The organism is Sorangium sp. So ce145, assembly GCF_051525985.1.
Lineage (GTDB): Bacteria > Myxococcota_A > Polyangia > Polyangiales > Polyangiaceae > Sorangium > Sorangium cellulosum_B.
In genome coordinates, this window is sequence record NZ_CP150315.1 from 6,803,294 (window position 1) to 7,264,666 (window position 461,373).

The 461,373-nt window shown below is 71.7% G+C and carries 334 protein-coding genes, 1 tRNA gene and 2 pseudogenes (2 of these 337 only partly in view); 136 read left to right on the forward strand and 201 right to left on the reverse strand.

The features are described from left to right. The 6 genes from WMF34_RS25025 to WMF34_RS25050 form a co-directional block, all read left to right on the forward strand. Positions 1 to 654 carry the 3' portion of a glycosyltransferase family 2 protein gene (locus tag WMF34_RS25025; protein ID WP_437989345.1) on the forward strand. The gene continues 990 nt to the left of window position 1, outside the view, so only the last 654 of its 1,644 coding nucleotides appear in the window; its start codon lies beyond the left edge, outside the window; its stop codon occupies positions 652 to 654. Between the two features lie 2 nt (positions 655 to 656). Next, positions 657 to 1,823 (forward strand): glycoside hydrolase family 26 protein, encoded by a 1,167-nt coding sequence (locus WMF34_RS25030; protein WP_157906892.1) that lies wholly within the window; start codon positions 657 to 659, stop codon positions 1,821 to 1,823. Next, positions 1,820 to 2,587, forward strand: coding sequence for a glucose-1-phosphate cytidylyltransferase (rfbF, locus tag WMF34_RS25035; protein WP_437989346.1), 768 nt, complete (start codon positions 1,820 to 1,822; stop codon positions 2,585 to 2,587). The genes WMF34_RS25030 and rfbF overlap by 4 nt, the downstream gene beginning before the upstream one ends. A gap of 2 nt (positions 2,588 to 2,589) precedes the next feature. After that, positions 2,590 to 3,657: a CDP-glucose 4,6-dehydratase gene (rfbG, locus tag WMF34_RS25040; protein WP_437989347.1), complete on the forward strand. Its 1,068-nt coding sequence runs from the start codon at positions 2,590 to 2,592 to the stop codon at positions 3,655 to 3,657. Beyond that, a complete protein-coding gene (locus WMF34_RS25045; RefSeq protein WP_437989348.1) occupies positions 3,654 to 4,592 on the forward strand; it encodes an NAD-dependent epimerase/dehydratase family protein in 939 nt (312 codons plus the stop codon). The genes rfbG and WMF34_RS25045 overlap by 4 nt, the downstream gene beginning before the upstream one ends. A gap of 820 nt (positions 4,593 to 5,412) precedes the next feature. Further along, positions 5,413 to 7,989: a galactose oxidase-like domain-containing protein gene (locus WMF34_RS25050; RefSeq protein WP_437989349.1), complete on the forward strand. Its 2,577-nt coding sequence runs from the start codon at positions 5,413 to 5,415 to the stop codon at positions 7,987 to 7,989. Between the two features lie 129 nt (positions 7,990 to 8,118). Here WMF34_RS25050 and WMF34_RS25055 read toward each other — a convergent pair whose 3' ends face one another. From WMF34_RS25055 to WMF34_RS25075, 5 genes and pseudogenes are all read right to left on the reverse strand, one after another. Continuing rightward, positions 8,119 to 8,505, reverse strand: a complete 387-nt coding sequence (locus tag WMF34_RS25055; RefSeq protein WP_437989350.1) for a VOC family protein — start codon at positions 8,503 to 8,505, stop codon at positions 8,119 to 8,121. Positions 8,506 to 9,811: 1,306 nt separating this feature from the next. After that, positions 9,812 to 10,648 carry a hypothetical protein gene (locus WMF34_RS25060; protein WP_012237505.1) on the reverse strand — a complete coding sequence of 279 codons (837 nt, stop codon included), beginning with the start codon at positions 10,646 to 10,648 and terminating at the stop codon, positions 9,812 to 9,814. Between the two features lie 269 nt (positions 10,649 to 10,917). Beyond that, on the reverse strand, positions 10,918 to 11,688 hold the full coding sequence (locus WMF34_RS25065) for a JAB domain-containing protein (RefSeq protein ID WP_437989351.1): 771 nt from the start codon (positions 11,686 to 11,688) through the stop codon (positions 10,918 to 10,920). Positions 11,689 to 11,769: 81 nt separating this feature from the next. After that, positions 11,770 to 13,044, reverse strand: coding sequence for a hypothetical protein (locus tag WMF34_RS25070; RefSeq protein ID WP_437989352.1), 1,275 nt, complete (start codon positions 13,042 to 13,044; stop codon positions 11,770 to 11,772). Positions 13,045 to 13,078: 34 nt separating this feature from the next. Next, a pseudogene (locus WMF34_RS25075) lies at positions 13,079 to 13,881 on the reverse strand (IS5 family transposase). Positions 13,882 to 14,645: 764 nt separating this feature from the next. On the opposite strand from WMF34_RS25075, the gene WMF34_RS25080 reads away from it, so the two are divergent. Next, on the forward strand, positions 14,646 to 15,542 hold the full coding sequence (locus WMF34_RS25080; protein ID WP_437989353.1) for a GIY-YIG nuclease family protein: 897 nt from the start codon (positions 14,646 to 14,648) through the stop codon (positions 15,540 to 15,542). 400 nt (positions 15,543 to 15,942) lie between these two features. Here the strand turns inward: WMF34_RS25080 and WMF34_RS25085 are convergent, their stop codons facing one another. After that, positions 15,943 to 18,447, reverse strand: coding sequence for a hypothetical protein (locus WMF34_RS25085; RefSeq protein WP_437989354.1), 2,505 nt, complete (start codon positions 18,445 to 18,447; stop codon positions 15,943 to 15,945). Positions 18,448 to 18,569: 122 nt separating this feature from the next. Between WMF34_RS25085 and WMF34_RS25090 the strand changes: the two genes are divergently transcribed. Further along, entirely contained in the window at positions 18,570 to 18,752 is a 183-nt protein-coding gene (locus WMF34_RS25090) for a hypothetical protein (RefSeq protein WP_437989355.1), read from the forward strand. Next, a complete protein-coding gene (locus WMF34_RS25095; protein ID WP_437989356.1) occupies positions 18,727 to 19,215 on the forward strand; it encodes a nucleotidyltransferase domain-containing protein in 489 nt (162 codons plus the stop codon). Before WMF34_RS25090 ends, WMF34_RS25095 begins: the two co-directional genes overlap by 26 nt. A gap of 38 nt (positions 19,216 to 19,253) precedes the next feature. On the opposite strand, the gene WMF34_RS25100 is transcribed toward WMF34_RS25095, so the two are convergent. Genes WMF34_RS25100 through WMF34_RS25120 form a run of 5 tightly spaced genes read right to left on the reverse strand, consistent with a single transcriptional unit; the run spans position 19,254 to position 23,697 of the window. Then, entirely contained in the window at positions 19,254 to 20,804 is a 1,551-nt protein-coding gene (locus WMF34_RS25100) for an ATP-binding protein (RefSeq protein ID WP_437989357.1), read from the reverse strand. Positions 20,805 to 20,814: 10 nt separating this feature from the next. Continuing rightward, positions 20,815 to 21,519 (reverse strand): response regulator transcription factor, encoded by a 705-nt coding sequence (locus WMF34_RS25105; RefSeq protein WP_012237510.1) that lies wholly within the window; start codon positions 21,517 to 21,519, stop codon positions 20,815 to 20,817. Beyond that, on the reverse strand, positions 21,516 to 22,220 hold the full coding sequence (locus WMF34_RS25110) for a hypothetical protein (protein WP_437989358.1): 705 nt from the start codon (positions 22,218 to 22,220) through the stop codon (positions 21,516 to 21,518). Before WMF34_RS25110 ends, WMF34_RS25105 begins: the two co-directional genes overlap by 4 nt. Continuing rightward, the gene (locus WMF34_RS25115) at positions 22,217 to 22,981 is read right to left on the reverse strand and encodes a hypothetical protein (protein WP_437989359.1); all 765 of its coding nucleotides are present in this window, start codon (positions 22,979 to 22,981) and stop codon (positions 22,217 to 22,219) included. The genes WMF34_RS25110 and WMF34_RS25115 overlap by 4 nt, the downstream gene beginning before the upstream one ends. Beyond that, on the reverse strand, positions 22,978 to 23,697 hold the full coding sequence (locus tag WMF34_RS25120; RefSeq protein ID WP_437989360.1) for a hypothetical protein: 720 nt from the start codon (positions 23,695 to 23,697) through the stop codon (positions 22,978 to 22,980). Before WMF34_RS25120 ends, WMF34_RS25115 begins: the two co-directional genes overlap by 4 nt. A gap of 358 nt (positions 23,698 to 24,055) precedes the next feature. Between WMF34_RS25120 and WMF34_RS25125 the strand changes: the two genes are divergently transcribed. The 4 genes from WMF34_RS25125 to WMF34_RS25140 all read left to right on the forward strand — a co-directional run bounded on the left by WMF34_RS25125 (position 24,056) and on the right by WMF34_RS25140 (position 29,280). Continuing rightward, the gene (locus WMF34_RS25125) at positions 24,056 to 25,237 is read left to right on the forward strand and encodes an LLM class flavin-dependent oxidoreductase (RefSeq protein ID WP_012237514.1); all 1,182 of its coding nucleotides are present in this window, start codon (positions 24,056 to 24,058) and stop codon (positions 25,235 to 25,237) included. 263 nt (positions 25,238 to 25,500) lie between these two features. After that, complete coding sequence (gene leuA / locus WMF34_RS25130; RefSeq protein ID WP_437989361.1) at positions 25,501 to 27,192, forward strand: 2-isopropylmalate synthase; 1,692 nt, start codon at positions 25,501 to 25,503, stop codon at positions 27,190 to 27,192. Between the two features lie 349 nt (positions 27,193 to 27,541). Next, positions 27,542 to 27,712: a hypothetical protein gene (locus WMF34_RS25135; protein WP_162144010.1), complete on the forward strand. Its 171-nt coding sequence runs from the start codon at positions 27,542 to 27,544 to the stop codon at positions 27,710 to 27,712. Next, positions 27,709 to 29,280 (forward strand): glycoside hydrolase family 43 protein, encoded by a 1,572-nt coding sequence (locus tag WMF34_RS25140; RefSeq protein WP_012237516.1) that lies wholly within the window; start codon positions 27,709 to 27,711, stop codon positions 29,278 to 29,280. The genes WMF34_RS25135 and WMF34_RS25140 overlap by 4 nt, the downstream gene beginning before the upstream one ends. A 114-nt stretch (positions 29,281 to 29,394) precedes the next feature. On the opposite strand, the gene WMF34_RS25145 is transcribed toward WMF34_RS25140, so the two are convergent. The 5 genes from WMF34_RS25145 to WMF34_RS25165 form a co-directional block, all read right to left on the reverse strand. Further along, positions 29,395 to 29,625, reverse strand: coding sequence for a hypothetical protein (locus WMF34_RS25145; protein WP_157906896.1), 231 nt, complete (start codon positions 29,623 to 29,625; stop codon positions 29,395 to 29,397). A 130-nt stretch (positions 29,626 to 29,755) separates the two neighbouring features. After that, a complete protein-coding gene (locus WMF34_RS25150) occupies positions 29,756 to 31,237 on the reverse strand; it encodes a cytochrome P450 (RefSeq protein ID WP_437989362.1) in 1,482 nt (493 codons plus the stop codon). A gap of 100 nt (positions 31,238 to 31,337) precedes the next feature. Continuing rightward, positions 31,338 to 32,864: an SDR family oxidoreductase gene (locus WMF34_RS25155; protein ID WP_437989363.1), complete on the reverse strand. Its 1,527-nt coding sequence runs from the start codon at positions 32,862 to 32,864 to the stop codon at positions 31,338 to 31,340. Between the two features lie 30 nt (positions 32,865 to 32,894). After that, positions 32,895 to 33,629, reverse strand: coding sequence for a 4'-phosphopantetheinyl transferase superfamily protein (locus tag WMF34_RS25160; RefSeq protein WP_437989364.1), 735 nt, complete (start codon positions 33,627 to 33,629; stop codon positions 32,895 to 32,897). Then, complete coding sequence (locus tag WMF34_RS25165) at positions 33,626 to 40,342, reverse strand: SDR family NAD(P)-dependent oxidoreductase (RefSeq protein ID WP_437989365.1); 6,717 nt, start codon at positions 40,340 to 40,342, stop codon at positions 33,626 to 33,628. The genes WMF34_RS25160 and WMF34_RS25165 overlap by 4 nt, the downstream gene beginning before the upstream one ends. 414 nt (positions 40,343 to 40,756) lie before the next feature. Between WMF34_RS25165 and WMF34_RS25170 the strand changes: the two genes are divergently transcribed. Next, positions 40,757 to 41,278 (forward strand): MarR family winged helix-turn-helix transcriptional regulator, encoded by a 522-nt coding sequence (locus WMF34_RS25170; RefSeq protein WP_437989366.1) that lies wholly within the window; start codon positions 40,757 to 40,759, stop codon positions 41,276 to 41,278. Positions 41,279 to 41,338: 60 nt separating this feature from the next. Here WMF34_RS25170 and WMF34_RS25175 read toward each other — a convergent pair whose 3' ends face one another. Further along, positions 41,339 to 43,171: a sialidase family protein gene (locus WMF34_RS25175; protein WP_437989367.1), complete on the reverse strand. Its 1,833-nt coding sequence runs from the start codon at positions 43,169 to 43,171 to the stop codon at positions 41,339 to 41,341. 573 nt (positions 43,172 to 43,744) lie between these two features. Here WMF34_RS25175 and WMF34_RS25180 point away from each other — a divergent pair. Next, positions 43,745 to 44,362: an ECF-type sigma factor gene (locus WMF34_RS25180; protein WP_437989368.1), complete on the forward strand. Its 618-nt coding sequence runs from the start codon at positions 43,745 to 43,747 to the stop codon at positions 44,360 to 44,362. Continuing rightward, entirely contained in the window at positions 44,346 to 45,938 is a 1,593-nt protein-coding gene (locus tag WMF34_RS25185; protein WP_437989369.1) for a serine/threonine-protein kinase, read from the forward strand. Before WMF34_RS25180 ends, WMF34_RS25185 begins: the two co-directional genes overlap by 17 nt. Before the next feature lie 89 nt (positions 45,939 to 46,027). Here the strand turns inward: WMF34_RS25185 and WMF34_RS25190 are convergent, their stop codons facing one another. The 7 genes from WMF34_RS25190 to WMF34_RS25220 form a co-directional block, all read right to left on the reverse strand. Continuing rightward, positions 46,028 to 47,188 carry a homogentisate 1,2-dioxygenase gene (locus WMF34_RS25190; protein WP_437989370.1) on the reverse strand — a complete coding sequence of 387 codons (1,161 nt, stop codon included), beginning with the start codon at positions 47,186 to 47,188 and terminating at the stop codon, positions 46,028 to 46,030. Beyond that, positions 47,188 to 48,339: a 4-hydroxyphenylpyruvate dioxygenase family protein gene (locus tag WMF34_RS25195; RefSeq protein WP_437989371.1), complete on the reverse strand. Its 1,152-nt coding sequence runs from the start codon at positions 48,337 to 48,339 to the stop codon at positions 47,188 to 47,190. Before WMF34_RS25195 ends, WMF34_RS25190 begins: the two co-directional genes overlap by 1 nt. Next, positions 48,336 to 49,313: a fumarylacetoacetate hydrolase family protein gene (locus WMF34_RS25200; protein ID WP_437989372.1), complete on the reverse strand. Its 978-nt coding sequence runs from the start codon at positions 49,311 to 49,313 to the stop codon at positions 48,336 to 48,338. Before WMF34_RS25200 ends, WMF34_RS25195 begins: the two co-directional genes overlap by 4 nt. Positions 49,314 to 49,608: 295 nt before the next feature. After that, the gene (locus WMF34_RS25205) at positions 49,609 to 50,922 is read right to left on the reverse strand and encodes a hypothetical protein (RefSeq protein WP_437989373.1); all 1,314 of its coding nucleotides are present in this window, start codon (positions 50,920 to 50,922) and stop codon (positions 49,609 to 49,611) included. Between the two features lie 55 nt (positions 50,923 to 50,977). Beyond that, positions 50,978 to 51,424, reverse strand: a complete 447-nt coding sequence (locus tag WMF34_RS25210) for a DUF3237 family protein (protein ID WP_437989374.1) — start codon at positions 51,422 to 51,424, stop codon at positions 50,978 to 50,980. Then, positions 51,421 to 52,647 (reverse strand): flavin-dependent oxidoreductase, encoded by a 1,227-nt coding sequence (locus WMF34_RS25215; RefSeq protein ID WP_437989375.1) that lies wholly within the window; start codon positions 52,645 to 52,647, stop codon positions 51,421 to 51,423. Before WMF34_RS25215 ends, WMF34_RS25210 begins: the two co-directional genes overlap by 4 nt. 216 nt (positions 52,648 to 52,863) lie before the next feature. Continuing rightward, positions 52,864 to 54,063: an MFS transporter gene (locus WMF34_RS25220; protein ID WP_012237530.1), complete on the reverse strand. Its 1,200-nt coding sequence runs from the start codon at positions 54,061 to 54,063 to the stop codon at positions 52,864 to 52,866. A gap of 652 nt (positions 54,064 to 54,715) precedes the next feature. On the opposite strand from WMF34_RS25220, the gene WMF34_RS25225 reads away from it, so the two are divergent. Next, entirely contained in the window at positions 54,716 to 56,317 is a 1,602-nt protein-coding gene (locus tag WMF34_RS25225) for a PAS domain-containing protein (RefSeq protein ID WP_437989376.1), read from the forward strand. A gap of 60 nt (positions 56,318 to 56,377) precedes the next feature. Here the strand turns inward: WMF34_RS25225 and WMF34_RS25230 are convergent, their stop codons facing one another. Next, the gene (locus WMF34_RS25230; RefSeq protein ID WP_012237532.1) at positions 56,378 to 57,373 is read right to left on the reverse strand and encodes a zinc-dependent alcohol dehydrogenase family protein; all 996 of its coding nucleotides are present in this window, start codon (positions 57,371 to 57,373) and stop codon (positions 56,378 to 56,380) included. A 664-nt stretch (positions 57,374 to 58,037) separates the two neighbouring features. Here WMF34_RS25230 and WMF34_RS25235 point away from each other — a divergent pair. From WMF34_RS25235 to WMF34_RS25250, 4 genes are all read left to right on the forward strand, one after another. After that, entirely contained in the window at positions 58,038 to 58,697 is a 660-nt protein-coding gene (locus WMF34_RS25235; protein ID WP_012237533.1) for an RNA polymerase sigma factor, read from the forward strand. 450 nt (positions 58,698 to 59,147) lie between these two features. Beyond that, entirely contained in the window at positions 59,148 to 60,599 is a 1,452-nt protein-coding gene (locus tag WMF34_RS25240) for a DUF1592 domain-containing protein (protein ID WP_231864238.1), read from the forward strand. Positions 60,600 to 60,663: 64 nt separating this feature from the next. After that, positions 60,664 to 62,226 carry a DUF1552 domain-containing protein gene (locus WMF34_RS25245; protein ID WP_437989377.1) on the forward strand — a complete coding sequence of 521 codons (1,563 nt, stop codon included), beginning with the start codon at positions 60,664 to 60,666 and terminating at the stop codon, positions 62,224 to 62,226. Positions 62,227 to 62,534: 308 nt separating this feature from the next. Then, positions 62,535 to 63,881, forward strand: a complete 1,347-nt coding sequence (locus WMF34_RS25250) for a pectate lyase (protein WP_437989378.1) — start codon at positions 62,535 to 62,537, stop codon at positions 63,879 to 63,881. A 34-nt stretch (positions 63,882 to 63,915) separates the two neighbouring features. On the opposite strand, the gene WMF34_RS25255 is transcribed toward WMF34_RS25250, so the two are convergent. Genes WMF34_RS25255 through WMF34_RS25265 form a run of 3 tightly spaced genes read right to left on the reverse strand, consistent with a single transcriptional unit; the run spans position 63,916 to position 66,848 of the window. Continuing rightward, the gene (locus tag WMF34_RS25255; RefSeq protein WP_437989379.1) at positions 63,916 to 64,935 is read right to left on the reverse strand and encodes a hypothetical protein; all 1,020 of its coding nucleotides are present in this window, start codon (positions 64,933 to 64,935) and stop codon (positions 63,916 to 63,918) included. Between the two features lie 3 nt (positions 64,936 to 64,938). Next, on the reverse strand, positions 64,939 to 66,216 hold the full coding sequence (locus WMF34_RS25260; RefSeq protein WP_437989380.1) for a FecR domain-containing protein: 1,278 nt from the start codon (positions 66,214 to 66,216) through the stop codon (positions 64,939 to 64,941). Then, a complete protein-coding gene (locus WMF34_RS25265) occupies positions 66,213 to 66,848 on the reverse strand; it encodes an RNA polymerase sigma factor (protein WP_437989381.1) in 636 nt (211 codons plus the stop codon). The genes WMF34_RS25260 and WMF34_RS25265 overlap by 4 nt, the downstream gene beginning before the upstream one ends. Before the next feature lie 136 nt (positions 66,849 to 66,984). Between WMF34_RS25265 and WMF34_RS25270 the strand changes: the two genes are divergently transcribed. The 5 genes from WMF34_RS25270 (at position 66,985) to WMF34_RS25290 (ending at position 75,214) form a co-directional block, all read left to right on the forward strand. Next, positions 66,985 to 68,718 (forward strand): hypothetical protein, encoded by a 1,734-nt coding sequence (locus tag WMF34_RS25270; protein WP_157906898.1) that lies wholly within the window; start codon positions 66,985 to 66,987, stop codon positions 68,716 to 68,718. Positions 68,719 to 69,172: 454 nt separating this feature from the next. After that, positions 69,173 to 70,147 (forward strand): GAF domain-containing protein, encoded by a 975-nt coding sequence (locus tag WMF34_RS25275; RefSeq protein WP_437989382.1) that lies wholly within the window; start codon positions 69,173 to 69,175, stop codon positions 70,145 to 70,147. Continuing rightward, a complete protein-coding gene (locus WMF34_RS25280) occupies positions 70,144 to 70,341 on the forward strand; it encodes a hypothetical protein (protein WP_157906899.1) in 198 nt (65 codons plus the stop codon). Before WMF34_RS25275 ends, WMF34_RS25280 begins: the two co-directional genes overlap by 4 nt. A 287-nt stretch (positions 70,342 to 70,628) precedes the next feature. Next, positions 70,629 to 72,392, forward strand: coding sequence for a glycoside hydrolase family 5 protein (locus WMF34_RS25285; protein WP_437989383.1), 1,764 nt, complete (start codon positions 70,629 to 70,631; stop codon positions 72,390 to 72,392). Positions 72,393 to 73,456: 1,064 nt separating this feature from the next. After that, complete coding sequence (locus tag WMF34_RS25290) at positions 73,457 to 75,214, forward strand: cytochrome-c peroxidase (protein WP_157906900.1); 1,758 nt, start codon at positions 73,457 to 73,459, stop codon at positions 75,212 to 75,214. A 363-nt stretch (positions 75,215 to 75,577) separates the two neighbouring features. Here WMF34_RS25290 and WMF34_RS25295 read toward each other — a convergent pair whose 3' ends face one another. Further along, positions 75,578 to 76,396 carry a TetR/AcrR family transcriptional regulator gene (locus WMF34_RS25295; RefSeq protein ID WP_269454196.1) on the reverse strand — a complete coding sequence of 273 codons (819 nt, stop codon included), beginning with the start codon at positions 76,394 to 76,396 and terminating at the stop codon, positions 75,578 to 75,580. Positions 76,397 to 76,671: 275 nt separating this feature from the next. Here WMF34_RS25295 and WMF34_RS25300 point away from each other — a divergent pair, with 275 nt between their 5' ends. Genes WMF34_RS25300 through WMF34_RS25315 form a run of 4 tightly spaced genes read left to right on the forward strand, consistent with a single transcriptional unit; the run spans position 76,672 to position 83,402 of the window. Beyond that, a complete protein-coding gene (locus WMF34_RS25300) occupies positions 76,672 to 77,520 on the forward strand; it encodes an urea amidolyase associated protein UAAP1 (protein WP_012237545.1) in 849 nt (282 codons plus the stop codon). Next, complete coding sequence (locus WMF34_RS25305; protein WP_437989384.1) at positions 77,517 to 78,191, forward strand: urea amidolyase associated protein UAAP2; 675 nt, start codon at positions 77,517 to 77,519, stop codon at positions 78,189 to 78,191. Before WMF34_RS25300 ends, WMF34_RS25305 begins: the two co-directional genes overlap by 4 nt. Continuing rightward, a complete protein-coding gene (gene uca / locus WMF34_RS25310; protein WP_437989385.1) occupies positions 78,188 to 81,844 on the forward strand; it encodes an urea carboxylase in 3,657 nt (1,218 codons plus the stop codon). The genes WMF34_RS25305 and uca overlap by 4 nt, the downstream gene beginning before the upstream one ends. Further along, complete coding sequence (locus tag WMF34_RS25315) at positions 81,837 to 83,402, forward strand: APC family permease (RefSeq protein WP_437989386.1); 1,566 nt, start codon at positions 81,837 to 81,839, stop codon at positions 83,400 to 83,402. Before uca ends, WMF34_RS25315 begins: the two co-directional genes overlap by 8 nt. Before the next feature lie 107 nt (positions 83,403 to 83,509). On the opposite strand, the gene WMF34_RS25320 is transcribed toward WMF34_RS25315, so the two are convergent. Together WMF34_RS25320 and ssuD are read right to left on the reverse strand one after the other, a co-directional pair. Further along, positions 83,510 to 85,204, reverse strand: a complete 1,695-nt coding sequence (locus WMF34_RS25320) for a hypothetical protein (RefSeq protein ID WP_437989387.1) — start codon at positions 85,202 to 85,204, stop codon at positions 83,510 to 83,512. A 198-nt stretch (positions 85,205 to 85,402) separates the two neighbouring features. Then, positions 85,403 to 86,542: an FMNH2-dependent alkanesulfonate monooxygenase gene (ssuD, locus tag WMF34_RS25325; protein WP_437989388.1), complete on the reverse strand. Its 1,140-nt coding sequence runs from the start codon at positions 86,540 to 86,542 to the stop codon at positions 85,403 to 85,405. Between the two features lie 2 nt (positions 86,543 to 86,544). On the opposite strand from ssuD, the gene WMF34_RS25330 reads away from it, so the two are divergent. The 4 genes from WMF34_RS25330 to WMF34_RS25345 all read left to right on the forward strand — a co-directional run bounded on the left by WMF34_RS25330 (position 86,545) and on the right by WMF34_RS25345 (position 89,584). After that, a complete protein-coding gene (locus tag WMF34_RS25330) occupies positions 86,545 to 86,712 on the forward strand; it encodes a hypothetical protein (protein WP_437989389.1) in 168 nt (55 codons plus the stop codon). A gap of 175 nt (positions 86,713 to 86,887) precedes the next feature. Continuing rightward, positions 86,888 to 87,931: a sulfonate ABC transporter substrate-binding protein gene (locus WMF34_RS25335; protein ID WP_437989390.1), complete on the forward strand. Its 1,044-nt coding sequence runs from the start codon at positions 86,888 to 86,890 to the stop codon at positions 87,929 to 87,931. Beyond that, positions 87,928 to 88,740, forward strand: a complete 813-nt coding sequence (locus WMF34_RS25340; protein WP_012237552.1) for an ABC transporter permease subunit — start codon at positions 87,928 to 87,930, stop codon at positions 88,738 to 88,740. The genes WMF34_RS25335 and WMF34_RS25340 overlap by 4 nt, the downstream gene beginning before the upstream one ends. Before the next feature lie 4 nt (positions 88,741 to 88,744). Beyond that, entirely contained in the window at positions 88,745 to 89,584 is an 840-nt protein-coding gene (locus WMF34_RS25345) for an ABC transporter ATP-binding protein (RefSeq protein ID WP_437989391.1), read from the forward strand. 99 nt (positions 89,585 to 89,683) lie between these two features. Here the strand turns inward: WMF34_RS25345 and WMF34_RS25350 are convergent, their stop codons facing one another. After that, positions 89,684 to 90,406, reverse strand: a complete 723-nt coding sequence (locus tag WMF34_RS25350; RefSeq protein WP_437989392.1) for a hypothetical protein — start codon at positions 90,404 to 90,406, stop codon at positions 89,684 to 89,686. A 218-nt stretch (positions 90,407 to 90,624) separates the two neighbouring features. Between WMF34_RS25350 and WMF34_RS25355 the strand changes: the two genes are divergently transcribed. Then, a complete protein-coding gene (locus tag WMF34_RS25355) occupies positions 90,625 to 92,628 on the forward strand; it encodes a hypothetical protein (RefSeq protein ID WP_437989393.1) in 2,004 nt (667 codons plus the stop codon). 105 nt (positions 92,629 to 92,733) lie between these two features. Here the strand turns inward: WMF34_RS25355 and WMF34_RS25360 are convergent, their stop codons facing one another. Then, positions 92,734 to 94,116 carry a hypothetical protein gene (locus WMF34_RS25360; protein ID WP_437989394.1) on the reverse strand — a complete coding sequence of 461 codons (1,383 nt, stop codon included), beginning with the start codon at positions 94,114 to 94,116 and terminating at the stop codon, positions 92,734 to 92,736. Between the two features lie 164 nt (positions 94,117 to 94,280). Between WMF34_RS25360 and WMF34_RS25365 the strand changes: the two genes are divergently transcribed. Beyond that, positions 94,281 to 95,648, forward strand: a complete 1,368-nt coding sequence (locus WMF34_RS25365) for a DUF6688 family protein (RefSeq protein ID WP_012237557.1) — start codon at positions 94,281 to 94,283, stop codon at positions 95,646 to 95,648. Between the two features lie 431 nt (positions 95,649 to 96,079). Here the strand turns inward: WMF34_RS25365 and WMF34_RS25370 are convergent, their stop codons facing one another. Further along, positions 96,080 to 97,000 carry a hypothetical protein gene (locus WMF34_RS25370; RefSeq protein WP_012237558.1) on the reverse strand — a complete coding sequence of 307 codons (921 nt, stop codon included), beginning with the start codon at positions 96,998 to 97,000 and terminating at the stop codon, positions 96,080 to 96,082. Positions 97,001 to 97,541: 541 nt separating this feature from the next. Here WMF34_RS25370 and WMF34_RS25375 point away from each other — a divergent pair. Further along, complete coding sequence (locus WMF34_RS25375; RefSeq protein WP_437989395.1) at positions 97,542 to 99,728, forward strand: DUF6055 domain-containing protein; 2,187 nt, start codon at positions 97,542 to 97,544, stop codon at positions 99,726 to 99,728. Positions 99,729 to 99,735: 7 nt separating this feature from the next. Beyond that, positions 99,736 to 100,440, forward strand: a complete 705-nt coding sequence (locus WMF34_RS25380; RefSeq protein WP_012237560.1) for a CTP synthase C-terminal region-related (seleno)protein — start codon at positions 99,736 to 99,738, stop codon at positions 100,438 to 100,440. 185 nt (positions 100,441 to 100,625) lie between these two features. Here the strand turns inward: WMF34_RS25380 and WMF34_RS25385 are convergent, their stop codons facing one another. The 7 genes from WMF34_RS25385 to WMF34_RS25415 form a co-directional block, all read right to left on the reverse strand. Continuing rightward, positions 100,626 to 102,425: a hypothetical protein gene (locus WMF34_RS25385; protein ID WP_437989396.1), complete on the reverse strand. Its 1,800-nt coding sequence runs from the start codon at positions 102,423 to 102,425 to the stop codon at positions 100,626 to 100,628. Further along, entirely contained in the window at positions 102,422 to 102,814 is a 393-nt protein-coding gene (locus tag WMF34_RS25390) for a DUF4150 domain-containing protein (RefSeq protein ID WP_012237562.1), read from the reverse strand. Before WMF34_RS25390 ends, WMF34_RS25385 begins: the two co-directional genes overlap by 4 nt. 52 nt (positions 102,815 to 102,866) lie before the next feature. Next, complete coding sequence (locus WMF34_RS25395) at positions 102,867 to 103,592, reverse strand: DUF3540 domain-containing protein (RefSeq protein ID WP_012237563.1); 726 nt, start codon at positions 103,590 to 103,592, stop codon at positions 102,867 to 102,869. Positions 103,593 to 103,803: 211 nt separating this feature from the next. Beyond that, complete coding sequence (locus tag WMF34_RS25400; RefSeq protein ID WP_437989397.1) at positions 103,804 to 104,877, reverse strand: pentapeptide repeat-containing protein; 1,074 nt, start codon at positions 104,875 to 104,877, stop codon at positions 103,804 to 103,806. Continuing rightward, on the reverse strand, positions 104,874 to 107,546 hold the full coding sequence (locus WMF34_RS25405; RefSeq protein WP_437989398.1) for a DUF2169 domain-containing protein: 2,673 nt from the start codon (positions 107,544 to 107,546) through the stop codon (positions 104,874 to 104,876). Before WMF34_RS25405 ends, WMF34_RS25400 begins: the two co-directional genes overlap by 4 nt. A gap of 6 nt (positions 107,547 to 107,552) precedes the next feature. After that, positions 107,553 to 109,988, reverse strand: coding sequence for a type VI secretion system Vgr family protein (locus WMF34_RS25410; protein WP_437989399.1), 2,436 nt, complete (start codon positions 109,986 to 109,988; stop codon positions 107,553 to 107,555). Between the two features lie 341 nt (positions 109,989 to 110,329). Then, positions 110,330 to 111,124, reverse strand: a complete 795-nt coding sequence (locus tag WMF34_RS25415; protein ID WP_437989400.1) for an N-formylglutamate amidohydrolase — start codon at positions 111,122 to 111,124, stop codon at positions 110,330 to 110,332. A gap of 72 nt (positions 111,125 to 111,196) precedes the next feature. Here WMF34_RS25415 and WMF34_RS25420 point away from each other — a divergent pair, with 72 nt between their 5' ends. Beyond that, entirely contained in the window at positions 111,197 to 112,342 is a 1,146-nt protein-coding gene (locus tag WMF34_RS25420; RefSeq protein ID WP_437989401.1) for a hypothetical protein, read from the forward strand. 252 nt (positions 112,343 to 112,594) lie between these two features. On the opposite strand, the gene WMF34_RS25425 is transcribed toward WMF34_RS25420, so the two are convergent. The 5 genes and pseudogenes from WMF34_RS25425 to WMF34_RS25445 all read right to left on the reverse strand — a co-directional run bounded on the left by WMF34_RS25425 (position 112,595) and on the right by WMF34_RS25445 (position 120,164). Beyond that, positions 112,595 to 113,359, reverse strand: coding sequence for a YbhB/YbcL family Raf kinase inhibitor-like protein (locus tag WMF34_RS25425; protein WP_437989402.1), 765 nt, complete (start codon positions 113,357 to 113,359; stop codon positions 112,595 to 112,597). 336 nt (positions 113,360 to 113,695) lie between these two features. Further along, positions 113,696 to 114,346 carry a pectate lyase gene (locus tag WMF34_RS25430; RefSeq protein WP_420877280.1) on the reverse strand — a complete coding sequence of 217 codons (651 nt, stop codon included), beginning with the start codon at positions 114,344 to 114,346 and terminating at the stop codon, positions 113,696 to 113,698. A 9-nt stretch (positions 114,347 to 114,355) separates the two neighbouring features. Then, positions 114,356 to 114,847: pseudogene (locus tag WMF34_RS25435) on the reverse strand (pectate lyase); the annotation flags it as partial. Between the two features lie 381 nt (positions 114,848 to 115,228). Then, the gene (gene asnB / locus WMF34_RS25440; RefSeq protein WP_437989403.1) at positions 115,229 to 117,079 is read right to left on the reverse strand and encodes an asparagine synthase (glutamine-hydrolyzing); all 1,851 of its coding nucleotides are present in this window, start codon (positions 117,077 to 117,079) and stop codon (positions 115,229 to 115,231) included. Positions 117,080 to 117,314: 235 nt separating this feature from the next. Then, on the reverse strand, positions 117,315 to 120,164 hold the full coding sequence (locus tag WMF34_RS25445) for a DNRLRE domain-containing protein (protein ID WP_437989404.1): 2,850 nt from the start codon (positions 120,162 to 120,164) through the stop codon (positions 117,315 to 117,317). An 849-nt stretch (positions 120,165 to 121,013) separates the two neighbouring features. Here WMF34_RS25445 and WMF34_RS25450 point away from each other — a divergent pair. Both WMF34_RS25450 and WMF34_RS25455 read left to right on the forward strand, forming a co-directional pair. Next, the gene (locus WMF34_RS25450; RefSeq protein WP_437989405.1) at positions 121,014 to 122,903 is read left to right on the forward strand and encodes a c-type cytochrome; all 1,890 of its coding nucleotides are present in this window, start codon (positions 121,014 to 121,016) and stop codon (positions 122,901 to 122,903) included. A 452-nt stretch (positions 122,904 to 123,355) separates the two neighbouring features. Beyond that, the gene (locus tag WMF34_RS25455; protein WP_437989406.1) at positions 123,356 to 124,333 is read left to right on the forward strand and encodes a hypothetical protein; all 978 of its coding nucleotides are present in this window, start codon (positions 123,356 to 123,358) and stop codon (positions 124,331 to 124,333) included. Here the strand turns inward: WMF34_RS25455 and cobT are convergent. The 6 genes from cobT to WMF34_RS25485 all read right to left on the reverse strand — a co-directional run bounded on the left by cobT (position 124,285) and on the right by WMF34_RS25485 (position 131,396). Next, entirely contained in the window at positions 124,285 to 126,132 is a 1,848-nt protein-coding gene (cobT, locus tag WMF34_RS25460; protein WP_437989407.1) for a nicotinate-nucleotide--dimethylbenzimidazole phosphoribosyltransferase, read from the reverse strand. The genes WMF34_RS25455 and cobT overlap by 49 nt on opposite strands. 187 nt (positions 126,133 to 126,319) lie before the next feature. Further along, complete coding sequence (locus tag WMF34_RS25465; protein ID WP_437989408.1) at positions 126,320 to 127,963, reverse strand: flavin-containing monooxygenase; 1,644 nt, start codon at positions 127,961 to 127,963, stop codon at positions 126,320 to 126,322. A 64-nt stretch (positions 127,964 to 128,027) separates the two neighbouring features. Then, the gene (locus tag WMF34_RS25470; RefSeq protein ID WP_437989409.1) at positions 128,028 to 129,239 is read right to left on the reverse strand and encodes an MFS transporter; all 1,212 of its coding nucleotides are present in this window, start codon (positions 129,237 to 129,239) and stop codon (positions 128,028 to 128,030) included. Next, complete coding sequence (locus WMF34_RS25475; protein WP_437989410.1) at positions 129,236 to 129,775, reverse strand: glycine-rich domain-containing protein; 540 nt, start codon at positions 129,773 to 129,775, stop codon at positions 129,236 to 129,238. The genes WMF34_RS25470 and WMF34_RS25475 overlap by 4 nt, the downstream gene beginning before the upstream one ends. A gap of 2 nt (positions 129,776 to 129,777) precedes the next feature. Next, positions 129,778 to 131,049, reverse strand: coding sequence for a hypothetical protein (locus WMF34_RS25480; RefSeq protein ID WP_044965745.1), 1,272 nt, complete (start codon positions 131,047 to 131,049; stop codon positions 129,778 to 129,780). Positions 131,050 to 131,186: 137 nt separating this feature from the next. Beyond that, on the reverse strand, positions 131,187 to 131,396 hold the full coding sequence (locus WMF34_RS25485; protein WP_437989411.1) for a hypothetical protein: 210 nt from the start codon (positions 131,394 to 131,396) through the stop codon (positions 131,187 to 131,189). A 310-nt stretch (positions 131,397 to 131,706) separates the two neighbouring features. Here WMF34_RS25485 and WMF34_RS25490 point away from each other — a divergent pair, with 310 nt between their 5' ends. After that, positions 131,707 to 132,390 (forward strand): SDR family NAD(P)-dependent oxidoreductase, encoded by a 684-nt coding sequence (locus WMF34_RS25490; RefSeq protein ID WP_437989412.1) that lies wholly within the window; start codon positions 131,707 to 131,709, stop codon positions 132,388 to 132,390. A 292-nt stretch (positions 132,391 to 132,682) separates the two neighbouring features. Then, entirely contained in the window at positions 132,683 to 139,018 is a 6,336-nt protein-coding gene (locus WMF34_RS25495; RefSeq protein ID WP_437994664.1) for a DUF4215 domain-containing protein, read from the forward strand. A 162-nt stretch (positions 139,019 to 139,180) separates the two neighbouring features. On the opposite strand, the gene WMF34_RS25500 is transcribed toward WMF34_RS25495, so the two are convergent. The 3 genes from WMF34_RS25500 to WMF34_RS25510 are packed head-to-tail and all read right to left on the reverse strand — an operon-like array spanning position 139,181 to position 144,941. Further along, the gene (locus WMF34_RS25500; protein ID WP_012237582.1) at positions 139,181 to 140,431 is read right to left on the reverse strand and encodes a PEGA domain-containing protein; all 1,251 of its coding nucleotides are present in this window, start codon (positions 140,429 to 140,431) and stop codon (positions 139,181 to 139,183) included. After that, positions 140,428 to 143,211, reverse strand: a complete 2,784-nt coding sequence (locus WMF34_RS25505) for an FG-GAP repeat domain-containing protein (RefSeq protein WP_044965749.1) — start codon at positions 143,209 to 143,211, stop codon at positions 140,428 to 140,430. The genes WMF34_RS25500 and WMF34_RS25505 overlap by 4 nt, the downstream gene beginning before the upstream one ends. 2 nt (positions 143,212 to 143,213) lie before the next feature. Continuing rightward, positions 143,214 to 144,941 (reverse strand): serine/threonine-protein kinase, encoded by a 1,728-nt coding sequence (locus WMF34_RS25510; protein WP_437989413.1) that lies wholly within the window; start codon positions 144,939 to 144,941, stop codon positions 143,214 to 143,216. Positions 144,942 to 145,255: 314 nt separating this feature from the next. Here WMF34_RS25510 and WMF34_RS25515 point away from each other — a divergent pair, with 314 nt between their 5' ends. Further along, positions 145,256 to 146,020, forward strand: a complete 765-nt coding sequence (locus WMF34_RS25515; protein WP_437989414.1) for a hypothetical protein — start codon at positions 145,256 to 145,258, stop codon at positions 146,018 to 146,020. 56 nt (positions 146,021 to 146,076) lie between these two features. Here WMF34_RS25515 and WMF34_RS25520 read toward each other — a convergent pair whose 3' ends face one another. Next, positions 146,077 to 146,592 carry an Hsp20/alpha crystallin family protein gene (locus WMF34_RS25520; protein WP_437989415.1) on the reverse strand — a complete coding sequence of 172 codons (516 nt, stop codon included), beginning with the start codon at positions 146,590 to 146,592 and terminating at the stop codon, positions 146,077 to 146,079. A gap of 206 nt (positions 146,593 to 146,798) precedes the next feature. On the opposite strand from WMF34_RS25520, the gene WMF34_RS25525 reads away from it, so the two are divergent. From WMF34_RS25525 to WMF34_RS25550, 6 genes are all read left to right on the forward strand, one after another. Then, positions 146,799 to 147,929, forward strand: coding sequence for a hybrid sensor histidine kinase/response regulator (locus tag WMF34_RS25525; RefSeq protein WP_437989416.1), 1,131 nt, complete (start codon positions 146,799 to 146,801; stop codon positions 147,927 to 147,929). Beyond that, positions 147,919 to 149,928, forward strand: coding sequence for a PAS domain-containing hybrid sensor histidine kinase/response regulator (locus tag WMF34_RS25530; RefSeq protein WP_437989417.1), 2,010 nt, complete (start codon positions 147,919 to 147,921; stop codon positions 149,926 to 149,928). The genes WMF34_RS25525 and WMF34_RS25530 overlap by 11 nt, the downstream gene beginning before the upstream one ends. Positions 149,929 to 150,021: 93 nt before the next feature. Further along, the gene (locus tag WMF34_RS25535; protein WP_437989418.1) at positions 150,022 to 150,783 is read left to right on the forward strand and encodes an ABC transporter ATP-binding protein; all 762 of its coding nucleotides are present in this window, start codon (positions 150,022 to 150,024) and stop codon (positions 150,781 to 150,783) included. Continuing rightward, positions 150,783 to 153,179, forward strand: a complete 2,397-nt coding sequence (locus tag WMF34_RS25540; RefSeq protein ID WP_437989419.1) for an ABC transporter permease — start codon at positions 150,783 to 150,785, stop codon at positions 153,177 to 153,179. Before WMF34_RS25535 ends, WMF34_RS25540 begins: the two co-directional genes overlap by 1 nt. 3 nt (positions 153,180 to 153,182) lie before the next feature. Beyond that, positions 153,183 to 154,397 carry an efflux RND transporter periplasmic adaptor subunit gene (locus WMF34_RS25545; protein ID WP_437989420.1) on the forward strand — a complete coding sequence of 405 codons (1,215 nt, stop codon included), beginning with the start codon at positions 153,183 to 153,185 and terminating at the stop codon, positions 154,395 to 154,397. A gap of 86 nt (positions 154,398 to 154,483) precedes the next feature. Next, positions 154,484 to 155,251, forward strand: a complete 768-nt coding sequence (locus WMF34_RS25550; RefSeq protein ID WP_437989421.1) for a phosphotransferase enzyme family protein — start codon at positions 154,484 to 154,486, stop codon at positions 155,249 to 155,251. Positions 155,252 to 155,275: 24 nt separating this feature from the next. On the opposite strand, the gene WMF34_RS25555 is transcribed toward WMF34_RS25550, so the two are convergent. Then, positions 155,276 to 156,142, reverse strand: coding sequence for a HEAT repeat domain-containing protein (locus WMF34_RS25555; RefSeq protein WP_437989422.1), 867 nt, complete (start codon positions 156,140 to 156,142; stop codon positions 155,276 to 155,278). Between the two features lie 295 nt (positions 156,143 to 156,437). Here WMF34_RS25555 and WMF34_RS25560 point away from each other — a divergent pair, with 295 nt between their 5' ends. Beyond that, the gene (locus WMF34_RS25560) at positions 156,438 to 157,136 is read left to right on the forward strand and encodes a transcriptional regulator (RefSeq protein WP_437989423.1); all 699 of its coding nucleotides are present in this window, start codon (positions 156,438 to 156,440) and stop codon (positions 157,134 to 157,136) included. 19 nt (positions 157,137 to 157,155) lie between these two features. On the opposite strand, the gene WMF34_RS25565 is transcribed toward WMF34_RS25560, so the two are convergent. Beyond that, positions 157,156 to 158,058 (reverse strand): nucleoside hydrolase, encoded by a 903-nt coding sequence (locus WMF34_RS25565; RefSeq protein WP_437989424.1) that lies wholly within the window; start codon positions 158,056 to 158,058, stop codon positions 157,156 to 157,158. 147 nt (positions 158,059 to 158,205) lie between these two features. Here WMF34_RS25565 and WMF34_RS25570 point away from each other — a divergent pair, with 147 nt between their 5' ends. Then, complete coding sequence (locus WMF34_RS25570) at positions 158,206 to 159,042, forward strand: hypothetical protein (RefSeq protein WP_437989425.1); 837 nt, start codon at positions 158,206 to 158,208, stop codon at positions 159,040 to 159,042. 227 nt (positions 159,043 to 159,269) lie between these two features. Next, positions 159,270 to 159,827, forward strand: coding sequence for a PAS domain-containing protein (locus tag WMF34_RS25575; RefSeq protein ID WP_437989426.1), 558 nt, complete (start codon positions 159,270 to 159,272; stop codon positions 159,825 to 159,827). Here WMF34_RS25575 and WMF34_RS25580 read toward each other — a convergent pair. Beyond that, entirely contained in the window at positions 159,754 to 161,424 is a 1,671-nt protein-coding gene (locus tag WMF34_RS25580; protein WP_012237596.1) for a hypothetical protein, read from the reverse strand. The genes WMF34_RS25575 and WMF34_RS25580 overlap by 74 nt on opposite strands. Before the next feature lie 134 nt (positions 161,425 to 161,558). Then, a complete protein-coding gene (locus WMF34_RS25585; protein ID WP_012237597.1) occupies positions 161,559 to 162,227 on the reverse strand; it encodes a glutathione binding-like protein in 669 nt (222 codons plus the stop codon). A 76-nt stretch (positions 162,228 to 162,303) separates the two neighbouring features. On the opposite strand from WMF34_RS25585, the gene WMF34_RS25590 reads away from it, so the two are divergent. After that, on the forward strand, positions 162,304 to 163,272 hold the full coding sequence (locus WMF34_RS25590; protein ID WP_437989427.1) for a LysR family transcriptional regulator: 969 nt from the start codon (positions 162,304 to 162,306) through the stop codon (positions 163,270 to 163,272). A gap of 30 nt (positions 163,273 to 163,302) precedes the next feature. On the opposite strand, the gene argC is transcribed toward WMF34_RS25590, so the two are convergent. The 4 genes from argC to WMF34_RS25610 are packed head-to-tail and all read right to left on the reverse strand — an operon-like array spanning position 163,303 to position 165,397. Further along, on the reverse strand, positions 163,303 to 164,253 hold the full coding sequence (gene argC, locus WMF34_RS25595; protein WP_157906905.1) for an N-acetyl-gamma-glutamyl-phosphate reductase: 951 nt from the start codon (positions 164,251 to 164,253) through the stop codon (positions 163,303 to 163,305). A 54-nt stretch (positions 164,254 to 164,307) separates the two neighbouring features. After that, entirely contained in the window at positions 164,308 to 164,571 is a 264-nt protein-coding gene (locus tag WMF34_RS25600; protein WP_012237600.1) for a hypothetical protein, read from the reverse strand. After that, on the reverse strand, positions 164,562 to 165,176 hold the full coding sequence (locus tag WMF34_RS25605) for an RNA polymerase sigma factor (RefSeq protein ID WP_437989428.1): 615 nt from the start codon (positions 165,174 to 165,176) through the stop codon (positions 164,562 to 164,564). The genes WMF34_RS25600 and WMF34_RS25605 overlap by 10 nt, the downstream gene beginning before the upstream one ends. Before the next feature lie 8 nt (positions 165,177 to 165,184). Beyond that, complete coding sequence (locus tag WMF34_RS25610) at positions 165,185 to 165,397, reverse strand: YgaP-like transmembrane domain (RefSeq protein WP_012237602.1); 213 nt, start codon at positions 165,395 to 165,397, stop codon at positions 165,185 to 165,187. Positions 165,398 to 165,585: 188 nt separating this feature from the next. On the opposite strand from WMF34_RS25610, the gene WMF34_RS25615 reads away from it, so the two are divergent. Further along, a complete protein-coding gene (locus tag WMF34_RS25615) occupies positions 165,586 to 166,749 on the forward strand; it encodes a M20 metallopeptidase family protein (protein ID WP_012237603.1) in 1,164 nt (387 codons plus the stop codon). Between the two features lie 71 nt (positions 166,750 to 166,820). On the opposite strand, the gene WMF34_RS25620 is transcribed toward WMF34_RS25615, so the two are convergent. From WMF34_RS25620 to WMF34_RS25630, 3 genes are all read right to left on the reverse strand, one after another. Continuing rightward, positions 166,821 to 167,222 (reverse strand): group II truncated hemoglobin, encoded by a 402-nt coding sequence (locus WMF34_RS25620; protein WP_437989429.1) that lies wholly within the window; start codon positions 167,220 to 167,222, stop codon positions 166,821 to 166,823. A gap of 47 nt (positions 167,223 to 167,269) precedes the next feature. Then, positions 167,270 to 168,808, reverse strand: a complete 1,539-nt coding sequence (locus WMF34_RS25625; protein ID WP_437989430.1) for an FAD-dependent monooxygenase — start codon at positions 168,806 to 168,808, stop codon at positions 167,270 to 167,272. 86 nt (positions 168,809 to 168,894) lie between these two features. Further along, a complete protein-coding gene (locus tag WMF34_RS25630) occupies positions 168,895 to 169,542 on the reverse strand; it encodes a TetR/AcrR family transcriptional regulator (RefSeq protein WP_012237606.1) in 648 nt (215 codons plus the stop codon). Positions 169,543 to 169,912: 370 nt separating this feature from the next. Here WMF34_RS25630 and WMF34_RS25635 point away from each other — a divergent pair, with 370 nt between their 5' ends. Continuing rightward, positions 169,913 to 171,607 (forward strand): hypothetical protein, encoded by a 1,695-nt coding sequence (locus WMF34_RS25635; protein ID WP_437989431.1) that lies wholly within the window; start codon positions 169,913 to 169,915, stop codon positions 171,605 to 171,607. A 136-nt stretch (positions 171,608 to 171,743) separates the two neighbouring features. Here WMF34_RS25635 and WMF34_RS25640 read toward each other — a convergent pair whose 3' ends face one another. The 3 genes from WMF34_RS25640 to WMF34_RS25650 all read right to left on the reverse strand — a co-directional run bounded on the left by WMF34_RS25640 (position 171,744) and on the right by WMF34_RS25650 (position 174,349). Next, a complete protein-coding gene (locus tag WMF34_RS25640; protein WP_437989432.1) occupies positions 171,744 to 172,301 on the reverse strand; it encodes a chlorite dismutase family protein in 558 nt (185 codons plus the stop codon). A gap of 213 nt (positions 172,302 to 172,514) precedes the next feature. Then, a complete protein-coding gene (locus WMF34_RS25645) occupies positions 172,515 to 173,540 on the reverse strand; it encodes an S-adenosylmethionine:tRNA ribosyltransferase-isomerase (RefSeq protein ID WP_012237609.1) in 1,026 nt (341 codons plus the stop codon). Next, positions 173,537 to 174,349: an SDR family NAD(P)-dependent oxidoreductase gene (locus tag WMF34_RS25650; RefSeq protein ID WP_437989433.1), complete on the reverse strand. Its 813-nt coding sequence runs from the start codon at positions 174,347 to 174,349 to the stop codon at positions 173,537 to 173,539. Before WMF34_RS25650 ends, WMF34_RS25645 begins: the two co-directional genes overlap by 4 nt. Positions 174,350 to 174,439: 90 nt before the next feature. Between WMF34_RS25650 and WMF34_RS25655 the strand changes: the two genes are divergently transcribed. After that, positions 174,440 to 175,000: an XRE family transcriptional regulator gene (locus WMF34_RS25655; protein WP_012237611.1), complete on the forward strand. Its 561-nt coding sequence runs from the start codon at positions 174,440 to 174,442 to the stop codon at positions 174,998 to 175,000. A gap of 36 nt (positions 175,001 to 175,036) precedes the next feature. On the opposite strand, the gene WMF34_RS25660 is transcribed toward WMF34_RS25655, so the two are convergent. From WMF34_RS25660 to WMF34_RS25710, 11 genes are all read right to left on the reverse strand, one after another. Then, positions 175,037 to 175,627 carry a TIGR00730 family Rossman fold protein gene (locus WMF34_RS25660; RefSeq protein ID WP_437989434.1) on the reverse strand — a complete coding sequence of 197 codons (591 nt, stop codon included), beginning with the start codon at positions 175,625 to 175,627 and terminating at the stop codon, positions 175,037 to 175,039. A gap of 153 nt (positions 175,628 to 175,780) precedes the next feature. Beyond that, the gene (gene tssC, locus WMF34_RS25665; RefSeq protein ID WP_012237613.1) at positions 175,781 to 177,265 is read right to left on the reverse strand and encodes a type VI secretion system contractile sheath large subunit; all 1,485 of its coding nucleotides are present in this window, start codon (positions 177,263 to 177,265) and stop codon (positions 175,781 to 175,783) included. Positions 177,266 to 177,268: 3 nt separating this feature from the next. After that, the gene (gene tssB, locus WMF34_RS25670; protein WP_012237614.1) at positions 177,269 to 177,760 is read right to left on the reverse strand and encodes a type VI secretion system contractile sheath small subunit; all 492 of its coding nucleotides are present in this window, start codon (positions 177,758 to 177,760) and stop codon (positions 177,269 to 177,271) included. A gap of 170 nt (positions 177,761 to 177,930) precedes the next feature. Then, positions 177,931 to 179,619 carry a type VI secretion system protein TssA gene (tssA, locus tag WMF34_RS25675; RefSeq protein WP_012237615.1) on the reverse strand — a complete coding sequence of 563 codons (1,689 nt, stop codon included), beginning with the start codon at positions 179,617 to 179,619 and terminating at the stop codon, positions 177,931 to 177,933. 186 nt (positions 179,620 to 179,805) lie between these two features. Further along, a complete protein-coding gene (gene tagF, locus WMF34_RS25680) occupies positions 179,806 to 180,780 on the reverse strand; it encodes a type VI secretion system-associated protein TagF (protein ID WP_012237616.1) in 975 nt (324 codons plus the stop codon). A gap of 354 nt (positions 180,781 to 181,134) precedes the next feature. Next, complete coding sequence (gene tssM / locus WMF34_RS25685) at positions 181,135 to 184,851, reverse strand: type VI secretion system membrane subunit TssM (RefSeq protein ID WP_012237617.1); 3,717 nt, start codon at positions 184,849 to 184,851, stop codon at positions 181,135 to 181,137. 41 nt (positions 184,852 to 184,892) lie between these two features. Beyond that, entirely contained in the window at positions 184,893 to 185,570 is a 678-nt protein-coding gene (locus tag WMF34_RS25690; RefSeq protein WP_012237618.1) for a DotU family type IV/VI secretion system protein, read from the reverse strand. Positions 185,571 to 185,604: 34 nt separating this feature from the next. After that, the gene (gene tssK, locus WMF34_RS25695; RefSeq protein WP_012237619.1) at positions 185,605 to 186,966 is read right to left on the reverse strand and encodes a type VI secretion system baseplate subunit TssK; all 1,362 of its coding nucleotides are present in this window, start codon (positions 186,964 to 186,966) and stop codon (positions 185,605 to 185,607) included. A 181-nt stretch (positions 186,967 to 187,147) separates the two neighbouring features. Further along, positions 187,148 to 187,906, reverse strand: coding sequence for a type VI secretion system lipoprotein TssJ (gene tssJ, locus WMF34_RS25700; RefSeq protein ID WP_437707633.1), 759 nt, complete (start codon positions 187,904 to 187,906; stop codon positions 187,148 to 187,150). 136 nt (positions 187,907 to 188,042) lie between these two features. Then, on the reverse strand, positions 188,043 to 190,748 hold the full coding sequence (gene tssH, locus WMF34_RS25705) for a type VI secretion system ATPase TssH (RefSeq protein ID WP_437989435.1): 2,706 nt from the start codon (positions 190,746 to 190,748) through the stop codon (positions 188,043 to 188,045). A 36-nt stretch (positions 190,749 to 190,784) separates the two neighbouring features. Then, positions 190,785 to 192,656: a transglycosylase SLT domain-containing protein gene (locus WMF34_RS25710; RefSeq protein ID WP_437989436.1), complete on the reverse strand. Its 1,872-nt coding sequence runs from the start codon at positions 192,654 to 192,656 to the stop codon at positions 190,785 to 190,787. A 220-nt stretch (positions 192,657 to 192,876) separates the two neighbouring features. Here WMF34_RS25710 and WMF34_RS25715 point away from each other — a divergent pair, with 220 nt between their 5' ends. Together WMF34_RS25715 and WMF34_RS25720 are read left to right on the forward strand one after the other, a co-directional pair. After that, positions 192,877 to 194,169 carry a type VI secretion system-associated FHA domain protein gene (locus tag WMF34_RS25715; protein WP_437989437.1) on the forward strand — a complete coding sequence of 431 codons (1,293 nt, stop codon included), beginning with the start codon at positions 192,877 to 192,879 and terminating at the stop codon, positions 194,167 to 194,169. Between the two features lie 90 nt (positions 194,170 to 194,259). Continuing rightward, the gene (locus tag WMF34_RS25720; RefSeq protein WP_012237624.1) at positions 194,260 to 194,952 is read left to right on the forward strand and encodes a hypothetical protein; all 693 of its coding nucleotides are present in this window, start codon (positions 194,260 to 194,262) and stop codon (positions 194,950 to 194,952) included. A 491-nt stretch (positions 194,953 to 195,443) separates the two neighbouring features. Here WMF34_RS25720 and WMF34_RS25725 read toward each other — a convergent pair whose 3' ends face one another. Continuing rightward, positions 195,444 to 196,361, reverse strand: a complete 918-nt coding sequence (locus WMF34_RS25725; protein WP_012237625.1) for a hypothetical protein — start codon at positions 196,359 to 196,361, stop codon at positions 195,444 to 195,446. 518 nt (positions 196,362 to 196,879) lie between these two features. On the opposite strand from WMF34_RS25725, the gene WMF34_RS25730 reads away from it, so the two are divergent. The 5 genes from WMF34_RS25730 (at position 196,880) to tssG (ending at position 201,422) form a co-directional block, all read left to right on the forward strand. Continuing rightward, on the forward strand, positions 196,880 to 197,392 hold the full coding sequence (locus WMF34_RS25730) for an Hcp family type VI secretion system effector (RefSeq protein WP_012237626.1): 513 nt from the start codon (positions 196,880 to 196,882) through the stop codon (positions 197,390 to 197,392). A gap of 138 nt (positions 197,393 to 197,530) precedes the next feature. After that, complete coding sequence (gene tssD / locus WMF34_RS25735) at positions 197,531 to 198,016, forward strand: type VI secretion system tube protein TssD (RefSeq protein ID WP_012237627.1); 486 nt, start codon at positions 197,531 to 197,533, stop codon at positions 198,014 to 198,016. Positions 198,017 to 198,062: 46 nt separating this feature from the next. Continuing rightward, entirely contained in the window at positions 198,063 to 198,482 is a 420-nt protein-coding gene (gene tssE / locus WMF34_RS25740; RefSeq protein WP_012237628.1) for a type VI secretion system baseplate subunit TssE, read from the forward strand. Positions 198,483 to 198,555: 73 nt separating this feature from the next. Beyond that, on the forward strand, positions 198,556 to 200,325 hold the full coding sequence (gene tssF, locus WMF34_RS25745; protein WP_437989438.1) for a type VI secretion system baseplate subunit TssF: 1,770 nt from the start codon (positions 198,556 to 198,558) through the stop codon (positions 200,323 to 200,325). After that, entirely contained in the window at positions 200,289 to 201,422 is a 1,134-nt protein-coding gene (gene tssG, locus WMF34_RS25750; RefSeq protein ID WP_437707646.1) for a type VI secretion system baseplate subunit TssG, read from the forward strand. The genes tssF and tssG overlap by 37 nt, the downstream gene beginning before the upstream one ends. 72 nt (positions 201,423 to 201,494) lie before the next feature. Here tssG and WMF34_RS25755 read toward each other — a convergent pair whose 3' ends face one another. Further along, the gene (locus WMF34_RS25755; RefSeq protein WP_231864244.1) at positions 201,495 to 202,202 is read right to left on the reverse strand and encodes a hypothetical protein; all 708 of its coding nucleotides are present in this window, start codon (positions 202,200 to 202,202) and stop codon (positions 201,495 to 201,497) included. 145 nt (positions 202,203 to 202,347) lie between these two features. Here WMF34_RS25755 and WMF34_RS25760 point away from each other — a divergent pair, with 145 nt between their 5' ends. Continuing rightward, a complete protein-coding gene (locus WMF34_RS25760; protein ID WP_080598994.1) occupies positions 202,348 to 203,058 on the forward strand; it encodes a hypothetical protein in 711 nt (236 codons plus the stop codon). Positions 203,059 to 203,161: 103 nt separating this feature from the next. Next, a complete protein-coding gene (locus WMF34_RS25765; RefSeq protein ID WP_012237633.1) occupies positions 203,162 to 204,223 on the forward strand; it encodes a hypothetical protein in 1,062 nt (353 codons plus the stop codon). 13 nt (positions 204,224 to 204,236) lie between these two features. Here WMF34_RS25765 and WMF34_RS25770 read toward each other — a convergent pair whose 3' ends face one another. The 3 genes from WMF34_RS25770 to WMF34_RS25780 form a co-directional block, all read right to left on the reverse strand. After that, positions 204,237 to 205,391: an FHA domain-containing protein gene (locus WMF34_RS25770; RefSeq protein ID WP_012237634.1), complete on the reverse strand. Its 1,155-nt coding sequence runs from the start codon at positions 205,389 to 205,391 to the stop codon at positions 204,237 to 204,239. A 282-nt stretch (positions 205,392 to 205,673) separates the two neighbouring features. Next, a complete protein-coding gene (lon, locus tag WMF34_RS25775; RefSeq protein ID WP_012237635.1) occupies positions 205,674 to 208,127 on the reverse strand; it encodes an endopeptidase La in 2,454 nt (817 codons plus the stop codon). Positions 208,128 to 208,296: 169 nt separating this feature from the next. Further along, positions 208,297 to 208,539 carry a hypothetical protein gene (locus tag WMF34_RS25780; RefSeq protein ID WP_044965756.1) on the reverse strand — a complete coding sequence of 81 codons (243 nt, stop codon included), beginning with the start codon at positions 208,537 to 208,539 and terminating at the stop codon, positions 208,297 to 208,299. Between the two features lie 18 nt (positions 208,540 to 208,557). On the opposite strand from WMF34_RS25780, the gene WMF34_RS25785 reads away from it, so the two are divergent. Then, on the forward strand, positions 208,558 to 209,382 hold the full coding sequence (locus tag WMF34_RS25785; RefSeq protein ID WP_012237636.1) for a formylglycine-generating enzyme family protein: 825 nt from the start codon (positions 208,558 to 208,560) through the stop codon (positions 209,380 to 209,382). Positions 209,383 to 209,460: 78 nt separating this feature from the next. Continuing rightward, a complete protein-coding gene (fmt, locus tag WMF34_RS25790) occupies positions 209,461 to 210,396 on the forward strand; it encodes a methionyl-tRNA formyltransferase (protein ID WP_012237637.1) in 936 nt (311 codons plus the stop codon). An 80-nt stretch (positions 210,397 to 210,476) separates the two neighbouring features. On the opposite strand, the gene WMF34_RS25795 is transcribed toward fmt, so the two are convergent. From WMF34_RS25795 to deoC, 3 genes are all read right to left on the reverse strand, one after another. Then, positions 210,477 to 211,316 carry an aldehyde dehydrogenase family protein gene (locus WMF34_RS25795; RefSeq protein ID WP_437994665.1) on the reverse strand — a complete coding sequence of 280 codons (840 nt, stop codon included), beginning with the start codon at positions 211,314 to 211,316 and terminating at the stop codon, positions 210,477 to 210,479. 140 nt (positions 211,317 to 211,456) lie between these two features. Beyond that, positions 211,457 to 212,983, reverse strand: coding sequence for an aldehyde dehydrogenase family protein (locus WMF34_RS25800; protein WP_437989439.1), 1,527 nt, complete (start codon positions 212,981 to 212,983; stop codon positions 211,457 to 211,459). Positions 212,984 to 213,047: 64 nt separating this feature from the next. Next, positions 213,048 to 214,001: a deoxyribose-phosphate aldolase gene (deoC, locus tag WMF34_RS25805; RefSeq protein ID WP_437989440.1), complete on the reverse strand. Its 954-nt coding sequence runs from the start codon at positions 213,999 to 214,001 to the stop codon at positions 213,048 to 213,050. A 78-nt stretch (positions 214,002 to 214,079) separates the two neighbouring features. Here deoC and WMF34_RS25810 point away from each other — a divergent pair, with 78 nt between their 5' ends. The 3 genes from WMF34_RS25810 (at position 214,080) to WMF34_RS25820 (ending at position 216,075) form a co-directional block, all read left to right on the forward strand. Continuing rightward, the gene (locus tag WMF34_RS25810) at positions 214,080 to 214,859 is read left to right on the forward strand and encodes a peroxiredoxin (protein ID WP_012237641.1); all 780 of its coding nucleotides are present in this window, start codon (positions 214,080 to 214,082) and stop codon (positions 214,857 to 214,859) included. 123 nt (positions 214,860 to 214,982) lie between these two features. Continuing rightward, positions 214,983 to 215,930, forward strand: coding sequence for an alpha/beta fold hydrolase (locus tag WMF34_RS25815; protein WP_231864246.1), 948 nt, complete (start codon positions 214,983 to 214,985; stop codon positions 215,928 to 215,930). Positions 215,931 to 216,000: 70 nt separating this feature from the next. Further along, a tRNA-Thr gene (locus tag WMF34_RS25820) sits at positions 216,001 to 216,075 on the forward strand. 486 nt (positions 216,076 to 216,561) lie between these two features. Here the strand turns inward: WMF34_RS25820 and WMF34_RS25825 are convergent. The 3 genes from WMF34_RS25825 to WMF34_RS25835 form a co-directional block, all read right to left on the reverse strand. Then, positions 216,562 to 217,461 carry a hypothetical protein gene (locus tag WMF34_RS25825; protein ID WP_437989441.1) on the reverse strand — a complete coding sequence of 300 codons (900 nt, stop codon included), beginning with the start codon at positions 217,459 to 217,461 and terminating at the stop codon, positions 216,562 to 216,564. Further along, positions 217,461 to 218,522, reverse strand: coding sequence for an AAA family ATPase (locus WMF34_RS25830; RefSeq protein ID WP_437989442.1), 1,062 nt, complete (start codon positions 218,520 to 218,522; stop codon positions 217,461 to 217,463). Before WMF34_RS25830 ends, WMF34_RS25825 begins: the two co-directional genes overlap by 1 nt. Before the next feature lie 542 nt (positions 218,523 to 219,064). Next, a complete protein-coding gene (locus tag WMF34_RS25835; protein WP_437989443.1) occupies positions 219,065 to 220,726 on the reverse strand; it encodes a serine/threonine-protein kinase in 1,662 nt (553 codons plus the stop codon). Positions 220,727 to 220,894: 168 nt separating this feature from the next. Here WMF34_RS25835 and WMF34_RS25840 point away from each other — a divergent pair, with 168 nt between their 5' ends. From WMF34_RS25840 to WMF34_RS25850, 3 genes are all read left to right on the forward strand, one after another. After that, complete coding sequence (locus WMF34_RS25840) at positions 220,895 to 221,203, forward strand: hypothetical protein (RefSeq protein WP_044965759.1); 309 nt, start codon at positions 220,895 to 220,897, stop codon at positions 221,201 to 221,203. Next, entirely contained in the window at positions 221,200 to 221,934 is a 735-nt protein-coding gene (locus WMF34_RS25845; RefSeq protein ID WP_437989444.1) for a sigma-70 family RNA polymerase sigma factor, read from the forward strand. Before WMF34_RS25840 ends, WMF34_RS25845 begins: the two co-directional genes overlap by 4 nt. A gap of 252 nt (positions 221,935 to 222,186) precedes the next feature. Further along, positions 222,187 to 222,681 (forward strand): DUF6036 family nucleotidyltransferase, encoded by a 495-nt coding sequence (locus WMF34_RS25850; protein WP_437989445.1) that lies wholly within the window; start codon positions 222,187 to 222,189, stop codon positions 222,679 to 222,681. Between the two features lie 91 nt (positions 222,682 to 222,772). Here the strand turns inward: WMF34_RS25850 and WMF34_RS25855 are convergent, their stop codons facing one another. The 6 genes from WMF34_RS25855 to WMF34_RS25880 form a co-directional block, all read right to left on the reverse strand. Next, the gene (locus WMF34_RS25855) at positions 222,773 to 223,717 is read right to left on the reverse strand and encodes a hypothetical protein (RefSeq protein ID WP_437989446.1); all 945 of its coding nucleotides are present in this window, start codon (positions 223,715 to 223,717) and stop codon (positions 222,773 to 222,775) included. Between the two features lie 276 nt (positions 223,718 to 223,993). After that, positions 223,994 to 224,173, reverse strand: coding sequence for a hypothetical protein (locus WMF34_RS25860; RefSeq protein WP_044965767.1), 180 nt, complete (start codon positions 224,171 to 224,173; stop codon positions 223,994 to 223,996). Positions 224,174 to 224,210: 37 nt separating this feature from the next. Continuing rightward, positions 224,211 to 224,495: a hypothetical protein gene (locus WMF34_RS25865; protein ID WP_012237652.1), complete on the reverse strand. Its 285-nt coding sequence runs from the start codon at positions 224,493 to 224,495 to the stop codon at positions 224,211 to 224,213. A 164-nt stretch (positions 224,496 to 224,659) separates the two neighbouring features. After that, the gene (locus WMF34_RS25870) at positions 224,660 to 225,640 is read right to left on the reverse strand and encodes an extracellular catalytic domain type 1 short-chain-length polyhydroxyalkanoate depolymerase (RefSeq protein WP_012237653.1); all 981 of its coding nucleotides are present in this window, start codon (positions 225,638 to 225,640) and stop codon (positions 224,660 to 224,662) included. A gap of 491 nt (positions 225,641 to 226,131) precedes the next feature. After that, positions 226,132 to 227,163, reverse strand: a complete 1,032-nt coding sequence (locus tag WMF34_RS25875; RefSeq protein WP_437989447.1) for a synaptic vesicle VAT-1 family membrane protein — start codon at positions 227,161 to 227,163, stop codon at positions 226,132 to 226,134. A gap of 51 nt (positions 227,164 to 227,214) precedes the next feature. Next, a complete protein-coding gene (locus WMF34_RS25880; RefSeq protein WP_044969176.1) occupies positions 227,215 to 227,697 on the reverse strand; it encodes a DUF6484 domain-containing protein in 483 nt (160 codons plus the stop codon). Between the two features lie 407 nt (positions 227,698 to 228,104). On the opposite strand from WMF34_RS25880, the gene WMF34_RS25885 reads away from it, so the two are divergent. Further along, positions 228,105 to 230,156, forward strand: a complete 2,052-nt coding sequence (locus tag WMF34_RS25885) for a B12-binding domain-containing radical SAM protein (RefSeq protein WP_437989448.1) — start codon at positions 228,105 to 228,107, stop codon at positions 230,154 to 230,156. A gap of 382 nt (positions 230,157 to 230,538) precedes the next feature. Further along, positions 230,539 to 230,973, forward strand: coding sequence for a hypothetical protein (locus tag WMF34_RS25890; RefSeq protein ID WP_437989449.1), 435 nt, complete (start codon positions 230,539 to 230,541; stop codon positions 230,971 to 230,973). A gap of 143 nt (positions 230,974 to 231,116) precedes the next feature. On the opposite strand, the gene WMF34_RS25895 is transcribed toward WMF34_RS25890, so the two are convergent. The 3 genes from WMF34_RS25895 to WMF34_RS25905 all read right to left on the reverse strand — a co-directional run bounded on the left by WMF34_RS25895 (position 231,117) and on the right by WMF34_RS25905 (position 233,262). Further along, positions 231,117 to 231,542, reverse strand: a complete 426-nt coding sequence (locus WMF34_RS25895) for a type II toxin-antitoxin system VapC family toxin (RefSeq protein ID WP_437850001.1) — start codon at positions 231,540 to 231,542, stop codon at positions 231,117 to 231,119. Further along, a complete protein-coding gene (locus WMF34_RS25900) occupies positions 231,523 to 231,789 on the reverse strand; it encodes a hypothetical protein (RefSeq protein WP_044965771.1) in 267 nt (88 codons plus the stop codon). The genes WMF34_RS25895 and WMF34_RS25900 overlap by 20 nt, the downstream gene beginning before the upstream one ends. A 165-nt stretch (positions 231,790 to 231,954) precedes the next feature. After that, entirely contained in the window at positions 231,955 to 233,262 is a 1,308-nt protein-coding gene (locus tag WMF34_RS25905; protein WP_437989450.1) for a DUF362 domain-containing protein, read from the reverse strand. A 397-nt stretch (positions 233,263 to 233,659) separates the two neighbouring features. Here WMF34_RS25905 and WMF34_RS25910 point away from each other — a divergent pair, with 397 nt between their 5' ends. The 3 genes from WMF34_RS25910 (at position 233,660) to WMF34_RS25920 (ending at position 239,257) form a co-directional block, all read left to right on the forward strand. Then, positions 233,660 to 233,824 carry a DUF1328 family protein gene (locus WMF34_RS25910; protein WP_012237660.1) on the forward strand — a complete coding sequence of 55 codons (165 nt, stop codon included), beginning with the start codon at positions 233,660 to 233,662 and terminating at the stop codon, positions 233,822 to 233,824. Positions 233,825 to 233,845: 21 nt separating this feature from the next. Then, positions 233,846 to 234,172, forward strand: a complete 327-nt coding sequence (locus WMF34_RS25915; protein ID WP_437989451.1) for a hypothetical protein — start codon at positions 233,846 to 233,848, stop codon at positions 234,170 to 234,172. Between the two features lie 153 nt (positions 234,173 to 234,325). Further along, positions 234,326 to 239,257, forward strand: coding sequence for a translocation/assembly module TamB domain-containing protein (locus WMF34_RS25920; RefSeq protein ID WP_437989452.1), 4,932 nt, complete (start codon positions 234,326 to 234,328; stop codon positions 239,255 to 239,257). A 71-nt stretch (positions 239,258 to 239,328) separates the two neighbouring features. Here WMF34_RS25920 and WMF34_RS25925 read toward each other — a convergent pair whose 3' ends face one another. The 5 genes from WMF34_RS25925 to WMF34_RS25945 all read right to left on the reverse strand — a co-directional run bounded on the left by WMF34_RS25925 (position 239,329) and on the right by WMF34_RS25945 (position 245,638). After that, positions 239,329 to 239,943: a hypothetical protein gene (locus WMF34_RS25925; RefSeq protein ID WP_437989453.1), complete on the reverse strand. Its 615-nt coding sequence runs from the start codon at positions 239,941 to 239,943 to the stop codon at positions 239,329 to 239,331. 278 nt (positions 239,944 to 240,221) lie between these two features. Continuing rightward, positions 240,222 to 242,225, reverse strand: coding sequence for a hypothetical protein (locus WMF34_RS25930; RefSeq protein ID WP_437989454.1), 2,004 nt, complete (start codon positions 242,223 to 242,225; stop codon positions 240,222 to 240,224). Between the two features lie 415 nt (positions 242,226 to 242,640). Beyond that, a complete protein-coding gene (locus WMF34_RS25935) occupies positions 242,641 to 243,747 on the reverse strand; it encodes a hypothetical protein (protein WP_437989455.1) in 1,107 nt (368 codons plus the stop codon). After that, positions 243,744 to 244,403, reverse strand: a complete 660-nt coding sequence (locus WMF34_RS25940; protein WP_437989456.1) for an RNA polymerase sigma factor — start codon at positions 244,401 to 244,403, stop codon at positions 243,744 to 243,746. The genes WMF34_RS25935 and WMF34_RS25940 overlap by 4 nt, the downstream gene beginning before the upstream one ends. Before the next feature lie 59 nt (positions 244,404 to 244,462). Further along, entirely contained in the window at positions 244,463 to 245,638 is a 1,176-nt protein-coding gene (locus WMF34_RS25945; protein ID WP_012237667.1) for a hypothetical protein, read from the reverse strand. Between the two features lie 282 nt (positions 245,639 to 245,920). On the opposite strand from WMF34_RS25945, the gene WMF34_RS25950 reads away from it, so the two are divergent. The 3 genes from WMF34_RS25950 to WMF34_RS25960 are packed head-to-tail and all read left to right on the forward strand — an operon-like array spanning position 245,921 to position 247,553. Beyond that, positions 245,921 to 246,298, forward strand: coding sequence for a hypothetical protein (locus tag WMF34_RS25950; RefSeq protein WP_157906907.1), 378 nt, complete (start codon positions 245,921 to 245,923; stop codon positions 246,296 to 246,298). Beyond that, positions 246,298 to 247,020 carry a DUF4166 domain-containing protein gene (locus tag WMF34_RS25955; protein ID WP_437989457.1) on the forward strand — a complete coding sequence of 241 codons (723 nt, stop codon included), beginning with the start codon at positions 246,298 to 246,300 and terminating at the stop codon, positions 247,018 to 247,020. Before WMF34_RS25950 ends, WMF34_RS25955 begins: the two co-directional genes overlap by 1 nt. Then, on the forward strand, positions 247,017 to 247,553 hold the full coding sequence (locus WMF34_RS25960) for a hypothetical protein (RefSeq protein WP_012237670.1): 537 nt from the start codon (positions 247,017 to 247,019) through the stop codon (positions 247,551 to 247,553). The genes WMF34_RS25955 and WMF34_RS25960 overlap by 4 nt, the downstream gene beginning before the upstream one ends. Before the next feature lie 37 nt (positions 247,554 to 247,590). Here the strand turns inward: WMF34_RS25960 and WMF34_RS25965 are convergent, their stop codons facing one another. The 3 genes from WMF34_RS25965 to WMF34_RS25975 form a co-directional block, all read right to left on the reverse strand. Next, positions 247,591 to 248,469 carry a carbohydrate ABC transporter permease gene (locus WMF34_RS25965; protein ID WP_012237671.1) on the reverse strand — a complete coding sequence of 293 codons (879 nt, stop codon included), beginning with the start codon at positions 248,467 to 248,469 and terminating at the stop codon, positions 247,591 to 247,593. Position 248,470: 1 nt separating this feature from the next. Beyond that, positions 248,471 to 249,403, reverse strand: coding sequence for a carbohydrate ABC transporter permease (locus WMF34_RS25970; protein ID WP_437989458.1), 933 nt, complete (start codon positions 249,401 to 249,403; stop codon positions 248,471 to 248,473). Positions 249,404 to 249,525: 122 nt separating this feature from the next. Beyond that, positions 249,526 to 250,929: an ABC transporter substrate-binding protein gene (locus WMF34_RS25975; protein WP_437989459.1), complete on the reverse strand. Its 1,404-nt coding sequence runs from the start codon at positions 250,927 to 250,929 to the stop codon at positions 249,526 to 249,528. A gap of 718 nt (positions 250,930 to 251,647) precedes the next feature. Between WMF34_RS25975 and WMF34_RS25980 the strand changes: the two genes are divergently transcribed. The 3 genes from WMF34_RS25980 (at position 251,648) to WMF34_RS25990 (ending at position 257,487) form a co-directional block, all read left to right on the forward strand. Beyond that, positions 251,648 to 252,928 (forward strand): isochorismate synthase, encoded by a 1,281-nt coding sequence (locus WMF34_RS25980; protein WP_012237674.1) that lies wholly within the window; start codon positions 251,648 to 251,650, stop codon positions 252,926 to 252,928. A 97-nt stretch (positions 252,929 to 253,025) separates the two neighbouring features. Next, a complete protein-coding gene (locus WMF34_RS25985; protein ID WP_437989460.1) occupies positions 253,026 to 255,242 on the forward strand; it encodes a chorismate-binding protein in 2,217 nt (738 codons plus the stop codon). A 31-nt stretch (positions 255,243 to 255,273) separates the two neighbouring features. After that, positions 255,274 to 257,487, forward strand: a complete 2,214-nt coding sequence (locus WMF34_RS25990; protein WP_437994666.1) for an anthranilate synthase component I — start codon at positions 255,274 to 255,276, stop codon at positions 257,485 to 257,487. Positions 257,488 to 257,734: 247 nt separating this feature from the next. Here WMF34_RS25990 and WMF34_RS25995 read toward each other — a convergent pair whose 3' ends face one another. Continuing rightward, entirely contained in the window at positions 257,735 to 258,562 is an 828-nt protein-coding gene (locus WMF34_RS25995; RefSeq protein WP_012237677.1) for a GNAT family N-acetyltransferase, read from the reverse strand. 230 nt (positions 258,563 to 258,792) lie between these two features. Between WMF34_RS25995 and argG the strand changes: the two genes are divergently transcribed. Further along, positions 258,793 to 260,145: an argininosuccinate synthase gene (argG, locus tag WMF34_RS26000; RefSeq protein ID WP_012237678.1), complete on the forward strand. Its 1,353-nt coding sequence runs from the start codon at positions 258,793 to 258,795 to the stop codon at positions 260,143 to 260,145. A 151-nt stretch (positions 260,146 to 260,296) separates the two neighbouring features. Continuing rightward, the gene (locus WMF34_RS26005; protein ID WP_012237679.1) at positions 260,297 to 260,656 is read left to right on the forward strand and encodes a phage holin family protein; all 360 of its coding nucleotides are present in this window, start codon (positions 260,297 to 260,299) and stop codon (positions 260,654 to 260,656) included. A gap of 37 nt (positions 260,657 to 260,693) precedes the next feature. Here the strand turns inward: WMF34_RS26005 and WMF34_RS26010 are convergent, their stop codons facing one another. Together WMF34_RS26010 and WMF34_RS26015 are read right to left on the reverse strand one after the other, a co-directional pair. Then, the gene (locus WMF34_RS26010; protein WP_437989461.1) at positions 260,694 to 261,677 is read right to left on the reverse strand and encodes an aldo/keto reductase; all 984 of its coding nucleotides are present in this window, start codon (positions 261,675 to 261,677) and stop codon (positions 260,694 to 260,696) included. Positions 261,678 to 261,726: 49 nt separating this feature from the next. After that, a complete protein-coding gene (locus WMF34_RS26015) occupies positions 261,727 to 263,532 on the reverse strand; it encodes a MutS-related protein (RefSeq protein ID WP_437989462.1) in 1,806 nt (601 codons plus the stop codon). 100 nt (positions 263,533 to 263,632) lie between these two features. Here WMF34_RS26015 and WMF34_RS26020 point away from each other — a divergent pair, with 100 nt between their 5' ends. After that, positions 263,633 to 264,520, forward strand: coding sequence for a BON domain-containing protein (locus tag WMF34_RS26020; RefSeq protein WP_044965779.1), 888 nt, complete (start codon positions 263,633 to 263,635; stop codon positions 264,518 to 264,520). Positions 264,521 to 264,753: 233 nt separating this feature from the next. On the opposite strand, the gene WMF34_RS26025 is transcribed toward WMF34_RS26020, so the two are convergent. The 5 genes from WMF34_RS26025 to WMF34_RS26045 form a co-directional block, all read right to left on the reverse strand. After that, the gene (locus tag WMF34_RS26025) at positions 264,754 to 266,394 is read right to left on the reverse strand and encodes a protein kinase domain-containing protein (RefSeq protein ID WP_437989463.1); all 1,641 of its coding nucleotides are present in this window, start codon (positions 266,392 to 266,394) and stop codon (positions 264,754 to 264,756) included. A gap of 637 nt (positions 266,395 to 267,031) precedes the next feature. Further along, positions 267,032 to 268,093, reverse strand: a complete 1,062-nt coding sequence (locus tag WMF34_RS26030; RefSeq protein ID WP_012237684.1) for a 3-oxoacyl-ACP synthase III family protein — start codon at positions 268,091 to 268,093, stop codon at positions 267,032 to 267,034. 226 nt (positions 268,094 to 268,319) lie between these two features. Beyond that, positions 268,320 to 268,946 (reverse strand): endonuclease III domain-containing protein, encoded by a 627-nt coding sequence (locus WMF34_RS26035; protein ID WP_012237685.1) that lies wholly within the window; start codon positions 268,944 to 268,946, stop codon positions 268,320 to 268,322. Continuing rightward, positions 268,943 to 269,698: a c-type cytochrome gene (locus WMF34_RS26040; RefSeq protein WP_012237686.1), complete on the reverse strand. Its 756-nt coding sequence runs from the start codon at positions 269,696 to 269,698 to the stop codon at positions 268,943 to 268,945. The genes WMF34_RS26035 and WMF34_RS26040 overlap by 4 nt, the downstream gene beginning before the upstream one ends. Next, the gene (locus WMF34_RS26045) at positions 269,695 to 270,933 is read right to left on the reverse strand and encodes a YncE family protein (protein WP_437989464.1); all 1,239 of its coding nucleotides are present in this window, start codon (positions 270,931 to 270,933) and stop codon (positions 269,695 to 269,697) included. Before WMF34_RS26045 ends, WMF34_RS26040 begins: the two co-directional genes overlap by 4 nt. Before the next feature lie 267 nt (positions 270,934 to 271,200). Here WMF34_RS26045 and WMF34_RS26050 point away from each other — a divergent pair, with 267 nt between their 5' ends. Continuing rightward, positions 271,201 to 272,820, forward strand: coding sequence for a metallophosphoesterase (locus WMF34_RS26050; protein ID WP_012237688.1), 1,620 nt, complete (start codon positions 271,201 to 271,203; stop codon positions 272,818 to 272,820). A gap of 128 nt (positions 272,821 to 272,948) precedes the next feature. Here WMF34_RS26050 and WMF34_RS26055 read toward each other — a convergent pair whose 3' ends face one another. Both WMF34_RS26055 and WMF34_RS26060 read right to left on the reverse strand, forming a co-directional pair. Continuing rightward, on the reverse strand, positions 272,949 to 273,689 hold the full coding sequence (locus WMF34_RS26055) for a 4'-phosphopantetheinyl transferase family protein (RefSeq protein WP_012237689.1): 741 nt from the start codon (positions 273,687 to 273,689) through the stop codon (positions 272,949 to 272,951). Next, complete coding sequence (locus WMF34_RS26060; RefSeq protein ID WP_044965782.1) at positions 273,690 to 274,529, reverse strand: metallophosphoesterase family protein; 840 nt, start codon at positions 274,527 to 274,529, stop codon at positions 273,690 to 273,692. 229 nt (positions 274,530 to 274,758) lie between these two features. Between WMF34_RS26060 and gltB the strand changes: the two genes are divergently transcribed. The 4 genes from gltB to WMF34_RS26080 all read left to right on the forward strand — a co-directional run bounded on the left by gltB (position 274,759) and on the right by WMF34_RS26080 (position 282,374). Beyond that, positions 274,759 to 279,366, forward strand: coding sequence for a glutamate synthase large subunit (gene gltB / locus WMF34_RS26065; protein WP_012237691.1), 4,608 nt, complete (start codon positions 274,759 to 274,761; stop codon positions 279,364 to 279,366). Continuing rightward, entirely contained in the window at positions 279,359 to 280,798 is a 1,440-nt protein-coding gene (locus WMF34_RS26070; protein ID WP_012237692.1) for a glutamate synthase subunit beta, read from the forward strand. Before gltB ends, WMF34_RS26070 begins: the two co-directional genes overlap by 8 nt. A gap of 9 nt (positions 280,799 to 280,807) precedes the next feature. Further along, entirely contained in the window at positions 280,808 to 281,803 is a 996-nt protein-coding gene (locus WMF34_RS26075) for an MDR/zinc-dependent alcohol dehydrogenase-like family protein (RefSeq protein WP_437989465.1), read from the forward strand. Positions 281,804 to 281,963: 160 nt separating this feature from the next. Then, entirely contained in the window at positions 281,964 to 282,374 is a 411-nt protein-coding gene (locus WMF34_RS26080; RefSeq protein ID WP_012237694.1) for a hypothetical protein, read from the forward strand. Positions 282,375 to 282,480: 106 nt separating this feature from the next. On the opposite strand, the gene WMF34_RS26085 is transcribed toward WMF34_RS26080, so the two are convergent. Further along, positions 282,481 to 283,785: a GRAS family protein gene (locus WMF34_RS26085; protein WP_012237695.1), complete on the reverse strand. Its 1,305-nt coding sequence runs from the start codon at positions 283,783 to 283,785 to the stop codon at positions 282,481 to 282,483. Positions 283,786 to 284,741: 956 nt separating this feature from the next. Then, positions 284,742 to 286,130, reverse strand: a complete 1,389-nt coding sequence (locus WMF34_RS26090) for a sigma 54-interacting transcriptional regulator (protein ID WP_012237696.1) — start codon at positions 286,128 to 286,130, stop codon at positions 284,742 to 284,744. Between the two features lie 206 nt (positions 286,131 to 286,336). Here WMF34_RS26090 and WMF34_RS26095 point away from each other — a divergent pair, with 206 nt between their 5' ends. Then, positions 286,337 to 286,984, forward strand: coding sequence for a hypothetical protein (locus WMF34_RS26095; RefSeq protein ID WP_044965784.1), 648 nt, complete (start codon positions 286,337 to 286,339; stop codon positions 286,982 to 286,984). Between the two features lie 128 nt (positions 286,985 to 287,112). Here WMF34_RS26095 and WMF34_RS26100 read toward each other — a convergent pair whose 3' ends face one another. The 7 genes from WMF34_RS26100 to WMF34_RS26130 form a co-directional block, all read right to left on the reverse strand. Further along, positions 287,113 to 288,519 (reverse strand): hypothetical protein, encoded by a 1,407-nt coding sequence (locus tag WMF34_RS26100; protein ID WP_437989466.1) that lies wholly within the window; start codon positions 288,517 to 288,519, stop codon positions 287,113 to 287,115. A gap of 101 nt (positions 288,520 to 288,620) precedes the next feature. Then, positions 288,621 to 291,557 (reverse strand): TonB-dependent receptor domain-containing protein, encoded by a 2,937-nt coding sequence (locus WMF34_RS26105; protein WP_437989467.1) that lies wholly within the window; start codon positions 291,555 to 291,557, stop codon positions 288,621 to 288,623. Positions 291,558 to 291,747: 190 nt separating this feature from the next. Further along, on the reverse strand, positions 291,748 to 292,179 hold the full coding sequence (locus WMF34_RS26110; protein ID WP_044965786.1) for an ExbD/TolR family protein: 432 nt from the start codon (positions 292,177 to 292,179) through the stop codon (positions 291,748 to 291,750). Between the two features lie 10 nt (positions 292,180 to 292,189). Next, the gene (locus WMF34_RS26115; protein ID WP_012237701.1) at positions 292,190 to 292,651 is read right to left on the reverse strand and encodes an ExbD/TolR family protein; all 462 of its coding nucleotides are present in this window, start codon (positions 292,649 to 292,651) and stop codon (positions 292,190 to 292,192) included. Continuing rightward, complete coding sequence (locus WMF34_RS26120; RefSeq protein ID WP_012237702.1) at positions 292,602 to 293,312, reverse strand: MotA/TolQ/ExbB proton channel family protein; 711 nt, start codon at positions 293,310 to 293,312, stop codon at positions 292,602 to 292,604. The genes WMF34_RS26115 and WMF34_RS26120 overlap by 50 nt, the downstream gene beginning before the upstream one ends. A 57-nt stretch (positions 293,313 to 293,369) precedes the next feature. Then, positions 293,370 to 294,137, reverse strand: a complete 768-nt coding sequence (locus WMF34_RS26125; protein WP_437989468.1) for an energy transducer TonB — start codon at positions 294,135 to 294,137, stop codon at positions 293,370 to 293,372. Positions 294,138 to 294,314: 177 nt separating this feature from the next. Then, complete coding sequence (locus WMF34_RS26130; RefSeq protein ID WP_012237704.1) at positions 294,315 to 295,022, reverse strand: response regulator; 708 nt, start codon at positions 295,020 to 295,022, stop codon at positions 294,315 to 294,317. Positions 295,023 to 295,290: 268 nt separating this feature from the next. On the opposite strand from WMF34_RS26130, the gene WMF34_RS26135 reads away from it, so the two are divergent. Further along, positions 295,291 to 295,860 (forward strand): serine O-acetyltransferase, encoded by a 570-nt coding sequence (locus WMF34_RS26135; protein WP_437989469.1) that lies wholly within the window; start codon positions 295,291 to 295,293, stop codon positions 295,858 to 295,860. Positions 295,861 to 296,011: 151 nt separating this feature from the next. On the opposite strand, the gene WMF34_RS26140 is transcribed toward WMF34_RS26135, so the two are convergent. The 9 genes from WMF34_RS26140 to WMF34_RS26180 all read right to left on the reverse strand — a co-directional run bounded on the left by WMF34_RS26140 (position 296,012) and on the right by WMF34_RS26180 (position 308,997). Further along, entirely contained in the window at positions 296,012 to 297,529 is a 1,518-nt protein-coding gene (locus tag WMF34_RS26140) for a PrsW family glutamic-type intramembrane protease (RefSeq protein WP_437989470.1), read from the reverse strand. Positions 297,530 to 297,998: 469 nt separating this feature from the next. Further along, entirely contained in the window at positions 297,999 to 298,697 is a 699-nt protein-coding gene (locus tag WMF34_RS26145) for a LolA family protein (protein WP_012237707.1), read from the reverse strand. Positions 298,698 to 298,982: 285 nt separating this feature from the next. After that, positions 298,983 to 299,522, reverse strand: a complete 540-nt coding sequence (gene ruvC / locus WMF34_RS26150) for a crossover junction endodeoxyribonuclease RuvC (protein ID WP_012237708.1) — start codon at positions 299,520 to 299,522, stop codon at positions 298,983 to 298,985. A gap of 4 nt (positions 299,523 to 299,526) precedes the next feature. Continuing rightward, the gene (locus WMF34_RS26155) at positions 299,527 to 301,035 is read right to left on the reverse strand and encodes an FAD-binding oxidoreductase (RefSeq protein WP_044969192.1); all 1,509 of its coding nucleotides are present in this window, start codon (positions 301,033 to 301,035) and stop codon (positions 299,527 to 299,529) included. Positions 301,036 to 301,214: 179 nt separating this feature from the next. Continuing rightward, the gene (locus tag WMF34_RS26160) at positions 301,215 to 303,389 is read right to left on the reverse strand and encodes a hypothetical protein (RefSeq protein ID WP_437989471.1); all 2,175 of its coding nucleotides are present in this window, start codon (positions 303,387 to 303,389) and stop codon (positions 301,215 to 301,217) included. A gap of 41 nt (positions 303,390 to 303,430) precedes the next feature. Beyond that, on the reverse strand, positions 303,431 to 303,622 hold the full coding sequence (locus WMF34_RS26165; RefSeq protein ID WP_044965791.1) for a hypothetical protein: 192 nt from the start codon (positions 303,620 to 303,622) through the stop codon (positions 303,431 to 303,433). Positions 303,623 to 303,855: 233 nt separating this feature from the next. Next, positions 303,856 to 305,349, reverse strand: coding sequence for a PQQ-dependent sugar dehydrogenase (locus tag WMF34_RS26170; RefSeq protein ID WP_080598999.1), 1,494 nt, complete (start codon positions 305,347 to 305,349; stop codon positions 303,856 to 303,858). 913 nt (positions 305,350 to 306,262) lie between these two features. Next, positions 306,263 to 307,423 carry a hypothetical protein gene (locus tag WMF34_RS26175; protein WP_012237712.1) on the reverse strand — a complete coding sequence of 387 codons (1,161 nt, stop codon included), beginning with the start codon at positions 307,421 to 307,423 and terminating at the stop codon, positions 306,263 to 306,265. 29 nt (positions 307,424 to 307,452) lie between these two features. Then, the gene (locus WMF34_RS26180) at positions 307,453 to 308,997 is read right to left on the reverse strand and encodes a serine/threonine-protein kinase (RefSeq protein WP_012237713.1); all 1,545 of its coding nucleotides are present in this window, start codon (positions 308,995 to 308,997) and stop codon (positions 307,453 to 307,455) included. A gap of 226 nt (positions 308,998 to 309,223) precedes the next feature. Between WMF34_RS26180 and pdxH the strand changes: the two genes are divergently transcribed. After that, on the forward strand, positions 309,224 to 309,811 hold the full coding sequence (gene pdxH, locus WMF34_RS26185) for a pyridoxamine 5'-phosphate oxidase (RefSeq protein WP_044965793.1): 588 nt from the start codon (positions 309,224 to 309,226) through the stop codon (positions 309,809 to 309,811). Positions 309,812 to 309,875: 64 nt separating this feature from the next. Then, the gene (locus tag WMF34_RS26190; protein ID WP_012237715.1) at positions 309,876 to 310,289 is read left to right on the forward strand and encodes a secondary thiamine-phosphate synthase enzyme YjbQ; all 414 of its coding nucleotides are present in this window, start codon (positions 309,876 to 309,878) and stop codon (positions 310,287 to 310,289) included. Between the two features lie 47 nt (positions 310,290 to 310,336). Here the strand turns inward: WMF34_RS26190 and WMF34_RS26195 are convergent, their stop codons facing one another. Next, on the reverse strand, positions 310,337 to 310,795 hold the full coding sequence (locus WMF34_RS26195; RefSeq protein WP_012237716.1) for a globin domain-containing protein: 459 nt from the start codon (positions 310,793 to 310,795) through the stop codon (positions 310,337 to 310,339). A gap of 321 nt (positions 310,796 to 311,116) precedes the next feature. On the opposite strand from WMF34_RS26195, the gene WMF34_RS26200 reads away from it, so the two are divergent. Then, positions 311,117 to 312,673 carry a sigma 54-interacting transcriptional regulator gene (locus WMF34_RS26200; protein WP_437989472.1) on the forward strand — a complete coding sequence of 519 codons (1,557 nt, stop codon included), beginning with the start codon at positions 311,117 to 311,119 and terminating at the stop codon, positions 312,671 to 312,673. Between the two features lie 67 nt (positions 312,674 to 312,740). Here the strand turns inward: WMF34_RS26200 and thpR are convergent, their stop codons facing one another. Continuing rightward, positions 312,741 to 313,328: an RNA 2',3'-cyclic phosphodiesterase gene (gene thpR, locus WMF34_RS26205; protein ID WP_012237718.1), complete on the reverse strand. Its 588-nt coding sequence runs from the start codon at positions 313,326 to 313,328 to the stop codon at positions 312,741 to 312,743. A 27-nt stretch (positions 313,329 to 313,355) separates the two neighbouring features. Continuing rightward, complete coding sequence (locus WMF34_RS26210; protein WP_437994667.1) at positions 313,356 to 315,302, reverse strand: M2 family metallopeptidase; 1,947 nt, start codon at positions 315,300 to 315,302, stop codon at positions 313,356 to 313,358. Between the two features lie 531 nt (positions 315,303 to 315,833). On the opposite strand from WMF34_RS26210, the gene WMF34_RS26215 reads away from it, so the two are divergent. Continuing rightward, positions 315,834 to 316,874 carry a phosphatase domain-containing protein gene (locus tag WMF34_RS26215; RefSeq protein ID WP_437989473.1) on the forward strand — a complete coding sequence of 347 codons (1,041 nt, stop codon included), beginning with the start codon at positions 315,834 to 315,836 and terminating at the stop codon, positions 316,872 to 316,874. A gap of 54 nt (positions 316,875 to 316,928) precedes the next feature. Here WMF34_RS26215 and WMF34_RS26220 read toward each other — a convergent pair whose 3' ends face one another. The 7 genes from WMF34_RS26220 to WMF34_RS26250 form a co-directional block, all read right to left on the reverse strand. Further along, positions 316,929 to 317,771: a glutathione S-transferase family protein gene (locus WMF34_RS26220; RefSeq protein ID WP_437989474.1), complete on the reverse strand. Its 843-nt coding sequence runs from the start codon at positions 317,769 to 317,771 to the stop codon at positions 316,929 to 316,931. 45 nt (positions 317,772 to 317,816) lie between these two features. Then, positions 317,817 to 319,286 (reverse strand): alpha-amylase family glycosyl hydrolase, encoded by a 1,470-nt coding sequence (locus tag WMF34_RS26225; protein ID WP_437989475.1) that lies wholly within the window; start codon positions 319,284 to 319,286, stop codon positions 317,817 to 317,819. Positions 319,287 to 319,481: 195 nt separating this feature from the next. Then, positions 319,482 to 320,405 (reverse strand): MYXO-CTERM sorting domain-containing protein, encoded by a 924-nt coding sequence (locus WMF34_RS26230; protein ID WP_012237723.1) that lies wholly within the window; start codon positions 320,403 to 320,405, stop codon positions 319,482 to 319,484. A 138-nt stretch (positions 320,406 to 320,543) separates the two neighbouring features. Then, positions 320,544 to 321,146 carry a hypothetical protein gene (locus WMF34_RS26235; RefSeq protein WP_012237724.1) on the reverse strand — a complete coding sequence of 201 codons (603 nt, stop codon included), beginning with the start codon at positions 321,144 to 321,146 and terminating at the stop codon, positions 320,544 to 320,546. Between the two features lie 70 nt (positions 321,147 to 321,216). Further along, entirely contained in the window at positions 321,217 to 324,561 is a 3,345-nt protein-coding gene (locus WMF34_RS26240; RefSeq protein ID WP_437989476.1) for a hypothetical protein, read from the reverse strand. 19 nt (positions 324,562 to 324,580) lie between these two features. Beyond that, complete coding sequence (locus WMF34_RS26245; RefSeq protein ID WP_437989477.1) at positions 324,581 to 325,459, reverse strand: hypothetical protein; 879 nt, start codon at positions 325,457 to 325,459, stop codon at positions 324,581 to 324,583. 650 nt (positions 325,460 to 326,109) lie between these two features. Next, positions 326,110 to 326,301, reverse strand: coding sequence for a hypothetical protein (locus WMF34_RS26250; protein ID WP_437989478.1), 192 nt, complete (start codon positions 326,299 to 326,301; stop codon positions 326,110 to 326,112). 328 nt (positions 326,302 to 326,629) lie between these two features. On the opposite strand from WMF34_RS26250, the gene WMF34_RS26255 reads away from it, so the two are divergent. Next, on the forward strand, positions 326,630 to 327,412 hold the full coding sequence (locus tag WMF34_RS26255) for a PAN domain-containing protein (RefSeq protein ID WP_437989479.1): 783 nt from the start codon (positions 326,630 to 326,632) through the stop codon (positions 327,410 to 327,412). A 526-nt stretch (positions 327,413 to 327,938) separates the two neighbouring features. Here the strand turns inward: WMF34_RS26255 and WMF34_RS26260 are convergent. The 3 genes from WMF34_RS26260 to WMF34_RS26270 all read right to left on the reverse strand — a co-directional run bounded on the left by WMF34_RS26260 (position 327,939) and on the right by WMF34_RS26270 (position 335,979). Then, the gene (locus WMF34_RS26260) at positions 327,939 to 331,130 is read right to left on the reverse strand and encodes a hypothetical protein (protein ID WP_437989480.1); all 3,192 of its coding nucleotides are present in this window, start codon (positions 331,128 to 331,130) and stop codon (positions 327,939 to 327,941) included. Between the two features lie 58 nt (positions 331,131 to 331,188). Next, positions 331,189 to 332,631, reverse strand: coding sequence for a sigma 54-interacting transcriptional regulator (locus WMF34_RS26265; RefSeq protein WP_437989481.1), 1,443 nt, complete (start codon positions 332,629 to 332,631; stop codon positions 331,189 to 331,191). Positions 332,632 to 332,793: 162 nt separating this feature from the next. Continuing rightward, positions 332,794 to 335,979, reverse strand: a complete 3,186-nt coding sequence (locus WMF34_RS26270; RefSeq protein WP_437989482.1) for a hypothetical protein — start codon at positions 335,977 to 335,979, stop codon at positions 332,794 to 332,796. 262 nt (positions 335,980 to 336,241) lie between these two features. On the opposite strand from WMF34_RS26270, the gene mug reads away from it, so the two are divergent. Continuing rightward, on the forward strand, positions 336,242 to 336,754 hold the full coding sequence (gene mug / locus WMF34_RS26275) for a G/U mismatch-specific DNA glycosylase (RefSeq protein ID WP_437994668.1): 513 nt from the start codon (positions 336,242 to 336,244) through the stop codon (positions 336,752 to 336,754). Between the two features lie 8 nt (positions 336,755 to 336,762). Here mug and WMF34_RS26280 read toward each other — a convergent pair whose 3' ends face one another. Further along, positions 336,763 to 337,266 (reverse strand): hypothetical protein, encoded by a 504-nt coding sequence (locus WMF34_RS26280; protein WP_437989483.1) that lies wholly within the window; start codon positions 337,264 to 337,266, stop codon positions 336,763 to 336,765. Positions 337,267 to 337,546: 280 nt separating this feature from the next. Between WMF34_RS26280 and WMF34_RS26285 the strand changes: the two genes are divergently transcribed. The 4 genes from WMF34_RS26285 (at position 337,547) to WMF34_RS26300 (ending at position 342,210) form a co-directional block, all read left to right on the forward strand. Further along, positions 337,547 to 340,090, forward strand: a complete 2,544-nt coding sequence (locus WMF34_RS26285) for a PAS domain S-box protein (RefSeq protein WP_437989484.1) — start codon at positions 337,547 to 337,549, stop codon at positions 340,088 to 340,090. 129 nt (positions 340,091 to 340,219) lie between these two features. Then, positions 340,220 to 340,792, forward strand: a complete 573-nt coding sequence (locus WMF34_RS26290; RefSeq protein ID WP_012237732.1) for an OmpA family protein — start codon at positions 340,220 to 340,222, stop codon at positions 340,790 to 340,792. 352 nt (positions 340,793 to 341,144) lie between these two features. After that, on the forward strand, positions 341,145 to 341,651 hold the full coding sequence (locus WMF34_RS26295; RefSeq protein ID WP_012237733.1) for a YtxH domain-containing protein: 507 nt from the start codon (positions 341,145 to 341,147) through the stop codon (positions 341,649 to 341,651). A gap of 10 nt (positions 341,652 to 341,661) precedes the next feature. Further along, the gene (locus tag WMF34_RS26300) at positions 341,662 to 342,210 is read left to right on the forward strand and encodes a hypothetical protein (RefSeq protein WP_012237734.1); all 549 of its coding nucleotides are present in this window, start codon (positions 341,662 to 341,664) and stop codon (positions 342,208 to 342,210) included. Positions 342,211 to 342,421: 211 nt separating this feature from the next. Here the strand turns inward: WMF34_RS26300 and WMF34_RS26305 are convergent, their stop codons facing one another. Together WMF34_RS26305 and WMF34_RS26310 are read right to left on the reverse strand one after the other, a co-directional pair. Next, positions 342,422 to 343,546: a CBS domain-containing protein gene (locus tag WMF34_RS26305; protein WP_437989485.1), complete on the reverse strand. Its 1,125-nt coding sequence runs from the start codon at positions 343,544 to 343,546 to the stop codon at positions 342,422 to 342,424. 421 nt (positions 343,547 to 343,967) lie between these two features. After that, positions 343,968 to 345,149 carry a mechanosensitive ion channel family protein gene (locus WMF34_RS26310; RefSeq protein ID WP_437989486.1) on the reverse strand — a complete coding sequence of 394 codons (1,182 nt, stop codon included), beginning with the start codon at positions 345,147 to 345,149 and terminating at the stop codon, positions 343,968 to 343,970. A gap of 427 nt (positions 345,150 to 345,576) precedes the next feature. On the opposite strand from WMF34_RS26310, the gene WMF34_RS26315 reads away from it, so the two are divergent. The 4 genes from WMF34_RS26315 to WMF34_RS26330 all read left to right on the forward strand — a co-directional run bounded on the left by WMF34_RS26315 (position 345,577) and on the right by WMF34_RS26330 (position 354,645). After that, positions 345,577 to 346,173, forward strand: coding sequence for a hypothetical protein (locus tag WMF34_RS26315; RefSeq protein WP_437989487.1), 597 nt, complete (start codon positions 345,577 to 345,579; stop codon positions 346,171 to 346,173). A gap of 559 nt (positions 346,174 to 346,732) precedes the next feature. Then, the gene (locus WMF34_RS26320) at positions 346,733 to 351,763 is read left to right on the forward strand and encodes a HAMP domain-containing protein (RefSeq protein WP_437989488.1); all 5,031 of its coding nucleotides are present in this window, start codon (positions 346,733 to 346,735) and stop codon (positions 351,761 to 351,763) included. Between the two features lie 415 nt (positions 351,764 to 352,178). Next, complete coding sequence (locus WMF34_RS26325) at positions 352,179 to 352,556, forward strand: hypothetical protein (protein WP_437989489.1); 378 nt, start codon at positions 352,179 to 352,181, stop codon at positions 352,554 to 352,556. Between the two features lie 184 nt (positions 352,557 to 352,740). Beyond that, on the forward strand, positions 352,741 to 354,645 hold the full coding sequence (locus WMF34_RS26330; protein WP_437989490.1) for a serine/threonine-protein kinase: 1,905 nt from the start codon (positions 352,741 to 352,743) through the stop codon (positions 354,643 to 354,645). 138 nt (positions 354,646 to 354,783) lie between these two features. On the opposite strand, the gene WMF34_RS26335 is transcribed toward WMF34_RS26330, so the two are convergent. Next, a complete protein-coding gene (locus WMF34_RS26335) occupies positions 354,784 to 356,004 on the reverse strand; it encodes a phospholipase D-like domain-containing protein (RefSeq protein ID WP_437989491.1) in 1,221 nt (406 codons plus the stop codon). A gap of 298 nt (positions 356,005 to 356,302) precedes the next feature. Between WMF34_RS26335 and WMF34_RS26340 the strand changes: the two genes are divergently transcribed. Both WMF34_RS26340 and WMF34_RS26345 read left to right on the forward strand, forming a co-directional pair. Then, complete coding sequence (locus WMF34_RS26340) at positions 356,303 to 356,863, forward strand: hypothetical protein (protein WP_437989492.1); 561 nt, start codon at positions 356,303 to 356,305, stop codon at positions 356,861 to 356,863. Positions 356,864 to 356,870: 7 nt separating this feature from the next. Next, a complete protein-coding gene (locus WMF34_RS26345; protein WP_437989493.1) occupies positions 356,871 to 357,356 on the forward strand; it encodes a DUF421 domain-containing protein in 486 nt (161 codons plus the stop codon). Positions 357,357 to 357,583: 227 nt separating this feature from the next. Here WMF34_RS26345 and WMF34_RS26350 read toward each other — a convergent pair whose 3' ends face one another. Genes WMF34_RS26350 through WMF34_RS26365 form a run of 4 tightly spaced genes read right to left on the reverse strand, consistent with a single transcriptional unit; the run spans position 357,584 to position 362,039 of the window. After that, positions 357,584 to 358,732 (reverse strand): hypothetical protein, encoded by a 1,149-nt coding sequence (locus WMF34_RS26350; RefSeq protein WP_437989494.1) that lies wholly within the window; start codon positions 358,730 to 358,732, stop codon positions 357,584 to 357,586. 14 nt (positions 358,733 to 358,746) lie between these two features. Beyond that, on the reverse strand, positions 358,747 to 359,793 hold the full coding sequence (locus WMF34_RS26355; RefSeq protein WP_437989495.1) for an OmpA family protein: 1,047 nt from the start codon (positions 359,791 to 359,793) through the stop codon (positions 358,747 to 358,749). Positions 359,794 to 359,808: 15 nt separating this feature from the next. Next, on the reverse strand, positions 359,809 to 361,539 hold the full coding sequence (locus tag WMF34_RS26360; protein WP_437989496.1) for a serine/threonine-protein kinase: 1,731 nt from the start codon (positions 361,537 to 361,539) through the stop codon (positions 359,809 to 359,811). Beyond that, a complete protein-coding gene (locus tag WMF34_RS26365; RefSeq protein ID WP_437989497.1) occupies positions 361,536 to 362,039 on the reverse strand; it encodes a hypothetical protein in 504 nt (167 codons plus the stop codon). The genes WMF34_RS26360 and WMF34_RS26365 overlap by 4 nt, the downstream gene beginning before the upstream one ends. Positions 362,040 to 362,074: 35 nt before the next feature. On the opposite strand from WMF34_RS26365, the gene WMF34_RS26370 reads away from it, so the two are divergent. Then, on the forward strand, positions 362,075 to 362,323 hold the full coding sequence (locus tag WMF34_RS26370) for a hypothetical protein (protein ID WP_437989498.1): 249 nt from the start codon (positions 362,075 to 362,077) through the stop codon (positions 362,321 to 362,323). A gap of 400 nt (positions 362,324 to 362,723) precedes the next feature. Here WMF34_RS26370 and WMF34_RS26375 read toward each other — a convergent pair whose 3' ends face one another. After that, positions 362,724 to 363,536 carry a hypothetical protein gene (locus tag WMF34_RS26375; protein ID WP_437989499.1) on the reverse strand — a complete coding sequence of 271 codons (813 nt, stop codon included), beginning with the start codon at positions 363,534 to 363,536 and terminating at the stop codon, positions 362,724 to 362,726. Between the two features lie 424 nt (positions 363,537 to 363,960). Between WMF34_RS26375 and WMF34_RS26380 the strand changes: the two genes are divergently transcribed. Further along, complete coding sequence (locus tag WMF34_RS26380) at positions 363,961 to 365,061, forward strand: hypothetical protein (RefSeq protein ID WP_437989500.1); 1,101 nt, start codon at positions 363,961 to 363,963, stop codon at positions 365,059 to 365,061. A 148-nt stretch (positions 365,062 to 365,209) separates the two neighbouring features. On the opposite strand, the gene WMF34_RS26385 is transcribed toward WMF34_RS26380, so the two are convergent. Continuing rightward, entirely contained in the window at positions 365,210 to 366,307 is a 1,098-nt protein-coding gene (locus tag WMF34_RS26385; protein WP_437989501.1) for a hypothetical protein, read from the reverse strand. A gap of 575 nt (positions 366,308 to 366,882) precedes the next feature. Between WMF34_RS26385 and WMF34_RS26390 the strand changes: the two genes are divergently transcribed. Then, positions 366,883 to 367,416 (forward strand): sigma-70 family RNA polymerase sigma factor, encoded by a 534-nt coding sequence (locus WMF34_RS26390; RefSeq protein ID WP_437989502.1) that lies wholly within the window; start codon positions 366,883 to 366,885, stop codon positions 367,414 to 367,416. A 132-nt stretch (positions 367,417 to 367,548) separates the two neighbouring features. Next, complete coding sequence (locus WMF34_RS26395; RefSeq protein ID WP_437989503.1) at positions 367,549 to 369,102, forward strand: RNA polymerase sigma factor; 1,554 nt, start codon at positions 367,549 to 367,551, stop codon at positions 369,100 to 369,102. A 142-nt stretch (positions 369,103 to 369,244) separates the two neighbouring features. Here the strand turns inward: WMF34_RS26395 and WMF34_RS26400 are convergent, their stop codons facing one another. From WMF34_RS26400 to WMF34_RS26420, 5 genes are all read right to left on the reverse strand, one after another. Beyond that, on the reverse strand, positions 369,245 to 370,732 hold the full coding sequence (locus WMF34_RS26400) for a DUF2330 domain-containing protein (protein WP_437989504.1): 1,488 nt from the start codon (positions 370,730 to 370,732) through the stop codon (positions 369,245 to 369,247). A gap of 151 nt (positions 370,733 to 370,883) precedes the next feature. Further along, positions 370,884 to 372,317, reverse strand: a complete 1,434-nt coding sequence (trmFO, locus tag WMF34_RS26405; RefSeq protein WP_437989505.1) for a methylenetetrahydrofolate--tRNA-(uracil(54)-C(5))-methyltransferase (FADH(2)-oxidizing) TrmFO — start codon at positions 372,315 to 372,317, stop codon at positions 370,884 to 370,886. Positions 372,318 to 372,322: 5 nt separating this feature from the next. Further along, positions 372,323 to 374,935, reverse strand: coding sequence for a type I DNA topoisomerase (gene topA / locus WMF34_RS26410; RefSeq protein ID WP_437989506.1), 2,613 nt, complete (start codon positions 374,933 to 374,935; stop codon positions 372,323 to 372,325). A 127-nt stretch (positions 374,936 to 375,062) separates the two neighbouring features. Beyond that, positions 375,063 to 376,034, reverse strand: coding sequence for a DNA-processing protein DprA (locus WMF34_RS26415; protein WP_437989507.1), 972 nt, complete (start codon positions 376,032 to 376,034; stop codon positions 375,063 to 375,065). A gap of 102 nt (positions 376,035 to 376,136) precedes the next feature. After that, on the reverse strand, positions 376,137 to 376,886 hold the full coding sequence (locus WMF34_RS26420; protein WP_437989508.1) for a hypothetical protein: 750 nt from the start codon (positions 376,884 to 376,886) through the stop codon (positions 376,137 to 376,139). A gap of 79 nt (positions 376,887 to 376,965) precedes the next feature. Between WMF34_RS26420 and WMF34_RS26425 the strand changes: the two genes are divergently transcribed. Then, positions 376,966 to 377,970, forward strand: a complete 1,005-nt coding sequence (locus WMF34_RS26425; protein WP_012237749.1) for a hypothetical protein — start codon at positions 376,966 to 376,968, stop codon at positions 377,968 to 377,970. After that, positions 377,967 to 378,761: a glycerophosphodiester phosphodiesterase gene (locus tag WMF34_RS26430; protein ID WP_437989509.1), complete on the forward strand. Its 795-nt coding sequence runs from the start codon at positions 377,967 to 377,969 to the stop codon at positions 378,759 to 378,761. Before WMF34_RS26425 ends, WMF34_RS26430 begins: the two co-directional genes overlap by 4 nt. Before the next feature lie 30 nt (positions 378,762 to 378,791). Here WMF34_RS26430 and WMF34_RS26435 read toward each other — a convergent pair whose 3' ends face one another. From WMF34_RS26435 to WMF34_RS26445, 3 genes are all read right to left on the reverse strand, one after another. After that, positions 378,792 to 380,276, reverse strand: a complete 1,485-nt coding sequence (locus WMF34_RS26435) for a protein kinase domain-containing protein (protein ID WP_437989510.1) — start codon at positions 380,274 to 380,276, stop codon at positions 378,792 to 378,794. 161 nt (positions 380,277 to 380,437) lie between these two features. Further along, positions 380,438 to 381,325: a LolA family protein gene (locus tag WMF34_RS26440; RefSeq protein WP_437989511.1), complete on the reverse strand. Its 888-nt coding sequence runs from the start codon at positions 381,323 to 381,325 to the stop codon at positions 380,438 to 380,440. Between the two features lie 196 nt (positions 381,326 to 381,521). Then, a complete protein-coding gene (locus tag WMF34_RS26445; protein ID WP_012237753.1) occupies positions 381,522 to 383,402 on the reverse strand; it encodes an HTH domain-containing protein in 1,881 nt (626 codons plus the stop codon). Between the two features lie 872 nt (positions 383,403 to 384,274). Here WMF34_RS26445 and WMF34_RS26450 point away from each other — a divergent pair. Continuing rightward, positions 384,275 to 384,667, forward strand: a complete 393-nt coding sequence (locus WMF34_RS26450; protein WP_012237754.1) for a hypothetical protein — start codon at positions 384,275 to 384,277, stop codon at positions 384,665 to 384,667. 33 nt (positions 384,668 to 384,700) lie between these two features. On the opposite strand, the gene alaS is transcribed toward WMF34_RS26450, so the two are convergent. From alaS to WMF34_RS26465, 3 genes are all read right to left on the reverse strand, one after another. Next, positions 384,701 to 387,448 (reverse strand): alanine--tRNA ligase, encoded by a 2,748-nt coding sequence (alaS, locus tag WMF34_RS26455; RefSeq protein ID WP_437994669.1) that lies wholly within the window; start codon positions 387,446 to 387,448, stop codon positions 384,701 to 384,703. Positions 387,449 to 387,623: 175 nt separating this feature from the next. Further along, complete coding sequence (locus tag WMF34_RS26460; RefSeq protein WP_012237756.1) at positions 387,624 to 388,463, reverse strand: HEAT repeat domain-containing protein; 840 nt, start codon at positions 388,461 to 388,463, stop codon at positions 387,624 to 387,626. 273 nt (positions 388,464 to 388,736) lie between these two features. Then, on the reverse strand, positions 388,737 to 390,929 hold the full coding sequence (locus WMF34_RS26465; RefSeq protein WP_437989512.1) for a TIGR04551 family protein: 2,193 nt from the start codon (positions 390,927 to 390,929) through the stop codon (positions 388,737 to 388,739). A gap of 711 nt (positions 390,930 to 391,640) precedes the next feature. On the opposite strand from WMF34_RS26465, the gene WMF34_RS26470 reads away from it, so the two are divergent. Beyond that, positions 391,641 to 392,432: an OmpA family protein gene (locus WMF34_RS26470; protein WP_012237759.1), complete on the forward strand. Its 792-nt coding sequence runs from the start codon at positions 391,641 to 391,643 to the stop codon at positions 392,430 to 392,432. A gap of 61 nt (positions 392,433 to 392,493) precedes the next feature. Here WMF34_RS26470 and WMF34_RS26475 read toward each other — a convergent pair whose 3' ends face one another. After that, positions 392,494 to 396,369: a protein kinase domain-containing protein gene (locus WMF34_RS26475; RefSeq protein ID WP_437989513.1), complete on the reverse strand. Its 3,876-nt coding sequence runs from the start codon at positions 396,367 to 396,369 to the stop codon at positions 392,494 to 392,496. A gap of 252 nt (positions 396,370 to 396,621) precedes the next feature. Beyond that, positions 396,622 to 400,050, reverse strand: a complete 3,429-nt coding sequence (locus tag WMF34_RS26480; RefSeq protein WP_437989514.1) for a caspase family protein — start codon at positions 400,048 to 400,050, stop codon at positions 396,622 to 396,624. Between the two features lie 103 nt (positions 400,051 to 400,153). Between WMF34_RS26480 and WMF34_RS26485 the strand changes: the two genes are divergently transcribed. Further along, complete coding sequence (locus WMF34_RS26485) at positions 400,154 to 401,704, forward strand: ATP-binding protein (protein WP_437989515.1); 1,551 nt, start codon at positions 400,154 to 400,156, stop codon at positions 401,702 to 401,704. A gap of 197 nt (positions 401,705 to 401,901) precedes the next feature. On the opposite strand, the gene WMF34_RS26490 is transcribed toward WMF34_RS26485, so the two are convergent. The 6 genes from WMF34_RS26490 to WMF34_RS26515 form a co-directional block, all read right to left on the reverse strand. Beyond that, on the reverse strand, positions 401,902 to 405,771 hold the full coding sequence (locus WMF34_RS26490; protein WP_437989516.1) for a protein kinase domain-containing protein: 3,870 nt from the start codon (positions 405,769 to 405,771) through the stop codon (positions 401,902 to 401,904). A 359-nt stretch (positions 405,772 to 406,130) separates the two neighbouring features. Continuing rightward, positions 406,131 to 408,836 carry a valine--tRNA ligase gene (gene valS / locus WMF34_RS26495; protein WP_437989517.1) on the reverse strand — a complete coding sequence of 902 codons (2,706 nt, stop codon included), beginning with the start codon at positions 408,834 to 408,836 and terminating at the stop codon, positions 406,131 to 406,133. 202 nt (positions 408,837 to 409,038) lie between these two features. Further along, positions 409,039 to 409,773 (reverse strand): ferredoxin--NADP reductase, encoded by a 735-nt coding sequence (locus WMF34_RS26500; RefSeq protein ID WP_012237766.1) that lies wholly within the window; start codon positions 409,771 to 409,773, stop codon positions 409,039 to 409,041. 213 nt (positions 409,774 to 409,986) lie between these two features. Then, complete coding sequence (locus WMF34_RS26505; protein ID WP_157906915.1) at positions 409,987 to 410,196, reverse strand: hypothetical protein; 210 nt, start codon at positions 410,194 to 410,196, stop codon at positions 409,987 to 409,989. Between the two features lie 895 nt (positions 410,197 to 411,091). Continuing rightward, positions 411,092 to 411,799: a hypothetical protein gene (locus WMF34_RS26510; protein WP_437989518.1), complete on the reverse strand. Its 708-nt coding sequence runs from the start codon at positions 411,797 to 411,799 to the stop codon at positions 411,092 to 411,094. A gap of 135 nt (positions 411,800 to 411,934) precedes the next feature. Beyond that, positions 411,935 to 413,260, reverse strand: a complete 1,326-nt coding sequence (locus WMF34_RS26515) for a flavohemoglobin expression-modulating QEGLA motif protein (protein WP_437989519.1) — start codon at positions 413,258 to 413,260, stop codon at positions 411,935 to 411,937. Positions 413,261 to 413,423: 163 nt separating this feature from the next. On the opposite strand from WMF34_RS26515, the gene WMF34_RS26520 reads away from it, so the two are divergent. Beyond that, on the forward strand, positions 413,424 to 414,893 hold the full coding sequence (locus tag WMF34_RS26520; RefSeq protein WP_437989520.1) for a serine/threonine protein kinase: 1,470 nt from the start codon (positions 413,424 to 413,426) through the stop codon (positions 414,891 to 414,893). Positions 414,894 to 415,179: 286 nt separating this feature from the next. After that, positions 415,180 to 415,401 carry a hypothetical protein gene (locus WMF34_RS26525; protein ID WP_437989521.1) on the forward strand — a complete coding sequence of 74 codons (222 nt, stop codon included), beginning with the start codon at positions 415,180 to 415,182 and terminating at the stop codon, positions 415,399 to 415,401. Positions 415,402 to 415,413: 12 nt separating this feature from the next. Here the strand turns inward: WMF34_RS26525 and WMF34_RS26530 are convergent, their stop codons facing one another. After that, the gene (locus WMF34_RS26530; RefSeq protein ID WP_437989522.1) at positions 415,414 to 417,189 is read right to left on the reverse strand and encodes a serine/threonine protein kinase; all 1,776 of its coding nucleotides are present in this window, start codon (positions 417,187 to 417,189) and stop codon (positions 415,414 to 415,416) included. A 312-nt stretch (positions 417,190 to 417,501) separates the two neighbouring features. Here WMF34_RS26530 and WMF34_RS26535 point away from each other — a divergent pair, with 312 nt between their 5' ends. The 4 genes from WMF34_RS26535 to WMF34_RS26550 all read left to right on the forward strand — a co-directional run bounded on the left by WMF34_RS26535 (position 417,502) and on the right by WMF34_RS26550 (position 420,293). Then, entirely contained in the window at positions 417,502 to 418,452 is a 951-nt protein-coding gene (locus WMF34_RS26535; protein WP_437989523.1) for a sigma-70 family RNA polymerase sigma factor, read from the forward strand. A gap of 165 nt (positions 418,453 to 418,617) precedes the next feature. Then, positions 418,618 to 419,034, forward strand: coding sequence for a VOC family protein (locus WMF34_RS26540; protein ID WP_012237773.1), 417 nt, complete (start codon positions 418,618 to 418,620; stop codon positions 419,032 to 419,034). 33 nt (positions 419,035 to 419,067) lie between these two features. Beyond that, a complete protein-coding gene (locus tag WMF34_RS26545) occupies positions 419,068 to 419,571 on the forward strand; it encodes an SRPBCC family protein (protein ID WP_012237774.1) in 504 nt (167 codons plus the stop codon). Positions 419,572 to 420,092: 521 nt separating this feature from the next. Then, positions 420,093 to 420,293: a DUF6289 family protein gene (locus tag WMF34_RS26550; protein WP_231864254.1), complete on the forward strand. Its 201-nt coding sequence runs from the start codon at positions 420,093 to 420,095 to the stop codon at positions 420,291 to 420,293. Between the two features lie 217 nt (positions 420,294 to 420,510). On the opposite strand, the gene WMF34_RS26555 is transcribed toward WMF34_RS26550, so the two are convergent. Both WMF34_RS26555 and WMF34_RS26560 read right to left on the reverse strand, forming a co-directional pair. Continuing rightward, on the reverse strand, positions 420,511 to 420,876 hold the full coding sequence (locus tag WMF34_RS26555) for a DUF4180 domain-containing protein (RefSeq protein ID WP_437989524.1): 366 nt from the start codon (positions 420,874 to 420,876) through the stop codon (positions 420,511 to 420,513). A 156-nt stretch (positions 420,877 to 421,032) separates the two neighbouring features. Continuing rightward, positions 421,033 to 421,965 carry a DUF2935 domain-containing protein gene (locus WMF34_RS26560; protein ID WP_437989525.1) on the reverse strand — a complete coding sequence of 311 codons (933 nt, stop codon included), beginning with the start codon at positions 421,963 to 421,965 and terminating at the stop codon, positions 421,033 to 421,035. Between the two features lie 510 nt (positions 421,966 to 422,475). Here WMF34_RS26560 and WMF34_RS26565 point away from each other — a divergent pair. Both WMF34_RS26565 and WMF34_RS26570 read left to right on the forward strand, forming a co-directional pair. After that, positions 422,476 to 422,868, forward strand: a complete 393-nt coding sequence (locus tag WMF34_RS26565; RefSeq protein ID WP_012237779.1) for a YciI family protein — start codon at positions 422,476 to 422,478, stop codon at positions 422,866 to 422,868. Next, entirely contained in the window at positions 422,868 to 424,130 is a 1,263-nt protein-coding gene (locus tag WMF34_RS26570; protein WP_437989526.1) for an RNA polymerase sigma factor, read from the forward strand. The genes WMF34_RS26565 and WMF34_RS26570 overlap by 1 nt, the downstream gene beginning before the upstream one ends. Positions 424,131 to 424,213: 83 nt before the next feature. Here WMF34_RS26570 and dauA read toward each other — a convergent pair whose 3' ends face one another. The 11 genes from dauA to WMF34_RS26625 form a co-directional block, all read right to left on the reverse strand. Continuing rightward, positions 424,214 to 426,004: a C4-dicarboxylic acid transporter DauA gene (gene dauA, locus WMF34_RS26575; RefSeq protein ID WP_437989527.1), complete on the reverse strand. Its 1,791-nt coding sequence runs from the start codon at positions 426,002 to 426,004 to the stop codon at positions 424,214 to 424,216. A 2-nt stretch (positions 426,005 to 426,006) separates the two neighbouring features. Next, positions 426,007 to 426,306, reverse strand: a complete 300-nt coding sequence (locus WMF34_RS26580) for a hypothetical protein (RefSeq protein ID WP_437989528.1) — start codon at positions 426,304 to 426,306, stop codon at positions 426,007 to 426,009. Continuing rightward, positions 426,303 to 427,172, reverse strand: a complete 870-nt coding sequence (locus WMF34_RS26585) for a hypothetical protein (protein WP_437989529.1) — start codon at positions 427,170 to 427,172, stop codon at positions 426,303 to 426,305. The genes WMF34_RS26580 and WMF34_RS26585 overlap by 4 nt, the downstream gene beginning before the upstream one ends. Positions 427,173 to 427,193: 21 nt before the next feature. Continuing rightward, positions 427,194 to 428,120 carry a type I pantothenate kinase gene (gene coaA, locus WMF34_RS26590; RefSeq protein WP_012237783.1) on the reverse strand — a complete coding sequence of 309 codons (927 nt, stop codon included), beginning with the start codon at positions 428,118 to 428,120 and terminating at the stop codon, positions 427,194 to 427,196. 119 nt (positions 428,121 to 428,239) lie between these two features. Then, on the reverse strand, positions 428,240 to 429,709 hold the full coding sequence (locus tag WMF34_RS26595) for a hypothetical protein (protein WP_437989530.1): 1,470 nt from the start codon (positions 429,707 to 429,709) through the stop codon (positions 428,240 to 428,242). Positions 429,710 to 429,882: 173 nt separating this feature from the next. Continuing rightward, entirely contained in the window at positions 429,883 to 430,524 is a 642-nt protein-coding gene (locus WMF34_RS26600; RefSeq protein ID WP_437989531.1) for a bifunctional 4-hydroxy-2-oxoglutarate aldolase/2-dehydro-3-deoxy-phosphogluconate aldolase, read from the reverse strand. Continuing rightward, positions 430,521 to 431,618 carry a sugar kinase gene (locus WMF34_RS26605; RefSeq protein WP_012237786.1) on the reverse strand — a complete coding sequence of 366 codons (1,098 nt, stop codon included), beginning with the start codon at positions 431,616 to 431,618 and terminating at the stop codon, positions 430,521 to 430,523. Before WMF34_RS26605 ends, WMF34_RS26600 begins: the two co-directional genes overlap by 4 nt. Before the next feature lie 110 nt (positions 431,619 to 431,728). Continuing rightward, positions 431,729 to 433,393 (reverse strand): MFS transporter, encoded by a 1,665-nt coding sequence (locus tag WMF34_RS26610; RefSeq protein ID WP_437989532.1) that lies wholly within the window; start codon positions 433,391 to 433,393, stop codon positions 431,729 to 431,731. Beyond that, positions 433,390 to 434,163, reverse strand: a complete 774-nt coding sequence (locus WMF34_RS26615) for an SDR family NAD(P)-dependent oxidoreductase (protein WP_012237788.1) — start codon at positions 434,161 to 434,163, stop codon at positions 433,390 to 433,392. The genes WMF34_RS26610 and WMF34_RS26615 overlap by 4 nt, the downstream gene beginning before the upstream one ends. After that, positions 434,160 to 435,278, reverse strand: a complete 1,119-nt coding sequence (locus tag WMF34_RS26620; protein ID WP_437989533.1) for a hypothetical protein — start codon at positions 435,276 to 435,278, stop codon at positions 434,160 to 434,162. The genes WMF34_RS26615 and WMF34_RS26620 overlap by 4 nt, the downstream gene beginning before the upstream one ends. Beyond that, positions 435,275 to 436,516 carry an enolase C-terminal domain-like protein gene (locus WMF34_RS26625; protein ID WP_012237790.1) on the reverse strand — a complete coding sequence of 414 codons (1,242 nt, stop codon included), beginning with the start codon at positions 436,514 to 436,516 and terminating at the stop codon, positions 435,275 to 435,277. Before WMF34_RS26625 ends, WMF34_RS26620 begins: the two co-directional genes overlap by 4 nt. A 663-nt stretch (positions 436,517 to 437,179) precedes the next feature. Between WMF34_RS26625 and WMF34_RS26630 the strand changes: the two genes are divergently transcribed. Beyond that, entirely contained in the window at positions 437,180 to 438,040 is an 861-nt protein-coding gene (locus WMF34_RS26630; protein WP_012237791.1) for a PAS domain-containing protein, read from the forward strand. Between the two features lie 84 nt (positions 438,041 to 438,124). Here WMF34_RS26630 and WMF34_RS26635 read toward each other — a convergent pair whose 3' ends face one another. Further along, on the reverse strand, positions 438,125 to 438,736 hold the full coding sequence (locus WMF34_RS26635; protein ID WP_012237792.1) for an antibiotic biosynthesis monooxygenase family protein: 612 nt from the start codon (positions 438,734 to 438,736) through the stop codon (positions 438,125 to 438,127). A gap of 56 nt (positions 438,737 to 438,792) precedes the next feature. Then, positions 438,793 to 439,233, reverse strand: coding sequence for a hypothetical protein (locus WMF34_RS26640; protein WP_012237793.1), 441 nt, complete (start codon positions 439,231 to 439,233; stop codon positions 438,793 to 438,795). Between the two features lie 239 nt (positions 439,234 to 439,472). Here WMF34_RS26640 and WMF34_RS26645 point away from each other — a divergent pair, with 239 nt between their 5' ends. The 3 genes from WMF34_RS26645 (at position 439,473) to WMF34_RS26655 (ending at position 444,994) form a co-directional block, all read left to right on the forward strand. Then, a complete protein-coding gene (locus tag WMF34_RS26645) occupies positions 439,473 to 440,009 on the forward strand; it encodes a GNAT family N-acetyltransferase (RefSeq protein ID WP_012237794.1) in 537 nt (178 codons plus the stop codon). A gap of 110 nt (positions 440,010 to 440,119) precedes the next feature. After that, positions 440,120 to 440,806 (forward strand): GNAT family N-acetyltransferase, encoded by a 687-nt coding sequence (locus WMF34_RS26650; protein ID WP_437989534.1) that lies wholly within the window; start codon positions 440,120 to 440,122, stop codon positions 440,804 to 440,806. Between the two features lie 243 nt (positions 440,807 to 441,049). Further along, the gene (locus WMF34_RS26655; RefSeq protein WP_437989535.1) at positions 441,050 to 444,994 is read left to right on the forward strand and encodes a protein kinase domain-containing protein; all 3,945 of its coding nucleotides are present in this window, start codon (positions 441,050 to 441,052) and stop codon (positions 444,992 to 444,994) included. A gap of 15 nt (positions 444,995 to 445,009) precedes the next feature. Here WMF34_RS26655 and WMF34_RS26660 read toward each other — a convergent pair whose 3' ends face one another. From WMF34_RS26660 to WMF34_RS26670, 3 genes are all read right to left on the reverse strand, one after another. Further along, positions 445,010 to 445,762 (reverse strand): response regulator, encoded by a 753-nt coding sequence (locus WMF34_RS26660; RefSeq protein ID WP_437989536.1) that lies wholly within the window; start codon positions 445,760 to 445,762, stop codon positions 445,010 to 445,012. A gap of 14 nt (positions 445,763 to 445,776) precedes the next feature. Further along, complete coding sequence (locus WMF34_RS26665; protein ID WP_437989537.1) at positions 445,777 to 447,312, reverse strand: sensor histidine kinase; 1,536 nt, start codon at positions 447,310 to 447,312, stop codon at positions 445,777 to 445,779. Positions 447,313 to 447,402: 90 nt separating this feature from the next. Further along, on the reverse strand, positions 447,403 to 448,134 hold the full coding sequence (locus tag WMF34_RS26670) for a sensor histidine kinase (RefSeq protein ID WP_012237799.1): 732 nt from the start codon (positions 448,132 to 448,134) through the stop codon (positions 447,403 to 447,405). A 721-nt stretch (positions 448,135 to 448,855) separates the two neighbouring features. On the opposite strand from WMF34_RS26670, the gene WMF34_RS26675 reads away from it, so the two are divergent. Beyond that, a complete protein-coding gene (locus WMF34_RS26675; RefSeq protein WP_437989538.1) occupies positions 448,856 to 449,929 on the forward strand; it encodes a GDSL-type esterase/lipase family protein in 1,074 nt (357 codons plus the stop codon). Positions 449,930 to 450,273: 344 nt separating this feature from the next. Here the strand turns inward: WMF34_RS26675 and WMF34_RS26680 are convergent, their stop codons facing one another. Continuing rightward, positions 450,274 to 452,997: a pentapeptide repeat-containing protein gene (locus WMF34_RS26680; protein WP_437989539.1), complete on the reverse strand. Its 2,724-nt coding sequence runs from the start codon at positions 452,995 to 452,997 to the stop codon at positions 450,274 to 450,276. Between the two features lie 164 nt (positions 452,998 to 453,161). Between WMF34_RS26680 and WMF34_RS26685 the strand changes: the two genes are divergently transcribed. Further along, entirely contained in the window at positions 453,162 to 454,031 is an 870-nt protein-coding gene (locus WMF34_RS26685; protein ID WP_437989540.1) for a hypothetical protein, read from the forward strand. A 101-nt stretch (positions 454,032 to 454,132) separates the two neighbouring features. Here WMF34_RS26685 and WMF34_RS26690 read toward each other — a convergent pair whose 3' ends face one another. Further along, the gene (locus WMF34_RS26690) at positions 454,133 to 455,005 is read right to left on the reverse strand and encodes a hypothetical protein (protein WP_012237803.1); all 873 of its coding nucleotides are present in this window, start codon (positions 455,003 to 455,005) and stop codon (positions 454,133 to 454,135) included. A gap of 560 nt (positions 455,006 to 455,565) precedes the next feature. On the opposite strand from WMF34_RS26690, the gene WMF34_RS26695 reads away from it, so the two are divergent. Together WMF34_RS26695 and WMF34_RS26700 are read left to right on the forward strand one after the other, a co-directional pair. Beyond that, on the forward strand, positions 455,566 to 459,795 hold the full coding sequence (locus WMF34_RS26695) for a TOMM system kinase/cyclase fusion protein (protein WP_437989541.1): 4,230 nt from the start codon (positions 455,566 to 455,568) through the stop codon (positions 459,793 to 459,795). Positions 459,796 to 459,946: 151 nt separating this feature from the next. Then, positions 459,947 to 460,396 carry a BMA_0021/BMA_0022 family TOMM bacteriocin gene (locus WMF34_RS26700; protein ID WP_437989542.1) on the forward strand — a complete coding sequence of 150 codons (450 nt, stop codon included), beginning with the start codon at positions 459,947 to 459,949 and terminating at the stop codon, positions 460,394 to 460,396. Position 460,397: 1 nt separating this feature from the next. Here the strand turns inward: WMF34_RS26700 and WMF34_RS26705 are convergent, their stop codons facing one another. Then, on the reverse strand, positions 460,398 to 461,373 hold the 3' portion of the coding sequence (locus WMF34_RS26705; protein WP_437989543.1) for an amidohydrolase family protein. Its footprint extends 197 nt past the window's final position; 976 of the gene's 1,173 nt are visible here — the last part of the coding sequence; its start codon lies off the right edge, out of view; its stop codon occupies positions 460,398 to 460,400.

A 461,373-nucleotide genomic window follows, 5' to 3' on the forward strand; every position in this document is an offset into this window, starting at 1 on the left:
TTCCGTCTGAGCGCGCGCCAGCGGCTCTCGTACGTGGCCATCGGCACGTACTACCTCACCGGCCCCGCCACGCTGACGTACCTCGCGCTGCCGCTCCTCGCGCTCTGGGGCGACCTCTGGCCCATGCGCGTGGATCCGGCGGGGTTCGTCGCCGCGGGCGCCCCCGTCGCCGCGGCGGCGGTCGCGCTCCACGCCTACGGGCAGCGGTGGTTCTGCGACCGCGCCTCGGAGGGCGGCGTCCACTGGCGCGCCCTCCTCCTCAAGCTCGCCGCCTTTCCCATCTACACGCTCGGGGTGGCCCTGGCGATCGCGAAGCGCCTCGTCCGCTACGTGCCCACGCCCAAGCGCGGGCTCGGCGGCCGGCTCCTGCCGCTCGCGTGGCCGCACCTGCTCGTCGTCGTGTCGTTCCTCGCCACGACGGCCGCGAGCCTCTGGCTCCGGGCCTCCGCGCGCGGGCTCGCCGAGCGCTGGAGCGACGCGGAGCCCTACTGGGCGGCGCTCGTCTTCGGCGCGCTCGGGGCCGCCTCGATGAGCGGCGCGATCGCCTGGGCCGCGCGCGCGCCGCGCCGCGCGCCGCGCGCCGACCCCTGGGAGCGGCTCCCCGCGCCCGGAGCCACGACCACGCCGATCACCACGATCACCAAAGGAGGATGACCATGAAGCGCTCCCACCGCGCCGCGCTGGCCGCGGCCGCCACGACCGGCGCCGCCCTCGCGGTGCTCTCCTCGACCTACGGGCGCACGCCCGCCGAGCTCTGGCTCTCGTCGCTCTTCGGCACGGCGAGCGCGGCGGTGGCCTCGGCGGAGCTCTCCTGGATCGCCGATCCCGAGCGCGACGCGCGGCTCGCCCGCGTGTCCGCGGAGCGCGCGCCGCGCGAGCTCTCGGAGCTCCGCGCCCCGGCGCGCCTCCTCTACGGCGCGCACGACGGGGGCCTGCCGGGCGACGTCGGCGGGTACCTCGCCCTCGAGGAGGCGGTGGGCCAGACGCTCCTCCTCACGCAGATCTACGCGGCCTGGGGAGACGGCGCGGAGCAGCGCTTCCCGAGCCGCGCCGCGCGGGCCATCTGGGCCGTGGGCTCGGTGCCGGTCATCACGTGGGAGCCCTGGCTCAGCGCGTTCAAGCGCCCGCGCCTCTCGCTCCGCCCGGCGGCGACGCCGGACCACGGTGGCCTCACCGACATCGCCGGCGGCGCGTACGACGCCTACATCGACGGCTGGGCGAAGGCGGCGGCGGAGCACGGCCACCCGATCCTCCTCCGCTTCGCGCACGAGATGAACGACGGCTACCGCTACCCCTGGGGGCCGGTGAACAACCCGGACCCGCGGGAGTTCATCCGCGCGTGGCGGCACGTCGTCGGGCGCTTCCGCGCCGCCGGGGCGGGGAACGTCCTCTGGGTCTGGGCGCCGAGCGTCTCGTACGAGAACTACTGGGAGTACTACCCGGGAAGCGAGTGGGTCGACTGGGTCGCGACGGGCGTCCTCAACTACGGAACCGCCGTCCGCTGGTCCAGGTGGTATTCGTTCCAGGAGCTCTTCGCGCGGCACTACGAGCGCCTCGCGCCGCTCGGCAAGCCGCTGATGATCGCCGAGCTCGGCACGCTCGCCGCCGGCGGGGACCGCGCGCGCTGGTACGAGGAGGCCCTGACGGGCTTCGCCGAGCGCCACCCCGCGGTGAAGGCGCTCTTGTTCTTCCACGTCGCGAGCGACGCGACCGTGACCCACGAGCCGCTCTCGTGGGCCTTCGCCGACGACCCCGCGGTCGCCGGCGCGGTGCGCCGCGCGCTCGCGGCGCAGGCCAACCACGCACAGGAGGTTCAGCGATGAAGACCGTGTTGCTCGCCGGCGGGCTCGGGACCCGCCTGAGTGAAGAGACCGTCGACCGGCCGAAGCCGATGGTCGAGATCGGCGGCCAGCCCATCCTCTGGCACATCATGCAGCGGTACGCCGCGTACGGCTTCGACGACTTCGTCGTGGCCTGCGGCTACAAGGGCGACGTCATCAAGGACTGGTTCGCCGGGCTCCGGACGCGCCGCGCGGACTTCACCGTGAACCTGCGGAGCGGCGAGATCGACGCGCTCGGCGTCCACTGCCCGAGCTGGCGCGTGACGCTCATCGACACGGGGCTCCACACCCAGACGGGCGGGCGCATCCGCCGGCTGAGCCGCGTGCTCGGGCGGGAGCCGTTCATGGTCACCTACGGCGACGGGGTCGGGGACATCGATCTCGCGAAGCTCGTCGCCTTCCACCGCGCCCACGGCAAGCTCGCCACGATCACCGCGGTCCGCCCGCCGGCCCGGTTCGGCGTCCTCGATCTCCGTGGCAGCGAGGTCGCGGCGTTCACCGAGAAGCCGCAGGCCGAGGCGGGTTGGATCAACGGCGGCTTCTTCGTCTTCGAGCCCGGCGCCCTCGAGTACCTCGACTGCGACGACGCGACGCCGCTCGAGCGCGAGCCGCTCGAGCGGCTCGCCGGCGACGGGCAGCTCATGGCCTACCAGCACGAGGGCTTCTGGCAGCCGATGGATACCCTGCGCGACAAGCGCCTCCTGGAGCGGCTCTGGGACGACGGGCGCGCGCCCTGGAGGGCCTGACGATGAGCGAGCACCTCGACTTCTACGCGGGCCGCCGCGTGTTCGTCACCGGGCACACGGGGTTCAAGGGCTCCTGGCTCACCGCCTGGCTGCGCCTGCTCGGCGCGCAGGTCACCGGGTACTCGCTGCCGCCGGAGGGCGCGCCGAGCCTCTTCGCCGACGCGCGGATCGACGACGGGATCACCTCGCTCCTCGGCGACGTCTGCGACGCGGATCACCTCGCGCGGGCGATGGGCGAGGCCGAGCCCGAGATCGTGCTCCACCTCGCGGCGCAGGCGCTCGTCCGGAGGTCGTACGCGCGGCCGCTGGAGACCTTCTCGACGAACGTCCTCGGGACGGCGCACGTGCTCGAGGCGGCGCGGCGCCTCCCGTCGGTGCGGGTCGTCCTCGTGGTGACGACGGACAAGTGTTACGAGAACCACGAGTGGGTCTGGGGCTATCGCGAGACCGACCCCCTCGGCGGCCACGACACGTACAGCGCGAGCAAGGCCTGCGCCGAGCTCGTCGCGGCGGCGTACCGGCAGTCGTTCTACGGGCGGGAGGTGGCGCTCGCGACCGCCCGCGCCGGCAACGTCATCGGCGGGGGAGACTGGGCCGAGGACCGCATCGTACCGGACATCGTCCGCAGCGTCGCCGCGGGCACGGCCGTGCGCATCCGGCACCCGCGCGCCGTGCGCCCCTGGCAGCACGTCCTCGATCCGCTCTCGGGGTACCTCCTGCTCGCGCGCCGGCTCTGGGACGATCCGCTGCGGTACAGCGGCGCCTGGAACTTCGGGCCGGACGACGCCGAGCCGCGGACGGTGCGCGTCCTCGCGGAGGCGATCGTCCGCGAGCTCGGGCGGGGCTCGCTGGAGCTGGCCGAGCCCTCGGACGGCGAGCGGCTCCACGAGGCCGGCACGCTGCGGCTCGACTGCAGCAAGGCGCGGTCCCGGCTCGGCTGGCGCCCGCTGCTCGACACCGATCGCGCCATCCAGCTCACGAGCGCGTGGTACGCGCGGTACCTCGACGATCGCGGGCGCGCGCGGCCGCTCGTCGAGGAGCAGCTCCGGCTCGCCACGGGGCTCGCGTGAGGCTCGGCAAGGCGCTGGTCACGGGCGCGACCGGGTTCATCGGCGCGGCGCTCGTCCGGCGGCTCCTCGCCGGCGGGAGCGACGTCGTCGCGACCGCGCCGGCGCGATCGGCGGGGTGGGCGCGCCTCTCGCGCCTCTCGCCGCGCCAGCGGCTCCGGCGGCTCCCGCTCGATCGGCTGACGCGGGACGCGCTCCTCGAAGCGGTCGGCGACGAGCCGCCGGGCGCGGTCTTCCACCTGGCGTCGGCCGGGGTGAACCCGGGAGAGCGCGCGCCGGGCGTGCTCCTCGAGGGCAACGTCGCGGCCCTCGTCGCGACGCTGGAGGCCGCCGCCCGCTGGGGCGGGGCGCGGGTCGTCTTCACGGGATCGTGCTCGGAGTACAGCGCGGTCGTCGAGGGGCAGCTCGTCGACGAGGGCGCGCCGCGCGCCCCCTCGGACCTCTACGGCGCCGCCAAGGCAGCCGCCCACGACTACGGGCGCGCCGTGGCACAGGCCCTGTCGGTGCCGCTCGTGACGCTCCGCCTCTTCGGCGTCTACGGCCCTGGCGAGGCGCCCCATCGCCTCATCCCGCACCTCGGGGCGCGGCTCCGCGCGCGGGAGCGCGTCGACCTCACCGCCGGCACGCAGCGCCGCGATCTCACCTTCGTGGAGGACGTCGTGGAGGCGCTGCTGCTCGGCGCGACGACCGCGGGGCTCGATCCCGGCGCGGCCTACAACGTCTGCTCGGGGCGCCCCACGAGCGTGCGCGAGGTCTGCCTCGAGGTCGCGCGGCAGCTCGGCGCGCCGGAGTCGCTCCTCGATTTCGGCGCCCGTCCGCCGCGCGCCGGCGAGCCCCCGTGGCTGGTCGGCGATCCCCGCCGCTTCCAGGCCGCCACGAGCTGGAGCCCCCGCACGCCGCTCTCCCCGGGCGTCGCCGCCTCGCTCGCCCTCGCGTGACCCCCGGCCGCGCGCCGAACCACGGCGCGTCGCCATCGCATCGGACGGGCGAGCCGCCATGACCAGCAAGGCGTCAAGAGACCAGGTGCATGCGACTCGCCGCGGCGGCGGTCGCAGCCGAGGATTCACCTGGACGGCCAGAGCGACGGCATCCCCGCGCACACGCCTGCGCGAGCCCATCGATTCTCCGAGGACAGCGCTTTTGTACGCGCAGACGAGACAAGGCAGATCCCGCGCGGGGAGGGCCTGCCAGAGCGTCGATCCCTCTTTCGTGTCGTCGTAAACCTGGCTCCGCTCGTCGAGCTCGGCCTATCCCCACCGTCCCGCGAACGTTCACTCATCCACTCGGAGAAACCCGCGCTCGGCTGGGCGTGCCTCCTCCGCTGGGAATGCTCGTCGCGGTCCATCACGCGGTGGAGGCCTCAACAGCTCGTCCCAGCAGCGCCAGGGAGCCGCATGCCACCTGACTGCCAACGCCCGTGGCATCGATCCCCAGAGCACGTCATTGAAGGGAATTTCGTGGCCGAAACAAACTTGCGCCAGCACAAAAACACAAAAAAGTTAGTGCCCTGCCGTCCCTGACAATGCATTCTATGTGTGAGCGCTGCCCGACGTAATAGCCCCGGGATGAGGTGAGCTTTCAACCGTCGTCGATGCTCGCGCCAGATGGGGTAGGAAGCGTCGATCAGCGCGCAGGACGTCAAGATGTCGCTCGCTCTGGAGCTTGAGTCCATCCGAGGCGCCGCCCCTCTGAAGCAGTAAGGAGAACATGAACAGCAAGATGATGCGGTTGCTCGGTGGGTGGAGGAGTGCGCCGAGAATGCTGCTGGCGCTCGGCAGCTTGGCGCTGGGTGGTGCGGCGTGCGCCGACTGGACGAACGGGGACGAGCTCAGTCTGGAGACCGAGAGCGATGAGCTCGTGTGCAGCGGAGCCGCGTGCACCTGCAGCCCGACGTTCGGAATCGGGTTCGTGCAGGGCTCGGACGGCACCGGGACGGTCCCCAATTTCGAGCTCGTGGTGCCGCACACGGGCGGCGGGTTCTCGGCTTACTACCGGAACAACGCGACCACCTCGCTCGTGTCGGTCCCGACCTGGTTCGGCCCGAAGAAGGTGGGCTCGGCGGACGTGAACGGGATCAGCATGATCGAGAACTCGAGCGGCGGAAACCTCGAGGTCATCGCCGTGCAGGGCAGCAGCCTCGTGCATTACTACCGCAATCAATCCACGAAGGACTGGTCGAGCGGTACGACGGTCGCGACGGGCGTCACCGGGCAGCCTGGGATCGTGCAGGCCAAGCTATCGCCCGGCAATTTCGAGGTCGTGGTGCCGCTCGCCAGCGGCGGCCTCGCCCATTACTGGCGCGACAACTCGGTCGCGTCCCATCCATGGAGCTCGGGGAGCACGTTCGCGACGGGCCGAACGTACTCCGCGGTGAGCGTGGTCGAGAGCAACTTCGGCACGAACCGCCTGGAGGTGATCGCGCGCTCCGGATCGACGCTCTATTCCATGTATCGCAGGGACGACCGCACCTGGACGACGCCGAACGAGATCCGCGTGGACAACAACCAGGCGATCTCCGCGACCGGGGTGCACCAGTTCGTCCAGGGCAAGGGCGGCACCAAGGGGAACTTCGAGCTCGTCGTGCCCCTCTCGACCGGCGGCTTGCGGCACTACTACCGCGACAACGACGACAGCACGTACCCCTGGAAGACGTCGGCCACGTGGGTCGATCCGGTCAACTCGTACTCGGCCGCGGGCGTGATCTGGAGCGATTACGACAACCTGGAGGTCGTCGGCCGGCGGAGCGCCGATGGGTCGCTGGCGTCCTTCTATTACAACGGCGGCTGGCTGAGGCACGGCAAGGACGCCTCCGGGAACACCGTGTGGGCGGGCTCGGTGTTCGGAGGTGAGCCGTGCTGCGATCCCGCGACGAAAGGGCAGTGGAGCGACCCGCTCAACGCGGGGGCGATCGGCATCCACGCGGCGCTCCTGCGGACGGGCAAGGTGCTGCTCTTCGGGTTCACGGATGACTCGAATCAGGGCTACTCCGAGGTGTTCGATCCGGCGACGGGGCAGGCGTCCGTGCCGAGCGGGACGCAGCCGCACGCGTTCTGCTCTGGCCACGCGTTTCTGAGCGACGGTCGCCTCTGGGTCGCGGGGGGCCACAATGACCCCCACGTCAAGGGCTCGCACCGGTTCGACCCCTCGAACTCGACGTGGGCCTCGCTCACGGACATGACCCTCGGGCGCTGGTACCCCACGCTCACGCGGCTCGACGGCGGCTCGGTGATGGCCATCTCCGGCACGACGAAGACGGGGCGAATCTCGAGCACCAACCCGGTGAACAGCAGCTGGCAGACGATGAACACCGCGGGCACCCTCTCCGCGCGGCTCGATGTGCCGGAGCCGTTCACGAGCGACGGGCGCCCGATACAGCTCTACCCGTTCGTCTACCAGCTGCCGGACGGCAAGGTGTTCGTTCACTCGGGCCGAGGCTCGCGGCTGCTGACGACGAGCAACAACACCTGGAGCGCGACGCAGTACACGACGCAGTACGCCAACTCCCGCACGTACCCCGGTTACGGGAGCTCGGTGCTCTTGCCGCTCTCGCCGACCGACAACTACCGCGCGCGCGTCATGCTCATCGGCGGGGGCGGGGCCGTCTCGAACGCGGCGAAGAGCGACCCGAACGACACCCCTATCCCCGCCACGGCCACCACGGAGCTCCTCGACCTCGGCGCGGCGTCGCCGGCGTGGGCCTACAAGGCGTCGATGAGCTACGCGCGCGTGCTGAACACCGCCGTGCTGCTCCCGGACGGCAAGGTGTTCGTCGTGGGAGGCAGCGCGCGAGGCTCGTCCGACCACGCGACGGTGCCGGTCATGACGCCCGAGATCTACAACCCGAGCAATGACACCTGGACCAAGATGTGTCCGATGCGCGTGGCTCGGCTCTATCACTCGACCGCATTGCTCTTGCCCGACGCGCGCGTGCTCACGGCGGGCCGGGACCACGCCTTCAACGAGCTCCCCTACCAATGGCCCGAGCGGCGCGTCGAGATCTTCACGCCCCCCTATCTCCTGAGCGGCAACCCGCGCCCGGTGATCCAGTCGGTGGCCTCGACCGCTTCATACGGCCAGTCCATCTCGGTGACGTTGTCCTCGGCGGTGGCCGCCACGGGCATCGGCAGCGCAATGCTCATGTCTCCCGGCTCGGTCACGCACGGATTCGACCAGAGCCAGCGCGCCGTCAAGCTCGCGATCACCGGGCAGTCGGGCAGCACCCTGACGCTCACGGCTCCGCCGAACGGCAAGGTCGCGCCGCCTGGCTACTACATGCTCTTCGTCGTCTCGACGCAGGGCGTCCCATCGGTCGCGAAGTTCATCAAGCTGCAGTAGCCGGCCCGGACATGGGGCGGAGCCCCGGAACCTCGACCTCGGCAGGCCGGCAGTGGAAGCGGCGGAATGTCCGCGAGAGCTCGGGCTCTCCCTGCGCCGGTCACCGCGCGTCCCGGCGGCGCGCCGCCGTCAACCGCCGGCGCGCACCGCGGGGAGCGGGCGGCGCCGGCAGCCCACCTCGATGAGGATGTCGCCGGGCGCCTTGAGATAGAACATCACGCCGCGGCCGTTCTCGCTCACGGGGCCGCTGTCGACGCCCGCCGCGACGATCGCCGCGTGTTTGTCGTACACGGTGGCCACGTCGTCGACGAGGAAGCCGATGTGGAAGCCCTCCGGATAAGGGCCGTCCGGCTCGCGCCGGCGCTGGAGGACGAGCGTGAAGTCGCCGGGCCCCGTGAGGATGGCGATCGCCGGCGAGCGCCGGTTGCCGTGGACCTCGAACTGGAAGTGCCGCTCGAAGAACGCGGCCGCTTCGAGGACGTCGGGGACCTGGAGATCGATGTGATTGAGCTGCATGGGAGCCTCCACGGAGGACGCACGTGCGTCCAGGCGCCGTGGGACCTCACTCCGTGGTGGAGGGGACATGGGCTCCCGTCATGGGAGTGGCCGGGGCTCGCCTGAACCGGCCTACCTCTTTCGGCGAGCGAGAAGATAGCGAAGCGATCGCGACCTGGCAACGGCCGGCGAGACGTCGACGCGCGGGCGGGGCGGTCGAGGAGGGCGCCGCGCGGGCTCGGCGAGGGGAACGGGTGGGCGAGCCAGCCCGGCGCGCGCGCGTTGCCGCGCGGGCGGCGCCGAGATCGGGAACCTCAACCCCGGTGAGCGGCAGCGCCCTCGGCATGAAGAGCCGCCGTCGCCGTGGGCGCGAGCTCGTGTGCGACGGACCGTTCTTGCTCGCGCTGCGGCGCGCCGGCGCCGTACTTCGCCGCGTGGCTGCAGTCGGGCGCGGCGTTCGTTCCTGTGGAGCCTGGATGAGCGGGTGAGCGCGGCTCCTAGAAGGGCCGCGGATCCACCGTGGTCCATGAGCCCTTGATCACCTTCTCGTGGACCGGGGGGCCGGGTTTGGTGATCGTCGCGCCATACGAGGGGACGATCTTCCCTATGATCGCGTCGGAGCCGAGGTAGGCGCAGCCGGAACCTCAACCTCGGTGGGCGGCATCGGTGGCGGTGCCTCAACCTGGGTCGGGCCTCAACGCCCGAGGCGATGCGCGGTCGGCCCGGAGCCTCAACCTCGGTGGGCGGCGGCGGCGGTGGCGGTGCCTCAACCTGGGTCGGGCCTTGAGGACGCCCAGGCGCTGGGCGGTCGGCCAGCGGCCGCTCTGCGCTGCGATCCGGAGGGGTCCGGCGCCCCCGCGGGCTCTCTGCGTTGCGGTCCGAAGGGGGTCCGGCACCCCGGCAGGCGCTCTGCATTGCGGTCCGGAGGGTGCCGGACCCCTCGATCTGGCACAATCCGCTGCGGATCCGGGGGTCGATGGCACAGAAGAACGAGATGGACAGCGATTTTTGACACAAATTGACCCCGGTGAGACGCTCCGCGGAGCACCGCGGAGGGGTCCGGACCCCGGTGTGTCGCAATGCATTGCGGTTGAGCCAGTGTCGGACCCCCCGGACTTGGCACAGACCAAGGCCGAGGTGGCACAGGGTGTGGCGCCGGCCGCCCCGGGATGTGCCGGCGGACCCGGATGGCACGGCCGCGGCGACGACGGCCACGCCGGGAGCGTACGGAGGGGTCCGCGAGGGCTTGGCCCCGGGTCGGGGTCACGAGGAGGGGACGAGGCGGGAGGAGATCGCGGCGCCGGCGGTGCACGCCGGGCCACCGGGATCAGCTATCGGCGGGCGCGGGCGCGGCCGTCGGCGCGCCGGGCTGGAGGGGAACGACGGGCGGGGCGGGCGCCGCCGTGTCGCCCTCGGGCTTGTCGTTCTTCCGGGGCGCGCCGCGGCCGCTCGACCCGACGCTCCAGCTCGCGAGCGGCGCGAGCAGCCTGTCGGCGAGTTCCTGCGTCTCCGGCTCGTCCGGCTCGACGGAGCCCATCACCTTGATCACGTAGGCCCGCAGCGCCTCGGTGAACGCGGCGAGCGCGTCGCGCACGCTGGGCGGCGCCGCCGCGGCCGTGGCCGCGGGCGCGGTGACGCCGAGCGCCTTGCCGTACGCGATGTGCGCGGCCTCCAGCACGGAGAGGAAGCGCTTGCCGCCGAGCGCCTCGATGCGCGCGTCGAGGCCGCCCTTGCGGATGCGCTGGATCCGGAGCTCGCTCTCGGACCACTCCAGGACATACGTGAGCTGGAGGAACTTGAGCCCTCCGGTGAAGATGGCCGCCTTCAGCGAGCTCGCCTCGGCGGCCTCGGGCGCGCCGGGCGGCAGCTTGGTGTACGCCGTCAGGAAATCGTGGAGACCGCTCCAGCAATTGTCGAGGACGCGATCGCACTGGACAGCATCCTCGCTCGCCTCCCCTCCCTCCGACAGCGACACCTGATCGCGCAGCGCCGACGCGAGGTCGTCGTGGCGTGACGCCAGCGTGGCGAGCACCCGCGCGACGCCCTTCACGAGCTGCTTCTTCGCCGGCTTCGCCGCCGTGAACAGCTGCTCGCCGAGCGCCATCGCCCCCACGGCCGTGAAGCGGGGGAGCTGGATCACTTCCGATGCTGTGTATTTGCTCATGAGATCACCCTCGTCCGTGGCAGGAGCGCGGGATTGCGCTGGAATGCCGGACGGGCCATCGTGAGCTATCGATGAAATGAAGAGGGTTGTCCAGGGATATTTTGACGGAAGAGAGAGTTACAGAAAAAGGTGCGGTGTCGAATTCCTGCTGTCCGGGGGCGATGGCGGGGGGAGAGAGGGTGAGAAGGTCGAGGGATGTTGAGGGGATAGCGGGGTTGGCACTATTCTGGCAAACGCGGCTGACGCGCCGCTTTGCCAGGAGCGTTGGTTCAGCGGGACGAGCCAGCCCGGAAGACGGACGAGAAGCGCCCGGCAGGCGTCACGATGACGTGGTCGCGAAGGGGTACGTCGATCAGGTGCGCGGCGTGCTCGACCTCCTGGGTGAGCAGCACGTCGTCCGTGGACGGCGCGGGGTCGCCGCCCGGGTGGTTGTGGGCCATCACGAACGTGACGGCGCCGAGCTCGAGGGCCGCGCGGAGGACATCGGCGGGGCGCACGGACGCGGAGAGGAGGCCGCCGCGGCTGATCATGCGGGCGCCGCGGGCGCGGTCGTGCACGTCAAGCGCGATGATCCAGACCTCCTCGTGGACGAGCGGCGCGAGCGTCGCGTGGAAGAAGCGGGCGACGTCGCGCGGGCGTCGCAGGCGCTTCGCGCGGCGCGAGCGCGCGGCGTGAAGGCGCCGCCCGAGCTCGAAGGCGGCCGCGAGGCGGGTCGCCGCCTGGAGGGCGACCTCGGCGCGCTCCGCCAGCGCGACGGGGGAAAGGCGGGCGAGCGCCGGAGGTCCTCGGCCGGGAGCGCGCGGCGGCCCGCGTCGGGCGGGCCGAGCAGGAGATCCAGAAGGGCCGCGTCGGGCATCGCAGCGAGGTCGACGGGAGTGGGCTTCATTTGGCGCCCCCGCGCGAAGGAGAACGGGCAGCTGGCGTGCGCGTGTCGTGGGCGCGGAGGTTGTCGGGGCGCGCTGGACGGAGACTTTGCCCGGAACCGGGGAGTGTGCGGCGCATGCGGACGTCGTACCTTCGGAAGTGCCGCAGGAAAACAATCTATAAGTGGTGTTATGGTATCGACGAGGTGGACCGCGTTCGACGTGCTCGGCCGGGCATCACGCGCACGCCCCCTGCCCTCACGCCTCCAGCTGGGCATCATCCGGTGGCATGTCCTTCTCGCCTCCGGCTGGCTGCTCGACGGACCCCAGCGACCCCAACAAATCGGCAGCCACGATCACCTGGTCGAGGAGGCTCTTCACAACGACATCGCGCTCAGCTCCGACGGGCACGTGCAGCGCAACGGTCGGGAAGTTATCGCCAGCCATGAACATGCGCGGAGGCGTCGCGGATTCGAGCGGAGCCAGCGCCCGTCGAGCCGCCGAGGCGTCGCTCTTTTCCCACCGCACCCCGTAGACAGAAAGCCATAGCGGCGTCGGGGCAAACTTCATCCACTTGCGAATGTCGCAGACCAGGAAGCAGCCTACGCCCCTCAGGCGGAGATAGCGACCGGAGTACCCATTGCCTGCGATGGCGCGCAGTCCCTTCATGTTCGCGATGCCTCGATGCGCGAGCGCCGCGCAGACCTCATCGACGAGGCGTCCGAACTCGATGACGCGCCGGTAGATCTGGATGGTGAGCTCCTCGGACGTTACCGGGAGGAAGGCCTCGGCGTCCATGCGTTCGCAGAGGCCGCGCAGCTGGACCAGGTCCTCGCGCGCCCGTCGGTCGTCGGCTGCCTCCAGCCTGAAACCGATCGGATCGAGGAGCGCGCGCCAGCTCACCAGCACGAGCCTCCTGCCGTCCCCGAGCGCGCCCCCCCGGAGGTCAGGGATGCTCGTCTGCCTCTCCTGCACGCCGAGCTCCGCGTCCGCACACCGCCGCAGAAGCTCGCCCCAGATCAGCGTGACACGCGCGGCAGGAACGACGAAGACGAGGGCGCCTCCCTCGCGCGGGAGGCGATCGAGGTAGGTGACCGGCTGGTGTGATGTCAGCCCCGCCCAGAATTTCGCTTCGATGATGAGGCGCTGGTTTCCCTGGTCATCGAAGCCCACAAGATCCGGCTGCGCCTCGTCACCTCCAGCAACCTGGTTTCGGTAGATGAGCGAGGAGGGGACGGCGACCTCGACCTCGCGCAGCAAGTCCCGCACGGCGTCGCGAGCAGGGAGCGAGCGTCGCAGAATGTAGCCAAGGGCCTCGGTCGCAAGGTTTTCCGGGTGAGGCCCGAACTTGGTGGCAAGATGCGCGAAGAGGGTCTCAGTCATTTTCACGCAGAATACACCCGGTGAGATCGCGCTGATCGTCGAATCGTTAGCGACCGCCGATGTTCTGGCGTAGGTCGCTTCAGCCCGCGCCGTGAACTGTCGCACAACCAGCCACGCGCCTCGGACGAGGTCGATCGGCATGAAATTCATGACGTCGTCGCGGTCCCCTTGGTGCTAAGAGCGCCTAACAAAAGCTAGTCTGGACGTAACTGAGGCAGATCAGGCAGACGGAGAGCTTGAGGAACCCACGGTGAATGTCGGCCCGCCGCTCGTAGCGTACGGTCAGGCGCCGGAAGCGACGCAGCCATGCGATCGTCCGTTCGACGACCCATCGATAACGGCCGAGCTTCTCCGACGACTCGATACCCTTGCGAGCGATGCGGGGTACGATGTGACGCAGATGGCAAGCCAAGCGCAGGGCCGGGTCGTCGTATGCCTTGTCCGCGTGCAGCTTCTTGGGGCGGCGCCGCGGTCGGCCGCAAGGACGCGCGATCGGCGGCACCGCATCCACCATGGGGGTGAACATCTTCGAGTCATGGACGTTGGCCGGCGTCATCTCGACGGCGAGCGGGATGCCACTCTGATCGACCAGGAGGTGATATTTCGAGCCCGCCCGGCCGCGATCCGTGGGGTTCGGGCCGGTCTCTTGGCCCCCCTTTTTGCCGGAACCAGGGAGGCATCCAGCGCAGCACGATTCCAGTTGATTTTATCGGCCCCGCCGAGTTCATCAAGCAATGCCTCGTGAAGCCGATCCCACACGCCAGCCTGCTGCCAATCGCGCAATCTGCGCCAGCACGTCATTCCGCTGCAGCCGAGCTCTTGCGGTAGATATTCCCAAGGGATCCCTGTCCTGAGCACAAACAAGATCCCCGTCAGGGCGGTCCGATCAGGCGTACGCGGCCGGCCGCCCTGCGGCTTCGGCTCCGTTTTCGGCAATAGAGGTTCGATTCGCTCCCAGAGTTCGTCCGGCACCAACAGCTTGCCCACGCTGTATTCTGCCGCACGTTCCGCATCCCTCAAGCGAGCGGGCAAACGAGCGGCGTCAACGGAGTAATGTTAGGTGCTCTAAGTTCGGAGCCGAGATCGATCCGCTGGAGCGTCCCGCCGACGAGCGGGACGACAGTTCCTATGACGAGAACGGGGCGGACCGCTCCATCGTCCGCAGGATGTTCAGCCTGTCTCCCACGAAGCGACTGGCGCAGGTACAGGGTTCGCTCGATCTGATCATGAACGTGCGCGAGCCATCCGATGACGTCCCGTGATAGCCCAGAAGACCGCTCCAGCAACTGCCAGAGGTGTAACCACACAGCATCGCAGCCCTCTCTCTCCTCCGATCTTCCTGACAAGGACACCTGGCCACGCAGTTCCGCAGTGAGGTGGACACGGCGCGTTGGAGCGCGGCGAGCGAGCAAGCGATGCGCTTTTGCGGTTGCCGATGGTTTGCCGAACGGTTACCGGCGCCCTGGAGAACTGCAGTTGTCGGGTCACGCGGAGCGAGTGCTCGGCTCTGCGCCTCGCCGCGACGACCACGCCCACAACCACCTACATCCTGGCATCACCTGTAAAGGCGGCGCTGCGTCGCGGTTCATCTAGGTCGGCTCGTAGCGCCTTCACGTGGCGCACTCATGGACGCACTTATCGACCTCGTTGTCCACCGTCACAAATCCCGACATGGCTACGCAAAGTCGTAAAATTTTGAGCACCAGGACCAACGTCCGCGCTACACTCCCCCACTCTCGGAGGCAGACCGGATGGCGCTGGGTAGGAGCATCAGAATCTATTTGGAAGGCGGCGAAGTGTCTGGGATCCGCCATGCAGAATTGGTAAACTGGACCGGCCAAGCCCTTCTTTGCCCTCGCAACCGCGTTGCCGAACTCGCACAGTGGGAAACAGCCGTCCGGCGTCCAGGTGTCTACTTTTTGATCGGCAGTGAGAACATCGCGCAGAGAGACGCCTACATCGGCGAAGCCGAAGTCGCGGCGGACCGCATCAAGACACACCTATCGGGAAAAGATTTCTGGCAAGAGGTAATCGTATTCACGAGCAAAGACGAAAACCTAACCAAGGCTCACATAAAATACCTTGAGGCGCGCATCATCCAATTGGCAAAATCTGCCGGCCGCTATCGCCTTGCCAACCAGAAGGATGAGACGCCTGTCGTCCTGCCGCGTGCCGACAAGGACGCGATGGAAGAGTACCTCAACAACGCCAGGATTCTGCTGGGTGCCCTCGGCCATAGAATCCTGGACCCCGTCATCGATCAACCGAGCAGTCAAAACTCGCAGCTCGTCCGACTGTTTTACTCCATCAAAGAAGCAAACGCGATCGGTACGGTAACAGACGATGGATTCGTGGTATTCAAAGGCTCGACCGCACTGACACAGGTACACGACAGCATCCGGCCACACGGTTATGCCGCGCTCAAGGAAGGCCTCGTCAAGGCCGGGAAACTCGTCAAGCGCGGCAACTTGCTCCAATTTGCTTCCGACACACTATTTTCAAGCGCCAGCGCCGCAGCCGCAGTTGTGTATGGGAATGCGGCCAACGGACGTGTTTGCTGGAAGACTGCGGAAGGACAGACACTGAAGGAGATTGAGGAGGAGCAGGCGCGCCGCATCCCTTCTAGCTCGATTTCCGAAGCGGATTAGAAGTCTGTTTATCGAGAACGCCGAGGCGCCTAAGCCTGCTCGAAGACACAGGACTCGGCAGCAAGCGAGCACTGGGCTCGTATCCCTGCGAAGGCACCGAATCGACCGGATGAGGACGGCTCGGGGCGCATTTCACCCACTGCCTGACCGGCAGCTCCACCGCGAAGGTCGTCCCGTCCCCCCGACGCGCTCTCCACCGTCACCGCGCCGCCGTGCGCATCGACGACGCACTTCGCGATGGCCAGCCCCAGCCCTGTCCCATCGCGGAGCTCGTCGGCCGTCCTCGCTCGACGCCACGATCCGGCTCAGCTCCAAGAGCCTCGACACGAGCCGGTCGAGCCGCATCACGTAGAGCTCGATGTTCCGCAGAAAGCGCGGCGACAGGTCGGGATCGGGGGAATCAAGCAGCGGACTCGTGTTGAAGGCCGACGAGCATGCGCCCGAAGTCGCAGAGCGCCGAGGCGCCGCCGAGCCGTAATAGGAGCTGGAGGATGGCATCCGCGTGGAGGTAGTGCTCCGACGGCAGATAGGCGAAGAGGGCGGGATCGCTGATGTCGATGGTGCGTCGCCACGCGTCGGCGCGTGCGCGCGCCGACCAGATCGCCCGGAGCGCGGCGTCGGGCAGGCTCGCCATTGTGTCGCAGAGCACGCCGTCCTTCGCGTCCGACTGCGCGAGAACGGCGCGCACGGCGGCGTCGATCTCCGGCGCGAGGGCCGCGCGCTCGGCCTCGGACAGCGACACCGCCTCGCTGGCCCAACGGCGGAGCCGTTGTTCGGGCGACAGCTCTCCTCCCGCGCCCCCGGCATCGGGCTCGGCGGCGCTCGGCGAGGCGTCGTCTCCTCCGCCCTCACACGCGGGCGACGACGCGCTGGCATGCACCTCGAGTAAGGCGCGGAGCTCGCCTGGCAAGGTCTTCCGCCACCAGGATGTCCAATCGAAGAACTCCGCCCCTTCCTCCAGCGCCAAGCGCAGCGCCGGCTCCCACCGGGATGCCGGCAGCGCGGCCCAAACCGGATCCGGAATGGCCATCAGCCGATGGCTTGCCTGCGTCCTGCCGATCTGCCCTTCCGCGACCGCGTGGAGCATCCGCCCGGCGAGTTCCACGGCGCGCGCCGCCGGGACCAGCGGCATCACCGCGGCGATCGCCTCGACGCGCTCCTCCTCGCTGAGGTGGTCGCATGTCTCCACCTCCGCCAGCACCTCGTCCACGAGCGCCGCGCGCTGGTCGCCCTCGGCGAGCGACGCTGCGGTGAAGAGCCCCCTCAACCGCACGCGCCCGCCGCGCTCCCACACCTCGTCGAGGTAGAGCGAGAGGAGGACGCCGCGGGGCGCTCCGGTAGCGAGCTGCGCGGCGCGCCCCAGCGTGTGGAGGATCTCCACGTCGGCCGGCCGCTCCCGGCGCGCGAGCACCGCGCGCAGGTGCTCGCGCTGCTCCTTGGCGGAGAACAGCTCGGCGAATGCGGGGGAGTCGTAGAGCTCCTCGCCGCTCTGGAGCAGCGCCCGAGCGAGCCGGGCGCGCCGCTCGCCCTCGAGCGAGCGCGCGAACTCCATCACGAGCGCCAGGTGGTCGCCGGTGGCGTGGTGGTCGGCGAACTCCAGCACCGATTCGAAGCCTCGATCCGTGCGGATCCTGTCGGCGTGCGTCGGGCCGAACAGCAGCCGTCCGAGCCGCGACTCCGCCGCTTCGACGGGGGGTGTCGCCCGGCGCACCTCGGCCTCCCTCACCGCCTGTGCCACGCGCTCGCCCAGCACCGCGCGCTCGCGCTCGGTGAGCGACGGCCCATGATCCGCGGCCCAGTCCGCGATCCATTCGAGCGCGTCCGAGGCGGCGTCGCCGAGCGGCTCGATCCGGCGAAATGCCTCGTGAAACAGCGCCGGCGCCCGCGGCTCTCCGAGGCGCGCCGCGACGCGCAGGAGGGCGCTTGCCGCCGTGACCGGGTTGGCCTCGCCGCGCGCGCACGCGATCGCCTCGTCCGCGAGCGCCGGGCACACCGCCACCACCTTCCCGCGCGCCGCAGGCACGTGCCGGCTCGTCCGGGCGCGCTCCAGGGCGATCCGCGCGATCCGCGCGCACGACTCGCCCGGATGCTCGCGCGCCACGGACAGCAGATCGTCGACGTTCTCGAGCCCCTGGCACTCGGCCTCCGACGCCTCGAACATCCCCGCGACCGCGAACGCCTCCGCGGCGCGCTTGCGCGCCGAGAACCCCCAACGCGGCCCGTCCTCAGCCTCCCTGGCCTCCAGGGCCGCGCGCAGCCGGACGACCTCGCCGCGCGCCCGCTCGCGGTCTCGGGCCGGCACGAGCGGCAGGAGATCGCACCCCACGAGGAACGCCACGACTGGCTCCGCCCCGAGGAGCCACGCCTCGAGCTCCGAGAAGGCGCGCGCGATCGCCGCCTCGGAGAGATACGGCGCGCACGAGCGCAGCGACTCGCCGCGGCGCGCGCTCAGAGCGCGGATCGCGCCGAGCGCCGCGTCGGGCTGCCCGGCGCGCGCGAGGCGCACCGCGACCGCGGCCAGCGCCGCCTCATCGGCGAACCACTCCGCGCCATCGCCGGGCTGCGGCTGCCCTACGAGCGCGAGCACGGCGCGAAGCGAGGCATCGGGAAACACCCGAAGGTGGTGAAGGACGAACACGTGACGGCCCACGAAGTCGATGCGCCGGAGTCCCTCGATCGCCTCCTCCGCGCTCCACAGCCCGGTCTCCACCGCTTTCACACGCAGGCTGAACGGGACATCGTTTTCGGCCCAGTACGTGCGCTCCACGATCTCCCTCGCCTGGAGCTGCCGCAGCATCGCCCCGGCGCGCGCTCGCTCGGAGTCGGCCTCTTCGAAGGACACATCCGCGAGGCGCCACTCGTCGAGCGAGCGTGCCAGAGCATCTTTCCCGGGCGAGGTGTCCATCAGCGACTCCGTCACGTGCAGCGCGGCACGAGCATCCTTCCCGGCGCTCCTGCTGCCGCACCGGCAGTTCCACCATGAAGGGTGCCCACGGCCTGCCGGCCCCCGCATGCTAGGCTCGGAGCATGCCCGAGCCTCTGAACCCGCCCGCCGAGGAGCTGGACGACAGCCCCTACGACGCGAACGGCGTGGACCGCTCCCTCGTCCGCTGGATGCTCAGCCTGTCTCCGACGGAGCGGCTGGCGCAGGTGCAGAGCTCGATCGATCTGATCATGAGCGTGCGTGAGCCCCCCGATGGCGCTCGCTGACATCCTTCGCGCGCTCGTGCACCGCAATGTCGAGTTCATCGTTGTGGGCGGGATGGCTGCAGCGTTGCAGGGCGCCCCGGTGACTACCATCGACATCGACATCGTGTACTCACGCTCGGACGACAACATCGTCCGGCTCATGGCCGCCCTGGCAGACCTGGAAGCCGTCTTCCGCACCGACCCACGACGGCTCGTCCCGAACGAGTCGCACCTCCGATCGACCGGGCACAAGCTGCTCCAGACGAAGCACGGGGTCCTCGACGTGCTGGCAACGATCGAGGAATCGACGTGCTACGAAGATCTCCTGCCCGATTCCACGGTACTCGAGGTAGCCGGCGTGCTGGTCCGCGTCCTGTCGCTGGAACGGCTGATCGAGGTCAAGGCGAAGCTGACCCGGCCCAAGGATCGGGCGATGCTCCTGCTGCTCCAGGCGACCCTCGACGAGAAGCGTCGAGCGCACTGACCTCCCATCCAGCAACACCATCACCCCTCATCCACCTTCTACTGCCGCACCGGCAGCTCCACCACGAAGCAGGCCCCCTCCCCCGGCGCGCTCTCCACGGTCACCGCCCCGCCGTGCGCCTCGACGACGCTCTTCACGATGGCCAGCCCGAGCCCCGTCCCGTCGCGGCCCTCGTCGGTCGTGAAGAACCTGTCGAAGATCCTCGGCAGGTGCTGCGGCGGCACCCCCGGCCCGCGGTCGCGCACCGCGATCCTCGCCGTCCGCTCCCCTTCCCTCCCCTCCCCGCCCTCGACGGTCACCACCACCGGCTCCCCCGGCGGCGAGAACTTCACCGCGTTGTCGACGAGGTTCAAGAGCGCCGTCTCCAGGTCCGTCTGCCGCGCCCTTAGCAGCCGCGTCCGCATCTCGTACCGCAGCTCCACCGGCTGCCCGGGGCTCGCGCGCCGCTCCACCACACGCGCCACGAGCGCCTCCAGATCGAGCACCGTCATCGCCTCGCTCGAGGCCTCGATCCGGCTCAGCTCCAGCAGCCTCGACACGAGCCGGTCGAGCCGCGCCACGTCGAGCTCGATGTTCCGCAAAAAGCGCCGCCGCGCCTCGAGATCGTCCGCTGCCCCCTCGTCGAGCAGCTCGGCGGCGCCCCGGATCGACGTCAGCGGCGACTTGAACTCGTGCGCCACGTCGGCCGCGAAATCCGAGATGTACCGCAGCCGCGCCCCCAGCCGCTCGTTCATCGCGGCGAACGACTCGCCGAGCTCGCGGATCTCGCCGCTCCCGGACACAGGGACCACGACGTCGCGCTCACCGGCCGCGATGCGCTTCGCCGCGCGCGACAGCTTGCCGAGCGGCCTCGAGATCGACCACGCGAGCGCCAGCGTGACGAGGCCCGTGAACAGGCTCGCGATCACGAGCACCCGGATGAGCCCCGAGCGGATCCGGTGCAGCTCGACCAGCACCGGCTGCGTCGAGCGGACCACGTACACCGCGCCGACCACCTCGCCGCCTCGCCGGATCGGCTCGGCCAGGAACAGGAAGACCGCCGGCTGCCGCTCCCGCACGCGCGTCCATGCGCCGCGGCGCCCGGCGAGCGCCTCGCGCACCTCCGGGCGGTCCCCGACCTCGGGCCAGCTCTCGCGCGCGTTCTCGCCGAAGTGGCGCACCCCGCTGGCGAAATCCGCGAGGCCCGACGAGCCCGGTCCACGGCCGCTCGTCGAGAGAAGACGTGGAACCGCCGGCTCGGGCCCCTCGGGCGGGCCGTTCTCGTGCGAGTCCACGACGACCGCGCCCGCCCTGTCGAGGATCCGGACACGCGTGCGCGTGTGCCTCGCGGCCTGGGTCAAGACGTAGCGGTGATCGACAGCCCCAAGCTCGACACCCCGATCGAGATCCGACCGGAGCATCGCGGCGACAAGGACTGCCTGGTTCGCCATGTCGCGCTCCAGCGAGCCGAGCAGCTGCCGCTCGTAGAGGCGCGCGAACTCGAGCCCCGCCACCGGCACGAGCAGCACCACCAGGTTCACGACCAGCAGCCGGACGCGGATCCGGCCGAGCTCCCGACGCAGGCGCTCGAACATCGTGGGGCCAGGCATCGCGGCCCGGCTACGCCCCCTGCAGCTTGTAGCCGACGCCGTGGACGGTCGCGATCGGGTCGCCGCCAACCACGCGGAACTTCGCGCGAATGCGGCGGACGTGCGTGTCGATGGTGCGCTCCGTGATCAGGTTGTCGTAGCGGTAGGCGCGCTGCATGAGCTGCCCGCGCGAGAGCACCACCCCGGGCCGCTCGAGCAGCGCGCCGAGCACGCCGAGCTCCGTCGCCGTGAGCGACACCGGCTGGCCGAGGTACCGCGCCTCGTGACGCTCGGTGTCGACCTCGATCGGGCCGTGGCGGAGGACCGCGGCGCGCGCGCCGGTGGACGCCGGTGCCGGTGCGGGCGGGGGCGCCTCGGTCCGCCGGAGCAGCGCGCGCACCCGCGCCACGAGCTCCCGCGGCGAGAACGGCTTCGTGAGGTAGTCGTCGCCGCCGAGCTCCAGGCCGACGATCCGGTCGACCTCGTCGGCGCGCGCCGACAGGAACAGGATCGGCGTCCTGCTCCCGGCGCGCAGCCGCCGGCACACCTCGAGGCCGTCGAGCTCGGGGAGCATCACGTCGAGCACCACGAGGTCCACCGTGCCCGCCCCCGCCGCCTCGACGGCGGCGCGCCCGTCGGCCACCGCCGTCACGGCGTACCCCTCCTTTTGCAGGGCGTAGAGCAGCACCTCGCGGATGCGCGCCTCATCGTCGACGACCAGGATGTGCTTGCTCACGTCGCGATCGGTCCCTCTGTTCCGGCGCCGTGCGCGTCGATCGCCGCGCCGAGGCCCTCCACGCGCGCCCAGACCTCGGACACGATACCACCGACGCCCTCGACCGAGGATCCGGCGAAGCGCGCCAGCACGAGCTGCGTGCGCAGCGCCTGGACGAGATCCGCGAGCTCCTCGAGGGCGCGGGCGTCGCGGTCGCGCATCGCCCGCAGGCGCCGGATGTTCTCGAGGTGCAGGTGCGCCGTCGCCAGCGACCGCGCGCCCGCGCCGCCGCCGCCCCGCTCGATCTCCGCGACGCGCGCCGCGGCGGCGCCCTCGTCGAAGCCGCTCTGGCGCAGCAGCGCGTCGAGCTCCGCGTGGCGGGCGGCGGCGCGCGCCACCTCGGCCTCGATCCGCGAGGCCGCCTCGCGCGACAGGAGCGCCTCGAACGAGGTGCCAGCGCACGCGCTGACCCCCTCGCGCAGCGCGCCCAGGACGCGCGAGGCGGCCTCGCCCGCGGCGCCGCCAGGGCGCCCACCGCTCTCTCCGCGGCCCGCCGTGAGCGCAACGGGCGCCCAGATCGGCCAGAGCGGCACGCAGAGGGCCGCGGACAGGGCGGCGCGGCGGCGCGCGCCTTGGCCGTCAGGGCGCGCGCCGCGGTAGACCGCCACAGCGCACGCGAGCCCCGCGATCAGGTACAGGACCGCCAGGTCGCGCAGGCTCATCGCTCGCTCCCCGTCAGGCCGTCGCGCGCGCCGCCGTCCTCGTTCTCGTGCGTGGTGCGGTGGCCGTGCGCGTGGTCGTCCGGATCGGGCGGATGCCCGTCGTCGTCGTAGATCCCGCGCGCAGATCGGAAGCTCCGGAAGAGCGCGTCGGAGAAGCTCCCCTCGCTGGCGCGCAGGAAGGGGATCGTATTCTCGCTCGGCCGCCCGAGGTAGGGCCGGAGGATCCACGCGGCTTGACCGCCGACGGCGAAGAAGACGGCCATGAAGGCGACCGCTGTGAGCCAGCGGCCCCGGCCCGCGCCGATGCCCCGCACGAGCACGCCGACCGCCGCGAGGCCCGCGACGGCGTAGGCGAGCCAGGCGGCGACCGAGGACGCGTGGTAGCCGAGCCCCGTGTCGATGGCCAGCCAGAGCACGGGCGCGAACGCGAGCAGCACGAGCGACGAGCGGGCCGCCGACGCGAGGGCGAGCGCGATGACGGACCGCATCGGCCACGGACGCCCGAGCACGGCCGAGAACGCGTGGAGCGCCGGGGCCGAGATCGCGAGCGTGATCAGCATCGCGAGCGGCACCTTGATGGCCGCATAGACGATCTGCTCCCTGCCGCGGAAGCTGCCGACCACGCCGCCGAACACGGCCGAGCCGAGGGCGATGGCGCCGAGCGACGCGAGCACGATGGCGCGGATGTCCCTGTCTTCACGGCAGCTCGCGGCCACCTCGGCGGGCGCCCGGAGGAGACGGTTCACGACGGAGGCGCTCACGATGCCCCCCCCTTCAGCATCGGGAGCGTCTCCACCCACACGCGCAGCGCGAGCACCGCGGCGAACACAACGAACCCGACGAGCGCCGCGGTCGCCCCGGAGAGCCTGACGAGACCGCCGTCGCGCCGGAGCGCCGCGCCGAGGTCGCGCAGCAGGACGCCGACGCCGACCACGCCGCCCACCGCGAGGCCGAGCAGCCCCATGAGGGCCGCCGTCAGGTCCGACCCGCCCGTCACGACGAAGAGCGCCGCGGCGGGCGCGAGGCCGCCGAGCACGAGGCCCGTCGAGGCGGCGGCGCGCGCCGTCGCCGACAGCGCGCGGGGCGGGTCGAGCGGCGCGTCGAAGAGCGTCAGCACGATCGTGAGCGCCGGCACGCCGACGAAGGCGACGGCGACCATGGCCGCAGGGACGCCGGCGGCGTGGTGAGCGAACGACACGCCGCCCTGCCGCGCGCCGAGCGAGAGCCCGTACAGCGAGGCGAGGCCGACGCCGATGCCGAACCTGGACAGGTCGCCGCGGAGGTCCGAGGCCGGCCGCTCCGCGAGGAGGGCCGCCGTCCAGCTGCGGTGTCCGGCGCCGTCGGTGGGCTGCGCGGCGGGGCCGGGCACGGGGGCCGCGGGAGCGTCGTCTCGACGCGCCGCGGGCTCGTTTGCGCCGGCGTCCGTGCCGGCCTCGAGCGATGACGTCAGGGGGAGACAGGTAGCTTGCGCCTGCACGAGGACCTCCATCGGGGTGAGCGCTGCGCGGCCTGGTCACGGCCGCCGCAGACCTCGATGGGCGTACCCCCCGGGTGAGGCGCGCCCGCGCGCCCGACGAGGAACAAACGCGGAGAGGTTGTGGCGAAGACGTGGCGATGGCCCGCGCCCTCCGGAGCGCCCCGGGGCCGGGACCGCCGGCGCCCGAGGAGCCCTCCACAGGAGATCTCCCGCGACGGTCCACACGCACATCACAGCCCCTGAGCGCCCGACTCCCGCGATCCATCGACATGTAGATCGGTGTGCGGCAAACCACACATTGCCGTTTTGTACGTGACGGATCGATGCTTGGCGCGCAGCCATCGCGAGGGAGGAAGTAATGAAGATCGACCTGTTCACAGAGATGCAGAGTCCCCGTCCGTGGTCGGAGGACCACGAGCACAGGATCATCATGAACACCCTCGAGCAGGCGAAGCTCGCCGATCGGCTCGGGTACGGCTGCTGGTGGCAGGTCGAGCACCATACGGCCGAGGAGTTCAGCTACTCGTCGGCGCCGGAGGTGATGCTCGCGGCGATCTCGCAGCACACGACGTCGATGCGGCTCGGGCACTCCTCGGTGCTGTCGCCGTTCCGGTTCAACCACCCCATCCGCGTCGCAGAGCGCGCGGCGATGCTCGATCACCTGAGCGGCGGGCGCCTGGAGCTCGGCCTGGCCCGCTCGACCATCCCGGAGTGGCGCACGTTCAACATCCCACCGGACCGGACGCGCGACCAGATGCAGCAGGCGTTCGAGATGATCCCGAAGATGTGGACGCAGGAGCGGTTCTCCTGGAAGAGCGAGGACGCCGAGATCAACAACGTACCCATCATCCCGAAGCCGTACCAGAAGCCCCACCCGCCCCTCTGGCAGGCTTGCTCGAGCCTGGCCTCGTTCGAGCAGGCCGGGCGCAACGGGGTCGGCGCGCTCGGCGTCACGCTGTGGGCGCCGCCCGACCAGGTGAAGGAGTGGATCGGCATCTACCGCGAGGCCATCCGGCGGTGTGAGCGGCCCGTCGGCGCGTTCATCAACAACCAGGTCGGGTTCTTCACGTTCGCTCATTGCGCCGAGACGGACCAGCAGGCCATGGAGAACGGCGCCGCCTCCGCGGCCGCGTGGTACACGAACGGGTCCTTCACGTTCTTCGAGGCGAAGGAGCACTTCCTCCGGACCCACGCCGAGGAGCAGGCGCTGGCCAAGGACCCGGCGGGCGGCGGCCTCGTGGGCCAGCTCCTGCGCGACCGCGCGGGGAAGACGCCGGCCGAGACCAAGGCCAACGCCGTCCTCGCCCGCATCATGCAGAACGAAGACGTCCCGAACGAGGAGGTGTTCGACGCCCTGAAGGAGCAGAACTCGCTCATCGTCGGCAGCCCGGAGACGTGCCGGCAGAAGATCAAATTCTACCAGGACCTCGGCATCGATCGCCTGCTGAGCTTCCAGCAGGTCGGGCGCCTGCCGCACGAGCAGGTCATGAGCAGCATTCGCCACATCGGCAAGCTCATCCCCGAGTTCGACACCCCCTAGAGCGGCGGTCAGCCGCTCTCCCCTCGTATCGCAGCGCTGGACAGCCGCGCGAATGTTCGCTAGGCTGCACCTCGATGTCCGTCCCTCGCGCGCGCTCCCTACGCCCCTGCCTAGGCCTACGGCCCGGGGGCCTTTGCGCGCGCTGCTGATCGACGTCGCTCCTCGCAGTACGGCCCCCTCGGTTCTCTTGGTCCCGATGGGGGTTCTCCGCCTCGTCGTCGTGTCGTGACGACTCCCATCGCTAGCTTTCAGGGAGTCCCGTCATGTCCACGATGCCTGTCCACAAGTACAAGCCCTTTCAGCCCATCCACATGCCCGATCGCCGCTGGCCCAGCCGCGTGATCGAGAGGGCGCCGCGCTGGTGCAGCGTGGACCTGCGCGACGGCAACCAGGCCCTTGTCGAGCCCATGGGCCTCGAGCGCAAGCTCCGCATGTGGCACGAGCTCCTGCGCATGGGGTTCAAGGAGATCGAGGTGGGCTTCCCCAGCGCGTCGCAGCCCGACTTCGACTTCGTGCGCTGGATCATCGACCAGGGGCTCGTCCCGGACGACGTGACGATCCAGGTGCTCACCCAGGCGCGCGCCGAGCTGATCGAGCGCACCTTCGAGGCCATCCGCGGGGCGCGCCGCGCCATCGTCCACCTCTACAACTCCACCTCCACGCTCCAGCGGCGCGTGGTGTTCGGCCTGGACCGCGCGGGCATCGCCGAGATCGCCGTGCGCGGGGCCCGGCTCGTGAAGGAGCTCGCGGCGCGCATGCCCGAGACCGAGGTCGCGCTGGAGTACTCCCCCGAGAGCTTCACGGGCACCGAGCTCGATTTCGCGAAGGAGATCTGCGAGGCCGTGATGGACGTCTGGGAGCCCACGCCGTCACGGAAGATCATCCTGAACCTGCCCGCCACCGTCGAGATGTCGACGCCCAACGTGTACGCGGATCAGATCGAGTGGATGCACAGGAACCTGAAGCAGCGCGACAGCATCGTGCTGAGCGTGCACCCGCACAACGACCGCGGCACCGCCGTGGCCGCGGCGGAGCTGGCCGTGATGGCGGGCGCCGATCGCGTCGAGGGCACGCTGTTCGGGAACGGCGAGCGCACGGGCAACGTCGACGTCGTGACGCTGGCGCTCAACCTGATGTCCCAGGGCGTGGATCCCGAGCTCGAGATCCATGACGTCCAGGCGATCAAGGAGACGGCCGAGCACTGCAACCGCCTGCCGGTCCACCCGCGCCACCCGTACGTCGGCGAGCTCGTGTACACGGCCTTCTCCGGGTCGCACCAGGACGCGATCAAGAAGGGGTTCAAGGCGCTGCGCGAGGGCGGGAGCCCGCTCTGGGAGGTGCCGTACCTGCCCATCGATCCGCAGGACGTCGGGCGCAGCTACGAGGCGGTGATCCGCGTGAACAGCCAGTCGGGCAAGGGCGGCGTGGCGTACGTGCTCGAGCACGACCACGGCTACGTGCTGCCGAGGGGGCTCGCCATCGAGGTGAGCCAGGCCGTGCAGCGCAGGGCGGAGCGGACCGAGGGCGAGGTGCAGAAGGCCGAGATCCTGGCGATCTTCGAGCGGGAGTACGTGAACCGCGCAGGGCCGCTCCGCGTCACCCGGCACAGGCGCGTCGGCCAGGGCGCGGACGAACGACACGAGTTCCATGTGCAGATCCGGGGCGCCGCCCACGTGCTGAGCGCCGCCGGCGGCAGCCCCGTCGAGGCGCTCGCGAGCGCGCTCTCGCGCCACGCGGGGATCGCGATCGCGGTGGACGAGCACGCGGCGCACGCGCTCCCGAGGAGCGCCGGGGACGAGACGGCGGCTTACGTGGCCATCTCGGTCGGGCGCAAGCGCAGCTTCGGGGCGGGGACGCACGGGGACGCCGACATGGCGTCGCTCGCCGCCGTGGCGTCCGCGTGGAACCGCGCGCGGCCGGCGGATGCCGCGCAGCTCGCGGCGGCAGCGGAGTGAGCGGGCGCGCGCCCGCCAGAGCCCGACGGAGGCGCCCGCGTGGCGAGACGAAGCGCCTGGACGCGCGCGCGCGCGGTGCTACCCTCGCGCGCCGACGGCGGAGCTCCTCCGGCGGGTCCGGCAGCGCGGCCACAGACGGCAGACGCGGGAACCAGCAGGGGCGACGTTGCAGACGCCACGCTCCCTTATGATGCCTTCTCCCCCCACGCCGCGCCCCGAGCTGCCTGCGGCCACGCGCCTCCCGTGCCTCACGCCGACGCGCGAGCGGTGGGGCATGGGCAGGGTGCGTCCACGATGTCGAGCGTATCCGTCGAGCGCTAGAACACCGAGCGCGTTGTTCAAGCGAGAAATGAACCGCCAAGACGCCATGAGACGCCAAGAAAACACAAAATCTTGGCGTCTTCTGGCGTCTTGGCGGTTCGAAATTCTGCGCTTTTCAGGCAGGTTCAACCCGCTTGTCGCGCTGGAAGCAGGACTGGCTGCGCTGGAACACAACGAGACAATCAAGGTGAGTGAATGAGCAAGGTGGAAAATCCGGCACTGAGAGGGTTCAACCCCGATCCGTCGATCGTTCGCGTGGGGGACGATTATTACATCGCGACCTCGACGTTCGAGTGGTTCCCGGGCGTCCAGATCTCCCACTCGAAAGACCTCGCCAACTGGCGGGTGGTGGCGCGGCCGCTGGAGCGGTACTCGCAGCTGGACATGCGCGGCAACCCCAACTCCGGCGGGATCTGGGCGCCGTGCCTGACCTACGCGGACGGCTTGTTTCACCTCATCTACACGAATTCGCGACGCTGGGCGGGGTCGTTCAAGGACGTCCACAACTACCTGGTCACCGCGCCTTCCATCACTGGCCCGTGGTCGGAGCCCATCTACCTGAACAGCTCGGGGTTCGATCCTTCGCTGTTCCACGACGACGACGGCCGCAAGTGGCTCGTGAACATGGTGTGGGATCACCGGCCGGGCAACAACCCGTTCGGTGGGATCTTGCTCCAGGAGTACAGCCCGAAGGAGAAGAAGCTCGTCGGTCCGGTGGAGAACATCTTCCGGGGCACGGCGCTCGGGCTCGTGGAGGGGCCGCACATCTACAAGCGAGATGGCTACTACTACCTGCTCACCGCGGAGGGCGGCACGTTCATCACGCACGCCGCGACGGTGGCCCGCTCTCGCTCGATTCACGGGCCTTACGAGGTCATGCCCAACAATCCGCTCATCTCCAGCGCGTCCCACCCCGAGCTGCGGCTCCAGAGCGCCGGTCACGGTAGCTTCGTGGAGAACAAGGACGGCTCGTGGGTGTTCGCGCACCTGTGCCGTCGCCCGCTGAAGAATGGCCGGTCGACGCTGGGACGCGAGACGGCGCTCCAGGGGATCACCTGGGTCGAGGGGTGGCCGCGGCTGACCTCGGGCGGGCAGGTTCCGCTGGACGTTTACGAGGGGCCGAACCTGGCTCGCCACGAATGGCCGAAGACACCCGAGCGCGACGACTTCGATACGCCCACGCTGGGCATCGAGTGGCAGTCGCCGCGCGTGCGGCCGGCGGACGTGAGCAGCCTCGCCGCCCGGCCCGGGTACCTGCGCCTGATCGGGCGCGAGAGCATCACCTCGAACTTCGAGCAGAGCCTCGTCGCGCGGCGCCAGCAGGCCAAACACGTGCAAGCGACGACGTGCATGCAGTTCGCCCCTCAGCACTTCCAGCAGATGGCGGGCATCGTTGCGTTCTACAGCACGGACTCGTTCTACTATCTCTACGTCTCGCGGGCGGACCACGCCGAGAAGGCCCTCTCGGTCATGAAGTGCGAGCGGGGGAACCTGACGTTCCCGGTCGAGAAGGAGTACGTGCTGGACGGGGTGGAGAACATCTTCCTGCGGCTCGAGATCAAGGACGAGCGGATATCGTTCTTCTACTCGCGGGATGGCGTCACCTACCACACGGTGGGGTGGGAGCACGACGCGTCGATCCTGTCGGACGAGCACGCGATACCCTGCGGGTTCACGGGCAATTTCGTCGGGATGGCGTGCCAGGACCTGGCCGGCACACGCCTGCACGCGGACTTCGACTGGTTCGACTACCGCGAGATCGGGTGACGTCCACACTGGAGACGGCCCAAGGGATCCCTTAAATTCTTCGGAGAATTCACAGGGAGGCGCGGAGGCGGGGAGGGAAATTCTCACATACTCCCTGACTCCCCGCCTCCCTGTTCAATTTCTCCGCTGAAGGTGCACGCCGCGGCTGACCGCGATGTCGGCCATGGCCTTGCTCGAGACGACGAAGCCCTGCGCGGTGCGCTCGAGCCCGGCGTTGCTCGTGCGATCCCGCACGCCGTACGAGAGCGAGTCGAGGCGCGCGCCGCCACGGACGACTACGCGCTTGATCGGGCAGTGCCGTGGAAGAAGGCAGCGCTCAGGGGGTTCGTCCCGAGCCGTCCGCATGCCTGCCTGGTACTTCGCCGCGGCTCGTCGGGGTCTGACATGGGCCGAGAAAAAAATGAGGACGGGGGCGCCGGCCGGGAGGAGAGGCCGGGCGGTCGCGCCATCGGTCGGGTGCGCCGAGCCCAGGCCCTCAGGCCCGGGCGCTGTACGGGCAGCCGTGAGCGCTCATGGCGGCCGCCACGGGCTCCGTCACCACGGGCTCCGCCCCCGCGGGCTCCTCCCGCCCCGCCGGCGCCGCGCGTACGGCGCTCGACGGCTCCCGCCGCTTCAGGATCATGCGCATCCCGTTCACCGGCTGCAGCGAGATGAAGCCGCGGCAACGCGGGTCGAAGCCGGGGACCAGCCGGAGCCGATAACGCTGCAGCGCCATCGCGACCATGATCTTGCCCTCGAGCTGCCCCATGAACTCGCCCAGGCAGATCCGCTGGCCGGCGCCGAAGGGGATGAAGGCGAGCTTGTCGTCCGCGCTCCGCCGGTGGTTCGCGAAGCGCTCGGGCTTGAACTCCAGCGGATCGCTCCAGAACTCCGGGTGCCGGTGCGTGACCCACGGGACGATGGCCACCGTCGACCCGGCGGCGACCTGGTAGCCGCCGATGACGTCGTCCTCGAGCGGGCTGCGGAGGATGAACGGCACGGAGGGCAGGAGCCGGAGGCACTCGTTGAAGACCATGGTGAGGTAAGGCATCGACTCGATGTCCCTGGCCGTCGGAGACCGGCCGCCGAGGACGCGATCGATCTCCTCGGTGAGGCGGGCGCACACCTCGGGGTGCCGCGCGAGCTGGTAGAGCGCCCACGAGGCGGTGACGCTCGAGGTCTCGTGCCCGACCATCAGGATGGTCTTGATCTCGTCCCGCAGCTGCGCGCGGTCCATCTTCGCGCCGGTCTCGGGGTCGACCGAGTTCATGAGGCGGACGAGCACGTTGTCCTCGCCGCCCGCGCCGCGCTGGTAGCCGTCGATGATGCCGTCGATCACGGTGTGCACGCGGTCCATGGCCCGGCGGAAGCGCAGGTGGCTGGGGAGCGGCCAGGACAGGGGCGGGTTGACCAGCGAGTACATCCGCTTGAGCGCGATCGACAGCGCATACTTGAACGCCTCGCGGACGGTGTCCGTGTGGGCCTCCAGCGCGGCGCCGAAGAACGCCTCGCCCGCGATACCGAACGTCACGTCCATCATGTCGTCGTTGATGTCCCGCGCGAACTCGCCCGGCTGGGCGTCCCAGCGCCGCAGCACAGCCTCCATGTGCTCGACGATGATCGGGACGAACTTGAGCGTGTTGGCATGGTTGAACTGGGGCTGCACGTGCCTGCGCTGGCGCCGCCAGAGCTCACCCTCGCTGTTCACGAGGCCCCAGCCCAGCACGGGCGCGAGCTCGTGGTAGCGCTTCCCCTTGGGGTAGTTCCGGGCGTTCGTGCGAAGGACGTGCGCGATGTCGTTCGGGTGAAACGCCATGACGAAGTCCTCGGCCCCGGGCGCCCGCAGGCGCACGACGTCGCCATGACGCGCGAAGAGGTCCTCGTAATGACGCATGTCACCGGTCCTGAAATTCGCCAGGTACCGCAGGCTGGCGAGCGGGCCAGGGCCCGGGGGCTGCCGTTCGAGCGTGGCACTCATGATTCCTCCTTCTTCGCGAGCTCCAGGGAAGCTGACGTGAGCCGTTCCGCGCGGACCCGCGCCGAGGGCACCCCGGCGCCGGTCATCGTCATGGCCGCGGTCAGATGCACAGCGAGCCTCCGCCGTCGACGGTGAGCGTCGCGCCGTTGATCCTCCGCGCCCCGTCCGAGAGCAGCAGCAGGACGGCCTCGGCGACGTCGTCCTCGGTGCAGAGCCGGCCGCCCGGCGTGCGCGACTCCCAGTACGGGAGGATCCGCTCGTGATCCGGGTAGTTGCTCGTCACATGGCCGTAGATCGGCCCGGCGGAGATGCAGTTGACCTGCACGTTGCGCGGGGCGAGCTCGACGGCGAGCGCGCGCGTGAGCGACTCCACCGCGGCCTTCACGGCGCCCATGGCGCCGAAGTGCTCGAGGTACCTCGACGAGCCGTTCGACGAGAGCGCGACGATGCGCCCGCCGCCGTTGCGCTCCATCAGGCGCGCCGCGCGCATGGCGCACAGGTGGTAGCCGATGACGTTCGTGCGGAAGGCCAGCTCCCAGTGCTCCGGGGTCGTCTGCTCGAGGGGGCCGAAGCGGCCGTTCGAGGCGTTGCTGACGAAGTGGTCCAGCTCGCCGACGTCGCGCGCGATCGCATCGAAGAGCCTGTCGATGTGCGCGGGGTTGGCGACCGAGCCCCAGACGTGCACCGCGTCGCCGCCGGCCCCGCGGATCTCGTCGGCGACCGTCTCGCCGTCGTCCCGCGAGTGGAAGCTGTTGACGACGACCCGCGCGCCGGCGCGCCCGAGCTTCGCGGCGATGGCGCGGCCCAGCCCGCGGCTCGATCCGGTGACGAGGACCGTCTTGCCCGCGAGCGCCACCCCGGGGGCAGGGAGCGCCCGCTGCGCCGCGGGGGCCGCGGGGGCCGCGGGCGCGCGCGCCGCGGCGACCTGCGCAGGCGGCGCGGATTCGACGAGGCGCGCGAGATCGCCGACCGTGCGGGCCTCGTCGAGCGCCACCTCGAGCACGCCCGGCTGGGCGCCACGCTGCCAGAGGAGCGCGCGGAGCTCGTCGCGGCGGCGGCGGTCGACCCCGAGGTCCTCCTCGAGCCGCGCGTCGGGGACGAGCAGATCGACCGGGTGGCGGGTCGCGTCCGCGAGCGCCTGAACCACGACATGGAGCGACTCGCCCGCGTGGCCATTGGCGTACCTTCCGCCCTCCACGTGGCCATTGGCATGCCTTCCGGCATCCACGTGGCCATTGGCGTGCTTCGCCGCCTCCACATGGCCATTGGCGCGCCCTTCGGCTTCCACGTGGCCATCGGCGTGCGCTCCGGCCTCGACATGGCCATTGGCGTGGTTTCCGGTCTCCACGTGACCCTTGGCGTGCTCTCCGGCCTCCGCGCTGGCCGCGATCGTCCGCGACAGGAACTCGCTTACGCGGGCCACCGTGCGCAGCTCGTCGGGCGCCGCCTTGAGGGCGTTCGGGAGACCGAAATCGGCGCGCAGCGTCGCGAGGATCTCGCCGCGCTTCACGGAGTCGATGCCGAGGTCCTGCTCCAGATCGGCGTCGGCGACGACGACCTCGTCGGGGTAACGCGTCATGCGCACGAAGACGGAGCGAACGTGGTCGAGGAGATCATGAGATTGCATCGTCGAAACCTCGTATTTGGTGAGTGCCATTCATCCGAGAGCGGCGACGGGCGGGACCGGGACGGCCGCGACGAGCGCGAACGCACCGGTCAGCACGGCCCGGCCGAAGAACTGCCCGCCCCGCGCGCCCAGCGCGAAGGAGCGGACCGAGGGCTGCGCGAGGCGCGCGCCCCCCGGCGGGAACGCGACGTCGATGTCCCGGAACGAGAACCGCGCCGGCAGCGCGAGCGCCCCCGTCTTGTAGAGCGCCTCCTTGGCGCTCCAGAGCAACGTCTCGAGGGCGGCGCGCGGGGCGCCCGCCGCGGCGCCCCGCGCGAGGCCCTCGCGCTCGCGCGGGGTGAAGTGCTCGTCGGCGAAGCTCGCCGCGCGCGCCTCGACCCGCTCGACGTCGACGCCGACCGCGCGCGCCGTGGTGACCGCGGCCGCCGCGAGCTCGCCCGCGTGCGAGAGCGACAGCGCGAACGCGCCGTCCTCGAAGCGCGGGCGACGGCCGCACGGCCCCGTCACCGCGCAGGCGAGGTAGGCGGCGCGCGGGTGCGCCTCGAGCGAGGCCGCGTCCAGCGCGACCAGCGGCGCGCCGCGGCCGGCGGCGAGCTCGAGGCGCAGCCACTTCGCCGCGACGCGCGCGCACGCGGACTGCGCCCGCCGGGCGGCGACGCGCTGCGCGGCGCACGCGCGGCGTTCGCTGGCCGTCAGGTAGGGCTCGAGGCGCGCCGCGGCCTCGGCGTCCGCCCGCGCGACCGCGATGGCGAGCGGCGGCGTCACGGCGCCCCCAGCGTCAGCGTCGCCTGCGCCGCCGGGCGGGCGTCCGCGGCCACGCGCCCCATGACGCGCCCCTCGAGCCCCTCGACCTCCAGCAGCACGCCGCCCGAGGGGTCGAGCGCCTGCGCCCACGCGCCGAGGACGCGGTCGCCCGCCGCGCTCGGGACCGTGGCGACGAGCCGGACGGGGACGCCCGCGCCACGGAGCGCGAGATCGTTCGCCGCCGTCCCGAAGCGGATCCGGTCGACGCCGCCCGCGGCGCACACCGGGAACGCGCCCGCCTCGTCGCGGCGCAGGGTGCCCAGCGACAGGAGCGCGTCGAGCAGGAGGAACGGCGTGGCGGCCCCGCGCTGCCCTGCGAGGGCGCCGTCGGTCGTGAGGCGGAACCGGGCCTCCTTGAGCGCGGCCCCGAGCACGAAGGCGCCGAGGTGATCGAACCAGCCCGCGTGCCGGACCGGCGAGCCAGGGCTCGCGTAGGGGTCGCGGACCAGGGGCCCGTCGACCCGCCCGGCGTGCCGCGGAGCAAGGCCGTCGCGGCCGACGTGGATCGGGGCGAGCTCGACCACGCAGGTCGCGAAGACCACGCCGGCGCGGAGGGTCACGCCCGACCGGTGGACGAAGTCGCCGCGCACCTCGACGGCGCACGCGACGCGGCCGCCGGCGAGGCGCTCGCGGCGGGTCGTCACCGCGCGCACCTCGCGCGGCGCGTCGTCGGCGAGGCGCAGGAACTCGAGGAAGCGCACGTCGCGGACCTCGCGGACGAGCGCCCCGCCGCCCGACGTCGCGAGCGCGTGCCGGACGGCCAGGTCGACGAGGAAGGCCCCGGCAGCGACGGCGCTCGAGCGCGCCCGGTGGTCGGAGAGCCACGGATCGACGCGTGGATCGAGCGTCCACGCGCTCGCGGACGCGCCGTCCGCCGCGACCACCGCGTCCGACGCGTCCGCCGCGACGATGCGCGGGGCGAAGCGCTCGATCTCGCCGTCGCCGAGCAGGACCTGGGCCGCGCCGGCGGGCGGCTCGGCGACGACGTCGAGGAAGATTTGCCGCCCCTCCTCCGGCTCGACGCCCCGGAGCCCGCGCGCCGCGCCGAGCGCGCTGTACTCGGACCCGGCGGTCATGCCGACGCCGTTCCAGCCGAGCCACGCGATGCTCGACCACGGGCCCGCGCCCGCCTCGGCGGCGAAGTACGCCGCCGCGCGGTTCATCGCCTCGTTCGCCGCGCCGTAGTCCGGCTGCCCGTCGTTGCCGAGCACGCTGAACGCCGAGGTGACGAGGTGGACGTGCGGGCGCGCGTCGGGCAGGTGGCGCGCGAGGGCGCGGCGGAGGTGGGCGAGGCCGGCGAGCTTCGTGTCGACGATCCGCTCGAACAGATCGAGCGGCTTCGACGTGAGCCGGCTCGACACCTGGATGCCGGCGCCGTGCACGACCAGATCGACCCGGCCGTACGCCGCCGCGACCGCCGCGACGGCGCGGTCGACGTCCTCGCCGCACGTCACGTCGACGGCGTGGTAGTCGACGACGCGGCGGCCGGCGCCCCCGGCGCGCAGCTGGGCGAGGACCCGGTGCGCCTCGCGCGCCGCGCGGAGGCGCGCGTAGCGGTCGCGCAGGACGCCCATCCGCAGGCCCGAGCTCTCGCGCAGGGCCTCGGCATAGAAGTCCCGCTCGTACGCGTCGAACGCCGCGTCGGTCATCGCGAGCGCGCGGGCCGGAGCGTCCTCCAGCCGCGAGCGGCCGAGGAGCACGGCGCGGCAGCCGAAGCGGTCGAGCAGGCCCTCGACGAGCTCCGCCGTGATGCCGCGCGCGCCGCCCGTGACGAGCACGACCGAATCGGCGCCGAGCTGCGGTACGGCGCGCGCGCGCGGCCTCGCGGAGGCGCGGGCGAGCTGCACGGCGTGCCGCGCGCCGCCGAGATCGACCACCTCCTCGGGAACGGCGGGCCGGGCGTGGCGCCACTCCTCGGAGAGCGCGCCGAGCGCGGCCGCGGCGTCGCGCGCGTCGGTGTGGACGACGCGCACGTCGCCGCCCGGGAGCTCGCGCGCCAGGGACTTCACGAAGCCGCCGACCGCGCCGCTCACCGGCGCGAGCCGCCCGTGGAGGTCCACGGCGGAGGCGACGACGGCGGCGAAGGCCACCTCGCCGCGCGCGATGGCGCCGTAATAGCGGCGAGCGGCGCCGAAGAGCGCGCGCAGCGCCGGCCTGTACGAGCCCGGCGCGCCGTCGACGAACGCGAGCGCGTCCGTGGCGCGGGTGAGCACGACGACCGCGTCGACGTCATCGGGGGCCAGGGCCGCGAACGACGCGCCGAGCCGCGCCTCGTCGCGGGCGTCGAGCGAGGGCGCGCCGCCGGACGCCTCGGCCCCGGGCGCCGAGAGGTCGCGCGGGCTCCCAGGCTCCGCCGAGCCGGACGCCTCCTCGACGGCGAGCGCGAGGACGCGCGCGCGCTCCTCGTCGGAGCGGGCGGCGCGCCGCACCTCCATGGCGAGCGCCGCGTCGGTGCAGACGTAGAGGACGCGGGACGGGACGCGCGCCGCCGGCCCTGTCGCCGGCGCGGGGGCGATCTCGGGGACGAAGCCGTGGATCGGCGTGCCCGTCGCGAAGCCCGAGGCCGCTCGCGCCGGCGCGACCGTCGCGACCTCGGGGGGCGTGACCTGGACGGCGCGGGGATCGGACGGCCAGCGCACCAGCGCGGCGCCGTGCGCGCGCGCGCCGCGGATCGCCGCGTGGAGCTCGACGGCGCCCTCGGCCCCGCGCAGCCGCGCGCTCGATCCGCCGACCGCGAGCTCGCGGGCCGAGGGGCCGCGCCCCGCCGCGCCGGCGACGCCCTCGGCCGCGCCGTCGACGAGGTGCAGGCGAGCGAGCACCGGCCAGGCGTGGCGCGCGGCGGTGTCCTCGGTGCAGAGCGCGACGAGCAGCGCCGCCTCGCCGACCGGCCGCGGGTCACGGGTAGCGGACGCGCCCCGCGCGACGTCGTCGCTGAAGGCGTTGACGGCCCCCGCGAGCACGACGTCGCAGTCCTCGTCGAGCACGAGATCGGCGGCCGCGAGCGCGTCGAGCAGCGAGGTCGCCGAGGTGTCGACGACGAAGTTCGGCCCGCGCAGGCCGAAGACGTTGGCGACACGCCCGGAGATGACGTTGGGCATGTTGCCCGGCTGCGTGTACGGCCCCGTCGCGGGCGATCCCGCGCGGAGCGCGTCGGCCGTCGCGGAGGCCAGCGCGGGGCTGACGCCGCGCGCCCGGAGCGCCCGCGCCACGCGGTCGGCGAAGATGCGCTCGTTGGCGCGCGCGCCGCGGCGCGTCTTGCCCTCGTGGCCGACGACGACGCCGATGCGCTCGCAGAGCTCGCGCGCGGGCAGCGCCGAGAGCGCCTCCTCCGCGGCCATCGCCGCGAGCAGCTGCGTCGGGTCCATCGCCTCGAGGGCGTCCGGGAGGACCGGAGCGCGGGCCGGCAGCCGGAGCGCGCCCTCGTCGAACGCGAGCACGTCCGACGGGGCGCCCGCGGGCGCGCCTCCGCTGCCGGGGAACACGGACCCGAGCCCGACGACGCACAGCGCGCGGGCGCCGTCGCGCGGGCGCGGACGCGCGGGGTGGCGCTCGGGGCGGTGCTCCTCGACGACGAGGTGCGCGTTGGTGCCGCCGAAGCCGAAGCTGTCGAGCGCGGCGCGCAGCGGGGCTCCGCTCTGGGCGATCCAGGGGGCGGCCGCCGTCGGGATGGCGAACGGCGAGCGCGCCAGATCGATGCGCGCGCTCGGCGCCTGGAACCCGTGCTGCGGGAAGAGCGTGCGCTCGCTGATCGCGAGCACGACCTTGATGAGCGACGCGACGCCCGCGGTCCAGCCCGTGTGGCCCAGCAGCGACTTGACGCTGCCCAGGGCGATGCGCGGGGCGCCGGCGTCGCTCGCGAACACCTCGGCGAGCGCCTGGAACTCGGTGGCGTCGCCGACCGGCGTCGCCGTGGCGTGCGCCTCGACGTACTGGACGCTCCGCGCCTCGACGCCGGCCCGCGCGTGGGCGCGCCGCATCGCCAGGGCCTGCCCGCGGCGCTGCGGCACCGTGACCGACGGGCTCGGGCCGTCGCTCGACAGGCCGCTGCCCAGGAGCACGGCGTCGACGCGATCGCCCCGCGATCGGGCGTCGTCGAGCCGCTCGAGCACGACGACCGCGGCGCCCTCGCCGAACACGACGCCGTCGGCGGACGCGTCGAAGGGGCGGCTGCCGGTCGCGGAGAGCCCGCCGAACTGCGAGAACTGGCACGCGTTCGTCGGGCCGGGCTGGTAGGCGCCGCCGGCGATCACGACGTCGGCGAGGCCGCGGCGAAGCATCGCGGCGCCCAGATGCACCGCGTGCATCGACGACGCGCAGGCCGCGTCGACGAGGACGGTGCGCGCGCCCTCCCCCACCACGTCGCGCACGACGCGCGCGAGCGGCTCGAGGTGGCCGCGGCACGCCGCGCGCCGGCCGGCGTCGAGCCCGAGCTCGGCCGCGAGCGCGTCCGCCACGGCGGCGCGGGCCGCCTCGTCCACGGCGGCGCCGTCGAGCGCGCGCTCGACGCCGAGCAGCAGCGTGGCCTCGTCGTGCTCGATCGAGCCGTCGGCCGTGGACCCGAGGAGGCATACGATCCGCAGGGGCGCGCCGCCGCGGAGCGCGGCCGCGTGCGATCGGGCCTCGGCGAGCGCGCACGCCAGCATGCGGGCCGTCTTGGGCAGCCGCTCGAGCGCGCGCGTGTCGTAACCGGTCTGCTCGGCGTACGGGCCGAGGGCGTCGACCGTGCCGACCAGCAGGCTGTAGGTCTTGTCGGCGGCGCGGCCGCGGTTCAGGAAGTCGGTCGCGAGCTCCGGGTGTCGCTCGCCGGTGTCGGCGATCCCGCACGTGCCCGCGAGCAGCTGCGCGAGGTAGGCGTCGACGCCGCCGGCCCCCGGCAGCACCGCGCCCATGCCCACGATCGCGATCGGCGTCGCCCCCGCAGCGGAGGCGGCGTCGTCGCGCGGGCTCGCAGTGGCGGTGGGGCTCGCGGAGCTCGCGGCGGCAGGGCTCGCGGCCTCGCGCGGGCGGCGGGCGTCCGGCTCCGCCTCCGGGAGCGGCGCGACCGCCGTGAGCGCGCGCCCCGCGGCGCGCAGCGCGTCGATCACGCGCCGGTGCTCGGCCACGACGTCCTCTCCGGCGCGGAACGTCGAGATCACGCGCAGATCGGGCCCGGGCGGCGCGCTCCGCCGCACGAGCGCGGTCAGGGCGCCGCCGCCGCCGCACTCGACGAAGGTGCGGACCCCCGCCGCGTGGAGGTCGCGCACGGCCGCCTCGAAGTCGAGCGGCGTCACGAGGTGCATCGGGAGCAGGCGCGCGGGCGCGAGCGGGCCGTCGCCGTAGTGGACGCGATCGATCGGCGAGTACGTGGCCAGCGCGGGACGCGCCGCGCCGGCGCGCACGAGGGCGCTCGCGAACGGACCGACCGCCGGCGCGAGCAGCGGCGAGTGGAAGGCGTAGCGGCTCGCGAGCACCGTCGCGCGAACGCCGGCGCCGGTGAGCCGCCGCTCGAGCGCCGCGATGCCGTCCGCCGTGCCCGACGCGACCGCCTGATCGGCCGCGTTCACCACCGCGACGAACACGTCGTCCCGGCCGAGCGCATGCACCTCGTCGCGCAGGCGCTCCGCGCCGGTGTGGGCGGCGAGCATGCGGCCTGGCGGCGCGCCGCGGAGGGCGAGCACCCGCCGGCACACGACCTCGGCGGCCGTCGCGAGGGGAAACGCCCCGCCCGCCGCCAGCGCGGCGATCTCCCCGAGGCTGTGCCCCGCCACGACGTCCGGCTCGAGCCCGGCGGACCGGAGCAGCGCGACGGCGACGTGGCCCTGGACGAGGATCCCGAGCTGATCGAGATCGACGCACGCCTCGAGGGCGGCGCGCGCCTCCGCCTCGCCGGCGGTCACGAGCGCCGCGAGCGAGGCGCCGAGCAGCTCGCGCGCCGCGGGCTCGGCCGCGGCGACGGCCTCTCGCGCGGCGTCGAAGCGCGCGTGGAGCGCTCGCAGGAGCCGGAGGTCGAACGAGCCTTGGCCCGGCAGGAGCAGCGCGATCTTGCCGGCGACGCCGCCCCCCTCCCGCGCGGCCTCCCCGGAGCGCCCCTGCGCGGCCTCCCCGCCCGCCGCGGCCGCCGCGGCCTCCGCGCCCCACCGCGCCCTGTGCGGGCGCGCCTCGTGGAGCGGCCCCCGCGCGACCTCGGCGGCGTGCCGGAGCAGGCGCTCGGGGAAGAGCTCGCGCAGCGCGGAGCCGCCGCGCAGGCAGAGCTCGACGAAGCGCTGGTGCGGCACGCGCTCGTCGAGGGTCCCGACATGCGCCGTCACCGACCTGGGCAGCGGCGCGAGCTCGTCGCTCGCCGAGGCGACGGCGACGATGCGCTGGTAGCCGCACGCCACGGGCTCGCCGTCGAAGCGGACCGTGCGGAAGTAGCCGTACGCGCTCGAGCGCGTCACGGCGCCGAGGCTCATGAAGATCGCGACGCGCTCGCCCACGCGCACCGGCGCGAGGTTCCGGCTGTACCCCTCGGTGGTGAGCAGCCGGATCGCGGCGCGATCCTCCTCGTGCGGGAGCGTGCCGTCCGCGGCCTCGGCGAAGTAGAGCGTCTCGCGCGCGATGCACTGGAAGCGGAAGTTCGTGAGGTAGTGATGGCTGCCATAAGCCATGCTGTCCTCGAACTTCACGCAGTACGGAACGACGAAGAACTCGCCCATAGATCCTCTCCACGCAGCCCGCCCGCGCGCGGCGTCGACGCACGACTGGCACCGCGTGCCAGCCGATGGTTCGTGCGCTCCTCACCTTTGCGCCGCTCGGGCTGCTCGAATAAGTGTACCTACACGTAAATGCGCAGAGCGCGCCGCAGGCCCATGGCCCCCGGCCGCGCGGGTGATGCCGCGATGCTCGCCTCGACGCCGCCATGGCCCTGGCGAATGAGAGATCGATCGATCGATGGATCGGCCAGCGCGCGCCAGGGCCGCCAGGACCGCCGACGCCGAGCAGGCGGTCGAGCAGACGAGGCGGATCCACGTCGTCGAGGACGAGATAGGTGTAGCTGCACCTGAACGGATGTCAAGCCGCGATCCTGGCCGCGATTTGACGGCCCCGGTCGAAACGGTGTAGATACACTGGTGATTGATTTTGCCCGCGCCGCCCAGATCATCGCGAGCCAGTGCGCCCTCGTGCGTGTCCGCCGTGCGTCGCGCGCGCTGACGCGGCTCTACGACGAGAGCCTGCGCGCGGTGGGGCTCCAGTCGACGCAGCTCACGATGCTCGCCGCGGTCGCGACGTGCGGCGACGAGGGCGTGCAGCTCAGCGCGCTCGCGGACGGGCTCGTCATGGATCGCACGACGCTCACGAGGAACCTCGTGCCGCTCGAGAAGGCGGGCCTGCTCCGCGTGGCGCGGGCGCCCGACGACGCGCGCGTCCGCATCATCTCCCTCACGCGCCAGGGCGAGCGCGCCATCGAGGCGGCGTTCCCGCTGTGGGAGCGGACGCAGAAGCACGTCCGCGAGCAGCTCGGCGAGAGCAGGGCCGACGCGCTCCGCGAGGAGCTCGGCCGCGTCGTGGCCCTGGCCACGCGGTCCGAGAAGGCGCCAGCGCACGAGCGGACCGAGCAAAAGTCGCGGCCGGGCAAGCGCAAGGCGAAGTGACGATCACCGGCGGCGCGATGAGCACGGCGAAGCGCCGATGGAGCGCCGTACGACGGGCGCTCAGCGCGCCTTGAAGGCCTGGAAGAAGACGTCGGCCTGCGAGTGCGTCTTACCCGAGATCGGGTCCGCGGGGTTCCTAGGCTCCGTGATGAGATTGCGCAGGTCTCCCCAGGCCGAATAGAGCCTCTGCCGCTCCGACGTGACGTCGAGATACTCGCCGAGGTTGTAACAGGGCACGACGACCCGATCGAAGTTCGTCGTCGGGAAGTTGTTACCGACAGGCACGTCCAGCGGGATGTTCGTCGGCGAGAGGCGGAAGGAGGTATCCGTGACCTGTTGCCTGTCGCCGTCACCGAAGGATTCCCCGTATTCGAACGAGCTCGCCATCTCCACGTCAACGGACCTGTCGCGGTTCTGCGTATAGTAAACGATGTGCACGTCGCTCGGGCGCTCGCCGATGGTCACGGCCGGGAGCACGTGATGGATGTCCTCACCGGCCGTGGAGGTGACGGGGATCGGCGACGTCCACGTCCGCCCGCGGTCGTCCGAGCGAATGAGGAAGATGTTCGAGCCCGATCCCGCTTCGCCCAAGATCTCGCTGGTGGAGGCCGACCAGGCCAGGTAGACGATACCGCGGCGCACCGCGAGCGTCGGCTGAACGATGAGGCGCGAGGCGTGCACGTAGGTGGGCAGACCGAACCGCCCCCTGCGGCGCGGCCCGTCGGTGATGGCCAGGCGGGGACCCCCGTCGTTGCCGCAATCGATGAGCTCGCCAGGCTGGACCACGGGCAGGAGGGTCGGGTCCGGGGCTCCCGCGAGATTGAACTCCACAAACTCGAACGTCTCGCCGGCGTCATGGGACACCAGCATGCGAATGAAATCGGCGTCCGAACCGCTGTACTGAAGGAATGGTAGGTAGAGCGTGCCGTCGTGGGGATCCACGACGGGGTTCGTGAACTGGATCGCGTTCTGCGGCAGCGTGGGATCCGGGTTCGCTTCGGGGGCGAAGACGACCTTGGATGTCCAGGTCTCACCGCCGTCGGTCGAGCGCGCGAAGCGGAGCTCGGTCCGGACGGGCGCCTCCGGGGGCTGGTAGCTGGTCCAGGTCACGTAGAGGTTGTCTCGGCGCCGGCGCACCGGGTCGGGGCCCACGGCCAGCCAGCTCTTGTCGGCGCCGTTGTCCTGGGCCACGAACACCGCCTCGCTCCATGTTCGGCCGCCGTCGGTCGACCTGTTGGCCTGCACGCCCAGCTGGCCCTCCGCGTCCGCGGTGAGCCCGGAGAAATGGAAGACCCCACGGCGATCCTCGCGCACGACCGGATCACCGAGCGTGGTCGTGCTCCCGGGCAGCGGAGGAATGAAGCCGCTCTTCCAGGTCACGCCGCCGTCGTTCGAGGTCGAGAAGCCGGAGAAGAACACGGTCTCGGGCACGATGGTGTTGTCGACAAGAACAGGCGTCACGCCCGCGGACGTGTTGTAGGCAACTACGATATTGTGGTCATGCGAGGCGATCGAGGTCTCGCTCTGGGTCACGAGGACGAAGGGGCGTGTCGGCGGTTTGGTGCGAAACGTAATAATCTTGTCGAGCGCCGGATCGTTGACCTGAACGTTCTCTCCGATCGTCCGGATCGGCGGCGTGTCTTCCGACCAGAGGGCCATCGGTCGCTCGGCGATCGTCGCCGGCGCGCGGTCTTCGAGCGTCGCGGGCGCGCCCAGGCTCGCGGCGCGAGTCGACAGCGCGACTCCGCTCTTCACCACGCCGCCGAGCGCGCGATCGTGGCCCTCGGCGAGCGGCGCCAGGTCGAGCTCCGGTCCTTGCGAGCACGCCGGGAGCGCGGGAAGGGCAGCGAAGAGTGGTGCAACATAAACGATGTTCGCTCGTAAGGAACGCATTCTACCTCCTTGGGCTGGGCGCGCCGTCGAGCACACGCTCGCGCTCGCGCTCATCGCCCGCGTCGAAGCGGCAACGCGGAGCTGCCGCCCAATAGAGCGTTCCGCGGCAATCTGCGCTCAGCAATGGCTCCTCGTCCGGCCGAGCGATCGCGAGCTCGCGGAAAGCCCTGCTTACTACTCCGTACGGCGGAGTCGCGCAACTCACAGAACACGCGATGTCCATCTTCGACTCGGACGCCCGCTGAAGCGCGGACGCTCCTGGAGGGTCGCTGCGCAGGGATGAACCGACTGAAGATCTCGTCGCGCCGGATCATCAACGCTGCGACGCCGAGCACCTCCAGCGTCGAGGTGACCGCGACGTCGAGGCGACCACCTTGGCGCCGCCCGGCTTGGCCGCTTGGGCGGGGCTCGGCGGCGGGCGGGCATGGTCCCTCGACGGCTGCCGCCGGTCGACCGGCGGGACGGCGCGGCGCGCCGGCGTCCCGCCCCGGGCTGTTGTCACGGCGTGGCGCGCGGTCGGGCTCGTCGGCCCGGCCGTATCGTGTACGCTCCGGCCTGAGCGAGGCGCACCCCATGAACGCAAGCGACCGACGCGCCCCCGGACCGAGCGCCGGCGAGGCCATCACGGGCCTCCTGCACGCCGCCCAGGAGGGCCAGAGGGACGCCGCGGACGCCCTCCTCCGCGCCGTCTATGCCGAGCTGAAGACGATCGCCCTGGCCCGCGTCCGCCACCTCCGCGCCGGGCAGACCCTCGGCCCCACCGCGCTCGTCCACGAGGCGTACGAGAAGCTCTTCCGGGAGGGCGAGGCCCGCTTCCAGAGCCGCGCCCATTTCTTCGGCGCCGCCTCCCAGGCCATGCGCGATCTCCTCGTCGATTACGCGCGCCACAAGGCCGCCCGGAAGCGGGGCGGCGATCAGGTGCGCGCCCCCGAGGAGGACCTCCACGAGCTGCCCCTCGCGCTCGATCTCCCCGTCGAGGACCTCCTCGCCCTCGACGAGGCCCTGCGCAAGATGAGCCAGGAGCACCCGCGCAAGGCCGAGATCGTGATGCTGCGCTATTTCGCGGGCCTGACCGAGGACGAGATCGCCGAGCTCTCGGGCGTGACGACGCGCACGGTCGAGCGCGACTGGCGCTTCGCCAAGGCGTGGCTCTACCGGGCGCTCCATGGCGGAGATGAGCCCGCCCCTTGATCCGAGCGAGGTAGAGGCGCTCTTCGAGGCGGCGCTCGAGGAGCGCCACGAGCACCGCCGCGCGTTCCTGGAGGCGCGGTGCGCGGGCCGCCCGGAGCTCCTCCGGGAGGTGTGGAGCCTGCTCCGGAGCGACGGCGCCTTACCGGATGGGTTCTTGAAGGGCGCCGCCGTCGCCCTCCCCGGCCGCGACGAACCGCTGAGCCCCGGCGCGCGCATCGGGCGGTTCACGGTGCTCGCCAAGGCGGGCCAGGGCGGGATGGGCGTCGTCTACGCGGCCTACGACGCGGAGCTCGACCGCCGCGTCGCCCTCAAGCTCATCGCGCCGGGGAGGTTCGATCCCGACGACCGGGCCCGCCTCGTGCGCGAGGCGCAGGTGATGGCCAGGCTCTCGCATCCCAACGTCGTCCCCATCTACGAGATCGGCGAGCACGAGCGGGGCGTGTTCGTGGCGATGGAGTTCGTCGACGGCCGGACGCTCGGCGACCTGCGCGGCGAGCAGCCCCGCGCGTGGGAGGCCGCGCTCGCCGCGGGGATCCAGGCGGGCCGCGGCCTCGCGGCGGCGCACCAGGAGGGGCTCGTCCACCGCGACGTCAAGCCGGACAACATCCTGATCGGCAAGGACGGTCGGGCGCGCATCGCCGATTTCGGGCTCGCGCGCCTCCATGTCGAGGAGGACCGGCCCCTCTCCAGCGGGGGCCCCGGAGCCGAGATCCCCGGGGAGGACGCGCTCCGCGCGCCGCTCACGGTCGGGGGCGCGTTCATGGGGACACCGGCGTACATGGCACCCGAGCAGGCCGAGCGGAGACCGGCGACGGCGAGGAGCGATCAGTGGAGCTTCTGCGCGACGCTCTACGAGGCGATCTACGGGGAGCCGCCGTTCGAGGGCGACGACGTCCGAGCGCGGCTCGACGGGGCGCGGCGCGATCTCCTGAGGCCGGCGCCGGCCGGCTCGAAGGTGCCCGCGCGAGTCCGGGGCGCGCTCGCGCGCGGGCTCCGCGCGCGGCCGGAGGAGCGATGGCCGAGGCTCGACGATCTGCTGGGCGTCCTCGCCGACGAGCTGGCGAGGAGCTCCGAGTTCGATCTCACGGTCTCCAGGCGCGAGCGCATCCGCTTCGGCCTCCTGATCGGCGCCCTCGGCGTCGTGATGGCGACGGTGGGTATCGGCCGCGTCGTCCCGGTGGTCCGCCCCGTGGACCTCTTCGCCATGGGCTGCGTCACGGCGCTCGCGGGGCTCACGCTGCTCCGCGTCTTCCGCCGCCCTCTCTCGAAGAGCGCGGTGAACCGGCGGATCGGCCACGTGGTGAAGGTGCTGCTCGTCGCGATGCTCCTTCATCGGGCGCTCGCCGTGATCACGGACGAGCCCGTGGAGCGCGCGCTCGCGACGAACCTGCTCCTCTTCGCGGCCGTCCACGCGACCGCCGCGCCGAGCCTGCCGAGGGCGAGCTGGCTAGCCGCCGCGCTGTGCGCGGCGTGCGCGACGGCCGCCGCGGTCTTCCCGGAGCACGCCGCCGCAATCTACGTCACGGGCGTGCTGGGCTCGCTGACGATCGCCATCGTGGTGTGGCACCTCGAGTAGCGCGCTGTCGCCTGTCCCTGGTCGATTCTCGACGTCCGGCGCGTGCTGGAATCCAACGAGAGGATCGTCGGCCGAGCGCCTGACCTCGATCATGAGCCCGCGATGAAGCTGTCCTGGTAGCCCGGGTCCTCCACCGCGAGCGCGGCCGCGGTGGCCGAGAGCGGGCGGGTCGTGTCGAGCATGACCGCGAGCTCGCTCGTCTCGCGGGCCCCGAGGCTCGCCTCGTACGCGCCGGGGTGCGGCCCGTGCGGGACGCCGGCCGGATGGTGCGAGATGCTGCCGGGGCCGACGCCGCGGCGTGAGGTGAAGTTGCCGCGGCAATAGAACAGGAACTCGTCGCAATCGACCGACGCGTGGGGATACGGGCAGGGGATCGCCTCCGGGTGGAAGTCGGTCGGGCGCGGCACGAAGCTGCAGACGAGGGCGCCGCGCGCGGCGAACGTCCCGTGCCAGTCCGGAGGCAGGTGCACGAGCCCGACGCGCGCCTGGAAGCGCAGGATCGGGAACGCGAACGGGTACACCGCCCCGTCCCAGCCCACGACGTCGAGCGGCGAGCGCTCGAGGGTGAAGCCGTGGAAGGCGCCGCCGCGCTTCACGACGAGCGCGCGGATGCCCTCGTCGAGCGGGCCGACGAACGTGGGCCGCCGGAAATCGCGGTGCGAGTACGGCGCGTCCATGCGCAGCTGGCCGACCTCGTTGCGCCACTTGCGCGGGAGGTGGATGTCCGCGGCCTCGATCGAGAGCCACCGCTGGGGCGCTGCGTCCGGCAGGAAGCGGTAGAAGAGCCCCTTCGGGATGACGACGTAATCGTCCTGCTCGAAGCGGACATCGCCGAGCATCGTGCGCAGGACGCCGCCCCCGTGGAAGACGAAGAACAGCTCGTCGGCGTCCGCGTTCGCGAAGTACACCGGATCGGCCGCGTCCGGCTGGACGAGCCCGATCACCACGTCGTCGTTGAACAGCAGCGGCACGCGGCAGTCGACGGCGGGCCCGCCCCGCCGCGGCAGATCCTGCGACCGGTAGTGCCGCTTCGCCAGCGGGCGCGCCGGCGCGGCGACCGGCAGCGCGAAGCCGTGCGCTGCCTCCGCGAGCCGGTGCTCGTGCGGCCGGCGCTCGTGGTAAGCGATCGTGTAGGGGCCGTCGAAGCCCGCCCGCGTCAGGCACTCCTCGTAGCGGAGATCCCCCGCCTCGCTCCGGAAGGCGATGTGGTGCTTGGGCGGGACGATCCCGGCGACGACGCGATCGAGCATCAGCCGTGCCCCGCCTTCTGCTGCCGCTCGATGCTCTCGAACAGCGCCCGGAAATTGCCGGCGCCGAAGCCGCGATCCCCCTTGCGCTGGATGAGCTCGAAGAAGAACGGCCCGGCGTCGGGATCGCGGTGCGTGCCCGACGACTCCTTGAGGAAGATCTGGAGGAGGTACGACCTCGCGCCGTCGCCGTCGACGAGCACCTCGAGCTCGCGCAGCGCCGCCGCGTCCTCGTCGATCTGCCCGATGCCGAGCCGCTGCAGGCGCTCGGGCAGCATGTCGTAATAGGCGCCCGGGGTCGGCATGAACTCCACGCCCCGGCCGCGCATCGCGCGCACGGCGGCGAGGATGTCCTCCACGGCGAGCGCCACGTGCTGCACGCCGTCGCCGCGGTGCTCCTCGTTGAAGACGTTGATCTGCGAGCTCTTGAAGTGCGGCCGGTAAGGCTCGTTGTTCGCGAACTTCACGCCCGAGGCCGGGTCCCACATCACGGCCGAGCGCAGGCCCGAGCCGTGATTGGCGTCCTTCGCGACGTCGTTCGTGTGGAACGCGATCTGCCAGAACGGCTCGAGCCCGAGCACGTGCTCCATCCAGAGCAGGGCGGGCGCCATCGTCTGGAAGTTCGAGGTGATGTGATCGAACCGGGTGAGCCCGAAGCGGTTCTCGCCGCCGCGCGGCGTGTCGTAGGCCACGCAGCCGGGGAACAGCGCCCTGTATCCGCGCCGCTCCACGAAGCGGAAGGTGGTGTCGCCGAACGGCGTCGTGATCGAGAACGACGCGAAGGTGCCGCCCTCGTCCGTCGCCCGGTGGATCTCGTCGATCGGCGTGCCCCCGCGGCCGTCGAGCAGCCGGAAGGCGCGATCGATGTCCTCCACCTCAAAGATGACCGTGCCCACGCCGTCGGGGTGCTTGCGCAGGTAGCGCCACGCCCGCCCCCCCTCGCCGGCGGGCTGCGAGCAGACGACGACGCACTCGCCGGCCTGGAAGACGACCGACTGCTGCGCCGCCGCCGCGGTGAGCTCCGGTGAGCTCGCGGCGATCTCCTGGAAATCGAGCTTCTCCGTGTAGAACCTGCGGCTCCGCTCCAGGTCGCGCACGTAGTAGTGCAGCGCCTCCACGCGCTTGATGCCGATCGACTCCACCTTGGCGCTCATCCGGGTACCACCCGCTGCGCGATGCGCCCGAACAGGCTCTCTCCCGCGCGATTCAGCATCTCGATCATGATCGTGTCTCCTGGCTTCATGAAAGGCGTCCTGGCCGCCCCGTCCGAGAGGATCTCGAGCATGCGCTTCTCGGCCAGGCACGACACGCCGCGCGCCGGATCCCGGTTCGAGACGGTGCCGCTGCCGAGGAGCGTCCCCGCCGTGAAGCTGCGCGTCCGGGCGATGTGCTCGATCAGCTCGAAGAACGAGAAGTGCATCTCCGGGCCGGCCTCGGGATCACCGATGAGCGCGCCGTTGTAGGTCGAGCGGAGCCGCAGGTGGACGCGCCCGTCGCGGAGCGCGTCCCCGAGCTCGTCCGGCGTGATCGCGAACGGCGAGAACGCTGTGGCGGGCTTGGAGCAGAAGAACCCGAACCCCTTCGCGAGCTCGGCCGGCACGAGGTTGCGCAGCGTCACGTCGTTGGCCAGCAGGAAGAGGCGGATGTGCCGGTGGCCCTCTTCGCGGCGCGTTCCCTGCGGGGTGTCGCCGAGGACGGCGCAGACCTCGGCCTCGAAATCGAGGCCCCAGGCCTCGTCGCGCAGGACGATGTCGTCGGTCGGGCCGAGGAGGACGCCGGAGCCGCCCTGGTACACGAGCGGATCGGTCGTCAGCGTCTCGGGGGGCTCGGCGCCGCGCGCCTTGCGCACGAGCACGATGTGGTGGATGTACGCCGAGCCGTCGACCCACTCGTAGGCGCGCGGAAGCGGCGCGGCGAGATCTTCCACGGCGAGCGGGGTCACCGCCGCGCCGCCCCGCTCGATCTCGTCGGCGATGCGGCGGAGCGCGGGCTCGGCGCGCTCCCAGTCGTCGAGCGCGGCCTGGAGCGTGGGGAAGGCCTCGCCGGCAGGCGCGTAGGCGAGGCCGTCGCGACGGACGACGACGAGCGTGCCGTCGCGGCCGGGGCCGCGGAGAGAGGCGAGCTTCATGCGCGTGCGAGCTCCCCGTGGCGCCCCGGCAGTGGCTTCGTCTCCGCGGGACGAGCAGGAGCCCCGTCGCGCCTGCCAGGGCTCGTCCTCGTTTGCGCGCTGTGCACCGGGTTGCCGGTTGAACGGATCCGCATGAACACCGGATTGGATGGTTTCACGGCGCCCCACGATCTCGCGCGGCGCGCCATGGAGGTGATTGCAACGATTTCGTACCCGATCCCTCTGGCTCGCGGCATAGGCATACGCGCCTATGCCGCGGATCGTGGGCCGTGGGCGCGAACCCCCGTCTTGGAGATCACTTTTGCAGCTGGACGCCGAGGAACAGGGCGTTCCCCTTCGCCCCTGACAGATCGCTTCTTTGATAGCCGAGCGCGACACGCGCGGCGTGCCCCTCGATGATGTAGCCCATCTGGGCATCGATGAGCGTATAGGCGTCGGCGTTCTTCGGCTTCGCTTGCTGCAGTCGGACCAGAGGCTGCAACTTCCCGACGCCGACGTTGCTCGGCGTGAGGTAGCTCGCGAGCGCAAAATAAGAATAGTCGAACCTCTCGAAGTCGCCGAAGTACTTGTAGAATGCGCCCTCGAGCGTGATGGTGCCCGCCGCGCCGACGTTCTTCTCGAACAGGAGGTCGGCGTTGACCTCGCCGTAGGTGTCCTTGCGCGGGATGCCCGCGGGCTCGCCTGCCGCGGGGGGCGGCAGCGATTCGACCGAACCTTCCTTCTGCACCTCACCCGCCACGCCGAGCGCGAGGATGCTCTTCTCCCCGAGGTACGTGGCCTTCTGGTAATAGGCTGGCTCCGGGTCGAGCAAGCTCACGTTGAGCCTCGCCGTGTAAAGCGGGCTCACCGAGGAGTCATGCAGGTTGAAAGCCCCCACGTAATACTTGAACAGGCCGCCCGCTGCCTTGCCCCAGGTGGTCACCCCATCGTTGCGCCCGAAAGGCCCCTGTCTCGGCCCGATCGGCGGCGCATAGGGCTCGAAGAATCCCGGGTAGTTCCACGGCCCCATCGACCACGGCCCGGAGAAGGCGGAGCGATCCGACGGCACGATCATCCGACCGATCCAGACGTTCAGCAGATCATGGAACTGGAACTTGGCGATGACGTCACGGATGGTCGCGCTTCCCGTGATGTTGCCCCCGGTCGGGGTCGGCCCGAACTGAGCGACGATCGCGCCCTGCAGGCCGATGAACCGGTTGATCTCGCCCGAGACCATCAGATCCAGCTCTCCGTCCCCGAGCAGCCGGTCCATCTTCTCGCGCGCGCCGGGGTTCTGTAGGCGACCTCCGACGCGGGCCCAGGCCGCGACGCTGATCGGCTTCTTCCATGGCTCCTTCTCCGCCGGTGGTGCCGTCGAAGCTGCACCGGGCCCGGGAGCGCTCTCGGGCGCCGGCGCGCCGGCCTGGGCTTCCGCAGCCGGCGCTGGCGCCGCGCTCGCGTCTCCAGCGGGGGCCGCGCTGGTCGGAGTTTCGCCCGGGGGCGCCGGCGGCGCCTCGGGCGGCGGTTGTGCCTCTGCCGAGCGATGGAAGGAAGTGATGCCGAGGATGACGGCCAAGATCCCTGCGCCGACATCGCCCCGGCGTGTCGCCGCTCTCGTCTGTGTGCTCATGCGTTCTCCGTGTCAGGCCATCCGAGGCCTTGAAGATCCCAGCCGCTCGCGTCCCCTAGCCGATCTCGTACACCGTGAGCCGCACCCGGTCGGCCAGCCGCTCGCCCACGGACAGGGCCAGCACGGCGTTCAGCCGCAGGAGGCCTGGCGCCGAGGTGCGCATACGGATGGCCGTGCGGAAGTAGTAGAGCCCGGGGTCCACCGCCTCGCCGCGCCCGAGCGCCGCCAGCACCTCCGGCGGCCCGGTGCGGACGCCTTCGGAGAGGATCTCCACTGTTCCATGGCCGGCGATGTCGAGGATGTAGTGGGCGGAGATGTCCATTCGCCCGTCGGCCCAGATCGTCTGCCAGTCGCCGCCCGGCAGCACCCGCCCCTCGAGGCCGCCGGCCACCGTGCCGCCGACAATCGGGATGAAGCGCCGGCCGGGCGAGCTCGGATTGATGGTGACCGGCGGGTCCACCGCCACCTCGAGCGTCATCAAAGGGATGAGGGGAGGGCTCACGCGCGGGGCTCCGAGGCGCGCTTCAGCCCGGTCAGCACCTTGTAGCGGGCGGCGATGGCCTCCAGCTCGCCCGGGGCGAAGACGTCCTCGATACGGTCGAATCCGTCGGGCGCGCGGTCCTGGGCCATCTGCATGCACTGCTCCGGACCGTTGCCGCGATTGGCCGCGACGATGGCGGCGGTGGCGGGCAGGCGCTGCGCCTCGTACGCGGCCAGCGCTTCCACGGGATCGACGTGGGCGGCGAGCGCGCGGACCAAGGCGCGGGCGTCCAGGATGGCCTGGCTCGCCCCGTTGGAGCCGATGGGATACATCGGATGGGCGGCGTCCCCCAGCAGCGTCATGCGCCCATGGCTCCAGCGCGGCAGCGGATCGCGGTCGACCAGCGGGAACTCGTAGATCGCCTCGGCGCCCCGGATCAGGCCGGGCACATCCAGCCAGTCGAAGCGCCAGGCCTCGAACCTGGGCAGGAAGTCGGCGGGATCGCCCCGCCGGTTCCAGTCCTCCCGTCGCAGGCTCTCGGCGACGGTGAGCTCGGCGATCCAGTTGATCGTCTGGCGGCCGTCCGGCCCCGGTGGGGAGATGGGATATGCGACGAACTTCTGGTCCTGATGCCCGGCCATGATCATGCTGGCGCCGGTGAGGAAGGGCGCCGCCAGGCTGGTCGCCCGCCACAGGATGCGGCCGCCATAGACCGGCGGCCCCTCGTCCGGATAGAGGCCGGCGCGCGCCGCCGAATGGATGCCGTCGGCGCAGATCAGGAGATCGGCTGGAACCGTCCAGACCACGCCCTCACGGTCGACGAAGCGCGCCACGATGCGGCCCTCGCCCTCTTCGTGGGCCAGGAGGCGCCGGTCGCAGATCACCCGGCCCGCGCCCAGCCGCTCGACGGCGGCGTCGAACAGCACGCCTTGCAGGGCGCCGCGGTGCAGGGAGATCTGCGGCGCGGCGTGACCCGCGAAGCGACCGCGCGGCTCGCCCCAGATGCGCTGGCCGAAGCGGTTGAAATAGACAAGCTCCCGGGTCGCCACCCCGTGGGCCATCAAGGCCTCGACAAGGCCCAGCTCGTCCAGCACCTCGGCGGCGTGGGGCAGGAGGTTGATGCCGACCCCGAGCGGCAGGATGGTGGGCACGGCCTCGAACACCGTCACCTCATGGCCCGAGGCGTGCAACGCCAGAGCTGCGGCCAGGCCGCCGATCCCGGCGCCCGCGACGATTACCTGCATGAGTCCTCCCGCAGACATGCGGCATGACGCCGCACCTCGTTGAAGCCGCCGCCGAGCGGGCGAAGCGCGCGACGAACAGCGCCGCCAGCGCCAGCAGCAGCCAGTCCTCTCGAACGATCCAGCGGGCGGCGACCCTCGGGACCGCGCAGGCCGGAGGCCCCGCCGCCCGGACGGCGCCCGGCGCGCGGCCGGGCGCGGATCACCTCCGCCCTTTGCTCATTCAGCGGCATAACGTCCACGAATGGTCATCACCGCCGCGGCCACCCCGGCCGACAGGACCACGGGCACCATGGCCATGGCCACGCCCGCGGGGCCCCAGCCCTGCCCCAGCAGGTGGCCCGCCACCAGCGGCCCGCCGATGGAGCCGAGGCGGCCGGCGGCGATGGAGGCCCCTGTGGCCAGCCCGCGCGCCCGCGCCGGGTAATAGAGCGGGATGACGCCATAGAGCGAATATTGCGCGCCCAGCAAGAAGAACCCCGCCAGGCCGGCCAGCACCAGCACCGGAAGCAGGCTGTTGGCCCCCGCCAGCCCGAACAGCGACAGGGCCAGGGCGGGATAGGCCGCGATGATGGGAAGGCGCGGTCCGAGACGGTCCACCAGCAATCCGATGACCCAGCAGCCGACGACGCTGCCGGCATTGAACGCGAAGGCCGCACCAGCACCCCCCGTTCCGCCCAGGCCCTTGGCCGCCACCAGCGACGGCAGCCAGTTCAGCAGCAGATACAGCACCAGCAGCGTCAGGCCGAAGGTGAACCAGGCCAGCAGCGTGACCAGCAGCCGGCCATGGCCGAACAGCGCCTGCCCCCCGCCTGGCTGCTGGGCGCCGCTGGCCGCTGCCGCGCGGCTGTCGGGCATCAGCCGCGCCATGACCGGCAGCAGCAGCAGCGGCAGCACGCCGCCGGCCACGAAGATGCTCTGCCAGCCGAACCGCGCAAGGAAGCCGGCCGCGAACAGCGCCGCCAGCGCGCCGCCGGCCGGCATGCCGCTGAACATCAACGTGGTGGTGCGGGTCCGCCGGTCGGCCGGCGCGATCTCCAGGGCGATGGCCACGAGGGTGGGCATCGCCGCCCCCAGCCCTGTCCCAGCCAGGAGCCGGTAGATGCCCAGCGACACCGGTCCTCCCGCCACCACGGTGGCCAGCGTGAACAGGCCAAAAACGCCGACGGCCAGCATCAGCAGCGGCTTCCGGCCCATGCGGTCGGCCATCCAGCCGCCGGCCAGCGCGCCGCAGACCAGCCCGACCATGCCGGCCCCGAACACGACGCCCGCCTGCCCCGGCGTCAGGCCCAGGGCGGGGATCAGCAGGGGGGCGGCCACGCCGACGGCCTGGATGTCGAACCCTTCCAGCAACGCGATGAAGAAGCACAGCGACAGGGTGACGGCGCCGCGCGGCGCGTGGGGGGGCGATGCGCCCATGGGGAAACCTCCCGTTTCCGTCCCGTTGCCCGGGATGGTTACAGCTGGCCGCAGCCGAAAAGATGCGGTGATTGAACGTGACTGGCGGACCGTGACGGACCCGGCCCGATGCAGGTGACTGCAACGACTTCGTACCCGAGCCCTCCGGCTCGAGGCATAGGCATACCCGCCTATGCCTCGAGGCGAGCCGTTGTCAGGTGACAGGATTTTTGCTGCCGCGATGGGGGTCGGGGCGGAGGGGGCGCGGCGGCCGCAGCATCGTTGGCGCGCATCCTCGTCGAGAGCGTGGAGCGGTGCTCTCTGGATCCACTCTCGCTCTTGCGCCGACTCGCGGCCAGCGTCCCGCTCTGGCCGATAGCCTCTCTTGGGGAGGAGAACAGCGCAAGTGACCTGACGAGGTCAGCGACCAGGAAAGGAACAGAAGGATGAATCACACAGTGTGTGGGTGCATGGGCGGACAATGCCAGGACGGCCTGCCGGTGTGCCGCGGCGCGCGGTGGTCCGGGTGGCGCAGCGCCGACAGCGGCCGTCGTCCGGCGGTTCGCGGAGCCGAGCCAGGGCTGAGCTCGACCAGCGGCTCCGCTGCCTGTCGATGCGTCACGGGGTCATCGAGGCTGACACCGTGAGGAGCTCTTGCTCTACGCTCCTCCCGATGCCTAGCGACGCTCCTGCTGATCTCCACTCGCTCGCCTTCACCTGCAGCGTCGACCCGCTGCTCTTGCTCGATGGAAGCGGTCGGATCCTGACGCTGAACGCCGCCGCCGAGCGCCTCTCCTCCACGCCCGCGGCGACGGCGCTGGGAAGGCCCGTCGATGAGGTCCTGCGGCCCGATGCGCCCCTCGGCGCGCTGCTCGATCAGGTGCTCCGCGATCGCGCCCCGCGCGCCCTGCCGCCCGACTTCACGCTCCACCTCGCGAACGAGCGCGTCGTCCTCGCCGAAGGCAGCCTCAGCCCGCTCGTCGACCCCGCCGGCGCGTGCGCCGCCGTGCTCCTCGCGCTGCGCGACGTGACCGAGCAACGCCGGGCCGAGCGGGCGGCGTGCGAGCAGGGAGCGCGCCTGCGCGCGGCCGTCGAGGCGCTCGACGTCGGCTTCGTCATCTACGATGCCGAGGAGCGGCTCCGCTACTTCAACACGGCTTACAAATCGCTCTACCCCGAATGTGCCGACGCCCTTCAGATGGGCAATACGTTCGAAGATGTCGTCCGCGAGGGCTGCCGGCACGGGATCCACCTCCACAGCGGCCTCGGCGAAGAGGAGTGGGTCGCCGCGCGCCTCGCGGAGCATCGCCGGCCCGGGGACGTCTTCGTGCGGCGGTTCGGGGACCGCTGGATCACCCTGAAGAGCGGGCGCCTCCCCGACGGCAGCTTCGTCGGCCTGCGGATCGACACCACCGCGCTCAAGGAGGCAGAGCTCGCCCTCGAGCGCGAGCGGCAGTTCATCCGCCTCGTGCTCGACACCATCCCGATCGTCGTCACGGTCAAGGATCGGGACGGCAAGATGAAGCTCGTCAGCAAGAGCTACGCCGAGCTGTACAACACCACGGCGGAGGACGCGGTGGGAAAGACCGTTGACGATCTGCCGCGCTCCCACGCCGAGCTCTCCGTCATCGGCGAGATGGACCGGGAGGTGCTCGCGCGCATGCAGCCTGTCTCGCGGGTTCACCCCGTCACGCGCCCGAACAGCAAGACGCGGTGGATGTCCGTCGTCAAGGTGCCTCTCGTCGAGCAGGACGGCACGGCGCACATCCTCGCCATTGGAACCGACATCACGGCGCAACGGGAGCACGAGGAGCACATGACCGCCACCATCGCCGAGCTCGAGCGGCAGAAGCAGGCCATCGCCGGTCAGCTCGCGGTCATCCAGCGCCAGCAAGCGCTCATCCGCGCGCTGTCCACGCCCATCCTCCAGGTCGCCGAGGGCGTGCTCGCCGTGCCCCTCATCGGCGCGCTCGACGACGCCCGCGCGGCCGACGTCACCAGCAAGCTCCTCGACGAGGTCGTGCGCACAGGCGCTCGCTTCGCCATCATCGACGTCACGGGCATCGAGAGCGTCGACGCCGCGACGGCCGACCACCTCGTCCGCATCGTCCGCGCGATCCGCCTGCTCGGCGCGAGCGGCGTCCTCACCGGCATCGGGCCCGCCGTCGCCCAATCCATGTGCGGCATCGGGGTCGACCTCTCCGGCGTCACCACACACGGCAACCTCCGCGCCGGCATCGAGGTCTGCCTCCGCGCGCTGCCCGGTAGGCGCTGAGCGATGCCCGCGCTTCCCGTCCTCCGCGCAGGCGGCGAGGAGAGGAGCGGAATGGAGCGTTCACGGCGGCACGAGCACCGCTGCCCCGGACATGCGGCCGTTCCGCAGATCGTCGAGCGCCTCGTTCGCCGCAGCCAGCGGATAGACGTTCACCTCCGTCCGCACCGGCACCCGCGGCGCGAGCGCGAGGAACTCCTCGCCGTCGCGGCGCGTCAGGTTCGCCACCGACCGCAGCACCCGCTCGCCCCACAGGATCGAATAGGGGAACGAGGGGATGTCGCTCATGTGGATTCCCCCGCAGACCACGGCGCCGCCCTTGCGTACGGCGCGCAGCGCGGCCGGCACCAGCTCGCCGGCCGGGGCGAAGATCAGCGCCGCGTCGAGCTCCTCGGGGGGCGCTTCGAAGGAAGCGCCCGCCCACTCGGCCCCCATCGACAGCGCGAACGCGCGCGCAGCGTCGTCCCCCGGCCGGACGAACCCGAAGACGCGCCGGCCCTCGAAGCGGGCGACCTGCGCCACGAGGTGGGCGGCGGCGCCGAACCCGTAGATGCCAATCCGCTCCGCGTCCCCCGCCAGACGCAGCGTCCTGTACCCGATGAGCCCGGCGCAGAGCAGCGGCGCGGCCGAGAGGTCCGGGAAGCCGTCGGGGATCGGGAAGCAGAAGCGCGCGTCCGCGACCGCGAGCTCCGCATACCCGCCGTCGATCTGGTACCCGGTAAAGCGCGCCCGGTCGCAGAGGTTTTCCCGTCCTGCACGGCAATACGCGCACACGCCGCAGGTCCAGCCGAGCCAGGGCACGCCGACGCGAGCGCCCCTCGCGAACCGCGGCCCGTCGCCGGGCGGGGGCACCTCCTCGAGGACCTCGCCCACGATCTGGTGCCCGGGCACGAGCGGCAGCCTGGGGTCCGGCAGCTCGCCGTCGACCACGTGCAGATCGGTGCGGCACACGGCGCAGGCGCGCACGCGGAGCAGCACCTCGCCGGGCCCAGGCCGCGGAGCGGGCCGATCCTCCAGCACGAGCGGGCTCTTCGGGGCTCTCAGGACGAGGGCGCGCATGGCTCCGCGCCCAGTATATTGCGGCCCGCGCACCCGTCCCGCGCGTGAGCCCATGAGATCGCCGCCCCGGCGCAGAGGGTGTCGCCGTCCACGCCGGGACCGCTGTACGGGCCGGGCTCTCCCACCCCTTCTCGCGGGTCGTCTCGAGCAGGTCCAGCACGGCTGCCTCGTTTCGATAGCAATGCACGCCGAGCGTCGCCCCTCGGACCGGCGCTCCGGAGGAGCCCCGCCGGCCGTGCCCTCTCCCTCGCGCTCGAGGGTACCCGCGGTCCCGCCGATAGGAGTTGACACTGGGCATGTGAGCGTTCACAATCTACGCCAGCGGGTATCCTTTCGCTTCCCCCGCTGGAGGGGTCGCCACGCGCGCCGAGACCTTGATGTCCCGATTCACATCGGCATCGATTCGCTCGGTCGTCGCGGAGGCGAGTAACGGTCAGCTCAATCAAATTGCCCGTGGCTGGAATCGCAGTCCTGGCCAGCAGCAACCTTTGTACAGCAGCGATCACGGCTGCGGTTCATGTGTTGACATAGCGTCGCTTTATCAGAGATGTCTCCCTCTCCCCGCCCCTGACGCGCGGCGCTGTCATGTTGAAACCCGGCCGCCTGAAGGGGCCATCCATGCTGCGCTCTTGAGAGGTTGAACCAGGAACGGGTGAGATGTTCCATGCGGATTGCAACTCCTCTCGAAGGGCGAGCTCGGAGCAGTGGATTCGGACGAGCGAGCCTCGCTCCGTCGACGCCTCCGCCCTCCGACGCGGTCTCCGCGGCCGGCGCGCAGGTCGCGCCGCTCGACTTCGCCGAGGTGTACGAGGAGCTCTTTCCCCTGGTCTTTCGGACCGTGCGCCGCCTCGTCGTGGACGCCTCCGCGCGCGAGGACGTGTGTCAGGAGGTGTTCGCCGTCGTGCACCGGCGGCTGCCGGAGTTCCGGGGCCGCTCGTCGCTGAAGACGTGGGTTTTCGGGATCGTGGTCAACGTCGTGCAGGCGCACCGGAGGTCGCAGCGCCGCCAGAGCCCGGCCCACCGCGGGACAGGGGAGATCGTGGATCCCGAGCAGCTCGCGGGGCCGAGCAACCTCAGCCCCTACGAGGCCATGAAGAGGGCGGAGGCCGCGCGTGTGGTGCACAACCTCCTGGCGTCGCTCGACGAGGAGAAGCGCGTGGTGCTCCTCCTCGCCGAGCTGGAAGAGCTTCCGGCGTCGGAGATCGCGCAGGGGATCGGGGTGAACGTCAACACCGTGTATGCGCGGCTGAGGGCCGCTCGACAGGCGTTCTCCGACGCGGTGCAGCGCCACCACGCCAGGATCCGAGGAGGCCGCCATGGATGAGCCGGGGGCTGGCGGATGGGCGCTCATGAACGCCCTTCGCGACGCGGACGAGCCGACGGACGAGGACAGGCGGTGGATGCGCGCGACCGGGGAAGGGGCGCTCTGGCCGAGCGCAGGTCGAGCGGGCGCTCGCCCGACGCCGCTCGCCGCCAACCCTGGATTCATACGACCCGCCGCGATCTTCACGGCCATGCCCGCACCCGGTCGATTTGATCACAAAAACCGCGCCGTCCGGTCACAAGACGGAACTGCCGATTCCACACGCGGGAGCCGACAATGAACTTCAGACTGAACCGAGTGTTCGCGAGTCCCTGGATCGCCGCCGGGGGATGCCTCCTGAGCATCTCGTGCACTGGCGACCTCGGGGACGATGGCTCTCCGGAGCAGACTCCGGGGCAGACCCCGGATCAGGGTGCCGCCGTCGCTGTAGACAGGATGCCTCTCCACCACATGACAGCGTCGGAGTACAACTCCACCGTCGCCCACCTCCTGGGAACGAGCCTGCGGCCCGCGGACGGATTCCCGGCGTTCGGCGCGAAGGGCTTCGACGCAAACGTAAATGCGCTCTCGAACCTCTCGCAGGTCCTGGTGCAGGGGTATTACGACGCCGCCAGGACGCTCGCCGAGGATGCGTTTTCGAACGAGGCGCAGCGCGCCAAGATCCTCGTGTGCGACCTGGCGGAGGGCGCGGACGACGGGTGTGCGCGCGAGATCATCGAGCGCTTCGGGCTGCGCGCGTTCCGGCGCCCGCTCGAGGCGGCGGAGGTCGACCGGTACGCGGCGCAGTACGACGACGCGCGGACCACCCTCGAGATGTCCCCCGTCGAGGCGGCGCAGCACGTCGTCCGGACCGTGCTCACGTCGCCGCATTTCCTCCTCCGGATCGAGCTGGGCCCCGACTCGGCGAGATCGCCGGGCGCCCTCAACGGCTACGAGGTCGCGTCGCGCCTCTCGTACCTGCTCTGGAGCTCGCTCCCGGACGACGAGCTCTTCGACGCGGCGGAGGACGATCAGCTGGCCACCGAGGGCGAGCTCGAGCAGCAGGTGGACCGCATGCTGGCCGACCCGAAGAGCGCCGCCTTCTTCCAGAACTTCTACGGGCAGTGGCTCGGCACCCGCACGCTCCCCAGCCACAACGCCGACACGAGCCAGTTCCCGAACTGGGACGATGAGCTGAAGGGCGCGATGCTCGACCAGGTCAACGAGTACTTCGCCGGCTTCACGACCGGCGGGCGGCCGTGGTCCGAGTTCCTCACGGCGCCCCACCCGGAGAGCCGGCTGATCGAGCCGCTCTATGCGAACGACCCCGAGGGCGTGCGCGAGGGGTTCCTCACGCTCCCAGCGTTCCTCACGCTGTCGTCCCGCGCCGACCGGACCTCTCCCACGTCCCGCGCGAAGACGATCTTGGAGCAGCTCTTCTGCGCGCCCATGGTGCCTCCCGCCAACGTGGATATCCCGGAGCTCGGCGCCGCGGACGGGGAGGCGGGCGGCGTCACCAACGTGCGCAAGGAGCTCGAGAAGCACCGCGCGTCGCCCGACTGCGCGGGCTGCCACGACGTGCTCGACCCGATCGGGCTGAGCCTCGAGAACTTCGACCCGATCGGCGCCTACCGGACCCAGTACCCGAACGGCGACCCGATCGACGCGACGGGGGTCTACGAGGGCGAGGCGTTCGAGGACATCTCCGGCCTCGTGCCGGCGCTCGTGGAGGCCGCGCGGGCGGGGACGTGCCCCTCCGAGCAGCTCTTCAGCTATGCCCTGCGCCGGCGCCCGAGCGCCGGGGACAGGACCAGGATCAAGGAGATCGCCGCGCGCTGGGGCGGCGGCACGATCGCGGATCTGGCGAAGCAGGTGGTGACCAGCGAGGCGTTCCGCCTTCGAGCGAAGGACAAGGCGCGGTGAGGCTGCACGCGTTGTTTCTGCACAGGACGAGGCACGAAGGAGCGATGCGCACATGAAACGCTTGATGACACGCAGAAATTTGTTGCGCGGCGCCGGCGTCTGCCTGGCGCTGCCGTTCCTCGAGAGCCTCGCGCCCCGCAGCGCGCGCGGCGGGGAGCCCGGCACTCCGAAGCGCTTCTTGCTCTGCACCTTCCCGAACGGGGCGCCCCATCACTGGTGGGAGACGGCCCCGGCGTTCGGAAAGACGCTGAAGGGCGCCGATTTCAAGCTGCCGAGGGTGCTCGAGCACTTCGCGCCGGTGAAGTCGAAGATGCTCATGATAAGCCGCCTCGGCAACTACACGTGGAGCACGGAGCAGCACCCCTACATCGAGCCTTCCCACTCGCGCCTCGGCGCGGCGCTCTCGACCTGCGTGGACGCCGATCAGCTGGGGAGGGAGGCGCGCCAGGACCTCGGCGAGTGGGTGGGCAACGGCGTCTCGGTCGACCAGCTCATCGTCCAGAAGGCAGGGCCGGAGCAGGCGACCCGCATCCCGTCGCTGCAGACGGGGCTCGGCGTCAAGCCCGGGTTCTTCGACCAGCGCAGCTACGCCTACAACCAGGTCCTCTCCTGGAAGAGCCCGCGCGAGCCGCTGAAGCGCTCGGTCAACCCGAAGGCGGTGTTCGACGCGCTCGTCGGCGCGGGCGCGGTGGGGTCCGTCCCAGGACAGAGCGACGAGCAGGCCAGGATCGAGGCGGAGCGCCGCGCGGCGACGGAGAAGAGCGTCATCGACGGCGTGCTGGCGGACGCGAACTCGCTCATGAACCGGGTCGGCTCCGACGATCGCAAGATCGTCCAGCAATACCTGGACTCGCTGCGCGAGATCGAGAAGAACGCGACCCGCGTCCAGTCGACGATGAGCCCGCAGATGGGCCTCGGCTGCAGCCCGATCAGCCAGCCCGGCGTGGTCCCCGAGCCGCCGGGCCAGGCGGAGGGGCTCAACGAGAACGACAACACGGGGGCCGGCCCGTACAAGCACGAAGATCACGCGAAGGTCATGATCGACCTCATCGTCATGGCCATTCAATGCGACGTGACGCGCGTGATCACCCACATGCACGACGACATGCGCTCCGAGTTCGAGTATCGGTGCATCCCGGAGGACGTCCGCGCCAAGGTGGGACTCGCGTACAGGAGAGAGGCCAGCCTGCACTTCCACTCCTCCCAGCACGCCGCCGGCAACCTCGACCGCGCGACCCAGGACGGCAAGTACAAGATCATCGCGCAGAGCAACCTCGACTACGCGGCGATCAACTGCTGGCTCAACCAGAAGAGCGCGCAGCTCGCGCAGCGGCTCGACGCGATCCCCGAGGGAGACGGCACGGTGCTCGATCACTGCGTCATGGTGCACATGAGCGAGATGCGGTCGCACGACCACGACGGGTACGACCTGCCCATCGTGCTCCTCGGCGGCGACGGCGTCTTCTTGAACGACGCGCACGTCGCCTACGGCGCCCTCGGCAGCGATCGCCAGCTCCGCGATCTGTGGTTCACCATCATGAACCAGTACTACGGCCTGGGCGTCTCGTCGTTCGGCGAGGATCGCCGGGGCGTGCCGAACGCGCTCCTCGAGGAGATCCTGCGGTAGCGCGGTGACCAGCTTGAGCTCACCTCGGCTGGCGACCCGGCGCGCCATCCCGCGCCGCGGGTGACGATTTCTGAGAGGTGAGCCGGGGCTGGATCAACTCCGGGCACATGAAGACCTGGGCGCGATGCCCGCCAGGCCGGGCGAGCCTCTCTTGGCTGTCACTTTTTGCTCTGGGTGCGGCCGCGTGGGCCTGCTCTGGGACACCGCACGGCGGCTCCGGGAGCGGCGGAGCCCCCTCGACGGATCCTGTTGGCGCGGGCGGAGCGACGCCGGGCGGAGAGGCATCGGGCAGCGACGCCGCCTCCGGGGTGACGACGGGATCTGGAGGGGCCGGCGGCGCGCCGAGCCCGGGCGCGGGTGGCGGCGCGCCGAGCCCGGGCGCGGGCGGCGGCGCGCCGAGCGCGGGTGCGGGCGGCGGCGCCGGGACGGGCGGGCCGGGCGCCGTCGCGTTCGGGGCCTTCCCCGGCGCCGAGGGATTCGGGCGGATGGCCACCGGCGCCCGCGGCGGCGACGTTTACCATGTCACCAACCTGAACGATTCAGGGCCAGGCTCCCTCCGGGATGCCATCAGCCAGCCGAATCGCACCGTGGTGTTCGACGTCGGCGGCGTCATCAAGATCGACTCCCGCCTGGTGTTCAAGAATAACCAGACGATCGCCGGGCAAACAGCGCCGGGCGGCGGCATCACCGTCTACGGGAACGGCACGTCCTTCTCCGGCGCCTCGAACACGATCGTTCGCTACGTGCGGTTTCGCATGGGCAAGATCGGCGACTCCGGCAAGGACACCGTCACCATGGCCAGCGGGCACGACGTGATCTGGGACCATTGCTCGCTGAGCTGGGGGCGCGACGGCACCTTCGATCTGAACCGGGAGAGCGGGGCGGAGCTCTACAACATCACGCTTCAAGATTCGATCGTCGCACAGGGGCTCCAGACCCACAGCACGGGCGGCATCGTCAACACGACCGGCACGTCGATCATCCGGTCCTTGTACATCGACAACAATTCCCGCAACCCCAAGGCCCGCGGGACGCTGCAGTTCGTCAACAACGTCGTCTACAACTGGGTCACCTCGGGGTACATCCTGGGCGACACGAGCGGGCGCTCGGACGGGGTGATGGTCGGCAATTATCTGATCCCCGGCCCGGAGACGAAGGGCGGCACCCTGGACAGCCCCACGCCCGAGTACCACCTCCATGCCGCCGACAACTGGTACGACAGCAACAAGGACGGTGTCCTGAACGGCCGCCTGCTCGGCCAGGGGGACTTCGGCTCGGTGACGTGGGAGACTGCACCGAGCGTCGAGGTTCCCGACGTGCCCGCGATGAGCGCGGAGGACGCCTTCGACCACGTGATGAAGCACGCCGGGGCGTCTCTCTGGCGTGACCCGGTCGACGACTTCTTGATGGAAGAGCTCGCGTCCCTCGGGGCCGAGGGCGCCACGATCAGCGACGAGAAGAGCCTCGGCCTCCCCGGCACCGTTGGAGACATCCCGGGGGGCTCTGCGCCCGCGGACACGGATCAGGACGGGATGCCCGATGCGTGGGAGGTCTCCGCCTCGCTCGATCCTCACGACCCGGAGGATCGCAATGGCGACCGCAACGGCGACGGCTGGACGAACCTCGAGGAGTACATCAACTCCCTCGTCCCGTGACGCCTCGAGGACGCGCGCGCCTCGCCATGCTCCCTCAGAACGAGACCCCCAGGCTGAGCGTGCCCAGGGCTTGAGCGATGAGCGGAGCGGTTCGCTCCTCATCGACGGCGATGACGGGGCGCGGCAGGAGCGTGAGACAGGTGAGCTCGAGGCCGAGGCCCACGCTCGGATGAAAGAAGTACTGCACGCTCAGCCCCGCGTCCGCGGCGAAGCTGAAGAACTCCTCGCTGCGCCCCAGGAGCGGTGGCTCGACATGGCCGGTGGCCTGGAGGTGGTAGGCGCCGACGCCAAGGAGCGGCCCCCATTCCCAGTGAAGACCGGCGCCTGTTTGCCCGAGGTTCCAGCTGGCCCGGAGGAGCGCGAGCTCCTGGCGCACCCGGGCGGCGCCGCTTGCTGCACGGAACTCGGCGCCAAAGAGGGGACCACCGAGGAGCAGGCCGAGACGGAAGCGCTCGTCGAGGCGGGTGTGCGCCCCGATCTGCGCGCCGACGCCGCCGCCCACCGGAGGCGTGAAGAGCACGAGCCCTCCCGCGCGCACGTGAAAGCGGGGCGGCTCCCGGGAGAAGCGGAGCACCTCGGGGGCGGGCGGCTGGGCCTCGACGCCGAGCACATCCCGAGCGGGCGCCTGGCCCGAGCCCAGCTCGAGGAGGCTTGCGCGCAGGAGATCGACGGCGCGCACGGCGAGGAGCATCGGGCCATCGCTGGAGGGATCGATGAGGAGCTTTCGCGTGGTCGTCTTGCCGGTCACGCGATCCACGATGCACACCTCGGCCGCCGTGCCGCTCCCGTCGCGCCGCAGCGCAACAGCCGCAAAGGCCTCGCTCTCCTGCGCCTCTCGCTCGAGCTCCTCGGCCCCGGGCGATCGCGCGGCGCTCCCGAGCACGATGACCTCGAAGGACTGCAGCTCCAGCTCGGCGGAGAGCCGCCCGAAGGCCTCGAAGAGCGTGGCGTCGCGCGGGTCCGGTCGGACGACGAGCACGCGCTGCGCCCACGCCGGTCGAGGGCAGACGAGCAGCAGGAGCAGGACGAGGAGCGTTCGCGCCCGCCGGACCATGGATCAGGGCTGAGCGGCGAGCTGTCGAGCCGTCTTGGCGTGGACCCCGCTCGGATAGAGGCGCAGGTATTCTTGCGCCACCACGCGCGCGGCGGCCGGTCCTTCGAGGCTCTGGACCGCGCGCATCTTCCCCGCGAGCGCTTCGGCGGCGAAGGCGCCGCCCGGCGCCTCGCGAAGGGCCGTCTCGTACCAGGTCCTGGCGCGCGCGGCGGCGCCGCGGCTCTCGTGGAGGCGCCCGAGCAAGAAGGCCGCGCGGCTCCCCGCGGTCGATGCGTAGCGCGCGCGGAGGGCGAGCAGGGCCTGCTCGGCGAGCTCGTTCTGCCCCACGTAGCGAGCGGCGTCGGCCAGGGCGTTCAAGTCGGCGGCATCGCAGGAGGTGAGGCAGCTCTGCGTGCCCCGCGCCGCGGCTTCCTGGACGACGCGCCGGAACTCGCCCTGGGAAACGAGCTTGCTCCAGGGCGGTCTGGTGCTCGGCGGGGCGACCAGGGGCGCGGGGGGTTCAGCGGAGCTCGGCGCCGGGGGAGCAGCGGGCTCCGGCGGCGGTGCCGCGACCTCGGCGAGCTGTCCCTGCGCCACGGGAGGCGCGGGCTCGGGGCCTTGCGCCGCCGTGTCGGGGCCTTGCGCCGCCGTGTCGCTGACGTGCAGGGTCCTCGCCTGAGCGTCCCCCACGAAGCGCTGCCCCGCGCGCACGCTCACGGCGCCAGAGCCGGCGTAGCCCTCCACCTCGACCGCCCCCTCGCGCAGGATCACCTCGAGCCGCTCGCGGTCAGCGTCCCAGAGGAGCTCGAAGCGCGTGCCCACCACGCGGACCACGAAGGGACCCGCGACGAAGCGCCACTCGCTGTGTCCGGTGTGCGTGACCTCGGCTTCGACCCGGCCGCGCTCGACCGAGATGCGGGCGCCGCGCTCGTTGTTGGTCTCGTCGATACGAAGCCGCGTCCCTGACGCGGCCCGGATCCGCGTCTGATCGGAGAAGGTGATGGCGGCCGGGTGATCGACGGGTACGCGCACATAGCCGCTCTCGTTCACCGCGCCCTCGACGACGTAATCGAGACCTCGCTCCGTTCGCCAGAAGAAGAAAACGACCATCAGCACGCTCGCGGCGAGGGCGAGCGGAGCCACCCAGCGAACGACCACCCGCGCCTTGCTCGCGCGCGCCTGCGCCTCGTCGACGCGGCGCAGGAAGGCGGCGCGCGCCTCGCGGCGCTCCGGCTCGCTCAGCTGAGCGGCTCTCTGCAGGAGGGCCGCGACGGGATCGAGCTGTCGTTCGGGTTCGCTCATGGCCAAAGTCCTTCACACCGGGACAGGAACTCCTGGAGGGCTGGCTCGCGCGCCTTGAGCAAGAACGCGCGCGCGCTCTCGAGCTCACGGCGCACCGTCGACTCGGACACGCCGAGCGCCGCGGCCGTCTCGAGCATTTCGAGGCCTTGCACGTGGCGCAGCACGAAGGCCATGCGCCGGCGCGTGCTCAGCCTGTCGAGCACACGGTGGAGGGCGCTGAGCACCTCGCGATGCTCGAAGTCGACGCGCTCGAGGGCGCGCTCGGGGAGCTCTCCGCTCGGGGAAAGGCCCACCCAGCGGCGTATCTTGCGCTTCCGGATCTCGAGCGCTGCCTGCCGCGCCGCCATCGACGCAAGATAGCCACGGAGGGCCCCCCCGTCCTGGATGCGCGCGGCCCCCTGGATCAGGCCGAGAAAGACCTCCTGGACCAGATCTTCGAGGCTCGTATCGGGACCGAGGGCGCCATACAGCACACCTCGCACGAGACCCGAGTACCTGTCCCAGATGACGGCGAGGGCCTCTCGCTCTCCAGCGGCGGCGCCAGCGACCAAGCTCGCGTCCGACCGCCTGTCGGCGGGGAAGCGGGCCAAGGTGGGTCCGGGCGGCGGGGCGGAGCGCGTGGGTTGAGCCACTCTCTCCTAGTTACTTGGGGGCATCCCGAGCCTCCAGAAAAATTCGCCCGCCGTAAGGACGCTGGATCGGAGCTGGCGACTCGGAGCATTTGGGTTGCGCTCCCGGGCGTCGCCCCCCAGCTTTGCCCTGTTCGCCATGCGCCTCTCCTGCCGCACCTGGCTCCTCCGAGTCGCCGCGCTCTCGGCCTTGTCCTGGGGGCTCTCCTGCGAGGATCAGCTCATCCAGACGGCCGCCCGACCCCCGGGGAACGCGGGTGTCGGCGGCAGCTCTCCTACCCTCCCGGAGCTCGCCTGCGACGGCGAACCGCCCGCGGCGGAGCTCCCTCCGGGGGCCGCCTTCGGAGAGGGAGAGGAGCTCGCGAGTTCGCCGCTCGTCAGCGCGAGCTACGGGGCGCTGGAGGGTCCCGGTCTCGCCATCACGGGGCGCGATACCTTCCGCGTCTACGTCAACGGGGATCTCATCGCCGCGAGCGAGTCGGCGCGCGCTCCGATCTTCGTGCCCCTCTCCTTGCTTCCAGGAGAGAACGTGATCGCCGTGAGCGTTCACGCCGCAGCGGGGACCCCGGCGGCGCTCGTCCACCTCGACGAGCTCGAGCGCAGCCATGGGAGCGGCAGCGACTGGAAGCTGAGCACCGCGCCGGAAGGAGACTGGACCGCGCCCGGCTACGACGACAGCGGCTGGACGGCGGCGCGCGAGCTGGGGAGCGCTGGAGATCTGCCGGGCTGCGATCCCGAGGCGGCCTTCCCCGCGAGCACGGAGGCTCGCTGGATCGGGCCCGCGCCGGGGACGCGGGGGCCCATCGCCCTCCGCAAGGTGATACGGGTCGAGGCGATCGGCTTTGGCGAGGGCACCACGGGGGGCGCGGGGGCGACGCCCGTGCTCGTCTCGAGCTGGACCGAGCTCGAGAGCCTCGCCCGCTCGGACGAGCCGGCCGTGATCTTGCTCGCCGAAGGCCTCTACGACTTCCGCCGCACGGGATCGGAGGTCCAGGACATCGAGGTCTGCCCCAGCACCTGCTCGGAGGAGCCCGAAAAGACGTTCTATGAGGTCCTCACCGGGGATGCGACCTGCGAGCGTCCGCTCGTCGGGGCGACGCGGAACCATCGCGTCCTCCAGTTCGGCTCCAACAAGACCCTCGTCGGGCTCGGCCGCGGCGCGGCGCTGCCAGGCATGAACATGGATCTCAACCAGAGCGAGAACGTGATCATCCGCAACCTCGCCCTCTACGATCTGAATTCGAACGTGCACGAGGCGGGCGATGCGTTCACGCTGACGCAAGCCTCCCGGGTCTGGATCGATCACACGACCGTCCAACGGATCAGCGACGCCTTCGCCGACGTCCACGCGGGCACGAGCGGGGTCACCTTCTCCTACGGCCACTTCGATGGCAGCAACGAGGCCGAGTGCGGCGGCCGCGAGCGCTGGGCCTGCACGATCACCGACGCCGAGGTGACGATTCACCACTGTCGCTTCGATGAAGTGAGGACGCGCGCCCCCCTCGCCACCGGATCCCGAGCGCGCGCCCACCTCTTCAACAATGTGTTCTCGAACATCTCGGACTGGGCGGTCGGCGCCGCCTGCGCGGGGCAGGTGCTGCTCGAGGCGAGCGTGTTCGAGAACGCCGAGGCAGCGACGCGGCGCTCGGACTGCAGCGACGGGACGGGCCGGGGACTCCTCCTGGCCGTCCCTGGCTCGAACCTCTACCGCGACGAGAGCGGCGTTCACCTGGGCGGAGACGGGGAGCCAGCGGATGACGTCTTCGAGCCCCCTTACGACTACACGCCCGAGCGGGCGAGCGACGCGTTGCCCCAGGTGATCTCTCGCTCCGGCGCCGGAGGGCCCTGGGCGCTGCCGCTCGCGCGCGAGTAGTCGGCGTGCACGTGGCGTGCGATTCGACCTGCGCGTCGTCGGCGGTGGCCACGCAGCCGGGGGCCGCGACGAGGAGGGCGAGGGCGAAGGGCGAGACGCTGCGGAAGAGGGCGATGTGGTTCATGGTTGCTCCCAGCCTTTCTTTCAGGTGTCGAGCGCGTGCGAGCGGCGCCGGGGTGGCCTTCACCCCGCCGCTTCCGCGCCTCACTCCGTCATCCGGAAGGCGGGAGGAAAACCCGACAGAGGATCGATCGTGATCTGCACCAGGGCGGGACAGCGAAGCCGGCGGCCCGAAGGTGGACGCCGGTGGGGTCGTGTCCCCTGGAGCGCGGAGCCGATGAAGCGCCCGCGGGGGCAGCTCGAGGCGCCGGGTTGCGGTAAGGTCGTGGGCCCGGCGCAGGCACGGCGGCGCTCACGGTTGAGCCCGCCCTGTCGCCCCGGCAAGAACACCCCCATGGCCGATTTGAACGATCCCGCGCGCCTCGCCGAGCTGCACCACGTGCTGCTGCGCGACGACGCGGACGCCATCCTGGACGCCTGCGTCGAGCGGGCGACCGAGCTCGCCCGGGCGCCGATGGCGCTCGTGAGCCTGGTGGTCCGACACATCCAGCTGTTCCGCGCGCACCGCGGCCTGCCGCCCGACCTGGGCGTCAGCTGCGCGACGTCACGGAGCAGCTCGTTCTGCCAGCTCGTGGTGCGCCACGAGGAGCCGCTCGTGGTCGAGGACGCCGTGCACGACGAGCGCGTGCCCAAGGAGCTGGTGGAGCGTTATGGCATCCGCGCGTACGCGGGTGTGCCGGTGCGGGTGCGCCGGCACGTGGTCGGCTCGCTCTGCGTGATCGACCTCGTCCCGCGCACGTTCGAGCCCGGCGTCATCGAGGGCCTCCATCGGCTCGCCGCCGAGGCCGGCGCGCGGATCGAGGCGCTGGAGAGCGACACGCCGCCGCCGAGCCGCACCGCGAGGGAGCGCCTCGCCCGGTTCGGGCAGACCGCGCGTGCGCTGGAGCGCGCGCTCATGGCCATCGCTCCCGTGATCGCCGAGGCGCAGCGCGCGGCGACGACGCTGCCGGAGGCGCCGCAGCTCGCGCCGAGCCCGGACGATCTTCGCGCGGCGGTCGACTGCTACCGGGACATGTTCGCGATCGCGGCCGAGCTGGCCGACGACGCCATGGCCCTCTCGCGCTCCGCTCCGGCCGAGGCGGCGTCCGAGCTCGCCCAGGCGACGCGGTCCCTCACGCGGGATATGGTCGAGATCAGCCCGCTCGTCCGGCTCGCCGAGAGCGTGCTCGGAGGCACGCTCGACGAGGGCGCCGCCGCGAGGGCAGCGCACGTCGTGCGGGACGCGTTCGCGGCGCACGAGACAGCGACCGCCGCGGTGCGCCGGATCATCACCACCGTCGAGCGCGCGCCGACAGGGGAGGCGTGGTGAAAGGCCGAGCGTACCAGCTGCTCCGCTCCTGTCTCGGCGACAAGGACCCTCCGAACGCGCGCGACGCGTTCATCTATGCGCGGGTCATCATGCGCGCGCGCGTCGTGCCCGAGGAGATCACGCCGACGCTCGACGACCCCGCCATCGAACGCCGGCTCGAGAGCGCGCTGCAAGACATCGTCCGCCGCGCGTAGGGAGGGGCCGCCGGCCCCTCGCGCCGTCAGGCTCCGAGAGAGACGCCCACGGGTGGAGTGAAGGGTGATCCCGCGCGGGATCGCGCGGATCGCGAATCGCGCGGGTCGCGAATCGCGCGGATCGCGCGTCCAGGAGAGTGCAGGCCTCGGCGGCTCTCCCACTTTCACCTTCACCCATCGCGCCACGCCTGCTATGCAGCGGGTTGCGTTCTTTGCCGATGTCCTTGCTTGACGCCCGCGATAGAGGCCGGGCGCGCCGTGCGAGGCGCCTTCCTTGGAGAACTACGATGATCCATGACTTGACCCCCGGACTGTTCACCGGGCCGAAGTGGACGCGCGGCCTTCTGCAGCTCGCCCTGCCGGCGATGATGCTGCTCGCGTGCGGAGGCCCGTCGGAAGACTCGGCATCAGGCGGCGGCAACGCACCGAGCGTGGCGTCGGCGTCGACTTCCTCGAGCGGCGGTGTCGACACGACGGCGTCGGCCTCCTCGGGCGGCAACGGCGGCTCGGGCGGCAACGGTGGCTCGGGCGGCAACGGTGGCTCGGGCGGCAACGGCGGCTCGGACGGCAACGGCGGCTCGGGCGGCAACGGTGGCTCAGGCGGCAACGGTGGCTCGGGCGGCAACGGCGGCTCGGGCGGCAATGGCGGCTCGGGCGGCAATGGCGGCAATGGCGGCTCGGGCGGCAATGACGGCTCAGGCGGCAACGGCGGCTCAGGCGGCAACGGCGGCGACGATGCGTCGACCGTGGCCTCCTCGTCGGCCTCCTCGTCGGCCGCCGCGGGCGGCACGAACGGCACGGGCGGCACGGGCGGCGCCGGCGGCGACGATGCGTCGACCGTGGCCTCCTCGTCGGCCGCCGCGGGCGGCGCCGGCACGTCGACGTCGACGGTGACGTCCTCGTCAGCCTCCTCGAGCGGCGCCGGTGGCACGGGCGGCGGCGATGCCTCGACGTCCACCGTGGCCTCCTCCGGCAGCGGCGGCGCGGGTGGCGGCGATGCCTCGACGTCGGCCGTAGCGTCCTCGTCGGCCTCCTCGGGCGGCGCCGGCGGCATGGGCGGCGGCGATGCCTCGACGTCGAGCGTGACAACCACCTCGAGCGGCACGAGCTCGACCACCTCGACCGGCACGGGCCCCCTCGCGAGGACGCCGGTGGAGCGGCACGGCCGCCTGAGGGTGATGGGCAACCGCGTCGTCGACGAGCACGGCGAAGAGCTCCAGCTCAAGGGCATGAGCATGTTCTGGAGCGTCTGGGAGGGAGAGAAGTTCTACAACGCTTCCGCCGTCGACACGCTCGTGAACGACTGGGATGCGACCGTCGTCCGCGCCGCGATGACCGCCAACATATCGGGGCTCGGCTACGTCAACAACCCGGACGCGGAGAAGCGGAAGGTCAAGGCGATCGTCGACGCCGCCATCGCCAGAGGCATCTACGTGCTCATCGACTGGCACGATCACGACGCGGTCCAGCCCCGGAACAAGGAGGCCGCGAAGCGCTTCTTCCGGGAGATGGCGACGGAGTACGGCGACGAGCCCGCCGTGATCTTCGAGGTGTTCAACGAGCCCGACACCGAGACCTGGGCGCAGGTGAAGGCGTATGCCGAGGAGGTGATCCGGGAGATCCGCGGCGCCGGCTCCGACAACCTCGTGATCGTCGGGTCGCCGACCTGGTCGCAGGACGTGGACGTCGCCGCCGACAACCCGATCACGAGCTACGACAATATCGCCTACACGCTCCACTTCTATGCGGCGACGCACAAGGATGGGCTGCGCGCCAAGGCGACGACCGCGATGACCAAGGGCCTCGCGCTGTTCGTCACCGAGTGGGGCACCTGCGCTAGCACCGGGGACGGCGCGCTGGATCTCGCCGAGGCGCAGCGGTGGCTCGACTTCATGGCCAGCAACAGCATCAGCTGGCTCAACTGGTCCATCGTCGACAAGGCCGAGTCCTGCGCGGCGCTCAGGCCCGGAGCGAGCGCCGGCGGCCCGTGGTCGGATGGCCAGCTGACCGAGTCGGGGCGGTGGGTGAAGCAGAAGATCCAGGCGCCTTGACGCGGGAAGCCCGCCGAGGGGCGCCGTCGAGGACGGGGGCGCTCCGCCCGGGCCGGTCGCGCGGCGCCACGTCGCCTCGGGCGCGCGGACAGCGAAGCTCCCGCGGCGCGCTTTCCGTTCCTTCGAGGCCTCCTCGAAGACCAGAGTCTAGCCCTCTCGCCTTCGCCTCGTTCACCAGGCGATCCGCGCTCGATCGGCTCACTCCCGCGCTTCCTCATCGACGACATTGCCCGAACTCGGTGGATGAGTCAGGGTTTCGGCGACGCACACGGCCGCGCCTGCTCGGCGCGGTGACGGCGCGATGAAGGGATATGTCCTGTCCCTTCATCCCACTTCGTCCGGTCCTCGACAGAGGTCGTCTTCTCCCTCGAATCCCCCGCGCGAGCCGATGCGCTCGCGACACGGGGAGACGCCCGGCCGAGACGAGACAGGACGAGACGTCGATGCGCGCCCTGGACACGCGCTGTCTTTCTGAAGATCGGATGGCTTGAAGAGACTCGAACGATGCCGGGCGGAACCCCGTCGAGCGTCGGCGCTCGCGACATCCGCTCATCGCAGGACGGACGAACACGCAGGCGACCCGCGGTGTCCCGCGAGGACGCTGGCTCGCTCCGCCTGTCATTCACTCGCGCAGCAGCGAAGGAGGCTTCCTCGTGATGGTTAGAGCTCGTTCTGGAGACCCGCGCACGGGCGAGATCGGGGCGTGGATCCTCGGCGTCCTGATGGGTCTATCGTCAACCGCCGGCTGCTGGCCCGAGGGACGCGAGCCTCCGTGCTCGGGATGCGCGAGGCCCGGACCGTCTTCGTCGCTCGGGGACGGCGGGGCTTCGTCGCTCGGGGACGGCGGCTCATCGTCGCTCGGAGGCGGCGGGGCTTCGTCGCTCGGGGACGGCGGGTCCTCGTCGCCGGTCACACCCGGGAGCGGTGAGTCGCCGTCGGATCCGCCGGGCGACGGCGCGACGCCTACGCCAGCCGCTCCGCCGCCGTCCGTCGGCTCGCTCCGGGGCGTCGCCGTCCCGGAGCCGCGCGACCTGTCCCGCTACGTCAAGAGCAGGGAGACGGCCGTGGCCCTCGGAAAGGCGCTGTTCTGGGACATGCAGGTCGGCAGCGACGGCGTGGCGTGCGCGACGTGCCACTTCCACGCCGGCGCCGACCACCGCAAGAGAAACCAGATCAACCCGGGTATCAACAACCAGGATCCCGAGCGGCGCACGCGGTTCGAAGCCACGAGGTCGGACGGGAAGGGCGGACCGAACTACGCGCTCGTGGCGAGCGACTGGACTTTCCGCCGCGACTTCCCCGCGGATGCCGACGACGTCATCTCTTCGCAGGGGGTGTTCCACGCTCGATTCAACGGCATCGTGCCCGAGAGCGAGAAGGACGACTGCACGCTGCTGCCGGACGTCTTCCAGGTGCAAGGGGTGAACGTGCGGCGCGTCGAGCCGCGGCAGACGCCCACGGTCATCAACGCGGTGTTCAACTTCCGCAACTTCTGGGACGGACGCGCAAGCAACCATTTCAACGGAGTGAACCCGTTCGGCAGGCGAGATCCGGACGCCGCCGTCCACGCGGTGCGCGACGGCGTCCTGGTCCGCGAGAGGGTCGACCTGGAGAACTCGAGCCTCGCGTCTCAGGCCGTGGGCCCGCCGATCAACCCCTTCGAGATGTCGTGTGAGGGGAGGACGTACGCTGACGTCGCCGCGAAGCTCTTGCCGCGCAGGCCGCTCGCTGGCCAGATCGTGGACCCGACGGACAGCATCCTCGGTGAGCTCCGCGATTCGAGCGGAAAAGGGCTCGCTCCGTCCTATGGGGAGCTCGTCGAAGAGGCCTTCGTGGACGCGTACTGGCGGTCGGATCAGCGCGTCGGCGATCGGTCGCTCGTGGAGGCGAACTTCTCGCTCTTCTTTGGCCTCGCCATCCAGCTCTACGAGGCCACGCTCGTGTCCGACAACAGTCGGTTCGATCGCTTCGCCGACGGGGACAGCGCCGCCCTGAGCGACGAGGAGCGCGCGGGGCTCGCGATCTTCCAGGGCAAGGGCAGGTGCATCAATTGCCACCATGGCCCCGAGTTCACCAGCGCCGCCACCCGCCTGCAGCGTGAGGAGCAGGTGGGCGGTTTGATCTCGCGGATGCGGGTCGGGGACGGCGGCGCCGCGCTGTACGACAGGGGCTACTACAACATTGGCGTTCGGCCAACCGAGGAGGACATCGGCGCCGGAGGGGTCGACCCCTTCGGTCATCCGTTCTCGTTCGCGCGGCAAGGGAAGCTGCTAGCCGCGGGCGAGGGCGCCCCGGACGTATTCGGCATCGACCCGGCGTCGTTCGAGGTCGAACCAGGGGTGCCGATCGCGCCGCTCGAGCGCGATGCGGTCGACGGCGCCTTCAAGGTCCCGACGCTCCGGAACATCGAGCTGACGGGCCCCTATTTCCACAACGGAGGCGCGCTGACGCTGCGGCAAGTCGTCGAATTTTATAACGGTGGCGGCGGCCGGCGAGAACGGGAGGGCGGTGACACCACCGGATTTGGGAGCAATGGGACGAACCTGGCCCCGAACATTCAGCCGCTCGGGCTGACGGAAGATGAGAAGAAGGCGCTCGTGGCGTTCCTGGCGACGCTCACGGACGAGCGGGTCCGGTTCGAGGAGGCGCCGTTCGATCACCCGCAGCTGTTCGTCGTCGACGGTCACTTCTGGAATGAATGGACCGTGGTGGATGACGGCACGGGGCGTGCTCGCGAGAAGATCAAGGAGGTGCCGGCGGTCGGCGCCGCGGGGCGCAGGCCGAAGGACCTCCCTGGGCTTGCGCCTTTCAACCCGCTCTGAGCGGCCGGGCCGCCCCAACACGGCGGCGGCGATCCCAACCTGGGTCGGCGATCCCAACCTGGGTCGGGCAATCTCAACCTGGGTCGGGTCGCCGCAACCTGGGTCGGGTCGTCTGAGCGGCCCGGCGATCCCAACCTGGGTCGGGTCGCCGCAACCTGGGTCGGGTCGCCACCGCTCAACCTGGGTCGGGTCGCCTGATCGCCTCAACCTCGGTCGGATCGCCAACCCGGGTTGGATCGCTCTGCGGCCCGAACCTGAGTCGTGTTGCCGGTTCCGCTCAACCTGGGTCGGGCAATCTGAGTCGTGTTGCCGGTTCCGCTCAACCTGGGTCGGGCAATCTGCCTCAACCTCGGTCGGGTCGCCTCAACCTCGGTCGGCTCCCCCTGCCTTCCTCCGGAGCGCCGCGAGCCTCGACGGCCGCACAAGCAGCCCGCCCACCGTCTGATCCGCGACGAGCGCCGCGATCTGCTCCGGCCCGTAGCCCAGCGCCGCCGGATCGCTGGCCGCGAGCGGATGCACGCGCGCTCCTCCCCCTGGACGGCACCAGTTCTGCACGCTCTCGTCCTGCGCCAGCACCGTCAGCGCGCACAGGTAGGCGTCCACCTCCCGGAACCTCCCCTCCCCCATCCCGCGCCCCACCATCGCCGCCACGGCCTGGGTCAGCGCGCGCCGCTCGGCCCAGTACGTCGCGAACGCCGCCGGATCCCGCTCGCTGAACCGGTGGATCTCCGTGATCTCCAGCGGAAACCCGCACACCGTCTGCACGTCGAAGCGCACGAAGCGCCATAGCTGCACGTCCGCCGTCTCGCCCGTCGCCTCGAGGCTCCGCGCGTACGACAGCGGCAGCCGGTTCACCTGCTGCAGGATCTCCGCGACGATCAGCTCCTTGCGCCGGAACCAGTAGTACAGCGACGACTGTCGGAGCCCCGCCGCCTGCGCGACCTCCAGCATCGACACCTCGGCCACCCCCCGCTCGGCGAACAGCCGGCCCGCCACCTGCAGAATCTGCTCCCGTGGCGCGAGATCGCTCCGCTGCGGCGCCTTGCGCGGCCGGCCCATGCGGCGCGGGCTCCCCTCGGCCTTCTGCTCGCCTCCGGCGTTCCGCCCCCCTTCCGCCGGCTGCCTTCCTTCGGCGCTGCGCCTGCCGCCGGTCTTCGGAGGAGGAGCCATCTCTGTCTTCATCGTCATCGTCCGAGTTGGCCACCACGCAGCCGCGCGATCGCCGTCGCGCCCTCATGCCGCCTCGCCCTCCCGCGCGTCAATCGGCTCCGCGCTCGCCCCCTGCGCCATCCGCTCTTCATCACCCAATCCACCACCCACACCGCCACCAAGAAAATTCACTACTTCCGGGAAAAAGCGCTCGCGCCCTGCATTTTACCCTCACGAAACAGCCTGGAAACCCTGGCCCCGGATAGTCGACCCGTAGTTTCGATTGTCTATCGAAAGTGAGGCGGGCAATGTCTGAAACGGCCACAACGTACGCCGCGCGCGAGCACGCGCGCGCCCAGGAAGGCAGCGTCGTCGAGACGCAACCCACCGTGCCGAGCACGTCGATCGGCGATCCGCCGGCGGGCGTCGAAGCGCGCGACGTCCTCTGGGAGGAGACCCTCGGCGCCGGCGGTTACGCGGCGCGCACGCTCCCCGTCGGCAGCCGGCTCCGGCTCGTCGACCTCGAGGGCGACACCTGCGTCGCCCTCGTGCTCCACCGCGCGGACCGCCCCATCGAGCGGCTCTGCCTCCCCGACACCGTGAAGCTCCAGTGGCAGGCCTATCCGGGCCCCGGCTACCTGCTCCTCTCGGACATGGGGCGCGTCCTCGCCTCCCTCCTCGAGGACACCGCGGGCCGCCACGACACCTTCTGCGGCACCTCGCTCCCGGGGGAGATCGAGTCCCGCCACGGCAGCGACGCCCACGGCGGCGCCCTCCGCTCCGGCCGCGAGCGGCTCCTCCTCGCCCTCGCCAAGCACGGCCTCGCCGAGCGGGACCTGCCCACGGCCATCAACCTCTTCAAGGGCGTCCGCATCGAGGCCGACGGCGCCATCACCTTCCTGCCCGACTCCTCCCGGCCGGGCGCCCACGTGCTGCTCCGCGCCGAGCAGGACGTCCTCGTCAGCGTCGCCGTCGCGCCGCACCGCCTCGACCCGCGCCCGGCCTACCGCGCCGGCAAGGTTCGCCTGACCGCGTGGCGCGGCCGCCCCCCCGCCGACGACGACCCCGTGCGCAACGCCTCCCCCGAGGCGCGCCGCGCCTTCGAGAACACCGCCGAGGAGCTCGCGCTCGGCCTCCGGGCAGGAGGCGCGCGATGAGCCCCGCCGCCACCCCCGGGAAGCCGGTCGCCGCCCTGCGCGACCCCGCCCTCGCCGGCCTGTCCGGCGCCCTCGTCTCCGACGAGATCGTCCCGGCGCGCGCGCCGTGGGCCAAGATCGTCCGCGCCGGCGAGATCGTCCGCGTCATCGACCTCGAGGGCAACCAGGCCGTCGACTTCCTCGCTTACGTCCTCGCCGACACCGCCGAGCGCTACAGCGCCGCCGACACGATCGCCGCCCAGCGCAACATCTTCCTCACCACCGGCGCGCGGCTCCGCTCGAACCGCGGCCGCGTGATGATGACCGTCACCGACGACAGCTGCGGCCGCCACGACACCTCGGGCGGCGCCTGCTCGTGCGAGTCGAACACCGTCCGCTACGGCCACCACACCAAGCACCAGCACGCCTGCGTCGAGAACTTCCTCCTCGCCGCCGCGCCCTACGGCCTCGGAAAGCGCGACCTCGTCGGCAACATCAACTGGTTCATGAACGTGCCCGTCGAGGCCGACGGCACCCTCGGCATCGTCGACGGCCTCTCCGCGCCCGGCAAGCACGTCGACCTCCGGGCCGAGCTCGACCTGCTGCTGCTCGTCTCGAACTGCCCGCAGATCAACAACCCCTGCAACGCGTTCAACCCGACCCCGATCCGCGCGGTGGTGGTGCGGCCATGAGCGCCATGACCCCGCCCTTCCGCCGCGTCCTCGTCGCCAACCGCGGCGAGATCGCGTGCCGGATTCTCCGCACCCTGAAGCGCCTCGGCGTCGCGTCGGTCGCCGTGTTCTCCGACGCCGACCGCGCCGCCCTCCACGTGCGGCTCGCCGACCACGCCGTCCGCCTCGGCGGCCAGACCCCCGCCGAGAGCTACCTCCGCGTCGACGCCGTGCTCGACGCCGCCCGCCGCGCCGGCGCCGACGCGATCCACCCAGGTTACGGTTTCCTGAGCGAATCCGAGGGCTTCGCGCGTGCCGTCGAAAACGCGGGCATCGTCTTCATCGGCCCGACGCCGGGCCAGATGGAGGCCTTCGGGAGCAAGCACCGGGCGCGGGAGCTCGCCGTCGAGGCGGGCGTGCCGCTCCTGCCGGGCACCGGCGTGCTCCGGGACGCGGATCACGCCGCCGCCGAGGCCGCGGCCATCGGCTACCCCGTGCTGCTCAAGGCGAGCGCCGGGGGCGGCGGCATCGGCATGGCCCGCTGCGACGGGCCGGCGGAGCTCCCCGCCGCGTTCGAGCGGGTCCAGCGCCTCGCCCGCTCGAATTTCGGCTCGGGCGAGGTGTTCCTCGAGCGCTTCCTCGCGGCGCCCCGGCACGTCGAGGTCCAGATCGCCGGCGACGGCCGCGGAAGCGTGCTCGTCCTCGGCGATCGCGACTGCTCGGTCCAGCGCCGCAACCAGAAGGTCCTCGAGGAGGCGCCCGCGCCCGACCTGCCGCCGCGGCTGCGCTCCGCCCTCGCGGAGTCGGCCCGCGCCCTCGCCGCGAAGGTCGCCTACCGCAACGTGGGTACGGTCGAGTTCCTCGTCGATCCCGCCCGCGCCGAGCACTACTTCCTCGAGGTCAACACGCGCCTCCAGGTCGAGCACGGCGTGACCGAGCTCTGCACCGGCGTCGATCTCGTGGAATGGATGCTGCGCATCGCCGCGGGCGACACCGCGTTCTTCGCCGGCGGCGACCCGGCGCTCCGCGGCCACGCGATCGAGGCCCGCCTCTACGCCGAGGACCCGGCGCGGGGCTTCCTGCCAAGCGCGGGCCTGCTCACCGAGGTTCGCACCCCCGAGGGCGGGGGCGTGCGGGTCGACGGGTGGGTCGAGACCGGCACCGAGGTCTCCGCGCTCTACGATCCGCTGCTCGCCAAGCTCCTCGTGCACCGCGCGGACCGGGCCGCGGCCGTCGCGGCGCTGCGCGGCGCCGTCGAGGAGACCCGGATCGGCGGGATCGAGACCAACCGCGAGTGGGTCGCGGTCGCGCTCGATCACCCCGATTTCCGCGGGGTCCGGCACCACACGGGCACGTTCGCGTCGCTGCCGTTCCGCCCGCCGACGATCGAGGTGACCGCCTCGCCGGGCGCGGTGACCGTGCAGGACTGGCCCGGGCGCCTCGGCCTGTGGTCGGTCGGCGTCCCGCCGAGCGGGCCGATGGACGACCTGTCGTTCCGGCTCGGCAACCGCGTCGTGGGCAACCTCGGTGGCGCCGCCGGGCTCGAGTGCGAGGTCCACGGGCCCACGCTGGTCTTCCACCGGCGCGCCGTCGTGTGCGCCGCGGGCGCCGCGATGCGCGTGCTGGTCAACGGCACCGAGGTTGCGCCGTGGACGCCGGTCGAGGTCGCGCCGGGCGCCACCGTGGCCTGCGGGCCGGTGCGGGGGCCGGGCGCGCGCGCCTACCTGCTCGTCCGCGGCGGCATCGACGTGCCGGCGCACCTCGGCAGCCGCGCCACGTTCACCCTCGGCGGCTTCGGCGGCCACGCCGGCAGGCCGCTCCGCCCCGGCGACGTGCTGCGCCTCGGCGAGGAGGTCGACCCCTCCCTCGACCCCGGCGCGCTGCCGCCCGAGGCCCGGCCGGAGATCGGCAGATCCTGGGAGCTCGCCGTGCTCGACGGCCCGCACGGCGCGCCGGACTTCCTCACGCGCGACGGGATCGAGCAGCTCTACGAGGCCGAGTGGGAGGTCCACTACCACTCGGCCCGCACCGGCGTCCGCCTCGTCGGGCCCGCGCCGAAATGGGCGCGCACCGACGGCGGCGAGGCCGGGCTGCACCCCTCGAACCTCCACGACAACGCCTACGGGATCGGCGCTGTCGACCTCACCGGCGACATGCCTGTCCTCCTCGGCCCCGACGGCCCGAGCCTGGGCGGGTTCGTGTGTCCGCTCACGGTCGCTGCGGCCGAGCGGTGGAAGCTCGGCCAGCTGAGCGCCGGGGACAAGGTGCGGTTCCGGTCGATCGTGCCCGCGGAGGCCGACGCGCTGGCGCAGCGGTGCGACGCCCTCGTGGCCCTGCGCGGCGGAGCCACGAAGGAGGCGCCCGCGCCGCTCGCGCCGGCCGCGCCGAGAAGGCCGCGCGGCGAGCCCGTGCTGGGGCGTGTGCCGGCGCGCGACGACCGGCCCGCGGTGGTCTTCCGCCAGAGCGGCGACCGCTACGTGCTCGTCGAGTTCGGCCCGCCGGTGCTCGACATCGACCTGCGCGTGCGCGCGCACCTGCTCATGGCGCGGATCGAGGAGCTCCGCCTACCCGGCGTCGTCGACCTGACGCCCGGGATCCGCTCGCTCCAGGTGCACGTCGACGGCGCGCGCCTCACCGTGGCCAAGGCCCTCGACGTGCTCCGCGAGGTCGAGGCCGACCTGCCCGCCCAGGCCGAGGTCCGCATCCCGAGCCGCGTCGTCCACATGCCCCTCAGCTGGGACGACCCGGCGACGCGCGAGGCGATCGAGCGCTACATGCGCGCGGTCCGCGACGACGCGCCCTGGTGCCCGAGCAACCTGGAGTTCATCCGCCGGGTCAACGGGCTGCCCGACATCGCGGCGGTCCAGGAGATCTTCCTCGCGGCGAGCTACCTCGTGCTCGGCCTCGGCGACGTGTACCTCGGCGCGCCGGTCGCGACGCCGCTCGATCCGCGCCACCGGATGGTCACGACCAAGTACAACCCGGCGCGCACGTGGACGCCCGAGAACGCCGTCGGCATCGGCGGCGCGTACCTGTGCATCTACGGCATGGAGGGGCCGGGCGGGTACCAGTTCCTCGGCCGCACGGTGCCGGTCTGGAGCCGCCACCGGCCGTTCCGGCAGACCACGCGCGAGCGGCCCTGGCTCCTGCGCTTCTTCGACCAGCTCCGCTTCCACCTCGTGTCGGCGGAGGAGCTGCTCGAGCTCCGCGCCGACATGGTGGCCGGGCGCGGCGAGGTGCGCATCGAGGAGACCACGTTCGACCTGGGCGAGCACCACCGCTTCCTCGCCGAGAACGCCGGGCCCATCCGCGCGGCGCAGGCGCGGCAGCGGGCGGCGTTCGACGCCGAGCGCGCCCGCTGGGAGGCGGACGGCGAGTTCGACCGCGTGCGCCGCGCGGGCGCCCGGCTCGAGGGCGCACAGGCCGCCGCCGACGACGCCATCCCCGCCGGGGTGCTGCCGGTGACGGCGCCGCTCACCGCGTGCGTGTGGAAGGTCGACGTGGCCGAAGGGCAGCGCGTCGAGGCGGGCCAGCGCCTGGCCGTGCTCGAGGCGATGAAGATGGAGTTCCCCGTGGTGGCCGACGTGGCCGGAGCCGTCGGCTGGATCGGCTGCCGCCCGGGCCAGATGGTCAGCGCGGGCCAGCCGCTCGTGGGGGTGTCGGCCGATGCGTGACCCCATCTCGACCGCCGCGCCGGCCTCTGCGCCGGCCGCGGAAGATCGCGGCGACGCCGAGGACCTCGCCCGCCTCGGCTACCGCCAGGAGCTCCGGCGGGACCTGGGCAGCCTGTCCGCCTTCGCCGCGGGCTTCTCGTACGTCTCGATCCTCACGACGGTCTTCCAGCTCTTCGTGATCGGGTACGCCTTCGGCGGGACCCGGTTCTTCTGGACGTGGCCGGTCGTCTTCCTGGGCCAGCTCGCCGTCGCGCTCAACCTCGCCGAGATGGGCTCGCGCTACCCCGTGGCCGGCTCGGTGTACCCGTGGGGGCGGCGCGTCTGGGGCGGCGCGCCGGGGTGGCTGGCGGGCTGGCTGAAGCTCGTCGGCGACGTCGTGAGCGTCGCCGCGGCGGCCATCGCGCTGCAGGCGATCTTGCCGAGCGTTTGGAGCGGGTTCCAGTTCCTTGGAGGCGACCCGTCGCTCACCTCGCGCGACGGCGCCGCGAACGCCGTGCTGCTCGGCGCGGGGCTCATCGTGCTGACGACGGCGATCAACATGGCCGGGGTGAAGGTGATGGCCTGGGTCAACGACATCGGCGTGATGGCGGAGCTCGGCGGCGTCGCGCTGCTGCTCGTGGCGCTGTTCCTGAGCGCGGTGCGCGGCCCCGGGGTGGTGCTGGAGCCCATCTACGGGCCGCCGTCGTCGCTGGGGACGGGGGTGGCGGGCCTGCTCGCGGCCGCGCTGATGCCGGCGTACGTGCTGTACGGCTTCGACTCGGCCGGCTCGCTGGCCGAGGAGACCCAGAACCCCCGGAGGATCGTGCCAAGGGCGATCCTGAAGGCCGTCGTGGCCTCCGGGGTTGGCGGCGCGCTGCTCCTCCTCGCGGCGCTGATGGCCGCGCCGAGCCTGACCGACGGCCGCCTCGCCACGGAGGGCCTCGCCTACGTGGTCCTCGGCGCGCTCGGCCCGGCCCTGGGCAAGGTCTTCCTCGTCGACGTGGCGCTGGCCGTCTGCGTCTGCACGCTGGCGATCCAGACCGGCGCCTCGCGCCTGGCCTTCTCCATGGCGCGGGACGGCGCGCTGCCGTGCGCGCCGGCGCTGTCGCGCGTCTCGCCGCGCACGAAGACGCCCGTCGCCCCGGCGATCGTGGTCGGCGCGCTCGCGAGCGGCATGCTCGTCGTGAACTACGGCGAGGCGCAGCTGTTCGTGCTCATCACGGAGACGGCCGTGCTCCTCGTGAACCTCTCGTACCTGGTCGTGACGGCGGGGATGCTCCTCCGCCGGCTGCGCGGGTGGTCGGGCCTCGCCGGGGCGCCGGCCGGGGTGTTCTCCCTCGGCCGAGCCGGGCTCGCGCTGAACGCCGCGGCCGTGGCCTGGGGGGTCGCGCTCATCGCGAACATCGCCTGGCCGCGACCCGACGGCGCCGAGGCGACGTGGATGGAGTACTTCCCGGTGATCGGGGTCGCCGCCACGCTCGTGGTCGGGCTCGGGGTGTTCGCCGCGACGCAGCGGCCGGGAGGAGAGCGGGTTGCCATCGGCCAGCCCGGGGAGCGCTCCGCGTCGCTGACCTCCTGAGGCGGGCTGCTCCGGCGGCGAGCTCGAGCGGACCTGAGCGGAGGCCGCCGGAAGCGCCGAAAGGGGCGCGCGCCGGGCGCCCCTTTCACACGAGAGCGCGACGCGGATCAGTCCTCGAATCGGACCTTGTCCATGTAGTAAGGACCGGTGTTGGGGGTCACGGTGAGTGTGAACGTCAGCTTCACGTCACTCGGCCCAGCGTTGAGCGCGCTCAGGATGGGAGCCGGGAGCTCCTCGAACGCGACGGTGTGGAATGCGCCCCGGGTGACGCCAGGGAGCGAGACCCCTGTCAACAGCCTGGAGATGCCGGCGGACGGGATGTCGATCTGCACCTTGAGGATGGGATTGATCGCCGTGGGCGGCAAGGTGACGGGCACGAAGACGTCGACCTTGATCTTGTTCCCGACCGGCGCGAGGCCCGAGGTGCTGAAGCTCGGGCTGATGATCTCGTTGATCCAGGTCGGGTTCCTGATCTCCAGCGACGAGATGCCCTCCCTCACTCGGCCCGTGTGGACCGCGAGCTGTGCCTGCGGCGAGGTCCACGCGCCCGGCGTCTCGAACCCGAGGATCGGGTCGTTGAGCAGGTACTCGGTCATCACCTGCTGGCGGAACGGGAGGAACACGTTGATGAGGGCCGGCGAGATAATGAAGCGCCGCGGACCGCTCGGGTTGCTCGAGTCGACAGGCTCCGTCTTCTCGGAGGTGTGGGTGAAGACCAGCGTGCTCGGGAACGGAGCGGACAGGCCGACATCGAAGTTGCTCGTCCCTGCGCCATCGCGGTCCTGCGGCTCATGGCACCCCGAGCACGCGAGGGTCTGCGCGCGCCCGACGATCTGGTCCGGCGTGAGCGTGCTTCCCATGGCGTCGAGCTTCGCCTGGATATTGCTCTTCAGCGTCGACGTCCCGGTGCCGAACGCGTTCAAGTAGTTGTTCTGGAGCGGAATCATCAGGCTCTCGCCCCCGTTCATCTCATCGGGCAGGGCCGACGGGTAGCCGAAGCGGTTGATATCGTCGGCGGCCGCGAGCCGCTCCACTGCGTCTGGAAAGACGTCGTGCTGGAAGTCCGTGACCCGCGGATCGCTCGATGCGGCGGGCGAGAAGAGCCTCGCGGCCGGGTTGTCCTTGACGAAGGACGGGACGATCATCAGCGAAGGGCTGCTGGTGCCGTGCATGAGCCTGAACTCACGGAGCGACCAGGCGTCCGGCGACGACGCGCCGTTCAGGAACTCGTTGGTTCGGATCTGGCCGCGGTCGGGCCCCGCGGCGTGGCCGTAGTGGTCGACGTGGATGACGGGCTCGAACCCGGGCAGGCCCAGGAGGTAGAAGCTCAGGAGCTCGTTCCTGCGCGTCGTCACGCTCTTCGCGGGATCCGACTGGTTCAGCCAGAACTGGACGACCGGGAGGCAAGCTTGCCGGCCGAGGCTCGGGTTCGGGTTGGGAAGCCGGGCCTCGAAGATGATGAAGTTCCGCTGGAGGCCGTTCGTATCGGGGTGGCCGCCGCGCCTCGCGAAGACGATCCGGTACTCCCCGCAATTGGAGCCGTCCGGCGGGGCGAGGTCGAAGCGGTTCGAGAGGGCCGTGGCCATGTACGCGCTGTCGGCGCTCGGGTTCGCGAAAGGATCGCTCGCGGCTTCGTCCCCCACGGCACGCGGGCAGAGGACAGGCCACCCGTTGATCGAGCCGGTGGGTTGCTCGCTCGGGTTCGGAGAGCCCGGGGGGTGGATATCGGCCGGGTTGGCCGCCACATCGTCGCAGTGCGGGACGGGGAAGAGCCCGGCAGCGCCTGTCCGGTGGGTGTCCATGAACTGACGGAAAATTCACATATGCACCGGGGGGGGCGGGCTCGGGGCGCCCGAGATCAGGGAGCCGCATGACCGTGAGGGCGCGCGGCGCTGACGGACGCCTTGTAGCGCCCGGACGCAGGACAGATGATCCGGCGCGCCCTCGACGACGCCGACCCCGAGGAGCTCGAATGACGTCTCGGCGCGGGGCCTTCCGCCTCAGCTCTGCGATCGGTGCGGGACGATGTCGTTGGCGATGATCTCGCCGAACGGCCCCGTGAGGTTCGGGCTGACGCCTGCGGTCCTCCGCTCGACGGGGAGCCGCGGGAAGAGCAGCTCGGCGACCCGATAGGCCTCCTCGAGGTGCGGGTACCCCGACAGGATGAACGTCTCGATCCCGAGCTCCGCGTACTCCTTCATGCGGCGCGCGACCGTCTCCGCGTCGCCCACGAGCGCCGTTCCGGCGCCGCCGCGCACGAGGCCGACGCCGGCCCAGAGGTTCGGGCTCACCTCGAGGGCGTCGCGCCGCCCCTTGTGCAGCGCCGCCATGCGCCGTTGCCCCTCGGAGTCGAGGCGCCCGAAGGCCTGCTGGGCCGCTGCGATGGTGCTGTCGTCGAGGTGCCGGATCAGGTCGTTCGCGGCGGCCCACGCCGCCTCGGACGTCTCGCGGACGATGACGTGCAGGCGGATCCCGAAGCGCACCGCGCGCTGCTCCGCGGCCGCGCGGCGGCGCACGTCCGCGATCTTCTCGGCCACGGCGGCCGGGGGCTCTCCCCAGGTCAGATAAACGTCGACGTGGCGCGCCGCGAGCCCGTGCGCCGCGGGCGACGACCCCCCGAAGTAGAGCGGCGGGTGCGGCGCCTGGAGCGGCGGAAACAGGATCTTCGCGCCCTTCACGCGCAGGTGCTGCCCCGTGAAGTCGACCGTCTCGCCGGCCATGACACGCCGCCAGATGCCGAGGAACTCGTCGGTGACGACGTAACGCTCGTCGTGCTTCAGGAAGACGCCGTCCCCCTCGGACTCCGCCGGATCGCCGCCGGTCACGACGTTGACGAGCAGGCGGCCGTCCGACAGACGATCGACGGTGGACGCCATGCGGGCGGCCCACGTGGGCGAGACGACGCCCGGCCGCACGGCGACGAGGAAGCGAAGCCGCTGCGTCAGCGGGATCATGGCCGACGCGACCGCCCAGGCGTCCTCGCACGATCGCCCGGTGGGCACCAGCACGCCGTGATAGCCGAGGTCGTCGGCGGCCTGCGCGATCTGACGAAGATAAGGGAGCGTGACGGGGCGCGCGCCCTCGGCAGTGCCAAGGTATCGGCCATCCCCGTGCGTCGGGAGAAACCAGAAGACGTTCATCGATGGAGAAGCTCCTCGCCCGTGAGTCGCCGGGTCAGGCGCGCGAGAGCACGATCCGCACCGCGCACCGCCGCGCGCTGGAGCCCGCGGCGCCGAGGAACCTCGCCGGGCAGTCCGCCGCGACGCCGCTGCTGCCGCAGCAACACCAACTGCTGATCGACTGCTGCTGAAGCAGCAGTCGACCGCTCCTCCACGGATCCTCCCCAGCGGAGCGCCGCGCCTCGACCTGGCACAGGGGCTGCTGGACCGAGGTCACCACCTCGCATCCGTCACAGATGCAATTTTGCATCGAACATAGAATCCTTACGTGCTGACGTGGGTTGTAGAGGAGGCGAAAGAGCCCTCATGATCAGGTACATCTCGTTCACGACGGTCCGCTCCGCGCTGCTGGGCTGCGCAGCTCTCTCGAGCTTGTTGCTGCTCGGGTGCGGCCGCGACGGCGGCGAGGTGGGCGCCACGGGCGAGAAGGCGGCGAACGCCGGACAGGCGGCCGAGGACACGCGGGCGGCGGTGGTGGTGCGGCTGGGGTACCAGAAGATCGGCACGCCGTTTCTCCTCAAGGAGCGCGCGGAGGCCCTGACGAAGGCGCTCGAGGCGAGGAACGCCCGCGCCGAGTGGGTCGAGTTTCAGGCCGGTCCTCCGCTGCTCGAGGCGATGCGCGCGGGCGCCGTGGACGTCGGCCACGTCGGCGAGACGCCGCCGGTGTTCGCGCAAGCGGGCGGCGTGCCCTTCGTTTATGCCGCCACCGACGCGCCGGCGCCCAGGGCCGAGGCGATCGTCGTCAAGAAGGACTCTCCGATCCGCACGCTCGCGGCCTTGAAAGGCAAGCGCGTCGCCCTCAACCGCGGCTCCAACGTGCATTACCTGCTGGTTCGAGCCCTCGAGAGCGCCGGGCTGACGCTGGACGACATCCAGGTCGTCTTCCTGGCGCCCGCCGACGCGCGGACCGCGTTCGAGGGCGGCAATGTCGATGCCTGGGTGATCTGGGATCCCTTCCTGGCAGCGGCCGAGCTCGCCGGGGCCCGTGTCCTCCAGGACGGCGAGGGGCTCGTCGACAACCGCCTCTTCTATGTCGTCCGGCGAGAGTTCGCGGAAGAGCAGCCGGCGATCTTGCAGATCGTGTTCGACGAGTACCGCGCGCTGAGCGCCTGGGAGGACGGGCACCGCGAGGAAGCCTCGCAGATCCTCGCGAGATCTTCGGGGATCTCGTACGAGGCGTTCCTGCGGTCCGAGCACCGGCGCGCGTTCCAGATCCTCCCGATCACGCCCGAGATCGTGCAAAGGCAGCAAGCCATCGCCGATACGTTCCACAAGCTCGCGATCATCCCGCGCGACATCCGCGTCGAGGAGGCGCTCCTGCCGGGCGCCGCGATCGGAGGCGCGCGATGACGGCCGGCGAAGCGCCGATCCCAGGCGGCGCGGCGCGCGGGCTCGGCGTGCGCATCGCGCCCTGGCTGGCCCCGCTGGCGCTCGTGATCCTCTGGGAGGTCCTGTCGCGGCTGCAGATCATCCCGAAGAGTCTGCTGCCGTCGCCCGTCGAGGTGCTCGTTGCCGCCTCGAACGCCACGAGGAGCGGCGATCTGCCCGCGCACCTCGGCGTGAGCGCGCTGCGGGCGGCCGGCGGGCTCGTCGTCGGCGCCGCCGTCGGGCTCGCGCTCGGCCTCGGCACGGGGCTCTCGCGCCCGCTGCAGCTGGTCATCGACGGGCCGCTGCAGATGCTCCGGGCGATCCCCGCGCTGGCGCTCGTGCCGCTCGTGATCCTGTGGTTCGGGCTCGGCGAGGCCGCGAAGCTCTTCATCGTCGCGATCACGGTGCTGTTCCCCGTTTACCTGAACACGTTCCACGGCGTGCGCAGCGTGGATCCGCAGCTCATCGAGATGGCGCGGGTCTACGACGTGCGGGGGTTCGCGCTCTACCGCGAGGTCATCTTCCCGGGCGCGCTCCCCTCGATCCTCGTGGGTCTGCGCTTCGCGCTCGGGCTCTCGTGGCTCGTGCTCATCGTCGCGGAGACCCTCGGCGCGAGCCAGGGCCTGGGCTATGTCGCGATGAACGCCCGCGAGTTCATGCAGATGGATCTCCTCGTGCTCACGATCGTGCTCTGGGCCATCCTCGGCAAGCTGGCCGACTCCCTGGCGCGGTGGCTCGAGCGCCGGCTCCTGCCGTGGCAGCCGCCGCTGCAGCGGCTCGAGGCGAGGTGAGCGAATGAGCGGTTCGGGCGATCAGACCGCCGGCGCGCGCGTCGTGCTGGAGCAGGTCGACAAGCGGTACGGCGACCGGCTCGCGCTCTCGGGCATCGCGCTCGACATCCGCCCTGGCGAGTTCGTGACGATCGTCGGGCGGAGCGGCTCGGGCAAGAGCACGCTGCTCCGCGTCCTGTGCGGCCTCGAGCAGCCGACGCGCGGCGTGGCGCGCGTCCTGGCCTCGCGGGAGGTCGCGGCGCGCGAGGCCGTGCGCGTCGTGTTCCAGGAGCCCCGGCTGCTGCCCTGGCGCACGGTGCTGGAGAACACGTGCATCGGCGGGCCGAGAGGGCGCGACGCGCGCGCGCGCGACGTGCTCGACCGGGTCGGGCTCGGAGATCGGCTGAACGACTACCCGGGCGTGCTCTCGGGAGGTCAGCGGCAGCGGGTCGCCCTCGCGCGCGCGCTCGTCCACGACCCGAAGGTGCTGCTCCTCGACGAGCCGTTCGGCGCGCTCGACGCCCTGACGCGGATCGGGGCGCAGCGCCTCGTCGAGTCGCTGTGGGCGCAGCGCCGCTTCACGGCCATCCTGGTGACGCACGACGTGGAGGAGGCGGTCCTGCTCGGAGATCGCGTGCTGGTGTTCGACGAGGGGCGCATCGTGGAGAGCGTCGCGGTGGATCTGCCGCGCCCCCGGGCCAGGGAGGTGCCGGAGGTCGGCCGCCTCGCTGGCGTGCTCCTCGACGCGATCTTCAGGAGATCCCCGGAAGAAGGGGGGCTGTCGCGGCGCGCCTCGCGCGAGGACGTCTCCAGGCATCCCGCGACCCTCTTGGCCCCCACCGGCCTCGAGATTGCTCGCCATTGACTGGATCCTTATTGACTGGATCCCTCGCTCCGACGCCACGGGCCCCGAAGGAGCGTTCGCACCTTCGAGCTATTTCCAGACGTCGGGCAATCGTACAGCCTAATATTCCTTCGGCCGGTTTCCCTTGGCCGTCCGGCGCACGAGCTTCATCCGCTCGATTCCTCGCGGCTCGAACACGAGCGTCTCGGTCCAAGCCCAGGACTTGCCGCCGGGCCCCGTCGTGCCGGCAGCCTCGTAGTCGACGGTCGTGCGCGTGCCGACGGTGGAGAACGTGAGCTCGACGAGGACCTCCTGCTGATAGGCTGTATCCGGCTTCTGCGAACATCTGCTCGGCATGTCTTCCTGGAACCAGCGGCGCAGGAGCTCCCGGTGTTTGTCCTCGCACTGATAGCCGAAGCCCAGGGCCGAGGTATACGGGCAGTCCAGGTGACCTCTCGCGTCGTCGGTCGGCAGCTCGGCCCACTCGCAGTGGCTCACGAGCTCGGCCGACACATACCCGACGGCCGCGCGCTCAGCCTCCGAGAGGCACGCGACCACGTCCTTGGCGACGACCGGCGTGCAACACCCCTCCGTCCAGTACAGCTTCGTGGGTCGATCGTGCGGCGTGCACGACGACGCATCGACGGTGGCGCTCGGTGCGGGCGCCGACGGCGGCGTCGCGGAGGGTTGCGGGGCGGAGATCGACGATTGGATGGGGATCGAGGTCTGCGCGGGCGCTCCGGACGAGCGCTCTCGCGTGCACGCCGCGACGCACGCTGCCGTGACCAGGATGGCAAAGCGCCTCCGCTCCACGGCGGTCCGTGGGGCCCACGCGCCCGTCACGTCGCCTGCGCGCCGAACGTCGGTGAGCCGTGGCGAGGAGCGGGTGCCGCCTGCGGCTCGTCCGGCGCACAGGCTCGCGGGGCTCGGCGTTCGCGGTGTGCGCACGGGTCCAGCTCAGCAGATGGCCGAGGCGATGGCCAGCGCGGCGCACCGCGACCGCCCGCCTGGTGATCCCCGTCGGGGGGCCTGGTAAGGGTGGCCCAGGAGACCCTCCCTGCATGATGGCTTCGCGGCTCGCGCTCCTCCCCCTCCCGCTTCTCGTCGCTTCGTGTGGTCCCACCGCCGGGTCGGCCCCCGCGGCGCTCGCGCCAGCTTGGGTCGCCATCCCCCCCGCCCCGCAGGAAGCGCTCGCGCGCGTCGCGGGCGCGCCGGCCGTGGATCCCTCGGCCCCGCTGACGTTGCCGATCACCGCGATGCCGCCGCCGGCAACCTGGGTCGAGCCGCCCCTCGGAGAGCAGGAGCGGGCGAGGGCCGGTCGGGACCCGTTCCGCGAGCACACCGAGATCGCCCTCGGCGAGCACGTGGCGATCTTCGCCGCGAAGGGAGGCGGCGCCGATCCCGCGGGCGGACCCTTCGCGGTCGACGAGAAGCTCGGCGTCGTCGGCCCGCTGAAGCTGCCCGCACGCTTCACCTGGGTTGGCGTTGCCGGCCAGCAGATCGACGCGCTCTATGCGGCCACGCCGGAGGGCGCGCTCCACCGCGCCGCCGGCGTCCGCGATGCGCTGAGGGCGGACGGCTTCGAGCCGCGCGGCAGCGTGCCTGGCGCGACGGCCTGGGACGCCGCCGGCCCCCTCATCGCGGCCGCGGCCGGAGAGCGCGTCAGCGTCTCCGCCGACGAGGGCCGCACTTTCACCTCGGCCGTGGTCGCACCCGGCAAGGCGGTGCGCGCGGTGCTCGTGCGACCCGACGGCGTGCTCGCGGCCGTGGTCCAGGCGCCGGCGCGCGGTCAGCAGCCGGCGGCGCCCGACACGTTCCTCTCGCTGGATCGCGGGCAGACCTGGAAGCGCTCTGCGTTCCAGCCGCGCGCGATCGAGCGCGCAGGATCCTGGATCTGGAACGGCGATGCGAGCTGCCCCGCCGTGCTGAGCCGCGACGGCCGGGCGTGGACGAGGACCGCTGCTGCCTCCTTATATACCACGTCCTTGTACGCCCGACCCACGTTGGGCATCGCGCTGCACCTCTCCCCCACGATCCGCGCCATCGAGGCCGGCTGGTTCCGCTCGTCCGTCGCCCCGCCAGCGCCCGAACCGCCCCGGCGCGGCGACGCCGCGGTCGGGCGGGAGCCACGGTGCAAAAGCGACGACGGGGGCGTCGTGGGCGGTATCGGACTCATGGGCGCGGCTGGCGTCTCGTGCGGAGGCGCGCTCTGCCTGCTCGAAAGCGCCGCGCCGCGGCCGCCGCCGACGCGCACACAAATCGCGGCGTTCGGCGACGGGATCTGCGAACCGACGAGCGTGCGACCGCCCGGCAGCGACTGCGCCGGGCACCTCACGCGGCCACCGACGTTCGCGGTCGTCGACCACATCGCGAGCACCGTGACGCCCGTCGCGGCGCCCGAGGGGTGCCCGCAGCCGGTCGCGCTGCACAACGCGGCCGGCATCGGCGTGCTGATCTGCCGCGTTGGCAGCGGCGGCGCGGCCCTCTTCGTGCGGGGCGCGCAAGGTGCATGGCACGCGGAGGGGAGCCAGGCGACCCCGGCCGAGGCGCTCGAGTGGATCGCCGCGGCGCCGGATGGCACGCTGCTTCTGATCGAGCCGACGCCGCCCGCAAGCGCCCGGCAGCGCGAGCCGCTGCAGGCGCTCGTGCGAAGCCCGCTGCCGCTCGGCGCACCGCAAGCGTGGCGCCGGATCACGGCGCCGGACGGCGTCGCGGCGCTTCCCGCTCCCGGCGGCGCGGCGCTCCTCGCGAGCTCGCCCGCGGCCTCGGCTGGCAGGCGCCTCGATGTGACGCTGGATCGCCCAGGGCAGCCGGCGCTCACCCTGGCGCGCGACGTGGAGGTCTACCAGGACCTGACGCTGATGGAGATGCGGGACGGGCAGGTGCGGTTCCGCGTGCGTCCAAATCCTGCGCCGGACGTCAAGGGAAGGCTGGGACCCCCGCCGCCCGAGCCGCGGGATCCGCGCTGGCACGTGCTGACCCACGGCGGCGAGTTCGTGCTGGAGACGCCCACCGGGCCGACGCCTCCGACCGAGGGGCGCCGGCTCGACCCTGTAGGGCGCTAGCACCGCGTCCGCGCGGGCCCTGGGCCGTCGCGAAACCCAACCACGTCACGACAATGCGGCGATGCGATGGGATAGCCGTAGACGCCCCCGCCGCCGTCGCCTGAGTCAGCGGTCCCGGAGAAGCCGGACCATCCGCCGACGAAGCTCCTCGTTGCTCTCGCGCCTCGCAGCCTCGTTCAGCAGCTCGATCGCCGGCCCGCGCAGGACGGCGGCGTACTCGAGCCCTTCGATCGCCAGCCTCCGGGCGATCTCACACGGCAGGGACAGCGCGGCGGTCCACACCGCGCCGTCGTAGAGACAGCCGCGCAGGCCGCTCAGGAGCGGCGTTGCGGCGGCAACGTCGTCCCTCGCGATCGCACCCCTGAGCCTCGCCGTCAGCCGCATCCTCGCCTGGTCCGAGCGCGTGGCCCCGCACGCGGCGATGGCGAGCGCCGCGATCTCCTCGTCGGGATCGGAGGTCAGAGGCCACACCGCATGGAAGAACGGGGTTCCGCCGATCGCCACGGCCCCGAGGGCGCGGAGCAGCGCCTTTTTCCGGGCCAGGGACGCGGTTTGGAGGCGCGGGAGCAGGAGCGCTTGATCCACGGTGAACTCGCGCCCAAGCCTGTCGAGGAACGCAGCGCAGTCCTCCTCGGGCAGGCGGTCGAGCGCCTCGATCCGCGCCTCGGGAACCGGGGGAAATCTGTCCTCCTCCCCGGACTCGAACGCTTCTCTTGTCCCATCGAGCGCCTCGGCGAGCGCCCTCTGGACCGCATCCTTGTCCCAGGCCTCCGCCGCCCGCGCTTCCAGCTTCAGCGCGGCCAGCAATGCCTCGCCGGCGCGCCGGTGCTGCCCTGGATTCCTGACGACGAGGGCCGCCATCACGGGGGCGCGCCGCCACGGATCGGGAGCGGCGAGGGCACGCTGGAGCGCCGGCTCGGCCTCGGGAACGCGGTACTCGCGGAGGACCAGCGACGCGGCGTGGAGGTCCCGCAGCGACGCCGACCGCTCGATGAACCGCTCGATCGAGGCGATGACGTGGGGATCGCTGGGTTCGTAGCCCGAAATGACGTGCTGGAGCACCGGCAAGATGTCGCTATCCAGGCCGTCCGGGTCCTGCGCTGCCAGGAGCGACACGAGGAGCGGAACATCGCCCGGGCGACCGGCTACCCACAGGACGAGGAGCGCGCTCCTGTGATTCCTGCTGTGTTGCCCGGGCGGGCCCCTGAGCGCCTTGATCGCCTGGACGCGCATCGCCCCGGCAATCTCGTGCAGGGGGTTGTCTTGTCCCCACCGGGTCTCGGCCTGGCGTCGCTGGAAGTACAGGAAGAGCCGGTTGATCGCCTCGCGGGAGCCGGACCTGAGCACGATGCGCGCGAGCCTCACCCGCTCCTCGTCGCTCATGGCCGACGTGAGGAGATCTTCGGCGATCGCGTGCGCCCGCCGCCGGAGCGGCCGCCCTTCGGCAGAGATTGCAGGGCGCAGACGGCGCTTTCGGTCCGGGCTCATGCCAGAGCCCATGGATCCTATCAGCATCCGTTCGACGCGACAGGGGTTCCCTGCGCGAGCAGCCAGCACGGCTCACGCTCCAACGTGCGACGCGGCTCGTGAAGCACGCGCTCCACCTCGCAGGATGGATCTCCTGGGACTGGAGCCGTTAGCATGGTGAATGCATGCCGCAGCAACCACCGACCGAGCCGCAGCAACCACCGACCGAGCCGCAGCAACCACCGACCGAGCCGCAGCAACCACCGACCGAGCCGCAGCAACCACCGGCCGAGCCGCAGCAACCACCGGCCGAGCCGCAGCAGTCGCCGCCCGAGCAGCCCTTCTCGCTGACGGACGGTGCCCTCGCCGCGTTGGTGGCCACCGGCTACGGCGTTCCGGCGCTCGCGGCGTTGCTCTTCGGCGCGAGCCAGCTGGTCCAGCTCGATGCCGCGATCTTCGTCGCTGGAGCGCTCGGGCTGGCCGGTTGGATCGGCCTGACCGTATGGACATACCGCGCGATACGGCGCCGGGGGCGCGCCCCCTTCCAGATGGCAGCCGAAGCGCTCACGCTGCTCCTCCTGCCCGCCTGGGGCATGGCATACAGCCACGACGCCCCCGGGACGTGCGCTGTCCCGGCATGCGACGTCGGCACCACGGCGTTCCGGCCGCTCGCCGAGCCGGAAGTCCACGGCTTGATCGCGCTGCACACCCTCACCGCGCTCGCCTATGTCGTGTCACGGCGCCGGAAAGAAGCGCTGCCTGGCCCTGCAGAGCTCGTCGTCCATGCAGCGCTGCTCGTCGGAATTGCGCTCCACGTCCTGCTGGCGGTGCACTTCGGCCCCTGGGTCGCGGCCGGCCTGCTCGTGCCGCCGCTGCTCCTGCCGTGCCTCGCGCCGGTGTTCACCGTCGTCTTCTATTCCGCCGAGCTGCGCGCTCGCCTCTTGAGGCGGGGCGTCGAGGCCAGCGCGCCCGCTCCGTTGGCCGCCGCCGATCCCGCCTATCGCGCGGGGCCGCCGCAGGTCCCGCTCCCGCCGCCGCCCGCGATTCACCGACCCACGTTGTGGCGCGCCCTCGCGGCTACCCCGTTGCTGCTCGGGGTTCACGCCGTCCTGCACGCGGCCTGGCTGGGACATCCGGCAGCCGCCCTCCAGGTCTTCACCCGCACGTGCGGGTACACGCTGTCGCAGCTCCCGATCGTGAAGCTGCCCGGCGATTGCCACTACTTGTGCACCGTCGCTGCGCGCGGCCACGCCTGGCTTGTGCGCCCGATCCGGCTCGGACGGCGGGGCGGCACGCCGATCCTCGTCAATCGCCAGCTCGCCATCGCCAACGCCTTCGAGGATCTGCTGCACGAGCGCTGGCCGCGCTTCGGCCGCGCGGCACGCCAGCTCTACGACCGGATGGGGCTGCCCGTGAGCCGATACATCGGCGCCGCTTGGGCCGCCGATGTCATCTATCTCGCGATGAAGCCGCTGGAGTGGGCGTTTTATCTGACGCTCCTGCTGCTCGACCCGCGCGCCCCCGAAGAGCGGATCGACCGTATGTACAGGTGAGAGCGACCCAGCGGCCCGACCCACCCACCCGACCGACCCAGGTTGAGACATCATCGAGCCGTCGCCCGACCCAGCACGACCCACCCGGGTTGAGCCATCGAAAGCGTACGCACGAGGAAACTCGACCCGGGTTGTCGGCCACCGGATCTGCGCGCCCCCAATCCATGGATGACCCGGGTTGATACAATCGCATCGCCTCACCTATCGGCCCATAATCGTCCCGCTCTGTCAGCCAGAGTCTGTCTAAGGTCACCGTTCCAATCGCCGCATACGCATTCGACCCGGCATACCCAATTCTTGGGCATACGCGCAGCGCCAGACAAACGCTCCGCCTGCTCCGCCTTCTCCAGACTGACGTTCTCCACAACACGACAACGCGTCGACCCCGCTCCCGCGCTTTTCGCATCGCTGAGAACGGCGCCATGCAGTATCTACACCACGAGTCTGAGGTCCGTCACGCTGGCGCCGTGGAACGTGCGCATCCACCAGGTTCCCGCGGGGAACACCACACCGCGTATCCCGGCGCGCCACTGTTCAAGCGCCGCGCGGTATGACGCACGAAACGCCCGCACCGCAGCACCAGCGATTCGCCGCGCATCACCCTGCTCGCGGCCAACCGCAAAGGTCGGATTGCGTTCGCCCAGCGCCTCGAAGCTCGTGACGCGCTCGTACGGGGAGATCTTGCTGACTCGCTCAGCACCAAGGAAGCGACGCCCTTGCCGCTGCAGCGCCGCATGGGCCAGCGCCTCCTGTTCCTTGAGCGCGGCGGCGACCAAGTGCCTAAAGTCATCGATGCCGTCCTGCTCGACCGCCGGTGGCAGCGCGAGAGGCAGCATCACTTCCTCGGGCCACTGTGGATTTTCCGGGTCAAGATACGCCACAGGACGCGCCGCACGCAGCACGCCGCAGCCGAGCTCTCTCACATCGACTTTCGCCCCCGGCCACTCACGCGCATGCCGGACGAGGCCAGCGGCCACAGGGTTCGCGAGCACGTAGGCAATCTTCTCCACGACAGCAGCGCGCGTCAGAAGGCGCACAACGCTCGTGGCTTCGTGGTCCCATACCGGTCCTTCCCACGCGCGAAGCACCTTGGTCCCGAGCGCCACAATGCGATGAAAGAACTGCAAGAAGCGCGGAAGGACGCCATTCACATCCGTCACGACCAGGTGTAGATGCGTTGACATCGCGCAGAACGCGTGTACCTCGATCCCGAAGCGACCAGCCGAGACCGCGAGGGCGTAGACCAAGAGCTGGGTGATCGCTGCGTCGGGGCGCAAGAGCAGGTGCCGACGCAAGACGCGACGGGTGATCATATAGGTAGCGCCGGGCGAGATCTCGCGGGGGTGGCTCATGGCCCGTCCGTATCAACAAACGCTGTGCCAGAGACTGCGGTCAATCATTTCAAGCACTTGCCACGCCCAACACGTGGCGATCACTGCGCCAGAGGTGGCGGCCGCCATGCCGTCTTCCACCTCGGATGTTATATTCTCCACCTCCAGACATCGCAGCCCACCCCCTCCACCAACCTCAACCCCCCACCCAAGCCAAGCCAACCTAGGTTAGATTTGGGGGAGCAAATCTAAGTCGGTCTTGGGACGACCTACGTCGAGTCTCCGACCTGGGTCGGGTCTGCGGGTCCAATCTGGGTCAGGTCTCAACCCGGATCGGTCTCTGGTCTGTTGGATGGGCCCAACCTGGGTCAGGTCTCAGCCTGGGTCCGGTGTGGATGGATCAGGTCTGGATGTGGATGAGGTCGGCTCTGGATCGGTCCAACCTGGGTCGGGTCTCAGGTGTGGACGGGTCATGATCAGGTTCGGTCCAACCTGGGTCGGGTCTCACCCCCCGGCCTTGTTTTCTTTTGCATGGAGAGCGCGCTCCGAACGAGAATACAGCATGCTCGACCCAGCTTATGACTCATCCGCGATCCACAAACACGCAGTCCGTGAGAGCTTCACTTACACATTCCGCGCCCCCGCGGGCGTTTGTCGCGCGACTCGCACATCGTTCCAGCAGCTTCTCGCGAACGGCTCGACGCTCGCTGTCGCCGCTCTCCTCGCTGCGTGCGGTCCGGCGCCGGAGGACCCTGCTCCGGGCTCGGGGTCCGGCGGCGGCACGACGGCGACCTCAGGCGCAGCCGGCACCGGCAGCGCCGGGGGCATCGGCGACGCCGGCGCCACCAGCAGCACCGGCGGCACCGGTGGCGCCGGCGCCGCCGGCAGCACCGCCGACTCGACGGCCGAGGCGGCGGGAAGCGGCGGCTCGACCGGGGCTGCAGGCGGCAACCCCGGCGCCTGCGAGCAGGGCACGACGAGCACGGAGTGGGCGACGAGCTGCCAGGTCACGGGGGCCAGCTGCACGGCAGGCACCTGGAGGGCGCCGCGCGACGGCGGCGAGACGCGCGCGCCGCTGCGCCACGAGTCGGCGCACTTCGCCTTCTACTGGCCCGAGGGGACGGACATCAACCTGAGCCAGGCGGAGGAGGCGGCGGACACGCTCGAGAGCATCTGGAGCGCGTACTTCGGCAGCCCCATCTTCTTCCCCGAGCCGTACTGCAAGTCAGCGGACAAGTGGAAGGCCGCGGTCCATTTCGACAACAGCTTCCCGCTCTGGGGCGGCGGGTGGAGCCGCAACGGCGTCAATTACATGGGGATGTGGATCGGCCCCGACGCCGCCCGCGACCCGTGGGGGCTCGCCCACGAGTTCATGCACGGCGTGCAGTCGACGACGCAGGCGTTCCCCGATTGCGGCGGCGACGGCTGCTGGATCTTCGAGAGCCACGCGAACTGGATGCCGCATCAGATATGGCGGGACAACGTGCACTGCTCGGACATGCTGCCGAACATGCCGCACCTCTACTACGGCAACACCCGGAACCGCTATTGCAACTGGCAGTTCTTCGAGTTCCTGAAGGACAAGCACTGCTACAGCGCCGTCAACGACATGTGGGCCTACGAGGCGCCGCGCGGCCAAGGGGACCCATGGCAAAAGCTCATGCTGAGCCGTGGCTGGGACATCGAGCGGCTCAACGACGAGTTCGGCGAGTGGGCGATGCACAACATCACCTGGGACTACAAGGACCCTCCGCCCACGGACGGAGGCGATCCCTCCGGCGTGTATCGACGGAAATACGGCTCGATCGAGGCCGACATGACGTCGAACGGCCGCACCGATCGCCGGCTTCGTCTCACGCGGCTCGAGGCGCTCGACGCGGACTGGGCGCAGAATCGCCGCTTCGTCTCGCCGTATCACTGGGCACCGCAGCGCTGGGGTTACAACATCGTGCGCCTGCACCCGAAAGCGGACGCGACCAGCGTGCGCGTCGTGTTCCGGGGCGTGACGCAGGCCGGCGCCGACTCAGGCTGGCGCTGGGGCCTCGTCGCGACGGACCCGGAGCTGACCACCTCCCGCTACAGCCCCCTGCACCGGGGGGGCGACGGCGAGATGGACTTCTGCGTCAGCCCCGGCGAGAACGTCTACTTGGTCGTGGTCGCGACGCCGACCGAATACCAGAAGCTGGTCTGGACGAGGCTCTCGGACGGGCCAGCGTACCCGTCGATCTACCGCTATCCGTACATGGTGGAGCTCGACGGCGCGTGGCCCGCCGGGTTCCAGGACGGTCAGCTCGATGCGTGTCCGCGGGGCACGACGAGGCACGCGAACGGCGGCGGCTGCGCGCCTGCGGGCACGCCATCGAGCGTCTACGTCGGTCCTTACGCGACCATCCTCGGCGGAGAGGTGAGCGGCGACGTCCGCGTCGAGGATCATGCGACCATCGTCAACGGCGTGATCTCCGGCGGCCGTGTCGGCGCGCTCAGCCTGGTCGGGCAACGCGGCTCGGGCATCCAGGCGCGCGGGTTCAACGTGAGCGGCTCGGCGAACGTGCAGGCCACCTTCTATCCGCTCGGCTGGTTCGGCGATCGACAGTCCGTCTCCGGGACAGCAACGCTGCTCGGGGATGTCGAGTTCGTCGCCACATCGAAATCGAGCAACACGTTCTACGGGTTCGTCCCCGACGACTGGGCGGGCGTCACGATGGTCACCGAGGTGACGGCCGCACCGCCGTACACCTGGCGGCGTTGAGGCCACGATGCAGACGATGCTTCATGTTGGGCTCATCGGTGACCGCGACGACGCCGTGACGGCCCACCGGGCCATCCCGGTGGCGCTGCGGCTGGCGGGAGAGGCGCTATCCGCGCCGCTCTCCTTTGAATGGGTGCCGACCGAGGAGGTGACCGACGCCTCGCGGGTGGCTCGTTATGACGCCCTGTGGTGCGTTCCGGCGAGCCCGTACCGGAGCATGGATGGCGCGCTGCGCGCGATCCGCTTCGCCCGTGAGCAGCGGCGCCCGTTCCTCGGCACCTGCGGGGGCTTCCAGCACGCGGTCGTCGAGTACGCGCGCCACGTGCTGGGCTGGTCCGACGCCGAGCACGCGGAGACCGCGCCAGAGGCGCAGCGCGCGGTGATCGCGCCGCTTGCGTGCTCGCTGGTCGAGGCCACCGGCAAGATCCGCTTCAACGCCGGAACCCGCATCGCGCGGGCCTACGGCCGCCCTGAGGCCACGGAAGGGTATCGGTGCCGCTACGGCCTGAACCCGGAGTTCCAGGCCGCGCTGGTCTCGGGCCCGCTGCGCATCGGCGCCGAGGACGACGCCGGCGACGTGCGCGCCGTGGAGCTCGACGGCCATCCGTTCTTCGTCGCCACGCTGTTCCAGCCGGAGCGCGCCGCGCTGGCCGGGCGGCTGCCGCCGCTCGTGGCCGAGCTCATCCGAGCCTGCTCGAGCGCCGCCGGCTGAACGCTGGCGCCTGCACACCGTTCAACGAAGGAAGGCTCCGCCAGAGCGTCAACGACGCCGAACTCTGGCTCTCTTCCTGGCGTCCGGCGCCTTGTGGTTTCGAACCTCGGCCGGCTTCAGCGTTCGGGTGCGCCTGCTGCTCCACGAGGTGTTCCTGCGAGGCGCTGCGCGTGCGGCGCCGGCGCTCAGCGCGATTGCAGGAAGTACCTGCGCGCGGCCTCGCAGAGTTCGGGCCAGCGCTGAGCAAGCGCGGGATCTGCCGCGAAGCGGCCTGCCCAGAAGGCGTCGAGGGCGGCGCGCGCCGCGGGGGTCGGCACCCCGTAGCGTGCATTCGTGCTCTCCACGTAGGCGGGGTACAGCTCGCACGCGACGACGAGGCCGGCGTACTGGTTGAGCGTGAGCGAGGGTGGCGGGCGCACGCTGAGCGGGTCGCTCACGCTCGCGGGGGCCGGCGTGGAGGCGGGCGGGACACTCGGCGTGGCGGCCGGCAGCGCGCTCGGCGTGGCGACCGGCAGCGCGCTCGGCGCGGCGGCCGGCGGCGCGCTCGACGCGGCGACCGGCAGCGGGCTCGCCGTGGCAGCCGCCTGCGCACTCGACGCAGCGACCGGCTGCGAGCTCGCCGTGGCGGCGGCCTGCGCGCCCGGCGTGGCCGCAACGGAATGACGCTCGTCGTGGAGCGGCACCGCCGGGGAGTGGTGCGCGGGCGCCGGACCAGGCTCGCGCACCGGCTGTCCATCGGGGCTGGCGACGGGCTGAAACGGCAGCGCCGAATCGAAACGAGCGACGGACGGCCGAGGGCGCTCTTCGGAGGCCACCGGGATGAAGGGCAGCGCGGAGTCGATGACCCGCGGCGCATCGGGGAGCGTCTTGCTCAGCGGCTTCGACTCCGCGCCGCTCACCGGCGGGTCCGTCCGAGGAACCGACGCAGGCGCGGGAACAGGCACGATCGCGGGCTGGGTGACGGATTGGGGTGCGGGTGTGGACGCAGGCGCCGGGGCGGGCTCGGGCTCGGCCACCGGTGCGGGCACGGCCACCGGCGCGGGCACGGCCACCGGCGCGGGCACGGCCACCGGTGCGGGCACGGCCACCGGCGCGGGCACGGCCACCGGCGCGGGCACGGCCACCGGCGCGGGCACGGCCACCGGCGCGGGCGCGGCCACCGGCGCGGGCACGGCCACCGGCGCGGGCACGGCCACCGGCGCGGGCACGGCCACAGGTACCGCCATCGCTGCCGGCGCGGATACCGGCATGGGTGCGGGCACACCGAGCGGCGCCGGCCCACCGAGCAGCGCCGGCCCAGGCACCGCCGTTGAGCCCAGCACCGCCATCGGCGCGGGCATCGGCTCCGCCGTCGGCGCTGCCGCCGGCACGAAGGGCAGCCCCCCGCCCAGGCGAGACAGCGGCCCCTGCGCCTCGACCAGCGCCGGCGCGCTCGTCGTCGCGGTGACCTCCTCCGCTTCACGCTTCGCCGCGGTCGGCGGCACGAAGGGCAGCCCTCCGCCCAGGCGAGACAGCGGCCCCTGCGCCTCGACCAGCGCCGGCGCGCCCGTCGTCGCGGCGGCCTCCTCCGCCGCGCGCTGCGCCGCCGCCTCGTCCTCCGCGCGCTGCGCCGCGGCCCGCCTCGCCTCCGCCAGCCGCTCGTCGAGCGCCCCGTGCGCGTCCTTCAGCACGGCCAGCGCCTCGGCGCTCTCGCCGTCTGGACCGAGGACGCGGCCGATCGCCAGGAGCATCTCTCGCGCGGCGCGCAGCGCCGCCTCGTCCGCCGCGCGGCCGGGCAGGTGCCGCCTGGCGAACGCCGCGAGCTCGTCGTCCTCGCATCGAACGAGATCTGCGAGCCGGGCCGCCACGCGGCGCCGATCCGGATCGGCGCTGCTGCCCGCCGGCCTGCGCATCGCCGCGTCCAGCTTCGCGAGCGCCTCGGTCAGCGTGCTCTTCTCCGGCGCCGTCGCAGCCTCCGTGGCGGACCCCTGGCGCGCGCCCCTCACGGCGCGAGCACGAGGACGGTGGTGACGCTCGGTACGATGGCCATGCCCGGCGCGTTCGTGCTGTTCTGGATCGAGATGCTCGTCAGGCGCGTCATGGGCGCGCAGCCGACGATCACCGTGAAGGCCGCGGTCACGTTGCGCGACGGGCCCATCACCATCCCGGACGCGACGCCGAGCGCGACGCCCGGGTTGTCCCCCATCGTGAGCGGCGCGACCGTCAGCATGTTGTGCGCCGGCGCGCACGTGACGAGCACGTTCGGCACGAAGAGCACGCTCATCGGATGGAGCGAGATGTTCGGGTACGGGATCGGCACCGGGGCCGGCGTCGGGGTCAGGCACACGTCCGGGAACGCCAGGCACATCCCCCCTGCGGTCGTCTTCGCGAGCATCGCTTCACCCCTCGTCGTTGCTGGCGCCCGCGGCCCCGCGCCGCGCGCCCCTTCAGCCGATCTTGACCTGCTCGCCGTCGAGCTTCGCGAGCGTCCGCGCGGCGACGATCGTGTTCTCCCCCCGCACCGCCGCGAGGCCCTCCGCGCGGAGATCGAAGACGCCCGCGCGCACCTGCTCGAGCGCCTCGACGAAGCGGAACGCCTGCTTCGCGCGCTGGACGAGCCGATCCGCGCGCGCCTCCATGCGCTCGGCGACGACGACGGCCTTCTGGAGGTGCGCCTCGAGCGACCGGCCGACGAGCCCGATCTCCTCGATCGCCGCCGCCGCCGCCTGCGCGCGGACCTGGAGTTTGCCCGCGAACAGCCCGACCTCCCTGGCGGCGGCGATCTCGATCTGATCGCCGGCGCCGAGCCCGAGCCGCCCCGTCGCCTGCACCTTCATATCGCCCTCGGCGACGATCCGCGTCGTCGCGCCCGCCTCGCCCTCCAGCACCGCGAGGACGAAGACCTGCTCGCCGTCCACCGCGCAGAGCACCCGATCCCCCGCGTCCGGCGCGACGAGGCAGCTCTTCGCGCGCCGCGCCGCGACCGGCCCGCCGCCGAGCTCGACCACGAGCCCCGACGCCGTGCCCCGGACGACGCCCGTCTCCAGCGACGGCACGCGCCGCGGCGAGGGCGAGCGCTCGATCGCCGGCAGATCCACCGCGGCCAGGAGGTCGTCCTGCGCGCTGTCGTCGTGTGCCACCGTCAGGGGCTCGCGGGCCGCCATGCTCTGCATCTCGGGTCTCCTCGGCCTGGATCCGCCCGGTCAGGACGTGCGCGCCGCAACGCTAGTTTCAACCATTTCACGGCAGGAATCAATGAATTTCGTGGAACGCGGCCTCGCCCCGAGTCTCACGGGTCGCGGTCTCACGTCTCGCGTCTCGCGTCTCTCGTCTCGTGATTCCGCACGGCTTCGTGGTTCCGCACGGTCCGCGCAGCAGGCGCGGTCACGCGTGCTGCCCATCGCGCTCTCCGCCGCGGCGCGGCTTCCAGTCCTCGATCGCGGCGAGCTTCTCGTCGTCGCCGAGCCAGCCTGCGCCCGCCGGCACCTTCGCCCCGTCGCGGCGAGCGCGGTGCAGCTTGGCGCGGAACATCGCTGCCTGCGTGAAGTCCGCGCCCGAGAGATCGCAGTGCGAGAGGTCCGCGTACGCGAGCTTCGCGCCGACGAAGCGCGCGCCGGCGCACGACGCGAAGGCGAGGTACGCCTCGACGAGCTCCGCCCCAGAGAAGTCGGCCTCGGCGAGCGAGGCGCGCTCGAAGATGGCGTTCTGCAGCTTCGCCCGTGAAAACCGCGCCTTCGCCGCGTTCGCCTCGCCGAAGAGCGCCTGCGTCAGGACCGCATCGGAGAAGTCGCAGTCGGACACATCGACCCCGGTGAAGTTGCACTGCGTCGCGTCGCAGCCCGCGAAGCTCGAGCCAGCGACGCTGCCGCGCATGAACTGCGTGCGGAACAGCTTTGTTCCCTGGAACGCCCGCGCGCCCAGCGCCGCCTCGACCAGCGTCGTGAGCGTCAGGTTCGCGCCGTCGAGCAGCGCGGTGCGCAGGTCGAGCTTGTACAGCGTCGCCTTCTCGAGGTTCGCGCGAGAGAAGTTCGCGCCGCCGGCCTTGACCTCGACGAGGTTCGCCCGGTCGAGGTTCGCCCCCTCGAACGAGGCGCGCTCGAGCGAGCACGTCGTCCAGGTCGCGACGGGCGCCTCCGCGCCCGACAGCGCCGCGCCCTCGAACGTCGACTCGATGAAGCTCGCGCCGACGAGCCTCGCCCCCGAGAGCGTCGCCCCGTCGAGGCGGCTCCGGAAGAAGGTCGTCAGGTGCAGGTCCACGCCCGCCGCGTCCACGCCCGACAGATCGCACTCGGAGAACGTCGACTCCTTGACGAGCGCGCCCCGCATCACGCGCGGCATGCGGACCCTGTCGAACACCGCGCCCGAGAGATCCGCGCCCGTCAGGTCGAGCCCGGAGATGTCCACGGCCTGGATCGGGTCCCCGTGGCGGACCTTGTCGAGCACCTCGTCGCGGTTCATGTCGCGCCTCCAGGAGCCGGCGCCGCCTGCCGGTCGAACCGGGTGAACTCGACGCTCGCCTCGGCGAACGTCGTCCGGTTGTCGCCGCGCGCGCGGCTGAAATCGGCCCGGCAGAGCTGCGCGCCCGTGAAGTCGGCCCCCGCCAGGCGCGATTTCGAGAGGATCGCCTCCGTCAGGTTGCACCCGCGGAGCGACGCGCGGTCGAGGTTCGTCCGGATCAAGAGGGCGTTCTTCATGACGGCGCGGTCGAAGGTCGCGCCCGTCGCGTCCGCCTCGGAGAGATCGGTCATCGTCATCTGGGCTCGATCGAACCGCGCGCCGCGCAGGTCCGTCGTCCGGAAGCAGGTCTTGTCGAGCACGGCGTCGCGGAAGTCGGCCTCCGGCAGGCCGCTCTTGTGGACGGCGACCCCCTCGGAGAAGCGCGCCCCCGCGAAGCGCGCCTTCGCCCCGGTGCAGCTCATCAGCGACGTCTTGTGCAGCCGAGCGCCCGAGAAGTCCGTGCCGTCGAGCGAGCACTCGAGGAGCATCGCCCGCTCGAGGTTCGCCCCGGCGAGGTTCGCCCCGGCGAAGCTCGCCTGGAGGAACGAGCAGAGCGAGAGATCCGCGCCCGAGAGATCCACGCCACCCCAGCTCACCTGGAGGGCGTCGGCGCGCTCGAGCTTCGCCCGCTTCAGGCTCGCCCCGGCGAGCCTCGCGCCCATCAGGACGGCCTCGGTCAGATCGGCGTCGTCGAACACCGCGCCCTCGAGGTTCGCCTTGCCCAGGTTCGCGCCCCGGAGCCGCGCGCCCGTGAGGTTCGCGCCAGAGAGGTCGGCCTTCGCGAGCACCGCGCCCTCGAGCACCGCGCCCGAGAGGTCGGCGCCGCGCAGGTCGGCCCCCTCGAGGAACGCGCGCGCGAAGCGCATCCCCCGCAGGTCGACCCCGCGGAAGTCGGCGCCGGTGAGGTCGCGCTCGTCGAGCGGCTCGCCCGCCTCGCGCGCCGCGTCGACGACGACGCGCGCCATCTGCGAGGCCTCGGCGGTCATCGGCAGGGCCGCGGATCGCAGGTGCGCCGAGCCGCGGTAGCCCTCGCGCGCCGCCTGCTCGAGGCGGAGCAGCTGCTCGGGGAACCCTGGATCCGCGAGCATCGCCTCCAGCTCGAGGTTCGGCACGCCGCCGAGGCGCGCCGCCTCGGCCAGCTCCGCGTACTGCTGGAGCTGCGCCTTGGCCGAGAAGCGCGGCGGGCCGCCGGGCGGCTCCTCCCCGGTCTGGCCGCGCCGGAGCGCCTCCTCGGACACGTCCATCTCGGCGGCCTGCGCCTTCATGCGCTCCTCGGCCTCCTTCTTCAGGCGCTCGGCCCTCTCCTTCTCTTCCTCCATCTTCCGCGACGCCGCGTCGAGGTACGTCACCAGCGCGTCGAGATCGTCGACCGGCGGAGGCGCTTCGTCCTCCGGCAGCGGCGCGTCGAGGCCGAAGCGCGCCGGGTCGATGCCGTCCGCGAGCAGCTCCTCGCGGCGGCGCTCGCGCTCCCGCTCCGCGCCGCGCCGCAGGTTCTGCGAGGCGAGGTTCTCGCTCTTGAGCCACTGCACCATCTCGATGCCGGCGACGTTCGCGGCGACGCCCGACTCGCGCGGCGGCATGAGATCGCTGTCGCTGAGGGACGCGATCGAGCCCCGGTCCTTGTCGATCCGCCGGGCGAGCGCCTCGCGGTAGTGCTCGATCGGCCGGGGGCGGCCGATCTCCTCGCAGGCGACGACGAGGTCGACGATCTCCCCGGCGTCGTCGTCGGCCACGGGCATCGAGCCGTGGAAGATCACGACGCCGAGGTTGGCCGAGGGGAAGAGCCACACCGTGTCGCAGCGGACGGGCAGATCCAGGAACGCCTCCCCGCTCGCGTCGCGGCGGGTGACGAGCACGCGCGCGGCGAGGCCGGGGAGCGCGCCCTCGATGCGCGGGCGCGTCGGGTGCATGTTCTCCACGAGGAACGCCTCGTCGCCGCGGAGCGGCTCGGCGAGCCATTGATCGCTCGGCGCGACGTTGAAGAAGGCGGGATCGACGTCGGGCGGCAGGCCGGGCGCCCACTTCTCGGCGTAGTCCGCGCCGTACGTCCCCGCGCGGGCGCGGCGCTGCCCGAACGTCACGTCCATCGCGAGGAAGGACGCCGGGCCTGGCCGGTCGCCGGGCGAGCGGATCAGCGCGCCGTAGTGCTCCACGTTCGGCAGCGGCCGGACGCGCTGCCCGCCGCGCTCGATCTCCTCGATCCCCTTCCCGTAGGGGTTCGCCGCGTCCTTCGGCCCGCCGAGCGCGCGCGCCCAGTCGATGGGCATCTCCGAGAACGGCTCCGGCTCCGTGAAGCCGTGGCCGCTCCAGTGCCGGTCGCCCAGCACGGCCAGGCGCTTGTCGACGGAGCCGAGCCGCGCGCGGACGAACGACGCGCCGACGCGGCGGCCCTCCGGGGCGTAGCACCGGCCCGCGACGAGCAGCTCGCCGCGCGCCTTCGTGATGCCGTCATCGAGCGGGATGCTCCCGAGCGCCGCCGTCGCGGCCTGCCAGAACGACATCTCATCGACGAGCGCGCGCGGCGCGTCGAGGGGGAACGCCATCATGGCGCCCACGTGGAACCTGAGGCGCCGCGCGACCTCGACGACGCGCGTGAGCGCCGGGACCTTGAGGGGTTTGACGACTCGCATCCGCGCTCAGATCTTCGTGAAGGCGCTGTTCCACGCGATGACCCCCGCGAGGGTCAGGGCGATCGCCTGATGCTTCAGGTAGGTGCCGAATTGATCCATCTTCGCGCCGACGGCCTTCTTGTCGAACGCGGCGAAGTCGAGCTTGATCAACGACGTCTCGAGCTTGAGCAAGTAGGCCTGCTGGGCGAGCGCGGCGTGGTCCGTCTTGATGACGCCGGTCGCGCCCTTGTAGAAGTAGAGCTCGTGCTTGTTCGGCGTGAGGTCGAACGTCAGCCCGAGCACCTCCCACTTCAGGTTGGTGGCCGTGATCTTCGCGTTGGGCGCCTTGATCAGGAAGTTCGTGTCGCACTTCAGGTCGACGTCCGCGCCGAAGTGGCCCTTCCAGGTGGTGGCGACCTCCGTCTTCCAGCTCTTGTAGTCGTCGAAGTTCTCGGCCGTGACCTTGTGCATCCACGGCCCGGTCACCGTCGACGAGCCCTCCGGCTCGATCGTCTGCTCGAACGTGCCGTGGACGTCGTGCTTCATCCCACCGCTCGTGATGGTCAGCGTCATCCCGTCGGTGATTGTCTGCTTCATGCCGCCGGCTTCCACCGTGTCCTCGCGGCCCGTCTTGATCGTGGTCTTGCGCGTCGCGTAGTAGGTCTCCTCCGCCGCGGCGGTGACCTGGAGCGTGTACGTCCCGCCGACGCCCGCCCAGAGGTTGCAGACCACCATGCTGAACTTGTTGCCGCTGACGTTCTCCCAGGAGTCGCCGCCGATCCATGAGCCGCCGTTCCCACACGTCGTCTCCAGGTAGCTGAAGGTGACGTCGACGAGGCTGCTGCCGGCGATGGCCGGGTCGGCGTTCTCGGGGGACAGGAACGTGCCGGTCTGCTTGTCGCCGTCGCCCGTGTAGACCGAGCCGTGGTTGCCGCTCGGCGTCCCCATGTAGATGCCGGTGCGGTTGTTCGGCGTGTGGAGGAAGATGAACTCCTTGCCCAGCTCGTCCTCGAGCACGAGCTGGTTGCCGCTCCCGGTCCGGATGATGTTCTGGCTGAGGTTGCGCTCCGCGACGACGCTCGGCCGATGCGCGTTGGGCACGACGCCGGCGATGAAGGGCCGGTCGGGGTCGCCGCCGAGGAAGGCGATCATCACCTCGGTGCCCTTGCGCAGCGGGAAATGGAAGCCCTCCGTCGTCCCGCCGTGCGGCTGCATCATGCGCACCCGCGTCGAGATGCGCGCGTCGGGCAGGCCGCTCGTGTCGAACTCGAAGCGCACGAGGTAGCGGCCGTCGGCGTCGATCTGCGCGTACTGGCTGTCGGCGGGGCCGCAGACGATCGCGTTCTCGAACCCGTAGATGCGCGGCCACGGCGTCGCCTGCGGCGCGCGGAACTGCACGTCGGCCGGGATCGCGAGCAGCTTGATCGCGTAGATGTCCTTGGCCGAGAGCCCCGTCAGCCGCGCGACCTCGGGCGTGATCCCGGCGATCGACGCGCTGTGCTGCACCTCCAGCGCGAGCCATTGGTCGACGATGTCCGCGGGCTGATCGTCCAGCGAGAACCGGTACCCGGCCCGCGGCCCGAGCGCGTCGCCGCTCCCGCGCAGGGTCACCTCGCGGCAGCCGATCGACTGCGCGCGCACCTGCGCGAGGCGCTCGGCGTCGCTCTGCACGAAGACGCGGAAGCCGTACTCGCGGATCGCGCCCACCCCGTTCGCGGTGATGCTGCTCTCGCCCTTCACCGACGCGGACGGATTCGAGTAGTTGTAGTCGGCGATGGTGACCGTCTTCGGCAGCCACTGCACGTTCTGCTCGATCTGGTGCAGGCCCGGCGGCGCGGTCACGTCGTCGCCGAAGAGCGGGACGTAGCGCACGACCCCGCCGCCCGGGAAGTCGTCGTGCAGCCCGCGATCGTCGACGATGACGAGCACCTCACCGGGCCCGTCCTCCGGGTGCTCGAAGAAGTAGTAGAGGCCCTCGCGCTCGAGCCACCGGTGAAAGAACGCGAGGTGCGTCTCGCGGTACTGCGCGACGAACTCCTCGACCGGGTAGTCGCCGTCGTTGATCGAGAAGCGGAAGTCGCTGCCCGCGAGCCCGCCGTTCTGGAGCGTCGCCGAGAGGAACTCCTTGACGGGCTGGTTCGTGAAGACGTGGCTGCGCCAGAAGTGGCGCAGGAACCAGAGCTTCGGCACGAGCAGCGCCTGGTACAGCGCCCGCTCCGCGTTCTGGTGCAAGAGGCGAACGCTCGCGATGACGCCGTGCACGACGAGCGGGTCCTTCCCGTCGCTGCGGCTCGCGCGCACCGTCGCCCGCTCGCCCACCGCCTTGCGCACGTCGGTGCTCGTCGGGACGGAGAAGAAGAGCTCGAACTCGTACGGCTGCGAGACGTGCTCGGTACCGCGGAAACCGATGAAAGCAACGCTTGCGAGAGCCGAGCACGAGAGCGAGAAACCGTCTGGGCGCATGGAGAGCCTCCCCATCCCTGGCCTGGTGTTGAGGGCGGAATCTCCGTGCATCGCGTCGCGGCGTCAACGTCTGCATGCGCCACGAGGGTGCTGTGGAACAGCGGATCCGGTGGTGGGACGAGCGCGCACCTGTGCGACGTTCGCCGGGCAGCGCGGGCTCGATGACGCGCGCTTGCCGAGCTCGTTGCGCTCGTGTGCCGCGCCGTCACCGCGCGCGTGCGCCGCGCCCTCACCGCGCGCGCGCCGCGTCCGCGTGCGTACCGTGGCGCCCTGCGCGCGCATCGTGCACGCCCTGCGCGCGCACCGTCTGCGCGCTGCATCCGTACCGTGTGCGTGCCGCGTTATCGCGCTGCTGCACTCGTGAGCGCGGCGATGACGCTGCGGGTGAAGCCGCGAAGGCGCGCGACGTCGTCGGGGCGGAGGGCGAGGGTGCGCGCGTCGCAGTAGAGCCTGCGGGCGATCTCGATCTGGAGCGCGTGGACCCCTTCGTCGCGGCGCGCGTGCCGCTCGAGCGCGTGGCCGCCCGGGAAGGGATCGTCGAGCGCGAGCGAGAGGCCGTGCGCGCGCGCGACCTCGGCGACCGCGTCGCGCGCCCAGCCCGCCGAGCTCTCGCCGCGCCGGGTCCCGAGCACGACGTCGGCGGCGCCCGGGAACATGACGTCGGGGTACGTGTGCCCGGAGACGAGGATCGCGGCGCCGTGGCGCGCGCGCGCCTCGGCGAGGCGAGCGGCGATCTCCGCGTGGTACGGCTCGAACACGTCGCGGACGCGGCGCTCGACCTCCGCGCGGGGTGGTGCGCTCTCGAGCCACTGCTCGCCGCTCGCGGAGCGCCGCCGCACCTCCCGCAGCCCGTAGGGGAGCTTGTCCTCGTAGGGCGTGGGCACGCGCGGGGCCGTGTTGAGGTCGATGACGAAGCGGCTCGCCGTCGCGACGACGAGCGCGGCCCCCTCGAGCGTGACGTCGCCGAAGAGCGCGTCCGCCGCGACGTCCGCGTCGGCCGCGAGGGCGCGCTCCGGCACGCGCGTGAAGCGCGCCGCGAGCTCGTCCACGACGAGGCTCGCGTGCGGGACCTCGACGACGATCGGCCCCGCCGTGTCAGGCTCGTGGACGCGGAACGGAGGCGGCGTGGCAGGCATCGTTGCTCCGGAAGGTAGGCGCGCGCCGGGTTTTTCGCACGGGCGCGCCGCTTTGCGCTCTCATGGCGGGCCATGGAACCCCGGATCTGGCTGCTCGTGAGCCGATACCACCTCGACGCCGGGCTGTCGTCGCTCCTGGTGGACGGCGCCGCGACGGCCTGCTTGCTCGTCCTCGCGGCGCTCGCGCTCCGGCTCTCGCGCCGGCAGCGCCGCGCCGCCGCGCGGGCCGAGGCCTCGTTCATGCCCGGCGCCGCGCTCGCGCCCGGCGAGGCCGTCGTCGCGGGCACCGTCGAGCGGGAGCAAGGCGCGGACGTGGCGGTGCGCGTCGAGGTCGAGCAGGAAGGGTCCGAGTCCGAGACCTCCGGGGTCTGGACCCACCAGTGGGCCGAGACCGGCCGCAAGGTCCATGTCCACCCCTTCTATCTCCGCCACGCGTCCGGCGCGCGCATCCGGGTCGAGCCGGGCGAGGACGTGCAGCTCGTCGACGCGCTCGACGGCATGATCCGGGTCGATCTCACCCGGCGCGTCCGCGTGGCCGAGCTCATTCCAGGCGAGAGGGTCTTCGCGATGGGCGAGCTCCGGCGCGCGCCCGATCCCGAGGCGCAGGCCCAGGGGTACCGCGAGCAGGCGCAGGGATACCTGCTCGTGCCCCCGCGCGGAGGGCGCATGCTCCTCTCGTCCGAGCTCCTCGGCGAGCGGTTCGCGCGCAGGGCGGCGTTCCACCGGCGGTGGGCCATCACCGCGGCCGTCGCGTCGCTCGTGTTCAACATGGCGTTCGCGGCCTTCCACGCGCGCCGCTGGCTGGGCGAGACGGTGGACGTCCGCGTGACGCAGCTCCAGGAAAACGACGACGGCGACCACACCCGCTTCGAGGTCACGATGCGGGGCGAAGGCGGCGCCGCCTTCTCCGACGAGGTGTCCTACGGCGCGTTCGCCCGGCTCCGCGAGGGCGAGATGGTGAAGGCGCGTTATGTCCCCTCGTGGAGCTCAGCCAGCGCGATCGGCCCCGACGTGACGGCCCACTCCGTGGCCTACGCCGCCTTGCCGCTCCTCGGCGTCATCGCGCTCGCGTATCTCGCTCGCGCGCAGGCCACACGGCCCTGGTACGAGAAGAAGCTGATCGAACAGGGGAGCGGCAAGCTCGCAGAGCCCCTGTCTTCCCCGCAGCAGGCCCCGAAGCGCCCGGAGGGCCGCCGCCGGGACCCCGCTTCTGGATGACGGACGGCTCGAGTCGGCAGGCGCTGCGCGTCCGACGACGGTCATCGAGACATCGCACCTGCGACCCGGGGGTCAGGATCGAGAGCTGACAGATCCCCTCATTTCGTTGGCATCACGGGAAAGAGAAAACTGAACAGGGAGGCGTGGAGATAGGGAGATTCATGGGATTTCACTCCCCGCCTCCCCGCCTCCCCGCGAATCTCCTCGAAACATTCGAGAGGATGCTTCAGGACCGAGAGAGCAGCTGCCGCTTCATCGAGTCGAGAAGGCGTTGGACGTGCCGGTGAGCTTCGCGCTGCCCAGGTTCTTCGCCTCGAGCTTGGTCTCCGCGTCCCTCACTGCAGCCGTGCCGGTGCCCGTGATCGTGATCGATTCCTCGGCGAGCGCGTAGATCGTGAACTCGTAGGTGTCGGTCTTCGTGCCGGTGCTGGTGCCGTAATTGGGGCAGGGCCCGAGGTAGTTCGAGTTCTGCTTGGCGCCGAGCTGCGTCGCGTCCGCCTGCTTGAACCCCTCGGGCAGCGAGGTGGTGGTGGCAGGAATGTTGTACAGAACCCAGTGATAGCCGTTGGGCTGCGACGGCGTCGCGTGCGCCAGGGTGACATCGATGAAGGTGATGGCGTAGCTCTTCGTACCCGCGGGCCCCGGGGTCCAGTGGAGCTCCGGCATGACGCTGTTCTGGAAGCCGGCGGTCTGGCAGGTGTACTTGTCGGCGAACTTGGCGCCTTCCGCGTGATTGGTGCTCGCGAGCGCGAACTCCTCGGAGGGCGCGCCGCCGCTCCCTCCGGAGCCGCCCTCTCCGCTCCCGCCTGCGCCCGTCGCGCCGCCCTCTCCGCTGCCCCCGGCCCCCGACGTCGTGGTGGTCGTGGGGTCGCCGCCGCTCGAGCTCGAGCTGTCGGCGCTGCTGCTGGTGCTGCCGCTGCTGCTGGCGCTCTGGGAGCTGGTGCTCGCCGCGGTCCCGCCGCCGTCCCCCGACACATCGGGATCGCTGCTGGAGCAGTTCAGGATGGCGAATGGCATGGCCGCGAAGGCGAGGTATCGAGCGCTACGTGTGAGCCTATCCGTGATGGTACGCATTGGCGCATGATGCCACACCGGCGTTCCTATCGCGATGACAGTCGCTTCTCCCCTTGCGACAAAGATCCGCAATTTAGCGGTACATTTCCCGGAACAGTGAGTGATTGAGAAATGTGAACGTTGACATGAACGCGCCTTGCGCGACACATCGCTCCAGGTCTCTCCTCAGCTCGCCAGAGAGGAAGAGGCGGAGCGGAGGGCCCTTGACACCGCGCAAGAGCGGGCAGGAGCGCCCGCGAGGACGCTCCTGCCCTGGCGGAAATGTGCAGAACCGCAGGGTCAATATTGCGTGTTGTTGGACGTCGTGATCTTCGAGGAGCTCACGCCCATGAAGAGCGCCTTGCCGATGCCGCTGTAGCGGGTGTTCGTCATCGTCACGCTGCTGCTGCTGCTGTCCGTCCGGAAGATGGACTCCTTCATCTTCGAGATGTCGCACCGGTCGATGAAGACGTCGACCTTGAAGTCGGTCCCCCCGTTCTGCCGGATGAACTTGCCGGCGTTCTGCGCCGTGAAATTCGACACCTTGAAGGTGCTGGCCGCGTTGATCTGGAACACCTTGTCGTCGCCGTTCTTCGCGGAGCCGCCGTTCAGCACCACGGTGCCGGACTTCTTGACCGTCAGGGCATCTTCGCCGATGTCCTCCCAGACGATGTTCTCGAGCGTGACGTTGCCGTACGTGTGAATGCCGTCGGCCGCCGGCGCGCCGAGGACCACGTTCTTCAGCTTCGCGCCGTCCTCGAGCTTGAACACCGGCTTCTGGTCCTCGGCCTGGCTGCCGTCCCCGAGCGTGTTCTTGTCGGCGATGTACCGCTTGCCGCCGCCGTCGAACGTCTCGCCCGCCTTCACGATGATCGTCGAGCTGACGACGCCGCCGTTCCCCGCCGTCGTGGTGCCGCCGCCCGAGCTCCCGCCAGAGTCGCCGCCGCCCACCGGCACGAGCTCGATGTAGTCGACCTTCAGGTCGTACCCCGACGACGAGGAGCTCTTGCCCTTGCACGTGAGCGAGAACTCGACATTGCCAGAGAGCGATTTCTCCCCGAGCGTCGCGGTCGTCCAGCTGTCGCCGGTGGAGGAGCCATAAGCGTCGAAGGACTTCACCGACGATCCCTTCACGGCGAGCTCGTACTTGCCGTACACGTTCCGCGTGGCGTAACGAAGGACGATCTTGTATGTGCCGGACGCGACCGACGCGGAGAACTTGAAGGTGTCCCCGCTCTGGTTGGCGCGGAGCTTCACGTTGTCCGCGTTGTCTTCGATCTTGTCGCCGGGCGAGGTGGACCAGCTCTGGTTCTCGGCCTCGATCCTGACGGCGCTGAGCGCGTCGCTCGCCGAGTCCACGTCCACATCCAGGTCGGCGCCGTCCGCCGCGAGGCAGCCGGCGAGGCCGAACGACAACAGGGCACCGAAAGCATAGGTCAATCTCAAGCTCATGATGTCATCCCTCAATCGTTAACGTTGCGCGCGACCGACGACTCCCACCCTTCACCCCCTCTGCGCACCCCTCCCCCACGGGTCGTCATGGCGTCGCGATGTCTGCGTGATGTCTTGTCCTGTCTTCACGTGGAGAGCAACGCCCAGGCCACGGCGCGCCGTCACCCGCGGCCCCAGATCAGGGCACCATGATCGCATTTTTCCGCTGAAGGACAGCGTTTCACCCGCTCCGGCGGATAGGCACGCTCGCCGCTGTCATGGGCCGCCGTCAACGACGTCAACCGGCGGTTGACACATGAGCCCGCAGGCGGCTCGACCGCGCGAGCCTGCCCTCCTGGCGCGGCCGCGGTCGCGCTCGCCGGCGGCGCCGGCCGCGGCGGCTCAGAGCGCCAGCGTGATACGATAACGAGTCAGCCAGTCGTTGAGCAGGAGGACCTGATGCATGCTCGACCGGACGAGCTCATCGGCTGCTCCTGCGGACTCCGAGGCGACGGCGCGGGCGCGGGCCATGTCGAGGAGCGGCAGCACCGGCGCGTCCTTCCGGGCGAGGAGCCCCGCGAGCTGCCCTCGGAGCCGCTCGGTATACGCTGGATCCTGCGTCGTCGGATACGGGCTCTTGCGACGGTCGAGCACCGAGCGCGGCAGGAGATCCTCGGACGCGGCGCGCAGCAGGCTCTTCTCGCGCCCATCGAAGGTCTTCATCGACCACGGCGCGTTGAAGACGTACTCCACGAGCCGGTGGTCGCAGAACGGGACCCGGACCTCGAGGCCGGTCGCCATGCTCATGCGATCCTTGCGGTCGAGCAGGATCGGCAGGAACCGCGTCAGGTGCAAATAACTTATCTCCCGCATGCGCCGCTCCGCTCCTTCCTCGCCCGGCAGGCGCGGGACCTCGGCGAGGGCTTCCCGGTAGCGCGCGGCGACGTGGCCCGGAAGGTCGATCTGCGCGAGGAGCGCGGGGGCGAGCAGGTGAACGGCGGCGCTCGCGCCATGGATCTTCATGCGCATGGCGACCCAGGGGAACGTCTCTGCCGCCACCGTCTCCGGATCGTGGAACCAGAGGTATCCGCCGAAGACCTCGTCGGCCGACTCGCCGGAGAGCGCCACCGTGGAGCGCTCCCGGATGGCGCGGAAGAGGAGGTACAGCGACGTATCCAGGTCACCGAAGGCGATCGGGACATCCCGGGCGCGCAGCACCGCGGCGCGGATCTCGGGGTCGGCCAGCTGGGCTGCGGAGAGCACGATCCCCGCGTGGTCCGATCCGACGTGCCGCGCGACCTCGGCGACGTACGGCGTGTCCTGCGTGCTCCGCAGCGCGTCCGGCGTGAAGTGCTCGGCGTGCCCCGCGAACTCGACGGAGAAGGAGCGCACGGGCCCCGCGCCCTCTGCCGTGAGCGCCCGCTGCGCGAGGGCGGTCACCGCGCTCGAGTCGAGCCCTCCCGACAGGAGGGAGCAGAGGGGCACATCGGAGATGAGCTGTCGCGCCACGGTGTCCTCGAGCAGCCCGCGGACCGCGCGGATCGTGGTCGGCAGGTCGTCCTCGTGCGGCCTGGATTCGAGCGCCCAGTAAGGGCGCTCGGAGATCCCACCCCTCCGCACGTGCACGACATGGCCTGGGCGGACCTCTCGCATGTCGCGGAACACGGAGGATCCGGGCGTCTTGACGAAGGCGAGGAGCTCGCGCAGGCCGCCGACGTCCACGACCGGCGACGCGAGCGGGTTCGCGAGGATCGCCTTGGGCTCCGAGCCGAAGAGCACCGCCGAGCCGATCCGCTGGTAGAACAGCGGCTTGATGCCCAGCCGATCCCGGACGAGCAGGAGCTCCTCCGCGCGGACGTCCCAGAGGGCGAAGGCGTACATTCCGTTGAGCCGCCGGGGGAAGCCCGCGCCCCACTCGAGATACGCATGCAGCACGACCTCGGTGTCGCTGTGCGTCTTGAAACGGTGGCCCCGGGCCTCGAGCTCGCCGCGCAGCTCGCGGAAATTGTAGACCTCGCCCGTGTAGATGAGCACGGCCACCGGCGCGCCGTCCTGGTCGGCGATCATCGGCTGGCGGCCCCCGTCGAGATCGATGATGGCGAGGCGGCGGTGCCCGAGGGCCGCGCGCGGAGCGAGCCATACCCCTTCGTCGTCCGGGCCGCGGCGCTTCATCGTCGCTGTCATCGCCTGCACGACATCGCGCTCCCGCGTCAGATCGCGCTCGTAGTCCACCCATCCAGCAATGCCGCACATGGACGCTCCCCTCCCTCTCAGCGCCGCCGCGCGCCGGCGGCGGGCCTCGACGGCCCGCCGCGGCGCTCGCGGATCGCTCGCTGTTCGGCGGACGAGCGTAGACAGTGCGGCTGGGCCGCGCAACCAAGCTGGCCAGCGCGGCGCTCAGCGCTCGACAGGGATGGATCGGAGATCCTGGACACGCAGGGGGCGACGAGGCTGGCCGGCGATCCCGGCGGCGCATCGCCCTGCGCGGTCACTCTGCGTAGCAGACCTCGAGGCGCGGGCGGCGCGACGCCGTGGTGTCTTCGCTGGCCCGCCACTGCGTCGCCCCCGCCGCGTCCTCTTCCATCACAATCCCGTAATTCGGGAGGACGCCGTCAACCCAGTCCTGCACCAGGTCGGTGAGATTGGCGGTCCGATCGCCGGTGCCGTTGACGGTGACGATCGACGCGAAGCTGAGCGGCTCCCAGCTCTGGTTGTAGCTGTTCCAGCTCACGGTCGTCTCGCCCCAGGGCGCGAGGGCCTCGTGGAGACGAACGGTGGTGACCGCCGTCTTGTACACCTGATTGATCGTCAAGGTAGCCGAGTAGACCGGCGCGCCCGCGGGGATGAACGAGAGGTCGAACCAGAGGAGCGCTGCACGGAAGCCTCCGGTGCCTGCTCCGCCCGTGTAGACCGACGGGTACGACCCCTCGTTGTAGGTCGCCGCGGTCGACCAGAGCGTCGCGTCCCAGACCGTGCCGAAGGTGCCGCGCTGCACGGTCCTGCACACGGGCGTGCCTCCGGAGCCGGCCCCGCCGGCGCCGCCGGCCCCGCCCGACCCGCTGCTGCCCACGCTCATCGCGCTGCTCATCATGACGCTGCTCGTGCTCGACGCGCTCGTGCTGCTGCTCGTGCTCGACGCGCTCGTGCTGCTGCTCGTGCTCGACGCGCTCGTGCTCGACGCGCTCGTGCTGCTGGACGAGCTCGAGCTGCTGGACGAGCTCGAGCTGCTGGACGAGCTCGAGCTGCTGGACGAGCTCGAGCTGCCGCTCCCGCTGCCGGGGGGCGCATAGGCGAGCGTCAGCTCCATGTCGAACGATAGATCGTTCGAATTGGGGGCCGATTGCTTGACCATCACCGCGAGGATGTTGCTTCCGACCACGAAAGAGCTCGGGGAGAGCGTCACCGTGGTGAGCTCGTCGTCGCGCGACTCCCCGGACGCATAGTCACCGTAGGCCGTGCCGGTCACGCGCTTCGAGGCCACCTGGGTGCCGTTGAGCCAGACGACGACGCCGTCGTCGTGGATGAGCTTCATGGTCGCCTGCGCGACCGGTCCGTCGATCGGGATGATCTTCCGGAAGTAGGCGGTGGGATACGACGGCGTGGCCCGGTAGAGGGTCGTGCCCTCCCCGCCGTCGCCGTAGCCGAGCTGCCCCCAGCCCCCCTTCCACGAGGAGTCGTCGTACGTGAGGTCTCGCCAGGCCGTTCCTCGGTCGACGCCCACGTCGTCGTAAACCCAGTAATCGCCGAAGTAGACCGCCGTGTGGGGGAGGCTCTGGATCGTGAAGCCGGCGTTGCTCTCGTCGGAGAGCAGCGGGTGCTCGGCGTCGGAGACGCGCACGAGGGCCGTCGTCGTGTCGATGGAGGGAACCACCCAGTTGTAGCGGCCCGTGTTGGCGGTGCTGTCCGTGATCGTGGTCCAGGTCGCGCCGTCGTCGGTCGTGTACTCGATCCGCACGGAGGGGATGTTCCCCACGGTCGCCCAGCGGATCGGGTAGACGCCGCCAGGCGCCAGGCGCTCCCCGCCGTCGGGCGCTGCGACGTCGATGGCCGTTCCCTTCACGATGGCGAAGCGATCGCTGATCACGCCGTCGTAGCGAACGTTGGACACCGTGAGCCGGTTGTCCTCGACGTCGAGGATGCACGAGCCGCTCTGCGCCTCGTTGAAGTACATGAGCGGGTGGCCTCCGGAGCCGCCCACGTACGTGCCGTGGCCGGCGACGACATGGACCGCCCCTTCATGGCTCCCCTTGCCAGGGAGCTTCACATAGGGGCCGTCGCCGAGCGGCTTGCCGTCGCGCCCGTCGATGATGTGCCCGTCCGCCGTGGTCGGCGTATCGTAGGCGCCGTCCACGAGGAACGAGCGCTCGTAGTTGTGCGAGTGGCCCGCGAGCACCAGGTCGACCCCGCCCGCGTCGAGGATGGGCGCGAGGAACTCCCGGTGCTCGACCATCAACCAGTCCGTGTCCGAGTCGTGGGTGCCCTTCGTGTACATCGGAAAGTGCATGTACGCGATGATCCAGTCCTGTTCCGTCGCAGCGAGATCGGCGGCGAGCCAGTCCGCCATCGCGCCTGTCGAGTAACGCGAGGAGCCATAGCCGTCGAACACGACGAAGTGGACGTTCGCGTAGTCGTACGAGTAGTAAGCCTCCGTACCGGAGGGGACCCCGCCGGCCTCCCCGGCGGTGGGGAGCACGTAGGCGGTGTAGTAAGGACCGGTCTGCGTCGCCGAGTCGGAGCTCAGGCCCTCGTGGTTGCCGAACGTCGGCCACACGACGGTGTTGCGAAGGATTTCCGCGTACTGATTGAAGAAGCCGTTGGTGAACTCCTCGGTGGTGCCGAAGTTGTACGCCATGTCCCCCATGTGCAGGAACAGGTTGGGGCGGTACGCGCCGACGGCGTTCAGCATCGCGTCTCGCGTCGCCCAGGGCGCCGTGCCGCCGTAGCCGGTGTCGCCGATGATCCACGCCCGGAACTTCTTCGGCGTGGACACGGGCGGCGCCGTCTCGAAGTAGAAGGAGGAGGAGCCGCCGGCCAGCACCGCGGTCGAAGTACCGACGCTGTAGTAGTAACGGGTGTTCGGCGTGAGACCCCCGATGAACACCTCGTGCTGGGTCGCGAGCGCGCCGAGGTCCACCGTCTGCGTCAGATTCGCCGGATCGGTCCCGTAGCGCACGCGGCTGTCCGTGCCCACGTTGGTGGTCCACACCACGTAGACCGAGTTGGGCGTCAACGACTGCAGATAGGGCTGCCTTATCACCGACTGGGCGGCCGCCTGGCCGGCCCACGCCATCGTCACTGCCACCGATGCAGCAGCCAGATGTCCGGGGTTCAATTTCATTGCTTCACCCTCCGTGCTTCCTGATTCATCCCGCCTTGCCTCCGACAAACGCTCGCCACGGGGCGAGCCGGGCACCTTCCCGGCACGGTCACGCCAGCGATCGCATCGCGCCTGGTACCGTGCGCGATCAGCGCATCGGACGTGAACGCGCTGCTACCATCTTACCTAAACCCCCTATGGGAGATCATCTTAAATCGGAGAGCCTCGCGCCGGCTGCAGACCCCTCCGGTCTCTGTCTCTGTCTCTGTCTCTGAGCGGGGCCGGAGGGCAGCGGTCGCCGGGACGCGCTCAAAGCGCAATAGAATTCCGTCGCCACTGTCGAGCAAACGCGCCAACACTGACCAACACTGACCAACACTGAATACGTGCCCGGCGCCGACGGTTGGCGATCGTCGTCCCAGCGCTCAGTCGCGTCCTCGGCGTCCTCGGCGTCCGCCGCGTCCGCTTGCTATCGCACGGACGCTCGCACGGAGGGTGGACGCCGGGGCCTTCGCCCGTGGCCGCCTCGCGCGACGGCGGCAGGTCAGTCTTGCAAAGCCTTTCTGCTCCCTGGCCAGCTGGCGCGGCGCCCCTGGGCGCCACGCGGCAGGATCATCATCAGGAGGACCTCAAAGCATTGTTGTCGAGCAGCGGGTCGCTGCACGATCGAGGAAGCTAGCATGAACTCTTTTTCGATTGTATGAGGGATATGTGTCATCGCGATTTCTGACTTTCCGCGCGGGACCCGGGCGCATGATCGCGACGGGGGTGTGCGCTGGATCGCCGGCGCGGGCCGACTCCACCCCGCGCCTCCCGCGCCTCCCGCGACTTCCGCGTATTTTGCGAGCAACGACGGCCGGGCTCACCGCCATGGCGGCGGTCAGCGCGGCCGCCATGGCCGCCGTCCTGCTCCTGGGCGAGCGCCCTGCGCTGGCGGATCCGGGGGAGCCGGCCGAGATCGAGGCGCGCCGCCTCGTCCATGTGCTCGGCTATGTCGCCATGGACTATGGCGGGTGCGTCGCGAACGGCGCCGTCACCAGCGTCATCGAGTATGACGAGCAGCTGGCGCTGCTCGGCGAGGCGATCCATGTCGCCGCCCGCATCCAGCCGTCCGCGCTCGAGAGCGGGGCGGGCGACCTCGCGCAGGGCATCGTCGGCGTGCGCGAGCTCGTCGAGGCGAAGGTCGCCGCGGATCGAGTCGCCATCGCGGCGAGGGGCGCGCGCGACCGGGTCGCGTCCGCGTTCCGGCTGGCGGAAGCGCCGCTCTCGCGGCCCGACGCGCAGCGCGGCGCGGCCCTCTACCAGGAGAACTGCGCCACCTGCCACGGCCCGACGGGGCACGCCGATACCCGGCGCGCGGCGAGCCTGGTCCCGCACCCGGCGAACTTCCACGACGCGATCATCGCCGAGCAGCTCGCGCCCGTCGGCGTCGAGTCCGCGGTTCGATTCGGCGTCAGCGGCACGGCCATGGTGCCGTTCACGTTTCTCTCCGCCCGCGACCGCTGGGACCTCGCCTTCCACGTCGCCGGCCTCCACCACCCCGAGCCCGGCGAAGGCCCGAGGCCGCTCGATCTGCCGGACTACTCCATGGTCGAGCTCGCGGTCCGCTCCGACGCGGACCTGCGCGCCGAGCTCTCCGCGCGCGGGATCCCCGCCGAGCGGCACGGGGCGCTCCTCGCGGAGCTCCGGCGGCGCGTCGCTTATGGCGGCGAGGCCGCGTCACACCCCCTCTCCATCGCGCGCGCCGCGCTCGACAGGGGGCGCGCCGCGCTGCGCGAGGGCAGGCTCGCCGACGCGCGCGAGGCGCTCGGCACAGCCCAGCTCGACGGCATCGACGTGGCCGAGGCGAGCGTCCGCACCGTGAAGGAGGCGCTCGCGAACGACCTCGGCGACGGCGCCTTCGCCCTTCGAGCGGCGCTCGCGGCAGGCGCGACGACAGACACGCTCGACGCGGGCATGGCCGCGCTCCTGCGCGACGCGACCTACGCCGAGGTCGCGCTCGCGCGGTCCGGGGGCGCGCCGGGTCCGGTCGTGGCCCAGGTCTCCAGCCGCGTGGCGCTGCGCGAGCTCGCCGCTGCGGCGCTGTTCCTCGCCGCGCTCCCCGCCGTCGCGTCGTCACGGAGCCGGCGAGTCGTCCACGTCGCGTCGGGCGCGGCGCTGCTGCTCGCGCTCGCCGCCTGGGTCGCAGCGGCGCTCGGGCACATGGCCGGCTTCTGGCGAACGCTCACGGCAGGCGCGACGATCGCGCTCGCGCTCGCCGGCGCGGCGGCGCTCGCCCGGCGGCGCGGCGCGCGGCAGGAGCGCTCGCAGGAGCCATTGCATGGCGGCCTGTCGCGAGGCAGCCGAGCGGCCGTGTTCGCGACCGCGCTGCTGGCCGGCTTCGGCGCGGCGTTCTCGGCGCTCGACGCCGCGCTCGGGGTGTCGCTCCCCGTCGCGCCGCCCGCCGTGGCCGGGGTGTTGATCACGCTCGCGCTGCTCGCCGCAGGCGCGGCGCTGGTCACCCGCGCGAGCCGGGCGGCCGCGCGCCGCTGGGCGAGCCCTCCCGCCTGGCTGGCCTGTCTGCTGTGCGCCCCGCTCGCCGGCCGCGCCGTGGCCGCCCTCCAGCTCTGCGGGTTGCTGCCGCTCCACCGGCTGCCGCTCCCTCGCTTCACCGCGCTCGGCATCTACCCTGCGGTCGAGACATGCCTCGTCCAGGCAGCGCTGCTCGGGCTCGCGCTCGCCGGCGCGGCCCGCGGCCGCCGCGCCGAAGGCGCGTGTTGACGGACGCCGCGCTACGCTCGGTAACACCCGGTGATGCCGCGCCACGATCGGTAACGCGGTCGGTTCATCGACATCGCTCGAACACTCCGCGCCGTGCATCCGCGCGACTCCAGCGCTTAGGGCATTGCAATGCGCGGTCGAGGAAGAGCGCGCCCGCGGCGCCGTGATACGGTCGACGCCACAGGGCTGTCGCCACGGAGCTCGCCGGAGCTACCGAATCGCCGACAGGCGATGGCGGAGGCTTCCTCACGACGACAGTTCATGTAGGGAATGGTCGCTCCGCGCAGGCGAGCTGCCTTGATTCGACAGGCCGAGCAGCGCTGGGCCGGCGAGGGGCCGCCAACCGTTGTCTCGCGTCCGCGCCGCGGCGGCTCGCGTCGCGACCGACGCGCTTCCATTCTGGCACGCAGCGTCCTATCGTGATTGGCCGAAGCTTCTCGGAGATCCCTTCCATGACCATGAACAGCAAGCTGGCTTTTGCGCGGTGGACCAGCGGGTGCCTCATTGCGGTGCTCGGAGTTGGATGTGCCCAGATCTTCGGCTTCGATAAGTCATACGAGGTGGGGAAGGGCGGCGCAGGAGGGGGGGGCGAAGGCGGCACCGGCGGCACGGACGCGGGCGGCGGGGGCGCTGGCGGCGAAGGCGGCGAGGGCGGCGAGGGCGGCGCAGGAGGGGATGCGGGAGGCGGGGGCGCTGGCGAAGGCGGCGCCGGCGGGGATGCGGGAGGTGGAGGAGAGGGGGCAGGATGCCCGGAGCCGCCGCTGGGCGACCCGACGCTGGAGCTGTCGTTGATCGACGACATGGAAGATGACGACCATTTCATCATCGAAGTGGAAGATGAGACGAACCCACGGCGGGGGCTCTGGTTCGTAGCGAACGATGGCAAGGGGACGCAAACGCCCGGAGTGGGCGAGCAGTTCGTGATGAGCCTCCTCGAACCGCCGCGCGGCGACAGCACGCTGGCAGCGCACGTCGTGGCCGACGACTTGTTCGAAAGCTGGGGAGCCCTCTTCGGCTTCCAGCTGAACAGCCCTTCGTCGTCCCAGCTGGGCCTCTACAACGCCTCCGAGTTCAGCGGTGTCACCTTCTTTGCCTACGCCGATGAGGGCTCCTACAACAAGGTGCTCGTGGACGTCGTCGACGCGCAGACCTGGCAGGATGGCGGCATCTGCACCTCTGCTGACGGCGGGTGCAGCGATCACTTCACCAAGACCGTCACGCTGACGAAGTGCTGGACTCAAATCAAGGTGCCCTTCGCCAGCCTCAAGCAGTCCGGCTGGGGCCAGGCGTTCGACGCGCCCGACCTGACGCAGGTCTGGGCCATCCAGTTCCGCTTCGCAGCGAGCCGTCAATTCAGCGTGTGGATCGACGACGTGGCGTTCTACAAGGAGCCGGCGCCGGAGACGGAACCCGGGGGCACGACCCCGTGAGCGCCGGAGCTGCGCGCGAGCTCGCGACGAGGGTCGAGCCCGCTCGCCGTCGAGACGCAGGTGCCGACGAGGTGCAACCCGAGCACGGCGCCGATCCCCTCGCCCGCCCATAGTCCGAGATCGAAGAGCGGCTCGAGCCCGAGCTCGGTGAGCGCGAGGGCCGCCGCCGGCTCGGCCGCGCGGTGCGCCGCGAGGAGCCACGGCCGGAGCGTCGGGGCCATCCTGGCGGCGCAGAGGGCCGCGGCGCACGCCGTCAGCCCGTCGACGACGACGCCCACGCGCAGCCGCGCGGCCTCGAGCGCGAAGCCGGCCATCGCGGCGATCTCCAGCCCGCCGACCTTCGCCAGCACATCGAGAGGGTCCGTGGGATCGGGCGCGTGGAGCGCGAGCGCGCCGGCGACGACGCCGGCCTTGCGCGCGACGCCCTCCGCGTCGAGGCCGGCGCCCGGTCCCGCGAGGCTCGCCGGCGGCGCGCCCGTGAGGGCGCACAGGATCGCTGTCGCCGCCGTCGTGTTGCCGATCCCGAGGTTGCCGAGGCCCGCCAGCGTGACGCCCTCCGCGGCGAGCGCGCGTGCGGTCTCGGCGCCCGCCTCCATCGCGCGAGCCGCCTCGTCGCGCGTCATCGCCGGCTCGCGCCGCAGGTTTCCGGTGCCGCGCCGCACCACCCGCGGTACCAGCGGGACGACCGGCGCACACGGCAGCGCCGAGAGATCGCCCGCCAGGCCGACATCGACCGCGACGAGCCGCACGCCGTGGCGCGCCGCCAGCGCCGCGACCGCCGCGCCCCCGGCCATCACGTCCGCGAGCCTCGCCGTCGTCGCCGCCGAGGGGTGAGCGCTCACGCCCTCCGCGACGACGCCGTGGTCCGCGCAGAACACGGCCAGCCCCGGCGCGGGCAACGGGAGCGGGAGCTCGCCACGCACGCCGGCCCACCACGCCGCAAGCTGCTCGAGCCGCCCCAGGCTGCCCGCCGGCAGGCCGAGCGTGGCCTGGTGCGCACGGGAGGCCTCCATGGCGGCGGCGTCCAGCGGTGGGATCGCCGTCGTCCGGAGCGATGAGCGCGGCGGCTCGCTCGCGCGGCCCGCCGCCGGCGTGGCGGCGTCCTCGCGGTCTTGCCAGATGCCATGTTCGTGGACGACCTCATCGACCGCGCGCCGCTCTCGCCAGCCGCTCTCTTCCAGCATCGGTCGCCGCCGGAACGCGACGGGGTGGCCCAGGCAGAGATACGCAATCGGCTCCACGCCCGGCGGGAGGCGCAGCTCGGCGCGGAGGACGGCGGGCTCAACGATGCTGACCCAGCCGACGCCGACGCCCTCGGCGCGCGCGGCGAGCCAGAGGTTCTGCACCGCGCAGCACGCGCTCGCGCGCACCGCCTCGGGCTGGACGATGGTGCCCAGGATCGCCTCCCCGCGCGGCCTCAGGTCGACCGCGACGCACACGTTGAGCGACGCCTCGAGGATCCCCTCGAGGCGATAGGAGAGGTACTGCTCGCGCCGGCCCTCCGGAAAACGGGCAGCCTCCGCCTGGCGGCAGCGAAGGAAGCTCTCGCGGATCCGCGCGCGCTGCGCCTCGTCACGCACCACGACGAAGCCCCAGGGCTGGGAGAATCCCACGCTGGGCGCCATGTGGGCGGCCTCGAGGATGCGCCGCAGGACAGCCCGGTCGAGCGCGCGCCCCGGCTCGAAATGCCGCACGTCCCGCCGCAGGGCGATGACGTCGTAGACCGCCTGCCGCGCTCCCTCGTCGAAGGCGGCGACGGCCTCCGGGACCAGGTACGACGGTTCGTGTGTGGCGTTCACCGCGGTCAGCTACCACAGTTGCCAGGCGATGGGCAGCCGGCGGCCGCGCGCTGCAGACGGCCCCCCTTCGCGCGTCTTGCCTCGAGCCAGCGAGCCGCGCCGATGGGGCTCTGGGCGAGCGGGACCGCCGTGCTCGGCCTCCGCGCCGATCGCGCCCATCACGAGGGCGCACCCCGGGTGGACGCGGCTACCCCGCCCTCGACAGGGAGAACCCCTCGTATCCCTGAGCCGCGACCGCCTCGCACCGCTTTCTGTAGGCGCCGACGCCCCCGGCATAGGGCATGAGGACGCGCGGCTTGCCAGGGATGTTCGCCCCGACGTACCAGGAGCTGGCCAGCGGATACAGCGTGCCGCCGGCCACCTCGTTGGCGTGCGCGACCCACCCCTCCTCCGCCTCGGCGGTGGCCTCGATGCACGCGAAGCCTCGCTCTCGCAGGTACGCGATGCAGTCCGCGATCCATTCCACGTGCTGCTCGATGGAGACGATCGCATTGCTGAACACGGACGGGCTCCCAGGCCCGGTGATCGTGAACAGGTTCGGGAAGCCGGCGACGGCGACGCCGAGGTACGTGCGCGGGCCGTCGGCCCACCTCGCCGCGAGCGGCTCGCCGCCCCTCCCGCGGAGCTCGATCCTGGTCAGGGCGCCCGTCATGGCATCGAAGCCCGTGGCGAACACGAGGCTGTCGAGCGTGTACTCCGCGCTCCGCGTCCGGAGCCCCGTCTTCGTGATCTCCTCGATGGGTGACGCCTTGACGTCGACCAGCGTGACGTTCTCCCGGTTGAAGGTCTCGTAATAGCCGGTGTCGACGCAGAGCCGCCGGGTGCCCAGCGGATACCCCCTCGGCGACAGCGCCTCGGCGACGGCAGGGTCGCGGACCGTCGCGCGGATCCGGGATCGGACGAACTCGGCGGCGGTCTCGTTGGCTTCCCGGGACCGCATCACGTCCGAGAACGTGGCGAGGAAGCCGGTGCCGCCCTGCTCCCAGCGAGCCTGATACGCGCGCTCCCGCTCCTCGGGCGGCACCTCCAGCGCGGACCGCGGGTCGACATCCATGATGACCCCGGCGCGCGTCTCGCGGGCCCTCTGCCGGTGCTCCGCGTAGTTCGCCTTCATCCACGATTCATGGGCCGCCTCCAGGGGCGCGTTGCGCGCTGGCACGCTGAAGCACGGGGTCCGCTGGAAGACGAAGAGGCGCGCCGCCTGCTCGGCGATGGCCGGGATGACCTGGACGCCGGACGAGCCCGTGCCGATGACGCCGACGCGCTTGCCGGTGAAGTCGACGCCGCCGTGCGGCCAGTGGCTTGTGTGGTATCGCTCGCCCCCGAATGCCTCGAGCCCCTCGATGTCGGGCACCTTCGCGGCGGACAGGCAGCCTGTCGCCATGATCAAGAACCCGGCGGACACGCTGGCGCCGTCGTCGGTCCGGATCACCCACCGATCCGCCGCCTCGTCGAAGGCGGCCGCGGTCACCCGCGTCCGGAGCTGGATGTGCGCGCGGAGCTCGAACCTGTCCGCGACGTGCTCGAGATAACGCAGGATCTCCGGCTGCGTGGCGTATCGCTCGGTCCACGTCCATTCCTGCTGGAGCTCGGGAGAGAACGAATAGGAGTAGTCCATGCTCGCGATGTCGCAGCGCGCGCCGGGGTAGCGGTTCCAGTACCAGGTGCCGCCCACCCCGCCGCCCGCCTCGTAGACGCGGACCGAGAGGCCGAGCCGGCGCAGGCGGTAGAGCATGTACAGACCCGCGAACCCGGCGCCGACGACGACGGCGTCGACGCGGCCCAGAGGCGCCGGGGTGTCTCCTGAACGATTCGACTGCACGTCAGACATGATGTTCGCCTCCCTCTCCGGACATGGGTGCGCGGGAGGCCGCTCGAGGCCCCGCGCGCTCGCTTCAGAGACGCGCGCCGCCCTGCGCCGGCGCCGGGCGTGGGGCGCGGTGGACGCGAAGGGCGAGCGCCATCAGGCTCAGGACAAGCACCACCCCGAGGTGCACGAGGCCGCTCCACCCCAGCGCCGACAGGAGCGCGCCGGACGTGAGCGACGCCGCGCCGCTGGCGGCGAACACGCACAGATCGTTGACGCCCTGCGCCCGGAAACGCTCGGGGCCGGACCGGCTGCGCGCGACCAGGGTCGTCGCGGTCACGAACACATAACACCACCCGATCCCGACCAGCGAGAGCCCGACCAGGTGCCCTCCGAACCCTGGAGCCAGGCTGATCACGAACCCCGCGAGCAAGAACAGCAGCCCGAGCCCCTGGAGCGCCGCGATCGACATCCGCTTCAGGAGGGCGCCGACCGAGAGCGAAGGCAGGTACATGCTCAGGAGGTGCACCTCGATCACCCAGCCCGCCTGCCGGATCGAGCGCTGCTCGACGCCGCACATCTGGAGGGGCGTCGGCACCATGATCAGGCTCATCACGAGGAAAGCGCCGGCGCCCATCGCCACCATGGGCCAGTACAGCGCGCGAGCCCCCGCGTCGGCCGCGGCGGAGGCCTCCGCGGCCCGCGCTTCCTGCGGCCGGTACGACACGAACGCGAGCGCCGCGACGAGCTGGAGCGCCGAAAGGACGAGCAGGGCAGAGGGCAGCTCGCTCGACGTCCGTCCTTCCAGCAGGCCGAAGAGCGAGATGCCAGGGACGATGCCGAGCGCGCTGGCAAGCTGGATCATGGTCAAGAGGCGCGGCGCCCGATGGCTCTCCTGCCCTTCGAGGATCGCGAAGCGGTACTGCTGCACGAAGGCGCCGTGCAGGCCGACGCCGGAGACCGCCGCGCAGAACAGCGGGAGATCGGAGCGGTCCACCGCGCGCGCCGCGAGCGCGAGGCAGCCGGCGGACAGGAGCGCCGCGGCGATGAAGCAGGGCTTGCGCCCGAAGCGGCGCATCAGCTGGCTGGCCGGCCAGGTGCCCAGGGCCGAGGAAAGCACGAGCACGGCCACCGGGAGCGTCGCGAGCCGCATGTCCCTCGCGAGCCGCTCACCCACCACGCTGCCGGCGAACTGGACCGACACCACAGAAGCGATCCCCAGGACCTGGCAAAGCAGCAGGACCAGCGTGTTGACGGACGTGGCGGGCGCAGGCACCGCGACGACAGCCTGACGGCTCAACGGGCGCGCTCCACGCACGGCAGGGCGGCCCCGTTCCCCGCGTCGAGCGCGGCGATCGCCTCGAGGGAGAGGCCCAGGCGCTCGTGGAGGAAGCGCACCATCGTCCAGTGAGGAAGCGCGCCCTCGTCGAAGGGGCCGAACTCGTCGCGGTAGAGCGGCAGCCAGCGCAGCGCCTCCTCGATCGCCTGCTCCCGGCTGGCCTGCGCCTCCTGATAGTCCTCGTAGGGCAGGCTGCGGTGATGGATGAAGAAGCGCCCCGGGAGGCGCTCCTCGCACAGCTCGCGGTACTCCCGCGTCTGCAAGATCAGGTAATGCCAGACCTCGTCGATCGCCTGCTCCACCGGCAGGAACAGCCCGGCCAGCGGCTCCGGATAGCGCGATATCAGGTAGAGGTACCGCAGGCATTCGAGCACCTGACGCTCCACGATCGCGGGCTCCTCGCCGGTGGTCCGCACGAAATGGCGCACCACGCCGGAGAAGAACGCGCCGTCGAGCCGCGCCTTCAGCGCGGCGGCCGTCACCCTGGGTCGTTCCATCGTCACGAGCCACCTCGCTCCGCGGCCTCGCCGCCCTGCACCAGCCATGCGTACTTCCCGGACTTGCCGATCGCGATGTGGGAGCGGTGCTCGAGGACGCAGTCGAGGCCGGCGCCCTCCCAGATAAGCTCTCGCAGCGCGCGCGCCGCGGCCGGGCCGACGGGCGCGCCGTCGAAGGTGGTATAGAGCAATCGGCCCCGCCGCTGCCCCTCCGCGTGGAGCTGATAGACGAAGACGGACGGCGCGGAGACGGCGATCCAGTCATCGAGATCGGCCTGCGAGATCGGGCCCCTCTCCCTGGCCCAGAAGAGCTCCCGCTCGCGCCCGCAGAACCGGCGGATCCGGAGCGGATCGGGGGAGCCGTCGACCGTCTCGGCGCAGTCGCCCGAGCGATAGCGGATGAGCGGCATGCAGGGGTTGCGCACGCTCGAGACGATGAGGCTGTAGATCGCGCTGCCCTCCTCGACGGGGATCAGCTCCAGGTGCATCTGGTCCAGGTAAGGCCAGTAGCGGCCGTGACGATCGCTGTAATACAGATAGCCGAGCTCGGTGCTGCCGAACAGGTCGACGATCGGGCACTCGACGTGCTCCGCCAGGAACCGCCGCACGTTCCTCGGCGTGAGCTCGTAGGCGTGAACGATGCTGGCCGGCCTCGGAAAGCGCTCCCACGCTCCCATGTCCATGGCCTTCTTCACCAGGTGAGCGAGGTGGTAGCCATCGCAGTCGAGGTGGTAAAGACGTCGCGGATGCGCATCTCGAACGGCGCTCATCTCGTCGAGCATGCGCTCGACATCGCCGCGATCCCACAGCGCCGGGTCGAGCCGCAGGTTGATATAGAGCGTCCGCTCGTCGAGCCGGCGCTCCTCGAGGCTGGGGAGCGCCGGCGCCTCGGCGCCGCGCCGCCTCGCGGCGAGCCGCGCCACGTGCTCGGTCGCCAGCACCGTGGTGATCGAGACGCGCTGGCAGCCCTCATGCCAGGTGACCGCGATGTCGGGGTGCTCGCTCCACAGGCGGTAGTACGACTTCAGAAGGAAGAATGGCGGGCGGATGATCTGCATCCGCGCGTGGTTGGTCCCGGTCGAGAGCACGAGCTCCGCCTCGCCGACCTTCAGCGCCTCGGCGAGCCTCGGGGTCATCCAGTTGTCCGGAAATCCTCTTGCGATCTCCGGCTTGTCCAGGATCGGGAAAGAGCCCTTCTCGATCGACTGTCGGTAGATAGGGATGTCCCTGACCTGATCGATCATCGCCGCGAGCGTCGGTGCGTGGGCGTCCATCGGTCGACTCCAGGAAAAAGGTTGAACAGCCATCGAGAAGCGCAGCCCCCATCGGTCCGGGCGCGCGCGAGCGAGGCAGAAGACCACGGCAAGATGAACCTGGTCCTGCCGCCTCGCTCGCGGCCCCGGCGGCTCCGTCAGCTGATGCAGCCGGCCTTCTTCGAGATGCAGCCGGCCTTCTTCGAGATGCAGCCTTGCTTCCGCGAGATGCAGCCGGCCTTCTTCGAGATACAGCCTTCCTTCCGCGAGATGCAGCCGGCGTCGAGGGTCGGCGCACCGGACGTGTTGGCCGCGATCCACTGCTTCCAGAGACGATCCTGGGCGATCTGCCGAATCAGGTGTTCCATTCGAACCTCCGATGATGTGATGGTGAACGATGCAACCACGGCGCACACGTCCGCGACCCGCGCAGGGCGGCGGTCGTGTGCTCGACGGTCCGGCAGACACTATTTGTGGGCAGCCCGACCGTCTGGCTGACTATACGGTTCAACCCAAAGGGGTCAAGGCGGGCAATCCGTGGGGGGATCGCGCCGCCCGGCCATCCGCCGAGTCGGCCGCTCCAGGACCAATGAAACTATCTCGGCGCGCGCACGCGCGAGCCTGCGATTCGACCGCTGCAATTCGCATTGAAATCGATCCTGTCGCGACGATACCCAGATGAGAGCGTGGCAAATTGTCCCGCGCAACCCGACGATCGGCGTCACCCTCGCCCGCGCGGGACACCGCGTCTTCGCCGGGATGCGCGCGATCACGTCGAAGAACGCGGGGCCGGCGTCCGAGCTCGCGGAGCTCGCCGCGCGCGAGGGGCTCGCGCTCCGCGTGATCGAGCTCGACGTGACGAGCGACGCCTCGGTCGACGCGGGCGTTGCGCGCGTGCTCGACGAGGCGGGCGGCGTCGACGTCGTGATCAACAACGCGGGCTTCCCGTCGCAGGGGCCGCTCGAGGCGTTCACCGTGGCGCAGGCCGAGGCGACGCTCCAGGTGAACTACCTCGGCGCCGTGCGCGTCAACCGCGCCGCGCTGCCCGCGACGCGGCGGCAGAAGAGCCGGCCGGGGAGCGGTCACTGCGCACCGTGCTCGACCCGCTGGGCAACGGCGCCGCGGAGGAGATCAACCGCAGGACCGACGACGTGCAGCGGGCGTACATCGAGCGGATGGGCCTCGGCGGCGCGCTCAGGCGAGCCGGCGGATAGCGCGCAGCAGCCGGGATCCGCGGGGCGCGGAGATCTCCGCGCCTCCTTGGGACACAAACCCTCTCCGAGTCCCGTCACCGCGCGATTGTCAAGACCGAACCGGGCTGCCAGCCTGGCTCGCGTGCCTGTGCACCAGCAGCTGAAATGAAACACCGTGTCCATCCGTCGCTGCGTCGCGCAACGCGCGTCATTCGTCAGCGGTGCTCCGCAGGCTCCGCTGCGAACGGGCGCTCCTGCGGGTGTGGCCGAATGGCGCAGGATGAAGTGATTTTCGTCTAGGGGCGCGAAGGGCGGCCGGGCTACCCTGGCGACGGGTCGTCGGCCTTTCTGCCCGAGCGCAGCCGCTCGTGTTCGTCCTGGTCCTGCCCGAGCGCAGCCGCTCGTGTTCGTCGAGGTGTGTCGTGAGGTTGAGAACGTCTTATCTGGCTTTGGCCGTGGGATTGCTGCAAATAGTCGCCGCCTGTGGGGGGGGCGCGCCCTCCACCACGGGCGATCCTGGCGTAGGCGGCGCGGGAAGCGCGACCTCCAGCGGCTCCGGCGACGGCGGCGGTGGCAGTGACTTCGGCTCCGGCGTCGCCTCCGGCGGCGGCGGAAGCGGCGGCGGGCCCGATCCCTGCGCCGTCGACGACCCGCCCCCCGAGTGCCTCTTGCCCCAGGAGCCCGCCTGCGGCGACGGCGAGATCAACCAGGCCAGCGAGGCGTGCGACGACGGCAACAGCCTGCCCGGCGATTGCTGTTCCGGTCTGTGCGAGATCGAGCCTTACTGTGCATGTCCGCCCGGCGAACCGTGCGTGCTGACCATCGCCTGCGGCGACGGCGTGGTCGATCCGGGCGAGTTCTGCGACGACGGCAACACCGCTGACGGCGACGGCTGCAGCGCAGACTGCATCGTCGTCGATCCCTCGTACGTCTGTCCGAGGCCGGGCGAGGCGTGCACGCTGCTCTACGACTGCGGCGATGGCCGCGTGAACGGCTCCGAGGAGTGCGACGACCGCAACGAGACGCCCGGCGACGGCTGCAGCGCGGACTGCAAGCGGGAGGCGGGCTTCGTGTGCCCGAAGCCCGGGCAGCCGTGCGAGCGCCTGCCGGTCTGCGGCAACGGGGTCAAGGAGGCCGGCGAGCTCTGCGACGACGGCAACGCCGCGAGCGGCGACGGCTGCTCGAGCCTCTGCCGACAGGAGTCCTTCTACGTCTGCACGACGCCGGGGCAGCCCTGCGAGCTCCTGATCCGGTGCGGCGACGGCGCCGTGGATCCGGGCGAGATCTGCGACGACGGCAACGCCCAGGGCGGCGACGGCTGCAGCGCCGACTGCAAGACGCTGGACCCGCTTTACGCGTGCTCCGAGCCGGGGAAGCCCTGCATCCTCCTCTATCGCTGCGGCGACGGGCGCGTGAACAACGGCGAGCAGTGCGAGGACGGCGACGACCCGCCCGCCTCCGGCGACGGCTGCAGCGCGACCTGCATGCGCGAGCCCGGCTTCGTGTGCTCGAAGCCCGGACAGCCGTGCGAGCGCCTGCCGGTCTGCGGCAACGGCGCCCTGGAGAGCGGCGAGCAGTGCGACGACGGCAACACCGCGAGCGGCGACGGCTGCTCGAGCCTGTGCCGTCAGGAGGCCTTCTACACCTGCCCGACCCCGGGTCGGCCCTGCACCCTCCTCTACTGGTGCGGCGACGGCGCGATCAACCCGGGCGAGGTCTGCGACGACGGCAATACCGTGGGCGGCGACGGCTGCAGCGCGGATTGCAAGGCGATCGACCCGATCTACACGTGCCCCACGCCGGGTCAGCCCTGCACCCGCCTCTACTGGTGCGGCGACGGCCGTGTGAACGACGGCGAGCAGTGCGAGGACGGCAACACCCGGAGCGGCGACGGCTGCAGCGCCACCTGCATGCGCGAGGAGGGGTATCAGTGCAGCCGCCCCGGTCAGCCGTGCACCCGGCTGCCGGCCTGCGGCAACGGCCTCAGGGAGACCGGCGAGCAGTGCGATGACGGCAACACCGCGGGCGGCGACGGCTGCTCGAGCCTGTGCCGGCAGGAGTCCTTCTACACCTGCCCGACCCCGGGCCAGCCCTGCGAGTTCTTGATCCGGTGCGGCGACGGCGTGCTCAGCCCGGGCGAGGTCTGCGACGACGGCAACACCGTGGGCGGCGACGGCTGCAGCGCCGACTGCAGCGGGGTGGACCCGATCTACACGTGCACAACGCCGGGTCAGCCCTGCACCCTCAACTACTGGTGCGGCGACGGCCGCGTGAACGACGGCGAGCAGTGCGAGGACGGCGGCTCCCCGCCTGCGTCCGGCGACGGCTGCAGCGCGGACTGCATGCGCGAGCCGGGGTATCAGTGCAGCCGGCCGGGCCAGCCGTGCACCCGGCTGCCGGCCTGCGGCAACGGCCTCAGGGAGACCGGCGAGCAGTGCGATGACGGCAACACCGCGGGCGGCGACGGCTGCTCGAGCCTGTGCCGGCAGGAGTCCTTCTACAGCTGCCCGACCCCGGGCCAGCCCTGCGTGCTCCTGTTCCGGTGCGGCGATGGCGCCGTGAACCCCGGCGAGCTCTGCGACGACGGTAACACCGCGGGCGGCGACGGCTGCAGCGCGGACTGCAAGACGGTGGACCCGGCGTACGTGTGCCCCGAGCCGGGCAGGGCCTGCGTCCTCGTCTACCAGTGCGGCGATGGGCGGGTGAACAACGGCGAGGAGTGCGACGACGGCGACTCCGTGTCGGGCGACGGCTGCACGGCGGACTGCCGGATCGAGGAGGGCTGGGTCTGCAAGCCCGGCCAGCCCTGCACCGTGAGGACCTATTGCGGCGACGGCACGGTGCAGCTCGGCGAGCAGTGCGACGACGGCGGCGGGGAGAACCCTGTCGGCGGCGACGGCTGCACGCCGCAGTGCAAGATCGAGGTCGGCTGGACGTGCCCGCCGGGCGGCGGGCGCTGCACCCCGCCGCCGGCGCCCGTGTGCGGCGACGGCAAGATCGGCGGCACCGAGGTGTGCGACGACGGGCAGCAGCCCCCGGTGAGCGGCGACGGCTGCAGCGCCGACTGCCAGACGATCGAGGACGGGTGGGATTGCTCGCGCGTCGGGTTCCCCTGCAAGACCGTCTGTGGCGACGGCGTCAAGAACGGCGCCGAGCAGTGCGACGACGGCAATCCCTTCTCGGACGACGGCTGCGACGAGAACTGCCGGATCGAGCCCGGCAGCATGTGCGACGACGGCGAGCCCCAGGACTGCACGGGCTTCTCCGTCTGCGGCAACGCCATCCGCGAGGGCACCGAGGCCTGCGACGACGGCAACGGCAACTGGCGCGACGGCTGCACGCCGGACTGCAAGGGCGAGCCGGACTGCAGGGGCGGCGCGTGCATCTCGAAGTGCGGTGACGGCATGCTCCTGCCCGGCGACACCACCGAGGCGTGCGACGACGGCAATACCGTGAGCGGCGACGGCTGCTCCGCGACGTGCACGATCGAGCCGGGCTACACCTGCACCGTTCAGCCCAGCGAGATGCGGCTGCCGATGGTCATCCGCGACTTCATCGGCTGGTGCCCGGAGGGCAACAACAGCAGCTCGAGCAACACCCAATGCGACGCCATCCTGACGGACGGCGTCATCGGGCACTTCGACTTCGAGATCACGGGCAACGGGCAGACCGACTACACCGTCCAGACGACGCTCGACAGCGCGGGCAAGCCCGTGAATGCGTACGGCGCCGGCCCCTTCCTGCCGACCGCGAACACCGGCTGGACCACGGGGCAATCCAACTTCCAGTGGTGGTACCGGGACAACCCGACGTACAACAGGACGCTCGTCACCACCATCGAGCTGCTCCCAAACGCCGGCAGGTATGTGTACCAGCGGAACCCGTTCTGGCCGGTGGACCGCGACCCGCCGGGCGCCGATCCCGTGCTCAACAACCTGGTCTCCGCCGGGCTGGAGAGGGCGCAGGACCAGGGGCACAACTTCTACTTCACGAGCGAGGTCCGGTACTGGTTCCAGTTCATGCCGAACGGCGCCGCGGCCGATCCGGTGCTCACCTTCTTCGGTGACGACGACGTCTGGGTCTTCATCAAGAACACGCTGACCGCGGACATCGGCGGCATCCACGGGCAGCTCCAGGAGAGCGTGACCATCCTTGATAATGGCGACGCACGCGTGACCCCGTGCACCGCCGCTGCCGGCTGCACGAACCGCGGCACCACCTACGACGTCGACCTGAACCTCGAGCCGGGCAAGGTCTACGAGATCGCGGTGTTCCAGGCCGAGCGCCACGTCACCGGGTCGAACTACCAGCTCACGCTGTCGGGCTTCAGCGCCGGCACGTCGGTGTGCACGCCGCAGTGCGGGGTCGACGAGCCGGTCGTGACGCCGGGCGAGGAGTGCGACGACGGCAGCAAGAACGGGACGGGCTACGGCCAGTGCAACAACTGCCAGCTCGGGCCGTACTGCGGCGACGGCGAGAGGAACGGCCCGGAGACCTGCGACAACGGGGTCAACAACAGCACGTACGCCAACGCCTCGAACGCCTGCGCGCCGGGGTGCGTGGCCCCGCCCCGGTGCGGCGACGGCGCGGTCAACGCGCCGTACGAGGCGTGCGACCTCGGCGCCGGCAACACGGCGAACGGCTACGGCGGCTGCACGCGCGAGTGCCAGATCGGGCCGTACTGCGGCGACGGCATCAGGAACGGCACCGAGGGGTGTGATGACGGCGTCAACGACGGCTTCTACGGCACCTGCAACCCGAACTGCACGCCGGCGGCGATGTGCGGCGACAACCGCGTCGACGCCGACTGGGGCGAGGAGTGCGACGACCCGGCCGACCCGAACTGCGTGCGCTGCCAGCGCGGCGAGCACTGCGGCGACGGGACCACGCAGCGGGACCTCGGCGAGGAGTGCGACGACGGCGTCAACGACGGCGGGTACGGCCAGTGCGGGCTCTCGTGCCTCTACGGGCCGCGCTGCGGCGACGGCATCGTCCAGCCCGAGGAAGAGCGCTGCGACCTCGGCAGCGCGCAGAACACCGGCGGGTACGGCGGGTGCACCGCGACCTGCAACTACGGTCCGTACTGCGGCGACGGCATCAGGAACGGCGCCGAGGCGTGCGACGACGGCGTGAACGACGGCGCGTACGGCACCTGCAACGAGAACTGCACGGCGGCTCCGAGGTGCGGCGACAACCGCGTCGACACCGAGTGGGGCGAGGAGTGCGACAACGCGGCCGACCCGAACTGCCTGAACTGCCAGCTCCCCCCGCAATGCGGCAACGGGATCACGCAGCCGGCCCTCGGCGAGGAGTGCGACGACGGCGTCAACGACGGCGGGTACGGCCAGTGCGGCCCCGCGTGCCTCTACGGCCCGCGCTGCGGCGACGGCATTGTCCAGCCCGAGGAAGAGCGCTGCGACCTCGGCAGCGCGCAGAACACCGGCGGGTACGGCGGGTGCACCGCCTCCTGCAACTACGGTCCGTACTGCGGCGATGGCATCAGGAACGGCGCCGAGGGGTGCGATGACGGCGTGAACGACGGCGCTTACGGCACCTGCAACCCGAGCTGCACGCCGGCGCCGAGGTGCGGCGACAACCGCGTCGACACCGAGTGGGGCGAGGAGTGCGACAACGCGGCTGACCCGAACTGCGTGAGCTGCCGACTCCCCGCGCAGTGCGGCAACGGGATCACGCAGCCGGCCCTCGGCGAGGAGTGCGACGACGGCGTCAACGACGGCGGGTACGGCCAGTGCGGGCCCGCGTGCCTCTACGGGCCGCGCTGCGGCGACGGCATCGTCCAGCCCACCGAGGAGGACTGCGATCTCGGCAGCGCGCAGAACACCGGCGGGTACGGCGGGTGCACCGCGACCTGCGACTACGGGCCGTACTGCGGCGACGGCATCAGGAACGGCGCCGAGGCGTGCGACGACGGCGTGAACGACGGCACCTACGGCACCTGCGCGCCGGGCTGCACGCCGGCGCCGAGGTGCGGCGACAACCGCGTCGACGCGGACTGGGGCGAGGAGTGCGACAGCGCGACCGACCCGAACTGCGTGAGCTGCCGGCTCGGCGCGCACTGCGGCGACGGGGTGATCCAGCCGCAGTTCGGCGAGGAGTGCGACGACGGGATCAACGACGGCGAGTACGGCAAGTGCGGGCCCTCGTGCATCTTCGGGCCGCGCTGCGGCGACGGCATCGTCCAGCCCGTGGAGGAGGACTGCGATCTCGGCGAAGGCAACAACAGCGGCGAATACGACGGCTGCGATGCTCTCTGCCAGTACGGGCCGTACTGCGGCGACGGCCGCGTCAACGGCGCCGAGACCTGCGACGACGGCGTGAACGACGGCTTCTACGGGAGCTGCATGCCCGACTGCAGCCCGGCGGCGAAGTGCGGTGACCGCCGCGTCGACGAGGAGTGGGGCGAGCAGTGCGATCCCCCGAACGAGGCCACGGGCTGCAGCAACAACTGCCGCCTCGGCGGGCAGTGCGGCGACGGCGTCGTCCAGCCCGGCGAGCAGTGCGACGACGGCAAGAACGACGGCGGCTACGGCCAGTGCGGCCCGCGCTGCCAGCTCGGCCCGCGCTGCGGAGACGGCATCCGCAACGGCCCGGAGCAGTGCGACGACGGCGACGGCAACAACACCGGCGGCTACGGCAAGTGCGCGCCGGGCTGCGTCTACGGCCCGTACTGCGGCGACGGCAAGGTGCAGAAACCCTACGAGGCGTGCGACGACGGCAACCGCACGGGCGGCGACGGCTGCAGCCTGACCTGCCAGCTCGACGGGTTCCCCAACTGATCGAGCGAAGGCGGGCGCGCGGGGCGAAGGCGTCGTTCGACGCCTCCCCCGCGGGCCCGCGACGCCGGCGCAGCGCCGCGCGTCGCTCGGGTCGACCTCCTCCCAGATACCGCCGCTAGCTCGCGGTGGCCGCCCTCGGCGGCCCGGGGCGCTGCGGTGCCTTCACCAGAACCGGCCGACGAGCCCCACCCCGCCGAGCCCAGGCCCGAGGATCGGCGCGGCCGAGAGCTCGAGCATCGGGCCGCCCGTGCGCGCGGGCGCGGGGTCCGTGCGCGCGGGCAGCGGCGGCGGGTTCGGCGTGTCGAACGCGTAGAACACGAAGCCGCCGAGGGCGAACGCCGCGGCCGTGCCGAACAGGCCGACGGTCGCGTTCGCGAGCTCGTCGCGCGTGTCGAGGTGAGCCCGGTAATCGCCCAGCTCCTCCTCCGAGATCCCCTGCTCCGCGCGCTTCTCCGCGATCTCGCGCGCCTGGTCCTCTTCCTCGAGGCCCGAGGCCAGCGTCAGCACGCCGACGCCGGCGGACAGGACCCCCATCGCGACGAGGCCATAGGACATCTTCCGCTGGAAGGAGCTCGTGAGGCCCACCTCGATGACGAGGCGCTCGCCGCGGCGCAGCGACAGCTCGCGAGAGAACGGCCCGTGGCCGTTCTTCGTGGCGACGAAGAACCGCTTGCCCGGGGCGACCTGGAGGAGCGGCAGCGGCGTCGTGCCGACGAAGCGCCCGTCCAGCGTGACCTGCGCGCCGACGGGGCCCTTCACCTGGAGGAGCGCCGGCCGCTCGCGCAGCTCCCGGTCGATCCCGAGGATGTCCCCCTCGATCGCGACCACCTCGCGCTCCTCGTCGACGTGGCCGTCGGCCGTGATCTTGATCCGGTGCTTGCCCGGCTGCACCTCGGCCATCAGCGGCACGTCGGCCAGCGCGCCGCCGTCGATGGATACGCGGGCCCCCGCGGTCGGCGAGGTGACGTTGATGCGGGTCCGCGGCCTGACGTCGGGCGGCGCCGCCTCCGGCGCGGCGGGCGACGACGGAGCGCTCGCCTCGAGGCGCGCGGCGATCACCCCGAGCTCGCTCAGGGCCTCGGTCGCGTCCGCGCGGCGCCCGCCCTGCGGGACCTGCTCCAGATAGCGCCGGTAGTTCGCGATGGCGGCCCGCAGCGCCTCGGGGCTCTGCTCGACCACGTACAGGCGCCGGTAGGCCTGGGCCAGCGAGAACAGGAGGGCAGGGCGCGGCGCCTTCCTGTACGCCGCCTCGAACGACTGCACCGCGTCGCGGTACCGTGTCGCCGCGTAGGCCTGGGCGCCGGCGTTGTAGAGCGCCTTCGCCTGCTCGATGTCCTCCTCCGCCGAGGCCGCGCTCGGCGCGAGCGCGGTCGTCGCGAAGGCCATGAGCACGACGCACAGCGAGGTCTTCATCGGCGGATCGGGACTCCTTCGTGGACGCGGAGCGCGCCGTCGCTGAGCACCGCGAGATCGTCGACCCCATCGCCGAGGACGTCGCACGTCGCGATCGCGGAGCCGCCGGGGATGCCGTCCAGCTTGCGGAGCTGGTGCTGGCCGAGATCATGGCAGCTCGCCGCGCCGTCGCCGCACACGTCGAGCGCATAGGCCGCGCTGCGCGTGAGCACGACGAGCGACCTTCCCATCCCGTCGTCGACGCGGGCGAAGTCGACGCTGGTGACCTCGCTCGCCAGGTCCTCGAGGTTCGGGTCGGATACCTCGAGCTCGATCGGCGCGTCGAGCGCGCCCTCGCCCGTGTTCCAGAAGACGGCGAGCCGGCTCGCCGTGATCGTTCGCGTCCCTTTCGCCAGCTCGTACGCAATGCCCACGACGTCCGCGTGGCCGTCGCCGTCCATGTCGCCGGCGCGGAGCCCCCCGTACAGCGTGTGAGGCGCGGGCGAGAAGGCCGCCTCCGGCGCCTCGAAGGCGCCGCTCGCGCCGCGGCGCACGAGGGTGACCGCGCCGGCCAGGGCCGGCGTCCCCGGCTCCGCTGCCGCGTCCTCCGCCGCGACCTCGATCGGCAGCGAGAGGACGAGCTCATCGGTTCCATCGCCGTCGAGATCGACGGCGACCCCATCCAGCGCCCACGCGGGCTCCCGGGAGGGAACGAGCTCCGCGGGGAGCGAGACGCGGTGCTTGACCTCGTCGACCATGGCGATGACGCCCGAGTCGACCGCCGGCAAGAGCCAGAGCTCGGCCGAGCCCCGGGAGGAGCCAGGGCTCGGAGGAGCGATCGTCAGCGAGGCGACCTCCGCACGATCGCCCGCGAAGCGGCCGGCGATGCTCCTCACGGCGCGCAGCTCGCCTGCCTGCCGCGCGTCGCCCGAGCGGACGAGCGGCAACGGCGGCAGCAGCGACCGCGAGCTGCTGCCCTCGATGAGGCTGAACGCGACGTCGCCGCCGTGCGAGAAGAGCACGCTGATGTCGTCCACGGCGTCGTCGGGCTTGGGGAGCCGCACCGCCGCGATGTCGAGGAGCCCCTCGAAGGCGCCGAGCCGCACCGGCGGCTCCGGCGCCTTCATGTACCGGCCGAAGCAGACGGCCAGCGTCGGGTGGTCCGCGCTCGACAGCGAGCTCCCGGCGCTCTCGGCGAACGAGAGGTCCGGCAGGAGATCGCCGTCGAAGTCGCCCACGACGAAGCTCGAGACGTTGCCCAGCGTCGGGATCTTGAGCTCGTTGAGCTTGAAATCGGAGGCCTGCGCGCCGGGGACGCCGTTGAAGAACGTCAGATCCGTCGCGTCGGCGGAGCCGGCGATGACGTCGGGCGCGCCGTTGCCGGTCAGGTCTGCGATCACCGCGCTGGTCCAGCGCCGGCCGTTCGCCGGCGCGAGCCGGTCGAACTCGACCTGGTAGGGCGGAGACGGCCGGGCCTTTCCGAGCCTCACGGCGTCGGGGTCCACGATGTCGATCACCCCGTCGCCGTTGAGATCGCCGATCGCGACGGGGGCCCCGAAGCCGGGCAAGCGCCCGGAGCTCATGTCGCCCGCCGGGTACGAGAGATCGCCGTACGGCGCCATGCCGCCGAACGCGCCGCCGCCCGCGCCCTCGGCGACGTCGAGCTCGTAGCAAGGCGCGCCCGCGGGCAAGCGGGGATCGGGCCGCGCGCACGTGGCGCCCACGAGCAGATCGAGGACCTCGTCGCCGTTCACGTCCCGGAGGAAGGCCGCGCCCGCGATCCGCGCGCCCGCCGGGAGCTCCACCGCGGTGTGCGCGCCGTCGTCCGGCGAGTAGATGTGCACGGCCGAGTCGTCCGCGAGGGCGACGACCACCTCGTGGAGCGGGCCGCCGCCGAGCTCCGCGCTCACGAGCGGACCGGCGACGTCGCGCAGCCCGCGCTGCCGATCGATGAACGACAGCCGGCCGCTCTCCGACCCCTGCACGACGGCGATGACATCCTCCGGCGCCGCCCCACGCGTGTCGGTCCCGACGACCAGGGCGACCCACGTCTGTCCGTCCTCGCGCGTGCTGCCGACGGGCAAGAGCCGCGCGCCGCGGAGGATCGTCGTCTCGGACGCCGCGCCGAGCAGCGAACCCAGGCGAAACACCGACGCGAGCACGGGGACCGGCGCGAACGTGCGGCCCGGCTCGCCGCTCAGGATCGCCACGCCGGGCCCCACGCTGAGCGCGATGTCCGTCGTCTGGTCGTCGGTGAGGCGCGCGAGCGCGGGCGTGTCCCCTGCAGAGGGGATCGACACCTGGGTCCCCACCGTGCTGTTCGCATCGAAATAGAGCGCCTCGAGGCTCGTCGAGCCGACGCCCACGAGGTCGCCGCGGCCGTCGCCGTCGAGATCACCCGTGATCAGCCGCTGCGCGCCGAGCGGCAGCGCGGCGCCGAGCGGCTTGAAATTACCCGTGGAGACGCGGCACACGCCGTCGACCCCGCAGCCCCACCCGCTCGGGCACGCGGCGTCCACGTCGTTGCACACGAAGCGGCACTCGTTCTCGCTTCCGCGCGGGTTGCACCAGCTCGTCGAGGTCGCGCCCTGCGCATCCTGCGTCTTCACCTCGCAGGGCTCGCGCGCCTCGAAGCAGTCGCAGTCCTCGTTGCGCGACGGCTCGATGACGCCGTTGCCGCACACGCCCGGGGAGATCTCGCCGAGCTCCACGCACCCGGCGGAGCCGGCGGCCGCGACGAGCAGCGCCGCGGCCCCCCCGATCACCCGCACGTATCGCCTGAAGCCGGACCGCGCGCGCATGCTCACTGGAACGGGTTTTCCAGGTCGCCCTTCCTGACGGCGCCCCTCGCGGTCGGCGCCGCCCTCTTCAACGACACGGCGATCGCGCCGTCCGCCTCGGCCGGGATCTCCCGCGCCTGCTCCTGGTACCCGGGCGCCTTGAAGGTGAGCGTCACGGCGCGCCCGCGCGGCAGGCGCAGCGGCCCCGGCGCCTTGCCGACGAGCTTGCCTTCGCTCCACACCTCGAGCTCCTTCGGCGTCGCCTGGATCCTGAGCTCGACGTCGGGCGGCGCCGCGTCGGCGCTCGCCGCGGCTGCGGCGGTCGCCTCCAGCGGCGGCGACGGCGCGGCCGACTCCGGCGTGGCAGCGGCGGCGGCGGAAGCCGGCAGGACCGGCGCGACAAGCGCGGCCTCCGTCCTCGGCGTCGCCGCGGCCGACGCGGGCGCGCGCGGGGCGTCGGCCGCCGGCTCGCCGTGCCCGAGGTGCATGTGCCCGAGGTGCAGCGTGAGCGCCGCGGCCGCGGCGACGCCGAGGACGGCGACCACCGCGAGCGCCGCCCTCCGCCGCGACGCCGTGGCCGGCGTGCTCTCCAGGCTGCTCGGCAGCGATCCCTGCAGCAACGTCTCGTTCCCGTGCAGCCCCGAGCTCGCTTCCGCGGCGGAGCCGCTCTGCGTCGGCGCGAGCCCAGCGTCCAGCGCCTCCACGGCCGCGCCGCGCGCGCGGCGCCGCGCGGCGGCGTCTCGCCCGACGGCGGCGTCGCTCGCCCGCAGGAGGCCGCCGGGCAGCTCGTACCCCGCGCCGCGCGCGGCCTCCACGAGCGCCGCGGTCGCCTCGAGCAGCGACGCCGGGCGGCTCGCGGGGTCCTTCTCGAGCATCCGCAGGAGCGGCGCGTCGAGCGCCGGCGAGAGGTGCGTCGCCACGGTCGACACGGGGGGCGCCGCCTCCGACGTGTGCTTGATCAGGAGGTCGAACGCGTTCTCGCCGTCGAACGGCGGCGCGCCGGCGAGCAGCTCGTGCGCGAGGATCCCGAACGAGTAGATGTCCGTCCGGTGATCGACGTTCTTGCCGCGGCACTGCTCGGGGGACATGTAGAGCGGCGTCCCGATCAGGTGCCCCGTCCGCGTCTTGTGCACGGTGCTCGAGGACTCGCCGAGCAGCTTGGCGATGCCGAAGTCGAGCAGCTTCGGGAAGATCGCGCCGTCCTCGTCGAAGACCAGGAACACGTTCTCGGGCTTGAGGTCGCGGTGCGCGATGCCCGCCGCGTGCGCCGCGTCGAGCGCGCGCGCGATCTTGACGAGGATGGGCAGCGCCTCGGCGGGCGGGAGGCGCCCACGCTTGCGGCGGTAGGCGTCGAGGGTCATCCCCTCGAGCAGCTCCATCACGTAGTAGTGACGGCCGTCCTCGAGGGCGCCGAACGAGAAGATGTCGATGATGTTGCGGTGCCTGATCTGGTTCACGGCCCGCGCCTCCGCGACGAAGCGGGAGACGAGCTGCGGGTTCGCGGAGCACTGGCGGCTCAGGACCTTGATGGCCGCCGCCTTGCCGATGACGGGGTGGATCGCGCGGTAGACCGTGCCGAAGCCCCCTGCCCCGATCTTGGCCTCGACGCGGTACTCGCCGACCGGCGTTCCCGGCGCGAGCTCCGGATCGGCGCCAGGCGGCGCGGGCTCCGCCGCGAGCGTCTCGGCGTTCGTCGCGCAGGCAGCGACGCCGTCCGCATGCTCGGTTCGGCACGTAGGGCATGTCGACATGAGAAAGCCACGGAGAGCGTACACGGGGAGCCCGTCGCAGCCCAGAGCCCCCGAGCGTCGCAAACCGGCGGGCGCGCTGTCTCCGCTCCGGCCTCCGGCCTCCGGCGGGCGGGCGCAGCGCGAAGCGTCGCTTCGGCGCCGCGTCGAGGCCCGGCCTCGCGGCCCCGCGGGGCGCGAGGCGCGCGCCGGAGGTCTGACCACCTCGAGGCGCCGAGCAGGAGAGCCTCTGGCATTGTCTTACACGGGGTGTGGCCCTACAGGGCCCCGCGAGCCATGCGTGTCGTGCGGCGCGATCGATGGAGGCGCGGGCCTTCGTGCTGCTGAAGCTCGCGCTGGTGGGCGCGTCGGTGCTGCTCTCCTCGCTGGCGGCGCGCCGCTTCGGCCACGCGGTGGGCGGCACGCTCGCCGGGCTGCCCATGATCGTGGGCCCGATCATGGGCTTCGTGCTGCTGCAGGAGGCGCCCGCCCAGGCGAGCGCGATCGCGCTCGCGACGCTGGTGTGCGTCCCGGCCACGATCGTTCATGTGCTCACCTTCGCCTGGTGCGCGCGGCGGGGGCGGCGCTGGGGCGTGGCGCTTTTTGCGGCCAACGCGGCCTTCCTGTCGGTGGGCGCGGCGCTTCTCGCGCTGCGGCTGCCCCCGCCGCTCGCGTGCGCCGCGGCGCTTGCGTCGCCCGCCCTGGGCGCGCTCGCCTTGCCACGCCTGCGCGAGCCGCCCGCCGCGGTGACCATTCCTCGCGTAGAGCTCGCCTGTCGCGTGGTCGCGGCGATGGTCATGGCCTGGTGCATCGTGCGCAGCGCCGGCGCCGCGCCGGCGGGCTTCAGCGGGCTGCTGATCGCGATCCCGATCACGGGCAACGTCCTGCCGTGCTTCACCCTGCCCAGGCACGGCGCCCCCGCCACGGTGGCCTTGCTCGCGGGCTTCTTGCGCGGCCTGCTCGGTTTCACCTCCTTCTTCGTGGCGCTGCACGTGGGGCTCGCGCGGACGTCCCCGGCGATCGCTTACGGCGTCGCGTGGCTGTGCGCGCTCCTCGCGGCGCTCTGGCTGCGCGCGATGCGTACCAGGACCGTCGTCCGTTGATCGGATCACAGCCGAAATTCAACCATCCAGCGCGCCGGGCTCATCTCATGGTCGGTTCAGGACGCCTTCGTTCCCTGCTCTCTTCCAGCGGTCGGCGCAGTGCCCTGCACCGGGATCTTCCTCGGTCGCGCCTCCGGCGTCTCGGGCACGGTGACGGTGAGAACCCCGTGCTTCAGCGCGGCCGTCACCCTCTCGACGTCGACGCCCGCGGGCAGGGTGAAGCTCCGGCTGAAGGCGCCATGGGAGCGCTCGAACGAGGAATACCTCTCCTTCTCCTCGCGTCTCTCCGCCTCGCGCTCCCCGCTCACGGTGAGGCGGTTGCCCGTGAACGACACGTCGACATCCTTCTCCTGCATGCCCGGCAGGTCTGCCTTGAAGACGGATGCGTTCCCGCTCTCCTTCACGTCGAAGTCGGGAGGGGACAGGGCCTCGCGCGCCGATCGCGAGAACATCGGCACCGTCTCGCAGAACGGATCCCACTCCAGCATCGACCGCATGAGGCTCCAGGGGTTTGAGTCCAGGGAGGCTCCCGACAGAGCCGGCTTGTTCTCGTGGCGACGAATGACGTTCATGGCAGCCTCCTCTATCAGCAACGCATCGCTCATCTCATGGCCAACGGCGCTCCCGCCGGCTGGACCGGTGTCGAGGTCCTCACGAGAAATGAGGCGGCGCGCCGGCCGAGGCGCGCTCACGGCGCCGTCCAGCGGATGAGCCCAGCCCCAAACGCTGTGGTAGGGCCGATGACCGTCGTGTAACCTCGCCCGCGAGGCCGAGGCAGATGGAGCAGCAAGACCCGAGATCGAGGGTGCTTGTCGTCGATGACAACGAGCAGAACCGCGCCCTGGCCCAGGCCACGCTCGAGGACGACGGCTACGAGGTCGTGCTCGCCGTCACGGGCGAGGAGGGGATCCAGCAGTTCGAGCTCCACAAGCCCGATTGCGTGCTGCTCGACGTGCGGATGCCGGGGATGGACGGGTTCGCCGTGTGCTCCCGGATCCGCGGCCTGCCCGAGGGCGCGAGCACGCCGATCGTCTTCTTGACGGCGCTCCGCGACGTCGACACGTTCGACAGCGCGCTGCGCGCCGGCGGCGACGACTTCCTGACGAAGCCGATCCGCCCGTCGGAGCTGCTCGTGCGGGTCCAGGCCGCCCTGAGGCTGCGCCGGCTCGGCGCGGAGCTGCGCGAGCACGTCGAGCTCGTCCGGCAGCAGCGCGACGCGCTGATGCGCCTCCAGCTCCAGAAGGAGCGGCTCATGGCGTTCGTCGTGCACGATCTGAAGAACCCGGTGAGCAGCATGGACCTGCACGCGCAGTTCCTGCTCCGGGACCGCGCGCTCTCGGAGCAGGCGCGCGACTCCGCGCGGCACGTCCGCGACCAGGCGCGGGCCCTGCTGCGGCTCATCTACAACCTGCTCGACATCAGCAAGAGCGAGGAGGGGAGGCTCGCCCCCGAGCGAGCGAGCGTCGATCTCCGAGCGCTCGTCCTCGAGGTGTTCACCGCGCTCGACCTGCGCGCGAGCTCCCGGTCGCTCTCGCTGCGCGAGACCGTCGAGGTGCCCGCCGTCAGGGCCGACCCGGACCTGCTCCGCCGCACGCTCGAGAACCTCCTCGAGAACGCGATCCTCCACGCCCCGGCCGGGACCGCGGTGACCGTGGGCGCCGCGAAGCGCGGCGCTCACGTGGAGATCCGCGTCGCGGACGCGGGGCCGGGCATCCCCGCCGAGATGCGCGCGCAGGTGTTCGATCGCTTCGTCCAGCTCGGAGGCGACGCCCCGGCCCTCCACCGCGCCGGCCGCGGCCTGGGGCTCGCGTTCTGCAAGATGGCCGTCGAGGCGCACGGTGGCGACATCCGGATCGAGGACAACGCCCCTGGCGCCGTGTTCTGTGTGAGGCTCCCCGATGACACATGAGATCTCCTCCGTCGAACGCCTGTCAGCACCCGAGCAGGCGCCCCATGGGCCTGGCGCTCGCCAGCTCGACGACAGCACGTTCCGCATGCTCATCGACGCGGCGCCCGACGCCATGGTGGTCGTCGACGAGCACGGACGTATCGTGTTCGTCAACGTCCAGACCGAGCGGATGTTCGGTTACACGCGCGGCGGGCTCATCGGGCAGGCGATCGAGATCCTGCTCCCGGAGCGATTCCAGCGGTCTCATGTCGCGAACCGCTCGACGTTCATCGCCGCGCCCAGGGCGCGCCCCATGGGGTCGGGGCTGGAGCTGTTCGGCCGCCGGAGGGACGGCAGCGAGTTCCCGGTCGAGATCAGCCTCAGCCCGCTGGCGACCGAGGGGGGCACGCTCTTCTCGAGCGCCATCCGCGACATCAGCGACCGAAAGCGCCTGGAGGCCGTGGCGCAGCGCACGAGCGACCTCCTGCGGAGCGCGGTCGAGAGCTTCCAGGGCGCGTTCGCCGTGTTCGACGCGCAGGATCGGCTCGCGCTCTGCAACAGCGTCTACCGGCACTGGCTCGGCGCGCGGGTGAGCGGCCCCATGATCGGGCGGAGCTATGACGAGATCGTCGGCGAGAGCCTCGCCGCGGGGCTGTTCGCCCTCGGCGGCGAGCCGCCGGCCGCCTTCCGCGAGAGGATGCTCGCCTACCACGCGGAGCCGGATGGCACGCTGGATCTCTGCACGAGCGACGGGCGCAGCCTGCGCGCGACCGAGCGACGCACGGCCGAGGGCGGGACGGTGTGCACCCTCTGGGACATGACCGGCGACGTGCATCGCGAGGAGGAGCTGCGCAAGGCGCGGGGCATCGCCGAGGCCGCGAGCTCCGCGAAGAGCGAGTTCCTCGCCTCGATGAGCCACGAGCTCCGCACGCCGCTCAACGCGATCCTCGGCTTCGCGCAGCTCTTGCACCGCGACAGGAAGACGCCGCTCACCGATCGCCAGAAGGAGCGGATAGAGCACGTCCTCAAGGGCGGCGAGCACCTGCTCAAGCTCATCGACGACATCCTGGATCTCTCGCGCATCGAGGCGGGCCGCGTCACGGTGTCGATCGAGCCGGTGAACGTCCCCGAGGTGCTGATCGAGGTGAAGACGACGCTCGACCCGATGGCCCAGCGCGCCGGGATCGAGATCGCGCTCGCGCCCCTCCCCGCGGAGCTCCCGAAGATCACGGCGGATCGCACGCGCTTCGCGCAGATCCTCATGAACTACGGCTCGAACGCGATCAAGTACGGCCGCAGGGGGGGCCGCGCCACGATCGCGGTGTCGATGCCCGAGGACGGGGTCGTGAAGATCTGCGTGATCGACAACGGCATCGGCATCCCCCAGGAGCAGCACGCGAAGATCTTCCAGCCCTTCCAGCGCGCAGGCCAGGAGACGGGGCCGATCGAGGGGACCGGGATCGGCCTCGCCATCACGAAGCGGCTGGCGGAGCTCATGGGCGGCGGCGTCGGCTTCGCCAGCATACCGGGCGAAGGGTCCGAGTTCTGGATCGAGCTCCCGGCGCACCAGGAGCCGCCGGCGGTCGCCGCCCCGGCGCAGGCGGATGCGCGCCTGGAGGCGTCGCCGCTCGCCGGGCCCGGCGGCGTCCGCCATTCGGTCCTGTACGTCGAAGACAACCCGTCGAACATCGCGTTCATGGAGGAGCTCATCTCCGAGTTCGAGCGCGTTCACCTGATCACCGCGCCGAACGCCGAGATCGGCATCGAGCTCGCGCGCTCGCGGCAGCCCGAGGTCGTCATCATGGATATCAACCTCCCCGGGATGAGCGGCTACGAGGCCATGCGCAAGCTCGAGGAGTGGCCTGAGACGCGCGACATCCCCGTGATCGCGCTCAGCGCGGCGGCGATGGCCCGCGATACCCGCCGCGCCGAGCAGGCCGGGTTCTATCGGTACCTGACCAAGCCGGTGAGGGTCGACGAGCTGACCACCGTCCTCGAGGAGCTCCTCCTCCGGCCGTAGCGCGCTGACGCGACTGCCGTTGCGCCCGCTCACCAGCCTGTTGGCGATCGAGCCGCCGATCCGCGAACATGACGCGCACGGAGCTCGACCACCATGACCCAGGCTGATCTCCCTCCCGGGCGCGCAGCCCCCGGCCCCTCTGGCCCAGCGGGCCCGCCGGTGTTCGTCGCCCGCGGCCTGACCAAGATTTACCGCATGGGCGAGGTCGAGGTGAGCGCCCTGCGCGGCGTCGATCTCGACCTCTACCCGGGCGAGCTCGTGGTCCTGCTCGGCCCCTCCGGCAGCGGCAAATCCACCCTGCTCAACATCCTCGGCGGCCTGGACGTGCCCACCCAGGGCACGGTGCGCTACCGGGACGATGACCTCAGCAACGCCGGCGACGCCGGCCTCACCCGCTACCGCCGCGAGCACGTCGGCTTCGTCTTTCAGTTCTACAACCTCATCCCCAGCCTCACCGCGCGCGAGAACGTCGCCCTGGTGACGGACATCGCCCGCGATCCCATGCCCGCCGCGGAGGCGCTCGGGCTGGTCGGCCTCGGCAAGCGCCTCGACCACTTCCCCGCGCAGCTCTCCGGCGGCGAGCAGCAGCGCGTCGCCATCGCGCGCGCCGTCGCCAAGCGCCCGAACGTGCTGCTCTGCGACGAGCCCACCGGCGCCCTCGACGTGCACACCGGCAAGGTCGTCCTGGAGGCGCTCGCCCGCGTCAACCGGGACCTCGGCACGACGGTGGTGGTGATCACCCACAACGCGGCCATCGCCGGCATGGCCGACCGGGTGGTCTCCATCGCCGACGGCCGCATCGCCGCCGAGCGCCGCAACACCGAGAAGCTCCTCCCGGAGGAGATCGCCTGGTGATGCGCGCCCTCACCCGAAAGCTCTGGCGCGACCTCTGGCAGATGCGGGGGCCCGCGCTGGCGATCATGATGGTGGTCGTCGCGGGCATCGCGGTGTTCGTGGCCTCGCGCAGCGCGCTGGACTCGCTGGAGCTGACGCGCGCGTCCTACTACGAGGAGTACCGCTTCGCCCACGTCTTCGCGCGGGCCAGGAGGGCCCCGGAGTCGGTCGGCCGGCGCGCCGCCGAGCTCCCCGGCGTGGTGCAGGTGCAGACCCGCGTGATCATGGACGTCACGCTCGCGCTCGACGGCGTCACCGAGCCCCTCACCGGGCGGCTCATCTCCATCCCCGAGCGGCGCGGCCCCATGCTCAACGACCTCTACCTGCGCGAGGGCCGCTACATCGAGCCCGGCCGCGACGACGAGGTGCTGCTCGGCGAGGCCTTCGCCGAGAAGCGCGGCCTCCGCCCCGGCGACAGCGTGGAGGCGGTGGTGAACGGCCGGAAGCGCAGCCTCCGGATCGTCGGCCTCGCGCTCTCCCCGGAGTACGTCTACCAGATCAGCGGCAGCAGCCCCTGGCCGGACGACGAGCGCTTCGCGGTGATGTGGATGGGCTCGGAGGCCCTGCGCGCCGCGCTCGACATGCGCGGCGCCTTCAACGACCTCACCCTCACCCTCGCCCAGGGTGCGTCCGAGGGCGACGTCATCGCCGCCCTCGATCGCCTGCTCGCCCCTTACGGCGGCCTCAGCGCGCACGGCCGCGACCGGCAGATCTCCGACCAGTTCCTCTCGGACGAGTTCCGGCAGCTCCGCTCCACCGGCACCATCGTCCCCTCCCTCTTCCTCGCCGTCGCCGCCTTCCTGCTGAACGTCGTCGTCTCCCGGGTGATCAGCACCCAGCGCACGCAGATCGCGACCCTCAAGGCGTTCGGCTACTCCAACTGGGCCATCGGCCAGCACTACCTGGAGATGGCGCTCGTGCTGGTGCTCGCCGGCGCTGCCGCGGGCGTCGGCGTGGGGCTGTGGCTCGGCGGCGGGATGACCCGCCTTTACGCCGCGTACTACCGCTTCCCCATGCTCGAGCTGCGCGTCACCGCGGCCACCGCCGCCCTCGGCGCGCTGATCAGCGTCGCCGCCGCGACGATCGGCGTCGCGGTCGCCGTCCTGCGCGCGGCCCGCTTGCCCCCCGCCGAGGCCATGCGCCCCGAGGCGCCAGCGCGCTACAGGCCCACCCTGATCGAGCGGCTCGGCCTCGGCCGCCTGATGACGCCCGCGGCCCGGATGGTCCTCCGCAACGTCTCGCGCCGCCCGCTGCGCGCCCTGCTCGCCGCCTCCGGCGTCGCCCTCGCCGTCTCCATCGTGGTGGTCGGCCGCTTCAGCGAGGACGCCACGCACTACATGGTCAACCTGCAGTTCCGCCTCGTGCAGGGCGAGGACGCGGCGGTCTTCTTCTACCGGACCGTGCCCCGCGCCGCGCTCACCGAGCTCGCGAGCGTGCCCGGCGTCCTCCGCGCCGAGCCGCTGCGCGCCGCGCCGGTCGTCCTGCGCGTCGGCCACCGCGAGCACCGCACGGCCATCCTCGGGCTGGCCCGGGGCTCCGCCGGCCCCCCGGGCGCCGCGCCCGGCGCCATCCTGCACCGCACCGTCGATCGCCACGGCGCCTTCGTCCCCATCCCCGACGAGGGCCTCCTCCTCGGCGCCTACCTCGCCCGCAAGCTCGGCGTCCGCCCCGGCGACGAGCTTACGGTCGAGGTCCTCGAGGGCCGCCGCCCGGTGCGCCAGGTCCCGGTCGCCGCCCTCATCGACGACCTCGTCGGCGCCTCCGCGACCATGGACCTCGACGCCCTGAACCGCCTCCTCGGAGAGGGCGACGTGATCTCCGGCGCCTACCTCGCCGTGGACCGCCTCGGCGAGGAGGCCGTCTACGCGCAGCTCAAGCGCACCCCCGCCGTCGCCGGGGTGAGCACCACCCGCGCCGCGCTGGAGAGCTTCGACAAGATCATGGGCGAGAACCTCGGGGTGATGCGCACGATCCAGCTCGTCTTCTCGAGCATCATCGCGTTCGCCGTCGTCTTCAACAAGGCGCGCATCGCGCTCGCCGAGCGCAGCCGCGAGCTGGCCAGCCTCCGCGTGCTCGGCTTCACGCGCGCCGAGGTCAGCCGGATCCTGCTCGGTGAGCTCGGCGTGACCACGCTGGCCGGCATCCCGCTCGGCATGGGCCTCGGCTACTACTTCGCCTGGGCGATGTGCCAGGCCTACGAAGACACCGAGATGTTCCGCTTCCCGCTGATCATCCACCCCTCCACGTACGCCTATGCCGCGCTGGTGGTGCTCGTCTCCGCGGCCTTCTCGGCGCTGGTGGTGCGCCGCCGCATCGACCAGCTCGACCTCGTGGGCGTGCTCAAGACCAGGGACTGACGCATGAAGCTCGCCCGGAAGATCCCCTATGTCCTGTTCGCGGCGCTGCTCGTCGGCGCCATCGTGGTGGCGTTCCTCCCCAAGCCAGCGCTGGTGGAGGCCTCCGCGGTGACGCGCCGCCCGCTCGTCGTCACGGTGGACGGCGATGGCCGCACCCGCATCACGGACCGCTTCGTGATCTCCGCGCCTGTGGGCGGCCAGATGCCCCGCCTGGAGCTGCACCCCGGCGACCGGGTGAAGCTCGGCGCCATGCTCACCGAGATCGCGCCCATCGACCCGCCGCTCCTCGACGCCCGTTCCCGCGCCCAGGCCGAGGCCCACGCCCAGAGCGCCCGCGCCGGTGTCTCCCAGGTGAAGGCGCGCGTCGCCCTCGCCGAGACCGCCCTCGCCCAGGCCCGCAGCGAGCTCGCCCGGGTCAGGACGCTGCACGAGCGCGGCGGCGTCGCCCGCGCCGAGCTGGAGACCGCCGAGTTCCGCGAGCGCGCCGCGCAGGCCGAGCTCGAGAGCGCGCGGTTCGGCGCCCGTGTCACCCAGTTCGAGCTGCAGACGGCCGAGGCCGCGCTCGTGCGCATGAAGCCCGAAGGGCCCGGCGCGCCCGCGAGGAAGGCCGGCGCCGGCGATGCCAGCGTGGCCATCCAGAGCCCCGTCGACGGCACGGTGCTGCGCGTCTTCCAGGAGAGCGCGGCGCTCCTCCAGGCGGGGGCGCCCATCCTCGAGCTGGGCGATCCCGCCGCGCTCGAGATCGTCATCGACCTCCTCTCCAGCGACGCCGTCGCCGTGCGGCCTGGCGCCGAGGTCCGCGTGGAGCGCTGGGGCGGCGAGGCGCCGCTCGGCGCTCGGGTGCGCCTCGTCGAGCCGAGCGGCTTCACCAAGGTGTCCGCCCTCGGCATCGAGGAGCAGCGTGTCAACGTGATCGCCGACTTCTCCGGGCCTCCCGAGGCCCGCAAGGCGCTCGGCGACGGCTACCGCGTCCATGCCCGCATCGTGATCTGGGAGAAGGCCGACGCGCTCCAGGTCCCGCAGACCGCGCTCTTCCGGCGAGGCGAGCGCTGGGCGGTGTTCGCCCTGGCCGACGGCCACGCCCGGCTGCGCGACGTGGAGATCGGGAGGCGGAGCGGCGGCGCCGCCGAGGTGCTCGCCGGCCTCGACGAGGGCGACCGCGTGGTGGTGCACCCGAACGACAAGCTCCACGACGGCGCGCGGGTCGAGGCGCGTTAGGGGAGACCCGCTCCTCGGCAACCAGCGACGAAACAGGGGCCGACTCCGCCACCGCGGCGCTGGCGCCCCGGCGGAGAGGGCTTTGCATGGTCGATGAGCAGGTATTCAAGGGCGGCGTCAACACCGTGCGCCGGCGCGGCGACAGGGTCCACCGGCCCGCGACGGCGGCCACGCCTGCCATCCACCGGCTCCTGCGGCACCTCCGGGCGGCGGGCTTCGACGCGGCGCCGGAGCCGCTCGGGCGCGACGACGAGGGGAACGAGGTGCTGTCGTACCTCGATGGCGAGGTGCACAACCCACTCCCGGCCGAGCTGCGCACGCCCGAGCTCCTCGCGTCCGCCGCCACCCTGCTGCGCCGGTTCCACGACGCGAGCGCGACGTTCGTGTCAGGACCGGACGACCGGTGGCAGCTCCCGCCCCGCCCACCGGCCGAGGTGATCTGTCACGGCGACCTCGCGCCCTACAACTGTGTCGTCCGCGGCGGCCGGGTCGTCGGCTTCATCGACTTCGACACAGCTCATCCGGGCCCGCGCGTGTGGGACGTGGCGTACGCCGTCTACCGTTTCGCGCCGCTGCACGCGCCGAGCAACCCGGACAGCGCCGGCAGCCCCGAGGATCAGGCGCTGTGCGCAGCTCGGTTCTGCCGCGCTTATGGCTACCCGCCAGGGCCCCTGTTGCTCGACACCGTGGCCGACCGGCTCGCGGCGCTGCTCGCCTCCATGCGCGCGCGGGCCGCGGCCGGCGACGTCGCGTTCCAGGCGCACATCGCGGCCGGGCACCCTGCGCTGTACGAAGAGGACATCCGCTATTTGCGAGATCAGCGCGATCGGCTGCTGCGGGCATTCACCCCGTGATCGGCCGGCGCCCTCCGCCAGCCATCAAGGGGCCAGAGGGAGCCGGGCGCGTAGGCTGGGCCTGAGAGCCCGGCGGGCCACCGCCCGAACCGCGGCGTCCGGATCGCGCTCGGCGAGCCACGCGAAGCGCTCCTCCGCCCGCGCGATCTCGCTTCCCTTCGCGCCCGGGCGCATCGCGACGAGCGCCCGGATCGCGGCGCGCCGCACGCCGCCCTGCTCGTGTCGGAGCAGCGTCGTCAGGGGACGCACCGCCTCGCGCGCGGCGCTCGGGGCCGCCCGCGAGAGCCCGCGCGCGGCCGCCTCGACCACGGGCGCGTACGGATGCTCGAGCGCCGCGAGCAGCGCCGCGCGGTGGTGAAGCGCGCTCTCCGGATGTCGCACGAGGAGCTCGGCCGCGCTCAGGGCGATCCTGCGGGACGCCGGCGCGAGGAGCTCCGCCACGACGTCGGCCGGCACGCTCCTCCCCGCCTGCGGGCCCAGCCGGCGCAGCGCATCGAGCACGCTGACCCGGGCGAGGATCTGCTCGTGACGCACCGACGAGGCCGAGCAGCACATGGGCGAGCACCGCTCCCCGAGCGGCTCACGCAGCGTCTCGACGAGCACCGGCACCGCGACGGCGGCGCGACGACCCATCCTCCCGAGCGTGCGCGCCACGTGGCCGCGCAGGTGCGCGACGTCCAGACGTGCATGGAGCTTCTCGTCGTACCCATCGGCAGGACGTCGCAGGGCGAGGACCCGCACCAGAAGATCGGCCGAGAGCTCGGCCGGCGCCGGACCGCGGCGGAGCGGCATCAGCGCTCCGGCCGACGCCTGCCAGAGCGCGCGACGCTGCGGCTCCCGGAGGAGCGCCTCGAGGACATCCGCCGGCCGCCGGCGATCGGCCGTGCTCATCTCCTGACCTCGCGCAATGCCTGCTCGAATCCCATCCTGCGAAGACCCTCGCCGAGACCGGCCCTCTTCCCGCAGAACGCGAGGCCGCCCGCCAGGGAGGGTATCTTAACACACGCGGTGGAGGTCACGTTCGGGACGGCCAACAGGCCTGCGCATATCGCACCTTCCGCTCCTCGGCGCGTCGGCCACACCACGTTGTCATCCAGGCTCAGCCCGCTCGCCGGCGGTCGTTCCGATCCGCGACGAGGCCAATTTCACTCGACGAAACCGCGCTCGTTCGGCGTAGCGTGGCTGTATGACCCAAAGGCGCGATCATGCCCTCTCCTGCACGACGCTCTTGCTCATCGCGTGTGGACTGGCCGGCTGCGGCAAGGCCTCCACGCCGCCCGCGGCCGCCCCCGAGCCGCTCGCACCGCTCGCGTTCCGGCGATCCGCGGACGACATCATCCTCGCCGCGAAGCTGCCGCCAGAGACCGCGCCCCGCGCATCGCTCGAGATCCACCGCCTCGACGCTTACGCCGCGTGCAACGCGGCGCAGGTGCGCCTCTCCGCCAGCGTGAGCGCGCGCGCGGACGCGGGGCCGAGCGCGCTCACGCTGTCGAGCCTCGTCATCGGCGGCCTGGGGCTCGCGGGCGGCATCGCCACCACCGCGCTCGCCGCGGGCCTCGAGGCCCCGCAGATCCCGGCGGGCACGCCGTCGGTCCCGGACGCGGAGCCGCCGGACGTGGAGGGCAAGACGGGCGTGATCGTGGCGGGCGTTGTCACGGGCGTCGTCGTCGTGGGGGCGGTCGTCGGGACGCTCCTGCTCGTCGGCGGCGACGACGACGACGAGGATCGAAAGCACAAGCTCGATCTCGGCGCCGGCGGCGCGGGGGGCCTCCGCGACGCCATCCGCGCCTTCGAGGCCGCGTGCCCGGACGAGCCGCCCGAGGACGCCCTCGCCGCGTGCATCGACAGGGCGCGCGCCCTCCGCACGACCTGCGCAGCCCGGTGAGGTGGGCTCCGCCGGCGGCTCAGCGCGCGAGCACGTCGAGGAAGCGCTCCTCGTGGAACCCGACCGAGATCCGCGTGTTCGTGCCCTCCATGGCGCGCGCCCCCCACTCGCCCTTCTCGCGGTAGATCTCGACCTCGACGAAGTCGCAGACGCGCTCGTCGAGCGCGCAGGCGGCCGCCACGAGATCGTGCATCGCCTTGCCCACGCCCTTGTCTGCCAGGTACCGATCGAGCGCGCCGATCATCCTCGTCAGGCCGCTCCGCGGCGATCGCCCGGAAACCCGGCGGCTCAGCGCCTCGCGCATGGCCTCGGTGTAGACGACCCCGTGACATACGTTCTTCGAGACGAACCTGCGCTCTCCGATCTGCGGTGAGGCGAGCAGCGCGAGCGTCTCCCGGGGCGCGCCGCCGGGGTTAAAGCTCGGGCAGGTGAGGCGCCCGCGGAACTTCTCGAGCGGCTCGGCGACCAGGTTGTCGCCCGCGAAGCCGCCTTGCTGGACCCACCGAGCGAGCCGGAGCCCGGGGACGTCCTTGAACGCCTTGCCGATGTTCTTGGGCGCGGCCCCGACGAGCACCGTGGCGTCCGGCTCGCGGAGCAGCTCGGCGAGCAGCGCGGGGCCGCCCGCGACCTCGCCGGCCGGGTGCTCCAGGATGCCGGGGCCGTAGCACGCCTGGTGGAAGCCGGAGACCCGCGCCTTCTTGCCCTCGCTCGTCGCCCACCACGCGGGGCCGTGCAGCGCGCCGATCGGGACCTCCGCCCGCCCGCAGCGATCCAGCCCCCAGCGGATCAGCCGGCACTGATCCTCGGAGCCGGGCGTGACGAGCACGCCGAGCAGCTCGACGTCGGGGTGATCGGCGAGCCAGAGCAGCGTCATGAAATCATCCGGGTCCGCGGTCTCCATCTCGAAGATCATGCGCTTCACGCCGCACCTCCATGCCATCGCGCCGCAGAGCAAAATTGAATAGTCTCGTTCCGAGCGGGCAGCCGGAGAGACGACCGGCCGCCCGCCGGAGCCAGCGCTCGACCCGCGCTGCCGCGCGCGGTGAGGCCGCACGACCCCGAGGAGCGAATGAAGCGCATACACCTGTTCGAGATCGAGGATTTCAGCTGGTTTCCTGGGTGGCTACGGGCCTGCATGACACGCCTCATCGTGGTCATGCACAGGGCGCTGGGCACGCGCGAGGCGCTGGTCGAGCTGATCGCCAGAGCATTGAAGGAGTCGAACACATCGAACATCGTCGACCTCTGCTCCGGGAGCGGCGGGCCGATGATCGACGTCGTGCGGATCCTGCGGGAGAAGCCCGGGCTCGAGGGCATCCAGCTGACGCTCACGGACCTGTACCCGAGCATGGAAGCGGCGGAGCTCATCAACAACCAGGAAGGGAGCAACGTATCCTACCGGACGAGCCCGGTGGACGCCACGAAGATCGACGGCGAGATAGCTGGTTCCACGGGCGTCGCGGGTCTCCCGGGTCTCCGAACCATGGTCAGCAGCTTTCATCACATGAGGCCGGCCGACGCGAGGAAGATACTGGAGTCGGCCCAGAGGAGCAGGCAGCCCATCTGTATCTTCGAGATCAGCGACAACAGTCATCCGCTGTTCCTCGGGTGGCTCGCCCTCCCGATCAACTTCGTGATGTGCCTCCTCATCACGCCCCTGGCGAGGCCCATGACCGTGCGGCAGCTCGTCTTCACCTATATCGTGCCGATCATCCCGCTGTGCTTCGCGTGGGACGGGGCGGTCTCGAACGCGAGGACCTACACGCTCGATGACCTCGATGAGCTGTTGAGCGGGCTCCGGGACGAAGAGTACAGATGGGAGAAGGGCGTGATCGGCGGGAGAGCGAAGAAGCTCTATCTTCTCGGCATTCCTAACCGCGAAGCCGGCGCCGGCGCCAGCGGCTGAGCCGCTCCGGCGCGGACGAACCGGTACGTACCGGTCGTACGGATCGCCGGAGATCACGCGGCGAGCGTCGCCCGAGGCGGTATGTCCCCCTCGTGCGCTCCGACGATCGGAGTAAGGCCATGCCTTCGTGTGCGTCGCGGATTGCCCCCTACTATTCGCGTGCGGTCATCGATCTACCTTGTGACGCGCAATCCCGGTATGCCTGTCCGGTTGCGGAGGGGAATACGATGGCTGACGCAAACGGAGCACTGAGCTCGCTGGATGACTTTATCGCACACTCCACGGAGATGCTGTTCGTCGCCGGAGGCGACGGCGCGCTCGACGAGCTGACCGAGCTGAGGGCACGGGACAGGATGCTCCGCGCCTTGATCAACGCGCTTCCGATAGCAATGTGGGCCGTCGACACCGACGGAACGTATCTCTACCATGAAGGCAAGGGGCTGGAGGCCGCCGGCCATCAACCTGGACAGCTCGTCGGCGCGAACATCTTTGACCTCTACGGCGAGGCCAGGGGCGCGGTCAGGCGCGCGCTGGCCGGTGACCCGGTGCACGGGCTGGCCGAGGTGCACGGCTGTGTATGGGAGAGCTGGATGGTCCCCCTCGCGGAGGAAGAGGGCCGCCGCCCCCCCGCGACGTCGCCTGACACGACAGCGGAGGACGAGGCGCCCGGGAGCAGCGCCGGCGCTGGCGCTGCTCCCTGGGCGACCGAGCTCAGAACAGCTGGACGTCGTCGATCTCGATGCGCAGCGGCTGTCCCACGGGCGTGCGCCAGTTCAGGTTCATGACGCTCCACGGCTCGAACGGCACCAGCGTGCCCCACCCCTGCTGAATCAGATCCCACCAGCGCAGCTCCACGGTGACCCACTCCGTGCCGACCCAGAGGTCGATACCGTGGCTGTCGTAGCAAGCCGAGCAGAGCCCGCCCTCAGGCGTCGTGAGGAGCGTGCCGACGTCGAAGCGAACCTGCGTGCCCTGGCCACGGATGTGGAAGCGGATGCCCTGGAACGACGACACATCGACGGGCCACATATCGAAGGACAGCGTCACGCCAGCGCCCGACGCGGACGGCACCCCAGGGGAGTGCGCCGCGAGCGCCGTCGAGCTGAAAGGCCCCGGAACGGAGAACAGGTTGACCGGCGGGACGGTCCCGTCGTCGTACGTCACCCACGGCCCCGTGAACGGCGGGGCGCTGCCCGCGTACGGCGCGGAGAAGAGGAAATCGCCGTCCTCGAAGTCCTCGATGACGAGGCCCGGCATCGCGCAGACGGGCAACCACCCGCAGTCCGGATCGGAGCAATCCGTGAGACCGTCCGCATCGTCATCGGAGCCGTTGCTGCAGGCCCAATCGGTGTCCTCGCGCCACGACATGCAGTACGGCTGCGACTGGCAGTCCGCATCGGAGCAATCCACGAAACCGTCCCCGTCGTCGTCGGCGCCGTTGCTGCATGTCCAGTCGGTGTCCTCGCGCACCGGCATGCAGTACGGCATCCACTGGCACTCCGGATCGGCGCAATCCGCGAGGCCGTCCCCGTCGTCGTCGTAGCCGTTGCTGCACGCCGCATCGGTGTCCTCGCGCCACGGCGAGCAGAACGAATACCACTGGCAGTCCGGATCGGCGCAATCCGCGAGGCCGTCCATGTCGTCATCGGCGCCGTTGCTGCAGGCCCAATCGGTGTCCTCTCGCACCGGCGCGCAGAACGGATACCCCTGGCAGTCCGGATCGGAGCAGTCCGCGAGGCCGTCCATGTCGTCGTCGTAGCCGTTGCTGCACTCCCAATCGGTGTCTTCGCCCACCGGCCCGCAGAAAGGCATCCACTGGCAGTCCGGATCGGAGCAATCAGGGCGGCCATCGCCATCATCGTCGTAACCGTTGCTGCACGCCACATCGGTGTCCTCGCGCAGCGGCGTCGTGTCGTCGACCCCGATGACGATGTCGAGCCTCCCGTGCCCGACCGAAACGACGTCGCCATCGGCCCGGAACTGGAACGCCACCGTCGACGTCGCACCTTCGCCGATGTAGACCCACGTCGGGTTCGCCGACGTGAGGGACGCCGAGACGGGCTGGTAACCGCCGCCGGTCCACCGCTCGAGGACCCAGCCCGGCCGGAGCATCACGTCATAGGGGCCGACCGGCAGCACCTCCGTGAGCGCCGGCGTGTCGCCACCTCCGTAGATGGTCCGCGCCGTCAGGCCGTAGATATCGAACCACGCTTGGGACAGGCGGTACGTCGCGCCCGAGGAGCTGTTCCCGACGAGGGCCAGGCTGAGCGAGCCGACCTCGGACTCCTGCTCGGCGTCATCCGGCGCGTCCGCCGTGCAGCCGACCGGGATCGCAGCAATGGCCAGGACCGAACATACGAAGAGTTGTCGCAAGTGTCTCATGATGACTGTCGTATCAGAGCCGATCGCGCGTGAAAAGCTGGATTCGTGAGGGCTCCATGACGTCGCGCGTCCATCGGCCATGCGGCCGTTGGCCGGCCATGCGGCCATTGGCCGGCCATGCGGCCATTGGCCAGTCAGATGCTCGGCGCCGGCGCGAAGGCCGCCTCGGCGGCCTTCGCGTGCCGCGCTTGCTCCCGGAAGTAGCCCTCCCGCTCCTCGGCGAAGGCGCGCGCCACGCTCGGACGTCCGTGGAGGCGCGCATGGTACGCGGCGAGCGCCGGCCAGGACTTCAGGTCGATCGGCGTGACAACGGACCAGTTGAGCACCGCGAAGAGGTACGCGTCGGCGACCGAGAAACGGTCGAGAAGGAACTCCCGCCCTTCGAGCCGATCCGCCACCCAGCCGAGGCGGCGCGGCGCCCCGGCCAGCGCATGGGCCTTGACCTCGGCCGAGGCCGTCTTGTCCAGGAGCGGCATGTAGACCGCCTTGTGGAGCTCGCTCCCGATGAAGCCGAGCCACTGCTGGAGGCGCGCCCGGCCGAGCGGATCCCGCGGCGCGAGCTCCGCCTGCGGGAACCGATCCGCCACGAGCTGAAGGATCGCCGCGTTCTCGGCGAGGATCTCGCCGCCTTCGATCTCGAGCGCGGGGACGAACCCGAGCGGGTGGATCGCACGGTAGTCGGCGCCCCCCTCGGTCCGCTTCGTCTTCAGGTCGACCTCCACATACGAGACCTCCGCGCCGGCCTCGTAGAAGGCGATGCGCGTGGCGAGAGAACATGCGAGCGGAGCGAAATAGAGCTTCATGAAAACCTCCTGACGGCGCCCAAGGTGCGCCTCGCAGGGCTGTGCGTCCAACGCATCGTCGTGATAGGGTCTATGCGTGCCACGCATACCGTCTCCCCCTGCGCCTCCCGCGATCGGACCGCGGCCCCGGCTCGAGATCCGCGATCTGGAGCTCGTCCTCTCGCTGGCGGCCGCCGGGAGCACGGCCGGCGCCGCCTCGGCGATGCACATCACGCAGTCCGCCGTGAGCCGTGCGCTCGCCCAGGCGGAGGACCGCGTCGGCGCGCGCCTCTTCGAGCGCACCGCGCGCGGGGTCGCGCCGACGGCCGCGGGAGAGCGGCTCATCGCGGGGGCCGGGCTCGTCCTCGCGCAGCTCCGGGAGCTCGAGCGAGAGGTCGCGGCGCCGGTCGCCGCGACGACGCGCGTCCGCCTCGTGTGCGAGTGCTACACGGCGTACCGCTGGCTGCCCTCCGCGATGACGAGCCTCCGGCGAAGGCTGCCCCGCCTCGAGATCGTGCTCGCGGTCGAGCACACCCACGATCCGGTCGCCGCGCTCGTCCGGGGGGACATCGACGTCGCGCTGCTCACCACGTCGTCTCTGCCGACCGACCGCGAGGCGGGCTGCGCGCTCGTGGAGCGGCCCCTCTTCTCGGACGAGGTCGTCTTCGTGATCTCGACCTCGCACCCGCTCGCCGGACGGGCGTCGCTCACGCGCGACCACCTCCGCGAGGGCCCCCTGATCACGCCGAACGCGACGCCGGCCGAGGCGCGCTGGTTCATGAGCGCCGTCTTCGGGCGGCAGCGGCCCAAGATCGAGCTCCTGCGCTTCCCGCTCACGGAGGCCGTGGTCGACGCGGCGCGCGCCGGGATGGGGATCGCGACCCTCTCGGAATGGGTGGCGGAAGCCTATCTCGGCGGCGGCGACCTCCTGGTCAAGCGGCTCTCGTCCGGCCCGCTCCGCAGGCCCTGGCGGATCGCGTTCCGGCGCGCGTCGGCCGACGCCGCGGAGCGCCTGATCGCCGCCCTCGAGAGCTCGGCGCCGCGGCTCTACACGCGCGCCGGGTGACCCGGGTGACCCGGGTGACCCGGGTGGAGCTCAGTCGAGGCCGGTGGCCTCCGGCGCGCCCAGCATCAGGTTCAGGTTCTGCACCGCCGCGCCGGAGGCGCCTTTGCCGAGGTTGTCGAGGCGCGCCACGACCAGGATCTGGTCCGGCTTGCCGAACACGAACACGTCGAGCCGGTTCGTGTCGTTGCACTCCACCGCGCCGAGGTAGCCGTCCTCCAGCGCGCCCTGGCCGCCGAGCGGCATCACCCGGATGAACGGCTCGCCGGCGTAATAGGACGTGTAGAGCTCGTGGACCGCGGCGGGCGTCGCCGGCCGGGCCAGGGCGTCCGCGAACAGGGGCACCGAGACGAGCATGCCCTTGTAGAAGTCACCCACGACCGGCTGGAACAGCGGCGCCCTGTCGAGGCCCGCGATGGCGCGCATCTCCGGCAGGTGTTTGTGCTGCAGGGTGAGCCCGTACGGGCGCGGGCCGCGGAGCTGCTCGCGGCGCGCCCCTTCGGCCTGCTCGTAGGCCTGGATCATCTTGCGCCCGCCGCCGCTGTAGCCGGTGAGCGAGTGCGCGATCACGCGGGCGTCCCTGGGCAGGAGCCCCTGGTCGACGAGCGGCACCACGAGCGCGAGGAACCCGGTCGCGTGGCACCCGGGGACGGCGACGCGCCGCGCGCCGCGGACGGCCTCGCGCTGGCCGGGGCGGAGCTCCGGAAAGCCGTACACCCACCCCTCGGCCGTGCGGTGCGCGGTGCTCGGATCGATGACGCGCGTCCTCGGGTTCTCGATCCATCCGATCGATTCGCGGGCGGCGTCGTCGGGCAGGCACGTGATGAGCACATCGGCCTCGTTGATCAGCGCGCGGCGCGCCGCCGGGTCCTTGCGGCGCTCGGGGTCGATCTCGAGCAGCTGGAGGTCGCGGCGGCCCTGCAGCCGCTCGCGGATCTGGAGCCCCGTCGTACCTTCCTGTCCGTCGATGAACACCCGATGCATGGTGGCCGTGTCCATACGCCGAGCGCGCCCTCGGGACCAGCGCTTCGCGTGAGCTCACCGGCGGCTCGGCGGCGCCCAGGCGCATCCGCCGTCGGCGCACGGCTCTTCGAGGTGCTCCCCTCGCGCCCTGGCCCTGACCATCTGGATCAACCCGAGCGTCCAGCACATCGGGCATCCGCCCACCGCCACCAGCGCGACCGGCAACAGCGCCATCGCCAGCCAGAGGGAAGCGCGCGCGACGAGCACCGAGGCCACGAGGGCCGCGAGGCAGATCGCCCCGCGCGCGAGGTGCTCCACAAGGCTCCTGCTCACGAACATGGCTTGTTTCTCCTCTCCTCCCCTCCCCGCACCCATGAGGCGGAAGGCGCGCCCTCCTGCCGGAGGACCTCCCGCCGCACCAGCTGCCGCGCCCGGTGCAGACGGCTCTTCATGGCCGCCTCGCCGAGCCCGAGCATCTGGCACACCTCCTCGCCCGTCAGCCCCTCGACGTCGCGCAGCACGAGCACCTCCCGATAGGGCCGCTCCAGCACGGCGATCGCCTCATGCACGGCGCGGACCAGCCGCCAGCGCTCGAAGGCTGCCTGCGGGTCGAGATCGCCCGATGGCACCGCATCGATGTCGTCCACCCGGTCCCCCAGCCGCGAGCGCTCCCGCGCGAAGGGGCGAAGCATGCGCAGGCACGCATGCCGGACCACCGTCATCAGCCAGGAGAGGACGCCCGGATCGCGCGCCACCTCGGGGCGGCAAGCGAGCTTGGTGAAGGCCTCCTGGACCGCATCGTCGGCGTCGAAGGCGTCGCGGCACGCGCGCAGCCCGAAGCGGTACACGCGGTCGTGGTAGGCGCGGACGAGCAGCTCCAGCGCGCCGTCATCGCCGCGCGCCGCCGCCGTGAAGACCGGATCGGGGGATCTCGATGCTTCCATTCAGCGCCTCAGCTCCGCTGGAGAGGGCATGTGGATCTGCCCATCAGAGCGTACCCGAAGCACGTGCCCGAGAGCGTCGTGAATATCATGTACACGCCCGACAGACCGAACACGACGAGGCGCGTCACGAGCGTCAGCGGCGCCGCCCAGGCGCACGCCAGCAGCGCAAGCGCACCCAGACCACGCAGCACCCGATCCATGTTCCCCACATTGCGTTTCATGAGCTCCTCCATCTTTCGTCCGGAGAAGCCCCGATGCGGGGTGGAGGATTCACGAAATCGTTGCGCCGCTGGCGCAGAAAGCGATCGAGCGACGCCTGCGTGACGCATCCACACCTGCGCGACGCGTCCACACCTACGCGATGCGTCCACGCCTGCGCGGCGCATCCAGGCGGGTGCTAGCATCGCGCATGGCCGATGACCTGAGCCGGGACGTGCAGCTCCTCGACCGCGATCTCGTCGCCGTGCGGCGCGACATTCACCGGCACCCCGAGCTCGGCTACACCGAGGTGCGCACGTCCCAGATCGTCGCGGAGCGCCTGCGCAGGCTCGGCCTGTCGGTGCGCACGGGCGTGGCCGGGACGGGCGTCATCGCCGACCTCGACGGCGAGCGCCCCGGCGGCACCTTGCTGCTCCGCGCCGACATGGATGCGCTCCCGGTCGAGGAGCAGTCCGGCCACGATTTCCCGTCCGAGACGCCGGGCGTGATGCACGCGTGCGGCCACGACGCCCACGTGAGCGCGCTGCTCGGCGCGGCCACGCTGCTCGCTGCGCGCCGGGACCGCATCGCCGGCAGGGTGCGCTTCCTCTTCCAGCCGGCCGAGGAGCTCGCGGGCGGCGCGCTCCAGATGATCGAGGCGGGAGCGCTCGACGGCGTCGATCAGGCGCTCGGGGCGCACGTGATCTCGCCCTTCCCGTTCGGGGTGGTGGCGACGCGGCCCGGGCCGTTCTTCGCGGGGATCGACACGTTCGAGATCGCCGTCGTCGGGAAGGCGGGCCACGGCGGGCTGCCGCACATGTCGGTCGATCCGATCTACACAGCGGCGCAGGTCGTGACCGCGCTCCAGTCGATCGTCGCGCGCGAGACGAAGCCGGGCGAGCCGCTCGTCGTGAGCATCTCGGCCATCTCCGGCGGGAACGCGCCCAACGTCGTCGTGGAGCGCGTGGCGCTCCAGGGCACGGTGCGCTGGTTCTCGCAGCCGAGCCGGGAGCACGCGCTCGAGCGTATCCACGGGATCGCCTCGGGCGTGTGCTCGGCGCTGCGCGCCTCGTGCGAGTTCCGGGTGCTGTCGAGCTCCCCGGTCACGGCCAACGCCGCGGCGCCCGTGGATCTGGTGACGGCCGCCGCGCGGGCGACGGAGCGCGCCGAGGTCATGGATCCCGGCCCGCTCACGGTCAGCGAGGATTTCTCCGAGTTCACGAGCCGCGTCCCGGGCTGCCTCTTCACGGTGGGCGCGGGCGGGCCGAGCGCGGCGCCGCACCACCACCACGCGTTCGATCTCGACGAGCGCGCCATCGGGCTCATCGCGGAGATCTTCACCCGCGCCACGCTCGCCGCGCTCAAGCCGGAGTGACGCGGCTGGCGGCCGCACGAGCTCCGCGCGTCAGCAATCCTGGCGGAATTTCCGACGCTCCGATCCAGCGCTCAGCCCGGACGGTTTCGCATGAAGTCCGCCACCTCGGCGAAGCGCTGGTCGAGGAAGGCGCGGAGCGGCGCGGGCACGTCGAGATCGGCCATGGCCGCCCGCATGCAGCGCATCCAGGCGTCGCGCATCGCCACATCGACCGGGACGCGCGCGTGGCGCATCCGCAGCCGCGGGTGGCCGTGCGCCGCGATGTAGTCCTGCGGCCCGCCCAGCCAGCCGATCAGGAAGAGCGCGAATCGGTCGCGGCTCTCACGGGCGACCTGGCCGCCCTCGTCGCAGACGTGGAGGCGCGCGAGCGCCGGCTCGTCGCGGCCCATGAGGTCGTAGAAGCGCTCGACGAGCCGGCGCACCGCCGGCTCGCCGCCCAGCAGATCGAAAGGGGTCTCGGACGGCTCGGCCATGGGTGATGCCCTCTACCGGATTTGCGCCGGCGCTGCACGCCGCCGGCTCAGGCCGCCGCGGAGCTGCCGCAGGCCGCGCCAAACCACGCGGCGAGCGCGCGGCGCAGCCGGCGGTGGGCGGAGGCCTCGGGCTCACCTGCCGCGGCCGCCCAGGCCACATAGCCGTCGGGGCGAATCAGCAGCGCCTCCGCGGGGCCCGGCAGCGCAGCGCAGCGCGCGCTCACGACGTCCACGCGATCGCCCCAGGGCGCCGCCACGCCGCCGAGCGCGGCGCCGCCGGTCAGGTCGAGCAGCACGCCCCTGGCCCCGTGCATGAGCTGCGCGACCCGCGTCTCCCCCTTCTGCGTCATCACCGAGATATCCGGCGCCCATCGCCCGAGCAGCGGGTGCTGCTCGCCGGGCTCGGCCGGCATCTCGTAACGGACGTCGGCCGCGTCCAGCATCTCGACGACATACCGGAGGCTCTGCTCGTGCTTGAGCAGCTCGCCGACCAGCTCGCGCAGCGCGGCGACGCGCTCGTCCCGCATCATCAGCGCGCCCTGCGCCCGGGTGTGCATGATCACGCGCTTGCCCTCGGGGTGCCGCTCCGCGTGGTAGGTGTCGAGGAGCCCCGGCGGCGCCCAGCCGTGGACCTCCGCGGCCAGCTTCCAGCCGAGGTTGACCGCGTCTTGCAATCCGGTGGTGAGGCCTGGCCCGCCGGCGGGGAGATGGATGTGCGCCGCGTCGCCCACGAGCAGCACGCGGCCCGCGCGGTACGTATCCGCCTGGCGGCTCGCGTCGGTGAACCGAGACAACCACCGCACCTCGCGGACGGGCAGATCCTCGCCGAGCGCCGCGCGAACGCTGGCCTGCAGCTCGTCGAGTGTCATCGGCGCGTCCCGGTCGAAGTCCGGCGGATACGGCTCCGACGTGACCACGCGAAACACGCCCGCTCCCAGGGGAACGAGGGCGATCCCGCCGAGCCCGAACCGAACGCGGCGACCGCCGGAGAGGACGAGGTGCCCGTCCTCCGTCGCACCCTCGGCCAGCGTGACGTCGGCGAGGCGCAGGAGCCGGGAGGGTGGGAGTCCAGGAAAGCCGATCCCGGCCAGCTTGCGCACGGCGCTGCGGCCGCCGTCACACCCCACGACGAAGCGCGCCCGAAGCGGGTAGTCGCCGTCCGGGCCTCGGACGGTGACCGTCGCGCCCTCTCCTTCCTGATCCAGCGCGATGAGCTCGTGACCTCGACGGATCTCCGTCGTCAGCTCGCGCGCCCGCTCTTCCAGCAGCGCCTCTATGCGCGCCTGATGGATGCTCAGGAAGCGCCTGGAGACGCGCGCGTGGTCGCCGCCGAGGGCCAGCGGTATCCCGCCGAAGTGCACGAAGCGCGTCATTTCTGCGGCGCTCTGCTCCGCGCGGAAGCGCTCGAGGAGGCCTCTGTGGTCGAGGATCTCCACGGCGCGCCCGCCGAGGCCGAGCGCCTTGGAGAGCCCCGTGGGCTCGGGCAGCCGCTCCAGCACGACGGGGCGCACGCCGGCCAGCCGCAGCTCGCAGGCCAGCATCAACCCGGTCGGACCGCCGCCCACGATGACGACATCGACGTTCATACGCGTTCTCCTTGTCGAGCAACGATCGATTGACAACGATGGTTCAGCGACGACCTGCGCGCGATGAGGGACGAACGAGGCTCACGTCACGTGGCCCCTCCGGCGCCCGCGCGGCCGCCCCATCCAGGCGTGGTCACGCCGTCCAGCACGAGGCTCACGGTCTGCTCGCCGAGGCGCGCGGCGAGCTCGAGATCGCACGAGAGGCGCGCCCGGAGGTCCGAGAAGCGCGGCCCGAAGATGCCGATCCCGGCCAGCGCGCCCACGACGGTGCAATACAGGAGCTCGAACTCGCAATCGCGCCGGAACACCCCGCCAGCTTGACCCCGCTCGTAGAGATCGCGCAGCTGCGATGGCAGCATCGCGAGCGTCGCGGGCGGCGCGGATCGCCAGCCGCTCATCGCCTCGTGCATCGCGAGCGGCATGCACAGCGGGCGCGAGAGGAGCAGCCGGAAGAACATCGTGAACGCGCGCCAGAGCCCCTCGCGCGGCTCGAGCGCCGCCGACGCCTCGAGCGCCGGCCGCCACCCCTCGATGAGGCCGGACCACTGGTCCTCGAGGACCGCGCGGTAGAGGCCCTCCTTGCTCCCGAAGTGATGGTAAATCATGCGCTCGTTGACCCCGGCGCGCCCCACGATGGCGTGCACGCGGGCCCCGTCAGGCCCATGCCGCGCGAACTCCTCGGCGGCGGCGTCGAGGAGCGCCCGCCGCGTCTCCTTTTTCTCGTCTCGCGACATCAGGTAAATATTTATTTACTCATGAACGGGCGGCGGTCAAGGGCGCGATCTGGCCCGTCCCCCTCGCGCGGTGAAACAGGGCGCCCGGCGCGAGCTCTCCCATCTGGGGTCGGCGGTCGGGCCCGCGTTGGATCCATGCCCGCGGGGTGCCGGGTCCTCTTCCGCTATGGCCTGCTGTGGGGCAGCCGGCCGCCTCCAGCACGGCGCACCGGACGCGGAGCTCGGCGCCGCGGACAACGCGCGATCGAGTGGCGAGCGGCGCCAGACTTCGCCGATTCGACTCGTCAGAGAAAACCGGCGATTCCTTGGGCCTCTTGCTGTAGGCTCGGCCCCTGGTCAGGTCTGGCGCTTGGCCAATGTGCTTGTTGGCATGAACCAGAAAACGACATTCCTCCCTGCGTTGGTGCTCGCGGCGGGTGCGCTCACGGTGAACCTGACCGGCTGCGAGCTCATCGTCGCCGTCGATCGCAGCCGGATCTCCGACACGGGCGGCGCTGGCGGCGCCGGCGGGACCGGTGGCTCCGGCGACGGCACGACGACGAGCAGCAGCGCCAGCTCGTCATCAGGCACCGGCGGCTCGGGCGGCACCGGCGGCTCGGGCGGCACCGGCGGCTCGGATGGCGCCGGCGGCTCGGGCGGCACCGGCGGCTCGGATGGCACCGGCGGCTCGGATGGCACCGGCGGCTCGGACGGCACCGGCGGCTCGGACGGCACCGGCGGCTCGGGCGGCACCGGCGGCTCAATGGCGTGCGCCAGCGGCGCGACACCGTGCGACACGATCGCCGACTGCCCGGCCCCGACCACGGAGTGCGTGAAGGCCACGTGCGAAGTGCGGTGCTGCGGCACGACCAACGTGCCCGACGGTATCGCCACGATGGCGGGCCAGACGGCGGGTGACTGCAAGCAGCAGGTCTGCGACGGCGACGGCGGCACGACGTCGATCCGCGACGACACGGACAAGCCGGCCGACGACGAATGCAACGTCGGCACGTGCCCGGGCGGCTCTCCGGGCAGCTCACCGAAGACCGCCGGTACGAGCTGTACTACCGGCGGCAAGGTCTGCGACGGCAACGGAGCCTGCGTCGGCTGCCTCGCGGACACCCACTGCACCGAGCCCCAGGTCTGCGATCCGAGGGGCACGCACACGTGCGTGGACGTGTCTTGCACCGACGGCGCGCTGAACGGCGGCGAGACCGACGTCGACTGCGGCGGCGTCGACGCCGGCTCCGGCTGCGCGCCCTGCGCTGACGACCTGGAGTGCGCGCTCGATTCGGACTGCGTGAGCGGCTACTGCAACACGGCCGGCAGGTGCGCGACGCCCAGCTGCATGGACACCGACAAGAACGGCAACGAGACGGACGTCGACTGCGGCGGCGCGTCCTTCCAGGGCGCTCCGGCCTGCAACAGGTGCGGTGTCGGGCAGACGTGCGGCGTCGCGGACGACTGCACCACGGGCTTCTGCAGCGGCGGCACCTGCGCGGCCAAGCCGGACGGCGCGTCCTGCGTGACCAACGCCGAGTGCGCCAGCGCGCGCTGCGTTGATGCCGTCTGCTGCGACACGGCGTGCACCGGCGCCTGCCAGGCGTGCTCCGCGGCCAAGAAGCTCGGCGGCTCCGACGGCGTCTGCGGCTACATCGCGGCCGGAGGCGATTCGGACAACGAGTGCCCGGACACCGGCGCGGCGTCGTGCGGGACCAACGGGTTCTGCGACGGTGCGGGCGCCTGCCAGCGCTACGCAGCGGGCACGGTCGTGCCGTCCGGGCAGACGCTGGGCGATTGCCAGCAGCACGTCTGCGACGGCGCCGGCGGCACCACGACGGACGAAGACGTCACCGATGTCCCGGTGCCATCGACCGTCTGCTTGACGGACGCCGCGTGCACGGGCACGCCGGCCATGCCGAGCTTCACGATGGCGCCGGCGGGCACCGACTGCACCGCCGACGGCCTGCCCGGCAAGACGGTGTGCGGCGGCGGGCCCGCGGCCGGCACGTGCGTCGAGTGCAACGACGACTCGAGCTGCACCTCGCCGGCCACGTGCAACACGACGACGCACGCCTGCGAGTGATCGCGACAGCGCGGAGAGCGCCCTCTGCGACCTGGGCGCCTTCTTCGTCCTGTCGGCGTGCTCGGGTTGCAGCAGATCTCGAGTCGAGGCGAGAACGCTCGCAAAGGCGGGTCGGCCGTCGCGGGCCGACTCCGTACTATGCGCGCGACAACCGCACCTCGATCTCCCGCTCCACGTAGGACCACTCCTCCGTCTCGCGCAGCCTGCCCACGAGCTCGTCGAAGGCGCCGGCGTCGCCCTCGGCGAACTCGAACCAGGTCAGGAAGTCGAACGGGCCGCCGAGATCCCGGCTGTGGTAGAGCCGCCTCGCCACGGCCGGCAGGTACTCCAGCCCGATCTCGATATGGCGCGACCTCGCCTCGAAGATGGCCCGCCGCTCGTCCTGCGCGAGCGCCCACCACGCCTTCGATTTCCTGAGCGGGATCAGCGCCGCCTGCGTGCTCGACGCCCGGCCGAGGTCTTCCTGGACCGCGACGAGACGCCTCCTCTCCTCGAGCTCCACATAACGCTCATTGCTCCTCACGCCGCCCAGCACCCAGGTCGCCTCCGGCGGCGCGACGAAGCTGCCCCCCTCGACGCGCTGCAGCCGCGGCGCCGCGGGCAGCTCCTCGCCTCGCACCAGGACCGTCCTCTCGACCCGCCACTCCCCGGCGGAACCTGCAACGAAGCTGACCCGAACCGGATTTCCTTCCATGGATGGCTCCGAGGCGACGGCAACGCCGGACGAATCCCACCGACCCGCGGCGGCGGGGCGGCCCTACCACACGCCCTCTCGTCACGAGAGCGCCCGGGAATGCGGCTGCGCTCGGGCTCTCCGCGCCGGCCGAGCCCGACACGCAACGCGGTTGATGATGCGCGGACAGGGGTTTCGCCGTGGTTTCCGTGCGATGATTTTCCGTCGCCCGCGTCAGCTCAGGACAAGATAGGAGTCGCCGAACTCGTGACAGAGATACCCTGCCTCCTCCGCATAGGAGTTCGCGCGGTGGAGCAGCGAGGCAGGCGCGAACGCCTCGAGGAGCCGGAAGTGGCTCTCCGTCGGGTCGTGCACGCCCGTCAGGAGCCCGTCGACCACCCTCGGCCGGAAGCCGGGGTGGAGCATCAGATCGGTGACGCCCGCGCCGGCCCGGAGCTCACCCCCGTGCTGGGCAGCGCAGCCCTCGAGGGCGCGCGTCACCGTCGTGCCGACCGCGATGACGCGGCGCCCGCGCGCCTTGGCCTCGCGCACCGCGGCCACCGTCTCTTCCGGGATGTCGAAGCGCTCCGGCAAGGGGAGCAGCGCGTCGAGCGCCGGCTCGCCGGTCGACGAGATCCCGGCGGCGTGCGTGAGCGAGGCGACGCGCACGCCGCGGCGGATCAGCTCGAGCAAGAGCCCCCAGACGAGCGGCCGCCCGGCCGACGGGAGCTCGGCGCAGAGAGGCCGGCTCGCATAACGCGTCTGCGCGTGCCAGATCTCGAGCGGGCCCGCGACGTACGCATACTGGATCGGGCGCCCCCGCCGGTAGAGCGCCGACCAGAGCGGCGCGCCCCGCTCGTGAAAAGCGATCTCGACGAGGCGCGGCGAGGCCGGAGACACGCGCTCGACCGTGGCCGACAGGTCCTCTCCGAACGTCACCGCGTCCCCCGGGCCGAGGGCGGGCGGCGCGGGGCGATCCTCCGTGCGCGTGTGCCAGTCGCCGGCGCCGAACAGCAAGGCCGAGTAGCGCCCCTCGGACAGCTCGCCGATGAGGCGCACCTCGACCGCCGCGCCGCGCTCGGTCGCGCCGTGGAGCGACGCCGGCATCGTGGCGCCGTCGTTGACGACCAGGAGATCGCCCGGCTCGAGGAGCGCGGGCAGATCCGCGATGCGCGCGTCGCGCAGGCGCCCCGCGCGCGGGTCCACGTGGAGGAGCCGCTCCTCGAGCGGGTTCTCGCGAGGCCACGTGGCGGGGCTCATGGCGCCTCCTCAAGGCGCGCGGCCTCGAGGCGCGCGCCGCTCGGCACCGCACCGGCGCGGCCGACGAGCCCGACGATGCGCCTCGCCACGTCCGCTGGATCCGCCAGCGTGCTCGGGTCGGCGTCGGGGATGGCCTCCGCGTGCATCCGCGTGTTCATCCCGCCCGGGTCCACCGCGTAGAACGCGACCCCCGTGCCCTCGAGCTCGGCGGCCCACGTGCGGCTCAGGTGATCGAGCGCCGCCTTCGAGGCGCCGTAAGCGCCCCACCGCGGATAGGCGTTCACCGCCGCGTCCGAGCTGATATGGACGACGACCCCGCGCCGCCGCAGCGCCATCGCGCCGGCGACCACCTTCGTCAGGCGGAACGGACCGACCACGTTGACCTCGAGCGCGCGCCCGAGATCCTCGCACTCGGTGTCGAGCAGGATCGGCAGCGGCGTCTTGCCGAGCGTGCTCGCGTTGTGGACGAGCAGGTCGATCGGCCCGACCAGCGCCGCCGCCGCGCCTGCGATCGCGTGCGTCTGGCCCTTGTCCCCGATGTCCGCCGCGATCGCGTGCGCCTCCCCGCCCTGCGCGGCGATCTCGGCCGCGACGGCCTCGAGCGGCCCGCGCTCGCGCGCCACGAGGACCACCTTCGCGCCTTGCCGGGCGAGCTCCCTGGCGAGCGCGGCGCCGAGCCCGCGGCTCGCCCCGGTGACCAGCGCCGCCCGCGGCGCGAACCGCTCGCCCCGCGCGGCGCGGGGGAGCGAGGGGCGGGAGCTCCCTCCGGCCTGGATCAGCGCCTCGCTTCCGGTCGATTCGTCGTTCATGGTGCCTTCCTCCTCGACACCAGCCTACGCCGCGCGGGTTCTCTCGTTGGAGCGTGCGCCAATATCCTGGAAGAGTGCTAATCTCCGGGCATGGATCAGGACGCGGAGCTCGCGGGGCGGCTGGCGAAGAACATCAAGCAGCTGCGCGAGGCGCGCGGGCTGACGCAGCAGCAGCTGGCCAAGCTCGCCGGCGTGCCGCGGGCGACCTGGGCGCACCTCGAGTCCGGCGCGGCGAACCCGACGCTCGGCGTGCTGCACCGGGCCGCCGCCGCGCTCCAGGTCTCCATCGAGGAGATGCTCTCCGCGCCCCGCGCCACCTGCCAGCTCTACGCGCGCGACGCGCTCCCCACGCGCTCTCCCGGGCAGGCGCTCGTCCGCAAGCTCCTGCCGGACCCGATCCCGGGCATGGAGATGGATCGCATCGCGATCCCCCCGGGCGGGCGGATGACGGGCGTCCCGCACACCCCGGGCACCCGCGAGTACCTGACGTGCGAGTCGGGGGAGCTCCAGCTCGTGGTCAGCGGAGAGCGGTTCAAGCTCGGCTCCGGCGACGTCGCCGTGTTCCGCGGCGATCAGCGCCACTCGTACCACAACCCCGGCAAGCAGCCGGCGGTCGGCTACTCGGTCGTGGTCCTCGCGCGCGTGCTCTGAAGGGGCAGCGGCGCGCATCCCACGGCGCCGCGGCGCCTACCGCTCGCCGGGCGCCATCCACTTGGGCTCGGCGCCGGGGCGCCACGCGGCGAGCAGATCCAGGAGGGCCGGCGCCTCCTCGGCGACCTGCAGCACGGCGCGGTGGGCCGGCTTCATGAACTGCTCGGCCACGACGTGATCCAGAAAGGCGATCAGCGGGCGGTAATACCCCGCCACGTCGAGCAGCCCGACCGGCTTGTCCTGAGAGCCGAGCTGCGTCCATGTCCACACCTCGAACAGCTCTTCCAGCGTCCCGATGCCCCCCGGCAGGGCGATGAACGCGTCGGAGAGCGCGGCCATCTTCGCCTTGCGCTCGTGCATCGTCTCGACCACGTGGAGCTCCGTCAGGCCCCGGTGCTCGATCTCCCGCTGGTTGAGGAACCCCGGGATGACGCCGATCACCTCACCGCCGCGCGCGAGCACCGCGTCGGCGATCACGCCCATGAGCCCGACGCGTCCCCCGCCGTACACGAGCCCGATCCCTCTCGCCGCGAGGAGCTCACCGAGCCGCACGGCCGCCTCGCGGTAGGCCGGCGACGCGCCGGGGTTCGACCCGCAGTAGACGCAGATCCTGGAGAGCGTTCTCATGGGCCCGAGCCTACGCCGGCAGGCGAGCTCGTCCAAGCGGGGAGCGGTGGGCCGGCGCGCCGTGGAGGGTAGCCTTCTCCCCGGCGGCGCGCCCTGGCGCCCCCGCGCCGCGGCCCGGCACCCCCGCGCGGCGGCGGTGCCGGGGCCGGCGGGTCACTCCTTGTCGAGCTTGCCGACGAGGCTCAGCGTGAAGAAGGCGCCCATGTACTTGAAGTGCGGGCGCACCTGCATGTCGACCTTGTACCAGCCGGCGTTCCCCGGCACCTCGGTCACGATGATGCGCGCCTTGCGGAGCGGCCTGCGCCCGCGGGTCGCCGCGGAGACGACGTCCTGATCGGCGACGTACTGGCCGATCCAGTCGTTGAGCTCCTTCTCGAGATCGGCGCGCTCCTTCCACGTACCGATCTGCTCGCGCTGCAGCACCTTCAGGTAGTGCGCGATGCGGCACATGATGAACATGTACGGCAGCTGCGTGCCGAGCCGGTAGTTCATCTCGGCCGCCCTGCCCTCGTCGCTCTGCCCGAAGAACTTCGCCTTCTGGGCGGAGTTGGCCGAGAAGAAGCAGGCGTTGTCCGAGTCCTTGCGGAACGTGAGCCCGATGAAGCCCTCCTCGGAGAGCTCGAACTCGCGCCGCTCGGTGAGCATGATCTCGGTCGGCACCTTCGTCTGGATCTCGCCCATCGCCTCGTACTGGTGGAGCGGCAGGTTCTCCACGGAGCCGCCCGCCTGGGGGCCGATGATGTTCGGACACCAGCGGTACTTGGCGAAGCTGTCGGCGAGCCGGGTGGCGAACGCGTACGTCGCGTTGCCCCAGCAGTACGCGTCGTGCTTGCCGACCACGTCCTCCTCGTAGTTGAACGCCTTCACCGGGACGGTGTTGGCGCCGAAGGGCAGGCGGAGCAGGAAGCGCGGCATCACGAGCCCGACGTAGCGCGCGTCCTCGGTCTCGCGGAACGCGTTCCACTTCGTGTACTGCGGCCCCTCGAAGAGCGCCTTGAGGTCCTTCAGGTTGGGCAGCCCCTGGAAGTCCTTCAGGCCGAAGAACTGCGGCCCGGCCGCCGCGATGAAGGGCGCGTGCGACATCGTCGCGACCGCGGCGCACTTCTGGAGGAGCGCGATGTCCTGGGGGCCCGGGCCGAACTCGTAGTTCGCGATGATCGCGCCGACCGGCTTGCCGCCGAACTGCCCGAACTCGGCCGAGTAGACGATCTTGTAGAGGCCGCTCTTCGGCACCTCGGGGGCGTCCTCGAAATCGGCGAGGAGATCCTCCTTGGAGCAGTTGAGCATCTCGACCTTGACGTTCTCGCGGAAGTCACACCGGTCGATGACGAACTTGAGGCCGCGCCACGCGGACTCGAGCTTCTGGAAGCTCGGGTTGTGGAGGATCTCGTCGATCTGCCGCGACAGCTTGACGTCGATCTCCGCGATCAGCGCGTCGACGAAGGCCTTGTCGACCTTCTCGCCCTCGCGCCGCGGGGCGACGAGCTCCGAGATGAAGGCCTGCACGCCCCGCTTGGCGATCTCGTACCCCTCGTCGCCGGGCGTCATCTTCGTCTCGGCGAGGATCTCGTCGAGCAGCGACCCCCCCTCGAGGGTCTGGACGCCCGCGCTCCCCGCGGCCTGTGTCTCCGTCGCCATCGCTCACTCCCCTTCCTTGTCGAGCCCGAGCTCGCTGACGATCTTGTTGCGCTGAGCCGGGTCGCTCAGGATCTGCTGAATCTTGTTGCGGAACGCCTTCTCGTTTCCGAGCGGGCCCTTGAGGGCCGTCAGCGCGGCGCGCAGGTCGAGCAGCTTCTTGAGCTCCGGCACCTGGTTCGCGATCGCCTCGGGCTCCATGTCGCTCAGCCGGCGGAACTTGAGGTTGACCGTGAGCTCGCTGTTCTCCTGCTCGGACAGGACGTCCTTCACGTTGAAGGTGAGCGCGAGCTTCTGCTCGCTCATGACCTTCTGGAAGTTGTCCTTGTCCACGTTGATGGGCTTGCGGTCCTCGAGGGGCCGCGGATCCGGCCGCTGCGTGTAGTCGCCGAGCATCAGGAGCTTCAGCGGCAGCTCGACGTCCTCCTTCGCGTTCCCGGTGGCCGGCTTGTACGTGATGTTCACGCGCTCTTTCGGCGCGACCGATCCCTCTTTCATCGCAGGCTCCTTTCCCCGTCAGCAGCGGGCGGAGCGCCCGCAGGCCGAACGAGCATAGAACAAAACCCCCGCCCCTCGGGCAAGCTTCTCGGCGCGACGCGCATCCCCGTCTCTGCCACGCGGCCACGCGGCCACGCGGCCACTCGGCCCCCTGCCCCCCGGCATCCGGCTCACTCCCCCAGCGACATCTTCAAGGCGAGCGCCGCGTCGAGCTGGCAGACGCGCTCGAAGCAGAGCGTCTCCTTCGCCTTGGCCTCGGGGGTGGCCTCGTAGCCCTGGTTCAGGACCCGGTAGCACGTGTGGAGCGCGGCGTAGAGCTCCGCGCAGAGATCCGGCTGCCAGGTGGTGAGTCGGTGGTGGTCGACGAGGTGCTCCAGCGCCTCGAGCTGCGCCCGCGCCACGAGGAACTGGGACAGCTCGATGTTGATCTGGGCCATCGCGAGCCTCACGCGGAAGCGGTCCAGCGCCGTCGGAGCCGCGGCGGCGGCCTTCTCGAGGAGCGCCATCGCGTCGATGGGCTGCTGGTTCGCGACGAGCCCTCGGGCCTCGGAGAGCGGCTTGTCGAGGTAGCTCCGGGGCCTCGCCGGGGCCGCGGCGCCGCTCGCACCCGCGCCGCCGAGCGCGGCGGCGACCTCGGACGAGAGCCACGCCTGCGTCTCGCCGTCCGCGAACGGCGTGCCGTCGCTGAACTTGAGGGTCGGCAGGAGCGGCGCCCGGAGCAGCAGCGCGCCCACCTCGACGAGCACCGCCCGCTTGGCGTCGGCGTAGTCGTCGCCGAGCTGCTCGAGCGCGTTCGCGACGTACCTGTGCGGATCGAGCCAGAGGGGGTAGCTCTGCGCGTACTCGTCGGCGACCTGCAGCAGATCGGCGAACGCCCCCTGGGTCGTGAGCGCCGGGAGCGTCTGCAGCACGTGCTCGGGCGGCGGCGGGATCGCCGTGCTGCCCGTCGGAGACGACGCGCCCGGATCGTCGAGGAGGTCGACCCAGAGCCCGACCCGGAGGATGCGGTACGCGGACGCCCGCTTCGGATCCGCCGCCCGCAGCGCGTCGCCCGCGCGCGCCATCAGGGGCGAGCACTTGCCGAGGGCGGCGAGCGCGGAGTCTTCGTCGACGATCGCCTCGAGGCTGAGCGCCGGATCGCCCGCGGCGGCGACGGGCGCGGGCGCGGGCGGCGGCGCCGCGGCCGCTGCCGTGGCCGCCGGCGGCGGCTCGGCCTTCGGCGGCTCGACCCGCGGAGGAGGCGGCGGCGGGGGCGGCGGCGGAGGAGGAGGCGGCGGCGGAGGCGGCGCCTCCGCGGGCAGGCTCGCGACGAGGCTGCGGATCGCGTTCCGGAGCGGGCCGAGCCCTCCGTACGCGTCACCGAGCTTGTCGGCGAGGTCGACGTCCAGGGCGCGGCTCACCTGGTCGATGGCGTTCACCACGTCGCGGTCCGCGGCGGTGACGGTGATGCCGGTGAGCGTCCCTGCCGCGAGGTCTCCGAACCAGGCGCACAGGTTGCCGCGCGCCTTGGGCCGCTTGATCGCGGGATACATGGTGTCCCAGAACGCGTTGTTCAGCTCTTGCACGAGCACGAGCCCGTCGAGCAGACCGGGCAGCTTGTCGACCTGCGACTTCGCCGCCGCGTAGTAGAGCGCGACGCGGAAGTCCTTGGACTTCTCGCTCAGGAGCTCATCCGCGACGCTCGCGATGCGCCCCCAGTCGACCTTGCCGCCCGCGAGCGACTGCAGCTTGTCGACCTCGTTCTTGAGGCCCTCGAACGCCTCGTCGTAGGTGACGTCGGCGCCGACGCCGCCGTTGATGGGCGCGTACAGCGCCTCGATCCGCTCTTTGGATTGTTGGATGGCGTCTTCAGCGGCCATGGGGCGCGCAGGATATCAAGGCGTCCCGGGTGTGGACGGCGAATCCGACGACGACTGAACGACGCCTGAACGACGACCGCACGACGACCGCGCGACGGCTGCACGGCGACTTCGGCGGTGAGCCGGTCGGCGCACCGGAGCGGCTGCGCTCAGCGTGGAGCGGGTGCCTTCGGCCCGGGCATCGGCTCAGCCGAGGGCTTCCAGGAAGCTGTCGAGCGACAGGTCGGTCCGGGCGACGAGCGCGTCGAGCTCTGGTCCGAGCGCATGTCGGGAAACGTGCTCCTCGACGCGTGGGGGTCCGCAGAGGTCGGCGATGTGCTCGGCCTGGGTGGTGGGCGCGATCATCTCGCGGAACGAGCCCACGTGGGGGGTACCGAGATGGAGGAGCAGGGTGCGCTGTGGTGTCCAGAACGCGTTCATCAGCGTGCGTCCCCATTTCGACAGGCGGCGGGTCATGTCCATCCACACGGCGGCGGCGTAGGCGTCTCCTGCGCCGAGCGGCAGCCTGAGGGCGAGCCCTGTCCTCGGGAGCTCCTGACCGCGGAACGGGATCACCGAGTCGAGGATGTTCTGCAGCACCCAGAAGCGGCTCGCGTCGGTGCCGAAGCCGGCGTCCCAGAGCGCCTTCATCGGCTGGGTCTTCAGCCATGCGCGGTAGGCGGCCTGCGCCGATTCGGGGTCGTCGAGCGACGGCGGCGCGATCTGGGAGACGCGGTGGAGGAAGGCGTCGACGGGCAGGGTCCTGCCGTTCGTCGCGGCGTCGTGGGCGGCGGCGAGGAGGGGGAACAGGGTGATGGGGAGCGACGGCCCGGCGGAGACGAGTTGATCGTAATCGTAGGACCCGAACACCACCATCGGGTAGAGCCGCCCGGCGTTATCGCCGCTGGCGGCCCAGGCGCCCACGAGCCCGCGGGTGGGCGGCTCGTCGCCTTTCGGTTCGCCGTGGAAGACGAAGAGGCCCAGGGCCGTCTGGTAGTGCGCATCGAAATGGGCGCCCATGGCGCGCCGGGCGAAATCGATGGACGCGCCCAGCCAGCGGTCGAAGGCCGCGAGCTCTTCGCCACCTGCGTTCAGCCGGATGAAATCGCCCGTGGCGGGCAGCTTGCCGAAGCAGCCGATCTGCGGCGGAGCGGCAGGGCCCTTCTTGCGGCGCCAGAACATGACTGCTGGGAGTGAACCACGAACTGCTCACCGAGCGCTACCACCTTCCCGGTTGCGGCGGGAGCGTGCGGGGAGGGGGCCGCGCGCTCCGTCACCCCGACCGTGATCCGCGCCGCCTACCCCTCTCCCCCCCTTTTCACAAAGAGCCAGCGGGGGAGGGGGTGTCGTGCGGGGGGCCGGCGGGGGAGGGCCCCGCGAACCCGAGCGCCGGCCCGCAACGGAGCGGCTCGCGCCCGGTCTCGGCTCCCCCGTTCTCACGGCAACAGCCCCCCAAAAGGCGCGAGTTCGCGGGAGGGCCCCCCGCCGGCCCCCCGCACGACACCCCCTCCCCCGCTGGCTCCGTTGCTGCCCAGGTCACCCTTTACCGAAGCGATCGCCGATGCTGGCAGGGCAGTTGGTCGCCCGGAAGAAGCTCGTCGGGAACGGGTGGTTCCCGCGGGTCGGCCTGATCTCCATGGTCACGGTCACGGGCGGCGCCGTCATCTGCCAGGTCACCGTGAACAGCTCGTCGTTGTCCTTCTGGGCGGTGGTCGTCCCGGCCTCGAAGAGCCGGAAGATCCCCCACGGCCCTTCGCGCACGAGCTCCTCGTCGAGCCCCCCCGCGCCGCGCACCTGGATCCTCGCCCCCTTCGCGCCTTCGCCCGGCCAGTTGAAGGTGTGCCAGAACTCTTTCTCGTTGCGATAGAGCCTCTTCTGGCCGTCGACCTCGAAGACCACCTCGCTCACGATCGGGCTGACCGTCTTCATGTTGATGTGGAAGACGACCTTCGGCTCCGCCCCGCCGCTGCTCCCGAAGAGCGCGTCGGAGATCTCGTTCGAGCGCCTCAGGCAGTTGTACAGGTTCGCGCTGAACGGCGTGAACGGCTTCGCCGCCTGCGGCTGCCCCGAGAGGTGCGCCTTCGGGAAGAACTCGTGCCCGACCTGGTAGTGGAAGCCCTTGAGGTACGTCTCGTAGAAGCCCCAGAGCACCCCGTCCTTCGGCTTGAAGAAGGCCATCGCGTCCTCGAGCGACGCGTCCCGTGACGACGCGAGGTTGAACGGGTAGCGGTCCTTGATCTTGTCGCGGTAGTGCGGCCAGACCTCGACCTCCCAGATCCCGCTCGCCGCGCCGCCCGCGCGCCGCACGACGGCCTTGTACGCCTGCCGGAGGGGGTTCATGAGGAGCGGCTCCATCAGCCGCTGCCCGGTCTGGTCCATCGAGAGCAGCAGCCCCTGCGTCTCCTTCACCGCGTCCTGGAACGCCTCCGTGGCCTTCGAAGTGTCCGCGTCCGGCGGCCCGTCCTCGACGACGCTCATCTCCCCTGCCAGCCGCTCGAGGTGGCCCACGTACTGGCCGAGCTTGGGCGGGGGCGGCGGGGGCTGCCCTTCACCCGCCGGCGGCTGGGGCACCCCGAAGCTGGCCATCGACTCGAACTTGTCAGGCACCGGATCGTAGTGCTGGCGCTGGTTCCCCGTGAGCATCGAGTCGATCCGCACGCCCGTCCGCTGGTCGACCTTCTGCGCGATCATGTCCTTGGCCCGGTCGAGCAGGCCGCCGTCCGCCGTCAGCAGGCTCGGCTTCTCGTCCTTCCCGAACTGCGTCTCGTCCGAGAGCCGCTGGAGCAGCCGCCGGTAGGGCCAGTCGGGCGTGGAGAGCACCCTGAACTCGTGGATCGCGTCCCGGTTCGTCTTCGGGACGTCGACCTGGATGTCGCGGAAGAACGCCTCCCACTGCGCGATGTACGCGTTGTCGTAGTCCTGCCGGACGCGGTCGAGCTCCTTCTGGATCTGGTCGCCCTGCCGCTTCTCGTCGCTCGACAGGGGGAGCACCCAGAGCTCACGCTCGAGCTTCTTCCTCCCCTCCTTCAGCGACTCGAGCACCTGCGCGTGCCCCTTGGCCGTGTAGGGCCCCTGCACCTCGAACCACGTCCCGCCCCGGTTCTTCTGCGCGCTGTGGACGACGGTCAGCACCTCGGGCCGATCCGCGAACATCTCGTTGAGCGACACCGGCGGGTACTTCAGGTTCTCCGGCGTGTTCGGCCCCGACTCGTCGTACTTCTGATCGATCAGGCTCGTTACAAATTGATCGTAATAGCGCTTCGTCGGGTCGACCCGCAGCAGGTCGGCGCGCGCCCGGGCGATGAGCGGCTCGTTCAGCTCCTCGGCCTCGAGCTTCTTCCGCCGCACGAGGTCGATGTAGTACGCGACGTGCGGCGTGAGCCGCTCCTTCAGCTCGCTCTCGGGCAGATCGGTGAACGGCTTCAGCGTGTCGGCCCAGACCTGGACGAGCCGCCCGGTCTGCCACCGCGCCGCCTGCTCATCCATGTGGCCCTGGTACTCCTTGCCGAGCAGGAGGTAGCTCCGCAGGGCGTTGTAGCCGTCCAGGAACTCCCCCTCGCGCACCTTCTCGAGCTTCGCCTCGAGCTGCGCCTTCGCAGGGCTGACGAAGCCCTGCTTCAAGCTCATGATGTACTGGCCCATCGTCGGCGGGAACAGCTTGTCCCCCTGGAACATGAACCAGCCGTACTCGATCGGCGTGTTCTCGACGTAACCGTCGAGCCGCCCCACGTGCTCCTGCAGCCGATCGAGCTTGTCGATGTTCGCGCGCACGTTCGGCGGCGCGCCGCTCCGCCCCGACCAGTCCACGAACGCGATCTCGTCCGAGATGCGCCGGGTCTCGGCGACGAGCCCCTTGTTGTTGAAGTACGAGATGACCGCCGGCAGGAGGAACAGGAGCGCCACGAGCGCCGCGGCCGCGGCCACCAGGATCCGCTGCATCCGCCGCCGCCGGAGCTCCGCCTCGGAGCGCGCGGCGAGGTCCTGATCCGGGAAGACGACGTTGGTGAACACGTCGTGCAGGAAGAAGCTCTTCGACTCCTTCGGGATCGCGGCGTCCTCCTCACCCTCGCCGAGCCCGGCGCGGAGCCCGAACGCGCGCCCCATCGCCCCGACCACGCGATCGAGCGGCCGCCCCTCCTGCACGCCGCTCGTGAAGTAGAACCCGCGCAGGATCGGCGTGGGCGCCGCGCCCGCCTTGGGCGCGAACGCCGCCGCGATGAAGTCCGACAGGTTGCGCTTCACCGCCGCGAACTCGAGCGGGAACTGGTAGCTCTTCTCCTTCACCTCGCGGTTGCGCTCGCCGATGAGCCGCTTCGTCAGGCGCGCGTGGAGCTTCTCGACGAGCACGTCGAACTCGCGATCGAAGATCTTCCCGGGCTCGTCCTTGTTCTCGTCGAGCCGCACGGTGGCGCCCCACGCCTGGGCGCGCTCGCTCTTCTTCAGGTCGCCGAAGTACTCGGTGAAGCCCGCCACCAGGTCGCTCTTCGTGAAGAGCACGTAGACCGGCAGGACCATGTGCAGCGTCTGCTGCATCTCGTCGATGCGCGCGCGGATCTTCTTGCCGGTCTGATCGATCTGCTCGTCGCTCGCGTCGAGCAGATCGCTCAGGCTCACCGCGACGATGACGCCGTTCAGCGGCTTGTGCTCGCGGTGCTGCAGCAGGGTCTCGAGGAACGCCATCCACTCGTCGTGGTCGTCGCTCTCGGTCGTGTACCGGCCGGCTGTGTCGAGGAGGATCGCCTCGTTCGTGAACCACCACTCGCAGTTCCTGGTGCCGCCGACGCCGCGCACGCCGGTGCGCTCGGGGTCGATGTACGGGAACACGAGCCCGGAGTGCCGGAGGGCGGTGGTCTTGCCTGCCCCGGGCGGGCCGACCATCACGTACCAGGGGAGGACGTAGAGCGCGTCGGCGCCCCGCTTGCCCCCGCCGAGCTTCGAGGCCTTGAGCGCGGCGATGCCCTCCTGCATCTGCCGGTTGAGCTCCTGGATCTCCGCGCGCCGCTCCGGCTTCGCGTTGATCACCTGCTCCTGCGCCTGCTGCGCGATCGCCTTCTCGAGCGCCCGCGCGGCGCGCGCCGCGCGGATGCGCCGGTAGACCGCCAGCCCGACGAGCACGGCGAGGACGACCGCCGTCGCCACGAGCGGGATCTCGATCGGGAACGCCTCGGCCCCCTCCCCTGCCGCCGGGCGCAGCATGAACCACACTCCCCACACGGCGGTGAGGAACAGGGCGCTCAGGATCCACAGCCACATCGGAAGTCTCCCTCGGGAACAGCAGAGGACGGCGGAGTCGCCTAGGTCCCCGTGCTGATCAGCTTCTTGATCTGGTCGGCCACGCCCTCCGCGTCCGAGGCCACGACGAGCCGGAGCACGATGACCACGAGGACGGCCAGCACGAGCAGCCCGAGCGCGATGGCCAGGTAGGGCAGCTCGCGGCGAACCGCGTTCGCCCCGCCGTCCTTGCGCTCCGCGTTCGGCGCGAGGACCTCACCGCCGCCCTCGGCGACAGCGACGTGGTTGCCCACGCCCTCGATGACGGCGCCGAGGCCCTCCTGCTGGCGCAGACGATATTTCCCCTGGAAGCCGAGGGCCAAGCAGAGGAAGTAGATTTGCGCGACGTGGTTCCTCCCGCGCTGGCCGTAGAGGTTGTCGAGGTTCGTGAAGAACCCGTCGCCGGCCGTGTTCAGCTGGAAGAACTGGAACTGCAGCGGGTTCTGGAGCCACTGCGTCCTCCCCGGCCAGTTCGAGTTGAAGATCACCTCGTCGGCGAAGGCCGCGAGCGCGAACTTCGCGTCGATCATGTCCTGCTCGGGGATGCGCGCCTCCCGGCCGTTCTGCATCATCGTGTCGAACAGGCCGAGGACGCGCCGCTGGAGGATGTCGGGCGCCGGGAGGTCGCGCGAGTTCCTGAGCTGCAGGATCAGCGAGAGCACGTCGGAGCACACAAAGTACATCGTCTGCGAGAGGCTCATGGGCTCCTCACCCGGAAGGGGCGGCCTGACACGTTCACTTTCCTGCCGGGACGGCGATCAGCCGGAGATCGACCTTTTGCGGTTCGATCGGCTGGTAGATAGCGATCGTGCCAGAGCCGAGGATATCGTTCCAGTAATCGCCGTTCTGGTTGACGCGGAGGTAGACGAGCCCCGGCTTGACCGGGATGGCGCCCGGCGGCCGGTACTCGATGGCGACGTTCACGCCGGGCGTCGCGGAGTGCAGGATGTGGCCGATCTGCGTCCACGAGCCGATCTTGAGCAGGCGCGGGAGCCGCTCGCGCAGCGTGCCCTCGTCCGTGCCCTTCGCCTCGAGGAACATCTCGTGGCTGCGGGGCAGCTTCGGGTCCTCGAACCTGCCGAGGTACATGCCGTCCTCGCGCTTCTCGAGCGGCACGATGACGAACTGCTCCGTGACAACCTCGTTGATGAGCCTCCAGGCCCGGTCGAACATCGGGTCGAGGACGCCATCGAGCTCGAGGTAGTTGAACTTGGGGATCGTCGTCGGATCGCTGTCGGTGGCCGCAAAGGTGCAGAGCTCTCCGATGAGCGAGCCGAGGACGACATAACACTGCTCCGGGTGCGCGCCGCCGTGGTCGACGAGGTGCGACACGATCGGGATGTACGAGTTCAGGGTGTGGAGCAGCCAGAACTTGGTGAGGTCGGAGGCCTGGAAGTCGACCGACGCCGCGTTGCGCATGCGCCGCCCCTCGACGAGCGACTTCTGCTTGCCGACGAGCGCCGAGAGCACGCGGCGGAGGCCGGACATGATGTGGTCCGACGTGTTGATGCGGAGGACCGACGGGATGAAGCTCTTCCGCAGGGCGATCGCGCCGGAGCTGTCGCGGACGAGCTGCGCGATGCGCACGGTCTGGTACGCGTCGCGCGGCTCGGTGCCGAAGAGGAGCCGCAGGTTGGTGCGGGCCCAGGTGACCGACTGCTCGTTGCGGCCGGAGTTCACGTCCGGGACCGTCGTCTGGGCGGCCACGAACCGCTGGGCGGGGCCCGCCTTCGCCGGGTCCAGGCTGATGTTCGCCGCGGTCTCGCGCAGGTTCGGGATGCCGAGGAAGACGTCGAGCGTCTTCAACGCGGCCGGGAAGGCGCCCTCGAGCGGGCGCGCCTCGACCTGGTCTTCGCCGCGATCGCCGATGAAGAACGGCGTGCCGTCGGGGAAGACGCCGTGGCATTTGACGACCTTGAACTGCCCGGCGGAGAGCGCGCGCTCATCGAACTGGGCCGACGTGATGCCCCAGTCGTAGCCCACGACGGCATGGAGGCGCGCGTGGAGCAGCGTCTCGTGGTAGGCGTCCGTTTGCTGCAGGTGCTGAGGGGTCATGAAGAGCCCCTCGGTCCAGACCGGCTTGCGCGGGTGAATCATGTCGCCCGTCCAGTCTTATCAGATGTGCCGTGCGCGGCGTCGCGAAAGCGGGTCAGGCGCGGGGCGCGCCGACGCTGCGCCGCGCGCATCGGGCCGCTCGTCGTCGCCGACGGCCGCGCGGTCACGTCGCGCACGCCGCGCGGACTGCCGCTGGGAGGACGACCTGCGCGCGCCACGGCGATCACTTCCCCGGGCGAGCGGGCGCCTCCGGCGCGGCCACCTTCTTCGGCAGGCTGAGCCGGCGAACGGCGCTCGCGTTGGGGAACATCGACTCGTCGAACTCGACCCCGTTGTCGATCTTGGTCGAGTCGATGAAGAACGCGACCCGCGGATCGGCCACGGGCGGACCTGCGTCGGCCTCGCGGCCGCCGCACTGCGCCTCTCCGGGCGGGAGCGGGAACTCGTAGAAGGTCTTCCAGCTGTTGCCCTTCGGGCTGTGGAACAGGGCGGCGCCGACGAGGTGGCTCGCGTCGGGCAGGCGCTCGAACTTCACCTCGACGAGGTCGTTCGGGAAGACCTCGACCTCGTCGACCTTGGCGAGGTCGTCCTCGAGCGTCTCCTTGTCCTTGAGGAGGATCTGGTCGTATGTCGCGTTCTCCATGCGCGCGCTGCTCTTCAGCTGGTAGAGCCGCACGACCACGGGCCGGGGGTTCCCGTTCTCGTTGGGGTTGATGTTGTCGGACGCGTAGATCGAGAGCGTCACGATCTGGACGTCGCACGGCTCGGGGGCCGCGGGCGGCGGCGCGGCGGACGTGCAGCCCGAGAGCGCGGCGGGCAGCGCGGCGCCGAGGAAGGCGGCGAAGGTCGCCGCGGCGATGGCCGCCGCGACCTTCGCCGGGGCCGCCCCGCGGAGGAGCGACGCCGGCCGACGTCGAGGCCCCGGCTGGCGCGCCGAGCCCTCCCCTGCGGGGGAGGGCGAACGGGGCTCCCCGATCCACATCGAACGCTGTAGGAGCTTGGCGAACGGGACCATGCTCCGCCCAATTTATGCGGAGTCTCGCGGCCAGTACAACTTTCGGTGTGCGGGCGGCGTCGATCGGTCCGTTGCAGTCCGTTTCAGTCCGTTTCAGTCCGTTTCAGTCCGAGAACGAGATCGTGAAGTTCTTCTCGGCGTCGACCCCGATCTGGAGCCGCTTCGGGAGCGGCCCCTCCGCCATCTTCTCGAGGACGGCGACCGAGAGCAGCGGCAGGAGCGACGCCCGGAGGATATGGTCGATGTTGCGCGCCCCCGTGTCGACCTCGGTGCAGCGCGCCGCGATCGTCTCGACGAGCGCGTCCGAGTACGACGCCTCGATCCGCTGGCTCTTGCGCAGGCGGTCGACGAGCGCGTCGAGCTTGAGCCGCGTGATCTCGCCGAGCGCGTCGGGCGAGATCGGCAGGTACGGCACCGTCGTCATGCGCGCGAGCAGCGCCGGCTTGAAGTGCGCGGAGAGCGTCGGCTTGATCGACTCGACGATCTCCTTGATGAACTCGCCGTCCGCGTCGAGGCGGCGCGACGGGTCTTCCTCCCGCGCCGCGACCGTCATGTTCGTGATCTTGTCGGTCGCGAGGTTGCTCGTCAGGATGATGACCGTGTTCTTGAAGTCGACGAGCCGCCCCTCGCCGTCGCTCAGCATGCCCTTGTCGAACACCTGGTAGAACAGGTTCATCACGTCGGGGTCGGCCTTCTCGACCTCGTCGAGGAGCACCACCGTGTAGGGCCGCTGGCGCACGGCCTCGGTGAGCATGCCGCCCTCGCCGTAGCCGACGTAGCCGGGGGGCGAGCCGATGAGCCGGGAGACGGTGTGCTTCTCCTGGAACTCGGACATGTTGATGACCGTCATCATCCGCTCTCCGCCGAACATGAGGTCGGCGATCCCGAGCGCGGTCTCCGTCTTGCCGACGCCGCTGGGCCCCACGAGCAGGAACACGCCCTGCGGCGTGCTCAGCGGCTTCAGGCCCGCGCGCGCGCTCCGGAGCTCCTTCGAGATCGTCACGATACCGTGCGTCTGCCCCTTGATCCGCCGGGTCAGCCGGTCCTCCATCTCGAGGAGCGCCTTCACGTCGTCCTGGACCATCTTGCCGACGGGGATGCCCGTCCACGCCGCGACCACGCTCGCGACCATGGCCTCGTCGACGTCCGGCCGGACCAGCGGCACCTCGCCCTGGCTCTGCTTGAGCTCGTCGAGGGCCTTGACCACCTCACGGCGCGCGGCGTCGCGCTCCTCGCTCGTCTTGGCCTCGTCCATCTTCTTGCGGGCATCGATGACCCGCTGCGTGCCCGCCGTCTCCTTCGCGTACGCGGCGCGCACCGTCTCGAGCTCGGTCTTCGCCTTCGCGAGCCTGTCCTTCAGCGCGCTGACCCGCTCTTCATCGATGTGCACGCCCCTGTCGCGATCCCGCTCGAGCGCCTTGAGCTCGGTCTCGGTGTTCACGATGAGGATCTCGGCGTCCTCGACCGCGGAGGGGCGCTGCTGCAGCGCGACCTTCACGCGGGCCGCGCAGGTGTCGAGCAGATCGACCGCCTTGTCCGGCAGCTGCCTGCCGGTCAGGTAGCGCGCCGACAGCCGCACGGCCGCGGTCACCGCCTCATCCTGGATGATGACGTTGTGGGCCGCCTCGAACTTCGGCCGGAGCCCCCGGAGCATGACGACGGCCGCCGGCTCGCTCGGCTCGTCGACCTTCACCGGCTGGAAGCGCCGCTCCAGGGCCGCGTCCTTCTCGAAGTATTTCTTGTACTCGCTCCACGTCGTGGCCGCGATCGTCCGGAGCTCGCCGCGGGCGAGCGCCGGCTTGAGCAGGTTGGCCGCGTCGCCGCCGCCTTGCTGGCCGCCCGCGCCGATGAGCGTGTGCGCCTCGTCGATGAAGAGGATGATCGGCTTCGACGACCCCTTCACCTCGGCGATCACCTGCTTCATCCGGTTCTCGAACTCGCCCTTCACGCCGGCCCCTGCCTGGAGCAGCCCCATGTCGAGCCCGAGGATGTCGACGCCCTGCAGGAGCGGCGGCACCTTCGGGTTCTCCGGCGTGCTCTCGACGATGAGCAGCGCGAGCCCCTCGACGAGCGCCGTCTTCCCGACGCCCGCGTCGCCGACGATGATCGGGTTGTTCTTGCGCCGCCGCGCGAGGATATCGATGACCTGCCGGATCTCCCGCTCGCGGCCGAAGATCGGATCGATCTGCCCCGCGCGCGCCTTCCCCGTGTAGTCGACGCAGAACTTCGCCAGCGCCGAATCGGGCCCGGCGCTCGCCATCCCGGCCGGCAGCTTCCCGGCCCCGGGCGCTCCTGCGCCCGCCGCGGCCGCGGCGGCCTCCGCCTCCTCCTTGGAGCCGGAGACGATCTTGGGGAGGTTGTTCTTGAGATCGTCTTTCGAGATGCCCTCGAGATACGCGCCGATGCTGCTCACCGAGTACCGGGTCGGCTGCTGGACGAGGCGCTGGAAGAGCACGCCGCTCCGGACCCGCTGGTAGCCGTACTCCATGGATCCGACGAGATAGGCGTCCTGCATCCACTCGAGCATCGTCGGCGAGAGCACGGGCCTCCCGGCGTTGCCCTTCCTCAGCTCTTCCAGGCTGCGCTGGAGCGCGGCGCGGAGGTGCGACGGGTCGAGATCATAGTGGGATACGAGAAACGCGATGTCGGAGTTCGCGTCGTCGAGCAGCGCGAGGAGCAGGTGCTCGAGCGTGACCTCGTAGTGGCGCGCGTTGACACACTGGCCAATCGCCGCCTCGAGGGCAGAGGTGCAGTTCTTGGTGAGTCGCTTGACGATGGCTTTGGTGTCGACGAGCTGCATGCGCGGCATGCTAGCCGAGGCGCGCCCTCGTCCGAAAGCGCCTCGTCAGCCTCGCCCCTTGCGCTTCTTCTCCGCGGCCTCCGGGGCGCCGCCCTCGGCCCCGCCCGCCGCTCCGCGCTCCCGCGCGGCCGGCTTGGCGCCCCCGCGGGTCGCGTCGCCGCGCGGCGCCGGCGCGGCGTCGTGGGCGCTGGCGTCTTTTTCCTGCGCGGCGAGCGGCTCGCTGGCCGCGACGCGGTCCACCATGTCGGGCCGTATCCGCAGCTTGAGCAGGGCGCCGACGCGGAGCTTTTGGTCCGGCTCAATACGGTTATCGCGCGCGACGTCCTCGACGTCTATGACGAACTGCCGCGCCACGCCGATCAGCGTATCGCCGGGCGCGACGCGGTAGAGCATCACCTCGCGCGCGGATCGCGGCTGCCCGCGCGCGGCGCGCGCCCGCAGCGGGGCGCGCGAGACGTCGACAGCGTCGTCGTCGGACGAGCCCTCCGCGCCGTCGTCGAGCGAGGACGTGGCCACGGGATCGCGCATCGAGCGCCGCTTGCCGAGCGCAGACCGGTCGTCGTCCACGTCGGTCTCGGCCGCCTTCTTCCGCGCGGGCTTCGGGAGCAGCGAGAGCAGGCTCTCGTCGTCCCGGCTCCCCCTCCGCGGCGCGAAGTCGCGACCGCCGAGCAGATCGACCGGATCGAGGATCGACGCGTCGTCCGTGGAGTTCAGCTCCGTGGAGAGCATCGCGGGCAGGGCGGCCTGCGCTCGAGCGAGCGTGTCCGGCGGGAGCATCACGAGGTAGTCTCCCCGTCCGGGCGGCACGCGGTCCCCCAGGATGTCGGGGTTCAGCTTCCGCAGCGTCGAGGTCCCGATGCCGGCGGCCTTCGCCAGCGTCTTGAGCGGCGTCCCCGGGGCCACCGCGATCTCGGCGGCGTCGATCGGCCGGCTCACCGCGACCTCATCGAACCCGAACCGCTCCAGGTTGTTCGCCACGATCGCCGCCGCCCCGATCTTCGGCACGTACGCGGCCGTCTCCGAGGGGATCGCCTCCTGGCGCGCCAGCTCGTTGAAGTCGGACGTCCCGTAGCGATCGATGCGGTCGAGCAGCTGCTCGTAGCCCATGTTGTAGGCCGCGAGCGCGAGGTCCCAGCTGCCGAAGCGCAGGTAGAGATCGCGCAGGTGGTGAGCCGCCGCCTGCGTGGCGAGGCGCGGGTTCTTCCGCTGGTCGAGGTGCCGCGTCTGCTGGAGCCCGTAGACCGCGCCGGTGGCGGGCATGAACTGCCAGAGCCCCACGGCGCCGACCGGCGATTTCGCCCGCGGATCGAAGCCGCTCTCGATCATGGCCACCCAGATGAGATCCTCCGGGAGCCGTCGTTCCCTGAGCTCGGCCTGGATCATCTCCTGGTAGCGCCCGCTCCGCTTCAGCCACGTCTCGAACATCTGCCGCCCGCGGTCGGTGCGCGTGAAGAATCGGACGTACTTCAGGGTGCGGCGCGACACGGCGAGCCGGAGGTCCGGCAGCTGCAGCTTCGAGAGCGCCTCGGCGCCGGCCGAGTCGAGGTCGTCCACGTCGTCGGCGTAGCTGCCTTCGGCCGAGAACGCGCGCGGCGGCCGCGAGAAGCTCGGCCGATCGAGCTCGCACGCGGCGCCCTCCCGCGCGTCACGCCCCGCCGCCTCGCGCAGCCGCCACAGCTCCCGCGACTCGCCCCCCGGCGGCGCTGCCGGGCCGTCGAGCCCGCGCGCCGGCGCCACGTACGGCGGCGGCGCCGCGGCGAGCGCCCCGACCGTCGCCGTGGCCCGCGCTGCCCCCAGCTGGTAGGTCGATACCGCCGACTGGACCGACGTGATCGCCGACTGGGGCGCCGCCATCCCGACCCCGTAGCCAAACGCCAGGGCCGAGACCAGGGGAGGGATCTTGTGGACGAGGCTCATTGGTGTGTGATCCAACGTCGCACCATGTAGGCAAACCGGTCAACAAACCGGCCGGCCCGGGCGAGCCGGGCGTGGCGCGCCGCTGAGGGGGGCAGGCCTCCGCGCCCTTTCGGGCCTCGGCGTGGCCTCTGGGTGGGCTGCACGCAGACTGGCGGGCCGCATGGTGCGGATGGACGTCAGGCACTCCCGTCCGGCGGAGCGGGTCTGCTAGTCTGCCTCCATGCCGGCGGCGCTCTCGGCCCGCGTGTCCGACACCCAGGCCAACCAAAGCTTCGACGTTTCGTTCGAGCGCTTCCCTGTCCGGATCGGCAGGAATCAGCTGAACGACCTTCACATCGACCGGCCCTACATCTCCCAGTTCCATGCGGCGGTGGACGTCCGCGATCGCCGGATCTTCGTGCGCGACCTCGGCTCCACCAACGGGACGATGTTCGCGGGGCACCGGCTGGCGCGCGACACCTCGGTGGACGTGACCGGCCAGCCGGAGATCACGATCGGCCCGATCCAGATCCGGCTCGCGATCATCGAGGCGCCGCTGAAGTCCGAGAGCCCGAACGACGGCACGCTGCTCGGCACGGGCGGAGACAACCTCTCCGCGCTGATCAGCCCGCAGAAGCGCGCCGCTCCCGGCGGTGAAGACCCCTACCTGCGTCAGGTGGTCCCGTACCTGGAGGCGTACCGGACCGCGTGGGCCGCGGTCTACCGGATGATCTGGGATCACCTCGCGCGCCTCCCGCCCGACGCGCGCCAGAGCTACTTGCGCCGGCTCGGCGAGGAGCACCCGAGCGTGCTCGCGGAGCGGGACTTTCAGAAGATCTCCCAGTACTACGGCGTGGACTACCGCACGCTCGGCGAGCTGGCCCCCGCGAACGCGGCGTTCGCCGCGCTCTCCGAGCTGGCGGGCGCCCTCGCGCCCGGCACGAAGCCCCCGGACGACGTCGCGGGCATCGTCAATTTCGCGCGGCGGCTCCGCGACACGATGGAGGTCTTCCTGAAGTGCTTCGTGAGCTTGCGCGACGGCTATCAGGAGTTCGAGGCCGAGGTACTGGATCGCGATCTCTCCGCGGAGACGGACAAGGTCTCGAACGCGAAGGACGCGAAGGAGCTCGGCACGGTGCTGCTCACGCCGGTCGGGGGCCCGGACGCCGCGCGCCACCTCCACGAGATCTTCGTGGATGTCATGAGCCACCAGCTCGCGCTCCTGAACGGCGTGATGGGGGGCGTGAGGTCGCTGCTCGTGAAGCTCTCCCCGAAGACGCTCGAGGAGAAGCTCGAGCGCGTGGGCAAGAAAGGCGGGCTGTTCTCGAACAAGTACGAGGAGCTCTGGAAGCTCTACGAGCGCCGCCACGGCGACTATTCGGGGGAGGACAAGGAGACGTTTCGGGAAATATTTGGCGAGCAGTTCTCTCGGGCGTACGCTGCGACCGCCGCGGAGGACTATGGGTCGTCCGGCGAGTCGGGAGGCCGGAGCATCGTCCGCTTCCCCGGCTCTGGGAATCCGAACAAACGCTAGCGCCCCAACACGGCGGGGCTTCGCGCGGCGAGCCGCGCCTTGGGCTCGCCGATCTTCGCCGGAGGCGCGGCCGAACGCGAGGCGCCGTTCATGCGAATCAGGGAGAAAGTCGTAGCAGCAGGTTGTCTGGCCGTCGCCGCGTGCCTCCTCGCCCCGCGCGAGGCGGCCGCGCAGACGACGGTCGAACGCGATAAGAACTGGGCCACGGTCTCGGACGTGAGCCTCGTGCTGGGAAGCTCCGTCGTTTTCCTGATGCCGCGTGTCTACTACAGCGATCCCGAGGCCACGGTCGGCTGGAAGGGGCGCTGGCATTTCTCGGTCATGGCGCCCGCCATGACGATGACCGCGCTGACGCTGCTCGTGGACCTGCCGATCAAGAGCGCGCTCGAGTCGACGCGCCCTGGCTGCTCGATCGACGAGACGAAGGCGGCGGTGTCCGACTCGGGCTGCGAGTCGTTCGGCGGCCCGTCGACGCACGCGTTCGCCTCCTGGGGCGCGACGGGCGCGGGCACGGGCATCTTCGTGGTCGACACGTTCCGCTACTCGTCTGGCCGCTTCAACGCCGGCGCTTTCATCGGCAATGTGGCCTTCCCCCTCACCGCCTCGGTCGTCACCACCATCGCCCGCGGCGTCGCCCCCGGCGACACGCGGCCGCACGAGAACGCCGGTCAGATCGCGATCGGCGGCGTCACCGGCTTCCTGAGCGGCCTCGCCGTCGGCACCGCCTACGCGATGCTCCAGCGCCCGAACTGCGGCTACGGCAACGCGCTGTTCTGCTGGTAGCCGCCTCTCCCCCAGCCATCCCTCCGCTCGCTGGAGCAGCCAGGGGGCCGCCCGTCCCCCGCGCCCCCTGGCCTCGGCCGCCCTTCTACAGCAGTTTCCGCCCGCCCCTGGCACGAGCGTCGCAGAGCGCCGGTCACCCGCAAGCGTCGCAGAGCGCCGGTCACCCGCAAGCGTCGCAGAGCGGCGGTCACCCGCAAGCGTCGCAGAGCGGCGGTCACCCGCAAGCGTCGCAGAGCGGCGGTCACCCGCAAGCGTCGCAGAGCGGCGGTCACCCGCAAGCGTCGCAGAGCGGCGGTCACCCGCAAGCGTCGCAGAGCGGCGGTCACCCGCAAGCGTCGCAGAGCGGCGGTCACCCGCAAGCGTCGCAGAGCGGCGGTCACCCGCACAGGAGACGGGCCCAGATCGGCGTTTTCGGCGCGCAAGCGCACTCCAGTGCGCTGAGCACCGAAAACGTCGAGATGGGCCCGTATCCGAAGCGGGTGACCGCCGCTCTAGTCTTGGCCGACGACGCGCTCCCAGAGCGGATCGTTCGACGAGAAGAGCGTATCCCGCTCCACCCGGAGGAATCGCTGGAACTCCACGCGGCGGAGCTCGCGGTCGCTGTCGCGGTTGCCGTCGTCGTGCTTCACGATCTTCACCCGCACCTGCTCGAGCAGCTGAATGCCGTTCGGCTTGTAGGAGACGTCGGTGCGCAGCACGTAGCGGGCGTAGAGCCCGCGCTCGGTGACGGAGGGCACCACCGCCGTGCGCTCCAGGTCGACGGACGCCGCCTCGATCAGCCGTCCCCTTCGCGCAAGGTAGAAGTGCGCTCGTTGTCGGCAGTCGTCGGGATCAGGGCAGTCCTTCGTCTCGGCCACGACGAGGTTGTCGTTGCCGAGGCGCACCGGGGACAGCTTGGTCCCCTTCGCGGGCGCGCGGAAGCTGCCGACCCCGTAGACGTCCGCGCGATCGCCGGCCGCTCGCACGAGCGCGACGAGGCCGCCCTCGTCGCCGTTCTCGAACTTGAGGACGCGCACCCACACGGCGCGAAGCCCCTCCGGCCCGGAGCGGATCTCGACCTCGTCGGGGTCGATCTTGCGCGGCCAGCCGGACTTGGAGATGCCGCCGCGCAGGGTCTCGTTGGCGAACACGTAGTGGCCGGTACAATCGACGTCGGTCGGCCCGATCCCGCGTTCCTCGCTGTAGCCGGGAACGACGACGCTCAGCCACTGGTCTGGGTCGAGGGTGCGGACGGCCGCCTTGCCGCCCGCCCCGCGCTTCGCAGGCGGCAGCTGGGTCGTGCACACCGGGATCGGATTCTGCTTGCGTGTCTGGAGCTCGCCGTGTGGCTGCTCTGGGTACGATCCGCAGCCCGCGAGGGCGGCGGCGAGCCCCAGGCCGACGACGGAGCCGAAGCGAACGATGCTCACGCGCTCTTCGTATCACGCAAGGCGTCGCCAAGGCGAGTTCGCGACCCAACGCCCTGGCCGGCCAACGGCTCTGGCCGGCCAACGGCTCTGGCCGGCCAGCCCGCCTCGTTCTCTCCGGGTCGGCGGTCGCGCGCATGCCAGATCACGCCGCCGCCCGCGCGTCGTCACGTTCCCCACACGCCCGCAACGCGATGGACACGCCCGCGTCCTCTTATGGAAGCGATGGCTTCGCAACGGAATATTGCGCACCCTCAGGAACCAAACGCGAACCAACCCCCAACCAAAAGCGAACCGAATGCCAAGAAACCCGCGCCGCTCCCGGACACAAAAGTCTTGACGCTCCCAAAGAGGGAGTTACCTTCTGGACTCCCTGAGACGAACAGGGGTAGAGATACGATAAGAGTCTTATCTCTGCGTCTCTAAACTCCTAGTCCCGATGGGGCGGACCGTCTGCCAGCGCGCAATGGGGCGTAGACTGAGCCCAGGCGGCGAGACCTTGAAGGAAGAGGCATCTGATCATGGCGTTGCAAGCTCATCTCCAGTTGAAGGGCATCACCCAGGGCCCCATCGATGGCTCGGTCACCCAGAAGGGTCGCGAGAAGACCATCGCTGTCATCGCCGTCCAGCATCAGGTCGTGAGCCCGCGTGACCCGGCGACCGGGCTGCCCAGCGGGAAGCGCCAGCACAAGCCCTTCGTGATCACGAAGGAGCTCGACAAGGCAACCCCCCTTCTTTACAACGCCCTGGTCAACAACGAGAGCATCTCGGAGTGGACGCTCAAGTTCTACACGCCGGGCACCGCGGCGTCGAAGAACGTCGGCAAGGAGCAGAACCACTACACGGTCAAGCTCACGAACGCGACGGTCGCGAGCATCGACTTCCACATGGACAACACGCGCGGCGGGGACGGCGCGAAGGATCGCCCGGAGTACGAGCGGGTCTCCTTCACGTACCAGAAGATCGAGTGGTCGTTCGATGACGGCGACGGCGCGCGTCAGGCGGACGATGACTGGGAGACGCCGCAGGGCTAGTGCCTAGCTGCTGAGGTCTCGTCGCACCGGGCGACCTTCGGGTCGCCCGGTTGCGTTTGTCGTCCTGACGTTGGGGCATCAGAGCGGGGCCTCAAAATCAGGCATGGCCATCACGCGCAGCAAGCTCAGAATGTTGGCATGCCCCTCAGCGCCTACCTCAGACTCGTCGGCGAAAGACAAGGGGAAATCAGGGGCTCCGTCACCCAGAAGGGGCGAGAAGGTAGCATCCTCGTCACCGAGGTGTTCCACTCGCTGGTGGGGCCGCGCGACCCGGTCACCGGGCGCCCGACGGGCAAGCGGATGCACAAGCCCTTCATCGTCACGAAGGACCTCGATCGGTCCACGCCGCTCCTCCTCAGCATCCTCAGCCACAACGAGAGCATCCCCCGCTGGGAGCTCCAGTTCTACAGGTCGATCGCGATCGGCGTCGAGAGGCCTGTCTTCACGGTCCAGCTCACGAACGCGAACATCTCGAGCATCCAGTTCCACATGCTCAACGTGAGGAACCCGGGGCAATCGCGCCTGCCCGAGCAGGAGGAGGTCGCGTTCACGTACCAGAAGGTCGTCTGGACCTGGAACGACGGGGGCCTCTCCGCGGAAGACGACTGGCTCACCCCGCGCTGAGCGGGCGGGCTTCCGCTCGAGGCGCGAGCTGAGCTACGATCCCGCCGTGGCCGGCGCCTCCCTCCTCACCCGAATCGCGCACGCGGCCGACCCGCACTCGACGGAGCGGCACACCTACCGGGATCACGACCTCGAGTCAGCCATCCTGACGCACCTCGGGCACATGCTGAACACCCGCCAGGGGAGCTCGCTGACCTGCCCGGACTACGGCCTCATGGAGGTCTCGGAGGTCCTGCATGAGTTCCCCGAGGCGATCGGCCTGGTGCAGCGCTCGCTCAAGAACTGCATCCAGACCTACGAGCCGCGGCTGAAGAACGTGCAGGTCCGGCACCTGCGCACCGACACGGTCCAGTCGATGGTCCTCGAGTTCGAGATCACCGCGCAGATCCACTTTCCCGATGGCCGGCGGCAGGCGCTCCGGCTCGGCGCTGCAGTGGACCAGAGCGGCAACGTCCGGATGACGTAGCCCCCGCCCGACGGCCTGGCTCACGGCGGTTGACAGCCTTCGGCCCCGGCGGTCGACTGGCGGTGGCGAGAGGATGTTCAACAAGTACTACCAGGACGAGCTCACCTACCTGAGGGATCTGGGGCGCGAGTTCGCCGCCGCCTACCCCGGGATCGCCCCCATGCTCGCGGAGAAAGGCGGGGACCCCGACGTCGAGCGCCTGCTCGAGGGCGTCGCGTTCCTGACCGGCAAGATCCGCCAGAAGCTCGACGACGAGCTCCCCGAGGTGATCCACTCGGTCGCGTCGCTGCTCTTTCCGCACTACCTCCGCCAGATCCCGGCGACCTCGATCATCGAGTTCACGCCGCTCCCGAACGTCGTGCGCGAGAAGCTCGTCGTCGCTCGGGACGCGGAGGTCGGGTCGGTGCCGGTCGACGGCGTCTCGTGCCGGTTCCGCACGACCCAGGACGTCGAGCTCGTCCCGCTCGCGGTGGAGGACGTGCGCGTCGACACGGGCGCGCAGCTCGCGCAGACGCTCCGCATCGAGCTCCGCCTGACCGGCGGCGCCGCGCTGTCGGGCCTGTCGCTCTCCTCGCTGCGCTTCTACATCCACGGCGAGCGCAGGCTGCAGGACGACCTCCGCCTCTGGGTCGGGGCGCACGTCGACACCGTCGCGCTCGCCGCGGTGGACGCCGCGGGGCGCGACACGACGATCGCGTCGCTCCCGGCGCGCGCCGTGCGGCTCACCGGCTTCTCCGATGAAGAGTCGCTGATCCCGTACCCGAAGACGGTCTACCCGGGCTTCCGGCTCCTGCAGGAGTTCTTCACGCTCCCGCAGAAGTTCGCGTTCTTCGAGGTGACCGGCCTCCAGGCGCTCTCGGCGGAGCGGATCTCCGACCGGTTCGCGCTCCTGCTGCAGTTCAAGGACGGGCTCCCGCCGGGGACGCGGATCGGCAAGGAGAACATCCGCCTGTTCTGCTCGCCGGTCGTGAACCTGTTCGAGCACACGAGCGATCCGATCAAGCCCGAGGCCACGAAGCACGAGTACCTCTGCCGCCCGGCGGGCGCGGCGCCCGCGGCCTTCGAGATCCACAGCATCGACAAGGTCGTCGGCATCGCCCGGCGCACGAGCCAGCGCGTCGAGATCCCCTCGTTCTTCAGCTTCCAGCACGAGCTCGATCCCGAGGCCGCCGCGCGGACGATCTTCTACCAGGCGCACCTCCGCCCGGCCGCCATCGGCGACGGCATCGACATGTACCTCTCGTTCGGCTCCCCGCAGGACGCGGGGGCCCTCCCCGAGTTCGACGTGATCAGCATCGAGGCGACGAGCACGAACCGCCGCCTGCCGGCACAGCTCAAGCTCGGCGATCTCAGGGTGCCGACGGCGACCTCACCCGCCGTGGCGAGCTTCACCAACCTCACCGGCGTCACCGCGCCGCTCCCGCCGCCGCTCGGGCGCGAGCTGCAGTGGCGCGTCTTGGCCCACATGGCGATGAGCTACCGCTCGATCACCGAGCTCGAGGTGCTCCGGGCGACGGTCGATCTCTACAATTTCCAGGCGATCGTCGATCGTCAGGCGGCGCGCGCGAACCAGCTCCGCCTGGCCGCGATCAAGGCGATCCGGGTGCGGCCGACGGATCGGCTGTACCGAGGGGCGCCGGTGCGCGGCGTCGCGGTCGACATCGAGCTCGACGAGGGCGGGTTCGTCGGCGAGGGCGAGATGTACCTGTTCGCGAGCATCCTGAACGAGATGCTCGGGTCCTACGTCTCGCTGAACTCGTTCACGCAGCTGACGGTCACCGGCACGAATACACGCGTGGTGCACAAATGGGACCCGAAGAGCGGCAGCCTGACGCTGATCTGAGGCCGGCTGCGCCGAGAGGCGCCGCGAGCGCCGACCCCGTCGCGCTGGAGACGCTCCGGCGCTTCGCGGATACCGCGCCACGCTTCTCGTACTACCGCCTCATCTACCTGCTCGAGCGGCTCTTCCCTGCCGCGCCGCCGGTGGGCCAGCTCGGGCCGGTGCAGGACGAGCGCATCCGGCTGCGCGGCGACCCCTCGCTCATCTTCGCCTCGAGCGACGTGAGCGAGCTCGCGCCGGTCAAGGCCGCTGACGGCGTGGAGCGCGCCCGCGTCTCGACCACGTTCCTCGCCCTGTACGGCTCGGTGTCGCCGCTGCCGGCGTACTTCATCGAGCAGATCGCGCAGGCCGACTACCAGGGCGGCCCGCAGCCGATCCGCGAGCTCCTCGACGTCTTCCACCACCGGCTCCTGTCGCTGCTCTACCGCGCGTGGACGAAGTACCGCCTGCCCGTCACGTACCGCAAGCAGGGCGCCGATCCCTTCTCGCGCCGCATGCTCTGCGCGGTCGGCATCGACGGCTTCCGCGGCTACGAGACGCCGCTCGATCGCTTCTTCTTCCTCCGCTACGCGTCGGTCCTCGCCTCGAAGTCGCGCTCGGCGAGGAACCTGGAGACGGTGCTGTCCGAGATGCTCGGCAACATCGGCGTGAAGATCGAGCAGTTCGTCGGTCACTGGACGAAGATCGAGAAGCCGTTCAGGAACAAGCTCGGCGTGATGAACCATCAGCTGGGCGAGAGCCTGACCCTGGGGCGCTACGTGTTCGACGGCTCCGGCCGCTACAAGGTCGTGCTCGGCCCGGTCGGCTACGACGAGTACCTCTCCTTCTTGCCCGGGGGTCGGCGGCAGGATCTGGTCCGCGGCGTCATCGAGACGTTCACGCCGGGCATCCACGACGTGATGCTCGAGATCCACGTGGACACGGAGGAGGCGCCGCGGTTCCAGCTCGGCTCGCCGCGCGCCGCGACGCTCAAGCGCACCGCGTGGATCGGCGGATCTGCGGCGGAGCGGCTCGTGATCACGATCCCCCTCGACGACAAGCACCTCGCGGGCGGCGACGACGAGGACGACGACGATCGGGGCGAGCCCCCGCCGATGTGACCCAGGCCGAGCGCCGCCGCCGCGGGCCGCCGGGAGGCGCTGCGGCGCGCGCGCCGTGGGCTCGCCCTGCGCTCAGTAAACGGTGAGGCTCTGCAGCGCGGCCGAGATCTCGTCGGCGTTCGCGTCGACGTTCTCGTGGTGCACGATCTGCACGAGCAGGATGCGGCGGGGGCTCCGGAGCAGGATCTCGTGGGCAAAGGCGTCCGAGATGGGCTTCGACGGGATCTTCGCCTTGACGAGGTAGCTGCGCCCCTGCGTGTTCGCCGTGGCCACGGGCGCGCGGCCGGAGAGGATCTCCGCGCCCTGCTCCTCGAGGTCCGCCTCGTAGCGCTTGAGCACGTCGGGCCACGGATCCTCGGGGCTGTCGATGCGCTCGTAGATCGAGAACAGGAACTGCCGCGGGGACTGGTACGTGATGAAGCGGCGCTCGGGCGTGTAGTCGGCGCCGCCGACGTTCCAGTCCATCGGGCGGCTCATGCGGATGTCGCCGTTCATGAGGCCCACGCCGATCCTGCGCGGCACCCGGTCCGTCGCCGGCGCGTCGAGCGGCGGGAAGTACACCTCGAAGCTCGAGTCCTTGCTCAGGGAGCCGGCCGCGCCGTGGAGGTAGAAGACGTCGTCCTGCTTGGGGGCGGTCGGGGAGCCGCCGCAGCCGGCGAGCAGCGCGATCGCGGCCACGGCGGCGCAGGCCACGCCCGCGCGCCCCGCTCCGGCGGCGATCGAACGGCGGGCGCGGAGGGCGGGGACGTGCGCGAGCATCGGCATTCCGAGGTGCCTCATCGGGGGAACTCTAGGCCAGCGAGGGCACGCCAGCCAAATGTTCGCCGAGGAGTTTGCCCTCGGGGTGCCCGGCATTGAATGATTGCCCGGCCCGGGCAGCGCTGCGCCCGCCGATCGAGGCGGTACCCCGTGCCGTGAGAGAGACATGTCCAACGAAAGCAAACCGAGTCGCAAGGGCGAGCCCGCCGGAGCACCGGCGGCGAGCGCGCCGAGCCCCCCCTCCACCCGCACGAGCCAGGGCCACGAGCGTCCGGCGCCTGGCCGCCGCGCGCCCGGGCGCCCCGCGCTCGCGGCAGCCTTCGCGCTTGCGCTGGGGGCCCCGGCGTGCAGCGGCATCGACGCCGGCGTGGAGTACCCGGACGACCTGCCCGCGATCGATCGGTACCTCTTGACCCCCGAGAACGGCCCCGAGGCGCCGCTCGCGCTGGGCGAGTTCAAGATCGGCCCCGAGACGTGCAGCGGCGTCGACACGCACCCGGTCACCCAGAAGCTCTCGCCCGAGGATCTCAGCCGCTTCCTCGCGGCGCAGGGCGCCGGGAGCATCACCCCGAAGCTGGCGAGGTCGAACCTGTACTGGTTCGACTTCCCCGCGCGCGACAAGTCGTTCGTCCGGCTGCGCCTTGCGGTGCTCGAGGACGCCAAGCACGCGACGCAGGATCTCCACGACGCGGTGCTGCAGCACGGGCCAGGCTGGTGGGGCGTCCGTCGCTCGAACCTCGCCGTGCTCGCGCCGAAGGCGAGCCTGAGGGAGGCGATGGCGTTCGCCATCAAGTACAAGCTCGTCTGCTGGGGCGTCTTCACGTACGCGGCCAACGACGACGCATACGTCGTCCCCGGGCCCTACGCCGAGCTGTGAGGGGAGCCGGCGGCGCGCGGAGCGGAGGCGCACGCCGCCGGCGCGCCGTCGGCGACCTCTGCGAAGCTGGCCCACGCTCGGGGAGAACGCGTAGACTGCGCCCATGCGCCGTTACGTCTTGCTCGCCGCCGCCGTCGCTCCGATCCTCGCCGTGACCGCAGCCGTCTCCGTGCCCGGCTGCAGCGAGGAGTTCGAGAACATCTGCGCGTTCCTCAACGATCCCGACAGCTGCTACCACGCGTTCCAGTCTGAAACCGCGGCTGGGTGCTGGACGCCGGGCGCAGGAAACGGACCAAGCGGCGCCTTTGCGAGCCGCGACAAGCTTGATGTCTGCTTCCTCGATGAAGGTGGCCAGATCGTCTTCGATCCCCCTCTCGATATCGCAGCATTCCCCCCGAAGACCATGGCCTTCAAGCGCCTCGATCGGACGGCAGCGGAGTGCGGCTCTGCCACGTTCTCAGGAGAGTTCAGCTACTCCGTGACCGTCCAAGTGCCCTGCACCGCGGACGAGATAGATGGTGGCGTGGCGGCGTGCGCGGACGCCGGCGCCGATAGCACCATCAAGATCGGCAAGACGATAACCCTCGCGACTCCGGAGGGCCGGAGCACCCTCGACGTGAGCTGCACGAACGGGTCATCGCACCACTTCAATCGTGTCGACATCCAGGAGTGCGCGACGGAAGGACAAGACCAGCTGCAGCCTCGGGCCGTGCTCGAGGCGAACGCGGGCAACCAGCCCCCGCCCGACGCCGACCCCACGATGACAGGCGACTACGCAGGCTCCGTCAAGCTCAGCGTTCACTATCCGCAGAGCAACTCGATAGTGGAGTTCGAGAAGGGGAAAACGCGGGTGGAGCAACCGCCTGTCGTGGTCGAGTACTTCAACTGCCGTATCCCAGCTCCGGCGCCGCTCTGCTTCGACGGCGAGAAGGACGGCTTGGAGACCGACATCGACTGCGGGGGCACGCTCTGCACGAAGCGGTGTGAGGAAAGCCAGTCCTGTGCTCTGGACAGCGACTGCGCGACCGGCACGTGCAGAACCGACAGCAGCGGCTTTCTCAAATGCCAGGCAGCTGCCAGCAGCAGCGCAAGCGCCACCACCGGAGGCGGTGCGGGCGCGGGCGCGGGCGGCGCCGGCGGCACGGGCGGCGCCGGCGGCCAGTAGCCTCGCTCTTCGCTCAGGCGACCAGCACCTTCACCACGAACGTCGTGCTCCCGAGGCGCAGCCGGTCGTTGTCGCGCAGCTGCCGGCGCTCGCCCTGTCCGAGGCGCTGCTCGTTGACGAAGGTGCCGTTGCGCGAGCCGTCGTCCTCGATGAAGACCTGACCCGTCGTCGGATCCGCGTGGATCGACGCGTGCCGTGAGGAGGCGCTCGCGTCCGCGAGCCCGATCTCCGTCGCGGCGTCCGCCCCGGCGCGGCCCACCTGCGTCCGGCCGCTGTAGATCGGCCAGAAGCTGCCTCCGGGATCGTTCTGGAACGTCACGATGAAGCCGACGAGGACACGCGCGGGCTGCGCCGACACCTGCGGCACCGCACCCGAGACCGCGCCCTGGACGATCGGCGGCGCGACGATCGCAGGCGCCCTGGCCTGAGCGACCGCCGGCACCCCGCCCTGCACCATCTGCGGCGGCGCGAGCGCGCCCCCCTGCACCATCGGCGGCGGCGCCACCACGCCCGGCTGCACCATCGGCGGCGGCGCCACCACGCCCGGCTGCACCATCGGCGGCGCGACCAGCCCAGACGCCCCCGCCGGCACGACCATCGGCGGGGGCGCCACCATCTGCGGAGGCGCGCCGAAGACCGGCGCCGGCGCCACGGGCTGCTGCCCCATCGCGCCACCCATTGACGCGCCAGGCACCATGCCCGGCCCCGGCGCCCCGAGCGCCGGCTGGACCGGCGGGACGCCCGGCGCGTTCATCGGAGGAGACGCCGGCTGCGACGTGAGCCCCGCGGAAGGTGCCGCTCGGGCCCAGGGGGAGACCGGGAAGGGAGCTTCCCCGCCCGTCGAGAAGGCGACGCTTCCCCCCGGCGATGCGGGCACCGAGAGCCCGCCTCCCCCGACCCCGTAGGCCTGAGGAGGAGGCGGATAGGCGCCCTGCGCGCCCCCCGCCGCGTAGCCTGGCGACGCCGCACCGCCATAACCCGAGACGGCTGGCTGCCCTGGATAGCCCGGCGGGCCAGGCGGAGCATAAGCGCCAGCCCCCGCCTGCACCGGCGGAGGCGCGACCGGAACGGACGCTCCAGGCGCTGCGCCCGCCACGCTCGTACCGCACATCGAGCAGGCAGCGTCGGTCTCCTTGAGCATCCACGCGCAGTTCGGACACGGCCTCATGCGATCTCGAGGCTACCGATTCGCTTGACATCCGTCGAGGTGAAAGCCGCGCTTTGGCGAGAGCGCGCGAGCACGCCGCGCGTTCAAGCCGCGCGGCGCAGGCGACGCGATGCCGCTGCCACGCGCTGCAACGCGAGCGCGCCAAGCTCGCCGAGAGGCACGGGCGTCCGTCGCTGCCGCGCGGGCGTCTTCACGAAAAAAGCACGAAAAAAGGCGCCGCGCGGTCGAGCCGCGCGGCGCCCCGGAGACAGGTCGCTCAGCGATCGCTGGCGACGGCCGTCATCAGTTGCTGGCGATCGAGCTCTTCTCCGACTTCTCGATCTCCTTCTTCTCGCCGTCCTTCGACTCCTCGGTCGCGGGCGCGGGCTCGGGCAGCCGCTCCAGCGCGGCCTCCAAAACCTGCTCCATCCGGCTGACGAAGAAGAACTGCAGCTCGTCCACGACCTCCTTCGGGACCTCCTCGAGATCCGCCCGGTTGCGCTCGGGGACGATGATGCGCTTGATGCCGGCGCGGTGCGCCGCCAGCACCTTCTCCTTCAGGCCGCCGATCGGGAGCACGCGACCGCGGAGCGTGATCTCGCCCGTCATCGCGACGTCGTGGCGGACCTTGATCCCGGTGAGGAGCGAGACGAGCGCCGTGAACATCGTCACGCCCGCGCTCGGCCCGTCCTTGGGCATCGCGCCGGCGGGGATGTGGATGTGCAGATCGCTCTTCTCGAGGAAGTCCTTCGCGATGCTGTACCTCGACGCGTTGCTGCGCACGAACGACAGCGCCGCCTGCGCCGACTCCTTCATCACGTCGCCGAGCTGGCCGGTCAGCTGGAGCTTGCCCGTGCCGTACATCCGCGTCGCCTCGATGAAGAGGATCTCGCCGCCGACGCTCGTCCACGCGAGGCCCGTCGCGACGCCGCTCTCGGCGGTGCGCTCCGCGACCTCGCTCGTGTACTTCGCCGGGCCGAGGAACTCGTGCAGGTCGTCCTCGTTGTCGACGCGCCGCTTCTGCGTGTCGCCCTCGGCGACCTTCACCGCCACGCCGCGGATGACGCCCGCGATCTGCCGCTCGAGCGATCGGACGCCGGCCTCGCGCGTGTAGTGATCGATGATCTCCTCCAGCGCCTTGTCCGTGACCTCCAGCTGCTCGGTCGTGAGCCCGTGCTCCGACAGCTGCTTCGGGAGCAGGTGCTGCCGCGCGATCGCGAGCTTCTCCTTCCGCGTGTAGCCGGGGATCTCGAGGATCTCCATGCGGTCGCGGAGGGGCGGCGGGATCGGATCCGCCACGTTCGCGGTCGCGACGAACATCACGTGCGACAGGTCGTACGGGATCTCCAGGTAGTGGTCCGCGAACGTGTTGTTCTGCTCCGGATCGAGCACCTCGAGCAGCGCCGCCGACGGGTCGCCGCGGAAGTCGTGCCCGATCTTGTCGACCTCATCCATCATGAAGACCGGGTTGATCGTCCCCGACTTCTTCATGCCCTGGATGATCTGGCCAGGGAGCGCGCCGACGTAGGTGCGCCGGTGGCCGCGGATCGCCGCCTCGTCGTGCACGCCGCCGAGCGAGACCCGGTGGAACTTGCGGCCGAGGGCGCGCGCGATGCTCCGGCCGAGCGACGTCTTGCCGACGCCGGGAGGCCCGAGCAGGCAGAGGATCGGGCCCTTCTTGTCCTGCTTCAGCTTGCGGACCGCCAGGTACTCGAGAATGCGCTTCTTGACCTTCTCCAGGCCGTAGTGGTCCTCGTCGAGCACCTTGCGGACGCTGCCGATGTCGAGGTTGTCCTGCGTCGACTGCGTCCAGGGCACGTCGAGGATCCAGTCGAGGTACGTGCGCACGACGGTGTACTCGGCCGACCCGACCTGCATCGTGCGCAGCCGCTTCAGCTGCTTCTTCGCGACGGTCTCCGCCTCGGTCGGCAGGTTCGCCTTCGCGATGCGATCCTCGAGCCCGTCGAGATCGCCCTGATCGCCGTCGTCCTCGCCCAGCTCCTCCTTGATGGCCTTGAGCTGCTGGCGCAGCACGTACTCGCGCTGGTTCTTGCCCATCTCCTCCTTGATCTGGGAGTTGATGCGCTCGCGCATCTTCAGGATCTCGAGCTGCCGCGTGAGCAGCCGCAGCACCTTGCGGATGCGCTCCTTGACGTCGATCGTCTCGATGAGCTGCGCCTTCTCCTCGACCGGAGCGTCGAGGTTCGCCGCGACGAGATCGGCGAGCGCGCCGGGCGCCTGGATGGAGTCGATGAGCGAGCCCGCCTCGCGCGGGAGCTCCGGCATCAGCTGGATGACCTGCTTCGCGATGTCGCGCAGGCTCATCGCCAGCGCCTCCGCCTCGACGTCCTCCGTCGCCGGTTCGTCCATGCGGCGGATCTTGGCGCGCAGGTACGGCGTGTGGGCCGTGACGCTGTCGAGCCTGATCCGCGTGAGGCCCTGCAAGATCAACGAGTAGTTGCCCGAGCTGTGCTTCAGCGCCTTCAACACGCGCGCGGCGCAGCCCATGGGGTACAGGTCCTCCGCCCCGGGATCGTCGGTCGACGGATCGCGCTGGGCGAAGATCGCGATGACCGGGCCGGGGAGGTTGTCGACATCCTCCACCAGCGCGACCGACTTCTCGCGGCCGACATCGAAGGGCGCGACGGCGCCCGGGAACAGCACCGCATTGCGGATCGGCAGAACCGGCAGCTCGTCGCCGAAGACGACCTCTTCCTCGGAGCGCGGCGGCATCGGCGGGTTCTTTTTCTCGGACATGGCGATCTCCTCTAGGCACCCGACCGGGGGAGGTAAACCCCTTCATCAACACGCAGCCGGGCCGCGCGGCCACCGCGCGCCCCGGTCATCTTGGCTTGCATCCAGACGGATGCGGATGGTGCAACGCGGAGCCCTGCTGGCAGCTCTTGGTGGAAGACAGCCCGCGAGGCTACGGGAACTCACCATAGACACGGCGCATGCCGCGTGCCACAGCCCTGGCCATTTTTTTGAATGTGGATACGCTGCGGGTGGTCAGCTCCGACTCCGACCTGCAGCGCTCGCTCGTCACGCTCGTCTCCACCTGGCGCGCGCGACGCGGCGCAGGATCCTCGGCGGCCGGGTCAACGAGGCGCGCCTCGGCCTTGCCGCGCGCCGCGGCGAGGTCGAGGCTGCGCCCGGCACGGAGCGACACCCTGGCCCTCGCTGAACGATGATCGATCCCCTGCTCGGCCTCGGCGCGCTCGCGATCGCGATGCTCGGCCTTCCGGCGGCGCCGTCGCTCGATCCAGGGCCCAGCCCGGCGTGCCCGGCGGACATGCGGCTCGTCACCGGCACGCACCGCGACGAGGTGCAGCACGTCTGCGTGGAGCCGGTCAAGAGCGGCAAGGCGACCCACTGCTTCGCGTACTGGGAGGACATCACGGCCGAGGAGGGGCCGTCGACCGAGATCTCCGTGTGCATGGACCAGTTCGAGGCGCCGAACCAGCGGGGGGCGAAGCCGCTCGTCATGCAGTCGTTCGAGACCGCGACCGCCTGGTGCGCCGCGCGTGGCAAGCGGGTGTGCGCCGAGCAGGAGTGGGAGCTCGCGTGCGAGGGCCCCGAGCGGCGTCCCCTCGCCTACGGCTGGCGCGTGGACAAGGCGGTCTGCAACAGCGGCAAGGCCTGGCGGCCGGTCGACGAGCGGAAGCTCGGCGCCTCCGGCGAGGTGGCGCAGCGCGAGGTCGAGCGGCTCTGGCAGGGCGCGCCGAGCGGCTCCCATCCCGGGTGCGCCTCGACCTTCGGCATCTTCGACATGATGGGCAACGTCGAGGAGTGGGTCGCCTCGCGCCGCGGCCGCCGGTGGCCAGGCGCGCTCATGGGGGGCTTCTGGGCCAAGCCGTGGACGGGCTGCCGCGGGACGAACGACGCGCACGATCCGAAGTTCGTGTTCTACGAGACCGGCTTCCGCTGCTGCACCGATCCTCGCCCCACGGGCGTCGCGGCGGCGCGCGAAGAGAACGAAGAGCGCGGCGGGCGGCCAGCGTCGGGGCCCTGAGGTCGGGCCGCCGCGGCGGCGCTCGCCGCGAGCGAAGAAGGAGGCACGACGGGCGCAGGTCCTGCTAGAAGCCAGGGCGTGCGCGCCCTGTTCTTCGGTACCCCCGCCATCGCCGTGCCGTCGCTCGAGGCGCTCGCGTCGATCGCGGACGTCGTCGGCGTCGTCTGTCAGCCGGATCGACCGGCCGGCCGCGGGCTCGAGCTGAAGGCGCCGCCGGTGAAGGTGAAGGCGCTGGAGCTCGGCGTGCCCGTGCTGCAGCCCGAGAAGGTCCGCACGCCCGAGTTCGCCGCGTGGGTCGCGGGCGCCGGCGCGGATGTCGCGCTGGTGATCGCGTACGGGCGCATCCTGCCGAAGGCGGTGCTCGAGGCGCCGCGGCGCGGCTGCATGAACCTGCACGCGTCGATCCTGCCGCGCTACCGCGGCGCCGCGCCGATCACCTGGGCGATCGTCGGGGGCGAGACCGAGACGGGCATCTCGCTGATGCAGATGGACGAGGGCATGGACACGGGGCCCGTCTACGCGGTGCGCCGGACGCCGATCGGCCCGGACACGACCGCCGACGAGCTCGCGATCGATCTCGGGGCGCTCGCCGCGCGCGTCGTGCGCGAGGACCTCCGCCGCGCGGTGGACGGCGAGCTCGCGCCGACGCCGCAGGACCACGAGGCAGCGACGCACGCGGCGCTCCTGAAGAAGGAAGACGGGCGCATCCGGTGGGAGCGGAGCGCCCGGCAGATCCACGACCACATCCGGGGGATGACCTCGTGGCCAGGCGCCTTCACGACGATCGACGGCAAGGCGCTCAAGGTGCTGGCCGCGCATGTCGAGAGCGAGGCCGACCAGGGCGGCGCGCCGCCGGGGACCGTGGTGATGGCCGGCCGCAGCGTCGTGGTCGTCGCCTGCGGCGCGGGCGCGATCCAGATCGTGCGAGCCCAGGTCGAGGGGCGGAAGCCGCTCGCGGCGGCGGACCTCGTCGCCGGGCGGACGCTCCAGGCGGGGATGGTGCTCGGTCGTTGAGCGCCCCGGGCGCCGTTCACGGCGCCCTGTCGATGAGCGCGGCCCGCGTCACGGCGCCCGGTCGTCGAGCGCCGCCCGCGTCATGGCCCGGCCGGGTGCCAGATCGTCTTCATCTCGACGAACCGCTCGATCCAGCGGGGGGACGTCGCCGCCCTGTCGTCGAACCACTCCGCCTCGCCGAGCGATCGGGCGCGCACCCGCTTGACGCTGGCCGCGGCCGCCTCCTCGAGGCGCTTCGCCAGCGCCGCGTCCACGCCGTGCAGATCGAGCGCGGCGACGTCCATGTGCGCGGCGAGGTGCGGCAGCACCTCCGCGAGCTGGCCGGTGAGGACGTTGACGACGCCGCCCGGGAGATCGCTCGTGGCGAGCGCCTCGCCGAAGACGAGCGCCGTGCGCGGATCCGCCTCGCTCGCGAGCACGACGCAGGTGTTGCCGGCGGTGATCACCGGCAGGAGAGCGCCCGCGAGGCCGAGCAGCGCCGGCCGCGGCGGCGCCGCGATGACGACGACCCCCATCGGCTCGGGCACCGTGAAGGTGAAGTGCGGGCCGGACACGGGGTTCAGGCTCGCGAAGAGGCTCTGGTACTTGTCGGCCCAGCCCGCATAAGCGACCGCGCGATCGATCGCCGAGAGGACCTCGCGCTCGGCGGCGCCTGCGCCCTGCCCGCCGCGCTCGAGCGAGGCCGCGAGCTCCGCGCGCCGCGCCTCGAGCATCTCGGCGAGGCGGTAGAGGATCTGCCCGCGGTTGTACGCGGCGCGCGCGGACCAGCCGCCGAGCGCGCCGGCCGCCGCGAGCACGGCGTCGCGCCCGTCCTTGCGCGAGGCGCGCGGGATGTTCTCGACCGCGCCCGCGCCTCCGTGATCGCGCACCTGCGTGTACCTCCCGGACTCCGAGCGCACGAACGCGCCGCCAACGAACATCTTGTACGCCTTGCGCACGCCGACGCGCGCGCGCGCCTCGCCCGGAGGAGCGTCGAGCGCGGCCGCGCCGGCGCAATCCCCGATCGACGTGCACGCTTCGTCGCCGCCGCCGCCGCCGCTGTCCTGGTCGCCGAGCGCCATCAGTCCACCTCGAGGTAGGCGAGCAGCCCCTGGCGCCCGCCCTCGCGGCCGAAGCCGCTCTCCTTGTAGCCGCCGAACGGCGCGCTGGGATCGAACTTGTTGAAGGTGTTCGCCCAGACGACGCCGGCGCGGAGCCGCTGCGCGACCCAGAAGCTCTTCGAGCCCTTGCCGGTCCAGACGCCCGCCGACAGCCCGTACATCGTGTTGTTCGCCTTCTCGATCGCCTCCTCGGGCGTGCGGAAGGTCAAGATCGAGAGCACCGGGCCGAAGATCTCCTCGCGCGCGATCCGGTGCGACTGCGCGACGCCCGTGAAGAGCGTCGGCGCGAACCAGTAGCCCCGCCGCGGGAGCGCGCAGCTCACCGAGAAGCGCGCGGCCCCCTCGCGCTCCCCCGCCGCCACGAGCTCCTCGATCTTCGCGAGCTGCGCCCGCGAGTTGATGGCGCCCACGTCCGTGTTCTTGTCGAGCGGATCGCCGACGCGCAGGGTCGCCATGCGCTCGCGCAGCTTGAAGAGGAGCGCGTCGTGGACGCTCTCCTCGACCAAGAGGCGCGAGCCCGCGCAGCAGACGTGGCCCTGGTTGAAGAAGATGCCGCCGACGATCCCCTCGACGGCCTGATCGAGCGGCGCGTCCTCGAACACGATGTTCGCGGCCTTGCCGCCGAGCTCGAGGGTGAGCCGCTTCCCGGTGCCGGCGAGCGCGCGCTGGATGCGCTTGCCGACCTCGGTCGACCCGGTGAACGCGACCTTGTCGACGCCCGGGTGGCCGACGACCGCGGCGCCGGTCGCGCCGGCGCCCGTGACCACGTTGACGACGCCGGGCGGGAGATCGGCCTCCTCGATGATCTTCGCCAGGAGCAGCGCGGTGAGCGGCGTCGTCTCGGCGGGCTTGAGGACGCACGTGTTGCCCGCCGCGAGCGCCGGGGCGAGCTTCCACGCCGCCATGAGCAGCGGGAAGTTCCACGGGATCACCTGGCCCGCGACGCCGAGCGGCCGGGGGTCGCGCCCGGGAAAGGCGTGCTCGAGCTTGTCCGCCCAGCCCGCGTGGTAGAAGAAGTGCGCGGCCGCGAGCGGGAGATCGACGTCGCGGGACTCCTTGATGGGCTTGCCCCCGTCGAGCGACTCGACGACGGCGAGCTCGCGCGCCTTCTCCTGGAGGGCCCGGGCGATGCGGTAGATGTACTTGCCGCGCTCGAGCGGGCGCATGCGCGACCAGTGCTTCTCGTACGCCGCCCGCGCCGCCTGCACGGCGAGATCGACGTCCTGCTCGGAGGCCTCGGCGAACTCGCAGAGCTTCTCCTCGGTCGACGGGCTGATGCTGTCGAGGTAGCGGCCCGAGGTCGGAGCGCGCCACGCGCCGCCGATGAAGAGCTCGTACCGAGGCGCGATCTTCACGTGGTCGCGCCCCTCGGGCGCCGGCGCGTAGCGCCAGGCGTCGCCGAACACGACGGCCGCGTCGCGCGCCGCGGTCGCGTCCCGGGGCGAGCCCCCGTCGCCGCCAGCCACGGCGGTGCTGTTGTCGCTCATGCGGCGCACTCTACGCCCGCGGCCGCGCGTTGAACACCGACGCGGACCCGCCCTCGCGGCGCGGTCAGTCCTTGCTGAAATGGTCCCCGCTCTGGTAGGCGCCCGTCCGCTCCTTCTCGAGCTGCATGAGCACGTCGTTGAGGAGCGTCGACGCGCCGAAGCGGAACAGGTCGCTCGTGAGCCAGGCGTCGCCGAGGGTCTCCTTGACCAGCACGAGGTAGTGGAGCGCCTGCTTCGCGGTGCGGATCCCGCCGGCCGGCTTCATCCCGACGCGCCGCCCGGTCGCCTGCGCGTGATCGCGGATCGCCTCCAGCATCACCAGCGTCACCGGGGGCGTCGCCGCCGGCGTGATCTTCCCGGTCGAGGTCTTGATGAAGTCGGCGCCCGCGAGCATCGCGATGCGGCTCGCCTTGCGGACGCGATCGTAGGTCCCGAGCTCGCCCGTCTCCAGGATCACCTTGAGGTGCGCGTGCCCGCACGCCTCCTTGGTCGCGGCGATCTCGTCGTACACCGCGCCGTACTCGCCGGAGAGCATCGCGCCACGGTCGATCACCATGTCGATCTCGTCCGCGCCGAGCTCGACCGCCTGCCGGACGTCGGCGAGCTTGACGGCGAGCGTGGAGAGGCCGCTCGGGAAGGCGGTCGCCACACTGGCCACCTTGACCGTCGAGCCCGAGACCGCCCGCTTCGCCACGGAGACGAGCTTGGGATAGACGCACACCGCCGCACAGGAAGGGATGTCCGCGCGCTCGTGGGGTCGAAGCGCCTTCTGACAGAGCTGCTCAACTTTTCCCGGGGAGTCTTTCCCCTCCAGGGTGGTGAGGTCCATCATCGAGATGGCGAGCTTGAGGCCGGCGACCTTGGCGGGGCCTTTGATGCTCCTTTTGCCGAGCCCGGCTGCGCGCTCTTCGACCATGACCTTATCCACGGTGGGCGAAGAGAAATCGGGGTAGGTGACCTCCCTGCCCTGGCGCACCACGCCGGGCGCGGCGCCGCTGTCGTTTCCGAAGATCGCCATCGGCCTCGTCTCCTGGCGCGGGAACGTACCAGAAGCGTCGGATCGATCCTACCGAGTGCGTGCTAACGTGGCGCTCTGATGAAGAGACGCTTCCCGATTGCCGTCGTTTTTGTCGTACTTGCTGTCGTCTTTGCCTTTGCCTCGCTGCTCGGGTGTGGCGCGGCCGAGCGACCCGATGGTGGACAAGGGCTGATCCCGGTCGGCGCGGCGGCGCCCGACGTGTTCGCCGCGGATCAGCACGGCGCGATCCAGCGGCTGTCCGACCAGCGGGGTCGGGCCGTGGTCGTGTACTTCTATCCGAAGGACGGGACGCCGGGCTGCACCGAGGAGGCGTGCGCGTTCCGCGACGCGTGGGATCGCTTCAAGCAGGCCAACGTGCAGGTCTTCGGCGTGTCTTCCGACACCCGCGAGTCGCACGAGAAGTTCGCGACCGAGAACAAGCTGCCGTTCCCGATCCTCGTCGACACCGATCACGCGTGGGCCACGGCGTTCGGCGTGCCGATGCGGCTCGGCGCGACGGCGCGCGTGACGTTCCTCGTCGATCCGGATGGCAAGATCGCGAAGGTCTATCCGGACGTGGATCCCGGGGTGCACGCGGACGAGGTGCTCAAGGACGCCGCGCAGCTCACGGGCGCCGCGCTCCCGGTCGCGCCAGCGGCGTCGGGCAGCGCAGCGCCGGCCGCGCCGGACACCGCGGCGCCGGCCGCCACCGGGGCACCGCCCGCGGCGGCGCCCGCGGGCGCGGCGGAGCCGGCCACGGCCGCTCCGGTGGCGACCGGGACGATGCTGCCCCCGGCGGCCCCCGCGGCGCCCCCGGCGAAAGGTCCGCCGGCGAAAGGTTCGCCGGCGAGGCGGTGACGCCCGCGCGCGCACGCGGCGCAGGAGCGCCGGCGGGTCGCGCGCCGACCGCGCGGGCCGCGCGGAGGGCTGACGGGAGATCTGCAGACGGGAGCGCGCGCGGTGCGTAGGTCGTCGGAATTTTTGAACACCAACGGGTTGGATCTCTGCGTCCATCGCTTCCGCGACGACCACGCGCGGCCGACGGGCCTCACGCTGCTGCTGCTCCACGGCTTCCTCGACGCCGGGAGCACGTGGGACCTCGTGGCCGAGCCGCTCGCGCGGGCGGGGCACGACGTCGTCGCGCCGGACCTGCGCGGGTTCGGCCGGAGCGCCCGCGTCGGCGCGGGCAGCTACTACTACTTCCCCGACTACATCGCCGACGTCGCGGCGCTCGTGGACGCGCTCGCCCCGGCGCGCCTCGGCGTGGTGGGCCACTCGATGGGCGGCGCGGTCGCCGTGTACTACGCGGGCGCGTGCCCCGGCCGCGTCGAGCGCCTGGCGCTGCTCGAGGGCATGGGGCCGCCGGCGAGCGGCCCCGAGGTCGCCGTCGCGCGCGTCGAGGCGTGGCTCCGCCAGATGGCGGGGCTCGATCGCGCGCCGCGGAGGCTCTCGTCGATGCAGGACGCGATCGCGCGGCTCGAGGCGAACCACCCGCGCGTGCCGCGCGACGTGCTGGCGACGCGCGCGCCGCTGCTCACGCGGGAAGCGCCGGACGGCGGGCTCGCGTGGGCGTACGACCCGATGCACCGGACGACCTCGCCGCTGCTGTTCCAGGTGGAGGCGTTCATGACGTTCCTGGAGCGCATCGCGTGCCCGACGCTGCTCGTGAGCGGCGGGCCGACGGGGTGGCACCCGGAGGACGAAGCGGAGCGGGTGGCGAGGCTCAAGCGCGCGGAGCACGTCGAGCTGCCGGAGGCCGGGCACATGATGCACTGGTCGGCGGCGGCGGAGCTGGCGGAGCGGCTGGGCGAGTTCTTCGCCGCGGGAGGAGACGCCGGGGACGCGGCGGGCGCGGCGGGGAAGGGAATCGCGGAAGCAGCCGAGGCAGCCGAAGCCGCGGCAGCAGCGAGCGAAACCGGGTCCCTCTGAGGACGGAAACAAAAGAGCTTGACTCGGCAGGGCGAGTGGGTAATCTGCGCGCCTCCTCGACGAGAGGCGTGCCACCTTAGCTCAGTGGTAGAGCAACGGTTTCGTAAACCGTAGGTCTCGGGTTCAAGTCCCGAAGGTGGCTCCAGAAAAGAGCAACGGCGATCCACGAAACACGGTGACCGTTCCGCGCACGTCCGCGAGAGCACGGAGTCGCCTTCGGGATGACGAGTTCGCGACGGGACGCGACGGCTCGGGACAGCCCGGCACGCTGGGTGTGCTGGTGGCGTGGAGACGGCAGGTACAGGGGAAGCGCCGTTTGGAAGCGGGATTGAGCAAGAGCTGCTCGCGAACTTCCTCCCACGTCGCCCCGAGCTCTACTTCGCCGTCAGCGATTGCGGCATCACGCGCTCGATCGTGAGCCCGTGAACCGCTCCTGCATCGGCCGCCAGAGCTCGACGTAGGTCAGCGCGGTGACGTACTGATGGTACGTGATGCAGTCATCGCGGAGACGTTGCAGAGGTTCCAGAGCTTCTGAACGATGTGCTGGGTGGTCATGGGAGCCGGTCGGCGGAGGGCTACGTCGAGCGGGGGCGGGCGTCCAGATTGCGTGCGGCTGCCGCCTCGGTGCGGCTCACAGATTGCGCAATGTCAGCGTCTCGCGGCGGACGGTCCGCGCTGGGTAGGTCCATCCACTGACGACGCCCGCGCCGAGCGCGTTCGGGATGGCGAGCGCGTCCGAGAGATCCTCGAACAGCGCACGGGCGAAGTGAACCGCCTGAGGATCGGCGCCGATGCCGGGCCAGTCGAGCGCTTCAAGCGCGCGCACGCCTCCTTCGGTCTCCTGATAGAGTCCCCCGGATCGGCCGACGAGGAACTCGAGATAGCGCTTGGGATGCCGCTCTTCGCGCCACCAGGGACAGCCGTGCTCCGCCATCTCGGCATTTTTCTTCGATGCGATCGGCAAGAACTCCGGATCATCCGTCTCGAATGCCTCGACGTCAGTTCCGGATCGATGAATCGGGGTCCCCTGCGGGACACCGGCCCGCGTAAGGGCTGCCGCATCACCGAAGAAGTAGGCTTCCGAAAGTGGTACGAGCAGGTGGAAGGAACACCGCTTCCGAAGCGCTTCGCGCGCTCGCTCGGCATCGGGGGACTCAGCACCCTGAGCAGAAAACCGCTCGACGATGCGCTCGTGCACCGCTCTTCGCAACCAGGCGGTGACGACGTGCGGCTGATGGATGTTGGCCAGCTCGAGGTCATCGATGCCGACCACGAGATCCGGCAGGGTCCGCGATGGTCCGAGGAAGGTTTCCGTCACCAGGGCGTTCGCCATGCGCCGCACGGTTGTCGGCATTCGCGATGCAGGGTTGGAAGGATCCGGCAGCGGACTGGTGGTCATCGCTCCCCCCGAAAGGAGGAGCGGCCGGTCGAAGCTCACGTCGGCCCCGGCCGCTTGTAGAACGCGCTCCAGAGAGGGCCCCAAGGCTGCCTTCTCCAGGTCGCCCGTGACGACGAGCCGGATACGCAGCATCAGGCATTCTCGTTCGCTGCGAATTCGCCACCGGTGTAGAGCTCGCCGAGCGTGTAGCTGGCGAGCCACTCGCGAGCGCGTAGCTCGTCAAGGCGCACCGGGAGCACGCCGCGACCGCGCTCCAGGACGAAGATCCGGTCGGGCTCACCGTTGAACTCGTCGAGCAGCACCGGCGAGTGCGTCGTCAGAAGGATCGTGAGATCGTGCTGCTGCGCCCACGCGCGCGCCAGCCGAACGAACCTCCGGATGGCATAGGGGTGCAGCGAGGTTTCAGGCTCGTCGATGGCCACGAGGCCCCCCGGATGAGTAGCAGCCACTTGGGCGAGCAAAAGCAACATCGAGAGGAGGCCGTTCGCCTCGTGGCTGATCGGATTCGGTGTTTCGTCACCGGGGCGGAACACGCGGGCGCTGATCGTCTGTCCCGCATCGAAGTCGAGGTCGTCATAGATACCAGGAAAGGCCACCTTCAGCCCTTCGTGCACGAAGGTGAATCGAGGGACGTCCTCCCTTCGGTCTCGCCACTTCCGGAGCATGGTGAACACGTTGCGGCCGTGCGTGTGCAGGTGACGATCCTCCGTCGCCCTGGAGCCCCCCTCGCGGAGACCACGGATGTCCGGATCGTAAAACACCTGGATATGGCGGACCAGCCTCGCCATCTGCGCCACGTCCTGATCTTCAGGGTGAGCCTCGGCCACCAGGCGCAAGCCGAGGCGCTCAGCCGCGGACGCCGCCAGATCCTGGCGCTGGCCGCGGTAGAAGAAGTTGCCGAGGCTATCCCGGAGAAAGATCGGCTCACCGCCCCGGATCAGGCGCTCCTCCGTGAGGTGGTCGACCGTCGCGGCGCGCGGGATGAGGCGAACGCGCCACGACAGATCCCCCGCATCGAGGCCCAGTTCGATCGGCTCGTCCTCGGCAGCCGCATGGCTCCTGAGGTTGTAGCTGCCGCCGAGTGACAGCGAGACGGCCTCGGGCAAGCCGCGATCGAAGGCGGTCCGTAGCGTCTTGAGCGCGAGCAGGACGGTGGTCTTGCCAGCACCGTTGGCGCCCGTGAGGATCGACATCTCTCGTAGCGGCCAGGCGAGGTGGCGCAAGGCGCGGACGTTTCGTGCATGGAGCGTGTGCATGGCTTCGCCTCGGAACGTCGGTGCCGCTGGAGCCTAGCACGACCGTGGGATCATCTCCCGCGCGCATCGATCGCGTGCTCAAACGAGCGCGGCCACGTCACCGCACGTCCTTCCAGATCTCCTCCCGCAGGTCGCCGAGGCTCTGCTCCAGCCCGCCGCCGAGCACGGCGATGATGCACCGGTGCTGCCGGAACCAGGCGGCAGGGGGCACCTGATGGGGCTCGCGCGTTGGTAGGAGGACTGTTCCATGAAACACCAGCCCGGGGTGCGGGAGGAGGTGAACCGACGTCGTGCTGGACGAGATGGCATAGGGGGCAGACGTTCAGGTGGATGCTGGCGCCGGGCACTTCGGTGAGAAATGACCGAGGTTGCATCGGTGCAAGTCGCGGTCGCGGGATGTGCGCCGGCGAGCGACCGTCCTCGATTCCTCGGGACGAGCCGGGCGTCATGCCGACGCTTTCTTCGAGCGCGAGGAGCCGTCACGCGCAGCGGTATCCCAAAGAGAGGCTCGCCACGGCGGCCCGTCTCGACAGCACCGCACCGCCCCTTGATCCCACCTCAGGGGGTGAGCCCAACCAACGCAGCAGCAAGAACGCCGCAGCCAAGCCGAGCACCAGCACCCCAAGCACGACCAGCCCCCACTTCACCTGCGCGCGCGCCGCGCCCGCTCCCACCACGCCAGCGCCGGCACTCGCCGCCTCCCAGGGCTCCGTCCGCGCCAGCCGCCCTCCCGCTGGCACCGCCGCCGGGACGGCCGCCGTGACTTCCCACCTCTTCGTGCTTACCAGCATCCCCACTTCCGCTGCGGCGAAAGCCGACGCCTCCCACTTTTCCGTGCTCGCCAGCGCGCTGGTCCCTGCACCGGGCCCGGTCGCCCCCGCGCCCGGCCCCTCCGCGACCCCTGCCACCCCGCCCCCCACCGCCGGCGCAGACATTTGCAGCCGCGCCCCGGCCGCCGCCCCCTCGCTCCCGCTCCCCTTCCCCGGCTCCGCCGTCACCCGCAACCCCCAGGCCGGGTCCACCTTGAACCTCTGCGCCATCCCCAGCCTACCGCGCGCCTCCGCGGCAACCACGGCCGTGCCCCCTGCGCCTCCCGCCGCCGCGCCTGCCATCGGCACGCCCGACGCCGGCGCCGCCGCATCCCCCCGCGGCGCCCTCTCCCCCCGAGGCGCCCCCCCGCGCTCGCGGATCGCCCGCTCCCTCGCCGCGTCCGCCGCCTCGCTCAGGAGCTGCCGCGCGCCCGCGTCGTCCACGGCCCTCTCCGCCGTCACCGCGGTCCCCGCCACCTCGCGCAGCGCCGCCGCGAGCTCCGCCGCCCGCGCAAACCGCGCTTCGGGCCTCTTGGCGAGGCACCTGGCCACCGCGGTCCAGAGCGCCTCCGGACACCCCGGGAGCACCTCGGGCAGGGGCGTCGCTTCCAGGTGCACGTGCGCCGCCTGGATCTCCGTCTCCCCGATGCCCGACGCCTCGTCGAGCACCGCGTACGGGTGCGCCCCGGCCAGCATCTCGTACACGACCACGCCGAGCGCATACAGATCCGCGCGCGCGTCCACGGCGCCCCCGGCGACCTGCTCCGGGGCCATGTAGCGCGACGTCCCGACCGCCCTCCCTTGCCCGGTCAGCCCGAGGCCCACGCCCCGCGCGTCCTTCGCCACGCCGAAGTCGACGAGCCGCGCGCGCACGCCGTCGCTCACCAGGATGTTCTCGGGCTTCACGTCGCGGTGCACGAGGTCGGCCTCGTGCGCCGTCGAGAGCGCGTCCGCGATCTGGATCGCGTAGTGGAGCGCGCGCACCGGATCGAGCCGCGCGCCGCCCGCGATGATCTCCCGCAGCGGCACGCCCGAGGCGCGCTCCATCACCATGAAGAGCCGCCCGTCCGCGGCCCTTCCGGCGTCGTACAGCCGCACGATGTTCGGGTGCGCGACCCGCGCGGCGAGCTTCGTCTCCCGGAGGAAGCGCTCGGCGTAACGCGCCTCCCCCGCGAGGGCGCGGTGGATGATCTTGATCGCCACCGGCCGCTCCAGCGCCGTGTCGAGGGCGGCCCAGACCTCGCCCATCCCTCCGCGTCCGAGGAGGCGATCGATCAGGAAGCGCCCCTGGAACAGCGCCCCGGGGCTCAACGGCTCATCGACGCTCGTCACCTCGCGACACCCTACCTCGCAGCAGCTGACGATAGCGAAAGAGCGCCCCGGCCCACCTCGCTTCTCTGCGCTTGTTGACCCTCCCCGGGAAAGGTAGCGTCGGGTGTCCATCGCGCGAAGCGCGCCGAGCGCATGCAGCGCCAGCGGGCAGCGCGCCCCCGGAGCCCGATGTCGAGCCCCCGCCCCGACCCCGATGACGGCGATCCGACCCTCGAGGCCCGCGTCGCCCACGCCGTCGCGCCGTACGCCGATCTCCTGCCCGCCGAGGATCTCGAGGCGCTGCGCGCCCTGACCGAGCGCTTCCTCGCGACGCACCCCGTGGCGGCCCCGCTCGTCGACCGGCTCCGCCCGCGCACGCCCCCCGCCGCGAGCGGCGAGGTCGACCGGCGCGAGCCCGCCGCGCTGGCCGAGGCCGCGCAGCGGCTCGCCGCGAAGGCGGGCGCTGCCAAGGGCCGAGGACAAGGCGGCGCCCGATGAGCCACGGCGACCGGCCGCGGAGGCCCCTCCGCCCCGACCAGCAGGCGCTCGTCGCGGAGGCCGTGCCGCTCGTCGAGAAGCTCTGCGGCCACTTCCTCCGGCGGACGCGCGCGCACTACGTGGCCGACGATCTCCGCTCCGCCGCGGTCCAGGCGCTCCACGAGGCCGCGCTCGGCTACGATCCCGCCCGCGGCGTCCCCTTCCAGGTCTACGCCTGGCGGCGCGTCGACGGCGCGCTGTCGGACGCGCTGCAGCAGGAGTCGAAGCACTGGCGCGCTGCCCGCGAGGACGGCTACGACGCCGCCGAGGCGGCGCAGGACACGAGCGACGTGCTCGCCGACGGCGACGCCGAGACGACCGCGCAGGCCGACGGGATGGCCGACCAGGTCGCGGCCGCCGCGGTGCTCGGCCTCGTCGGCCGCGCGCTGACGGCGCAGGGCGAGGAGGGCGAGCGGCTCCGCGCCACGTACGACCGCGCCATCCGCGCGGTGGAGGCTGCGCTGTCGCGGCTCCCGGACGAGGAGCGGCGCGTCCTCGTGCTCCGCCACGTCGAGGAGCGGACCTGGCAGGCGATCGGCGCGGCGCTCGGCTGCTCGGAGCGGACCGCGAAGCGGCGCAGCGCGGAGGCCCAGAAGCGGTTCGCCGCCGCGCTGCGAGCGGACCGGGAGCGCGCGCAGGGCGGCGCCGCCGCGCCGGAGCGGGTCGGGCTGGCTGGCGCGACCTCGGGGTGAGCCCACGAGCTCCCATCGTCATCCTGAAAACGCAGGCTAGCCAGCGACCATCCGCCTTCGCACGCCGCGCGTGCGTGAGGTACGCTTGACGCATGCAGGACGCCCAAGCACGGCGGCTCGCGCGGGCAAACTGGCAAACACGGATCTTCCGGAACGACCCGGAAGGCGAAGCCGACGCCGACGCTCGTTTCTGGGCGCAGATGTCGCCGGCCGAGCGCGTCCTTGCCGCGTGGGCGCTGAGCCAGGAGATGCATGCCCTTGCCCACCCCGATGCTCCCCCCGCTGAGCCCGGACTTTCGCGATCTATTGTACGAGTTATCCGCAGCTGAGGCGCGCTTCCTCATCGTGGGCGGGTACGCCGTCGCGCTCCACGGCCGCCCGCGGGCGACCAAGGACCTCGACGTCTGGGTCGATGCGACCAAGGACAACGCGCCGCGTGTCATGGTGGCTCTGCGCGCCTTCGGCGCGCCTCTCCAGGGCCTCGTCGAGCGTGACCTCGAGACACCGGGCGTGGGGCTGCAGATCGGCATTCCCCCGCAGCGCATCGACGTGCTCACCCACACGAGCGGGCTCCACTTCGAAGAAGCGTGGCCGAACCGCGTCGAGATCGCGCTTGCGCCGGATCTCCTCTGCCCGTTCCTCGGCCTCGCCGATCTGCTGCGAAACAAGCGCGCGGCAGGGAGGCCACAGGACCTCGCCGATGTGGCTGCGCTCGAAGTTGCAAAAGCCCAGCCGCCAGAGGGATGAACCCTATCCGCCTGGGTGAGCGAGCGCTGCGCTCGAGCAGACTCTCTGCCCAGAGGCCAGGGTGCGCGCAGCGCAGCGCCTCGGCACCAGCTCAGCCAGGGCTCTCCGTCACGAGCTCCGGGACGACAGGAGTCGCCCCCGGCTCCTCCTCGCTTCCGCTCCCGGCGCCGCCGCCATCGCCGCGCCCGTTCCCCTCGCCTCCCTTCGGCGCCTCCTTCCTCCGGCCCGAGTTGGGCCTGCCCACCGCGAACAGCGACGGGAACCGCTCCTGGGTGCGCGAGCTCTTCCGCCACAGCCACAGCGCTGCCGCCCGCACCTCCTCGTAGCGCAGGCAGAGCAGCGTCCAGACCCGCACGTACCGGTCGAAGGCGTCCCGGGCCCTCGGCGTCATCGCCGTCGAGAGCTTCTGGATCATCGCCCCGGCCAGCTCCCGCGCGTGCGCCGCGTCGTCGGCCCGGTAGTGCTTCGGGTCCGCCTTCACGACGTCGGCGCGCAGCTCGTAGATCCGCGCGTAGCCGAGCAGATCGTTCGCGAGGTCGCGGTGCCCGGTGCCCGGCCGCAGCCGGTCGAGCTCCGGCTTGATCGCAGGGTCGTCCGCGAGCTGGTACTCGCACAGCGCCTGCATGCGCGTCTCGACCTCCAGCGCCTCGGTGACCAGGGCGACCGGCAGCCGCGCCTCCGTCTCGAGCGCGCCGGCGGCCCGGGCCTCCGCGAGCGCGTGCAGCGCGGCGAAACACGCGAGTTCCAGCTCGTCGACGTGCGTGACGTCGAACTCCTCCCGGGGCAGCCGCGCGAAGCGCGCGCGCACGTCGGGCGAGGACACGAACCCGACGACGCCGAGGGCCGCATACGTGGCCGCCTCGACATCCACCCTCACGGTGATGAGCTCGGCCTCGGCGAGGCGGTCGAGCTCCGGGGCGAGCGCCTCGAGCGCCTTCTTGCCAGCCGCGGGATCGTAGATGGGCGGAGCGTACGACGGCTCTCCAGCGGCGGCGGCGGTCACGGAGCGCTTCTTCGACTTCGTCACAGCAGGCATATCTCTCCTCCTGAAATCTCCTCGAACAGGGAGGCTGTTGGTTGCGTTCGACCCGAGCCGCCGCCGCGCCGCGCACGCAGCGCGAGCGAACGATGGACCTGGGCCACCGGGACCGAGCGCGCCGCGCGAAGGGGATCCGTCGCCCGGCGTCCTTCCGTCCCGTCGAAGAGATCAATCGGGAGCGCGACCCCGATCGGGTCACGAAAATCGACCAGGGTCTGTCGATTTCTTTGCGGCTCCGTCGGGCACGAGCCCTGCTTGCGCGGAGGTCCGTTACTACGAGAAAAAGAGGCCGGCAGGGCTCTCGACAGCCTCCGCCCAGAGGTTCAGCTCTCCCGGGAGCCTCTCGACAGCCTCCGCCCAGAGGTTCAGCTCTCCCGGGAGCCTCTCGACAGCCTCCGTCCAGAGCTTCAGCTCTCCCGGGAGCCTCTCGACAGCCCCCGCCCAGAGCTTCAACTCTATCGGCGGCTCCCGACAGCCTCCGCGCAGAGCTTCAGCTCTCCGGCAGCGGGCGTTCCGGCAGAGGCGGAGGTCGGCGGACGAAGAAGAGGTGCCAGGTGTTCCAGGACTTCGGGTCCATCATGCCCGGGGGAGCGTGATCCAGCGCGTCCAGCAGGGCCTGGTCGCCCATCGCGCGCCACACGGCCCTCACGTCCTCCGCCGTTCCGAGCGTCATCACCTGGCAGAGAAAGTGATGCGGGCGGGCGAGGGTGACCGCGGGCGGCTGCCACCAGACGTACCTGGCTGCAAGCTCGCGGAGCTCGGCGTCGGCGTTCACGAGCAAATCCTACAGCTTACCGGCCCATGTGGCTACCGCGTGGCGGCCCTCCAGCCGGCGGGAGGAGACCTAAGGCGCCATGCGACCGAGCCTTGGCCTCCTCCTTCCGCGGATCGCCGCGCCTGGGACGCAGAGCACAGGCCCCCGCTCGGCGGGCTCGCCCGTCACATCGGGTGCTCCTCGAAGAAATCGAGCAGCCGTTCGCTCGCGTGGAACGTCTCGCTCTTCTCCCCGAACACCGGCGGCAGATCCCCTCCGCCGGGCCACGTGTGCCCGCCCCCCTCGACCGCGCAGTGCTCGACCTCGACCTCGTCAGCGCAGATCGACCAGGCCCTGCAGGTGGTATCGCCATGCGCATAGGTACGGTGTGAAACATCGGAGCAGCCGTCGCGATGGCGCCAGATGGCGAGGCTCTGGGCCACGGAGATGAACTCAAGGATCCCCGGCACCGGAACCGGGACCTGCCCCGGGCCTCCGCCGTAAGGAATGACGGAGTCCTTGGTCCCATGCACATGCAGGACGGAGATGGGGCGTACCGGCTCGCAGGTCTCCGGCGGCACGTGCAGGACGCCGGCGATCGGAGCGATCGCCGCGATCCTGTCCGCGAGCTCGCAGCCGAGGCGGTGCGCCATGAGCGCGCCGTTGGACATGCCGGTCACGAAGATGCGGCTCGGGTCGACGCTGTGCTCTGCGGAGATCGCGTCGATCAGATCTCGTGTGAAGGCCACGTCGTCGACGCCTTCGTTCCACGCCTGGCCGCAGCACAAGCCTGCGTTCCAGGTCCCGCCGATACCCGCGGGATAGGCGACAAGGAGCCTTCGTTCGTCCGCGAGCGCGCTGAGGCCGGAGAGCGCCGCTTCGCGCTCGGGCGTGCCATTGAAGTGATGAAAGTCGAGCACCAGCGGGGCGCGCTTCTTCTTGTTCTGAAGAGAGCTCGGAACGTGCAGGAGGGCCGCGCGGTCGCGGCCCCCGCTCGCCACGTGGATCCAGATGTCTCCAGCCGGGCTCGGCCCCCGGGCGCTGCCCTGCTCGCCTGCCACGGCGCGCTCCGCGGCCGTCCCCAGGGGCTCCGGCGATCCGCAGCCAGCGAGGACGGCGGCGGCGACCATCAAGGAAGACCCTTTCGTGCGCTCGATGGGATCCATTCACCTACCTCCGGAATGAGAGCGGTACGAGAGGCGCCGCTCGAACGCGCTCCCCCATCGGGGCTGCGGGCGAGGAATACGCCGCAGCACGTCGCAACGGCGTTACGCTACCAGGGCAATGGTAATTGTCCAGCCATGCCCTTTATTTCTACAATCGAGTATTCCGAGAACGAATGACCGCATCCGTCTTCTCCAGAAACGCTCGGCTCCAGCGCCGGCATGGACGAAGTCGCGCCACAACCGTTCTGGGCGAGTTGGCTCATGGTCTTTCGGTGCCGGCGCCGGCACTCTCATCCTCCGCCCGGCGCGCCTGCCGAGCGCCCGCCTGCCAGGGGTGCAGCGCACGTGATCCCCTCAGCGCTGCGTCTCGCTGACCGGAAGCTCGTAGGCGGCCGCCCTACCGCGTAGAAGGGCTCACTCGATCTGCCGCGCGAGCTCGATCATACGCCCGCGGAAGCGGCAGCCCCTTGCCGCCCCAGGCAGCCGCCGCCCTACAGCGTGAGCACGAGCTTGCCCACGGTGCTGCCCGACTCGATCGCCCGGTGCGCCTCGCCGGCTCTCTCCAGCGGGAACGTCTTCACCGGCGGCGCCGAGAGGCGCCCCTCCTCCACCCAGCCGATGAGCCGGTCCATGGCCTCGCGCAGGATCTCCGTCCTGTGGAAGAGATACGAGAGGTTGAAGGCCAGCACGCTCTTGTTGTCATTGCAGAGATCGAGCGGGTTGAAGCGCGGCATCCGGAGGAAGTCGACAGCGAGCTTCGGGTAGCTCGGGCGGCCGCCCTGCCGCGGAAGCATCGTGTGGAAGCCGTACACGACGAGCTTGCCGGCCGAGGCCACGTGCCTGTAGCTCTGCCGCAGCGTCTCGACCCCGTTCGCGTCGAGGATCACGTCGTATCCCTCGGGCGCGAGCCGCTCCGCTGCCGCCCACAGCGGCTCGCTGCTCTTGTCGATCACCGCGTCCGCGCCGAGGCGCCTCGCCGCCTCGACCTTGTGCGCCGCGCCCACCACGCCGACCACCCGGCAGCCGGCGATCTTGCCGAGCTGCACCAGGGCGCTGCCCACGCCGCCGGCGGCGGAGTGCACAAGAAGAGCCATGTCTGGACGCAGCCGCACGAGCTCGAAGAGCGCGTAGTACGCCGTCATGAACACCGCCGGGAAGCCGGCCGCCTCCTCCGGTGTGAGCCGCGCCGGCAGCGGGAAGACCTGGTGTCGCGGGACCGCGACGCGCGAGGCGTAGCCGCCGAAGCGCGTCACGCCGAAGACAGGCACCCCCGGCGCGAGATCGCCGACGCCCTCGCCGAGCGAGGCGACGGTGCCGGCAAACTCGAAGCCGGGCGTGATCGGCCAGCCGACGTACTTCTTCGCCGACTCGTAAAGGCCCATGCGGACGACGCAGTCGGCGTAGTTGACGCCCGCCGCCCGCACGTCGACGAGCACCTCGCCGCGCCCAGGGCTCGGATCGGGGTGCTCCTCGACACGAAGCTTGTCGTGGCCGCCGGGCTCGTGGACGACGATCTTGCGCATGGACACCTGCTCTGCTGACGTTGCCTCACCACCGCTCGGACGCCGCGGAGCTCAGTTGATCTGCACCGAGCCACCCTGGATCCGGTTCACGCCGGAGGACCGGGTAAGCAGGTAAGCGCCCCGGATCAAGATCTTCCCGGCGCGCGTCAGCGTGATGCTGGCCTTCCCGCACTGGAGCACGATCTCCTTCTCCGCGGTGAACACCAGCCGCTCGCCGTCCGCTGTCGCGGTCGACTCGGCGCGCTCGACGGCGCTCGCGCTCTCCCCCGCCACGTGCATCCGCCCCATCACCACCGGCCTGTCACGCCGCCCCCCCTCGAACAGCAGCGCCACCTCCCGCCCCTCGTCCTCCGGCCCGAGCGCCGTCATCGCCCGCGCCGGAATACCCCCACGCGCCCCCTCTCCGAGGACCGCAGCCTCCACGAGCGGCTCGCCGTTCTCCCCGAACCCGACGATCCGCCCCACCACGACCCCGTCGATCGGCCCAGCCTTCTCGGCCTCCGCCCGGACACGCTCCTCGTGCGCCGCGACCACCAGCTCGAGGAGCCCCTCCACGCCCTCGATCGCCTCCGCGTCCCCCTCACGCTCGTCCGCGCCCTCCCTGCAAGCGGCCGCCGCCTCCCCTTCCCGCTCCTCGATCAGGATGTCCTCGCCGCTCGTCCCCGCCGCCGGTGCCCGTCCATCGTCCCTCATTGCCGTGCTCCTCTGCTCCCGCTCATCCCCGACGCGCCCGCGATCCCCCCATCGGCCTCAGTTCACCCCCACGTTGGTCCCCTTGTTCTCCACGTTACCAGAGCGCTCTCCGGCATTCCTCGTTGAAACGAGGTAGCCCCCGGGGGATCGAGGCGACGAGTCGAGCTTTCGCGCAGGCCTTCCCCACGACCGGCCCACGTGGCGCCGCCCCCGCGCTCCGCCCCCAGGTGTGCTAGACCGCCGCCCCGATGCGCATCGCGCTCGTCTATCCGCCGACCTGCGACCCCACGGCCCCCTACCTCGCGGTGCCGATGCTGACCGGCTTCCTCCGCGCGAACGGCGTGGAGGTCCTGCCCGTCGACGCGAACGTCGAGGCCTTCGACGCGCTCCTCACGCCCGAGCGCATGGGCGACCTCCGCGACCGCCTCGAGGCGCGCCTCGGGGAGCTCGACCGCCGCCCCGCGCTCCCGCACACAGACCAGCTCGAGTACCTCGCCCTCGCCCGCGCGCGCGGCGACGCGCACGCCGTCCCGGAGGCGGTGGACCTCGCCAAGGCCACGCTCCGCTCCCCTGACGCCTTCTACGATCCGGACGCCTACGCCCGCGCGGTCGCGACGCTCGACGCGGCGCTCGGCGTCGTGTCCGCCACGCACCACCCGCTCAAGCTCGACTTCACGGCGTACCGCACGCCGTTCGGCCTCACGTCGATGGACGAGATCGCCCGGTCGAGCCGGCCGGAGCACGACCCCTTCGACGCCTGGGTGCAGCAGGCGCTCGTGCCCCGGCTCCGCGACGCGCGCGCCGACATCGTGGGCCTCTCCGTGTGTTTCCCGGGCCAGCTCCAGCCCGCGTACGCGTTCGCGCGCAAGATCAAGGAGGCATTGCCCGGCGCGCACGTCACGTGCGGCGGCCCCGGCGTCACGCAGCTGCTCCTCCGGCTGTCGGGCGAGCGGCTCGCGCGCGCGCTCGGCCCGTTCGACTCGGCGTGCCTGTTCGAGGGCGAACACACCCTGCTCGCGCTCGCGCGCGCGCTCGACGAGGGCCGGCCGCTCCGGGACGTGCCGAACGTCGTCGCGCGCGATCGCCTGATGGGCGCGCGCTGGACGCCCGGTCACGGCATGGAGGACCTGAAGGCGCTCCCCGCGCCCGACTTCGATGGGCTCCCCCTCGACGCGTACCTCGCGCCGGCGCTCGTGCTCCCGTACGACCCGACGCGGGGTTGCTACTGGGGCAAATGCACCTTCTGCCATTACGGGCTCGCGGAGGTCGGCACGGCGGCGTACCGCGAGCGCGCCGTCGAGACCATCGTGGCGCACCTCGCGGCCCTCGGCGCGCGGCACGGCACGCGCCACTTCTACCTGTCGCAGGACTCGGTCGCGCCGAAGACGCTCGTGAAGATGGCGCAGGCGATCCTCGACGCCGGCCTCGACGTGCGATGGGCCACCGACCTCAAGCCGGAGAAGTACCTGACCAGGGAGCGCGCGGACGTGCTGCGCCGCGCGGGCGCCGTCGCGTGCGCGCTCGGCGTCGAGTCCGCGTCGCCGCGCGTCCTCGGCCTCATCGACAAGGGCGCGCCCGTCGAGGTCGTCTCCGACGTCATCGACCACCTCGCGTCCGCGGGCGTGGCCGCCGAGGCGATGTGCTTCACGGACTTCCCCACCGAGACGCACGCCGAGGCCGTCGAGACGCTCGACTTCCTGCGCGCGCGGCGGGAGGCGCTCGCGGTCTACATCGTCGGCGAGTTCGGGCTGACGCACGGCTCGCTCGTCGCGCAGACCCCGGAGCGCTTCGGGATCGACGAGGTGTTCGCGCTCGAGGGCGACGAGCTCGGGCTCGGCCTGTTCTTCGTCCCGCGGGAGCCGTGGAAGACCGACGCCGAGCGCGCCGACGTCGACACGCGGCTCTCCGACCTGTCGCGCGGCTGGACGTTGCGCAGCTACCCGTGGGCCGGCGCCGTGTCGACCGCGCACACGATCCTCCAGTACGACCGCTTCGGCCCCGGCGTCTTCCGCGATCGCGCGGCGTGCCGCCCCGACGACAGCATCCCCGGAGCCAGCACCATCGAGCGCGGGCTGCGCTTCGATCCGCGCGCCGCCGAGCACGCGGAGGCGCGCGAGGCGGAGATCTGGGCGACGCTCGTCCACGAGGAGCGGCGCGTGGGGCGCGACGCCTACGAGCGGCTCGCCCGGTCGTTGCCGCCGCTCCGGCCGAGGCCGGTCCGCGTCAGGTTCGTCGCGGGCGCCGCGCCGGCCGTGACGTCGGGGCGACGGCCGTCGCACGCGACCAGCGCGGCACGCTGAGCCTCGGCCCGAACAGGAACGGCGATCGGCGCATCACGCGACGGCTCGCCGTTGCGCATCGAGGCGTGGATCTGCCGACGATGCATGGGTGGCTTGCTTGCCTGGCCGCGCGCCGCGACGGCGATGTCGTCCGACGTGAGGTGAAAGCGGCCAATCGTCGCACACGCGTTGAATCGATGAATCCACGATGAATCAAATGGGCTTCCCACAAGCCTTCACGATCGGTTAAATTCCGCCGTTGGAGGTCCGTCGCCCCCGAGCCCCCGAGTCAGCGAGGCGCAGGAGGAGGCTCCGGGAGTCGATAGGACATGCGCCTTCGGCGCGCTTTCTTGGGGAAGCCGCGTGCGGGTCGTCACGCGGTGGAGTTCAAAGGCATCAACGCATGAAAAGTTTCAACGCATTCGCAATCCTTGGTTCGGTGTTCGCGCTGGCGGGGTGCGTCGTCGACGTGGACTCCTCGTCGGAGCCGGGGGACGACGCGGAGGTCGACGAGCAGACCGCCGTCGCCGAGCAGGCGGTGACGAACGGCGCGGTGAACGCCGCCTGCGCCCAGTCCCTGACGCTCCGCAACCAGCCCGGCGGAGCGACGATCGGCACGATGTACAGCGGTCCGCTCAACGGCGTCTCGAAGTTCTACGTGCACTCGACGAGCGGGAGCTGGTCCTACGGCTACTCGTACTCGCTCGGCCAGTGGGGCTGGGCGATGACGTACTACCTGACGGCGAGCTACACGGAGACGGGGACACCGGGGCAGCTCGGCTATTATTACGCGTGTTATCGATCGGACGGCACGGCCATGGGCGGCGGCGTCGGCTGACCGGCGCGGCGGGTCGCGGGCGGCGCTCCTGGGGCCGCCTACCCCGCGTTATACGGCCGCTCCGCTCCCGCCGGCGGCCGTCGGCGCTCGGGAGGGCAGGGTGACGTGGCGGAGGAGCCCATGACCTGAGGCGATGGTCAGAATCATGCCGGCTCTCTCCAGTTCTCCAGAACCAGCGGGTAGCCGGCTGATTGAACACGGCTGTAATCCGACGTGTTGCCTGTCACGAGGGGCAATCCATGATGAATCGCCGTCGCGGCGATCATCGTATCCGGTACGCCGATCGGCGTTCCGGCCATCCGCAGGTCGGCCAGGATGCGACCAGCGAGTTCGGCCGCTGTCGCATCGAACAGCAAGACCTCGCTCCGGTGTGCCATTTCCAGGAACCGCCGCGTCTTCTGGTCGGCTCGCTGCTGCGAGTAGCCAGCGACGACCTCCATGACCGAGACGACGGAGAACGTGAAGCGGCCGTAGGCAGCGATGTACGAGCGCGCGCGCTCCACGACAGCCGGGCTCCTGGCCTTGGTGATCTCGGACAGGATGTCCGTGTCAAGGAGAGCCCTGCTCATCCTCTTCCTCCACATCGCGCAGCCTGGAAGAGCGACGATTTTCCCGGACAACCTCCATCATGGCATCGACGGCCCCGGGGTCATCGGCGAAGAGCCCGATCAAGGAGGGTGCTGCCTCGGCTTCACGCGGCAAGCCCTCGCTCGCGGATCCATCCGCGAGCTCATGGACCACACGCTCGATGAGCCGGAGCCGCTCCTGGACCGACAGGCCCTGGATGGCCTGGAAAATCTGCTCGACGCTGGTCACGGGGCCGACCTCCTGTTCGCACGAACCACAGCCAAGCGTACCCCGATCCGAGGGCGCACGGGGTAACCCTCTCCGTGCGCAGGCGGGCCCCCGCCTGGGCCGGCTCGCGGACGCCCATCAGCGCGCCCGCGGCCGCTCCCCGGCGGAGGAACCTCCCCTGGCCTCCTACACCGCCGCCGCCCCGCTCCCGCTGGCCGCCTGCGCGCGCGCCCGCTTGCGGACCATGATCTCCGGCGACTCCGCGACCGCCATCCCCACGAGGCGCATGCCCTCCAGGAAGTGCTTCACCCCGCTCCGGACGAGCTCGTGGCTCGCCTCGCCGACCTCCGGGTAGCCCTGCCCCGCCGCGTCGGGCTGCACCTTGCCCCAGTTCGCGAAGAGGCGCCCCCACGGGCTCTCCAGCACGGGGGCCATCTTCTCCTTCGCGTAGCGCGGGTACCAGAACATGTCGTGATACGTGACCGATGCCACGTAGGCCCAGGGGGCGAGCCACGTCTTGAGCGACCACTCGATCGGCTTCTTCAGGGGACCCCAGTAGATGCGGTGCTGGTTGCGCGAGGCGAACGTCATCTCCTTGAACGGTCCATCGAAGTTCCACTGCTCGTTCGCCGCGTCCACGTCGCCCACGAGCTCGATGTCGCGCACGTCGCCCGTCCCGAGGCCGAGGTCGTGCGCCAGCCGCACGAACTTGAGATCGCGCAGCGGGTCGAACCCCATCAGCTTCGCCGCCACGGCGTCGATCGCCACCTGGTCCGAGGACGCGAGCAGCACGTTCTTCACGTGCGGCACCATGCAGCGCGGCCCCGGGCCGTCGCCCGCGAACGTCCCGTCCATCACCGCGAAGACCCCGCGGTGGATCTTCTTCTGGATCATCAGGAGATCCACGAGCGTCTCGTGGATCACCGGGTGCGTCCAGTGCCTGTGCTCGTTCAGGAGGCCGCCGAACGCGTTCTTCATCGCGCCCGTCGTCGTCGTGAAGATGTGGGTCTTCACCGTCGGCAGGTGGATGATGTTCTCCCCGATGAAGCGCTTCGGGATCGAGAACCCCTTCGGGTACACCTCGTTCAGACAGAGGAACTTCTTCCGCAGATCGCCGACCGCGTCCCCGATCGGGATCCACTCCTCCCCTTCGTAGAGGTGGACGTTGCGCAGGCCGTGCGCCTGCACGACGTCGATCTGCTTGTTCTCGCGCTCGCCGAGGTGGGCGTCGATGACGACCGTGCGGTTGTGGCAGGCGTGGATCAGGTCCTTCGAGTACCCGTCCTGCGTCATCGCCCGGATGACCCCCTCGAGCTGCCAGGGCGTCGTGGATGAGCTCGGGTAGAAGAAGTGCCAGGAGATGTTCACCTTGAGCGCCGTGTCGGCGTCCTTGGCGACCACATCCTGGTAACCGGCCAGGTTCATCAGCCGGTGGTAGTCCGAGAGCACCGTCGCAGGCGACGTGCGGATCACAGCGACCTTCGATTTCGGCATGGCCGGGTCCTTATAGCCCGTCCAGAGTCGCCCGTTCCGGGAAGTTACAGGGCGTCCGCGTGGAGCCTCCGTGCAGACGCGGCCGGCATGGATCAGCGCGACGCCCGCGCCCCGCCGCGCAGGTCCAGCCTGTCACGATCGAGGCATCTTGCCCCAGGCGCGACGTGCCGCGCGCGCGCCCGGACGGAAGCGGCTGGGCCGATCTCGACGCTGCCCGCCTCGCGCAGCCGAGAGCGCGCCGGCCGACAGCCTCTGCCGCCGGGCGGCACGGGGGCTGCAACTGGCCTCGTCAGGGAACAGCAAGGAACCGCGGCGAACAGCCGCCGTCAGGAACCACGTTGAGGTCGTCCCCACGAAGACAACGGATCGACCCCTGAAACCCCCTTTGGAGGACATCATGCTCGGCTGGACTGTCACCTTCTTCATCATCGCGATCATCGCCGCAATCTTCGGCTTCGGCGGGATCGCCGCCAGCGCCGCGTCGATCGCGAAGATCCTGTTCGTCGCGTTCCTGGTGCTCGCCGTGATTTCGCTCGCGCTCGGGCGCCGCATGCCGGCATGATCCGGAGACAGGGTGGAGGCCATGAAGAACGCGTCGCAACCGCGGAACGGTGAGAGGAACGGCGCGCCGGACAGCGCGCAGAACGGTGAACCCTGGAAGCCCGGCGCGCCGCAGCCGGCGGCGAGCCCCCCCGGCGAAACGCCGGCGCCGCCAGCGACCCCCGGCTCGCCTGGTCGCACGTCGCCGGACCGGGAGATCCAGCTCCCGGGGACGCCACAGCCCGGAGGAGATCCGGGGACGAGGCACCAGCCCGAGGTGCCTGCGCCCGCGCACACGCAGGAGATCCCGGCGCCGCCGCCTCACGAGGTCCCCGGCCACGATTTCCCGCGCGCCCGGAGCGGTCCCTAGAACATCGATCACGTTGATCAAGCGAGAAATGAACCGCCAAGACGCCATAAGACGCCAAAAAAAACACAGAAATCTTGGCGTCTTATGGCGTCTTGGCGGTTCGAAATTCTGCGCTTTTCAGGCAGTTTCAACCCGTTTGTCGCTCTAGGCGATATGCCAGAGACTCCCGCCCTCCCTCCAGCGCCCGGCACCGGCGTCCCGCGCCGGCAAGGCCGCTTTCGCCGGGCGCTGGCTCGCGCGGCCGCGGTGTCGGCCAGCGTCATCGGCCTGGGCGGCGTCTTCGTCGCTGCGGCGGCGGCCGGCGCCGTCATCCACCTGAACGCCGGGTCGACCCGCAACCTGACAAGGCAGCTCGTCAACGACACCCTGCGGTCCACGCTCGAGGGGCGGATCGAGATCGAGCACGTCGACCGCCTCGGCCTCTTCACCGCCGACATCTCCAGGGTGACGGTGAGCCACCCGAACGGAACCGAGCTCCTGCGCGTCAGCGGCGTCCACGCGGACTTCAACGCGCTGTCGATCGCGGCGGAGCTCCTCCTCGGCGACGGCGATCTCGCCGTCACGATCCCGCTCGTCCGGGTCGCGGACGCGGACGTGCTGCTCGATCAGGACGAGCAAGGAGCGCTCACCCTGGCCGAGGCGTTCACGCCGACGCCGTCGGAGCCGGAGGAGCCGCCCGCCGAGCCTGCGCGGCCGCTCCGCCTCGAGCTGTCGCGCGTCGTGCTCGATCGCGCGGCGGTCCACGGCGCCGTCGCGCCAGGGAGCCCCATCGACGCCACGATCGAGGACCTCGCCGGCGGCGTCGTCGTCGCGGACCGGAGCCGGTACGCGCTCGAGCGCGTGCGCATCACGGAGCGGCGCCTGCTGCCGGTCCCGGTCGAGGCGACCAGCATCTCCGGGAGCGTCAGCGTGCCCGCGGACGCGCCGATGGAGCTCACCGCGAAGCTCGAAGGGAGCGTCGGCGCGATCCCGCTCACGGCCGAGGGGACCTTGAAGGACGAGCGCCTCACGGCGCGGGTCTCGTCCGCGCGCGTGACGCCCGAGGCGGCCCTCGCGATCGATCCGAGCGCGCCGCTCGCCCGGCCGCTCTCGGTGCTGGTGACGGCCGACGGAGCGCTCTCGGACCTGGCCGTCACGGCGCGCGTCGCGGTCCTCGATCCGCTCGTCGCGAGCGACGCCGTGACCGGCGAGGTCACCGCCAGCGCCCGGCTCGACGCGCTCGATCCGAAGCGCATCACCGCCGAGGTGCGGATCTCGGAGCTCGACCCGCGCGCCTTCGTCGGGGCAGCGCCCGCCGCGCGGGTGAGTGCGGAGGCCCGAGGGGAGATCCACCTCGACGAGGAGGGCGGGCCGCGCATCGTCGCCGAGGCCAGGACGGAGCCGTTCGTCGTCGCGGGGCAGCGCGTGCCGGCGACGGAGGCGCGCGCGACGCTCGAGCGCGGCGCGCTGCGGGCCGCGGCGACGATCCACGAGCCCGGCGCGCCCATCGAGGCCAGCGTCGCCCGCTCGAAGGACGGGGCGCTCGAGTTCGAGGCGCAGAGCGAGATCCCGTCGCTCGGCGCGGTGCAGCGCGTCCCGCGCGGCATCCACGGCAGCGCCGCGCTCCACGTCGAGGGAGCGCTCAGGGACGAGGCGCTCGACGCCAAGGCGACCGTGCGCGTCGCCGGGCTCCGCGTCGGGTCCGATCTGAAGCTCGGGCGCGGTGAGATCCAGGCCAAGGCCAGGGGGCCGCTCGACAGGCTCACGATCGACGGCGTGTTCCGCGGAGCCGACCTCCGCGCCCAGCAGTACGCGTTCCGCAGCGTGGCGGCGAGCGCCGCGGGGCCCGTCACGGCGCCGCGCGTCCGCGTGTCGCTGGCCAGCGCGGAGCGCCGGATCACGGCCTCCGCCCGCCTCGATCTGCCGCGGAGCGAGGCGCGGCAGCTCCGCGTCGAGGTGGCGCGCGGGGAGGACGAGGTGACCGCGCAGGCCGCCCGCGTCGCGTGGGACCGCGGGATCGCCCTCCGCGGGCTCGCGCTGCGCGGCGACGGCGTCGGGGAGATCGAGGGGAGCCTCTCGCTCGCCGGGGACGAGATCGAGGGCGACCTCCGCGGCACCGCGATCGACCTCGCGCGCATCGCCGACATCACCGGCGCGCCGCTCGGGATAGGAGGCCTCGCCAACCTCGACGTGTCGGTGCACGGCCGGGGGGCGCGCCGCGCGGGGCGCGTCCAGATCGAGCTCGAGGACGGCTCGGTGCCGGGCGTGGCGCCGCGGCTCTCGATGAACGTGACGGCGCGCCTCGAGGGGGAGGCGCTGAAGGCGGACGGCCTGGTCCGGCTGCTCGCGCCGCCCGAGCCGCCGCCCGCGCAGGCGCAGGAGGCCCAGCGCCGGGGCGCGACGCCCGAGCAGACGCTGACCACGGCCTTCGACACGGCGTCGCAGCAGGAGGCGCCACCCCCGCCGGTGTGCCACGGCGCCATCGCGCGCGTGCTGGTCGACGGGAGCGCGGCGAGGCTGCGCGGGCCGCTCCTCTCGGCGCGCACCTGGCAGACCGTCACCGGCTCGGCCCGCATGGACGCCGACGCGTGGCAGCTCGGGTGCCTGGCGCAGGTGTCGCCGGTCCAGCTCGCGCTGAGCGAGCTCTCGGGCCGGCTGACCGCGCGCCTCGCGGTGGCGCGCGAGGCGGGAGAGCGGCTCCCGTCGGTGCGGAGCCTCCTTGTCCGCACGGAGGGCCTGCGCGCGGCCGGGCCGATCGACGCGCAGACGGGCGCGCCGGCGTGGGTGTCGAGGAAGCTCGACGCGCGGATCGCGGGGGATCTCGACGCGAAGACCGGCGACGCCCACGTCACGCTGTCGGTGTTCGATCGCCAGCTCGTGGCGGAGCTCTCGGCCGCGCTCGACGCCGATCTGCCGGCGCTCCTCGCCGATCCGGCCGCCGCGCTCCCGCGGACGTCGGTCGCCGCGCACCTCCGCGTGCCGCGCCGCCGGCTGAACGATCTCACCGAGCTGGCCGCCTTCGGGAAGCGGACGCCGGTGCTCTCCGGCTCCGCGGGGCTCGACGTGTACTTCGCGGGGAAGCTCGCCGAGCCCCGGCTCGTGGCCCGCGCGACGGCGGCGAACGTGAGCGGCACGGCCGGTCCCTCGCTCTTCGGCAAGGTCCGGCTCGACACGCTGCTCGTCTATGACGGGCGCGACGCCGCGCTCGACGCGTACGCGTTCCGCGGACCGATCACGTACATGACGGCGAAGGCGAAGCTGGGCGCGGACGCCGCCGCCCTCCTCGGCGGGGCCCGTTCCGCTCGGCGCTTCAGCAACGGCAGCCTCGAGGCGAAGATCGCGGATCTGCCGCTCGCGGAGGTCCCCGTCCTCGCGGACATGCAGATCGGCGGCGAGGCGCGCGGCGAGATCTCCGTGCGCGGGCTGTTCGAGGCCGCGCCCGAGGTCAGGGCGCACCTTCAGTTCCCGGGCCTCACGCTCGGCCCCGACGCGCGGTTCGAGACCGCCGAGGCGTCGCTCGACATCGCGCCGCCGGGCGGCGCGGGGCGCACAGCGGCCGTGGCGAGCGTGCGGCTCGAGGGGCGGGAAGGCGGCCGGATCGAGGCCAAGGCCCAGGCGCCCATGGTGTGGGACGCGAACGTGATCCCGACGCTCACCGACGATCGGAACGCCTCGGTGTCGCTCGCGGTCGATCGCTTCCGCCTGAGGGCGCTGGAGCCGTTCGTGCAGGGCTCGGTGAACCGGCTCGACGGCACGCTCGACGGCGAGGTGCGGCTCGGGCTCGGCGCGCAGGCGGGCTTCTCCGGCGAGATGCGCCTCGAGGGCGGCGTCGTCCAGGTGGCCACGATCGGCCAGCCGTTCGAGAACGCCTCGTTCCGCGTCGCCGCGAGCCCCTCCGGCGAGCTCCGCGTCGACGACCTCCGCGCCGACGCAGGCAACGGCCAGGTGCGCGGGAACGCGACCCTCCAGATGGAAGGGCTCGCGTTCCGGAACGCCCGCGCCGAGCTGTCGATCCCGAGAGGCCGGGCCCTCCCGATCGCGCTGGAGGGCGTCCCGATGGGCGAGGTGCGCGGCCGGGTGGCGCTCGCGGCGGAGAAGCGGGCCGAGGAGATCGCCGTCCGCGTCGACGTGCCCTCGCTCGATCTGACGCTGCCGCCCACGATCGGGCGGAGCGTGCAGCCGCTCGGCGAGAACCCGACCATCACGACGTCGGCGCCGCTCAGCCAGGAGGACTACGAGGCGCGGCGCGCGCCGGCCGAGCCGCCGGAGCAGGCGAAGGAGAGCGCGGGCGGCACGCCGATCGCCATCGAGGTCCACCTCGGCAGGATCGGCGTCGAGGGCGACATGGTGCGGGCCTCGCTGTCGGGGGATCGGGCGCACCCCCTCCGCATCAAGATCGCGGGGGAGACCGAGATCCGGGGCAACGTGAACATCGTGTCAGGCAGGCTCGAGGTGCTCGGCAAGGAGTTCGAGATCGAGCCTGGCGTGGTCGCCCTGCAGGGGGATCCGTCGAACCCGTTCCTGAACGTGAGGGCGTACCACGACACGCCGGAGGGGACGCGCATCTTCATCGACTATGTGGGGCAGCTCAACCCGATCACCGAGGACAAGATCACCTTCCGTTCGGAGCCGCCGCGCCCGGAGAACGAGGTGATCGCCGAGCTCCTGCTCGGCAGGGAGCTCGCGGAAGGGACGCTGGCGGGCGGCACGTCCGAGCAGCCCGCGTCGGGCGGCGGCAGCGCCGCCGGCGGGGTCGCGGCCAGCGTGGGGACGGGGCTCGCGTCCGCGCAGCTCAACATGATCCTCCAGAGCATCGGTCCGCTCCGGAACTTCGAGACGAGGCTGGGCACGACCGAAGAAGGCGCGCTGAAGACGACCGTGGGCTACCAGCTCGGGCAGCAGGTGACCGCGAGCGCGACCTACGAGGCGGGGCCGACGGGGCAAGGACAGGGGCCGGGGTCCGGGGGCGGCAACACCGGCGCGCAGGCGCGCACCGAGGTGAGCCTCGAGTGGCGCTTCCGCCGGGACTGGTCCCTGCGGGCGGCGATGGCCACCGGCGCGAACCCGGCGACGAGCCTCGACCTGCTCTGGAAGCACCGCTACTGAGCGCCGTCGCGCAGCGGGCGCGCCCGTTCGTCAGGGCGGCGCCTCCCCTCTGGCGCAGGCTGCGCGCCGGCTCAGCGCGCGACGCAGATGCCGCCGCAGTCCGCGCCGATCGGCGGGCTGCAGTCGTCGCCGGGATCGTCGATGCAGGTGAGCCCCTCGGGGCACGGGCGCGCCGTGATGCCGCCGCACGCCTGCGGCCGTGGCTCGGGCACCACGCAGATGCCGCCGCAGTCCGCCCCGCCGTGCTTCGGGTCGCAGTCGTCGCTCGGATCGTCGATGCACTCGAGCCCCTCGGGGCACTCGAACCCCGCGAACCCCCCGCAAAACGGCGGCTTGGGCGTCGGTTCCACGCAGATGCCGCCGCAGTCCGCCCCGCCGCGCGCCGGGTCGCAGTCGTCGCTCGGATCGTCGACGCACTCGAGCCCGTCGGGACACGGGAAACCCGCGAATCCGCCGCACATCGTCGTCGGCGGGTCCTCGACGCACACGCCGGGACAGTCCGCGCCGCCGTGCTCGGGGTCGCAGTCGTCGCTCGGATCGTCGACGCAGGCGAGCCCGTCGGGACAGCTGGTCCCGAGGAACCCGCCGCACGTCTCTGATTCGGACGGATCCACCGATTCACCGGTGTCGCCGCCGTCGTCCCTGGCGCAGCCCACGAGCCCGATCACGATCAGCAAGAGAGCCATCCCTTTGTGGCGCATCAGAACCTCCGCGTTGCGTTTGTCCGAACCCCACCATGAAGCAGCTTCGGTGCCACGGGAAGCAGACGCAATTTGGGCGGAGCGCGCAGTTTTCGGCGCGGGCACCGCGATCGCGGTGTCTTGCTGTGTCGCGGTTGTGCCAACGGCTTGACGGGAGGATCCGCGGGAGCGCGCGGAAGTCGTCTCCTCCGCGAGCCCAGGAGCGGCGCATGCGTTCCGCGCGCCGTCCCTGGGCGGGCCACGTCGATGGGGGCGCCGGCGCGTCAGAGCGCGGTGGAGAGCCGGTCGAGCACGGCGTTCATGATCGGCCGATAGCCGTAGTCAGGCGACGAGGGGTCGGCCAGCTGCGCCGGGCAGATGGAGCCTGCGACGCCGCGCTCCCCGAGGCTCCGGATCAACTGCAGCTCGCGGAGGCCAGGGTAGGCCTTGGCGTGGTCCTGCGTCGTGGACCGCGCCCCGGGATCCGACGGGTCGTTCGTGCCTTCCGGCTTGCACAGCGGGTTGTCGCTGGGCACGCCGGCGATCGGCCTGCAATCGCACGACTGGGCCGTACCGTCGCAGTTGCGTTCCTCGGCGAGGGGGAAGATGCAGGCGTACTGGAGATCTCCAGTGCTTCCCAGCGGGATCGTGTACTCGCGGCCGTTGATCCCGTTCCAGCCGTTGGCGTTCGGCTGGACGAGCGGCTCACCGGTGATCGGGTTATCGCCCGAGCGGGGCGCCGCCGACTCGATCATGAGCGGATCCGCGGGCAGGATGTAGTTCGCCGGATCGCCGAGGACAGCTTCCCAGGTGCTGCTGAGGGTCGTGCCGGACGGCGGGTCGGCGAGCTCAGCGGCGTTCTTGAGCCCGCCGACCGGCTGGCCGAACTGGTTCAGGCCGCCCAGGAGATCGGGCTCGCCGAGCGCGTTCTGGCGCGCCAGGTCCTGCCAAGGCACGCCGACGATGCCGGTGAACATGACGTGCTGCGGCCCTCGGGTCCGGGTGTTGTCGTCCTCTGGGTCCAGATCCGAGAAGATCGGGTTCGGCACGAGCTCTCCGCTCCTCGACACCACCCAGGGCTCCGTGAGCGCCCGGGTGTACCGCTCGACCGGGTAGAGGAAGTCGAACCCGAAGCGGCGCTTCTGGTCCCAGCACCGGCTGTTCACCGGGTCTTCCGCCGCGGTGAGCCTGGCGGTGTTGCCATGGGAGTCGGTGCAGGTCGGATCGTGGGGGCAACCGTCCTGCTGCTGTGAGCAGTTCCTGCAGCACGGATCATTCGGGTTGGTGGCGCACTCGCTCCGTGGCCGCCACATCCTGAAGCCCGCTGCCACCTCGGCGGCGAGGTAGTTCTTGCCTTCCTCCCTTATCGAGCAGTCGTTCTCGTCGGAGAGCATCACGATGAGCAGGAGCGAGTCCGGCCGGAGGAAGGCCTTCCGCTGCGCCAGGAGCGTCGTGTCGAGCCCTCCCAGCACGATGTTCTCGTGCGTCGGCGACACGGAGATCGTCTCATACGGCTCGGGATCGACGAGGAAGCGATAGAAGCTCTCCAGCGGCGCCTCGTAGCCGCACCCGGCTTGCCCGACCCCTTGCACGATGTCGCTGAGCTTCTCGGCGAGCGCCGCCGGGTCGGAGTCTCCCGCGGGGACGTGGCTTCCGGCCGCGTCCCACACGAGGAAGCCCTTGTCCTGATAGGTCGGCAGGTCGTTCTCGGCAACCCCCTCATTGGAGCGCGCGAGGAGGTGGGCCATGTCGACGTTCGAAGCGGACGTCTGCCCCTGGCAGGCGCTCGACCCGTGGCCGCCGAGGCTGCTGCTGATGACACCGATGTGCATGTCCTGCACCGGAGTGCGCACGCGCAATGTGCCAGCGGGGCATGCGCTCGACCCGCTCGGGGGCCGGAAGCCCGGAGCAACACCGGTCGGATCCACGCAGAGCGGGTTGGTCAGGCCATCGACGAAGTCGGCGAGCACCAGGCGCATCACTTCCTGCTTGTCCGCCATCGAGACGGAGTTGTCGACGACCAAGAGGAGATCGACCTTGTCCGGCGTGAACTCCGGCGGGTCCCAGCCCCCTGTGCCTGAGGTGACGCCGGCGGTGGAGGTGACGGCGTCGCTCCAGCTGCCACCGCTGCCGCCTTCTCCGCTGCTGCCGCTGCCGCCTTCTCCGCCCGTTCCCGAGCTGGAGCTGGCGCCCGCCCCGCCGAGGGAGAGCTCGACTTGACATGCCGCGAGCGAGACGGCGCTCAGGACGAGAAAGGGAGACAGCGCTCTTGATAGCCTCGAAGACATAATTCCTCCTTGCGCGGTGCCGTGACGCGCCGTCAAACACCGGCAGTGACCGAACGTGAAGGGACGCCCGCCTCGCTTCCCATTTCAAAAAACCACCCAGCCCCCAAACGATGCGGACAGCCCCCTTCCCCGCCCCCGGATCGCCCCCGCAAATCGCAGAGCGACAAACGGGTTGAAACTGCCTGAGAAGCGCAGAATTTCAACCGCCAAGGCGCCATAAGACGCCAAGATTTTTGTGATTCTTGGCGTCTTATGGCGTCTTGGCGGTTAATTCTCGCTTGATCAACGTGATCGATGTTCTAGTACTACAGCCGTACTTGCGGTCCATTTGCGGCTGTAGACGGGCGGACGGGCACGGATTTCTCGACGATTTTGATGTCTACAGCCGCACCTCGGACCAAGTACGGCTGTAGTACTAGGGGGTGAAGGAGCGGAGGCGAGGTACGTGCGGGCTCGACGGATAGGCCACGAGGAACGCCGACGCGCGCTGCGCGGCCGCCGCGCGATCGCCGCTCTGCCAGAGCGCCTCGATGGTGAGCGCCTCGCGCTCCTGCGCCAGCGCGCCGCCGGGGAAGCGGAGCCGCGCCTGCTCGGCGATCCTCAGCGCGCCGCCGGCGTCGCCGCGACGGAGCGCCGCGCGCGCGTCGCCGAGGAGCGTCAGCTCCTCGCGCAGCCGGCTCTCCCGCAGCCCCGGGCTGGACGCGCCCTCCGCGCCGAGCTCCGCGCCTGTGGCCTCCGGCGCGGGCGCCGCTTCGAGGACGTCCGCCCCGGCCGCGGGCCGCGCGCTCGCGGCGCGCTCCGATGGCGGCGCGCCCGGGCTCGCGGGCGTCGCGGCCGCGCGGGGGCCGGTCCGCGCGGGTGACCTGCCCGGCAGCGGCGCCTCGGCCGGCGGAAGCGGCCTGGATCGCAGCGGCGCCTCGACCGGCGGCGGCTCGGCAGGTGCCGGCTCGGCAGGCGGCGGCTCGGCGTGTGCCGGCTCGGCAGGCGCGGCAGGCTCACGGCCCTCCGGCGGCGAAACCGGCGCGGATCCCGGCGCCGCGACGGCCTCCGCGGCCTCGACGATCCGAGCCGGCGGCGCCTCGCTCGACGGGGCCACGACGGCATAGCCGGCGACGATCAGGCCCCCGCAGGCGGCGCCGAACAGCATCGCCTTCAGGATACCCGCAGCGCCCGCCGCTGCGGCCACGCCGCCGGTGACCGCCGCGCCGCCAGCGCCGGCGCCCGTCGCAACGGACACCACCTTGCCCGCGGACACGGCCGCGGCGATCTCGCCAGCGCCCGCGCTCGCCGCGCCGCTCGCGCTCGCCGCGCCGCCCCCGTTCACCGGGAGCGCCCCTCCCGCGGCGCCCTGAGCCCCTCCGAGCCCGGCGGCTCCGGCGAGGCCGATCTGCGCGGCCATCGCGGCCCACACCCGCTCCTGCGCCCCGTCGGGCGGGTCCGCCGACGGCGCTGCTCGCAGGAGCTCGCGCTCCATCTCGAGCGCGTTCGCCTCGGCGTCGAGCCAGCGCACCGGATCGCTCATCGCTCACCTCCCGCGCGCTTCCAGACGGGTTGCCGATCCACCTCCGGCAGCGGAAGGACGACCGAGGGATGCCCCTCGGGCACCGGCGCCGCCTCGACGGCCGCCTTCAACACGGGCTGTGACCGCATGACCCGGGGCCCGCCCACGTGGAACTCGTCGCGCGCCTTCAGGCGCGCAACGGCGCGGCGAAACGCATCGCGGGCGAGGCGGAGGCGCGAGTAGACGGTCCCCAGCGGGACGTCGAGCAGATCGGCGACCTCCTCGCCGCCCATGCCGTCGAGCTCGAAGAGCGTGAACACGGCGCGCTGCTCGAGGGGCAGCTCGTCGAGGATCGCCTCGAGCAGCGTGATCGCCTGCCGCCGCTCCGCCTCCGCGCCGACGTCGGCCCGGTCATCGGCGCAGTCGAGCAGCGGCTCGTTGTCGTGAGCACGCCGCCTCATATGCGCGAGCTTGCGCCGGTCACGGGCGGCGTGAAAGCAGATGCTGTAGAGCCAGGTCGTAATTTTGGACCGACCCTCGAATTCGGACAGCCGCCGATGGACGACCAGGAACACGTCCTGGACCGCGTCGGCGACGTCGCTCTCGGGCACACCGAGGCGTCGCAGCGAGCGCCACACGAACCGGAAGTGCTGCGCATAGACCTCTCCGAAGGTCATCCTGTCCTGCCGCTTCTCGCCATGCCCATCGCCTCCGTGGCGGGTCCCGTGGCTCGCCATCAAAAAATCGACACGCGGGCGCTCAGGCCGACGAGCAGCCCCACCGGGGAGGGGTCGAGCGCCACGTCGTGCGTCAGGGGCGTGCCGGCCTCGCCGCCCGCGCGACGCTCGACCGTGAAGCGCGCCCGCGCGACCGGCGCGAGGAGCGTCGCGCGCGCGGACCAGCCCAGCGCGCTGGAGCCGAGGAGGGTCCCTTCCGCGACGGCCGAGCCGCCGAGGGCGAACCAGGGCGCGGAGGCCTCGCGGTCCGGGGCGAACCCCTTGCCGGAGCCGTAAACGGCGCCCAGCACCGCCGCCGCGCAGGCCGAGAGCCGGAGGCCGTCGAGATCGCCGGCGATCGTGGCGCAGCCGCGCGCCGTGGCGGCGCCGAGCCCGAGGGAGACGACGCCCGGCGCGAGCTCGGTGTCCTGGGGGGGCAGCCATACCCCGCCGACGCCTGCGGACCACCCGCGGCGCCGCAGGGAGACATCGGCGATCGCGGCCGCCCGGAAGGGATCGAGCATGCCCATGGTCTGCGCGGCCCCGAGCTCCATCGAGACGTCCCCGCGCGCCGCTCGAGGCGGAGGACGCGGCGGCGCCGGCACCACAGGCGCCCGCGCGAGCGCGGCAGGGGCCGGCGCGGGCGCGACAGGGGCCGCCGCGGGCGCTGCCGGCGCGGGCGCGGCAGGGGCCGGCGCGGGCGGATCGCTGTCGAGCAGGATGGCGAGGGTCAGCGCCACCGCCTCGACGAGCTCGCCGCAGGACGCCCCCACCTCGGACGAGAGCTGCCGGGTGCGACCACCTGCCTGAAGGACGGCGGTGTACGTGGCGCCGTCGTGGAGAAAGCGGACCTCGATCTCGGTCGCCCCGTCCGCGCTCGCCAGGGCGCCGCCCGCGTTCGCTGGCGTGTCGCCAGGAGGGGCGCCGCCCGCGTTCGCCGGCGTGTCGCCGGCAGCGGCGCCGGCGCCGGTGGGAGGGCCGGCGGTGCTCACGGGGTCGAGAGCCCGCCTCTCCATCACCCGCTCGACCGCGACGGCGAGCGACGGCGCGTCCGGGCAGTCGGCTGCAGCGGGCGCCCGCTGGACCGCGAGCCGCGGGAGCGGGGCGGCCACGACGACGCGCGGCCAGCCGAGGGAAAAGGCGCACACGGCCAGGACGCACAGCGCGCCCCGAGGCGAGGGATGAGGGCAGGTCACAGGATGCCTCCCATTACCGCAAGGAACGGCGCAAGCGGAGTTAGGACGCGCAGAGCTCTGTGGCCTTGGGCGAAATCGCCGCGAGGGCGAGACCGCCAGACGGCCAGGCCCCCGGCGCCTGCGGGAGACGCCGGTCGCGACGGCGCGCGTTCCATGGCGGAGGCGTCACCGCCTGCCACGCCGGAGAGCACGACGCCACCGCCCGTGGCGCGACCGAGCGACCGATCGAACGACGGCGACGCCGGTCGCGAGCACGGCACGGGATCGGATAGAGTGCGCCCCATGAACTCCTACGAGCTGGTGACGTGCGCGAGCTGTTATGGCGAAGGCGAGATCAACACGGACTCCGGCCCCTATCTGTGCAAGGACTGTCACGGAAACGGCCGCATCCTCCCGACCGGAGAGCAGATCGAGGAGCGCATCCGCGAGATCGAGGTCGAGCTGGAGCGCCACCCCCAGGAGGCGAAGCCGGAGACCCGATGGCTCGTCTTCGAGCTGCGGCGCACCCGCAAGCTGCTCTGGCAGATCCGGTCGTACTGCGAGGAGGCGCGGAGCGACGCAGACGACGCGATCATCGTCAAGATCCGCGATCTCGCCGACGCGGCCGTCGCCCCGAGGAGCCCTGCGGTGCCGCGGGAGATGCTCCCAGAGGACGCCTGATGCGCGGCCCCGCCGGGGAGCCGGACAGTCGACCCCGGAGAGCTCCCGCGTCCTGCTCGAGCGCGACGCGGCGTGTTCCAGCGCCTGCTCTCTACCCTGCCCTCCTCGGCGCCGCGTGGGCCGCGCTCGCGCCGCCGGTGCAGCGCCTCCACGCGGGCGGCGCGCGCGCTCGCGGCCGCTTCCGCGTGCGGCGCGGCCGGGGGCTCGCGGCGCGCCTGGTCGCCGGCCTGCTGCGCATGCCGGAGGCGGCCGAGGACGTGGCCGTGACGCTCGCCGTCGAGCCGGCGGGCGACGGAGAGCGGTGGCTCCGCACCTTCGGGGTTCGCCCGCTCTTCTCCTCGCAGTGGCGCGCGGGTGATCTCCTGGTGGAGGGGCTCGGCCTCGTCCAGTGCTGGTTCCGGCTCCGCGCCGAGGGCGGAGCGCTCGTGTTCGAGCAGGTGCGGTCGACGCTCGGGCTCCGCCGCCTCGGCCTGCCGCTGCCCCGGTGGCTCGCCCCGCGGATCGAGGGGCGGGCCGGGCCGCTCCAGGACGAGGTCCACGTCGACGTGCGGATCTTCGCGCCGGTCGCCGGGCTGCTCGTCGCGTACGAGGGGCGCGTGGCGAACGAGGCGGGCGGCGAGGCGCCCCCCGCTCGCGCCGGCGGGTCCACGCCGGAATCGACCGCGCCGTCAGCGCCGGAGCCCCGCGCGCCGGAGCCCCGCGCGCCGGAGCCCCGCGCATGATCACGGCGCTCGTGCTCCTCGCCGTGCAGGGCGCGCTCGGCGCCTTCGATACGCTCTATTACCACGAGTGGCGGGCGCGCCTGCCCGGCGGCGTGCCGGGCACGGCGCCCGAGCTCGTGCTTCACGGCGCGCGCGATCTCCTGTACGCGGTGCTCTTCGCCTCCTTGCCGTTCGTGCGCTGGGAGGGGCTCGCCGCGTGGGCGCTCGCGGCGCTGCTCCTCGCGGAGATCGCGATCACGCTCCGCGATTTCGTCGTCGAGGACACGGTCCGGAGGCCGCTCGGCGGCGTGTACCCGGGAGAGCGGGTGATGCACGCCGTGATGGGCATCATTTACGGCGGCGCGCTCGCCCACCTCGTCCCCGAGATCTGGCGCTGGGCGCGCGGCCCCACCGGCTTTTCCCGCTGGGACGCGCCGCTCTCGCTCCGCGTGATCCTGCCGCTCATGGCCGCGGGCGTGCTGCTCTCGGGGCTGCGCGACCTCGGCGCCGCCTACGGGCCCCGCTGGCTGCGCTTCCCGTGGGGGCGCGCGTGAGCCGCCGCCCGCGCCGCGCGCACCGCCTGACGCGCCGTCAGCCCTTCACCGCGCCCGCCGTGAGCCCCGCGAGGATGCGCCGCTGGAAGACCAGCGTCAGCACCACGAGCGGCACGGTCACGACGATGGAGGCCGCCATGGTCTGCCCCCAGGGGATCTCGTAGAGCCCGCTGCTCGTCGTCGAGAACGCCTGGATCGCGTAGGTCACGGTGCGCTTGTCCGGCGTCTGCGTGAAGGAGAGCGCGAACAGGAACTCGTTCCAGGCGGCGATGAAGGCGAGGATGCCCGTCGTCGCCATCCCGGGGACCGAGAGCGGCAGCATGATCTGGGTGAACACCTGCCAGTGCGTCGCGCCGTCGACGTAGGCCGCCTCCTCGATCTCGCGCGGGATCGCCTTCATGAAGCCGGTGAGCACCCACACCGTGAACGGGAGCGTGAAGATGAGGTACGTCAGGATCAGCGCGGGGAGCTGGTTGTACAGATTCAAGAAGTTGATCATCTGGAACAGGGCGCCGAGCACGGCGATCTGCGGAAAGATGGTCATCCCCAGGACCACGTAGAGCACGAGGCTGCGCCCTCGGAAGCGGAACCTCCCCAGCGCGTAGGCGGCCAGCGAGCCCACGGCGAGCGACACCGCGGTGACCGAGACGGCGACGATCACGCTGTTCAGGAGCGCCGTCTGGAACTCGCCGTTCGCCAGCACGAGGCGGTAGTTGTCGAGCGTCGCGCGGCCGGGCCAGTAGCGGACCGGGGTCGTGAAGAGCTCGTCGTCGGGCTTGATGGAGGAGACGAACGCCCAGACGAACGGGAAGACGGTGAACACGAGCACCGCGGCGACGAGCAGGTAGAGCAGGGCCCGCAAGGCGCCCTGTCCCAGCGAACGGCGCCGCCCTGCGCCTCGCGAAGCGCCGCTCATCTCACACCTCCTCGGCGCGGAACACCGCGAGATAGATCATGATGAACACCGCGATGATGAGGAAGAGCGCGACGGAGATCGCCGAGCCGTAGCCGATGTCCGAGACGCTGACGAGGGTCTGCTGCGCGTAGGTCGCCATGGTCTGCATGTCCGGCCGGTTGCCGAACATGACGAAGAAGACGTCGAACACCCGGAGCGCGTCGAGCGTGCGGAAGATGAGCGCGACCAGCATCGCGGGCCTGAGGAGCGGCAGCGTGATCCGGGTGAACTGCTGGAGCGCCGTCGCGCCGTCGACCCGCGCGGCCTCGTACAGATCGTGGGGGATGAGCTGCAGCCCGGCGAGGAGGAGGAGCGCCATGAACGGCGTCGTCTTCCAGACGTCGATGAGCGCCACGGCCCAGAACGACACCGCGGGATCGGCGACGAAGGCGATGTTGCGGTCCAGGACGCCGAGCTGGTTGACGAGCAGGTCGTTGAAGACGCCGTAGACGTCGTTGTACATCCACTTCCACATCTGGGCCGAGATGACGGTCGGTATGGCCCAGGGGATGAGCATGGCCGCGCGCACCGCCGAGCGCCCCTTGAAGCGGGAGTTGACGACGAGCGCGACGCCGAGCCCGAGGGCGAGCTCGCCGAGCACGGTGACGACCGTGAAGATCACCGTGAGCAGGACCGCGTCGTGGAAGTAGCTGTCCTGCACGAGATCGACGTAGTTCTGCGCCCCGATGATCCTGGCCGGCTCCCCGGCGCCGAGGCGCGCGTTCGTGAAGCTCAGGTAGAACGTCTCGGCGAGGGGATAGAGGGCGATGAACGCGACGACCGCGAGCGTCGGCAGGAGGAACAGCCAGGCGCGCCGCCGTCGCCGCGCCTCGAGCGACGGGTGGTCTGGAGGGGCCGCCGCGCTCGTGGCCGCTGGGTTCGCCGGCATGCTCATGGGATATCCGTTCTCGCGAGGTGGTGTGGCCGGGAGATCTCGTGAGCCGCGCCGCGCGCCGCGCGCCGTGCCAATGGCGGGCGAGGCGCGCGAGGGCGGCGTGCGGCGCGCGGCGCGCGGTGTCAGCGAAGCGCGCGCGTGAGCCGCTGCTCCACTTGCCCGAGCACCGCCTTCGGCTCCTTGCCCTGAAGGACCTGGCTCACCCCCTGGAAGAAGGCGATCGACGCCTCGTTGTACCGGGCGCCGGTGCTGTTCGAGGGGCGCGGCACGAGCGCGATGTCCTTCGCGCTCGCCAGGAAGGGCAGCGACTTCACCACCTCCGCGTCCTGCTGCACCGATCGGATCGTCGGGAGGAAAGAGCCCGCGGTCGCGCGGAACCGCTGCGCCTCGGGGCTCGTCATGTAGCGGACGAGCTCGATCGCCGCGTCCTTGTTCGGCGAGAACTTCGACACCGCGAGCTGCCATCCGCCGATGGTGCCCGCGCTCTTCTGTCCAGGCTCGTGCGGCAGCGGGCCCGCCGCGAACTTGCCCTTGATCGGCGAACGCTCGGCGTTGCCCGCCGCGTAGGCATAAGGCCAGTTGCGCATGAAGGCGGCGTTGCCGCCCTGGAACGTGTTGCGCGCGTCCTCTTCCTCGTAGCTCGTCACGCCGGCGGAGGAGATCGAGCCCACCCAGCCCCTGGCGCGCGCGAGCGCCTTCTGGGCTTCCGGGTTGTTCACGGTGATCTTGCCCTCCTCGATGATCGCGCCGCCGCCGTGGGAGGCGATCCACTCCAGCGCGTTGCAGGTCAGCCCCTCGTAGGCCTTGCCCTGCCAGACGAAGCCGACGAAGTTCGGGCTCGCCGCCCGCTCGCCGTCCTGGATCTTCTTCGCCATCTGCTCCAGCTCGTCCCACGTCTCCGGCGGCTTCTGGTACCCGTACTTCTCCAGAAGATCGGTGCGGTAGTAGAGCAGCCCGAAGTCGGTGAACCACGGCATCGCCACGAGCTTGCCGTCGACCGTGTTGTTCTGGACGATGCTCTCGATGTGCTGCTTCGCGGCCTCGCCGAGCTTCTCGCTCAGATCGACGAGGTTCGGCGCGAAGGCGCCGGGCCAGATGACGTCCAGCATCATGACGTCGATGTCCCCGGACTGCGCCTGGAAGAGGCGCTGGTAGACGGAGTAGGTCTCGGTCGCGTCCTTGGGACGGGGGATGATCGTCACCTCGATGCCGGTGTCCTTCTGGAACTGCTGGATCATCACCCTGTCGAGCTCGGCGCCCACGCCCACCGGCTCGCTGTAATACTTGAGCTTGCTGCCGGCGTATCGCTTCGCCTCGGCGGCGTTCGGCACGGCGGGGGGCTGCGCCTTGATCGCCTTCTCGCCCGGCGCCTCCGACACAGCGGCCGCCGTCGTGGCGGCGGCGCCAGGGGGGTTCTCGCGGGCAGGCGGGCGCTTGTCTCCGCGGCAGGCGCACAGCCCGACGACGAAGAGGAGCAGCGCTGCGGCTCGCCATGCGCGGAGATGATGCTGCCGAGTGGGGTCCATCGCAGGATCCTTTCTGAGCTCTGTTCTGGAGAATTTCCGCATTCCCGGTGGCCGGCAGAGCTATCGAGATGCGCCGCTCACGCCCGCGCCCCGAAGGGCGAGTGCCCGCGGCAGCATCGACCAGATGCGCGCTCGGGAGCAAGCGATCGCGCCGCCTCTCCAGGGGTAAAAAGCTCAGGAAAGAGCCGTCGATCACAGACGGGACGGAGCGCGCGCTGCTCGGCACTGCTCTGCTCGCTGATCGCTGGCGGCGCAGCAGACGGCGCGCGGCGCGCCGCACACGCCGCACACAGCGCGGCGCGAAGCGCGATGTGCCGCGCGGAGACGCGACGCGCGCTGGCGGCGCGGTGAGACGAGACAGCAGCGCTGGCCGCGAGACGCGACACGACGCGCGCTGGCCGCGAGATGAGGTGAGGCGAAACGCGATGCGCCTGCGTCGCGCGGAGGCAACGCGCGCAATACGTGCGCGCGCCCGCGCGCCGACGCCACCACCTCGCGCCGAAGCGCAATTTCGGCGGCAATTCAGCGGTAGACGCGCGTCGCGCGCGCCCTGAACGTGGGCTGCTTTGCGCTTGCGGAGCCTTTCCGGAGGCGGTAGAGCCGATGCTGCGTGGCCGGCGCTCGCGATCCGGCACGGTGCCGCGGGCTCGTGGCCTGCTGGCTCCAGGCTGGTCCTGCCGAGCAGGACGAGCCCGAACCGGCCTGCGCACGGCGGTGCATGACTCCCCTGACGTTCTCCTCCTCGGCCGACGCCCCCCGCCAGGCGGCGCGGCTCGTCGCCCGCACCTTCCGGCTCGACGCCGACACGCTCGCGAAGCTGCCCGGCGGCGTCTCGTCGCTCATGGGAGACGGCGCGCGCGTCTGGCTGCACCCCGGCACCCAGCTGGTCGCGCACGGTGTCGCCGCCCGCCTGGAGCTGCCGCACGGCATCGAGGGCGGCGTGGCGTGGATCAAGGAGACGCTCGCGTCGATCGAGGCCGCCGACGCCGTGGGACGCCCGGGCTGCGGCCCGGTGGCGCTCGGCGCCCTGCCGTTCGACCGGACGGAGCCGGCCGCGCTCGTCGTGCCGGCCCAGATCGTCGGCGCGGCCCCCGACGGGACCGCGTGGGTCACGACCATCGGCGAGGGCGCCGCCCCGGCGCCGCACCTGGAGCGGGCCGAGGGCCACCGGCGCTCGCCCGACAGCTTCACGCTCCGCTCCGCGCTCCCGCACGAGGAGTGGTGCGGGCGCGTCGCGCGCGCGGTGGCCGACATCCAGCAGGGGGCCCTCTCCAAGGTCGTGCTGGCCCGCGCGGTCGACGTCGAGGCGAACCGCCCCATCGTCGTCGAGGAGGTCCTGCGCCGCCTGACCGCGCTCTACCCCTCGTGCGCGATCTTCCACGTCGACGGCTTCCTCGGCGCGAGCCCCGAGCTCCTGCTCTCGCGCCGCGGGCGCGCCGTCTCCTCGCACCCCCTCGCCGGCACCTACGCGGTCTCCGCCGACGTCGACGCCGACCGCCGGTTCGCCGAGGTCCTGCGGCGCTCGGCCAAGGACCAGCGCGAGCACCGCTTCGTGGTCGACGCCGTGGCCGCCGCGCTCGCGCCCGAGTGCGCGTCGCTCGAGGTCCCCAGCGAGCCGTCGATCCTGAGCCTGCGCAACGTGATGCACCTCGGCACCCCGATCCACGGCCAGCTCGCGGAGGCGGCGCCGGACGCCCTCACGCTCGCCGCGCGCCTGCACCCGACGCCCGCCGTGTGCGGCACGCCGCGCCAGGCGGCGGAGGCCTGGCTGGGCGCGCACGAGGGCATCCGGCGCGGGCTCTACGCGGGGCTCGTGGGCTGGGTCGACGCCCGCGGCGACGGCGACTGGTTCATCGGCATCCGCAGCGCCACGGTCGACGGCGCGCGCGCGCGGATGGTCGCGGGCGTCGGGGTCGTCGCGGGCTCGAACCCGGAGGCCGAGCTGGTCGAGACGCAGCTCAAGCTCCAGGCCATGCTCGCGGCCATCATCCGCCCCTGATGCCGCGCCCGCCGCCGGGGCGCCTCACCCGAGCCGGGATCCGCGCCGGCTCGCCTGCATCGACGGCCTCGATGCGGGCCCCGAGGCGAGCTTCGCCGTGAAGACACTCCTCATCGACAACTACGACTCGTACACCCACATCCTCGGGCAGTACCTCTGGGAGGTGAGCGGCGAGGAGCCGATCATCGTCAAGAACGACAGCCTCTCGCTCGCCGAGATCGAGGGCCTGGAGCTCGACAGCATCGTCATCTCGCCGGGCCCCGGCCGCCCGGAGCGACGGGCCGATTTCGGCGTCTGCGCCGAGGTGATCGAGGCCCTCGCCGGGACGCCGATCCTCGGCGTCTGCCTTGGCCACCAGGGGCTCGCCGCGCGCTTCGGCGGGCGCGTCGAGCACGCCCCGCGGGTCATGCACGGCAAGATCGTCGAGATCGAGCACGACGGCGCCGGGCTCTTCGAGGGCGTGCCCAGCCCGTTCCAGGTGGTGCGCTACCACTCGCTCATCGTCGGCGACGGCGAGCTGCCGGCGGAGATCCAGGTGACCGCGCGCACGCGCGGCGACGGGCTCATCATGGCCCTCAAGATCAAGGACCGGCCGTTCTACGGCGTGCAGTTTCACCCCGAGTCGATCGGCACCGAGCACGGCAAGAGAATCATCAGCAACTTCAGAAATATCGCCATGAACACGCCGCGCGACCGGAGGGGCGCGGCGCTCCGCCGGATCGCGCGCGCGCCGGGCCTCTCCGCAGGCGCGCCGGGCGGTTGCGCGCCGGGCGCGCCGGCGGGCGCGCGGCGACGCGGGCGCGTGCGTCACCTCCGGCTCCCGTGGGTCGATCCCGAGCGGGCCTTCGCCGGGCTCTTCGCCGCGGCCCCTTACGCGTTCTGGCTCGACTCGAGCGCGACCGGCCGGGACGGGCGCTTCTCGTTCATGGGGAGCGCGACCGAGGCCATCGAGAGCCGCGGCGCCGCCGTGACGCGGTGGAGCGCCGGCGGCCCTGGGGACGCCCGCACCCCGACCACGTCCGAGGGGAGCCCGTTCGTCGCGCTCCGGCGGGAGCTCGCCTCGATATCGCTCGATCCGAGCGGCCTGCCCTTCCACTTCACCGGTGGCCTCGTGGGCTACCTCGGCTACGAGCTCAAGGAGCACCTCGGCTTCGGCGCGTCCGCTCACCCGCGCCGCGCGCTCCCGGACAGCGCGATGATGATCGCGCGGCGGCTCCTGGCCTTCGACCACGTCGAGCGCACGGTGCACGCGTGCGCGATCGAGGCGATCGAGGCGATCGAGGCGAGCGACGAGATCGACGCCGACGAGCCTGCTTCGCCCCCGTCCGGACCGTGGCTGGACGAGATCGCGGCGCGCCTCCAGGGCCTCCCGGCGCTCTCGGAGCCGCTCCTGCCGCCCGTCCCGGAGGGCTTCGCCGACCGGATCGCGCACGCGCCGCGCCTCTCGCGCCGGGAGCACCTCGACGCCATCGAGGCCATCCTCCGCGAGATCCGCGAGGGCGAGACGTACGAGGTGTGCCTCACGAACGAGTTCCACGTGCGGACCTCGCTGGATCCGTTCGCCCTCTACCGCGTCCTGCGCCGCACGAACCCCGCGCAGTTCTCGGCGTTCCTCAGGCTGCCGGAGGGCGCGGTGCTCTCGTCGTCGCCGGAGCGGTTCCTGGCGGTCGACCGGGAGCGGCGTGTGCGCAGCGAGCCCATCAAGGGGACGCGACCGAAGGGCGCCACCGAGGAAGAGACCCTGGCCCTGCGCCGCGATCTCGCGACCAGCGACAAGGACCGCTCCGAGCTCCTCATGATCACCGACCTCGTCCGCAACGACCTCAGCCGCGTCTGCGCCATGGGCTCGATCGACGTCGAGGCGCTCCAGCGGATCACGGAGCACGCGACCCTGCTCCAGCTCTCCTCGGTGGTCACGGGCGCGCTGCGCGACGGGAAGGGCGCGCTCGACGCGCTCGAGGCGTGCTTCCCCGGCGGGTCCATCACCGGCGCGCCGAAGCACCGGACGATCTCGATCATCGACGCGCTGGAGCGGCGCACGCGGGGCGTCTACACGGGCTCGATCGGGTACCTCGCGTACGAGGGCCCCATGGACATGAACATCGCCATACGGACCCTCGTCGCCGACGGCCGGGGGCTCAGCTTCGGCAGCGGCGGCGCGGTGGTCGCGGAGTCGAGCGCGGAGGCCGAGTACGAGGAGATCCTCGTCAAGAGCTTCCCCCTGCTCCGCGCCATCTACCTCGCGGAGCGAGCCGCGGACGGAGGCCGGGCGTCCGCGCAAGAAGTGCGCGCGACGAGCGCGCAGCGCGGATGACACGCCCGACGGAGACGTGCACGCGGCAAAGATGCCGGTACGGTGCGCATGCCGCACCGCGTATACTCATCGCACAGAAGGAGACGCGGTCGTGAAACGAGAGAGCAACATTACGCGGAGGGGCGTCGCGGTGCGGCGGACGGTCGAGGACCTCGCCGTCGACGGCGCCATCCAGCCCATCGTCGAGGCGCTCGACAGCCACCTCGGCGTGGTCCTGGCGTCCAGCTACGAGGTCCCGGGCCGGTACACGCGCTGGGACATCGGCTTCGTCGATCCGCCGCTCGTGCTCGTCTCCCGGGGCCGCGACTTCCGGTTCACCGCGCTGAACGAGCGCGGGCGCGTGCTGCTGCCGGCCATCGACGAGGCCCTCCGTGATCTCGACGCTGTCGCGGCCCTCGAGCGGCGCGGCGACGAGGTGGTCGGCGCGGTCCGGCCGCCGGGCGAGCGGGTGCCGGAGGAGCTGCGCAGCCGGCAGCCGTCCATCTTCTCGGTGCTGCGCCGGCTCATCGAGCTCTTCGGCGTCCCCGGCGACCCGCTCTTCGGGCTCTACGGCGCGTTCGCGTACGATCTCGCGTTCCAGTTCGAGCCCATCCGCCTCCGCCTGGAGCGCCCGGCGGATCAGCGGGATCTCGTCCTCTACCTCCCCGACGAGATCGTCGCCGTCGACCACCGCCGCGAGCGCGCGACGCGCACGCGCTACGAGCTGAAGTTCGGCGATCGCTCGACCGAAGGGCTGCCGCGCGAGGGCGCGACGCACGCCTACGTCGGCGCCGACCGCGCGCCCCAGAACGAGTACGCGCCGGGCGAGTACGCCGAGCTCGTCCGGGTGGCGCGCGAGTCCTTCAAGCGGGGCGATCTCTTCGAGGTCGTCCCGGGGCAGACGCTCTACGAGCCGTGCCCGGTCGCGCCCACCGAGCTGTTTTACCGCCTGCGCGAGCGCAACCCGGCGCCCTACGGCTTCCTGATGAACCTCGGCAACGCCGAGTACCTGATCGGCGCCTCGCCGGAGATGTACGTCCGCGTCGAGGGCAATCGCGTCGAGACCTGCCCCATCTCGGGCACGATCCCGCGCGGCAGCGACCCGCTCGCCGACGCCGCGCAGATCGCGCGCCTGCTCGCGTCCGCGAAGGACGAGTCGGAGCTCACCATGTGCACCGACGTCGATCGCAACGACAAGTCCCGCATCTGCGTCCCGGGGAGCGTCCGGGTGATCGGGCGCCGGCAGATCGAGATGTACTCGCGGCTGATCCACACGGTCGATCACATCGAGGGCCGCCTGCGCGACGGCTTCGACGCGCTCGACGCGTTCCTGGCGCACACCTGGGCGGTCACGGTCACGGGGGCGCCGAAGGCCTGGGCCATGCAGTTCATCGAGGATCACGAGCGCTCGCCGCGCGCTTGGTACGGGGCGGCGGTCGGCATCGTCGGCTTCGACGGCAGCATGAACACGGGGCTCACGCTGCGCACGATCCGGGTCAAGGACGGCGTGGCCCAGGTCCGGGTCGGCGCGACGCTGCTCTTCGACTCCGACCCCGACGAGGAGGAGCGCGAGACCCAGGTGAAGGCGTCGGCGCTCCTCGACGCGATCCGGAGGCCTCGCGGTATCGCCACGCCGCCTCCGGCGGCCATCCACCCGGTGCCTGGCGGCACGCGCAAGGTCCTCCTCGTGGATCACCAGGACTCCTTCGTGCACACGCTGGCCAACTACCTCCGGCAGACGGGCGCCGAGGTGATGACGCTCCGCGCCGGCTTCCCTCACGAGGAGCTCGACGCCTACGCTCCCGACCTCGTTGTGCTCTCGCCCGGCCCTGGCACGCCGAGCGATTTCGATCTCTCGGGCACGCTCGCGGCGCTGCTCCAGCGCCGGCTGCCCGTCTTCGGCGTCTGCCTCGGCCTGCAGGGGATGGTCGAGCACTTCGGCGGCAAGCTCGGCGTCCTCGACTACCCGATGCACGGCAAGGCCTCGCAGGTGCGCGTGCTCGGCGGGCGCCTCTTCGAGGGGCTGCCGCGCGAGTTCCGCGCGGGTCGCTACCACTCGCTCTACGCGCTGCGCGACGCGCTCCCCGCGTCGCTGCAGGTCACGGCCGAGACCGAGGATGGGGTCGTGATGGCGATCGAGCACACGGAGCTGCCGCTCGCCGCCGTCCAGTTCCATCCGGAGTCGATCCTGTCGCAGGACGACAACGTGGGGCTCCGGCTCGTGAGGAACGCGGTCACCGAGCTGCAGCGGGGCGGCGGGCGGTGACGGTCGAGCGGTAAAGCGGGACGCTGGCGGCGAAATGAAAAAGCGCCGCCGGGGCCTCGGGGGGGGGAAAGGCCACGCCAGCGGCGCTGAACCAGCATATCAGCATGAGGCGTGCCACGGCGCACTTCCGTCAGGGTCGGGTATTTCGCATGGATGTCCCGGGCGTTCATTTCGGTTCTGCACGAACAGCGCTGCACGCCTGAAATGTGCGCCTCCGCCGACGAGGCCCGGGGCGCCCCGGAGCGGCTCAGGCAGGCGCCTCTGGGCTCTCGCTCCGCCGCGTGAAGATCCCCTTGCTGTACGCCATGAAGAAGCCGAGCCGCATCGCGTTGCGCTCCGTGGGGATACCGGGGCTCGCGCTGATGCACGCCAGCAGGCGACCCTGCTCGCGCACCCGCTCCAGGCGGCGGGCGATGAGCGCCTGCTGGATGCCGCGCTCGCGGAACCGGGGGAGCACCGAGGCGCCGAAGAGCGCGGCGCCCTCGCCGGAGATCTCCACGCTGCCGCCGCCGGCGGGCTCGCCGTTCACGAGCGCCAGGTACGAGTCGCAGCCGGGGTGCGCGACCACGCGGCGCGTGATCTCGAAGAGCACCGGCGAGATCGGCGCGTCCGCGGGCCGGAAGCCGCTCGTCGCGATCTCGATGAACACCCGGACCTGCGCCTCGTCGCCCGGATCGATGCGCACGATCTCCAGCTCCCCGGGGCCACCATACGACGCCAGCGCGCGGAGGTCCTCGTCCGGCGCGAGCTCGCGCGCCAGCACGTTCTCGAACTCCCGCAGCACGAACCCTCGATCGGCGAGGCCGCGCACCAGCGATCCGTGCGCGAAGGGGCAGACCTGTATCTGCGGCTCCGCGCCGCGCGCCGCGTAGAACGCCACGAGGCGATCGAGATCCTCGCCGGAGACAGGCCCATCGAGCCCGAGCCCGACAGCGAAGTTTCCCCAGGAACCCTCTCCATCAAAGGCCATCCACCCGCCCGCGATGGGCTCCGCGCAGGCGACCACGGCGGCGACGCTGACCGCCAGCCGGCGCTCCTCGATCCGGGCGATCTCGGCGTACGGCAGCTTCGGCATGGACTTGCACCTCATCTGCGAGCAGGGCTCGCGCGACACGGTGTCCTCCATCCTAGTCCGATGAGGCCCGGTCTGCGCCGTTTCGTGCAAGCCGGCGCGCGGCCGCGCCGCCCCGGCGGAGCGGGCGGGCGGTGGTCGCTCGCGCGCACGCACACGCGCCGTCAGGCGCCTCCGCCGCCCCGCGATCTCCGCTCGCGCGCTCGCGGCCGTTGCGATTATGCTGCGCCGCCATGAGCAGGATCTTCCGTTCACTCCCCCCGGCGGGCACCCACCTCGGCATCGCGTTCTCGGGCGGCCTCGACACGCGCTGCGCGGTGGCGTGGCTCTCGCGCAACGGGCTCAAGGTGCACGCGTACACCGCCGATCTGGCGCAGCCGGACGAGGACTCCCCCGGCGACATCCCGCCGATCGCCCTGCAGCACGGCGCGGTCTCCGCCAAGCTGGTGGACTGTCGCGAGGCGCTCGTCCGCGAGGGCATCCTCGCCATCCAGTGCGGCGCCTTCCACCTCTCGACGGGCGGCAAGAAGTACTTCAACACCACGCCGCTCGGCCGCGCGGTGACCACGACCGCGATCGTCCGCGCGATGCGCGACGACGACGTCCACGTCTTCGGCGACGGCAGCACGCACAAGGGTAACGACATCCAGCGGTTCTACCGCTATGGCATCTTCGTCGACCCCTCGCTCAAGATCTACAAGCCCTGGCTCGATCCGAGGTTCGTGGGAGAGCTCGGCGGGCGCAAGGAGATGAGCGAGTACCTCGAGCGCCACGGGCTGCCCTACCGCATGGGGACGGAGAAGGCGTACAGCACCGACGCCAACGTGCTCGGCGCGACGCACGAGGCGAAGGACCTCGAGCACCTGAACACCGGGATCAAGATCGTCCAGCCCATCATGGGCGTCGCCTCCTTCCGGCCGGAGGTCGCCATCGAGGCCGAGACGGTGACCCTCGGGTTCGAGCGCGGCGTCCCGGCGACGATCAACGGCAAGCGCTTCGGCTCCCTGTTCGAGCTGTTCGTCGAGTGCAACCGGATCGGCGGGCGCCACGGGCTCGGCATGAGCGACCAGATCGAGAACCGGGTGATCGACGCGAAGAGCCGCGGCATCTACGAGGCGCCGGGCATGGCCCTGCTCCACGCCGTCTACGAGCGGCTCCTGTCCGCCATTCACAACGAGAACACCCTCGACGTGTACTTCACCCAGGGCAGGCGCCTCGGGCGTCTGCTCTACGAGGGCAAGTGGTACGACCCCGAGGCCATGATGCTGAAGGACGCGCTCTCGCGCTGGATCGCCCCCGGCGTGACCGGCGAGGTGACGCTCGAGCTGCGCCGCGGCGACGATTACAACATCCTGAGCACGCGCGCCGACTACATGGCCTATGCGCCGCACAAGCTCTCGATGGAGAAGGTCGAGGAGGCCTATTTCACCCCCGAGGACCGCATCGGCGCGCTCGAGCTCCAGAACCTCTCGGTGACGGACAACCGCCAGTTCCTGATCCACCTCATCGAGAGCACGCAGGCCCTCGGCCCGGGCGGCGCCCCGGCCATCGGCGAGCTGCTCGGCGGCGACAAGCCGAAGGAATGAGCCGGGGCGGCGCCCCGCTGAGGCTGAGCGGAGGCCGCGCGCCGGCTCCGCTCGCGACGCCCCCGACGAGGTTGCGTCCGGCACCTGCCTGGGTCACGAGGAAGGTGCGGACGCCGGCCCGCCCGAGCGGTGCCGGCCCAGGGAGGTGGTCATGAAGGCGCTCATCATCCAGGCACTCGCCGCGGGCCTCGCGGTCCTCGTCGGAACGAAGATCCTGCCCGGCGTGCGGATCCGAAAGACCCAGACGGCGCTCGTCGTCGCCGCCGTGTTCACCGTCCTCAACCTGCTGCTCGGCTGGCTCGTGAAGTTCCTGGTCGCGGTGGCGCTCCTGCCCGCCGCCATCCTCACGCTGGGCCTGGCGTATCTCTTCTTCGGCCTCGTCGTGAACTCGGTGCTGCTCTACGTCACCGACAAGCTCATCGATGATTTCGAGATCCGGGGGCTAGGGCCGCTCTTCGGCACGGCGGCCCTCATCTCGTTCGCAGGATGGCTGTTGCCGCGCATCCTGTGAGCCCTCGCAGCCCTCGCAGCCCTCGCCCGGGCGGCGTCTACCATAGCTGGTGAACGTGAGGCCGCAGCCGCCGGTCGTAGATCTCGCGGATCTTCGCCATCGTCTCCTGCGGCACGGGCGGCAGGTCCGCCGCGCTCGCGTTCTCGTCCACCTGCTCGGGCCGCTTCGCGCCGGGGATCACGCACGTCACCGCGTCCTGCATCAGGATCCAGCGCATCGTCCACGCGCCCATGCTCACGCCGGCGGGCACGAGCGGGCGGAGCTGCTCGACGACCTCGAGGCCCAGGCCGTAGTCGACGCCCGAGAACGTCTCGCCCTTGTCGAACGCGGCGCCCTCGCGGTTGAAGTTGCGGTGATCGTCGGCCGCGAACCGGGTCGCCGCGCTCATCTTTCCGGTGAGCAGCCCCGAGGAGAGCGGCAGTCGCGCCAGGACCCCGACCTGCCGGCGCTTCGCCTCGGGGAAGAAGAGCTCGGCCGGGCGCTGCCGGAGGACGTTGTAGATGATCTGCACCGACTGCACGCCGGGGTACTCGATGGCCTTGAGCGCCTCTTCCACCCGCTCGACGCTGACGCCGTAAAACCGGATCTTGCCCGCCTTCACGAGCCCATCGAGGGCGTCGAACACCTCGGGCCGATAGTAGACGTCCGTCGGCGGGCAGTGCAGCTGGACGAGGTCGAGCGCGTCCGTCTCGAGGTTCTTCAGGCTGCGCTCGATGAAGGCCGTGAGGTTCCCCTCGCTGTAGCTTGCCGCCGTGTGCGGGCTCAGGCGCCGGCCCGCCTTCGTCGCGACGACGATCTCCTCGCGCCGCTCGCGCCTGAGCCGCGCGAGCAGCCGCTCGCTCCGGCCGTCGCCGTACACGTCCGCGGTGTCGAAGAAATTCACGCCTCGATCGACGGCCCGGTGCAACGCCGCGAGCGACTCCTTGTCGTCGACGTCGCCCCAGGTGCCCCCGATCGCCCAGGCCCCGAAGCTCACCGAGGAGACGCGGAAACCCGTCCTGCCAAGAGGTCGATACTCCATGGCGGCGCATACAACCAGATTTCCCCCGCCACGGCGAGCGTGGCCGCGCTCAGGCGGGCTCGGCCCCGCGGCGGCGGTGCGCGCGCTTGCTGCGCTCGACGAGCGCGACGAGCTCCTCGCGCGTGACCCCGAGCCGCGCCGCCGTCCGGTGCGCGAGCGACGTCCGGGCGACCCCGTCGACGAACTGGTAGGTCGGCCACTGCTGCGCGTCGAGCTCGACCTGCAGGAACACGAGCCGATCGACCGGCCGCTCCCGCTCGAGCCGCGCCGCGAGCTCGAGGAAGTGCGTCGTGATGAAGGCCTGAGGGCGGAGCTCCGAGAGGAGCGAGATCACGAGCTGGAAGATCTCCTCGCCTTCCGACGGGTTCGTGCCCGAGCAGAGCTCGTCGAGCACCACCATGTCGCCGACCTGCATCGCCTCGAACAGCGACCTGATGCGGACTAGCTCCATCCCGAGGCGGCCCTCGCTCTGATCGGCCTGCGCCTGCTCGATCAGCGACACGAAGAGCCCGTGGCACAGCGAGAGGCGCGCCTCCGCGGCCGGCACGAAGAAGCCCGCCTGCCCCATCATCTGGGCCAGCGAGAGCGCCTCGAGCAGCCGGGTCTTCCCCCCCGAGTTCGGCCCGGTCACGATGACGGTCGCGTCGTGGTGATCGGTCGCGATGTCGCACGGGACCGTGCTCGCCGAGCTCGCCAAGAGCAGCGGGTTGAACAGCCCCTTGAGCTCGCGCCCAGGGCTCCCGCCGCGCGCGCCGTGCGCGCCGTCGGAGAAGCCCAGCGAGGCGAGCTCGGGCAGACAGACGGAGAGCCCGGCCGCGCGGGCGCGGTCGCGCAGCGCGAGGCCGGCGAGGTAGAACTCGAGATCTCCGAGCAGCTGGACGAGCGCGACGAGATCGTCCTCGATGCCGTCGAACACGCTGTTGACGTGGCGGGCGAGCAGCTCGTCGTCGCTGAACCGGTACCCCCTCCACAGCATCACGAGCTTCGTGATCAGGCGCCCGAGCGACGACTGGTAGAAGCGGTTCTCGCTGTTCTCGCGGATCGACAGGGCGCGCAGATCGCGGACATGGCCGTCGGAGCCGACGCGGATCCGGACATCCAGCGTCGCGATCTCCTCGTCGTACGCGAGCAGATCCGCGAGGCGGCGGTACGCCTCGCTCTCGCGCACGGCCGCGCCGAACGCCGAGAGCCGCGACAGGCCCGAGCGAGCGCCCGCGAACCCACCGGCGAGCGCGTCGAACGCGTCCTTGGCGGCGGCGAGGATGTCCAGCCGGCGCCGGCTGCCTTCGCCGCGAGAGATGGGGATCGTCTCGATCTGGCCCACCCAGCGGCGCAGCGCCGCGTAGGCGCGCTCGAGATCGCGGCGCTGCGCCTCCGATCCGGTGAGCTCCCGGAAGATCGCGCGCCGGAGCTCGACGGTGTCGCGATCGCTCGGCGGCTGGGAGAGGGCGCGGCCCAGCAGCGCCGGGCTCGGGATGTACGTGCGGCCTTCGCTCGTGAAATGGAGGCAGCCCACGATGAGCTCACGCAGGAAGACGTGCTGCGCGAAGCGGGCTGGATCCCACGTCGACGCGGGCAGCGAGGCCGACTCGACGTGCCGATCGAACGCCCCCGCGGGCGCGCCGCCCGCGAACGCGAACGCCAGCGACTCCTTGACCGCCCGCGCGTCGACCCGGAGCGCCGGCCGATGCGAGAGGAGATCGGGCGCGGAGCGCTGTCCGGGCGGGGCGTCAGGCAGGACGGGTTCCGGCGGCGCCGCGCTCACGACCTCGAGCCTACTACGATGCGTCGGGCCGGAGCGCTCGTCCGGTGTCCGGTGCCGCCGCTGCGCGGTGGCCAGGGAGGGTCTCGGCATGCCCCCGTCGACACGCGAGGCGCGCCGTTGTTCCCGGGCGGCCGGGAACGACCGAGTTCCTGGCACGACGTCTGCCTCGGTGTGCGCCCGGAGATGCACCATGAGCTATCGCTGCACGATGAGCAGAATACGCTGGTTCTCCGGCCCAACCGTCCTCGCGCTCGCGCTCGCCGGCACGGCCTGCAGGAGCGAGAGCGAGCGAGCTGAAGGAGCGGTCCGCGAGCCCGGCGACCAGACGATCAGGAGAGGCGAACCGCCTCCTGGCCCGAACCAGGCGCCTGGCAAAGACCTGCGCGAGCAGGCCGGGCGCGTGGGCGAAAAGGCGGAGCAGCTCGCCCAGGAGGGCAAGGAGCTCGGCCAGGAGGCGCGAGAGCAGGCCGGGCGCGCGGGTGACAAGGCCGAGCAGCTCGCCCGGGAGGGCCAGCAGCTAGGCCAGGAGACGCGCGAGAAGGCCGAGCAGCTCGCCGAGCGCGGGCGCCAGGCGGGCCGCGATGTCGGCGACCAGATGAACAGGGTCGGCGAGCAGACCGGCGCGCTCAAGGACAACCAGGGTGCGCGCCCGCAGTCGGCGCCGCCTGCCGCGCCCAAGGACAAGGCCGCGCCGCAGCCCCAGCAACAGGGCCAGGCCGAGGGAGCCAAGAAGCAGGACGGACATGCCGCCGCGATGGAGCGCGACGAGTGGACGAAGGCAGCGAAGGACAACGACTATCAGGTCACCTTCGGCCGCGACGGCTCGGTCATCGCCACGAAGGAGGCGAAGCGGACCGGCGCGCGCCCGTCTGACGAGACGCTCCGCAACGCGGTCGGCGGCAAGCTCGCGGACAGCGATCACGACGCGGTGAAGAAGCTGCACGTCACGGTGCGCGACGGCGTGGTCACGCTGCAAGGCACCGTCGCCAGCGTGAAGGAGGCGACCGAGGCGGTGAAGGAGGCCCTGGACGCCGATGGCGTCACCAAGGTGATCTCCTACATCCGTCACGGCTCATGACGCCCTAAGGTCGTCGTCCTAGCCGTGGTCTCGGGGTTCGCCGGCGGGCGGATGCACCGCCCCGATCACCCGGTCTCCGCCCCCCTCTCCCCCATCCAGAGCCGCAGCCGAGCGGCGGTCACCCGCACAGGAGACGGGCCCAGATCGGCGTTTTCGGCGCGCAAGCGCACTCCCGTGCGCTGAGCACCGAAAACGCCGAGGTGGGCCCGTATCCGAAGCGGGTGACCGCCGCTCTAGTGGGTGAAGTCCTTGGGGCGGAGCTTGACGGAGCGCTCCACGGCCTCCGCGGGGGAGAGCGCCAGCATGAGCGTCTCATCGAAGCAGTCGGACCTCGACACGACAACGACCTGCGTGCCCACGGGCAGCTCGGTCTTGAGCGGCGTCTTGCCGAGCGTCTTTCCCTTCCAGCTCACGGTCGCGTCGGGCGGTTCGCTCGAGATCGTCACGCTCGCCCTGGGGCCCTCCTCGGGCTTCTTCTCGACGGTCTCCCCGGCCTCGGCGCCGCGCGCGGCGACCGAGGTCGCAGGAGCATCGAGGGCGGGCGCGCGCTGGTTCGCGACGTGAACCGCGCCGCCGACCAGCGCGACCAGCGCGGCCAGGGCGGACGCGCCGATCAGGTAGCCGCGCTTCGAGGCCGACACGGGCCCCGACGTGGTCGCTCGCAGGCTCACCGAGTCGCTCACGGGGGTCCTGGGCCGCTCGGCGCCCGACGCCCGCTCGAGGCCCGACGCCCGCTCGAGGCCCGACACGCGCTCGACGCCCGACCGGCTGGACTCCCCGACATAGGGCAGCCTGCTGCTCGAGCCGGAGCTCGAGGGAGCCATCGCGACGCCGATGCCGCTCATCGTCACCTGGCTGGAGGCGTCGCTCAGCAGCGACGTGCTGGCCACCCGCTCGATCTGCGCCTTGATCTGCTGGCGTATGGAGGCCCGGCTCTCGGCGAAGATCCCCCGCATGCAGGCGCCGAGGAACTCGCTGCGGACGTCCTCGCCCGACCACTGAAGGTAGTTCTCGAGCACATCGCACATCTCCTGCGCCGTCGCGAAGCGCTTCGACGGCTCGCGATCGAGGGCCCTCGCGGCGATCTGATCGAGCGCGATGGGGATCCCCGGAACGACGGTGGAGAGCCGCGGTATCTTCCCCAGCAGGAGCTGGTGCATCACGGTGATCTGATCACCCTCGAACAGCCGCCGCCCGGCGAGGAGCTCCCAGAGCACGACGCCGACCGCGAAGATGTCCGCCCGGCGGTCCACCGTCTTGCCCGCCGTGACCTGCTCGGGCGCCATATACGTCAGCTTGCCCTTGAAGGTCCCGCTCTCGGTGCTGGAGGCGTTGACGGCGGCCTTGGCCACGCCGAAATCCACGAGCTTCACCGCGCCGTCGTACGTGATGAAGATGTTGTGCGGCGAGACGTCGCGATGCACGATGCCGAGAGGCCGACCGTCGAAATCGCAGAGATCATGCGCGTAATGGAGCCCGCGCAGCACCTCGGCCACGATCCGGATCCACGTGCCGCGGACGAGCCCGCCCGTGCCGGACTCCCGCTCGACAGCCGCCTTCATGACGCGCTTCAGCGGCTGGCCCTCGAGGTACTCCATCACAATGAAGTAGCCGTCCCGATCGCTGCCGACCTCGTAGGTCTGGACGACATTCGGGTGGTTCATGCGAGCCGAGAGCTTGGCCTCGTCCATGAACATGAGGACCTGGCGATCCTCCTCGTCCCCGGAGCTGCGGAGACGCTTGACGACGACCAGCTTGTTCACCGAGGCGGGCCCGTGAGCCATCGCGAGGAAGACGTCTGCCATCCCGCCGCGGCCGAGCTTCGCGATGGGACGATACCGGCCGAGCCCACGCTGGGTCGGGGTGTCTCTCAAGATCGACGCTCCGTGTTCTCCGATCACACTCACCTCAGTGTGCAAAATCCGATAATTGTGCGTCCGAGTCAATGCGAAGAGTTTGCGTCCTCGCCATTAAGGAAAACATGCTCCAATGAAGTGAATGGCCCACAACCGTATGAGCAAGAGCGGCAAGAGACGACATCCGAACACATGGGCTCACGCATTCACGTGCATTCACGCGCATTCACGCGCATTCACGCGCATTCACGCGCATTCACGCGCATTCACGCGCATTCACGAACCCCGCACCCCCGCCCGTAGGTCCCGCGCTGCGCGTTACCTGCTGTGCGTTAGGTGCTTCGTGCGCAATTCGCCGCTGGCCGGGGAGGGGCCGTGCAGCCGAGCCCTGAGGTGACTCCCTTCCCGGTAGCGCCCGCGCCAGGTCGCCAGGTCGATCGCACTGCAAACACGGGGGTCTGCTGCGGGCGTTCATGGAAACGTAACAAGGGGTACGCCACGTGCAATCCGTCGCGACACGATCGCACGAAATTTCCGCGACGTTCCGCGCCGGACGCAATACGCCACGCGCAACCGGCGCGGCTCGATGAGGATGACGAGGACGAGGACGAGGACGACGGTGACGCCTGCGAGCGAGGCGCCGCCGCTCAGGCGCTCAGAGCTTCCAGAGCGCGCAGCCCCAGTGGACGCCGGTGCCGAGCGCGAGGACCATGGCGAGCTGCCCTTTCTTCACCCTTCCGGCGCGCATCTCCTCGTCGATGAGGATGGGCACGGTGGCGCCGCTCGTGTTGCCGAATCGATCGATGTTGCTCGGGAGCTTCTCGACGGGCACGCCGAGGTCCTTGCGAATGTGCTCGTTGATCCGGCCGTTCGCCTGGTGCGCCAGGAACACGTCGATCTGCTCGATCGCGAGGCCCTGAGAGGCGCAGAGCTCCCGCGCGGTCGCCGGGAGCTTGGTCACCGCGAACTTGAAGAGCTCGCGGCCATCCATGCGGGGGATATGCAGGTCCTCGTCGAACGACGTCGGCTTCCAGTACGGGCGCGAGCGGAAGCCGCCGCCCGGCACGAAGAGGAGCTCGGCGAAGCGTCCGTCGGAGCAGATCTTGTTGCCGCGCAGGCCCGCGTCGCGATCGGTCGCGCGGAGGACGAGCGCGCCCGACCCGTCCCCGAACAGGACGGCCAGGTTCCGGTGGCGGTCGGCGTGCGCCCGCGCCTCCGGCGTCGCGGAGCGGCCATTCTTCGGGTCGAGCGCTCCCCAGTCCTCCCAGGGCATGAAGCCGGCGTGCGCCTCTGCGCCCACGAACAGGATGGTCTTGGCGGCCCCGGTCTGGATCAGCCCGTCGATCGTCTGGAGGCCGAACAGCATCGCGGCACACTGCTGCCGGATGTCGAGCGCGGGGACGCCTGGAATGCCCAGCTTCGCGCCGAGCAGCGCCCCGGAGCCGGGAAAAATATAGTCCGGCGTCATCGTGGCAAAGAGGATGTAATCGATCTCCGACGGCGCGATGCGCGCCGACGCGATCGCGCGCTTCGCCGCTTCACACGCGAGATCGCTCACCCCCACGCCGTCCGGCGCGTAATGGCGCTGGCGGATACCGGAGCGCTGGTAGATCCACTCGTCGGAGGTCGTGATCACCCGCGCGAGGTCGTCGTTGGTGACAGGTTCTCCGGGCACGTAGTGGCCCGTCCCGATGATCTCAAATCCAATCTTTGTCACAGAAGTGCCTTACCTGAACCGCAGGCGCGCCGCGACCGGGAACCGCACACCCGCACACGACCGCGCCTGGCCGCCTCGCGCCGCGGCGCGGCGGGCGATGCTCGCGCTCATGAGGTCGCCGGGACGTTGCACCCTGCTTGACGGAAACGCTCCGCCTCGATAGCCTGCCAGCCGCGTTGGCGGCGTTGCACCCGTCCCCGTCGTCGGCGGCCGCCGGGCGCCGCGATCATCGTCGGCGGGCGGCCCAGCTGCAGATGGGGCAGCCGGTCATGTCGTGGCGCAGCGCCGGGCAGTGCTCGCGGCCGAAGTAGATGAGCTGCAGGTGGAGCTTGTTCCACTGCTCGGGTGGGAACGTGCGCTTCAGGTCGCGCTCCGTCTCGACGACGTCCCTTCCGGACGACAGCCCCCAGCGGAACGCGAGCCGGTGAATGTGGGTATCGACCGGGAAGGCGGGGTGGCCGAAGGCCTGTGCCATGACCACCGAGGCCGTCTTGTGACCGACCCCCGGCAGGGCCTCCAGGGCCTCGAACGAGGCGGGGACGACGCCGCCGTGCTCGGTCGCGATCCGCTCGCTCAGCGCCTTCAGGTGCCGCGCCTTGGTGGGCGCGAACCCGATCCTCCGGATGAGCTGGGCGATCTCCTCGGTGGGCACCGCCGCCATGGCCGCGGGCGTCCGGGCGCGCGCGAGGAGCGCCGGCATCACCGCGTTGACCATCTTGTCCGTCGTCTGGGCGCTGAGCATCACCGCGACGAGCAGCGAATACGGATCGTCGTGGGCCAGCGGAATGGGCGGGGCCGGGTACAATCGGTCGAGGATCTCGGCGATCCTCGCGGCTTTCTCGGCGCGCTTCACGGCGGCCAGGGCAGCCCGTAGAACGAGAGCAGATCGCCGAGCTCTTCATCGGAGAGGACCTCGCGGGAGAAAGGCGGCATCTGCCCGCCGTAGCCGACGAACCCGCCGTGCCGGACCTTCTCGATGAAGACCAGCCGCCGGTCGGCCTCCGTGTACTCGCCGAGCGGGTGCTCCTCGAGCGTCTGGTCGGGCAGCGCCGGCGCCCGCGGCACGAGCCGGCCTTCCCCCGAATGGACGCGCCCGTGGCACGAGGCGCAGGCGCGCTCGTGGATGCGCCCGCCCGCGGCCGCGTCGCCAGCCGGGATCTGGCTCAGCTCGTAGACCGGCGTGAAGGGGACGGCCTCGGCCGCGCCTCCATCGCTGGGCAACGACTCCAGGTAGGCATAGATGGCCTGCGCGGCGTCGTCGTCGGCGGTCCAGGGCAGGTCCTTCGTCATGAAGTAATAGAGGCAATGGTTGATCGCGCCGAGGAGCTCGACCTCTTGCCCGCCCCAGTAATGCGGGCGCTCGACGGCGCCGGCCAGCGGGGCGCCCGGGAGCATGGCGTCGCCCGCGTCGCCGGCGACAGCTTCATGGCACGTCGAGCAGGAATAGCGATTGAAGCGCGTCTCCGCGATCGACGGGTCCCGGAAGAGCGCCGCGCCGTGGTCGACGGCCGTCGCGTCGACGACCTTCGTCTCGGGATCGCCCGGACAGCCGCAGAGGAGCGCCGCGCACGCGAGCGCGGCCGCAAGGCTGCGGGGCGCCCTCACGGCGCCTCCGGCGCGACGCGCACGAGCCCGTCGGGATAGAGGCCCACCTCCGTGTCGCTGAGCGTCTCCAGCGTCTCTGGATCGAGCCGGAGCACCCTGCCGGGCGTCGTGATCCTGTCGCCCTCGCAGACGAGGAAGAGCCCGTGCTCCTCGTCGAGCTGCGCGAGGTGCGGCCGCATGCACTCGTCGGCGATGTTCCGGGTGACGACGCCGTCGTCGTCCGGGGTCACGCCGATCCGCACGATGGTGTCGGGCACCTGGGTCGGCACATAGATGGCGCTCCCGTCGGGGGTCCACGCGGGGAAGTAGGGCGCGCCGATCGTGAGGATCTTCCGGGAATCATCGAACGTCTCCGACGCGACGTCGAAGAAGCGCACGTCCCTGCTCTCCGTGCTGCTCACGGCGATGGTCTTCCCATCGGGCGACATGACGGCCGCGTAGGGCCCGTAGTTGTTGGAATGGGGCGACGGGCTGGAGGTGGACCCCACGGGCACGCGCTTCACCTCGGCGGAAGGGTCCGTCAGGTCGACGATCGCGAGCACGTCCTCGCCGTAACAAGCGACGTAGGCGCGGGCGCCGTCCGGGCGCGAGAGGGCGATTCCGTGGGCGGCCATGCAGACCGGGATGAACTCCGGCTCGGGCGACCCCGAGAGCAGGACCTCCTCGGGATCGATCACCGCGAGGGACGAGCGCGCCGCCTCGACGTTGCCCGGGTTGTCGAGCACGCGTTTCAGATCGAAATGAGAGACGACAACGCGCCTGCCGTCCTCCGAGATCACGATGTCGCCCGGGTTGGCCTCGACGCGCACCTGCCCGAGGATGCGCAGATCGTCGAGCGCGAGCTTCTGGACGTAGCCCGCCACCACGCTCCCGCCGTGCACCGCGTGGGGGCCGATCGCGCCGGCGATGTCAGGGTACGACAGCGCGACGTAAACGGCGCCGGCTTCCGCGTCCACGGCCACATGGTGAGGCCCGTCGATCGTCACGGGATCGCGGCCCACGGGGTGGACGCCGAACCGCTCCCCGGTCGCGAGCGAGACAAGAGAGATCGTATCGGAGAGGCTATCGCTCACCAACCCCATCCCGCCCTCCGGAATCGTGATCTCGGGAAGTCGGTCCGGATACGCGTCGCCCTCGTAGGCGCTGTAGCGGTATTCGATGATGGGCTCGGGATCGCTGCAGCTCACCAGCATCGCCGCCGCGAGCGCGCAACCCAGGAATCGCGAAATGACCATAGATGACCTCGAGACGAGCGCCTCTGGCTCGGACGCGCCGCATCCTAGCAGCCGCCGGCGCGCCGGCCGCGGCTCCGCCCTACCATGGCTCGGCTCGCTCGTGCGCCTGGACGTGACGCTCCGCGGCGCCGCGACGCGCGACGTGGGACGTACTACGCGCGTTCTGCGCTCTCTCTTCCTCGGTCGGCGCCGGCCCTCGACGGCAACGCTTCAGCCCGAGTGAACATTTCTTGATCGGGCGCTGTGGTGTTGTCATGTAAGGAAGCGATGAGCCAGACACGAGCGGTGGGCATCGCAACGTTGGAGCCCGGTCGGCGGCGGATCGTGCGAGCGCGCCCAGGTCGCCCCGCGGCGCGCTTCTTCCTTGCGTCCCTTGCGCTCGCGGCGTGTGCCGGGGAGGAGTCCATCGCTCCGGCGCCGCTCCCTGCGCCGGTCCCGCTGCCAGCGCTCCGCGGCGCGCCGCCGCTGACGACCGCTCGCACCTGGGCGCCGCGCGCCGCGGTGGCCGATCCACCGGACAGGAACCCCGCTGTCCCGGCGGAGATCGAGCAGATGCTCGCGGAGGGCTACGGCGAGCTCGAGGGCGGGCCGGGGCAGCCGCTCGCCCCGGCGACGCTCGACGACACCCCTCCACCGCCGCGCGGCGAGCGGCCGACGCTCCTGACGAGGTTCGTCCACCTCGCCGACACCCAGCTCGCGGACGACGAGTCGCCCGCTCGGCTGGCGATCTTCGACTCGCCCGGCGTGTTCGCGTCGGCGTTCCGCCCGCAGGAAGGGCACGAGTGCCGGATCCTCAACGCCGCCGTCCGCACGATCAACGCGCTCCATCGGAGCACGCCGATCGACTTCGTCCTGCTCGGCGGCGACAACGCCGACAGCGCGCAGACGAACGAGATCGCGTGGTTCTCGGCCATCCTCGACGGCGCCGAGCGCGTCGAGTGCGACTCGGGCGCTGACGACGACCCCGTGCCAGGCCCCGACAACGATCCCAAGGATCCGTTCTTCGCCGAGGGGCTGCTCGTGCCCTGGCGATGGGTGACCGGCAACCACGATGTCCTGCACCAGGGGAACTTCCCGGTGCACACGCGCGCCGAGCTCGCGACGGGGAGCTGGTCCGACGGCGGGACGCGCGACTGGTCTCTCCCCGGCGCTCCGGTGATCACGGGCGAGGTCGTCCCCGACCCGAGGAGAGCGCTCCTGAGCCGCCCCGAGGTGCTCGATCGGGTCGCGGCGACCGGCGACGGGCACGGGATCGGGCCCGACGAGCGCGCGTACGGCAAAGCGTTCTACGAGTTCGACATGAAGGACACCCCCCTTCGCGTCATCGTGCTCGATACGGCCGCCGAGACGGGCGGGCCGAACGGCGTGATCCTCCAGGACGACGTCGATCGGTTCATCCGTCCCGCGCTCGATCGCGCGAAGCGCGAGCGCAGGTGGGTCATCCTCACGTCCCACCACGCGTCGCGCTCGCTCGGGGACGGCTCCTTCGCCGCGACGGGCACCCCCGCCGTGCCCGGCGCGATCGACGTCGATGCGTGGCAGTCGCTCGTCGGCGGCTACGACAACGTCCTGCTCCACCTCGCCGGACACACCCACGTGCACCGGGTGACCCGGGTCTCTCCAGCCGGCGGGCACGCGTACTGGGAGCTCGAGACCTCCGCGCTCGCCGACTACCCCCATCAGGTCCGCGTCATCGAGATCTGGGACGAGGACAACGGCTTCGTCGCCATCCGGGGCGCCGCCCTCGACTACGCCGTCGACGACGACCCGATCGCCGCCGAAGGGCGCCGCCGGGCCGTCGTGGACGTCACCTCCGGCTTCGGCGACGACGGCCGCGGAGAGCCCTCGTGGCGCAACGTCGAGCTCTCGATCGCGCGGCCTGACTGATCTCGCGCGCCGCTCGCCGCGGCCGCGGGCACGCTGACCCAGCCAGCCGGAGGCCTGCCACGGAGGGATGAGGGATGCGCGTCGGCGCCGCCGCGCGGCGGCCTCGCGCGGGCGGCCCCAGCCGCCGCTCACCCGCCGTCGCGCAGCGGCACCGTCTCCCGCAGCTCGATCGACAGCGGGGGTCCGCCCCCGCTGCGGATCGCGGCGGCCATCGTGTGCCGCGCCGAGGGCTGGTAGAGCGCGAACTGCCAGGCCGAGCGATCGTCGCCGAGCCGAGGATCGAACGAGATGCCGATCGCCGGTCCATCGTCCAGGTGGAACGAGAACTGATCGAGCGGGATCGCGAGCCCCATCCCGCGCGCCTTGATGTACGACTCCTTGAGCGTCCAGTACTCGAAGAAGCGCGCGCGCTGCCTCTCCGGCGGCAGCGCGCGCAGCGCCCTCACCTCGCCCGGCGAGAAGAAGCGATCGGCGATGTCCACCGCGCTGCTCGCGCGCTCGGTGTCCTCGACGTCGACGCCCACGTCGCGATCCAGCGCGACCAGGCAGGCGATCAGCCCCCGCGTGTTCGACAGGTTGAACCGGATCGGCGGCACGCCCGGAGGTCCTGCGATCTGCGGGCGGCCAAATTCGTTCCGGACGAACGACCACGCCTCGGGCGCGACGTTCGCGTACTTCGAGAGGACCGTGCGCACGAGGGCGCGGGTGAGCAGGTACTCGTGCCGGTTCTCGGCGAACAGGAAGCGCGCCTGCTGCGCCGCCTCGTCAGGCGCCATCAGCCGGTGGTACGCCTCGAGCAACGCCTCGTCGCGAGCCGAGTCGCAGAAGACGTACCAGAGGTGCGCGGCGCCGGGGCCGATCGTGAGCATCTACATCCTCGGCGGCGCCGCGCCTGCAGGGCCCGGCAGGATCTCCCGAAGGCAGCTGTCGGCGCTGCGCTCGACGGGCCGCTGGCGCGGATATCCGAACGACACCTCCTCGAAACGAACACCGTCGATCCAGTCGGTGCGGGGGATGTGGAGGTGCCCTGACACGACCACCCGCGCGCGGAACCGCGTGTGCCAGTCGTGCGTGCGCCGCGTCCCGCACCAGATCGAGAAACGCGGGATGTGTTGCAGCCGCACGAGCTCTTCGCGCAGCGGGAAGTGGTTGATGAGCACCGTGGGGCGCCCCTCGATCGCGCCGAGGCGGGCCTCCGTCGCGGCGAGGCGGGCCCGGCACCACTCGGGCCGGCTGGCGTAGGGGGCCGGGTCGAGCAGCTCCTCGTCGCTGCAGAGGACGCCGCTCTCCATCGCCCACGCCACCGCGTCGCGCTCGGGCACGCCGTCCGGCCGGAAGCTGTAGTCGTAGAGCAGGAACATCGGCGCCAGCACGTGCGGTCCGCCCTCGCCGTCCCAGAGCACGTAGGGGTCTTCCGGCGTGAGCACGCCGCGGCTCCGACACAGCTCGACCAGCCGCTCGTACCGGGCCTGGCCGCGCGGACCGCCGCGCTCACTCGGCATCGTATAGAGCTCGTGGTTGCCCGGCGTCCACACGAGCCGCTTGAACCGCGGACCCAGGGTCTCGAGGACGTAGATGAGGTGCTGCTCCGTCTCCCCGAGATCACCGGCGAGGATGAGCCAGTCGCTCGGCCGCGGCGTCATGCGCTCGATGGCCCACCGGTTCTCCGCATACCCGACGTGGAGATCGCTGAGTGCGAAGAGCTTCATCCGAATACCGCGCCGCCGGGGGCCGGCCCGGCGAGCCGGCCGCCCCCACCCACACCACGGCCGACGACGGGCGTCCACTGCCGAGCGCCGCCGCCGGGCGCAGCGGCACCCGGGCAAGGCGACACCCCTTCCCCATTTTGCGCCCGGTTCCGCGGCTCCTGGCGCGCCGCATTAAACTAGGGCTCCAATCCTTGTGCCACCTGTGCTACGCGCGTGTGAAGTCAGCACCATGCCTCTGCCCCAACGACAAGGTCTTTACGATCCGGCTTTCGAACACGACGCATGCGGTCTCGGATTCGTCGCCACGCTCCGCCGTGAAGCGACGCACGAGGTCGTTTGCCAAGCGCTCGAGATCCTCGAAAATCTAACCCATCGCGGCGCCGCTGGCTGCGACCCCTGCACCGGCGATGGCGCGGGCGTCCTCCTCCAGATCCCGCACGAGCTGTACGCCACGTCCCTGGCCGCGCTTGGCATCGCGCTGCCTGCTCCCGGCGACTACGCCGTCGCGACGGCGTTCTTCTCCCAGCTCCCGTCGCGGCGCCGCCAGTGCGAGGCGATCCTCGAGGCCGCGGTCGTGCACCACGGACAGCGCGTCCTCGGCTGGCGCGACGTCCCCATCGACGACGCGGCGCTCGGCCCGATCGCGCGCGACTCGCGCCCCGCGATCCGCCAGCTGTTCATCGGCAGGGTCGCGCCTCGCCAGTCCTTCGAGCAGGTCCTGTATGCGATCCGCAAGCGCGCCGGCCGCGCCGCCAACGCCGACGACTTCTACATCACGTCGTGCTCGTCGCGGACGGTCGTCTACAAGGGCCTGATGCTCGCGGAGCAGGTCGCGGCGTTCTACCCCGATCTGTCCGACAAGCGCACCGTGTCGCGGCTCGCGATGGTGCACTCGCGCTTCTCCACGAACACCTTCCCCACGTGGGAGCGCGCGCACCCGTACCGGGTCATCGCGCACAACGGCGAGATCAACACCGTGCGCGGCAACACCGCGTGGATGTCGGCGCGCGAGGCGCTGCTGAAGAGCGATGTCTTCGCGAACGCGATCGAGGACTTCAAGCCGATCATCCGACCGGGCGGCTCCGACTCGTCCGCGCTCGACAACGTGGTCGACTTCCTGCTCGCGAGCGGCCGCTCGCTGCCCCACGTGATGATGATGCTCGTGCCCGAGGCCTGGGCGCTCGACCCGGACATGTCGGCCGAGAAGAAGGCGTTCTACGAGTACCACGGCTGTCTGATCGAGCCGTGGGACGGCCCCGCGGCGCTGTGCTTCACGGACGGACGGCTGATCGGCGCGACGCTCGACCGGAACGGTCTGCGCCCCGCGAAGTACGTCGTGACGAGCGACGGGCTCGTCGTGCTCGCGAGCGAGTTCGGCGTCCTCGACATCGAGCCGGCGCGCGTGATCCAGAAGGGGCGCCTCCAGCCGGGCAAGATGTTCCTCGTCGACACGACCGAGGGTCGCGTCGTCAGCGACGACGAGATCAAGCGCCGCGTCGCGACGCAGAAGCCCTACGCGGCGTGGGTCGCCGAGAACAAGATCGATCTGCGCGCCCTCGAGGACGTGCCGAGCCTCTACACCATCCCGCACGCGGACCTCCGGGGCCTGCAGCAGGCGTTCGGCTACACCGAGGAGGACCTGCGGATGATCCTCGGGCCGATGGCCACCCTCGGCGAGGAGCCGGTGGGCTCGATGGGCATCGACATCCCGCTCGCCGTTCTCTCCGAGAAGCCCCAGCTGCTCTTCCGCTACTTCAAGCAGCTGTTCGCGCAGGTCACGAACCCGCCGATCGACCCGCTCCGCGAGGAGATCGTGATGTCGCTCGTGAGCTGCGTCGGCGGCGAGGGCAACCTCCTCGAGGAGACGCCCCGCCAGTGCCGGATGCTCGAGCTGCCGCACCCGATCCTCACGCAGGACGACCTGTCGAAGCTGCGGAAGAACGTCTTCCCCGACTTCCGCGCGGCCACGCTGCCCATGTACTTCCCGGTCGACGGCGACCCGGAGGACAACCTGCGCGCCGCGCTCGCCAAGCTCTGCAAGGACGCGAGCCGCGCGATCGCCGACGGCGCGAGCATCCTCATCCTCAGCGACCGCGGCATCGACGAGACGCTCGCCCCCATCCCGAGCCTGCTCGCGGTGGGCGCCGTGCACCACCACCTCATCAACGAGGGGGCGCGCACGCGCGCGGGCATCATCGTCGAGACCGGCGAGGCGCGCGAGGTCGGCCACATGGCGCTGCTCATCGGCTACGGCGCCGGCGCGGTGAACCCGTACCTCGCGTTCGAGTCGATCGCGGCGATGTGCCGCGACAAGACCCTCGGCGCCGACCTCTCGCCGACCGCGGCGGGCTCGCGGTACGTGAAAGGGCTCAAGAAGGGCATCCTGAAGATCATGTCGAAGATGGGGATCAGCGCGCTCTCCAGCTACCAGGGCGCGCAGATCTTCGAGGCGATCGGCATCGATCAGCTCGTCATCGACGCGTACTTCACCGGCACGGCGTCGCGCGTCCGCGGCGTCGGGCTGCGCGAGATCGCGGAGGAGGCGCTCGCGCGCCACCACGCAGCCTACGGCGAGCGGGCGCGCGCGCACCTCGACGTCGGCGGCCACCACCACTTCCGCGTGTCCGGCGAGCGGCACCTCTGGACGCCGCAGTCGATCGCGTCGCTCCAGCGGGCGGTCCGCCTCGACGACGCGAAGAGCTACGCCGAGTACGCCTCCATCATCAACGAGCAGCAGGAGCACCCGATGTCGCTCCGCGGGCTGTGGGACTTCAGGCCCGCGGGCCCGCCGGTGCCGATCGAGGAGGTCGAGCCCGCCGCCTCGATCGTGAAGCGCTTCGCCACGGGCGCCATGTCCTTCGGGAGCATCTCGAAGGAGGCGCACGAGACGCTCGCGATCGCGATGAACCGGATCGGCGCGCGGTCGAACACCGGCGAGGGCGGCGAGGACCCGGTGCGCTTCCTCCGGCTGCCGAACGGCGACTCGAAGCGGAGCGCGGTGAAGCAGGTCGCCTCGGCGCGGTTCGGCGTCACGGCCGAGTACCTCGTGAACGCCGACGAGCTGCAGATCAAGATGGCGCAGGGGGCCAAGCCCGGCGAGGGCGGCCAGCTCCCGGGCCACAAGGTCGACGCGGTGATCGCAAAGGTGCGCCACTCGACGCCCGGCGTGACGCTCATCTCGCCGCCGCCGCACCACGACATCTACTCGATCGAGGATCTCGCCCAGCTCATCTTCGACCTGAAGAACATCAACTCGAAGGCGCGCATCAGCGTGAAGCTCGTCGCCGAGGCGGGCGTCGGCACCATCGCCGCGGGCGTCGTGAAGGCGCACGCCGACGTGGTGCTGATCAGCGGCGACTCGGGCGGCACCGGCGCCTCCCCGCTCACGTCGATCCACCACGCGGGCGTCGCGTGGGAGCTCGGCCTCGCCGAGGCGCACCAGGTGCTCGTGATGAACGGGCTCCGCGGCCGCGCCATCGTGCAGACCGACGGCAAGCTGATGACGGGCCGCGACGTCGCGTTCGCCGCGCTGCTCGGCGCCGAGGAGTTCGGCTTCTCCACGGCGCCGCTGGTCGCGACCGGCTGCATCATGATGCGCAAGTGCCACCTCAACACCTGCCCGGTCGGCATCGCCACGCAGGACCCCGAGCTTCGCAAGAAGTTCACGGGCGCGCCGGAGCACGTCATCAACTTCTTCTTCTACGTGGCCGAGGAGCTCCGGCAGATCATGGCGCGCCTGGGCTTCCGCACGCTGACCGAGATGGTCGGGCGCTCCGACTGCATCGTGCAGCGGAGCGCCGGGCTCCACCCGAAGGCGAGGAAGATCGACTGCTCCGAGGTGCTGTACCGCCCGAAGGAGGCGCTCACGAGCCCGACCCACTGCGTGGAGCTGCAGGACCACAAGCTCGACCGGGTGCTCGACCTCAAGCTCATCGAGAAGGCGCGCGCGACGATCGACGGCGGGGCGCCCGTCGTCATCGAGACCCGCGTCAAGAACTCGGATCGGACGCTCGGCGCGATGCTGAGCGGCGAGATCGCGCGCCGCCACGGCAGCGCCGGGCTCCCCGAGGACAGCATCGTGGTCAAGTGCGCCGGCAGCGCCGGCCAGAGCTTCGGCGCCTTCGCCTCGCGGGGCATGACCCTCGAGCTCGAAGGCGACGCGAACGACTACGTCGGCAAGGGCCTCTCGGGCGGCGTGGTCGCTGTGCGGCCGCCGCGCGAGGCACCGTTCCGGCCGGACGATCAGGTCATCGTGGGCAACGTCGTGCTGTACGGCGCGACGGGCGGCCGCGCGTTCTTCAACGGCCGCGCGGGCGAGCGCTTCGCGGTCAGGAACAGCGGCGCCACCACCGTCGTCGAGGGCGTGGGCGACCACGGCTGCGAGTACATGACGGGCGGCACCGTGATCATCCTCGGCACCACCGGCCGCAACTTCGGGGCCGGCATGAGCGGCGGGCTCGCCTACGTCTTCGACGAGGACGCGCTCTTCGAGGCGCGCTGCAACAAGGAGATGGTGCAGCTCGAGACGATGACCGCCGCCGACGCCGAGTCGGTGCGGGCGCTGCTCGAGGAGCACGTGCGGCGCACGGGCAGCCGGAAGGCGATCGAGCTGCTCGAGTCCTGGCAGGCCGTCCTGTCGAAGTTCGTGAAGGTCGTCCCGAGCGAGTACCGCCGCGCCCTGGAGGCCGCGGCGTCGCCCGCGACGAACGGAGCGGACGGGTCCGACAGGCTCGTGTCTCTCCTTTCTCCTTCCACCCCCTATGTTTCCACCGGACGTTACATCCCCGCCAACGCGGGTCCCCTGAGCACGGGAGAGAGGTCGGCCGCCCATGGGTAAGGTACGAGGCTTCCTCGAGATCCAGCGGGTCGACATCAAGAAGCGGCCCGTCTCCGAGCGTTTGAACGACTGGCAGGAGTTCGAGCTCCCGGTCCCCGACGCCGAGCTGCGCGATCAGGCAGCGCGGTGCATGGACTGCGGCATCCCGTTCTGTCACGACGGGTGTCCGCTCGGGAACCTGATCCCCGACTGGAACGATCACATGTTCCGCGATCGCCTCCCCGAGGCGATCGCGTCGCTCGACGCGACGAACAACTTCCCCGAGTTCACGGGGCGCGTGTGCCCCGCGCCTTGCGAGGCGGGGTGCGTTCTGAACATCGAGAGCAAGCCGGTCACCATCAAGAACGTCGAGCGCGCGATCGCGGATCGCGCGTTCGACCGGAACCTGGTGGCGCCGGTCATCGCGAAGCAGCGCACGGGCAAGAAGGTCGCGGTGATCGGCTCGGGGCCCGCCGGGCTCGCTGCTGCCCAGCAGCTCGCGCGCAAGGGCCACGACGTGACGCTCTTCGAGCGCGACGACCGCATCGGCGGCCTGCTCCGGTACGGCATCCCCGACTTCAAGATGGAGAAGCACCTCATCGACCGGCGCATGGAGCAGATGCAGGCCGAGGGGGTGACGTTCCGCACGGGCGTCCACTGCGGCGTCGACATCACCGGCGACGCCCTGCGCGAGCAGTACGACGCCGTCGTGCTGTGCGGCGGGGCGCGCCGGCCGCGCGACCTGCCGGTGCCCGGCCGGGAGCTGAAGGGCGTCCACTTCGCGATGGATTTCCTGACCCAGCAGAACAAGCGGGTCGCCGGCGACGTGATCCCCGACAGCGAGGCGATCTTCGCCACGGACAAGCGGGTGGTCGTCATCGGCGGCGGCGACACCGGCTCCGACTGCCTCGGCACGAGCCACCGCCACCGCGCGGCGCACGTGACGCAGCTCGAGCTCCTCCCCCGCCCCCCCGAGCAGCGCTCGCTGACGAACCCGTGGCCCGCGTGGCCGCTCATCCTCCGCACCTCGTCCTCCCACGAGGAGGGCGGCGAGCGCGACTGGTCGGTGTCGACCACCGCGTTCCTCGGGGACGAGCACGGGCACGTCCGCGCGCTCCAGGCGACGCGGGTGAAGCTGGAAGGTGGGAAGTTTGTGCCGGTCCCGGGCAGCGAGTTCGAGATCCCGTGCGAGCTCGTCCTGCTCGCGATGGGCTTCGTCGGCTCCGAGCGCGAGGGGCTGCTCGAGCAGCTCGGCGTCGAGATGGACCAGCGCGGCAACGTGAAGGCCCACGGCGGGCGCACCAGCGTGGAGGGCGTCTTCGCCGCCGGCGACATGTCGCGCGGACAGAGCCTCGTCGTCTGGGCCATCGCCGAGGGGCGCAAGGCCGCGGACGCGGTCGACGCGTACCTGATGCAGCCGGCGAAGCGCCGGCTGGCGCTCGCGGCGGGCTAGAGCTCGATCGTGCGAGCGCTGGTCTGGGACGGAACGGCCGCGCGCGTCATCGACCGCGACCCCCCCTCGACCACGGCCGGCATGGCCGTGGTCGAGGTGCGGTGCGCCGGGATCTGCAACACGGATCTCGAGATCATCCAAGGTTACATGGGCTTCCGCGGCACGCTCGGGCACGAGTTCGTCGGCGACGTCGTGGAGGGCCCGGCCGCCTGGCTCGGCCGGCGCGTGGTGGGCGAGATCAACTTCGCCTGCGGCCGCTGCGAGAGCTGCGCGCGCGGGCTGGGCAGGCACTGCCCGACGCGCACGGTCATGGGCATCGTCGGCGCCGACGGCGCGCTGGCGGAGCGCGTCGCGGTGCCCGTGGCGAACCTCCACGCCGTGGCCGACGGGGTCGACGACGAGGAGGCGGTGTTCGCGGAGCCGCTCGCGGCGGCGTTCGCGATCCTGGAGCAGGTGCGCGTGACGCCGGGCGCGTCGGCGCTCGTGTTCGGCGACGGGAAGCTCGGCCTGCTCATCGCGCAGGTGCTCCACCAGGCTGGCGCCCGCGTCCTCGCGGTCGGCAAACACGAGGAGAAGCTCGCCCTGCTGCGCGCGCAGGGCATCGCGACCGAGCTCGTTCGCCCGGAGCCCTCGGGCCAGGCCGACGCCGGTGCCTCGCCGCCTCTGGGCGCCTGGGCCGGAGAACCGGCCGAGCTGGTGGTCGAGGCCACCGGCACCGCCGAGGGGTTCGTGAGGGCCGTCCGCGCGACCCGGCCCAGGGGCACGCTCGTGCTCAAGAGCACGGTGGCCGGGCTCTCCAGCGTCCACCTCGCGGAGCTCGTCATCCACGAGATCACCGTCGTCGGGTCGCGCTGCGGGCTGTTCGGGCCAGCGCTGCGCGCCCTCGAGGCCCGGACCGTCGACGTCCGCTCCCTCGTGTCGGCGCGACTCCCGCTGGAGCGCGCCGCAGAGGCGCTGGCGGCCGCCGCGGCGCCCGGCGCCCTCAAGGTGCTCGTCACCCGCTGAGCTCGGTGAGCTCGCCGCTCGCTGACCGTCGCCTGCTCGCCCGGGTGGCCTGCGGCCAGCGCGGCAGGTCCGCCAGGCGCATTGCGTGAGAATTTCTCGCGGCTGTCCGGAATAGATCCTCCTAGGGAGCCGCAGACCGCGCCCCCGATCAGGAGCTGCGATGAGCGCGAAGGACAGCCCACACCACGACGACCGCCGAGAGGACGCCCACAACGAGGCCCGGCGAGCCAGGGAGAGCTGGGAGCAGGAGCGGCTACGGGAGCTCGACCTCGTCGGCATCGAAGAGGATGCGTCGACGTTTTGCCTTCATTGTCGCCGTGAGCGGCTGGGGCAGCTCGCACGGGCCCAGGCGCGCGGTTCGGTGCTGTTCGAGCTCGTCAGGCGTGAAGGGCTGAGCCCTCTCCCCCTCCACGGCCCCCGGTCCGCGGCCGAGGGCGGTCACACGCCGGGGTACCGGCGCGACCTCCGGGAAATCGCAATGCACAAGCGCCGCGCCCTGTGGCTCCCCCTCGCGTGCCTCGCGCTCGGCGCGCTGGTGCTCTGGGTGGCATTCGCCCTCCTGAGGCGCTGAGGGCGAGGGGCCGCTCGCGTCCGGATGTGATCAGGACAGGGAAGCGGTTGTTGGTGGAGGGGCGCAGATTCGTGCGTTATGGGCTCACCTGCGCTGCGCGGCGCTCCTAGCGGCGGAACAGGCCGGACATGAACCGCGATGGCGGCGGGAGCTGCCGCGGACGCCACGCCGACGCGGCCACGATGGACACGCCGTTGCGCATGAGCAGGAGCGCGGGCTCGTCGCTCCGGACGTCGAACCCCTGGCTCAGGCGGAGCGCTCCGCGGACCAGCGACTCGTGCGGCGAGACGCGGAGCGGCTCGAAGCCGTTCATGCGGAGGCGGCGCTGCCAGGCGCCCCGGCGCTCGTGCCGCTCGACCCGCGCGGCCCCCTCGCCCACCACCACGTTCATCACCTCCTGCCCGAAGAAGACCTGCTCGATGGTCTCCCGCGCGGCGATGTGCGGCGGGAGCAGCGCCTCGAGCGCCTGGAATACCGCGTAGTAGTGGCCGATCGCCTCCGACAGCCGCGGGAGGAACTGGTGCGCGTTGTGCTCCACATCCGGCTCGACGAGCGTCAGCACGCGCGGCGACAGCGCGCGGATCCTCGTGAGGATGGTGTCGCGGTTCGCGGTGGCGTGCACCGAGGCATCCGGCACGTGGTGCAATGCGAACGCCGCATTGACCGCGATGGGCGCGTTGGAGCGGGACGCGATACGGCTCCAGTCGACGCGCTCCACCGAGGACGCGACGCCGTGGAACTCGAAGGGGACCTTCAGCCGCTCCGCCCACCCCCCGATGAACGCGCCCGCCCAGCGCAACCGCTGCTCGGGATCGGGGCCCCGGCACGGCAGATCGATGCCGGTCAGCCGGACCCGCGGCGGGCCGCCGGGCCGCGTGGCCAGCCGGTGTAGCAGGAACGGCCACTGCGTACCGCCGCCAACACCGATGTCGATGACATGGATCTCCCCTTCGTCCTGGAACGCCTCGACGATGGCCGCGTTCGCGCTGAGGTAGCCGAACCGGATGAGCGGCGTCGCGTGGACGAGCAGCTGAAACGCCGCGAGCATGTCCCGCGGCCCGGCGCTGCGCAGGTACAGATTCCCGTCGCCGGAGCGATCTCCGTCCAGGCGGGCGAGCAGCGCCCGGCCAAACACGCCAGAGATGCGTTCGGACGCGTCCCCTGTATCGGGCTCGGCCCGCAGGATGCCCTCGATGAGGGCCCTCGCGCGCTCGGTATCCCCCGCGTCGATCGCCTCGCCCGCCGCCAGGAGGCGGCTCAGGAACGGGCGGCGACGCGAGTGGGTTTGGCGGGTCCCCGAGCTCGGCTGCTGCCCTGGGCTGGACGCGGTCGAGCTGGTGGGCCCCTCGATGTGCGCTCGCAGGCTAAGAGGCGCCTCTTCGGCCGATACGTGTCTACGGATCGCGTTCATGGTGTCCAGGGCTGTTCAACCAGGCAGCCCGCCGTCCTGGCTGGGCTCTCCGCGGGCAGCCGATTTCAGGCGAGAACGCATGACGTCGACCAGCTCGCAGGAGCCAGGGGTTTCAATGTTTGCACATGTCGCTGAGGGAGAGCCCGACGGCGAGCAAGGGGCGGGCGCTCGGCGACCGCGCGCCCGCGGCAAGGCCGCGAAGCGCGGCGCCCGCCCGTGACGCGACCTGAGCTCGCAGGGAGACCCGACAGACAACTCTCTGTACATCGATGAAGCCGCCCGCCCGGTCAAGTCCAAGATCGTCATTGTGCGCCGCGCCCCCGTCCTCGTGTTCCGCGCGCCGTCCGAGCCAGTCTTCTGGAGACAGACGTAGGCACTCGTAGGCGTCCCGCGAGGCGCGCGTGATCGCGCCGCAGGCGGAAGCCCCGCCGGCCCCGGCGCGCGCGGATCGCGTGGAGCGCGGCCTCGATGACGCAGGCCGCGCGCGACGCACGGGCCATGGAACACTTCACCGATGGTCTCTTCAGGGCGCATCGTGGGCTCCGACCTGGCGAGCACGCGCCGGACTCGTTGAGTTGACGGTGGTCGTGACAGCACCTCGCTGGGGACGGGGCTTACACACCACATTACAACCCGCATAATCAGCTCTGTAAAGTCCCTATACATGGGCGTTCGGTCGATCGAGCCCACATTGCGTCACCAGATGGAGGCAACCCTGCGACGATCGGGCGCTCCTTCGCCCGAGAAACAGCGCCGCGGCGGCCTTCAGGCCTTCGGAAGGAGCAGAGCGTTTGCTGGAGGTGATGTATGGAACGATCGCCCCCTCGGGCTCAGCAGCCTACGCCGGGAGCGACTTCGTCATCGCAACGCAGCCGGAAGACGAGCGCTCTCCAGCGGCGCGGCGGCACCGTTGACGCACTCCTGCACCTGTGCATGCGACGGCGGGCGCCAGCGGTTCAGTCGTTATCGGACAGGTCGCTTCCCTCGGCGAAGTGGGAGCGATCGACGCCATTCTTCTCGAGCCAGCGTCGAACTCGATTCCTGTGCACTCCGAGCCTGATGGCCGCGCGAGACACATTGCCTCGCTCGAGGCGAAGCGCCTCGGCGATCTCGTCTTCGGGCGGCGCCTGGCCTGCGCGCGCCGGTCGAACATCGCTCGCCGTCGGCCGGACCTGCGGCTCGATCGCCTCCGGGCTCAGCCCGACGCCGGCGAGCGGATCCAGATCCTTGGCCTCGACCGTGCGCCGCCCCTCGTCGAGCGCGCGCGTCGCGGCGCGCCGCGCCTCGCCGACGAACTCGCGCAGATTCCCCGGCCATCGGCGCATCGCGCACGCGATGATCATCGAATGGTGAATCGCCGGCGGCGCGCTTTGAGCGGCCGCGCCGACCGCCTTTGCGCATTGCGCGAGCAGCCACGGGATCTCCTCGGTCCGCTCGCGGAGGGGCGGGAGCCGGACCTCGGGCCGGCCGATACGGTAGTAGAGATCATCCCGGAAGCGGCCCTGGGCGACGCGGGCGCGGAGGTCGTGTGTCGCCGCGCAGATCCGGATCTGCACCGGGCGAGGCGCGACCGCGCCGAGCTCGAGGACCTGCCGGGTGTCGATCGTCCGCAGCAGCTTCGCCTGGACGGCCGCGTCGAGCTCCGCCACCTCGTCGAGGAAGAGCGTGCCTCCGTGGGCGGCCTGCACATAGCCGTCGGTGTCGTGCGTCGCGCCGGAGTAAGCGCCGCGCCTGGCGCCGAAGAGGAGCCGCTCCGCCAGGCCCTCCGGGATGGCCGCGCAGTTGACGGCGACGAACGGGCCGCGCGCCTGCGGCCCCGCCTCGTGGTAGGCGCGCGCCGCGAGCTCTTTGCCCGTGCCGCTCTCGCCCGTCACGAGGAGGCTGTCCCCCCCGGCCGCGGCGCGGATGATCGTGTCGTAAATCAGCTGCAGCCTCGGCCCGAGGACGCTCTCCTTTTCGAGGCGCACGCCCCCGCGCGCGAAGCTCCGGATGTCGCTGAGCGCGAGGAACACCGACGTCCCCGCGCCGACGACCTGGATCGCGTCCCTCCGCACCTCGCCGCGGATGGGCTCGCCGTTGACCGACGTCCCGTTGGTGCTGCCGAGGTCCTCCACGGTCCAGGCGCCGCCGTCGTACGCGATGCGGGCGTGTCGCCGCGACATGAGCGAGTCGTCCATGAGCGGCACGCCGCCGACGCCTCCGCGACCCACCACCACGGAGCCACGATCCAGCGGGATGGGAGCGCAGCGCGGCTGATCCCCCGAGAAGATCAGGACGATGCCGGGGACAGGCTCGGCGACCGAGGGCTCCGGTGAAACCGAGACGCGGACGGTGGAGTGGTCCATCGGGCGCAATCTTACCCGTTGAAGAACCTGGCCGGCCAGTGGCCGGCCATCCCAACGGCCTGCGAAGGCTCTCTGGGCAGAACTCCCAGCAAATCCAGGTCGCCCCGTTCGCCAGGTTCGGCACAAGTTGTGCTTGTTCCCTCGGCATGGTGGCCTCTGCAAGAGCTCGCATCCATCGGGACCGGGGGCCTGCCCTCGAGGTGAACATGGGATCCGGCCGCAACATCGAGGAGGCGAGCCGCCGCTCGTCCCGGCGCCTGCACACATCCCGCACCCTGCCGAGCCTCCCCACCCACCCCGGTCTCCAGAGCGTCAGCGGCCTCCGCGGCGCTCTCGAGTTCCTGGAGTGGCCGGCGTCCGAGTGGACGCCCAAGGACCTCCAGGACTGGTTCGTGGACCACCTCGTGACCCCGGGCCTGATGAAGCGCCCCCAGATCGTGCGCGAGCCCGGCGCGACGCCCGTCATGCTCGATCCCCGGGCCGACGGCGGCAGCAACCTCGAGGAGCTCATCCACAAGGCCCGCGGGCGCGTCATCACGGCCCTCCGTGGGCTGATCGCGCCCGTCGCCGACGATCGGTTCCTGAACGCGGCGATCTACGGGGGCAGGGTCCGCCGGGCGGCGGTCGGCGGTCGTCCCGTCTGGGTCGCCTCGCCGCGCGAGATCGACTTCCTCGGCGACATTGTGCTCAGTTTGCTCGCCGCCGACATCCTGCTCGACCGGGAGTTCTATCGCGCACACCTGTGCATCTGCGAGGTGTGCGGAAGGGTGTCATTCAAGGAGACCGCGGACGCGCGAGGCGTATGCAGCGAGCATCGCAGCAGTGTGTCCGGGTTTACGCCGCGGGTGCGCTGAGCGCCTGCGGCGGAGTCGTGACGCCAGAGACGATAAAGGCCGGCTGAAGAGCCGGCCTTCGTCATTTCTCCCGCCACGGATCCTGTCCGCCCGCCGCATCGCGGAAGGCCGGCGCGGACGGCGCCGCGTCAGTTCGCGTCGAACGAGACCCAGGCGCCCGTCGCCCAGGTGTCATCGGCCTTGAAGGCGCCGATGTAGCTCGCCTCCGGGTCGAAGAAGCCGTCATCCGGCGGGGTCGCCGCGTTCTCGGTGAGCGTGGCCGCAGGCCGGAAGTCGGGCGTGGCGGCGAAGCAGTCGGCGAGCCTGGGATCCTCGGTGCTGTTGGTCGCCTCGCCCTCGAACCACGCGACCTCGTCCGTGCCAGCGTCGTCGTCGTCGTCGAGCTTCGACTCGGTCGCCGCCTCGGTGTCGGTCTCTTCGTAGGCGATGTTCGCCTCGATGTTGCCGAAGAAGATCGAGCTCGCGAGCTCGACCTCGGTGAGCTCGTTACGGAGATCCACCCCCGCCTCGAAGCCGGTCACGATGGTGTTGAAGATGTGGGCCTTCGTCGAGCGGCGGAGCAGCATGCCGTACTGCTGCTTGTCGACCTCCTTGTTCTTGCCGCACAGGGTCGCGTTGTAGATCGTCGGCTCGCTGAGGGGCGTGTTGGCCGACGAGTCGGCGTCGTTGTCGCCCTCGAAGCCGTTCGTCTCGTCGGCCACGGACGGGTCCTGCTGGAGCGCGAGGAACTGGAGCTTGCCGGTGTAGCCGAGATCCCAGTCGAAGCCGTCGTCGCCGTTCTGCGCGCAGATGAGGTGCTTCGCGTTGACGGTGCCGCCGAAGAACTCGAAGCAATCGTCGAGCGTGTGGTGCACCATCACGTGATCGACGGTCGTCCCGGAGCCCACGCCGGCGAAGGTGAGGCCGTTGACCTCGTTGTCCTGGGAGAGGAGGATCCCGCTGTACTCGATGCGCACGTACTCGAGGACACCGCTGCTGTCCGCGGGCTTGTCGCCGCCGTACTCCGTGCCTTCGCCGGTGATGCCCTCGACGGTGGCCTTGCCGCCTTCGACGTTGACGGGCGCCTCGCCGAGCAGGATGACGCCGCCCCAGTCGCCGGCGGCGCGATCGCCCTCCTCGCCCTGGCTCGTGAACACGATGGGCTTGCTCGCCGTGCCCTTGGCGTTGATCTTGGCGCCGGGCTTCACGACGAGCGTGGCGAGGCTCACCTTCTCGCCCATGATCTTCGTGCCGGGCTCGATGGTCAGGGTCGCGCCGCGCTCGACAAAGAGGATCCCTTTCATGAGGTAGCACTTGTCGGCGGTCCACTTCGTGCTGGCGGTGATCGCCTCGCTGACCTCCACCGGAGAGGAGCAATCGGCGCTGACGTCGCCCCCACCGCCGCCGTCGCCACCGCCGCCCTCGCCGCCACCGCCGCCGTCACCGCCGCTGGCGGAGCTGCTCGCGGACGAGGTGCTTGTCGGGGACGGGGAGATCGAGTCGTCATCGCCGCACGCGGCGAACGCCGCGACGGAGAGCGCCGAGGCGCAAACCAAGCCCAATTTGAATGTACGCAATTTATTCTACCTCCTCCCCCAACATGGCGCATGTAGGAAAACTCGTGACGAGCGCGGCGTGACGATTCAATGGCAGGTGCTCAGTAGGTGAACGCCGCGCTCAACGTCACAGTCGTCCCGACGCTGTACTGGCTGGCGATCTTGTCCTCGTCGCCGTCGCTCCCCTTGGTGACGCGGATGGGCGCATCGATGAGGTTCTCGCCGGCCAGCTTCAGCTCGATGTGCTCGCCGAGGCGCTGGGCCAGGGTCAGGTCGATCTGGTGTCGCGGCTGCTCGTACTCGTCCGCCAGCCCCTTGCGACCCACCCGCTTGAGCCGGGCGCCGAACACGTTGTAGAGGAGCCGGGCGCTCGTGCCGGTCGACTCGCTGGCGTAATCGAGCCCCAGGTTCACCACGAAGGGGGATTGCCCCTGAAGAGGGTGCGTCGGGGTGCTCTCGATGGTGACTCCTCCCTCGTTGTCATCGGGATCGATCGTCACCTCCGACTGCACGAACGTGAGGTTTCCGAGCGCCGTGACCTCCTTCAGGAGCGGGGTGACGAAGCCCAGGCTCTTCCTGAGCTCGAGCTCGACCCCGGCGACGTGACCGGCCTCCGCGTTCACGTAGCTGAGCCTGCCCCTGCCGCCGTTCGGGAAGATGATCTCCTCGATCGGATCCTGGAAGTGCTTGTAAAAGACGCTGACCGCGGCCACCTCACCGGCGGTCGGGAAGATCTCGAAGCGGAGATCGGCGTTCACGACGCTCGTCCGCCCGAGGTCCGGGTTGCCTTGCGCCTCCATCCCGCTGTATCCCTCCTGATACAAGGTCGAGCTGAGCTCGCGGAGCTGGGGGCGGGCCAACGTCCTGGACACGCCGAGCCTGACATTCGAGATCGAGCTCGCCTTGAAGATGACGTTGGCGGCAGGCAAGAGATCGACGTTATCGCTCTCGGCCTTGATCTCCGGGTTTGCCGGGGAGTACCTGTCGAACGCCCTCAGCGACAGCGTGGAGGCCTCGATCCGCGCGCCGATCACCGCTCGGAGCCATCGTGTGATGGCGGCGTCCGTCATCACGTAACCGGCGTAGAGATCGCTGTTCGCCGTGTAGGAGTCGGTCTCGCGCGTGATCTCCTCCAGCTCGAGCGCCGTGCCGATGTTCTCGTCCGAGAACAGCTGGCCCGGCTCCTGGCGCAGGATCGTCGGGTCCGAGCCCGGGCGCTGCTTGAACCGGAACCGGCGCGCGTTGAACTCGCGCTCTCGGAGGTTGAACAGACCGCCCAGCTTCACCCGGGTCGGGGTGTCACCACGGACGAGAGGCTGGGTATAGGCGAGCTGCCCGCCGTAGTTCACGTCGGTCATGTTGCTGAAGAAGTGGGCGCCGCTCAGCGTGCCCTCGTCCCACGAGTAGGCTCCGCTCGTATCGTCCCTGATGTAGACGGTCTCCCTCGTATCGGGCTCGTCCGAGGACGCATGGGAGACGGACGCCTTCCAGTCGAGGGTGCCGCCGTCCAGCGCGCCGATGCGGTGCTCTCCCTGGAGCTGACCCAGGGTGAGGGCCCGGGAGATGAACCGCTGCAGCGTGTCGCGAAACACGCTGCCGCCGTCCAGGGGGTTCCCGTTGATCTCGCTGGCCAGGTCCTCGGACGAGCGGCTGTGGAGTCCGGTGATCGTCACCTTGTGGTTCTGATCGGGGTTGTAGGTGACGCTGGCGAAGGTGCCCCAGGACACCTGGTCGCGGATGTTTTCGGTGCTGGTGTCGACGTTGGGTATGGGCTCGCCGCCCTGAGGAGCGGGCAGGAAGGCTCTCGTGTGCTCTTCAGCGCGCGGAGTGAACTTCCGGCCATAGCTCAGGGTGGCGATGTAACCGAGGCGCTGCTCGCCGCCGAGCTTCAGGGTGTCGCCGACGACCACGCTGCCGCTCCCGTTCGGCGGGGTGAACGACCGCGTCGTCACCATCGACGAGTTGATCGCCCGCCCATAGGTCGTCATCTCGTCCCTCGTGATGGTGCCGCCGCCCGGCTTGGAGCCGAGCCGCACCACCTTGTAGTCGGGGATCTCGCCGGGGAGCGCGCGCGCGCCGCCGTCGATCCCGAGCCAGTCGGTGCCCGAGCCGGCGTAGCTCAGGCGATCCCGGAACGTCGCCTGGCTGTTCAACCCGAGCGACAGCGATGCCTGGAAGAGGAATTGGGTCGGGAGCTCGCGCGTGTTGACCTGGACCGAGCCGCCCACGAAGTCGCCGGGGAGATCGGGCGTGAACGTCTTGACGACGGTGATGTCGCTGAGGACCAGCGACGGAAAGAGGTCCAGCGGGACGGCCTGCCGGTCGGGCTCGGGGCTCGGCAGCGGGGCGCCGTTCAGGAGCGCGTTCGTGTAGCGCTCGCCGAGGCCGCGGACGTAGACGTACCTGTTGTCGACGACGGTCGCGCCGACGATGCGCTTCGCGGCCTCGGCGGCGTTGCGATCGGGTGTCTTCGCGATCTCCTTCGCGCCGACGGCATCGCCCACGTGGGCCGCGTTCTTCCGGATGAGCAGCTGCGCGGCGACGCTCGCCCGCTCCGGCTCGAACTCGACCTCGATGACCTCCTCTGTTTGCTGATCGGGATCGAGGCCGACATCGACCTGGACCACCTGCCCGGCCGTCACCCGTACGTCCTGTACGCGCTGCGGCTTGTGCGCCTCGTACCAGACCCGCAGCTGATGGATGCCCGGCGGGAGCTCCAGCCGATACCGCCCGTCGAGGTCCGCGATCGCCTTGAGCTTCGTCCCCACGACGGACACCTGGGCGTCGAGCAAGGGCTCTCTCGTGGCGGTGTCCGTGACGACGCCCCACACCACGCCTCTCCCCGCGGGCGGCGGGCGCGACGGGCTCGGCTCGTCGAGTCCCGAGACGTCCTCCGCCGCAGGACCGCCGGCCTGAGGCGCCGCGCCGTCTGGCTGCGGCGCAGCGGCTCCGGGGTCGCCCTGCGCGAGGGCCGTGGCCCCCCAGCAAAGCGGTGTCACCAGCGCTGCGACTACCCCCGAGATCCTTCTGCGACTCATGCACCTGTCCCTTCGCGCGCTCCGAGCCCGGGCGCGACTCTCGATTCGATGGCAGGGCGCACCCGCGCCCGTCTGATGAGTTGAGCGGAGGGCCACCTCGCGCCCTCTCCCGTGCACCCCGCCGCGCTCGCGCGACGCGGCGGCGGCTCCCGCGCGCCTCGACTTCACCTCATTCGGCCTCTGCCCTGGCTCAGCGCGCGGGCTTCTCCGTCAGGACGGCGATCGTCTTGGCCCCGCCCATGCGTGCGGCGTCCATGGCCTCCACGGCGACCGCGTAGACGGCCTCGTCATCCGCGTCGAAGTAAAGAACGTTGTCCGAGCGCGCCGCGAAGATGCGCGCGAGCCGCTCCTTCAGCTCGCCGCGCTGCACCTCGGCCTGGTTGATGCGGAGGACGCCGCGCTGATCCACCGTGAGCACCACGGGCTTGTCGGCGTCGATGGGAGGCGGCGCGAGCTTCGCGGTGTCGTCCTTCTTGGGCAGATTCAGCCAGAGCTGCTTGGCGAGCAGCGGCGTCACGACCATGAAGATGATGAGGAGCACGAGCACCACGTCGACGAGCGGCGTCACGTTCATGCTCGGCGCGACACCGCCCTTCTTGCCTCCGCCCTGCGGAACGCTCATCCCCACGGCGCTATCCCTCCTCCGGCGCCGCGGACGCCCCGCCGCCCCGCTGGCTCACCTGCAGCGAGATCCCGGCGAACCCGACCTCCTGGCACAGCGCGAAGGCCTCCCGGACGCGGCCGTACCGCACCGAGGAGTCGCCCTTGATGACCACCCGGCGCTCCGGCTCGGCGGCGCGGATGGCCCGCAGCCGCTCGCCGAGCGCGCCGAGGTCGGCGACAGCCTCCTTCTCGAGGAACACGGTACCTGCGCCGGTGATCGTCACGTAGATCGGATCGAGCTTCGATTTCGACTTCGGATCCGGCTGAAACACCGCCGGGAGCTCGACCCGCTCGCCGTGCTCCATCTGGGGCGCGATCACCATGAAGATGATGAGGAGCACGAGCACCACGTCGACGAGCGGCGTGACGTTGATCTCCGGCTCAGGCGGCTGCTGCCGACCCGAGCGACCGCTCTCCGCTCGAACGTCCATGTTCGTTCTCCATCTCGTCGATGAGCTCACCCGCGCTGCGCTCGAGCGCGAGCTCCACAGCGGCGATCCGGGTGGTGAGGTAGTTGAAGCAAAGCACCGCCGGGATGGCGACCCCGAGCCCGAGCGCGGTGACGATGAGCGCCTCGGCGATGCCGGCGCTCACGGCGCCGAGGCCGCCCGAGCCGGTCGAGGCGATGGTCTGGAAGGCCGTGATGATGCCGATGACGGTGCCGAGCAGGCCGACGAACGGGGCCACCGAGCCGACCGTCGCGAGCACCGAGAGGCCGCGGCGCAGGTCGGCGGAGATCGCCTCCCGGCGCCGCGACACCTCGCGGCGCGCGAGCTCCACCGGCGGCACGCCGCCCTCGCCGGCCTCGACGGCGCGCTGGAAGCGGCGCACGGCCGCGCCGACGAGCCGGGCCAGCGCGGAGCGTCCATAACCGTCGGCGATCGAGACGAGCCGCGCGGTGTCCCAGGCCTCCATCACGGGGCGCGCCTCCCTCGCGAAGCGCCGGGTCTCCGACGCCTGACGCGCGAGCGCGATGAGCCGCTCCACCACGACGGCGACGCTCGCCAGCGCCATGAGCACGAGGGCGAACGCGACGAGCTTGCTCAAAAGCCCCATGGTCGCCCAGATGTGCCCGAGATCAAACTGCATCATGGTTAACCTCCTTCGTTCCTCGGGCGAGAGGCCGCGTCCGCGGCCGCGCGCTCGACGTCATCTCTTCGCCTTGAACGGGATCCGGACCGTCTTGAAGGTCGACACCGGCCTCCCCTCGTGGATCGCCGGCCGGTAGCGCCACGTCTTCACCGTCGCGAGCACCACGTCGTCGAACAGCGGATGGCCGCGGACGATGGTGACGTTCGTGACCTCGCCGGTCTCGGTCACCACGAACCTGACGACCACGGTGGCCTCTATCCCCGCGCTCCGCGCCCCCTCGGGGATGGGAGGGAGGGAATTGGAGAGCGCGACAGGCGGCGTGGCGTTCTCGGGGAGGTGAATCGGCCCTTTCGGCTGCGGAGGAGGAGGCGGCGGTGGCGGCGGCGCGGGCGCAGCCACCGCGGCCGTCCCCGTGCCGCCGGGGACGCCGCCGGGCACGCCGCCCGGTACGCCTCCAGGCTCTCCGTAGGTGTCGTCGTCGCTCGCCTTGGCCTGGCCCGGGTCCGCCTCCGCCGGCGCCTCGCTTGGCACCGCGGTCGGCGCGACGAGCGCCGGGCGTCTGGGCGCCGCGGGGCGAGGCGCCGGCGCCTCCGCCGGCGGCGGGGGCGCGGGCGCCGGGGCCACGGGGGGCGCCTCGGGGACCTGGGTGGCGAGCTTCACCTCGACGACCTCCTCTTCGGGCGGAGGAGGCGCGATCGCGCCGCTCAGGCGGGCGGCGGCGAGCCCAATGGCCGCGAACAGCAGGAGCCCTGCCGCTACCCCGATCGCGAGGCGCTTGGCCCGCTCAGGATCGGCCTCCCCTGCATTCCACGTTTCAAGATACATCGAGGCTCCCGGCACACGCCGGCGACGACACCAGAGCTTTACCTGACCTCATGAGAGGGACCGGCACGCTTCAACGATGTCGCCCAGCATGTGAATCACCGTCTGCACGGTACACTGGCTGCCGTTGCGGCCCGGTGACGGCGGGGCAACGATTGTCGTGCTCGCCCGGCAGCGCGCTCAGGCGCTGCGGCTCTCGGGGAGGTCGGGCGAAGCGGCGAATCGATAGCCGATACCGCGGACGGTCTGGATGTAATCGCCGGCGCGGCGCAGCTTGTCGCGAAGCCGCTTGACGTGGGTGTCCACGGTCCTCGTCGTGATGCTCACGTCGATTCCCCAGACGCCGTCGAGGAGCGCGGTGCGCGTCTGCACGCGCTCGCGCGCCTCGTACAGCGCGACGAGGAGCTTGAACTCGAGGAGCGTCAGCTCGACCTCCTCGCGCTCGACCCACACGCGGTGAGCGCCCTCGTCGATCCGCAGGCACCCGAACTCGATGCTCCGCTCCCCGTCCCCGGAGGACTTCGCGCGGCGGAGCACGGCTTGCACGCGCAGCACGAGCTCCCGCACGCTGAACGGTTTGACGACGTAGTCGACGGCGCCGAGCTCGAAGCCGACGATGCGGTCGACCTCGTCCCCGCGCGCCGACACGATCATCACGGGGATCCGCTGGGTGCCATCGCTCTGCTGGAGAGCACGGCACACCTCCGTCCCCGGGATGTCGGGCAGCATGAGATCCAGCAAGACGAGATCGGGCCGCTGGTCCACGGCCAGCCGGACCCCTTCACCGCCCTGCCCCGCGAGGAGCACCTCATGCCCGGCTTGCCTGAGGTTGTAATCGAGCACCTTCTGGAGCGCCGGCTCGTCCTCGATGACTAAAATCCGCGCCATGGTGAAGAGCGCGTGTACCCGAGCGATGTGACGGACCGATGACCGGATGGCAACAGGGCGGTGCGGCGCCGAAAAGACCGCACGGGCGCGCAGGCGCGGCGGGCGCACGGCGGGATGTAGCAGGGGAGCGCAGGCGCGGCCAAAGGTCACGCGAGCGCGGCGCAGCGCAGCGCAACGAGACAGACGAGACGAGGTGCCCCGCGGGCGCGCGGCGAAAGGTCGCACGGGCGGGGCGAGATGCGCTAGTCTCGCCGGGATGCTGCGGACTTTGCGACTCATCGCGGCCGACGTGCGCCAGAAGGCCACATGGTGCTACGGCAGCGATCCACTGCCGACTATCCTGAAGACGCTGGCGACCGACGGCACGGCGGCGATGGTCCTCTACAGGTTCACGCAGGCCGCACGAGCCCACCGGATGCCGGTGCTCGAGATGGTGCTCAACAAGGCGACCAACCTGGCCGGAGGCTGCGTGATCGGGCGCGGCGCGGACTTCGGGCCCGGGTTCGTGCTCATCCACTCGAACGGCGTTGTCATCAACGGCAACGTCCGCGGCGGATCGAACGTGCTCATCGAGCACCAGGTGACCATCGGCGCCGATCGGCGGCAGACACCGGTGCTCGGGAGCGACCTCTTCATCGGCGCGGGGGCGAAGATCGTCGGCGGGGTCACGGTCGGTGACGGCGCCAGGATCGGCGCCAACGCCGTGGTCGTGCACGATGTCGCGCCGAACACCACGGTCGTGGGCATCCCCGCGAAGCCCGTGCAGCGGCGCGAGGACCGCGCCGCCCAGCCCGCCGCGCGCCCGGCCGCGGACGGGACGAACACCTCGCAGAGCTGACCGGCGCACGGCGGATCGAGGGTTCCAGAGCGGCGGTCACCCGCACAGGAGACGGGTCCAGATCGGCGTTTTCGGCGCGGAAGCGCACTCACGTGCGCTGAGCACCGAAAACGTCGAGATGGGCCCGTATCCGAAGCGGGTGACCGGCGCGCTATCGAGGCATCCGGGCGAGGAGCTCTTGCCTGAGCTGCGCGATCTCTTCCCGGAGCGGGCCGATGAAATCGGCGCTCAGGGTGCGGTTCCGGCCCTGCAGCGCGCGCGCCGTGTGCCACTTGCTGAGCGCGAGCCGCGCGCCGGCGCGGATGAAGCTCCGCCCCGTGGCGCCGCGCCAGCCCAGGGTGCACCGGAGCCGGCCGATCGGCGAGCAGACGAGCTCGAGCTCGTCCTGGGTGAGCATGCCGAGCGCGACCTCGTCGCGCAGATGATCCCGGATCACCCAGCCCTTGCGGATCACGAGCGCCACGATGATCCCGAAGAACGACGCGACGAAGCACAACCAGAGCAGGAGCCACGGCATGAAGATGTCGCCCATCGCGCGCCCCAGCGCGGTGGGGAGGAAGTTCCACACCGCGTGCAGCGCGACGCCGAGCAGGTAGCCGCCGATGGGGGCCGCCGCGCGCACCCACGTCTTCGACGACTCCCGGGCGAGCCCGAAGCCGATGCCGGTCATCGACGTGAACAGCGGGTGGAGCCAGGGCGTGAAGACGCCCCGCAGGACGAACGTGCCAGCGAGAACGTCGCTGCCCTGCATCGAGGCGCGCGCGTAATAGAGCACGTTCTCCACCGCGGCGAAGCCGAGCGCGCAGAACGTGGCGTAGATGATGCCGTCGACGATCCCATCGAACTCCCGGCGCAGGAAGTAGAAGAAGCCGAACACGCCGAGCCCCTTGAAGAGCTCCTCCGCGAACGGCGCGCTGACCGATGCGCTGACGAGCTCGCCGGCCGGCTCGCCGAAGTTGCTTGAGACGCCGATGTGGACGCCCGTGTTGATCAGGATCGAGAAGCCGGTCGCCGCGAGCGCGCCCCAGAGGAACGCCATCAGCAGGCACCACCACGGCTCGGGATCGTACCGATCGATGATCATCGGGACGAACAGGTAGAGGACGAGCGGTGGGAACGCGAAGAGCGCCCCGACGAGCATGGCGCTCAGCATGCTCCCCCCGGACTCGATGACGCCGAGGAGCGTGAAGAGCACGTTGAGGACCGCGCCCGCGATGAGGCCGATGGCCCACAGCCACAGCCCGGCGATGCGCAGCCGCCGGTCCGGGTCGAACCTCCGAACGGCCGCCGGGTAGCCCGCGTGGTGATGCGCGTACGCGTGACGCTGCGGCCCTTGCGCGTAGCCCTGGGGTGCCAGCGGGTACGCGTGGCCCTGCGGCGCCTGCGGGTACGCGTGGCCCTGCGGCGCCTGCGGGTACGCGTGCCCCTGCGACCCCTGCGAATACGCGTGCCCCTGCGGCCCCTGCGAATACGCGTGGCCCTGCGGGCCTTGCGCATAGCCCTGCGGCCCCTGCGCATAGCCCTGCGGCCCCTGCGCGTACGCGTGGCCCTGCGGATAGCCCTGCGGCCCCTGCGGATACGCGTGCCCCTGCCCGTAGCCCTGCGCTGGCTGCGCGTACCCCTGCGGCGCCTGCCCGTGGCCCTGCTGCCCGTGCGGCGGTTGCCCCACGGAGCTCTGCCCCGCACCTTGCGCCGGATACCCCGAAGGGCCCTGCGCGCGCTCGCTCAAGCGCTCCGCCGGCCGGGGTTGTTGCGGCACGCCGGGGGAATCGGGACGATGTCCGTGGGGATTGTTCATGGATCGAGCGCTCTCGCGAAAGCCTCGTGACAGCGGGTGACCGTTCAGCCGAGGCGAATCCCCGCCGCGCGCGTGGAGCCGAGAGCAGCGGTGACGATCCGCGGCGGGCGACGCCAGCGTCGGAGCTGTCGCTCACGCCCGTGGGATCGAAGTATCACGGAATATTTCTACCACGGCAGGGACGCGCCGGGCATATATCCCAGCAGCTTCGTTACGGCGCGCTGCCGGCGAGGAGCGCGGAGGCTGTGACGCTCCGCTTCCACGGGTTCCACGAGCTGTCGGGGGTCGGCGGGGTAACGCGGCAGCGGCTCCGCCGCGCCGGGAACGTGGCGAGAGAACGTCAGGGGCGGACGACGCGCGTGCCCGGTGGAGGCGTGAAATCGAACTCGGTCTTCCCGACCGGCTGATTCACGACCGGCGACGAGAAATCGAACCGGTTCCGGTTGCCCTGCGCGTCGAGGATCAGCACGCGGCGGACCTGGTTGGTCTGCCCGTCCACGTAGAGGAGCATCTTCTGATACGCAGGGGTCGCCTCCTTCGGCGTCCCCTCGAGGACATAGCCGCCCTCGAACTTCATCTGCGCAGGATCGAGCAGGCGCAGCGAGAAATCCTTCGTGAGCTGCCCCTTGCCCATCAAGAACGCGAGCGCCGCCGGATACTGAGAGCCCTTCACCGGGGTCTCGAACATCTGCTCGTTGTCCTTCTCGTAGACCTTGATCGTGACGCCGTCGGAGACGACCCGGTTTCCGTTCGGCGCGTCGTAGATCCAGCTCATCTTGCCCGGCTTCTCGAAGGTCACCTTGCCGGTGGAGACCTTCTTCACGTCCTGGACCTTGATCGTGTAGGTCTGGGTGAAGCTCGCCTTGAAGGTCTTCGTGGAGTCGTAGAACTGCTGGACGCGCCTGCCGAGCTCTTCGGCGGTGGGACCCGCGGCCTGGGACTCGCCGGCGGTCGCGAGCGTCGCGAGCACGACCGTGAGGGGCGCCGTCAGCCCGATGAGGCACGCGGCGGCGAGGCGGTTGAGTGAGGTTCGCGTCATCCTTCCCGATCTCCTTTGATGTCCAGAGGCGTCTCGCCCCCGCTCGTCGGCGGCGGGGGCGCCGGCGATGCGCCGCCGGTTCCGTGCCCTGGCAGCCGCACCCTCGCTGAAGCCGGGGCGCGCCGCACGTTTTCGTGTTGGACGCGGCGCGGGAGCGTCCGATGCAGGCTCCATAGCACACGGGATGTGCGCCAGGACCGCCCCCGCCGGCCTCCGGTCACGCGGTCAGCCGAGGCGCCGCGCCGGCGTCCCCATGCGCAACCAGGGAGCCGCGTCGGCCCACGCTCACCCGAGGCGCGCCCGCCGCGGCCGGGCGCGGCGCGGGACGGGCGCGCCCGACGCCGCCAGCGCGGCCGCGAAGCCCGCGGCGCTGAGGTGGGTCATCGCGATGGCCAGCGCGTCGGCGGCGTCCGGCCGCGGGGGCGCGGCGAGGCGCAGGACCGCGGTCATCACCTGCGCGACCTGCGCCTTCTCGGCCGCGCCCCGGCCGACGATGGTCCGCTTCACCAGCGCCGGCGGATACTCCGAGATCGGAACGCCCGCGCGCGCCAGCCGCAGCAGCACGACCCCGCGCGCGTGGCCGAGCTTCGCCGCGCTCTGCGCGTCCTTGGCGAAGAACAGGCTCTCCACCGCGGCCGCGTCGGGCGCGTGCGACGCGATCACCTTGCCGAGCTCGTCGTCGATCTCCACGAGCCGGGCGGCGAACGTCCCGCTCGTGTCGATGTCGATGACGCCGTGCGCGACGTGCTCGATGCGCGTGCCCTGCCGCACGAGCAGGCCCCAGCCGAGGTGGCGCGAGCCGGGATCGATGCCGAGGACCCGCATCGGCTCAGCAGGCCCCGTGCGAGGGCGCCACGACGTGGGTCGGGAAGCCCGGCGCGCGCTCGGCCCCCCCGTCGCGCTCGCCCCGCTCGGCCGCCTCGAGCGTCCGCCGCGGGAAGATCTTGTGCGGGTTGAGCAGGCCCTTCGGGTCGAACAGCGCCTTGATCTTGCGCTCGATCGCGATGAGCTCCGGCGACTGCTCGAGCGCGAGGAAGTCCGCCTTCGACGTCCCGATGCCGTGCTCGCCGCTCAGCGTGCCGCGCATGCCGATCACCGCGCGGAACAGGCGCGACAGCGCCGTCTCCACCTGGGGGACGAGGTCCGGGTCGTTCCAGAGCAGGTTGACGTGGAGGTTGCCGTCCCCGGCGTGGCCGTACGTCAGCATGCGGACGCCCGTCGCCGCCGAGATCTCCGCGACCTCGTCGAGCAGCGCCGGGATCTTGTCGCGCGGGACCACGACGTCCTCCGAGATCTTGTAGCGCGCCATGGCGCGCGTCGTGGGGGAGAGCTGGCGGCGCGCCTCCCAGAGCCGCTCGCGCTGCGCCTCGTCCTGCGCGACGAGCACGTCGAGCGCCCCGGCATCCATGCAGACCTCCCCCACCCGCTCGGCCTGGACCTCGCAGTCCGCGGGCTCGCCGTCGACCTCGATGATCAGCATCGCGCCCGCGCGCTCGTCGACCCCGACGCCGCGCGCGCGCACCGCGTCGAGCGTGGGGCGATCGAGCAGCTCGAGGCAGCGCGGGACGACGCCGGCGGCGACCAGGGCGCTCACCGCGCGCCCGCTGGCGCGCACGTCCGGGAACAGGCAGAGCAGCGTCATCACCGACGGGGGCTTCGCGATGAGCCGGAGCGTCGCCTCCGTCGTGATCGCCAGCGTGCCCTCGCTTCCGACGAGCAGCGCCGTGACGTCGTACCCCGTCACGCCCTTCACGGTGCGCCGGCCGGTGCGGAGGCGCGTGCCGTCGATGAGGATCGCGTCGAGCCCGAGCACGTACTCGCGCGTGACGCCGTACTTGAAGGCGCGCGGGCCGGCGGCGTTCTCGGCGATGTTGCCGCCGAGCGCGCACATCTTGAGCGAGTTCGGATCGGGCGGGTAGAAGAGCCCCTCGGCCTCGACGGCCGCGTGCAGGTCGGCGAGGATGACGCCCGGCTCGACGACCGCGATCTGCTCCTCGCGGCTGATCTCCTTGATGGAGTTCATGCCGATCGTGGCGATGACGATCCCGCCCCCGACCGGCACCGCGCCGCCCGACTTGCCGCTGCCAGCGGCGCGCGGCACGACCGGCACCTCCGCCTCGCTCGCCGCCCGCACCGCCTTCTCGATGTCGGCGGCCGAGGACGCGAGCACGACCGCATCCGGGCTCACCGGCGGCTGATCGGACTCGTCGCCCGCGTAGGCCGCGCACCCGTCGGCCGACGTGATGACCTTCGACGGGCCGAGCGCGCGCTCGAGGAGCCGGCGCGCCTTGTCGATGGCCGACGCCGACGGGCGGGGGAACGTGGGGTGCTGTCGCATCTCCCCCATTTACCGCGGATCGCGCGGCGATGCTGGGGGATCCGCGCGGGCAGGCTCGGGGCTGGCCGCCGCCGGAATCGGGTGCACGCGGGGTGCACGCGGGGTGCACGCGGACACGCGCGCTCCGCGCGGCGTGCCCGCGGTCTGCCTGCCCTCGGGCGAGCGGGCGCGCCGCGCGATCAGAGCAGATCGAGAAAGGCGAGGAGCGCCTCGATCGCGCCGGCGTCCAGCGCGACGAGGCCCTCGCCCGCGGGCGCGCCGTCGTGGAAGAAGGCGCCCGGCGCAGCGGCAGCGGCCGTGCCGCGGTGATCGCCGGCGGCGCGGCCGCCCGTGTCCTCGAAGCGCGCCCGCTCGAGCACATCGCGCAGCGTCTTCGCGGAGCCGTTCGTGAAGTAGGGCCGCTTCTTGTAGAGCCGCCGGAGCGACGGCACCCGCGCGCCGTCCTCGTGCACGTACGGCACGACGCCGGTCTTCTCGTAGCCGGCCCTGCCCCACACGATCGGGCCCTCGGGCGCGAGCACGAGCGCCTCCCAGCGCTCGAACGGGGCCGCGGAGCCGGGGTCGTCGCTGCGGAGCACCGGGGCGTGGCAGCGCGCGCAGCGGTCCCGGAACACCCGGGCGCCGTCGCGCTCGATCGGGGTGAAGCTCGTCCGGCCGAGGACGGCGGGGTTCACGCGGTGCGAGAACGCCATGAGGAAGCTCATGAGCGCGCGGCGGAGCGCCTCGGGCGGCCGCGCGGCGCGCCCGGCGTCGGCGAGCCCGAGATCGGCGAGCCACGGCGCGGCCTCGCTCGAGATCGAGAACCATGGATCGTGGCCGCTCAGCGCGCCGGCGACGCGGAACTCGTTGTCCGCCACCGCGGTGAGATCCGGATCGAGGGCGCGGGAGAAGTGGGGGCGGTTGTTGAACAGGCCGAGCAGCGGCTTGGTCGTGGCGCGCACGTCGCCTCGACCCGTGTGGTGCGTGCGTCCGTCGACGTAGCCCTCGAAGTGGCACGTCTCGCACGTGAACCGGCTGAGCGGGCCGTCGGCCTTGTTCCACGGGGCCATCAGCGAGGTGAAGAAGAGCGCCTCGCCGAGGCGGATCTCGTCGGATCGGGCGTCTTCGCCGCCGTCCCGGACCGGCTGCTTCACGACCGCGCCGTCGCCGGCGTCGAGCAGCCACGCGTCGAGCAACGGGTTCGCATAGGCGAAGGCGCCGCCGCCGAGCGCGGCCATGGCGGCCACGCCGGGGGAAAGCGGGCGGGTGGAGACCTCCGGCGCGCTCGCGAGGCCGGCGTCCGTGGCGCGGAAGAGGAGCTCGGCCCGGCGATCGCCGCCATAGCCGGTCGCGATCACGCGCACGCCGCTCGAGCCGGGGATCGCCGAGAGCGCGACGGCCTTCGGGGTGAGGACGCCGAGCTCGGAGACGTTCACGGCCGAGAGCCGCGTCACCTCGGGCCGGGCGCCGGCGGCGACGCGGTAGAGGAAGACGAACGAGTCGATGTATCCGAACGAGCCGCCGGTCCGGTCGAGCGGGTGATCCTCGACCCCGCCGGCCGCGAGAAGGAGCCCGCCCCCGGCGCCGCCCGTCTCGAGCGCGTCGAAGCTCCAGATCGGGCCGTCGTGGCGGACGCGCGCCGCGCCGCCCGGGAGCGGGCGGCCGTCGGCGCCGACCGGGAGCACGACGAGCGTCTGGTCGAGGAGGCAATCGACGATCAGGTGATGCGCGAGGCGCACGACGCGGAAGGGGCCAGCGCCGATCGGCTCGTCCCAGCGCTCGACCTCGATGCGCCCGTCCGCGCCGGTGGGACCAGGGCGCAGCGTGACGAGCGTGCCGGCGCGCTCGTCGAGCGCGTAAAGGAGGCCCTCGGGGCCGGCCGCGACGTCCCGGACGCCGTGGAGGCCCGCGAGATCGATGCGCCCCGCGGGCTCGAGCGAGGCGCCGCGGACGGCGTAGCGGAAGAGCGAGGGAGACGCCTCGCCGCTCGCGAAGACCTCGCCGGTGGGCGTGACCGCGACCCCTGTCGGCGAGGCCGGCGCGGGGGCGCGGGAGAGCTCGCGAAGCGACGCGTCGAGCAGGACGAGCGCGTCGCGGCCGCGGAGCGGCGAGAGCAGCGCGGGCGCGCCCGGCGCGGCGGGGCGGCCCAGCGGATCCACGGGGCGGAGCGCGATCGGGTCGGCCCCGAACAGCCGGTCGGACCCGGGTGCGCGGGAGAAATCGGCCTCCGCTCGGCGCGCCGCCTCGAAGCGCCGCAGCGGCTCGAGCGGGTCCGGATCGGGGGCACCGCCGTGGACCGGGGGCGCAGGGCGGCCGTCGCACGCAACGGCGGCCAGGCCGAGCGAGAGCGCGAGCGCGAGGCGGACCGCGGCCATGCGCCTGCGCCGGGGGGCAGCGGGCCGAGCCGCCGCGCCGATCACCAGCCGCCGGTGCTCGCCGGCTTCGCGGTCTCGGCCGGCGCCGCCTTCTCCGGCTCCGCCTTGGGCGCGGGCTTCGCCGCCTCGGTCGTGGCCGCGGGCTTCGCCTCGGGCGTCGCCTGGGGCTTGCCCTCGCAGCCGAAGAGACACAGGGCGCCGAGCGCAACAAGCACTGTCAAGACATTCTTCATGGGACTCCTCCTGAACGAGCGGGGCAAGCGAAGCACATCCGCTCGGCGCTCGGAAGGGGCGCGCGCCGTCCGCTGCCATCGGAGGCGGCGCGACGGCGGCTGCGCGGGGTTGGCTGCGTCGGCGGAGGCGGAGCGGGCGACGTGGCCGCCCGCGTCCAGGAGCGAGCGAGAGCTCGCGCGCTGGATCCGGGGCCGGGCGCGAGATGCCGGCGCCCGCGCCCTGGGCGGCCTGGTCAGGTCCCGGGAACGATCTTCACCAGGCTGTTGCGGTTCGCGACGAAGTATTGCTCGCCGTCGTTGTCCTCGACGATCGCGGTGAGCGCGTTGAAGGCCGGCAGGCTGCCCTGACGCGCGAATGCCGGAGCGTTCGGCGCGTTCGGATCGGGGTTCTTGTTGATGACCGTGATGGGCGACGTCTGCGCCCCGCACTGCATGAGCGCGCCCATTTTCCCGCCGGTGTAATCACCGAACAGGTAGACGCCGCGGAGCTGCGGCACCTGGCTGCCCCGGTACACGAACCCGCTGACGACCGATTTGTAATCGCGGTACGGCCCTGTCGCGCTCTGCCGCCGATCCATGTCGGTGATGGGCGGGGTGGGCGTATCGCCCGCGCGCATGGTCTGCCCCCGGCAGGTATCCTGGTGGGTGCCTTCCCACTTCGGCCAGCCGAAGTTCAGCCCCGAGGTGCCGGCAGGAACGTAGTCGATCTCCTCGTAGCTATCCTGGCCGACATCGCCGATGAAGAGGTCGCCCGTCCCCCGGTCGAAGGTGAAGGTATACGGGTTGCGCAGACCATAGTGCCAGACGCGCGAGGCCGCGCCGTCGAGGGGATTGCCGGCCGCCGCGTACGGCTCGGCAGCATTCGGATCGAGGCGCAGGATCTTGCCGAACAGCGAGGCCGGGTCCTGCGACCCGCCAGGCTTGTCGCTGTTGCAGGAGCCGCCCCCGTCGCCCGTGCCGACGTAGAGCATGCCGTCGGGCCCGAACACGATATGGCCGCCGTTGTGATTCACCGCGGACGCGTCGAGCCGCACGATCGTCTTCGCCGAGTTTGCATCCGCCACGTAAGGATCGCTGGACCGCTTGTACTCGACCACCATGTCACGGTTCATGTTCGTGCCCGTGGTCGCCGTCATCATGATGTAGAATTTGCCGCTCGTCGCGTAGTCGGGCGGGAACGCCATGCTGATGAGCCCGCGCTCGTCGTCGAAGCCGCCGGAGCTGAGCGTGATCTGATTGCTCACGTCGAGGAAGACCCCGCTCCGCAGCTGACCGCCGGAGAACACGCGGATCTGCCCGGTCTGCAGCACGAGATACCAGTCGCTCGATCCCTTCGGCTGAGCGGCGTAAACCAGCTTGTCCACGCCGGTGACGACGGGAGCGAGCGCCAGCTTCCCGACGTCGGGCGCCGCGCTGGCATCGCACTCCACCGGGTCGCCGCCGCCGGCGCCGGAGCCGCCCTGTCCGGCGGTGGTCCCGGACGACGACGTGGTGCTGCTGCCACCGCCGGTGCCGGAGCCGGAACCGGAGCCCGAAGCAGAGCTGGAGCCGGCGCCTGCGCCGGAGCTGGAGGCGGAGCCAGCGCCGGCCCCCGTCCCCGTCTGCGCACCGGAGGAGCCCTGATTCCCCCCGCTCGTCGCGGTGTCGCCAGAGCTGGTCGCCCCGTCGTCGCTGCACGCACCGGCGCCCAGCGCGAGACACGCGCCGCCACCCAGCGCGAAGGTCATCCACAAAGCCAAGGTTGAACGCTGTTTCGTCATGGGACGCATTCTATACATGACAAGCGCCGTGGCGCACTCATGAACTACTGCCGGGGGAAAGAACAGGACATCGGAGCCCGGGGTGAACATGTGACGGATCATGCCTGCAGAACGCCAACACGCGCTCGCCTGGCCGGCCGACGGCGTACATTTGCTCGACGCGAGCACGGAGAGGCCGGCGGTGCTCCTCTCCCATCGCATGTGGGCTCAAAGGCCTTCGACAGGCTCGCTCGCCCGGTCGCCGCCGCAATCGAGCCATGGGAGAACGGCGCCCCTCGACCGGTGTCGAGCGGCATTGCTCATGATTTGATCAGCCGTTCAGATGAAATGCGCCTGGCGCACGCCGACGTGGGCCTTTGGTGCGCTGATCACTCGCCGAGATGGATATTTGAAGCAGAGCGGTACGTGCGAGTCCCCGAGGTCCGCTCGGGGCCGGGGCTATATTCCCGTCCAGGACCCTTCTGATCATCGCCTGCGACGGATCATCGCTCGCCGCGCCCTCGCCGCCGGCGCTCGCTGGCCGGCGCGCAGCGTCACCGGCAAGCCAGCCGCGACGCGCCATGGCGCGACCGCGCCTGGCTCACCGCGCCGGACGAGCCCCGGCGGAGAGACGTGCTGTGTTCCACCCGGGCACCGCAATCGATGCCGGCCGACTCGGCATCATCCATCAGCTCGCCGCACGGCGCCACGTCGGAGAGGTGATCCGTGTCAATCGAGGCGCCACGCGGAACGCCGGTATCTCCGGGCGCCCTCACTCACGCCCGCTCTCCCCTGTCCTCGGTGCCAGTCGGCTCACCCGGCTCGACGCCGGACGCCGTGGGGCGCCCCGCGAGCTCCCCCCGCTGCGACGACGCCCCCTCCTGCTCCTGTGGCGCTCCGCTCAGAGAGTGCCCGCGATCCACACGCTCCCGGGGCCCAGGCCGACGCGCGCGCTCCAGGGGGCGCCGGCCGTCGGCCCGCGGCCGCGCGCGGACGCCGCGGCGGCGTCAGGCGCAGACGGCGCGGTGATCCAGAGGATCGCCCCGCCCACGGCGAAGGCCGCGCCCGCGATGAACACCGCCGTCCCGATGTTGCCCTTCGCCACCGCGTCGTCGCGCAGATCGAGGCCCGTCTGATCGACGCAGCGGCCCGCCTCGTCGCAATGGCCGCCCTCGGTGGCCTTGTCGAACGTCGATTTCGCCATGAAGCCGAGCGCCGTGCCGACGCCGAGCCCGACCACGCCGAGCCCGACCCCGACGATGCCGAGCGGCTTGCGGATGCTCCCGCCCTGCGCCGAGGGCGGGTCGCTCGCCGGCGGACGGACAGGAGGCGGCGGCGCGACCGCCGGCGTCGACGCGCCGCTCGATCCCGAGGCGGAGGCCGGCTCCGTGGCGCGCTCGAGCGCCGGCACCGTGACGCTCACCACGCCCGGCTTGTCGATCGCGACCTTCACCTCCCAGGGCTCGTACCCAGGCGCGGTGGCGGCGATCCGATGCTCACCCGGGTCGAGCGGCACCGCCGTCCCCCAGAGCGCCCTGCCCACGGCGACCCCGTCCCGCGTGAGGCCCAGCCCCGCGATAGACGCCGCCGGCGGGACCACGATCTGCAGGCGGGAGAGCCGCGGCTCGAGCGCGGCGGCCCGGGCGCGCGCCACCCGCTCGCGCTCCATCTGCCCGGCAGAGAGCGAGGCGGCCGCGACGTCGCGGAAGCCGATCCACGCCGTCGCGATCTTGCCGGTGCGCTCGTAGCAGTCGGAGAGGTTGAAGAGGGTGCCGATGCCGGGGTCGATCGCATGGCTCTCGGCGAACTTCGGACAGGCCTCGGCGTGCTTCCCCGCGGCCATCAGCGCGCGGCCCTCGTCGAACAGCGCGACAGCAGCGGCGCGCTCCTCCCGGGTCGGCTCGGCGGCGCCCGCGGCCGGCGCGAGCGAGGCGAGCGCAGCGAGCGCCGACAGGAGCGCTACCGCTCGACGGCGACCGGCCCCCGCCAGCGGGGCCCGGGAGACCGCAGCAGCGCAGCCGGACGCCGGACAGGGGCTCGAGAGACGACGATGGCAAAGCAAGACGGCACCTCTCCTGGGCTCACGGGATGTCATCGCGGATCGGAAAAGAGGTCTTGCGGCGCGGTCGATGCGGGGCGGGCCGGCGGCGGGGTCCGCCCCGACGGCCGCGCGCCCTTCGACGACGCCGGCGGCCGCGGCGCCGCGGGCCCGCTCGCGGTCGGCCGCGCGGTCGCGACCTCGGACACGGGCGCTTCAGGCGGCGGCGCAGGGCCGCCGTCGAGGAGCTCGGCCGCCTTGCCCGCAGCCAGATCGGCCGCGGGCACCGCCGCGTCGCGCGAGGGTGCCTCCGGCGAAAGCGGCGCCTCCGAGGGCGCCGACGCGGCGAGCGGCGCCACGCCCGACGCGGGGACGCGGAGCGCGAACCACACGAGCCACCCGAGCCCCGCGGCGCCCACGAGCGCGGCCGCGAGGGCCGCCGCGATCCCCAGGGTGCGCGCCCCGCCACCCTGGCCCGACGAGGCGCGCGTGCCGCCCCAGGAGCGATCCGTCGCCGCGCCGTCCGAGAGGAGCGCCGTGGGCGCGCCATCCCACGCGGAGCCGGCCGCCACGCCCTTCCCATCGGGGTCGCTGGACGACGGCGCCGCGGGTCCGGGCGACGTGGAGCTCGAGCGCCGGGGCGGCCCGGGCGCGCGGCCCGCCTCGGCGCTCGCGTCGAGGCGGATCTGCAGCACGCGCGCGGCGCGATCGGCCAGGTGCTGCGCGTGCGGCGGCGCGAACCGAGCGAGCTCGGCGGCGAGCTCGGCGATGTTGCCGAAGCGATCTGCAGGGCTCTTCTGGAGGCAGCGCTGGACCACCCAGCCGAGGCGCTCGGGCACGTCGGACCGCTGCGCGTCGAGGCGCGGCGGCCCCTCCAGGATGCGGTCGTAGATGGCCATCGCGGAGTCGCCCCGGAAGGGGACGGCGCCCGTGAGCAGCTGATAGAGCATGGCGCCCATCGACCAGACGTCGGCCCGCGCGTCGACGCTCTTCGAGGAGACCATCTGCTCGGGCGCCATGTAAAACGGCGAGCCCAGCATCGTCGAGCTCTCGGTCATGTCGTGCGCCTTGGGCCCGGCCGCCTCCGCCGCGAGGGCCATCTTGGAGATGCCGAAGTCGATGACCTTGATGAGCGGGCTGCCGTCGGCCCGCTGGGTCAGGAACAGGTTGGCCGGCTTCAGGTCCCGATGGATGATGCCGAGCGCGTGCGCCTCCGCGAGCGCGTCGCACGCCTGGAGCAGGTAGTCGCAGGCGAGCGCGATCGGGAGCGGCCCGCGATCGCGCAGGACGACCTTCAGGTCGGTCCCCTCGAGGTATTCCATGACGAGGTAAGGCTCGCCGCGCGCGAGCGTGCCGACGTCGTACACGCGCGTCACGTGCTCGCTCCGGATGCGCGCCGCGACCTGCCCCTCGCGCAGGAAGCGGGCGACGAGGTCCGCGCGCTCGCGGGCCTGGGGCTGCAGGAACTTGATGGCCACCCGCTCGCCGAGCAGGAGATGGCGGGCGGCGACGACCACGCCCATCCCGCCTTCACCGAGGACGCGCTCGACCTCGTATTTCTCCGCGAGGACGTCCCCCACGCTCACCGGTACGACCATGCACGCCCTCGCTCCGCCCCTCCGCTAGTATCAAAATGGCGCGTGCACGACAACGCGAGCTTTCCCGGAAATCAGCGAAGGGCGAGGGAAGAAGCCGCCGCGCCGCCATAACCAGCCACGCAGCCATCCGAGGTCGCGCGCGTCGCTCGCATGCATCGCGGGTTCGCCAGCGGCGCGTTCTGCTTGTATATGCATGACGCAATTTCACCATGAGCACCGTTTCACCATGATCACCGAGCCGACCGATCCGTTCGTCCTCGCGCGCGAGCTCCTCGAGCAGCGGCAAACCACCGAACCGACCGACGCGACCGCCATGACGCTGGCCACGGCGGACGCGTCCGGGCGCCCCTCGGCGCGGATGGTGCTGCTGAAGGGCATCGACGATCGCGGGTTCGTGTTCTTCACCAACTACGAGAGCCGCAAGTCGATGGATCTCGCGGCGAACCCGTTCGCCGCACTGTGCATCCACTGGGCGAAGGCCGCGGAGCAGATCCGCGTCGAGGGGCGGATCGAGCGGGTCAGCGACGCGGAGTCGGACGCCTACTTCGAGACCCGCGGGCGGGGCAGCCAGATCGGCGCGTGGGCGTCCCGGCAGAGCGCGCCGCTGCCCTCGCGCGAGGCGCTCCTCGATCGGGTGCGCGAGATCGAGCGCCGCTTCGAGGGCCGGCCGGTGCCTCGGCCGGAGTTCTGGGGCGGCTACCGGGTGGTGCCGGAGCGCGTCGAGTTCTGGTACGGCCAGGAGAACCGCCTGCACGACCGCGTGGTGTACGTCCGCCACGGCGACGGCTGGCGCGTCGAGCGGCTCTACCCCTGAGCGCGGCGCGATCGTCGATCAGGCGCGCTCCGTCACGCTCCGTGACCCGCGCCGGGGAGAAGCCATGAAATCGAAGACCGATTATTTCTACTTCGAGACGAAGGCCAGGCGCGAGCTCATCAACGTCACCGAGCGCGTCGCGGCCGTCGTCGCCGCGAGCGGCATCCAAGAGGGCATGGTCCTCGTGAGCGCCATGCACATCACCGCCGGCGTGTTCGTGAACGACCACGAGCCGGGCCTCTGGGAGGACATCTGGGCGTGGCTCCAGCAGCTCGCCCCCGAGGGGCCCGACTACAAGCACCACAGGACCGGCGAGGACAACGGCGACGCCCACCTCAAATCGATCCTCGTGCACCACCAGGTGATCGTGCCCATCACCGCGGGGAAGCTCGATCTCGGGCCCTGGCAGCAGATCTTCTACGCGGAGTTCGATGGCGGCCGGCGCAAGCGCGTCGTCGTGAAGGCGATCGGGGAGTGACGCCGCCGGCCGACGCGCGGGCGACAGGGTCGAGGGCGCTCGTCTCCCTAGCCGCCCGCGGGCGCCGCGGGTTGCGGCGCGTGGGGCCTCGCGGCGCCGTATTCCCTCGCCCCGCGCTGCATGAGCGAGGCGATCGCGCCGAGCGCTTCGGTCCAGGCCTCCTGGTGCGCCGGGGACCACTCCGCGGCCGCGACCTCGGCCATCGCGGAGATCAGCGCGTCGGCGACCCAGGGGTACATCGCGTCCGTCACGCCGTAGTCGACGTGCTTTGCCCCCATCGCCATGAGCTTCTCCTCGAGCCACGACGCGTCCTCCAGCCGGTCGATGACCGCGGCGAGCGCCTCGGTGAGCATCTTCTCTTGCTGCTCCTGGCTATTGCGCCCGAAGAGCGGCTTCACCTGCGGATACCGAGAGAACAGGATCCCGTAGAAACGGTGCGTGAGGTTGGGCGCCCTCTCGATCACGAGCTCGAAGCTCTCCCGCAGCAAGCCAACGTTCAATCCCATGACAAACCTCCAGGCCGGGCGCGGTGCCCGTGCTAGCCATCGTCGGCGATCGATTCGCCCGTCGGCCCGCACGAGCTCGCACGGGCCGTGCCAGAGGCGTTTCTCCGCCGATCGCGTCGATCCTCGCCGGATCGGCGCGACCTCTGCAGCCGGCGGCGGTTTCCCCCAGGAAACCCGGCCGGCTGCAGAGGACGGCCGCTCCGGGGGCGCCCACCCGCGCGCCGCCCCGCCGCGCGCCTTGCTCCGCTGCACCCCAGGGTGTTTCCTGCCGGAGTCTCCGACAGGAAACCTCCGTCGCCTCCGTCTCCTCGAGGAACCCGCGTGACCCTGCTCGACGCCGTGCTCAGCCTGTCCGAAGCGCCCGCCCGCGACGAGGCGCTGCAGCGGATCCTGCGCGCGCTCGCGCGGGTGACGGCGGCGGACGCGCTCTCGGTGCTCACGGCGGCGGAGGACGGCTCGGTCGGCGTCGCCGCGCAGATCGGGCTGTCGCCGGCCGCCCTGGGGATGAGCTTCCGGCCCGCGGAGCACCCGCGGCTCCGCAGGGCGACACAGGCGGCCGGGCCGATCCGCTTCCTCGACCCGAGCGAGCCCGACCCCTACAGCGGCTGGCTGCTCGGCAGCCCCGGAGAGATCCACCCGATCCACGCCTGCATGGCCGTGCCGCTGCACGTGCAGGGCCGCCTCGCCGGGCTGCTCACGCTGGACGCCTGCGATCCCCACGGCCTCCGCGGCCTGCGCGACGAGGACGCGCGCGTGTTCGCGGGGCTCTGCGCCGGCGCGCTGCGGCTCGACGCCGGCCCGGAGGCGCGCCGCGCGATCGGCCCGGCGTCGATCGGCCCGGCGCCGGGGAGCCGCTCGGCCGGGATGCAGCGGATCGAGCGCGAGATCGCGGTGCTCGCCCCGCTGTCGGTGCCGGTGCTCGTCACGGGCGAGACGGGCGTGGGGAAAGAGCTCGTCGCCCGCGCGCTGCACGAGCGATCGCCCCGGGCGAGCCGGGCGCTCGTGATCGTCAACTGCGCGGCGATCCCCGCGCAGCTGGTCGAATCGGAGCTCTTCGGCCACAGGAGAGGCGCGTTCACCGGCGCCACGGCCGCGCGCGCCGGCAGGTTCGAGGCGGCGCACGGCGGGACGATCTTCCTCGACGAGATCGGCGAGCTCCCGTTCTCGGCGCAGGCGCAGCTCCTGCGCGCCCTGCAGGAGGGGGAGATCCAGCCCGTGGGCGAGGACCGGGCGCGCCGCGTCGACGCGCGGGTCGTCGCGGCCACGAACCGCGATCTCCGGCGGGAGGTCGCCGAGGGGCGCTTTCGCGCCGATCTTTTCCACCGGCTCTGGGTCTACCCGATCTGCGTGCCGCCCCTGCGCGAGCGGCGCGAGGACATCCCCGCCCTCTGCGAGCGCTTCGCCGCAGAGATCGCGGCCGAGCTCGGCGCGGCGCGGGTCGACTTCACCGAGCCGGCGCTGGGCGCGCTCGCGCAGGGAGCGTGGCCGGGCAACGTCCGCGAGCTGAAGAACGCCGTGGAGCGCGCCGTGCTTCGCCGGACGATCGCGGAGGGCAAGCGCGCGGCCGGCAGGGCGCTCGTCGTGCGGCGCGAGGATCTCGACGCGATCGACGGCGGCGCGCCGGAGCGCTCGCTCGCCCCGCGGATCGAGCTCCCCGGGGAGCGGCCGTGGCTCGCGGACACGGCGCTGGGGCAGCCCGTGGAGCTCCTGGCAGAGGCGCTCGAGAGGGCCCGCCGCGAGGCGTTCGCCCGAGCGTTCCGGGCAGCAGGCGGCAACGCGGCGACGGCCGGACGGCTGCTCGGGCTGAGCCGATCGTTCGCCTACAAGGAGGCGGTGCGCCTCGGGCTCATCCCGCCGGCCGGGCCGCGCAAGCGCTGAGGAGCCCGAGCGAGACGCCGTCCTCTCGAAGGACGGAGCGCAGCACCTCCACGGCGGACGACGACGCTCAGCGCGCCGGCTCGGGGGTGCCGATCCCTTCGAGCGGCACGCGCGCGAGCGCCGTGTAGCGCGCCCCCTTCGGGGTCAGCTCGCTCTGGTAGACGATGATCTCCTCGATCCGCGTCTCGCCGAAGTCGACGCTGCCGACCGCCTGAGCGCAGGCGTCGAGCGCCGGATCGCCGCGCGGATCGCGCGAGCGGGCGAGGGTGAGGTGCGGCTCGAACGGCCGGTCCTCTGGCACGTAGCCCGTCGACATCGAGAGCGTCTGCTCCAGGTCGCGGTGGATCGCGGTGAGGGCGCCGACTGCGCCGCCCACGCCGAGCCAGAGCACGCGCGGGCGACGCCGCGTTCCGAACGCGCCGCCCTTCTCGATGCGCAACGTGAGCGGCCTGTGGAACGCGGCGACGCTCCCGGCAGCAGCGATGACGAGCGGCAGGCGCTCCTCTCCGATCTCGCCCATGAAGGCGAGCGTGATATGCAGCCCAGCAGGCTCCACCCACTTGGCGGACGGAGCCCGCGGCGAGATCTCCCGCAGGAGATCTCCGACCTTGGCGAGGAGCTCGGCTCCCGGATCAACGGCGACGAAGACGCGCACAGCTCACCTACGCTCACCCACGCTCAATTACCACCCACAGACTTCACCCTTGTTCTGCTCCTTGAGCCACCTCCGGAGCGGCTCGAAGTACTCCAGCATCGCGCCCGGATCGGCCGCGGTCTCCCCCGTCACCGCCCGCATCGCCTCCTGCCACGGGCGGCTCGCGCCGAGCGAGAGCATGGCGCGCAGCTTCTCGCCCGCGGCCGCGCTGCCGTGGATCGAGCACGCGTGGAGCGGCCCCGTGTGCCCGGCCGCCTTGCACAGCGCGCGGTGGAACTGGAACTGGTAGATGTGCGCGAGGAAGTAGCGCATGTACGGGACGCCCGCCGCGACGTGGTACTTCGCCCCCGGGTCGAAATCGGCCTCGCTGCGCTGCACCGGCGGCGCGACGCCCTGGTACTTCAGCCGCAGCGCCCACCACGCCGCGTTGTAGTCGGCCGGCTTCGTCCTGCCCGAGAAGACATCCCACCGCCACTGGTCGATGAGCTTGCCGAACGGGAGGAACGCGATCTTGTCGAGCGCCTTCTTGAAGAGGAAGTTGATGACCCCCTTCTCGTCCTCGGACACCCTGTCGAGCAGCCCCAGCGACCTCAGGTAGCTCGGCGTCACGGAGAGGGCCAGCGTGTCCCCGATCCCCTCGTGGAAGCCTTCGTTGGCGCCCGACTGGAACAGGATCGGGAGCTTGTAGTACTGGTGGAAGTAGTAGACGTGCCCGAGCTCGTGGTGGATCGTGATGAGATCCTCCTCGCTCGGCTCGATGCACATCTTGAGGCGGAGATCGTCCCGGTCGCCCACGTCCCAGGCGTTCGCGTGGCAGACGACCTCGCGGTCGGCCGGCTTCTTGAGCAGCGATCGCTCCCAGAAGGTCGCCGGCAGCGGGTCGAACCCGAGCGAGGTGAAGAACCGCTCCCCGAGCGAGACCATCTGCTTCCCGTCGAGCTTCTTCGCCTTGATCTTCCGCGTCACGTCGAGCGAGGGCTGGCCCTTGTACGGCTCCATGAGCCCGTAGACGTTCGACCACTCCTGCGCCCACATGTTGCCGAGGAGGTGCGCCGGGATCGGGGCCTTCTCGCCGATCCTGTCCTTGCCATGGATCGCGCGCAGCCTCGCGCGCACATAGCAGTGCAGCTCGTCGTAGAGCGGCTTCACTTTGCCCCAGAGCCGCTCGGTCTCGGCCTCGAACGCATCGGGGGACATGTCGTATCCGGCTCGCCAGAGCGCGCCGACGTCCGGGAGGCCGAGCTCCGCCGCCCCCTTGTTGCCGAGGGCGACGTAACGCTCGAACTTCGGCCGGAGCGGCGGGGCGATCGCGTGCCAGCCCGCCCATGCATCGAGCAGCTCGTCCCAGTCGCGGCTTGTCTTCAGGAGGCTGGAGAGCTCGTCGAGCGCGAGGCACTTCGGCTCGGCCCCGGCGCCCGCGCGCGCAGCGCGCGCCGCGCCCAAGCCCGCGGTCGTCGCCCGCCCTGGCCTGGCCTTCGGGCAGTGCTTGCCCTTGCCGTACAGGCTCGTCATCTCGACCGAGAGCGCGGCGAGCTCGGCGCGCTCCGCCGGGTCGCTCGGCGCCGGAAGGGAGGTCGAGATCTTGAGGAGCGCCAGCTGGCGGGCGACGTCCGCGGGCAACGCGAGCCCGTCGAAGCGCGCCGCCGCCTTCATCGCGCGGTTCAGGTACTCCATGCTCGCCTCCTCGGCGGAGGCGGCGAGCGCGTCGGTGTCGTCCGTGAGGTAGGTCTGGTTGACCCAGGACGCGCGCGCGGACTGGATCCGCAGCCTGCGCAGCTCCCGGTCGACGGCGGCCACGAAGGCCTGCGCCTCGGCCGGGCCGGGCGGCGCCGCCTGCGGGGGGGCGGCCTCCGGCCGGGCCGCCGCGGGCGCCGGGGTCGCGGGCGCCCCCTCACCCTGGCGCGGCGGCGCTGTCGCCGCCGTCGGCGGAGCGGCGCCGCTGCACGCCGCGCCCAGCCCGAGCGCGACGAGCATCAGCGGACGCGCGATGGCCGTCCGGGCGAGGGCAAAGCGGACCACGGGCCCTTCATACACGCCGGACCGTGCCGAGGGAACCAGGAGCGACGTGCGATCGTCGGGGCGCGGCCCCGCCGCGCCGCCCCTCCGGATTCACCCGCACCATCCGCGAGTCCCCCGCACCGTCCGCGAGTCCCGGTACCGTCCGCGTGCCGCACGGGTCGGCGCGACCTGGACGAACCGCCCCGCGGTGACGGCTGCCATGCGGCGGTGAACTGCCGTTACAATGCTCCCCCACCATGAGGAATGCCCTTGCGCCCAGGCCCACGCTCTCGGCGGTCCTCGGCCTCGCCGCCGCCCGCCCGGCGCCCCGCTCGCCCGCAGGACGGACGAGCGGCCGCCGCCCGACGGCCCGGAGCAGCCGCTCCCGGTCGCCTCGCAGCGCGAGGCGGCGAAGCGCTGCGACGAGCTGCGACCTCGAGGTGAGGTGCAGACGGATGCCCCACCCCGAGGCGCGCGCCACGACCTCCTGCGCACCGAGCGACGGCCATGAGTGAGCTCGAAAATTTCTCGTTCGTGATCCCCGGCGAGCTCGCCGGCATGGCCTACCCCCACGCGCCCCAGGCGGTCGAGGAGCTCGCGGAGCTCGGCTTCCGCAGCCTGGTGTCGCTCTCGCGTCGGGCGCCGCCGCCCGCGACGGTGGGCCCGCTCATCCACCTGCATTGCCCGCTCGCCGACTTCACGCGCATCCCGAGCGTGGACCTCCTCCGCGCCGTGGCGTTCCTCGGCCGGGCGCCGCGGCCGATCGCCGTTCACGGGGAGGGCGGCGTCGGGCGGACCGGCGTCGTGCTGGCGTGCCGCCTCGTGTCGCTGGGCAGGTCGGCGGCCGAGGCCATCGCCGAGGTGCGGCGCGTGCGGCCAGGCTCCATCGACGACCCCGAGCTCGAGGCGTCGGTCGCGGAGTTCGAGCTGTTCTACCGGAGCGCGCACGAGCAAGCGACGCCGGCCCCCTTCAACTTCGCGCCCGCGTCGCCGCTCGACCGGATCGTCCACGGCGCGGAGCGGCCCGGCTTCGGGATGGCGAGCTGGTCGGCTTCCGGGATCCGCTCGTCCGTCGTCGCGCCGCCGAGCTCGGCGGCGCACCCGGATCCGAGCGACGCGCCCGTCGAGGCGTGGCTCGCCTTCATGGCGCGGCACGGGATGCGCGAGGTGCTCTGCCTGCTCGACGAGGGAGAGCTGGCGCTCCACCGGATCCCGCTCCTCGGCCGCTACCAGCGCGAGTTCCTCCGGGTGACGCACGTGCCGCTCGACGGGGGCGCGCTCCCCTCGCCCGAGGCGCTGGAGCGCGCGCTCGACGCGCTCAGGCGCGCCGAGTCCAGCGGCGCGCCCGCCGTCGTGCACTGCGCGTCCGGCGCGGGCCGCGCGGGCGTCGTGCTGGCAGCGTGGCTGCGCGCCCGGCACGGCCTCTCCCCCGAGGCGGCGATCGGCGCGGTCCGGGATCACGCGCGGCACTTCGGCGCGCACCGCGACCCGCTGAAGGCAGGGCCCGCGGCGCGGGATCTCATCGCGGGCGTGCCGGCGCTCGCGTGAGCGCGCCGCTCGCGTGAGCGCGCCGGCCGGCGCCGGCCCGCGCGGCGTCGAGCGTCACCCGCCGGCGCTTCGCCCGGGCCTCGCGCGCCGGTGCTCGCGGTACATGCGCAGGGCGAAGACGCCGGCCGGCTCGCCGCGGAGCCCTTCGGCGAGCGCGCGGAGCTCGGGCGGCAGCTCGGAGGACGGCGGGAGCGGCGACGGGTGGTGCTCGGGCGCGAGCAGCGGCGCGGCGAGCGCGGCGAACGTGAGATCGGCGGCCGAGAAGCGGTCTCCGACGAGGTACGGGCGCCCATCGCGGAGGCGTTCGTTCACCGCGTCGAAGACCGCGCGGAGCTTGCCCCGCGAGCGCTCGGCGGAGGCGGGGTCGATGCGCATGACGCGCTTCATGACCGCCCGCGCGACCGGGTAGTAAGCGCGGAAGGTGCCGCGCCCGAACCACCAGGGCGGCGCCGCGCCAGCGCCCTCGAGCGAGCGGAACGATCCGCCCATGAAGGCGAACGCGCCCTCCGCGTCGGGCAGGAGGTGAAAGTACGCGACGCGGCGGATCGCGGGGCCGAGGTCGGCGTCGAAGCGCTGCTCGAGCGCCTCGACCTCGGCGCGGCCCGCGTCGGGCTCGCGGGAACCCTGGAAGAAGAGCGCGCGCTCCGGCGGCACGAGCGTGTCGGCGTAGCGCAGGATGTCGGTCGAGTCGCCGAGCACGCCAGCCGGCGAGACGAGCACCGGGACGGAGCGGCGCCCGCCGGCCCGCAGCGACGGGAGCGCGTGGGCGAGCGGGAGGTAGGCGTCCTCCCGGTATCGCGCGCCGGCGCGATCGAGCGCCCACCGCGCCTTCTCGCAGAAGTGGCTCCAGGGAATGGTGATGAGGCGGAGGGGCGCGCCCACGCCAGGATCAGACATAAAGAACGTCCAAGGGCCCTGGACGGCGCGGGCGCGGAGCGCGCCTCAGCGCCGGATCTCGAAGAGGTGGATGCCGTACGCGGGGAGCTCGACGCCGAGGCCGCGCGACAGATCGACGAGCTCGTCACCGTCGCGCGGGTGCTCGTTGCCGGTCATGAGGTCGGCGAGCAGGACCTTGCGGCCGGCGATGCCGGCGATGTCGAGCGGGATGCGGCACCCGCTGCGCGACGGGGCGAAGTTGATCACGGCCACGAGGGGCGCCGCGCTCCGGGGCGCGCCGCAGGCCGGGAGCGGCTCCCACCGGTAGGCGACGAACGCGTCGGCGCCCGGCCCGCGCGCGGTGAGCGTGGCGAAGCTCCCGGTGCGCAGGATGGGGCGGCGCACGGCCGCGAGCAGCCGCTCGTGGAAGGCGAGGCAGGCCTGATCGACCGGCTCCTCGGGGGCGCGGGCGAGGTGCAGCGAGGCGCGCACCGTCCGCCCCTCGAGCTGGCCGTGGTGGATGAACCGCATCCCGGGCACCGTCGCCGCGATGAACTCGGCGGCCCGACGACGATCCGGGGGGAGCACGGCGGCGATGCGCGGCTCGTCGTGGTGCTCGATGAAGCGGACGCTCCGCCGCTGGTAGTCGGGCGTCGCCGCGAGGTGGCCGCGGACCGAGGACGCGGAGGCGTGGCTCAGCCGATCGTAAAGGCTCTTGTCGAAGGTGTAGTCGAACCCGAGCATCTGCAGGCGCCACTCGAGGTCCCAGAACGCCTCGGCGATGAAGACGAAGCTCGGGTGGTCGCGGCGGACGGCGTCGATCGCCTCGGCCCAGAACTCGCCGGTGGCCTCGGCCTTCCGCTCCGCCGGCGGGCGCTTGGACCACGTGCGCCGGAAGACGTCGTCGAGCACCAGCATCGCCATGTCGCAGCGGACACCGTCGCAGCGCGACGCGACGCCGCGGAGCGCCTCGACGGACGCGGCGCGCGTCGCCGCGAGGCGGTAGTCGAGCTGGGCCGTGTCGGGCCACGGCGGGATGTAGGGATCGCGCCCGCTGAGCGGGGCGCCGTCGTCGCCGGCGATGAAGAGCTCGGGCTTCTCCGCCACCCAGTGGTGATCGCGCGCGACGTGGTTGGGCACGAAGTCGAGGATGACCCCGATGCCCCGCGCCGCGAGGCGCCGGCGCAGATCCGCGAGGCCGGCGTCGCCGCCGAACGCGGGGTTCACCTCGTAGCGCGCGACCGCGAACGGGGAGCCCGCCACGTCGGCCTCGGTCCAGTCCGGCAGCACGCGGTCGTACTCGGCGCGCAGATCGGGATCCGTGAGCGAGCGGCGCCGGCCCTCCTCGCCGAGCGTCCAGACGCCCATCAGGTGCACGTAGTCGACCCCGAGCGCGGCGAGCCGATCGAGCGCCGCGTCGGGCACGCTGGCGAGCGTCACCCTGGCCTTGGCGGCGCGCGAGAGCTCGTGGAGCCAGACACGCACGAAGATCGCGTACAGCAGGGGGTGCTGGTGGGCAGGGACTAGGGAGCTCATCGATTGGATTGGGGACGGCGGGGCCCGCGAGGGAGTCGCGGACAGCGGGCGTCGGCCGGGGATTGTCTGCGCGCTCGGGTGGTCCCTGCAAGCGCGATCACGATGTGCTGCAGGCGCGGCCGGCCCAGGCCGCGCGCGCAACGTCCAGCACAGAGGCCGCCTCGCTCGATCCCGGGCGCTCGCGGCGCGGCGCTGTCAGGCGCGGCGCGCGCGGCGCTCGCCGCGCCTTCGCGCGAGCGCGGCGGCCGCGCCGAGGGCCACGAGCGGCAGGGCGAGGGGCGTCGCGGCCTCGTCGGGCGAGAGCCGGCAGCCGCATCCGCCCTGCTTGGGCTCCACCGGCGGCGGCGCCTCGGCCGGCGGCGCGTCGTCGACGGGCCCCTCCGCCTCGGCGGCGCCCTCCTCGGGCGCGCCCTCGGACGCGTCTTCCTTGGCGGGCTCGTCGCTCTTCTCGGCCTCGGCCTTGTCCGCCTTGTCGTCCTTCTTTTTCTTCTCGCCGCTGAAGACGATCGCGCGGCGATCGATGACGGGGTTGTCGCCCTGCAGGGTGATCTTCTGCTTCTGCCCCATCTGCACGCCGTCGCTCGCGCGCTTGATCACGAGGTCGTACTCGCCGGCCTCGAAGCCCCGATCGCGCCGGAGGACGAAGTCGAACTTGGTGATCGCAAAGACCTTGCCGCTGCTGTCGGAGAAGCCGACGTCCATGCTCTCGTTGATCGACTGCTGGTTCTGGAGCGGGATGCGGACGAGGACCGGGGTCTCGGGCGACTTGTCGGTGAGCGCTCGCTCGTAGTGCACCGTCGGCGTGAACGAGAACAGCATCGGGATGTGCCCGAGGTGCGGCATCCCTCCGTAGTTCATCGTCATCTTCAGCTTCCATCGGCCGTTGTCCTCCTTGGGCGAGCGGTCGACGATGGTGACGGTGCCCGCCGCGTGCGCGGCGCTCGCGGGCAGCCACGCCCCGATCAGCGCGAGCGCGGCGGCGACCACGCGCGCGGCGAGGAAGAGGCGGCGCACCGCGCCGGGCTGGGTCGCGGCGGGGCGGGCGTGAGGACGCTCGGCGCGCGGGCGCCGCGCGCCGAGCTGAGACAGGGGACCGGTTCGAGATCGGGCGGTTCGCATACGCGGCACGCTACCAGGGATTTCGTGGAAACGAGCCGCGGACGAGAGGGCTGGCGCGCGGACGAGAAGAGGGCTGGCGGCGTGGACGAGAAGATCACCGCCAGCGTGGACGAGGCGACGACCGCCGGCGCGCGGGGCTCAGTCCGGGAACCAGAGCAGCGCGTCGGAGGTGGGCTTGTAACAGGCCTGGCGGCCCGCCTCCTCGTTGTCGGTGCAGCTCGCGTTCTCGAGGCAGTCGATGATCTCGTAGCGGCCGGCGGCGTTGTAGATGGTGGTGAACATCGCGCGCTGGGCCGCCTCGAGCTTGCTGAACGCGCTCTTGCAGGCGGGGACGGGCACCCTCTCGCAGCGGGCCATGCGCGCGCAGCGGGACTCGATGACCGGCGCCGCCGTGGGCTCGTCCGGGTTGAGCTTGACGGCCACCTCGTCGTTGCACTCCAGGATGATCTGGCTCCGGTCCGGCGAGCTCTCGGCGGCGGCCTCCATGCGCCGCGAGAAGCAGCTCGTCATCGCGCGGAGGTACGTGGGCGACGAGGTCGGGTAGGCGGCCTTGCACGCGTTGAGGTGCTCCCAGGAGGCACCGGCGCGCTGGAGCTTGGCGAGCGCGGCGCACCACTCGGCCTGGGCGGCGATGACTCCGTCGCGATCGGGGAAGTTGGTGGGCCGCTCAGAGCATGCGTTCAGCGCGAGCATCGACGCGGCCACCGCGATCGGCAGGGCCAAGGATCGAAGGGCGGGCATTGGCGGACCCTAGCACGAGAGGCCCGCCGACGCGGAATCTCCGGATGCTCGCCGCCCGTCACGGCGGGTTTCACATCAGGTCGCAGCGGAGTCTCACGCCGCCGCCGCCCCCGCCGTCGCGGAGCGCGGCGGCGCCGTCGGGGCCGAAGACCACACCGAGGTCCAGCCCGCCGCGGGCGGCGGCGCGGATCTCGATCGCCTCGACGCACAGGGCGCCGCGGCCGCCGGAGAGCAGCGCGGACGCGGGGGCGTCCCCCTCGAACAGCGGCGCCCCGTTCCTCGACGCCACCCGCAGCGTGGCGGGCAGCTCGGCGATGAACCGGTGCGACGGTCGCGCGCCGCCGCAGCCGCCGGCGCCCATCTCCGCGAGCGACCCGAGGGTCCCGAGCGGCTCGAGCGGACCGACCTGGCCACGGGCGACGTCGATCGGCCCCGCGACCACTTCCCCGGAAGCGACGGAGTAGCCGATGAGGGCCACGCCAGGGGCGTCGAGCCGGCGGCCCAGGGTGAGGCGGGCGCCCGCGAGCTCGGGGACACGCGCGAGCCCGAAGGCCGGGAAGGTGCCCTGCCGCACGGCGACGACGAAGCTGCGCCTCCCGGCGTCGAGGGCGAGCAGCTCGCCGCCCGGCAGCTCGACCGCGGCGGCGATCGTGCCGGCGTGGTCGAACGGCAGGAGCGCCGGGGGCTCGGCGCCCGCGCGCACGCGGAGGCCGCGCCGCCCGTGCGGGCCGCTCGCGTCGAACAGGAGCAGCAGATCCGCGGGCGCCCTGGCGCCTGGCGCGAGCAGCACGGGGACGATGTCGCCGGACGCCGCGCCGAGCGAGCCGTCGCGGAGCGACAGGCGGCGCGGCGCTCCGGCGCGCACGAACGGCAGGAGCACGCTCGCGGTGAAGGTGCCGTCGCGGAGCGCGCCCAGGGGCGAGGACGGGGCGGTCGACAGCGAGACGACAGGGGGCGCGCCGCCGGCCGGGCGGGCCGGCGCGGGCACGCCCCCTGCCGCGGGCGTGCCCCGGGGAGCGCGGCGGCCCGAGGGGGGCGGAGCCGGAGCGGCCGGCGGCGGCGGGAAGGACGAGGGGTCGTCGTCGAGGCGGCAGGAGACGAGCGGCGGAGGAGCGGCGCGGAGCAATGGGTTCACCGCGGGAGCGAAGGGCGGCGGCGCGCCGCGCGGCGAGGGCGGAGGGCCGCCCCAGCCGAGGCGGACGAGGCCGTGCTCACCCATCGCGCAGCCGATCGGGGAGCAGGCGAAGGGGGCGCCCTCGTCGAATGGAGGCTCGATCTGGCGGGCGGGCGGGCCCTCGGCCGGGCGCCACGAGCGGCCGCCGTCGGTCGACTCGAAGAAGGCCGGCGGGTCGTCGCCGGTGGCGGCGAGCGCGAACCGCCCGCCGACGACGACGTTCTGGACGCCGGCCGGGAGGGGAAAGACGGTGACGCCGCCGCGCGCGTCGATGCGCAGGCCGGCGATGCGGCCGCCGCGGCGGCGCGAGAGCAGCGGCTCCGCTCGACGGGCGCGCGCGAGAGAGCCCGCCTCCGGCAGCGCCTCGCGGGCGGGCGAGACGCCATAGGCCTCCTCGGGCAGGTGCAGCCAGCCGCGCACGGCGCCGTCGTCGTCCTCCCAGAAATCGGTGTCGATGAGGCGCGGCGGCGATGAGGCGCCGGCGCCCCCCGCGAAGACGCCGCCCGCGAGCGCAGGGAAGGCGCCGCCCGCGAGCGCCGGGTCGCGATCGCGCACGCGGACCACGCGGACACCCTCGGGCGGGCCCGCAGGACGTTCGCGCCCGCGCGCGGGGGGGCCGGGAGGCGATCTCCGCGGCGCGCCGTCCTCCTCTTCGCCCTCGGAGGTCCGGCGCCCTTCCTCCTCGTCCTCCTCGGAGGTCCGGCGCCATTCCGCTTCGTCCTCCTCGGAGGGCCGCGGGCGCGGCCCCTCCGGCGCCTCCAGCACGAGCGCGGTGACGGTCCCGCGCTCGCCGACGATCCAGCGGTAGAGGCGGTCGGCGTCCTCGCCCTCGATCCGGCGCTCGACCCAGCGGCCGCCGCCGGCGCGCACGCACACGCGCGCAACGCCTTCCTCTGCGGGCTCGCGGCGCGCGGCGTCCTCTCGCGGCTCGTCCGGCGAAAGCCGCGCGAAGCGCGGGGGCCATGGCGCCTCGTCGTCCGTCGGGCCGGCGTCTCCCGGGCTCTCCGGAAAGTCGTGGAGCCCAGGGGGGACGCTGCCGCACCGGCCGATGAACGCGAGGCGACCGCGATCGTCGCCGACGAACGCGCCCTGCGGGCTCGCGATCGGATCGAGGCCTCGGCCGCGGGGCGGGAACGTGGCCTCCAGCCGCGGCGCGGAGAGCGTCGTCTCGAGCCGGAGCACCTGGGCGGCCTCGTGCGCGCACGCGAGCAAGACGTCGCCGCCCGACCGGAACGGCTGGCAGCGCGCATAGCTCGGATCGAGGCTCTCGATCTCCGCCTCCGCGAGGGGCTGGGCGGTCGCCGCCGCGAACACGGCGAGGCCGCCGTCGCGAGCGACGAGCAACCGGCCGCCAGGGAGGAGCGCGCCGGTGGCCGCGGCCAGCGCGACCCCCGCTGGAGCGAGCGCGCGGACCGAGGAGGCGCCGAGCGTGGGGTCCCGCGCAGGCGGGAGAGAGAGCGAGGCGCTCGGCCCGGCCCGCGGCGGAGAGGGCGCCGCGGGGACGAGGCCGGCGGCGCTCACGTGGAGCGCGGCGCCGCCCAGCGGAGCCAGGAGCGCGACCGCTCTGCCGCCGTCCCGCTCCTCGAGGAGCGACGTGGCGAGCCCGCGCGTCTCGAGCACGTCGATCCAGGAGGCGCCCCCGTCGAGGGTGACCGAGGCGCGGCCGAGCAGGTCGAGGCGCGCCGCGCGGCGCGCGTCGACGGCCACCGCGTCGACAACGCCCGCGGCGCCGAAGCGGCGAACGGCGAGCGTGGAGGGCTCGATCTCGAGCAGCCCCCGATCGCTGCGCAGGAGGATCGCGTCGAGGTACGGCCGCGCGCCGCCGGGAGCGCCGACGTCGGCGATGGGCGCGAGCTCGCCGAGGAAGTCGGCGGCGCGGTAGACGCGGCCCTCGGACCACAGGAGGAACCCGCCCCCGAGGCGCGCCGGGATCGACCGGAACCCGCGTAGCAGCTCGGCCGCGGGGGCATCGGCGAGCACGACGCCCCCGTCGAGGCGAACGCGGCGCCCTTCGAAGAGCGCGGGCTCCGGGCGGGGCGCGGGCGCGCGTTCGTCGGCCCCGGTGGCGGCGTCGAGGAGGACGCCGAGGTCCTCGGTGAGGACGTAGCGCGCGGGAGAGAGCGGGAGCGGGTCGGCGAGCGCCGCGGCCCGAGGCTGCGCGGGTCGCGGGGAGCGCTCCGGGGCGGCGCTGCACGCGGCGAGGACGGCGGCGAGGACAGCGAGGAGCGCGCGGGGCGTCACTTCCTGGCCCGCACCGGGATCAGCCCTCGTCCGGCGCGCCGCCTCGGTCGCTGCCGGACGCGCCGCTGCCGTTCGGCTTCTTCGCCTTGCGCGCGGTGCGCGCGAGCAGCGGCGGCACGTGCGCGTCGACCTCGCCGATCCACAGCCACATGCCGGCGCGGCGGAGCTGCTCTTCGTGACGCCGGCCGAGGAGCGTCCAGAGCCGATCGCGCGCCTCCACCGCGCTCTTCACGGGCTCCGGCGCCTTGGCCTTGGCCCCCTTGGGCTTGAGGAGCGAGAGGAGCTGATCGCCGATGGCCGCGGTCTCGTCGATCTGCGCCCTGGTGATCGCGGTCTTGCCTTTGACCTCCGCGGCGTGGTCGCGGAAGAGCTGGGCGAGGTCCACGCAGTCCTGCACCATGTCGCGCGCGCCGCTGCCGGCCATGATCTTCTTCACCCGCTGGGCCGGCAGGACGCCCGCCTTCATGAGGGCCACCGCCGCGCTGAGCAGGAGGTCGCGGAGCTCGTGCGCGCGCTGGAGGAGCTTCTTCGTGGTGCCCGGCGACGAGCGGTCCACCTGCGCCGCAGCGTAGACCAGGCCGAGGGAGAGCCGGCCGAGCGACTTCATCGCGCCGAGGTCGAAGGGAGCGGGCAGCTTCAGGAGCTCGGCCTCGTGCGGCCCCACCGCGTCGAGCCCCGCGCGGATGTTGTGATGGACGAGCGCGACGTCCGCGCGGAGTGGGCGGATCTCGCGCGCGGGGAGGCGTCGCGCTTCTTCCATGAACTCGGCGGCTGCCTCGGCCGAGCCCGGGAGCGCGGGAGCGCCGCCTTCGCGGTCAGGCGCCGCGGCGGGCGTCTTCTGGTTGTTCTTGTCGTTGTTCTTGCCGGCGGGCTTCTTCTTTGCGGGTGCTCTCGGCATCGCATGTCCTCGCTGGGTGGGCGTCCTCGACAGTAAAGTACGCGCTGGGCGAGGGGGCCGGGAAGAGGTTCCGTGCGAGTAGCCAAGACGCGCCTTCCGCCTGCGCACGCCGCGCCGTCCCCCATCGCCCGGCGCAGCCGAGCGATGGGGGACGGCGCGGCGGCGACTGCTGCACGGCGGTCTCGAGAGGGTCCGCCACCTTGCCGGGACCACTGCACGGCGGCCTCGTGGAGAGTCCGCCACCTTGCCGGGACCACTGCACGGTGGTCTCGCGAGGGTCCACTACCTTGCCGGGACCACTGCACGGCGGTCTCGCGGAGGCTCGCCACCTCGCCGCGACCGGCGCATCGCGGTCTCACGAGGGGCTCACGACTTTGCCGCGACCACCCCACGACTGTGTCCTGCCAGCCCAGGGAGTTGCCGCCATCCGCGGGATCACAGGGGGGCATTCTTGCCAAGTGACAAGTAGATCTTGGCGCTGACGCGCGGCCCCGCGCTGCGCCGGCGCGGTGGACGTACTGGAGCGCCTCGCCGGCGAGCCTGCGCTCGAACTCACCGAGCGGCGTTCCGGTGAGCAGGAGGGTGGCGAGGCAGGGATCTGCCGCGCTCCTCGCGCACCGTCGCAAGGAAGGTCTCGAGGTGCTCGCGCCTCACGCTCGCGGGGCGACGACGCGCTCTCCTTGGCCTGGATCCAGCGAGCCGGGGAGGAGCACAGGATACGGCTCGGGTCGCTTCAGGGCGGCGGCGATGACGTCGATCGGATCGCCGGCGGCGGGCTGCCAGCCTCGTGCTGCGGCGCGCTCGTCGCGGCGCGCACCGCCTGTGCCGGCCTGTGCCAGCATGCCGTCGCGCGACGTGCCGCCGCTGGCTCCGGAATGCTGCGCCTGAGGCCAGCGCGGCCCGAGTCAGGGCGCTGGATGCGCTGCGATCGTGGCGCTCGCTTCGCGGACGCGAGGATGCCCCGGCACGCCGCTTGAATGGTGTCCGAGTCAAGAATCACAGGCGTCGTACACACGACAAAAAACGGTGAGCATGCCGCAGTTGGGGCTTGACCGTCTCCGAAGCGTTTGGAGCTCCTTCTCCCCGAACCATTTGCCTTGATCGCCGTCGCTGGCGGGCGCGAGCCGGCGCTCGTTCACGCCGGCGACCACATCAACACAAGGAAGCGCCATGAAAGCAAGAGTCCTGACCACCCTGTGCTTGACTGTCTTCGGTCTGGCCGCGCTCGCCGGCGAGGCGACGGCGGCCTGGGATGAGCCCCGCAGCCCCTTCGATTACCTCGCCAACCTCAGCACGAACGGCTCCATAACAGAGCGCCTGTTCCAGGGGCAGCGCATCACCGCCTCGGGCTGCTACTATCAGCTCGGCATGGACCACGATGGCGAGATGAAGATCTGGGCCGGTGCCAGCGGCTCTGTCGTATGGTCCACCCATACGGGCGGCGCCGGCGCGTTCGCCGTGATGCACCACACCGGCGAGCTGGTCGTCCGTGACTGGACCGGCGATGCCCTCTGGCGGTCAGGCACCACCGAGTGGCCGGGGGCGCACACGAGGATCCTGGAGGACGGCCGTGCTGCTGTGGTGGGCGTTCTCAACTTTCCCCCAGACCATGAACTCTTCGGGGAAGAGCTCATCTTCTACAGCACCAACCCTCCCGACGAGGATCCGATCGGATCGACTGTCTGCCCGAGATCCGAGAAGACGGAGGTCCACTGGAACGCCGATATCCCGGGTGGAGATTATGCGGCGCACTGGCTGTCCTACGCGCACATGTCTTCCTGCGGCGACCGATGCGCGGCCGACCCGCAATGCGAGGCGTTCACCTATGTTCCTCCGGGCGTGCAAGGAGCGCAGGCCCGCTGCTGGCTGAAGTCCAGCGTTTCTTCCCCCACGGCCTCTACGGGGATGGTGTCCGGCCGCATCTTCCGGCATGATCCTGCGAACGATTGGTGAACACGCGCGGATCATCCTGCGCTCGCCTCCCATGGCGAGCGCAGGAGGCGCGCTGTGACCACGGCGCTCCGCGTCCCGGCGCCGCTCCTGTGCTGGTCCGCCGACGTCCCTGACGCAACGTCCACCGCAGGCTCCCGGCGGCTCGGCAAGACCTCCCGCGCGACCAGAAACGCCTCCGTCAACGCGGATCTAGGAGGCTAGGACGTCGCATGCCCGTTCTACCGCCCAGTCGGCGGTCGTCGGGGCGCCTCGGGTCGGTCGGCGCTGCGCGACCGAGCGCGTTTGCCCCCCACGGAGCAGGCTCGCCCAGTCGATGCGCGCACCGACTGGCTTCGTGACGCCGGTGCCGAGGCTGGTGCGCGGACCGCTCTGCGCGGCCGGGGCGCTCGCCTCCGAGGGGGGCGCGAGCGGCGCGCCGTCGCGCTCCACGCTCACGGGTACCGCAGCGCCGGACCCCGGCTTCGGCGGCTTGCTCTTCGGAGGTTTCGGCGATGACCTCGTCGCGCTCGCCGCTGGCACACGCGCCTCAGCGCCCCCTCACGACCGCCTTGCACTGCACCGGCTGCCGGCTCTCCTGGCCGTACAGGACGAGCGCGAGCGTGCCGCCGCCGGCGCCCTGCGCTGCCTCGCTCCGCCGCGCCGCCGCGGGGCCAAGCCCGCCGCGCGCGCCGAGCGGCGCCGCGGGCGTCGGCCCCGCGAAGCGCGCGATGAGCTTCTTCACGACGCCGGGCGGCTCGAAGAAGCCGAGGCCGCCCTCGTAGCGCTCGTCGCGCACGACGAGCTCCACGGCGTCGAGGCACGCGCGCTCGCGCGACCACCGGATCACCGCGACGCCGGCCGTCCCGGCCGCGGTGATCCCCGGCAGCGCGCCGGGCACCAGGCCGATCTCCGTGTCGAACGACAGGACCACGCGCGCCTCTCCGGCGCGCGGCGCGCAGGCGGGGTCACCGCCCGCGCCGAGCGCGCCGAGCGGGGCGAGGGCTTCCTCGGGCCCCAGGGTGCCGAGCACGGGGTCGACCGGCGAGAGCACCGCGCCGCCGTCTCCGGCGACCGCCACGAAGACGGGCGCGCCCGCGCGAGCGCCCGCGCCGAAGGCGAAGCGTGCTCGCTGCGCCGCCGTCGCGCGCGCGGTGCGCTGCACGTGGAGCTCCCGGATCGCCGGAGGCGGCGCGCCGCCCCCTGGCCGCGCGAGAGGGGCCTCGCCGCGCGCGCCGCGGAGGTCGACCGAGCTCACCGCGAGGCCGTCGTGCCGCGGGCTCAGGAACACCGCGCGATCGCCGAGATCGACGCCGATCGCGGGCTGGGGGGCGCAGCCGCCGACCGGCCGCGTGACGCGCGCGGCCTCCAGCAGGCCGGCGAGGCACGCCTCCGCGGGGCCGGCCGCGACCGGGGCCACACGACCGTCGCGATCGATGACGAGCCCGATCGGCGCCTCGTACGGCCGGTACGCGAGCTGGAGCAGCCCGGCGCTCGCGAGCGGAACGGTGGCGCGGTGGATCTCGGCGCGCAGGTCGAGCGGCGCGATCCACGCGAGCTCGGCGTCGGCAAAGGAGGGGCTCGGCAGGCTGCCGCTGCCCGCCTGGCCAACGCTGCCCGACTGGCCGACGTTGAACGACGGCAGCGCCAGCATCCCGAGGGTGCCGAGCCGCAGCGTGCCCGCCATGCGCGAGGGCGGCGCGGCGACGGCGCCAAACCCGGACGACTCCGGCACGCGCGCGGCGTCGAGCGGCCCCGCGAAGCTGCAGGCGAGCCGCGCGAGGGGCGGCGCCGGAGGTCGCGCCGCCCTGTCGCGATCCGGCGCGGGCCGCGCGAGGGGCGGCTCCGCCATGGCCGCGCCGGGCGGCGACGCGGCGCGGCCTCCGACGCCGCCGCCGGAGCGCGGGGCCGACGCCCACCCGAGCCGGAGGAAGGTGCCGAGGCTGCAGCCCACCGCCGAGCAGGCGTTGAGGCGCGCGGCCCCTCCGCCCGGCGGCGGCGCGACGCGCGCCCACCGCTGCCCTCGATCGATCGTCTCGAAGAGCTCGCCGTCCTCGGTCTCGGCAAGCGCGAAGGGGCCCGACGCCGCGATCGAGCGCGCGCGCGCCGGCACGGCGTGGCGGCGCAGCCGGCCGGCGGGGTCGATCGTGATCGGCGCGGGATCGGCCGCGTAGCCGTGCACCGGGAGCCAGCCCTCGATGGCGCCGTCCGCGCGCGCGACGAGCGCGCGCGAGAGCAGCTCCGCCTGCTCCTCGCCGTACGGAGGCCAGAGGAGCGGCGGCTCGCCCCGCGCGAGCCGCACGACGCGCAGCGCGCCGCGCACCTCGACGCGCTCGCCGTCCGGCAGGAACGTGCCGGGGCGCGCGATGAGCGCGACCGCGCCCCCGCCGCGGCGCGGGATCCAGGCGAGGACGTCGCTCGCGTCCGCCGCGTCGAGGCGGTGCTCGACCCAGTCCCCCGGCCCGCGCCGCACACAGAACACCGCGCTCTGTTGCGTCGCGTCGCCGCCGAGCGCCCCCTGAGAGAGCGCGCGGAGATCGATCCGCGGCCTCGGCCGCCCCTCGCATGGCCCCACGTAACCGAGCGCCTCGCCGTCGACGCCGACGAAGCGATCGGTCTCCCGCACCGGCTCGGGCAGGAGCTCGAACGAGCGCTCGACGCGGAGCGCGCGCGCGTCGCTGGAGAGGTCGACGACGCTCGCGCGCTCCGGGCCGGCGCAGACCGCGAGCAGCGCGTCGCCCGCGCGGAACGGCGCGCACGCGCCGCTGCCCGGCGGGAGCGGCGCGACGGACGAGGCGCGGCCGGTGGCGAGGTCGACGCGGCCGACGAGGCCGTCCACGGCGAGCGCGGCCCCGCCGTCGGCGAGCGGCAGGCCCGAGGCGACCGCGTCCGCGAGCTGCTCGAAGGGCGCGCGGCCGAGCCACACGGGATCGACGCCGGCCGCCGGCGCTGCGCGCCGCGCGCGGGGCTCGCCGAGGCGACCGCTCGGCTCGACGGCGCGCTCGAGGCCGAAGGGCAGCGAGGCGACGATCTCCTCGCCGCGGACGTCGAGCGCGATCGCATCGCCGAGCTCCGCCGTCACGTCGCGGTACGAAGCGCCCGCGTCCAGCGTGAGAAGCGCGCGCCCGAAGACGGTCAGGACGAGCGCGCGGCGCTCGCTGGCCGCCGCGGCCGCGACGAGGGACGGCGAGCCGAGCGGCCGCAGCGCGCCGCTCGCGCCCTGGACGACGAAGCTCCCGGCCGCGGTGAGCAGCCCGATGCCGTCGAGCCATGGGAACGCGCCGGCGACGTCGCCCGGCAGGGTCGCGAGCTTGCGGAGCTCCCCGCCGAAGCTCTCGGCGGCGTAGAGGTCGCCGCCGCTCCAGAACAGGTAGCGCGCGGCGCGCGCGACGCCGACTGCGCGCCCGCCGGGCCGGGCCCACGCGGGGAACGCCGCGCCGCCGGCGAGCACCACGCGGTCCGCGCCCAGCGGCTCGAGCCGATCGACGCCGTGCAGCTCGGCGCGCTGGCCGTTGACGATCGCCCTGTCGACCTCCCGGCCGTCGATGACCACGCGTTCGACCAGGCCGACGAGGTAGGGCTGCGCGACGTACCGCGCCGGGCCGAGCGCGACGGTCGAGGAGGCGCGGGGAGGCGGTTCGAGCGCGCCGGGCGGCGCGGCCGCCGGCTCGGCCGCGCCGCACGCCGCGAGCGCGAGCGCGAGCGCGGCGAGAAGAGGAGCCACGACATCTTCGGCGGTCATGCGGGTGCTGCCTCGGCGGGCGCGAGTGGTGCCGCTCTGCGCGGCGCCGAGCGCGATGCTACCCGCGAAACGTGTCGGCCTTGAGGTTGTACCGCCTCATCCAGCGGTGCACCTGCACGCGATCCCTCCCCAGCACGCGCGCCACGGCGGCGACGTTCCCCTGGTGCCTCGCCAGGAGATCCCGAAGCACGCTCTCCTCCGGGGAGGTCCTCGGCGGCAGCGGCCCGCCCGGCGGGGACGCTCCGTCCTCCGCGGGCTCCTCGTCGTACTGCGGGTAGACCGTGGCGCGGGAGTCCTCCGCGAGCGGGCTCGCGAGGGCAGCGCCCCGGGCCCCGTACGTCTTCATCCGATCGCGGATGCTGTCGCTGAGATCCTGGATGCCGAACTCGGCGCCGCGATCCGCGGCGGCCCAGCGCTTCAGGAGCGCCTCGAGCTCCCGCACATTGTAGGGGAAATCGTGGTGGAGCAGGGCCGTCATGGAGACCATGCTGGGCCGGATCTCGGACCGGCCGTGGCGCGCCGCGAGCGCTGTGCAGAGCAAGAACATGTCTTCCTTGCGCTCGCGGAGGGGGGGCAGGGTCACGCTGTGCTCGTTCAGGCGACCGAACAGATCGGCGCGGAAGGCGCCCGTCTGCTGGAGCTTGTCGAGATCGCGGTGCGTGGCGGCGACGATCCGCACGTCGATCCGCTCGGCCTGCGTCCCGCCGAGCGGCGTGAACTCCTTCGACTGGATCACCCGGAGGAGCTTCGCCTGGGCTTCCGCCGGCATGTCCCCGATCTCGTCGAGGAAGAGCGTGCCCTCGTGGGCCGCGCGGAGGATGCCCGCCCTGTCGCGGTCGGCGCCCGAGAACGCGCCGCGCCGGTGCCCGAAGAGCTCCCCCTCGACGAGGGCGGCGGGGATGGCGGCGCAGTTGACGGCCAGGAACGGGCCGCGCCGGCCGCTCCAGTCGTGGAGCTGCTGGGCGAAGATCTCCTTTCCCGTCCCGCTCTCACCGCGAACCAGCACCGAGAGCTCGCTGCGCGCGATCTCGTACAGGCTGCGGGCGAGGGTCCGGGTCTGGTAGCCGCCCACGATCCGCCCCATCGAGAAGCTCGGCGGCCCCTCCTGCGAGCCCGGCGCCTCGACGTAGGCCCCGTCGATGCGGTAGCGGGCGTAGCTCTCGACGTCGCGCTCGACGAACTTGAAGATGGCGTCGCCGACCCGGACCTGGTCGAGGTGCGCGATGGGCGCCTCCGTGACGAACGCGCCGTTGCAGAGCGTGCCGTTGCGGCCGCCGAGGTCGGTCAGCCGCCAGACGCCGCCCCGCCGCTCGATCCGGGCATGATGGCGCGAAGCGCTCCGCGTCGGCACGGACACATCCGCGGTCGGATCGCGGCCGAGGACCGAGCCTCGCTCGAGCACGGGGTACGCAGGACGGAACTGCTCGTAGTTGTCGGCGTAGAGCAACACGAGCCCCGCCCCGGCGCTGTTCTGCCGAGAGAACGGAGCACGAAATTGCATTGACGCTGTACTATCGATGTCCTTCGACCGTTCTGTCCCGTCGCCGTGCATTGGGAATGGTGATGGTACCAACCTATCCGTCCGCCGGGCGCATCATTCGTCCGAGCCGATCGTGCTCGCGGAGGGATCTTCGGAGCGGCTGACCCACATCCGCGCCGCGCCTCAGCCGTCCTCGGGGCGCGCGCCCACGGAGCACACGAGGCGCTGCGTCGTCGCCTGCGCTCGCAGCGCGCCTTGTCCTGCGCCGGCGCCGCCCCCCTGCCCCCGCGCGGCCGTCCACCGCGCGATCAGCGCCGCGTCCTCCGCGCGCTCACCGCGCCGCCTCGAGTCGGAGGCCGCGACGTGCAGCGCTTCGAGGCAGACGCGCTCGCGCCCCCAGCGCACCTGCGCGAGGCCCTGGTTCCCGAGCGCGATCGCGGGCAGCGCCCTCCGATCGAGGCGCAGCGCGCGCTCCGGATCGAGCGCGACGAGCGCGCGCCACGCGCCTTTCTGGGCGCGGCAGCGCGCGTCGCTGGCGGCGGTCAGCGTCGCCCAGGGCGCGAGCGCGACCACCTCGCCCGCGGTCCCCCCCATGCGGTCCAGCACCGCCGCGCCCGCGATCTCGAGGGCCGAGCCGTCGAGCACCAGCACGCCGGCCTCCCCATCGTCCCGCCACGCGAGGGTCATCGGCCGGCCCCGGAGCTCCTCGCGATCGAGCGCCACGAGGCGCGCAGGCCGCCGGGGCTCCGGCGTGTGCTCCTCGACGGCCACGCGGCGCCGGAGCTCGCCGAGCACGAGCGCGCGGCCAGGACCGAGCAAGAGACCCGGGGCCCGCCCCGGCGCGGTGTCCGCGTAACTTCGGCGCGGCTCGAACGCCGGGAGCGCCCGCGCGCCCTGCGGGCCGAGCAGCAGCTCGCCCCCCTCGGCGAGGACGAGCAGCCCGACCTCGCCGCTCGCGGCGAGCAGCGGGATCGACGCGCCGCGCTTCCCGCCGTGCCCGCCGCGCAGCGCGAGCTCGGTCGCGTTCAGCCGCAGCGCCTCGCCGCGCAGATCGAACGGCGGGAGGTAGAGCACGCTGTGCGTCCGGAGCGCCGCGGCCTTCGGGCCTCCCTTTCCCGGCGCCGCGCCGCCCTTGCCCGACGCCGCTCCGTTGGGCGGCGCCTCCTCCGGCGCGGCCTCCTCGGCGGGCGGCGCCTCCTCGGCCGGCCGCGCGGCGCGCCCAGGCGCCGGCGCGTCGGCGACGACCTCGAGCGTCTCGGCATACGACGTCGGCACGGTCCATCGCTCCGAGCCAGCCTCGGGCGCGGCGCGCGGGCGCAGCGCCTGCAGCTCGATCGGCGCACAGGAGAGCGACGGCAGCGCCTGCGGCGGCTCGTCGATCCGGCCGACGCCGCCCACGCAAGCCGCCGTGTCCGCCCCGGCGGCGCCCGCGCGGCTGGCCTCCGCCGCCCCGCAGCCGGGACCCGGCGCGGCGGCAATGGCCGGCGACGGCTCGCCCGCGCCCCAGCCGAGCCGCACCACGCCGCTCAACGCACAGCCGAGCGCGGAGCACCCGCCCTGGAACGACGGCGGGGGCATCGGTGAGCGCCCGGCGGCGCGCCACGTCCGGCCGTGATCGAGCGTCTCGTAGAGCTCCGCGCCGGCCGTGACGAGCACGCCGTGGTCGCCGGTCACCACCATCCCCGCCGGATCCGGCGGCAGGGCGTGCGGCGAGACCGTCCCGTCCTCCGCGATCGTGACGCCCAGGCTCGCCTGCCCGACGGGATCGGGCCACTCGACCGACGACAGCCACCCGTCGACCCCGCCGTCCTCGCGCGCGCGGAAGCGCCTGTCGACGAGCGCCCGTGTCCCGTCGCGCAGGGGCGGCGTCCAGTACCAGCCGGGGAGGTGCCCGCGGAGCTGCACGACCCGCGCGCCCCCCTCGTCGCGGCCCCGCGGCGCCCCGGCGGGCGCTGGCAGCCGCGCGTCGCGCTCGCCCCTCAGCAGCGCGATCGCGCTCCCGTCCCGGCGCGGCGCCCAGCCGACCAGCGCCTGCGACTCGCCGAGCTCGACCGCGTGCTCGACCCAGTCGCCCGGGCCGCGCCGCACGCAGATCCTCGGGTGGATCACGACCTCGCCGTAGCGGCGATCTCGCTCCTCGTCGCTGGCGACCCGCGGCGACGCCGCGCAGCCGCCGACGTAGCCGAGCGCGCCGCCGTCGTCGGCCACGAAGAACCCTTCGTCGCTGAAGGAGCGCTCCATCCGCGGCGCCTCGCCGCGCTCGGAGCGCAGGACGTAGCTGCCGAAGCCGTCGTAATCGTCCCACACGCAGAGGAAGAGCGGCCCGTCCTCCGCGGGCACCGGCGCGCAGCCCAGCCCGTCCGGGAGCCAGCCGGAGAACCGCTCGCGCACCGCGCCCGTGCTCACGTCGATCCGCGCGACGCCGCCCTCGAACACGCCGAGCGCGGTCCCGTCGGGCAAGAGCGCGCCCGCGGAGACGGCCGCCGCGAGCGGCGCGAGATCGTCGAGGACGGGGGCGTCGCGCGAGGCGGCCTGGGCGCCCGCGAAGAGCAGCTGGAACGACCCGCTCGGCCAGCTCGAGCGGAGGTCGCCGTCGGGCCGGCCGAGCGAGCCGTCCGGGAGGACGGCCACGCGCCCGAGCGCCGTGTCGAGCGAGAGCGCGTCCGGAGCGACGCTCAGCGCGCGCACGGCGAGCCCGAGCCGCTGGCCGGCGTCGATCCACGTCCTGCCGCCGTCCGCCGTCGTCGCGGCGCGGCCGAAGACGTCGAGGCGCGCCGCGCGCGCGGCGTCCAGCGCGGCCAGATCGTGGATGGCCGGCATGTCGAGCGCCCGGCCCCGATCCTCGCCCGGCAGGAGCTCCCGCGGCCCCTGCTCCATGAAGACAACGACGCCTCGCAGGCCGTTGCGGGCGCCCCGCACCGCGCCGCCGCCGCCGAGCGCCACCTCCGCGAGCGGCCCCGTGAAGCCGCGCGAGCGGAACGCCCTGCGCCGGGTCCAGTGCAGGAAGCCCCCGCCGAGGTGGGGCGCGATCGCGAGCGATCCGACGACCGGCTCGCCGGACGCCCACAGATCGGCCTCCCACGCCGCCGCGGCGACGCGCCCGCCTCCGCCGAGCTCGAGCCGCGCGCCCTCCGTGACGACGCGCGCCGCGACGGCCGCGGCCGGTCCGTCGTGTGTTGCCCGGAACACGCCCTCGGAGAGCGCCTGGAAATAGCGCGCCCCTGCCGGGGCAGCGCTGGCGGAGCCGGTCGCGCCCGGCGCACGCGCGGCCCGAGCAGCTCCCGCGCCGCTCGCCGGGCTCGGCTCGGGCGCGCGCGCGCAGGCGGCCGCGAGGAGAGCCGAGATCAGACCGAGCGAGCGCACCAGCATCCGGGGAAAGCACGACGGTATCCGTTGCCGCGCCCCCGTCCAGCGTCGATCCACGTCCTCGCCCCCACACCCTCACCCCCGGCGACCGCGCCCGTCGTCCCCGGTTCCTGCGCTCCTCGCCCTCGGCGCCCGCGCGCCATCGCGCAGCGGCGTCGTAAGCTGCAGCCGCGGCGCCCTGCGCCCGCCCGGAAAGCCTGTGCACTCCCCTCCCCGCCCCCGACGACCCACCCGCGACGAGCTCCTCGCCGCCGCCGGCAAGACGGTGCCGGACGTCATCGCCCCGGACCTCGACGTCCTCTTCTGCGGCATCAACCCGGGTCTCTACACCGCCGCCGTCGGGCACAACTTCGCCCGCCCCGGCAACCGGTTCTGGCCGGCGCTGCACGCCGGCGGATTCACCGATCGCGTGCTCTCCCCGTCCGAGGAGCGCGAGCTGCTGGAGCTGGGGTATGGGATCACCAACGTGGTCGAGCGCGCGACCGCATCGGCGGACGAGCTGTCCGCCGAGGAGCTCGCCGCGGGCGGGCGGCGGCTCGAGACCACGGTGCGACGCTACCGCCCTCGCTTCCTCGCCGTGCTCGGGATTGGCGCCTATCGAGGCGCGTTCGGCAGGCCCCGCGCCGTGCCGGGCCCCCAGACAGAGACGCTCGGCGCAACGCGGCTCTGGGTGCTGCCGAACCCCAGCGGGCTCAACGCCAGCTACCAGCCGGACAGGCTCGCTGCGATGTTCCGCGCCCTCCGCGAGGCGGTCACGTCGACCCGGGCCACGCGGTGAGCGGGCGCCTACTCGGGCAGCGCGCTCGCCTCTTCCTGAGGCACCTTCGCGCGCGCGCGGCGCGCCTCTTCCCGGACGGCCGCGAGGCCGGGCGGCCCCTCGGGCGATCGCCCGCCGCGGTTGGTCACCGCGGCGAGCCACGCAAACGGCGAGTCGGGCGCGCTCTGCGCGACGAGGAAGACGGCGCGGGACGCGTAACGCGAACAGCCGTCCTCGCACACGGGCAAGACGAGGCGGAGCCCTCCGCCGCCACCTCGGCCCACGAGGGGCGCCACGCGGAGCTCCGATGGAGGCGGCGACAGCACGGCCATCATCGCGCGCGCCATCCAATCGACGAGTGTCGCTCCGGACATGGCAGGCGGCTCGGAGGTCGGCATCCCCGCGCCGTCCGCCGCGTCGAGCCGGCTCGGCGGGAGCGCGAAGAGCCCCGCTCCATCGGCCGCCGCCGGCGACGGCAGCAGCGCGCCCGCGAGCGCTCCCACGAATGAAGCCAGCTTGAGTCCGAATCGCATACGTGCTCCGTCTGCGGCACGTCCAGCAGGCCCCATGCCAGCCATGCGCTGCCGGCCGCGGCGTCGCGGCGCCGCATCCACGACGGTCCGCTCCGTTCGGCGCGCGTGACGGTTCGCCACAGCGTGGCGCGCAGAGCCCGATCCCGCGCGGCCTCGTCGCTGCGCGCTGGAGGTGCCGCGGCGAGCCGGAGATGCCCGCTTCGAACAGGAGAATGGCCCCCGCCGCGCGAGCGCCGCTTTCGCTTGCCAGAAGGTCCGGGCGCCGTTAACCGTCTTCGTCATGCCCGACCGAAAGCCAGGGCTGAGCCCGCTTCAGGTGAAGTCCTCGGTCCAGCCGGGCGCTCCCCTCCCGTCCGCTCCGTCCGAGCCGGTAGCGAGCATCCTGCTCGTCGACGATCACCGCGCGAACCTCCTCGCCCTCGAGGCCGTGCTCGATCCGCTGCGCCAGCGGCTCGTCACCGCGCAATCCGGCGAGGAGGCGCTGGAGCACCTCAACCGCGAGGAGTTCGCGCTGATCCTCATGGACGTGAAGATGCGCGGAATCGACGGCTTCGAGACGGCCGCCCGCGTGAGGGGGCTCGATCGGGCGAGGCACACGCCGATTATCTTCATCTCGGGGCTGCCGGAGGACGAGGACCGACGGTATCGCGGCTACCGCGAGGGCGCGGTCGACTATGTCGTCAAGCCGTTCAATCCCGACATCCTCCGCGCCAAGGTGGCGGTCTTCGTCGAGCTGCACCGGAGGGCCGAGCAGATCAAGCGGCAGGAGGCCGCGCTCCGCCAGCTGGAGCGCCAGGCGAGCGACGAGGTGTTCCGGCGCATCATGGACACCAGCATGATGGGCCTGCTCTTCAGCGACTATGAAGGGCGCGTCATCGAGGCGAACGACTGCTTCCTCTCGATGATCGGCTACACCCGCGAGGACCTCAAGGCGGGGCTGCTCAGCTGGCAAGAGCTCTCTCCGCCGGAGTACGAGCACGTCCACCACGACGCGATCAACGAGCTGAGCCTCCACGGCGTCACGAGGCAGTTCGAGAAGGAGTACATCCGCAAGGACGGCAAGCGCGTCGCGGTCCTCGTCGGGTCCGCCCGCATCGAGACGCAGCGGCGCAACCTCACCTACGTGCTCGACATCAGCGAGCGCAAGCGCGCCGAGGCCAACGTCAGCCTCCTCGCCGGCGCGGGCGAGATCCTCTCGTCCTCGCTCGACTTCCGCGAGACGCTCGGGCAGCTCGCCCGGCTCGTCGTCCCGCTGCTCGCCGACTGGTGCGCCGTGGACATCCAGGGCCAGGACGGCGCGATCCAGCGCGTCGCCGTCCAGCACACCGACCCTCGGAAGGCGGAGCTCGTCCGCCAGATCGAGCAGAGTTATCCTGTCGATCCCGCGGCGAGCCGCGGTGTGCCGAAGGTGCTCCGGACGGGCGAGGTCGAGTGGGCGTCCGATATCCCGGACTCCCTGCTCGTCCAGAACGCGCGGGACGAGGAGCACCTCCGGATGGCGCGCGAGCTCGGCCTCCGGTCGTACCTGGTCGTGCCGCTGGCGGCGCGCGGCCGCGTCCTCGGCGCGATCACGCTCGCGCACGCCGAGTCGGGCCGGCACTACACGAAGGTCGACGTGCAGTTCGCCGAGGAGCTCGCCCGGCGCGCCGCCCTCAGCGTCGACAACGCCCTCCTCTTCGAGCGCGAGGTCACCGTGCGCAAGGAGGTCGAGACGCTCGCGGAGGAGCTGAAGCACAGCGAGGCGCAGTTCCGGCTGCTCGCCGAGACGATGCCGCAGCTCGTATGGACGAACCGCCCGGACGGCCACCACGAGTACTTCAACCGGCGCTGGTACGACTACACGGGGCTCACCGCGGAGGACACCGGCGGCGAGGGCTGGAGCCGGATCATCCACCCCGACGAGCACGAGCGGGCGATCGAGGCCTTCCGGGAGGCGCTCCGCACGGGCGAGCCGTACGAGAGCCAGTGCCGGCTCCGGCGCGCGGACGGCGTGTACCGCTGGTTCATCGGCCGGGCGGTCGCCGCGCGCGACGGGTCGGGCCGCATCGTCCGCTGGTTCGGCACGTACACGGACATCGACGATCAGAAGCGCGCCGAGGAGGAGCGGCAACGGCTCGTCCAGGCGCTGGAGCGCAGCAACAAGGAGCTCGATCAGTTCGCGTACGTCACGAGCCACGACCTCAAGGCGCCGCTCAGGGGCATCGCCAACCTCTCGCAGTGGATCGAGGAGGACCTGAACGACAAGATGACGGCGGAGAGCCGCAAGCAGCTCGATCTGCTGCGCGGGCGCGTCCACCGGCTCGAGAACCTCATCGACGGGATCCTGAGCTACTCGCGGGCGGGCCGCGCCCGCGAGAAGCCCGAGGCGATCGACGTCGGCAAGCTCCTCCGGGAGGTCATCGAGCTGCTCGCGCCCCCGCCGGAGACGCTCGTGGAGATCGCCCCCGACATGCCCGTCCTCGTCACGGAGCGCGCTCCGCTCCAGCAAACGTTCCTGAACCTGATCGGCAACGCGCTGAAGCACGCCGGGGGCGCCGATCCGGAGGTCCGGATCAGCGCGCGCGACGCCGGGCCGTTCTGGGAGTTCTCGGTCTCCGACAACGGGGCGGGCATCGCGCCCGAGTACCACGACCGCATCTGGGGCATCTTTCAGACGCTGAAGGCGCGCGACAAGGTCGAGGGCACCGGCATCGGCCTGTCGGTCGTGCAGAAGATCGTCCAGAGCAAGGGCGGGCGCGCGTGGGTCGAGTCCGCCGTCGGCGCCGGCGCCACCTTCCGGTTCACCTGGCCCAAGATCGAGGCCAGAGAGCCGTCATCCCCCTGATGAGCCCGCCTCGAGCGCGGGGCGTGGCGCGCGGCGACACGCCTCGATCGCCGGACAGGCACGGAGCTTGAACGACCTCCTCCGAACACAAGGCGGCTTATCGCGGCCGACCTCGAAAGGAGGATTCACATGCTGTCGATGTCCAACCTGCCCAGGCTCTGCCTGGGCGCGCTTGCGCTCTCGCTGTTCACCGCGTGCGCCGCGGCGCCACCCCCGCAGCAGGCTCGGCCCGAGCCGAGGTTGCCGAACCCGGGCCCGGATGGAGTCTACAAGGTCGAATGGCCCGATCTCAGGGAAGGCGAAGATCGGTTCATCGGCCTCACCCTCGGGGCCGACATCGCCGATGTCTGCCGCCTTCCCAAGACGAGCTTCGCCTTCGACTCCTCCGAGCCGCTCCCGCAGGAGCACGTGGAGCTCCGGGCGCTCGTCGACTGCCTGCGCTCATCGAGCCTGGAGGGCGCGAGGATAGAGCTCGTCGGCCGCGCCGATCCGCGCGGCACCGCGGCGTACAACCAGGATCTCTCGCTCCGCCGCGCCGCGCGGGTGAAGGAGATCCTCGTGAAGGAGGGCATCCCTGCGGATCGCATCACGACGCGCGCGACGGGCGCCTCCGAGGCGGTCGGAGCTCAACCGATGTACTCCTATGGTTATGATCGCAGGGTCGACGTCGCGCTGATCGGCGTCGCCCATGCCCCCCGGTGACGCGCGCGCTCGCCCGCTCGGCGGGCGCGGCTCGGAGCCCTGCCGGAGCGGCGCTACAGCTGGCTCTCTCTCCCTCTCGGCAGGGCGGCTCTCCTCCTCCAATCCCACCTCTTCCGTTGGCGACGGCGCCGCGCGCCGCGGCCCTTGGTTCACCGGCGCTCGTCTCACGGCGCGTGTTGCGCCCGAGGCGCGTCACGACAGCTGTGGCGTTTCGTCACGCGAGCGCCACGGCGGCGCTCCGCGGCCCCGGGGACAAGCGCTGTGGGCGCAAGCTCTCGGTTGGTCCGGGCCCTGCAATGGTTTCCTGACACGAACCGGCGGATGTCGTGTCCGTCACGAGGAGACAAGAGCCATGACGAACCGAATGAACAGCGCGGTGGGGACTGCGAAGGGTGTGGTTGAGTCGGCGGCTACCGGCGCGGGCGTCGCCGCGACGGCGGCCAAGACGACGGCGTTCGACGTCGCGAAGGCGGTCGCCGGCGTCGCTGCCACGGTCGGGGCGCTCGGCTTCGACGACGTGCTCGGCTGGGTCGGGCTCTCGCGCAAGCGGAGCCCGCTCACGGCGCTCGGCCTCTTCGGCGCCGGCCTCGCGGTGGGCGCGGGCGTGGCCCTGCTGCTCTCGCCGACGTCGGGCGAGGCGCTGCGCCGCGAGCTCCTGACCCGCCTCGACGGCCTGAAGCGCCAGGCGACCCGCGGGGTCGAGCAGGCCGAGCGCAAGGTCCAGGACAAGGTCGGCAGCGCGGTCGACGCGGTGAAGGGCGCGGTCGCGCCGTCCGACGCGAGCTCCGCGAACTCGCATTACGGCATCGAGGGAGCTGGGCTGTCCCACGGCGGCGAGAGCGGCCATCACCTGAGCTGAGGCGCTGGCCGTGTGGCTCGAAGCCATCATCACGCGGGAGGATCTCGCGCAGATCCTGGGCGAGTTCCTCCCGGTGAAGATCCACCTGGACGACGACGAGACGACCGATCGCTGGCTGTACCTGGGCAAGGCGACCGAGATTGCCCTGGCCGACGACCTGGGCTTGCGGGTCACCTGCCCGGCGGAGCTCCAGTGGTCCATCGCGGGCGTCAACCCCACCATCCGGCTCGATGAGCTCAAGGTGCTGATTTGCCCCGAGATCATCGAGAGGAACAAGGGGAGCGTCCTGGCGTTCAACGTCGAGCTCGAGGAGGCGGACATCCGGGGCATCCCCTCGATCCTCGATCACACCGTCATGAAGGCGGTCAACGCGGCGCTCGCGAACAAGCGGCCTGAGTGGAACTTCACGAAGACGCTCACGCACACCGTGGGGCTGCCCTCGAACCTCGATCCGATCGAGGGGCTGCACATCGGGGTCGCCTGGGGCAAGCGCCGCATCAGTCAGGACGCGCTCGTGCTCGTGGTCTCCTTCAAGCTCAATTTCGTTCGAGGCGACTGAGCTTCGCGGTTCCCGACAAGCGCCCCGCCCCCCTCTCCGGGGTGGCGGGGCGCTTCGCTCGAGCGTCGTTGGGTCCGGAATCACGCTCGCCCCTTACCCCACGATCCCGGAGGGGGCCGGGCATCCCATCGGTCACCAACGTGAACGTTTACGTTTACGTTTACGTGGACGTTCGGAGGTGGGGGGACTCGGCGCGAGGCTTGGTTAACGGTTATGCCGAGCCGACCTGAGGAGCCAGGTGAATCCTCCCGAGCCGACCCCCGCGCCCGCGCGTGAGCGCGCCCGCGATGTCCGAGTGCTTGACGAGCCCGAGGTAACTCTCTCCGTCGAAGACGGCGACCACCGGCGTGTTCTTCTCGATCATCTGCCGCCCCACCTCGTCGAGCGACACGTCCGCCTCCACCCGGGGCACATCGCAGCGCATGATCCATGCGATGAACGACCCCTCCTGGCCGGCGGCCAGCGCGCGCATGACGTCCGTGCGCGTCACGACCCCGATCACGCGGTCCTCGTAGACGACCGGGAAGTCCGGCTCCTGGCTCGCGAGGATCCGCCGCGCGGCGTCGCCCACGAGCTCGCCAGGCCACAGCTGGACCGCTCTGCCCTCGCTCGCAGGCTCTTCGGGCGGCGCCACCGGCGCCATCACCGCCTGCGCCGCGCGCCACTCCCGCCGCGCCTCCACGAAGAGGAGCGCCGACAGCGCGGCCACGACGAGCTGACCACCGAACAGGCCCATGAAGAACAGCACCGCCGCCGCCGCTTGCCCGAACGCCGCCGTCATCGACGTCGCGAGCCAGGCGCCGGTGAGCGGCGAGAACGCCTCGCGCAGCGCGCGCCCCCCCTCGAGCGGCAACGCCGGAAGCAGGCCGAGCAGGGCGATCGCCAGGTTCGCGCTGGCAATCCACACGATCGCGGCCTCGCGCGAGGGCGCCTCGGCGGCCCGAAGGACCGAGATCCACCCGAGCTCGCCCACCCCGCGCTGGGCCTCGACGGCCAGCGCGAAGAGCGCCGCGAGCGCCACGTTCGCCGCGAGTCCGAGCGCGGCGCCCTGCGCCCGTCCCACAGCAGGACGCGACCGGCTGACGATCGGGCCGAGCGGCGAGAGCTGGATCTCCCGCAGCCTCTGCCCGAGCTGCCTGGCCACGATCCCCTGCACGAGCGCCTGGAACCCCACGCACCCGAGCAGCGCCGCGCCCAGCGCGCAGCCGAAGAGCGCGCCGCTCCAGCCGTGCCGCGCTCCCCACTGGAGCGCCCCGATCGGGAGCAGCAGGCCGAACGCCGCATGTACAAACACATCCACACCGCCGAGCCGCGTGATCCTGATGACCGACTTCATGGTGTCTTGCTCCTGGGTTCCCGCAGGCACCTGCACATGGCGGGAGGCGCAGTTCCGACGTGCCACTGCCCCCTCCCCCGGGGCGTGGCGAACACCTCGTCGCGCGATCGACGGCTCGGCGGACGGGCACTTGTCCCAGATCTTTCTGATTTTACTGCAAATCACGTGCCGATTTCCTGCGCCTCACCTGCGAGGGAGCGGCGCGCGGAGCCATTCTGGCGTTCAGGGAGGGCGCGACTGGCCTGAAGGGCTATTCCGCGGCGCTGGTGGTCGTCATCGCGTCGTCATCGCGCCACAGAGCCCCTGCGGCAGGGCCCGGAGCGGCCTGCGACACCCCCGAGGGACACAGCGGATGCCGGGCTCATCACACGTCGCCTGAATGCCGCGGTGTGGCGTTCCGCTACATGGTGGGCGCACACCGTCACGGCGCCACATCGGGCAGCCTGTCGCCCGCTCCAGCCCGGCGCGCGCGGCCCGAGGCCGGACCACGCCCCTCTGCCGCTTCCGAGAGAGAGGCGCTCCGGGTCAAACGCTCCTGCGGCAGGTACGCGCCGCCCTCGAGCTCCTGGACCCAGCGGACCATCTCCTCGCGAAGCCAGCACCGAAGATCGAACAGCTGCCCAGGATCGCGCGCCGAGACGAGGAGACGCACCTGGATCGTGCGCTCTGTCACATTCGTGACCTGAACGGCCTTCACGCGCTCGTCCCAGAGCTCGCTGCTCGGGAGGATCGACTCGAAATGCCGCCGCACGGCGTCCACGGGGGTCCGGTAATCCACGTAGATCTCGACGGTGCCCAGCTTCGCCGCCCCGTGCTTCGTCCAGTTCTGAAACGACTGGTCCAGGAGCCTCGCCGTCGGGACGATGAGCCGCCGCTCGTCCCAGATCTTCACGACCACGTGGGTCAGCCGGATCTCCTCGATCGTCCCGAACTCGCCGTCCACCACGACCTTGTCGCCGAGGTCGATGGGGCGGGTGAACAGGATGTGGAGGCCCGACAGGATCGCGCCGACCGGCTTCTGCGCCGCGAGGCCGAGCACGACGCCCGCGATGCCGGCCGACGCCAGCAACGAGACGCCGACGTTCCTCACCGCCTCGAAGTTCAGGAGCACGAGCGCGCTCGCCACGATCACGATGAGCACCCGCGCGACCCGCTCGAGCACGCGCGCCTGGGTGCGGAGCCCGCGGGACGACTCGCTCCCCTCCTCGAGGTGACGCAGGGCGCGCGCGTCCAGCACCTCCGTGAGGATCCCCACGATGCGCAGAAGGAGCCACGCCACCCCGCCGATGAACAGCGCCGAGAGGAGCGACCGCAGATCCGTCACGAGGCCCTGGCCGAGCCGGGTGAGCTTGGCGAGGCCCGCTGTCAGGACGACCCCGAGACAAAGGGTCACGGGGCCGATTGCCGCGTCGAGTGTCTTTTCGTCCCACGGCGTCGCGGTCCGTCGCGCGACGACCGAACCGGCGCGCCGGAAGGCGCCCGCGGCGATCCGAGCGAGCCCGAAGCCGACCGGAACGCTCGCCGCGACGATCACCCACGGCCACACTCCATCCCCCGGGATCCCCAGCCGGGCGCCGAGCGATTCAAAGTTCGAGTTCTGCATGCGTCCACTCCTTCACCAGCGCACCAGCGCCGCGCGCGCCTCCGTGGCCTGGAGCCCCGGGGACACGGGCCTCCCCGCCGCGCCCCGCCGCGCTCTGGAGAGCGGCGGAGAGGGCCGTGACCGGGCGAGGCGCGCCGGGCTCATCCATCGTGTGTGCGGCGTCCCCACGGCACAGGGCGTGCCGCGGACCCCTCCCCCGCGTGCCCAGCCAGTTCTCCGCCGCTCGCCGACAGGAGCGCGCGAGGACGGATGGAGGCAGGCGCGCCCCATGGCGGCGATCCGCGCCAGCGTCGCTCGACCCCCGCCGGGTGCGTGCGACCGACCCGAGCGGCGCGGCATGCGGTGTGCACCGGCGATGACAGGCGATGAGCGGCGGAGCCGACGGCGCGTCGAGATCGGCTGAAGAAACGCGGCAAAGGGATCGTTTATGTCAGAGCGCAGAAGCCAGGTCGATGATCTCACTCGGCTCACCGAGGAGGATTTCACGCGGCTCACGCAGGAGACCGAGCGGCTCGCGAAGCACGTCGAGGATCTCCGGCACCGGATCGCCGCGACGACCGCGAAGCGGCGCGCGTCCTCCGGCACGCTCCCTGCGCAGAGCGCCGCCCCGTTCGCACCGCAGCACGGGTCCCCCTCGGAGCGGACGCACAACGCGACCCCGGAGCGTCCGTGCGACGCCGCCGCGGAGCGGCCGTATGACGGGACACCGGAACGGCCGTATGACGGGCCACCGGAGCGGCCGTATGAAGCCGCCGAAGAGCGGGCGCACGACGCGGCGCCGGAGCGGCCGCTCCGCGGAGCGACGGAGAGGCCGCCCCCCCGCCACTCTCCCTTTCCCGAGCGCACCTCGTGCCTCGCGAACGTGTCGCGATGGCTGCCGCCGCTCAGGACCGCGAGAGATGCCATGGAGTCGGGCGTCCATGAGAGGGTGGGAGAGGCAGGGCGTTACAGCATCATCACGCCGCGCAACAAGCCGAACGATCTCCCGACGAGGCGCCGCACGCCCAAGTCCGACGTGGCCTGAGGCGCCGGCTCGGAGGGCCGTCCCGCCGGCGCAGGAGGCCGCTTCCGCCGGTGTGCCGCCGCGGCCTCACGCGCGCGCTCTGCCGACCGCGCGCCGCTGGCACGCGCGCCTTGCGCGCCGACCGCGCGCCGCACGCGCGCGCGCCTTGCGCGCCGCACGCGCGCGCTGCGTGCCGCGCGTGGCGCGAAGCTTGCCCGGCTGAGCGCCTGCTAGTAATACGAGCCCATGCTGCTGCGCGGTGGGAGCAGAAGCGCATGGCCGACGTGCCATGAAGCCTGAACCCGAGGGGCCCCCGACGGCCGCCTCTCGGCCTTTCAGCGAGGGCCCCGCTCCTCGGCTGCGGGGAGCCCCAGCGCAGCCTCGACCGATGAGTCCGCCGTCCAGGCGAGGGGGCCTGTCCTCCTGCCGTCCTCTCGCGCGGCGCCCTGGGATCACGCCGGGGCACCGGGTCCGACAGCCTCCAGCGCCCCTGAGCCCCTCCGCGCCCGGGGCGCGCGCTCATTTCCCTTCTTATTGACCGATCGGTCCTGCCTGCAGGCGGGACCTGGAGAACAGCGGCATGGAGCAGCGAAGCGACCTCGACAAGGCGGCCCGCAAGGCGAGAGCCGGCAATGGCAAGAGCAAGAAGGCCGCGTCCGGGAATGGGCTGCAGGACGGCGCCGCGCGCGCGAGGAAGGCCCGCCCGGCCGAGCGCTCCCGCGCCGCCGCGCCGCTCGAGAGCGACGAGCTCGACCGTCGGACGCTGCTGATGTCGCTGACGGGCCTGAAGAAGGGCGATTTCTCGGTGCGGCTGCCCGTCCACTGGCTCGGGCTCGACGGGAAGATCGCCGATACGTTCAACGATGTCGTCGAGCGCAACGAGAAGCTCGCGAAGGAGCTCGCCCGCCTGAGCCGCGCGGTGGGCAAGGAGGGCAAGCTCTCCCAGCGCGCCTTCATCGGCGAGGTGAGCGGCGCATGGGCCGACGAGATCGCGTGCATCAACGCGCTGATCGGCGATCTCGTCCACCCCACCGCCGAGACGGCGCGCGTCATCGGCGCCGTGGCCAAGGGCGATCTCTCGCAGACGATGGCCCTCGAGGTGGACGGCAGGCCGCTCGACGGCGAGTTCCTCCGGACCGCCAAGACCGTCAACACGATGGTCGAGCAGCTCGGCTCCTTCGCCTCCGAGGTCATCCGCGTGGCGCGCGAGGTCGGCACCGAGGGCAAGCTCGGCGGGCAGGCCGACGTCCGCGGCGTCGCCGGCAGCTGGAAGGACCTCACCGACTCCGTCAACTCGATGGCGGGCAACCTCACCTCCCAGGTGCGCAACATCGCCGCCGTCACAACCGCCGTCGCCACGGGCGATCTCTCGAAGAAGATCACCGTCGACGTGAAGGGCGAGATCCTCGAGCTCAAGGACACCATCAACACGATGGTCGATCAGCTCCGCTCCTTCGCCTCCGAGGTCACCCGCGTCGCCCGCGAGGTCGGCACCGAGGGAAAGCTCGGCGGGCAGGCCGACGTCCGCGGCGTCGCGGGCACCTGGAAGGACCTCACCGACTCCGTCAACTCGATGGCCGGCAACCTCACCTCCCAGGTGCGCAACATCGCCGCCGTCACCACCGCCGTCGCCAACGGCGATCTCTCGAAGAAGATCACGGTCGACGTCAAGGGCGAGATCCTGGAGCTCAAGAACACCATCAACACGATGGTGGACCAGCTCAACTCCTTCGCCTCCGAGGTCACCCGCGTCGCCCGCGAGGTCGGCACCGAGGGAAAGCTCGGCGGGCAGGCCGACGTCCGCGGCGTCGCGGGCACCTGGAAGGACCTCACCGACTCCGTCAACTCGATGGCGTCGAACCTCACGGCCCAGGTGCGCAACATCGCGACCGTCACCACCGCCGTGGCCAAGGGCGATCTCTCGAAGAAGATCACCGTCGACGTCAAGGGCGAGATCCTGGAGCTCAAGAACACCATCAACACGATGGTCGATCAGCTCAACTCCTTCGCCTCCGAGGTCACCCGCGTCGCCCGCGAGGTCGGCACCGAGGGAAAGCTCGGCGGGCAAGCCGACGTCCGCGGCGTCGCGGGCACCTGGAAGGACCTCACCGACTCCGTCAACTCGATGGCCGGCAACCTCACCTCCCAGGTGCGCAACATCGCCGCCGTCACCACCGCCGTCGCCAACGGCGATCTCTCCGAGAAGATCACGGTCGACGTGAAGGGCGAGATCCTGGAGCTCAAGAACACCATCAACACGATGGTCGATCAGCTCCGCTCCTTCGCCTCCGAGGTCACCCGCGTCGCCCGCGAGGTCGGCACCGAGGGAAAGCTCGGCGGGCAGGCCGACGTCCGCGGCGTCGCGGGCACCTGGAAGGACCTCACCGACAACGTGAACTCGATGGCCGGCAACCTGACGAACCAGGTGCGCGGCATCGCCAAGGTCGTGACCGCGGTCGCCAACGGCGATCTCAAGCGCAAGCTGGTCGTCGACGCCAAGGGGGAGATCGCCGCGCTCGCGGACACGATCAACGGCATGATCGAGACGCTCGCGACGTTCGCGGATCAGGTGACGACGGTGGCGCGCGAGGTCGGCGTCGAGGGCAAGCTCGGCGGGCAGGCGAGCGTGCCCGGCGCGGCCGGCACGTGGAAGGACCTCACCGACAACGTGAACCAGCTCGCGGCGAACCTCACCACGCAGGTGCGCGCCATCGCCGAGGTCGCCACCGCCGTGACCAAGGGCGATCTCACCCGGTCCATCAAGGTCGAGGCGCAGGGCGAGGTCGCCGCGCTGAAGGACAACATCAATGAGATGATCCGGAACCTCAAGGACACGACGCTGAAGAACAGCGAGACGGACTGGCTCAAGAGCAACCTCGCCAAGTTCTCGCGCATGCTCCAGGGGCAGAAGGATCTGCTCACCGTCGGCCGGAGGATCCTGTCCGAGCTCGCCACCGTCGTCACGGCGCAGCAGGGCGTCTTTTACATCATGGATGCCTCCCGCGAGGAGCCCGTCCTGAAGCTGCTCGCGAGCTACGCGTTCAAGGAGCGCAAGCACGTCGACAACCAGTTCAAGCTGGGCGAGGGGCTCGTCGGGCAGTGCGCGCTCGAGAAGGAGAAGATCCTCCTCGTCAACGCGCCCCCCGATTACATCACGATCACGAGCGGCCTCGGCGACGCGCCCCCGGTCAACATCATCGTGATGCCCGTGCTCTTCGAGGGGCAGGTGAAGGCCGTCATCGAGCTCGCGTCGCTCGAGCGCTTCAGCCCGACCCACCAGGCGTTCCTCGACCAGCTCACCGAGTCGATCGGCATCGTGCTCAACACGATCGAGGCCAACATGCGCACCGAGGACCTGCTCAAGCAGTCCCAGTCGCTGGCGCGCGAGCTCCAGAGCCAGCAGGAGGAGCTCCAGGAGACGAACGCCGCGCTCGGCGAGAAGGCGCGCCTCCTGGCGGAGCAGAACGTGGAGGTCGAGCGGAAGAACCACGAGGTCGAGCAGGCCCGCCAGGCCCTGGAGGAGAAGGCGCGCCAGCTCGCCCTCACGTCCAAGTACAAGTCGGAGTTCATGGCCAACATGTCCCATGAGCTCAGGACCCCGCTGAACAGCCTCCTCATCCTGTCGGACCAGCTCTCCAGGAACAACGACCAGAACCTCACCGCGAGGCAGGTCGAGTACGCGAAGACGATCCACGCGTCAGGCACCGATCTCCTGGGGCTCATCAACGACATCCTCGATCTCACGAAGATCGAGTCGGGCACCGTCGTCGTCGACGTCGGAGAGATCAGCTTCACGGACCTCTCGGACTACGTGCGCCGCACGTTCCGGCACGTCGCCGAGGCGAAGAAGCTCGATTTCGAGCTCTCCTTCTCGTCGACGCTGCCGACGTCGATGTTCACCGACGCGAAGCGGCTCCAGCAGGTGATCAAGAACCTGCTCTCCAACGCCTTCAAGTTCACCGAGCGCGGCAAGGTGGTCCTGGAGGTGACAGTGGCTCGCGGCGGCTGGAGCCGTGAGAACGAAGTGCTCAGCCGGGCCGATGTGGTGATCGCCTTCTCCGTCCATGACACAGGGATCGGGATCGCGCCGGACAAGCAGCAGATCGTCTTCGAGGCGTTCCAGCAGGCGGACGGGAGCACGAGCCGCAAGTACGGCGGCACCGGGCTCGGGCTCGCGATCAGCCGGGAGATCGCGGGGATGCTCGGCGGCGATCTCACGCTGATCAGCGCGCCGGGCCGCGGCAGCACGTTCACGCTCTACCTGCCGCGCACCTTCCGGCCCGTGCGGGCGGCGCGGCGGCAGCCGACTCACGTCCTCGACGCGCCGCCGTCCATCGAGGATGCCGTCCACAGCAGCCGGCCGTCGGATCGCACGTCCGCGAGCGCGGACGTCCAGATCATCGACGACAGCGAGAGCGTCCGCCCCGGCGACCGCGCGATCCTGATCGTGGAGAACGACACCGTGTTCGCCCGCTTCCTCGTGGATGTCGCGCGGGAGCACGGCTTCAAGGCGGTCGTCGCGCTCCGCAGCGCGACCGCGCTCTCGCTGGTGCGAGAGATCCAGCCCGCGGCGATCACGCTGGACATCAACATGCCCGACGTCGACGGGTGGCGCGTGCTCGACTGCCTGAAGCGCGATCTCTCGGCGCGGCACATCCCGGTCCAGGTGATCACGACAGAGACGGAGGAGGAGCGGAGCCGCGCGCGGCGGATGGGCGCGGTGGGCCTGCTCAACAAGCCGCTCAGCAGCAGGACGGCGCTCGACGAGGCGTTCGCGCGGCTCGCCGGGCTGATCGGCTCGCCGCGGCGCCGGCTGCTCGTCGTCGCGCCGGACGAGGCCTCCTTCGCCCCGGTGACCGAGCTGCTCGGGGACGAGGCGGTCACTGTCGCCAGCGCGGCGACGGCCCAGGAGGCGCTCGACGCGCTCGATCGCGAGGCGTTCGACGCGATCGTGATCGACCTGCGCCTGCCGGACATGCCCGGCCTCGAGCTCATCGAGCGCCTCGATCGCGCGGGGCGCTTCGCGGATCTCACGGCCATCGTGCACGCGCCGGCCGGCGTCGCCGGGGACGACGAGGCGCAGCTCTCCCGGCTGGCGCAGAAGCTGCCAGTGAAGCATGTCCAGTCGAGAGAGCGCCTGCTCGACGAGATTACGCTCGCGCTGCACCGCCGGCTCTCGGATCTGCCCGAGCCGACGCGGCTCATCGTGGAGCAGCTCCACGAGTCGACCGCCGCGCTCGCCGGCAAGTGTGCGCTGATCGTCGACGACGATTTCCGCAACATCTATGCGCTGAAGACCGTCCTCGAGAGCTACGGGATGACCACCCTCACCGCCGACACGGGGAAGGCCGCCATCGAGCTCCTGGGGAGCACGAGCGGGATCGACGTCGTGCTCATGGACATCATGATGCCGGAGATGGACGGATACGACACGATCCGCGCAATCCGCAAACAGCCGGCATTCCAGACGCTACCGATCATCGCCGTCACGGCGAGGGCGATGAAAGGCGACCGGGAGAAGTGCCTGGAGGCGGGCGCGACCGACTACACCTCGAAGCCGGTCGACACGGAGCAGCTGCTGGCGCAGCTCCGCATCTGGCTGCATCGCTGAGCTCGCTTCATCTCCCGTCACAGCCGCTCTCCACACCACGCCCCGCGATCGCCCCCGAGCACGCCCGGCGGTTTCGTCTGCGCTGCAACGACGCCTCAGTGTGGCGCACCTGCGCAAGCTCTTGCGCGGCTCACGGGCGATCGGCTGCGCGGAGCGCCGAGCATTTTCCGCATTTTCATTTGGCATGCCGCCTGCTGTCGCCTGCTGTGGCGATGTGGGTTTCCAGAATACAGGCAGGACGCGCGCGCGAGGACGTTCATCGGGAAAGGAGCTGTAGGTGAGGCCAAAGCTGGTGACCGGTCTTGTCAGGACGTGGTCGGACGCCGAGAGGTCGGTTGAGCGCGTGATGAGCTGCGGATACACGCGTGACGCCATCAGCCTTGTCATGAGCGATGCGGGGCGCGACCATCGCGCCGTGGACGGAACCGCGGGCGCGGCGGCGGACGTCGGCGGAGCGGCGGGGGCGGCCTCGACCGCGCTCGTCGTGCTCGGCGCGGGCGTGGCGTTCCCTGGCCTGGGGCTCGTGGCGGCGGGGCCCATCGAGGCCGCGCTCGCCGGAGCTGGCGCGGGCGGCGCGGCCGGCGGGCTCGTCGACGCGCTCGTCAGCGCCGGCATTCCCGAGCACCGGGCGAGCATCTACGACAGTGGCCTACGACAAGGCGCGATCCTCGTGGGCGTAAATGCTTTCTCCGACCGAGACGCTGAGATCCTGGAATTGATCCTCGAGTATGCCGGCGCCGAGGACGTCCGGAGCGAGAGCTCGCAGCGGCGTCCTTACGACAGCTTCATCTGAGCGGTCGCGGGAAGGCGGAAGGCACGTGGCAACTTGCCTCGCTGAGGCGCGCTGCCGCTGACGCGCCCGTGCAGGGTTTCAGGAGCTCCCCGAGCGGATCGCCTGGCACACGCGATGCTCCAGACTCGGCGCGTGCCGTCGCGTGGCGAGCGGCGGATGGCCGGAGCAGACGGCAGGAGAGCGCATGTCGAGCAACATGACCCAGGCGTTCGAGCACACCTCAGGGGAATGCTTCGAGGTGGGCACGGTGGTGGGCGAGAAGTACCAGCTCCTCCGCAAAGCGGGAGAGGGCGCGATGGGGTCTGTCTGGGTCGCCACGAACACGGCGCTCGAGGCCAATGTGGCCATCAAGGTGCTGCGGCCGGAGATGCGCTCTCCCGCGATCGCCGAGCGCCTGCTGCGCGAGGCGCGGGCCGCGGCGAAGCTCAGCCACCCCGGGATCGTGCGTGTCTTCGATCTCGGCAAGACCGCGGGCGGCACCCCGTACATCGTGATGGAGCTCCTGGAGGGCGAGGCCCTCCGGGACGTGCTCTGCCGCGAGCACCGGCTCGCCCCCGAGGTGGCGCTCGCGATCCTGCTGCCGGTCGCGAGCGCGATGCACGCGGCCCACGAGCGGGGCGTCGTCCACCGGGATCTCAAGCCGGACAACGTGATGCTCGCGAATCAGGGCGACGGGCGGATAAGGCCCAAGGTCGTCGATTTCGGGATCGCGAAGGTGACGTGGACCGAGCCCGAGTCCGGATCGACGGGCGCGGCCGTGATCGGGACTCCGCAGTACATGCCGCCGGAGCAGGCGCTCGGGCAAGGCCACATCGATCATCGCGCGGACATCTGGGCGCTCTGCACGATGCTGTACGAGGCGATCGCGGGCGAGACGCCGTATGCCGGGGAGCACGGGTTCGGGACGCTGCGCGCGATCGTCCAGGATCCGGTGCGCTCGCTCGTCGAGCGGTGCGGCTCGGATCCGGCGCTGTGGTCGATCATCGAGCGCGGGCTGCGCAAGGATCCGGCGGATCGCTGGGGGAGCATGCGCGAGCTGGGCAGCGCGCTCGCGACGTGGCTTGTCTCGAGGGGAGTCTCGGAGGACGTGAGCGGCGCGTCGCTCCGCGCGCAATGGCTGGACGAGCGGGCCAGCCAGGTCCCGTCGCCGTCGCCGCGGCTGAATGCGGTGAGCTCCGCGCCGACGCTGCACTCGCGCCGCGCGGACGACTCCCTGGAGCTCCAGCTGCCCGCGACGGCCGCGGCGGGTCACGGCGCGCCGGGGGCGGCGGCGGGTCACGGCGCGCCCGGGGTGGCGGAGCGCAAGGGGATCGAGGAGAGCGGGGAGCGCGCGTGGTCCGAGGCGACCGCGATGGTGAATCTGCCGGGGGCGGCGTCTCCGTCGCCGCGGTCGCCGTGGCGGGAGCGCTTTCCGCTCCGCGGCGTCGCGGCGGCCGGGCTCGTGGCCCTGGCGGGAGCGGCGGTGTGGAGCGTCGCGCTGGGCACGGCGGATCGCGCGGGCGAGTCGGCGCCGGCGCCGCCGGTCCAGCCCGTGGCGATGATCGCCGCGGCGCCGTCTCCGGCGCGGCCGCCGATCGAGGCGAGCTCCGGTCCGGCCGGCGTGGCGCACGGGAGCGCGGCGCCGCCGGCCGGGCCCACGACGCCGCGCCCGGCGCGCGCGCTGAAGGCCCCGGTCCCCGCGCCTCAGGCGCCGGCCACGGCCGCCGCGCGGGCCGCAGTCGCGGCGCCGGCGGCGAGCGCGCCAGCCGCGGCCGGGAAGCCGACGGCGCCAGCGGCGAGCGCGCCGCCCGGGTCGTCCGGCCCCAGCGCGGGCGCGGAGGCGCCGGCCTCGGCTGCGCAGCCGGTCGCCGCCGGCTCGGCGCAGGCGCCAGGGAGCGCCGCCTGTCCGGCTGGCGAAGGCCGGGAAGGCGGGGAAGCGGCCTGCCCGCCGGCCGCCGAGGCGCCCGCGAGCGCCGTGGACGTCTACGATGACGCCGGGACGGCCGAGAAGGAGCCGGGCGTCCACCGTCCGGCGACCTCCGAGGAGGGGCCGCCGGCCGCGGACGCCGGCGCAGCGGAGGGCTCCTCGAGCGCTCCAGCGGCGCCGTAGCGGCCCGGATACCGATTGAAACCGCCTGAATAGGGCAGAATTTCGAACCGCCAAGCGCGCCAAGGACGCCAAGATTTTTATGATCTTCTTGGCGTCCTTGGCGCGCTTGGCGGTTCATCTCTCGGTTGGATGGACGCTCTAGACGCCGAGCGCCCGCAGAAACCCGCCCTCGCGCTCGGCCTCGTGGGGCGCGCCCGCATAGCGAGGCTCCACCAGGTCGAGGCCGAAGCTCCACAGCGCGTTGCGCGCCTGCGCGAAGAGGCCCTGCCTGGGCAGGTTGTCGAGGCGTACAGCCTCGCTCCGCCCGAGGTCCTGCTCGAACAGGCGGGCCGCGTCCCTCACGAAGGCGGGCTGCTTGACGATGAGGTTCGCCTCGCTCACCCACCTCAGGCTCGTCGAGTTCGCGTTGAAGGTCCCCACCGTCGCCCAGTCGTCGTCGATCACAGCGAACTTCGCGTGGAGCATCGACGGGAGGAACTCGTGGATCTGGAGCCCGTTCTCCAGCCATGACGTGTACCGCGCGAGGCTCGCGTGGCGGATGGCCGGGAGGTCGGAGTCGCGCGGCACGATGATCTTCACGTCGATCCCGCGGCGCGCGGCGTCGATGAGCTCGCGCTCGAGCCCGCGCGGAGGGCAGAAGTACGCGTTCTCGATCCACACCCGCCGCCTCGCCGCGCGCACCCGCGCGAGGTGGCGCTCGTAGATGACCGCGGGCGGCGCGGGCGCGTCGGTGATGAACTCCACGTCGCCGTAGACGCCGCCCGTCCAGTAATCGAAGGAGCGCCCCGCGACCTCGTCGGCGAGCATCCAGCGGCACTCGAACGCCCGCGCCATGTCGGTCACGCAGGGCCCCATCACCCGGCTACAGACCTCGTGCCAGCCGTCGCCGCCCTCGTCGCGCGGCAGCCACTCGTCGGCCCACGCGGCGCCGCCGACGTACCCGGCGCCGTCGATCACCACGATGCGCGAGTGCTCCCGCGGGAACAGGGCGCCCCCGCGGAGCACGGCGCCCAGCGGCCTGTAGGCGCGGGCGCGGATGCCGCGAGCCCGCATGTCCTCGAAGAACGCCGCCGGCGTCGTGTGGCTGCCGAGCGCGTCGTACAGGAGCCGGACATCCACGCCGCGCCGCGCGGCGCTCGCGAAGGCGTCGGCGAAGCGACGACCCATGAGATCGTTGCGGTAGATGTACGTGGAGATCCATATCCGCTCCCGGGCGAGCGCGATGTCATCGAGGAGCGACTCGAGCACCCATTTCATCCCGGGGAGGAGGCGCGTCGTGTGGAGAGCGCCCCCTGCCGCGGCGCGACCGGTGCTGGAGTCCGCCCTGGAGCCTGGAAACGTCGGCGCCGAGCAGGTCATGTCGAGTCCCGAACGCCGGGCGGCTGCAGCTCGATTGCCACAGCGGCCCGCGCGCCCTCACCGCCGTGGCTCAAGCAGCCCGTGTGCCACATTGCCAAGGCGCGATCGCGCGGGGAAGTCAGCAACAGGAGCCTCATGACGTGGCAAAGCGCCACGCTCACGGCGCCGTCCGCGGCGCCTGCGAGGCAAGCGGCCTCTCCGGCGCAGCGGCCGCCCTCGCGAGCTGGCCGCGCGTGCGCGAGCGGGCCGCGGCGTGCGCGGGCGGGCCGCGGCACCAGTCTTGAACGGCGTGGGCGCGATGATCCCCGCCGCCCGCGACCTCTCCGCCCATCGGCCCGCCCGGACGCGCACCAGGTCGCGCAGGGCGCCGTCCGAGCCCGAGCCCACACCGCCGTCCGCGCCGCCGCTGCGGCGCCGGCTCGCCCTGGATCCCCTGCACGCGATCGGCGCGCTCGCGCTCGCCTGCGTGGCCGCGAGCGCCTTGTTCATGCACGCGCTGGAGACGCGCGAGGCGACGGCGCAGGGGCTCACCCTGCGCGTCGCTTACCCCGAGCGGATGCGCTTCCGCGACATGGAGCGGGTCACGTTCGACGTGGAGAACACGGCGGGCGAGCCCTGCCGGGCGGCCGCGCTCACGATCGACGAGGCTTACCTGGACAGCTTCGAGGAGCACCACACCACGCCTGCAGAGGCGGCGTTCGGGCGCTTCGCGCTGGGCGACCTCGCGCCCGGCGAGCGCCGCCGGATCGACGTCGAGCTCCGCGGCGAGCGCAGCTGGCTCGCCTCGGGCGACGCGACCCTGTCGTGCGGTGGGGAGCGCGGCGTCCACGTGCCGCTCCGCACGTTCATCTTCCCCTGAGATCACCATGGAGACCGTCGCCCGCGTCGCCTTCGTTTATGTCTTCCTCGCCGCCGCGTTCCGCGTGCTCGGCAAGCGCGAGCTCAGCTCGATGTCGCCGTTCGAGCTCGTCACGCTCATGCTGATCCCGGAGATCGTCTCTCAGGCCCTCGTCCGCGAGGCGTCGCTCGCGAACGCGCTCGCGGGCGTGTCCACCGTCCTCGTGCTCGTGTTCCTGACATCCCTCCTGACGCACCTCTTCCCGAAGGCGTCCGAGGTCATCGACGGCTCGCCCACGGTGCTGGTCGCGAAGGGCCGTATCCTGGAGGAGGCGTGCAACCGCGAGCGGATCCAGCCGGAGGAGATCCTGTCCGAGATGCACAAGAGCGGGCTGGAGCACCTCTCGCAGGTGCGATGGGCCATCCTGGAGGCGGACGGCGCGCTCACCATCGTCCCGGAGCAGGGCCACGCCCTGCCCGTCTCGCCGCCCAGGGCGCGGGACGAGCGCGTGTGAGCGCCGGAGCGCCGGGCCCCACGTGGTCGAGGCCGGCGGTCGCGGCGGCGGCGATGTACACGGCGTACGTCGCCTCGATCGCGGGGAGCCGGGTGTCGATCCGCGTTCGCGGCGCCGCGGTGCCGGTCGAGGCCGCGGTCGCGCCGGGCGTCGAGCTCGAGGTGATCGCCGAAGCTCACCTCAACCGCAGCTCGAGGACACGCTCGGCGCGGCGCTCTTCGAGCGCGCTACTGCGGCTTCGCCTTCGCGGCCTCGATGCGCGTGATCACCCCCATCTCCGCCGCGAACAGCGACGCCCGCGGCAACGTCGTCACCTCCGGCGGCGGCCCCGGCTGGCCCGGCCAACCCGGGAAGCCCGCTTGCCCGTTCCGACCCGGTTTGCCGTCCTTGCCCTTCGTCTCCATGCAGGCCGGCGCCACACGACCACCCCGGCCGCCGACGCCGGCGAGACCCCCCTGCCCTCCAGGGCCCGCCGGCCCCGGGGCCCCGCCGAGGCTCTGCGTGAGCACGCGGCCCCTCAGCTTGTAGACCGCCGCCTCGTCGAGCACGATGCGGATCCGACCGCCGTTGCCGCCGGGCCCGCCGGGCCCGCCGGGCCCGCCGTCGGTGCCGTTCGTGCCGTCGCCGCCCGGCGTGCAGTCCGCGGCGTCGACGGCGGCGTCTTTACCATTCTCGCCGTTTTCGCCGGGGAGCCCGGGAGCGCCCTGCGCGCCCATCTGCCCGCTCGAGACGATCTGCACCGTCTGATCCATCGACGGGCTGATGAAATAGGTGCGTTCGCCCATCGCGTCGACGCGGATCAGCGCCGCGTCCGGGTAATAGGGGGTCGACAGGGTCGTGATCGCGATCTCCACGTCGGGCCCGTGCGCGCCGGGGCCGCCGCCGGGATACCACCTCCCGGGCTGGCACTGATACACGGGCCGGAGCTCCGACTCGCCCACCATGGACTTCGTGGTCTGACCGGCGACCGTCTTCTCCAGCCAACCTTTCAGTGTCAGCCCGGTGTCGGCGGTCTCCAGGGGGTTCGGCGGCGGGATCCAGACGAACTGCTCCCCCCCGGGGGACCCGGCACTGCCCACGATCCGGACGTCCTCCGGCTTGATCACCGCGTCCTCCTGGCCCAGGCAGCCGTGCGTCCGGTCGGTGCTGCTGCACGTGGTGCCGGCTTTCAGCTTCGCCACCACCTCGACCTGGAAGGGGTCGCCGGGGCAGAACTTGCGCTGACCCGACGCCGGCCGCACCTGCAGGTCGACCACCGAGAGCGGGTCGAGCTGCACCTCGGCGGGACCGCACGCCTGGAGCAAGGGCGCGCCCGCGAGCGCGACGGCCGGGAGCAGGCCCCGGCGGAGATGGCCAGTCTTCGGGCTTCCGTTCATGTCGTCTCCTCGCCTCACGCGCCGCCCACCGGCTTCACTTCACCCGGCACCGGGGCCGAGCCGACCACCGCGACCCCGGGCTTGCGCTTCGTCGGGTTGATCCCGGCCGTCTGCGCCCGCCAGCAGCCGCGCGGCACGGTCTGCCACACGCCCCGCACGAGCACCGCCTTCAAGAGGACGCGCCGGTTCTTGGGCTCGTCCACGTCGTCGCCCCGGTCCATCGCCGGGCACAGCTCGCCGTATCCCACGGGGACGAGCCGCGTCGGCTCGACGCCGGCCTTCACCAGCGCGCGGCCCACCGCCTGGGCGCGCCGCTCGGTGAGGTCCACATTGTACTGGAGACCTCCCTTGCTGGAGGCGTGGCCCTCGATCTCCAGCCTCCCGATCTCCGGGTGATCCTTGAGCACCTTCGCGACCTCGGTGATCGTGGCCTGCACCGGGGTCGTGAGATCGGCCGAGTCGGTCTCGAACTCGATCTTCTTCGTCTCCGGCACGTAGATCTCCGAGGCGTCGGCGTCGAACGCCACCTCGACAGGGGGGGTGTCCGGGCAGCCGTCGGAGTCGCGGTATCCGTTGACCGTCTCGGCCTGTGCAGGGCACCTGTCGGCCACGTCGGCGATCCCGTCGGCGTCGTTGTCGGGGGACGGGCAGCCGTCGCCGGGGTCGGGATCCTGGTTGTCCTCCAGGCGAGAGGGGCACTTGTCCTTCGCGTCGGCGACCCCGTCCCCGTCGGCGTCGGCCATGGGGCAGCCGTCCGCGGGCTCCGGCTCCTGGCCGTCTTCCTTCGCGTCGGGGCAGCCATCGTCGGCGAGCAGCACGCCGTCGTGATCCGGGTCGGGCGCCGGGCAACCGTCGTTCGCCTTGGGGAGGAGGCCGTCTTCCGGGGCGGCCGGGCAGGCGTCGTCGATGTCGGCGGCGCCGTCACCGTCCTGGTCGGCGCCGCGGCTCACCTCGGCGTAGACCGGCGTCGGAGGCGGCCCGCTGCACGCCGCGCCCGCGAGGCCCAGAAGGAGCCACGCCGCCCTCCACTGCTTGCCCGTCGGGGGGCTCCGTCGAATCATCCTACCCTTCCACTTTCATTGTCGAACGAGCACACTCTTCACCTCCGACACGCGCGCGCGGCCGAGCCCCTCGCACCGGACCACGCGGCCCCGTTCGACGACGAAGCTCGACGGGTCCGCCTTGAAGCGCACCATCTCGACCGTCAGCGTGTCGCCGTCGAGGCGCGCCCGGAGCGGCTTCGCGCCCACCTCCGTCAGCGTCACGAGGCACGTCGGTCGCGCCCGCGCCTCGTCGTACGAGGTGCCCTCGGGCGGCCGCGGCCGCACCCGATCTTCCACCGCGAGCAGCGACAGGTCGCCCGGGATCGGCGACAGCACCAAGCGCGCCTCCCCCTTCTCGTAGCCTTGCCTCGCGAGCTGCTCCGGATCGCGCACGCGCAGCTCCACCCCGCCGCCCGCCGCCACCGCGTCGTACACGCGGCCCGAGTCGCTCCGCCACGCGCCGACGACCCTCGTGATCGGCCCCGTGATCTCGCCGGTCGTGCCTGCCTGGGTCGCGACCACCGCCGGCGTCCCCGAGGCGCTCCCTCCGCCCGCCGCGACGCGTCCGCTCGCCGGCGCGCCCCCGGAAGGGGCGCTGTCACGCCCGATCCACCCCAGCGCGAAGGCGCCGCCCACGCCGAGCGCGGCGAGCACGAGGCCTCCCGCGACGAACAGCGCCGGCGAGGGCGACGCGCCCTTCTTCGCCGCGGCGGGTCGCGGGATCGGAGGCGGCGGCGTCACCGCGACCAGCTCGACCTCGGCGCTCCGCGATGGAGCGAGCGGCGCGATCGGCGGCACGTGGGGGACGAGCGCGACGCGGGTCGTCGCCGCGAACGCCAGGGCCCCGTGCGCCGCCTCGGGTGCGCCGCGCCGGTCCGCCGGTACGAGCATGTCCGCCGTGAGCTCGGCGGAGCCTCCCCGGAGGAACGTCCGCAGCACCGTCGCCATCTCGTCGGCGCTCTGGTAGCGGCCCGCCGGCTCGATCACGAGCGCGCGCTCCACCGCGGCCGCGAGCCTCGGATCGACCCACGGGGCGGCCAAGCGCAGCGGCGGCACCGGGCGCGAGCAGATGGCGAGGATGAGCCCCCCGAGCGCCTCGGTGTCGTGGTGCGGCGCGTGCCCCGCGAGCATCTCGTAGAGGACGACGCCGAGCGACCAGAGATCGGTGCGGTGATCGATGTGGTGCACGGAGTGCGCCTGCTCCGGCGACATGTAGATCGGCGACCCGACGATCGCACCGGTGCGCGTGAGCTTCTCGCCCGCGGAGGCCTCGCCGGTGATCTTGGCGATGCCGAAATCGAGCAGCTTGACGGTGATGCCGCCGCCGTCCCGCGCGCACAGGAACAGGTTCCCGGGCTTCACGTCGCGGTGCACGATCCCGCGCGCGTGCGCGCTCACGAGGCCGAGGCACGCCTGCACCGCGATCTTCACCGCGGCCTCGGGCGCGAGCGCGGAGACGCGGGCGAGCAGGCCTGCCACGTCCTCGCCGGCGAGGTGCTCCATCACCATGAACGGCGCGCCGAGCTCGTCGTGCCCGACATCGAGCACCTGCACCACGTGGTCCGACGCGATCGTCGCGGCCGCCTGGGCCTCCACCTCGAAGCGCCGCGCCAGCTTCGGGTTCTTCGCGATGTCCCCGGTGATGACCTTGACCGCGACGCGCCGGCCCGTGCCCGCGTGGTGCCCCTCGTACACGGCGCCCATGCCGCCCTCGCCGATCAGGCGGTCGATGGTGTACTTGCCGCCGAGCTTCTGGCCGATCATGCGGCCGGGATTCTATGCTCTTCTCGAGCCCGGGGCGGAAGAAGAGAGATGACGGCGACCGGTCGTCCGAGGAAGTCGTAATCGATGCGCCGCCGCGCGCCGTCGGGCTCGTGGACCTCGACGCGGTTGGCGTGCTCGTCCAGCACGAACCGCGTGCTCCCACCGTTCGGCAGCGCGGCGCCCACGAGCTGCCCGTGCTCCTCATAGCTGTACTCCACGAGCAGCCCCGAGGCGTCGTACGCGCGAAGCAGCTTGCCGAACGGCGTCCACTCATAGCGGACCTCGCCGCCGAGCGGGTCGATCTCGGCGATGAGCTGACCGGACGCGTCGCGCTCGTAGCGCGTCATGGCGCCGAGCGGATCCACGGCGGCGATCACGCGCCCGTCGCCGTCGCGTTGCCATGTCCATCGCGCGCCGACCGCGTCGACATAGGCCGTGATATTTCGGAGCGTGTCGTACTCCAGCGTGTGGGCGCTCGGGCCCCACGTGCCCAGATCCACAGCGCCGAAACCGTTGACGTGGGCTGCCCCGCCTCGTGCCGGAGCTCGACGGTGTTGCCCGCGCGGTCCACGATGCGCGAAAGGGGGACGACGCCGCGGGCATCCTCCGCGGCGCGGAAGACGAGGACCGAGCCGCTGTCGAGCGTGAGCCCATAGCCCTCCTCCTGGCGGGTGAAGTACATCCCGCCTTCGAGAGGGAGGACGTCTCCCACCGCCGGGGTGTCCAGCCGGAGGAACGTGCCGTCGGGCTTCCAGATCTCTACCGCGGAGAGCACAGCGACTGAAGGCGGGGCGCGTAGCGTGCTCTCGCAGGTGCTGGCGTACGGGTGCCGGCCAAGAGGGGGCCGGAGGCTCAGACGGGTGCCGCCACAAGGGATGGGAGGCTCGTGCGGGTGCCGCCCGAGGGGGCCGGAGGCTCAGACGGGTGCCGCCACAGGGGATGGGAGGCTCGTGCGGGTGCCGCCCGAGGGGGCGGGAGGCCCAGACGGGTGCCGCCACAGGGGATGGGAGGCTCGTGCGGGTGCCGCCCGAGGGGGCGGGAGGCTCCCGCGACTGCCACCCGAGGGGGCCGGAGGCTCGTGCGGCCGCAAATCGGGGCGGTGGTGAGGCGAGATCGGCGGAGAGCGTGCTGTCTCGACGTGCGTCGAGCGCAGCCGGGGCGCGCTCCCGGCGCAGCAGAGGCGCTCAGGATGGCGCGACGGCCGGGGCCCCCGGCGGCGGCGCCGGCGACTCCCCGGTGCCCTCGTTCTCCTCGGTCGCGGGCAGGGCGCGCGGCGGGTTGCGCTCGAGCAGCGCCAGGAAGGGGGCGCGCAGCGCTTCCAGGTGCTCGCGGGGCTTGCCGTTCGGCGTGTGCTCGACGAGCCAGTCCATCTCCTCGTGGATGGAGTTGAACGCCGTCCTGCAAGCGGCCATGGTCTCCCGGATGCGCTTCGACCGAGGGGCTGTGCGCTTCTGGCCGGGGCCCCGGCCGAGGCCCTTGGCGAGGGCCGCCGTTGCTTCGTCGATGCGCTTCAGGTGCGCCGCGGCGCCCACCTTCTTCACATCGGCCGCGAGCGGCGCCTTCTCCGCGATGGCGACCTGGTGCCAGCCGAAGTCCACCTCGGCGTCGTACCCATAGCCGGCCTGCTCGGTGCCCGCCCCCGCGAGCAGGGCCCCGCGGAGCCGAACGGCCGCTTCGCGGTGCGCGGGCTCTCGGTGCTCCGCGGCCGAGCCGAGGAACATGTGGAGCGCCCGCTGCGAAGAGTCCCACTCCGCGTCGAGCTCCGCGAGCTCCGCGGCCGATGCGACGCCGAGCGCCTCGTCGAGCTCCGCGATCGCCCATCGGACGCGCGTCTTCCACACGACCGGGCGCGGCGCGTCGAGGAACAACGCCGCCGGAACGCGGCTCGGTACGTCGTACTTCTCTATCGAGACGCTCTTCCAGACCCCTTGTTCGAGCTCGCGAGCGAAGGCGCTGAATGCCTTGTCCGTGACATAGCTGTATCCGTAACCTGCCACTGATCCCTCCTCCTTCCCCTCCGTATGAAACCGGGGATTTTAGCGGCACGCGCCATCTCCCGCACAAGCGCTCTTTCGCCCGCTCCTCCGCCGGTTTCTTGCTCCGTGCGGCGGGCGTCTTCGTTCCCAGGGACGCCACGCCGGACGCCGGCCAGCGTGACGGGGGTGGCCGCGCCGGCCGGCGTGGGTCGGCGGCGTCGCCAGGTCGTTGCCGCTCGCGGTGCCGACGGCGCCGGCGCGTGTTCCCCCGACGTCCAGCCGGCCGAACCGGCGCACGGACGGCACCTCGCCGGCTCGTTCTTTCTTCGGCTCCGGCGCACGATTTCGCAACGATCCGGGGAACCTTGCCGGACATAGCAAACAGTACAGAGAAGGGAGCTCCGCTCATGTCCGCCTCGCGCTCGCCCGCAACCGGATCCGGGGGATGAATCGCGCCGTGCTGCCGCTCGCCGCCTCGCTCTTCCTGGCGGCGCCCGTGGCGCTCGCGCAGGGCGCGCCGCGCGGCGCGCGGCTGTCCTACACGCGGGGGGCTGGCGCCGAGGGGTGCCCGGAGGAGCCGAGCCTCCGGGCGATCGTCGCGAGCCAGCTCGCCGGGGTCGACCCGTTCGTTCACGACGGCGCGCGGCACATCGAGGTCGTCGTCCAGCGCAAGGGGACGGTGTTCCAGGGAGAGATCGTGCTCCATGACCGCGATGGCCGGGAGCTCGGCCGCCAGGAGCTCTCGAACCCGGTCTGCGGCGTGCTCGTGCAGCACATCGGCCTCTCCCTCAGCATCTTCATGCGCCCGTTCCTGCCACCACGGCCTGCACCGGGGGGCGCTCCCACGCCGCCCTCAGGGTCGCCGCCCCCGCCGGCGCCGGGGGAGGCCGCGCCCCCCGTCTCGCCGGGCGCGCCGCCGGACGCGGCGTCGCCGCCATCGGCGTCGAGAGAGGCCGCTCCATCCGTCTCGCCGGACGCGCCGCCCGAGGCGCCGGCCTCGGAGCCGCCCCGCCCCGTCGCTGCGCCAGCCCGACCCACTCCGCGCCCGGGGCCGCCGCCGGAGCGCCCGCGCCTTCAGCTGGGCGCCGGGGTGCTGCTCGGCGCGGGCGTGACACCGTCGGTCGCGGTCGGGTTCTCGGGGGTCACCGGTGTCCGCTGGGAGAGGTTCTCGCTCTCGCTGGAGGCCCGCGGGGATCGTCCTATCGACGCCGAGCCCTACCGCGGCTGGACGATCGGGGTGTCGGGCCTGAGCGGTTCGCTCGTTCCCTGCGGTCACGCGGATTGGTTCTTCGGCTGCGCCATCGCCACGGCAGGCGGGGTGTGGCACGTCAGGGAGAGCACCGGCAGGGAGCGCGCAGTGCCCTACGCAGCGCTCGGGCTTCGTGCGGGGCTGGAGGTGCCGCTCTCGGCTCGCCTTGCCGGGCAGCTCACCGGCGACCTCTTGCTCAACACGCTTCGGCCGCTCTTTCGAGCAAGCGACGGCGCAGGGTGGTCCGCGGCGCCCGTCTCGGAGGAGGTGGCACTCCGTCTGATCGCTTTCTTCTGAACCTCCGCGTGGTTTCGCGAAGCATCGGACGCGCCTGCGGGAGCTATTCCCATGGGGCGGCCGCGAGCGCGCGCGGCGCGCGGGCGCGCCCCTCGCGGCCTGCCACCTCCTGGAGAGGCCCCTGTTGAGCTCGGAACGAGCCGACGACTCAGGCCGGTACAGAGCTGGCGCGTTGACAGCAGAACGTCGCCGCCGCGGTGGGCGCGATGCTGCCCACCGCCTCGCCGCCGAACGCTTCGCACTTTCCGGGATCGAGGCTGACGACGCTCACCGACCTGCTTCCGAGCGCCGTGCCGGTCGCGACCGTCCCGCAGTGGGGGGCGTCGGCCGTGATCACCTGGGCCGCAACGAGCTGGGAGCACCCTTCGTCGCTGAACGCGGAGGCCAGGACGCTGCATGTCGCTCCGGTGGGCTCGGTGCAGCCGCAAGGAGCGCAGCCGCGTGTGTCCTCCACGCCGGCGTAGAAGACATGCCGGTCCGGGTACGTAGCGGGGCAGTCCTGTTCTCCCTCGTGGTGGATGCACGTGAGGAATCCCTCCGGCGGCGCGGCGTCGCCGATCGGCGGTGCCGGCGTGCAGGTCATGCCCGGATCCGCGCACGGGGGGGACGCGTTTCCTGTACACGCCCGGGCGACGATCGCGAAGCTCCCCGCCGCCGCGGGCTCGCCGGGTTCCTCCGGCGCTTCTGCGATGCTCGGCACGCACCCTGCGGAGACGACGCGAGGCGCCTGGATCGAGAGCGACTGCACGCACGGGGCGCCATCGCAGGTCCGTCCGGCCTCGACGGCGTTCGCCGAGGTGCAGGCCCCGTCCCACCCCTCCGGGGCAGCGAACGAGGTCGCGGGAGCCTCGGGGCCACCACACGGGAAGCTGGCGTAGGCCCTCCATTCCATCGGCACCTCGCACGTCGCCTCCGGTGGGTCGCACGCGCAGGCAGGGCACTGGTGCGGGGCTGGAGCCGCGAAATCCGCGTAGCCCTCGTAGCCGACGATCGGCGCGGTCGCAGGGCAGCTCGGCACGCTGTCGGGGGAGCCGATCCAGAGCAGCGCGGGCTCGGACCACCCGAGCGGCTCCTTCGGTACGCACTGCCCTGCGCAGACCTCTACTGACGGGATCAGGTCGCCGAAATCGGACGCGATGGCGACGTCCATGTCGTCCTCGGCCGCGCAGTCATCGCCGCCATCGCCGCCACCACCGCCACCACCGCCACCACCGCCGCACCCGCCAGCATCGGGGGGCTCCGTCACTTCGCAAGGCGTTCCCTTGGGTCCTGGGTCCTCATCCCAGTAGCAGAGGTACGTCGTCGGCGTCCCGCACCCGCCGGACATGCCCCCAAGCCCGAGGGTGCTCGCACAACACAGCGCTATGATCCCACCCTGCCAACGTCGCGCCCGCGTCGCCATCGCTTCTCCTCAGCATCCGCGGCGCCGTTGAAGGCGCGCCGCGGTGAGCGCGGCCACGTTACCAGGGGACCCCAGGACGCCGCCAGACCAACCCCGGAGTAGGCCACCCACGTTCGATCGCATTACGTAGAGCTAGATATTTTTCTCATTTTTTCGCCAGGCGACAGCGCGCGTCGCCCCTTCGCGAGGGGTCGACCTGTCCTCGTCGTGCGCCCGTCCCCCGCCTGCCCCCAGAACGCGCGCGCTGACACCCCCGGGTACGCGGGCCCGTCGATTGTGCAACGAGAAGCGGGGCAGTCCCGGACTCCGCTCCGATGAAGACCCCATTGCCGATCCCTCCCCGGAGGGAGAGCCGCCGCCCGTCCACCGATGCGCCGGGAGCCCGGACGCGCCGTCGCGCACGCAGCGCGCCGAAAGCGGTGCTCCACCCGGTAGCCTCACCCTCGATCGAGGTCCTCTGGGCCGAGCGGCCGTTCGTCGCCCTCCTGCTCCGCGCCCTCCACGTTCCCGCCCGCGATCGAGAAGATCTCCTCCAGACGGTGCTCCTCGGCGCCTGGAAAGCCATCCGAGCGCGCAGGTACCGCCCGGACCCGCGGCGGCACCCGCGCCACGCGCTGCGCGCCTGGTTGCACGGCGTCGTCTGGCGCCAGGTGTCCCATTACCGGGACAAGGCCCATGTTCGTTGCGAGATCCTGTGCGGCGCGCCCCTCGCGCCCGCCGGCCAGGCGCCTCTCGAGATCGAGGGAGCGCTCCTCGCCCGCGCCGCGCTCCGCGAGGTCGCCGCGCTCCCCAGGGGCCATCGCGAGGTCCTCCTCGCGGTGGCCGGGCGCCTCAGCCTCGTGGCCTGGGCACGAAAGCGCCGCATGAACCCCAATTCCGCCGCAAGCCGGCTGCGTCGCGCCAGGAGGGCGCTGGCCGAAAAGCTCGCCTCATCGAGGCTGCGGTTTCGGTGAGGGCGCCGCTCGGTGACACCGGCGCCGGGGCGAGGCCTCCGCTCGGTCCCCGCTCGGCCCCGCTCGGCCGGTCACGTCGAGCCCTTGTACGATTTCGCAACGAGCCGGGCGGCCTCGCCGGACTACCTATCCATGAAAGAACCCCGACCACGCCCCGCGTCCCCTCCTGCGCCCGCCCTCGCCCCTGCGCCCGCCCCGGCGGCGGCACCTGCACCCGCTCCAGAGGCGGCGCTCGCGCCCGCGCCGGAGCCCGCCATCGGGTCGTCCCCGCAGCCCTCGTTCGAGGAGGTCTACCAGACCTTGCTCCCGTACGTCCTCGCGGTGCTCTGGCGGCTCGGCGTCGCGTCTCGGGATCTTCACGATGTCGCTCACGAGGTGTTTCTCGTCGTTCACCGGCGCCTCGAGGACCATGTGCCTCGCCGGTCGCTCAAATCGTGGGTGGCGGGCATCAGCGCGCACGTCGCCCTCCGCCACCGGGAGCTCGCGCGGAACCAGCGGGAGCTGCTCGAGCTCGACGGCGCCGAGCCCGTCGAGCTCGCGGACCCCGGGCTCGACGCGGAGCGCCGGGTCGCGCAGGCCGAGACCCAGCGCATCGTCCGCGAGCTCATCCAGCGCATCGAGAAGGAACGACGCGCGGTGTTCGTGCTCTACGACCTCGATGGCTGCGACATGCACGACATCGCCCAGGCGCTCCAGATCTCCGTGAACACGGCATGGGATCGGCTGAGGCGCGCCCGCAACGAGTTCACGGTCGCGGTCAAACGGCTCTCCGCGCGGGACCCGGACGCGCTCGGCCTTCGTGGCCTGCGCTTCGCCCAGGTGCCGTTCACCCTGGCCGACAGGCCCATGCTGCTCGACGCAGGCAGGGTCCGGATCGGCGGCGCGCAGGAGCTCGCCGGACCGCTGTGGGCGCGGCTTCAGCGGTCGCTCGCCTCGACCGGAGGGCTGGCCGGCGGCACGGACGGCATCTCCGACAGCCCTGCAGCACAGCCCGATACAGGCGGGATTTCGTCCCACCACCGCCGTCCCGGGAACGCGGTGGAGGCCGCCGGCGCGACCGGGGAGAATCGCACGCCGCCGGTCGTCACGATCGCGCGATCCAGGCTCATCAAGACAGGCGTGGCGCTGTTCCTCGGGGGAGCCGGGGCGGGCGCCGTCGTGGTCTATGCTGCGTTCGCGCCGCCTGCCGCGGCGCCAGCGGTGTCCGTCAGCGCCGAGGTGGTGTCCGTCAGCGCCGAGGACGAAGGCGCCGCGTCCGACCGAGCCGAGCGCACCGGGGCAGGGCGCGGCGGGCGCGCCGCGGGCGGGCTCGTCGTGGCCGACGCCGTCGTGGACGCCGGGCCCCCGGGGGCCGTGGACGTGGCGGCCGCGGCGCCGTCACGCGCCCCCTCTCGCAAGGCCACCCCGCCCGGCGAGCACGACACGACCGAGGAGAGCGCGTTGCTCAGCAGCGCCGGCCTTGCGCTCAGCGAAGGGAACGCGACAGAAGCGCTCGACGTGCTGGTCCTGCACGCCCGGAGCTATCCGCGCAGCCCGAGAGCCGAGCAGCGCGAGGCGCTGGCCATCCAGGCCCTCATCGAGGCCGGGCGGCGCGCCGACGCCGGCGCGCGAGCCGAGCGGTTCCGCGCGGCCTTCCCTGACAGCATGTTTCTCCGCGCCATCGACGCGGCCATGAACCGCCGGTGAGACCCAGGCACGCTGCGTCCGGCGAACGCCGGCGCTGCCTCGCTCCTCGGCGCCTCGATCCGGCGCCGCCCTGCTCACGCTGCAGGTCGCGCGTCCGCTCGACGTCGAAGAACGGCGCGAACGCGACGCCAAGAGACGCCGGTCAGGCTGGGCGGGAGGCGAGGCGGCGCGCGCCGCGTCGGGCGATCGCCGCCGCGAGGGCGAGGGCGCCGAGCGTCATGCCCACGAGCGTGCCCTGTCCGCGGGTCCGCGAGGGGCGATCGCCGTCGAGGACCGGGGTCGCCGCGCCGCAGAGCACGTCGGCGTGGACGCTGACGCGGGCGCGCAGCCAGTTGTCGACCCGCTCCTGCGGCGCGGGGCTCAGGACGAGGTCCGTGTCGAGCGCGGCGCGCGGCAGGTTCGCCTCGAGACGCGTCAGCCAGACGTCCTTCGGGTGCAGGCCGACCATCGCGATCGCGAGGTCGTCGAGCGCCCCGCACGCGAGCTCGCGCGCGTCGATCTGATCGGCGGCGACCTCCCCGCAGCTCGGATCCGACAGCGGGACGCCGGCCGGGCACGGGTTCGCCACGGCGCGGCTCTCGGTCGCGATCTCGGCGAAGCGCACGGCGCACGCGGAGTCCGGGACCTCGCCGGTCTCGCCGTTCGCGAGCCCCTGCTGGGCGAACGCGGCGGCGATCGTGTCGACCGGGGTGGTCGAGCCGCTCGTTGTGTAGCGCACACCGAACGGCGCCGCGGGGCTCGACACGGGCGAGAACAGCGAGCCCTGCTGCGCGTAGGCGGTGAGGAACGCGCGGCCGCCGTCGGCCGCCGCGATCGCCTTCTCGCGGAGCACGCCGTAGTTCGACTCCTGCGAGGCGAAGTCCCACGCGAGGAGGTCGATGGGGACGGCCGCGGCCGCGAACCCCTCGGGGGCGAGCCGCGCCTCGCTGATGGTGAAGAGGGTGATCGCGACGTTCGCGCCCGTCCCGGCGGCGACCATCCGGAGCGGGAGCGCGGGGTTCGCCCCCGGCGTGACGACCCGCACCGGCGTCATCTCCTTCACGTCCTTGCCCGGCTCGAGCCTGATGGCGATGAAGTCGAAGCCCTCGTCGACATAGGCGTCGAGGATCGGCCGCGTCGACGCATCGACGTTGAAGCCGTTCTCGTCGAACCACGCGTTCAGCGCGCCGGGCGTATCGGTGGCGAGCGTCACGGTGGTGTACGGGCCGACGGTGCCGCGGTGGAGCACGGTGACGTCATCGCCGCCGAACGCCACCCCCGCCGAGTCCGCGGAGCCGAGGGCCGCGCCGCAGCCCCCGCCGCTGCGGGCGCAGGTGGAGCTCGGCGCGGTGATGCGCACCGACGTGGCCGCGTCGAGCGTCTCGAACCAGGCGTCCGAGCCGACCTCGAGGAACGCCCCGCGCTTCACCGGGAGCACCCACCCGAACGCGCTGGGATCGCCGGAGTACTGGATCTGATCCCAGAGCACCGACTGGACGGGCGACACGGAGAGCACCATCCGGTGCGCGTTGACGACCGTCGTCTCGGTGGGCGGGGCGAAGCACCCGCCGCAGGCGAGCGCCTCGCGCGGCGACAGGAGCGTCGCGGAAGGAACGGCGAGCGCAAGGAGCGCGAACAAGCGAAGTTTCATCGGCTACCTCCATGGGCGCGGGTCCGCGCGCGCGGGCTCTCGGGAGCGCGCGCGCGGCGCACCACCGCCAGGCTATCCAAGCCGGCGCGCTGCGGGCAGCCAGCGCACGATTGGCGCGCCGCGCGCCATGCGGGAGCGCGGCGAGCCGCCGTCAGCCCGCGGCCCACCACGCGTCGAGGTCGCGGAGGGCGCGCTCGGCCATCACCTCGTAGCGGGCGCGCTTGCGCAGCTTGCCGTGCGCCGCATCGAGCGGCGCGATGTGCGCCCAGGTGATGTTGGACGGCTGATACGTGGGCTGCTTCCGGCCGAGGTGCGTGAGGATGCCGCCGAGCGCCGTCGTGGGCGGCGGCGGGCGGAGCGGCTCGTTCCGCAGCTGCTGCGCGAGGAGGATCGCGCACACGAACCCCGCCGCGGCGCTCTCCACGTAGCCCTCGACGCCCGCGATCTGGCCGGCCAGGTGCACGCCCGGAAGCGCGCGGAGCTCCATCGCGGGGCCGAGGAGCGCCGGCGCGTCGACGAAGGTGTTGCGGTGCACGGAGCCCATGCGGAGGAACTCGGCCTCCTCGAGGCCGGGCACCATCCGGAACACCCGCAGCTGCTCGGCGTACTTCATGCGCGTCTGGAAGCCGACGAGGTTGTACGCCGTCGCCGCCTCGTCCTCCGGGCGCAGCTGGAGCACCGCGTAGGGGCGCCGGCCTGTGCGCGGATCGGTGAGCCCCACCGGCTTCATCGGCCCGAACGCGAGCGTCTGCTCGCCGCGCACCGCCATCACCTCGCAGGGCAGGCACCCCTCGAAGTAGCGCACCTCCTCGAAGGCGCGGGCCTCCACCTTCTCCGACGCGACGAGGGCCTGGACGAACGCCTTGTATTGCGCCTCGTCGAAGGGGCAGTTCACGTACGCCTCGTCGCCGGCCTCGGCGTCGTCGCGGCGCTCGGCCGCGTCCTCCGGCGGCGCGGCCCGCTCCGGCTGCGCGGTTTGCTCCCGCTGCGCGGCCCGGTCGCCGCGGACCGCGCCCCCCTTGCCGTAGCGCGACTGCTTCCACACGCGCGACCAGTCGATCGAGTCGGCGCTGACGATCGGCGCGATCGCGTCGTAGTAGGCGAGGTGCTCGGCGCCGACGGCCGCGGCGAGGCTCGCCGCGAGGGCGTCGGAGGTGAGCGGCCCCGTCGCGAGGATCACGGGCCGCTCGGCGGGGATCTCCGTCACCTCCCGGTGCTCGACGGTGATCCGGGGGTGGGCCTCGATCGCCCGCGTCATCGCCTCGGCGAACCGCTCGCGGTCGACCGCCAGCGCGCCGCCGGCCGGCACCGAGGTCTCGTCGGCGCACCGCAAGGCGAGCGAGCCCACGCGCCGGAGCTCTTCCTTGAGGAGCCCCACCGCGTTGCTCAGCGCGGCGCCGCGCAGCGAGTTCGAGCACACGAGCTCGGCCAGCCGATCGCTCGTCTGCGCAGGCGTGCGCCGGTGAGGTTTCATCTCGACGAGGCGCACGCGCAGCCCGCGCTGCGCGAGCTGGTACGCCGCCTCGCAACCGGCCAGGCCGCCTCCGACGACGACGACGTCGTGCGGGCTCTCCGCTCCGTTCATACAGCTCACCAGGGTGGGGGGTCTCGCGGGCTTCTTAGCTCGCCGTGCGGCGGGCGCGCACGGCCCGCGCCGGCTTTTCGGCGGCCCCCTGGGCCGCACCAGCGCCCTCTGGCGCGGCCTCGGGCCTGCCGGCTGGCGTGGGCTCCGCCGGCGCGGGCCGGGCGGCCGGCGCTCGCGACGACCGCCGCGGCGTCCGGGGTGGCGGCGCCGTCGGCGGCGCCGTCCTCCCCTTCCCCCTCGACGATCTCCTGCTTGAAGCCGCAGTCCTTCGTCGCGCAGACGAGCATCGCCTTCTTGCCGGCGGTGCGGGTGACGAACTTCGCGCCGCACTGCGGGCACGGGACCGGCACCGGCTTCTGCCAGAGCTTGAACTCGCACTTCTGCTCGGCGTTCCAGTTGGAGCAGCCGTAGAAGGTGCGCCCGCCCTTCTTGCGCGGCCGGATCTCGATGAGATCGCCGCCGCAGCTCGGGCACGCGACGCCGAGCGGGACCGGGCGCGTGTTCTTGCAGGCCGGGTACCCGGTGCACGACAGGAAGTCGCCGAAGCGGCCCGTCTTGATGATCATCGGCTTCCCGCACTTGTCGCACGAGATGTCGGTCTCGCGGACGGCGGCGGTCCCCCGCGCGTCGGACAGGTCGCGCGTCGCCTTGCACTTCGGGTAGCGCTCGCAGCTCAAGAACCAGCCGTTCTTGCCCCACTTCTTGAGCATCATCGACCCGCACTCGTCGCAGACGATGTCGGTCTTCTCGGCCTCGGGCTTCCACGGCGCGAGCTTCTTCGACTTGTCGAGCTGCTCCCTGAACTTCTTGTAGAAGCTCTTGAGCAGCTGCTCGCGCTTCAGGCTGCCGGCGCCGACGGCGTCGAGCTCCTCCTCCATCTGCGCCGTGAAGTTCGGATCCATGATGTCGAGGTTCGACCGGACGAGGCCGTCGACCACGAACTTCCCGAGGAGCGTCGGCTGGAACGCGCCGCCGTCCCGCTTCTCGACGTACGCGCGCTGCTGCACCTTGCTGATGATCTCGGCGTACGTCGACGGGCGGCCGATGCCGCGCTTCTCCAGCTCGCGCACGAGCGAGCCCTCGTTGTAGCGGGGCGGCGGCTGCGTGAACTTCTGGTCGGTGATGACGCCCGGGGGCGACACGGAGAGCGCCTCGCCCTCCTTCATGTCGGGCAGGAGCGCCTCCGAGTCCTCCTCGGCCGACGGCCCCGGCGCCGCGCGCTCCGCCTCGGCGGCGGTCGCCTCGGGCGCCGGCGCGGCGGCGCCGCCGTCCGCGGCGGCGCCTGCGCTCTCCTCCTCGCCGGCGAACTCCTGCTGGCCCTCGGTCACCTGCAGCCAGCCGGCGAACTTGAGGATCCGCCCGGTCGCCCGGGCGAGGTAGCTCCGGTACGCGGGCGCCGCGAGCGTCGGCGCGACGTCGATCTCGACCGTCGTGCGGTCGTACACCGCCGGGGTCATCTGCGAGGCGACGAAGCGGTTCCAGATGAGCTTGTACAGCTTGTACTGCTCGTCCTTGAGGTGCTTCTTGATCGAGTCCGGGTGGATCTCGACGCTCGTCGGCCGGATCGCCTCGTGCGCGTCCTGCGCGTTCTTCTTCGACTTGAAGACGTTCGGGCGCTCGGGGACGAACTCCTTGCCGTACCGCTTCGCGACCACGCCGCGCACCTCGGCGACCGCGTCGTCGCTGACGCGCGTCGAGTCGGTACGCATGTACGTGATGAGGCCGACCGGGCCGCCGTCGCGCTTGAGGTCGATGCCCTCGTAGAGCGCCTGGGCGATCTGCATCGTCCGCTTGGCGCCGAAGTGCAGGTAGTTCGTCGCGTCCTGCTGGAGCTTCGAGGTGGTGTACGGCGCGGGCGGGTTGCGCTTCTGCTCGCGCCGCACGACCTTCGCCACCCGGTAGCGGGCGGTCTCGAGGTCGGCGCGGACCTTCCCGGCGACCTCGCCGTTCGTCACCTCGAGCTTCTTGCCGTCGGCGGAGGCGAGCTTCGCGACGAACGGCGCGCGCTGCGGCGGGCTCGCCGCGCCGAGGCCGACCGCGATGTTCCAGTACTCCTCCGGGACGAACGCCTCGACCTCGCGCTCGCGGTCCACGATGAGCCGCAGCGCGACCGACTGCACCCGCCCAGCCGACAGGCCGAACGCGAGCTTCGACCAGACGAGCGCCGAGACGTCGTAGCCTACGATGCGGTCGAGCACGCGCCGCGCCCGCTGCGCGTCGTACAGGTTCTCGTCGAGCTTGCGGGGGTTGTGGACGCCGTGGTCGACCCCCTTCTTCGTGATCTCGTGGAACTCGACCCGCGCCACCTTCAGCTTCGGGTTCTTGATCTCCTCCGAGATGTGGAACGCGATCGCCTCCCCTTCGCGATCGGGGTCGGTCGCCAGGAGCACCTCGTCCGCCTTCTTCGCGGCGGACTTCAGCTCCTCCAGGACCTTTTCCTTGCCCTCGATGACCTCGTAGGTCTCGGCAAAATCGTTCTGTACGTCGACGGCGTTCTGCTTCTTGGGCAGGTCCTTGACGTGCCCCTTCGAGGCGAACACCTCGTACCCGTTGCCGAGATATTTCTTGATGGTCTTCGCCTTCGCCGGCGACTCCACGATGACGAGCGTCTTGGCCATCACCACCTTCTGAGCAACGAGATCGGGCTTGTGAGGATTGAAGGGCGCCCTTCGGTGCGAGGGAGGCCCCCCCGCGAGGAGGCGGCCACCCGAAACCGCACTGGGCAGGGTGAGCCGGCGCGCCCCTTCAACGAAGAGCCCGCCGAAACAACCCGGCGGGCCCCTCTACTACTACGGCCTGGAGCGTCAACGTCAAGAGTGCCTCCACGGCGCGTCTGGGCGGAAGCCCCGTCCTCTCGCAGACCTCATCCACGTGCGCCGGCCGGGCGTCCAGGGCGTCGAGGACCGCGCGCTCGGCCGCGCTCATCGAAGGCGGTGGCCCATTTTCCTCGGGCGAAACGCCCGTCCGCGCCCCGAGGGCGGCCTCCGGGAGCGGCAGCGTGCCCCCGCCGGGCGATCTGCTGCGCGCCGAGCGCCGCGCCCGCCGGCGGGGCGGCGGCGCCTGCCCGCCGAGGACGTCGATGACGTCGGCCGCGCGCGTGATGGGGCGCGCGCCGGAGACGAGCTCCAGCGCGCAGCCCACGCCGCGCGGGCTCCACGGGGCGTGGGGGACGACGCAGAGGTGGCGGCCGAGGCGGCGGGCCGCGGCGGCGGCGGAGCGGGCGCCGCTCTCGACCCCCGCCTCGACCACGACGGTCGCGAGCGTGAGCGCGGCGAGGACCGCGTTGCGCTGGAGGAACAGCGCCGGCAGCGGCGGCGTGTCGTCGGGGACGCGCGCGAGCAGCGCGCCGCCCGCGGCGAGCACGCGCGCGAACAGCGCCGCGTGCTCGCGCGGGTACGGGTGCGCGTGGCCGCCGCCGCCGACGACGACCGTCGGCGCGCGCGCGTCGAGCGCGCCCTCGTGCGCGGCCGCGTCGACGCCGCGCGCGCCGCCCGACCAGATCGAGAAGCCCGCCTCGCCGAGCGCCGCGGCGAGCGCGCGGGTGAACCGGAGCGCCTCGTCGCTCGCGGCGCGCGTCCCGACGATCGCGACGCCCGGGCACGCCGGGAGCGCGCCGCGGAGGTAGAGCGTCGGCGGCGCGGCCTCGGTCTCCGTCACGAGGGCCCAGAGCTGCGCGGGGTAGGAGGGATCTGCGGGCTGGATCTCGATCGACGCCATACGCGGCCTGTCGACCGACGCCCGGGACGAGTTGCGCGAAATGAGGACCAGGACCGCGGCATGACGAGCGCGCGGCCGCACGCGCCCGGCGCGGTCGCCGCGCTACCGCGGCGGCGCGCGAGGCGCGGCGCTCGGCGGCGCCGTGTCAGGCGGGGTCGCGCCGGGCGGCGCGGCGCCGGGCGGCGGGGCCGGGCGCGGGCCCCGGAAGCCCTGGACGAGCACGACGCCCGCGCCGCGCCGCACCTGCGCGTGGAGCTCCACGGCGGGCGGCGCGGCGCCGGGCACCGAGAGGCACGCTCCCCGGCCGCCGATCACCGCGATCGGCCCGCGGTCCGCGTCCTGGGCGACGATCTCGAGCGCGGGCGGCGCGCCCTTCGTGACGAAGAGGTCGACCTCGATCACGCCGAGCCCGCCCTGCGCGATGAACACCGCGCACTCGTCAACGCCGCGCGGGACGCGCACGGGGATCGCGGCGCTCTCCCCTTCCGCGAGCGCGAGCGACACGACGTCGCCGAGGGGCGCCATGCCCCTCGCCTCCCCGCGCGCGGTGTTGGCGAGCGCGAGCGCCGTCACGCGCGGCACCGGGGCGCTCGCCGCGGGCCGCTGCTCCGCCGCGCGGCTCAGGAACAGGCGCGACGCCTCCGGGTCCGGCTCGGGCGCGTCGCGCGGAGGCGGCGGGTTCCGCGGCGTGTCGCGCGCGGGCGAGGAGGCCGGCGGAGGCGGCGGGCTAGGGCGCAGGACCTCGGCGCGGCCTCCGCCGCACGCCGACACGGCGAGCGCGAGCGACGTAGCGAGCAGGCGGCGCGCCGGCCCGAACGGACGCAGTTCGACGAGAGCGAGAGCGCGCCGCACCGCGCGGAGCCTACCAGAACCGCCGCGCCGCGCTCGGCCTGCGAGCGGCCGGCCGTGGGTCGTGCTACCCAGTCGCCCGATGAAACCCAGGGACATCGTCGTCGCGACGCATGGTCACTGCTTCGACGGCATGGCGAGCGCGGCGCTGTTCACCCGCCTGATGCAGGCGCTCCGCCCCGGCGAGCCGCTCGCGCTGCGGTACCGCTCCTGCGGGTACGGCCCGGGCATGACGATGATCCCGCCTTCGTGGCTCGACGGCGACGAGAACGCGATCCTCGACTTCCGCTACACGCCGACGAAGAAGCTGACGTGGTACTTCGACCACCACGTCACCGGGTTCGGCTCGGACGAGGAGCGCGACGCGGCGCTCGCCGGCGCGTCGCGCGCGAAGGCCGCGGGCGACGGGCCTCAGGTCTTCTACGACGCCGCCTACGGCTCGTGCACGAAGCTCATCGCGGACGTCGCCCGCGATCACTTCGGCGTCGAGATGTCCGGAGCCGATGAGCTCATCCGGTGGGCCGACCTCATCGACACCGCGCGCTTCCCCTCGGCCGAGGCCGCCGTGAGCCGGGAGGAGCCGATCATGCAGCTCGCCTCCGTGGTGGAGCACCACGGGGACGGGCCGTTCCTCGCCTCCGTGGTGCCCCGCCTCGTCGAGCGGCCGGTGAGCGAGGTGGCGCGCGAGGCGGACATCCAGGACCTCTGGCGTCCCCTCTCCGTCTCGCGGCAGACGTTCGTCACGCGCATCGAGCGCGGCGCGCGGAAGCTCGGCCGCGTGGTGCTCGTCGACCTCTCCGACGCGCCGCTCGAGGCGGTCGGCAAGTTCATGACGTACGCGATGTACCCGGACTGCGTGTACTCGGTCACGCTCTCCCGGCAGAAGCAGCACTACAAGCTCTCGGTCGGCTACAACCCGTGGTGCGGCGTCCCGCGCGATCGCGACATCGCCCCCATCTGCCGCCGCTACGAGGGGGGCGGGCACCCGGCGGTCGGCGCGGCGTCCTTCCCGCTCTCCGCGCTCGAGCGCGCGCGCGAGGCGGCCCGCGCCGTCGCCGAGGAGCTCGACGGGGAGCCCGCGCGGTGACCTGGGCCGAGCAGCGCTTCCGCAGGAGCGCGCGCGAGACGGGGCGGGCAGCGTCATCGCGCGCGGCGGCGACGCGCGCGCCGCTCCTCTTCGGGCACCGGGGCGTGCGCGGCGAGGGCGCCCCCGCGGAGAACACCCTCGCCGCCTTCGAGGAAGCCGCGGCGCAGGGGGCCGACGGGATCGAGCTCGACGTGCGGGTGTGCGGCTCGGGCGAGCTCGTGGCGCTGCACGACCCGGACCTCGCGCGGGTGACCGAGGGCGCGGACCCGCGCGCCGCCGCGGCGCTCCCCTGGGACGAGCTCCGGCGGGTCGACCTCCGCGGCGACCGGGTGCCGCTCCTGTCCGAGGTGCTCGCGTTCGCGCGCGGCCGGCGGCTCGCCGTCAACATCGAGATGAAGCGGGACGTGCCCGATCGCACCGCCGTCGTGCTCGCGACCGCGCGGCTCGTGCGCGCCTGGGATCCGCGCCACGCCTTGCTCGTGTCGTCGTTCGATCCGGTCATGATCGCCTCCTTCGGCGCCCTGGTGCCGACCGTCCCGCGCGCGCTCCTCGTGCACCGGAGCCGCTACCACGACGCGGCCGTGCGCCTCGCGCCGGCGCTCGGGGCGCTCGCCGCGCACATCGAGCGGACGATCGCGTCCCCCGAGCGCATCGCGCTCCTGAAGCGGCAGGGCCGCGTGATCAACGTGTGGACCGTGAACGACCCGCGGGAAGCGCAGGACCTCGCGGCGCTCGGCGTCGACGGGCTCATCACGGACGCGCCGCGCCGCATCCGCGACGCGCTCGCGTAGCCGGCTTCATCGGACCGGCGCGGCCGCGCGCTACCTTCGCTCCCAGGGGTCGATGATCTCGCGCGAGCGGCGCGGGCCCCGGCGCGGGGCCGACGGAGCCGGCGGGGCCTTTCGCTCGGCGGACGCCGCCGGCTCCGCCGTGGCCGCGAGCAGCGCGGCATCCGTGGCGGGCACGTCCTCGGCCAGGGGCGAGCGTGCCGTCACCGGGGTCGACGCGCGGACCACCTCCAGAGGCGACGCAACCGAGCTCACGCTCTCGGGCTCGATCGGCGCGGCCACGTGGTAGGGCGCGGCGCCCTCCTCGCCGACGGGCCGCAGCGCCGTGACCGCGATCGTCGCGCTGATCGCGGACAGCGCGCCGCACGCCACGAGCCAGCGGAGCGTCGCGCTCGCGTGAGGCCTGCGGTCCGCGCGCACCTCGCCTGCCGCTGCCGCCGTCAGCGTGCCGGGCTGGGACGCATCGGCCAGCGAGGCGAGCGTGTCCTGCCGCGGTCGCGGGCCCTGGTCCCCGTGTCGGGAGGGCGGGGCGAGCTCCCCTGAGCCTTCCAGCGCGCCGGTGCCGCCCGGCGACAGCCCGAGCAGCGTCCCCGTGCGCGACGTCACGGGCGCCGGCCGCGACGTCACGGGCGCCGGCGCCGAGGGCACGGGCAGCGGGATGCCCGGATCGCCCATCGCGACGACGAAGGCGTGCACCATCTCCTGTGCCGACTGGAACCGCTGAGCCCTGTCGCGCGAGAGGGCGCGCAGGAAGAAGACGTCGAGATCGGCCGGCACGTCGGGCGCGAGGTGCGTCGCGAGCGGGATCGGCTCGACGAGGATGCGCGACAGGACCGCGCCGAGCACGTCGCCCTCGAACGGGAGCTTGCCCGTGACCGCGCGGAAGAGGATCACCCCGAGCGACCACAGGTCGCTCCGCGCGTCGAGGTTCCTGTCGCCGCGCGCCTGCTCCGGGCTCATGTAGAACGGCGAGCCCAGGAGCTCGCCGGTCCTCGTGGTCTCGTCGGTGAGGAGCTTGCCGGTGAGCTGCTTGGCGATGCCGAAGTCGAGGATCTTGACGATCTCCTCGTCCTCGTCGACGCGCGAGAGGAACAGGTTGCCGGGCTTGAGATCGCGGTGGACGAGCCCGGACTCGTGCGCGCGGCGCAGCGCCTTGCCGGTCTGGACCGCGATGCGCGCCGCCTCGGCGAGGGAGAGGCGGCGGACCCGCCTCAGGCGACGGCTGAGATCCTCGCCGCGGAGCAGCTCCATGACGAGGTACGGGACAGCCCCCCAGATCCCGTAGTCCTGCACGCTCACCACGTGCGGGCTACCGAGGTTCGCCGCCGTCCGCGCCTCGCGGTAGAAGCGCGCGCGGAACTCCGGCGAGGCCGCGTGCTCCGGATCCATGAACTTGATCGCCGCCGGCGCCCCCAGCTGGAGGTGCCGGGCCAGCCACACCGAGCCCATCCCGCCCCGCGAGAGCGGCCCTTCCAGGCGGTACTTATCGCCGACGATCGTTCCCGGCTCGACGTCCATCGCCGACTCCTCCGGCCACGGCGAGGTGGAATTCGTCTGTCTAGACGTTCGAGCGAGCGGCGTCCACGCCATCAGGCGAGCGCTGCCACGAGCCAGCCTGCGCCACCCGTGATGGCCATTGTCCTTTCAGGAGCCGCCTGAACGCGCCCACCAGGAGCACCTTAGTCCTGGCAGTCGACATGACGGCGGACGACGCCGCCCGGGACCGGCTGGGTGAACGCCCCCGAGATGAGGGGCGGATTCCACTTCGCCTCCTTGTACTGAAAGATCACGTCGTCCTCGGTGTTGGGCACCCGCATGCGGATCGAGCGGGGGATCTCGGCCAGGCAGGCGCCGCCGCTCGGCGGGATCGGATCGTCGATCCCCTCCGGATCGACGCGCGGCGGCGCGGTGTGGATGGCCGCGTGATGGCTCAGCTCCACGTGATAGAGGTCTGTCCCGCGCTGCGCGACACGGACCTCGCGGACGCGCAGGCGCTGCTGGTTCCACGGCGCGAGAAAGTCGCGGGGGTGGGGCTCGAGGTGGATCTCCTCCACCGCGTCGCGGGAGCCCTGGATCAGCACACGGTAGAACCCGTCGCCATCCCAGGCGATCGAGGCGCCGCGCGGCTCGTGAGCGAGCACCGGCGCCTCGCCGCGGAGCAGCGAGACGAGGGCGTGCCCGGGGATGGGCACCTGGGTGAGCCGCGCCAGGTTGCACGCGCTCGCGGGCCCGTGCAGGAGCTGCTTCTCCCCGACATCGAGCATCTGGAACTGGGTGCCATTCGACGTGAGCGTGAAGAGCGTCGCGCCGAACGGGCTCACCACGTCGAAGCGCACCCGATCCGGGTTGACCGCGAGGATGTACATGTCCCCGCGGAGCCGCCCCTGGCGCGAGAAATGGTCGACCTTGGCGGTGCCCTGGACGCCGTTCACGCAGGCATAGGTGGCCTTCATCCGGTCGAGCGCCGCGTCGGCGGTCGGGAACCGGGACGCGGGCGGATCCACGGAGGCACAGCCGGTCACGAGCACGGCGAGGGGCGCGGCCCAGGCGATCGCGCGATGGCGCATGGGCGCGGACGCTGGCAAGGATCGCCGAGCCCGTCAACCGCGGAAGCGGCGCCGAGCCCATCCGCCGGAGCGGCGCGAGGGGGCGTGGTCGTGGAGGAGGGTTGTCGAGCGCGGGCCGAGGGCCCAGGAGACGGCGGCGAGGAGGGCCGCGCGTCCGGCCCGGAGCGAGCCCCCGGCCGGACGCGCGCGACCGGGATCAGGACGCCCGGAGCGCCTCGAGCAGATCGACGTCGGGGATCGCGACCGGGAGGCGGGCGCGGAGGACGGCGACGTCGTTGTCCTCGCAGAGGCGAGCCACTGCGAGCCCATCGAAGAGCGAGATGGGCGCGGTCCCCACGATCGCGGCCTCTTCGCGCGCACCGGAGAGCATCTGACCGGCGGTCAGGATCCAGCCCGCGGTCGCGGGGCCGTAGTGGTGGAGCGAGCCGCGCAGCTCGGTGACCCGCTCGCGGCCGACCTCGCGGCCGTCCCGCCGGATGACCAGCGCGAGCTTGATCTCATCACCCGCCGTGCGGAGCGCGCCGGAGAAGTGGCTCTCGCCGCCCGGCGCCCCGGCGCGGCGCACCGCGCGCAGCTGGCCGATGCCGATGCGCTCGAGGGCGAGGACGCAGATCTCGACGAAGGCATGGCCCGGGAGCTCGGAGAGCTTGCGCACGAAGGCGCGCCGCGCGGCGTCGCGGTAGCGCTCCACCGCGGCGAGCGCCTCCTGCTCCAGCCGCGCCAGGTCGCCCGGCAGCAGCCAGTCCGTCAGCGCGATCCTGCCGCCGGCGAAGCGGAAGCGGGGCCGCTGCCCCGCGGCGGTGCGGCGCGCGTTGTCGGCGCGCACGGCGGCCGCGACCTGGGACTGCACGAGCTGCACGTCGCCGGCGAGGCGGCCGCGGCGCTGCGCCGTCTCGGCGATCTGCCGGAGCGAGACAGCGCCCGCGTTCCGATCGAAGGTCGAGAGGATGCCGGCGACCGCATCGGCGAGATCACGTCCGGCCAGGTCGTCGAGCGCGTGCCCTTCGCCGCCCGTGAGCTCGATGACCTGCGGACCGCGGTAGACGGGCTCGGCGCCGAAGCTGTCGGGGCGGTCCGCGCGGTCGATGCGCTCGGCCCTGTCGGTGCGCTCGACTCGGTCGGTGCGCTCGCCTCGCTCGGGACGATCGAAGCGCTCGGTCCGGTCGGAGCGCGGCGGCTCGCGGCCGTTCTCGCGCCGCGCCTCGAACACCGGCGTCGCGACGTAGGAGGGCAGCCCACCGGTGCTCGGGTTGGCCTCCGCGGTCCCGCGGCCGCGGCGGCGACGGCGGCGGCGGCGGCGGCCCTCGCCCTGCTCGCCCGACGAGCCGGGCGTCGCGCGGTCCTCGCCGCCGAGGATCGGCTGATCGTCGTCGTCCTCTTCGTCGAAGAGCTCCGCGGCGCCGGCGACGGCCTCGGCCCGCATCGCCTCGTCCGGACCCGGCGGCTCCGCGTCGTCGAGATCGCCCTCTTCCTCGTCGATGTACGTGCTCGCGGCGCGCGGGGACGACGGCGTCGGCGGCGGCACGGGCTCGCGCGCCGCCGCGATCTCCACGCCGTTCAGGCCGGCCGCGCTCGTCGCGCCGGCGGCGACCTTCTCGTCGTCCTCGTCCTCATCGTCGATCGCAGGCGCGGCCTGCGCCGCCGCGTCCGCGGCTCCGCCCTCGACCTCGACCGGGCCGCTCTCCGCCTCGAGCTCCGCGGGAGCGCCAAGATCGCTCTCTTCCACCGCGTCGTCGTCGGCGCCCGCGTCGAACAGGGTCGGCTGCTCCTCGTCCTTGCGCGCCTTGGCCGCCTCGGGCTTTCCGCCGCGCTTCGCCTTCTTGCCGTCGAGCCCGGACTTGATGGTCTTCTCGTCCCACTCGCGCAGCGCGAACACGCCCGGCTTCACGCGCACCAGGGGGTTGTCCGCCGTGTCCTTCTTCAACGTCGCCGCCAGGCGGGCGCCCATCGTCACCTCTGGGCTCTTTCCAACGTGGCTAAGGAGGTTCTTCTCGATCGCGATATCGGTGATCTCTTTATAGTGAAGCGGTCTACCGATGAGGCGAAGCACCTCGGCGGCTGCATCCGTGAACGTCATCTTTGTTCGCCCTTCGGGCGCGCCGCCCGGCGGGCGCCCTCGTCGTCCCCATCGCGGCCGCCCCGTCCAAAGTGGCTGACGAAGCGCGCGGGATACCCCACCGCAGCCGGGAAACGCACATTCGCTCCCACTCGGCCACGACGCGCGGAACGGCCTGCTCGTAGCATGCTCGGAAACGGCGGTCAACGGGACGCGCGATCCGGCTCAAGAGAAGCCGCTGACCGACCTCTAGGACACGGAGCCGGGGGCGGGGCGGCGCGATGCCCGGATCGACCGGGCGCCGCGCCGAGGCGAGCGCGCGGCGGCCGGCAACGGCAGGCTGGATGAACGATGAACGCGCGGCGCGCAGTCAACGGCGCGCGCGGGCCCCTGGACGAGCATCGATGTGGCTCGTGAGCGGATATCGGCCAGTCCGGAGCGCGGGTGAAGACCACGGGAGAAGAGGAGTTGATGGGTTGTTCTGTTGAGGTGTCGAGTGCGTCGACACGTCCGGGAGCCCAGGAGTCGAATGCTCTCCCTCAACTCACCGCATCGCCGCACGACAGCACCACCACGCGGCCGAGGAGCGCGATGCGATGAGGGAGCAAGCGATTGGTCGAAGCGCGCTGGACGGACCGGGCATCACCGTACATGAGCGCGCGTGCTCATGCGTAACCGCGCGTGTTCATGCGTAACCGTGCGCAATCACGCGCAATCACGCGTACCCGCGTGTAACCGGGCGTGGACGGGCGCTCCCGGACGGCGCGCCGCGGTCGTCACGCGGTCGTCACGGCCGCGGCTCGCCCGGCCAGCGGTGGCGCGGCGCGGCGCGGCGCGGGCAACAGCGCTTTTGCGCTTTGCCATCTGCCGGACAGGAGGGTTACGCTCTGTGGGTGGAGCTTTCGCGGTTGCTCGACGAGCTCACCCTGGCGGCGGACAAGGTCGGCATCGCCGTCAGGATGGAAGCGTTCGATCCGCACCTGTCGGACGCGCGCAATCCGCGGGGCGGGCTCTGCACGGTGCTCGGCCGGCGGATCATCCTGGTCGACGCCAACGCGTCGCTGCCGGATCGCATCGCCACGGTCGCGGCCGCGCTCGCGCGCGTCGATCTGGAGTCCGTGTTCCTGCCGCCGATCGTCCGCGCGACCATCGGCGCTCACGCCCGCGGCGCGCGGCCCCGGGCGGCCGCGCCGGGCGAGCCAGCGCGGCTGCCGGCGCGCCCCGCGCGGGGCGGGAAGGCCCCGAAGCTGCTCCCGCTCGCCCGCACCAAGTGGCGTGACGCCTGAACGACTGTCCCGGCAGGGCGCGGGCAGCGCGCGCTACGACGCGAGCGCCCGCTCGACCTCGGTGTAGAGCGCCGCGATCGCCGCGTCGAGCTGCGCCACGTCGGTCCCGCCGGCCTGCGCCATGTCCGGGCGGCCGCCGCCGGAGCCGCCCACGATGCGGGCGATCGGCTTGATGAGCTCGCCGGCCTTGAGCCGCTCGGTGGCCGACTTCGAGAGCATCACGGCGAGCTGCGCCTTGTCGCCCACGGCCGCGCCGAGCAGCACCGCCGAGCGATCGCCGAGCTTGTCGCGCAGCTTCTCCGCGAGATCGCGCAGCGCGCCCGGGTTGGTGCCGTCCGGCACCCGGCGCGCGAGCACCTTGATCCCGCCGATGTCCCGGGCGCCGTCCAGCATCGCGTCGATGCCGCCGCCGCCACCGCCCTGCGCGGGGCCCGCCCCCTCCAGGATCCGGCGCTCGAGCTCGGCGACCTTCTTCTCGAGCTCCCGCTCGTGCGCCACGATCTTCCCGATCTTCTCGGCGAGATCGCCGCCCTGCGCCTTCGCGACCTGGCGCGCCCGGGCGAGCTCGGCCTCGACGCCCCGCGCGTACGCGAGCGCGTTCAGCCCCGTCGACGCGAGGATCCGCCGCACGCCCGCGGCCACGCCGCCCTCGCTCGTGATCTTGAACAGCCCGATGTCCCCCAGCGCGCACGCGTGCGTGCCGCCGCAGAGCTCCACCACCTCGGGCGTCATCGTGAGCATCCGCACCGTGTCGCCGTACTTCTCCTCGAAGATCGCCATCGCGCCCCGCCGCCGCGCCTCGTCCATCGCCAGGATCTCGGTCGTCACCTTCGCGTTCGTCAGGACCTTCTCGTTCACCAGATCCTCGATCCGCGAGATCTCCTCGCGGGTGAGGGGCCGGTTGTGCGTGAAGTCGAAGCGGAGGACGTCCGGGCCGACCCGCGAGCCCTTCTGCTGCGCGTGCTCGCCGAGCACCTTGCGCAGCGCCCAGTGCAGGACGTGGGTGGCCGAGTGGTTGCGCCGCGTCGCCGACCGCGCCGCGTGGTCCACCGCCAGGTGGACGCGCTGCCCCACGGCGAGCGCCCCCTCGTGGACCACGCCCTCGTGCACGACCAGCCCGGCGAGCGGCTTCTGCGTGTCCTTCACCTCGACGCGCACCCCGTCCGCCGTCACCTCGCCGACGTCGCCGACCTGGCCGCCCGACTCGGCGTAGAACGGCGTCTCGCGCACGACGATCTCGACCGCCGTCCCCGCCTCCGCGCGCTCGACCAGCGCGCGGACCTTGCGCGCCCGGTCGCCTTCGCCCTGGATCTCGACCCGGACGATCGCGACGATCTCGCTGTCGCCCTCCTCGTGCTCGTAGCCCGTGAACACCACCGGCTGCGCGAGCTTGGCGCGGGCCTCGCGGTGCGCGGGGTCCACCGCGGCGGTCGGATCGATCGGGCCGTCCGCCTCGCCGGCGCCCTTGATGATCGCCTCGGCCCCCTGGACATCGACGTCGAAGTTCGACTCGGCGGAGATGACCTGGGTCAGATCGAGCGGGAAGCCGTAGGTGGTGTAGAGATCGGCCGCTGCGGCGGCCGGGAGCGTCCGCTCGCCGGACGAGCGCATCTCGTCGAAGCGCTCGTCGAGGATCTTCATCCCGCGCTTCAGCGTGGAGCGGAAGCGGACCTCCTCGTCCTCGGTGACGCGGGCGATGAGCTCTCGCCGGTCGCGGAGCTCGGGGTACGTCTCGCCCATCCGGCGGACCACCTCGAGCGCGACCTCGTGAAGGAACGGCCGATCGATCCCGAGCCGGTGCCCGTGTCGGATCGCGCGGCGCATCACCCGGCGGAGCACGTACTCGCGCCGCTGCTTCTCGGGCATCACCCCTTCGGCGATCAGGAACGCGGCCGTGCGCGCGTGGTCCGCGATGACCCGCATCGATACGTCGTCGTCGGCGCTGCCCCCCGAATACGGCTTGCCGCTGAGCTCGGCGGCCTTGTCGACGAGCCCGCGGAGCAGGTCCGTGTCGTAGTTCGACGTCACGCCCTGGAGCACGCTCGCGAGCCGCTCCAGGCCCATGCCGGTGTCGATGCTCGGCGCCGGCAGCGGCACGAGCGGGCCGTCCTTCTCGGCGCGCTCGTACTGCATGAACACGTTGTTCCAGATCTCGGTCCAGCCGGTGCCGTCGATGCGCGGCTCCTCGCCGAAGCGCGCGACGTCGGGCTCCTTCCCGTGGAAGAAGTGGATCTCCGAGCACGGGCCGCACGGGCCGACGTCACCCATCGTCCAGAAGTTGTCGGCCAGGCCGAGCCGGAGGATCCGGTCGTCGCCGAAGCCCGTGACCTTGCGCCAGATCGCCGCGGCCTCGTCGTCGGCCGGGAAGCCCCCCTCGCCGTTGTAGATGGTGACCACGAGCCGCGACGGCGAGATATCGTAGACCTTCGTCAGGAGCTCCCAGGCGAAGGCGATCGCGTCTTCCTTGAAGTAGTCGCCAAAGCTGAAGTTGCCGAGCATCTCGAAGAACGTCTGGTGGCGCGCGGTGACGCCGACGTTCTCGAGATCGTTGTGCTTGCCGCTGATCCGGATGCACTTCTGGCTCGAGGCGGCGCGCTGGTACGGGCGCCTGTCCTTGCCCGTGAAGACGTCCTTGAACTGCACCATGCCCGCGTTCACGAACATCAGCGTCGGATCGTTCTGGGGCACGAGCGGCGCGCTCGGGACGATCTCGTGCCCGCGCTGGGCGAAGAACTCGAGGAATGTGCGGCGGAGCAGGTCGGAGCTGGCAGGCGTTGCGATGGACATAGGAGGACGCGCGGTCTAGCACGACCGGAGAGCGGCTTCCGCCTGCTCGACGCGCGCCCATGGCGCCCGCCGCGGAAGACGCGCGCGCCGGGCCGGTTCGCGCCGGGCCGGTGCGCGATCCCGCTCGCGCCGGGCCCGCTGGGCGCGCCGGCGAGGCCGGACCGCCGGGTCAGCGGCCGGAGGCGACGACGCTGCTGCCGGAGGCGGCCTCGAGGGCGAGCGGCGCCCGCTGGAGCGCGCTCTCGATCGCGCCCGCGACGGCGTCGCTCTGCAGCTGGGCGAGCTCCCTCAGGCCCTGGGCGCGCTTCGCCTCGGCGAGCGCCTGGGCCGAGCCGGTCATCGAGCCCTTCAGCGTCTGGCTCGGCATCTCGCGGATCACGTACTCGACCTTGGCGGCGAAGCCGACCCCGTCCGCCCCATGGCGCTTGCTCAGGTGCGTGACCGAGCCGTCCAGCGTGAAGGCCGGCAGCTTGCGGCTCTTGCCTTCCGCAGCCAAGTCCGTGCCGTCGGCCACGATCTCGATGTCGGCGAACTGCGCCACGCGGTTGCGCGTCTGCTGCTTGAGCTGCGGTCCGAGCTTCGCGTCCTTCACGCCGGAGCGGTTCTCGAACTTGCCCAGGCTGACCAGGAAGCGCGCCTTGGACGACGAGCGCGACAGCTTCTCGATGGCGGCCGCGATCGGGCGCTTCAGGTTGGGGGCAGGCTCGAGGTTGAGCGCCGCCTTGAGCGCCGGGACGGCCGCGGGGTTGCCCATCGCGCCGAGCGCCGCCGCGGCCGACGCGCGCACCGCGGGGTGCGGATCCCTGAGCGCCTTCTCGAGGGCAGGCCGCGCGCCGGGGCTCTTCGACCTGCTCAGCGACAGCGCCGCCGCCACACGGAGCCGATAGTCCTTGCCGACCGCGATGTCGCGGAAAGCGGACGTGTCTCCGTCCTCGGCGACGGACAGGGCGGTCGACCCGAGCACCATCGACGCCGCCAAGAACATCGCAATGAAGAGACGACGAACCATCACGTCCCTCCGGAGAACGGCGGCTCACGCCACCCGTTCTCCTCGGTGAGCCACGGAAGTATCGCGACGCGCCTGGCGTCCAGACAATCCTATCCTTGGCCAGGACGGTCGCGAGATCAAGGGCTGTTTGGCCCCGGATGGCTCATGCAGGACTCGTGACGAGAGCGACGACGTCGCCGTTTCGCACCGTTTGGCACGGCTTCGCCGCCCCCAGCGCTCATTTCCAGACACGCGGCGACGCGCGAGGCTGGCTGAGCGCCGGGCGGATTCGGCTCAGAAGAGGATACCGAGATACCAGCGCACCGTCTGTGCGGTCTCGAGATCGATCTTCTGGACCGTCTCACCCCTGAGCTGGCCGAGCCCGCCGAGAGGAAACAGCACGCCGTACTGCACCGCCGTGTAGAAGCCGCCCATCTTGTCGGGGTCGTCGTTGAGCGTCCCGTCCTTGGACTGGAAGTACAGCTGCGCGTTCAGCTCGATGCCGAGATCCCGGGAGTTGCCGGGAGCCTGGAGGAACTCGGAGGCGCGGCTCCAGATGGCCGCGGCGCCGAGGCCGGCGCGCTGGCCGTTCTTGTCGCGGGCGAAGTCCCAGTCGACGCCAGGGCGGAAATAATACGCGCCCTGGACCCGAGAGAGGATGTTCCTGAAGAGGATCTGGTCGACCCGGTAATCGGGGTGGAAGCGGAATGTCGAGTACGTGCGATCGGTCGAGATCTGGGGATCCATGGCCCCGAGCTGCTGCGGCTCGAGGGCGGGCGCGTCGTCGTCGCCGGTCGCGTACCCGAAGCCGAAGTGGACGCGCAGCCGGCCCTCCATCTCGGTGAGCTCGGCCTGCGTGGCGAGCCCGAACTGCCGGACGCCCCAGCCGGTGTCCTTCGGCGAGAGGACGTTCGCATAATCGCTCTCGTCCTGCCCGCGCAGATCGAGGGATCCGTAGATCATCGCCGCCTCGAGCTCGAAGCGGAACTTCTTGTAAAGCAGCTGGAACCACACGTCGGGGATGATCATCTCCGCACCCCGATGCACGTACCCCGCCGCGACGTTGTCGGCGCTCTGGCCGAGCGACGCGGACAAGTCGTCGTTGGTGTCGCCGGCGGTGATGTCGTTCGCCAGCGTCTGCTGCCGGTAAGCGAAGTAGACGCCGCCGTTCACGACCATGTTGCCGCGGGCGAGCTCGAGCTTCTGGAGCTCGGGATTCTTGCGGCGGACGGCGACGAACACGTACTGATCGACGTCATCGGACTGGGCGAGGTCGTACGGCTGGCCCTCGAGGTCCTGGATCGACGCGCTCGTCGCGCCCTCGTTGGCCCAGTCCCACGCACCGGCGAAGTAGATGTCGTATTTCTTGATGCCCGTGACGAACATCAGCCGGTCGACGGTCGACTGGTAGTCTGAGTCGTACCCGTCACCGCTGTTCGCCACCATACCGAGGCCCCAGTGGTTCGGCATGCGGCCGAAGCGGAGGAGACCGACGGGGGTCATGTACTCTCCCCAGATCCGCTTGACGGAGATGGAGTCCTTCGTCGAGTTGATGCCGGCGCTGGGCGCCCACTGGGTGCTGGAGAAGGCCCCGAGCGGCGAGTAGCCGCCCCGGCGGGCGACCTGGTAGCCGCCGCCCGCCGCCGGCTGGTTCGCGTAGCCGTCCGGGGTCGAGCCGAGCACCACGTTGTCGAGGAGATCGACCTGCGTGAGGATGCGCAGGTTGTCGCTGATGTGCAGCTCGGGATTGAGACGGAACCGCATGTTCGCGCCGGCCTGGGTGTCGTTCTTGCACGAGTCGAACGAGCGCGTGCCGCCGCTCGTGGTCTCGCTCGGGTTGCAGCGCTCGAGCACGTGCCCCTTGTAGGAGTTGTCGGCCGGCTGCGGCCAGAGCGCCTGATCGCGGGAGTCGATGCGGCCGAGGGCGAAGCTGTTGAAGAGCTCCCAACGGAGCCGGTAGTAGCCGTGGAACTCGAACGTCGGTCGCGCGTGGGACCACCAGTCCTCGGCGTAGACCTCGCTGGGCCGGGCGCCGATCTCCGCCTGGATCGCCTGTCGCTCGGGCTGCTCGGCCGCCGCAGCGGCTGCGGGCGCCTCCGAGGCCGCCGGCGTGGCCGGCTGCGGCGCGGAGGGAGCGGCCGTGTCGGCCGGCGGCAGGAGCGGCTGGCGCGCCGCCGGGGGTTCGGGCGTCTCGGCGCCGTCCGGCGCCGCGCCGGGCTGCGCAGGCGCCGCGCCAGGCTGGGCCGGAGCGGCGGCGGGCGGCGCTGCGCCGGGCTGGGCCGGAGCGGCGGGCTGCGCTGCGGGGGTGCCCGCCTGCCCGGCGGGCGGCTGCGCTGGGGCCGCCGGCGGCTGGGCCGGCCGGCGTGCCGGCTGGGCGGACGCGGAAGACGCGCCCAGCACGAGCGCGAGCGCGAGGCCCGACCGGAGGCGACGGCGAGGGGTGCCAGGGCGGCACGACGTACCCGGAGACCACGACGAGATGGACATCTGCTTGGTTTCGTTCGCGCGTTTTGGCCCCGCGCGCAGGAAGAGGTTGAAGATCCGAGCTCTCGGTGGCCCGGAGGCCGGGGGCCGATGTCTCACGCCCGGCCTGTGTGGTCAAGGCACCGCTCGGCCCCGGGCCCTGGAACCCGGTCACGGATACACACCCGGGACGCATCGGAGCAGGGGCCGCCGGCCACCTCAACCCCGGTCGGCTGGCAGGGACGGCTGGCGGGTCCGCCTCAACCTCGGTCGGGGTGGCTGGCCGGTCCGGGTCCACCTCAACCTCGGTCGGGTCCGCCTCAACCTCGGTCGGGTCCGCCTCAACCTCGGTCGGGTCCGCCTCAACCTCGGTCGGGTCCGCCTCAACCTCGGTCGGGTCCGCCTCAACCTCGGTCGGGTCCGCCTCAACCTCGGTCGGGTCCGCCTCAGCCTCGGTCGGGGCCGCCTCAACCTCGGTCGGGTCCGCCTCAACCTCGGTCGGGTCCGCCTCAACCTCGGTCGGGTCCACCCCGCTCGCGCCAGCGCCGTCGCCGGAGGCGCCGCCGCTCTCACCTGCGCCGCCGGAGCCCCGATCCCGCCTCACCTGCAGCGCACGGCCGCGCGGACGGGCGGATCTCGCCGTCCTCCCTCCCCTCTGGATCTCTCGCCCGAGCTGAGCGACGCTCTCGCCCGCAGCATCCCGCTCCCGCCGACGGAGCCATGGAGAAAGCGCTCATGAACCGGACACTTATTGCACTACCCCTCGCGCTGTCGTCGCTGCTCGCCGCGGGCTGCGGCCACTCCGAGCAGGAGTGGAAGTCGCAGCTCGACAAGTACAACCAGCTCCAGAACCGGAGCCAGAAGAGGGAGGCCGAGCTCGAGAAGGAGCTCGCCGACGCGAAGCAGCGCGTCGAGGAGCTCGAGAAGAAGCTCGCGGACCAGGGCGCCGACATCTCGAAGATGAGCTCGACGCTGGAGGACCGCGAGAAGGCGCTGGCCGAGTACAAGGCGCGCGCGAAGCAGCTCGAGGCGATCCAGGCGCGGTTCGACCTGCTCCGGAAGAAGCTCGAGGAGCTCGTCAAGCTCGGCCTGGAGGTCCAGGTCCGCAGGAACCGGATGGTCATCTCGCTGCCCGGAGACGTCCTGTTCGACTCGGGCAAGGACACGCTGAGCAAGGACGGCCAGCAGATCCTGAAGAAGATCTCGGACGTCATCCGGGGCGACAAGTCGCTCGTGGACCGCGACTACCAGGTTGCCGGGCACACCGACAGCCAGCCCTACAAGAGCGGCCCGTTCCAGGACAACTGGGGGCTGTCGCTGATGCGCGCCCGGGCCGTGCTGCTGTTCCTGATCGGCAAGGAGGGCCAGCTGCCGACGAGGCACTGGAGCGCGGCAGGGTTCGCGGACACGGACCCCATCGCGAGCAACAACACGCCGGCCGGCAAGCAGAAGAACCGCCGGTGCGACCTGATCGTGCTGCCGGACGTCGATGAAATGCTCGACCTGACGAAGCTCGCCACCAAGTAAGCGCCGGCAAGCGAGGGGCCCGTGGCGCCAGCGGCGGGGCGCCGCTTCGTGCACCGCGGGCTCAGCCGCCGAGCCACTGCCGCGCGAGCTCGAGCGTGCGGGCGTTGTCCGGCACGTCGCGGAGGAAGCGCTCGCGCCAGGCCGGATCGCTGAGCTGCTCGGCGCGCGCGAGCAGCGCCGTCCTGGCCGACGCGATCGCGACCTCGGCCTCGGCGCGCCTCCCGCTCGCGGCGAGCGCCTCGACATACGCCAGGCGGACGAGCGACTCCCCCTCTTCCAGCGTGCCGAACTCCGAGAGCCGCGCGCTCGCCTCGGCCGCAGCCCGCGTCGCCTCGTCGATGCGCCCGAGCCCGAGCAGCACGCGCGCGAGGATGGAGAAGGCCTGCACGCCCAGGGTCGGCGCGCTCTCGAAGAGCGCGATGGCGGCGCGCGCCTCGCGCTCGGCGGCCTCGAAATCGCCCATGGCGAGGGCGATCTTCGCAAGGTAGCAGCGAGCGAAGAGCTCCGTGCGCACCATGCCCGCTCCCTGGCTCGACGCGACCGCCTCCTCGGCGAGCGCCCGCCCCTCGGCGAGCTGACCACGGTACCCGAGCACCTGCGCGAGGTTGGCCTGTGCAGCGACCTTCAGCTCGTCCAGGTGCATCCGGTCGGCCGCCTCCATGGCTGCCCGCAGCATCGACTGGGCCGTCTCGAAGTCGCCGAGCTCCATGCACACGGCGCCCAGGCTCGCCCGGGCGCTGAGCGCGTTGCGATGATCGCCGGCCTGCTCGAAGGCGAGCAACGCGGCTTCCTGGCTGCCTGCACAGGAGCCCAGGTCGCCTCTGCACATCTCATATGCCGCGCGCGCGTCGTGGAGGTGCGCGACCACCTCGAGATCCCTCGCCTCCGCGCTCGCGAGGGCGCGCTGGACCACATCGAGCAGCGCGGCGCCTTCGGCGTACCGCCCCCCCAGCGACAGCGCGTTCGCGCCCGCGGCCAGGCAGCGGAGCTTTGCGTCCTGCGCGTCGCCGGCGGCGGCCACGCCCACCGCCTCGGTCATCCAGCGCTCGACCTCGTCCAGCCGCCCCAGCTTGGACGTGGCCCATACCAGGGGGATGATGGCCGAGAACCACGCGGCCGAGCCGCGCTCCACCAGGCCCAGCGCCTCGCTCCCCCGTTCCGCGGAGAGCGCGAGATCGCCGCGCCATACATGAGCCTCCGCCTGGACCCAGCGGAGCCTGCCGGCGGCGTCCCCGGCCGCGCCGCAGCCGATGCCCCGGTCGGCCCGCGCTATCGCCGCGTCGAGATCGCCGCCCCGGAGCGCCTGCTCCGCCGCGCGCAGGTATGCCTCGGCCGCGCGCCCCGGCGCGCCGCCGAGCTCGAAGTGCTCCGCCAGCACCGTCGCGTCCGCCCCTCCAGCGCGGGCCAGCCAGTCGCCCGCAAGGCCGTGCCCGACGCGGCGGTCGCGCTCGGTCAGCATGCCGTAGGCCGCCTCCCGCACCAGCGCGTGCCGGAACTCGTATTCCACCTCGCCCGCGATCCGCGCCTCGCGCCGCCGCAGCAACAGCTCCCGCCGCACCAGCTCCGCGAGCGGCTGCGCCACCGGCGCGCCGCCCACCAGCGCGGCCACCGCGCCTTCCCACGACGTCTCGCCGAACACGCTCGCCGCGCGCAGCACCCGCCGCTCCTCCACCCCCAGCGCCTCCAGCCGCGCCTGCACCATCGCCAGCGCCGTCTCCGGCATCCCCTCGCCACGCCCCTCGACCACCGCCCGGAGCTGCTCCTCCAGCACGAACGCGTTGCCCTCGGCCCGCGCCAGCAGCTCGTCCACCTGCGCCGCGCTCACGCCGTCGCCCAGCACCTCCCGCACCAGCCGCTCGCTCGCGCGCCGGGGCAGCGCCGCGAGCCGCAGCCGAAGCCCGACCCGCTGGCGCCACAGCTCGGGAAACAGCTCGTCCACCTCGGGGCGCGCCAGCGCCAGCACCAGCAGCGGCAAGTCCCTCGCATGCTGCAGCGCCGCGTCGATCAGGCGGACCGTCGGCAGGTCGCCCCAGTGCAGATCCTCCAGCACCAGCAGCACCGGCTGCCGCTCGCACTCGGCCCGGATGAAGTCCTCGAACGCCTCGCGGATGCGGTCGCCCATGAGCACCGGGCTCTGCCGCGCCGCCTGAAGCTGCACATCGCCCTCGTCAGCGAAGGGCGCCCCCACCAGCTCGCCGAGGAACGCCGCCACGTGCGGCCCCTTGCTCCCGAGCCCGTCGAGCCGTCCTACCCGCGCCAGCACCTTGCTCCGCCGCACCTCCAGCGCCTCGCCGTCGAGCAGCCCCATGGCGCGGCGCAGCGCCTGGGCGACGAGGCCGAACGCCGAGCCGGCCGCCATCGGATCGGCCCTGCCGATCCAGACCTCGGCGGCCTCGCGCTGCTCCTTGATGGCGCGCAGGAACTCCCAGGCGAGGCGCGACTTGCCCATTCCAGCGGCACCCACGACGACCACCGCGCTCGCGGTCGGCTCGTCCACACAATGGCGCCACTCGGCCGCGAGCTGCGAGAGCTCTCGCTCGCGCCCCACGCACGGCGTCGGCTTCCCGAGCAGCCTCGGCACCGTGTCCGGCTCCTCCTTCCGGCCGCGCAGCCAGCATCCTTCGGGCCCCCGCGCCGTATCGAAGCGGCTCGCGAGCAGGCTCGCCGTCGCGCTGTCGAGCCGGATACCCCCGGACGGCGGGCCGTCGCGCCCCGCGATCAGCTGGGCCACCCGATCGACCAGCTCACCGACGGGCAGCCTCCCCTCGATCTCCGCCAGCCCCGTCGCGACCGACATGGGCACGCCGCCGACCACGGTCTGGAGCGCGAGCGCGCAGTGGGCCGCGCGCACCGCGAGGTCCGTCGGAGACTCGGCCCCCGACAGCGCGACGAGCAGCCACTTCGACTGCAGGAAATCGAGCCTCCCCCCGTGGCGCGCCGCGATGTCCCGCAGCGCCTGGGCCTGCGCGACCCCATCGGCCTCCGCCAGCGTCGCGTCGGTCTCCTCGCTGCCATGGGCGGCCAGGATGACGCACATGACCCGCCGCTCCGACGTCGTGATCTCCTCGCCGGGCGCGCGCGGCGCCGCGACCGCGCTCCCTCCCGCGGCGAGCCCCTCGCCGGCGGAGACGGCCAGCTCCGCCGCGACGGCGGCGCCGTCGCGCGGCCGGTGCTCCGCCGACTTCGACAGCATCCGGGCCACGAGGCGCTCGAGCGGCTCGGGGATGCCGTCGCGCAGCTCCCCGAGCCGCGGCGGCTCTTCCAGCACGACCTTCACGAGGAGCGACAGCAGGTTGTCGCCCAGGAACGGCCGGCGCCCCGCGAGGCACTCGAACAGGATGCACCCGAGCGCGAACACATCCGCGCGGGCGTCCACCGGCGCCTCGCCGCTCGCCTGCTCGGGGGCCATGTACCCGGGCGTCCCAAGGATCGCTCCGGGCGCCGTCAGGCTCTGCGTGAGCCAGAGCTCGCGCGCGATGCCGAAGTCGAGCAGCGTCGCTCGCTCGACCGCGCCGCCCACCAGCATCAGGTTGCTCGGCTTCAGGTCGCGGTGGACGATGCCCTGCTGGTGGACCGCGCCCAGCGTCGTCGCCACCTGCGCCGCCAGCGTCACGCTCTCCGCCATCGAGAGCGGTCCTTGAGCGAGCCTCTGCTCCAGCGTCACGCCCTCCAGCCACTCCATCGCCAGGTACGGCTGTCCTGCGCCCGTCGTCCCGTGCGCCACGTACCGCACGACCCCTGGCAGCCGGAGCGTGACGAGCGCCTTCGCCTCCCGCGCGAACCGGCGCAGATCGCCCGCGCTCGCGCTGTGCAGCACCTTCAGCGCAACCGCCTCCCCCGACCGCCGGTCACGCGCGCGATAGACCTCCCCCATCCCGCCGGATCCGGCGAACCGCTCGATCTCGAACCGATCCTCGACCACGTCCAAATCGCGCATTGCGTCTGCGATGTCGTTCACACGGGCCTCCAGCGACGGCCCTCACCCGCAGGATCACGGTACCCTGTCGGGAGAAATGTAATCTACACCACGATCACCCTGACATGTGGCCGATCTCGGGCATCTGGATCGCAGAGCGACCACGACGCGCTCTGGTGCTCGGGCGCCCGGGGACATTCGCGACGAAAGCGCGTTCCGGTGCCCGGGCACCGAGCTCCTGGCCCGCCGCGCAGGGCAGCGCGCGGCGTGATCTCAACCGCCGAGTCGGATCCGGAAGGTCGAGGCAGGCTCGTGTCCGCACGCCGTTCCCGCCCGGCAAGGGTCGACCTCGACGCGGTACTCGCCGGGCTCGTGATCCTTGAGCGGCACACGGAGGCGCTGGACCTGGCCGCCCTTCCAGGGCCCCGGCGCGAACACCTCGGGCAGCGCCGCCGGAGGCGCCTTGTCGACCGCGTACACGCCGATGCGCACGGACTCCGTGTCTTGGCCAAAGGCGATCTCGACCTCCAGGGTCCCGTCGATCCGGCGCCCGAGCGCGGTGAGCTGCGTTGTCCCGAGGACCGTCCCCTTCACGCGCGCGAGCGTGGTGCCTGAGGCGGCGGCCTCCTCGCTCGCCATCACCGCGGGCGCCTCGGCGGCCCCGCGCAGCGGCCACGCGAGCGGCAGCGTATCGAGCCCGCCGAACAGGCGCGGGCGCTGCGCACGAGCGCGGCCCTGCGCCCGGTTGAACGCCAGGCCGAGCGTGACCGCCTCGCGCTCGGGATCCACGGCCGCCGGGTCGGTCCAGGCCTCGACGAGCGCCTGCGTGAACACGCCCCCGCGCGGCGTCTCGGCGGCGTCGCTGCCGGCGCTGGCCGCGGTGACGACGCCGATGCGCTCGCTGTGGTCGTGCTCCACACCGAGATCCTCGGGCAGCGAGAGGGCGCCGGCGCGGCCCGCGTCGAGGATGACCAGCACGCGCCCCGCCTTCGAGGCGGCGATGGCCTGAAAGAGACGCGCGGCGGGCAGCGCGTTGCGAGGATCGGCAGGCCTGGCGGGGTCGAAATCGATGGGCAGGAGGAAGCCCTCGCCGCGCTGGTCGAGGCCGTGACCGGCGAAATAGACGAGCAGCGTCTCCCCCTCGGCGGCGCCGGCGAGAAAACCGGTCACGGTCGCCTCCAGGTTGGCCGCGTCGAGGTCCTTGGAGGCCTTGATGCGGTCGTCGTCGAGGGCCCAGCCGTCGCTGCGCTGCAGGGCGCGGCGCATCGCGTCCACGTCGGCGAGCGCGCCCGGGAGGCGCTTGACGCCCGGGGCGCGGTACGCGGCGTTGCCGATCAGCAGGGCGCGCGGGCGGAGCGCGCGGGCGCGGAGGTCGGGCTCGGGCCGGATGTCGGCGCGGGCGCTCTCGCCGCCGGGGCCGAGCACGTCGAGGCGGTGGGGCGCCGTGGACCTCTCGCCGAGGAGGAGCTCGACCTCGTACGCGGACAGGGCGGTCGGGCTCGGGATCACGCCGCGCACGTCCCAGCGGCCGTCGAGGCGCACGCGGGGGACGCCGCGCGGGGAGAAGATGGTGGCCCGGACGAGGACGTGCCCCTCGGCGGTGCGCGTCGCCGACGGCTGGCTGACGCCGATATGGGGGAGCCCGCCGAGCGTCGTGACCTTGCGGGTGGCGGGGTCCTCGAAGCGCAGGCCGAGGGCGGCGCCGCTGCCGGAGCTGATGAAACGGCCGTCGGCGAACGCCGTGGCCCAGCTGCCGTCGCTGAACGGGAGGAGGTGGGCGACGAGGTCGCCCGACGGGAGCGCGCGCACCGAGACGCGGCCGTGGCCGAGGGCGGCGATGAGGTGCTTGCCGTCGGGCGTGGCGGCGAGGGAGTGGATGGGCGCGTGCTCCTCGATGCGGAGCGGCGCTACGGCGGCATCGGCGTGAATCGACCAGCGGGCGAGCACTTCGTCGGCACCGCCGGCCCAGAGGTGCTCCGGCGTGAGGACCAGGGCGTGGATCTGACGTTTGAGCCCCTCGAAGCGGCGGGGCGGGGCGTCGCCGGGCTCGGCGTCGCGGACCGCGACGGTGCCGTCGGTGCCGGCTTCGGCGAGCCAGCGGCCGTCGGGGCTGTAGGCCAGCGCCATCACGCTCTCTCGGAGCATGGTGGCCCTTGGCCAGGATGCGTTCCGGTCTTCCTCCTGGACAAGGCTCACCCGGAACACTCGTCCTGCCATCCCGGCGACGACCGCTTCAGGACGGCCGGGGTCCACGGCGAGGGCATAAAGCGGCCGCTGCTCGGAGAGCAGCGTGGCCGGCGCCCCGCCCTCGCCAAGCGGCAGGCGCGTCAGATCCCCTGCCGCATCGGCCGACAGGACGGACATGCCGTCAGGGCCGGGGCAGACCGCCCAGGGGAAGTTGCGCAGCCGGCCAATCCGACGAGGGGGAGCGCTGGAGACGCCAGGCATCGCGACGACGGCATGGTCGCGACCTCCAGAGACCCAGCCGCCATCGGGCAGCGCGGCCAGCGCGCTCACCGCGCCCGCGTGTGCGGACCACCGGCTCACGAGCGACCACGTGGCCGTCGACCACGCGCTGACGTTGCCGGCGCCGTCGCCGACGAGCACGGCTTGCCCCGCCGCCACGCTGTGCATCCGCCGCTGCGCGATCCCCAGCTGCCGCACGGCGAGCCGGCGATCCGCGCCCGTGCAGTCCGCGACCCTGGCGAGCGCGACCGAGCCATCGTCGCCGCCCACCGCGAACCAGGTCCCGGTGGGGTCGAACGCAGCGGCGAAGAGGCCCGCAGATCGCTTCAGCTGACACCGGAGCGACCTGTCGGCGAGGCGGAAGACGCGAGCGTTGCCGGCGGCGTCTCCGGCGAGCAGCAGATCGCGCCGCGGGCTCACGGCGAGCCCGTACACCCAGCCCTCCAGCGCGCCGAGGCGTTCGATCGCGCCGCCGGGCTGAAGCAGCGCCACCTCGCCCTCGCCGCCGAGCGCCAGGAGGCCGCCGGGCAACGCCACCGCGCTCGCGGCGTCGTACCGGGCTGTCACCGCTTGTTGCCCATTCCACACCACGACACCGGCGTTCCCGCCCGCGAATGCGCGCCCGTCGTCGAGGTACCCCGTGGCCCACACGACGTTCCTCTCACCAGGGCGGACGAGCGCGTCCTGCTCGAGGGTGGCCGCGCCCGAGCCCAGCTCCCAGGCCCTCGCAACACCGAAGAGCGTACCGACGAGGATCTCGCCGCCATCGGGTCGCACGCTGAGCGAATTGACGGCATCGGTCGGGCTCAGCAGCTCGAGCCGCCGCCGCTCGCCGCTCCGGCGATCCCAGACGAAGACCTCGCCGCCCCAGCCGCCGCTCACCACCCCGCGCCCGTCCGGCAGGAACACACAGTCACGAATCCATCCTCCGTGCCCCGCCAGCCGCTGGACGACCTGGCCGGTCGCCACATCCCAGACGAGCAGCACCCGATCCTCACTCCCGGACACGATCTGCCGACCGTCCGGCGAGAACGCCAGGCAGCTGACCTCCGCGAGGTGCCCCTCCGGCTTCGCCAGCCGCGCTCCCGGCGGCAGCCAGACCTCCGGAGGGGCGGCCGGCGTATGCTGCGTTCGCTGCGACGGCGCCGGCGGCGCGCCGCTGCAGCCCCCGATCGCCGCCGCCAGGGCGATCGCGCCCAGCCCCGCCGCGCCGCTTCCGAATCGCCCGTTCGACATTGCCACGCATCCTATCTCATCGAGGTTCGCCGCCGCCGGACGAACGCAGCGGACGTCGCCGCGCTGGCCACCCGATGCCGCCCCCCTTAGGCTCACCGCCGCGATGCCCCGCTGGTTCAACACGGCAGGTCCCTGCAACCCGGCCGAGCACTACATGCTCCCGGCCGAGGAGCGCTTGCCCGGGGTGCGCAATCTCATCGATCGCAAAGCCTGCTTCGTCCTGCACGCGCCGCGACAATTTGGAAAAACGACCTCGCTTCTCGCGCTCGCCCAAGACCTCACGGCCGAAGGGCGCTACGCGGCCGTCGTCGTATCGGCGGAGCTCGGCGCCCCCTTCCCCAACGACCCTGGCGCGGCCGAGCTCGCGATGCTCGCGGAATGGCGCGTCACCGCCGGCTCGCAGTTCCCGGCCGATCTGCGGCCGCCACCGTTCCCCGACGCGCCCCCCGGGCAGCGGATCGGGGCCGCCCTGGGCGCCTGGGCCAAGGCCGTGCCGCGCCCGCTCGTCGTGTTCCTCGACGAGGCCGATGCCCTGCGCGACGCGGCGCTCGTCTCGATGCTGCGCCAGATCCGCAGCGGGTACCCGAGCCGTCCGCACGGCTTTCCGCATGCGCTCGCACTCGTCGGCCTCCGGGACGTGCGCGACTACAAGGTCGCGTCCGGCGACGGCGATCGCCTTGGCACATCGAGTTCTTTCAACATCAAGGTCGAGTCGCTCACGCTGCGCAACTTCACCCGCGACGAGGTCGCGACACTCTACGCCCAGCACACCGCCGAGACCGGGCAGGTCTTCCAGCCGGACGCCGTGGACCGCGCCTTCGAGCTCACCCAGGGCCAGCCGTGGCTCGTCAACGTGCTCGCCCGCCAGCTCGTCGAGGTCCTCGTCAAGGACCGCGCGCAGCCCATCACGCCTGCGGACGTCGATCGCGCCAAGGAGATCCTCATCGAGCGTCAAGACACGCACCTCGACAGCCTGGTGGATCGGCTGCGCGAGCCGCGCATCCGCGCCGTGATCGAGCCGATGCTCGCCGGCACCGCGTTGCCCAGCGTGCCCCCCGACGACCTTCGGTTCGCGATCGACCTCGGCCTCGTGCGCATGACCGCGGAGGGCGGCCTCGACATTGCGAATCCCATCTACCGAGAGATCATCGTCCGCGAGCTCGCGTTCCCGATCCGGGCGTCTCTCCCTCAGATCAAGGCCACATGGCTCACGCACGACGGCCGTCTCGACGCCGACCGCCTGCTCGACGCCTTCCTCTCCTTCTGGCGCCAGCACGGCGAGCCGCTCCTCGGCGCGGCGCCCTACCACGAGATCGCGCCGCACCTCGTGGTCATGGCCTTCCTTCACCGCGTTGTGAACGGCGGCGGCACCATCGAGCGCGAGTACGCCATCGGCCGGGGGAGGATGGATCTCTGCGTTCGTTATGCCGGCGAGACGCTCGCCATCGAGCTCAAGGTCTGGCGAGACGGCCGCCAGGATCCCCTTGGCGAAGGGCTTGCCCAGCTGGACGAGTACCTCGCCGGGCTGGGGCTCCAGCGCGGATGGCTCATCCTCTTCGACCAGCGCTCGGGACAGCCTCCCATCGCCGAGCGCACGCGCAGGGAGCTCGCGCTTTCCCCCGCCGGCCGCGAGGCCGTCGTGATTCGCGCCTGATCTCTCCGGGTTTCAGGGATGCGCGATCCAACGCCAGGAGCTGCCTGCACCTTCCGCCACCTCGGTGTGCGTGGTTGACCACAGAGCCGCGGCTGCGCTGGAACGCAGCACCTCGCGGGCACGCTGGCCAACCTTCGTGGCGCGCCGGGACATGGCATGTGTGCAGGGTGCATCGATCTCGCCCAGCACTCGATCGCTCAGCTGCCGAGCCACTGCCGCGCGAGCTCGAGCGTGCGGGCGTTGTCCGGCACGTCGTGGAGGAAACGCTCGCGCCACGTCGGGTCGCTGAGCTTCTCGGCGCGCGCGAGCAGCGCCGTCCTGGCTGACGCGATCGCAGCGGTAGCCTCGGCATGCCTTCCACTCGCGGCGAGCGCTTCGGCATAGGTCAGTCGGACGAGCGACTCGCCTTCTTCCACGGTGCCAAACTCCACCAGCCGCGAGTTCGCCTCGGCGGCAGCCTGCATCGCCTCGTCGATACGCCCGAGCCCGAGCAGCGCGCGCGCGAGGATGGAAAAAGCTTGCACGGCGAGCGTCGGTGCATGCTGGGAGAGCGCGACGGAGGCGCGCGCTTCGCGCTCGGCGGCCTCGAAATCGCCCATGGCAGAGGCGATTTTGGCAAGGTAACAGCGAGCACATAGCTCCAAGCGTACCAGGCCCGCTCGTCGGCTGGACGCAGCCGCAGACTCCTCGGCAAGCGCCCACCCGTCAGCGAGCTGACCACGGTGCGCAAGAAGCTGCGCGAGGTTGATATCGGTGCCCAGCTTCTGCTCATGCAGGTGCATCCGGCCAGCCTCGACCCGTCCCGCGCGCAGCATGGACTCTGCCCTATCAAAATCGCCGAGCTCCCCGTATATGACACCCAAATTTGCGCGAGCACTACATGCATTTCGATGGTCGCCGGCTTGCTCGAAGGCGAGCAATGCGGCTTCCAGGCTGGCAGCTCCGGCGCCCAGATCGCCAGTGCAGATCTCGTAGGCCGAGCGCGCGTCATTCAGGTGCGCGATCACCTCGAGATCTCGCACTTCCGCGTTCGCGATGGCGTGCTGGACGACAGCGAGCAATGCGGCGCCTTCAGCGTACCGTCCACCCATCGACAGCGCGCTCGCGCCCGCAGACAGGCAGCGGAGCTTCGCGCCCTGCGCGTCGTCTGGCGCGGCCACGTTCACTGCCTCGATCGTCCAGCGGTCGACCTCGTCCGACCGCCCCAGCTTAAAGGCGGCCCATACCATGGGGATGATTGCCAAGAACCATGCGGCCGAGCCGCGCTCCACCAGGCCCAGCGCCTCGCTCCCCCGCTCCGCGGCAAGCGCGAGATCACCGCGCCAGCTATGCGCCTCCGCTTGAACCCGGCGGAGCCTGCCGGCGGTGTCCCCGGCCGCGCCGCAGCCGATGCCCCGGTCGGCCCGCGCGATCGCCGCCCCGAGATCGCCGCCGCGGAGCGCCTCTTCGGCGGCGCGCAGGTACGCCTCCGCCGCCCGCGCCGGCGCGCCGCCAATCTCGAAATGCTCGGCCAGCGACATCGCATCCGCACCGCCGGCGCGGTCCAGCCAGTCGCCCGCGAGGCCGTGGCCGACGCGGCGGTCGCGTTCGGTGAGCATCCCATACGTGGCCTCCCGCACCAGCGCGTGCCGGAACCCGTACTCCACCTCGCCCACGATGCGCGCCTCGTGCCGTCGTACGATGAGCTCCCGCCGCGCGAGCTCAGCGAGCCGCTGCGCAGCGGACACGCCGCCCACGAGCGCCGCAACCCCGCCTTCCCAGAACGTCTCGCCAAAGACGCTCGCCGCGCGCAGCACGCGGCGCTCCTCGACGCCTAGCGCCCCGAGCCGCGCCTGCACCATCGCCAGCGCCGTCTCGGGCATGCCCTCACCCCTGCCCTCGGCCACCGCGCGAATCTGCTCCTCCAGCACGAACGCATTGCCCTCGGCGCGCACGACGAGCGCTTGCACCTGCTCGGGTCCGACGCCATCGCCGAGCACCTCCCGCACGAGCCGCTCGCTCTCACGCCGGGATAGCGGCGCAAGGCGGATCCGGAGCCCGTGGCGCTCGCTCCAGAGCGTCGGGAACAGCTCGTGGACCTCCGGGCGAGCGAGCCCCAGCACGAAGAACGGCAGATTCCCGGCCCGCTGGAGCGCGGCGTCGATGAGCGTCACCGTGGGCAGGTCGCCCCAGTGCAGATCCTCCAGCACGAGGAGCACCGGCTGCCGTTGGCACTCGGCCTGAATGAAGTCCTCGAACGCCTCGCGGAGGCGGTCCCCCATCAGCACGGGGCTCTGGCGCGCCACCTGGAGCTGCACATCGCCCTCGTCAGGGAAGGGCGCCCCCACCAGCTCGCCGAGGAACGCCGCGACGTGTGGGGCCTTGGCCCCGAGCTCGCCAAGCCGCTCCACCCTGGCGAGCACCTTGCGCCGCCGCACCTCCAGCGGCTCGCCGTCGAGGATGCCCATGGCGCGGCGGAGCGCCTGGGCGAGGAGGCCGAACGCAGAGCCCGCCGCCATCGGATCGGCCCTGCCGATCCAGACCTCGGCTGCCTCGCTCCTCTCATGGAGGAACTCCCAGGCGAGGCGCGACTTGCCAAGACCGGGGGCGCCAACGACGACCACGGCGCTCGCGGTGGGCTCGTCCACGCAATGGCGCCACTCGGCCGCGAGCTGCAAAAGCTCGCGCTCGCGGCCCACGCACGGCGTCGGTTTGCCGAGGAGCCGGGGGACGGTGTCAGGCTCCCCCTTCGAGCCACGGAGCCAGGCGCCTTCGTCCGCCTGCGCGATGTCGAAGGATCTAGCGAGCAGGCCTGCCGTCGCGCCGTCGAGCCGGATGCCCGACTCTGGCAACCGAGCGCGCTGCGGGAAGAGCTGTACGACGCGGTCGATCAGCGCGCCAACCGGCAGCCGCCCGGCGACCTCGGCCATCCCCGTGGCGATGGCCATGGGCACACCGCCGAGCTCAACCCGCAGCGCGAACGCGCAATGGGCCGCACGCGCGGCGAGATCGGTCGGGGCCTCGGCGCCGGACAGCGCGATGAGCAGCCACTGCGACTGAAGGAGTTCGAGGCGCGCGCCGTGACGCGCGGCAATCTGACGCAGCGCCTCTGTGCGAGAGGCGCACTCGACCTCCGAGAGCGTGGCGTCCGTGTCAGCGCTGCCATCAGCCGCCAGGATGACGCACATGACCCGGCGCTCCGCCGTCGTGATCTCAACGCTCGGCGCGGGCGGCTCCGCCGTCTCGCCCTCTCCGCTGGGGAGCGCTGCGCGCGCCAGCGTTGCGAGCTCATCGGCGACAGCGGTGCCGTCGCGCGGCCGGCGCTCCGCCGGCTTCGACAACATCCGGGCCACGAGGCGCTCGAGAGGCTCCGGGAGACCGTCGCGGAGCTCCCCGAGCCGCGGCGGATCTTCCAGGACGACCTTCACGAGGAGCGAGAGCGCGTTGTCGCCCAGGAACGGCGGGCGCCCCGCGAGGCACTCGAACAGCATGCAGCCGAGCGCGAAAACATCGGCGCGGGCGTCGACCGTCGACTCGCCGCGCGCCTGCTCGGGGGCCATGTACCCGGGTGTGCCGAGGATCGCGCCGGGCGCCGTCAGGCTCCGCGCAAGCCGGATATCCCGAGCAATGCCGAAGTCGAGAAGCGTGGCGCGCTCGACCGCGCCGCCCACGAGCATCAGATTGCTCGGCTTCAGGTCGCGGTGCACGATGCCGAGCTGGTGGACCGCGCCGAGCGTCGTCGCCACCCGTGCTGCCAGGATCACGCTCTCGGCGATCGAGAGCGGTCCTTGAGCGAGCCTCTCTTCCAGGGTGATGCCATCGAGCCACTCCATGGCAAGGTAGGGCCGCCCGGCGGCGGTCATTCCGTGCGCCACGTACTGCACGACCCCTGGCAGCCGGAGCGTGACGAGCGCCTCAGCCTCCCGCGAGAGCCGGGTCAGGTCGCGTACGTTCGTGCTGTGCAGCACCTTCAGCGCGACCACCTCCCCCGACAGCCGGTCCCGCGCACGGTAGACGTCACCTCCCCCACCCGATCCGGCGAGCCGCTCGATCTCGAACCGATCCTCGACCACGTCCGAAGCGCGCATCGCCTTTCCTATGGGCTTCGCGCGAGTCCCCGGGGGTCTGCTTCTCGCGCGCGACAGGCACAGGTCACCACAAGAGCGAGGCGATTTCCATCGCCTGAGCGCTGGGTTCTCCTTGATGCCTCGGGTCCGCGTGATTCGGTATGCCCCGACGCTCTCTCGCCCTTCAGAAAAGCCGTAGGCCCTTGCGGAGGGAGCACGCCGCGCGGTGTGCGCACGGGCTGTTGTCTGAGCCCATTGAACGTCCTGTGTCCGGCGCGCGCAGCGCGACGGGCACAGGACGTCTCAGGCGAGTTCAGCCCGTGCGCGCGCCGCGCGGCGTGCTCCCTCCGCAAGGGCCGGGCGACTTCGAACCAGCGCCCCTACTCCGTGGCCGCCGCAGCCTCCCCTGCCCCGGCCGCCGCCGCAGCCGTCACCTCCAGCTCGCAGCGCACCACCTGGACTTCACCATCCGCGAGCTCCGCCCGCTCCACGAGCTCGTGCGCCCCCCCTGCCCGCACCGCCGCGAGCACGTCCCCCAGCGCCGGCTTCAGCCGCGCCAGCGTCGCCGCGTTCGCCCCCAGCGCCAGATCCGTCACCACGCGCCCCACGCTCGCGCCGAGCTCGCTCTTCCGCTTGTTGACCGCCGCCATCGCCGCGGCCGCCAGCTCCAGGAGCCCCGCGTCCGCCGGCGCCGCGACCTCCGCGAAATCCCCCGCCGCGGGCCACTTCGCCCGGTGGATCGACCGCTGCCCCGTCTCCTCCGCGTACACCCAGGCCCAGACCTCGTCGGTGATGTACGGGAGCACCGGCGCGAACAGCCGCAGCAGCACCGAGAGCCCGAGCCGCAGCGCAGCCACCGCCGAGCCCCGCGCCGCCTCGCCAGCGCCGCCCTCGCCGCGCGCCCGCGCCTTGGCCAGCTCCAGGTACGCGTCGGTGAACCAGCGCCAGAAGAAATCCTCCGTCCGCTCGAGCGCCGCCGCGAACTCCTGCGCCTCGAACGAGCGCGTCGCGTCCGCCACCACCGCCGACAGCTTGTGCAAGAACGCCCGATCCAGCTCCTCGGAGATCGGATGGACCTCCGCCGACTGACTGAGCACGTACTTGCCCGCATTCCAGATCTTCGTGACGAGGCGCTTGCCGATCTTCAGCACCTTCTCGTCAAACGCCGTGTCCGTGCCGAGCCGCGCGCTCGCCGACCAGTAGCGGACCGCGTCCGACGAGTAGTTGTCGAGCAGGTGCATCGGCGTCACGACATTGCCCTTGCTCTTCGACATCTTCTTGCGATCGGGGTCGAGGATCCACCCCGAGATCGCGATGTGATGCCACGGCACCGACGCCTCGTGCAGCATCGCCTTCGCGATCGTGTAGAACGCCCACGTCCGGATGATGTCGTGCGCCTGCGGGCGCAGGTCGGCCGGGAACAGCCGCGCGTGGCGCCCCGCGTCGAGCCCCCAGTGCGAGCTGATCTGCGGCGTGAGCGAGCTCGTGAACCACGTGTCGAACACGTCGGACTCCGCCGTGAAGCCGCCCGGCTTGTCCCGCTGAGACGCGTCGTACCCGGGCGGCACGTCGACCGTCGGATCGACCGGGAGCATCTCGCGCGTCGCGAGCAGCGGCCTACCGTGATCCGGGTTGCCCTCGGCGTCGAGCGGGTACCAGACCGGGAACTGCACGCCGAAATACCGCTGGCGGCTGATGCACCAGTCGCCCTGGAGGCCCTCGGTCCAGTTGCGGTACCTGAGGCGCATGAAATCCGGGTGCCACGCGATCTTGTCGCCGAACTCGAGGAGCTTTTCCTTCTTGTCGGCGAGCCGGACGAACCACTGCCGCGTGGGCACGAACTCGAGCGGCTGATCGCCCTTCTCGAAGAACTTCACCGCCCGCTCGATCGGCTTCGGCTCGCCCCGCAGCGCCGGGCCTGCGCCGGGCGCCGCCGCGTGCTCCTCGCGGCGGAGGAGCTCGACGACGGCCGCGCGCGCCTGCTTCACCCCCTTGCCCTGGAGCGGGGCATACGCGGCGTTCGCGGCGGCCGGATCGCGGCTCTGAAAGTCGCCCTCCCCGAACGTCACCGGGAGGAGTCGGCCGTTCTTGCCGAGCATCTGCCGGAGCGGGAGCTTCTGCTCCCGCCACCAGATCACGTCCGTCGCGTCGCCGAAGGTGCAGACCATCAGGATGCCCGTGCCCTTCTCGCGATCCACGAGCGTGCTCGGGAAGATGGGCACCGGCGCGCGGAAGATCGGCGTGAGCGCCGTCTTGCCGAAGAGGTGCTGATACCGCGGATCCTCGGGGTGCGCCGTCACGCCCACGCACGCCGCCAGCAGCTCCGGGCGCGTCGTGGCGATGACGAGCTGCTCGCCCGTGCCCTCCACGGCGAACGCGATGTCGTGGAACGCGCCGGACTGCGGGCGATCCTCGACCTCCGCCTGGGCGACCGCAGTCTGGAAATCGACGTCCCACATCGTGGGCGCGAAGACCGAGTAGAGGTGGCCCTTCTCGTGCAGATCCAGGAACGACAGCTGCGCCGTCCTGCGGCAGTGATCATCGATGGTGGCATACTCGTACTGCCAGTCGACCGAGAGGCCCACCCGGCGGAAGAGCGCCTTGAAGACCTGCTCGTCCTCGCGCGTGACCTTGTGGCAGAGCTCGATGAAGTTCGGCCGCGACACGATGCGCGGCTGCTCCTTCTTGAGCGCCTCCGGAGCCGCCTGCGGCAGCGAGAGGCCGCGCTCGTACGGCGTGCGCACGTCCGTGCGGACGTGGAAATAGTTCTGCACGCGCCGCTCGGTGGGCAGGCCGTTGTCGTCCCAGCCCATGGGGTAGAAGATGTTGAAGCCGAGCATCCGGCGCTGCCGGACGATGACGTCCGTGTGCGTGTAGCTGAAGACGTGGCCGATGTGCAGCGAGCCCGAGGCGGTCGGCGGAGGCGTGTCGACCACGAAGGTCTCCTCGCGGGGGCGCGAGGGGTCGTAACGGTACGTCCCGTCGGCCTCCCACGCGTCGGCCAGGCGCTGCTCGGCGACGGGCGAGTCGAAATGCTTCGGGAGCGTCGCTGGATCGATGGTGCGGAACGTCTTCTTGGTCGTCACGTGATCACCTGCAGAACTGACCCCGCAGGTACCGCCCGCGGGGGCGCGCATCCTACGTCGTACCCAGGGTAACGCTCAAGGCGCGCCGCGTCACCGGAGGGCGATCGGCGCTCGCGTCCGCTCGAGATCGGCGGCTCCGTCCTGGAGAGGCCGGCGGCTCCGTCGCGGCGCTCCACATGGACGTGGCCGCCGGGACGGTGGCTCAGTCGTAGCGCTCGACGTGGACGTGCTTGCGGGGGACGCCGAGCTCGCCGCGGGCGAGCTCGCGCACGAGCGAGACCATCCGATCGAGGCCGCAGATGAAGACGTGCGGGGCCGGATCCCCGCTCGCCCCGGCCAGCTCCCGGTAGAGCTCGGGCACGTGCGCCTGCACGTAGCCGCGGCGGCCCGACCAGGACGGGCCGCCGCGCGAGAGCGTGATCTCGTAGCGGATCCGGTCCGAACCGCGCGCGAGCGCCTCGAGCTCGTCGCGGTAGATGATGTCCTCCTCGAAGCGCGCGCCGAACAGGATCCACAGGTGCGCGGCCGCCCCGGCGCGCAGCGACGCGCGCAGCATGCTCCGGAGCGGCGTGACGCCGGTGCCGGTGGCGACGAACAGCGAGGGCGCAGGGCTCCCGGGATCGCGCGTGAAGAGCCCGTGCGGGCCGACGGCGCGGAGCGTCGCGCCGGGCTCCAGCCGGTGCAGGTACTCCGAGCCGGCCCCGCCCTCCACGCGGGTGACCGCCAGATCGAAGCGAGGCGAGCCGTCGGGGGCAGAGGCGATCGAGTAGGCGCGCTTCACCTCACCGCCCGGGAGCGGGAGGACGAGGTTGACCCATTGCCCGGCCTCGAACAGGAACGCCTTGCCGTCAGCGCGCTCGAACGAGAGCTCTCGCACGAAGGGGCTGAGAGGCCGGACGGCGACGAGGCGGGCTTCGAACGGTTCGGCTTGGATCATGATCGGGCCTCTGCGCGGCCACAGGCTGCTGGGCCGCGCGGGTGGCGAGGTCTTACCGCAGCCCTCGCCCTGGCCCAATCACGATCGGAGCCGCCATGGCGCAGCCGGACGGCGTGGAGTCGCGGAAGTCTAGGCCTTCCGGCTCCACGCCGCCGGCGCGCACGGCCGGACCGCCGCCGTCCGCGGCGCTCCGGCGCCGGAGCGGCAGCGGATCTACCGCTGCACGCCCATGCGGCGGCGCTGCGGGATGTTCAGCGCCGGCCGGGAGCGATCCTGGTTCGGGAGCTTGCTCGGCGGGCGGGGCTCCCGGTGCGCGGGCTTCGGCGCGGGGACCTGCCCCGTCTGCGGCGGGCGCCGCTCGGGCGTCTTGGCCGAGCCGAGCTCCAATGCGCGCTCGGGGAGATGGGCGGGTCGCTCGGTCATGGAATCCTCCATTCGATCACTCATCACCACGGCAGAAAGAGCACCAAGGCTGAACGAACCCTTCGAAAAACCAGCTCTCATACACCCTCCATTCATCGTACGACCCCGGATTGCAGGCACACCGATGCCGCGACGGACGCTGGCTCCGGACGCCGCCCAAGGGCCGCTCGACTGGCGCTCTCGCGCGATGGACGCACCTCCACGCATCGCCGGGGCAGGGCGGTCCGCCTCACCACACGCCCCCTGGCAAGGCGCCTCAGCGCCTCGCCGTCAGGAGAGATGGCGAGTCGGCCCGCCGCGCCACGAACCATCCGGCTCGGTGCTTCGCGCGAGCGGCCAGCGAGCGAGGGGCTGCGCCCGCGAGGTCAGCGACCTCCAGCGCATCGGACTCGTTCGCATTTCGGCCACGCTCCGTCCCCACGAGCACACGACCCACGCCCGCGCGAAAAGGCTACGGGCGGCCGTCGTGGCTGCTCACGCGCGGCAGCCGAGGGGCGCCGTGCCTACCTGGGCAACAGGCGCTCAGCCCTCGGGGCCGCGTGACGGAGCGGTGGTATCAGAGAAAAGTGTGCATAATTGACGCGGGCGACGCGTCGACAGCAACGCTAGCACCCGAGCCAGAGATCGCCCAGCACTTTCTGGCGGTGGGGTGCTTCGGCCGAGAATGGGGTCTTTTGAACCGCCCAAAGACGTCAATTTTTGCGTTTTCTTGGCGTCTTTTGGCGTCTTGGCGGTCATTCCGGCAGGGCGGGGGGATTCCCCCACCACGCACGTTCTGTGTCCATGGAGGAGCGCTGTCCTCACAGAGCGCTCCTCTCCTCATCAAACGTCTGCTTCTCCCCCGCTCCACGAGCGGCAGGAGCTCGCGCGGGCGCGCTGGGCGCCGGGCCGCCGCTCAGAACGCGATGCGCAGCCCCACGCCGAGGGGAACCGCTCCAGGCGATGGGGCGACGGCGCCCGGGCCGACGAGGAGGCGCGCAGCGGCCAGCCCGCGCAGTTCGAGCCCATTCCGCAGCACCCGCTTCTTGCCGATCACGTAGAGCGGCAGGCCGACGCCAACGGCGGCCGCGCCCCCGGCCGCCGTCGCCACGGCCACCGTGTACGTGTCACGGTGCTTCGTGGCGGCCTCGTCGTGTTTCGCGGTGATCAGCACGGCGCCGGTCACGAGGGCGGCTGCTCCGAGGCCCGCGAGGACGATCCCCGAGACCATCATGACCGTGCTGTTCCGCTCGGTCGTTCGCTCCATGAAGTTGCGGAGCTCTCTCTTCGTCGCCTCGAGCTCCAGCTCGATCTGGCGCCCTCGGGCGTCTCGCACGTCCTCGGCTTCGACAAAATCGTGGACGGCGTCCGCCTCGTACTTGAGCGCCTCGATCCTCGCCTCGTACGCAGCGACCGTCGCCTCCCACATGGCCTGCGGCGGGAGCTCCTCCACGGCCGGTGCGGCAGGGGGCGCCGAGGGCGCGAGCTGCGGGGGCGGCGCGCGGTCCGCGCCCTCCGCCGGCGCCTGCGCGGCCGCGCTCGACGCGAGCACCGCGCCGGCAAGGGCGAGCGCCCACGCGACGAGGCGGCGGCGCACCGCGGCCGCGGAAGAAGTGGAGGACACGCGCGCCGGGGGCGCGGAGGGATGCACGAAACGGGAATGGACTCGTCCCATCAGCGAGCGGCATACCTCAACCGTGGCGCAGGGAACATCCGCCGCGTTCCGCTCGTCCGGTTTGCGCCCGCGAGCGCGGCGCGCTCACCTCTCCCGCGGCCGGCCGCGGCGCTTGCTCCCCTCCCCGTCCCCGACCGGCCGCGCCTCGGCGGCCACGCGGAGCAGCTCCTGGAAGTGCCGCTCCACCGGGCCGAGGTCGATGCCATCCATGAACGAGGTGAACGCGAAGTAGGGCAGCAGCGTCTGCCAGGCGCGCAGCCAGCCCGGCAGGTAGCGCGGCCGCTCCAGCACGCCGGCCGCGCGCAGCTCCGCCAGCACGGCGATGTCGTCGAGCGCGATCCGGCCGCAGACGAGCAGCTCGACCTCGTCGCGCAGGCCGCCGCGCAGGACCGCGGCCAGGAAGGCATAGACCTCGAGCAGGCCGGCCAGGTAACAGGCGTCCTTCGTGAAGGGCGCGCCGCCCTCGACGAGCCCGCCGCGGCAGACGCGCTGGGCGTCGAAATAGGCGTCGCGGCGCCCGGCGCCGCGCTCGCGCAGGTACCGGTAGAGATCGAGGAAGCTCGCGCCCTGCTCGGCCATGTCCACGAGCCGCACCCGCTCGGCGAGCCGGGTGAGGCGGCCGATGGAGAGCGAGCGGCTGTACAGCTCCGCGAAGATGGCGAGCCCTTCCTGCGTGCGCGTGGTGCGGGGGCCGCCCGACCGCAGGAACGCGCACCGCGGCTGCGCCGCGCCGTTGTGCGCGGTGAGCGCGTGCGTCTCCACCTCGTGGTGCCACAGCCCCTCGGCCTCCCACGACGCGAACGTGGCCTCCGGGCGGACGCGGACGCGGCTCATGCCCGCCACCACCTTGGCCGTGATCCGCGGGTCGAGCACGATCTCGATGTCGAGCGGCGGCGTGCGCGCGGCGGTGCGGGCGGCGAGCAGATCCCGGAGCGCGCCGGCGTCGAGCGGCTCCTCGTCGGGATCGCTGGCCTCGTCCCAGCCGTGGACGCGCAGGCGCGCGGTGAGGTGCTCGGCGAGGTCGATGTTGCGGACCTCGCCGCCGAAGAACCGCGAGCGCGCGCCGCCGTAGAGCGCCCGCGAGCGCTCGGCGAACTCGCGGGTCCCCGCGGCCTCGAGCAGCTCCGCGGCCTGGATCTGCGCGCGGACGTTGTCCCGCAGCCAGTCGAGCGCGGGCGCGTCGCCGTCGATCGATCCGAGCAGCTCGCGCAGCTCGGCGACGCGCCGCGCGAGCCCGTCGCGATCCACGCGGTGCTCGACCTCGGGGAGGCGATCCTCGCCGGCGGCGAAGAAGCGCTCCTCGACCTCGCGAGGCCAGGCGATGTCCTCGAGCAGCCGGAGCGCCTTGCCCTCGGAGAGGCGGGCGCCGACACGATCGAGCTGCTCCAGCACGGCGCGGTCGATGCTCATGGCCCCATGCTCGCGCGAACCGCGGGGCGCGGGAAGCGGCCGGCGCGGGCGCTTGCGGCTCGCCAGCGCCCGCGGGCTCTGCTGAGATCGCCCGTGCGCAGTGGCCACCCCGAGCAGGTTGTTCAGCTCCTCGCATCCGGGATACATTGGAGCCTGAACCTCGATGAATGATGATCCCCAGCTAGCACACTGTACAGCGCGAATCGGGACGGTCCTCCGGGGCAAATGGCGCATCGATTCGCTGATCGGCGTCGGCGGGATGGCTGCGGTTTACGAGGCGACACACAGGATCGGCCGGCGCTGCGCGATCAAAATTCTCCATCCGGAGATCGCGGTCTCGAAGGAGCTTCGAGCCAGGTTCGAGCAAGAGGCGCTCGCGGTGAACCAGCTCGGCCACCCCGCGGCCGTCAATGTCCTCGACATCGATACGAGCGAAGATGGCTCGCCGTTCCTGGTGATGGAGTTGCTCGACGGTGATTCGCTCGGCAAGCGCGCCCGCGGCTCCGGCGGCGTCGAGGAGCGCGAGCTGCTCCGCATTGTCTCGACCGTGCTCGAAGTGCTCGATGTCGCGCACGGGCTCGGCATCGTCCATCGAGACATCAAGCCTGACAATCTGTTTCTGACCTCTTCAGGCGGCGTCAAAGTCCTCGACTTCGGGATCGCTCGGATGAAACAGGGCGGCTCCAATGTTCATACACGCACCGGCGCGGTGCTCGGGACTACACCTTACATGTCGCCCGAACAGATCACTGGTGGCCAGATCGATGGGCGGGCCGACGTCTTCGCGGTCGGCGCGACGATGTTTCGAATCCTGACAAAACGCCATGTGCACGAGGGCTCCACGGAGAGCGAGCTCCTCATCAAAATGGCGACGCAGCCTGCGCCGGCCCTGCGCACCGTTGCCCCCTCTGTCAGCCCAGAGGTCTGCGCCATCGTCGATCGCGCGCTCGCCTTCGATCCATCGCGCCGCTATCCGACGGCCCACGCCATGCGCGAAGACATCGAGCGAGTTCTGGGCGCCAATGCTACCCCTCACGCGCCAGCCCCAGTGTCGATCCGAGCCGACGTGTCGTCTCCAATCAGCGTCGATGGCCCGACGATGGTTGCTCCTGCTCCCGGCCGAGCGATGCAGGCACCGATGGCCGCATCCGTGCCGCATCAATCTGCTGCAACCAGCCCACGAGCGAGCTCGAACTCGCCATTCTTGATAATCGCAGTGATTGGCTCGTTTGCTGTCGCCGTTTGCCTCGCCGCTGTCTTCCTCGTTGTTCGTTCGCGAGCCCCTGCCGAAGACGCTCGTGAGAGCGCGAACGATGAGGCATCGCAAGAGGACAAGGCGAGCCGCAGCTCTCCCACGATGGCGACATCTTCCAATACCAGCACGCCACCCACGCCATCCTCGCCATCCTCGACCGCTGGGCCCCCATCGACGCCCCGGCCCGCCCCCAATGGCAAGTATCGCCTCCTCATCAAAGACGGGAAATATCCATTTTGCGTCACGTCGAAATTGAGACACGCCTATCCAGTACGCACGGATGACGAGGGCGTCAAAGTGTGCAGCGGCACCCCCGATGGGCCCATTCCGATTGACGGCCTCAAAGCCTACCACCCCCGCGAGCTTCAATGGCAATAGCTCTGTGAGGAGCGGCGGCCTCGTCTTGTACCGTGCCGGCATGCCGAAGAGCACGCCGCCGCCCGACTCTTCGATCGCCCGCCCTCGAGTGCGTGTATAGTCCTCGGCATGCCAGGGACAATCCCGCCCAAGGGGCGCTCGAGCATCGACGACGTCACGGTGCCGATGCTCGGGAAACAACGCGACGCATCCGTCGTCGAGCTCACAAGCTCGGCGCTGGTGGAAGAAATCGAGACTGCGGCGCGGCCCGCGGCGAGCAGGTGCACCTCGGCAAGCAGCTACGAATGTGATCGCGGCCATCGACGGGGCCATTGCGGCGATGGAGGGCGCGCCGAGGCAGATCGAGCCGACCGTTGCGATGCACCCCGGTGCTCCGGGGCGCCAGGCGAGCGCGACATCGCTCGCGTCCAGGTGGACCTCGCCGGCGATGCGGCCGTGGCTCATTGCGTCCATCGTCGTATCGCTCTTGCTCAGCGTCGTGCTCCTGATCGCCATCCTGCTCAGCTGACAGAGACTCAAATCAGTCGGGGCATGGGGCCCCGCACGCGATGACGTTGCCAGGACAGGCTTCTATCTGCCCGAGACACGTGCCGATGACGCAATCGGAGCCAGGCGTGCAGTACACCAGGCATGGAGCGCTCGTCATGCAATTGACCGAGCAATCGCCTTCGCACCAGATCTTGTGCATCCCCGATCCGACGCAGTTGACCAGCGCGTCTCGGCGCGCCCCGATGTCGCAGACGGTCCCGTCCTGACAGGCAATCTGGCACGGTTCATCGCACACGTGATCGCAGTCGTTTGTCAGCATACAGCTCGTCCGCTGCGACGCGCCGCGCCCTTCCTCGGGGCCGCGGCTCGATGAGCCAGGGAGGTGAGCTCTCGTCTCGCCCTTCTTCTCGGGGCCGGGATCCGGAGCCTTCGCCAGCAGGCGATCGGCCGCCGGGCCGCCGGGGACCTTGGCGGGCGGTGAGGCCGCCGGTCGCTGCGCGCCGGTCGCCCCCGGCGATCTCGCGTCGGGCTCGGCGTTCACCGCACGGAGAACCACGGCGGCGAGCACGCCTGCGGCGAGCAGCGGGAACGCCAGCACGGCCCATCGCAGCCGCCGTCCACGTGCCGTGGTCGCCCTCCACTGCGTCGCCTGGGTGAACGCCGATGCCGCCGGTGAGGGGGCACGAGCCGGAGCGACGGCCGATCCGCCGCCCGGGGAGCCCTGCGCGCTCGACGTATTCGGGGCGCCGGCGATGGAGACATCGCGGATGACGCTCCCCATGCCGCCCGCCGGCGGCGGGGCGGGATGCAGGCCACCGGCGCCCGAGGCGCGCACCGAGACGGCCGAGGAAGGGGCGAGCCCCTGGGGCATCCACACCGTCGTGGCGGTGCTGAGCGGATCCGCCGCGGGGGCGGGGAGCCCGGCCGCGCCGAACCGCAGAGCAAAAGCGGGCGGCTGACCGGCCAGGACCGCGCGCACGTCCTGCTGCATGACCGTCGCGCTCGGGTAGCGCTCGCCTCGATCGAACGCGAGCGCGCGATCGACGACGGCACACACCCACTGCGGGGTCTCCGGAGCGACGCTCGCGAGCGGCGGCGCGGGCAGCGTGGCCATCTTGACGACCAGATCGGTGTCAGAGCTCGCGTCATGGATGCGCCGCTTCGTGATCAGACGAAACATCGTCGCTCCGACCGCGAACAGGTCGGCACGCGCATCGATCTCGTCGCCTCTGACTTGCTCCGGTGGCATGTAGGCGACCGTGCCGAGCGTCGTTCCAGTGCGCGTCCGAACGTAGTCGGCCGCGGCCTGCCTGACACGGGCGACGCCGAAGTCGAGCACTTTCAGGCGCCCGTCGCGGAGGCGGAACAGGTTGTCTGGCTTGATGTCGCGGTGGATGATGCCGTGCGCGTGGGCAGCCGCGAGCACGTCCAGCAGCCCGTCCACCATGGCCAGCAGCTCGGCCATGTCCATCCTGCCCAGGCGCCTGGCGTACGAGGCGAGCGACTCACCATCGAGCAGCTCCATGACGAGGAACGGGCAGCCGTCCGCTGTCGTGTCGATATCGCGTATTTCCACCGCGCCGGGATGAACGAATCGATTGACGGCTTGCGCTTCCTGATCGAACCGCGCGCGCAGCTCGGGCATGCGCGCGATCTCGGGGTGGAGGATCTTGATGGCATCTCGCCGCCCGATCCTGTGCGCGCCGACGTAGACCGCGGCCATGCCGCCCGAGCCCAAAAGCCGCTCGATCGTCCACTTCCCGCACAACACCGTGCCGACTCTGCGCTGCAGTTCCTGGTCGTCCATATCCGGGTTCAGGTTTGCCAACCAACTGTTAACTCAACCAACTGAACGGAGTCCTCGCGGCGCCCCAGCGCCGCCCTGACCGCCGCCCATCCTAGCCGATTGGCCGTGGCGCCATGACCGGGCGACGTCGACGTGACCGCGCGACGCTCGGCGCGCCGTCCCGGGTGTGCCGCCGGTCGGGCGCGGCCGCGGGCCGACCAGGCCGACAAAAGTGCCCGAGTCGAGACGAGCGCCCTGCCCTCGCCGCGCCGGCCGCGCGGCGAGGGCGCGTGACCGTGGATCCGCGCGAAAACCGATGGTACCGTCGCCGCGATGTCAGGGAGCGTGGACCAGCTCGAGGAACACCGCGCGGCGCTCACCGGGCACTGCTACAGGATGCTCGGCTCCGTGGTCGACGCCGACGACGCCGTCCAGGAGACCATGGTGCGCGCCTGGCGGAGCCTCGACAAGTTCGACGGGCGGTCATCGCTGCGCACCTGGCTGTACCGCATCGCGACGAACGTCTGCCTCGACGCGCGGGCCGATCGCGCGCGCCGGGCGCGCCCGCTCGAGGAAGGCCCTGTCGGCACCGTGGACGACGAGCTCCAGACGCGCCCGCGCACGCACTGGCTGGAGCCCGTCCCCGACGCGCACGCCCTCCCGGCGGACATCGACGCCGCGGAGCGGGTGGTGCTCCGCCAGAGCATCCGCCTCGCGTTCGTCGCGGCGCTCCAGCACCTGCCGCCGAAGCAGCGCGCCGCGCTCCTGCTCACCGAGGTGCTCGGGTGGTCCGCCGCGGAGGTCGCCGACAGCCTCAGCACCTCGGTCGCCGCGATCAACAGCGCGCTCCAGCGCGCGCGGGCGACGCTCGCGAGCCGCGATCTCGACGACGTGCGCGCCACGCTGCCGGAGCCGCAGTCCACCTTGCTCGACCGCTACGTCACCGCCTTCGAGCAGTACGACGTGGACCGGCTCGCGGCGCTGCTGCACGAGGACGCGACCCTGTCGATGCCGCCTTTCACCCTCTGGCTCCGCGGCCCCGACGCCATCCGCGCGTGGCTGCTGGGCCGGGGCGCGGGCTGCCGCGGGTCGCGGCTCGTGCCGACGGCCGCCTGCGGCTCGCCGGCGTTCGCCCAGTACCGCCCGGCGCCGGAGGGCGGCCACCGGGCCTGGGCGCTCATCGTGCTCGATCTCGCGGGGGACCGGATCGCCAGCATGACGTCCTTCCTCGACACCGAGACGATCTTCCCGCGGTTCGGCCTGCCGCTCGAGCTCCCCGCGTAGCCCTCGCGCCCGGCCGGATCGGGGCGGCGATCTTTTTTTCCGGTCGACCGATGAGTCCCTGCGCAGGCGGGGGTCTATGGGGGTGAACTCCGGCACGACGGCCCTCACGGCCGCGATCGTGGCCGGCATCACCCGGCGTCCATGCTCGAACAGGAGAAGAGGACCATGACAACGAACAGCGCGCGCAAGATCTTCGTCAACCTGGCCGTCAGCGACCTGAAGCGGTCGATGGAGTTCTTCGCGAAGCTCGGCTTCGAGTTCAACCCACAGTTCACGGACAACAACGCCGCCTGCATGATCGTCAGCCAGGAAGCCTTCGTGATGCTCCTCACGGAGCCGTTCTTCAAGGGCTTCACGAAGAGGGAGATCTGCAACACGCGCACGCACACGGAGGGGATGTTCGCGCTCTCGTGCAGCAGCCGGGCCGAGGTCGACGAGATCGTGAAGAAGGCGATCGCGGCGGGCGGGTCGCACGCCATGGATCCGCAGGATCACGGCTTCATGTACGGCTGGAGCTTCTACGACATCGATGGTCACCACTGGGAGGTCGTCTGGATGGCCCCCGAGGCGATCCAGTCGTAGCCGGCGCCTCGACGAAGGAGAAGGAGGAGAGCCATGGTCGAGAGCCAAACAGCGAACAGCGATAGCTTCCAGGTCACGACGCCGTCGGCGGACGAGGTCCGCATGACGCGCCTGTTCGACGCGCCGAGGCACCTCGTGTTCGAGGCGATGACGAGGCCCGAGCACATCAAGCGGTGGTGGGGCTGTCTCGGCGAGGGCTACTCGGTGCCCGTCTGCGAGATGGACCTCCGGCCGGGCGGCAAGTGGCGCTTCGTGAACCGCCACCCGGGCGGCGAGGCCGCCTTCCACGGCGAGAACCAGGAGATCACGCCGCCGAGCCGGCTCGTGTTCACCGAGATCTTCGAGCAGTTCCCGGACACCGTCTCGGTGGTGACGGCGACCTACACGGAAGAGGGCACAAAGACGCGGCTCACGGCCACCGTGCGTTATCCGTCGACGGAGGTGCGCGACATGGTCCTCGCGTCCGGGATGCCCAAGGGCGCGGGCATCAGCTACGACCGCCTCGAAGCGCTGGTCGCGCAGCTCCAGCAGCGATGAGCCGACCGGCCGGCGGCGAGCGGGCGCGGCCCGCGCCCGGCGGGCGACCTCGTGGCCATCGATGCCCGGCAAGCCGATCCATGTCCCGGCGCAGGCTTCGACGATCCGAGGATCGGGCGGTAGGCGTCGTTGTAAACCTGGATGAGCTCCCGACCCCACCAGAGGAACATGACGACCCGCTCGATGCGTACCGCGTCGATACGCCGGCCTAGCCCCGTCGGGGCGACTGAATTTCCTTGACACCGCGATCACTCCACCGGCCACAGGGCAGGATGCCTCTTTTGCCTTCGTGAACCGCGCTCACGAGCTCGCCACCTCCCACGCTGAATGAAACTTTGCAGAGCTCCGCAAAGGCCACTCCGGCCGGAGCGCTTGCTCGAGCCGAGCAAGCGGTCTAAGCTGCCTCACATAGCTTCGGAGGCCCAAACAGGCCCCCCATTGCAAGAGGAGCGCCCATGCGTCGTCTCAGCCCTGCTGCACGCGTTCGTTACTTCTTCGCTGCCCTGACGGCAGGCGCAGCGATGTTGGGCACCACTGCCCTGTTGGTCCCCTCGAGCGAGGCGGCGCCGGGAGGGAACTGCACCTATTACAGCGACGAGAGCTACACCACCGTCGTCGGCCAGTACGGCCGCGATTGCTGCAACAACCGGATCGCGTGGGGCATCACGACGCAGCACTACGAGTGCGGCGGGTGCTTCACCTGCACCCCGCCTCCTCGCTGAGGGGAGCGCGCCGGTGACGGGCGGCCGGCGCGATGGCGAGCGCCGGCCACGATCGTTCAGCTTGCGAGAGGAACTGAACAGGGAGGCGGGGAGACGGGGAGATTGGTTGGATTTTTCTCCCCGTCTCCAGGTGATCCCGCGTGGTGAGCGAGCTCGAGGTCTGCCTGCGCCGGAGGCGGCGACGGCGCAAGAGGCGCTGTCGGCCAGACCGCCACGGCTACGCCCCGCGGAGCCACTCGACGGCGGCGTTGCGCGTCTCGAACACGCAGAAATGCTGGCCGCCGCGCTCCTCGGCCACCACCTCCCCGAACCGGCTGCTGAAATCAGCCGCCCCCGGAGGGCACACCACCGCGAGCCGGATCCGGTAGTTTCTTAGCTTCTGCAGGATCTCCCCGGCCTCCCCCGAGCTGAGGTCGAAGAAGGCCGCCGTCAGGTTCGCCGGATAGAGGAGCGCACACAGCACGCCGTCCGAGAAACAGGCCTCGATCACGCGGTCGACATCGCGAACGCTCGACATGAGCCCGTGGTCCGGCGGCCCTTCCACGAACTGCACACCCCCCTCGTCGACCACCGTCAGATCCATGGCATCCCTCCGACACGGCCTCTGCGCCGCGGGCTCGGCGGAGCGCTCCGCTCGACCCGCGACCAGGATAATCCCGGCGCACGGCCGCTGTACAGGCGTCGCGCGGCGAGCAGGAGGAGGGGCCAGGCTCGCGCGCGGCGCGCGGTGCCCACAGCGTCACTGGGCGCGCCTGATCTCGTCCGAGAACCTCACCGCCTCGCGGAGCACGTGATCGGCGAGCGCGGGATCGATGATGCTCTTGATCTGCCCCGTCTCGATGCCCTGCTCCGCGGCCGACTTGAAATCGATGACCTCGTCGGCCATCGTCGCGAGCTGCCCGCTGTCGACGCGGAACGCGTGCGCCTGGTACAGCTGCCCGGCGCGCGCGGTCGCCTGGTCGATGAGCGCGCGCTCCTGCGGGTCGAGCAGGTGGGCGATGAACTCGAGGTGATCCGCCATGATCGTCGTCCAGAACGCCGAGACCTCGTCGCTCTGGAGCGCGATGTCGCCGTACGCGAGCCGATCGAGCCGGGCGACGAAGCGCTCGGCCTCCCGCGCGAGGTGGTCGAAGAAGAGCGGCCAGACGAGGCTCCGGAGCGAGCCGCTCTCCTGCGCGCGCTGCATGCGGCGCTTGTACTCGATGAAGCGGTGGACGCTCGACCGCGTCGAGGTGAGGAGCGAGGAGATCCCGTAATCGCCATACCCCCGGTCGCGCGCCGCGAGGAAGTGCCTGGCGAAGAGGTTCTGGTACTGCCGCGCCTCGTCCCGGGGCCCGCGGAGGTGATCGCCCGGCATGAGCAGCGAGATGAAGAACGCATGTTCCATCAGCTGGTCCGTCCAGAAGAGGACCTCCGAGACGGCGTGCGCTGCATAGCCGGCGCCCGGGGCGGGCAGGAAGACCGGCTTCCTCGAGCGCCGGTCGACCGAGATGCCGGGCGTATAGGCGGACCCTGCCGGGAGGGCGAGGGGCCCGATCGACTCGCAGGCCGCGTAGCTCTTGTCGGGCAGCGCGAGGCTCGGTGTTGCGAGCAGCGAGGCACCCGCGGTGGCCATCGCGCCGCCGGCGAATTGCCTGCGTCCAAGTTTCCCTTGCGGAACACGCTTCTCCATCGACGCTCCTCCTGGTTCATGCATCCGTGCGAATCGGAGCGCGAGGGTGCATGTCCCGCGCCTGAGCCAAAGAGTCGACGCGCAGGGCGGTCCGCCGGCGCGCGCCTCGCCGATCACGACGGCCGGCGACGCGCGGAATCACCACGCCCGAGCGCTTCGTCAGCAGAGAGGTCGCGTGGGGGCGCGCCGGACGTCATCCGCGGAATCCGCCCGCGATGGGCCGCCCTGCGATCGGCGACCTGCGAAGTCAGAGCACATTCCCCCTCCTCTACTGACCACCTGCGACCATGGAGCACATCGCGCCGTGGAGGACACACGCTCGCGACGACGGACATGCACACTCCCGCTGGCGCCGCAGGCGTACCTACACCCACATGCGGCCGTCCCTTGTGTCGGGGTTCGGATTTCTTCGCTATCGTCGCCCGGGATGTCGAGGACCCGCCCTCGGCTCCGACAACCCCACGAACGCGCGCCCGATCCCGGGGCGACAGCGAAGAGAAGGAGCCGATCATGAAGTACATCCTGATGATGAACACCCCGTCTGGGGGGCCGTACCAGGTCGCCAACTGGCAGCAGAAGGACTTCCAGGCGCACATCGCGTTCATGAAGAGCTTCCACAGGAAGCTCAGCGCGTCGGGCGAGCTCGTGGCGGCCGAGGGCCTGGCGGGGCCCGATCAGGCCAAGCTCGTGCGCGCTGGCAAGGACGGCACGCCGATCACCGACGGGGTGTTCCCGGAGACCAAGGAGTTCCTCGCCGGCTACTGGATCGTGGACGTCGAGAGCCCCGAGCGCGCGTACGAGATCGCCGCGCAAGCGTCCGCCGCGCCCGGCCCCGGCGGCGCGCCGCTCAACATGGGGATCGAGGTGCGAGAGGTGATGAGCGCGCCGCCCAGCGATCTGTAGTGACCTCTCCGTCCCAGGGCGCCACGGCCGAGCGCCTGCTGCGCGATCTCGCGCCCCAGGTGCTCGGCGCCGTCATGCGGCGATTCCGAGATTTCGGCGCCGCGGAGGACGCCGTCCAGGAGGCGCTGATCGCGGCGGCCTCGCAGTGGCCGCGCGAGGGCGTCCCCGACGAGCCGCGCGCCTGGCTGATCCACGTGGCGTCGCGGCGCATCGCCGATCACGTCCGGAGCGAGGCGGCGCGCCGCCGCCGCGAGGCGATCGTGGTCAGCCTCGTGCCGCCCGAGCTGCAGATCGCCCTCGCCGCCGACGGCGACGAGGCGGCGCTCGAGGACGACACGCTCACCTTGCTGTTCATGTGCTGCCACCCCGCGCTGTCCACGCCGTCCGCGATCGCGCTGACCCTGCGCGCCGTCGGCGGCCTGACGACGGCCGAGATCGCAAGGGCGTTCCTGGTCCCGGAGGCGACCATGGCGCAGCGGATCAGCCGGGCGAAGCAGAGCATCAAGGCGTCCGGCGTGCCGTTCGAGCGGCCGACGCCCGAGGCGCGCGCAGGGCGCCTCGGCGCCGTCCTGCACGTGCTCTACCTGATCTTCAACGAGGGCTACACCTCGAGCTCCGGCCCCGCGCTGCACCGCGACGATCTGTCGGGCGAGGCGATCCGCCTGACGCGCGCCGTGCACGCGCTCCTCCCGGACGACGGCGAGGTCGCGGGCCTCCTCGCGCTCATGCTCCTGACCGACGCGCGGCGCGCGGCGCGGACAGGGCCTCTGGGCGAGCTGATCCCGCTCGCGGAGCAGGATCGGGGCCTGTGGGATCAGCACGCGATCGCCGAGGGCGTCGCGCTCGTCACCGCGGCGCTGTCCCGGGGCTCGATCGGCGCCTACCAGCTGCAAGCCGCGATCGCGGCGGTGCACGACGAGGCGGCGCGGGCCGAGGACACGGACTGGCCGCAGATCCTGGCGCTGTACGGCGTGCTGATGCGGATGTCCGACAACCCGATGGTGGCGCTCAGCCACGCGATCGCGACCGCCATGGTGCACGGCCCTCGGGCGGGGCTCGATCTGCTGAACGCGCTCGACGCCGACGCGCGCCTCTCGGGTCATCACCGCCTCGACGCCGCCCGCGCGCACCTCCTGGAGCGGGCCGGCGATCGCGAGGCGGCGATCGCGCACTACAGGCGCGCGGCCAGCCGCACGACGAGCATCCCGGAGCAGAACTACCTGGCGACGCAGGCGGCCCGGCTGAGCGACGCGCTGAAGTAGCGCGCCGCGCGGCGCGCGCAGAGGCCGCAGGGGTGTCCGGCGAGAGAGGAGCGATGCCGCGGACCTCTGCCGGCGGCGAGCGCTCAGCCGTTCACCAGCTCGCCGGCGAGGCGGAGCGCCGCCGCCAGATCCTCCGCGACGTACACGCGCTGCGACCGCTCCGGGAGGCGCGCCTTGTCGAAGATCTCGCGCGGCCTGGGCAGCGGACCGGCGAGGATCACCGCCTTCTGGCGCCGCGCGAGCCCGTCGAGCGCGTTCTCGAGGGCGACGAACCCCGTGCTGTCGATGAACGGCACCTTGCCGAGGTCGAGGATCATCACCTCGTAGCTGTCCCCGCGGATGGCGTGCAGCGCCGCCATCGCCTTCTGGGCGGCGCCGAAGAACAGCGGGCCGTTGATCTCGTAGAGGGCGACCCGCCTCGGGAGCTCGACTTCGCTCGATCCGCCGGCGGCGTCCAGCACCGTCCGGCTCCCTGTCAGCTCGGCCATCCGGCGCATGAAGAGGATGGCGGCGAGGATCACGCCGGCCGACACCGCGATCACCATGTCCAGGATGACGGTGAGCCCATAACAGGTCAGGAGCACGAACACATCGCTCCTCGGCGCGAGCCTCACGAGACGGATGAAATGGTGGAGCTCGGACATGTTCCACGCGACGAGCAGCAGCAGCGCCGCCAGCGACGCCATGGGGACGTAGGCCACGAGCGGGGCGAAGACGAGGATCGACAGGAGGACGACCGCGGCGTGGGTCACGGACGCGATCGGAGAGCGCGCGCCAGCCCGGATGTTCGTGGCCGTCCGCGCGAGCGCTCCGGTCGCCGCGATGCCGCCGAAGATCGGCGCAACGATGTTCCCGACACCGAGGCCGATGAGCTCCGAGTCCGGATCGTGCTTGGTCCCTGTCATGCCGTCGGCGATGACCGCCGACAGCAGCGATTCGATGGCGCCGAGCATGGCGATCGCGAAGGCGGCGGGGAGCAGCTCCCTCACGAGCTCGAGCGAGAGCCCGTCGCCCCACGGCAGCGAGGGCGTCGGGAGGATCGACGGGATCCCGGCGATCTCTACCCCGCCGACCGTGGAGCGAAAGCGGCTGCCGATCGTCGCCACGGAGAACGCGGGGTAAACCGCGTCGACGGCCGCCGCGGCGAGCGACACGACGGTGATGGCGATGAGGGGCGCCGGCACCTTCTTGATGACGCGGGGGACGAGCAAGAGCAGGGCGAGCGTCGAGGCGGCGACCGAAAGCTCGAAGAGGTCGGCCGTCCCGCGCGCGGCCCACAAGGCCGACACCTTGGCGGTGTAGTGCTCCGGGAGCGGCCCGGCCTGGAGGCCCAGGACGTCCTTCACCTGGAGCGTCGCGATCACGGTGGCGATCCCGGCGGTGAAGCCCGTGGTCACCGGATACGGGATGTATTCGATGAGCCGGCCGAGCCGCGCGAGCCCCATGATCACGAGCAGCACGCCGGCCAGGAGCCCGGCCGTCATCAGCCCGGACAGCCCGTGCTCCGCGACGATCGGCGCGAGGATCACCACGAAGGCCGCCGTCGGGCCGGTGACCTGGAACTTGCAGCCGCCCAGCAGCGCCACCAGCGCGCCGGCCACGATCGCCGTGTAGAGCCCGTGCTGAGGAGGAGCCCCCACCGCGATGGCGAGGGCCATGGAGAGAGGGAGCGCCACGACGCCGACGACGGTGCCTGCCAGGAGGTCGGCCCGGAGATCCCCGAGGCCGTACCCCTTGCCAAGGCAGCGCCGGAGCGCCGACGCCACCGGGATCCGATGCCGCGCCGGAGCAGGCTGCGAGGTGGGCGGCCGGGGCGCTTCGCGGCCCTGGCCCGGCCGGTCGATCGCAGCGACGCGCTCGGATCTGAACGACATCGTCACACCTCCATCGAATGCTCGTGGATGTCGAGCAACATCGGTTGTTGAGCAACATCGGTGCCACGCGGCGATGTCCTCTGTTGGTCGCTCGATGCGCGCCGTTTCACGGTGGAGCGCGGGCTCGAACCGGGTTTACGACAAATCGTCGCCATGAATTTCTTGTATACCGGCGATAACGACAATGTGACGCGGTGTTCGAGCCAGTCGCCGTCGTGCCGTATCACGGGCAGGGTGGCGACCTGACCCAGGTTGCGTCGGCTGACCCAGGGCGAGTCGGCCAGACCGGTTCCGCCGCTCAATCCACCGGGAATTGTTCCGCGATCCAGGCCTCCCAACCCGGCGGGACTCGGGTGGCCTCGAGGTAGCTACGCAGCTGGTGGGCGTCGTCGAAGGCGGACATTCCCCACAAGCGAAACGCGTCGACGTAACCCATGTCGTCGTCAAACGAATCGGCGAAGTCGGCGAGCTCCAAGCCGAGCTGCCAGGGCGCCTTGACGTCCCCGGCGCAGAGCAGTCGAGCCAGCGAAAGGAGCCCGTCGCGAGGCGCGATCGGCTCTGCGTCGCCGCTCGCGAGCGCGGTCGCGCACGCTCGCCAACCCTCCGGCACGGCGGGAGGCATCCACCCGTCGCCTCTTCGGAGCTCGGCCACCTGGCGCGACCAGAACCAGAGCTCGCGGGTGTTGTAGCGGGCCGCCTTCTCGGGCGTCTCGTACGATTCCCATGGCCAACGCACGCCGTCCTGCTGGCTGAGCCAGATGGTGAAGGAGACGTCGACCGCGATGAACCCCTGCTCCAGGAGCGCCGATCGACGCGCGGCCGCCGCGCTCGGGTCCTCCTCGCCGCCGTCCTCCTCGCCGCCGTCCTCCTCGTCGCCGTCCTCGTCATCTGCCCGTTCCTCCGTCGGGTGCAAGACCTTGTGAACGGCCTCTGCCCAGGTGATCGGCGCGGGAGGGTGGCGCCGCAGGTAGGCGACGCGTGTTTCGCGGTCCGGCGCGAGCTGTTCGAGAAAGACCCACCACATCCCCAGCCAGTCTTCACCGGAGCCCATGCGCCAGCCGATCGTGTAGCGCTCGTAGTCGGGGAAGCGCTCCCACGGCGGAGCGATGTCACCGTGCGCGTCGAGGTGCTCACGAAGGCGGGAGCGACAGCTCTCTTTCCAGTCCATGACAACAATCCTCCTCTTGGGTCAGAGTCGGCGGAGATGCACGGCGCGCACCGCGTGGTCAGGCCCCTTCTCGAGCACGACGTCGGCGCGCGCGCGCGTCGGCAGGATGTTCTCGGTGAGGTTGGGGCCGTTGATCGTGCGCCAGATCTGGAGCGCGAACGCGCGCGCCTCGTCGTCGCCCATCGCGGCATAGCGGTGAAAATAGGACGACGGGTCGCGGAACGCCGTGGCCCGCAGCGTGAGGAAGCGCTCGATGTACCATCGCTCGAGGTCGGCCTCGTCCGCATGGACGTAGATCCCGAGGTCAAAGAAGTCGCTGACGGCGATCGCCGCGGCGCGCTCGGGGCCCTGCAGGACGTTCAGCCCCTCGAGGATCACGATGTCGGGCTGCCTCACGGTCTGCGCCTTCCCGGCGACCACGTCGTAAGTCGCGTGCGAGTACACCGGCACGTCGATCGCTTCGACGCCGGCCTCCAGGTCGGCGAGGAACTGCACGAGCCGCCGCAGATCATAGCTCTCGGGAAAGCCCTTGCGGTGCAGGCCGGCGCGCGAGGCGAGCACCGCGTTGGGGTACAGGAAGCCGTCGGTGGTCACCAGATCCACCCGCGGGTGGTCGGGCCACCGCGCGAGCAGCGCCTGCAGCACGCGCGCGGTCGTGCTCTTGCCCACCGCGACCGAGCCCGCGATGCCGATCACGAAAGGCCGCCGCCCGACGGGGCGGCCGAGGAAGGTGTCCTTCACACGGCGGAGCTGCTGCGCGGCGCCGACGTGCAGGTTGAGCAGCCGCGAGAGCGGCAAGTAGATCGTCGCGACCTCGTCGAGCGAGAGCCGCTCGTTGAGGCCCCGAAGGACCATCAGGTCGCCCTCGGTGAGGGGCAGCGGCGTGGCCGCGCGCAGGCCGGCCCACTGCGCGGCGGAGAAGACCTCGTAGGTCGTGACGGCATCCATGGTCGGTCGGGAGCGATAGTACGCTTCCGACCGCTCGATCCGGAGCGTTCTCGCCGAGGATCGTCACCCGCCCCAGGTCGGCTCGCCGCCCCCCGGATCGGGTCGCCCACCGCCGTCGCTCAGAAGAAGCTGTAGAGGGACAGCTTGATGCGCTCGTTGGTCGCGGTCACGCCGTCCGCGAAGGTCTGCTCCGAGTACTGGAACGAGAGGCCCGCGCGGATGGCCGGCGTGATGTCGGCGAACAGGTTGCCGTCGATGTAGCGCGACTCGTGGTAGGCCGTGCGGAGCGCGAGGTAGCCGTTCTCCTCCGTCACCCGGTCGTTCGACCCCTGGGTGTAGTTGCCGGAGACGGAGAAGCGCCCCGAGGGCGGCAGATAGTACTGGAGCCCGACCATGAACCCCGTCCAGCCGATCGTCTTCAGGTTGTTGTTCGCGTCGTACACGACGAGGCCGTTGTCGATGTTCGGCGTATAGACGGCTCCGTCAGGGAGCGGCGGGTGCGGCACGTTGCTCGCGACGCCGACGATGTCCGCGATGCCCGTGCCAGAGAAGAACGAGCCGGTCAACGTCAGCGCGTTCCCGGGGTCGTCCAGCGCCTCGGCCGGGATGATCGGGATCATCGCGTCGACCGAGAGCCCGTAGCCGTTGGCCGAGCGCAGCTCGGTTGGGGTCGCGGAGTGCTCGTTGACCCTGAGATGGCGGAACACGCCCGAGACGCCGATCGACAGCGGGTCGTGCAACATCCCGCCGGCGCCGAGCGTGTGGATTCCCTTCCAGCCGTTGACGCCGATGCGCAACCCCGCCTGCATGTCCGGCACCTCGGAGTCGCGCTGCGGCGGCTTGAGGACGGCAGCGGCGATCTCCACGTTGGCGGCGTCCGACTTGAAGTTGTGGCCGACGCGCAGCTGCGGCATCCTCCCGAAGACCTGGTTCATCACCGGGAAGAAGGACGTGGTGGCCGGGAAGAAGAACGGCTGCCACCCGAACAGGTGATAGCCCTGTCCGATCAGCAGGTCGACGTAGTCCGACTCGACCTTGATGTGGGCCTGACGCAAGCGGAAGGTGCCGCTGCTGACCAGCGAGGCCTCGGAGACGGTGGGCGGCTGATTGCCGAAGAAGTCGAGCTCCAGCACGGCCGTGGTCTTGATCCCGGACACCTCGGGCGCGTTCACCCTGACGCCGAACCTGGAGTTACGCGCCGTGAAGTGCGTGCGGCCGTGCGAGCCGGCGTAGGTGTCCTCGCGCTGGATGACCGTGGCCCCCACCGACTCCCCGAAGCTCTCGGTGGTGTCGTGCATGATGTCGAACTCCGCCATCCCGTAGATCGTGGCCTTCCACTTGGAGGTCACCGGAACAGGATCCTTGGCGGCCGGCTTGACGGCCTCCGCCGGCGGCGCCGCCGGAGCAGCCACGTCCGCAGGCGGCGTGGCCGGCGCCTGCGCGTCCGCCTGCGCGTCCGCCGGCGCGGCCGGCGCAGCGGCCTGCGGAGCCGTCGCGTCCGGCGCCGGCGGGGGGGTCTGGGCGTGCGCGACCGCCGCCACGAAGAAAATCGACGCACCGACTAGGTTCGCAACCTTCGATTGATTCATGTTCGAAGCCCCTGGGTTATCCATGGCGCCAGGAATCCCCTGCAAACGCCGCAACTATTGGTTTTAACTACGTTTTACGTCGCACCGCGCAGCGCGCGCACCACGCCCGTCTCCGCCCGGGGAGCCGCTGGAATCGACAGGGTGAACGGCGGGCGCGCCTCCTGCGCGCTCCCTCAGGGCGCGCGGCCCGCGTCGCAGAACGCGCGGGCGCGGGCGACGAGCTCGTCGCGCCGCCCGTCGCGCAGGAGCTTGAGATCCACGAGGTTGCTGCCGACGCCGACCGCCACCGCGCCGGCAGCGAAGAAGGTGCCCACGTTCTCCAGCGTCACGCCGCCCGTGGGCATGAGCGGGATATGGGGCAGAGGCGCCTTGAGCGATTTGAGGTACGAGGCGCCGCCGAGGGCGTCGCAGGGGAACACCTTCACGACATCTCCGCCCGCCCGGTGCGCCGCCACGACCTCGGTGGGCGTGAGCGCGCCGGGAGCGTGGACGACGTTCATCGCGACGCAGGCCCTCACGGTTGCCTCGTCGAGCGCGGGGCTGACCACGAAGCGCGCCCCGGCCTCGACGCACGCCTCGGCGGTGCGAGCGTCCAGGACCGTCCCCGCGCCGACCAGCGCCCGCTCGCCGTGGCGCGCGGCGACCTCGCGCACGACCTCGACCGCGCCGGGCACGGTCATCGTGATCTCGAGCACGTCGATCCCCCCCTCGAGGAGGGCCTCGACCGCCTGCAGCGCCTCGCCGGCCGAGCCGGCGCGCACCACAGGGACGATGCGCCCGCGCGCGATCCACTCGAGCACGGATTGCTTGTTCATCGGTCCACCCGGGACGTGCCCATCTTCATCGCCTTGAGCACTTCATCGAGGGTCGCCATCGTCGTGTCGCCGGGCGTCGTCATCGCGAGCGCCCCGTGCGCCGCGCCGCAATCGACCGCCCACTGCGGCCCCTTGCCCATCAAGAAGCCGTAGATGAGCCCCGAGGCGAACGAGTCGCCGCCGCCCACGCGGTCGAAGATCTCCAGGTCCTTGCGCTCGGGCGCCTTGTAGAGCTGGCCGCCCTGGTACAGCACCGCGCTCCAGTCGTTGCGCGTCGCCGAGGTCGCCACGCGGAGCGTCGTCGCCACCGCCTGGATGTTCGGGAACACCGAGAGGACACGCTCGATCATGCTCTCGAACGCGCCGACGCGCAGGTTGGCGTGCCCCTCGTCGACGCCCTCGACCTCGAAGCCCAGGGCAGCCGTGAAATCCTCCTCGTTGCCCAGCATCACATCGACGTACGGCGCGAGCGCTCGATTGACCTCCTGCGCGCGGGCCTGACCACCGATCGATTTCCAGAGCGACGGGCGGTAGTTGAGATCGTAGGAGACGACGACGCCGTGACGCCTGGCCGCCTCCATCGCCTCCTTCGCCACGGAAGGCGTGGTCTCGGAGAGCGCGGCGAAGATACCGCCGGTATGGAACCACCGCGCGCCCTGGGCGCCGAAGATCGTATCCCAGTCGATCTCGCCGGGCTTCAGCTGAGACGCGGCCGTGTGGCCACGGTCCGAGAGGCCGACCGCCCCGCGGATGCCGAAGCCCCGCTCGGTGAAGTTCAGGCCGTTGCGCACGAGGCGCCCCACGCCGTCGTGCGTCGCCCAGCGGACGTGCGTGAGATCCACGCCGCCCTGCAGCATCAGATCTTCGAGCAGGCGGCCGACGGGGTTGTCCGCGAGGGCGGTCACGATGGCCGACCTGAGCCGGAAACAGCGGCGCAGGCCGCGGGCGACGTTGTACTCGCCGCCGCCCTCCCAGGCGTGAAAGCTGCGGGCGGTGGAGATCCGCCCGTCGCCGGGATCGAGGCGCAGCATGACCTCGCCGAGGGACACGAGATCCCAGCGGCAAGTGGAAGGATCACGGAGCGTGAAGGACATGAATACCTTGCAGTGGTGCAGGCCGCGTGGCGGAAGAGCTGGTGGACAAGCAGGGTTCAAGGGGCCGCCTCCATCGCGGAGATCGCGATGAGGCGGGCCGATGGCGGTGATTACCTATCGCCTCCTGGCGCGCGGGACGACTCGACCTCCGCGGCGGACGGGCCTGTGTAGCCCTTGGCAGAAGCGCCCTTCCCCTCGACGATGGGCCGCCCATCGCGGTCGAACTTGACGAGCTCCGCCTTGGTCCCCGCGTCCGTCGGCCAGAAGTACCAGCGCGCGTCCATCCAGCCCACGTGGGCGGCGGGGCCCTCGACCGGCGCGCCCGTCGCTTTCAGCTGGGCCGGCCGCGTCGCCCGGTACTGGTCGACAGAGGTGTACGCAGGGCGGTTGAGGGCGAATTGCAGCCCGGCGATGCTGGCGAGCATCACCAGGCCGCCGGCGACGACCGCCGCGTTCGGCACGCGCCGCTTCGGCGCGACCGGCTCGACGCGCGGCAGGATGAGGTGCAGCGCGAGCAGGCCGACGAGGTACAGCGTCCCCGCGAGCAGGAACGGCAGGGCGTACGAGCCCGTGGCCGTGAGCGCCCAGCCGACGAAGATCTGGAAGAGCGCCCCGCCGACGACGCCGAACGCGGTCATGACGCCGACCACCGTGGCCATCGCCGGGCGCGGGAGGGCATCCGAGACGAGCGTGTAGAGGTTGCTGCTCCAGCCCTGGTGCGCTGCCGCGGCGAGCGACAGGATCGCGACCGCGACGTAGATCGTGGGGATGCCCGCGACGCTCGGGACATCGACGAGGAGCCCGACGGACATGACGGGCACCGCGGAGAGCGCACACGCGAGCATCGCGAGCTTCCGCGCCGTGCCGACCGAGCGGCCGCTCGCGATGAGCCTGGAGGACAGCCAGCCGCCGCCGATCGCGCCGCCGTCCGCGACGAGGAACACGACGGGGATGGCGTAGGCCATGAACGTCGGCTTCAGGTTGAACTCGCCGACAAGGAACTTCGGTAGCCAGGTGAGGTAAAACCACCACGGCGCGTCGGTGAAGAACTTCGCCGCCGCGACCGCGTACACGGGCCGCATCCCGAACACCTCGCCGACGCCGAGGGACTCTGTCGCCTCCTTCGCGTCGGAGCGGATGTGCGCGAGCTCCTCGGGCGACACCTTCGGGTGCTCCTCGGGCCGCCGGTAGAGGCGCGTCCAGAAGAAGATCCACACGACGCCGGCGCCGCCCAGGATGAGGAAGCAGGTGCGCCACCCGTACGCCTCCGCGATGCGCACCGCCAGGAGCGGGGCCAGGATGGCGCCGACGTTCGAGCCGCAGTTGAACAGCCCGGTCGCGAGCGCCCTCTCCTTCTTGGGGAACCACTCGGCCACGGTGCGGACGGCGGCCGGGAAGTTGCCGGCCTCGCCGACCCCGAGCAGGAAGCGGATGCCGGCGAAGCCGGCGAAGCTGCCGACGATGGCGTGGCCGGCCGAGGCGAGGTTCCAGAGCAGGAACGTCGCGCTGAGCCCCTTGCGCGGCCCGACGCGGTCGATCCAGCGACCGACGAACACCATGCCGAAGCCGTAGGCGAGCAGGAAGCTCACGTTGATGAGCGCGAGGTCCGTCGGCCCGAGGCGCAGCTCGTTCTCGAAGAACGGGATCAGCAGGGAGAACAGCTGCCGATCGAGGTAGTTGATCGTCGTCGCGAAGAAGAGGAGCGCGCAGATGGTCCAGCGCGTGCGGGACATGACGCCGGCGGTCGCCGGGGCCACGGGAGACGCTGCGGTCATTGGTTCACCCCGGAGGCGAGGAATCCACCATCGACTGTGATGCTCGTACCGGTGATGAAGCTCACCGCGTCAGAGCAGAGAAAGAGGGCAGCGCCGACCAGCTCCTGCGTGTCGCCGAAGCGGCCGAGGGGCGTGCGAGCGAGCAGCTCCTGCCCGCGCCCTGTGCCGTTGAGGAGGGCGCGGTTGAGGTCCGTCACGAACACGCCCGGCACGAGCGCGTTCGTCCGGATACCGTGCTTCGCCCACTCGGCGCCGAGGCTCCGGGTGAGCGCCAGCACCGCCGCCTTCGACGCCCCGTAGGCCGCGACCTCGTGGAACGCGACGAAGCTCGACAGCGAGGCGATGTTGACGATGCGGCCCCGGCCGCTGTCCTTCAACGGGCCATGGAAGGCCTGGCAGGCGCGCAGCATGCCGGTGACGTTGGTGTCGAGCAGGCTGCCCCACTCGGCCTCTCCCACCTCGGCGGTGGGCTTCCGGAAGGTCCGACCGGCGCAGTTGACGAGGATGTCGACGCCGCCGAACGCCTCGATCACGCGGTCGCGCAGGGCGTCGAGCGTCGCGCGATCGCCGACGTCGCACGCCGCCTCGATCGAGCGGACGCCCCGCTCGCGGATCTCGGCGGCGACCGCCTGCGCGCGGTCCGCGCGGGTGCCCGTGGCGACGGTGTGGGCACCCGCCTCGGCGAGGCCGAGGGCGATCGCGCGCCCGATACCGGAGGTGCCACCGACCACGACGGCCGTGCGGCCCGAGATGTCGAAGCGGCTCGTCATGATCCCAGCCATTCCTTCGCGATGCCTCCGAGGAGCGCCCGCGCGTCGCGCTCGATCTGCGCGTCGGTCGGCGGGACGGGCATCGCCCCGTAGCGCCGGGTCAGCGCTGAAGCGATCGACCGCCGCGAGTGGCGCCACTTGTAGATCAGCTGATCGAGGACGCGCGCGTCGGAGTGCTGCGGCACGAAGGTCGGCCCGAGCATCTCCAGGCGCATCATCGTCGTCTCCTCGATGAGGCTCGGGTTGTTCATGAACCACCAGCAGCCGAACGGCAGGACGTTCGCGAACTTGCGCGCCACGACGCAGAGGGGGTGCGTGTTCTCGCGCGCGAGCGTCGTGACGAGGAAGCGCACGTCGGGGTTCTCGCCGGCGAGCCGCTCGAGCGGGGTCAGGTCGACCGTGCTCACCCCGTCGCCGGCCACGCCGAGGCGGGGGTTCACCGCGCGCCGGACGCCGATCATCATGGCGAACGGCAGCCCGTGATCGCGGCACGCGTCCAGCACGGCCCGGGGCGGCGCCGAGACCTCGTTGACCGAGATCGCCAGGTAGCGCGGCCGCATGCGGGCGATCCACCGCTCGAGCTCGGGCGCGAGATCCTCCGTGAGGATGAGCCGATCGAGGCGCAGCGCCGTGTAGAACCGAGGATCGGGCGTGGCGCCCGAGTCCCAGACCGCGCGCTCCACCGGGTCGGTCGGATCGTTCGTCATCGCGAGCGCGCTCACCCCCGAGAGCCGCAGCACGTCCTCGAGGTGATCCTCGACCCGGCGCTCGGCAAAGAAGGCGCGGGCCTCGCGCAGATCCGGCGCGGCGGGGTCGAGCCCGAACGCGGCGAGCACCGTCGCCACGCCCGCGGTGGCCTCGGACAGCGGCGATCGGCGGACGAAGAGCGACGCCCACACGAGATCGGCCTGCGCCTTCTTGTCGAGCGCGAAGAACGCCTCGGGCGTGACCTTCGGCTCGGCGCGCAGGGTCTCGGCGACGAGGTAATGGTACGTGAGCAGCTCGTCGACGCCCCAGAGGTTCAGCGCGGGGAACTGGGGCGCGAAGAGGTGGGTGTGAAGATCGATGATGGGCGCGGCGTCGACGGCCGCGGCCACGCGCTCGGCGAGGGTCATCTCGGCACCTCGGGGGTTCGGTCGTCCTTCGGATCGGCCCAGCGGTCGTTCGGCACGGTCGCGCACCAGGCCGGCCGCAGCGGGTCCTTGTCGTACGGATAGGAGCCCAGCCGGCGGTACTCCTCGGCGTAGTGAGCGAGCTTCTCGCGATCGAGGCGGACGCCCAGGCCGGGACCGGCGGGGACGCGGATACGGCCGTTCCTGTACGGGAGCGGGCCTCCCTGGATCACGTCGTCGCGCAGGTGGTGATAGTGCGCGTCGGCCGCGAACGAGAGGTTCGGGATGACGGCGCCGAGGTGCAGCATCGTCGCGAGCTGCACGCCGAGCTCGCCCGAGGAGTGGACGGCGACGCCGAGGCCGAACGTCTCGCAGATCCCCGCCGCCTTCACGCACGGCCGGATGCCGCCCCAGAACGTCGTGTCGAGCAGGATGACGTCCACCGCCGTGTCGAGGACGTTCGCGGCGAGCTGCTCGAAGCCCACGACCACGGTGTTCGTCGCGAGCGGCATCCGCACCTTCTCGCGGGTGCGCCGCATCGCGTGGAGGCCGAAGACGGGGTCCTCGAGGTAGTCGTTGTTCAGGTCCTCGATCGCCTGCCCGAAGCGGATTCCCTGCTCCGTCGACCAGACCGCGTTCGGATCGAAGCGGACGCGATCCTCGCCCACGGCGGCGGCGACCGCGCGGTAACACTCGAGCTCGTAGTCCGGGTGGAACACGCCGCCCTTGAGCTTGTGCGAGGTGAACCCGTGCGCCTTCTTCAGCGCCTTCGCCTGCTCGACGAGCTGCGTTGGCGTCCGCACCTCGCCTGACCCGTCGGCGTTCGGGTAGCGGAAGAAGAGGTAGGACGCGAACGGCACCTCGTCCTGCAGCTTGCCGCCGAGGAGATCGTGGACCGGCACGCCGAAGGCCTGTCCGAGCAGGTCGAGGCACGCGAACTCCAGCGCGGCGAGGACCTGGGTGCGGTTGTTATAAAGAGAGGCCGTCGGGTTCGCGATCTTGAACCGCATCTCCTCGAGGCGGGCGGGATCGTGGCCGACGAGGTAGCCCTTCATCGCCCGGAACACGGCCTCGGCCGACTCGCCGCCGCCGCCCATCTCACCGAGGCCGATCAGCCCGTTATCCGCCTCGATCTCGACGATCGTGCGCACGAAACGGCCCCAGTGACATCCGTTGGCGTGACGCAGGGGCGCTTCTAGCGGCACGGTGACGGTGGTGGCGCGGATTTCGACGATTTTCATGCGGGACGGGACTCCAGGGGCCCCAAGCGGTCCAATGTGCCTCGACAAAGGCATCCCGGCGGGCAGGGGCACCTGCCTCGGCGCGCCTCGCTCGATCTTCCTCGTGCAGAATGCGGGGAATGAGTCGGCGAGGTGGCGGGTTCTCGATGTGGAGGCCTCGCTTGCGCGGGGCCTACCGTACGGCCCCGATGAATTCCCGGGCGGTGTCGCCGTGATCACACATCGCGGTCGAATCTGGACGGAGGCTCGAGCTCGTCGACGACGCGACGGGGGACCTCCGGGAGGGCGGCGCACCGAGGTCGCCGCCGCGCCGCGCTGTCACGCCGGTCGCCGCCCCCGCCGACTTGCTGCCGGCGAGGAGACCCCGCGAGAGGACGCCGGCAGGGTCGCCCCTCGGCCGCGCGACGAGCGCAGAAGCAGACGAAGCAGACGAAGCAGACGAGATAAAACCGAGCTCGCGCGCCTCCTGTCGAACCCTCGCGTCATCATGTAGCGGCAGTTAGCAAGGAGAGGCACACTCAGGCGCTCCCTGAAGCGGCGCGAACGTCTCCGGGTCTCCCCCGCGTCTCCGCGGTGATCCGCTGCATTTCTGCCCTTGCATGGCCATCCACGATGGCTGATAAAGGGAGGCTGATCGGGGTCGGGGGAGATGGGCTTGGCTGAATGGCGTTTACACTCCGCTGCATCGACGTCTCGGACTGGAAGACCTTCGGGCTGCTCCAGCTCGTGATCGACACCATCCCGGATCCCATCTTCGTCAAAGATCGGCAACATCGCTGGATCGCCTGCAACCCGGGCTTCTGCAGGTTGATCGGGCAGCGCTACGACGATCTGATCGGCCGCAGCGACCCGGACTACTGGCCGAAGGAGCAGGCCGAGGTCTTCTGGAGCTACGACGACATCGTCTTCAACTCGGGTGAGCCGAGCGAGAACGAGGAGAGCGCCACGGGCTCGGACGGGGTGGCGCGCACGATCTGGACCCGCAAGTTCCCCATGAAGAACGCTCAGGGGGAGGTGGTCGGCCTGTGCGGGCTCATCACGGACATCACCGACCTGAAGCAGCGGCACATGGAGGCCGAGCGGATGGCGGCCGAGAACCGGGAGCAGCGCGCGATCATCCAGATGCAGGCGGAGCTGCTCGATCGGGTGGCCATGCCGGTCATCCAGGTCTGGGAGGGGATCCTGCTCATCCCGCTGGTCGGCGAGATGAGCGATCGGCGCGCGGCCCAGGCGCTGGAGAGCCTGCTCGCGGCCATCGGGCAGCGGCGCGCGGAGTTCGTGATCCTCGACATCACCGGCGTGCCGGTGATCGACTCCGCGGTGGCGCGCCACCTGATGCGCGCCGTGCAGGCGGCAGAGCTGCTCGGCTGCCGGAGCGTGATGGTGGGCATCGGCCCGGAGATCGCCAGGACGCTGGTCGCGCTGGGCATCGACTTCGGCCGGATCACCACGCAAGGCACGCTCCAGAGCGGGCTCGCCTACGCGATGAGCCGCCTCAGCGCGCAGCGCGCGGCCGCCCGCTGAGTCCGGGGGCACGCCCCCAGAGCTCGTGCGTCGCCGGGGCGGGCGTCGGCGGCGCACGCAGGGCGAGGCCGCCGGCGCGCCTGCTCATGGCGCCGGAGCGTCGAGCGCCCGGATGCGACGGACCGAGTCGGCCAGCGTGATGCCATCGGCCTCGGCCGTCTCCCAGTGGGTGACCACATAGGTGGGCTCGAGCAGCTCGTCCGCGGCGTCGATCCCCGCGAGGTGGGCCGGGCTCGTGACGAACTCGTACATCGCGTCGGTCGAGGCCCACACGGCCAGCGTGCGCCCGGAGCCGCAGGACGGCGACTGGCCCAGCTGGAGGGCCAGGAGGCCGGGCTGCGCCGCGAGCTGCCCCTGGATCGCCCCGAAGATTTGCACGTATCGCTCCATCACGGCGTCGCCCGGCCGTGGAACCCCGTACGTCGCGCTGACCGTGTACGACGACCCCTCCGGAGGCGGCCGGAGCTTCCCTGTCTCCGGATCGACGCCGGGCCCGCGCAGCGGCTCTGCCGCCAGATCGGCTTCGAGCACGCCCCCCGTGCACTCGGCGAGGGGAGCGTCGGTCGTCTTCCCGCCGGAATCGGAGCTGCACCCCGACAGGATCGCGCCGAGCGCCGCGATGAAGGCGGCGGCGAGCGCGCCCGAGGATCGCGCGATCGTCGCGCTCGGAATCTGGTCAAATCCACGTGTCGTCATGGTCATGGTCCTCTCTGCTCTGTCCGTTGCCGGAGGCTCTGTCCGTTGTCGGGGGCTCAGTCAGCGCGCGAGACGATCCCGAAGACGAGGTCCGGGAACGTCCGCGCGAGGCGGCGTGAGTGGAAATTCGCCTTGCGGCCCATGCTCCGCACCTGCACCGGGGTGCCGGGCGGCGGCGCGTCGCCGACGGTGACAGCCCATGTGAGGCTCTCGCCGGTGCGCACGGCGACATAGGTGTACGAGCCGGCCGGGAGTCGCTCCTCGACCAGGCCGGCGATGGGCGCCCGGTCGGCGGCGTCGCGGGAGAGCTGACCGAGCGGGTTCCCGGCCGCCGCGTCGAGCGGCCCGGCGGCCACAGAGGGCCTGTCGAGCCGCCACGCGAGCACGACGAAGAGCGCCGCGAAGACCGTGAGGCCGAGGAGCGGCTTCACGAACCGGCGCCGGGCGGATCGCGGCGCGGAGCTCCGCGCCACGCGGGCCGAGGAGACGAGCGTCATCTGTGGCTCCTTGCGAGCACGCCTCGGGCCTCCCTCCATGGGGGCGCCGCGGCGTGACTGGATGGACCTCAGTTCCCGGACGCTCGCGGAACGTTCAATCGACGCCGCTCTTCCGTGCACGGCGGCCCGAGCAGCCGCGGCGCGCGGCGCCGACGGCTCCCGGGGTCGCCCTCCCCCGGAGCCCCGCCGCGCCCCGAGGTTGCGGGGGCGCCCGTGGCTGCCTAGCTTGCGCAGCCCCGATGACATCAACGTTCATCCGACCTGCCGTCGAGTCCGACCTGCCTCACCTACCCGAGATCGAGCGCTCGGCGAGCGACGCGTTCCGGGGGACGGACCTCGACGTCGAGGCCCTGGCGAACGTGACGCCGGCGGAGGGCTGGCGCGGCGCGCTCCGGGCCGGGACGCTCTGGGTGATGGACGACGGCGCCGGCGAGCCGATCGCGTTCCTGGGCGCCGAGACGGCCGGCGAGGAGCTCCACATCCGCGAGCTCGACGTCGTCCTCGACCGCCAGGGGCAAGGGCTGGGGCGACGCCTGCTCGCCCACGTCATCGCGTGGGCGCGGGCCGCGAGGCTGAAGGCGATGACCCTGACCACCTTCCGGACCGTCCCCTGGAACGGGCCGTTCTACGCCTCCATGGGCTTCCGCGCGCTGTCGCCGGCCGAGGCGTCCCCGCGGCTCGCGGAGATCCTCGAGAACGAGGCGCGCCAGGGCCTCGACCCGGCGCAGCGCTGCGCCATGCGGCTCGACCTCCATCGCGGTGACAGCGCTTCGTAAAGATTCCTGTCCAACTCGGTCCACGCCGCGATCGACCCTTTGAACGGAGTAAGCGGGCGCGCGGACAGCCTTCTTGGGGCGGAGCGAGCCGCCATGATAGGGCTCGATCCATGAGCACCGCGTGGGACTGGGTCGTGCCGATTCGACAGAAGCACTTCGGCGAGCCGCTCGGAGGCCTCTACCCGCTCGAGCGCCTCGCCGACGGCGAGGCCTACTGGGCGCTGCACAGAGCCGAGCTGCTCCGCCATTTCCCGCCCGAGGTCTTCTTCAACCTCGGGGCGCTGTCCGGCGAGGAGGGGGAGCGCGCCCGCGCCCGCCTCACGGCGTCGGAGGGAGCCCACCGCCTCGCAGACTTCTGGGCGGTGCGCGACGGCGAGGCGGTCGTGGCCATGTTCTCGGGCCACCAGCGGGACGCGGAGACCTACCGCATGTGGCACTCGGTCGTTCACCCGGACTACCGCCGGCGCGGCCTGTACCGGGAGTTCCTCCGCCGGGTCCTCGCCTACACGCGAGAGCTCGGCTTCGACTACGTGGTCAGCGAGCACGCCCCTGGCAACAACGCGGTGCTCATCGCCAAGCTGAAAGCAGGGTTCCGCATCGTCGCCATGGATATCGACGCCGCCACGGGCGCCAGCCTGAACCTCAGGTACTTCCACAACGAGGCGCACCTCAGGGTCTATGAGTTCCGCTGCGGCCTGGCCACGCTCGACGAGCGCCTCCTCGGGGCCGGCACCGGCGCGATGCCGCTCTTGCTGGAGCAGCTCCGGCGCGGATCGGGCGCCGGCCCGGACACCTGACGCATCGAGACGACGCAGCCTCCCGACAGGCCGGCTGCGTCGTGAACGAGGGAGCGAGATCGGGCCAGCGTCCTCGCGGAGCTCGGAAACCGAACGACGGCGGAACGACAGCGGAACGACAGCGGGACGACGCGCGTCCGCGCCGGCCGAGTCCGCCGTCGCGCCCCGCGCAGGTGCCACGGCACATTCGCACCGTTCGTCCGCCTTGCCTCACGCTCCAATGCGAGTGCATCCTTCACGCGCATGCTGCCTGGCAGGCTGCTGGACGGCCGCTTCGAGCTGGCGGAGATCGCCGGATCCGGAGGCATGGGCACCGTTTACCGGGCCTTCGATCGCTCGAGCGGGACGGTGGTCGCCGTCAAGCTGCTGCGCAAGGCGGCGGACGCGCGCGCGCAGGCGCGCTTTCTCCGCGAGGCAGAGACGCTCTCCCGCCTGGAGCACCCCCACATCGTGCGCTACGCGACGCACGGCATGGCGCCGACGGGGGAGCTGTACCTCGCGATGGAGTGGCTCTCCGGCGAGAGCCTCTCGGATCGGCTGGCGCGGCAGGAGCTGCGCATCGACGAGTCGATCGCCCTCGTGAGGACGGTGGCAGACGCGCTCGGCGCGGCACACGCGCGCGGGATCGTGCACCGCGACATCAAGCCCAGCAACCTCTTCCTGGTCGAAGGCGCGCTCGATCAAGTCAAGCTCCTCGACTTCGGCATCGCGCAGCTGGCGGACGCCTCGACGCGGCTGACGCGGACGGAGGCGGTGCTGGGCACGCTGGGCTACATGGCGCCGGAGCAGGCGCGGGGCGAGCGGGACAGCCTGGACGCGCGCGCGGACATCTTCTCGCTCGGATGCGTGCTCTACGAGTGCCTCACCGGGAAGCCGGCGTTCCGCAAGCAACACCCGATGGCGCTCGTGTGGAAGCTGCTCCTGGAGGAGCCGCCGAGGGCGAGGGAGCTGCGGCCCGACGTGCCCCACGCGCTCGACGAGCTCGTCGCGCAGATGCTGGCCAAGGATCCCTCGGCGCGGCCCGAGGACGGCGCGGCCGTGGCGCGCACCCTGGACACGCTCGGCGCCTGGACGAGGAGCAAGGTGTCCTCGGCCCCGCTTCCCGGCGCGGTCATCACCACGGGCGAGAAGCGCCTGGTCTCGATGGTGGCGGTCCGGCCGGCGCAAGCCTCGTTCTTCGAGTCGACAGAGTCGCTCGATCTGCACGCGTCACCGCCGAACACGCTCGCCGTGGTGCGCCGCGCGGCCATGCCGCTGAGCGCGCAGGTCGAGGAGCTCGGCGACGGGATGGTGGTGACGCTCGTGGTAAGCGCGGGCAGCGCGACCGACCAGGCGGCGCTCGTGGCGCGCTGCGCGCTCGAGATCTGCGCGCAGCTCCCCGGCGCGGCGGTCGTGCTGGTGACGGGGTGGGGCGAGCCAGCGGGTCGATCGCCGCTCAGCGACGTGCTGGACAGGGCGGCCGCCCTGCTCGACGAGGCCGCCGCGACCGGCCGCGCGGAGAGCCGGCGCGAGGGGGTCCACATCGACGCGGTGACGCGCGCCCTGCTCGACGTGCGCTTCGAGGTCGTGGAGCGGGGCGGGCTCTCCTGGCTCAGGGCGGAGCGCGAGATCGGCGAGGGGCCGCGCAAGCTCCTGGGCAAGCCGAGCCCCCACGTCGGGCGCGAGCGGGAACTGCGCCACCTGCTCGACCTCGTCGACGAGAGCTTCGCCGAGCGGCGCGCCGCGGTGGCGCTGGTGACCGCCGCGGCGGGCATGGGCAAGTCGCGCCTGCGCCACGAGGCCGTCGAGGTGCTGCGCCAGCGGCACCCCGACGTGAGCCTGAGCGTCGTCCGCGGCGACTCGATCGGCACGGGCGCCGCGTTCGCGATGCTCGCCGGGTCGCTGCGGGGCGCGATCGGGATCGCCGCTGGCGAGGCCGCCGACGCGCGGCGACGGAAGCTCGCGCAGGCCCTCGCGCCGCTCTTCTCCGGCGAGGGAGGGCTACGGGTGGGCGGGTTCCTGGGCGAGCTGCTCGGCGTCGCCCCCCTCCCCGGCGAGGACCTGCCGGCGCTGCGGGCCGCGCGGCACAATCCGGCGCTGATGGCCGAGGGGATCCAGCGCGCGTACCTCGACTACGCGCGCGCCGTGACGGCCGCGCGCCCGGTGCTCGTCGTGCTCGAGGATCTCCACTGGGGGGACGCGCCCTCGATGGGGATCTTCGACCGGGCGCTGCGGGAGCTCGGCGACCGGCCGTACGCGCTGCTCGCCTTCGCCCGGCCCGAGGTTCACGCGGTGTTCCCGAGGCTCTGGGCCGAGCGGGGCCTCTCGGAGCTCCGGCTGCGCGAGCTGCCCGCCCGCGCGGCCGAGCAGCTCGTGCGGAGCGCGCTCGGCGGCGCGGGCAGGCAGCTCGCGCCCGGGGAGATCTCCGCGCTCATCCAGCGGGCCGGGGGCAATGCGTTCTATCTCGAGGAGCTCATCCGGGCCCTGGCGGAGGGGCGCGGCGGCGCGCTGCCGGAGACGGTGCTGGGCATGGCGGAGGCGCGCCTCGCGGCGCTCGGGCCCGAGGCGCGGCGGCAGCTGCGGGCAGCGAGCGTCTTCGGGGAGGTCGCCTGGGTGGGCGGCGTGCGCGCGCTGCTCGGCGCCGGGACGTCGGGGACGAGCGAGCGCGACGCGTGGGCCGAGCTGGTCGAGCGCGAGATCATCGAGCGCCGGCCGAGCTCCCGGTTCGCGGGCGAGGAGGAGATCGCCTTCTGCCACCCGCTCTTGCGGGAGGCGGCCTACGCGATGCTGACGGATCGCGACCGGGCGCTCGGCCACCGGCTCGCCGGCGAGTGGCTGCTCGAGGCCGGCGAGCAGGATCCGATGGTGCTGGCCGACCATTTCGCGCGGGGCGACGACCCCGCGCGCGCCGCGGAGCAGTACCTGCGCGCGGCCGAGCTGTCGCTGCGCGGCGCCGACGTGCCCGCGGCGCTCGCGCGCGCGCAGAAGGGGCTCGACTGCGGGGCCACGGGAGAGACGCTGGCCGCTCTCCATGTGCGCCAGATGGACGGCCTCCTCTGGAGCGACGCCCACGACGAGGCCTACAGGGCCGCGCTCCGGGCGCTCGAGGCCTCCGCCCCCGGCAGCCACACCTACCGGCGCGCCCTGATCGGCGCGCTGGGCTACGTCGTGAGCTTCGACGACCGCGCGGCGCTCGAGACGCTGCTCCCGCGGCTCGATCCAGCGGATCTCCCCGCCGATCTCCAGGGAGCGGAGCTCGCTTGCCGGATCATCCTCTGCCTGCTGTGGGAAGGGAGGCCCGATCTGGCCGAGCGCTACCTGAGCCGACTCGAGGGCGACGTCGCCACGGCGCTCGCGGGCGATCGTCACGCCGAGATCTGCGCCCGGATCGCGCGGGGCGCCTGGCTGTGCCAGGCGGCGGGCGACCCGTGGGGGGCGCTCGACGCGCACCTCGCCGTGGTGCGGCACTTCGAGTCGCTCGGCCATCACCTCTACGGGCTCGTGGCGTCGGTGCTCGCGGCCATGGACTGCGTGTGGCTCGGCGCCTTCGACGCCGCCGAGCAGCACCTCGATCGCGTGCTCGCCGCGGAGGGCGCGCCCGGCTTCGTCTCGAGCCGCGCGCTGACGTTCCGGATCGTCTCGCTCCTCGAGCGGCGAAGGCTCACGGAGGCGCTCGAGCAAACCGGCGCCGCGCTCCAGCGGGAAGCCACGACGCCCATCGCCAGCAGCCGCAGCGCGACGACGCGCCTGCTCCGCGTCGAGGCGCGCTGCCTCCAGGGCGAGCTCGTCGAGGCGGAGGAGGAGCTCCGCGCGGTGGGGGACCCGGCCGCGCTGATGCCGCCGCTCCAGGCGACGCACCTGTCCTTGATGGCCGAGATCCGGCTCCGGCAGGGGCGCGCGGAGGAAGCGGCCGCGCTCGCCCGCGAGGCGCTCGCGGCGGACCGGCGCGCCGGCGTGGTCTTCACGCCTCGCCAGGAGGCGCTCCCGGCGCTCTACGCCCAGGCGCTCCGCGCGAAGGGCGACGTCGAGGAGGCCCGCGAGATCCTCCGCGCGGCGCGCGACGATCTGCTCGCGCGCGCCGACCGGATCGGCGACCCCGCGTTCAGGAGGGGCTTTCTCGAGGACGTCTCCGCCAACGCCCGCACGCTCTCGCTCGCGCGCGCGTGGCTCGGCGAGGTCCCCTCCCCGGCCGGGCGCGCGCCCGCGTGAGGCGGGCGCGCGCGCTCATCCGTGCGCCGCGTCCCCGCGCGCGCGGGCGATCGTGTGGATGAGCTCGCGCGCGTCGAACGGCTTGTGCAGGCACGCGTACCCGCCCTTGCTCATGATCGCGCTGACCATCTCCGGGACCGCGTGGCCGGTCATGGCGATCACCGTGACGCGCTTCTTCAGCCCCCGCATCTGCGCGCACGTCGTCACGCCGTCCTGATCGGGCATGACGAGATCGAGCACGCAGACGTCGATGCCCCGCTCGATGACGTACTGGACGGCGGCCCGCCCATCGTGGACGGCGTGGGCCGACAGCCCCGCGTCCCGGAGCACCGCCACGATCGAGTCGGCGACCTTCGGGATGTCGTCCACCACGAGGACGGCCGGCGAGTCCACCGCGCGGGCGACGATGCGCGCGAGGTGGTCCATCGAGAACGGCTTGTGGATCACCGTGTACACGCCCTCGGCGATCGCCTCCTCGATGAGCCGCTCGAGCGCGAACGCGGTCATCAGCACGACGGTGAGCTCCGGCTGGATCCTCCTGAGCTCCCGGAACGTCTCGACGCCGTTGAGCCCGGGCATGCGGATGTCGCTGATGACCAGCGTGAACGCCTGCTGGCGGACGAGCTCGAGCGCGTGGATGCCGTCCCTCGCCTCCACCACCTCGTAGCCCTCGAGCTCGAGGCTGGCGGCGAGCGTGACGCGCATGCCCTCCTCGTCGTCGATCACGAGCACCCGCTTGCCCCGCTGCGCGGCCTCCTGCACCTGCATGGCTTGCCCCCCCGTCATACGCCCTGGGTCCCGGTCGGCGTCAGCGCTGGCTCCGCGGCCTCGGGCTCCTCGCGCACCGGCAGCCGCACGACGAAGGTCGTTCCGCTGCCGAGCGCGCTCGTCGCCTCGATCGTGCCGCCGTGCCGCTCCACGATCCCGGCGCTGATCGCCAGGCCGAGGCCCGTCCCCTTCAGCTTGGTGCTGAACAGCGGCTCGAAGATCCGCGCGAGCGTCTCCTCGGAGATGCCCGTCCCGTCGTCGACGACCGAGAGCGTCACCCCGTCGCCCGTCCGCTCCGCGGCGATGCGCACGCGCCCCTCGCGCTCGGCCGGGATCGCCTCGGCCGCGTTCTGGATCAGGTTCACGAGCACCTGCCGGAACTGGTCCTTGTCGATCTCCACGACAGGGAGCGTGTCCGGTACGTCGTTGTCGACGCGCACGCGCGGCGGGATCTCGACGACCGAGATGGCGTCGTCCACGAGGGGCCTCAGCGCGCACGCCGCGAAGCGCGGCCGCCGCTCGCGCGCGAAGTCGAGCAGGTTGCCGATGATCTTGGCGCACGCCGCGAGCTCTTTCTCGATGATCGAGAGGAACTGCGCCACGCGGGGCTCCGCGCCGAGATCGGTCCCTAGAATGCGCTTCTTGAGGTAATGGTTCGCGTTCCGGACGGCGCCGAGCGGGTTCCTCAGGTCGTGCCCGACGCTCGCCGCGAGCTGCCCCACCGCGGCGAGCTTCTCCATGCGCATCCTGGCCTCCTGGGCGTCGCGGAGGCTGGAGGCCATCTCGTTGAACGCCGCGCTCAACCGACCGAACTCGTGCTCATCGAGCACCGAGAGGCGCAGCCCGAGATCTCCCTGGGCGATCCGCCGGGAGCCGTCGAGCAGCGAGTTGAAGCCGCGGTCCACCGAGCGGAGGAGCCGCCCGAGCAGCACGACGAGGACGAGCAGCGCGCCGCCGGTCGCCGCCGCGCCGAGCAGCGCCACCCGCGCCCGGAGGTGGCGCTCGTCGTCGAGGATCCTGGCCACGTCGCGCTCCGCGTCGTGCACGGCCGCGCTGATGTGCGGGAGGAACTCCGACTTGTACTCGCGGTCGGAGAGCTGCACGAGCATCTCGTGCCGCTCGTTCGTGCGCTCGCGCTCGACGTGGGTCGCGGCCGCCACGCCTTCGACGATGCGCGCGAAGCTCGCTCGCATGAAGCCGATGTGCTCGATCTCCTCCGCCGATTCCTCGTCGCTCTCCCTGATCTCCTCGTCGGCGATCATCGCCCTCTTGCGCGCCTCGATGGCGTCGAGATCGCGCGCCGTGGCCTCGGCCGCGCTCGTGAGCTCCTCGCTGACGCTGCCGTGGAGCACCGACTTGACCGCCTCGTTCATGTAGCGGCTCGCGTCGCTGGCGAGGGTGACGTGCAGCTTCAGGTCGTCGTAGGACGCCTCGGCGCGCCGCTGAAAGACGAGCATCTCCGCGACGGCGAAGTAGAAGGCGCCGCCGGCGACGAGGACCGCCGCCAGCGCGGCGCCGAAGATGGCGGCCAGTGTGGCTCGAATGCTCATGGGGAGCGGCTCCTGCTTGCGTGCTTCACGCGGGCCCGGCCGCCGGCTCCCGGACCGCCGGCGCGCGCCCTGCGGGCGGACCGCCGGCGCTCACGGCGCCGGCTCCGATCCGGCGCCGCCGAGCACCGGCGCGGCGGCGAGCGGCAGCGCGATGACGACCGAGGAGCCGTGCGCCCGAGGCTCGACGGCGAGCGACCCGCCGTAGCGACGGGCGACCCGCCTCGCGATGTTCAGCCCCAGGCCGGAGTGACCTGGCCTGGTCGTGGTGAACGGCCGCAGGCTCGCCTCGCTGTCCGCCTCGCAGGGGACGGCCGCCGCGTCCGTGACCTCGATGCAGTACCGCGCCCCGATCGAGGTGCCCCGGACCGTGACCACGCCGTCCCCCGGCGTCGACTCCACGGCGCTCTCGATCAGGCACCGCACCGCGACGGCGAGCTCGATCGGGTCCGCCTCGACGTCGCCGTCCTGAACCGAGAGGACGATGCGGGCCCCGGACGCGCCGATGCGCGCGCACGCCGCCGCGCGGCGCACGCAGCCCGCCGCGCTCACGCACACGCTCCTGCGGGTGAAGAGCCTCGCGGCGTCGACCGACTCCTCGAGCCGCGCGCTCGCCGCGATCACCTCCTCGTCGATGATCCCGAAGAACTCCTCGATCCTGGGATCCGCCGTGTAGGCCGCGTCACGCGCGACCTTCCGCTTGATGTAGAACGACGCATTCCGGACGATCGCAAAGCGGTTGCGCAGGTCGTGACGCAGCACGGACAGGATCTCGTCCGCGACCGCGGCCTGCTCCGCCGCACCCAGGGGATCCCAGCTGTTCATGCCGATCCTCGCTCCTCGGCCCTCGCGCGCAGCGCGGCTCGTCTGCACGTCTGCACGTCTGGTGCGACGCTACCCCTCAATCAGCGTCACCCTTGATAAACATACGTGACAAAGTTTGTGTCAGTCAACGGCATAACAATGCCCTCCTCAGCACATCTCCGTTCAACGGATTTCCGTCCACCTTCCGCCATCATGCTCCTTGCGCTGCGCTGCCCTGCATCAGCGTGATTGCCCTGGGTGCACGGCCAACTGGCCAATCCGTCGCCGGACATCACCGTGTGTCGTGAACGAACCGCCGCGCGTCTCCTCTTCACGAGCGTGGCGTCGGTGCGGTGGGTGGGCAGGCGGGCGCGCTCGCGCCGGCGCTCGCGTGGGCCTCGATTCTGCCACTGCTTCAGATTTGCGACGGGTGTGCTCCGGAGCGCACCCCGGCACGCAGATCCGAAAAAAAAACTCCTGTCCGTGATTGGTTGGGAGCCGTTCCCGACACAGTGACGCGAGCCGTGCTCGCCCCCCGTCACCCCCGCCGCTCGCCTCGCCGGCGTTGCCTTGCCGCTCGCGGCGCGCCCTGCGCCCGCGGCGGTGCGCGCTCGTCGTGCCGCCGGCCCGGCACCTCGACCGAGCGTGCCATGGCGGCCTGCGGGACCGGGAGGCGAAGGGCCAGCGCCATCCGGCGTGGATGGGCTGATGCTCGTGTCGTGACTGGAGGAAAGGCATGTTCATGGACTGGAACGTTCGATCGACCGCGCGCGCGCGCGGTCGGATGCTTGCCCGGGTGTCCTGCCTCGCGCTGCTCACCGCCGCCTGCTCCCCTGATCCGGAGGCGGCCGCGGGCGGCGCCGGCGGAGGCGGGGGCACGGGCGGCGCCGGCGGGAGCTCGCAACCGGAAGGGAGCAGCTCGAGCGCGAGCGCGGGCAGCACCGCGATCTCGGCCGGCTCCACGGGCGGCGCGGGGGCCGGGGGCGACGCGCCCGCCGGCTCGGGAGGCTCGGCGGGATCTTCAGGTGGGCCGAGCGGCAGCGGCGGCGCGGGCGACGGCGGCGCGGGCGGCGCGGGGCCGCTGCCGGACATCACGATCTGGATCGCGGGGGACTCCACGGTCGCCAACGGGCAGACCCCCTGCCCGGCCGGCTGGGGCGGCCAGCTCGCGGCGCTCTTCGACGACCGGGTCACCGTGGTGAACAGCGCCGTCGGCGGCCGCAGCGTGCGGACGTGGCTCTACAACGTGCAGACCACCATGGATAGCGCGGGGGAGTGCGAGCTCGCGCGCGACTCGAGCGGCGAGCCCGTGCTGCAGGCCAGGTGGGTCCAGATGCTCGACGGCATGAAGCGGGGCGATTACCTGTTCATCCAGTTCGGCATCAACGACGGCTCGCGCACGTGCGATCGGCACGTGGGGCTCGACGCCTTCAAGTCGAGCTACGGGATGATGGCCCGCGCCGCGAAGGAGCGAGGCGCTCAGCCCGTGTTCGTGACCCCCGTGAGCGCGATCTCCTGCAGCGGGAGCACGGCCCGGGGGACGCGCGGCGGCTACGTGACCGCGACCCACGAGGCGGGCAAGGAGTACGGCGTGCCGGTGATCGACCTGCACGAGCTCAGCGTCGCGCTCTACGGCACCCTGGGCTTCTGCCCGGTCCCCGGGGGCGACGTGAGCGCGACGACAAGCGGCCCCGTCGGCGAGTTCTTCTGCGATGATCACACGCACTTCTCGCGCTCCGGCGCGGAGCAGATCGCGAAGGTCATGGCCGGCGCCGTCCGCGATCAGAAGCTCGGCCTGGCCGCGTACCTCGAGTGATCCGCGCCGGCGCGCGCCGGCCAGAGCCGCGCCGCCCTCCTGTGCGGCCTCGGCGCCCTCCTGCGCAGCCCCCGCGACCCTCCTGCGCACCCATTTTTGTGCCCTATCGTACGATCGCATGGCTCCTGCGCGGCCCCCGCGACCCTCCTGCGCACCCATTTTTGTGCCCTATCGCACGATCACACGGCTCCTGCGCGGCCCCCGCGACCCTCCTGCGCACCCATTTTTGTGCCCTATCGCACGATCACACGGCTCCTGTGCAGCTCGAGCGCTTCTCTGCGCGCCCGCGGCAGGCTGACTTCGCCGTCGCCGGCGGCGACTGTCAGCTCGACGCCCGGGTAGCTCTACGGCGGGAGCCTGGCGCCGTCGAGCTTGGCGCCGTCGAGCTTGGCGCCGGTGAGCTTCGCGTACCGCAGGTCCGCGTCGCGGAGGTCGGCGCCGCGGAGGTCGGCGCCGTCGAACTCGGCGCCGGTGAACTCGGCGCCGGCCAGCTTCGCTTCGCGGAGGTCGGCGTTCGAGAAGACGACGCGACCGCAGCGAGCGCCTTCGAGATCCGCCCCGCGGAGGTCGGCGCGGCGGAAGACGCAGTCGAAGAGATTGACCCCCTCGAGGCGCGCGCTCGAGAGCTTCGCCTCTTCGAACGGGATCACCGCGAGGTCTGCCTTTCGCAGGTCGGCTCCCGTGAGATCGATGCCCGGGAGCTGCACGAACCCGCCGCTCAATGTGCGCCAGCGCGACCGCCAGCGGTTCCAGCGCTCGATGCCGTCTTCGACCTCACCGCGCAGCATCGCGCGCGACTCTTCGAACGTAGGAAGCAACATCTCGATGAGCTTCTTCTCGCTCAGCTTGATGACCTTGTCGCCCCTGGCGATGCGCGCGTCGATCTCGGTCTCCGCCTTCGACGGGACGTGCTCCACGTACGGAATATGCGCGCCCACGAAGTGCGTCGCGTCCTTCGCCTTCTTCGCGACCGTGCCGCCGAGCTCGAGCAGCATGTCTTCGCGGAGCTCGCGCGACGTGCGCACATCCATCGCCGATCTCTGGAATTTGCCTGCGTAGAGGATGCATGTCCCGGCAAGGCGCTTCTCGAACATGCCTTGCGGCTTCTTCTCCGCCAGCGGGGTGAAGCCGAGATCGAAGGGAGCGACACGCTTCTTCGTGCCTTCGATCGCGCGGACGGCGAGGTTGCCGTGCCCGTCGATGTACGCTATCTCGGTTCCGTCCTCGGAGGCGGTGAGCGGGAGGATCTCGAAGCCGTGGAACTCGATGTCCTCCGGAGCCTCGGGCTCGTCGAGCCATTGGCCCTCCTCGGCGTCGGCCATCCTCGTGCGACCCGCGGAGTCGACGACGACCGCGCGGGCGTCGTCGACGAACGCGACCTGCCCGAGGCGCTTGTCTGGATGGGAGAGGGTCGCTGTCACCTCACCCGAACGCGGATCGATGAAGACGAGCGCGCTGTCCGACGAATGATTGCTGATGTCACGATCGACGCTGACGGCGATCCATCCGGCGCGCGAGACGGCGACGCCTCCGCAGTACCCGGGCGCGCCGCTCTCCAGCTCGATCGTGTGGACGGGTGTCTCCGGATCGTCGAGCCGCCAGATCCGGACCGCGTCGGACACCGAAACGGCCCAGGTGTCGTCGGACCCGAACGTGCAGGCCGACACCTTGGCGTCGTGCGAGAGCGTCGCGGTGCGGACGCCGCGCGCGCGGTCCCAGAGCTCGACGTTCGACGCGACGGGGAGCATCACCGTCTTTCCGTCGCGCGAGACCGCCGCCGCGCCCTGGGGAGAGATCGCGCCGTTCGCGAAGATCGCCTTGCCCTCGTCGGTGATCTCGCGCACGACGACGGCGTTTTCGGGCGCGACGAGGAGCAGCTCTCCCTGCGGGAGGTTCGCGAGCGCCGCTGCGCCGCTCGCGCGCCGCTCGCTGACCGCGCCGTCGGTCCTTCGCCAGGACCAGATCCCCGACGAGCCGGCGACGACGACGCGTTCGCGGCTCAGCGCGATCGCGCGTGGCGCGTCGATCCCGAGCTCGCTCGACGCCGGCGCACCGTCCGAGGTCCAGATGCCGATGCCGGACGCCGTCGAGCCCGCGGCGAGCCACTTCCCGTCGCGCGAGAGCGCCATCGCGGGGCCCTGGCCGTACGCGTGGTGGCGAGGCGTGCGGACGCGACGGATCTCCGCGCCGCTGCGGTTCCACCAGCGAAAGTAGCGATCGTTGCCTTGCGAGACCACCGTCTTGCCGTCGGCCAGGAACGCGAGCCAGCGACAGCCGGCCGGCCCCCGGTCCTGCTCGCCCGAGCCGTCATCTTCCTGGAAGCGATGCGAGCCCAGGAAGCGCACGGGCTCGAGCGATGCGCCGTCCCAGAGGCGGACGTCGCCTTGTCCGTGGCCGCCGGCGAGCACGCTGCCCTCGGGTGAGAACGCGAGTACGAGGATCTTGGAGCTCTTTCGCTGGGCGAGCTCCTTCTTCGACTCGCGATCGAAGACGCGGACGATGCCCTTCTGTCCGCCGGTCGCGAACGTCGCTCCGTCGGGTGAGAAGGCGAACGCGAAGATCTCCCCTGCGGGCTCGCTCAGCTCGTGAAGTCGTTTGCCGGTACGCGCGTCGAAGACGCTGGCGACGGAGTCTCCGCCGTAGGTCGCGACGATCGCGCCGTCGGCGCTCACCGTCGCGAAGGCGAACTTCTTCGTCGCCTTCTCTCCGAGCTTCCACGAGAGCGCGCCGTCCTGGCCCAGGCGCGCGATGGATCCACGCTCCCACAGGAGAAGGTCGCCGTCAGGCAACGCGGAGACGCCAGTGAAGCGACCGGTCACCGTCTGCTCGTCGAGGGCACGACCGTCGTCGACGGCGAAGCGATGCACCTTCGTACGCTTCTCGCCGGTCACGAGAGCCACGAGCGTTGTGGAGTCCGGAGAAAAATCGAGACCAGTGAAGTTGCCGGGCGCGTTGAAGCGGGTGGCGCCGAAGACCTGTCGGAGCATCGAACCGAATCTAATTCGGATCCGTTGCCTTTCAGCGCTCCATCGGTCGTCATTCTCGGACGTGCGAGCCGGCGCGCACATGGGGTGACCATCGGGGCGCGACAGGCGTTGATGTCGCGGCCGAGCCCACCGCGATCGAGGACGAAGCGGCGACGTTCGCGGCCGGGGCGCTGGCCGTCTCGTTCCACGCCATGTCCGCGTGGCATTCGGGTGACCGGCTACCGGTCCGGCCGCGGATCGGGTACTTGGTCTCGGTGACGCGCCATCTGCTCGGCCTCTCCGCGCTGATCTCCGGTCTCGTCCTCGCCGGATGCAACGCGATCTCGGGTATCGGCAGCCTGACCTTCGACGGCGTGGGCGCCAGCGGAGGAGGCGGCGCCCCGCCTGGCGATGGGGGTGGCGGGCCGGGCGGCGGCGGCGGTGAGGCGGGCGGCGGCGGTGAGGCGGGCGGCGCGAGCGGCGGCGGTGAGGCGGGCGGCGCGGGCGGCGGCGGTGGTGCGGGCGGCGCGGGCGGCGGCGGCGGCGCGTGCGACGGGGAGCCGTGCCCGGTGCCGACAGGCGTCGACGTCGTGGAGCAGACCTACACCGAGCTGCGCGGCAGCCCCGGTACGGCCACCCCTGCCATGGACCGGTGCCCGGAGAGCCAGGTGCTCCTCGGGTTTCGAGGGTCCCTCGGACCGCTGGGGGAGTCGCTCATCCATGCCAAGATCCAGGCGCAGTGCGGCCACCTGGAGCTCACGGGAGGCGGCCCGTACACCATCACCACGATGCCCGGCGACGTGACCCCTTTCCGGGGCAGCGAGGGCACCGAGCCCTGGGAGATGGTGTGCCCGGAGAACGAGGTGGTGGTGGGCTTCAGCGGTTGGTCTGGCAGGTACCTCGATCTCCTCTTCATCGCTTGTGCGCCGCTCCTCGTGACGGGACCTCCCGGCGATCTCCGCGTCGAGGTCGGCCCCGTCACGTGGCCGGACGGCGTGGGCGGCGACGGCGGCAGCGAGTTCCCGGACACCTTCTGCGGTGCAGACCAGGTCGCGAACCTCGTTCAGACCGTCGTCGAGGGCGGAGCCATCGGCGCCTTCGGCCTGGGCTGCACGACGCCCTCGCTCACGTACTGAACCGCCCGCGCCTGCGCCGGGGGCGCGCTCTTCATGCGTCAGGTGCGAGAGCTGTTGCGATCCGACGGATCGCAACAGCTCTCTCCCGCGGAATCGCTCCGTCAGAACCCGATGTCCTCGCGGATGGCGACCACGATCTTGCAATGGTTCACGAGATCGTCCGTCGTCTTGACCTCGGTCGTGTAGTTGAGACCGTACGGCCAGAAGTGCTGCGTGTCCGCGTGCACGACGTCGCTCTCGTTGCCCGTGATGGCCCTGAGCTGGCGCGTCGCCGCCTCGCCCGTGAAGACGCCGTCCACCACCAGCGCGCCGAACTCGCGGCTGCCGACCCCCAGGGTGTGACCGATCTCGTGCATCGCTGTGATGTAGTTCATGGAGCTCGTCGCGCCGAACCGGATGGAGCCATTGACGTTGCCATCGGCCGTCGCGACCGACGGCACGTAGGACACCGACAGGCGCTTCTCGATGCTCGTTTGACAGTTGTAGTACGACAGCGCCTCGTCCATCGCGCTCGTGATCTTGTCGTACGCAGACTGCTGCTCCGCCGTCGGCGAGGCGACCTTCGCGAGCGTGTAGGTGATTCCCCCCGTCCCCGGGCAGCCGGCGCCCGCGCCGCCCGCGCCGCCGTCGCCCGCGCCGCCCGTTCCCGCTTCGCCCGCGCCCGCGCCGCCGTCGCCCGCGCCGCCCGTTCCCGCTTCGCCCGCGCCGCCGGTGCCCGCTTCGCCCGCGCCGCCGGTGCCCGCTTCGCCCGCGCCCGCGCCGCCGCTCTCCGAGGCGCTGCCGCCCGTTCCACCGTCTCCGCCTCCGCCGGTCGCGCCGCCTCCCGAGGTGTGTCCGCCGGAAGCCGCGGCGCCGCCGCTCCCGCTGGCGACGCTGCCGGCGTCCGCGGGGCTGTCACCCGAGCCCGCGCACGCGACCGGACCAGCCGCCGCGAGCGCGAGCAGAACGATGTGGGTCGCCAGGTGCCTCAGCATGTTTCGTGCTCCTTCCACAAAGGATTGAAAAGCATTGAATCGTCGCTCACCGCCCAAGGAACGCTCTCGGCTCCCCGCGCGCGTCGAGCGCCGACGAAGTCCGCGTCACCGCCCTCTCACCGGCCGTGCCAGAGGTCAACTCGCCGCTGTTCACCGCGACTCGCTCGGTCGTCGCGACAGCAGCCACGATAGAAGATTGTAGCCGAATCGAACATTCAGGCGGAGCTCGGCCGCTGCCCCGCGAGGAGCGCGCTTGCGCACGTCGGCCCGTCTCCCCGGAGCCGCGCCCCACGGAGCCGGCCGGGCGCGAGCGTCTTCCGGGGTTTCTTCGCCGAAGCGCCGGAACCCGATCGGCATCGACGGACGTCGACGGAGGTCCACCCTATATGAACCAACGTGAGCAGCGAGGTCGGCCGTGGACAAGCAGTGCTGACGAGATCGACAGCCGCTGTGTCCAGGCGCTTCATCGATGAGGCAGGCCGATCGGCGCAGCGCGTTGCCCTCCTCGGCTCATGCCCGCTCCCGCGGTCGCGCCGGGCCGCCCGGCGGAGGGAGATGGGATGAGCCGCAGCGCCATCGCCTCGGGCGCCGTGTTCCAGGAGCGCTACGAGATCGTCTCCGCGCTGCGCGAGAGCGGCTTCGCCGACGTCTACAAGGGGCGTCAGCTCGCCACCGGACAGCCGGTGGCCATCAAGGTCATGCACCCGATCCGGGGCAGCAAGTCCGCCGACGTCGCGCGGCGCTGCGCCCGCTTCCACCAGGAGGCGCGGTTCTGCGCGCAGCTCCACCACCCCAACATCGTCCGGCTCATCGACGCCGGACAGACGGACGACGGCACCCTCTACACCATCTTCGAGTTCGTGCCCGGCCAGAACCTGGCGGAGGTGCTTGCCGAAGAGATCGCCCTCGATCCGCGCGAGGCGCGGTACCTGATGCTCCAGGTCCTCGACGCCCTCGGCTGCGCCCACGGGCAGAACGTCGTCCACCGCGACCTCAAGCCCAGCAACATCATGATCGTCTCGACCGGGGCGCGGCGAAACGCGCTGGTGCTCGACTTCGGCATCGGCGCGGTCATCGCCGGGGCCATGGAGGGCGTGGATCCCAAGCTCACCCCGAGCAACGAGATCCTCTGCACGCCCGCCTACGCGGCGCCGGAGCAGCTCCTCGGACAGCCGGTGAGCGTGCGTTCGGACCTGTACGCCTGGGGGCTCGTCTTCCTCGAGTGCCTCACCGGCAGGCCGTCGATCACCGGCAGGTCGCTGCAAGAGGTGCTCTTCCGGCAGGCCAGCCCCGAGCCGATCCCGATCCCCCCGGCGCTCCTCGGGCACCCGCTCGGCGCCCTCCTCCGGCGCGCGACCCTCAAGGACATGGCCGCGCGCGTCGTCACGGCCTCGAGCCTGCTGCGCGAGCTCGAGGCCTGCGACGTGGATGCGCTGAGCCGCGAGGACCTCGTCGAGCCCGCGCGAGCGCCCCGCACGCCGCCGGCCCCGAGCCGAGGCGCGGAGGACGCGAGCCCGTGGCGCGGCGTCGCGAGCGAGACGGCGCCGCTCGACGCGCCCTCGCGGGAGTTCCGGGCGCCGCCGAGCGGCCACGCGGCGGCCGAGACGATGCCGTCTCCGGCCACGCCCCGGCGCGTGGACGCGCCGGCCCCGACGGAGCCAGAGGCACCGGCGCTGGAGCGACCCGACGGCGAGCGGCGGCCCCTCACCGTCGTCTGCTGCACCTTCACGGCCTCGGGCCCGGGGCTGAAGACCACCGACGTCGAGGAGATCGACGATCTGCTCGACGAGCAACAGGACGCCTGCGCCGAGATCGCCCGCCGCCACCGGGGGCGCTTCGCCGGCGCGCTGGGGGATCAGGTCCTCTTGCACTTCGGCTATCCCTCCGCGCAGGAGGACGACGCCCGGCGCGCCGCCCGCGCGGCGCTGGAGGTCGTGGCGGACGTGGCGGCGCGCAGCGCGCAGCTCACGGCGGCGCGGGGCGTGGCGCTCGAGGTCCGGATCGGGCTCCACACCGGCCTCGTGGTCGCCGGCCAGATCCATCGGTACACGCAGCACCTCGGGACGACACCGCAGATCGCGGCCCGGCTGAGCGCGGCCGCGGCGCCGGGCACGGTCGTGGTCAGCGGCGAGACCTTCAGGCTCCTCCGGAGCCGGTTCGCGCTCGAGCCGATGGCGCCGCCCGATCTCTCGTCCGTCGCGCGCCCGCTCGCGATCTACCGCATGGGGCAGGAGATCCCTCCCCCGGCCCAGGACCAGGACATCGCCGGCCGCGACACCGAGCCGCTGATCGGGAGGAGCCAGGAGCTCGATCTCCTGCTCCAGCGCTGGGGCCAGGTCCGGCAGGGCATCGGGCAGAGCATCCTCGTCACCGGCGGCCCCGGGATCGGCAAGTCGCGCCTCACCGGGGAGCTCGTCCGGCGGCTCCACGGCGAGCGGCACAGCTGCCTGGAGTGCCGCTGCGTGCCCGATCAGCGGAGCAGCGCGCTCTACCCGTTGATCGAGCTCCTGGAGCGGTTGATCGAGACGGGCCGGGACGACGCGCCGGGGCGCCGGCTCGCCCGGCTCGAGGCGCTCCTCTCGCGCCGCGGCTTCGACCTTCCGGAGATGGTGCCGCTGCTGGCGGCGCTGCTGTCGATCCCCCTGGACGGGCGCTACTCGGCCCCGCTGGACCCGCCGCCGCGGCAGAAGGAGCGGACGCTGAACGCGCTCGCGACGATGCTCTTCGACATGGCCGAGGAGCAGCCCGTCCTGTTCGTGGTCGAGGACCTGCAGTGGGCCGATCCGACGACCCTCGAGTGGCTGGGCGTGATGATCGCCGACGTGCCCTCGGCGCGGCTGATGGCGGTCTTCACCGCGCGGCCCGAGTTCTCGCCGCCCTGGTCGATGTCGGGCATGCTCCAGATCCAGCTGAGCCGCCTGGATCGGTCGGACGTCGAGCACCTGGTGGCGCGCCTCGCCGGCGGCCGCGCCCTGCCTGGGCCCGTGCTCTCGCAGGTGGTCGACCGGACCGACGGCGTCCCGCTCTACGTCGAGGAGCTGACGCGGATGGTGCTCGAGTCCGGGGCGCTCGTGGAGGAGGGGGACCACTACCGCCTCGCCGAGCCGCTCTCGGCGCTCGCGATCCCCACGACGCTGCGGGGACTCCTGGTGGCGCGCCTCGACCGGCTCGGCAGGGCCAAGGAGACGGCCCGCATCGCCGCGGCGCTCGGCCGGGAGTTCTGCCAGGACGTGCTCTGCGCCGTGTCCGCGCTCGACGGGGAGCAGGTCCAGGAGGACCTCGAGCGGCTGATGGCCGCGGATCTCATCCACAGGAAGCGGCGGCTGAACAACCCGACGTACCAGTTCAAGCACGTGCTCATCCGGGACGCGGCCTACGAGTCGCTCTCGAAGCGGAGCCGGCGGAAGGTGCACGCGATCATCGCCCGGACGCTCGAGGCGCGCTTCCCCGAGATCGTCGCGGCGCGGCCCAACCTGCTCGCGCACCACCACGCGGCGGCCGAGCAGCTGGAGCGGGCGATCGCGTACGCGGAGATCGCGGCGGAGCGCGCGCTGAAGCGGCCCGCGAACGCCGACGACACCGAGGCGATCGTCCACGTGACGCAGGCGCTCGGCTGGCTGCCGGCGATCGCGGACGCGCGGGAGCGCGCGCTTTCGGAGCTGCGCCTGAACAGCCTGCTGATCCTGGCGCTCGTACGCCGGCGCGGGTACATGCCGAGGGAGCTCGAGGCGGCGGTCCACCGCTGCGAGGAGCTGAGCGACGAGCTCGGGGAGAGCTCGATGACCCCGCCGACGCTCTGGGCGATGTTCTGGTACCACCACATGCGGAGCCATCGCCGCGAGGCGCGGGCGATAGCAGAGCGGTGGCTCGACCTGGCCAGGCGGTCGCAGGACACCGCGCAGCTGGTCTCGTCGATGGTGCTGCTGGGACAGTGCTCGTTCTTCGAAGGAAAGCTCGCAGAGGCCCGCCAGCAACTCGATGGCGGCATCGCGCTCTACGACCCTCGGGCACATCGGGAGCACGCCTTCTTCTCCGGCGTCGACGTCAAGGTGTGGGCCCAGTACACGCTCGCGGTGGTGCTCTACCTGATGGGCTGTCCAGCGCAGGCGCTCGCCCACGGGCAGGCCGCGGTGGCGTGGGCACGCGAGCTCGATCACCTGAACAGCCTCGGGATGGCGCTGCTCCACCTGGCCGGCGTCTACCACTATGCCCGCGAACGGGAGCAGGTCTCGGCGATGATCGACTCCCTCCTCCGGCTGACGGAGCATCATCAGCTCTGGGTCACCGCTCACTGCTGGGCCCTGCGCTGCTGGACTCAGCGGGACCTCGAGCAGCTGAGACAGCACATCGAGACGATCCGGGACGGCGGCCAGCAGAGCGGCCTACCGTACTGGCTCTCTCTCGTGGCAGAGCTCGAGGCCGAGCGCGGGCAGCACGAGGCCGCGGTGGAGCAGCTCGCGGGCTGCCTGCTGCTCGCCGAGGAGTCGGGGGACGTGTACTACGTCGCGGAGCTCTACCGCATGAAGGGGCTGTCTCTTCACGCCCTGGGCGCCGGCGCGGAGCAGGAGAGCGAGCGGTGCTTGCGGCGATCGATCGCCGTGGCGCGGGAGCAGGGCGCGAGGACGTTCGAGCTGCGCTCGACCGTGGCGCTCTGCCAGATGCTCGTGCAGCAGGCCCGGCGCGACGAGGCGCGCCCCCTGCTCAGGCAGCTCACCGACTGGCCTGTGGAGTGCGCCGATCTTCCCGATTTTGCCACGGTGCGAGCGCTGCTCCAGGAAGTGACCGATTGATCTGCCGCGGCGGCGCCTCGGTCGCTTTCAGCGCACTTGCATCTGCGTTTATTTGCATTGGACGCGCGAAGGGCTCGACGGCGCGCGGCGCCGGTTCCATGAGCTCCATATCCCATGCCAGGGCCTGCGGCACCGGCGATTGGAGGTGACCATGTTTTCCCATCAATCATCCAAGTACATGTCCAGGATCGCGGAAACCGACGGCGCTCCCGCGCATCTCGACGAGGAGGCGCGCTCTCCGCACGAGCGAGGAGCGATGGAGGAAGGGCTCTTGGAGCTGGAAGGGGCCTGGTTGCGCGCCATCGCGCTCTGCTGGGAAGACCCGACGCAGCGCGATCGGTTGAAGAGCGACCCGCGGGGGTACTTGATGGCTCGCTGCGGCTATGCGTTGCCGCCAGGCGTCGAGCTGACCATCCGCGAGGCGGGGGAGCCAGGCTCGCCGGGCGGCGACGCGCTGCGCTTCTGCGAGCAGCGCAGGGGCTGGGACCCGTCGGCGGGCGCCATCACGCTCTGTATTCCACCGCCGCCGGAGCTGGAGGATCGGCCCGTCGCGCTGGCCGAGCTCACGAGCGACTCCGGCTCGTCTTGCATCATCTGCTGAGTCATCCGTCGATGCCGTAGAAGCTGGCGGCGTTGTCCCACAGGATCTTGCGGAGGCCCTCTCCGGGGAGCTTGCGGTGGAGCGCGAGCGCCCGCTCCACCATGCCTGCGTCGTGATCGATGTGGGGGAAGTCCGTCCCGAAGATCGCCCTGTCCTCGCCGAGCCATGGGATCGCCTGCTCCAGGCACGGCTCGTCCGGCTCGATCTCGATGAAGCACTGGCGGCGGAAGTACGCGGACGGCGCTCGGCGGACGTGCGGCGCGACCTCCTCGGCCAGGCCCCGGTACTCGATCTCGTCGAGGCGCCAGAGCCAGTAAGGCAGCCACCCGCAGCCGGCCTCGAGGAAGGCCACCCGCAGGCCGGGGTGTCGCTCGAGCACGCCGCCCTCGATCAGCGCGAGCAAGGCCATCATCTGCTCCATCGGGTGCGAGCAGGCGTGCAGGGCGAAGCGGCTGCGAAAGCGATCGGCGCCGGCCGCCGGCAAGGAGGCGTGCGTGCCCTCGTGGATGGCGACGGCGATCGAGCGCCGCTCGCACTCGGCCCAGAACGCCTCGTACGCAGGGTCGCCCAGCGTTCGCCCCGCGACGGGGTTCGGCCGGAGCACGACGGCGCGGAAGCCGAGCGCGGCCGCGCGCGCGAGCTCGGGCACCATCTGCGCCGGATCGTGCGGGCTCATCAAGGCCACGCCACGGAGGCGCGAGGGGTCGTGATCGCAGAAGCCCCGTAACCAGGTATTGTACGCCCTGGCGAGCGCGCTCGCCAGCGCGGGCTCCAGCGGGGTCATGCCGAGGAGCGCCAGCGCGAGCGTCGGGTAGAGGAACGCCACGTCGATGCCCTCGCGATCCATGTCGTCGAGCTGCGCTCGCGGCTGATCCAGCGGCCCGAGCGGCGCGAGCGCCTCGAGCCGCCGGCGGCCGGCGGCGGCGATCGCGCGCCAGGTCCGCGCGCTCATCCGGTGATGGACCGGCCGGCCATCC

Coding starts and splice junctions, on each gene's coding strand:
- WMF34_RS25080 (WP_437989353.1), top strand. CDS start 14,646: ATGGCGCTGGGTAGGAGCATCAGAATCTATTTGGAAGGCGGCGAAGTG.
- WMF34_RS25180 (WP_437989368.1), top strand. CDS start 43,745: ATGAACGCAAGCGACCGACGCGCCCCCGGACCGAGCGCCGGCGAGGCC.
- WMF34_RS25560 (WP_437989423.1), top strand. CDS start 156,438: ATGACCCAAAGGCGCGATCATGCCCTCTCCTGCACGACGCTCTTGCTC.
- WMF34_RS25195 (WP_437989371.1), bottom strand. CDS start 48,339: ATGAGCGCCAAGGTGGAGTCGATCGGCATCAAGCGCGTGGAGGCGCTG.
- WMF34_RS26445 (WP_012237753.1), bottom strand. CDS start 383,402: ATGACGTTCACGGATGCAGCCGCCGAGGTGCTTCGCCTCATCGGTAGA.
- WMF34_RS26120 (WP_012237702.1), bottom strand. CDS start 293,312: ATGATGCAGTTTGATCTCGGGCACATCTGGGCGACCATGGGGCTTTTG.
- WMF34_RS25215 (WP_437989375.1), bottom strand. CDS start 52,647: ATGCAGGTAATCGTCGCGGGCGCCGGGATCGGCGGCCTGGCCGCAGCT.
- WMF34_RS25850 (WP_437989445.1), top strand. CDS start 222,187: ATGCCCTTGCCCACCCCGATGCTCCCCCCGCTGAGCCCGGACTTTCGC.
- WMF34_RS25405 (WP_437989398.1), bottom strand. CDS start 107,546: ATGCGAGTCGTCAAACCCCTCAAGGTCCCGGCGCTCACGCGCGTCGTC.
- WMF34_RS25690 (WP_012237618.1), bottom strand. CDS start 185,570: ATGAGCCTCTCGCAGACGATGTACTTTGTGTGCTCCGACGTGCTCTCG.
- WMF34_RS26295 (WP_012237733.1), top strand. CDS start 341,145: ATGACGAACCGAATGAACAGCGCGGTGGGGACTGCGAAGGGTGTGGTT.
- WMF34_RS26700 (WP_437989542.1), top strand. CDS start 459,947: ATGTTTTCCCATCAATCATCCAAGTACATGTCCAGGATCGCGGAAACC.
- WMF34_RS25450 (WP_437989405.1), top strand. CDS start 121,014: ATGGCGGCGGTCAGCGCGGCCGCCATGGCCGCCGTCCTGCTCCTGGGC.
- WMF34_RS26615 (WP_012237788.1), bottom strand. CDS start 434,163: ATGACGAGCCGCTTCGACATCTCGGGCCGCACGGCCGTCGTGGTCGGT.
- WMF34_RS25370 (WP_012237558.1), bottom strand. CDS start 97,000: ATGAGCCACCCCCGCGAGATCTCGCCCGGCGCTACCTATATGATCACC.
- WMF34_RS25260 (WP_437989380.1), bottom strand. CDS start 66,216: ATGAGCGAACCCGAACGACAGCTCGATCCCGTCGCGGCCCTCCTGCAG.
- WMF34_RS26245 (WP_437989477.1), bottom strand. CDS start 325,459: ATGCCGAGAGCACCCGCAAAGAAGAAGCCCGCCGGCAAGAACAACGAC.
- WMF34_RS25475 (WP_437989410.1), bottom strand. CDS start 129,775: ATGGAACGACCCAGGGTGACGGCCGCCGCGCTGAAGGCGCGGCTCGAC.
- WMF34_RS25150 (WP_437989362.1), bottom strand. CDS start 31,237: ATGAGTGCCACGCTCGAACGGCAGCCCCCGGGCCCTGGCCCGCTCGCC.
- WMF34_RS25710 (WP_437989436.1), bottom strand. CDS start 192,656: ATGAGCCTCGTCCACAAGATCCCTCCCCTGGTCTCGGCCCTGGCGTTT.
- WMF34_RS26630 (WP_012237791.1), top strand. CDS start 437,180: ATGGCGTTTACACTCCGCTGCATCGACGTCTCGGACTGGAAGACCTTC.
- WMF34_RS26165 (WP_044965791.1), bottom strand. CDS start 303,622: ATGAAGAATGTCTTGACAGTGCTTGTTGCGCTCGGCGCCCTGTGTCTC.
- WMF34_RS26055 (WP_012237689.1), bottom strand. CDS start 273,689: ATGCTCACGATCGGCCCCGGCGCCGCGCACCTCTGGTACGTCTTCTGC.
- WMF34_RS25875 (WP_437989447.1), bottom strand. CDS start 227,163: ATGCGCAAGATCGTCGTCCACGAGCCCGGCGGCCACGACAAGCTTCGT.
- WMF34_RS26550 (WP_231864254.1), top strand. CDS start 420,093: ATGTTGGGCACCACTGCCCTGTTGGTCCCCTCGAGCGAGGCGGCGCCG.
- WMF34_RS25930 (WP_437989454.1), bottom strand. CDS start 242,225: ATGTCTTCGAGGCTATCAAGAGCGCTGTCTCCCTTTCTCGTCCTGAGC.
- WMF34_RS25480 (WP_044965745.1), bottom strand. CDS start 131,049: ATGGACGCCCACGCACCGACGCTCGCGGCGATGATCGATCAGGTCAGG.
- WMF34_RS25955 (WP_437989457.1), top strand. CDS start 246,298: ATGCGCGGCCCCGCCGGGGAGCCGGACAGTCGACCCCGGAGAGCTCCC.
- WMF34_RS26260 (WP_437989480.1), bottom strand. CDS start 331,130: ATGACCGCCGAAGATGTCGTGGCTCCTCTTCTCGCCGCGCTCGCGCTC.
- WMF34_RS26130 (WP_012237704.1), bottom strand. CDS start 295,022: ATGGCGCGGATTTTAGTCATCGAGGACGAGCCGGCGCTCCAGAAGGTG.
- WMF34_RS25620 (WP_437989429.1), bottom strand. CDS start 167,222: ATGGCCGAGCCGTCCGAGACCCCTTTCGATCTGCTGGGCGGCGAGCCG.
- WMF34_RS25640 (WP_437989432.1), bottom strand. CDS start 172,301: ATGGAAGGAAATCCGGTTCGGGTCAGCTTCGTTGCAGGTTCCGCCGGG.
- WMF34_RS26115 (WP_012237701.1), bottom strand. CDS start 292,651: ATGGACGTTCGAGCGGAGAGCGGTCGCTCGGGTCGGCAGCAGCCGCCT.
- WMF34_RS25765 (WP_012237633.1), top strand. CDS start 203,162: ATGCGCCGTTACGTCTTGCTCGCCGCCGCCGTCGCTCCGATCCTCGCC.
- WMF34_RS25910 (WP_012237660.1), top strand. CDS start 233,660: ATGCTCGGCTGGACTGTCACCTTCTTCATCATCGCGATCATCGCCGCA.
- WMF34_RS26635 (WP_012237792.1), bottom strand. CDS start 438,736: ATGACGACACGTGGATTTGACCAGATTCCGAGCGCGACGATCGCGCGA.
- lon (WP_012237635.1), bottom strand. CDS start 208,127: ATGTCCGAGAAAAAGAACCCGCCGATGCCGCCGCGCTCCGAGGAAGAG.
- WMF34_RS25285 (WP_437989383.1), top strand. CDS start 70,629: ATGATCCATGACTTGACCCCCGGACTGTTCACCGGGCCGAAGTGGACG.
- WMF34_RS25660 (WP_437989434.1), bottom strand. CDS start 175,627: ATGAGAACGCTCTCCAGGATCTGCGTCTACTGCGGGTCGAACCCCGGC.
- WMF34_RS25030 (WP_157906892.1), top strand. CDS start 657: ATGAAGCGCTCCCACCGCGCCGCGCTGGCCGCGGCCGCCACGACCGGC.
- WMF34_RS26335 (WP_437989491.1), bottom strand. CDS start 356,004: ATGACCTGCTCGGCGCCGACGTTTCCAGGCTCCAGGGCGGACTCCAGC.
- WMF34_RS26460 (WP_012237756.1), bottom strand. CDS start 388,463: ATGGTTCGTCGTCTCTTCATTGCGATGTTCTTGGCGGCGTCGATGGTG.
- WMF34_RS25940 (WP_437989456.1), bottom strand. CDS start 244,403: ATGACCTTCGGAGAGGTCTATGCGCAGCACTTCCGGTTCGTGTGGCGC.
- WMF34_RS25575 (WP_437989426.1), top strand. CDS start 159,270: ATGGCTGACGCAAACGGAGCACTGAGCTCGCTGGATGACTTTATCGCA.
- WMF34_RS26095 (WP_044965784.1), top strand. CDS start 286,337: ATGGGATCCGGCCGCAACATCGAGGAGGCGAGCCGCCGCTCGTCCCGG.
- WMF34_RS25855 (WP_437989446.1), bottom strand. CDS start 223,717: ATGCCTGCTGTGACGAAGTCGAAGAAGCGCTCCGTGACCGCCGCCGCC.
- WMF34_RS25950 (WP_157906907.1), top strand. CDS start 245,921: ATGAACTCCTACGAGCTGGTGACGTGCGCGAGCTGTTATGGCGAAGGC.
- WMF34_RS26310 (WP_437989486.1), bottom strand. CDS start 345,149: ATGCAGAACTCGAACTTTGAATCGCTCGGCGCCCGGCTGGGGATCCCG.
- WMF34_RS25465 (WP_437989408.1), bottom strand. CDS start 127,963: ATGTCTGACGTGCAGTCGAATCGTTCAGGAGACACCCCGGCGCCTCTG.
- WMF34_RS25110 (WP_437989358.1), bottom strand. CDS start 22,220: ATGAGCCTGCGCGACCTGGCGGTCCTGTACCTGATCGCGGGGCTCGCG.
- WMF34_RS25050 (WP_437989349.1), top strand. CDS start 5,413: ATGCTGCTGGCGCTCGGCAGCTTGGCGCTGGGTGGTGCGGCGTGCGCC.
- WMF34_RS26290 (WP_012237732.1), top strand. CDS start 340,220: ATGCTGTCGATGTCCAACCTGCCCAGGCTCTGCCTGGGCGCGCTTGCG.
- WMF34_RS25920 (WP_437989452.1), top strand. CDS start 234,326: ATGCCAGAGACTCCCGCCCTCCCTCCAGCGCCCGGCACCGGCGTCCCG.
- WMF34_RS26380 (WP_437989500.1), top strand. CDS start 363,961: ATGAATCGCGCCGTGCTGCCGCTCGCCGCCTCGCTCTTCCTGGCGGCG.
- WMF34_RS25530 (WP_437989417.1), top strand. CDS start 147,919: ATGACACATGAGATCTCCTCCGTCGAACGCCTGTCAGCACCCGAGCAG.
- WMF34_RS25360 (WP_437989394.1), bottom strand. CDS start 94,116: ATGAGCCCGGACCGAAAGCGCCGTCTGCGCCCTGCAATCTCTGCCGAA.
- WMF34_RS26470 (WP_012237759.1), top strand. CDS start 391,641: ATGAACCGGACACTTATTGCACTACCCCTCGCGCTGTCGTCGCTGCTC.
- WMF34_RS26585 (WP_437989529.1), bottom strand. CDS start 427,172: ATGGACTGGAAAGAGAGCTGTCGCTCCCGCCTTCGTGAGCACCTCGAC.
- WMF34_RS25395 (WP_012237563.1), bottom strand. CDS start 103,592: ATGCAGAGCATGGCGGCCCGCGAGCCCCTGACGGTGGCACACGACGAC.
- WMF34_RS25365 (WP_012237557.1), top strand. CDS start 94,281: ATGCCGCAGCAACCACCGACCGAGCCGCAGCAACCACCGACCGAGCCG.
- WMF34_RS26155 (WP_044969192.1), bottom strand. CDS start 301,035: ATGCGACAGCACCCCACGTTCCCCCGCCCGTCGGCGTCGGCCATCGAC.
- WMF34_RS25375 (WP_437989395.1), top strand. CDS start 97,542: ATGCTCGACCCAGCTTATGACTCATCCGCGATCCACAAACACGCAGTC.
- WMF34_RS26425 (WP_012237749.1), top strand. CDS start 376,966: ATGAAACCCAGGGACATCGTCGTCGCGACGCATGGTCACTGCTTCGAC.
- WMF34_RS26535 (WP_437989523.1), top strand. CDS start 417,502: ATGTCAGGGAGCGTGGACCAGCTCGAGGAACACCGCGCGGCGCTCACC.
- tssD (WP_012237627.1), top strand. CDS start 197,531: ATGCCCCTCAGCGCCTACCTCAGACTCGTCGGCGAAAGACAAGGGGAA.
- WMF34_RS25295 (WP_269454196.1), bottom strand. CDS start 76,396: ATGAAGACAGAGATGGCTCCTCCTCCGAAGACCGGCGGCAGGCGCAGC.
- WMF34_RS25145 (WP_157906896.1), bottom strand. CDS start 29,625: ATGCGGACGGCTCGGGACGAACCCCCTGAGCGCTGCCTTCTTCCACGG.
- WMF34_RS25100 (WP_437989357.1), bottom strand. CDS start 20,804: ATGCCTGGCCCCACGATGTTCGAGCGCCTGCGTCGGGAGCTCGGCCGG.
- WMF34_RS26605 (WP_012237786.1), bottom strand. CDS start 431,618: ATGTCCTTCACGCTCCGTGATCCTTCCACTTGCCGCTGGGATCTCGTG.
- WMF34_RS25085 (WP_437989354.1), bottom strand. CDS start 18,447: ATGGACACCTCGCCCGGGAAAGATGCTCTGGCACGCTCGCTCGACGAG.
- WMF34_RS26010 (WP_437989461.1), bottom strand. CDS start 261,677: ATGGAGTATCGACCTCTTGGCAGGACGGGTTTCCGCGTCTCCTCGGTG.
- WMF34_RS26435 (WP_437989510.1), bottom strand. CDS start 380,276: ATGGACGTCGAGCCGGGAACGATCGTCGGCGATAAGTACCGCCTGGAA.
- WMF34_RS25060 (WP_012237505.1), bottom strand. CDS start 10,648: ATGAGCAAATACACAGCATCGGAAGTGATCCAGCTCCCCCGCTTCACG.
- WMF34_RS25490 (WP_437989412.1), top strand. CDS start 131,707: ATGAGAGCGTGGCAAATTGTCCCGCGCAACCCGACGATCGGCGTCACC.
- WMF34_RS25915 (WP_437989451.1), top strand. CDS start 233,846: ATGAAGAACGCGTCGCAACCGCGGAACGGTGAGAGGAACGGCGCGCCG.
- WMF34_RS25510 (WP_437989413.1), bottom strand. CDS start 144,941: ATGTCGACATGCCCTACGTGCCGAACCGAGCATGCGGACGGCGTCGCT.
- tssM (WP_012237617.1), bottom strand. CDS start 184,851: ATGTGGCTGTGGATCCTGAGCGCCCTGTTCCTCACCGCCGTGTGGGGA.
- WMF34_RS25610 (WP_012237602.1), bottom strand. CDS start 165,397: ATGAAACGCAATGTGGGGAACATGGATCGGGTGCTGCGTGGTCTGGGT.
- WMF34_RS25240 (WP_231864238.1), top strand. CDS start 59,148: ATGACAGCGTCGGAGTACAACTCCACCGTCGCCCACCTCCTGGGAACG.
- WMF34_RS25525 (WP_437989416.1), top strand. CDS start 146,799: ATGGAGCAGCAAGACCCGAGATCGAGGGTGCTTGTCGTCGATGACAAC.
- WMF34_RS25885 (WP_437989448.1), top strand. CDS start 228,105: ATGCGCATCGCGCTCGTCTATCCGCCGACCTGCGACCCCACGGCCCCC.
- WMF34_RS25585 (WP_012237597.1), bottom strand. CDS start 162,227: ATGAAGCTCTATTTCGCTCCGCTCGCATGTTCTCTCGCCACGCGCATC.
- WMF34_RS26655 (WP_437989535.1), top strand. CDS start 441,050: ATGCTGCCTGGCAGGCTGCTGGACGGCCGCTTCGAGCTGGCGGAGATC.
- tssA (WP_012237615.1), bottom strand. CDS start 179,619: ATGGCCGCTGAAGACGCCATCCAACAATCCAAAGAGCGGATCGAGGCG.
- WMF34_RS26125 (WP_437989468.1), bottom strand. CDS start 294,137: ATGTATCTTGAAACGTGGAATGCAGGGGAGGCCGATCCTGAGCGGGCC.
- WMF34_RS25500 (WP_012237582.1), bottom strand. CDS start 140,431: ATGAAGACCTCGCTGTGCGTCGTGCTCATGGCCTTCGCGACGACCGCG.
- WMF34_RS26650 (WP_437989534.1), top strand. CDS start 440,120: ATGAGCACCGCGTGGGACTGGGTCGTGCCGATTCGACAGAAGCACTTC.
- WMF34_RS25420 (WP_437989401.1), top strand. CDS start 111,197: ATGGAACCCCGGATCTGGCTGCTCGTGAGCCGATACCACCTCGACGCC.
- WMF34_RS26315 (WP_437989487.1), top strand. CDS start 345,577: ATGTCAGAGCGCAGAAGCCAGGTCGATGATCTCACTCGGCTCACCGAG.
- WMF34_RS26475 (WP_437989513.1), bottom strand. CDS start 396,369: ATGCGCGATTTGGACGTGGTCGAGGATCGGTTCGAGATCGAGCGGTTC.
- WMF34_RS26105 (WP_437989467.1), bottom strand. CDS start 291,557: ATGAGTCGCAGAAGGATCTCGGGGGTAGTCGCAGCGCTGGTGACACCG.
- WMF34_RS25275 (WP_437989382.1), top strand. CDS start 69,173: ATGGCCGATTTGAACGATCCCGCGCGCCTCGCCGAGCTGCACCACGTG.
- WMF34_RS26555 (WP_437989524.1), bottom strand. CDS start 420,876: ATGGATCTGACGGTGGTCGACGAGGGGGGTGTGCAGTTCGTGGAAGGG.
- WMF34_RS25570 (WP_437989425.1), top strand. CDS start 158,206: ATGAAGCGCATACACCTGTTCGAGATCGAGGATTTCAGCTGGTTTCCT.
- WMF34_RS26285 (WP_437989484.1), top strand. CDS start 337,547: ATGCCCGACCGAAAGCCAGGGCTGAGCCCGCTTCAGGTGAAGTCCTCG.
- WMF34_RS26330 (WP_437989490.1), top strand. CDS start 352,741: ATGTCGAGCAACATGACCCAGGCGTTCGAGCACACCTCAGGGGAATGC.
- WMF34_RS26490 (WP_437989516.1), bottom strand. CDS start 405,771: ATGCGCGCTTCGGACGTGGTCGAGGATCGGTTCGAGATCGAGCGGCTC.
- WMF34_RS25845 (WP_437989444.1), top strand. CDS start 221,200: ATGAGCCACGGCGACCGGCCGCGGAGGCCCCTCCGCCCCGACCAGCAG.
- tssK (WP_012237619.1), bottom strand. CDS start 186,966: ATGATTCACCCGCGCAAGCCGGTCTGGACCGAGGGGCTCTTCATGACC.
- WMF34_RS26355 (WP_437989495.1), bottom strand. CDS start 359,793: ATGATTCGACGGAGCCCCCCGACGGGCAAGCAGTGGAGGGCGGCGTGG.
- WMF34_RS25245 (WP_437989377.1), top strand. CDS start 60,664: ATGACACGCAGAAATTTGTTGCGCGGCGCCGGCGTCTGCCTGGCGCTG.
- WMF34_RS25390 (WP_012237562.1), bottom strand. CDS start 102,814: ATGCTCGCGAAGACGACCGCAGGGGGGATGTGCCTGGCGTTCCCGGAC.
- WMF34_RS25785 (WP_012237636.1), top strand. CDS start 208,558: ATGATCGATCCCCTGCTCGGCCTCGGCGCGCTCGCGATCGCGATGCTC.
- WMF34_RS25415 (WP_437989400.1), bottom strand. CDS start 111,124: ATGCCTGCCACGCCGCCTCCGTTCCGCGTCCACGAGCCTGACACGGCG.
- WMF34_RS26005 (WP_012237679.1), top strand. CDS start 260,297: ATGAAGGCGCTCATCATCCAGGCACTCGCCGCGGGCCTCGCGGTCCTC.
- WMF34_RS25320 (WP_437989387.1), bottom strand. CDS start 85,204: ATGGACACCCACCGGACAGGCGCTGCCGGGCTCTTCCCCGTCCCGCAC.
- WMF34_RS26235 (WP_012237724.1), bottom strand. CDS start 321,146: ATGCCCGCCCTTCGATCCTTGGCCCTGCCGATCGCGGTGGCCGCGTCG.
- WMF34_RS25730 (WP_012237626.1), top strand. CDS start 196,880: ATGGCGTTGCAAGCTCATCTCCAGTTGAAGGGCATCACCCAGGGCCCC.
- WMF34_RS26400 (WP_437989504.1), bottom strand. CDS start 370,732: ATGAAACTTCGCTTGTTCGCGCTCCTTGCGCTCGCCGTTCCTTCCGCG.
- WMF34_RS25895 (WP_437850001.1), bottom strand. CDS start 231,542: ATGAGCAGGGCTCTCCTTGACACGGACATCCTGTCCGAGATCACCAAG.
- WMF34_RS26360 (WP_437989496.1), bottom strand. CDS start 361,539: ATGATCGGCCAGAAGCTCGGCGGCAAGTACACCATCGACCGCCTGATC.
- WMF34_RS26320 (WP_437989488.1), top strand. CDS start 346,733: ATGGAGCAGCGAAGCGACCTCGACAAGGCGGCCCGCAAGGCGAGAGCC.
- WMF34_RS25315 (WP_437989386.1), top strand. CDS start 81,837: ATGCGTGACCCCATCTCGACCGCCGCGCCGGCCTCTGCGCCGGCCGCG.
- WMF34_RS25770 (WP_012237634.1), bottom strand. CDS start 205,391: ATGAGGCCGTGTCCGAACTGCGCGTGGATGCTCAAGGAGACCGACGCT.
- WMF34_RS25305 (WP_437989384.1), top strand. CDS start 77,517: ATGAGCCCCGCCGCCACCCCCGGGAAGCCGGTCGCCGCCCTGCGCGAC.
- WMF34_RS25830 (WP_437989442.1), bottom strand. CDS start 218,522: ATGTCGATCCTCACGGGCGCCAACGGTGCTGGCAAGACCACCGTCCTG.
- WMF34_RS25090 (WP_437989355.1), top strand. CDS start 18,570: ATGCCCGAGCCTCTGAACCCGCCCGCCGAGGAGCTGGACGACAGCCCC.
- WMF34_RS25890 (WP_437989449.1), top strand. CDS start 230,539: ATGAAAAGTTTCAACGCATTCGCAATCCTTGGTTCGGTGTTCGCGCTG.
- argG (WP_012237678.1), top strand. CDS start 258,793: ATGAGCAGGATCTTCCGTTCACTCCCCCCGGCGGGCACCCACCTCGGC.
- dauA (WP_437989527.1), bottom strand. CDS start 426,004: ATGTCGTTCAGATCCGAGCGCGTCGCTGCGATCGACCGGCCGGGCCAG.
- tssH (WP_437989435.1), bottom strand. CDS start 190,748: ATGCCGCGCATGCAGCTCGTCGACACCAAAGCCATCGTCAAGCGACTC.
- gltB (WP_012237691.1), top strand. CDS start 274,759: ATGCCTCTGCCCCAACGACAAGGTCTTTACGATCCGGCTTTCGAACAC.
- WMF34_RS25230 (WP_012237532.1), bottom strand. CDS start 57,373: ATGCGCGCCCTCGTCCTGAGAGCCCCGAAGAGCCCGCTCGTGCTGGAG.
- deoC (WP_437989440.1), bottom strand. CDS start 214,001: ATGGCGATCTTCGGAAACGACAGCGGCGCCGCGCCCGGCGTGGTGCGC.
- WMF34_RS26695 (WP_437989541.1), top strand. CDS start 455,566: ATGAGCCGCAGCGCCATCGCCTCGGGCGCCGTGTTCCAGGAGCGCTAC.
- WMF34_RS26480 (WP_437989514.1), bottom strand. CDS start 400,050: ATGTCGAACGGGCGATTCGGAAGCGGCGCGGCGGGGCTGGGCGCGATC.
- WMF34_RS25995 (WP_012237677.1), bottom strand. CDS start 258,562: ATGCCGAAGCTGCCGTACGCCGAGATCGCCCGGATCGAGGAGCGCCGG.
- WMF34_RS26090 (WP_012237696.1), bottom strand. CDS start 286,130: ATGGACCACTCCACCGTCCGCGTCTCGGTTTCACCGGAGCCCTCGGTC.
- WMF34_RS26255 (WP_437989479.1), top strand. CDS start 326,630: ATGAAAGCAAGAGTCCTGACCACCCTGTGCTTGACTGTCTTCGGTCTG.
- WMF34_RS25175 (WP_437989367.1), bottom strand. CDS start 43,171: ATGCGTTCCTTACGAGCGAACATCGTTTATGTTGCACCACTCTTCGCT.
- WMF34_RS26600 (WP_437989531.1), bottom strand. CDS start 430,524: ATGAACAAGCAATCCGTGCTCGAGTGGATCGCGCGCGGGCGCATCGTC.
- WMF34_RS26610 (WP_437989532.1), bottom strand. CDS start 433,393: ATGACCGCAGCGTCTCCCGTGGCCCCGGCGACCGCCGGCGTCATGTCC.
- WMF34_RS25300 (WP_012237545.1), top strand. CDS start 76,672: ATGTCTGAAACGGCCACAACGTACGCCGCGCGCGAGCACGCGCGCGCC.
- argC (WP_157906905.1), bottom strand. CDS start 164,253: ATGCATCGGGTGTTCATCGACGGACAGGAAGGTACGACGGGGCTCCAG.
- WMF34_RS26190 (WP_012237715.1), top strand. CDS start 309,876: ATGAAATCGAAGACCGATTATTTCTACTTCGAGACGAAGGCCAGGCGC.
- WMF34_RS25970 (WP_437989458.1), bottom strand. CDS start 249,403: ATGAGCATGCCGGCGAACCCAGCGGCCACGAGCGCGGCGGCCCCTCCA.
- WMF34_RS25445 (WP_437989404.1), bottom strand. CDS start 120,164: ATGAAATTGAACCCCGGACATCTGGCTGCTGCATCGGTGGCAGTGACG.
- WMF34_RS25125 (WP_012237514.1), top strand. CDS start 24,056: ATGAAGATCGACCTGTTCACAGAGATGCAGAGTCCCCGTCCGTGGTCG.
- WMF34_RS26160 (WP_437989471.1), bottom strand. CDS start 303,389: ATGGCCGCGGTCCGCCTCGCGCTCGCGCTCTCGCTCGGCCTGGCCGCC.
- WMF34_RS26680 (WP_437989539.1), bottom strand. CDS start 452,997: ATGTGCGCGCCGGCTCGCACGTCCGAGAATGACGACCGATGGAGCGCT.
- WMF34_RS26230 (WP_012237723.1), bottom strand. CDS start 320,405: ATGCGAACCGCCCGATCTCGAACCGGTCCCCTGTCTCAGCTCGGCGCG.
- WMF34_RS26085 (WP_012237695.1), bottom strand. CDS start 283,785: ATGAACGCGATCCGTAGACACGTATCGGCCGAAGAGGCGCCTCTTAGC.
- WMF34_RS25550 (WP_437989421.1), top strand. CDS start 154,484: ATGGTCGATGAGCAGGTATTCAAGGGCGGCGTCAACACCGTGCGCCGG.
- WMF34_RS25330 (WP_437989389.1), top strand. CDS start 86,545: ATGGAGAAGCTCCTCGCCCGTGAGTCGCCGGGTCAGGCGCGCGAGAGC.
- WMF34_RS25355 (WP_437989393.1), top strand. CDS start 90,625: ATGATGGCTTCGCGGCTCGCGCTCCTCCCCCTCCCGCTTCTCGTCGCT.
- WMF34_RS26625 (WP_012237790.1), bottom strand. CDS start 436,516: ATGAAAATCGTCGAAATCCGCGCCACCACCGTCACCGTGCCGCTAGAA.
- WMF34_RS25140 (WP_012237516.1), top strand. CDS start 27,709: ATGAGCAAGGTGGAAAATCCGGCACTGAGAGGGTTCAACCCCGATCCG.
- tssC (WP_012237613.1), bottom strand. CDS start 177,265: ATGGCGACGGAGACACAGGCCGCGGGGAGCGCGGGCGTCCAGACCCTC.
- WMF34_RS25485 (WP_437989411.1), bottom strand. CDS start 131,396: ATGGAACACCTGATTCGGCAGATCGCCCAGGATCGTCTCTGGAAGCAG.
- WMF34_RS26340 (WP_437989492.1), top strand. CDS start 356,303: ATGATCCCCGCCGCCCGCGACCTCTCCGCCCATCGGCCCGCCCGGACG.
- WMF34_RS26690 (WP_012237803.1), bottom strand. CDS start 455,005: ATGCTGAGGCACCTGGCGACCCACATCGTTCTGCTCGCGCTCGCGGCG.
- WMF34_RS26080 (WP_012237694.1), top strand. CDS start 281,964: ATGAGCGCGAAGGACAGCCCACACCACGACGACCGCCGAGAGGACGCC.
- WMF34_RS26350 (WP_437989494.1), bottom strand. CDS start 358,732: ATGAACGGAAGCCCGAAGACTGGCCATCTCCGCCGGGGCCTGCTCCCG.
- WMF34_RS26280 (WP_437989483.1), bottom strand. CDS start 337,266: ATGCGATTCGGACTCAAGCTGGCTTCATTCGTGGGAGCGCTCGCGGGC.
- WMF34_RS26620 (WP_437989533.1), bottom strand. CDS start 435,278: ATGACCCTCGCCGAGCGCGTGGCCGCGGCCGTCGACGCCGCGCCCATC.
- WMF34_RS25605 (WP_437989428.1), bottom strand. CDS start 165,176: ATGGAAGCATCGAGATCCCCCGATCCGGTCTTCACGGCGGCGGCGCGC.
- WMF34_RS26540 (WP_012237773.1), top strand. CDS start 418,618: ATGACAACGAACAGCGCGCGCAAGATCTTCGTCAACCTGGCCGTCAGC.
- WMF34_RS25635 (WP_437989431.1), top strand. CDS start 169,913: ATGAACCAGAAAACGACATTCCTCCCTGCGTTGGTGCTCGCGGCGGGT.
- WMF34_RS25225 (WP_437989376.1), top strand. CDS start 54,716: ATGCCTAGCGACGCTCCTGCTGATCTCCACTCGCTCGCCTTCACCTGC.
- WMF34_RS25755 (WP_231864244.1), bottom strand. CDS start 202,202: ATGAGGCACCTCGGAATGCCGATGCTCGCGCACGTCCCCGCCCTCCGC.
- uca (WP_437989385.1), top strand. CDS start 78,188: ATGAGCGCCATGACCCCGCCCTTCCGCCGCGTCCTCGTCGCCAACCGC.
- WMF34_RS26395 (WP_437989503.1), top strand. CDS start 367,549: ATGAAAGAACCCCGACCACGCCCCGCGTCCCCTCCTGCGCCCGCCCTC.
- WMF34_RS25720 (WP_012237624.1), top strand. CDS start 194,260: ATGCGAATCAGGGAGAAAGTCGTAGCAGCAGGTTGTCTGGCCGTCGCC.
- tssJ (WP_437707633.1), bottom strand. CDS start 187,906: ATGTGGATCGGGGAGCCCCGTTCGCCCTCCCCCGCAGGGGAGGGCTCG.
- rfbF (WP_437989346.1), top strand. CDS start 1,820: ATGAAGACCGTGTTGCTCGCCGGCGGGCTCGGGACCCGCCTGAGTGAA.
- WMF34_RS25070 (WP_437989352.1), bottom strand. CDS start 13,044: ATGAATTTCATGCCGATCGACCTCGTCCGAGGCGCGTGGCTGGTTGTG.
- WMF34_RS25135 (WP_162144010.1), top strand. CDS start 27,542: ATGAACCGCCAAGACGCCATGAGACGCCAAGAAAACACAAAATCTTGG.
- WMF34_RS26110 (WP_044965786.1), bottom strand. CDS start 292,179: ATGAGCGTTCCGCAGGGCGGAGGCAAGAAGGGCGGTGTCGCGCCGAGC.
- WMF34_RS25600 (WP_012237600.1), bottom strand. CDS start 164,571: ATGTTCGTGAGCAGGAGCCTTGTGGAGCACCTCGCGCGCGGGGCGATC.
- trmFO (WP_437989505.1), bottom strand. CDS start 372,317: ATGAACGGAGCGGAGAGCCCGCACGACGTCGTCGTCGTCGGAGGCGGC.
- WMF34_RS26545 (WP_012237774.1), top strand. CDS start 419,068: ATGGTCGAGAGCCAAACAGCGAACAGCGATAGCTTCCAGGTCACGACG.
- WMF34_RS26640 (WP_012237793.1), bottom strand. CDS start 439,233: ATGACGCTCGTCTCCTCGGCCCGCGTGGCGCGGAGCTCCGCGCCGCGA.
- WMF34_RS25715 (WP_437989437.1), top strand. CDS start 192,877: ATGCCGGCGGCGCTCTCGGCCCGCGTGTCCGACACCCAGGCCAACCAA.
- tssF (WP_437989438.1), top strand. CDS start 198,556: ATGTTCAACAAGTACTACCAGGACGAGCTCACCTACCTGAGGGATCTG.
- WMF34_RS26560 (WP_437989525.1), bottom strand. CDS start 421,965: ATGGAGAAGCGTGTTCCGCAAGGGAAACTTGGACGCAGGCAATTCGCC.
- WMF34_RS26670 (WP_012237799.1), bottom strand. CDS start 448,134: ATGAACAGCTGGGATCCCCTGGGTGCGGCGGAGCAGGCCGCGGTCGCG.
- WMF34_RS25555 (WP_437989422.1), bottom strand. CDS start 156,142: ATGAGCACGGCCGATCGCCGGCGGCCGGCGGATGTCCTCGAGGCGCTC.
- WMF34_RS25840 (WP_044965759.1), top strand. CDS start 220,895: ATGTCGAGCCCCCGCCCCGACCCCGATGACGGCGATCCGACCCTCGAG.
- WMF34_RS25650 (WP_437989433.1), bottom strand. CDS start 174,349: ATGAACGACGAATCGACCGGAAGCGAGGCGCTGATCCAGGCCGGAGGG.
- WMF34_RS26170 (WP_080598999.1), bottom strand. CDS start 305,349: ATGACCTTCGCGCTGGGTGGCGGCGCGTGTCTCGCGCTGGGCGCCGGT.
- WMF34_RS25155 (WP_437989363.1), bottom strand. CDS start 32,864: ATGCAATCTCATGATCTCCTCGACCACGTTCGCTCCGTCTTCGTGCGC.
- WMF34_RS25545 (WP_437989420.1), top strand. CDS start 153,183: ATGAAGCTCGCCCGGAAGATCCCCTATGTCCTGTTCGCGGCGCTGCTC.
- WMF34_RS25625 (WP_437989430.1), bottom strand. CDS start 168,808: ATGAACGTCGATGTCGTCATCGTGGGCGGCGGTCCGACCGGGTTGATG.
- ruvC (WP_012237708.1), bottom strand. CDS start 299,522: ATGCGGGTCCTCGGCATCGATCCCGGCTCGCGCCACCTCGGCTGGGGC.
- WMF34_RS26060 (WP_044965782.1), bottom strand. CDS start 274,529: ATGAAGCTCTTCGCACTCAGCGATCTCCACGTCGGGTATGCGGAGAAC.
- WMF34_RS26045 (WP_437989464.1), bottom strand. CDS start 270,933: ATGGTCATTTCGCGATTCCTGGGTTGCGCGCTCGCGGCGGCGATGCTG.
- WMF34_RS26415 (WP_437989507.1), bottom strand. CDS start 376,034: ATGGCGTCGATCGAGATCCAGCCCGCAGATCCCTCCTACCCCGCGCAG.
- rfbG (WP_437989347.1), top strand. CDS start 2,590: ATGAGCGAGCACCTCGACTTCTACGCGGGCCGCCGCGTGTTCGTCACC.
- tagF (WP_012237616.1), bottom strand. CDS start 180,780: ATGTTCTGGCGCCGCAAGAAGGGCCCTGCCGCTCCGCCGCAGATCGGC.
- WMF34_RS25870 (WP_012237653.1), bottom strand. CDS start 225,640: ATGGATCCCATCGAGCGCACGAAAGGGTCTTCCTTGATGGTCGCCGCC.
- WMF34_RS25220 (WP_012237530.1), bottom strand. CDS start 54,063: ATGGGCGCATCGCCCCCCCACGCGCCGCGCGGCGCCGTCACCCTGTCG.
- WMF34_RS25520 (WP_437989415.1), bottom strand. CDS start 146,592: ATGAACGTCATTCGTCGCCACGAGAACAAGCCGGCTCTGTCGGGAGCC.
- asnB (WP_437989403.1), bottom strand. CDS start 117,079: ATGTGCGGCATTGCTGGATGGGTGGACTACGAGCGCGATCTGACGCGG.
- WMF34_RS25630 (WP_012237606.1), bottom strand. CDS start 169,542: ATGTCGCGAGACGAGAAAAAGGAGACGCGGCGGGCGCTCCTCGACGCC.
- WMF34_RS26270 (WP_437989482.1), bottom strand. CDS start 335,979: ATGCTGGTGCGCTCGCTCGGTCTGATCTCGGCTCTCCTCGCGGCCGCC.
- ssuD (WP_437989388.1), bottom strand. CDS start 86,542: ATGAACGTCTTCTGGTTTCTCCCGACGCACGGGGATGGCCGATACCTT.
- WMF34_RS26465 (WP_437989512.1), bottom strand. CDS start 390,929: ATGTCCATCTCGTCGTGGTCTCCGGGTACGTCGTGCCGCCCTGGCACC.
- WMF34_RS25615 (WP_012237603.1), top strand. CDS start 165,586: ATGGCCGATGACCTGAGCCGGGACGTGCAGCTCCTCGACCGCGATCTC.
- WMF34_RS26485 (WP_437989515.1), top strand. CDS start 400,154: ATGCCCCGCTGGTTCAACACGGCAGGTCCCTGCAACCCGGCCGAGCAC.
- WMF34_RS26645 (WP_012237794.1), top strand. CDS start 439,473: ATGACATCAACGTTCATCCGACCTGCCGTCGAGTCCGACCTGCCTCAC.
- WMF34_RS26515 (WP_437989519.1), bottom strand. CDS start 413,260: ATGAGCATCGACCGCGCCGTGCTGGAGCAGCTCGATCGTGTCGGCGCC.
- WMF34_RS25975 (WP_437989459.1), bottom strand. CDS start 250,929: ATGGACCCCACTCGGCAGCATCATCTCCGCGCATGGCGAGCCGCAGCG.
- WMF34_RS25965 (WP_012237671.1), bottom strand. CDS start 248,469: ATGAGCGGCGCTTCGCGAGGCGCAGGGCGGCGCCGTTCGCTGGGACAG.
- WMF34_RS25535 (WP_437989418.1), top strand. CDS start 150,022: ATGACCCAGGCTGATCTCCCTCCCGGGCGCGCAGCCCCCGGCCCCTCT.
- WMF34_RS26020 (WP_044965779.1), top strand. CDS start 263,633: ATGAGCTATCGCTGCACGATGAGCAGAATACGCTGGTTCTCCGGCCCA.
- WMF34_RS26530 (WP_437989522.1), bottom strand. CDS start 417,189: ATGGACGACCAGGAACTGCAGCGCAGAGTCGGCACGGTGTTGTGCGGG.
- WMF34_RS25345 (WP_437989391.1), top strand. CDS start 88,745: ATGAGCGGTTCGGGCGATCAGACCGCCGGCGCGCGCGTCGTGCTGGAG.
- WMF34_RS25205 (WP_437989373.1), bottom strand. CDS start 50,922: ATGAGCACACAGACGAGAGCGGCGACACGCCGGGGCGATGTCGGCGCA.
- WMF34_RS26215 (WP_437989473.1), top strand. CDS start 315,834: ATGAGTGAGCTCGAAAATTTCTCGTTCGTGATCCCCGGCGAGCTCGCC.
- WMF34_RS25340 (WP_012237552.1), top strand. CDS start 87,928: ATGACGGCCGGCGAAGCGCCGATCCCAGGCGGCGCGGCGCGCGGGCTC.
- pdxH (WP_044965793.1), top strand. CDS start 309,224: ATGATCACCGAGCCGACCGATCCGTTCGTCCTCGCGCGCGAGCTCCTC.
- WMF34_RS25505 (WP_044965749.1), bottom strand. CDS start 143,211: ATGCGCGCGCGGTCCGGCTTCAGGCGATACGTGCGGGTGATCGGGGGG.
- WMF34_RS26225 (WP_437989475.1), bottom strand. CDS start 319,286: ATGAGCTCCCTAGTCCCTGCCCACCAGCACCCCCTGCTGTACGCGATC.
- WMF34_RS26070 (WP_012237692.1), top strand. CDS start 279,359: ATGGGTAAGGTACGAGGCTTCCTCGAGATCCAGCGGGTCGACATCAAG.
- topA (WP_437989506.1), bottom strand. CDS start 374,935: ATGGCCAAGACGCTCGTCATCGTGGAGTCGCCGGCGAAGGCGAAGACC.
- tssB (WP_012237614.1), bottom strand. CDS start 177,760: ATGAAAGAGGGATCGGTCGCGCCGAAAGAGCGCGTGAACATCACGTAC.
- WMF34_RS26595 (WP_437989530.1), bottom strand. CDS start 429,709: ATGAATCAATCGAAGGTTGCGAACCTAGTCGGTGCGTCGATTTTCTTC.
- WMF34_RS25990 (WP_437994666.1), top strand. CDS start 255,274: ATGCCGGTACGGTGCGCATGCCGCACCGCGTATACTCATCGCACAGAA.
- tssG (WP_437707646.1), top strand. CDS start 200,289: ATGGGACCCGAAGAGCGGCAGCCTGACGCTGATCTGAGGCCGGCTGCG.
- WMF34_RS25165 (WP_437989365.1), bottom strand. CDS start 40,342: ATGGGCGAGTTCTTCGTCGTTCCGTACTGCGTGAAGTTCGAGGACAGC.
- WMF34_RS25270 (WP_157906898.1), top strand. CDS start 66,985: ATGCGCCTCTCCTGCCGCACCTGGCTCCTCCGAGTCGCCGCGCTCTCG.
- WMF34_RS26675 (WP_437989538.1), top strand. CDS start 448,856: ATGGACTGGAACGTTCGATCGACCGCGCGCGCGCGCGGTCGGATGCTT.
- WMF34_RS25455 (WP_437989406.1), top strand. CDS start 123,356: ATGACCATGAACAGCAAGCTGGCTTTTGCGCGGTGGACCAGCGGGTGC.
- WMF34_RS26500 (WP_012237766.1), bottom strand. CDS start 409,773: ATGATCCAAGCCGAACCGTTCGAAGCCCGCCTCGTCGCCGTCCGGCCT.
- WMF34_RS26440 (WP_437989511.1), bottom strand. CDS start 381,325: ATGCGCCATCGCGCGATCGCCTGGGCCGCGCCCCTCGCCGTGCTCGTG.
- WMF34_RS25800 (WP_437989439.1), bottom strand. CDS start 212,983: ATGAGCGACAACAGCACCGCCGTGGCTGGCGGCGACGGGGGCTCGCCC.
- WMF34_RS26520 (WP_437989520.1), top strand. CDS start 413,424: ATGAATGATGATCCCCAGCTAGCACACTGTACAGCGCGAATCGGGACG.
- WMF34_RS25540 (WP_437989419.1), top strand. CDS start 150,783: ATGCGCGCCCTCACCCGAAAGCTCTGGCGCGACCTCTGGCAGATGCGG.
- WMF34_RS26565 (WP_012237779.1), top strand. CDS start 422,476: ATGAAGTACATCCTGATGATGAACACCCCGTCTGGGGGGCCGTACCAG.
- WMF34_RS26345 (WP_437989493.1), top strand. CDS start 356,871: ATGGAGACCGTCGCCCGCGTCGCCTTCGTTTATGTCTTCCTCGCCGCC.
- WMF34_RS25410 (WP_437989399.1), bottom strand. CDS start 109,988: ATGCGCCCAGACGGTTTCTCGCTCTCGTGCTCGGCTCTCGCAAGCGTT.
- WMF34_RS25380 (WP_012237560.1), top strand. CDS start 99,736: ATGCAGACGATGCTTCATGTTGGGCTCATCGGTGACCGCGACGACGCC.
- WMF34_RS26505 (WP_157906915.1), bottom strand. CDS start 410,196: ATGACCGAGCGACCCGCCCATCTCCCCGAGCGCGCATTGGAGCTCGGC.
- WMF34_RS25255 (WP_437989379.1), bottom strand. CDS start 64,935: ATGGTCCGGCGGGCGCGAACGCTCCTCGTCCTGCTCCTGCTGCTCGTC.
- WMF34_RS25905 (WP_437989450.1), bottom strand. CDS start 233,262: ATGCCGAAATCGAAGGTCGCTGTGATCCGCACGTCGCCTGCGACGGTG.
- WMF34_RS25425 (WP_437989402.1), bottom strand. CDS start 113,359: ATGCCATTCGCCATCCTGAACTGCTCCAGCAGCGATCCCGATGTGTCG.
- WMF34_RS25055 (WP_437989350.1), bottom strand. CDS start 8,505: ATGCAGCTCAATCACATCGATCTCCAGGTCCCCGACGTCCTCGAAGCG.
- WMF34_RS26265 (WP_437989481.1), bottom strand. CDS start 332,631: ATGCAATTTCGTGCTCCGTTCTCTCGGCAGAACAGCGCCGGGGCGGGG.
- WMF34_RS25190 (WP_437989370.1), bottom strand. CDS start 47,188: ATGCTCGATCGCGTCGTCGCCGGGATCGTCCCGCCCAAGCACCACATC.
- WMF34_RS26180 (WP_012237713.1), bottom strand. CDS start 308,997: ATGGTCGTACCGGTGAGCGTGGGGGACGTCCTCGCGGAGAAATACGAG.
- coaA (WP_012237783.1), bottom strand. CDS start 428,120: ATGGATGCCGTCACGACCTACGAGGTCTTCTCCGCCGCGCAGTGGGCC.
- WMF34_RS25795 (WP_437994665.1), bottom strand. CDS start 211,316: ATGTTCGTTGGCGGCGCGTTCGTGCGCTCGGAGTCCGGGAGGTACACG.
- WMF34_RS26050 (WP_012237688.1), top strand. CDS start 271,201: ATGAGCCAGACACGAGCGGTGGGCATCGCAACGTTGGAGCCCGGTCGG.
- WMF34_RS26210 (WP_437994667.1), bottom strand. CDS start 315,302: ATGCTCGTCGCGCTCGGGCTGGGCGCGGCGTGCAGCGGCGCCGCTCCG.
- WMF34_RS26195 (WP_012237716.1), bottom strand. CDS start 310,795: ATGGGATTGAACGTTGGCTTGCTGCGGGAGAGCTTCGAGCTCGTGATC.
- WMF34_RS26145 (WP_012237707.1), bottom strand. CDS start 298,697: ATGACGCGAACCTCACTCAACCGCCTCGCCGCCGCGTGCCTCATCGGG.
- WMF34_RS26660 (WP_437989536.1), bottom strand. CDS start 445,762: ATGCAGGTGCAGGAGGCCGCGCAGCGGGGCAAGCGGGTGCTCGTGATC.
- WMF34_RS26220 (WP_437989474.1), bottom strand. CDS start 317,771: ATGTCTGATCCTGGCGTGGGCGCGCCCCTCCGCCTCATCACCATTCCC.
- WMF34_RS25935 (WP_437989455.1), bottom strand. CDS start 243,747: ATGAGCGATCCGGTGCGCTGGCTCGACGCCGAGGCGAACGCGCTCGAG.
- WMF34_RS26250 (WP_437989478.1), bottom strand. CDS start 326,301: ATGCTGGCACAGGCCGGCACAGGCGGTGCGCGCCGCGACGAGCGCGCC.
- WMF34_RS25810 (WP_012237641.1), top strand. CDS start 214,080: ATGAAGAGACGCTTCCCGATTGCCGTCGTTTTTGTCGTACTTGCTGTC.
- WMF34_RS25760 (WP_080598994.1), top strand. CDS start 202,348: ATGTCCAACGAAAGCAAACCGAGTCGCAAGGGCGAGCCCGCCGGAGCA.
- WMF34_RS25655 (WP_012237611.1), top strand. CDS start 174,440: ATGGATCAGGACGCGGAGCTCGCGGGGCGGCTGGCGAAGAACATCAAG.
- WMF34_RS25960 (WP_012237670.1), top strand. CDS start 247,017: ATGATCACGGCGCTCGTGCTCCTCGCCGTGCAGGGCGCGCTCGGCGCC.
- WMF34_RS25400 (WP_437989397.1), bottom strand. CDS start 104,877: ATGAACCGCGACGAGGTGCTCGACAAGGTCCGCCACGGGGACCCGATC.
- WMF34_RS25235 (WP_012237533.1), top strand. CDS start 58,038: ATGCGGATTGCAACTCCTCTCGAAGGGCGAGCTCGGAGCAGTGGATTC.
- WMF34_RS25185 (WP_437989369.1), top strand. CDS start 44,346: ATGAGCCCGCCCCTTGATCCGAGCGAGGTAGAGGCGCTCTTCGAGGCG.
- WMF34_RS26665 (WP_437989537.1), bottom strand. CDS start 447,312: ATGAGCATTCGAGCCACACTGGCCGCCATCTTCGGCGCCGCGCTGGCG.
- WMF34_RS25580 (WP_012237596.1), bottom strand. CDS start 161,424: ATGAGACACTTGCGACAACTCTTCGTATGTTCGGTCCTGGCCATTGCT.
- WMF34_RS26305 (WP_437989485.1), bottom strand. CDS start 343,546: ATGAAGTCGGTCATCAGGATCACGCGGCTCGGCGGTGTGGATGTGTTT.
- WMF34_RS26015 (WP_437989462.1), bottom strand. CDS start 263,532: ATGCCGAGACCCTCCCTGGCCACCGCGCAGCGGCGGCACCGGACACCG.
- leuA (WP_437989361.1), top strand. CDS start 25,501: ATGTCCACGATGCCTGTCCACAAGTACAAGCCCTTTCAGCCCATCCAC.
- WMF34_RS25645 (WP_012237609.1), bottom strand. CDS start 173,540: ATGAGCCCCGCCACGTGGCCTCGCGAGAACCCGCTCGAGGAGCGGCTC.
- WMF34_RS25925 (WP_437989453.1), bottom strand. CDS start 239,943: ATGGCTCTCTTGCTGATCGTGATCGGGCTCGTGGGCTGCGCCAGGGAC.
- WMF34_RS25200 (WP_437989372.1), bottom strand. CDS start 49,313: ATGAAGCTCGCCTCTCTCCGCGGCCCCGGCCGCGACGGCACGCTCGTC.
- WMF34_RS25825 (WP_437989441.1), bottom strand. CDS start 217,461: ATGCTGCGTATCCGGCTCGTCGTCACGGGCGACCTGGAGAAGGCAGCC.
- WMF34_RS25980 (WP_012237674.1), top strand. CDS start 251,648: ATGACTCCCCTGACGTTCTCCTCCTCGGCCGACGCCCCCCGCCAGGCG.
- WMF34_RS25335 (WP_437989390.1), top strand. CDS start 86,888: ATGATCAGGTACATCTCGTTCACGACGGTCCGCTCCGCGCTGCTGGGC.